The organism is Brucella sp. BE17 (genome assembly GCF_039545455.1).
Lineage (GTDB): Bacteria > Pseudomonadota > Alphaproteobacteria > Rhizobiales > Rhizobiaceae > Brucella.
This window is the reverse complement of record NZ_CP154467.1, coordinates 630,352-1,088,610: the sequence shown is the minus strand read 5'-3', so window position 1 is coordinate 1,088,610 and position 458,259 is coordinate 630,352. Positions and strand designations below refer to the sequence as shown.

Below are 458,259 nucleotides of genomic sequence, written 5' to 3'. Positions count from 1 at the left end.
TCAAGAAGGCTGCAAACCTCAAGTCCGGTTCCAAAACCCCGGGCAAGGCGAGCGCCGGTACGATTGCGCGTGACAAGGTTCGCGAAATCGCCGAAGCCAAAATGAAGGATCTGAACGCAGCTGATATTGAAGCAGCCATGCGCATGATCGAAGGTTCTGCCCGTTCGATGGGCCTGGAAGTGGTGGGCTGAGACGATGGCGAAGATTTCCAAGCGCATTAACAAGATCCGCGAAGGTCTCGACCGTAACAAGCTTTACGACCTGTCGGCAGCCATCGGCCTCGTCAAGGAACGTGCTGTTGCCAAGTTCGACGAGACCATCGAAATCGCGATGAACCTCGGCGTTGATCCGCGTCATGCCGACCAGATGGTCCGTGGCGTCGTCAACCTGCCAAATGGCACCGGCCGTACCGTTCGCGTTGCAGTTTTCGCACGCGGCGATAAGGCTGAAGAAGCCAAGAAGGCTGGCGCCGACATCGTTGGTGCGGAAGATCTGTTTGAGACCGTAAATAGCGGCAAGATCGAATTCGATCGCTGCATTGCAACGCCCGACATGATGCCGCTCGTCGGTCGTCTGGGTAAGGTTCTCGGCCCCCGCGGCATGATGCCGAACCCCAAGGTCGGAACCGTGACCGTTGATGTTACAGCAGCCGTTGCAGCGTCCAAGGGCGGTGCCGTCGAATTCCGCGTCGAGAAGGCTGGTATCATCCATGCCGGTATCGGCAAGGTATCTTTTGACGACAAGAAGCTTGAAGAAAACATCAAGGCTTTTGCTGACGCGGTCCTCAAGGCCAAGCCGTCTGCAGCCAAGGGTGAATACCTCAAGCGCGTTTCGCTGTCTTCGACGATGGGCGTTGGCGTCAAGGTCGATCCGGCAACCGTCAAGGAAGTCGCATAATTAATTGAAGGCTCCGGTTTTCCGGGGCCTGATGCTTTCGTTGAGAAAGCATCAAGGGTGGCACACCCGCTTTGCCGAAGGTGACTGAGGCGAGGCAAAGTGCAAGAATTCCGGGTCGTATGACCCGGATAGCCGGATGAAAATCCGGTTATCCTGTCCGAGACTGCAGGCGGCAATCATCCACGGATGTGCGTCTTAAACCCAAAGCCTGCATGAGACGTGGAATAACCTGGTTTCGCGTGAAAGCGCATGCGAGGTTTGAACCGTAGTTGCCTTGGGCGAGGACTTTCGGGTTCGCGCTGAAGGGGACAGGATCCTCGAACGTCGATCAGGTCGCAAGATGTGATCGGCAAAGGCAACCCGGCAGGGCCACGTTGGTCCTGTCAACTGGAGAGACACAGTGGATAGAGCGGAAAAACGCGAATTTGTCGCGTGGCTGAACGGCGCTTTCAAAGAGTCCGGTTCGGTCGTCGTGGCCCACTATACCGGTCTCACCGTTGCGCAGATGAGCGATCTTCGTTCCAAGATGCGTGATGCTGGTGGGTCCGTTAAAGTCGCGAAAAACCGCCTTGCCAAAATCGCTCTTCAAGGCACGGAAGCGGAAGAAATTGGTGGCCTGTTTACGGGTCAGACAGTCGTTGCTTATGCAAACGATCCGATCACCGCTCCGAAAATAGCAGTCGAATTCGCCAAGACGAACGAAAAGCTCGTTGTTCTTGGTGGTGCGATGGGTGCAACGATTCTGGATGCCGATGGCATCAAGTCGCTTGCTTCGCTCCCGTCGCTCGACGAACTGCGCGCAAAGCTGGTTGGTATGATCCAGACCCCGGCTCAGCGTCTTGCAGTGCTTACAAGCGCTCCGGCGGGCCAGATCGCCCGCGTTATCGGCGCGCATGCCCGGAAGAACGAGGCGGCTTAAGGCCGTTTCTCACAAACAACAGTTCAAACCTTAACTATAGGAATTACAAAAATGGCTGATCTCGCAAAGATCGTTGAAGACCTTTCGGCCCTGACCGTTCTGGAAGCTGCTGAGCTTTCCAAGCTTCTCGAAGAGAAGTGGGGCGTTTCGGCTGCAGCTCCTGTTGCTGTCGCTGCTGCTGGTGGTGGCGCTGCTGCTGCCGCCGCTGAAGAAAAGACCGAATTTGACGTAATTCTGGCTGATGGCGGTCCTAACAAGATCAACGTGATCAAGGAAGTTCGCGCAATCACCGGTCTTGGCCTGAAAGAAGCCAAGGATCTCGTTGAAGCAGCTCCTAAGGCTGTCAAGGAAGCCGCGACCAAGGACGAAGCTGAGAAGCTCAAGGCACAGCTGGAAGCTGCTGGCGCCAAGGTTGAACTTAAGTAAGTTCGGATTTTTCTGGCGGATGGGTTTCCATCCGCCAGTTTCCACCCTTGGGTGGATTAATCGACTGAAACCCTTTTTCTGAGGGTCGCAAAGCGGCTTTCAGAAAACGGGTTTTAGACCGTTAAGAACATTGCACATGTTGGTTTTCCGAATTCGGACCGATTTTTGGAAAAAAGCATGGGCTGGAATGACCGCAGTAATGCGGGGCATGATAAAGGCCGCAAGGCGTGAGCAAGCCGCAAGGCTATAGAACGAGGAGCGACGATGGCTCAGACCCATTCTTTCAATGGTCGTAAGCGCGTACGCAAATTTTTCGGAAAGATCCCAGAGGTCGCCGAGATGCCGAACCTTATCGAGGTTCAAAAGGCATCTTACGACCAGTTCCTCATGGTTGAGGAACCAGCGGGTGGGCGTTCTGATGAAGGTTTGCAGGCGGTTTTCAAGTCTGTTTTCCCGATCCAGGATTTCTCCGGCGCTTCCATGCTCGAATTCGTGCGTTACGAATTCGAACTCCCGAAATTCGACGTTGACGAATGCCGTCAGCGCGATCTGACCTATTCGGCACCGCTCAAGGTGACGCTGCGTCTGATCGTGTTCGATATCGATGAAGATACCGGTGCGAAGTCCATCAAGGACATCAAGGAGCAGGACGTCTACATGGGCGATATGCCGCTCATGACTGACAACGGCACCTTCATCGTCAATGGCACCGAGCGCGTGATTGTTTCGCAGATGCACCGTTCGCCGGGCGTCTTCTTCGATCACGACAAGGGCAAGACGCACTCCTCGGGCAAACTCCTGTTCGCAGCCCGCGTCATTCCTTATCGCGGTTCGTGGCTTGACATCGAATTCGATGCCAAGGACGTGGTCTATGCACGTATCGATCGTCGCCGTAAGCTTCCAGCGACAACGCTGCTGATGGCGCTTGGCATGGATGGCGAGGAAATTCTCTCGACCTTCTATAACACTGTCACATTCAGCCGTGACGGTGAAAACTGGCGCATCCCTTATTCCGCTGACCGTTTCAAAGGCATGAAGATCATTTCCGATCTCGTGGATGCGGATACGGGCGAAGTCGTGCTCGAAGCTGGCAAGAAGCTGACGGCACGTTCGGCGCGTCAGCTTGCCGAAAAGGGTCTGAAGGCCATCAAGGCAACGGAAGACGACCTGTTCGGAAATTACCTTTCCGAGGATATCGTCAATTACCAGACCGGTGAGATTTATCTCGAAGCCGGTGATGAAATTGACGAAAAGGTGCTGAAATCCCTGCTCGATACCGGCGTTGAAGAAATCAACGTTCTCGATATCGATCATGTGAACATCGGTGCCTATATCCGCAACACGCTGGCCGTCGACAAGAACGAAAGCCGTCAGGATGCATTGTTTGACATTTACCGTGTCATGCGTCCCGGTGAGCCGCCGACAATTGATTCAGCGGAGAACATGTTCAACTCGCTGTTCTTTGATGCAGAACGCTACGACCTTTCGGCCGTGGGTCGCGTCAAGATGAACATGCGTCTCGATCTCGATGCCGAAGATACCGTGCGCGTACTGCGCAAGGAAGACATTCTGGCCGTGGTCAAGATGCTGGTTGAACTGCGTGACGGTCGCGGTGAAATCGACGACATCGACAATCTCGGCAACCGCCGTGTGCGTTCTGTCGGCGAATTGATGGAGAACCAGTACCGCGTCGGTCTTCTGCGTATGGAGCGCGCGATCAAGGAACGTATGTCCTCGATCGAAATCGATACGGTGATGCCGCAGGATCTGATCAACGCGAAGCCTGCAGCTGCTGCGGTACGCGAGTTCTTCGGTTCCTCGCAGCTGTCGCAGTTCATGGATCAGACCAACCCGCTTTCGGAAATCACCCACAAGCGCCGTCTTTCGGCTCTTGGACCGGGCGGTTTGACCCGCGAGCGTGCCGGCTTTGAAGTCCGCGACGTTCATCCGACCCATTATGGACGTATCTGCCCGATTGAAACGCCGGAAGGCCCGAATATCGGTCTGATCAACTCGCTTGCAACCTTTGCCCGCGTCAACAAGTACGGCTTTATCGAAAGCCCGTATCGCAAGGTTGTCGATGGCAAGGTGACAAACGATGTCGTCTATCTGTCGGCCATGGAAGAAGCCAAGCATTCGGTCGCTCAGGCCAATGTCGAGCTCGACGCCGGTGGTGGTTTCGTTGACGAATTCGTCATTTGCCGTCATGCCGGTGAAGTGATGATGGCGCCGCGTGAAAACGTGGACCTGATGGACGTGTCGCCCAAGCAGCTGGTTTCGGTTGCAGCGGCGCTCATTCCGTTCCTTGAAAATGACGATGCTAACCGCGCTCTGATGGGCTCGAACATGCAGCGTCAGGCGGTTCCGCTCGTACGTGCTGAAGCACCGTTCGTTGGCACTGGCATGGAAGCGGTTGTGGCACGTGACTCAGGCGCTGCCATTGGTGCGCGTCGTGCCGGTATCGTCGATCAGGTCGATGCGACCCGTATCGTGATCCGTGCAACGGAAGAACTCGATGCCTCGAAATCCGGCGTCGATATCTACCGCCTGCAGAAGTACCAGCGTTCCAACCAGTCGACCTGCATCAATCAGCGTCCGCTCGTTCGCGTGGGTGATCGCATCGGCAAGGGTGATATCATTGCTGACGGTCCGTCGACCGATCTCGGTGATCTGGCGCTTGGCCGTAACGTGCTCGTCGCGTTCATGCCGTGGAATGGCTACAACTACGAAGATTCGATCCTTCTTTCCGAAAAAATAGTTTCGGATGACGTGTTCACCTCGATCCATATCGAGGAATTCGAAGTTGCCGCCCGTGACACCAAGCTTGGACCAGAGGAAATCACACGCGATATTCCGAATGTTTCGGAAGAAGCGCTGAAAAACCTCGACGAAGCCGGTATCGTCTATATCGGTGCCGAAGTGCATCCTGGCGACATTCTCGTCGGCAAGATCACGCCAAAGGGTGAAAGCCCGATGACGCCGGAAGAAAAGCTTCTTCGCGCCATTTTTGGTGAAAAGGCATCGGATGTGCGTGACACCTCCATGCGCATGCCGCCCGGAACCTACGGCACGATCGTGGAAGTTCGCGTTTTCAACCGCCACGGCGTTGAAAAGGACGAACGCGCCATGGCGATCGAGCGCGAGGAAATCGAGCGTCTCGCCAAGGACCGTGACGACGAACAGTCGATCCTCGACCGCAACACGTATGGCCGTCTTGCAGATATGCTTGATGGTAAGGCGGCTGTTGCAGGACCGAAGGGCTTTAAGAAGGGCACCACGGTCAGCGAGGAAATCCGCGCTGAGTATCCACGTTCGCAATGGTGGCAGTTCGCGCTTGACGACGAAAAGCTGCAAAGCGAACTCGAAGCTCTGCGTAGCCAGTACGATGATTCCAAGAAGCTGCTCGAAGCCCGCTTCATGGACAAGGTCGAAAAGGTGCAGCGCGGCGACGAGATGCCTCCAGGCGTCATGAAGATGGTCAAGGTCTTTGTCGCTGTGAAGCGCAAGATCCAGCCGGGCGACAAGATGGCTGGCCGTCACGGCAACAAGGGTGTGGTTTCGCGCATCCTGCCAGTCGAGGATATGCCATTCCTCGAAGACGGTACGCATGCCGATATTGTGCTCAACCCGCTTGGCGTGCCAAGCCGAATGAATGTGGGCCAGATTCTGGAAACCCATCTCGGCTGGGCCTGTGCAGGTATGGGCAGGAAGATCGGGCAGCTGATCGATGCCTATCGTGAGACGGCGAATATTCAGCCGTTGCGTGATACGCTTGAGCACATCTACCCGGACAATGACCGTAACGAGCCGATCCGCTCTTATGACGACGATAGCGTTGTCATGCTGGCTAACCAGGTCAAGCGCGGCGTGTCGATTGCAACGCCGGTCTTTGACGGTGCGGTGGAAGCCGATATCAACGCGATGCTCGAAAGTGCTGGTCTGGCAACCTCTGGTCAGTCGACGCTTTATGATGGCCGTACGGGTGAGCCGTTCGACCGTCAGGTGACTATGGGCTACATCTATATGTTGAAGCTCCACCACCTGGTCGACGACAAGATCCATGCGCGTTCGATCGGACCTTACAGCCTCGTCACGCAGCAGCCACTGGGCGGTAAGGCCCAGTTCGGCGGACAGCGTTTCGGCGAAATGGAGGTCTGGGCGCTGGAAGCATATGGTGCAGCATACACGCTGCAGGAAATGCTGACGGTAAAGTCTGACGACGTGGCAGGCCGTACCAAGGTCTACGAAGCGATTGTTCGCGGCGACGACACGTTCGAGGCAGGCATTCCGGAGAGCTTCAACGTTCTCGTCAAGGAAATGCGCTCGCTTGGCCTCAATGTCGAGCTCGACGATACGCGTGACGCCGAACAGCCGGCCCTGCCGGACGCGGCGGAATAAAACATCAAAGGCGCGCCATGGTCTTGCCGTGGTGCGCCTCTATATTCATTTCCACTAAGCCGAGCATTTCGCCTTACGTCAGGAAATGAGTGAAGGCAGACCAGTTTTAAGACTGTTTAATACAGCGATTTCTTTTCTGGATGGCAGAATACCTGTCACCGACGACACACAGGGCGACGGATCGCCCTTAAGGAGAACGGCATGAACCAAGAGGTCATGAATCTTTTCAATCCTCAGGCTCCGGCGCAAACGTTCGATTCCATCAGAATCTCGATCGCCAGCCCTGAGAAGATTCTGTCCTGGTCATACGGCGAGATCAAGAAGCCGGAGACGATCAACTACCGCACGTTCAAGCCAGAACGCGATGGTCTCTTCTGCGCGCGCATCTTCGGCCCGATCAAGGATTATGAATGCTTGTGCGGTAAGTACAAGCGTATGAAATACAAGGGCATCATCTGTGAAAAGTGTGGCGTTGAAGTCACGCTGTCGCGCGTTCGCCGCGAGCGCATGGGCCATATCGAACTGGCCGCACCCGTTGCCCATATCTGGTTTTTGAAGTCGCTGCCATCGCGCATCGGCACGCTTCTCGACATGACGCTCAAGGATATTGAGCGCGTTCTTTATTTCGAGAACTACATCGTCACCGAACCGGGTCTGACTTCCTTGAAAGAGCACCAGCTTCTTTCGGAAGAAGAATACATGATTGCAGTCGACGAATTCGGCGAAGATCAGTTCACGGCGTTGATCGGTGCGGAAGCAATTTTTGAGCTTCTGGCTTCGATGGAGCTGGAAAAAATTGCAGCAGACCTGCGCGTCGATCTGGCTGAAACGTCTTCCGAATTGAAGACGAAGAAGCTGATGAAGCGTCTGAAGATCGTCGAAAACTTCATCGAATCCGGCAACCGCCCGGAATGGATGATCATGAAGATCGTGCCGGTCATTCCGCCGGATCTGCGTCCGCTCGTCCCACTCGATGGTGGTCGTTTTGCGACGTCTGATCTCAACGATCTTTATCGTCGCGTCATCAACCGTAACAACCGTCTGAAGCGCCTCATTGAACTGCGTGCACCGGGCATCATCATTCGCAACGAAAAGCGTATGTTGCAGGAAGCCGTGGACGCGCTGTTCGACAATGGCCGTCGCGGTCGCACGATCACGGGTGCAAACAAGCGTCCGCTGAAGTCGCTCTCCGACATGCTTAAAGGCAAGCAGGGCCGCTTCCGTCAGAACCTGCTCGGCAAGCGCGTCGACTATTCGGGCCGCTCGGTCATCGTGACCGGACCGGAACTCAAGCTGCACCAGTGCGGCCTGCCGAAGAAGATGGCGCTCGAACTCTTCAAGCCGTTCATCTATGCCCGCCTCGACGCCAAGGGTTACTCCTCGACTGTGAAGCAGGCCAAGAAGCTGGTTGAAAAGGAACGTCCGGAAGTCTGGGATATCCTTGACGAAGTGATCCGTGAGCATCCGGTTCTTCTGAACCGCGCACCGACGCTGCACCGTCTTGGCATTCAGGCTTTTGAACCCACGCTGATCGAAGGCAAAGCCATTCAGCTGCATCCGCTTGTCTGTACGGCTTTCAACGCCGACTTCGACGGTGACCAGATGGCTGTCCATGTGCCGCTATCGCTTGAAGCGCAGCTTGAAGCCCGCGTGCTGATGATGTCGACCAACAACATTCTGCATCCGGCCAACGGCGCACCGATCATCGTTCCGTCGCAGGACATGGTTCTCGGTCTCTATTATCTGTCGATCGTGGCAGACAAGGAGCCGGGCGAGGGTATGATGTTCGCCGATATGGGCGAATTGCAGCATGCGCTTGAAAACAAGGTCGTGACACTGCACACCAAGATCAAGGGTCGCTTCAAGACCATTGATGAAGAAGGCAAGCCCGTATCGAAGGTCTTCGACACGACGCCGGGCCGTCTGATCCTTGGCGAACTGCTGCCGAAAAGCGCAAAAGTGTCGTTCGACATCTGCAATCAGGAGATGACCAAGAAGAACATCTCCAAGATGATCGATCATGTCTATCGTCACTGCGGCCAGAAAGAGACGGTCATTTTCTGTGACCGCATCATGCAGTTGGGCTTTGCCCATGCCTGCCGCGCCGGCATTTCGTTCGGCAAGGACGACATGGTCATTCCGGATAGCAAGGCAAAGATCGTTGCCGATACCGAAGCGCTGACGACCGAATACGAACAGCAGTACAATGACGGCCTGATCACACAGGGCGAGAAGTACAACAAGGTCGTTGATGCCTGGGGTAAGGCTACCGACAAGATCACCGAAGAAATGATGGCCCGCATCAAGGCCGTTGAATTCGATCCGGTGACCGGTCGCCAGAAGCAGATGAACTCGGTCTACATGATGTCGCATTCGGGTGCCCGTGGCTCCGTCAACCAGATGCGCCAGCTTGGCGGCATGCGCGGCCTTATGGCCAAGCCGTCGGGCGAAATCATCGAAACCCCGATCATCTCGAACTTCAAGGAAGGCCTGACGGTTAACGAGTACTTCAACTCGACCCACGGTGCCCGTAAGGGTCTGGCCGACACAGCCTTGAAGACCGCCAACTCGGGTTACCTGACGCGTCGTCTCGTGGACGTTGCACAGGATGCGATCATTTCGGAAGTCGATTGCGGTGCTGAAATCGGTCTCACCATGCAGCCCATCGTCGATGCCGGTCAGATCGTGGCACCGATTGGCCAGCGCGTTCTGGGACGTACAGCACTTGACCCGGTCATCAATCCGGCAACCGGCGAGACCATCGTCGAAGCTGGTCGCTTGATTGATGAAAAGGACGTCGAGATCATCGAGAAGGCTGGTATCCAGTCGATCCGTATCCGTTCGGCGCTGACCTGTCAGACCCGTAACGGCGTCTGTGCCACCTGCTATGGTCGTGACCTTGCACGCGGTACTCCGGTCAACCAGGGTGAAGCTGTTGGCGTCATCGCTGCCCAGTCGATCGGTGAGCCGGGCACACAGCTGACCATGCGTACCTTCCACCTGGGTGGTACTGCACAGGTGGTGGATAGCTCCTATCTCGAAGCGTCTTACGAAGGCACCGTCAAGCTGCGTAACCGCAACGTGGTTCGCAACGCCGATGGCAATCTCGTTGTGATGGGCCGTAACATGGCGGTTCTCATCGTCGATGAAACTGGCAAGGAACGTGCGGTTCACCGCGTTACCTATGGTTCGCGTCTGTTCGTGGACGAGGGCGATGCGGTCAAGCGCGGTCAGCGCGTGGCGGAATGGGATCCATATACCCGTCCGATCTTGACCGAAGTCGAAGGCACGATCGAGTTTGAAGATCTTGTCGACGGTCTTTCGGTGCAGGAAACGGCGGACGAATCCACCGGTATCACCAAGCGCGTGGTCATCGACTGGCGCTCGACCCCGCGTGGCGCAGATCTCAAGCCTGCCCTTGTCATCAAGGACAAGAGCGGCAAGATCGCAAAGCTCTCTAAGGGTGGCGAAGCGCGCTTCCTGCTTTCGGTCGAAACGATCCTGTCGTTCGAGCCGGGCGCCCAGGTCAAGGCTGGCGATGTTATCGCGCGTCTGCCGATGGAAAGTGCGAAGACCAAGGACATCACCGGTGGTCTGCCGCGTGTTGCCGAACTCTTTGAAGCACGTCGTCCCAAGGACCATGCCGTCATCGCAGAGATCGATGGTACCATCCGCTTCGGTCGCGACTATAAAAACAAGCGCCGCATCGTGATTGAACCCAATGACGATACGGTCGAGCCAGTTGAATATCTGATCCCCAAGGGCAAGCCGTTCCATCTTCAGGATGGCGACGCCATTGAAAAGGGTGATTATATTCTCGACGGCAACCCGGCACCGCATGACATTCTGGCTATTAAGGGCGTGGAAGCTCTCGCTTCCTACCTCGTCAATGAAATCCAGGAAGTCTACCGTCTTCAGGGCGTTCTGATCAACGACAAGCACATCGAAGTGATTGTCCGTCAGATGCTTCAGAAGATCGAGATCGTTGAATCAGGCGATACCGGCTACATTCCGGGTGATCATGTTGACCGCATCGAACTTGATGAGATCAATGATCGTCTGATCGAGGAAGGCAAGAAGCCGGGTTCCGGCAATCCTGTCCTGCTCGGCATCACCAAGGCCTCGCTGCAGACGCCTTCGTTCATCTCGGCCGCATCCTTCCAGGAAACGACCCGCGTACTGACCGAAGCCGCCGTTGCAGGCAAGATGGATACGTTGCAGGGTCTGAAGGAAAACGTCATCGTCGGTCGTCTGATCCCGGCGGGTACGGGTGGCATGACCAACCAGATCCGTCGTATCGCAACCGCACGCGACGATCTGATCATCGACGAGCGCCGCAAGTCTTCCGGTTCAAAGGAAGCCAATGCGATGCTGACCGATATGACCAACAACGCTGCCGAGTGATCGGCAGTCAGGACATGAAAAAGGCCGCCTTTCGGGGCGGCCTTTTTGTTTGTGTTTTGCTAAAAATTGTAAGAAGCGTCTTTATTCGCCAAGCTGGTTTGTGCGCCAACGCATGAGATCAATGTCACAGCCACGTGCGAAATCGCCTGCACCGCTTCCGCCCATGGCGGCGTCGCTCACGCGCTGGCATTCAGCACGCTTGAAAGCTTCGAAGGCTTCCTGTGAAGCTTCGAGCGATTTGACGGCCGCCTCACTTGCAGACGAACCAGTGTCCTCGATTTCTTTCTTCACTGCCGTGAATTTCGCTTTGAGTGCGTTCTTGGCTTCTTCGGCGTGATTGTTGAGGCAGGACTCCAGCTCGGTGCGCGGCTTGACACCAATTTCCGCGTAGCATTGCGAGAGGGCATCGCCTTTTTCCACCGGCAGCTCGTCGGCGAAAGCCGTATTGGCAAGACACGTTGTAAGAAGGGCAGTTGCTAAAATATATCTAATTTTATGCATTTGGTTCCTCACACAATAGAGTGCCTCACATAAACTGGAAATAACTATTCGTCCTCTTCATCATCCCCGTCGAATTCAATCAATGCGACCTGACCGGTGATGGCAGTTTCCCAGGCGCTTTTATGCGGCTCTTCATCCGGCTGCTCGGTGATGGTGCCCATCTCCAGAAGTTCGGCTTCCTGATAGCCTTCATCGGCGAGGATGCTCAAAACCGTCTGCACGAGATCGTCGTTCTCACTTTCTTTAAGCAGCAGATGGACTTCGAGGGGCGATTCCTCACCTTCGTTCCAGACATTTGCGATGATCAGATGAATGGTGGGCGAATCGTTGTCTGTGGATGGAGTGGTGGACGACATGGGAAACCCTTAAAGATTGGTTGATATTCGACTCGGATATGCTTCATTAGCCCCTGAGCCGGGCTCACGCCATGCTGTCATAGAAAAATGACGATTTCGATGGCGAAATAAGTGCCAATATGAATATCCTGCTCTGAAATATACGGTCTCGAGGCCGTAGCGTCGCTGGAATTGCGCGTTCTGATAAAGAAACTTCAGCGCATACCCTTGACGAAACCACCCGAAACACGTATCAGCAGCCCATCTGAGCCGATGTGAGACTGGCCTTTTCGGGACGACGCGTCCTGGAGTTCGTCTCAAACAGGGTTCGTTTTACGATCGAAATGGAACTTGCCGTTCGCACGAAGCCTATGCTTCCTCTGCTTTTGTTCGGAGTAGCCACCGCTTGACGTTGGCTGTCTCCGAATTCGCGCATGATCGTTTTGGTGAAACGGCCCTTATCGGGCGTTGATGCGAGATTTTTTATAGGGGAAGGTTCAATGCCTACCGTAAATCAGTTGATCCGCAAGCCGCGCACTGCGCCGGTGAAGCGTAATAAGGTTCCTGCTCTGCAGGCAAACCCACAGAAGCGCGGCGTTTGCACCCGCGTTTATACCACGACCCCGAAGAAGCCGAACTCGGCTCTGCGTAAGGTTGCCAAGATCCGTCTGACCAATGGCTTTGAAGTCATCGGTTACATCCCGGGTGAAGGTCACAACCTTCAGGAGCACTCCGTGGTTATGATCCGCGGCGGACGTGTCAAGGATTTGCCGGGTGTGCGTTACCACATCATCCGTGGCGTTCTCGATACGCAGGGTGTCAAGAACCGTAAGCAGCGTCGTTCGCTGTACGGTGCGAAGCGTCCGAAGTAAGAATTTTCCGGGGATACCAGGCACTCAAATGTGTGCTGGCCCGATGTAATTGAAAGAAGAGACGAAATGTCCAGACGCCATAAGGCAGAAAAGCGTGAGATCAATCCGGATCCGAAATTCGGCGATCTCGTTATCACCAAGTTCATGAATGCAGTCATGCTTCATGGCAAGAAGTCGGTTGCTGAAAGCATCGTATACGGTGCGCTCGATTCAATCGAAGCCAAGGCGAAGTCAGAGCCAGTCGCGATGTTCCATCAGGCGCTCGACAACGTTGCTCCGCATGTTGAAGTCCGTTCGCGCCGCGTTGGTGGTGCAACCTATCAGGTTCCGGTCGATGTGCGTCCTGAGCGCCGCCAGGCACTTGCCATTCGCTGGCTCATCAATGCTGCTCGTGGTCGTAACGAGACGACGATGATCGATCGTCTTTCCGGCGAGTTGCTTGATGCTGCTAACAACCGTGGTTCTGCTGTGAAGAAGCGTGAAGACACGCACCGCATGGCTGAAGCCAACCGCGCCTTCTCGCATTACCGCTGGTAATCGTCGAAACCTATTCAAAGAGCAAAAACATGGCCCGCGAATATAAAATCGAAGACTACCGCAATTTCGGTATCATGGCTCACATCGACGCCGGTAAAACGACGACGACTGAGCGCATTCTGTTCTATACCGGTAAGAACCACAAGATCGGCGAGACCCATGATGGTGCGTCGACCATGGACTGGATGGAGCAGGAACAGGAGCGCGGTATTACGATCACTTCCGCTGCTACGACCACGTTCTGGCAGGGTCGCGATGGTAAGAAGCGTCGTTTCAACATCATCGACACGCCCGGTCACGTGGACTTCACGATTGAAGTTGAGCGTAGCTTGCGTGTTCTCGATGGCGCTATTGCTTTGCTCGATGCCAATGCCGGTGTAGAGCCGCAGACGGAAACCGTTTGGCGTCAGGCTGAAAAGTATCATGTCCCGCGCATGGTGTTCGTCAACAAGATGGACAAGATCGGTGCAGACTTCTATCGCTGCGTCGAGATGATCAAGACCCGTCTTGGCGCGACTGCTCTCGTCGTTCAGCTGCCAATTGGTGCTGAAACTGAATTTCACGGCGTTATCGACCTGATCGAGATGAAGTCCTACACTTGGGATGGCTCGATCGGTGGCGATACAATCGTTGGCGATATTCCTGCAGACTTGCAGGACAAAGCTGAGGAATACCGTGAAAAGCTGATTGAAACAGCTGTTGAAGTCGAAGAATCGGCTATGGAAGCCTATCTTGAAGGTAATATGCCTTCGAATGATGAACTGCGCGCTTTGATCCGCAAGGGCACGATTGCTGTTCAGTTCCATCCGGTTCTGTGTGGTACAGCGTTCAAGAACCGTGGCGTTCAGCCTCTTCTCGACGCTGTCGTTGATTTTCTGCCGGCCCCGAACGAAGTTCCGGCCATCAAGGGTATCGACGTCAAGACTGAAGCGGAAACGACGCGTGAATCTTCGGATGAAGCACCGCTGTCGCTGCTCGCGTTCAAGATCATGAACGATCCGTTCGTGGGTTCCTTGACCTTCGCCCGTATCTATTCTGGCAAGATCACCAAGGGCATCTCGCTGGAAAACACGGTTAAGGGCAAGCGTGAGCGTATCGGCCGTATGTTGCAGATGCACTCCAACAGCCGTGAAGACATTGATGAAGCCTTTGCAGGCGACATCGTTGCTCTGGCTGGCCTTAAGGAAACCACCACTGGCGATACGCTCTGCGACCCGCTGAAGCCGGTTATCCTTGAGCGCATGGAATTCCCTGATCCGGTTATTGAGATTGCGATTGAACCGAAGACCAAGGCTGACCAGGAAAAGATGGGCATTGCTCTCAACCGTCTGGCTGCCGAAGATCCTTCGTTCCGCGTGAAGTCTGATGAAGAATCCGGTCAGACGATCATCGCCGGCATGGGCGAGCTTCATCTCGACATTCTCGTCGACCGCATGAAGCGCGAATTCAAGGTCGAAGCAAATGTCGGCGCGCCGCAGGTTGCTTACCGTGAATCGATCACCCGTCAGGCTGAAATCGATTACACCCACAAGAAGCAGTCGGGTGGTTCGGGTCAGTTCGCTCGCGTCAAGATCATCTTCGAGCCGCATGAAGGCGACGATTTCATCTTCGAATCGAAGATCGTCGGCGGTTCTGTTCCGAAGGAATACATTCCGGGCGTTCAGAAGGGTATCGAAAGCGTCATGGGCGCGGGTCCGCTTGCTGGCTTCCCGATGCTCGGTGTTAAGGCAACGCTTATCGATGGTGCATACCACGATGTTGATTCTTCGGTTCTCGCCTTCGAAATCGCAGCGCGTGCTGCGTTCCGCGAAGGTGCACAGAAGGCTGGCGCTCAGCTTCTCGAGCCGATCATGAAGGTCGAGGTTGTGACCCCTGAAGACTACGTTGGTGACGTTATCGGCGATCTGAACTCGCGTCGCGGTCAGATTTCCGGCACCGAAGCCCGCGGCATTGCCACGGTCGTCAATGCAAACGTTCCGCTGGCCAACATGTTTGGCTACGTGAACAACCTGCGTTCGATGTCTCAGGGTCGTGCACAGTATACGATGCAGTTTGACCATTATGAGCCGGTCCCGACTGCGGTCGCACAGGAAATCCAGAAGAAGTTCGCGTAACCCCAGCGGGTTACGCTCCCAATTAAAGAATGCCTGAGCAGGCTAAAAATACGGAGAAGCTCAAATGGCAAAGAGCAAGTTTGAACGTAACAAACCCCACGTAAACATTGGCACGATTGGTCACGTTGACCATGGCAAGACGTCGCTGACTGCGGCGATCACGAAGTTCTTCGGCGACTTCAAGGCCTATGACCAGATTGACGCAGCGCCTGAAGAAAAGGCTCGCGGCATCACGATCTCGACGTCGCACGTCGAATATGAAACGGCAAACCGCCACTACGCACACGTCGACTGCCCCGGCCACGCTGACTATGTCAAGAACATGATCACCGGTGCCGCACAGATGGACGGCGCGATCCTGGTTGTGTCTGCTGCTGACGGCCCGATGCCGCAGACCCGCGAGCACATCCTGCTTGCTCGTCAGGTGGGCGTTCCGGCAATCGTCGTATTCTTGAACAAGTGCGATCAGGTTGACGATGCAGAATTGCTCGAACTGGTTGAACTGGAAGTTCGCGAGCTTCTGTCCAAGTACGACTTCCCCGGTGATGACACACCGATCATCAAGGGTTCGGCTCTTGCTGCTTTGGAAGATTCTTCCAAGGAACTGGGCGAAGACGCCATCCGTTCGCTGATGGAAGCTGTCGACAGCTACATCCCGACCCCTGAGCGTCCTGTTGACCAGCCGTTCCTGATGCCGATCGAAGACGTGTTCTCGATCTCGGGCCGTGGTACGGTTGTGACGGGTCGCGTTGAGCGCGGTATCGTCAAGGTTGGTGAAGAAGTTGAAATCGTTGGTATCAAGGATACGACGAAGACGACTGTTACCGGCGTTGAAATGTTCCGCAAGCTGCTCGATCAGGGCCAGGCTGGCGACAACATCGGTGCGCTGATCCGCGGCGTTGGCCGTGAAGACGTTGAGCGCGGTCAGGTTCTTTGCAAGCCGGGTTCGGTTAAGCCGCACACCAAGTTCAAGGCAGAAGCTTACATTCTGACCAAGGACGAAGGTGGTCGTCATACGCCGTTCTTCACGAACTACCGTCCGCAGTTCTACTTCCGTACGACGGATGTGACGGGCGTTGTGACGCTGCCGGAAGGCACGGAAATGGTTATGCCCGGCGATAACGTCACTGTTGACGTAACGCTGATCGTGCCGATCGCCATGGAAGAGAAGCTTCGCTTCGCTATCCGTGAAGGTGGCCGCACCGTCGGTGCAGGCATCGTCGCTTCGATCGTCGAGTAATTAAGGTTAGTGCGGGGACGTCTGCCTGTCAGGCGTCCCGCGTAACAAGGAACAGATGAAATGAACGGTCAAAACATCCGCATTCGCCTTAAGGCGTTTGATCATCGGATCCTTGACGCTTCGACGCGGGAAATCGTGTCGACTGCCAAGCGTACCGGTGCCAACGTGCGCGGACCGATCCCGCTTCCTACGCGGATCGAGAAGTTCACAGTTAACCGGTCGCCGCACATCGACAAGAAGAGCCGCGAGCAGTTCGAGATGCGCACACATAAGCGTCTTCTCGATATCGTTGACCCGACTCCGCAAACGGTGGACGCGCTGATGAAGCTCGACCTTTCCGCCGGTGTCGATGTCGAGATCAAGCTTTAATCGGCTTGAGGACGGAAGGAACGAACCCGATGCGTTCAGGTGTTATTGCACAGAAGCTGGGCATGACCCGCGTCTATAACGACGCCGGCGAGCATGTGCCGGTGACGGTTCTCCGCATGGAGAGCTGCCACGTGGTTGCTCAGCGTACAGTTGAAAAGAACGGTTACACGGCTGTTCAGCTTGGCGTAGGTATTGCCAAGGTAAAGAACACGACCAAGGCACTGCGCGGTCATTTCGCGAAGGCCGAGGTCGAGCCGAAGGCGAAACTTGCGGAATTCCGCGTTTCTCCGGACAACCTCCTCGAAGTCGGCGTGGAAATCATTGCCGAACATTTCGTCGCCGGCCAGAAGGTCGATGTGACGGGTACTTCGATCGGTAAAGGTTTTGCCGGTGTTATGAAGCGCCATAATTTTGCTGGTCATCGTGCTTCGCATGGTAACTCCATTACCCACCGCGCTCACGGCTCGACCGGTCAGCGTCAGGATCCAGGTAAGGTGTTCAAGGGCAAGAAGATGGCAGGTCATATGGGTCAGACCCGCGTGACCACGCAGAACATCGAAGTTGTCTCCACGGATAGCGATCGCGGCCTTATTCTGGTTCGCGGTGCGGTTCCCGGCTCCAAGGGTGCCTGGATCCTCGTTCGCGATGCCGTGAAGAACGCGCTGCCTGAGAATGCACCGAAGCCGGCTGCCCTGCGCCAGTCTGCTGTTGCGGGCGCAAACAATGCAGCTGCGGATGCAGTCGCGACTGAGGGAGCCGAATAATGGATCTCACGATTACAACTCTTGAAGGCAAGGATGCGGGCAAGGTCAAGCTCAACGAAGATATCTTCGGTCTTGATCCACGTGACGACATCCTTCAGCGCGTCATTCGCTGGCAGCTTGCACGCCGCCAGCAGGGCACGCACCAGAGCCTGACGCGTGGCGAAATCGCCCGCACGGGTTCCAAGATGTACAAGCAGAAGGGTACGGGCCGTGCTCGTCACCATTCGGCTCGTGCTCCGCAGTTCCGCGGCGGTGGTAAGGCTCATGGTCCGGTTAGCCGCAGCCATGAACACGATCTGCCGAAGAAGGTTCGCGCTCTCGGCCTGCGTCATGCGCTTTCGGCCAAGGCCAAGGCTTCCGACATCATCATTATCGATGATCTGGTCGCTTCGGAAGCAAAGACGAAGAACCTTGTTTCACAGTTTGCGAAGCTCGGTCTTGATAATGCGCTGCTCATCGGTGGTGCAGAGATTGACACGAACTTCCAGCGCGCCGCTTCGAACATTCCGCACATCGATGTTCTGCCAGTGCAGGGCATCAATGTTTACGACATCCTGCGTCGCGGCAAGCTCGTGCTTTCCAAGTCGGCTGTCGAGGCACTTGAGGAGCGTTTCAAATGACTGATCTTCGCCACTACGACGTGATCGTCAGCCCGGTTATCACCGAGAAGTCGACGATGGTTTCGGAAAACAACCAGGTCGTCTTCAATGTTGCTCCCAAGGCAACGAAGCCGGAAATCAAGGCTGCAGTCGAAGCGCTTTTTGGCGTCAAGGTTACCGCAGTCAACACTGCAGTGCGCAAGGGTAAGGTCAAGCGGTTCCGCGGCATTACCGGGCGCCAGAGCGACGTCAAGAAAGCGATCGTAACTTTGGCCGAAGGCCAGAGCATCGACGTTTCGACCGGTCTCTGAGAGGCCATGGAGTAAGAGACAATGGCACTCAAGCATTATAACCCGATCACCCCGAGCCAGCGTCAGCTGGTTATCGTGGACCGCTCGGAACTCTACAAGGGCAAGCCGGTCAAAGCATTGACCGAAGGTCTGTCCAAGAAGGGTGGCCGTAACAACACTGGTCGTATCACCGTCCGTTTTCAGGGTGGTGGTCACAAGCGTTCGTACCGCTTCATTGATTTCAAGCGTCGCAAGCTTGATGTGGTGGGCACGGTCGAGCGTCTGGAATACGATCCGAACCGCACCGCATTCATCGCGCTGATCCGTTATGAAGACGGCGAGCTGGCCTATATCATCGCTCCGCAGCGTCTGGCTGTTGGCGATAAGGTCGTTGCTTCGCAGTCGGCTGACGTAAAGCCGGGCAATGCAATGCCGCTTGCCTCCATGCCGGTTGGCACCATCATCCACAACGTGGAGATGAAGCCGGGCAAGGGTGGTCAGATTGCGCGCTCAGCCGGTGCATACGCACAGCTGGTTGGTCGCGATCAGGGCATGGCGATCCTTCGTCTGAACTCGGGCGAACAGCGTCTGGTTCCCGGTGCCTGCTTTGCAACGGTTGGAGCTGTCTCCAATCCCGAGCACAGCAACATCAACGACGGCAAGGCCGGTCGTTCGGTGTGGCGCGGCAAGCGTCCACATGTTCGCGGCGTCGTCATGAACCCGGTCGATCACCCGCATGGTGGTGGTGAAGGTCGTACCTCCGGTGGCCGTCATCCGGTTACCCCTTGGGGTAAGCCTACGAAGGGCAAGAAGACCCGTTCGAACAAGGCGACCGACAAGTTCATCATGCGCTCGCGTCATCAGCGCAAGAAATAAGAGAGGGTAGTCTGAAATGGCTCGTTCAGTATGGAAAGGTCCGTTCATCGATGGCTATCTTCTCAAAAAAGCTGAGAAGGTACGCGAGGGCGGTCGTAATGAAGTCATCAAGATGTGGAGCCGCCGCTCCACTATTCTGCCGCAGTTTGTCGGCCTGACATTCGGCGTCTATAACGGCAACAAGCATGTGCCGGTATCGATTTCGGAAGAAATGGTCGGACACAAGTTCGGTGAATTCGCGCCGACCCGTACCTATTACGGTCACGGTGCGGACAAGAAGTCAAAGAGGAAGTAACGATGGGCAAGGCCAAGGCTCCCCGCCAGCTTAAGGATAACGAGGCGCAAGCCGTCGCCCGTACGCTTCGCGTCAGCCCGCAGAAGCTGAACCTTGTAGCGAGCATGATTCGCGGCAAGAAGGTGAACGCGGCGCTTGCCGATCTGACGTTTTCGCGCAAGCGGATCGCAGAGACGGTCAAGAAGACGCTCCAATCGGCGATCGCCAACGCAGAGAACAACCATGATCTGGATGTCGATGCGCTGATCGTGGCCGAAGCATACGTTGGCAAATCGATTGTCATGAAGCGTTTCCACGTTCGTGGCCGCGGCAAGGCAAGCCGTATTGAAAAGCCGTTTTCGCATCTCACCATCGTCGTCCGCGAAGTTGCGGAAAAAGGGGAGGCCGCATAATGGGTCAGAAGATTAATCCAATCGGTCTTCGTCTTGGCATCAACCGTACCTGGGATTCGCGTTGGTACGCGAACACCGGCGAATACGGCAAGCTTCTGCACGAGGACGTCAAAATTCGTGAATACCTCACGAAAGAACTCAAGCAGGCAGCGATCTCCAAGATCGTTATCGAGCGTCCGCACAAGAAGTGCCGCGTGACGATCCACTCGGCACGTCCGGGTATCATCATCGGCAAGAAGGGTGCAGACATCGAGAAGCTGCGCAAGAAGCTTTCCGAGATGACGAAAGCCGATACGTCGCTCAACATTGTTGAAGTTCGTAAGCCTGAAATCGATGCAACGCTTGTTGCTCAGTCGATCACGCAGCAGCTTGAACGTCGTGTGGCATTCCGTCGCGCTATGAAACGTGCCGTTCAGTCGGCCATGCGTCTGGGCGCCGAAGGTATCCGTATCAACTGTGCCGGTCGTCTGGGCGGTGCTGAGATCGCACGTATGGAATGGTACCGCGAAGGTCGCGTTCCGCTTCACACGCTGCGCGCCGATATCGATTACGGTACGGCAGAAGCACAGACCGCATACGGCATCTGCGGCGTAAAAGTCTGGGTCTTCAAGGGCGAGATCCTTGAGCATGACCCGTTGGCTTCCGAACGTCGTGCGGTTGAGGGTGACAATCAGGGTTCCCATCAGAACCGCCGCCGCGAAAACGCTTGATAAAGCGGGTCGCGGGCGAGAAAATTGGAGTAGAGAACAATGATGCAGCCAAAGCGCACCAAGTTCCGCAAGCAGTTCAAGGGCCGTATTCACGGCAACTCGAAAGGCGGCACGGATCTTAATTTCGGTGCATTCGGTCTGAAGGCAACGGAGCCTGAGCGCGTCACCGCACGTCAGATCGAAGCGGCCCGCCGTGCGATCACCCGTCATATGAAACGTGCCGGTCGCGTGTGGATCCGTATCTTCCCAGACCTGCCGGTCACGTCGAAGCCGACTGAAGTCCGTATGGGTAAAGGTAAGGGTTCGGTTGACTACTGGGCATGCCGTGTGGCACCGGGTCGTGTGATGTTTGAGCTTGACGGCGTACCAGAAGATGTGGCACGCGAAGCCCTTCGACTGGGCGCTGCGAAGTTGCCGGTCAAAACGCGCTTTATCCAGCGCATTGCTGAATAAGGAGAGGCAACGATGAAAGCCGCAGACGTTCGGGCGAAAAGCCCCGACCAACTGAATGAAGAGCTGGGCAGCCTGAAGAAAGAGCAGTTCAACCTGCGCTTCCAGAAGGCTACCGGCCAGCTCGAAAAGACCGCGCGCGTGAAAGAGGTTCGCCGTGACATCGCGCGTATTAAGACCATTGCCCGCCAGAAGGCGGCCGAAAGCAAGGCATAAGGAAAAAGTATCATGCCTAAACGCGTTCTGCAGGGCGTTGTCGTCAGCGACAAAAACGATAAGACGATTGTGGTAAAGGTTGAGCGTCGCTACGCGCATCCACTTCTTCAGAAGACCATTCGTCAATCGAAGAAGTACAAGGCGCATGACGAGAACAATCAGTTCAAGACCGGCGACCGGGTTTCCATTCAGGAATCTGCTCCGATCTCGAAAGACAAATGCTGGGTCGTTTTGACGAACGAAGCAGCGAGCTGAGCATTTTGTAGCCGAATGCTTCATTCGGCGTTCATATAGATGCTTAAAGCTCTAGCATTTTGCAGCCAAATGCTTTATTTGGCGTCGCATAATGCGGTGAACCAATGTGTTTTACGGCCAAGTGCTTCACTCGGCTTTGCTGAAATACGGTAAACCAGAGCATTTTTGCAGCCAAGTGGTTCATTTGGCCTTGCATTCATGTACTAAAACGAACAGATAGGGCAGTTCCCGCATCAATGTGGATGGGGGAGCTGTTCTAGGTGGCTAACACGCAGCTTAGGTAGGGCAGGAGCCCTTAACCAGCTGAGAGGAAAGAAGGCGGCCAGTCATGATTCAGATGCAAACAAACCTCGACGTGGCGGATAATTCCGGCGCACGTCGTGTCATGTGCATCAAGGTGCTGGGCGGTTCCAAGCGGCGTTACGCTTCCGTGGGCGACATCATTGTGGTGTCGGTCAAGGAAGCCATTCCGCGTGGCCGCGTCAAAAAAGGTGACGTGATGAAGGCGGTCGTTGTACGCACCGCCAAGGACATCCGTCGTGCGGACGGCAGTGTTATTCGTTTCGATAACAATGCAGCCGTTCTTATCGATAACAAGAAAGAGCCAATCGGCACGCGTATCTTCGGACCGGTTCCGCGCGAGCTTCGCGCCAAGAGCCATATGAAGATTATTTCGCTGGCTCCGGAAGTTCTGTAAGGAAAGCAAGACGATGCAAAAGATTCGCAAAGGCGACAGCGTTGTCGTGCTGTCCGGTAAGGACAAGGGCCGTAAGGGCGAAGTTCTTAAGGTCATGCCGAAGGATGAGCAGGCGCTCGTTCGCGGCATCAATATTGTGAAGCGTCATCAGCGCCAGACCCAGACCCAGGAAGCCGGCATCATTTCGAAAGAAGCGCCGATTCACCTGTCCAACCTGGCAATTGTTGATCCCAAAGATGGCAAGCCGACCCGTGTCGGTTTCCGCGTCGAGGACGGCAAGAAGGTTCGTGTCGCAAAACGTTCTGGAGCGCTGATCGATGGCTGAAGCAAAAGCACTTCCACGCTTCAAGCAGCTTTATCGGGATAATATCCGTAAGGCGCTGCTTGAAGAGTTCAAATACGACAACGAGATGCAGATCCCACGCATCACCAAGGTTGTCCTTAATATGGGCGTGGGCGAAGCGACCGCTGATTCCAAGAAGCCGACAAGGGCTGCTGAGGATCTCGGCCAGATTGCCGGCCAGAAGGCTGTCATCACCCGTGCCCGTAATTCAATTGCAACCTTCAAGTTGCGTGAAGACATGCCGATCGGCACGAAGGTCACCCTTCGTTCGGATCGTATGTATGAATTCCTTGATCGTCTGATCACCATTGCTCTTCCCCGCGTCCGCGATTTTCGTGGTCTCAATCCGAAGAGCTTTGACGGTCGTGGCAACTTTGCCATGGGTATCAAGGAGCACATCGTGTTTCCGGAGATCAATTACGATAAAGTTGATCAGATCTGGGGCATGGACATCATCGTTTGCACGACCGCCCAGACGGATGATGAAGCACGCTCACTTCTGCGTGCATTCAACTTCCCATTTCGGCAGTAACGGCAAGCGTAGCGAGGTATATCAATATGGCCAAGACTAGCGCAGTCGAAAAAAACAAGCGCCGCGAAAAGTTGGTTAAGCGTCATGCTGAAAAGCGTGCACGTCTGAAGGCGATCGTCATGGATCAGAGCCTTCCGCTGGATGAGCGTTTCCGCGCCACGATCCGGCTTGCCGAACTGCCGCGCAACTCTTCAAAGGTTCGTATTCGCAATCGTTGCGAAATATCGGGCCGTCCGCGTGGTTATTACCGTAAACTGAAGATGTCGCGTATTGCGCTTCGTCAGTTGGGTTCGTTCGGGCAGGTCCCGGGCATCGTCAAGTCGAGCTGGTAAGGAGTAGCATATGTCTGTGTCAGATCCTATCGGCGACATGCTGACCCGTATTCGTAACGCAGTCGGCCGCAAGAAGACCAAGGTTTCAACGCCTGCTTCCAAATTGCGCGCCCGCGTTCTGGATGTCCTTCAGTCTGAAGGTTACATCCGCGGTTATACGCAGAGTGAATTCGTGAACGGCAAGGCCGAGATCGAAATCGAGCTGAAATATTATGAAGGTGTTCCGGTCATCCGTGAGCTTACCCGCGTATCCAAGCCTGGTCGTCGCGTTTACGTGTCGGTCAAGTCGATCCCGCAGGTCGCAAACGGTCTTGGCATCTCGATCCTGTCGACGCCTAAGGGTGTTATGGCGGATCATGAAGCCCGTGAACAAAACGTTGGTGGTGAGCTGCTCTGCCGCATCTTCTGATGCGGTTGACAGCGAACAGATAAAAGACAGGTATCAAAATGTCTCGTATCGGTAAAAAACCCGTGCCGGTCCCGGCAGGTGTGACCGCCAGTGTTGAAGGTCAGACCGTCAAGGCCAAAGGCGCGAAGGGCGAATTGTCTTTCGTGGTGCACGATGAAGTTCTGGTCAAGATGGAAGACGGCGCCATTGCTGTCGATCCGCGCGACCAGTCGAAGAATGCGCGTTCAAAGTGGGGCATGTCCCGCACGATGATTTCGAACATCTTTGAGGGTGTTAAGGACGGCTTCGAAAAGAAGCTCGAGATCAGCGGTGTCGGTTATCGTGCCGCTATGCAGGGCAAGAACCTGCAGCTCTCGCTCGGTTTCTCTCACGAAGTGATCTACGATGTGCCTGCGGGCATCACCGTAGCCGTGCCGAAGCCCACGGAAATTGTTGTAACGGGTATCGACAAGCAGATTGTCGGCCAGGTTGCAGCTGAGATCCGTGAATATCGCGGCCCCGAGCCTTACAAGGGCAAGGGCGTCAAATATGCTGGCGAGAAAATCGTCCGCAAAGAAGGCAAGAAGAAGTAAGGGAAGCGCGTCATGGCATCGCCAAAAGAAACTTTGCAGCGTCGCGCTGCTCGTGTACGCCGTCAGGTCAAGAAGGTCGCAAACGGCCGTCCGCGCCTCAGCGTGCACCGTTCTTCCAAGAACATTTACGCCCAGGTCATCGACGACGTGCGCGGCATCACTGTTGCCGCCGCTTCGACGCTCGATGGCGACCTCAAGGGTTCGCTCAAGACCGGTGCCGATTCAGCAGCAGCTGCTGCTGTCGGCAAGCTGCTTGCAGAGCGTGCCGTGAAGGCCGGTATCAAGGACGTTGTGTTCGATCGTGGTGCATTCATCTACCACGGTCGTGTGAAGGCTCTCGCCGAAGCTGCCCGCGAAAGCGGCCTTAGCTTCTAATCAGCATTTGTGCTTCCGGAAAAGAATAAGGAATCAAGGATATGGCACAGAGAGAACGTAAGCGCGAAGATCGCGGTCGTGACGAACACGACAGCGAATTCGTCGACAAGCTCGTTCACATCAACCGCGTTGCCAAGGTCGTCAAGGGCGGCCGTCGCTTCGGTTTTGCAGCGCTCGTCGTTGTCGGCGATCAGAAGGGCCGCGTTGGTTTTGGTCATGGCAAGGCACGTGAAGTCCCGGAAGCCATCCGCAAGGCAACCGAATCGGCCAAGCGCGACATGATTTTCGTGCCGCTGCGCTCAGGTCGTACTCTGCACCACGACGTCGAAGGCCGTCATGGCGCTGGTAAGGTTCTGCTTCGCGCAGCCCCCGCTGGTAAGGGTATCATCGCGGGTGGTCCGATGCGTGCGGTTTTTGAGACGCTCGGTGTACAGGACGTTGTTGCCAAATCGCTCGGCTCGTCGAACCCTTACAACATGGTTCGTGCAACCTTTGACGCTCTGAAGCATCAGATGCATCCAAAGGACATCGCAGCACAGCGCGGCATCAAGTACTCGACCCTCCAGGCGCGTCGCCAGGATGTGGTTGGTTCTGAAGAATAGCCGATAGTTTGTGTTAGTCCGGTAGAGGATCATTGATCAGAACCGGATACGCCATAGACAAGGATTTGAGTGATGGCTGAGAAGAAGGGCAAGACGGTTACGGTCGAGCAGATCGGAAGCCCAATCCGTCGTCCAGCCGAGCAGCGTGCAACGCTGGTTGGTCTGGGTCTAAATAAAATGCACCGCCGTCGCACGCTGGAGGATACTCCTTCTGTGCGTGGCATGATCGCCAAGGTTCAGCATCTCGTCCGCATCGTGGACGAGGCCTGATAACGCAGGGAGATAGAGATATGAAACTCAACGATCTGCGTGACAAGCCCGGTGCTGTAAAGGCACGCAAACGCGTTGCCCGCGGCATTGGCTCGGGTACCGGCAAAACCGGTGGCCGCGGCGTCAAGGGTCAGAAGTCGCGTTCGGGCGTGGCAATCAACGGTTTTGAAGGCGGTCAGATGCCAATCTACCGTCGTCTGCCGAAGCGTGGCTTTACGAACATTTTTGCAAAGAGCTTCAATGCAGTGTCGCTTGGTCGTATTCAGACCGCGATCGACGCAGGCAAGCTTGATGCAAAGGCTGTCGTGAACATTGAAACGCTTAAGGCTGCCGGCGTGATTCGTCGTGCAAAAGACGGTGTTCGCATCCTTTCCGATGGCGAATTGACGGCAAAGGTATCCTTCGAGGTTGCCGGTGCTTCCAAGTCGGCTGTTGAAAAGATCGAAAAGGCTGGCGGCAGCATCAAGCTTCCCGAAGCCAAAGCCGAATAAGCTTTTGAGCTGAAAATTTGAGCGGCGGCCCGGAGCGGTTTTTCGATAATCCCGAAAGGTTTATCAAGAAGCTGCGAAAAAACCGGGCCGCCGCTTGCACCTTTATGCCAATGCGCATATCTGGGTAAGGTCTTCTTTATCTGGAGGCACGTCTTGAATTCGGACGTGTCATACGGGGGGAGGGCCGGAGACTTTTCACCGGAGAAATTTAATGGCATCGGCTGCTGAACAGCTAGTTTCCAATCTTAATTTTTCGGCCTTCTCGAAGGCGGAAGAACTTAAAAAACGCATCTGGTTCACACTGGGCGCCTTGCTCGTGTACCGGTTCGGCACCTATATTCCGCTTCCCGGTATCAATCTTGATGCGTTTGCGCAGGCTTTCCAGTCGCACAGTCAAGGTGTTCTGGGGCTTTTCAATATGTTTGCCGGCGGTGCGGTTGAGCGCATGGCCATCCTTTCGCTCGGCATCATGCCCTATATTTCGGCTTCCATTATCGTGCAGCTCATGACGTCGGTCGTTCCGACGCTTGAAGCGCTGAAGAAGGAAGGCGAAGCGGGCCGCAAGATCATCAATCAGTATACGCGCTACGGAACGGTGCTTCTGGCGCTTGTTCAGGCTTATGCCATTGCTGCTGGACTGCAGAGCGGCGCGGGGATCGTGCTTAACCCTGGCCCGTTCTTCATGGTTTCAGCGGTGATCACGCTTGTTGGCGGCACGATGTTCCTGATGTGGCTCGGTGAGCAGATCACGGCACGCGGTATCGGCAACGGCATTTCGCTGATCATTTTCTCCGGTATTGTCGCCAACTTGCCGCACGCCATTTCCAGTACGCTTGAATTTGGCCGTACAGGCGCTCTGTCCACGGGGCTTATCCTCGGCATCATCATTCTTGCCGTGGCGCTGATTGCGATCATTGTTTTTGTTGAGCGCGCACAGCGCCGCCTGCTGATCCAGTATCCGAAGCGCCAGGTCGGCAACCGCATGTTCCAGGGCGACACATCGCATCTGCCGCTCAAGCTGAATACGGCGGGCGTTATCCCACCGATCTTCGCATCGTCGCTGCTTTTGTTGCCAGCTACTGTCGCAGGCTTTGCCGATACGACGGAAATGCCAGCCTGGGCGACCACTATCCTCAACGCGCTTGGTCATGGTCAGCCGCTCTATATGCTGTTCTATGCTTCATTGATGGCGTTCTTCTGCTTCTTTTATACGGCCATTGTGTTCAATCCCAAGGATACGGCTGACCAGCTCAAGAAGCATTCCGGCTTCATACCGGGCATTCGTCCGGGCGAACGGACAGCCGAATATATAGACTATGTGTTGACACGCATCACAGTTGTCGGTGCCATCTATATCGTGCTTGTCTGTCTTTTGCCGGAATTCCTGATTTCCGCAACCGGCGTGCCATTCTATCTTGGCGGTACGTCGTTGCTTATCGTTGTCAGCGTGACACTCGATACGGTTGCGCAAGTTCAGGGGCATCTTGTCGCCCATCAGTATGAAGGGTTGATCAAGAAGTCCAAACTCAGAGGTGGGAAACGTAGTAAATGAGATTGATACTTCTTGGGCCGCCCGGAGCAGGTAAGGGGACGCAGGCTGGACTTCTTACCAAGAAGCATGGAATACCGCAGCTTTCGACAGGGGATATGCTGCGTTCTGCAGTTGCTCAGCAAAGCGAAATCGGCAAGCGTGCGAAAGCCGTGATGGATGCAGGCCAGCTGGTTTCTGATGAAATCGTCAACCAGATTGTGTCTGAACGCATCGATGCGCCGGATTGCGCCAACGGGTTTATTCTCGATGGCTATCCGCGCACGGTCCCGCAGGCGGAAGCCTTGGCCGCGATGCTTACGACCAAGGGCAAAAAGCTCGATGCCGTCATCGAGCTGAAGGTTGATGAGAATGCGCTCGTCAAGCGCATGGAAGGTCGCGTCGCCGAGACGATCGCCAAAGGCGGTCAGGTTCGGTCCGACGACAACCCTGAAGCGTTTCGCAAGCGTCTGATCGAATACCGCGAGAAGACTGCGCCGCTTTCCACGCACTATGCGGGAACCGGTGAATTGCGCGTCATCAACGGCATGTCGCCGGTTGAAGAGGTTACGGCCGAGATCGAAAGAATTCTCGTTCCGGCTTGAAGACGCAGTTTGGTCGGGCAGGGACGTTTAATGCTTTTATGCCCGTTTCTGCTTTCAGAAGTTGCTTTAGATATCCGAAAGGCCGGTTTGATGGCTTTACGGATGTTTAAGAGTTGACTTTTTGTGATGATTCCGTCAAAGACTGCGCCACTTCATTTGGTTTTGAATGGCGGGTAGCGGCGGAAATCGTAAAGAGGCCGGTACCGGTCATATTATGCTGCCTGAAGGTCTTGCCCTAAAGGACTTACCTTGAGGCAGAATTGATTAACATTAAGGAGAACAGACGTGGCACGTATCGCTGGCGTCAATATCCCGACGAACAAGCGCGTTGTTATTGCGCTTCAGTACATCCACGGGATTGGACCGAAATTTGCTCGTGAGATCGTGACGAAGGTTGGCATTGCCGATGAGCGTCGCGTAAATCAGCTCACCGACGCTGAAGTACTTCAGATTCGTGAAGCCATTGACGCAGAGTATCGCGTTGAAGGTGATCTGCGTCGTGAAGTATCGATGAACATCAAGCGTTTGATGGATCTGGGCTGCTACCGCGGTCTGCGTCATCGTCGTTCGCTACCGGTTCGCGGTCAGCGCACGCACACCAATGCACGTACTCGCAAGGGTCCTGCAAAGGCTATCGCAGGCAAGAAGAAGTAATTTTCGCGAAACTTTATTGTTTCGTTTTTCTTCTTGTCTGGCCTTTCCGGTGCGCCGGCGAGGTTTGTTACTGGTCCTTTCGTGAGGACCGGTGGAGCCGCTGGAATTACGGCGGTGTAGAGATCGATTGAAAGGACTACCATGGCCAAGGAAGCCACACGCGTTCGCCGTCGCGAGCGTAAAAACATTTCGTCGGGCGTTGCCCACGTTAATTCGACGTTCAACAACACCATGATCACCATCACGGATGCTCAGGGCAATGCAATTGCCTGGTCGTCTGCTGGTGCTCAGGGTTTCAAGGGTTCCCGTAAATCGACCCCGTTCGCCGCACAGATCGCTGCCGAAGATTGCGCCAAGAAGGCACAGGAACATGGCATGCGCTCCCTCGAAGTCGAGGTTTGCGGACCGGGTTCTGGTCGTGAATCCGCGCTGCGCGCCTTGCAGGCTGCCGGCTTTGTGATCACGTCGATTCGCGATGTTACACCGATCCCGCACAACGGTTGCCGTCCGCGCAAGAAGCGCCGGGTCTAATTTCTTTTATACGCTGCATGAACCCCAAGGTCCGCTTTGGGGTTCCTCTGTGGTTCTTCACATGATCGCTACGATTGGATAGTGGCGACAGTTGATAGAGGAAAAATACATGATCCAGAAAAACTGGCAGGAACTGATCAAGCCGAACAAGGTGGAATTCATCACCAAGGGTTCGCGCACGCATGCAACTGTGGTTGCAGAGCCGCTGGAACGCGGTTTTGGCCTGACTCTCGGTAATGCCCTGCGTCGCGTGCTCTTGTCGTCTCTGCGCGGCGCTGCCGTGACCGCTATTCAGATCGATGGCGTTCTGCATGAGTTCTCGTCCATTCCCGGCGTGCGCGAAGATGTGACGGACATCGTCCTTAACGTCAAGGAAATCGCCATCCGTATGGAAGGCGAAGGCCCGAAGCGCATGGTCGTTCGTAAGGAAGGTCCAGGCGTTGTGACGGCTGGCGATATCCAGACCGTTGGCGATGTCGAGGTTCTCAACCCCGATCACGTCATCTGCACACTGGACGAAGGCGCTGAAATCCGCATGGAATTCACCGTCAATACTGGCAAGGGCTATGTGCCTGCCGACCGCAACCGTGCGGAAGATGCGCCCATCGGCCTTATCCCGGTCGACAGCCTCTATTCCCCGGTGCGCAAGGTATCGTACAAGATCGAGAACACCCGTGAAGGTCAGGTTCTCGACTATGACAAGCTGACGCTGAACATCGAAACCAATGGTTCGGTCAGCGGTGAAGATGCGGTTGCCTATGCAGCGCGTATTCTTCAGGACCAGCTGGCAGTATTCGTCAACTTTGAAGAGCCGCAGAAGGAAGCCCCGCAGGAACAGGTTGCGGAACTGGCTTTCAATCCGGCGCTGCTCAAGAAGGTGGACGAGCTGGAACTGTCGGTACGTTCGGCAAACTGCCTGAAGAACGACAATATCGTTTATATCGGCGACCTGATCCAGAAGACGGAAGCCGAGATGTTGCGGACTCCGAATTTCGGCCGCAAGTCGCTCAACGAGATCAAGGAAGTTCTGGCATCCATGGGCCTCCATCTTGGTATGGAAATCCCTGCCTGGCCACCGGAAAATATCGAAGATCTCGCAAAGCGCTACGAAGACCAATACTGAGCATTTCCAGCGAAAGTGCGAAGCGGTTTCGCGCAGGATAATGCGTAAAAAAGACAGCATTTCCAGCGAAAGTGCGAAGCGGTTTCGCGCAGGATAATGCGTAAGATGTAATTAGGACCGGCAACAGTCCGGCTAGAACGAACCAAGGAGAAGGCTCATGCGTCACGGTAATGGATACCGTAAGCTGAACCGCACTGCCTCGCACCGCAAGGCGATGTTTGCCAACATGGCTGCTTCGCTGATCGAACACGAGCAGATTGTGACGACGCTTCCGAAAGCAAAAGAAATTCGTCCGATCGTTGAAAAGCTTGTCACACTCGGCAAGCGTGGCGATCTGCATGCACGTCGCCAGGCAATTTCTGCCATTCGCGATGTCACGCTTGTTGCAAAGCTGTTTGATACGCTTGCAACCCGCTATGCAACGCGTAACGGCGGCTACATCCGCATCATGAAGGCAGGCTTCCGCACCGGTGACAATGCACCGCTCGCAGTTGTCGAATTCGTGGAACGCGATGTCGATGCCAAGGGCAAGGCTGACCGCGCCCGCGTCGAAGCCGAACAGGCCGCTGAAGCAGACGCCGCGTAAGCAGCGTTTGAAAGTTTTGAAAAAGGCCGCCTCGTGCGGCCTTTTTTATTGCCATAAAACATGTCTTCCAAAAACGGGAACCTGTTTTGGGATAAAGACAGGCGTTGATATCGAAATTTAACGCGTGAATCATGAATACGACAAATAGCGCGTTCATCCATGTTTTCGTGACGGCCATTATGCTGGCCCTTTAGCCTTTGCCTCATTAAACTACATACAAGGCTTGAGTCTGAAAGAATAAAATGCGGAGTTTTTGCATGAAGTGGCAACGGTTGGGGATTGTGAGTATCCTTGTGGCAGTGATCGGCATGGCGGCTACGCTTTCGCAGGCAAAGAATACGCCAGCGGCAAAAGAGATACCGCTCAGCCGTTCCGATATGCAGCTTTCCTTCGCACCACTTGTCAAGGAAACCACGCCTGCTGTCGTCAATGTCTATGCGGCAAGACAGGTGCAGGCGCGTTCGCCCTTTGCAGGCGATCCGTTTTTCGAGCAGTTCTTCGGCCAGCGCTTCCAAAACAGCAAGCCGCGCATCCAGCAATCGCTTGGTTCCGGCGTTATAGTCGACAGTTCCGGCATCGTCGTCACCAATAATCATGTGATCAAGGATGCCGATGAGATCAAGATCGCGCTTGCCGATGGGCGCGAGTTTGAAAGCAAGCTGTTGCTGCGCGATGAAACCACCGACCTTGCCGTGCTCAAGATTTCGTCGAATGAAAAATTCCCGGTACTGGGGCTTGGTGATTCCGATGCGGTCGAGGTCGGAGATCTGGTTCTTGCCATCGGCAATCCTTTCGGCGTTGGCCAGACGGTGACGAGCGGCATTGTCTCGGCCCAATCGCGCACTCAAGTCGGCATTTCCGATTTCGACTTTTTCATCCAGACCGATGCGGCGATCAATCCCGGAAACTCCGGCGGGGCATTGATCGATATGCGTGGACGCTTGATCGGCATTAATACCGCGATCTATTCGCGCTCTGGCGGCTCGGTTGGTATCGGCTTTGCTATTCCCTCAAACATGGTGCGTGCGGTGGTCGAGGCTGCGCAAAGCGGCAGCAAGAGTTTCGAACGCCCCTATATTGGCGCAACCTTTCAGGGTGTGACGGCGGAGCTTGCCGAAAGTCTTGGCATGGACCGACCCTATGGCGCTTTCATTACTGCGCTTGCCAAGGATGGGCCTGCGGAAAAGTCCGGCTTGAAGGTCGGTGATGTCGTTTTGGGCATTCAGGGCGTGCGTGTCGATAATCAGGATGTGCTGGGGTATCGGTTGTCCACAGCAGGCATCGACAACACTGTTTCGGTCGAGGTTTTGCGCAATGGCAAGAATGAGACCATTCCGGTCATGCTGACCAAAGCACCGGAAGTCAGGCAGAGAGAACCGCAGATCATCAAGGGCGATAGCCCGTTTTCAGGCGCTGCCGTGCAGGAACTGACGCCCGAAACGGCAAAGAAGCTGCGTTTGCGCGGCGATGCGCAGGGGGTTGTCATTATCGAGGTCTACGCCAATTCGCCTGCCGCGCGGCTGGGCCTTCGGAAGGGCGATATTATCCGAAATCTCAATGGCAATGCGATCCGTAGCATCAATGATCTGTTGGCGGTTCTCGATGCCGGGCGCGGGCTTGCATGGCGCATGGAGATCGAGCGCAATGGCGCGCTGTTGCGCCAGTTTATCCGCTAACTGCGAGCGTTTTAATATGATCGGCGAGGGATATGAGCGATCTGTTTTCTGCATCTGTTGATCCCAATGCGGACCGTAACCGGCCGTTGGCAGATCGTCTTCGCCCCAAAACCCTTGGCGATGTTACGGGTCAGGAGCACCTGACCGGCCCAGAAGGCGTGTTGACGCGCATGATCGCGTCGGGTTCGCTTGGATCGATGGTTTTCTGGGGACCACCTGGCACCGGCAAGACTACAGTGGCCCGGCTTTTGGCAGGCGAGACGGAGCTTGCTTTCGAGCAGATTTCAGCGATCTTTTCTGGTGTGGCCGATCTTAAAAAAGTGTTTGAAATGGCCCGCTCCCGGCGCATGTCTGGACGCCAGACGCTGCTTTTTGTGGACGAAATTCATCGCTTCAATCGTGCCCAGCAGGACAGTTTTTTACCTGTGATGGAGGATGGTACCGTCATCCTCATCGGGGCCACCACAGAAAACCCGTCCTTTGAGCTCAATGCCGCTTTGTTGTCGCGGGCGCGGGTGCTGACTTTTCACCCGCATGATGCGGCAAGCATCGCAACGCTTTTAACACGCGCCGAAGAGCAGGAAGAGCGTCCTTTGCCGCTTGATGAAGAGGCGCGAGCAAGCCTCATCCGCATGGCCGATGGCGATGGCCGTGCAGCGCTGACGCTTGCCGAGGAGATCTGGCGGGCGGCGCGTACCGACGAAGTATTCGATGCCGAGAAATTGCAGGACGTGGTGCAGCGCCGTGCGCCCGTTTACGACAAAAGTCAGGACGGCCACTACAATCTGATTTCGGCGCTGCATAAATCAGTGCGTGGCTCCGATCCCGATGCAGCGCTTTATTATCTTTGCCGCATGTTCGATGCGGGTGAAGATCCGCTTTATCTGGGACGACGACTGGTGCGCATGGCGGTTGAGGATATCGGCCTTGCCGATCCGCAGGCGCTCGTCATCTGCAACGCTGCAAAAGACGCCTATGATTATCTGGGATCGCCCGAAGGCGAACTGGCATTGGCGCAGGCCTGTGTTTATCTGGCAACCGCGCCAAAATCCAACGCTGTCTATATGGCCTACAAGGCTTCGATGCGGGCAGCCAAGGAACACGGCTCTCTTGTGCCACCGCGCCATATCCTGAATGCGCCGACCAAACTGATGAAAACCGAAGGTTATGGGGTGGGCTATGCCTATGACCATGATCAGCCTGATGCTTTTTCGGGGCAGGATTATTTCCCCGAAGCCATGGGACGGCAGAAATTCTACGACCCGCCCGAACGCGGTTTCGAGCGCGATATCCGCAAGCGGCTTGATTACTGGACACGGCTCAGGCAGGAGCGCACGCGCTGAAAAAAATCTCAACCCTTTGTAAACCATAATGGATTCAAAAGAATAAGTTAATTTCGCCTTTACTTTTACCTTTTAAAAAAGAGTAAAAGACGAGGTTTCCCATGATGCGTGTTTTGTGTCTCGTCGCGCTCATGATCCTTGGAGGTTGTGCGACTGCCCCGCGGCAAGTGAACAATGTCTGCGCAGTCTTCGATCAGCGCGATGGTTGGATCAATAATTGGCAGAGTGCGGCTAAGCGTGTTTCACGCGAGTTCGGCGTGCCTGTCCCTGTGCTGATGGCAACGATCTATACGGAATCGGGCTTCCAGCCCTATGCGCGACCGCCGCGCAAGAAAATCCTCTGGATCATTCCGTGGAAGCGGGCCTCCAGTGCCTATGGTTATTCGCAGGCGCTGAGCGGCACATGGGATCGTTACAAGCGCGAAACAGGCCGCTGGACGGCATCGCGTAGTAATTTTAGCGATGCCATCCATTTCATTGGCTGGTATCACTATCAGAGCTATCGGAAAAATGGCATCAGCCGTTCGGATGCCTATAGTCTCTATCTGGCTTATTACAGCGGGCATGGGGGATATTCGCGCGGTGTGTGGCGTGGCAATGCCACAGCTTTGAATGGCGCGAAACGGACACAGGCGATGGCCAATCGTTATGCGGCGCAGTTGCGCTCTTGCGGCGGCATTCGCTAAAACAAACACCGGGGCGATTCTAGTCTTTGAACAATATCCGGCCTTGAAGCGCCATTATAAGCGGCGCGAATCGCAAATTGAGGATGACTATTCCATGTTGAAGAAAATCACTATCGCGCTGATCGGCGTTACTTTTCTTGCGGGCTGCACGACCGATCCCTATACGGGCGAGCAAAAAATGTCGAACACGGCGGGCGGCGCGGGCATTGGTGCGGCTGTCGGTGCGCTCGGTGGCCTTATGGTCGGCGGTTCCAGCCGCGCACAGCGCAATGCCGTGCTGATCGGTGCCGGTATCGGTGCGCTGGGCGGCGGAGCCATCGGCAATTACATGGATCGTCAGGAAAATGAGCTGCGTTCGCAATTGCAGGGAACCGGCGTTTCGGTGACGCGTAATGGCGACCAGATTATCCTCAACATGCCATCCAGCATTACCTTCGATACAGATCAGGACCAGGTGAAGAGCCAGTTCTATGCGACGCTGAATTCTGTTGCCATCGTGCTGCGCAAGTTCAATCAGACGCTGGTGGATGTACACGGCCACACCGATTCGACCGGCAGCGCCAGCCACAATCAAGCCCTGTCGCAGCGCCGCGCCGCGTCTGTGGCCCAATATCTTGGTTCACAGGGTATCGATCCGCGTCGCTTTGCCATTATCGGTTATGGCGCAACCCAGCCAGTGGCCAGCAATGCGAGCCCGGATGGACGTGCACAAAACCGCCGCGTCGAAATTCAGATTTCGCCACTGCGCGCAGCAAGCTAAGCCGGTCAGCTTTCCATCTAAAATGCGGTGCAGCCTTTCATCTGAAAGGCTGCACTTTTTGCGTCTGGCCGAATCGTCTTTTGATAAAACGCTCGGATTAGGCTGTATCATCGAATAGTTTTTATATTCTCTTCAAAATCAAAATTTCGGAACAATAAAAGAACAAAATTTAATTAGTCAAATAAATCAATATGTTGTGCATATTGCAAAACAAGAACAAAACAGATACAAATAGTTCTTGTCGATGAGCCTGCCGGGCTTCAAGCGAGACAAGAGGATGGTGTAAGATGTCTCAGAAATCATTGCGACTTGTTGAGGATAATTCAGTGGACAAGACTAAGGCTCTGGATGCGGCGTTGTCGCAAATTGAAAGGGCGTTCGGCAAAGGCTCGATCATGCGGCTTGGCCAGAACGAAGTGGTTGATATCGAGACTGTGCCAACCGGCTCGCTCTCGCTCGATATCGCGTTGGGCGTCGGCGGCTTGCCCAAGGGGCGTATCGTTGAGATTTATGGACCCGAAAGCTCGGGTAAGACCACGCTTGCGCTGCATACAATTGCTGAAGCGCAGAAAAAGGGCGGTATCTGCGCCTTTGTCGATGCGGAACATGCGCTTGATCCCGTTTATGCCCGCAAGCTTGGTGTGGATCTTGAGAACCTGTTGATATCACAGCCCGATACCGGTGAGCAGGCGCTTGAGATTACCGATACGCTGGTGCGCTCAGGCGCAATCGACGTTCTGGTGGTGGACTCTGTTGCCGCTTTGACACCGCGCGCAGAAATTGAAGGCGAAATGGGCGATTCGTTGCCTGGTCTTCAGGCTCGTCTGATGAGCCAGGCCTTGCGCAAGCTCACGGCGTCGATTTCGCGTTCCAACTGTATGGTCATCTTCATCAACCAGATTCGTATGAAGATCGGCGTGATGTTTGGTTCGCCTGAAACCACAACGGGCGGCAATGCGCTTAAATTCTATGCCTCGGTTCGTCTCGACATCCGCCGTATCGGCGCCATCAAGGAACGTGATGAAGTGGTGGGCAATCAGACCCGCGTCAAGGTGGTCAAGAACAAGTTGGCACCACCCTTCAAGCAGGTCGAATTCGACATCATGTATGGTGCCGGTGTTTCCAAGACGGGCGAGCTGGTCGATCTTGGCGTGAAGGCCGGTATCGTTGAGAAATCCGGCGCATGGTTCTCCTATAATTCACAGCGTCTGGGGCAGGGGCGTGAAAACGCCAAGAACTATCTGAAAGAGAACCCGGAAGTGGCGCTGGAAATCGAGACGACACTACGCCAGAACGCAGGCTTGATTGCCGAGCAACTGCTTGATGATGCCGGGCCTGAGGAAGACGGCGGTGCAGAGGCTGCGGAAGCGTGATCTTCTGTATTTGAAACTGACAACAAAACCCCGCGCTATCAGCGCGGGGTTTTGTTTTTGTACGCGGCATAATCGTATAATTGCTTTTATAGCGCACATTGCTTGTCTGGACAGGAAAGCAGCGCATCGTTAAAAGCGGTCAACCGGAAAATCCATTCGGCCTTTCAAGGTGATCGGATGGATAAGTCTCGCAATTATCGGCTTTTTGCCGGTGTTGTGAGGCTCAAACAAGACAATCGATGCGGCTTCGGGCTCGCATCCATTCAGGGCGGGGAAGCCCAAAGGTGAATTATGGCTGGCGTCAACGAGATCCGATCGACATTTCTCGATTATTTCCGCAAGAACGGGCATGAGGTTGTCTCATCAAGCCCGCTGGTTCCACGCAATGATCCCACGCTCATGTTCACCAATGCGGGAATGGTGCAGTTCAAAAATGTTTTTACAGGACTGGAGCATCGCCCCTATAGCCGTGCGACGACTTCGCAGAAATGCGTTCGGGCCGGCGGCAAGCACAATGATCTCGATAATGTCGGATATACGGCTCGCCACCACACCTTCTTTGAAATGCTGGGGAATTTTTCCTTTGGTGATTATTTCAAGGAAGAGGCGATCCACCATGCCTGGAACCTGATCACCAAGGAATTTGGCCTTCCCAAGGACAAGCTGCTCGTCACCGTCTATCACACCGACGACGATGCCGCGAATTTCTGGAAAAAGATCGCAGGCTTGAGCGATGATCGCATCATTCGCATTGCGACGAGTGACAATTTCTGGGCCATGGGTGACACCGGCCCGTGCGGACCTTGTTCGGAAATTTTCTTTGATCACGGCGATCATATCTGGGGCGGACCTCCCGGATCTCCCGATGAGGACGGCGACCGTTTTATCGAGATATGGAATCTCGTCTTTATGCAGTTCGAGCAGCTGAGCAAGGATGAACGGGTCGATCTGCCGCGCCCTTCCATCGATACCGGAATGGGGCTGGAGCGCGTTGCTGCCGTTCTTCAAGGCGTGCATGACAATTACGATATCGACTTGTTCACGGCGTTGATCCGCGCTTCGGAAGAAGCAACCGGCATCAAGGCTGAGGGCGATTTCCGCGCCAGCCACCGTGTGATTGCCGATCACTTGCGCGCATCGAGCTTCCTGATTGCCGATGGCGTGCTGCCATCCAATGAAGGCCGCGGCTATGTGCTGCGCCGCATCATGCGTCGCGCCATGCGTCACGCACAGTTGCTTGGTGCCAAAGAGCCGCTGATGTGGCGTCTGCTGCCGGCCCTTATCCGCGAGATGGGACAGGCTTATCCGGAACTTATTCGTGCTGAAGCGCTCATTTCCGAAACGCTCAAGCTTGAGGAAACCCGTTTCCGTAAGACATTGGAGCGCGGCCTTGGCCTTTTGTCGGATGCGTCAAGTACGCTTGGTGAGGGGGATCGCCTTGACGGTGAAACCGCTTTCAAGCTTTACGACACTTATGGCTTTCCACTCGATCTCACGCAGGATGCGTTGCGCCAGCGTGGTGTAAGTGTCGATACCGATGCTTTCAACGCCGCCATGGAACGCCAGAAAGCCGAAGCCCGCGCCAACTGGTCGGGATCGGGAGAAGCTGCAACCGAAACTATCTGGTTCGGCATCAAGGATAAGGTCGGAGCGACAGAGTTTCTGGGATACGAGACCGAGAGCGCTGAAGGCGTGATTACGGCTCTGGTGCATGATGGCGCGGAAGTGCAATCAGTTAAAGAAGGTGAGGCTGTCCTGGTTGTGGTCAATCAGACGCCGTTTTATGGCGAATCCGGTGGCCAGCAGGGCGATACCGGTGTCATTTTGGGCGAAGGTTTTGCCATCACTATCAAGGATACGCACAAGAAGGGCGAAGGCGTCTTCATCCATATCGGGGAAGTCACCAAGGGGACTGCAAAAACCGGTGATACGGTTGAATTGAAAGTCGATAGCGACCGCCGCACGCGCATCCGCTCCAATCATTCCGCAACCCACCTGCTACATGAAGCGCTGCGCGAAACGCTTGGCACGCATGTGGCGCAGAAGGGATCGCTGGTGGCACCTGATCGCCTGCGCTTCGATTTTTCGCATCCCAAGCCCATTTCGGCAGAAGAACTGACAAAGATCGAAAACATTGCCAATGAGATCATCTTGCAGAATGCGCCGGTCAGCACGCGACTGATGGCTGTTGATGACGCCATTGCCGAAGGCGCGATGGCGCTATTCGGTGAAAAATATGGTGACGAGGTTCGTGTCGTCTCGATGGGAACGGCAAAGCATGGCGAGAAGGCAAACCGGCCTTATTCGGTCGAACTTTGCGGTGGCACGCATGTGCGCCAGACCGGCGATATTGGTCTGGTCCGTGTTGTCTCGGAAGGCGCAGTCGCTGCCGGTGTGCGTCGCATGGAAGCGTTGACGGGAGAGGCCGCACGCCTTTATCTCGAAGAGCAGGATGAGCGCGTGAAGGCGATTGCTTCTGCCCTCAAAACCACACCTGCCGAGACTTTGGAGCGTGTCAATGCGCTGATTGATGAGCGCCGCAAGCTCGAACGTGAGTTGACGGAAGCCCGCAGGCACTTGGCGCTTGGTGGCGGTTCCACTGAGGGCGGCAGCGCGGTGGAGAGTATCAACGGCATCAATTTCCTCGGCAGAACCGTCACTGGCGTATCGCCGCGTGATTTGAAGCCGCTGGCTGATGAAGGCAAGAAGCAGGTTGGCTCGGGCGTGGTGTTGTTCATTGGGGTGAGCGAAGACGGCAAGGCGAGTGCGGTTGCAGCCGTTACCGAAGATTTGACGACGCGTTTCAGTGCTGTCGATTTGGTGCGTGCGGCGTCAAGTGCGCTTGGTGGTGCCGGTGGCGGCGGACGCCCCGACATGGCGCAGGCCGGTGGCCCCGATGGCGAAAAAGCCGATGCGGCGATTGCTGCGGTCAAGGCTCTTCTGGCGGGGTAGGGAATGCGCTTGAGGTCGGTCGGTGTTTTGGTCTTGTGGGTGGCGCTGATGATGTTTGGTTCGGCCCACGCACAAGATGCTGGCAGGGCTCTGAAACAGTTGCAGGAGATCCATGCCATCGTCATGGATCCCGGACAGACATTCAGCATTAGTGGGCTTCTTTCCGAACTGGATAATCTGGAACCGGCGGTCAAAAAAACGCCGGAGAATTCGCGCGAGCGTGGCGAATTGGCGTATCTGCGCGGCTTTATTGAATATCGCGCTGGACGTCCCAAAGACAGCATCGGTCCGATGCAGGACGCGAGCCGGATCGATGAAGCAGCACCCTTTCTCAAGCCCAAAGAGCGCTGGCGCAATTATTACAATATCGCCACGCAGGCGCAGGATTTGCAGGACTGGTCGCTGGCCATTCAAAACTATGAAAAAGCGATCCCGCTTCTGGATGCCGATCCTGAAATGACGTCCGATCAGAAGCTTGGTGCGCGTCAGGATTGGGCTTATGTTCTGCATGAAGCGCAACGATATCAAGATGCACGCAAACTCAACGAATATCTGCTGGCGGAAGGCGAAAAACTTCACGGAACCGACAGCTATAAGCTGATTACTGTGGTGATCAATCTGGCGCAGAACAGCTACGATCTCAAGGATTTTACGGCGGCTCGCTCCTATCTTGACAAATATCTGCGTATTGCCACCGCCAATGATGATGCGGAAAACACGGAGAACGCGCTTTTCCAACTTGGGGTGCTGGCCTTTGAGATGGGCAATAAAGTTGAAGCCGAAGGCTTCATGAAGAGGCGACTGGAGCTGGCCACGGCGTCCGGCGATTCCTTCCGCATTTCCGAGGCACAAGATGCGCTTGATGCTCTCTACGTGAAAGCCGGAAAACAGCCGAATTAAACTACGAAATAAAAACAGAAAACGGCGGGAAATTTCCCGCCGTTTTCTGTTTCGATAAAGGTGAGGCTGCTCAGGCGGCCATAGCCTTTTGCAGGTTTTCATCGATCTTGTCGAGGAAGCCAGTGGTGGAGAGCCAAGGCTGATCCGGACCGATCAGAAGCGCAAGATCCTTGGTCATGAAGCCGCTTTCAACGGTATCGACGCAGACTTTTTCCAGTGTCTGCGCGAATTTCGCAAGTTCCGCGTTGTCGTCGAGCTTGGCACGATGGGCAAGGCCGCGCGTCCATGCAAAAATCGAAGCAATCGAGTTGGTCGAGGTTTCTTCGCCCTTCTGGTGCTGGCGATAGTGACGCGTCACGGTGCCGTGCGCTGCTTCCGCTTCAACCGTTTTGCCATCTGGCGTCATCAGCACGGAAGTCATCAGACCAAGCGAACCAAAGCCCTGCGCCACGATATCGGACTGCACGTCGCCATCATAGTTCTTGCAGGCCCAGACATAACCACCCGACCACTTGAGCGCCGAAGCGACCATGTCATCTATCAGGCGATGTTCGTACCAGATCTTGGCTTCCTTGAACTTTTCGGCAAATTCAGCGTCGAACACTTCCTGGAAGATATCCTTGAAACGACCGTCATAGGCTTTCAGGATCGTGTTCTTGGTCGAGAGGTATACCGGATAGCCGCGCTGCAGGCCGTAATTCAACGAAGCACGCGCGAACTCGCGAATGGATTCGTCAAGATTGTACATGGCCATGGCAATACCCGAACCGGGAGCCTGATAGACTTCGTGCTCGATGGTCTGGCCGTCTTCACCGACAAACTTGATAGTCAGCGTGCCCTTACCTGGGAATTTGAAATCGGTCGCGCGATACTGATCGCCAAAGGCATGGCGGCCAACAATGATCGGCTGCGTCCAGCCTGGCACGAGGCGCGGTACGTTCTTGGCGATGATTGGCTCGCGGAAGATCACGCCGCCCAGAATGTTGCGGATGGTGCCGTTTGGCGACTTCCACATTTTCTTGAGCTTGAATTCCTCAACGCGGGCTTCATCGGGTGTGATGGTTGCGCATTTGACGCCGACGCCGTGTTCCTTGATGGCATTTGCGGCATCGATTGTGACCTGGTCATCGGTCGCATCGCGGTGTTCAACCGACAGATCATAATATTTCAAATCGATATCGAGATAGGGATGGATCAGCTTGTCCTTGATGAACTGCCAGATGATCCGGGTCATCTCGTCGCCATCGAGTTCAACAACCGGGTTCGCGACCTTGATTTTTGCCATAGATGAAGCCTCTCTTTGAATGCGTCGCGACCCTATAGCATCCATGGCGAATAAGGCAAAGCATTCGCCGCTCATTCTTTGTCCTGAAAAACGCATTAACCGATAAAAATATCGAGACGTGTTCAGGCAGCGTGATGCGATGCAGCCCATGGACTTGGCTGCTTGCGGTCATTTTTCCTTTCCCGGGCAAGAATGGCGTCGGCGTCGAGTGTGGAAATAGCACAAGCTTCACCCACAGGCACAAGGCCGCTTAGTTGCAGCGCGAGATAACGCCCGCAACAGACCCTGAGGAAGGACGTGAAATTATCAAGATCGTGTCCTTCATCACGCGATTCACCAAAGAGTTTTCCAATGAGACGGCTGACGGTGAGGCCATCACGTGCCGCAATATCTTCAAGCGTTACCCAGAAGAAGTTTTCCAGACGAACGCTGGTCACCACGCCATCGATACGCAATGAGCGCGTCACGCTTTGCCAGAGATCAGGATCGGCACCGATGAACAGTCTGCACATGATTTCCTCCTCAAAATTCTCCCCACATTCTCCTTTGCCAATTTTGCGCAATTCAGCCCCGCCCGCAACATGTACATGCAGGGCGAGGCTGATCAGTTTCAATCATGCGTGATTTTGGTGCCAAGAACGGAGAGAAACTGCTTGAGCCAGGCCGGATGAGCAGGCCAAGCCGGTGCGGTGACGAGATTGCCCTCGGTGACGGCCTGATCCACGGCAATATCGGCGTAGGTGCCGCCTGCCAGTTCGACTTCCGGGCGGCATGCCGGATAGGCTGAGGCAGTGCGCCCTTCAAGCACACGGGCCGCGGCGAGCAATTGTGCGCCATGGCAAACGGCAGCGACAGGCTTGCCCGATTCAAAAAAGTGTCTGACGATGGCCAGTACTTTTTCATCGAGGCGTAGATATTCGGGTGCGCGGCCGCCAGGAATGACCAGTGCATCATAGTTTTCGGCTTTGACCTCATCGAAACTGGCGTTGAGCGCGAAATTATGGCCGGGCTTTTCGGAATAGGTCTGGTGGCCCTCGAAATCATGAATAGCCGTTGCAATATGATCGCCTGACTTCTTGCCGGGGCAGACTGCATGAACCGTGTGACCGACGGCAAGCAGGGTCTGGAACGGGACCATAGTTTCATAGTCCTCGCCGAAATCGCCGCAGAGCATGAGAATTTTCTTGGACATCGTTTCCTCCCGTGTTGATGACTAAGCTGTCGTCAGTCTGGCACGAATGCAGGAGGGGCAGGTGTTATTCCGCTACTACACGCCGACATTCCGAGCTCATGTGAACGCTGGATGGAAACAGGTAATCGTTGGCAAGGTTTTGGGATACTGGCTGATGACGGAGTATGATCTATTGGGACAGTAGATTAATAGGAGGTTTTCATGAAAAAGCTTATTCTTACTTTTTCTGTTGTCTGCGCTTTGGGTTGTGGATTGGCAGGCCCGGTTTTAGCGGGTTCAACGAAAGGCTTGTCCAATCAAGCAACGGACTTTCCGTGGATACCATATTGCGATCCCGGTCTTCTGTGCATCGGAAAATGACCTGACTTTCATCAAAGTTGCCATCAGAAGGCCTCGCTGTGCGGGGCCTTTTCTTATGCCGAAGCAGGCGATGCGCGCAACTTACGGGTTCCAATATTAACTTTGAGATTTACGCGCATTTGTGCCAGTGAAACGCAATGATTTGATTTAAAGATATTTGCGGTAAAACAGCACCCCGGGATGCCGCAATAACGGACACAAGCGGAAGACATCATGGCAGGAACCGATAAACAGCGCCCCATACTTGCGGAAGGACCGGCAATCATTCTAGTCAACCCGCAATTGCCCGAAAATATAGGCATGGTTGCGCGCGCGATGGCAAACTTTGGTCTGGCCGAGCTGCGCCTTGTCAATCCGCGTGAGGAGTTTCCCAGCGATAAGGCGAGGGCAGCCGCGAGCAAGGCTGATCATGTCATCGACAATGCGGTTGTTTATGACGATCTTCCCGCAGCAATAGCCGATCTTAATTTTGTGTATGCGACCACGGCGCGTGAACGAGATGGTTTCAAGCAGGTGCGCAGTGCTGTTGAAGCCAACACGCAATTGCGCAGCCGTTTTCGTGCAGGAGAAAAAACCGGGATTCTGTTTGGCCGTGAACGTTTCGGGCTTTCCAATGAGGAAGTGGCGCTCGCCGACGAGATGGTGACTTTTCCTGTCAATCCGGCCTTCGCTTCGCTCAATATTGCTCAAGCCGTGCTGCTTATGTCCTATGAGTGGATGAAGTCGGGGCTGGAAAGCGAAACAGAAACGGTCTTCCGGGGACCTGCACTGGAAGCCGCACCCAAGAACGAATTGCAGGGATTGTTTGATCACATTGAAGAAGCTCTTGATGTAAGAGGGTATTTTCGGCCAGAAGCGCGCAAGGGCACAATGGTGAATAATCTGCGCGCTGTCCTCACACGCGCGGGTTTTGCGTCGGCTGAAATCAAGCTTCTGCGTGGCGTCATAACTTCGCTCGATCTCTTCAGTCCGAAAAAACCACGCGGCTCCGGTGCGCCGGAGGGACGAGCCCGCAAGCCCGCCGACGCGGAACCGGCCAAAGAGGACAAGACGATATGAAGGACGCACCCGCTTCACGCTTAGCTGGCGGCCTTTCCGCTCATAGTGAACGCCCTGTTCTGGTGTTTGACAGTGGGATTGGCGGATTGACGGTTTTGCGCGAAGCGCGGGTGCTGATGCCTGATCGGCGTTTTGTCTATGTCGCGGATGATGCCGGTTTCCCCTATGGCGGTTGGGAAGAGGAAGCGTTGCGGGATCGTATCGTTACCTTGTTTGGCACATTGATCGCTGCTCACGATCCCGGAATAGCGGTGATTGCCTGCAATACCGCGTCGACGCTGGTTCTGGACGATCTGCGCCGTGTCTATCCTGCGGTTCCGTTCGTCGGCACGGTTCCGGCAATCAAGCCGGCGGCTGAGCGAACTTCTTCTGGACTTGTTTCTGTTCTGGCAACGCCGGGTACGGTCAAGCGCGCTTATACGCGCGATCTGATCCAGTCATTTGCTACACAATGCCATGTCCGTCTGGTGGGTGCCGACAGGCTGGCGGCGATTGCCGAAGCACATATTCGTGGTGAGACGATTGATGAAGCGCTGGTAGCGGAACAGATTGCTCCTTGTTTTGTGGAAAAAGACGGCAGGCGTACCGATATCGTGGTGCTCGCCTGCACGCATTATCCCTTTCTGGCCAATGTTTTTCGGCGGTTGGCGCCGTGGCCGGTTGATTGGCTCGACCCGGCTGAAGCCATTGCGCGGCGTACCATCTCGCTTCTTTCTTCGCAGACAGTTGACGAAGAAATCCATGCCAATGAAGACGTTGCTATCTTTACCTCGCAAAATCCCGATTATGCCATTCGCCGCCTGATGCAGGGTTTTGGGTTGCATTTTTCCTGAGCCATTTTGGGTGTTGGGAAGGGGAACTTTTCAGCGGTCAGAGCCGTTGTTCTCTCAACATGCAACGTGGAGGACCAGCAATGGCTATTGTCGAAACACGCATCAGCTCAATCGGCGGTTTTAAACTTTATAGCGTTGAATTCGTTACAGAAAGCAAGGAGCGGATTACCGTTAAAATCGAAAATGATACGGATAATGAGCTGAAACGCGACGAAGTTGTCAAAAAAGCAGCCCTCAAATTGGGCGAAGCGCTGTCTATTGCATGTCAGGAATGTGATCTTGATCCAGAATCGGTTCTCTCAAGACCGAGCGCAAGGCGTGCTGGCAACAGAACGGAGCTTGAGAGCCAGCTCGATACTGGTCTTGAAGACAGTTTTCCCGCGAGCGACCCAATCGCGGTTACACACTCCACCATCCCAGCGTCCGCCGATCCCAAATCATAAATATACATTATATTTTTCAAAGCCTTATCGTGACAGGATAAGGCTTTGATTCATTTGGGCTACAGGTTGCGGCGTTTGCCTTCGAGAAGATCGAGTACGGCCTGGGCGCAGTCGAGCACATTGGTGCCGGGGCCAAAGACGGCCGCAACGCCATGATCGAATAAAAATTGGTAATCCTGTCGTGGCACCACGCCGCCACAGACGACGATGATGTTCTCGCCCCCTTTTTTCTTCAATATTTCAATCAGTTGTGGTAGCAGCGTCTTGTGACCGGCCGCCAGTGATGAAACGCCGAGCACCTTAACATCGGCCTTGATCGCCATGTCGGCTGCCTCATCCGGCGTCTGGAAGAGGGGACCTGCCAGTACTTCGAAACCGATGTCGCCGAAGGCGGATGCGATGATTTTTGCGCCGCGATCGTGCCCGTCCTGTCCGAGTTTGGCGACCATGATCTTTGGTTTCTGTCCGGCTTTGTTGCTGAACTTCTCCAGCCTTGAAACCAAATTCTGATATTCCGGTTCGTTTTTATAGGCGTCGCCATAAACCTTTTTGACTACCTTTGGCGTGGCAGCGTGATCACCGAAGATTTTGCGTAAAGCATCGGAAATTTCGCCCACAGTGGCGCGTGCTCGCGCGGCTTCAACGGCTGCGGCGAGAATGTTTCCTTCTGCACTCTCTGCCACCTGTTCCAGCTCTGAAAGGGCGTTTTTCACTTTCGCTTCGTCGCGAAAGCCTTTGATTTGATTGAGGCGCGCGATCTGCGACTGGCGCACAGCGCTGTTGTCGATTTCCAGAATATCAATGGCGTCTTCTTCATCAAGCCGGAATTTATTGACCCCGACGATCACTTCCTCGCCCTTGTCTACCGCTGCCTGTCGCCGTGTCGCGGCTTCCTCGATGAGCCGCTTTGGCAGACCGCTTTCAACCGCCTTGGTCATGCCGCCCAGCGCTTCCACCTCCTCGATCAGCGCCCATGCCTTGTCTGCGAGTTCCTTGGTCAGGCTTTCGATATAATAGGAGCCAGCCAATGGATCGACGATTTTCGTCACGCCGGTTTCGTTTTGCAGGATCAGCTGCGTGTTGCGCGCAATGCGGGCTGAAAATTCCGTTGGCAAAGCAATGGCTTCGTCAAAGGCGTTGGTGTGTAGTGATTGCGTGCCGCCAAGCGCTGCCGACATGGCCTCGAACGCGGTGCGAACGATATTGTTGTAAGGGTCCTGTTCCTGCAGCGACACGCCGGAAGTCTGGCAATGGGTGCGCAGCATCAGCGAGGCGGACTTTTTCGGCTCGAACTCCTGCATGATGCGCGACCATAAGAGGCGTGCGGCCCGCAGTTTGGCAATTTCCATAAAGAAATTCATGCCGATGGCAAAGAAGAACGACAGTCGGCCTGCGAAATCATCGACATTGAGGCCCTTTTTGAGGGCGGCACGCACATATTCACGACCATCAGCCAATGTGAATGCCAGTTCCTGCACCAGCGTCGCGCCGGCTTCCTGCATGTGATAGCCGGAAATGGATATCGAGTTGAATTTCGGCATTTCCGCTGCCGTATAGGCGATGATATCGGCAATGATCCGCATTGATGGTTCGGGCGGGTAGATATAGGTGTTGCGAACCATGAACTCTTTCAGAATATCGTTCTGAATGGTGCCGGACAGCAGTGCGTGCGGCACGCCCTGTTCCTCGCCCACCACGATGAAACTGGCGAGGATCGGGATGACCGCGCCATTCATGGTCATGGAAACGGAGATTTTATCAAGCGGGATGCCGTCGAAAAGGATTTTCATGTCTTCGACGCTGTCGATTGCCACGCCTGCCTTGCCGACATCGCCCTCGACGCGGGGATGGTCACTGTCATAACCGCGGTGGGTGGCAAGATCGAAAGCCACGGAAACACCCTGCTGTCCGCCAGCCAGCGCCTTGCGATAAAAGGCGTTGGAAGCTTCAGCGGTTGAAAAACCCGCATATTGTCGAATCGTCCATGGACGTCCCGCATACATGGTGGCGCGGGGGCCGCGCAAAAAAGGCTCCAAGCCCGGGAGGGTGTCGAGATGGTCAACCCCGGCAAGATCGTCAGCCGTATAAAGCGGCTTTATATCGATGCCTTCGGGCGTATGCCAGAGGAGGCTGTCGGCCGGGCGCTTCAGTTCCTTTTCGGCCAGTTTTGACCAGTCATCACGGGTGGGACGCTTGCTCATATCACCCTCACTCAAATTCCATGATCAGTTCATCAACGGCAAGGCTCGCACCTTCCTGTGCCGCGATGCGTTTGACTGTGGCGCGACGCTCGGAGCGTAGCACGTTTTCCATCTTCATGGCTTCGACGGTTGCGAGTGGCTGGCCCGCTTCTACGATATCACCATCCTGAACAAGGATCGATGTTATGACGCCGGGCATGGGGCAGAGCAGCAATTTCGAGGTGTCGGGCGGAAGCTTCACCAACATGAGTTTTGCCAGTTCCGCCACATGTGGACGGCGCACATGCGCCACCACATCCATTCCGCGCCAGCGCAGACGCCAGCCGGTGCCCGCACGCGAAATCCTAACGATTACGGGCCTGCCATCCAGCGTGAACGATCCAAGCTGGCTGCCCGGATGCCAGTCGTTGGCAACGGGCAGGTTTTCCCCATCGTCAAACCCGATGCTGGTTCCGCCTTCGTCTTCTCTGACTGTGAGAGGCAGGGTGTGGCTACCCAGCGTCACCACCCATTCATTTGCAGGCGCTGGTTCGCGCGACGACAGTTTTCCGGAGATCTGCTTATCGCGGCGTGTCGTAATGAGATGAAGCTGCGCTGCAATCGCCGCCAGCATGCGTGCATCTTTATCTGAAACCGCAGCGCCAGCAAAACCGTCGAGATATTCCTCGGCAATAAAGGCTGTGGTGAGTGCGCCTTTGCGAAAGCGCGGATTGTCCATGACGGCTGAGAGAAATGGCAGATTGTGGGCGATGCCTTCAACCTCGAAAGCATCGAGCGCATCGCCCATGGCAGTGATTGCGCTGGTGCGATCTTTTCCCCACGCGCAGAGTTTTGCGATCATCGGGTCGTAATACATCGAGATTTCACCGCCCTCACAAACGCCGGTATCGTTGCGAATGACCGTTCCGTTCGCGCGTTTGCCCTCTATCGGCGGGCGATAGCGCGTCAGCCTGCCGATGGAAGGCAGAAAGTTGCGATAGGGGTCTTCGGCATAGAGACGGCTTTCCATGGCCCAGCCATTGAGTTTCACATCGTCCTGGCTGAAGCGCAGTTTTTCACCCGCAGCAACGCGGATCATCTCTTCGACGATGTCAATGCCAGTGACGAGCTCGGTCACCGGATGCTCGACCTGCAAACGCGTGTTCATTTCAAGAAAATAGAAATTGCGGCTCCCATCAACAATGAATTCGACCGTGCCTGCAGAATAATAGCCGACGGCCTTGGCTAGTGCCACCGCCTCAGCGCCCATGGCTTTACGGGTCGCTTCATCGAGAAAAGGCGAGGGCGCTTCCTCGATCACCTTCTGATTGCGGCGCTGGATCGAGCATTCGCGCTCGCCCAGATAAAGCACATTGCCGTGTTGATCGCCCAGAACCTGAATTTCGATGTGGCGCGGCTGCGTCACGAATTTTTCAATGAAGATGCGGTCGTCGCCAAATGAGGATCTCGCCTCGTTGCGAGAGAGCTGGAAGCCCTCACGTGCCTCTGCATCATTCCATGCAATGCGCATACCCTTGCCGCCACCGCCAGCCGACGCCTTGATCATCACGGGATAGCCGATAGAGGTCGAGATACGCACTGCCTCGTCCGCATCCCCGATCAGTCCCATATGACCGGGAACGGTGGAAACACCTGCCTCGGCTGCAAGTTTTTTGGAGGTAATCTTGTCACCCATGGCTTGAATGGCATTGACCGGCGGGCCGATGAAGGTGATGTTCTCGGCTTTCAGCCTTTCAGCAAAGTGCGGGTTTTCCGACAAGAACCCATAGCCGGGATGCACGGCATCTGCGCCGGTTTGGTGGAGAGCATCAAGAATTTTATCGATGACGATATAGGACTGGTTTGAGGGAGCCGGGCCTATATGCACCGCTTCGTCAGCCAGTTGGACATGCAGCGAATTGCGGTCGGCGTCTGAGTAAACTGCCACCGTGGCGATGCCCATTTTCTTAGCCGTTTTGATGACCCTGCAGGCGATTTCACCGCGATTGGCAATAAGGATTTTCTTGATCATCTGTTCCTATCCGCCGTCTTACAGAGGTATTGTGTCGTGTTTTTTCCACGGCGTGTTCTGGCTCTTGTTACGAAGGCTGGCGAAGGCGCGCGTGATGCGCTTGCGAGAGGAATGCGGCATGATCACCTCGTCAATAAAACCGCGTTCGGCAGCGACAAAAGGATTGGCGAAACGCTCCTCATATTCCTTTGTGCGCGCCGCGATTTTTTCGGGGTCGCCCAGTTCCGAACGATAGAGGATTTCGGTTGCCCCCTTTGCTCCCATCACGGCGATTTCCGCCGTTGGCCAGGCATAGTTGATATCTGCGCCAATGTGCTTGGATGCCATCACGTCATAAGCGCCGCCATAGGCCTTACGGGTAATCAGCGTGATCATGGGGACGGTGGCCTGTGAATAGGCAAACAGAAGCTTTGCGCCGTGCTTGATGACGCCACCATATTCCTGCGCGGTTCCCGGTAAAAATCCTGGCACATCGACAAGGGTGAGGATCGGAATGTTGAAAGCATCGCAAAAGCGAACGAAGCGTGCGGCCTTGCGCGAAGCGTCAATATCCAGACAGCCCGCCAGCACCATGGGCTGATTGGCGACCACGCCCACGCTTTGGCCGTCCATGCGAATGAAGCCGGTGATGATGTTTCCGGCAAAAGCCTGCTGAATTTCGAAAAAATCCTCCTCATCGGCGAGTGCGAGGATAAGTTCTTTCATGTCATAGGGCTTGTTGGCGCTGTCGGGTATCAATGTGTCGAGCCGTAATTCCATCCGCGCCGGGTCGTCGAAAACAGGCCGTGTAGGCGGTTTTTCGCGATTGCTGAGCGGCAGGAAGTCGAACAGGATGCGCACCTGCTCCAGCGCCTCGATATCGTTTTCATAAGCGCCATCGGCGACCGAGGATTTTTTGGTGTGGGTTGAGGCGCCGCCCAGTTCTTCAGCAGTGACGATCTCATTGGTGACGGTTTTCACCACGTCGGGACCGGTCACGAACATATAGGATGAATCGCGCACCATGAAGATGAAATCCGTCATGGCGGGCGAATAGACAGCGCCACCCGCGCAAGGCCCCATGATGACGGAAATCTGCGGCACCACGCCCGATGCATCGACATTGCGCTTGAACACATCCGCATAGCCGCCAAGTGATGCAACACCTTCCTGAATACGTGCACCACCGGAATCGTTGAGGCCGATGACGGGCGCGCCATTCTTCACGGCCATATCCATGATCTTGCAGATTTTTTGCGCGTGGGTTTCCGAAAGCGAGCCGCCGAGCACGGTAAAATCCTGACTGAACACATAGACCTGCCGACCGTTGATCGTGCCCCAGCCAGTCACAACGCCATCGCCCGGCACCTTCTGGTTCGCCATGCCGAAATCAGTGCAACGATGGGTGACATACATGTCGAATTCCTCAAACGAACACTCATCGAGCAGCACGTCCAGCCTTTCGCGGGCGGTGAGCTTGCCCTTGGCATGTTGTGCATCGATGCGGCGTTGCCCGCCACCAAGCCGCGCCTCGTTGCGGCGTGCTTCAAGCTGTTCGAGGAGTTCCTGCATTCATCCGGCCTTTAAAAGCTGTAAACCTGGGATACGACTTCCTGCATAGGTTCTAACCCTAGAGCCAGTATGCCGCATTCTGAAAGCTTGAAAAGGTGCTGATGTGTAATTTATAAATTTGCGAATAGCGAAATGCAAATTTGCAAACCCGACACTTCCAAACAGGCACCCAACGTGGCACCCAAAAAACTCTATGTCGGTAGAAAAATCCGCGAAATCCGCGAAGAGCACAAAGCAACCCAGTCGGGATTTGCCGAACGCCTTGGTATTTCAACGAGTTATTTAAACCAGATTGAGAATAACCAGCGACCAGTTTCCGCTGCCGTTCTGCTGGCACTGGCCGAAAATTTCCAGATCGACATTGGTGCCATTTCTCTTGGGGATAATGACCGGTTGCTATCAGCGGTTTCGGAAGCTCTGGCCGATCCGGTGTTTGATAATTACAAGCCGAACTTGCAGGAACTGAAACTCATCACGCAAAACGCTCCCGGATTGGCGCATGCGCTGGTCGCCTGCCATCAGGCTTACCGGCGCAACAGTGAGCAGCTTGCAAGCCTCGACAACCAGCTTGGGCGTGCGCCGTCGATGGCCGAACTTGCTCCTTATGAGGAAGTGCGGGACTTCTTTCATTTTATCGATAATTACGTGCATGAGATTGATGTAGAAGCAGAAAATCTTGCAAAAAAGCTTGATATTCCCACGCGTGATACCGGTCTTGCCCTGAGCCAATATATGGAAGAAAAGCACCGGGTACGCATTGCCCGTGCCGATCCTGATGAGGCGATCCTGCGCCGGTTCGATCGGCACGCGCGGGTACTTTATCTCAACCCCTATTCAGCGTCTTCGACGCGGCATTTCCAGATCGCCTTCCAGATTGCTGAACTCGAAATGGAAAAGCTCGTCTCGGCCATTGCCAAGCGTACCGATTTCCGCTCGCTGGAAGCGGTCGAGATTGCCAAGATCGGATTGCGCAATTATTTCGCCGGGGCCTTGATGCTGCCCTATCAAAACTTTCTCGACGCAGCCAAAGAACTTCGTCATGATCTCGAACTTCTGGCGGCGCGCTTCGGGGCCAGTCTCGAACAGGTCGCGCACCGGTTGAGCACCTTGCAGCGCTCTGGCCTGCGCGGTGTACCGGTGTTTTTTGCCCGCATCGACCGTGCCGGCAACATCACCAAACGCCACAGCGCCGCAAAACTGCAATTTGCGCGTTATGGCGCAGCGTGTCCGCTCTGGAATGTGCATCAGGCTTTCGAGACGCCGGGGCAGATCATCCGCCAGCTGGCTGAAACACCCGATGGTGCGCGTTATCTGTGTGTCGCAACCGAACTCAGCAAGCGCGACGGCGGTTTTCACGCGCCGCAGCGTCGTTATGCCATTGCGCTGGGCTGTGAAATTACCCACGCGGCCGATTTCGTCTATGCGGACGGTCTCGATATCGCCGCCCGGTCCGCTTTCGATGCGATCGGGGTTTCATGCCGGATTTGTGAGCGCGCCGAATGCGTACAGCGCGCTGTGCCGCCGTTGAAAAGCCGTTTGTCGGTCAATCACAACCGGCGCGGGATATTGCCCTATCAGTTGCTGTAATCAAAACCCTGAATGGGTTTTTAGAAACTCGGCTTCTTCGTGTGTTGTGTCGCGTCCGAGCACCGCGTTGCGATGCGGAAATCGGCCGAACTGTGCGATGATGTCATGATGTTGATGCGCAAAATCAAGAGCATTTGTATCGCCGAGCTTTTCATAAAGGTCCAGCGCACGCTTTTGATCATTGAGGCTTTCACTGTGCATGAACGGCAGATACAAAAACTGCCGCTGGTCTGGTGCCAGCTCTCGGTCGAAGTCATGATCAAGCGCCTGAATCGCCACATCGCGCGCCAGCCCGTCGCTCTCGAAGGAGCGCGGCGAGCCGCGAAACAGATTGCGTGGAAACTGGTCGAAAACAATGGTCAGAGCAAGCGCGCTGTTTGCCTGCTGTTTCCACTCTTCGAGCTTGTCCAGGCGGGCGTCTTCATAAAGCGGCAGGAATTTTTCACGGATTTCCGAGTCTATTGCGTCGCTTTTTTCAAACCATTTTCCACGCATTTTTGGAGAAAACCAGAAATCGAGAATGGTGTTGGGCTGGATTGTCATGGTCTTAGCTTTCGCGTCACGGGGTTGGCCTATCCGGTTGCGGGCAGGGCGTCTCGCCTTTGAAATTGCGCGATGCGCAAGCAAAACGATCAAAACCCTTGCCTGCATTCATCGCCGCTTTGCCCGCGCCGCCACAACCGGCGACAACACAAAGTGTGAGCAGCAACACAAGGGTCTTGATCATGATGGGTCTTCTTTTCGCTTCATGGGGCCAAGATAGGGGCGAACCCATCCAGCGGCAAGAGCGTATCTAGCCGCGTCCGCGATAATTGGGAACATCCTGTGCCGGAATCCAGACGTCCTGCGGTGCGTCGCCGGTCTGGTAGAAGACGTCGATCGGAATGCCGCCGCGCGGGTACCAGTAGCCGCCGATCCGCAGCCATTCAGGATCAAGCAGTTCGACCAGCCGCTTGCCTATTGTCACCGTGCAATCTTCATGGAACGCACCGTGATTGCGGAAAGAAAACAGGAAAAGCTTGAGCGATTTGCTTTCCACCAGCCATTCGCCGGGAACGTAGTCGATCACCAGATGCGCGAAATCCGGCTGGCCGGTCATCGGGCAAAGTGAAGTGAATTCGGGCGCGGTAAAACGCACACAATAGGGCGTTCCGGCTTGCGGGTTCTGGACCTTTTCCAGAACTGCGTCCTCGGGAGACTGGGGAATGCGGCTCTCCGAGCCAAGCTGTTTCAGATCGGAATAAATCGTCTTTTCTGACATTTAAGCGCCTTTTTGAACGTCATGGCGCAGCCAGTGCAAAGCACAAGTATTGTGTGCTTGTCCTTGTTTTATCCGGGTAGGCTGCGACCGGTGGCATAATTGCCGTAACCTCGATCTAACAGCCCTGAGACAAGGCGTAAAGACATAAAAGAAAGCCCGCGCAGGGGGCTTTGCGCGAGCTTTCTCTGGGCGACCGTGAGATCGGTTAACGACGATCCGAAATCGCGCAGCCGATGGCCACCCCGATAAGAACACCAAGAATACCAGCCGTGCCGAACAGCGTCGTAGCGGTTCCGGGATTTTCACGAATGGTTTCTGCTACCACCTGTCCATGGTCGCGTACAGCCTGTGCTGTATGTCGTAGACGGCCCTGCGCATCCTCGTAAGCGTCTTCGGTACGATTGCGCAAATCACTTGCCAAATCACCGGATTGGGAGGAGAGAGATTTGGTGATACGCTTTAATTCGCCGCGTAGATCTGCGACTTGCTGCTCAAGAGCTTTCTGAATGTCATTGTCGGCCATGTGTCGTCTCCGTTAACTAACACCATTATAATGCCGCAAGAATTATTTGGTTCCATTTCAGTGCGAAAATATATGTTGCCGCCCCTTCGCAGTAATGGGGCAAACAGATTTATCTGAATGCTCATACGTGGTTTGATCAATAGCTTGGATCACCGCGGCAACAATGCGCAAGAAACACTTGATGGTGCCGGCCGCTTTATTCGCCCATACTATCTTGCGTATCATCCTGCCGGACGTCACCGCAACGGGCGTACATGCGCTCTGTGATGGTATTCTTCAGATCATTTGCAAACGGCAATTCATAATGCGCGATGACATCCACGCCCATGCACCACTTAATATCTTTCGGTGAAAGTCCGTAATTGGTTTCCAGAAAAGCCAAAGCGTAATCATAGCCTTCCTCGCAGTTTTCAGTCGTGCAGAAATTGCCATCGTGGGCGAGTTGGCGAACAGAGCTTTCTCCGATTTTGATCACAATCGGTTCGATAGCAAAGGGGGCAGCGCCACAAATGGCAATAATACCCAGTCCTATCAAAGTGTATTTAATCGATCGCCGCATGAGCATCCGTCATTCTTCATTTTGATGCGGCTATAACGCATGATTGGCGGTGGGATGGCAAGGCTGGCTGGTCCAGTTGATTGTGTGAAATAAGCGGTTCTATATTGACTTTTACGTAAAAGCGGTTGCAAAACAATCAACAACTTGTAGCAAGGTGATATCCGGGAATAGATGGTGACGCGCGAATATTATACGATTACCGAATTAACACGCGAATTCGGGATCTCCACCCGTACTTTACGGTTTTATGAAGATGAAGGCCTGATCGCGCCTGTGCGCAGAGGGCGGACGCGTCTTTTCCGGCCTTCGGACCGTCAGCTTCTCAAGCAGATTCTGCGTGGCAAGCGGCTCGGATTCTCGATCGCCGAAATACATGAGATCATTCAGATGTATCGTGAGCCGCCCGGTGAAACCGGTCAGTTGACGCTGCTCATGAAACGCGTGGAAGAAAAGCGCGCTGACCTGCGTCAGAAACGCCGCGACATCGACGAGACGGTCGGTGAACTCGACCAGATCGAAGAGGCTTGCATCGAGCGCCTGGCGGAGCTCGGTGTTACTACCTGATTGATTACGGCAGCGAGTCCGGCACGGGCGAACATATTTGCGTTATAGCCTGCACGGTCGTGTTGTTGTCCTGATCGGCTTTGCCGTGCAAGACATCATCAAACAGATCGGCTTTATTAAGCTCATTAACCACGCAGCCGCAGAACTGGCGGCAGAGCGGCTCGCTTCCGGTCGGCAGGCAACTGGCAACACAGGACTCTATAAAAGGTCCGCGCTGGTCTGGCGGTGACACAAGCGAAAAGACATAGACCAGAGAGATGAGCACCGGCTGGTGGATCAGGTAGAAGGCCAGACTGTGACGGCCAATGAAGCTGAGCGGCTTTTGCAGAAAAACGGGTTTGATGCCGCCTGAAAGCAGGTTGAGCCAGCCATAGCGCTCTGCAAAACGAGCGACCGCGATACCTGTGAGTACCGCCCCGAACCATGGAAATAGTGGCACATAATCGTTTGAGCGGAAAGTTAGCGTCGAGAGGCCGACGAAGCGCAAAGCCGGATAATTGAAAATATCTGCGCGCGCATAGAGTGGCGCTGAAATGACGAGAGCCGCTATAATCAGTGTTAGAAGTGGCGGCAGGCGCAGGAATAAAAGCCCCAGCACGCTTGCCAGCGCGATTTGATGCAGGATGCCGAAGAAGATGAAACTTTCCTGCGACATGTAATAAGTAATGGCGGAGATGGCCGTAGCCGCCACGCCGATCTGCAACAAGCGTTTGCCCATCGGTTGCCATCTAATGCCACGGCCATGCGCCAAAACCAGACTGAAACCGACCAGAAACAGGAAACTTGACGCGATGCAGCGGGCAAACAGTTTCCAGCCGCCTTGTGCCGTCGTTGCAGGGGCCATATAGCCGAAATATTCAAGATCCCAGCCAAAATGATAAACCGCCATGGCAACAAGTGCCACACCGCGTGCGATATCCAGACGCCCAAGACGCGAGCGTTTTGGCATTTCCCCACGAAGATGGGCTTCTGTCTGGGCCATTGTGTTTCCTGTTCTCGAATCGTCGGGTTCGAGCTGACGTTTCTAACACAGGCGTTTGAAAGGCTGTAGTATCGTGAAAGCACGGCGTTTGAGCCATCTTGGCGTAACGTTCGCCTCGTGGCGGGAAGCCAACAGGGATATGCGCCTGCTGCAACCCAGATGCCACATTTTTGCCAACCCTATAAAGCCATCGTTAAGGATGTCTAATTTCAACCCATTGAAAAATAATGCATAATATAAGCTACCCATTTAGTGAGCATCAGACCTGCCGCATTTTGGCCTTTTTTCGACGTTGCACTCGGTGGACCCGGCGGTTATATGAGGGCAACGGCGATAGGATAAAAAACGGTGTCGCTGAACAGATACAATAAGGTTGTCAAAAATATCCATGGATGAAACTGTTGAAAAATCCTGCTGGGGTGTGACGCTCCGGGCAGTTATCGGTCTCTTTGCTGTTATTTTGCTCGCTTATCTTTTTCTCATTTAATCAGTAATTTCTTTATTGGATGCCGGATCAACTGGCTTGATCCGGCGCTTCAGCGCAATTTAGCGTATTCCGGTGATTTGATGCCGCTTTTCGGCAATCGCTTGGTGTTGGTCGTTCCTTACACTATCTGATATAAAGCTGCTTGTTATAGCTGAATGCTTGACGCTGGTGGTTTTCCCTGTTTTGGAAAACGGGCAGGCTGGTGATGGTGTAAAATGTTTCTTTCGGTTTTCGATCTCTTCAAGATTGGTATCGGGCCTTCCAGTTCGCACACGATGGGCCCGATGACGGCTGCGCATATGTTTCTGGATGAGATTGCAGGTGGCAACTGGCCGCGTCCTGCTCACTCCAGGATCGTTCGTTTGAAAGCCAGCCTGCATGGATCACTCGCCTATACGGGCGTGGGCCATGCGACCGACCGTGCGGTCATTCTCGGTCTTTGCGGCTATCTGCCCGATACGATCGATCCCGACATCATGGATGCAGAGGTCGAAAAGGTTGTTGCAACCCGAAGAATAGCGCCACAGGGTCATCCAACCTATCAGTTCGACCCCAAAACCGATCTCGTGCTTGATCGCAAGACCCCTTTGCCGGGCCATGCCAATGGTATGGCTTTTTGCGCTTATGACCGCGATGATAATCTGCTTTTGCGTCGTGCCTATTTCTCCATCGGCGGTGGCTTTGTCGTCACGGAAGAAGAATTGAGCCGCGTGCAACGCAGCGGCGCGAAAGCCGATGACAAGGCGGATGTGCCTTATCCGTTCCGCAACGCGGCTGAAATGCTCACCATGGCGCAGACGAGTGGTCTTACGATTGCCGAGATGAAGCGCGCCAATGAAGAAAAACACATGCCGCGTACTGAACTCAATGCGGGATTGGATCATGTATGGGGTGCGATGCGCGGCTGCATCGAACGTGGTCTGAACCGCGAAGGTATCATGCCGGGCGGTCTAAATGTGCGTCGTCGTGCGCGTCAGTTGCACGACAAGCTTCAGGACGACTGGCGTAACAATCGCAGTAATCCACTGCTCGCCAATGACTGGCTCTCGGTCTACGCTATGGCGGTCAATGAGGAAAACGCTTCCGGGGGCAGGGTGGTGACGGCCCCCACCAACGGCGCTGCGGGCGTGGTTCCGGCGGTGCTGCGCTATTATCTGCATTTCCATGACGATGCCGATGAGAAAGGTATCCGTGACTTTCTGCTGACTTCCGCGGCGATCGGCGGCGTGATCAAGCATAATGCCTCGATTTCAGGGGCTGAAGTTGGCTGCCAGGGCGAGGTGGGGTCAGCGTCTGCGATGGCGGCAGCTGGACTTGCGGCGGTTCTCGGCGGTTCTCCCGCACAGATCGAAAATGCCGCTGAAATAGCACTTGAACATCATTTGGGCATGACCTGCGATCCGGTTGCAGGCCTGGTGCAGGTTCCGTGTATCGAGCGCAATGCGCTCGGCGCGGTCAAGGCGGTGACGGCGGCGTCACTTGCGGTTAAGGGCGACGGCAATCATTTCGTACCGCTTGACGCCTGTATCGAAACCATGCGCCAGACCGGCCATGATATGAGCGAGCGCTACAAGGAAACCAGTCAGGCGGGGCTCGCCGTCAATGTCGTGGCCTGCTGATATTGGGTGATAGTTGCTCTTCATGCTTGAAGACGGCAAAAGTCCGGTTTAAACCGCCTGCATGGCTCTCAATCTCGTCAAGCTTTGTGTCGGCTGCGATAGTATCGAAGATCTCGCCGCCTGGATCGATTTTCGCCTTGCTGAACAGCGGGGCGCCGGTCTTGTGCCGGAACAGACCCATACCACGCGCATGGTGCCAAAACGCATAGATGAGTTGCTGGACGGTGGCTCGCTTTATTGGGTGATCAAGGGCAATGTACAGTGCCGCCAGCGCCTTGTGGACATCAGGCCTTTCACCGACACTGCGGGCATCAATCGTTGTCATTTCGTGCTGGAGCCCAAAATCGTACCAACGCATTGGCAACCACGCCGCGCCTTTCAGGGTTGGCGTTATCTTGCGGATAATGAAGCACCGCAGGACGAAGCAACGGGCAAAGCGGGCAGGGCAGCCCTTCCTGTAGAATTGCGCCAGGAGCTTGCCGCTCTCGGGCTTCTTTAAAAATTGACCTGAAATAAAAAGCCCGCCGAAAGGCGGGTTTTTGAATGCTGAATATAATTCAGCGCGGAATGGTCAGGCGCACACTGATCTTGTTGGAAGTCACCGGCAGGCGCATGCGCATACAGGCCTTGGGTTGTGAAAGCCGTCTGTTGCGGACGGCGTGGCCCATTAAAAGCCCGACCAGGTCGCCGGTATTAAAACCTTTCCCGCGTCGCACATCGGCAATTTTCAGCGCTGCCTGCTTGAGTGTCTGGACTGAAAACAGGCTGCTTAACGCTGAAGCGCGGCCGGTCTGTGAAGGCCAGGCTTCGTTTGTGAAAGGCGATTGCACCAAATTGTCTTTCATATTCGACATCTCGAAACCCTCTACACTACTCATCCGGGTTTGAAGCTGTGCGCGAAAAATCTCCCGCACGACGATCAATTGGCAACGGCGTAGCAGCCGAAATTTTTCTTTTTCAGTGATGCGCAGGCATCCCATGCAGCCTGTTTGGAGGCGAAGCCTGTGAAGCGTGCACGATGATAGCTGGCGTTGCCCTTATTGAACATTTCAGTATAGGGCGAGGCGCTGGCGAGTGCGTTGCCTGCCGACGCGGATGCCTTGTTGAGCATTTCAAGGGCCTGCCCCTGGCTCGGCAGCGAGCCGATCTGGATGGCCCAGTTGCCTGATGCTGGAGCAGAGGCAGTTGTCACAGGATCGACATTGCCTGCATTGGCAGACGGAACGGCTGCCTTGGGAGTGGGGCGCAGCGCCTTTTGTGCAGCGAATGCAGTCGGGCGGGGGGTAGGTGCTGCCAGAGCCAGAACCTGCGGCTGATCGACATCGCCTTCTCCAGCTTCATTATTGATAGCGTCTTCAATGGATACGCTCTGACGCGCAACCGGAACGGGCGCATTCTGTGCAGTGGGTAGATCGATTGAGGCCACGACCTGCGGTGCGTTGCCAACAGCGACAATGAGTGCATCCGAACTGCGGCCACGCTTGGCCTGCGGAAGATACTTGGCGATCAACTGCGTCATGTGCGCGTCGCGGCTGGCGCCGGTATTGCCACCCATGACGACGGCGACGATGCGGCGTCCGCCGGAATTGACCGACGAGACGAGGTTGAAACCGGAAGCGTTGGTGTAACCGGTCTTGATGCCATCGACGCCTGCGACATGTCCGAGAAGCTTGTTATGGCCGCGGATGGTCTGGCCGCGATAGACAAAGCTGCGTTGGGAGAAATAGCCGAATTCGCGCGGAAAATGCTGACGCAGGGCCATGCCCAGAAGAGCCATGTCGCGCGCAGTCGAGCGCTGCGAGGCATTGGGGAGGCCGGAGGCGTTGCGGAAGGTGGTGCTACGCATGCCAAGACGGCGTGCCTTCGCAGTCATCATCTGTGCAAAACGCTCTTCCGAGCCGCCCAGATACTCACCGGTGGCAGCTGCAACATCGTTCGCGGATTTGGTGATCAGGGCCAGAATGGCATCTTCGACGCGAATGCTTTGCCCCGGACGGAAACCGATCTTTGTCGGCGGACGCGAGCGTGCATATGCAGAGACCGGAATAAGTGTGTTTTTATTGACGCGACCGGACTGCATGGCTTCAAACAGCATATAGAGCGTCATCATCTTGGTGAGGGACGCGGGATAACGCTGCGCATCGGCGCTTGAGGCGAAAAGCGTTTTGCCGGTATTCGCATCCACGACGATTGCTGCATATTTATCGGGGGCAGCGATAGCCGGGATCGTGGTGGAAGCTGTCGAGCACCCCGTCACGGTGGCGAGAAGCAGGGTTGCTTGTGCCGCTTTTTTCAGGGCATATGCGACTTTACTGAATGCGCTACGCACGATGATGACCTACCTGTATTCCGATTTTTTTTGCTGCGGCAAGAAGGGCACACAGCGGCCTAATTCGGACATCTTACTGTCATCAGCGTTACCAATCCGTTTATGGTAAGCGCGTTGTTCATGATTTTTCTAAAAAAGTTTCAGCCCAATTTGTGCGATCACGGAGTTATGAGAAGGCCGCGTCGAAGCGCTGGACTGCGCACAACCCCTTATGGACCGCAGGATTTAATTGTGGTGGCCGGTGTTGTTGCAATAAGTCTCTGTTGCAAGTGGTGATGAAGGGCTTAAAATCATCAAGGCGAGACCTACATATCAGGCATGTAGGAAAGCGATGCACGGCTTGCAGATACCCGGTTGCGGGGCGGGACGTGCAGGTAAAGATAAAGATCGTGAAGCGCATCACCCGCTCATCAGGAGCAGGGCGTGTTTCCCGGCTATTCGGACAAGGGTTTCATGCGGCAAGTTATTCCACTTATGCAAGGCAAGAGTGATGATGAAAGCAACGGTTCCGACAACGGGACCGTCGTGGTCACGCGAACCGAGCGCAAGGTCAAGAAGCCCAGCCTCTATCGTGTCCTTCTGCTCAATGACGACTACACCCCCATGGAGTTCGTCATTCATGTCCTGCAGCGGTTTTTTCAGAAAAACCTCGACGATGCCACGCGCATCATGCTGCATGTTCACAATCATGGTGTCGGCGAATGTGGTATATTTACTTATGAGGTCGCCGAGACCAAAGTGAGCCAGGTCATGGATTTCGCACGCCAGAACCAGCATCCGCTGCAATGCGTGATGGAGAAAAAGTGAGGTCATATGCCATCGTTCTCTCCCAGCCTTGAAAGGGTTCTGCACCAGGCCCTCACGATCGCAAACGAGCGGCACCACGAATATGCCACGCTCGAACATCTTCTGCTTGCCTTGATTGATGATCAGGATGCAGGGGCCGTGATGCGCGCCTGTAATGTCGATCTCGACCATCTCAGACGTATCGTGACTGATTATATCGACCGCGAACTGGATAATCTCGTTACTGGCTATGACGAGGATTCCAAGCCGACGGCGGCTTTCCAGCGCGTCATTCAACGCGCGGTCATCCATGTCCAGTCTTCCAACCGCGAGGAAGTGACCGGCGCAAACGTGCTCGTCGCCATTTTTGCCGAACGCGAAAGCCATGCTGCCTATTTCCTTCAGGAACAGCAGATGACGCGCTATGATGCGGTCAATTATATCTCGCACGGCATTTCCAAGCGTGCGCAAGGCAGTGAACCGCGCAGCCCGAGCGGTGCGGAAAGCCCGGCCGAGGAACGCACCACCAGTGAGCAGGAAGAAGCACCAAAGAAAAAGCAGGACGCGCTGACCGCCTATTGCGTCAACCTGAATGAGAAGGCCCGGACGGGCCGCATCGATCCGTTGATTGGCCGTGACAGCGAAATCAGCCGCACCATTCAGGTTCTTTGCCGTCGCTCCAAGAACAATCCACTTTATGTTGGTGATCCAGGTGTGGGCAAGACGGCAATTGCGGAAGGGCTTGCCAAGCGCATCGTCGAAGGCGATGTGCCCGAAGCACTTGGCGATGCGACGATCTTTTCGCTCGATATGGGTACGCTTCTGGCCGGAACCCGTTATCGCGGTGATTTCGAGGAGCGGCTGAAACAGATCGTCAAGGAACTGGAGGATTTTCCAGGTGCAGTTCTTTTTATCGATGAAATCCATACGGTAATCGGAGCGGGGGCGACCTCGGGCGGAGCAATGGATGCGTCCAACCTGCTCAAGCCTGCACTTTCGTCGGGTGCCATCCGCTGCATCGGTTCGACCACCTATAAGGAATATCGCCAGTTCTTCGAGAAGGACCGGGCACTGGTACGCCGTTTCCAGAAGATCGACGTCAACGAACCCTCGATCCCGGATACCATCGAAATCATGAAGGGCCTCAAACCCTATTTCGAGGATTTCCATAAGGTCAAATATACAGTCGATGCTATCAAGTCGGCGGTCGAACTCTCCGCGCGCTATATTTCAGATCGCAAATTGCCGGACAAGGCTATCGACGTGATCGATGAAACTGGCGCCAGCCAGATGCTGTTGCCGCAAAACAAGCGCAAGAAGACTATTGGCGTGAAGGAAATCGAAGCGACAATAGCCACCATGGCGCGCATCCCGCCTAAATCAGTGTCCAAGGATGACGAGGTCGTGCTCTCACATCTCGATGCTGAGTTGAAGCGCGTGGTGTATGGGCAGGATCTGGCAATCGAAGCGCTCTCTGCCTCGATCAAGCTGGCACGCGCAGGTCTTCGTGAACCGGATAAGCCAATCGGATCTTACCTTTTCTCCGGTCCGACCGGTGTGGGCAAGACGGAAGTTGCCAAGCAACTTGCCTCCTCGCTTGGCGTCGAGCTCTTACGCTTTGATATGTCCGAATATATGGAGCGTCATACCGTTTCGCGCTTGATTGGCGCGCCTCCCGGCTATGTTGGATTCGATCAGGGCGGGCTTCTGACCGATGGCGTCGACCAGCATCCGCATTGCGTATTGCTGCTTGACGAAATCGAGAAAGCGCATCCCGACCTCTACAATATTCTGTTGCAGGTCATGGATCATGGTTCGCTCACCGATCATAACGGCAAGAAGATCGATTTCCGCAATGTGATCCTGATCATGACCACCAATGCCGGTGCGTCGGATATGGCGCGGGCGGCAATCGGCTTCGGCTCAACGCGTCGTGAAGGCGACGATATGGAAGCGATCAACCGGTTGTTCACACCGGAATTCCGCAACCGTCTCGATGCGATCATTCCGTTCGGTCCGCTGCCGGTGCCTGTCATTCATCAGGTCGTGCAGAAATTCGTCATCCAGCTTGAAGCACAGCTTGCCGAACGGGGCGTGACTTTCGAGCTGACCGAGGCTGCCATCGCCTGGCTTGCAGAAAAGGGCTATGATGAACAGATGGGCGCGCGTCCGCTTGGACGTGTCATTCAGGAGCACATCAAGAAGCCGCTGGCCGATGAGGTTCTGTTCGGCAAACTCAAACATGGTGGCACGGTGCGTGTCGACGTGGTGACCAAACCGGATGGCAAGACCGGTCTTGGGCTGGAAAGCGTGTCTGATAAACCGGTCAAGCCGAAGCAGGATATTCCGCCGGAGAAAAAGGTTTCTCCACGGCGTAAATCGCCGCCCAAAAAAGCGGAAAAGGAAAAGGCGCTGGCTGGTAGCGACGAGCCGGAATCAAAGCCTGCCGCGAAGTCGGGTGCTGCCAAGGCTTCATCCGGTAATAGTGCCAGCAAATCCTCGGTACCGAAGGTGCCGCGAAAGAAATAACGAGAAATGGCCCTTTCCCCGGAAGGGGCCATTTTTTATGGTCCGTTGTTCAGAGTGTATTTCCATTTGATTGAATTAGATCGGTACTCTAGCTCCCTTCATTCTAAGCGTAATCTCGCCGAACCTCGTTTCACTCCGATAAGTGTTACGTTTTAAATAGCGGCGGACGCCTCACGTTTTTGAATAAAATGTTTTAATCTCACCCCCATGCCCGCGACTCAATTTTCTCAGCCAGAAACGAATTCAACGCAGAAAAACCAGCATTTGCGCTGGTTTGCTCGTGGATGCTCGCGCATCGTCAGTATCCCGGCGCTTCTGCTGATGAGTTCCTTTGTCGGATTTGCAGGACTCGCTATTGAAAGCGGTATTTCGGTGTGGCAAGCCGTGTTCATGACACTGACCATCTGGGCTCTGCCGGCCAAGGTGGTGCTGATCGGCGCCATCAGTGCCGGGGTGTCGATCCCCGCAGCAGCTCTTGCTGTGGGGCTGTCATCGGTGCGCCTCATGCCGATGGTCGTGTCGCTCCTACCTGAACTCAAAGGCCCAAATACGCGCAAGTGGACGCTCGCGGCTCTTTGCCATTTCGTTGCGGTGACCGCATGGGTGATGGCGATGGAGGAGTTGAATAAAATTCCGCGCGATATGCGTACCAGCTATTTCTTCGGGGTCGGAAGCGTTCTGGTCTTAACCAATGCGCTGGTAGTGGTCGTCGTCTATTTTCTTTCGGGGTCATTCCCGCCGGTGGTTTTTGCTGCGCTTTTCATGCTGACGCCGATGTATTTTTTAACCTCGCTCTGGCGCTCGGCCCGCGAACGGGCAGGACAGATCGCTATGGTGTCCGGCCTGCTGTTGTTCCCGCTGTTTCATTTTCTTGCCCCCGGCTATGATCTTTTGATGACCGGCATTGTCGGCGGTTTGCTTGCCTTTGGCTATCATCGTCGGGGCAATGGCGCGAAGGAGAAGACGACATGATGTGGACCAGCTTTTCCGACTGGTGGTGGCCGTTCGTCTTTATTCTGTTGGCAGGCGCGCTGCCCACCTATTTCTTCCGCGTCATGGGCGTGGTGGTCGGTGCGCGGGTGCGCGAGGATTCGCAAGCTCTGGTGCTGGTGCGTTGCATTGCAACCGCGCTGGTAGCAGGTGTCATTGCCCAGCTTATTCTTTATCCCAACGGGGCACTGGCCGATTCACCGCTCTGGTTGCGAGTGGGGTCGGCCAGTGCGGGATTTGCCGCCTATCTGGTTGCCGGAAAGCGCCTGATTGTTGGCATTCTGGTCGCGGAAATCCTGCTGGTATCTGGTCTTCTCTATCTTTGATAGTTCATAATATCAAAGTTCTGCGCGAATCTTCTGCGCATTTGATTCAAGAATAGCAGCGTCTTCCATCTGTCCGCTATGGGGCTGTAGCGCCACACCTTCAAAACGAGGAATGACATGGAAATGTAGATGAAAAACGCTCTGGCCGGCGGGTGCTTCATTGAACTGCATGATGGTGACGCCATCTGCACTAAAAGCCTTCTTCACGGCCTGCGCGATCTTCTGCACGGCCTGAATAGTTTCGGCCAATACCTCCGGTTCCGCATCGAGCAGGTTACGCGATGGCGCTTTGGGTACGACGAGCGTGTGTCCTTTGCCCTGCGGCATCACATCCATGAAGGCGATGACGTGGTCGTTCTCGTAAACATGTGTCGAGGGAATCTCGCCGCGCAGGATTTTTGCAAAAATATTGTTGTCGTCATAGGTGGCGGACATGTGATTTCTCCAGTTTATTGATGTCTGAAAGGTATGTGTTCTTCCAACGCGTCCTGTATCTGCTCGACCTCGCGGCGCTCATGCTCGAGATAGTCGCGCACCGCCTTGCGAAACCCTTCATGCGCGATGTAATGGGCTGAATGGGTGGTAACCGGCACATAACCACGCGCCAGTTTGTGCTCGCCTTGCGCACCGGCTTCCACGACCTTCAACCCCCGATCAATCGCAAATTCGATCGCCTGATGATAGCAGACCTCGAAATGCAGGAATGGGTGGTCTTCGATACAGCCCCAATGGCGCCCGAAAAGCCTATCGCCGCCGATGAAATTAATGGCACCGGCAATATAGCGGCCTTCGCGCCGCGCCATGACCAGCAGAATATTTTCGGCCATGCTTTCGCTGATCAGCGAATAGAATTTTCGGTTAAGGTAGGGGCGACCCCATTTGCGGCTGCCTGTTTCCATGTAGAAGGTGAAGAAGTCATCCCATGCGGCTTCAGTCAGGCTCTTGCCGGTTAGCCAGTCGATTTCTATGCCGTCCGAAAGCGCTTCGCGGCGCTCTTTTCTAAGCGCCTTGCGTTTGCGCGAGACAAGTTCGTTCAAAAAGTCATCATATGATGAAAAGCCATTGTTTATAAAGTGAAACTGTTGATCTGTTCTGTGTAAAAATCCCACTTTCTCAAAAGCTGGAATTTCATCTGGTAAAGCAAAAGTCACATGGGCGGATGAAATATGGCTCTGATCGGTCAATTGCCTGAGGCCGCTGGCGAGTGCCAGCCGTACGGCCTGCGGATCAAAGTCGATATGGTTCAAGAGGCGTGGACCAGTGGCCGGTGTGAACGGTATTGCGGCCTGAAATTTAGGGTAATAACGTCCGCCTGCGCGCTCGAAAGCATCGGCCCACCCATGGTCGAAAACATATTCGCCCTGACTGTGACTTTTGAGATAATTGGGAACAGCGCCTACCAGATTACCGTGCTTGTCTTCAAGGCGCAGATGTTGCGGCAGCCAACCTGACTGGCGCGACACAGAGCCGGATTCTTCCAATGCGGACAGGAAGGCGTGCGTGATAAAGGGATTGTAGGCGCTATCCTGCCGGGATGTCCCGGCAAGCTCGCTCCATTGGCTTTCCGAAAAGTCGCCGATGCTTTCGACGACGCGGAGAATGAAACCCTGTTCCTCTTCCCGATTTTCGTCGCTCACCGATTGTCCTCTCGTCAGGCCGTCTTGCTGCGCGGATCAAAACCCTCGAAGGTGATCTGATCCACATTGAGATCGCTGTGCCTTTGCATCTCTTTATCGCGCACCGTCCAGCTGATTACCGGCATTTGCAGTTTTTGCTGCACAAAACCGACAAAGCGGTTCGGCAGATGATGCACATTATAGGATACGAATGAAATGCCATGCGCGAGCATGGAAAAATGCGCTTCCATATCCTTGTCACTGGTGCCTTCTGCCGTAAGGCCACCAGCGATGCCCGGCGCATCGCTGGTAAAACGCCGGATCAGGTGATGATCGAACGACATGATGGCGACTTCGCCCTTATAGGTCGCAAGCGCGTTGGCGACCGCTACAACCAGCCCGTCGTCGCGACCTTCGATCCCTTTGAGTTCTATAACGATAGGAACGCGGCCAGCTACCAGATCGAGCATTTGACGCAAAGTCGGCACCTTATCTGCGGTGCCGCCAATTGAAAGGGTTGTGGCTTCTGCCAGCTTCAGATTACTCATACGGCCTTCGCGCCCCGTGAGACGCTGGAGGTCGTGATCGTGAAAGACGACCACTTGCCTGTCTTTCGTCAGATGCACATCGCATTCGATGGCGAAATCCTGAGCAATTGCCGCATCAAAAGCTGAAAGCGTGTTTTCCCAGCAAATTTTGTTGCCGTCGTGCAGCCCGCGATGGGCAATCGGGCGTTTTTTGAGCCAGTCAATTGCGGCCATATCAGGCAACCTCGATGATCGCTTCCACTTCGACCGGTGCGTTGAACGGCAGGCTCGCCACGCCGACAGCGGAACGTGCATGCTTGCCAGCATCGCCCAGAACTTCGACGAAAAGATCGGATGCACCATTGGCCACCAGATGTTGTTCGACAAAACCCGGTGTGGAGGCAACAAAAACGGTGATTTTGACGATGCGCTTGATGCGGGCGAGGTCGCCCAATGCGGCCTTTGCCTGTGCGAGCACATTGATCGCGCAGGCGCGTGCGGCAGCCTGCCCATGCGAGACGGTGAGTGCGTCGCCGATCTGTCCGGTATGAATGAGCTTGCCGTTTTCGAGCGGCAATTGGCCTGAGGTCAGCAAAAGCTTGTCGGATTGCGCGAAGGGTACATAGTTGGCAGCAGGGGCTGCTGCTTCCGGCAGGGATATGCCCAGATTATTCAGGCGGCTTTCAATCGTTTCGGTCATTGCATTAATCCTTGCTTATAAAGGGGCTTATAAAGGGCCGTCATCGTCCAACTATAGACAGAATCGGTGGAGCTTTTGAGAAAGGTGCGATTTTTGCCTCGCTTCCGCCACGAGTTTTTTTATCATGCGCCTCAATTCATCGGGAGACTCATATATGCGTTTTTTCAGGCCAGCTTTCGGAATTGCAGCAGCAGCCTGTGTCTGGGGCGGACTTTCGGGCGTCGCACTTGCGGCGTCAACCGTCTCACTGGTGCCGCATCGCGCCGTTTATGACCTGACGCTTGATCGCGCAGACGAAAAATCGGGCATAACCGGGCTGACCGGTCGTATGGTCTATGAATTCAACGGCTCGGCTTGCGAAGGCTATACAACGAATTTTCGTTTTGTGACGCGCATCGACATGGAAGAACAGCCACAGCGCGTGACGGATCAACAGACCACGACCTTTGAAGGTGGCGACGGCAAAGACTTCCGCTTCGTCAACAAGACATTTGTCGACAAGGAACTGATCAAGGAAGTGCGCGGCGATGCGAAGCTTGATGGCGGCAAGACCATTGTCGACATTACCAAGCCCAAAGAAAACAAGATCGATCTGCGCGGCACGCAGTTCCCCACCAAGCATATGGAGGAACTGATCGGCAAGGCGGAGGCGGGCGAGAAATTCTACGAGACAACGCTTTATGATGCATCCGAGGATGCTGACCGCGTGGTTGCAACCACGGTAGTCGTTGGAAAAGCGTACGATGCATCCGATGACGAAAGCCGTGCCATGGGCAAGCTTTCCAAGGATCCTGTGTGGCCGGTGACGATTGCTTATTATGATGACAAGGAACAGCAGGATGGCTTGCCGATCTATCGCATCAATTTCAAACTCTACCGTAACGGCATTACCCGCACCCTGAATATGGACTACGGAGACTTTTCCGTGAATGGAAAGCTGGTAAAGCTTGATGTTTTCGATAAATCTCAACAGAACGTGCCCTGCAAGTAAGCTGTACGACTTGCAATTGATGGCGCGATGGGTTAACAGCGCGCCTATTCCACACACGGGATTGGGCTTTTGTCGGGAGAAATCCGGCAAGCGCCTCCGGTGGCGAGCAATCGCCTCAGCCCGTGGAGGTTAAACCGGAAAAGGAAATTAAGATGGCATTGCCTGAATTCAGCATGCGCCAGCTTCTGGAAGCTGGTGTTCACTTCGGCCACCAGACCCACCGCTGGAACCCGAAGATGGCGCCTTTTATTTATGGCGCTCGCAACAACATTCACATCATGGACCTGTCGCAGAGCGTTCCGCTGCTGCACAACGCGCTGAAGGTTGTCTCTGACACCGTTGCTCGCGGCGGTCGTGTTCTGTTCGTCGGCACCAAGCGTCAGGCTTCGGATATCATCGCCGATGCAGCCACTCGTTCGGCCCAGTATTTCGTCAATGCCCGCTGGCTCGGCGGCATGATGACCAACTGGAAGACGATCTCCAATTCGATTCAGCGTCTGCGTAAGCTCGATGAAATCCTCTCCAGCGATGCGCAGGGTTATTCGAAGAAGGAACGCCTGACTCTGGAACGCGAGCGTGAAAAGCTTAATCGCGCGCTCGGCGGTATCAAGGACATGGGTTCGGTTCCTGATCTTATCTTTATCATCGACACCAACAAGGAAGCTATTGCTATCCAGGAAGCCAAGCGTCTTGGCATTCCGGTTGTTGCTGTAATCGATTCGAACTGCGACCCAGACCAGATCGACTATCCGATCCCGGGCAATGATGACGCTGCACGCGCTATCGCACTTTATTGCGACCTGATTGCACGCGCCGCCATTGACGGTATCGCGCGCCAGCAGGGCGCTATGGGTATCGACATCGGCGCACAGGCCGAAACCCCGGTGGAGCCTGCTCTCGAAGCACCTGCTGAAGGCGCTTAAAGCTGTATGATTTCATCCATCCGTCATATCGTTGATAGGGCGGGTGGATAATCTTGTTTCATCCCGGTGCGAGAGTGTGATTCTGAAATACGCATTTTGGAGTGACCTTGCTGTTTTGTTGAACAGGCGCCGGTTCAAAGTTGGCACACCCTTTGGTGTGCCTTCGCTTTCGTGAAAGGCGACACAATGAGCATTACCGCATCTCAGGTTAAAGAACTCCGCGAACTTACCGGCGCTGGCATGATGGACTGCAAGGCAGCTCTTGCCGAAACCAATGGCGACATTGAAGCCGCTGTCGACTGGCTGCGTGCCAAGGGCATGGCCAAGGCCGACAAGAAGGCTGGCCGCACGGCTGCCGAAGGTCTGGTTGGCGTTGCAACTTCCGGCAACAAGGCTGTTGTCGTCGAAGTCAACTCCGAAACCGACTTCGTTGCCCGTAACGAAGCTTTCCAGGAACTGGTTCGCAAGATTGCTGATGCAGCGCTGACCACCGATGGCTCGAGCGAAGCCGTTGCTGACGCCAATGTCGATGGCAAGTCTGTGACCCAGGCTGCAAAAGACGCTGTTGCAACCATTGGCGAAAACATCAGCTTCCGTCGCGCGGCAGCCCTTGAAGTCTCGCAGGGCGCTGTTGCCACTTACGTTCACAACGGCGTTGCCGACGGTCTTGGCAAGCTCGGCGTTCTGGTTGCCATCGAAACCGCAGGTGATGCGGAAGCCGCCCGTGCATTCGGCCGTCAGGTTGCCATGCACGTAGCAGCAATCAATCCTCTGGCTCTGACCGCTGAAGATGTCGACCCGGCAGCTGCCGAACGTGAAAAGTCGATCTTCATCGAGCAGGCTCGCGAATCCGGCAAGCCGGACAACATCATCGAAAAGATGATTGAAGGCCGTATGCGCAAGTTCTACGAGGAAGTCGTTCTTCTGTCGCAGTCTTTCGTCATCAACCCGGACCTGACGGTTGCAGCAGCGCTCAAAGATGCTGAAAAGTCTATCGGAGCTCCGGCAAAGATTACGGCTTTTGCCCGTGTCGCTCTGGGCGAAGGCATCGAAAAAGAAGAAAGCGATTTCGCTGCTGAAGTGGCTGCTGCTGTCAAGAGCTAACGCGTTCTAAAATCATATTTGCCTGAAAAGGCTTTTGATTACGAAGGGCATCGCGTGACAACGCGATGCCCTTCGTGTATCGGAACCCAGCATCCTGTTTTAATCTAGCGTTGGAGAAACTTTCATGTCCGGCAAGCCCGCCTATAAGCGCGTCCTTTTGAAAGCCTCCGGTGAAGCGTTAATGGGTAGTCAGGGTTTTGGCATTGATGTGTCGGTTGCCGACCGTATTGCTGGTGATATCAAACAGGCCCGCGCGCTTGGCGTCGAGGTGGGCGTTGTAATCGGCGGCGGCAATATTTTTCGGGGGGTAGCGGTCGCTTCCAAAGGCGGCGATCGGGTAACGGGCGACCATATGGGAATGCTTGCGACCGTTATTAATTCGCTGGCTCTGCGCACTTCTCTCAACAAGATTGGCGTCGATGCTGTCGTGCTTTCTGCCATAGCAATGCCTGAAATCTGCGAGAGTTTCTCGCAACGCAAGGCAACGGCCTATATGGATGAAGGCAAAGTGGTGATTTTTGCGGGCGGTACGGGCAATCCGTTCTTTACGACCGATACGGCAGCAGCGTTGCGCGCAGCCGAGATCGGCGCGGATGCGCTTCTGAAAGGCACCCAGGTGGACGGTATCTATTCTGCCGATCCCAAGAAGGACCCCACTGCGACGCGTTTTGACCGATTGACGCATGTCGAGGTGCTGGAGCGAGGGCTTGCGGTGATGGATACTGCGGCGGTTGCCCTTGCGCGTGAGAACAACATTCCGATAATAGTCTATTCAATTCATGACAACGGCGGCTTGGCCGGCATTCTGCAAGGCAAGGGGCGCTGCACGATCGTTTCGGACAGGTGATCAAGACAACGAACGTGTGGGCATGAAAACACCCCTGTTACGCAATCAAGGAGAAGATGCATGAGCGATGTTTTTGACATCAACGACCTCAAGCGACGCATGGAAGGTGCGGTCAGTGCGCTAAAACACGATCTTGGTGGGCTTCGCACCGGACGTGCTTCCGCAAGCCTGCTCGAACCCATCACTATCGAAGCCTATGGTTCGACGATGCCGATCAATCAGGTCGCCAATATTACCGTGCCGGAATCACGCATGCTGTCGGTTTCGGTGTGGGACAAGACCATGGTTGGTGCTGTCGAGCGTGCGATCCGCGATTCCGGTCTGGGTCTGAACCCGATTACCGACGGTATGACGCTGCGTATTCCGTTACCTGAACTCAATGAACAGCGCCGCAAGGAGCTGGTCAAGATCGCCCATCAATATGCCGAGCAGGGCCGCATTGCTGCCCGCCATGTGCGCCGCGACGGTATGGACACGCTGAAAAAGCTGGAGAAAGATAGCGAGATCAGTCAGGATGAAAGCCGGATCCAGTCGGAAAAGGTCCAGAAGCTCACCGACGATACCATCGCGGAAATGGACAAGATCGTTGCGGTGAAGGAAGGAGAGATCATGCAGGTTTAAGCCTGCATGGTTTCCATAAGGAGAGCCGCTTGATGTCGGATCCGCGCCATATCGCCATCATCATGGATGGCAACGGCCGTTGGGCGAAAGCGCGTGGACTTCCGCGCAGCGCAGGCCATCGCGCCGGCGTCGAGGCTTTGCGTGAGACGGTTAAGGCGGCGGGCGAGCGAGGCTTGAGCTATCTCACGCTTTTTGCATTTTCCTCCGAAAACTGGTCGCGCCCCAGTGGCGAGGTCAGCGATCTCCTGGGCTTGCTCAAGCTGTTCATTCGTCGGGATCTGGCTGAACTGCATCGCAACAATGTAAAGGTGAGTATTATCGGTGAGCGTGAAGGGCTGGCGGATGATATCCGCAGCCTCCTTGCCGAAGCAGAAGTGCTTACCCGCCAGAACACCGGCCTCAATCTGGTGATCGCCTTTAATTACGGTTCGCGTGATGAAATCGCGCGCGCAGTGAAAAGCCTTGCATGTGATGTTGCTTCAGGCCGTCTTGATCCGTCTTCCATTTCCGCTGATCTGATCTCGGCCAATCTCGATACCGCAGGTATTCCCGATCCAGACCTCATCATTCGCACCAGTGGTGAAATGCGTCTCTCCAATTTCCTGCTCTGGCAGGCGGCTTATGCGGAATTCCTGTTCCTGCCCGGGCATTGGCCCGATTTTCGTGCGGGTGATCTCGAAGCCGCTTACGAGGTGTTCCGCCAGCGCGAGCGTCGCTTTGGCGGTGTAGAGGTGTGTACCAGTCTCGAAGATTGTGACGAAAGCAGTCGGGCGATAGGACAATAATGTGCGCAGGTTCTTACGCTGTTTCATTTCCTTGCCGCTCTGTTCCACGGTCCCACACGTCATGACGCGCGTCAGGTCGAAAGGTCGCAATGTCTAATCTGCAAATCCGTATCATCACGGCGATCGTACTGGGGATAGCCGCTTTATGGCTGACCTGGGTCGGGGGATTGGGCTTTACGCTTTTTTCCATCGCGATCGGTCTTGCGATGTTTTATGAGTGGCTTGGCCTGACGGCTTCGCGTCAGACGCTGTTTTCACGGTTGTTCGGGTGGGTATGGCTGATTGGCGTCAGTGTGCTGCTCATTCTAGACAATGGTGCGCTACTGACAATCGGAGCGCTTGTGCTGGGAAGCGTGATCCTGCTTGCCACGCAATGGAAGGCTGGCCGGGCATGGCCCGCGGCAGGGCTTTTCTACGCAGGGTTTTCAGCGGTTTCGCTGTCGCTTCTGCGTGGTGACGAACCGTTTGGCTTTACGGCGATCATCTTTCTGTTCGCAGTCGTCTGGGCTACCGATATCGGGGCCTATTTCAACGGACGGGCTTTGGGCGGGCCAAAACTTGCGCCACGGTTTTCGCCCAACAAGACGTGGTCAGGCGCAATAGGTGGGACGGCTGCGGCAATAGCTGGCGGTATTCTCGTGGCATCATTGGTAGCGACGCCGGGCGGATTGATGGTGCCGGTGCTGGCTTTGGTGCTGTCTGTTGTCTCGCAGATCGGCGATCTTGCCGAATCATGGGTCAAGCGACGGTTTGGGGCCAAAGATTCGGGCAAGCTCTTGCCCGGACATGGCGGTGTTCTGGATCGCGTTGACGGGCTTGTTGCGGCAGCTGCACTGCTTTATATTTTCGGGGCACTGGTGGCTGAGCCGGATGTGCCGTCTGCAATCTTTTTCAGTTTCTGAGCCAGTAGGGAGTTAGTATTTTGCAGGAGGCTCTGGCCTTTTTATTCGGCAGCGACAGTCTGCTCGTTGGCACCCTTATTCCGTTTCTTTTTGTGTTGCTGGTCGTCGTGTTCGTGCATGAAATGGGGCATTACCTCGTTGCGCGATGGTGCGGCATTGGCGCTCAGGCTTTTTCAGTCGGCTTTGGACCGGAGCTTATAGGCTTTACCGACCGGCATGGAACGCGCTGGAAGCTCTCAGCCATTCCTTTGGGCGGCTATGTGAAATTCATTGGCGATGAAAGCCAAACAAGTTCTCCGGTTGGCGTTGATAACAGTCGCTTGAGCGAGGAAGATCACAACCGGGCGTTCCATACCCGGTCGGTCTGGCGGCGTGCTGCCACGGTTTTTGCAGGCCCCGCTTTCAACATTATCCTGACCATTGCTATTTTCAGCGTGTTCTTCGCGCTTTATGGGCGGCAGGTTGCCGATCCGCTGATCGCGGCTGTGCAGCCGGGCGGTCCGGCGGCTGAAGCCGGATTTACGCCGGGCGACCGCTTTGTTGTCGTGGAAGGGCAAAAAATTACTACCTTTGCCGATGTGCAACGCATCGTTTCCGGTCGTGCCGGAGATAAGTTGCATTTTACGGTCGAGCGCGATGGCAAGATGGTTGACCTCGAGGCCACGCCGTTGGTACGCGAAATGGAAGACCCGCTGGGTAACAAGATCAAGTTCGGTGCCATCGGCGTGGAAACCACGCAGGCGGTGGGTAATTTCCGCCGCATTGAATATGGCCCGCTGGAATCCGTCGGGCAGGCGGTGCGCGAAACCGGACACATCATTGTGCGCACCGGCGAGTTTTTCAAACGCTTTGCCTTTGGTCGCGAGGACAAATGCCAGCTGGGTGGTCCAGTGAAAATCGCCAATATGGCAAGTCAGGCCGCGAAACAGGGCTTTGACTGGTTGATCCAGTTGACGGCCATGCTTTCAATCGGCATTGGCTTGCTCAATCTGTTTCCGCTGCCGCCATTGGATGGGGGACATCTGGTCTTTTATGCCGTGGAAGCAATAAAGGGCAGTCCCGTTTCGGTCGCAGCGCAAGATATTTTTTATCGCGTCGGGTTTTTGTTTGTCATTGGATTTATGGGGTTCGTGCTTTTCAACGACGTCTTTGCCTGCTAGACAAATGACCAACTGTTGAAGGCAACGAACTTGAGAGTGAGCCGGGCCGGGTTTTCAGGCTGACTGGCTGCAATGAGTCGGCACCTTGTCCCTGTTCAAGGGGCGAGTGTTAAACAGAAGTGAAATTTGGGAGTAAGAACTGGAAAAGTGAAACGGTTTGTTTACCATAACGCATAATTCGCGTGGCATGGATGCCACGCTTGTTGCTGAAGTAAACAGAATTTAACCGTGACGCTTGCTTGTATGGAAAAACCGGCTAATACGGTTGTATCTATATGTGCATTTCTGGGTTGATTGCCCCGGGGACAGAAAGAAACGAAGGTTCGGAAAGCCTATGACGGCAAGTTCTAAATTCTTTGGTGCAGCTTCCGCGCTCGCCATGTCGGTGGCTCTGGTAGCTTCAGGTACTGCTGCGCTTTCTCTGGCGTCTGTCGATGTTGCGCAAGCTGCCGTGGTGAGTCGGATTGATGTGCGTGGCAATGCGCGCGTCGATGCCCAGACTATCCGTGACAATATCGCAATCCGGCCCGGCAAGGCCTTTTCCAGTGCTGATATTGACTCAGCGGTGAAGAGCCTTTTTGCGATGGGTCTCTTCTCAGATGTGCGTATCAATCAGTCCGGCAGTACGCTTATTGTGACTGTCAGTGAGCGGTCCGTTGTCAATAATGTCCTGTTCCAGGGCAATAAGAAGGTCAAGGACCCTGATCTGGAGCGCGCTGTTCAGTTGAAGCCGCGCGCGCCTTTCGATGCCTCGATGATGGAATCCGACAAGGATGCGATCAAGGCAGCCTATTCGCATATCGGGCGCAGTGATGCGATCGTCAATGCGCGTACTGTCGATCTAGGGCAGGGGCGCGTGAATGTCGTTTATGAAATCACTGAAGGTACGCGTACCAAGATCGATAGTATCGAGTTTGTCGGTAATCAGGCCTATAGCGGCCGTCGTCTGCGTGATGTTATTTCGACGAAGCGTTCTAATCCGCTGTCATGGCTGACGCGTAACGATGTTTACGATGAGGGTCGCCTTCAGGCTGATGAAGAGGCGCTGCGCCGCTTCTATTACAATCGTGGTTATGCGGATTTCCGTGTTGTCTCGTCGAATGCGGTTCTTGATCCGGCGACGAATAAATATACGATTACCATCAGTGTCGATGAAGGTCAGCGCTACACATTTGGCGATGTCAGCGTCGAAAGCACAGTTGAAGGCGTTGATACTGAAGCGTTGAGCCGTGTTGTCAAAACGCGTTCGGGTAAGAATTACAGCGCCAAGGAAGTCGAAGATTCCGTTCTGGCCGTCACCGAGAATGTCGCAGGCAGCGGCTACGCTTTTGCGAAGGTAGAGCCGCGCGGTGATCGTGATTTTGAAAACCACACGATTTCGGTGGTTTATAGTGTTGATCAGGGCCCGCGTGCCTATGTTCAGCGGATCGAAATCCGTGGCAATGACAAGACCCGCGATTATGTGATTCGCCGCGAATTCGACATGAACGAAGGTGATGCCTTCAATCAGATCATGGTGCAGCGCGCCAAGCGTCGTCTTGAAGCGCTGGATTTCTTCCAGACCGTAAACATCTCTACGGCGCCGGGCTCTGAACCCGATCAGGTCGTTCTGGTTGTGGATGTGGTCGAAAAGTCGACAGGTGAATTCTCCATCGGCGGTGGCTACTCGACGGGTGGTGAAACCCCGGGTGCTTCCGTTGAAGGCGCTATTACCGAGCGTAACTTCCTGGGACGTGGCCAGTTTATCCGTATCAGCGCTGGTGCCGGTCAGGATAAAATGCGTAACTACGGTCTGTCCTTTACCGAGCCGTATTTCCTCGGCTATCGCATGTCGGCTGGTTTCGATGTGTTCCGTCGTTCCTATCGCGTGGATAGCGGCGGTCGTTATGATGTTGAGCAGACGGGTGGTACGATCAGATTTGGTCTGCCAATCACCGATAATTTCTCTGCGGGTATTGCCTATAATCTCGTTCAGGAAAAATATGATCTGACTGAGGATGGTGTGGGTTATTATGCGCCCGCTCTGGTTGAAGCGGGGGAGCATAGTCCTTGGCTGCGCTCGTCGATCAGCTATTCGCTGACATATAATTCCATTGATGACATGAAAGACCCGCATGACGGTATTTACGCCAAGTTCAATCAGGAATTTGCTGGTCTTGGTGGTGATGCAAAGTACATAAAGACGACGTTCAAGGCGAACTATTATAAGACCCTTGCGCAGGAAGCGGATATCGTTGGTATGCTGGGTGTTGGTGCCGGCTATATTTACGAATATGACGACGAAGGCGCGCGCATCTTTGATATGTTCAAGAATAATTCGGACATTATTCGCGGGTTCAAGTTCAATGGTATCGGTCCTTACCAGGATTCAGGCGACGGTAAGCGTTACTGGGTAGGTGGTACGACCTATGTCAACGGAACGGCAGAAGTGCAGTTCCCGATTCCGGCTGTACCTGAAAGCCTTGGTATTCGTGGGGCTCTGTTCGCTGATGCTGCTATGCTGTACGGAAATGAGTCTACTCTAGGTACCGATATCAATGGTAACGGTGTTCCTGTTCTTGGCGACGACAAGAAGCTTCGCGCTTCGGTCGGTGTCAGCTTGATGTGGGCGTCGCCATTTGGTCCGTTGCGGTTTGACTATGCATTCCCGGTTGCGAAGGCTGATACCGATAAGGTTCAGAACTTCAACTTCGGTGTCTCGACCAAGTTCTAACCGATTTGCCTTTCCCCGGGGTGTCGTCCATGTTCCGGGGAAGAAAGTGTTTTGATGGCAGATCCCATATTTTTTGCGCCTTCTCGTGTTCTCACTGTAGGCGATGTGGCTGATTTCACCGGTGCAAGTCTTCGTGACCCGAAGCTTGCACCGCGTTCTGTTACACGCCTGGCTTCCATGAAGGATGCCGGGGAGGGTGCGCTTATCTTCGTGGAAGGTAAGAAGAACGCAGAAGGGCTGGCAGGTATTCAAGCCGCTGGCGTTCTTTGTACGGAATCGGTCGCACCAAGCGTTCCTTCCCATATAGCAGCTCTGATTACCCGCAGCCCGCATCGCGATTTCGCAGCCGTGGGCCGCATGTTGTTTCCGACCTCTGCAAAGCCCGTGACTTGGCTGGGTGAGATCGGCATATCTGCGCAAGCGATTATCCATCCCTCAGCTGAGATTGAAGACGGAGCGACGATCGAAGCAGGTGCCGTCATTGGCAAAGGCGTGCGTGTTGGTTCTGGTACGCTGATTGCCGCAACAGCGGTGATTGGCGAAAACTGTCAGATCGGGCGTGACAGCTATATTGCACCGGGCGTCTCTGTTCAGTGTGCCTTTATCGGCAACAATGTGCAGCTTCATCCGGGGGTTCGGGTAGGGCAGGACGGTTTTGGTTATGTGCCGGGTCCGGCAGGACTTGAGAAAGTCCCGCAAATTGGCCGCGTCATCATTCAGGATCATGTGGAAATCGGTGCCAACACGACAGTTGATCGTGGTTCGCTTGGTGACACCATCATAGGCGAAGGCTCCAAGGTCGATAATCTGGTGCAGATTGCACATAATGTGCGTATTGGCCGCTTTTGTCTTATTGCGGCGCATTGCGGTGTTTCCGGCAGTTGTGTTATCGGCGACCAGACCATGCTCGGCGGACGTGTCGGCCTTGCCGATCATCTGATTATAGGCTCGCGCGTACAGATCGCGGCTGCGAGCGGCGTTATGAATGACATACCCGATGGCGAACGCTGGGGTGGGCTTCCTGCTCGCCCGATCAAACAGTGGTTCCGCGATATCGCTAATATTCGCAGCATCGGGCAATCGAGAAAGGAGCAATCCTCTGATGAGTGATACAGATCAGACCAAGCTGGAAGCCGCAGACATTCAAGACCTTCTGGCTGTGCTCCCGCATCGCTATCCGTTCTTGCTGATTGATCGCATTGTCGATATCGATGGCGACCGCTCAGCGACGGGTGTGAAGAATGTGAGCATTAATGAGCCGCATTTTGCAGGCCATTTCCCGGAAAAACCAATTATGCCGGGTGTATTGATCATTGAGGCCATGGCGCAGACTGCGGGTGCTATTTCGCTGCTTCAGCGCCGTACGGGCCGTCCCGGTGTCGTCTATTTCATGACTATCGACAATGCAAAATTTCGTCGTCCGGTCATACCGGGGGATCGTCTTCTTCTGCATGTCAAGAAGACCAAGCAGCGTGCAAATATTTCCAAATATGAATGCATCGCCGAAGTTGATGGTGTAAAAGTGGCCGAAGCTGAGGTGGCGGCAATGATCGACACTGCCGACGAAAACCAGTGAGCATTTTGAAGTGAACAATTCTGTAAAAGAAACATTCGTTCATCCCACAGCGCTTGTCCAAAGTGGCGTGCAACTGGGGCAGGGCGTGTCTGTCGGCCCTTTTTGCCATATCCAGTCCGGCGCTGTTATTGGTGATAATTCAGTTTTGATGAGCCATGTGGTTGTGACCGATGCGACGACACTCGGCGCTGGCGCAAAAGTGTATCCGCATGCTGTGCTGGGTTGCGATCCGCAGAACAACAAGCACAAAGGTGGACCGACCACACTTTTGATCGGCGAGAACTGCATTATCCGTGAAGGTGTGACCATGCATCGTGGTTCAGATGGTGCACGCGGTTTTACGCAGATCGGCGACAATTGTTCGTTTCTCGCCTATGCGCATGTGGCGCATGATTGCGATATCGGTGATCACGTCACCTTCTCCAACAATGTGATGATTGGTGGACATACGACCATCGGCCACCACGCCATTTTAGGCGGTGGTGCGGCGATCCATCAGTTTGTGCGCATTGGCCATCATGCTTTCGTGGGCGGTATGGCTGCCGTTGTCAGCGATCTCATTCCCTACGGCATGGCGATCGGTGTTCATGCGCATCTGGGTGGGCTCAACATCATCGGCATGAAGCGTTCGGGCATGGAGCGTAAGGAAATCCACAATCTGCGTCATGCTGTGCGTATGCTGTTTGACCGTACCAAGCCGGTGCGTGACCGGGCACAGGATGTACTGGCCGAGATCCCCGGCAGTGCGGCTGTGGCCGATATGATCTCCTTCATTACTGTTGATACCAAGCGCGCCTATTGCACGCCGCCGCTTGATGCGGTTCATGGCGGAGAAGGCTATGACAGCGACGCTAGCTGAAAATAGCACGCGCCCTTCCATCGAGGGTGGGCGCGTCGCCATTATTGCGGGCAACGGGCTTTTGCCGATCAAGGTTGCCGAAGCGCTCAAATCTGCGGGGCAATCTCCCTTTCTCGTTCCTCTGCGTGATGAAGCCGATCCTGTGCTCTATGACTATGAGCATCAGGAGATTTCTGTTGTCGAATTTGCAAAGCTTGTCCGCTCGATGAAGGCGGCAGGCGTTTTGCGTGTGGTGCTTGCGGGCGGCGTTCGCTCCAGGCCGCATGTCAGTGACTTGCGCCTCGATTGGCCGACGTTGCGTGCCGTGCCTTATGTCTTGCAAGCGCTTGGACGGGGCGATGATGCATTACTGCGCGCCTTTATCGGCTTGCTTGAATCCTTTGGTTTCAAGGTAGTCGGTGCGCATGAGGTCGTTCCAGATCTGCTCGCACCTTTTCCAGCACGTATTCTGACGAGCACTAAAGCCGACAAACGCGAAATGCGGAACATCGAAATTGCAATGCAGGCTGCTCTTCAGCTTGGCGATCTCGATGTCGGGCAAGGGGCTATTGCTGTCGGAGGCCGCGTGGTGGCGCTCGAAGGTGCTGAAGGCACCGATCTGATGATCGAGCGAATTGTTGAATTGCGTGCGGCAGGTCGAATCCCCAGACGCGGCGGTGTTTTGGTCAAAATGGCAAAGCCCAGGCAGGACGAACGCGCTGACTTGCCGGCGATCGGTGTGTCCACGGTTGCAAATGCCAAGCGAGCGGGTTTGGCAGGAATAGCACTTGAGGCGGGACGTACGTTTATTCTAGGCTTTGGCGAAACGCTGGCCAGTGCCAATGAACATGGCCTTTTCATTGAAACGATCAGTCGCGACAAGAAGGAAAGCCAAGGGTGAACACCGCAAGCCGACCATTGAAAATAGCAATCGTGGCCGGTGAAGAATCCGGTGATTTGCTTGGCGCCGACCTGATTGATGCGTTGCGCCACCAGACCGACCGGCTGGTGGACCTCGTCGGGGTAGGGGGCGAGCATCTCACGCAGCGGGGGCTTAAAAGTTTTTTCGATCCGCATGAAATCGCCCTTATGGGGCTCGGAGCTATTTTAAAAAACCTGCCGGGTCTTATGCTTCGCATTCGTGAGACAGCGCGCAGGATTGTTGCGGAAAAGCCGGATTGTGTTCTGCTGATCGACAGCCCTGAATTCACGCACCGCGTGGCAAAAAAGATCAGGGCTGCGGCACCCTCCATTCCGATCGTCAAATATATCGCGCCGAGCGTCTGGGCGTGGCGTCCGCAACGCGCGCGTGCCATGCGGGCTTCTTTCGATCATGTCCTGACTGTGCTGCCGTTCGAGGTCGATGTCATGCAGCGCTTGAGCGGTCCGGCTGCGACCTATGTCGGCCATCGACTGACCAGCCATGCGCCTATCCTCCATGCACGGGAAGCACAGCTTGCACGGGAACCTCGGCGCCTTGAATCAGGCCCCAAAACCCTTCTTCTTCTGCCGGGGTCGCGACGCAGCGAGATCGAGATGCTGATGGAGCCTTTTGGGCAAACCATCGCAGAGCTTACGAGACGGGTAGAAAAACTGGAAGTCGTGCTTCCGACCCTGCCGCGCATCGAAACGATGGTGCGTGATCTCGCAAGCAACTGGGCGGTGAAGCCGCTGATTGTGGTCAGCGACGAAGAGAAATGGAAGGCTTTTTCACGTGCCGATGCAGCTCTTGCAGCGTCCGGCACGGTTTCGCTGGAGTTGGCGCTGTCGCGTATTCCGGCTGTACTTTCCTATAAGGCCGACTGGTTCGCTAAAAAATTCCTGATGCCAAAGATTACCATCTGGAGTGCTGCACTCCCCAATATCATTGCCGATGCGCCGGTGGTGCCCGAATATTTTAATGAATTCGTGCGGCCTGGTATGCTGGCGCGCCATCTGGAGCGGATAATGCATCCGGGTTCGGCACGTCAGGCACAACTCGACGGTTTCGACGCGGTGGCCAGAATAATGGCAACAAAACGTTCGGCTGGTGAAATCGGAGCGCGGGTTCTTCTCGACCTCATCGGAGTGAAATGAGAATCGGCATGATTATGCTTAAAATGGAAAGTGTTAGCGCGTTGATCTTATTCAATCAGATTGCAACATGCTCTAAAATATCTGTTCGTTCCGCATAAAGCACATAGAACGGAACTCTAATCGTTTGAAATAACGTGCCTTTTTACGGTACACAGAATAATATTTTTGAAATGCTGTTTAACGGCAGGTGATCTCCAAACTTTTGATATTCGACAAAGTGTCTGCCGAGTTTTGCAGAAATTGTTTTCATTCTGTTGCAATTCATTTGCAATAGCAATTCTAACTAGCTAGATATGCGTTATGGTTTTGCAAATAATTCCTAATTGCAGGGCATTCTGGATCAAAAGATGCAAATGGCTATCAGTAGCGAAAAGGCGATGGTTTATGTTTGATAGGGTAAGACGATCATTTCTTGTGGCTCTGGCTGGAGCAGGGGTGTCGGCGCTGCTCATGGTAGCACCGGCTTCGGCCGAGGGAAAATTCAAGGCGGTCACAACCTTTACAGTCATCGCGGATATTGCGCGCAATGTGGCGGGCGATGCGGCAACGGTGGAATCGATCACCAAGCCGGATGCTGAAATTCATAATTACCAGCCAACGCCAGGAGACATAAAACGCGCGCAGGGCGCGCAGCTTATCTTGTGGAACGGGCTAAATCTGGAACTGTGGTTCGAGAAATTTTTCCACAACCTCAAGGATGTTCCAAGCGCTACCGTCTCGGACGGTGTTGAACCGATGGGTATTACGGAAGGTCCTTACACGGGCAAGCCAAACCCTCATGCATGGATGTCGCCGACCGCAGCTCTGATCTATACCGATAATATCCGCGATGCTTTTGTCAAATACGACCCTGCCAATGCCGAAAGCTATAAGGCGAACGCGGAAAGCTATAAGGAAAAGATCAAGGCGACCGTTGAGCCGATCAAGGAGAAACTGGCAAGCGTTCCTGAAGACAAGCGCTGGTTGGTGTCGAGTGAGGGGGCGTTCTCCTATCTGGCGCGCGATTTCGGCTTGAAGGAACTTTACCTCTGGCCGATCAATGCTGACCAGCAGGGAACACCGCAACAGGTACGCAAGGTAATCGATGCGGTGCGCAAGAATGATATTTCGGTCGTCTTTTCTGAAAGCACGATATCTGCCGCTCCTGCAAAGCAAGTGGCGCGTGAGACTGGCGCTAAATACGGCGGCGTACTTTACGTGGACTCGCTCACCGATGCCGACGGGCCGGTGCCGACCTATATTGATCTTTTGCGTGTGACTTCCGACACAATCGTCAAAGGTCTGACGGGGTCTTAAGACGCTTAATGGATTACCCGCAAGTGCAAGCGAGCAGGTAATATACGAGTGTGGCTGTGATCTGAAATTCCATCGAAGCCTTGCTCCAAAGTGACACGAATTTCAGTTTAGCCACACTAGCATTCTGATGAAGGGGATAACCAATGAATGCCCAACCCGACTGGCATCTTCATGCCAAGGCCGGTTCTAAAGATGGAATTCTGGTGGATGGTGCAACCGTAACCTACAGAAATGGGCATACGGCGTTGCGCGATGCGCGTTTCGAGATCCCCACCGGCACCATAGCGGCCCTTGTGGGCGTCAACGGCTCGGGTAAATCAACCCTGTTCAAGGCTATCATGGGTTTCGTGCGGCTTGCCAAAGGTACGATCCGTATTTTAGGCATGCCGGTCGAGGATGCCCTGCGTAAAAATCTGGTCGCCTATGTGCCGCAGTCGGAAGAGGTGGACTGGAATTTTCCGGTGCTGGTGGAAGACGTGGTGATGATGGGGCGCTATGGCCATATGGGCATGTTGCGTAGGCCGAAAGCCATTGATCACGAGGCGGTAGCGGTAGCGCTGGAACGCGTCAACATGGGCGAATTTCGAAAGCGTCAGATCGGTGAACTTTCCGGCGGTCAGAAAAAGCGGGTTTTTCTTGCCCGCGCACTGGCGCAGGACGGCCGCGTCATTCTGCTTGACGAACCTTTCACCGGCGTTGATGTCAAAACCGAAGAGCAGATCATCACCCTTCTGCGCGAATTGCGTGACGAGGGCCGAGTCATGCTGGTTTCAACGCATAATCTTGGTTCCGTGCCGGAATTCTGCGACCGCACGATCCTGATCAAGGGCACGGTGCTTGCCTATGGGCTGACGGGTGAGACGTTTACGCAGGAAAATCTCGAAAAAACTTTTGGCGGTGTTTTGCGTCATTTTGTGCTCAGCGATGGACATCACGGCACACCTGCATCCATTGGCGTGATCACCGATGATGAACGTCCATTGATCATGCATGGCGGCAAGGCGACCGCACGAACGGACAGCGCGAGAGAAGCGCAGGAATGATGGATTTTATTCCTCCAGTGCTCCTTGAGCCATTCACTTACGGCTACATGCTGGATGCCATGTGGGTTTCGGCTCTGGTCGGCGGTGTTTGTGCATTCCTGTCCTGTTATCTGATGCTGAAAGGCTGGTCGCTGATTGGTGACGCGCTCTCGCATGCAATCGTTCCCGGCGTGGCAGGTGCCTATATGCTCGGCCTGCCATTTTCTATCGGCGCGTTCTTTTCCGGTGGATTGGCTGCTGCTGCCATGTTGTTTTTGAACCAGCGCACAAAACTCAAGGAAGACGCGATTATCGGGCTCATTTTCTCGGGTTTTTTCGGCCTGGGCCTGTTCATGGTGTCGATCTCGCCCACTTCGGTCAACATCCAGACCATCGTGCTTGGCAATATTCTGGCGATCACGCCGGGCGACAAGTTACAGCTTGGCATTATCGGTTTCGTGTCGCTGGCGATCCTGCTCGTCAAATGGAAAGACCTGATGGTGACTTTCTTCGACGAAAGCCATGCCCGTTCCATTGGGCTTAACCCGACCGCGCTCAAAATTATGTTCTTCACGCTGCTGTCGGCTTCAACGGTTGCAGCCCTTCAGACGGTGGGTGCATTTCTCGTCATCTGCATGGTGGTGACGCCGGGGGCGACCGCCTATCTGCTGACCGACCGTTTTCCGCGTCTGCTGATAATTGCCGTTGCCATTGGCGCTATGACCAGTTTTGTCGGCGCTTATGCAAGCTATTTTCTCGATGGCGCAACGGGAGGCATCATTGTCGTTCTGCAAACGGCAATCTTCCTGACCGCTTTCTTCTTCGCACCTAAACACGGCATGATTGCTGCGCGCAGACGCGCGGTCAGAACGCAAGCCATGGAGGTGCAACCATGAGCCTGGTTGAGACATTGCTGTCGCCATTTGAATTTGAGTTCATGATCAACGCCTTTGTAATTTCGGTCATTGTGGCGATCCCCATGGCGCTTTTGTCGTGTTTCCTTGTGCTCAAAGGCTGGTCGCTGATGGGCGACGCTATCAGCCATGCGGTTTTTCCTGGTGTGGTAATCGCCTATGTGGTGGGTTTTCCTTATGCCATTGGCGCCTTTGTGGCGGGCATGTTTTGCGCGATCAGCAGCGGCTTTCTCAAGGACAACAGCCGCATCAAGCAAGACACCGTCATGGGCGTGGTGTTTTCCGGAATGTTCGGGCTGGGGCTCGTGCTTTATGTGAAAATCCGTCCCGATGTGCATCTCGATCACATCCTGTTTGGCGATATGCTGGGCGTAACGCTCTATGACATTGCGCAAGCGGGGCTGATTGCAGCGATCACCGCAGGTATCATTGCAGTCAAATGGAAGGATTTTCTGCTGCACGCCTTCGATCCAGCACAGGCGCGTGCGGTGGGTCTGCGGGTCAACCTCCTACATTATGGCCTGCTCAGCCTGATTTCGCTGACCATTGTCGGCGCATTGCAGGCCGTAGGGATCATTCTGGCCATTGCGATGTTGATCGCGCCAGGAGCTATCGCGTTTCTCCTGACCCGGAAATTCTCCACCATGCTGCTGCTGGCCGCAACTATTGCAGCGGTAGCGTCATTCTTTGGTGTCTATGCGTCCTTTTTCATTGACAGCGCGCCAGCACCAACCATCGTGCTGCTGCTCTCAATAGCGTTCGTTGCCGCATTCCTCCATGCCACGCGTAAGGCGGTGCGCATCGAAGCTAATCAATCTTTGCAAGATGGCTGATGAGGTCGAGCGTGGGGGCGGATAGGTCTTCGCCCTCGCGCATGCAGAGCGAAAGATGACGTATCGTCCATTGATCGCTGAGGCGGATGATGGCAATTTTCATGGACCGTTTGAGGCGACGAGCTGCCGTTTCGGGAAGGATAGCGACGCCGACGCCTGCAGCCACCATCTCACCAAGCCCTTCAAAGGTGCGAAGGCGCGTACGTATTTTCAATCGTGCGCCAAGGCGTACGGCCTGCGCTTCGATATGATCGTAAAGCGCGCCAGCGCTTAAAACCACGAACTGTTCCGTCACGATATCGCTGAAACAAAGCTGCCGGGTTGATGCAATCGTGTGGCTAGGGGATGCAATCAATACCAGCCGGTCGGTTGCGAAGGGGATAAGGCGCAGGCCGTCCGTTGCCACTGCATCCGAGAGAATGCCGATATCCGCAAAGCCGCCTTTAACAGCACGCGCAATTTCCGCGCTCTGGCGTTCCTTCAGGTCGGTATCGATCTGCGGATTACCCGCCATCCAGCGTGCGAGCGGGCCGGGCAGATGTTCAGTGATTGCCGCCGTATTGGCCAAAAGCCGGATCGAACTACGCATGGCTTTCGCATGGGTGATGAGGTCGGCATGCATGTTCGACACTTGCCCCAGTACGACCCGGGCATGATGGGCGAGGGCTTCACCAGCATCTGTCAGCGTAACGCCGCGCCGCCCGCGCTCCAGTAGTCTGACCTGACCGGATGTTTCCATGTCGCGCAACCGCTCGCTTGCCGCAGGCAAAGACATGCCTACTTCTGCCGCGCCATGGGTAATACTGCCGGCATCAGCAACCGCCGTAAAAAGGCGAAGATCGGTAAGGTCGAAGCGCATTATCTTCCTTTCTGCCTTCGGATAAGCCGAAGGTAGAATACGGATATTCCGCATTTTACCAAGTTATTATTTGGTTATAGCGAGGCTATGACCTATTCTGCCGCAGTGATCATCATGATCGCCTTCACATTTCTGGGGGCTGGTTTCGTCAAGGGCCTGACGGGTATGGGCCTACCGACAGTCGCCATGGGTCTGCTGGGCGCGCTGATTTCGCCTATGACCGCGGCAAGTCTGCTGATCGTGCCGTCTTTTGTGACCAATGTCTGGCAATTGGTTACAGGGCCTGATTTCCGGGCACTGGCAAGACGCCTCTGGGCGATGATGCTTACAATCGTCATCGGAACGGTGGCGGGCGGCTCGGTTCTGGTCGGCGGACACAGCACACTTACAACGGCGTTGTTGGGGCTTTGCCTTGTCGTCTATGCGGGCCATAGCCTCTTTGCGCGGCAACTAAACGTACCCGCGCGGCATGAAGTCTGGCTGTCGCCGCTGATCGGGCTTCTAACCGGCCTCGTTACCGGCGCGACGGGTGTGTTCGTCATCCCCGCAGTGCCCTATCTGCAAGCGCTGGGGCTTAAAAAGGACGATCTGGTGCAGGCGCTTGGACTATCTTTTACGGTTTCGACGGTGGCGCTTGCCTTGGCTCTTTCGTCGAGACAGGCTTATGGCGGAGACGCTTTTCTTGTCTCTTTTCTTGCGCTCGTCCCAGCATTGGCTGGCATGGCGCTTGGGCAGGTCGTGCGCAACAGGATGAGTGCGGCGGTTTTTCGCAAATGGTTTCTCTTCGGCCTTCTGCTGCTCGGCTTGGAAATGCTTTTGAGGTCATTATTCTCGTTTTTAGGGTAATTTAGGAATAATATTCCTGTTTCTTGCGGGCGTAATGATTGCTGTTGCTTGCCTGAAGACACTTCCGGCAGGATAGTGGCAGGTCTTTGGCTGGACCGCTCCGGACAGCCCCACGGCCTGATCGAGACCCTGATCGAGACAATGAACAGATATTCCCCTCAACAACGGCAGAACCGGACGGCAAAGCCGTGGCTTCGCTTTTTCAAGCCGATTTTGGCAGGCGCCACCTTGCGCGAGCGGTCGATTGCCTGTCTTGGCGCGCTGATCGGCATTGCGCTAACCAGTGTCGTTTCGGCGCTCTTGCTTGGTGCTGGACCGGCTCTGCCATTGATCGTAGCCCCCATGGGTGCGTCAGCAGTGCTGCTTTTCGCCGTGCCGACCAGCCCGCTCGCCCAGCCATGGCCGATCATCGGCGGCAATGTGATTTCCGCCTTTGTTGGTCTGACCGTCGTTCATTTCGTCCCCGATCCGCAGCTTGCCGTCGGCCTCAGCGTGGCGCTGGCCATTGCCGCAATGTCTGTGACCCGTAGCCTGCATCCACCGGGCGGTGCCGCGGCACTGACCGCAGCTATTGGTGGCACGGCGGTGAGTGACTGGGGGCTTCTCTTTCCGCTGGTGCCGGTCGGACTGAATTCCTGCTTGTTGGTTGGGCTTGGTATTGCCTTTCACCGTCTGTCGCGCCGCCAATATCCGCACCGTGTTGCGGCCCCGCAAAGTGCACACTCGACGCAGGATCTGCCGCCCTCGGTGCGCATGGGCTTTAGCGAGGAGGATATTGACCGGGCGCTCGATGCACTGGATGAGAGCTTCGATATCAATCGCAACGATCTCGGCCGTCTGTTACGCCAGGTCGAATTGCAGGCCACGGTGCGTTCGCATGGCTATCTAAGCTGTGCCGATGTCATGTCGCGGGATGTTGTAACCATTGACGAAAACGATACCACTGAGACTGCACGCGATCTTCTTTTGCGCCACCGCATCTTGACCCTGCCGGTCATTGATCCTGCCGGAAAACTTGTAGGGGTGGTGGGATTGCGGCGACTGATGCGCGCAGGTGTTCATCTGCGTGATCATATGGCAAAGGCCGTCATAGCAAGGCCCGACGATGCGGCGCTGGCGCTTCTGCCTGCTCTTACCGACGGGTTGACACCTGCGGCAATCATTATAGATGAGGGTGAGAATGTGGTCGGCGTGGTGACGAAAAGCGATCTCTTAAGCGCGCTTGCGCATGTATTGCCCTCAGATATGTCTGAAGCCATAAAAGTGGTCGCCTGATCCAATCACGAGTTGTTTGCGGCATACGGTTAAAATAGCCTATTGAATAACCAGCGCGATTTGGGCAGGGTCGTCGCCTGCAACAATGTCCCTGACGAAGAGTAAACATGTCGGTCCAGCGCGTAAGCTTCTATATTCTTCTGGCGCTTGTCACGATTGCTTTCGCGTGGCTGCTTATTCCCTATTACACGGCGGTACTCTGGGCTGTCATTCTGGCGGTGATTTTCTACCCCGTTCAGGAATATCTGGTTCGTATTCTGCGCGGCCGCTATAATCTTGCGGCGTTTCTTTCAGTCGTGATGTGCGTCTGTCTGGTCATCATGCCGCTGCTGATCATTTTCAGCTCGCTCGTGCAGGAGGGCAATTCGCTCTATCAGCGGCTCAGCACACGGCAATTCGATCTTAACGGCTATCTCAACTCTATCATCGCGTTTTTACCGGATACTTTGGAAGACTGGCTGAAACGCTTTGAACTGGGTGATTTTGCTGAATGGCGCTCGCGTATTTCCTCTGGCATCTTGCAGGGAAGTCAGCTTTTCGCCGGAAGGCTTGTCAGTTTCGGGCAGAATACGGTGCAGTTTCTCATCGGCTTTGGTATCATGCTCTATCTGCTGTTCTTCCTGTTTCGTGACGGTGCGGATCTCGGACGCCGGATCAGACAGGCCATTCCGCTAAGCGACGATTATACAAGGCAGTTTCTCGAAAAATTCACCGCCGTTGTCCGCGCCACCGTCAAGGGCAATATCATCATCGCCATCATTCAGGGCACCATAGGCGGTGTGACCTTCTGGCTGTTAGGCATAGAGGCCGCTCTTTTGTGGGGCGTGATGATGACCTTCTTCTCCCTATTGCCTGCTGTTGGCGCAGCTTTGGTATGGGTGCCCGCCGCCGTCTGGTTTTTTGCGAGTGGTTCCTGGGGCAAGGGTATTATCCTTGTGCTGATCGGTACGCTGATCATTGGCCTCGTGGATAATCTGCTGCGCCCGCCGCTGGTCGGCAAAGGCACGCGCCTTCCGGATTATGTCGTGCTGATCTCGACGGTCGGCGGCATTTCGCTGGTCGGTATCAATGGGTTTGTGGTTGGGCCGCTGATTGCCGCCATGTTCATCGCCGCGTGGTCATTGCTGGCCGAAGAACAAAAACATGAGCCGCGCGAAACGCCGCCTGCAAAAACGGCGGCTCCGAAAGCCGCCGTCAAACGCCCGAGAAAGAGCTGACCGATCACGCGACCTTGGGTGATTCCACGGGAATGCCTGTCTCGGTCATCTTGTTGTCGACGCCATTCTCATCGAGAAACTGCTTCATCTCGGCATAGGTCTCGAACCATGCGCGGTTATATTTGTCGAACAGCGACTGGTCCCAATAGTCCTCAAGCCGGAAAGGCTTGTCGCTAAAAACGTCATAGCTCGGGATATTGTAGGTTTCGGCAAATTCCGCCGTGCGACTATCGTAGGTGAAATAGATCGACGGCACACCATTGGCCAGCGCCATCAGATTGCCGTGCAGGCGATAACCGAGCACCAGTTGCTGCTGTTTGACCAGTTCTTCGTAATCGGCCACGACATCGGAATAGAACATCTTGTTGCGGTAGAGATTTTCGATCTCGTCGTCAAAATACCAGTCGGCCGTCCAGCGATGCGCTTTAAGTGCGGCAATCGCTTCGTCCTTCTGCTCACTTGTACCGAACACCATCTTTTTTTCCTCGATCTCGCCTTGTGCCATCAGCGTGATGTCGAAACGCTGAGCCATTGCTTTGATAAGATCGCGGTGGCGGGTCAGATATTGCTCGATATCTTTGGCGTAAGCTGGCGAGACTTCGCGGCGCACCGTGACGCCGACATTGCTTACCGTATCGAGCGCTGGCAACTTGATGCGCAGATGCTGGTTGTTGCGGCGAAAGGCTGTCGGGCAGCCGATGATGCGCACATTCTTGATGCCGATATCGTTCATGACTTGAGCAGTATAGGCACCGCGCACGCCTATGGACGTTGTCGAACCGGCGATGATGCGCAGCACGGCCTTGGTTTCTTCGGAGAGATCGATTGTTCCCTTGGAAGGGGCCTGCGCACCGATGCCAAAGGCGATGACGGGCAGTTTGAGGCGTTGCAGTACGGGGATGGTGTCGCGCCAGTTCATGTCCTTGTTGACGTAATTCGACCCGCGCAGGATCACATAGTCGAATTCCTCGCGCAACTGGTCGATCTTTTCCGGCGTATAATTGGTGATCGGCAGCTCGGAAGCTTTTTCAAAGTTCATCAGCTTGAGCGATGACTCGAACACGAAAGCGTCGCCGATATTGTGGTAATGATTGATGCTGCCCTGAACGTCGGTATGACGATACCAGCGGACATTGTCGTGATCGTACACTTCTCCGGCGGGAATCATGACGAGAGCACGGGCCATACGGTCTTCCTTTATATGCAATAAATCTTTGTTTCTACGCATGTCGTTATCCCAAAACCGGTTCCCACTTTTGGGAGACATGCTTAGCTTGCCTGAGAGAGGACAGTCTCGCTGACTGCCGGTGTTGCCTTGCGCGGTCTTGCTGCGCGTAAGCTCTTATAGAGTTCAAGATGTTGTTTTGCACAATCCACATAATGCACGGGATTGCGAATCGAACCACGCAACCGCTCCCATATGGCAGGTTGGCTTAACACTTCGGTAAAGCGGTCGGCCAGATCTTCGGCACTTCTGACACGAAAATGCAGGCCATCCTCGCCATCGCGGATTTTTTCGGCCATGCCGCCAATATTGGAGCAGATGACCGGGCGGCGATGATGTAGCGCTTCCTGAATGACGATGGGCGAGTTTTCCCACCAGATCGAGGGCATCACAACCCAGTCGACCGATTGCATGAGGCGCGGCATTTCCGCATTCTGGTACGCGCCGTAAAAGCGCACGCGCGAGCCTGCTTCCTCGATCAGCTTCTTCATACGCTCCTGAAAAGCGGGCGGCTGTTTTTCCAGATTGCCGCCAAAGATCATCAGGCGCGAATCCTCGCCCCAGACCTGTTCAGGTACACGCGAGACGGCATCGATCAGAACATCGATCCCCTTGAACGGATTGACCTGACCAAAGAAGGCAAAGCGGCTGCGGCGCGGATCGGGGCCGGTCAGTTCACGCGGCGGCGTCACTTCGCGGATGGCAACACCGTTTTCGATCACCGCGAGCTTGTCGGCGCTGACACCCCATTCGCGGTAGCGCTGTGCCAGAAACTCACTTGGCGAAATGAACGCATCGGCCAGTTCCAGCATACCGCGCACGAAACGCTCGCGTTTGAGAAAACGTGCGGGCGGAATGTTGGGGAAACAGGCGTGGCAATCAATCGGCGAGGCTTCGTTGCAAAGCTTGGCCGTGCCGGCCTTCACCATCTGCCCGTCATTGTTGCAGATCGACAGGAACTCGTGAAAGGTTACGAGAATGATGCGGTCGGGGAGTGCCTCGCGGATCGCGTAAAGCGTTTCAAGACCCAGCCCCATGACATGATGAAAATGCACGATATCCGGGTTGAAATCGCGCACGAAGCGCAAGAGATCGCGGCGGATTTCGTCGGTGTTTTTGTTGGACAGATAGAAATGATCGTAGTCGTCGGCGTGAAACAGGATTTCATCGCTGGCGCGGCGCAGGCTCATCAAAGCCGTGGTGCCATGGCGCGGGGTCGGGTGGCCTGCACGCGCCAGATAGACCGATTGCACACCGGGAATGGTATTCAACCCCTTGTGCAGATTGAAAGATGCGATTTCTCCACCGCCGAGCGAGATCGACGGATGGGCATGGGAAATCACCAGAACACGGAGTTCGTCGCTCATGCACGTTCCTCCATGGGGGCGGTGCGTCTGCCTGCCAGAATAGTCGACCAGCGGGTGTCGAAAACCTGACGGTCGATGCGCTCGATCAGCGCGATTGTCGATGAATTGTCACTTATGGATGTATCGTCCGCGCCCAGCATCTGCGCCTGCGGCAGCCAGTAGGAGCGCAGGCCCTTTTGTTTCAGCTTGAGGCCAAGATCGAGGCCTTTCTCATGGGTGCCGAGATAGCCACGCGTAAATCCGCCGACCGAAAACAGCGCGTCCCGCGGCAGGATGCAGCATTCAAAAGTCGCGGTTGCGACTTCGGTCAGGTGCATGGCGGAAACGGTCGCCATCGGATAACCGGCATAGCGGCTGATCAATGCGCGGTCGCTGGCGCTCGATTGCGGCTCGGCAACCCATGTCCCGGCCCAGCGGATGGAATCATCCTCATAGACCAGCGTTGGCGACAGCACGCAGTCCTTATGCGCGTCATAGGCGCTGACCAGCTTGTTGAGCCAACCGGCGCGGCGCGGCAAAAGCGAGCCTGCCAGAAAAACAATGTTGTCGCTGGTGACAGCGCGTGCGCCGACTTCCAGCGCATCATAAAGGTCTTCCGAGCCGCTCGCTGAAACAAGGCGGATGTTGAGGCGATAAAAATCGGCAAGCCGTCGCACCTGCATGCCGATGCGGTCGATGATTTCGGTGGCGGCCGACACCACGATGGGCGCGATGCGTGTTTCAGGATCAAGCGCCATCAGGGCGAGCAAGGGTTCGATTTCCTTGACGCGTTCATCGACGCCGATGATAATGGCGGGACCTATTGCGTCCTCGAAAGGGCCAAGGTCTTCGACCCCGAACACATCAGGTGCTGGGCGATTGACACCACGCAAAAGCGGCACCAATTGCTGATCGACGATATGGCGCAACGCCCATGCATTGGGATCGGTGGCGCGTAATTGGCGGATGATTGCATCACGCGAAGTCACGCGCGTCGGTGTCAGCGGAAAAAAGGCGCGTCTGCCGTCGCTGATGGCAAGCTCGATATAAAAGGGTGCCGTGCTGTCGCCGGAAAGTTCGGGCGCAAAAGCCACAAAACCGTGTGCGTGGCGATTGGGATCAAGGCCTGCATTGAACGGCGGCTTGTTGTCGAATTCATGCGTCACATCGGGGCGGTCAATGCGGGTCCATGTGGTGTCGATCTGGATTTGACCGCGATGACGGCGCAGATTGACGCTTTCGACATGACTGTCAGGGTCGAGCAGCCAGCCGGAAACAAGCACGCCGCTGCCTTCGACGCGAAACACATTGTCGATGCCCATGCGCACCGGAAAGGGCAGGCCGGAGACCGTATCCTCACCATCAAACCGATTGGCGGCGGAGCGAAGCCGCAGCAGAATATCGGTTGAGCTTCGCACACGCGGCAGGATGGCGCGGATATGCCCCGGCGTCTCACGCGCACCTGACAACAGGCGACGGTCATAGACTTCCGTGAACCGCCAGCCGCGGCGTCCGCGAAACAAAAGCCGCTCGATCTCGTTGGGTTCAACTGGCTCATTGGCAAGAAGAAGACCGGCAAAGCCTGAGGCCTGATCGTCAAGATCGGAGCGGGAAAAGGTGCTGACCGCACATTCGGCGAGCGACGAATTCTTGCCGCTGATGACCAGACGTGTCACGGCGGGCGTCAAGTCCTGCGCCCAACCCTGCACGAAAATCTCGCCTTCATCGCTACCGCCAATCAGTTCGATACAGCCATCCGAGCGTGCGCCCGCCTGCAACAGAACCGTGATGGCGGCAAGTTTCTTGCGCCCGATAGGGCCGGAAATCAGCCCCTCCACCAGTTCATCAATGACGCCCGGCAGGCTTGGGCCGGAAAGGTCGGCGGTCATGGCGACGAAATCGGCAATGGAAGCGGCACGCGATGCAAAATTATAGCGTGCGACCTTGGCGCGATGCTGGAACATGATGGTTTTGAGCACACCACGCCGCAATACGCCGGTCGGAACGATGGCGACAAAACCATGGGTTCCGGCAGGCGAAGGTTCTTTCAGCGGCCATGTCACGAGGCTCGTCTTCACGCTCATCGCCGGATCGCCATTGAGAAACGCGCTCACCTGTTCGCTTGCCGCATTGCCAATGCCGAGTACGAGGATCAGCGTTTCCTCGATCATGCAGCCGACAACCGTCTCGCCTTGCATCATCATCGGCGGGCGATCCATGTTGCGGGCTGGCTGTCGTTGCGGTGAGCGTTCATCCTGCATGATATAATCTTAAGGCATGACTGCGAGCGTAAGGAGCGCACCGGCCACAAAACCCGCCATCACGGCGGCGAGCAGAAACAGCGGTTTGACGTCACCGCCCGAGCGTTTGCGTGCGTCTTCCATGCGTGCCTCCAGTCCTGCAACCACGCCATCCATACGCATCACATGCACGTCGAGTTCACTCATGCGCTGATGCAGATCGGTGCGTAGACCTTCGACGGAAGCCGCTATATCCAGCATTTCGGCCGGTGCTGCATTGCCTGTGGCGTCCAGTGTGGGGGCAACGCGTTGCAGCGAGCGCTGGTTGACCTGCAATTGGCGCTGTGCCGCCATCAGCATGTCGAGCTTGTCGAGAATACGCGTCATGGGCGCTGCAATCAGCGCTTCCGCCGCCTGCTCGTCGGGGCGCGGCACACGTAGCTTATGTTCGGTTCCCGCCTGATTGGCGGCGACCACAACCAGATCACCGGCGCGGCTTGCTGCAAACTGCGGCAACATCACTTCAAACGCATGCTTGCCATCGCCAATGCCATTGCGCTTAAGGTCGGGACGCTCCTTGTCGGCGGGTGCTTCGGCAATCGGCTTGTCGTCAAGCAGAACACGGATCAGAAGGCGCTCAGTCGGTGCTGAAGGATCAAAGGCCCAGCCAAAGAGGCGACCTTCCTCGATGGCATCCACACGTCCTTTCATGGGCTCTGTCCTTGGGTTTTCTGGCCTTGGTTTCTCCGGCCTCGGCTTCTCTGGCCTTTGTGGCGCAGTGGCTGCGGGCTTTGTTTGTCCCTCGGCTGGAACTTGGGTCGCGATATTCATGCTTAAAACCTCTTATGCTGCCTCGACACGCGGCGTGCGCAAATTTGCGATCAGTTCGAGATAGCGCTCTGCCGTGGTATCGATTGTATCGGGGTGACGCGCATTGGCGCTGAGCCTTGCGCGCAGGTCCGGGGTCTCCGCCATGCGCCGCATGGCATGCGCCAGTGCCTGTGGATCGTTTGGTGGGACGGTCAGACCGTTTACGCCGTCCTCGATCATTTCAGCCATGCCACCAATATCAGAGCAGATGACCGGGCAATCCTGTCCTTGCGCCTCCTGAATGACCAGTGGCGCATTTTCCCACCAGATTGAGGGCATGATAGCGCAATCGACCCCCGCGATAAACCTGCCGATATCCTCGCGCCGATAAGCGCCGCGCCGCTGCACCTGCGGTGATGTTTTGGCAAAGAGATCGTCGATTTCGGCGACGAAACTTTCGCTCTGGAAGGGGGCGGCACCATGCACGCGCAGTTCAAAGTTGAAATCCTCGCGGATCAATTGCTCTGCTGCTTGCAACAGCACGGTGGTGCCTTTCCACGGATTGAGATTGCCGAAATAACCGAACACAGGTTTTGTGCGTTCAATCATTGGGGCTTCAATTTTTGGGCGTTCGGGCTGGCCATTGGCGATTACGCTGATCAGCGTTTCATCAAGCCCCCAATCGACATAGCGGGTTTTTAGAAACTCGCTTGGCGAGACGAAAGCATCGACCGCGGTCAGCAGCGATTTGATATGGCGTTCGCGCAGCACGAATTTATCAAGCGCAATATCCTTGAAACAGGCGTGGCAGCGGTCGGGACTTGCGCCATGGCACAGCTCGCGGCCTGTTGTACGCACCATCAATCCGTCATGATGGCAGATCGGGTAATAATCATGTAAAGTCAGTACGATACGGCAATCAGGTAAAGTTCTGCGCACGATATGCGGGAACTCAGCGCCCAACAGCAGCAGATGGTGGAGATGCACCACATCCGGGCGGAAATCACGCAGCAGTTCGACGATATCCGGCACGATGCCGTAAAGGTCGATCTGGCTCATGTTAAAACGGTCGAAATGCCCGGACCACAACAGAATCTCGTCGCCGCCCTTGCCGATGCTCTGAAAACTCGTGCCGGGGCGCTCTTCGCGATGCACCTTGTTGGTGGCACCCAGAAACAGCGCCTCGCATCCGGCACCCTGATAGGCGCGAAACAGGTCATGCGCGAAAATCTCGGTGCCACCGGGATGCAGCGACGGATGATTGTGAGCCGCGACAAGCACGCGCTGAGCCATCAGGCTGCACCTCCGCGCGTTGCGATGAAAAGATCCTGATAATGATCGGATTCGACACCGCGCCAGTGACCGAAGGATTTGAGTGCAATGCTCAATCCGGCACCCGCCAGTGCACGGTCGAGAAAACCGTTCTCGAAACCGACGGCTGCAAGCGGGGGGAGTTCCGGTACAAACCAGCAAGGGCCGGAGCCGCCACGCTCAAAGCCCAGGCGCTTGTCGCGCTTGCCGGTGCGATCACGCGCTGCAATGTCATCGACGACAAACGCTGTCATAAACAGCTTGCCGCCGGGGGCCAGAATGCGGGCGATCTCGCGCAGATAGACCTTTACTTCGTCGGCTTCAAGATGGGTGACAACCGAGGTCATGATGACGAAATCCGCACTTTTATCCTTGAATGGCAAGGTGAGATGGCGACCATCGACCGCGCCGCGCGGATTATAGAGTGCGTGGGCAATATCGATATGCTGGAAGCGGAAATTCGGATAATAAGCGCTGATATTCTGCCTGCACCAGATGGTACCTCCCGCCACCGGATCGATGCCCGCATAACTGCCCTTGGCGGGGTCGAGATATTGCGTGAGTGGCACGGCCATGCGCCCGATGCCGGAGCCGATATCAAGCACGTGCGCATCGGGCTTCAACCCGCCCTTGCGAATGAAATGACCGAGAAACTCGGCACCGACGGCGCGAAAATCGCCGTCGCCCACGAAAACGCTATCGGGCGCAGGCGAGGGCAGAAAACGGTTTTTCAGGACAGCTTCTGTCAGCCACCCGATTTGCGCTTCTGGGATTGGCAAGGGCTGAGCCAAAGACTGGGCGGTTTCCGGCTGTTTCAGCGCTACGACGTCGGTCAAGCGGCGCTCCTTTCAGATTTGGCCACAATCACATTAGAAAGGTCCGCACTGGGCGTATCCTCTTGCGGCGGAGCCATCAGTTCCAAGATGTCTTCATCCCAGCGTTGCGTATGCAACCAAGAATTATATTGACTGGCGAGGCCGCGCATATAGTCGGTGCTGCGGCGGATCGAGCGGCGTTCAAAATGATACAGCGCGACGCTCGGTTCGTACTGAATGTCAAAACCGATCTGGCGGATTTTGAGGCAAAGGTCGCTGTCTTCGTAATCGCCGATGATATAATCCTCACTAAACCCGCCAACCAGATCATAAATATCCCTGCGCGTGATGAGGCAGGCACCTGTCACGCCGGGAACCGCGCGTGTTTGCAAGGCTGGTCGGTAATTTCCGGGCATACCCTTGTAGTAATGATGGTTGAGCCAGACGCCGTGGCGGTCACGGGCAAAATATAGCCCGGCATGCTGGAGCGAGCCGTCCTCGAACAAAAGCCTTGGGCCGATGCCGCCAAGCCGCTTGTTCTCGAACAGCGGCTTTAAAAGTGTTTGCAGCCAGCCATGTTTTTCAGGCACCACATCTGAATTGAGCATGACGATGGCAGTACCTGAAGCTTTGCTTGCACCGGCATTGCAGGCCCGCGCATAGCCGCCATTGCGGTTCATGGTGACAAGGCGAAACGGCATGTCGTGCAACACGTGCAGACCGCCCAGCATATGCTCGGTGTCGTCATGAATTTCTGGCGAATCGAGCACGAAAATGAATTCGGCATTGGCCGTGAGCCACGGATCGGTTGCCATGGCGGAAAACTGAAAGCGCAGAAAATCGAGATTGCGATAAAGCGGAATGACGATGGACGCGATCGGCTTTTCGGGCAGTGTGCCGAAATCCTTGACCTCGGCGATTGCCACCTTCGCGCCAAAACTCAATTCTACCTCGGTCAGGGCAGGCCCGAGAATATGCTTGAAAACATGCGGACGCGCGTGCTGCGGCGGCACCGCGCGTAAGATACGCTTGCGTTGCTCCGATGGCTCAAACGGTTGCGATGCGGGTACCAGAGGCACGGTCGCACCGGAAATGAGCCGCAACTGAAAACGCGGCTGCAACAGAGGCCCAAGATTTTTGACGCTAGGGAGCCATGCGACAAAACCCGTGACGTCGCTCTGAGGCACATCCTTGCGTTTGGCGATCTTGCCGGGAAACTTGTGAAAATGGCCCTTGATCGAAAGGGCACCGCCATTGGCAGGCAGATATTCGATATCCTCAAGCATGCTTGCTGGATCATGCAGCCAGCCACCGACGATCAGTCCGCCATTAAGCGCTATGGCCAGATCGATTTCTGCTGCGGGTTGTGTGGGTGATTGCGCGATCTGACGCACGGGAAGGGGTGTGCGGGTTTGCAGGCCAATGGCGACGGCATGACCGGTAGCGCCAAGATGCGCAAGCTGGCTGACAAGAAATTCGCGCAGATCGCCATTGCCCTGCCACTTGGCCCACCATTTGCTGAAATTGCCTGCTTCTGTCGCGCTATCGGAGAGTTTGCGGACCGCAACGCCTTTCTTGCCGACCAGCACGAAAAGAAAAGACGAGGGCAGGTTCTCCGGCGCTTCCAGGAGCAGATGGCAGGGCTGCCAATTCTTGCGGGTTTTCTGGCTCACGGAGAAGCGTGGGGGAATGACCACGACGCTGGAGTTTCCAATACCGTAAATGGCGGAAAACTCTCCCAGCATTGGGTCGACCGCAGTCTCGAGCAGATGATGTCCCTTGACGGGTTGGCCGCAATTGTGGATTTCACGCGGCTCAGGCGTCAGCGCTAGTGTGAGTGTGCGAGCGAGGGCTGCAAATTCTGCATTGCGCGTGAGGCGGAAAGCACTGCGCCATGTGGTGAGGACTGTCGTCAAAAGCTTGATATGGCCGGGGACCGTCAGGTCAGGAAGAACGCGTTCACCATCAAAAGGCGCAATTTCTTCAATAGGATAGAGGATTGAATTAACATTCGGGCCGAGCGGTCCGGCAGAAAGCGAGAATTTGATCGGTTCAGTTCCGGTTCGCATAGCCCAGAACATGCGCGTACCGCCCTGTTCGAGTGGTATACCGATGCTCAGGAGCGGTACGGGTGGAACGGGCATGTCCAGAGTGCATTTGACTGAAAGGCGCGTCGGGCTTGGAATATCCCAGACGATGACGGCGACATCAGCGCAAAGACGGCAAATGGACAGGTTTTCGGGTTTGCTATCAATCTCTGCCGAAGGGTCGAGGTTCAATGCAAATACCCTTTCATTCTAACCGGACTTCTAACTTTGACGAATTGATTTAAAAGGCACGGGAATCAAAAGACGCGCCCGACGGGAGGATGCCGGGCACGCCATTAATGGTTCAATCAGTGAACAGTGAAGTACTGGTCGGGATGAGCCTGTATGTCGTCTGCACTGGTATTTACGAGGGTAACGCTGTCGCCATTGCCGAGATCGACAACGGTGTTGCCGCCAACCTGCGTAACACGACCGGCAAGATCATCCGCAGACGATATGTCGAGGCCATTGATGCCCGACTGAATCTGAAGGATATCTTCACCCGGTGTGAAGTCTAGAATGACGTCGTTTCCGCCGCCACCATTAAACAGGAATATGTCGTTGCCGGCACCGCCGATCAACGTGTCATTTCCGGCACCGCCATCAAGGATGTCGTTGCCGTCGCCGCCGATAAGAATGTCATTTCCTTCACCGCCGAAGAGAAGATCATTGCCGCTGCCGCCCTGGAGAATGTCGTCTCCAGCACCGCCAAACAGCACGTCATTTCCTTCGCCGCCGTTGAGAATGTCATTGCCTTCGTCGCCGAAAAGAATGTCATCACCCTGTCCGCCGAAAAGGGTGTCGTCACCCTCGCCGCCGTAGAGCGTGTCATTCCCATCATCACCAAAAATGGTGTCGTTGCCTTCACCTCCGAAAACGAGATCATCCCCGCCATGGGCGCGAATAAAATCGTCAAAGCGGGAGCCGAACAACACGTCGTCGTAGGCGCCGCCTTCCAAAGTGGCCATCTGCTTCTCCTTGTGTTCCATTTGTGTGGGTGTCACAAGCCGGAATGCTCCGACCATTATGCTTGTAGTAGTGTGATACGTATTTAAGAGAATTACAACATGGCAAAATATTATAATTGGGTAGTATATAAGTAACAATTTATTACGAAAGGTTTATATTTTAGTTTTGTAAACCTCTTTTGAAATTATATTTAGATGAATTATAATTTATATTTGCGATGTATTTGTCTGCAATTTGATTCAAAATTTGAAACTTCATAAAAATGCCAAGAAAGTGACGTATTTTCAAAGCGATGTGGATGTTCATTGAATGTTATGGGGATGCATGGGTTCAAAAATTTACTTCTTTATTGGCTGGATATAGTGCAAGTGGATTATCCAGTGTGCAGCATCGTTGCCGATTTTGCCGCAAAGTTAATCTTCGCGGAATGCACGGTTTAGACTGTCGGTTATGGGCGAGATCAGGTAATCGATTGCCTTGCGTTCCTTGTGTACGATAATGATCTCCGCAGGCATGCCGGGATATAATCTCGCGGTCGGATTGGCAGCCAGCGATTGCGCATTGATCTCGGCGCGCGCCACGAAATAGGCGGTATCGGTCTTCTCATCCAGCGACTGGTCTGCGGCGATATAGGTGAGCTTGCCATCGAGCGGTGCCATCGAGCGCTGATTATAGGCCGTAAGCTTGATCTGGGCGTTGGAGCCGACGGTTACGCTGTCGACATCGCGCGGGCTGATTTTCATTTCCACCACGAGCGGTTCGTTTTCAGGAACAATGTCCATGATCGGTTCGCCCGGCGCAATGACCCCGCCCGGCGTGCGCAGCCGGATATTGGCAACGATGCCTTCCTGCGGAGAACGGACTTCGACCCGACGCATCACATCCTTTGCGGCGATAATCCGTTCCTGCGTATCGGCAAGCTCGACCTGACTGGAAGTGATTTCGCCTGCGATTTCCGACTGCATATCGCTTTCGATGCCGCTCAGCGAATATTCGGCACCCGCCTTTGCCTGCTCGGCCTTGGCCTTGTCACCGGAATATTCACCGCGATCACCCGCAAGCTGGCTCAACCGGGTGTCGATTTCGGTCAGTTTGGATTTTTGCGCATAGCCCTTATCGACCAGACCGGCAATGGCTCTGCGTTGTTCGCTGATCAGTTCGATCTGGCGATCGGTAGCCGCAATCCGGGCGCTAGACGCCTTGGCCTGCTCGGTATATTGCTCGATGGTCTTCTGTTGTATGTCGATGCGGCTCAGTTTCTGCGCCTGCCGTTTCTGGAAGAAGATTTGCTCGGCACGAATGGCGTTCGTGGCATTTTCACCTTCACCGGAGAATTTGTCGGGGAAGGTTATCTCCTTTTCGCCTGCCTGTTCAGCCCGCAGCCGCGCAAGCTTGGCGATAAGTCCGATACGGCGGCTTTCCAGCGATTGCAGTTCCGAGCGTGCCTTGGTCGCGTCCAGGAGAAGAAGCGGCTGGCCAACCTTGACGACATCACCCTCCTGCACCACCAGGCGGTCGAGAATGCCACCTTCCAGATGACTGATGGTCTTGCGTTTGGAATCGACGATGACCGTACCAAGCGCCACGGCCGCACTGCCGAGATTGGCGGAATAGGCCCATGCGAAAAAGCCACCAAAGGCCACCCCGATGGTTGCAAGGCCGGCGATGATGAGGCCGCGTAGCGGCGAGCGCGCATCTTCGCTTTCAAGGTCGTTTACCCATTCCGGCTTCACGCTGCCAAAGCGGGTGAGGGCCCTGTGATCGGAGGCTTCTGCGCGCGGGGTGAGCAGATTTGAAACACGGCGGGAGATGATGGATTTTCCACTCATGCGTTCACAGCTCCGGCAGGCGGTGTTTTATTCTCAGGTGACAGCGACGCCACCACATCGGTGCGTGGGCCGAACTGGCTGATACGGCCATTTTCGAGTACCAGCAGCTTGTCGGCAACCTGCATGATAGAGGGGCGATGTGCGATCATGATGACAATGGCACCGTCGTCGCGGGCATGCTCGATGGAGCGCATAAGCGCACGTTCACCAAGCGCATCGAGATTTGAGTTGGGTTCGTCCAGCACGATGAGGCGCGGGCGGTTGTAAAGGCAGCGGGCAAGGCCGATGCGCTGGCGCTGGCCACCCGAAAGCGTAAGGCGCCCATCGCCCACGAGCGTGTCGTAGCCCAGCGGCATACGCCCGATCATTTCATGCACATCGGCAAGGCGGGCTGCTTCGAGCACACGATGCGGGTCACTGTCGCCCATGCGTGCGATATTTTCCCTTATGGTGCCGTCAAGCAGCGACACCGATTGTGGCAGGTAGCCGGCGATTTCGCCAAATGAACCGCGTTCCCAAAGATAGACATTGTTGCCATCAAGGAACACGCCGCCTGAAGTCGGCTTGGTGATGCCGATCAGAAGACGAGCCAGCGTCGATTTACCAGCGGCAGAGGGGCCGACGATTCCCAGCACCTCGCCCGGAGAAAGTGAAAACGAAATACCCTTGATGATCGGCACATCGACGCCTGGAGCGGCATAGATCAGTTTGTCGATTACCAGATCGCCATTGGGGCGCGGGGTCGGCATGGTCTGGCGTACGGCGAGGTTTTCCGACAGCAGCGACTGCACCCGCTGCCAGCTTGCAATGGCGCTGACCCATTGTCGCCAGTTTTCAACAATCCGGTCAAAGGGCATCAAAAGACGACCAATGATGATGGTGGTCGCAATCATCGAGCCGGGAGTAATTTCCTGCTGCATGGCAAGCAGTGTACCTGCGCCCAGCGCGCAGATCTGTATGATAAAGCGGGCGGTACGGGCAATGGAGGTCATGGCGCGTGCGCGTGTGCCGCCGAGGTCGAGCGCTTCAAGCGCGCTCAGCTGCAATGTGCGCCAGCGCCGGGCAAGGGCGGGCAGCATGCCCATCGCCTCAATGACTTCGGCATGACGCAGGCTGCTGCCGATTTTCGCCACGGCCTCGACATTGGCCTGATTGGCTTCCTGTACCAGATTGCGGGTTAGGATATCGGTAAGCAAACCGCAGGCGACGAGGATTACCACCGCAACCAGGCCGATAACGCCGAGCATTGGGTGCACCAGAAACAGAACGCCGAGAAAGATCGGTGACCAAGCGGCATCGAGTGGCGCGTTGATAGCGGGCGAGGTGAGAAAACTGCGCAGTTCGGTCAGATCGCGCAGGGTTTGGGTGGCTTTGGGCAATCCCTGATTGACGGAAGCCTGAACGGCTGCGGTCAGCACAGCGAGATTAAGCCGGCGTACCAATGCGGTGCCCATAGCCTGAAATGAAAGCGAGCGGATGAACTCCAGAACACCAAAGACCAGCATGGCACCGATTGCGAGAATCGTCAGCATGGTCAACGTGTCCATGCTTCGGCTGTTTAAAACCCTATCATGTACCTGCAACATATAGAGGGGTACTGTGAGTTGTAGAAGGTTGATGCAGAAGCTGAGGAGAAGTGCATAAATGAGACCGGACAGAAACACCCGCCTTGCCTTGTGGATCAGGCTTTTGGGCGTGGTGGCATTTTCTGGAGAGCTTTTTTTATGGATGGCGCTCTTGCCATTTTGATCGTTTTGGCCAGTATCATTCATACGCTATCTGCCTCGGAATGGTCACAGGTCGCGGTTATCCCTAATACGAGTCATGTGCCTATCAGTATTAGTAAAGTAATACAGGATAGATTGTGACATAAAAGAGTCTTTACGGCGGGGAAATGCAAAAGGAACCAAGAAATCATAATTGGAAATTTCTTCAAAATTTGAAGTAAAATCGAAAATGGAGAGTAAATAGATGCAAAAACTTCTGCACGAGGGAGTGGAAGTCGAGACATCAATTGACGGCTTTTCAGCCGTTGATTTTCCTGAAATTACCGCCGAAAAACAGGAACACAGAAATCCGGTTCATACAGTCGTTATTACCCATTTCGAGCTGGCCCGGATGATCGAAAGAGTGAATCGTCGCTTTGTCAGCCTTCTGAAAACGGAGCTGACGAAAATCGGCGTGGAAGATATCGGTCCGGCACAGACACTGGTTCTGATGGCGATTGGCGATGTTGAACTCACTGTGGGTGAATTACTGGATCGTGGGCACTATGTCGGGTCCAACATTTCCTATTATTTAAAACAGCTTACCGATGGCGGTTATGTGGATCGTGTCGCTTCGCAAAGAGACAAGCGTTCCGCACGGATCAGGCTGACCGAGAAGGGGGAGCGCCTGTGCGCGAACCTTAGAAATGCCAGCAAGAGCTACCATCAGATCCTTGCTCGCGACGATGATGATCTGCGCAATCTTGAGATCGCATATCAGACCCTGCACAAGCTGGAACTGGTCTGGGGTAACGCTGCGCGCTATGGCATATGATAGTTTCAGACGTTTATTTGCCGAAATCCGGACACGTTTTGTGACATGCATATAAGTTTTGTGCACAGGCGCGGGTTTGGTCAGTTTGCCGCTTTGGCGCACCATCTGGCGCAGAGCGGACATGATGTCAGTCTGATCTGCGAGACTGTGGACCGTCGCCTCCCAGCGGTCCGAGTTCTTCGCCATAGGGTTGAAACGGGGCCTCGCACCAATGGTGGCATGGCCCGGTATCTTGAGGTGCCCGATCATCATACGCGGATCGGCTATCGTGTTGCCGAAACGCTGGAATCGATGGCAAGGCAAGGAGAGACACCCGATATGATCGTTGGTCATATCGGGTGGGGCAGCATGATGTTCGTCAAGGACGTGCTGCCCGCAACGCCCGCGCTCGGCTATTGCGAGTTCTTTTATCGTGCGCAAGGTGCTGATGTCGGGTTTGCGCCCGGTGATCAGCCGAATAGCGAAACACGCAAGCGCTTGCGGCTGCGTAACATGGCACAGCTTCTGACTTTTGACAGTCTGGACGGCGGTTTCAGTCCGACCCACTGGCAGAAAAGCCTTTATCCCAAACCTATGCAGAAACGCATCGCCGTGGTGCATGAGGGGGTGGATACAAAAATTTTCTATCCCGACCGCCATGCAACGCTCACATTGCCCGATGGCCGGGTGCTCAAGGCGGGAGAACAAAAGGTCGTCACCTTCGTCTCACGTGATCTCGAACCCTATCGCGGATTCCCACAAGCACTTGAGGCTGTGCTAAAAGTTATCCGGCAAAATGATGATGCGATTTTTGTTTTTGTAGGTGGCGATGGCGTCAGCTACGGCACACCGCCTCCGGGTGGTGGATCATGGCGCGAGCATCTGCTCAAGGATATGGACTTGCCTGGCGATCGTGTGGTGTTTACCGGTTCTATTCCGCATGCCGACTTGCGCAAACTCTACCAGATTTCCACCGCGCATATCTATCTTACCTTTCCGTTCGTGCTGTCCTGGTCGGTGGTGGAGGCCATGGCCTGTGGTGCGCTCATCATTGGCTCCGATACACCGCCGGTACGTGAAGTGATCCGTTCGGGCCAAAATGGCTTGCTGGTGCCTTTCTACGACACGGATGCGTTGGCTGAAACCGTACTCAACGTGCTTAGATCACCCGACGCCTACCTGCCCATGCGTGCCGCAGGGCGTCGAACCGTGGAAAAACGCTTTAAGATGACGGAATGTTTAAGGCAGCAAAAAACCTTGATCGAAGCAGTTCTTCATGGTCGATAACAGGCTATGTGGCGATAATTTGGCGCTTGAATCATAAACTTTGAATATAAAATGCCGCTTTTCTGCGCAGTTACGCATAAAAATGAATATATCAGAACATTGTTTCAAATTTTGAATTAATAACTGTGCAAATATTCGCAATAATATCATATAGTTGATGTTATATGGCTGTTGACAATACATGGTCTGTATTTTCTCATTGTCACATAGGTCGAACCTCCCAATCGGCCCCCACATAATGGACGGCTATGTTGAGCACACCACTTCCTGCGATCTCCGGGCGGAAATCCCGCCGCTATGCCATCGCCTCGTTGCGTGATCGTGAAGCGCTGGAAACCACGCCTCTGGGCGCTGCGATCACCTATCTGGAGGGCGACAGCAAGCGGCTGCGGCTGGCGAATTCATTTCCGCTTGTAGCCATCGCCGCCTCTGATGCGGGCGCAGCCGATCTCGATACGATCTTGCAGCAGCTTTACCGCATGCGCACCATACCCAAGCTGCCGGTCGTAAGGCTCGATCAGGCCGGACCTGACAGCGTGGCAGCCCTTCTGGCGCAGCTTATGGAAACCAGCCTCGACCGTCTGGCTTCGCATACAAGCCGGATGCATGCGGAGCTCGCCATGCTGCGCCGCGAGCGTGAGACGATGTTTGAAAACTATCGCGCCATCGAAGATGCGTTTCATGCCCGCAACTGGGATTCGGCAACGGAAATCTTTGGCCATGCGCCGCTGGTTGATCCGAAGGATGAGGGCTTTGCGCGTCTGTTGCGCGAATCGGAAATCGAGCAGCTTTTCCCGGTATCGAGCTATGCCGTATCCGGTTTCGCGCTGCACTTCCGCGATCTGCCCGCCAATCGCAACGGGCAACTCATTGTGACGCTCGATTATCTCGAAAATGGTGAAGGCATTGCCGAATGGCTGGTGCCTTATGGCGATCTGAAAGCGGACTGGAATTTCTTCTCGTTGCCAAAAGGTTGTGACGGCAGCCATCGCACGTTGCGTCTGCGCATTTCGGCAACCGGCGGCGTGCCACCCGAACTCTCGCTCGGCAATGTGATTGCCAATGAGCGCTATGCGGCCCGCGCCCGCATTCCGCACGGCGATCTCGACATGCGTCCGTTGGCGCTGCGCATTTTCACAGGGCTTCCGGGCGTGCGGCCCGCCTCGCTTCCCAACACAATCGTGCCGACCTCGCTGATCAATGGCCGCAAGGTCGATGATTATCGCCTGCCGATTGAGCTTTTGCGCAATGTCGCCAATGTGTCGGTAACGCCGCTCACACCTGATTTCCCGACCGTGCGCTTTCTGGAGCATGAAGACGCCATCGGTTGTCATCCGCTCGAAGACGGGGTCACGGCAGGCGCCATCCGCCGTGTGGTCGCACCCGGCACTGTGCGCATTTCCGCCCGTTCCGTCATTGATCATCCCGAAGGCCAGCCCTGTGCCGTTGGCCTGCTGGCCGTTAATCTCGGTGCCGATATCGAAGAAGAAATTGCCGCTATCGCCAATCTCGACCGTCGCCGCCCGCAGGCACTGTTCAGCGGCTGGTCGGCAGTGGGGCCGGGGCGCGCCGTCGATATCAACTTTATATTCGAGGAGCCGGTCAAGCGGACAATGGACCTTATCATCCTGAGCAAAGCGGCTGCTGAATCCGTTGATTTCTCGTGGCTGAAAGTCTTCAACTTCCGGCTGGTCAAGCATATCGAGGCCAGCCCAGTTTCTATCGATGCTCCGATGACGAGCAAAGAGGTCGCGAATGTACGATAGATCGCAGGATTTGATCGTCGTCGCCATGCCGCTTTACGGCCATGCGGCGCTGGCGCTCGAAGCGCTGGAGACGATTCTTTCTTCACAGACTGTGTTTCGGACAGAGGTCGTGATTTCCGTCGATGGCGATCCGCGCCACGAGGTTTTCGACAGCTTGACGCTTTATGCGACCGCGCATGACAACATCCATGTCCTATTCGGGGAGAATGCCGGACCGGGCGGTGCACGCAACCGCGCCATCGACTATATTCTCGAAGAAATGCCGGACGTCAGTGCTGTCTATTTCGTCGATGCCGACAATCGCGTGCAGCCGCACACCATCGATACACTCTATCGCAAGCTCCTGTCGAGCAATGCCGGTTGGGTCTATACCAATATCGATACGTTTTCGGTCAACTGGCGTTCGCATTATGGCGACAGCTATTCGCGGCTGATCCACTGTATCACCGACAATATCTGCGATACAGGGTCAATGATCTCGGCGGATGTGTTTCGCTGCGGCGTGCGCTTTGACGATGACCGCCAGAACGGCTTTGAGGACTGGGAATTCTGGCTCTCGGCGATTGAGGCAGGCTTTGTCGGTACACCATGTCATGATACCGGTTTTGAATATCGCCTGCGCGCCGAAAGCCGCTTCAAGGAAGCCAATCGCGATCGCTCCGGCTCGATCAGCTTTTTGCGCAAGCGCCACAAGGCGTTGTTTCGCCGCCCAACATTGGTAGGCTTTGAGCATGAGGAAGCCCCACGCTATGGTGTGATCCGCGCGGGCGAGGGAACGGTCAGCCTGTTTACCGATCCGAGCCTTCCCTCAAAAGATCTCAAATTCGACGATACCATTCGCGCCTTCTGGGGCTCGGTTTCCGAGCCGGATAATTTCCATTTTCCGCCGTTTCTGGCTGCTTCCAACAGCGAGACGCTGAAACTTCTGGCGCGTTCAAAACTTTACCCGAACATTTTGTCCCGACTGGAAAGGCTTGCCGATCAGGCCAATATCGTTTTTGTCGAACTGATCAATGTCGAAGCCGAGCGGCGCATCGATACCGAGATCATGCCATCGGGTGCCGAGCAGAAAAATGCCGACCTGATCTTCGTTTCGACACGGCTCATCCGCGACATCATCCAGAACGACGCGCTCGACTGGTTTTCTTCGCTCGGTTCGCAGCAATTATGGCCGACTTCGGCACGCATGAAAGTGCGCTTTCCGTTCCCACGGGTGCGCCAGCGTCGTGCGCTCTCGCGTCCCGAACAGTCGATGCTCAATCTGGTGACATCAATTGCCACAAGCCCGCTCAAGCAGAGTGCGGCAATGCGCTGGACATGGCGTCCGAGCCGGCTGCCAGCCCTTTCGCAAATGTATCAGGTGCTGCGTGATGAAATGGGCGGCGGCCCCGTGCTGCCGCTGGCGCATAATGCGGCGAAGAAGAAGACAGCCGCCGTTCTGGTTCCAAATGCCTCGTTTGGCGGTGCGGAAAAGGTGGCCTATGCCGCCGGTCGCGAGTTGAAGAACCAGGGTTTTGAAACCCATCTCTTTGTGCTCGGCAATGAGCGCATGGATGTGCTCGACGAGTTCGACCAATCGTTCGATTACCTGCATCTGTGGAAAGACGGAATTCCCGCCTGGGGTGACACCAACCGTTTTCTCGGGCAGGATTTCATCACTGATGATCATCCGCTCGACTGGGGTATTTTGCGCGGGCAATTGTCGGGCTTTGATCTGGTTGTCAACAACCACGTCATGGCGGCACACCCGCTGATGGGCAAGCTGCGCTCGGAAGGCACCCGCACCGCATGCTATCTGCATGTGGTCGATGAAACCGTGTTCCGGCGTCCGGCGGGCCAGCCTTATGCGGGGATTGCCTTCGAGCACGCCTATGATGCGTTTCTGACCTGTTCGGATCAGTTGAAAATCTATCTGCACAGTTTTGGCGTTCCGTTCGAGAAGGTTTTCTCGGTGCGCAATGGCGCAAGTTTCTCCATCGATGACAAGCTGCGCAAAGAGGTGACGCTCGCACGTAAAGCCCGCGCTGTAAGCGATGAACGTGCGCCGCTTCGGCTTCTCTATATGGGCCGTCTCGACCGCCAGAAGGGTATCGACCGGCTGCATGATGCAATCGTAAAACTCAAAGAGCAGGGCATTCCGTTTGAGGCGCAGGCGATTGGCGGCGAGATTCTCTCCGATGATCCGAGTGCCTCTTGGATGACCAAGTTGAGGGCTGCGGGTGTAAAAGTGTCGCCGCCGGTTTTCGACGGGCGCGACATCGCCATGCATCTGGCATGGGCCGATATTCTGCTGATGCCGTCGCGCTGGGAAGGTGCGCCGCTGATGATTGCCGAGGCACAACAGCTTGGCTGCGTGCCGGTGGCAACCGCAGTCGGGGCCGTCGATGAACTGATCAATCATGGCCGGGACGGAATTTTGATCCGCAACGGTAATGATGCGCAGATCGTCGCTGACACCACGCGCATTCTCACCATTCTGGCAGAGGATCGCGAAGCACTGGCAAAGACTGCCGCAGGAGCGCTTTCCGCTGCCGCATCCCGGTCGTGGAGTTCGGCCTTCTCCGAATTTACCGACTGGGCCAACGAGATCAGCCCTGCCTATCCCAAATACCGGCCCGATCTGCCCGAAACTCAAGACACAGTCACAGATGATACCAACGCCGCCGCCGTAATCACTAGCCGCGCCGTTGCCTGAAATTCAGTTTGGAAAGACCGCTTATGAGCAAAAGCCCCCGTATTCTCGTCACTGGAATCCCGAGCTATCTGACACGCCTGATCGAGCGTGCCGACAGGGCGCAGGTCTTTTATTCCGAAAAACAGCCGAATTCGGAGCCGAAGGAAAAATTCATTCAGGAACTGAAAAATATCAGCAATACGGGCAATTACCTGATCGGTGAGGGTGCGATGGCAGCCCTTGCACCGTCGGCCAAGCATGTTCCGTTCTGGCATCTGTTCAATTGCATCAACAATGGAACGGGTCTTGAAGAGATCAACCGCGAATTCGATATCTGCGTCTTCACCTGCGCCAATCTTTTGCGCAAGGGCCTGTCGGCGGATGCGGAAGCAGCCGTGCTGGCGCAACTCAACATGCCGGTCGTGATGCTCGGTATCGGCATCCAGAACCGCCCCGACATCGAGCGCGAGGACGGCCTGCCCGCAGGCACCAAAAAGCTTCTAGAAGTGCTTAAAGGCCGCGAGCATTATTTCCTCACCCGTGGCGAGGATGCGGCAGGCTATCTGCGCGAACAGGGCTTTTCATATGTGCGCCCGGTCGGTTGCCCGTCGCTCTATTTCCGTCCCGACAATATGCGCAAGTCCATTCGCCGTCTGGCTGACGTCAAGGTCGGCGAGGGACCGACGGTCTTCACCGGCTATATGGGCGCGGAATTTGAAACCATCACCGACATGAATGCGCTCGGTTCCGATGACGGGCGCTCAGCCTATGTGGTGCAGGACGAGTTGTTGCATTTCGACATGCATGTCGAAGATGACGCCAATGGCCGCGCTTATGATTCCACCACCGGTGAGATCGTCGGCCCGCTCACCTACAAGGCGTCGGACACCTTGAAGAAGAAGATCAGCGTTCACGCCTTCATAGACACCAACCAGTGGCGCGCATGGTGTTCGCGTATGGATTTCTCGTTTGGACGCCGGTTCCACGGCAATGTCATTTCCATGCAGGCCGGCGTGCCAAGCCTGATGGTCGCCGTCGATGACCGTATGCGCGAAATGCTCAACTTTTCCGGCCTGCCAAAGATCGACGCCAATGATCTGAACGTCGCCGCTGATCGCCGTGCCTTTGTAACCGATCATATCAAGTCGATGAATATTTCGGACGTTGTCGAAAAATATTCCGCCCGCGAGAAGAATTTCCGCAGCGCACTTTCAGAAATCGGTGTCGGATAACTCCCAAATCCAAAGCCCGTTTCACAACTCAAGACAAGATGGATCATCCATGCGCATAATGATCACCGGCATTCCGTCCTACCTGATGCGGACTGTTGACAGTGTTTCCGGGGCAAGCGTCAAGCATCGCCCCTATTTCGAGCCGATCCGTAGCAAGAAGAACGTGATCGATCAGGTCAAGAAGATCGCCAATACCGGCAATTATCTGATCGGCGAGGGGGCGGCCAACGCCGTGCGCGGCCATGACGTCACCTATATTCCGTTCTGGCATCTGGCCAACAGCCTGAACTCGCCCGAAACCTATGCCAAGTTGAACGAAAGCTTCGATCTCTGCCTGTTTGCCTCGGCCAATCTGTTGCGCCCCGGCTATGCGGCAACGACCGAATCCTTTGTGTTTGAAAAACTCAACATGCCGATTGTGGTGATGGGCATCGGCATTCAGAAGAAAGAAAACCTCAAGGAAGAATTGCCGGAAGGCACGCGCCGCTTTCTCGAAATCCTGCGCCGCAAGGAAAGCTTTTTCCTTACGCGCGGGCATTTCACGGCTGAATTCCTGCGTGATGCCGGAATGAAATATGTCCGCCCGACCGGTTGCCCGTCGCTTTATTATAGGCCTGAGGAAATGAAGCGCTCGCTGAGCAAGCTTGCCGATCCAAGCCTTGCCGACGCGCAGAAAATCTCCTTCGGCGGCTATCTTGGCAGCGTCGCCGACACCATCGTCGATGCCCATGCGCTGCTCGAAAAGGACAGTGTGGCAAGCTATGTCATTCAGGACGAGGTCATCGTCTATAATATGAACATGACGGTCGATGATAATGCCGATGCCTATGACGAGGCGGCAAGCCGCATCACGGCGCCTGTCGAATACAAGCATATGGAAAAATGGCAGCGCAAGAACGAGTTACTGGTGTTTTTCGACACGCATAAATGGCGGAGCTGGATTTCGACGCAGGACTTTGGCCTGAGCCGTCGTTTCCATGGCACCATCATCGGCATGCAGTCGGGTGTTCCGGGCCTGATGATCGCCGTCGATGACCGTATGCGCGAGATGTTGGGCTTTGTCGGATTCCCGCATATCGATGCCAGTGTTTGGAACCGTCAGACGCAGAAAAAGGCTTTTCTGCGTGACTTCCTGTCAAAGATCGACGTTCCGGGCGCCATCAATCGCTATTCGGAATGCGAAGCCAATTTCTATGGCGCGTTGAAGGATATCGGGCTGAGATGACCATAAAAGCCAGAAGCAGCGGGGGTAGAAAACGGGTATTGGCGGCATTTTTGGGTGCCGCACTGCTTGGCCTCACACCCGATATTGCTTCTGGCGATACGCGCTTTGGCGTCAACCGGGTCAATATGGCCTGGCTCAAGGCGGACGAGCGCACGAAAATCTTCGATCAGATGGTGGAGAACGGCGTTGTCGCTGTTCGCCTGTCGCTGACGCGCCCGCTTGATAAAAGCATAGAAGCGGTCAAGGAAGCACATGCGAAAAACCTTGCCGTGCTGCTCGAAGTCTCGCTCAACAATAAGGATTTTTATCCTGAAGGCACCAAGCCGCGTTCAGGGCGTGGGCGCGTCTGGGACATGTACAGGCTGTCTGATATCGACCCTGAACGCTATCGTGCGGTGCTTGGTGATGCCTTGCAGAAAATCGATGCGCTCGGCGTGCCACTGGTTGGCGTCGAACCGGGAAACGAGATCAACTGGGCACCCTATAATGGTGATCTGGCGATCCTGCCGCGTGAAAAGATGAAGACGGCGCGTTCGCTTGCCGAGATGGAAGAGCTGCCGCAGATCGAGAAGGGCGCACAGAAATATGTCGCATTGCTGCGCGTGACCCGTGCAGAACTGGCAAAGACAAAACTGAGTGCAAAAGCCAAGGTGGTCTCTGCCGGGCTTTCCGACATTCCCTTCATCGACGCCGACCGGCGCGGTGTGGACAGTATCGACCCGGCCATCTTTACCGATCTGCTCAAAAAATATGGGCTTGATGACGTGGCTGACGGCTATGGCATCCATATTTATCCGGGCAGCAGCGGCACGCGCGCGGCACGCACAAAACACATTGCCAAGTCGCTGTCGTTTTGCGGCGGTGCGGACGGAAAACCCTGCTGGATCACCGAATGGGGCTTTGCAAATACGCAGAAAACCTGTCCTGCGGATGATGATAAACGCCAGCAACTGGTTGAAAAGGCACGCGAACGCTTTGTCCAGATGATGGACAAGGGCCAGATCGCGGCAGCTTATTATTTCGATTGGGACGAGGGCACTTACGGGGTGTGGCGCTGTGGTGCACTAACACCTGCCGGTAGAGCAGCAACGGTGACGCAATGAAACTCAAAACGGTAATCATCGGCGGTTCCAACACCGTCATGCTGCCCGGTTATCTGCCGACGCTGCTTTCCACAATGGCGAAGCGCGGGGTGGAACTCGACATCATGGCCGATCTGGCCGTTGGCGGTACCACGAGTGCACTCGGCCTTTATCAGCTCAAGATTTTTGAAAAGCTCGAAGAATGCGAACTGCTCGTGATCGAATATGCCATCAACGACGCTTTCGTCTATGGCGACGAGCGCAGGCCGTTTCGCCACTGGGCGCGGTTTTATGAGGGCATCATCCGATATGCACTCGAGCGTAATCCGAACCTGCGCATTGCGACGCTGGTATTTGGCGCGCGCAACGGTTCGTTCTTGAATTCGGTGCCGTCGATTGATGCGGGCATCAATTATATTTCGCAATGGTATGACACGATTTGCGTCGATGTCTCGCGCATGCTGATGCAGCAATATGGCCGTGATGTCGTCGCAAGCCCCACCTTTTATCTCGATCAGGGCCATTATGCGCGGCCCATCTCCACCACCATTGTCGCCAATCTGATTGCCGATGTGCTGGAACCTGCCTTGCGCTTACCACACCGCCCGAAGGCGTTGCCTTTTGCCATCGATCCCGATCATTTTGCCAATGCGAAAGCCTTGAGCGGTGAGCAGCTTTGCAAGCGGCTGGGGCGGATTCCTGTGGAATACAGCAACCGCCGTTTCTCGATTAAGGCACTCGATTTGGGTCAAGATCGCATGCATTTTGCGGTCGATAACGGTCAATTGCTCTCACTTGGCTATGTCTGCGATCCGCGCATTCCCCCGCTCGATGTGGTCACAGATGATGAGGTGCACCGCGCCGCCATGATGAAGGGCGGGGTGCGCGACGGAACTTACAAATTCCTCGTTTCCATGTTGAGTTTCGAGTTTCTCTATGGTGCCAATCTGCTTGATGCCAAGGGCAATGTTTCGCTGACCCTTTCGGGCGCTGATTCCGATATCCCACACAAGCTGCATGTGCCAAAGGACAGCGCCCGGCATGAGACATTGCCAAGCGATCCAGTCCTGCCGGTTACCGGCATTCTGTTTTCCGGTAATCTCAAGACCATGACGCTGGAAAAGAAGCAGTCTGCGCCGGTTTCAGAAGCCGCGCAGTAGTCACTCGACGAAGATTTTCACACTTGCCGCACGCCCGCTGGCATCGATCACGGTGAGCGTTGAATAGCCGGTTCCATCCGGTTGCCATGTGGCGGTGCGCCGCCGCTCCAGATTGGACACCGGTTTGCCATTGGCAAGCCAGCGGAACGGTGCGCGTCCACCTTGTAGTTTCAAGGTGAGCGGCGAAGCGGTCTCTTGCATCGCTTTTAATTCGACATGCGCGCCATCGGGCGGAAAGACGATGCGCGGGGCGGGTTCTGTTGCAGCTTTGAGAGCTGGCAGAGAATCATTGGCTGACGAAAAACGCACTTGCGTCACCGGCAGATCGGCACGCGCGGTGCGAAATGCGCCTGCGGGTGCTGACGGAAGCGGCACAGAAACCACGCCGGATTTGACGAATGCATCGAACAGGATAGGAGCTGCCGAAACATAGCCCGAAAGTCCCGGTACAGGCCCGCCATCCGCACGTCCAACCCAGACGCCAAGCACGTAACGCCCATCATAGCCCACCGACCATGCATCGCGATAGCCATAGGATGTGCCGGTCTTGTAAGCGAGGCCACGGCGCGGAGATCCTTGCGGCGGCATGACGCCAGCCAGAATATCGCTGATCTGCCATGTAGCCTGTTCGCTCAGAATGGGGCCGGTCGGCTGCTTCGGCTCGCTGCGTTCGGTTCCATCACGAAGCGCAGCACCCCGTCCGCCATTGGCAAGGCCGGTATAAAGCTGCACGAGATCGCGCAGGCTGATCCCGGCGCCGCCAAGGCCGATGGCTAGTCCCGGTGGCTCATTTTTCGGCAGTTGCAGTGAAATGCCCGCCTGCCGGAAACGTGTCGTCAGCCGCGCCGGGCCAACAGCCTCCAAAAGGCTGATGGTCGGCACGTTGAGCGAGAGTTGCAGCGCCTGACGGATGCTGACATCGCCCTGATAGCGCATGTCGAAATTGCGCGGGCGATAGCCGGAAAAATCCGCAGGACGGTCCTCGATAATGGTTTCCTGCGCGATCATGCCCTCTTCAAAAGCGAGCCCATAGATGAAGGGTTTCAAGGTCGAGCCGGGCGAGCGCACAGCGCGTGTCATATCGATCCAGCCCTGTCTTTGCGCATTGAAATAATCTGCCGAACCGACTTCGCCCAGAATAGTGCCGTTGCGACTGTCGGCCAGCACCATGGCGATGGAGACTTTGCTGCCAAGCTTTGAGGCGGCCTCGCGAGCAGCGGCTTCCAACCCGCGCTGCACGGATTTTTTAAGCGTAAGCATATGGCGGGCTTCGGTGGGTGCGTTGATGAGTGCCAGATCGGCGAAATGCGCAGCCAAGGCTGGAAGCGCGTGGCGCGTGGCGGAAATCTTTTCGCGCAGCCCGCGTCCCGCTTCGTCCTCACTCAAAATTTCAGCCTCGACCATACGGTTGAGCACTCGGTCGCGGGCGGCAACGGCATTGTTCATTTCGCGGTCGGGGCGGCGGCGTTCGGGCAATTGCGGCAGGGCGACGAGAAGCGCTGCTTCAGAGGTTGAAAGGCGCAACGGCTCCTTGTTGAAATAAGCAAGCGAGGCCGACCGCACGCCTTCCAGATTGCCGCCATAAGGCGCAAGCGTCAGGTAGCGCTCAAGAATCTGCTCTTTGCTAAGCCGCCGTTCGATCTGCACGGCGCGGGCAAGCTGGCGGAATTTGGAACCAAAACTGCGGCTTTCGCGCGGCTCGATCAAACGGGCAAGCTGCATGGAAAGCGTCGAGCCGCCCGACACGATCCGACCATTGCCTGCGAGTTGCAGGGCTGCACGCGCAAGCGCGCGCCAGTCGATGCCGCCGTGTTCGTAAAAGCGCTTGTCCTCATAGGCGATCAGCATTTTGATGAGTTTCGGGTCGATATCCGCAATGCGCGTATTGAGCCGCCAGTAACCATCGGGTGTCGCATAGGCGCGCAAGAGTTCGCCGTCGCGGTCCATCACTTCGGTAGAGATAGTCAGTCTTTCGGGCAAGGGCGGCGGATAGGCATGATCGAGCCATTTTAACCCGATTATGCCGCTAAGGGCTGCAATACCAAGAAAGGCACTGCCACCCATCGCTAATTTCCATCGCCTTTTCATAGATTTACGTGCCTTACTTCGCAATAACCTCCATCATGCCGGTCGCGGTACGTGCCGAATATTGCGGACGATACATGTCCTCAACCGTTGCCGCAGGATGCGTATAGATCCCCGGCGTCACGGCCCGCACCACATAGGCGAGCGTGATCTGTTTCTTGTCGCCTTCCGATTGATCGAACGCGGCTACGAACCGATCATTGCGGAACTCGAGATGGGCGGCCTGGGTGTTCTCGAGCCACGGGAAGTTGCCAAGATCAGCACTGGAAACCAGCTTTGGATTGTCGGGTTCCAGACCTGCGGGCAAAAGATCTGTAACCAGCACGCGCGATTGCCACTTCTGCAACTCGTCGATTTTGAGAACGACTACGAAACGCTGATTCTGGTTGGCCCCGGTAATATCGGCGGGCTGTCCGTCAAGCGTATAATAGCTGCGCTCGATCCTGAAACCATCGCCACCGGCAGGCAGCGATCGCGCGGGTGGTGCCACTGCCGTCACCACCGCGTCGACGGCTTCGCTTCCCTTGTTGGTGAGCACGATCGGCGTAGTTTCAAGCGCATTACCATTGACGCGCTCGGAGAAGGCACCGTCATGCGTCTCACCGTTGATATCGAGCTTGATTGCTTCATTGTTTTGCGAAAGCCCGCGTGCGGCGAGCAGCATCCACGCCTGATCCTGCGTGCTGAGATATTTCGCCCGCTCGCGCTCATGGCTGACAAGGTTGATCAGCGCGGGCAGCACTTTGGGCGCGGGCTTACTTTCTGAAGCCAAGGCCAAAATGGCAGAGCCATCACGCAGGCGCGATCCGTAATCGGAGCGGTTGTAATCAAAGCCGCTATTAGCAGTTGCGCGTTCAAGCGCTTCGCGGAACACTCGGTCCGAGCGTTGCTGATCGCCATAAAGCGCAAGGCTTGCCGCCAATTGTCCGATAGCCATCGGGCTTGCAAAGTTATCGAGCTGCGTGTCGGCATAATAGCGCAGATCGCCAACCGATGCCTTCTTGTTGCGGGCCAGGACATAGAGTGCATAGGCAATCTCATTGCCATTGTCCCGCGCGTCGGTCTTGTAACCCAGCGCATTTTGAAGATTGGAGAGTGCCGAAACGAGGCCCTGCTGCGGCACGTCATAGCCTTTTTCACGCGCGCGGGTCAGGAAGTCGGTGACATAGGCATCAAGCCACAGATCACCGGAACCCGGACCCCAAAGGCCGAAGGATCCGCTGGAAGATTGCGAATTGAGAACACGGTAAATCGCGTCCTGCACACGTTTTTTGAGCGCATCCGCGTCATCGAGACCGGCACTCATCTCTGAGCCTGCCGCCATTTCGCTCAAATAAAGCAGCGGCAGCGCACGGCTCGTCGTCTGTTCGGTACAGCCATAGGGGTAGCGGTCGAGCGCCATCAAGAGGGATGGCACATCGAAGGCAGCACTGCGTGTCACGCCGACACTGACATAGGCACCGTCAAGTAGACTTTCAGACAAAAGACCGCCATCGACTTTGAGACTACCACCATTGGCGGCAAGCTCGACGACATGGCGTGTGGTGATCGGCAGATCGATCGGGCGCACGGGAAGCGACAGGTTTTGCTCAACCGAAAACTCGTTGTCACCGGCAAGCCGGATTGTCACTTGACCCGCCCCGGTCGACGTCGCGCTGAGCGGCACGGCAATGGATTGCCGCTTGCCGCCGACGAGTTTCAGCGTATCGGGGAAGCCGCCGATTTCCGTGCCCAGATTGTCGCTAGTCTCGACCGTGAGGCGATAATCGCCATCGGGCGCGTCCGTATTGGCGATATCGAGGCGCAGCGTTGCCTGATCGTCCGGGGCCATGAAGCGCGGCAGACCGGCGGTGATGACAACCGGATCGCGCACGATGACGTCGCGCTTGGCATGACCGACGGCTTTTTTGGTCCATGCCACGGCCATGACACGCACCGTGCCGTTGAATTGCGGAATGTCGAAGTCAATCGTCGCCTTGCCGTCGCTGTCGAGTTCAACCGGACCGGAGAACAGCGAGACAAGTTTTTCGGTCGGCGGCGTGCCTTCGGACGCCATATTGGCACCGTCGCCGCCGGTGCGCAGCTTGCCGGTGGTACCAAGCGAGCCGTCGATCAGGCGACCATACATATCACGCAGCTCAAGGCCGAGCTGGCGCTGGCCGAAATACCAGTTATCGGGATTTGGAGGCTGATAGTTTGTGAGGTTCAAAATGCCGACATCGACAGCGGCAACCATGACATAGGCCTGCTCATTACCTGCATTTTCGACCGCAACCGGAATGGAAAGCTGTCCGCGTGGCGTGATCTTTTCCGGCGGTGTGAGTTGGACGGCTAGCTTCCTGTCCTCCGGATCGATCTTCAGCCATTTGAGGCCGATGGCACGCGCAGGCATGCGGCTTTCTTCGGCACTTCCGGGCTTATAAAGTGTGGCGGTGACATAAGCGCCTGCGCCCCAGTCTTCGCTCACCGGAATATCGATGGTCGCACCCTCTGCGGAAACACTTTCTGTGATGGTCGCAAGAAGCTTTTCAGCCCCCACAGTGATCAGCAACTCACCAGCAAAGCGCGGACTGACTTTGAGTTTCGCAACTTCGCCCGCCTTGTAATAATCCTTGTCGAGGGCGATTTCGAGCCCGTCAGGCGTCTCTGTCGTCGACGCTTCCACATACCATCCGGCATTGAATTCATAGCTCGAAGCAGGACCTGCCGGATCGTCCGTCTCGATTTCCAGACGATAACGGCCCCAATCGACGGGCGATGTGATTTCTGCCTCAGTGCCTGTCGTCAGATCGATTGTGCCGTTGGCAACGGCCTTGGTCGTTGTGATCGGCTCGTAATTCCAGCTATTGCCGTTGCGATACCATTGATAGCGGCGCTCGACCTTGACCAGAGACCATCTTGCAGCATCAAGTGAAGTGCGCTCACCATTCGCGTCGGCGGCAATGATCTTGAATTTTGCCGTACCACCTTGGGGGACTTCGTCACCTGAAAATTCCGGGCGAATGCCGATCATATTGCCCTGTGGTTGAATGTCGAGATCCAGCTTGCGCTCCACAGCACGTCCGCCGCTTTCGCGCATGCGCACAGTAACAGCCGCCTTGAGAAGGCGCGTGGTCGATGGGGCCGCGTCAATGGCTACGGGGAAAGTGGCCTTGCCATCGTCCCCGACATTGGGCAGCCCGTCGAGGGGCAGGCGGGTGGCGTTATCGTCATCCTCGTCGGCAAGGCCGAAAGAGTAGCCCTTAAAACGGTTCCAGTCGCGTTTGGTGGTGAGTGTCACTTCGCCTTCAAGTGTAAGGCCTGCCGCGGGCGCACCGTAAAGAAAGCGACCATCAACGGTGATATTGGCTGCTTCACTCATGCCGATTTCCGGCTTGTCGGAGGTCAAGTCGAATTCGATGCGGTCGGGGACAAAATCCTCGACCAGAAACATCTGCGAAGCAACCGCGGGCTGCTTTGAGTCGGTATAGATGTTGAGTGTCCATGTACCGCGCATGGCGTTGGTCGGAATAGTCAGATCAACCGAATGGCCACCGGCCTTGGTGCTATCGGACACCAGTCGCCGGTCTTCCACACCGTCCGGACGGGTGAAGACGAAAGTCAGCGGCAGATTGTCGACGGCGATGGCAGCATCGTCACGGGCAAGCGCTGCCGCATGCACCACTTCACCGGCGCGATAAATGCCGCGCTCCGTCCACGCATAAACGTCGAGCGCCTTGGGGGCTGCACGTCCCGTGACACCGCGATCCGAAAGATCGAACCCGGCGCGTGTCATGTCGAGGAACACAAAATCCTCGTCATCCCTGCTTGCCATCAAGACGGCTGGCACCGCGCTGCCCGAACCGCGCGTGAGTCCGGGCGCGAAAACCGCGCGACCCTCGCGATCCGTGGTTGCTTCGCCCAGCACTTCATTGTTGCGTGCCAGAAGCGTGAGTTTTACGCCGGAAAGCGTTTGAGCGCTTTCAAGCGAACGCGCAAAGACATTGATGCCATCCTGTCCGGTATAGGTCGAAAGGCCGATGTCAGATACCACGAACCATTGCGTGGCACGGGTGTCGTAATCGTCGCCGACCTTCACCGGCTGTGCGGTCAGTACATAGACGCCGGGCTTACGCTCGGGCAGAGCTTCATCAATGGGGAAACTGGTGGTGGTTTCCTTGTTGAGTTCACCCTTGGCAAGCTCGATCTCGCCCTCCCAGACCGGCTCACCCATCTGGCCTTCGACCGTGCTGATATCATAGCCGTCGAGCTGGCGCAGGAACTGATAGCCGGAGAGAAGCTGGGTTAGAGAGCGGTCGCCAATCCGGTAGAGTTTTACCTTCGCGACATCCATATTGACGCTGACCAGCGGAATGCCGCGGCGCGCCTTGGCAGGCAGAACGAAACTGTCGCCGGTAAAACGCGCCGATGCTGCGCGATCCTGCACATAGATCGAAAGTGTCACTGCATCCGGCAAAGTCTCGCCGATGGCTGCAGGCAATCCTTTACGGAACGTGACGCTATAATTGCGGCCATGCTGCAGGCCCTCAACGCAAATCTGGCGGTCCTTGGCATCCATCGCCTGCGGGGCCTTGCCGTCGAGCGTGACGAAGCTTGCATAATCGACGCCGCTCTTGACCAGCTCTTCAGAAAACTGGGCGCATATGCGCGGTGACGCGCTGTCATTATCGACGCTGTTGTCGAGGATGCGAAAGCCTTTTCGGACTTTCAGATCTTCGTAAGTTGCGCGCACGGAAGCGTCGTTTTCAAGCGCAAGGCTTGCCTCATAGGCTTGAAGTGCGGGGCGGGAAAGCGAGCGCCGCTCCAGCGCCTGAGCGAGAACCGCAAGCGCGGTTGCCCGGTCGCGCTTGGTGCGCGATGTCTGATAGGCGTTCCACGCAGCCCCCGTCGCATCGCGCTGGAATTTTAGCTTTTCCTGACTGTTGGATGCTTCAGTGGTAAGAGCTGCCAGAGCAAAGCCGCTCCATAATTCGCTTTCGTCGGGCGAAGCGCCAGCCGCCGTAGAAAACGCCTGCATGGCTCGGCGCGGATCACCGTTGGCAACGGCTTCCGCAGCTTGCGCTTTTAATGTTTGAAGGCCGTCTCCGCTTTGTTCAGCGCTAAAAGTTGCACGCAGGCGGCGGGCTTCAGCGACAAGATTGTCTGCAAAGAATTTGACGGCAGGCGCTGCACCGAGATCTTCTGTCGCACTGTCGGTCACGACTTTGCCCGCGATGGAACCTGTGACCGGATTGAGTCGGTTGAAGTCCGACTTTAAGAAGCACCAGTTAGCCTTTGGATTATATGTGAAAGCACGACAGGAATTATCGCCAAGGCAGGTGTTTTTGCACTGATCCAGCGTGACATTTTTTTCGGTGCGCAGATCAAAGCCGAAATAATCGGCATCCTGCGAGATTTCGATGCGCCGCGTTTCGGCTGCAAGAGAGGGTGCAGCGAGCGTTGCCAGAACCGCAACGGCTGCAAGTATGGAGAAAATCGGTCGCCAAAGCTTGCGTCCCTGCAACAGGTTAAAGCCGATCCGCATTTGCCTCTCCTCGATTGCCGTCCTGTCCGGTTGTAAAGTTCCCGGAATGAAAGGCATGAGAAGCTTGCGCTTTAGCCGGTGTCAAGAAACTTTGTATCACTATGTACAAGGAACAGGCACTTTCGACAGGAAATGCTAATCTAAAGCCAGCTAGCTTTGCTCGCGTTGATCGCTAAGTCGGTCCGGCCAGTTGCGCTCATATTGGATGAGGCATGTCGCGATTGGGACTGAACAGAGCAGCTATCGTCGTTACATTTTTACCATCGACTTATCATTGTCCACTTAGGAGGAGACAGGAATGAGCAAGAACCGTGGTGTCGTCTATTTGCGGCCCGGCAAAGTCGAAGTGCGAGACATTGAAGATTCGGTATTGGCCGCACCGGACGGGCGAAAACTCGAACATGCCGTCATTCTTAAAGTTATTTCGACCAATATATGTGGCTCCGATCAGCACATGGTGCGCGGACGCACCACCGCAATGCCGGGACTGGTGCTTGGGCATGAAATCACCGGCGAAATCATCGAAAAGGGCAGTGACGTTGAAATGCTCGATGTCGGCGATATTGTTTCCGTGCCATTCAATGTCGCATGCGGGCGTTGCCGCTGCTGCAAGTCGCAGGACACCGGTGTTTGCCTGACCGTCAATCCGTCACGCGCTGGTGGTGCCTTTGGCTATGTCGATATGGGCGGCTGGATCGGCGGGCAGGCGCGTTATGTGACGGTGCCCTATGCCGATTTCAATCTGCTGAAGTTTCCCGACCGCGATCGTGCTATGGAAAAGATACGCGACCTGACAATGCTCTCCGACATTCTGCCGACCGGCTTTCATGGCGCGGTCAAGGCAGGTGTGGGCGTGGGTTCAGTAGTCTATGTGGCTGGTGCCGGACCGGTCGGCTTAGCTGCCGCAGCCTCTGCCCGTATTCTGGGAGCTGCCGTCGTGATGGTCGGCGATTTCAACAAGGAGCGGCTCGATCATGCGCGTAAGGTCGGTTTCGAGCCGATTGATCTCTCGGCAAGCGACCGTCTTGGCGACATGATCGCCGAAGTCACGGGCAGCAACGAGGTCGATAGCGCCATTGATGCGGTGGGCTTTGAGGCAAGAGGCCATAGCGGTGGCGAACAACCGGCCATTGTTCTCAACCAGATGATGGAGATAACCCGGCCTGCAGGTGCCATCGGCATTCCGGGGCTTTATGTGACGGAAGATCCTGGTGCGGTCGATAGTGCTGCAAAAGAGGGCAGTCTGTCGCTTCGTTTCGGGCTTGGCTGGGCGAAGGCGCAGACCTTCCATACCGGTCAGACACCGGTGCTTAAATACAATCGGCAATTGATGCAGGCAATCCTGCATGACCGCCTGCCGATTGCCGATATCGTCAATGCCGAGATAATTTCGCTGGAAGATGCGGCACAGGGCTATGAAAGCTTTGATCAGGGGGTAGCGAAGAAATTCGTACTTGATCCGCACGGAATGCTCGGCAAGGTAGCCTGATTATTCATAATTCCAGGTGCCACCGTTGCGTGGCACCTGGGTGGTTTTATTTATGATCTTCCGTGTCTTTGCCCTGGGTGATCAGCCGTGCGCTATGCTGCCCTGACAGATAGGTCCACAGCCAGCTCCATGCGACAGCCGCACGGCTGCGGGTGCCGATCAGGAAAAAGATATGGCTAATGCCCCAGAACCACCAGGCCATTCTGCCTTTGAGCTTCATACGACCGATATCGACGACAGCAGCATTCTTACCGATGATGGCAAGGTTGCCCTGATGGCGATAACGAAACGGCGCAGGGGCTTTCTTTCCCTCGATACGGCTGCGCAAGACCTTGGCAATATAGGCTCCCTGCTGTTTGGCAGCCGGAGCAATTCCGGGAACAGGTTTCCCATCCGTCGTTTCCACGTTCGCCGTATCGCCGATGACGAAAATATCATTATGTCCGGGGACGGCCAGATTGGGCAGAACCTTGACGCGCCCAGCCCTGTCGCTTTCGGCTTCCAGCCATCGGGCGGCTGGTGATGCGGCAACACCTGCAGCCCACACTGCGGTATGGCATGCGATAAATTTGTCACCAACCGTCAGACCTTCGGCCGAAACATCCTTGACCGGTGTGCCAAGACGCACCTCCACGCCGAGTTTTTCGAGTTCCTCTTTCGCGTAGTCCGAAAGATTCTCCGGAAAAGCTGCCAATAGACGCGGCCCTGCTTCAAGCAGAAGAACGCGAGTTTGTCGGGTGTCTATGTTGCGGAATTCCGGCCATATGGTGCGTTTTGCAAGTTCGGAAATGATCCCAGCCAGTTCGACGCCGGTTGGTCCGCCGCCAACGATGCCGAAGGTCAATAATGCTTGTTTTTTGGCTGGGTCGGTTTCCCGCTCGGCGCGCTCGAAAGCCAGCAAAAGGCGGCGGCGGATTGTGGTTGCATCTTCCAGCGTTTTGAGGCCCGGCGCATCTTTTCCCCATTCATCATGGCCGAAATAGGCATGTCGGGCACCTGTGGCGAGCACGAGGATATCAAACGGGATTTCTTCACCGTTTTCGAGCTTTACGTGTTTGCTTGCTGTATCAACGCCGGACACCGCGCCCAAAAGCGTGGTGACATCCTTGCGATCCCGGAAAAGATGGCGGATCGGCCATGCGATTTCCGACGTTGCCAATATTGTCGTCGCAACCTGATAAAGGAGAGGCTGGAAGAGATGATGATTACGCTGGTCGATTAGGGTGATTCTGACGCCGGAGCCTTTCAGTCCATGGATCAGTTGCAGACCCGCGAAGCCGGCCCCTACGACGACAATATGCTCGACTTTGGGTTCCATCATTTTTCGTTCCTGCTGTTGGGACACATTAGTGTCATAGCCTGTCACAGGAAGCCAGCGTCATATAAGAATAGGAGGTATACGGATTTGCAAGGCTAGTGGATTCAAGGTTTCAACATTTGCTCTCAGGGGTGGCGTAACGGTATGCAAATGTTGGAATCAAACCACTAACCCCTCGGTCCGGCTGAGATGTCTTCGTGATGATGGAAATTACGCAATAAAGCGAACAAAGTGCCTAGCAACACGGGCGCTATAATTAGCGCCGTCCAAAACAGAATATTGCTCATTGTAACCTCCCTGATGGCCTGTTTGAATGATTGCAGGCCTTTCATGCTGAACGCGGATCACGCTTATTTGTTCCCCTCTTAGGCCCGATTGCGCAAATCTGTTGCCATCGCTTCAGCATTTGCGTATGAAGTGGCGCATTACATCAAGAGTTGGGGAGGCGCCCAACGCCAACCTGCCGTTCCGGGCAAGGTGGTACTCTCGCAAGGGAGGATGTGGCCGACCCGGCAAATAAACGGATGAAGCCACTCAGCGTCTTTCCCGGCCAAGAATTTTTGGACGAAGAATAGGGACTGATGTGAAATGCCGATAAAAATTCCTGACGATCTGCCCGCAACCTCCGTTCTCGAAGCCGAGGGCGTCATGGTCATGCGCGAGGCCGATGCCGTGCGTCAGGACATACGCCCCTTGCGCATCGGTCTTCTCAATTTGATGCCCAACAAGATGACAACTGAAACGCAGATTGCGCGTCTTCTGGGGGCAACCCCGCTTCAATTGGAACTCACATTGGTGCGTATTACCAATCACGTTGCGCGCCACACCCCCGCCGATCATATGCTGTCTTTCTATCGTCCATGGGAAGATGTGCGCGAAGAACGTTTCGACGGCTTCGTCATTACCGGTGCGCCGGTCGAGCGTTTTGCCTTCGAGGAGGTGACCTATTGGGATGAATTGCAGCGCGTGTTCGACTGGACGCAGACCAATGTGCATCGCACACTGAATATCTGCTGGTCGGCACAGGCAGCTGTGCATCATTTTCATGGTATGAAAAAATATGAACTGCCGGCAAAAATTTCCGGCGTCTTTCGTCAACGTAATCGCGCGCCTGCTTCGCCTTACCTGCGCGGTTTTAATGATGATTTCGCGATCCCCGTATCGCGCTGGACGGAAGTGCGAAAACAAGACATTCCGCAAGAAAGCGGCATGAACGTACTCGTTGAAAGCGCTGAGTCGGGCCTGTGCCTGCTGGATGATCCCAAGCACCGTGCACTGCATATGTTCAACCACGTCGAATATGACACGACGTCGCTTGCGGATGAGTATTTTCGTGATATTCAGGCCGAGCCGGAAGCACGGGTGCCTGCGCATTATTTCCCCGGTGATGATCCGACGAAAACGCCGGAAAACCGCTGGCGCAGCCATGCGCATCTGTTGTTCGGCAACTGGATCAACGAAATGTACCAGTCGACCCCTTATGCCATCGAGGACATCGGGAAAGCGGCGGCTTGACACCATGCGCTTGCTTTCCCGCGACATTTGCGCAACAGAAGCCGACAACCGGCATTTTTGGCAGCGGGTGCCCCCTTTGACGTCTGTACCCGTCGGTTCCCTGGTGCTAAAGCAGCCGCAAACAAGAATCGGTGACAGCTGTTCTTCAAACGCATGTATCTGAAATATCGCGGTGACGACCAACGCTACTATGTTGATATCGCTACCGAAAATTGCTGTTCCAGCCTGGAAATCTGAAAATGACTGAACGTCTTTCTTTCGCCCGTGACCGCATCAATGTTCTTCTGCTCGAAGGTATCAACCAGAGTGCTGTCGATTACTTCAAATCCATTGGCTATACGAATGTCCGCCATCTGCCGAAGGCGCTCGATAAAGCCGAACTGATCGAAGCCATTGCCTCGGCGCATATCGTAGGTATTCGCTCGCGTACGCAGCTGACGGAAGAGATTTTTGAAGCCGCCAACCGCCTGATCGCCGTTGGCTGTTTCTCGGTGGGCACCAATCAGGTCGATCTCAAGGCCGCACGCAAGCGCGGCATTCCGGTCTTCAACGCGCCGTTCTCCAACACGCGTTCGGTAGCCGAACTGGTGATCGGTGAAATCATTATTCTGATGCGTCGTATTTTTCCTCGTTCCGTTTCGGCGCATGAAGGCGGCTGGGACAAGTCTGCAACCGGTAGCCGCGAAGTGCGTGGCAAGACACTCGGCATCGTCGGTTACGGCAATATCGGCTCGCAGGTCGGCAATCTCGCTGAAAGCCTCGGCATGACGGTGCGCTACTTCGATACGTCCGACAAGCTGCAATATGGCAATGTGAAGCCCGCATCGAGCCTGGACGATCTTCTCAAGACCTCTGATGTGGTCAGCCTGCATGTGCCTTCGAACAAGTCTACATCGAAGCTCATCACCGAAGCCAAGCTGCGCAAGATGAAGAAGGGCGCTTTTCTTCTCAACAATGCGCGCGGCAATGTGGTCGATCTCGAAGCGCTGGCCCAGGTTTTGCGTGAAGGGCATCTCGCAGGTGCTGCTATCGACGTTTTCCCGGTCGAGCCCGCATCCAACAGCGATAAGTTCGTCACGCCACTGCAAGGCTTGGAGAATGTCATCTTGACCCCGCATATCGGTGGCTCCACCGAAGAGGCGCAGGAGCGTATCGGCACTGAAGTTACCCGAAAGCTGATCGAATATTCCGATGTCGGCTCAACGGTGGGCGCTGTCAATTTCCCGCAGGTGCAATTGCCGCCACGCCCGACCGGCACGCGTTTCATGCATGTGCACGAAAATCGTCCTGGTATCCTCAACAGCCTGATGAATATCTTCTCCAGCTACGGCATCAACATCGCCAGCCAGTTTCTCCAGACCGACGGTGAAGTCGGTTATCTGGTGATGGAAGCCGATGGTGTCGGCGAGGCGAGCGACGATATTTTGAATGCGATCCGAGAAATTCCGGGCACAATCCGCGCGCGTCTTCTTTATTGATCTGTCGAGGCTGCCCGGTCATAATTCGGGCAGCCTGCCATTTTTTTATCTGTCATCACAACTTTAAAACATTTCTGTATGGCTTTGGCAAAAAAGGAATTTTGCCGTGCAATTTTTTAAAACTTTTGATTTTTTTCCGTTTCTCGATACGGTCGTCTGTTTGACAGCAGCCTTCATTTTCGGAACACTGATCGGTGCCGAGCGTCAGTATCGCCAGCGCACGGCGGGTTTACGCACCAATGCGCTGGTGGCGATCGGGGCGGCCTCCTTCGTCGATCTGGCAAGCCGCATCGCAGGCAGCGTGGAAGCGGTACGTGTCATAGCCTATGTGGTCTCGGGCGTCGGCTTTCTTGGCGCAGGTGTCATTATGAAGGAGGGCATGAACGTGCGCGGCCTCAATACGGCTGCAACGCTCTGGTGTTCGGCTGCGGTGGGGGCGTGTGCGGGAACCGACATGCTGGCCGAAGCGGCTCTCCTGACGGCCTTCATTCTGCTCGGCAACACGCTTTTGCGCCCGCTCGTCAATCTTATCAATCGTATTCCTATCGACGAACAAAAGTCTGAACAGACCTACGAGGTGCGCGTGATCGCGATCCATGATGAAGGCGAGGAGCTGCGCGAATTGCTTGTCGAGAAGCTTGAGGATGCGAATTATCCGGTCAGCGATGTGCGCATCACGCACCGCGATGCGAAGACGGTGGAAATACTTGCCACACTCGTCAGTACCGCCATCGATCCAGCGGAAATCGAGACGGTCACCACCTTTATGGAAAAGCAGCCCGGTGCCTTTTATGCCGGTTGGGAAGGCAGTTCAGCGGACTGATAGTAGATCAACGTTCGATGCGTGTGGACAGGATGATGGATGACATCGTGCGTTCCACGCCTTCAAGTGCGCCGATACGGTCGAGAATGGCGTCCAGTTCCTGTATGGATGGCGCTTCAACAATGACGATCATGTCGAAATTTCCGCTGACCGAATGCAACGTCCTTACCACCATCATCTCGCGAAGGGCTGCTTCCACTTTTGGCGAGAGTTTCGGGAGCGCCGTCACCAGCACATGCGCACGCACCAGATCGCGCTCGAACGCGGGGGCTATGCGCACCGTGTAACCCTGAATAATGCCTTGTCTTTCTAGTTTTTCGAGGCGGCTTTGCACGGTCGTGCGCGAGACTCCGAGCTTCCTTGCCAGTTCGGCTGTGGAGGCGCGTGCGTTTTCACGCAGCAGGGAAATCAGACTGAGATCTGCTTTTGTCGGCATAATGCATATTTATTACGTCGTTTTGCGTAAAGTTACAACGTCATATCGTCAATTCATATCCTTCCTTTTGCAAGGCTTTATGCGATTCTTATCGTATCAAAACAGCTTTCAGAGGGATGAGGAAGATGAAAGAGATCGTTGTTGTTGGGGCCGGGAAAATTGGTTCAACCATTGCCGATCTGTTGGCATCCAGCGGAGATTATGCCGTAACGGTCATTGACCGCGCAAAGGCTCAGCTCGATGGGTTGGAAATCGGCACAGAGGTTAAAACCCAAGCCATTGAGATCGAGGATTCCGCCGCCCTTGAAACTGTGCATGCGGGCAAATTCGCAGTGTTAAGCGCGGCCCCGTTCCATCTGACCACGCTTATTGCCGAAGCAGCCGCCAAAACGGGCGTCCATTACCTCGACCTCACCGAAGATGTGGCGAGCACGCGGCGCGTCAAGGAACTGGCCAAGCAGGCGCAAACCGCTTTCATTCCGCAATGCGGTCTTGCACCGGGCTTTATCTCAATCGTTGCCTATGATCTTGCGAAACGCTTCGACACGCTCGACAGCGTGCGCATGCGTGTCGGTGCCTTGCCGCAATATCCTTCCAATGCATTGAATTATAATCTGACATGGAGCACGGACGGCGTCATCAACGAGTATATCGAGCCATGCGAAGCCATTGTCGATGGCGCACTAACGGAAGTGCCTGCATTGGAAGAACGAGAGGAATTTTCGCTCGACGGTGTAACCTACGAGGCGTTTAACACCTCGGGCGGGCTTGGCACGCTCTGCGAGACGTTGGAAGGGAAGGTTCGCACGCTCAATTACCGCACGATCCGCTATCCTGGCCATGTTGCGCTTATGAAGGCGCTCCTGAACGATCTTGGCCTGCGCCATCGCCGTGATGTGCTGAAGGATATTTTTGAAAATGCGCTGCCAACCACATTGCAGGATGTCGTTGTGATTTTCGTGACGGTCTCAGGCACCCGTAACGGGCGACTGGTGCAGGAAACCTATGCCAACAAGGTCTATGCACGCAATGTCGGCACCATGATGCGCTCGGGTATCCAGATCACCACCGCATCGGCAATCTGTGCTGTTCTCGACATGCTGGCAAACGGCGATCTGCCGCAGAAGGGTTTTATCCGTCAGGAGGATATTGCACTGCCGGTATTTCTGGCGAACCGTTTCGGCAAGGCCTACGCACAGGAAGATGATTGCGCGCGCATGGTCGCCTGAATTATGAATAACTATCGGCGGGTTTCAAAAAGTTCCCGCAACCGACTTCCGAAAGAGGATGAAACGAAAATCATGCTTAAATCACTATTGCTGGCCGCTCTCGCCTCCGCAGTCCTCGTGTTGCCGGTACAAGGCGCACAGGCAAAAGAGTGGAAAGAAATCCGCATTGCCAGCGAGGGCGCCTATCCTCCGTTCAATTACATGTCACCGGACGGCAAGCTGATCGGTTTTGACATTGATATTGCCAATGCGCTTTGCGAGGCGATGGAAGCCAAATGCACCATTGTCGCCAATGACTGGGACGGAATGATCCCGGGGCTTCAGGCCAACAAGTTCGATGCGGTGATCGCCTCTATGGCCATTACCGATGAGCGCGAAAAGCAGGTTGCCTTCAGCGAGCGCTATTACACGACGCCGCTGGCGGTGGTCGTTCCGAAGGATAGCGATATCACCGCGCTCGAACCTTCCGCCTTCGACGGCAAAACCGTTGGTGCTCAGGCCGGAACGGTGCAGGGCAATTATGCCGAAGATGTATACGGCAAGGCGGGGGCGGAGGTAAAGCTTTACCCCACGGCTGATGAAGCCAATGCCGATCTGGAAAGCGGCCGTATCGACGCGGTCGCTGGCGACAAGTTTCTCGTCATTGAGTGGTTGAACAAGGCAGGTGCGGATTGCTGTAAGATGCTCGGCGACATTCCCGGCTCCGAATCGGAGATTTCGGTGGCGCTTCGTAAGGGTGACGATGATTTGCGTGAGCAGTTTAATGCCGCGATCAAGAAAATTCGCGAGAATGGCACTTACGACACGATCCAGAAGAAATATTTCGATTTCGACATTTATTGATTGTATCACGCGCTGAACAATAAAAACGCGCCGGTGTCTCACCGGCGCGTTTTTCTATTCATAAAATGCGACATTTTTTATAATTGAATATTCCGTGACAGACTTGTCAGGGGCGAGGGCGCACGGCTATGATTTGGTTCCCCCTCTTAATTCCGCGCTCGTGCGGAGCAATCAATCCGGAAAAACCTTGTGAAGAAGAATAAGCTTGGCCGCACAGGCCTGTCCGTGACCGAAATCTGCCTTGGAACCATGACCTGGGGCGTGCAGAATACCGAGGCTGACGCACATCAGCAGCTTGATATCGCTCTCGATTCGAGCATCAATTTCATCGATACGGCCGAAAGCTATGCGGTGCCGATGAGTGCGGAAAGCTTTGGCAAGACCGAGACCTATATTGGCACCTGGTTCAAGAAGTCAGGCAACCGCGACAAGGTCATTATTGCCAGCAAGATCGCCGGAGGCGGGCGTCAGGAATGGATACGCGGCGGCACACGTCCTGACCGCGCCAGTGTGCGTGTGGCCGTCGAGGGCAGCCTGATGCGGCTCCAGACCGATTATATTGATCTCTATCAGATTCATTGGCCGCAGCGGCCACATTATCATTTCGGTCAGGGGTGGGATCTCGACTACACCAAGACCGATGCGGCATCGGAGCGGGAGCAGATGCACGATGTTCTGCTCGGTCTCGACGATATGGTTCGCGAAGGCAAAATCCGTCATGTCGGGCTTTCCAACGAAACTGCATGGGGAACCATGCAATGGTTGCGTCTGGCGCAAGAGCATAACTTGCCGCGCATGGCGTCAATCCAGAATGAGTACGGGCTTTTGCAGCGCCAGTTCGATCTTGATCTTGCCGAAGTCTCACTGTGCGAGGATATCGGGCTTTTGCCTTATTCCACTCTTGCTGCGGGTGTGCTGACCGGTAAGTATCTTGACGGAAAGATACCCGCCGGATCGCGCGCTACGGTGCAGGGAGGCGGCCTCTGGCGCGATAACGCCTATTCCGAGCCAGTCGTGCGTGCTTATCTGGACGTGGCCGGAAAGCACGACCTCGATATAGCGCAGATGGCGATCGCCTTTTCGCTGAGCCGTCCTTTTGTAACGTCGGTCATTATCGGTGCCACCACAACCGAGCAGTTGCAGACGAATATCCGTTCGCACGAAGTGACGCTCTCGAGCGACGTTCTTGCCGATATTGCGAATGTCTACCGCAAATATCCCCGTCCGCTCTGAGGCAATCTCATCACCCAGTCCTAAAGCCCGTCTCATGAGGCGGGCTTTTTCTTTACGGGAATTACATGCCTTATCAACTTGCGAAGTCACTTCAAGAAAGTGGTTGCGAAATAATTAATTTCGCGTAAAGGTTGTAATCGTTCTTTTGTAATTCACATGAGGGCGAACATATCCATGAGGGAGAGGGATAAAGTCTTGGCAACATAATATTCCGGGCACGATCTGTCTGAATGAAGCAGGTTCGGCAGCGGAGTCTTTGGGCAGAGAAGGTGAGGGCCCTCATCTCAACCATATGAGATCGAGGTGTGCTTCGACGAATGACGCTCCCGATATTTATTCTTTTTTCCGGTTTCAGATTGAGGATAAAATGAGCATTGTCATGAAAAGCAATTTCAGCAGTTTTACAGATTCATCGAGCAATTCTATATTGAATTCCCTTTCATTGATGTCGCAAAACGACGACGAAAGGCAGTATATCGACTATGAATTGTCTGGAACGGATGAAAGAAATTATCTTTCATCCGAGACGAAAGCAATCATACTCTTGGAGATGGTGCGCGGTGTGCGGTGGAAGCCGGGCGTGAATGCGGAAGAAACGATCAATTGTCCCGCAGGCATGGTTTTTGTCATACCGGCAGGTTCTGCCTGCAGTATCGTATGGCCGCGAAGTACCCCCTACCTGAGCGTTACGCTGGACGAAGAGTCTTTTGCCGAAAGCAAGGGTGAGGCGGAGGATAATTCTCTGGTCCCGATCTATTTTACCAATCGTCAATGCCTGCAAATTGCACAAATCCTCTGGGGCGAGATACAGGCCACTTCACAGGTCAATACGGTCTATATCCATGCCTTCCGCACGGTTTTGACGGGCATTCTGGCACGCAATGCGCTGGTGGCAACCGGAGGCAATAGACATCAGTTTGGCCTGAGCAATTATGCCAGCCGTCAGGTTGAAGCTTATCTGAAGGAAAATTTCCGTCAGCCGGTGTCGGTTCCGGATATGGCGGCGCTGATCGGGATATCGGCGGGGCATTTCGCGACCTGCTTCAGGGCAAGTTTCGGTTCCACCCCGCACCAGTATCTGATGCGCCTGCGGCTCGATGAGGTGGAGCGCTGTCTGCGCGAAACGGACATGGCGCTGAGTGAAATTGCCGCTTCTCTGGGCTTTTCCAGCCAGAGCCACATGACCACGGCGCTGCGTAAGTACCGGCATCTGACGCCCGGTGAACTGCGCCGGCGAAGCCAAGCTCAAAGACACAGAAAAGACCTTTAATTTAATACGATCCTGTCATGCAAAAAAACCACTTTAGAACGCACTCTAAAAAGCTTGAACCGAATTAGGGGCCGATTCTGTAAAATGAATTAGGGGATGGCGGCGATATTTGTAACGCCCGTACCCGGTGATAACGTCGGTCTGTGATCGTGGGCCGACGTTATCAAAGGGATGTAGCTGCCCATTATTTGATGACGGTGGCAGAAGCGTTGCGGCGCACCCATTTGCGCCAGATATAAATCTCGCTTTTGCGGCGCCAGCGTCGCACGCGATGCGAATCGTGGGAAAGGACGACTAGACCAAGCGGCAGCATCCAGAAGCCCAGAACAGGAAGAAAACCGAGCGCGCCACCGGCCACCAGCGAGCCGCCGAGCACACGTCGCATCCTGACAGATTGGGGAATCGGAATTTTCCGCCCGAGAATCGAAATAGCTTTATGGGGCGGAATTTGCGGGTGGGGTTCGTTCACGGGCCTTTTTCTCTTTGCTGACAAGCTAACGGAAGGAATAAATATCACAGGGAATATAGGGTTTCGTATGGCAAATTCAAAAAGTTGGCAAAAAAGTCATTTTGCCCTTTGCAAAGGCGAAATCCTTTTGCTATACGCCACCTCGCTGACACAACGAGCACCTGTTCCCCGGTAGCTCAGTGGTAGAGCAACCGGCTGTTAACCGGTTGGTCGCTGGTTCGAATCCGGCCCGGGGAGCCACTTCTCTTTAGAAGTCGCTGATTTCTCAATAATTTAATCCTATAATCTTCACGACAATGCATGGCATCGTGATTATAGATTTTTGCTTCTTTTGCATCGATTCTATCGGCGGATGGGAAGCTTGCAAACATATGCAGTCTCTATGAAGGATTTTTTCATATTCCCGGCGCTAATGGCTTGACGAAGCGGATGGGGATCAATAATGGGACTGGCAGAGCGTCTTCCAAAGATGAGGCGGCTCTTAGGATGGCCTTGTGGCGGAGTGGTTACGCAGAGGACTGCAAATCCTTGCACCCCGGTTCGATTCCGGGCAAGGCCTCCATATCTCCTCTAATCAATGAAATTATGAGATTTTCTCATTGCCCCGCAATAGAATCAAAGCTGATGCGAAATCCGCACCAGTTTGATCATTCTTTAAATTCATAATGAAACGATGGCTGTCTCAAAGTGGGGTTGCCTATACAGGGCAATCAGTCTGCCGGACTGTTTTTTGATCTGGGCTCGATAGGGTATCGACATCCTGTAGGGGGCACGCGCATTTAAAGCGCGCGTGCTGCTTCAAGAACCGCCTCAGCGTGGTCAGCGACCTTTACCTTGTTCCATATCTGTGCAACGCGGCCATCGGCCCCGATGAGGAACGTTGTGCGCTCCACGCCCATATATTTGCGGCCATACATGCTTTTTTCCACCCAAACGCCGTAGGCTTCAAGCGCGGTGCGCTCTTCATCGGCTACAAGATCGATGGTAAGCGCGTGTTTTTTGCGAAATTTCTCGTGTTTCGTGGCGCTATCGGGTGAAACTCCGATAATTGTCACGCCGATTTTGTCAAATTCGGGTTTGAGCTGGGAAAAGGCGATCGCTTCCTTGGTGCAGCCGGAAGTATCGTCCTTGGGATAAAAATAGACGACGATCGGCTTGCCTTTCAGGGATGAGAGGGTAATTTGTCCATTATCCGTCGGCAGCGTGAAATCCGGCGCAATTTCACCGGTTTGCGGATGAGCCATCTGAATGCCTTTCCATTTTTGTGAGAAATAAGCGATTGATTTAAATTATTATCTTTTGCTTTAGCGCACTATAATCAGTCCGACTTCGACCTTGCAAGGCGTTGATCGTCGCCAGGGCGCAAACGCACAGCACACGCTTTTGGCGTCAATTCAGGCGCTTACGAGATAAACGTTTGCTTGCCAATCATTCCCAAAGGAGATCACCAGTTCCGATGATGAAAACGCTTGAGGATTTCTTGATCAGCTATCCGTGGATTTACACACCGTTGGCTTTACTTCTCCTTTTGATGGCGGCTGTGATAGCGAATTTCATCGTCAAAAGGATATTGTTGCGGCTCATCAACCGCTTTCTGGGACGCACTGTTTATGGACGTGATGAAGAGATTCGCCGTCACGGTGTGATCGAGCGACTGGCCAATATCACACCTGCTCTCGTCATCGCTTCGGGCATCGTTCTGGTTCCGCATCTGCCGGAGGCAGCCGTCACTGTCGTGCGAAACGTTGCGAACGCTTCCATCATATTGACGCTTGCCATGGCTCTATCCGCCGTCTTGAATGTCGTGGATACAATCTATCACCGACGCCCAGAAGCGCGGCTCAAGCCAATCCGAAGCTATATTCAGATCGTTAAGATTGCTGTTTACGTTATCGCGGCGATTTTGATGGTCGCTACGCTAGTCGATCAGTCACCTCTAATTTTGCTGTCGGGTCTTGGTGCCATGGCGGCGGTGCTCATTCTGGTGTTTCAGGACACACTCCTGTCGCTCGTTGCGGGTATCCAGATATCCTCGACCGATATGATACGCATGGGCGACTGGATCGAAATGCCGGCGCTCAATGCCGATGGTGACGTGATCGAAATTGCGTTGCATACGGTGCGCGTCCAGAATTTTGACAAGACCATCACCACCATTCCGATCCGCAAACTGGTGACGGAATCGTTCAAGAATTATCGCGGTATGCAGGAATCGGGCGGGCGACGCATAAAGCGTTCCATCTATCTTGATCAGACAAGCATCCGTTTTCTTACACAAGAAGAAATTGATCGGCTGAGCCGTTTCCGGCTTTTGGAAAACTATCTGCAACAAAAGCAGGATGAAATCCGGGAATGGAACGAAAAACTTGGAGAAAGTGGTGTCATAAGCGCGAATACGCGCCGTATAACCAATGTCGGAACATTCAGGGCCTATGTTGAGGCTTATCTACGCAATCATTCGCAGATCCACCAGAATATGACATTGATCGCAAGGCAGTTGCAGCCCGGTCCCGATGGGCTGCCTGTCGAAGTCTATTGTTTCAGTAAAACCACCGTCTGGGCTTCCTATGAGGCGATCCAGTCGGATATTTTTGATCATCTTTTCGCTCTACTGCCGGAATTCGGTCTTGCGCTATTCCAAAATCCGAGCGGACGAGATTTCAAATACGCGTTTGCGGCCCCCCGTAGAGCGTGAAAATTCAAAGGGGGCGAATGAACCTCAATGATTTTAACTATAGAATGTTGAAAACCGTTCGATCCTCATAACTTGTTGGAATTGTCACACCAGCGCCTTTCTTTTATGGATTAGCAGGGAGAGGGCTGGTTTAAACCGCGCTCCATCCATTTTGTCGAACTTGTGGATGCGTTGAAATATAGGCGTCGCCTCGATATCCGGAACCTGACCGCAGGACATGATTTCCGGTAGTCTCAAGACGGCGAGGTATTAAATTGATCGGAGAGCATTTTCAACCGGGTGCTCGAGTGCGTTATGTTATAGGTTGGATATATGCCGAGATAAAGAGACCGAGCAGTTCCCTTCATTGAATTTGAGGTGGAACGCTCGACATAACAGGCCTTCGTATGATGGAAGGCTCCGCGTAGCACTAGAAATCCGGTCTGGATTATTGACAGAGAAACCACACCAGATCCGCTTCAGCCGGCGGGAAATAAAGCAGATCGAGCGTCTTGCCGCCGAGGGCATGGACGATGACGGCTTCGGCCCTGCTGATCCCGTGCCACCGGTGTCACGCCGCCGTCGTTCACTGTTTTCGCGCTGTTCTTATGCGCTCGCTTCAATCTGTATCCTGCTGGTTTTTCTGGTAGGGGCAAGTTTCATCATCCTGCGCAACGGCGTTGAAAGCGAGCTTTTGCGTCACGAGGCGCAGGCGGCGCTGAGCAGCGTATTGGGCGAAGGTGCATCGTCATCGATCGCAAGTGCTGCCTTGTCGCTTGATCAGAACAGCCATGTGGCGATGGAAGCGCGCGATGTGTCCATTAACGACCCTCGGCAAGGGGTGAAGATAGAAGGTATCAAGTCGGTGCGTCTCGGGCTGGCGCCACTGCCGCTTCTGACGGGAAAACTGCGTGTGGCAGAGGTTGAAGTCGAAGGCTTTGCATTCGATATGCCTGAGGCAAAAGGTGATGGCTTCTGGAAATCACTGCCCTATGCCGAGGATGGAACAGTCGATTTCGACGCCGTTTCCGGTGAAATTTTCGCCGTCATGCGCCGTAGTCTTGAGCTCTTGCGCCAGCAAGAAACCCGCTCGATCAGCATTTTGAACAGCACCATTCGCTTCAAGGCAGGCAATGAGCAAGAATCGGTTGAAATCCACAAAGCCCAACTGGTTGAGAAAAATGGCCAGATCGCAATAACGGGCACTGTTGTCTGGCATGAGAAGACTGTTACACTTGATGGCCGGATAGATCGCGCGATACCGGATAACAGCCTCAAGGGATTTGTGCTGAATATCAATCACATTCCCGTCACTGTGGATCCCCCACCGCAGGTCGCACCGGTCATTGGTGAAAACCGTGTCAATCCGGCGCATGTCGAGTTGAAGGGAGTGGCGCGTCTGTCTCTGTCCGGCAAGGCGGCGACTGCGGGTGATCCTGAAACACTGGGAGCAGAATTTGCCGTTGACGGTATCAATATGCAATTGGGCCGCGTGGATGATGTTACCGGCAAGCTGCTCCTCAATCTCGAACACCAAGTCGGCAGCCGCAAGATCGAAGTCAGGGAGTCGCAGATCCAACTCGGCGGCTTCAAAGCAAGTTTCAACGGCGCTTTCGGGCCCGACGCGGAAGCCACGGGCGCGGGAGAAGGACCACATTACCGGTTTGAGGTTCTCACCAGCTCTGCCACCAGTATGCCGGCCGAATCGAGCGATCCCCCACTTTCTTTCGCAACCAGAATTTCGGGTCGCTTTTTGGCTGATCACCAGCGGATAGAATTTTCTAATCTCGATGTGAACACGGATAAAGGTCGGCTTGACGGACAAGGCAGTATGACCTTTGGGGCTGGCTCGCCGGAAATGATCTTCATGCTGCGCATTCCGTACATGCCGGTTGCTGATGCCAAGCATCTTTGGCCGATCGACGTGGCGGATGGCGCGCGCGAATGGGTTTTGAAAAACCTGTTTGGTGGAACGATGAAGGACAGCCGTATCGATATTTCTCTGCCGGCAGGTAAGTTTAACGGCCCCGGTTTGCCGCCACCTTTAACTGGCGATGAAATCAAGGCTGATTTCAAGGTGGAAAATACACGTTTCGATGTTGTTGGCGACCTTCCACCGGTGCGCGACGCGGATGGTGATATTACCGTGCGCGGCGCCCATACCACGATCAAGCTCTCGAAAGGGGTGGCCTATACGGCCAATAATCGTAAGGCGAACGTGACTGGAGGAACGTTGGTCATTCCCTGGGGCCCGCAGCGTCCGGTCATTGCTGATCTCGACCTCGACCTTACGGGCGAAGCTGCGGCGATCGCGGAGATCGCCGGACAAAAACCGATCGATATTCTGAAAAATGTGCCGTTTCGTCCGCAGGAAGTAACGGGCGATATAAAAGCGCGCGTGAAAGTGGCTTTTTCAGTCACCAGTGGGGCGCCTCCCGACACGCTGAAATGGAGCGCTGATATTGGATTTTCAGACCTCGACATTTCCAAGCCAGTCGGCGGATCGATGGTGAGTGACGCCAATGGTCGCATCAAGGTCGATCAGACGGCGGCGCTGATAACCGCTGATGCGAAGCTCGATGGCGTACCGGGCACGGTCAGCATGACCGAGCCGGTCGACCTATCGGGGCCGGCAAAGCGCGATCAGAAAATCCGACTTCAACTCGATGACAAGGCGCGCAACGCTGTTTCCCCGGGGTTGAATTCGATCTTCTCAGGCCCAATGACCGTAGAACTTGGTATGGTGCAGGGCGGTACGCGGCCGGTGACGGTGGATCTCAGCAAAACGCAGATCGACTTGTCATGGATTGGCTGGCGCAAGGGGGCGGGTATTTCCGCAAAAGCCACCTTCGACCTGACGCAGAAGGCCGACGACAAGAGCAATGTCGATATCGGCAATCTGGTGGTCAAGGGTGAGACCTTCAGCGTCAAGGGTAATCTTGCGATTGCCAAGGGCGATCTCCAGTCCGCCGATTTCAGCGACATACGCCTCAACCGTAGTGACAGGCTTACCGTCAAGGCAACGAGAAATGCCAATGGTTATCGTGTGAATGTGCGCGGTTCGCAATTCGACGCGCGGGCGCTCATCAAGCAGGTGTCGCAACTCGACGATAACAAGAAGAGCGCCAGTGGAAAGAAAGGCGCGCATGTCGTCGTCAGCGCCGAGGTAGATGAAGTGAGCGGCTTCAATGGCGAGGCGATGCGCGGCGTTAATGTTTCCTACGAAAGTGCAGGAAGCCGGGTATCAGGCGTTTCCATCAATGCCACGACATCATCTGGTCAACGCTTCGTCGCAACCAATAATGATCAGGGCAATGCGCGTTCCATTTCGCTACAATCGAACGACGCTGGGGCGGTGCTGCGCTTTTTTGATTTTTACGACAAGATGCAGGGTGGGCAGATCACGGTCGGGCTTGCTTCACAAGGTGGCGGCCCGCTTCACGGACAGATCGATGCCCGTAATTTTTCAATCGTCAACGAGCCACGACTGGCCAAGATCGTGTCCAGCCCGCCGCAGTCCGGCGGCACGAGCCTCAATCAGGCTGTTAAACGTGATATCGATGTGTCGCGTGTGAATGTCGAGCGCGGGTTTTCGCTGATCGAAAAAGGAGATGGCTATCTGACGCTTGCCAAAGGCGTCGTGCGTGGACCTTCGGTCGGTACGACGTTTCAGGGAACTCTTTATGACAAGATGGGCAATATGTCGATTACCGGTACGTTCATGCCCGCCTACGGCGTGAACCGGTTGTTCGGAGAGCTTCCTCTGGTCGGAGTGCTTCTGGGCAACGGACGTGATCGTGGCCTGATCGGTATTACCTACAAGCTGACGGGAAGTGCAAAACAGCCTCAGGTCATCGTCAATCCAATTTCAGCCATCGCACCGGGTATTTTCCGCTCGATCTTCGAATTCTGAGAAAGCGGCTGTCAAGCAGCGGCGAATGATGCGCTGATAAAAGTATAATTCGATACCTGGAGAGCATCTCGACCGGTGGAAATTTGGGCCTTCATGCGACTTATCCGAATTTCCCTTGCTTGATAAGAGGCAATAAAAAAGCGGACCAGACGGTCCGCTTTTCTGTATTTTGAAGCGATAACAGATATTAGCGCTTGGAGAACTGGAACGAACGACGGGCCTTGGCCCTACCGTACTTCTTACGTTCGACGACACGGCTATCGCGGGTCAGGAAGCCACCCTTCTTGAGAACCGTGCGCAGGCCCGGCTCATAGTAGGTGAGGGCCTTGGAGATGCCGTGACGCACAGCACCAGCCTGACCGGAAAGACCACCACCGGCAACGGTAGCGATGATGTCAAACTGACCGGCGCGGTTGGAAGCCACGAGTGGCTGCTGCAGGATCATCTGCAGAACGGGACGCGCGAAATACTTTTCGAATTCCTTGTCGTTGACGGTGATCTTGCCGGAACCCGGCTTGACCCATACGCGTGCAACGGCATCTTTACGCTTGCCAGTGGCATAGGCGCGGCCCTGTGCGTCCAGCTTCTGGACGTGAACGGGAGCGGCCTGTTCAGTGGAAGCGGTTGCAACCGTGCCGAGTTCTTCGAGCGAATTGAGCTGCTCAGCCATGATTATGCATTCCCTTTGTTCTTGCGGTTCAGTGCTGCAACGTCGAAGACTTCGGGCTGCTGAGCTTCATGCTGATGATCGGTGCCTGCATAAACGCGCAGGTTCTTCATCTGGCGACGGCCGAGCGGACCACGGGGGATCATGCGCTCAATAGCCTTCTCGATGACACGTTCCGGGAAACGGCCTTCGAGAATCTGGCGAGCGGTGCGCTCCTTGATGCCGCCGGGATGACCGGTGTGCCAGTAGTATTTTTTGTCTGTGTATTTTTTGCCGGTCAGAACAACCTTTTCGGCATTGACGATGATGACATTGTCGCCGTCGTCAACATGTGGGGTAAAAGTTGCTTTGTGCTTGCCACGCAGGCGATTGGCGACGATGGATGCCAGACGGCCCAGAACAACGCCTTCAGCGTCGATCAGGATCCATTTCTTCACCACTTCAGCCGGCTTCTGGGAAAAAGTTGCCATTGAAGTCTTCCTTGACTTGATCCCTTTTCTTGCGATCGGGGCTTTTTTTGTTGCTTGTGTTGGAAATCCAACCCTAAAGAGGGACAAGAGAAACCTCTTATCGCACTCATTGGCGGGTCGATATAGAAGTTTTATGTCGCCGTCAAGTCATCTGTTTGAAGGGGGTTTAAAAAAAGGAAATAAAAACAATGACTTATAGTATTGGTATTATAATACCATATAATTTTTCGCGTGTTTACACCGGGCGAATATCCGGCTCCATGTCGTCTTTGGTATGTTGCGCTTGATATTCGTCTGTCGTCCGCCATTTCCATATAGGTGTAAGGTTCTTAATTCGCGCGAAGGGCAGGGAGGATAGAATGCAGAATTCATCCGATGACGAAATCCGGAGGATTCTCCAAACAGTCAAAACCATCGCTCTTGTGGGCGCGTCCCCCAAGACTGAACGCCCAAGCAATGGTGTGATGCGATTCCTGCTTTCAAAAGGGTATCATGTGATCCCAGTCAATCCGGGGCAGGCGGGTAAGACAATTCATGGTGAGACAGTTGTAAGCAGACTTGGTGATATTGAAGAGAAGGTGGATATGGTTGATGTCTTCCGCCAGCCCTTTGCATTGCCGGGGATTGTGAATGAAGTGCTGGCGATGCGCAATCGGCCTTCGGTCTTGTGGACGCAGCTTGGTGTCGTTCACGAAGAAGCGGAAAAACAGGCCATCGAGGCCGGTCTGAAAGTTGTCATGGATCGCTGTCCCGCCATCGAATATCCGCGTTTGATTGGATGACGGGGTGCGCGTGGAAACGAAATTCCACGACTGAGTCAAATTGGCAAATTCCTCCTTTGCTTTCTCTGCTGTGACGCTTAACGTCCGCTGCAGAGAAATTATATTACGATCAGGAGGAAACAATGTCGAAACGCTCGCCCGGAATTGAAACGCTTGCCGTTCACGCAGGCGCAAAGCCCGACCCTACAACGGGCGCACGCGCCACACCGATCTATCAGACCACGTCTTTCGTGTTCGAGGATGCTGATCATGCGGCATCTCTGTTCGGCCTTCAGGCATTTGGCAACATCTATACGCGTATTACCAATCCAACGACTGCAGTGCTTGAAGAGCGCGTTGCCGCCCTTGAAGGCGGTACGGCTGCGGTAGCGACAGCATCGGGTCATTCCGCACAGCTTCTTGCCTTTCATACGTTGCTGCAACCGGGTGATAATTTCGTTGCAGCTCGTCAGCTTTATGGCGGCTCAATCAACCAGTTTGGCCAATCGTTCAAATCCTTCAACTGGAATGTACGCTGGGCAGACGCTACCGACCCAACCGATTTTTCTCGCCAGATCGATGATCGCACACGCGCGATCTTCATTGAAAGCTTTGCCAATCCGGGCGGCATCGTGATCGATATCGAAGCCATTGCCGAGATCGCCCACAAACACGGCTTACCGTTAATCGTCGATAATACGCTGGCTTCACCCTATCTGGTGCGTCCCATCGAACATGGAGCCGACATTGTCGTGCATTCATTGACCAAGTTCATCGGTGGGCATGGCAATTCTATGGGCGGAATTTTGATCGATGGCGGCACATTCGACTGGGCCAAGTCTGGCAATTATCCGCTTCTGACCGAACCGCGTCCCGATTACGCGGGGTTGGAACTGCATAAGACGTTCGGCAATATTTCTTTTGCGATTGCCGCGCGTGTTCTGGGATTGCGCGATCTGGGGCCGGCCATTTCTCCGTTCAACTCTTTCCTCATCCTTACGGGTGTTGAAACATTGGCGCTGCGTATGCAAAGACACAGTGATAATGCGCTCAAAGTGGCAAGCTGGTTGCAGGGTCAGGAGAAAGTGTCATGGGTGAATTATGCAGGGCTGCCGAAAGATAAATATCATGCGCTGCAACAGAAATACGCACCGAAAGGAGCGGGTTCGGTTTTCACCTTTGGCCTCAAAGGGGGGTATGATGCCGGCGTGAAATTTGTCGATAGCCTCGAGCTGTTCTCGCTTCTTGCAAATATCGGCGACACGCGTTCGCTGGTGATCCACCCGGCGTCGACGACACATCGGCAGTTGACCGATGAGCAGAAAGTGGCTGCCGGCGCAGGACCTGATGTGGTTCGCCTTTCGATTGGTATCGAGGATGCAGACGATATTATTGCCGATATCGAGCGGGCGCTGACCCTGATCTGAAATTGCTTACATCAGACTGAAACAAAAAAGCCCAGAATCACTATCGATTCTGGGCTTTTGAACAGTCAGGATTGCTAAAACCAGATAGTTGCGGCTGCAAGCCGTGTTTATCTATTTCTCCTGATGATATTGGCGCCTGGATTTTGGTTGCCACTCGGACCGCGAATTTCACGGGACTGCGGTGGACGTTCGGCATGGCGCGACGGTCGTGGGCGCTCTGCCTGACGTGATGGCCGCGGGCGCTCTGCCTGTTGCGGTGGGCGTGGACGCTCTGCCTGGTGAGGTGGGCGTGAACGGTCCGGTCGCTGGTAGTTGGGACGCCGATTCTTATAGCGGTCGTTGCGATATCGGTAATCACGATAACGATGATCGCGATATTGGCGTGGATAGCGCCTGTAATTGTCATAGGATCCACCATCATAAACGACGCCTGTGCCAATATAGCCGCCACGCACATAATAGGGATCGTTATAACCGCCGCCGTAAGAAGATTCTGAAACGCAGCCGCTGACAGCCAAGCCCGACAGGCCAATTGTGATGGCGACAAAAAACGATTTTAACGACATGGCCGTACTCCTAAAGCCGACGGAACTATGTTCGGCCAAATATAATAATGTATGATTATGCGCGCTTCATGTCGGCGGTCATAATCAAGATTGGTTACGGCGTCATAGTGAACCTTGATGACAGAAGGGACTCGTCTTTTGAGCTCACCGCTCTATCAGCTTTAAGAAGATTCATTCATTGTCATGAATGTTTCAACAGGCAGCTAAATTTTCCTTGCGGATGAGTATAGATTATTTGGTGAGAAAATGCCGGTTTGCGAGAACTGCTCCTGCACGTAACGTGCAAAAATCTGTACCGCAGGACGCGTATTGTGACGCTTTAACGTCAGGCATGTCACATCTGCCGTAGGCAGCGCTTCTTCAATCGCCAGAACGACAGTACGACTGCCATCATAAGCATAACTGGTTCCGGGAATTGCATTGTGAATGGTATAGCCGTGGCCATGCCCCACAAGGCCGCGAATAAGTTCGTAGGAGCTGGATCGATAAATGATTTTTGGTTCAATCTGACAGCTATGAAAAAGTCGCAAGAAGTAATCGCGCGACAATGGCAGGTCCAGTAAAATCAGGGGTTCATGCTGAAACTCGTAGATGCTGACTTTATCGCGATGGGCAAGTGGGTGATGTTCAGAAACGACAATATAAGGCCGCAGACTGGTTAAGGGCGTCGAGTGTATTTCTTCGGGTAGGGCATATGTATAAGCAATGGCAATTTCAATCTCACCGGAAAAAAGTCCCTCGGTTAACTCCTGCTGATTGCCTTCCTCCATTCGCACCGAGATGCCAGGGTAACGTTTGCTGAAATCTGCCAAAAGCCCGGGCATGAAGCGGGTAGCCAGGGTCAAGAAACATCCCACTGTGATTTCGCCCGCCAGTTCTTGCGACAGGCTTTGAGTCGTTAAATTAAAATCATACGCATGTTTCAACAACTGGCGAGCTTCATTGACGAATTTACGCCCAGCAACAGTTAATGAAATTCCCCTCGCGTGATGGCGTAAAAATATCTCCATTCCAATCTTCTGTTCAGCCTGTGAAATGGCAGCCGATATCGACGGTTGTGAAACATTCAGATGCTTTGCAGCCTCAGTGATACTGAGCGCATCGGCAGCTGTAACGATATACTGCAGCGTTCGCAGGGAAAGTAGCATGGTCAAATCACCAAAAATCATTATTCGAGGCACTCTCAATGAAGCCTATAATTTTCTGTGATGGAAGAGAAATATTGAATAGGTAAAAGCTATTCAAAAGAAAGTTTAAAAATATTTTACAAATGTAGATTTATGTTCCATGGTGGATAGGTGATCTAAATTAGTGGGAACTGAATGCAAAAATCAGATCACGATGAAATCCTCGTAAAACAGGAATGCAGACTTTAATGGGCGTATGTAAATACCGCACAATATCCTGTTTTTATTGTTTTTTCTCGAAAGATTCATCTTTCGTCCTTCAGGGAGGAATGTAAATGTCTGAATTCGCATTGAAGAAATTTACGCCTTATATAGCCGCATTAAGCTTCAGTTTCGTAGCATATTCCGCATCCGCACAAGAAAAGCTAATCTTGGGGAATGAGGGGGCTTATCCTCCTTTCAGCATGGTTGACTCAGGCGGTACGTTGACAGGTGTCGAGCCGGAGCTTGCTCGTGAAATGTGCAAGCGCATGAATGTCGAATGCGAATTCGTGGTCATGGACTTTAAAGCACTCATACCAGCGATTTTGCAGAAAAAGCTGGATCTGGTGGCCAGTCAAACCAAACCGCTGCCTGAAAGAGTAGACAAGGTTTTATTCGGTCGTCCTATTCTTTTTAATCCTGATAGCTACGTCATTCCTTCTTCCAAAGATTATGAATTCACGCCTGAAGGACTGAAGGGGCTGAAAATCGGCTTGCAGCGCGGTTCTGCGCAAGCAAAATACGTTCAGGAAACGTTTGGGAACGCTGTCGAGATCGTTTATTTCGACAATCCTGACCAGATTCGCCTCGATCTGACCAGCGGGCGGCTGGATTTGAGCCTGGGACCCAAAATCAGTTGGACCAATGAATTTTTAAGTAAGCCGGAAGGTAAAGACTGGAAATTCGCTGGCGGCGACCTTTGGACAGGCGGGGGCGAGAAGGGCTCCAGCTGGTTGGCGCGTAAAGACAGTCAGGAGCTGCTTGACCGTGTCAATGCGACGCTCGATGAGATCATCAAGGACTGTACTTTCACAGAAATCCGCAAAAAATTCATGCCCGTTGAATTGCTTCCAGAAGAAGCTGCCTGCCGATAGAACGCGGCGGCTTCGGCCAGGGACGTAAAGTTTTTCTCGTCTCTGGCGCGCCGCAGTCGTGAGAGCCGGTTTTGATCCGCTTGAACCAGATCGGCGATCTAAGCATTTGTTTTAATGCGTATCTTTTCCGAAAATCGTTTCGCACTTTTCGGGATGCGCCTTAATTCGGACGAGGGCATGAAAAGGATTGCATCATGCAGGTTTTAGGATTCAGCCAGCAAATGCTGATGGGGGCGATGGTCTCGCTGCAGGTGGCGGTTTGTGCTTTCATTATGGCGATGACGATTGGTACAATTGCTTCTGTGCTAACGTTGAAGAAAAAGACGGTTTTCGGCGCTTTCTGGCTGGTCTATGCTTCGATTTTTACCGGCGTTCCTTCACTTCTGGTGGCTTTTTTCTTCTATTATGCCGGCTCCGACATTATTGCGGGCATAACAGGCCTTTTCGGGTCCGAAAAACGCATCGACCTGACACCCTTCCTTGCCGCTATTCTGGCTTTGGGCATGGTTTATGGGGCCTATATCGCCGATCTCTTGCGTTCTGCCATCCGCAATGTACCGAAAGGACAGTTTGAGGCGGCAACCGTATTGCAGGTGAAACGACGTTTCTTTGTGCCGATTATCATCGTCCCACAAGTAATTCGTATTGCCCTGCCAGCCTTGACCAATATGTGGATTGTTGTTCTCAAAGATACGGCACTTATTTCGCTGATCGGTCTTAAGGAAATCATGGCCTATGCCAAGATTGCATCGGGTGTGACCAAGGAGCCGTTCATTTTTTATCTCATCGCCTCGCTGTTCTTCCTGCTGATGACAAGTCTTACTTACTATGTCTCGAAGCACATGCAGCAATGGTCTGATCGTGGTGTCGCAGTATACGGGAAGGAATGAAATAATGTATTTTGATCCCGTTCTCGCCTGGAACAGTTTGCCTTTATTGCTGACAGCTACCGCGCGCACCCTTTCGGTTTTAATTCCCGTTCTGATCTTCGGTGCTGTGATTGCAGTTTATCTGGCGGTGATCCGCGTGGAAAACCGCAGGGGTTCAGGCTTTGTCGCAGCCTACGTGAATTTCTTTCGTGGAGTGCCAAGCCTTGTGGTTTTGTATATGATTTATAGTGGCTTACCACAGTTTTCGATCATTCGCGACACATGGCTGTGGGTGATTTTTTCGCAAGCCTATCTGTGTGCCTTGATAGGGCTGACGTTGACCCATTCGGCCTACATGACGGAAATTGTTCGCGGTGGTTTGGCAGTTATTCCAAAAGGCATGATTGAGGCATCGGCTGTTTTAGGTCTAACGGAACGTCAGACATTCTTTCGTCTTCGGCTGCCCGTGGCCATTCGCTATGGTTTGCGCGCTTATCAAAATGAAATCATGATCATGATTAAAAGTACGGCAGCTTTAAGTGCAATCACTATTGTTGACCTTACCGCCGCAGCAAACTCTATATTTGATTATACATATGATCCATTTACGCCTTTATTAACAGCTGCCGCAATTTATTGGTGTCTGATCAACGGGGTGAGATTCATGTTCAGTACAGCCGATCGAATTCTGAATCGTCATCTTATCGCTAACAGCTATTCATAGTGCAGGGGGTCGTTGTGCAACATATTCAATCCAGGGAGTTCAGCATGCAACGATCGAGTAATCGTGATGATTTTGCGGCCGACATGACGCATGAGCCAACCTCCCATCGAGTTGCGATCAACATGCATGATGTGAACAAATATTATGGCGCGTTTCATGCCCTCAAAAACATCACGTTGAGTATCGAATCCGGTGGCACCGTTGTGCTGTGCGGCCCTTCCGGATCGGGAAAATCGACGCTTATCCGGACTGTTAATTATCTTGAAAAGCATAATTCCGGGACAATTTGTGTGAACGGGATAGAACTCACACACGATCCTAAATCGGTACAGGCTGTGCGTGCGCAATTGGGCATGGTTTTTCAGAGTTTTAATCTGTTTCCGCATTTAACTGTTTTACAGAATTGCACCTTCGCTTTGCGTCTGGCGCAAAAAATGACCAGGCAAGAAGCCAACGAATTGGCGATGGATAAGCTGACAGAGGTCAATATAAGCGCGCAGGCCGATAAATATCCCGCTGCTCTTTCAGGGGGGCAGCAACAGCGTGTGGCGATTGCCCGAGCGCTATGTCTAAAACCGCCGATCTTACTGTTCGATGAGCCGACTTCAGCACTTGATCCGGAATCGGTCGGATCGGTTTTGAAAATCATGGAACAACTGGCCGAAACCGGTATCACCATGGTCTGTGTGACACATGAACTGGGCTTCGCCCGTAACGTGGCTGATCGTTGTGTGTTCATGGAACATGGTGAAATTGTCGAGCAAGCTCCAACAGAGCAGTTTTTTGCTGCGCCCGAAAGTGCGCGTTTGAAGCACTTTCTCGCACAAATTATACACTAGAGCGTGTTTTGATCTGATTGAATCAGACCCGCACTCTATCTCTTCGATTTAATGCGCATCTGATCCGAAAACTGCTTCACACTTTTCGGAGCGCGCTCAAGAGCTGAAACCCTTCTTGTGGTTGAAAGGTCAATGGGAGTGAATTTTATGGATATGAATCTGAAAGAACCGGTGACAGACGACTTTATGCCAGATGGAGACGGCTATAAGGCGCGAATAGGTTTGATCTATATGGCTTCGAGCATCGTGATGGATGCAGAAATGGCCGCGATGGCAGCAGATGGTGTTTCAACACATACGACGCGCATTAAACTACCAAAAGTAACCGTGGAAGGCATTGAGGCGATGATGAATGCGCCGGAGCTTGAGCAGGCTGCACGCTTGCTGGCCTCAGCGCCAATAGATGTTTTGTGTTTTGGTGGCACAAGTGCATCCTTTTTGCATGGTACGGCCTATGATCATGGGCTCATCGCCAAAATGAAAATCTGGGCACCGGGTGTGAAAATAACGACGGCATCGACTGCAACACTTGCAGCCTTGAAGGCTGTAAATGCGGGACCTGTTGCATTGGCGACGCCTTACGTGGATGAGGTCCATAGCAGAGCAATCCGGTTTCTTGAGGAAAACGGCCATCAGGTCGTGTCGCATAAAAACTTACGTATCGATACGGATCAGGCTTTGGCGGAAGTCCCGTTGGAAGAGGTTTATCGTCTGGTTCGATCAGTCGATCATGCAGATGCGACAGCCATATTTATCAGTTGCACCAATTTTCGCAGTGTCGGTGCTATCAAGGCGCTTGAAACCGCTTTGGGAAAACCTGTTATTTCGGCTATTCAGGCGTCTTTCTGGCACAGTGTCGGTCTGGTGACCAAAGACGGATGCAAGCCCGGCTATGGTTCGCTCATGCAATTTCCGGTGCCGGAGTGACAAAGGTTTAACAGGTCTTGACGCAGCGTCGGTCCAAGGCAGGGCGCTAAACCGAAAATCAAATCATTCGAAACGAGTTTATCAACGTTCTCATCTGTGAGCGACGTCGCGATAAAACTTGCTTTAAAGGTGAGTTCTGATGGCAAATACTGAATTAAAGGCCGATAGTGTGCCGCAAAACGAGCAGAATATTGGTGCTTTGCTGTTCTATAGTGAATTCGATAGTCCCGATGAATGGCAGGAGGTGATTAAAGCTGAATTGCCTGAGCTGGATTTCAGGGTCTATCCAGATGTGGGAGATCCAACCGAAGTCAAATATATACTGGCCTGGAAGCCCTATGACGGGTTTTTCAATGAATTCGAAAATCTGGCGCTGGTTATCAATCTGGGGGCAGGGGTGGACGCACTTTTGCAAAGAACTGACTTGCCCCAAGTCCCCATTGCCCGTCTATCTGATAAGGGAATGGTCCAATTGATGAAGAGCTACGTGCTCTTTGCAGTCTTGCGCTATGCGCGTGATATCCCGAGCTTTGAAGCGGCCAAACGTGCTAAGACCTGGACGTATATTCATCCACGGCCTCTGCATCGTATTAAAGTGGGTGTGATTGGCCTTGGCCAGTTGGGCAGTTCAGTGGCTGATGCGCTGGCAAGCCTGAGTTTCGACGTGCGCGGCTGGGATGCCTATCCAAAGAATATCGAAGGTGTCAAAATCTTTCAAAAAGAAGCTTTTTCACAGTTTGTCGAAGATTTGGACATCTGCGTGAATATGTTGCCTTTGACACCTGAAACAAGCGGTCTTCTGGACCGTGAGTTTTTCAAAAAGCTGCCTTCCGGCTGCTATTTCATCAATGCGTCGCGTGGGGCGGTTGTTGATGAAGATGCGCTGCTTGAGGCTTTGGAAAGCGATCATATTGCAGGGGCAACGCTTGATGCTTTTTGCGTCGAACCTTTACCCGAAAATCATCCTTTCTGGGAGATGGATAATGTCCTTATCACACCGCACCTAGCCAGCATTACAGTGCCCGAAACGGCGGCGCTCGATGTGGTTGAAAATATTCGTCGTATTAATCGCGGCGAGATGCCGAAACATCAGATCAGCTTCGCCAAAGGCTATTAGTCTGAGTTTTCGGTGGTTTTCCTGATATCCTCCAACAGCAATCCTCTCCCGGCAAAAAGCGGTTTTGACAAGCTGGGCTTTGTCGGGGGAGCCGTCATTCTATAAAAAAGGCGGTTGGTACGTTATCGCGTCCTGGCTGCGTAATCCGGATAAAAAGCCTCGGTCAAATGACCGAGGCTTTTTAGTATCAGCTTTTTACAAGCAAAGTTTTGTTCAGGTGATCGGGTGGTGGACGCAGATGTTTTTGATTTGCTGATAAGCGCCCAAAGCTTCCAAGCCCTTTTCCCGACCAAAACCGGAAAGTTTGTAGCCGCCAAACGGGAGTTCCACATCCAGTCCTACGCCAAAAGCATTAACCCAGATCTGACCGGCCCGCAGATGCTGCCCGACCCCCAAAGCCCGATTGATATTCGTTGTGTGAACACCTGCAACTAGTCCGAAATCGGAATCATTGGCGATCTGGATCGCTTCTTGTTCAGTATCGAAAGGAATAATCGTCAAAATAGGACCGAAAATTTCTTCTCGCGCGATACGGGTCATATTGCTGGCGCCGACGACAAGTGCAGGGCGCACGAATGCACCATCTGACAATTCAGGTGCCTGCGGCAGATCTGCGCCCCACAAAACTTCTCCATCCTTGTTAGCAACATCATAATAGGCCTGGATTGAATCACGATGCGACTGGCTTATAACAGGCCCCATATCAGGGTCTTCCACAGCACTACCAATGGTCATGGACTGAATATGCGCATGCAGCCTTTCAACGACGCGATCATGCGCTGAGCGCTCAACCAGCAACCGCGTGCCCGCATTGCAAACCTGTCCGGCGTGGGTCAGAAAGCCGCCAGCGATCATAGGAATAGACTTATCAAGATCAGCATCGCCGAAAAGAATTTGCGGCGACTTTCCGCCAAGCTCCATATTACACGGAATGGCGTGCGAAGCGGCTGCTTTCAACACGCGCGTGCCGGTTGGAATTGAGCCGGTGAAGGTGATCTGGTCGATGCCACGATGGCTTGCCAGTGCATCGCCAATCAGGGAGCCTCGGCCATTGATGAGGTTGACCTGCCCATCCGGTAAACCTGCTTCCTGGCAAATCTTGACGAATTCATAAGCCGATAAAGGCGTTTCAGTTGCAGGCTTGATGATTACCGAGCACCCTGCGGTCAATGCCGGTGCCACACCGCGAGCAATCAGCTGGAAGGGATAGTTCCACGGAATGATATGTAATGAAACGCCGATTGCTTCTTTAACTGTCCAGTCTGACCAATCGGGACCTAACGGAATTGAAGAGCCGTGCTGCTTGTCGGCCACGCCTGCGTAATATTCAAAGAAACGCGCCGAGCAATCCACTTCCCAGTAGGCATCGCGCAAGGGCTTGCCGCTATCCTGACTTTCCAGCCTGGCAATCTCATCACGGCGCTCCAGCATCAAAGTGCCGATTTTGTGCAAAATCCGCCCGCGCTCAAACGGACGCATACTTGTCCACGGGCCCTTATCAAAAGCAAAACGCGCAGCTTCAACGGCCGCATTGACCTCTTTTTCTCCAGCGCGCGTGAAATTGCCGATGACTTTTCCGGTCGAAGGGTCACGGCTTTCTCCAATGCCGTCGGAACCTTCCTGAATGTGTTTGCCACCTATGAATAACGGAATATTGCGCAACTCTACCTCCCAAAGCTCAATTTATCAGTGATTTTGATACACGATAAATCATAATGTATACAACTTATAAAATATTGTCGACATTAAAACCGTAAATGTGTATGTGTCTCATTAGGACAGTCTGGGAGGTGGAGAATGGACCTGGAAATTCAGGGCAAGAGAGCTTTGATTACGGCGGCATCGCGTGGTCTTGGGCGTGCAGCGGCTTTTGCTCTCGCACGTGAAGGCGCGGCTCTTGCTGTTGCAGGGCGCAATCTGGCGGCTATGGAAGGTTTTGTCGAAGAACTCAAAGCGGTTGGAGCAGCAAAAGTTGTTGCCGTTGAAATCGATCTTTCCAAACGCGATACACTGCATAGCGGCGTTCAGACGGCTGTTGATGCTCTTGGTGGCATTGACGTTTTTGTCGCCAATACGGGCGGTCCGGAGTCAGCTCCGTTTCTTGGCGTGAAGCGAGAAGGCTGGGAAGATGCGCTGAATGAAAGTCTGCTTCCGATGGTAGATTTATGCCACGAAGTTTTACCGCACATGCGCAAAAACAAGTTTGGCCGCATTATTTTTGTCACCACTGTCGGGGTCAAAATTGTTCAGCCGAATATGGTGCTATCGGATTCTATTCGTCTTGCGGTGGTGGGGATGGCCAAATCCTTGTCGATTGAATTCGCGCATGAGGGCATAACGGTCAATTGCCTGTGCCCGGGACCATTTGCGACTGATCGGATGGAATATCTCGTCACATCCAGCATGGAACGTGACCAGCTCAGCCGCGCTGAGGCGGAAAAATTATGGCTGGAAGAAGTGCCTACGGGAAAATTTGGTGATCCGGATGATTTCGGTGCGATGGTCGCATTCCTGTCCTCGCGACACGGCGGCTTCATTACCGGTACTGCAATTGCACTCGATGGCGGAAAATCACGCGCATATTAAGGGAGAGTATATATGCTGACCAAGCAAAAACAGCTTGATGGCGGTGGCGCTATCGTCAAATGGCTTCACGGAGCAGGTGTTAAGAATATTTTCTCCGTGTCAGGCGGGCCGATCAATCCGGTTTATCGGGCTTGTGCCCAAATCGGTGTTCAGTTGGTGCATGCGCGTCATGAGGCAGCAGCGTGCTATATGGCTGAAGCCAACGCTCGTGTGAACGGTACGGTCGGCGTCGCAATGGTAACGCTTGGTCCCGGTGTGACCAATGCCGTAACACCAGCCATGGTTTCTCATCTTGGCGGCACGCCCTTGCTCGTTATCGGTGCACAGTCTGCGACGACGAGTGCTGATAAAGGTGCCGGAATGACCTATAATGTACTGCCGGCAATGCAGGCTGTTACAAAATGGGCGGCGCGCTGCACCGAGGCCAAACGCCTGCCAGAATATCTTGACATGGCGTGGCGCCATATCTGGGCGGGTCGCCCCGGACCGGTATTCCTGGAAGTTCCGACTGATATCTTGCATCAGATGATTGATGCCGATCCAGCCACAATAGCCACGCAACCGCCGGTCATGCCAGGGCGCCCGGGAAATTGCGCCGGTGATATCGCTGCTTTTGAAACACTATTTTCTGAAGCCAAACGCCCCGTTCTTATTCTGGGTGATGATGTATTTTTTAATCCGAGCGATCGCTTGCTTGAAGCCATTGAAAAGCATCAACTGCCCTTTTTCACGATGCGGCTGGCACGTGGGGCGGTTGATGAGAATCATCCACTTTGGGCAGGCCCGGCCTATACGCCATGCAACAGTGCGCTGCGTCAGGCGCTAGCGGCATCAGATTGCGTCGTTCTTGTCGGCCATCATTTCGAATTCGACCTCGAATTCGGCTCAGGCCTTGGGCAAAATACCAAAGTTATTCAGATCGCCGGTGATCAGGCCATTCTGCACCGCAATCGACGTGCAGATCTGGCGATTAATGCCTCTGCGTTTCATTTCATTTATGCTTTGGCAGAAGCACCAAAAGGTACATTCGATGCGGGTTGGCGCGACGCTTTGATTGCCAAGTGGAATGATGAGTTCAAGGCGCAGGCCGGTGAAGATGATGAACATGGGCTGCATCCGATCAACGCCATCGATGCCGTTACTGCAGCGGCACCCGAAAATACGATCTACACGACATCGCACGGCAACGTGGATTTCTGGGCAGACGCCCGTTTGAAAATCAAGGCGCCGGGTCGTTATCTGCGTGCCGGGCAATCGGGCACATTGGGCGCAGAAGTTCCATATGGTGCTGGTGCTAATTTTGCTGACCCGGATGCGCCATCGATTGTGTTTGTAGGTGACGGTGGCGTTGGGTTCCATGTCACGGAGCTGGATACCGCCGAGCGCTATGGTCGTGCATTTATCATCGTTGTCCTCGACGACGAGTTATGGGCGGCAATCGCTCTTCCTCAGCAGATGTCATACGGCGAAACATACGAGATGGTTTTGCCGCGGCGCGACTGGGCGAAGCTCGCAGAGGCTTTGGGCGGTAAAGGCTATCAGGCGCGAACGCGTGACGAGATTGACGAGGCTGTGAAACAAGCGATTGCGAGTGGCAAGCCGGCTATCATTCAGGTGCCGGTGCGCAGCGTCATCAGCCCGTACATGGAATATATTTCGTAATCTCAATTCAAGACTGAGCTGCGATTTCTTCAAAGGATGCAGCTTGGTCTTAACCTTGCCGATTACGATTTGACTGATAAACTGGAGGAATAAATGAAAATCTGGAAAGACGGCAACAAACTTGGCATTACGCCCCCTAATCATTTTGGTGGGCTGAATGTATTGGACATTGTACCTTTTGAAGGTTCAAATTTCTGTATACAAGTATCTAAAGCCCCTAAAGGAGGCGGGGGAGAATTGCATCATCATGATGATGTGTCGCAAGTTTTTTATATTGCGTCAGGTGCTCTAACCTTTGATACAGGCAAGGAGCGCTTTACTTTAACCAAAGGGCAGGCAGTTCTGTTTGAACCATTTGACCCACATTACACAATCAACGAGCAAGATGAAGAATGCGTAAGCATTGTCATCACGGTAAAACAGTAACGATATTTTTGTTGGAAATGACAGCATGATCCGACCGGAGTGAAGTGAGGATCGACAGGATTATGCTTGAAGAAAAAGCGTCAAGATGCGCCGTTTTGATCAATTCAGCTCGAAACGGGCTCTTATGTTGGCCTTGATTTCCTGTGACGAAAATCGACAAGCGCAGATGGCAAAAGAATGAATGCAACTTTGGATCAGACCTCTTCACCAGCCAATTTAGTCCAGATACTGGAAGACGACATTTTGAGCGGTCGTCTGCATCCGGGCACCAGGCTTGATGAACAAGCGCTGGCCAAAAGGTTTGAAGTTTCACGTACGCCTATACGTGAGGCGCTGCGCCATCTCGCTTCCAGCGGTTTGGTCGATATCAAACGCAATCAGGGCGCGACCGTGATTGAACTCACAACGCGCAAGGTTGTGGAAATGTTTCAGGTGCTTGCAGAACTGGAAGGACTGGCTGCCCGTTTGTGCGCGCGTCGCATGACCAGAGCTGACATTGAAGCTCTGCGCATTGAAAATGACATTTGTTGCAACAAGGCTGATCAGGATGATCAGACCGGTTTTATTCAAGCCAATAATGCATTCCATGATGTTATTTTGCGCTGTGCACAAAACCAGTATCTCTATGAGGAAGCCTTAAAGCTAGGAAAACGCCTCAATCCTTACCGTCGTTATGTGACCCACCCGAGACGAATGCGCGATAGCTGCGATGATCATGGCCGTTTGCTACAGGCAATCGAATCCGGTGACGGAGAACTGGCTGACAAGATGATGCGCGAGCATGTGGCGTTGATTGCAGAAGGTGCGGCCGATGTAGTGGTCGCGCTCGAAGGCAGTGCTCGTAATAACGCGGACTGACGCTTTCAGGTTTCCGACGGCCCCTTCCTTCATCAACTGCAACACGCATCTCAGCGGTGCGTTCGGCGTCTGCTGAAGTCAATAGCCGTTTCATATCTATTCATGTGGGAGTGAGCAAAATGACAGACACTGGCCTGGTGCAAAATAAATCAGTCCAATCGGGTAAAAAACTGGATCATGCGCAATCGCTGATTGCGGGTGTCGCAGGCGTCGAGGAGGTCCAGTCTTTCCTGAGCGCCTTTCCCGATTATCAGACGACACCTCTGGTCGAATTAAAAAATCTGGCCCAGAGCCTCGGTCTCGACACGATCATGATCAAGGACGAAAGCGGACGTTACGGTCTCTCCAGTTTCAAAGCGTTGGGTGGCGCTTATGCTGTCGCGCGCGTTGTGCATCGCTATGTGGAGGAAAAGCTCGGACGTGAAGTGAAGCCTTCGGAACTGACAAGCGATGAGTGCAAAGCTGTGGCCTCACAGCTGACGATTTGTTGTGCGACTGATGGCAATCATGGTCGTTCGGTCGCCTCGGGCGCAGAAAAATATGGCTGCCGCTGTGTCATTTTCCTGCATGAAAATGTGACACAGGGTCGTGAAGACGCCATTGCCCGCTTTGGTGCCGAAATTATCCGGACCAAAGGGAATTATGACGATTCAGTCGCCCAATCCTTCAAAATGGCTGAAGAAAACGGCTGGATGGTCATCTCGGATTTTTCCCGCGCCGGTTATATAGAAATTCCCGGATTGGTCATGCAGGGTTATACGCTTATGCTCAATGAAATCTGGGAGCAATCCAGACAGGATTATTCTCATATTTTCATTCAAGCGGGTGTGGGAGGACTGGCAGCCGTGGTTGCCGGATTTTATCTGGATAAAATGGGCGATAAACGCCCCAAGCTGGTCGTCGTGGAACCGGAACGAGCCAATTGTCTTCAGCGCAGTGCACAGGCTGGACGCGCTATAGCGATGGAACCGGGCGAAGAAACCATCATGGCAATGCTTGAATGCTATGAGCCGTCGCTATCGGCGTGGGAAGTGCTGGAAAAAGCGGCCGATTATTTTCTGACGGTGGGCGAAGATACGGCTGTAACGGCACTGAAACAATTGGCGCATCCACTGGGTAGCGATACCGCACTCGAAATCGGTGAATCGGGAGCATCAGGCCTGGCCGGACTTTTGACCGCAGCCGCTAATCCGGCCGTTGTCAAAGAACTTGGCCTTAACAAGGCATCGCGTGTACTGCTGGTTGGTACGGAAGGTGCCACTGATGAGGTACTTTATCAGCAATTGCTGGCAAGCTAGTGGACTGAATTTGACACTTGAATCCCACGATGTCTTGCTGGCAATAAAGCCTTAAAAATAAAACCCCGACGTTACGTCGGGGTTTTATTTTATCATAATCAGAAAACACGCTTTAAGTTTTTCGCATGTCTTTATCCCAAAACCGGTTCCCATTTTGGGGAGACATGCTTTAGCGTAAATGTGCGGATAATTCCCAGATCTCATTTGCATTGAGTGGCACCGATGGCACACCTACATCAAGCGCATTGGCCACTGCATTGGCGATTGCGGCGGGAGGACCGATTGCTCCGCCTTCGCCAAGGCCTTTGGCGCCAAGCGGCGTTAGTGGCGTCGGTGTTTCAATGTGATGCACCTCAATATTTGGTATTTCCGGCGCAATCGGCATCAGGTAATCGGCAAAGCTTGTGGTTAAGGGCTGCGCCTCTTCATCATAGACGAAATGCTCAAACATGGCCGAACCAATGCCCTGCACCACACCACCGCGGACCTGACCGTCTACCACAAGCGGATTGAGAATTGTCCCGCAATCTTCCACAACGATAAAACGTTTCAGCTTCATCTTGCCGGTGGGGACGTCAATTTCAACGACGGCTGCATGGGTTGCGTTGGCATAAGTGCCGTCTGTCGGTCCATCGAGCGCATATTCTGCTTCCAGCCCCGGCAACACGCCAGCCGGTAATTGATCGACATTGCGTAACGCCGCGCGTGCTACCGATTTTAACGCAACATTGCGTCCGGGATCACTGCGCAAAAAAGCGACATTATCGCGCAATTCAATATCATCGCTGCTTGCCTGCAGAAAATGCGCGGCAATGGCTTTGAGTTTTTTTGCAATTTGCAACGATGCCATATGAACGGCACCGCCGCCCAAAGGACCACCACGACTGCCCCATGTACCAACCGAGTAGGGGGTTCCCATCGTATCGCCATGTTTGACGAAAACGTCTTGCGGTCGCACGCCCAACGCATCGGCGGCAACCTGCGCCATGGTTGTTTCCAACCCCTGTCCATGACTTTGCAGACCAAGATTGATCGTCACCGTGCCGTCCGGTGCCATTTGCACATGAGCGCCGATATAACCGGTTTCAATCGGTGTACGACGACGGGCAAAATCGGGCGTTCCATGGGCTGTTTGCTCGATAAAGCAAGCGATTCCGACGCCTATACGGGTCGTTTTAGAGCTTTTTGACTGTTCGGCTGCGACAATATCATCTTTCAGGAGTTCGCGTATGCGCACAATCGATTCTTCATAAGAACCGGGATCATAGGTGAAACCGAGCACGTTCTTATAGGGAAACTCGCGAATGATATTTTTCAGGCGGAACTCGAACGGATCCATCCCTATTTCTTTGGCAATATCATTCATCAGACGTTCCTGCGAGAAAACTGCAGAGGGACGTGCGACGCCTCGATAAGTGCCAAGCGGACATTTATTGCTGGCAAGCGCGCGGAATGTTGCTTCATAGGCCTGAAAATCATAGGGACCCGGCATAACTTTCGCTGCCATGCCCGGATCACCCGCAGCAGTGAAAGGAAATGTCGAATAGGCACCGACATCCACACTGATATCTGCCTGTAGTCCGAGCAAACGGCCATCCTTGGAAACGTAAGCTTCCAATGTATGATCGTGATCACGTGCATGAATGCTGGAAACCAGATGCTCGCGGCGATCTTCAATCCATTTAACCGGGCGACCGACCTGCATAGCTATCCAGGCAATAAGCACTTCATCCGGAAAAACCTGCCCCTTGACCCCGAAGCCGCCTCCGACATCAGGAGCGACCACGCGGATGCGCGATTCCGGCAAACCAAGCTCTTCTGAAATATATGTGCGCACGAGATGCGGCATCTGCGTGGAGGACCAAACGGTTAGAAACCGTGTTGCCGGGTCCATATAAGCCACGACACCGCGTCCCTCCATCGGAACACCGGCCTGCCTTTTGTTTATATATCGCCGCCGGATCGTATAATGCGCGGCAGCACGCGCTGCTTCCAGATCGCCGCCTTTCATCTGCCTTTCGACAAAGGTATTCTTCGTCCAGTTGTCAAAAATCGGCGGGATGGATGAATCAAGCGCATCTTTCATCGAGGCAACAACCGGCAACGGTTCATAATCAATAAAGAGCTGTTCGGCTGCATCTTCAGCATTATAAGGATCTTCTGCCAGAACTGCTGCGACAGGCTCCCCGACATAACGCACTTTGCCAACAGCCAACAATGGCTGTTCGGAATATTGCATTTCAGGATAATCCTGATGCGCTTTCATCGCCAAATGACGCGTATCCTCACCGGTGAAAACCCAGGTTTTAAAGCCGATGTCTTCCAGTGCGAATTGGTCAATCTCCAGAATTTTGGCATGGGCAGATTGCGCGCGTGCAAAGCGCAAATGCAGCATGTCCGGCATTTTTATGTCATCGATATAACGAGCCGTACCCGATAATAACCTTGTATCTTCAAAGCGTTGAATGCGAGCGCCGATGTGTCGGGGGCTTTCAGGTCTCATGTCTCAGCCCCTTGCTTCAATTGCGATGATATTGCTTTTTTTACCGCAGCAACAATTCCGTGATATCCTGTGCATCGGCAGATATTGCCGCTCATGGCTTCTCGGATATCGGCGTCATCGGGGATCTCGCCCCGCTCAATCTGGCTGCTGACATAAGGGGCGAGCGTCATTAAAAAACCCGGTGTGCAATAACCACATTGCAAACCATGTTCGCTTTTGAATGCCTGTTGCAAAATATGCGTTGCATCGATGCCGCCAAGGCTTTCCACGGTTTTTATATCACGGCCATCGCATTGAACGGCAAAGGTCAAACAGGAAAGGCGCGGCACACCGTCGAGATGCACTGTGCAGCATCCACAAGCACCGTGGGCGCATCCGATATGCACGCCCGACAAATTGAATTCATGGCGCAAAACATCTGCCAGAAGATGGCGCGGTTCAACGCAAACCGTGCGCGTATTACCGTTGACGGTTAGTGTTATTGGGGTTTTTGCTAATTGTGTCATTCCGCTTCCAATGCTTTGCTGCAAGCACGCTGCAATGTACGCTTGGTCAGTTCAAGGATCAGGCTTTTGCGATAAGCCGTCGTTGCGGTAAAATCCCCTGCCGGATTGAACCCAGCTGAAAATTGGGCGGCCAAAGCCGCAAAATCCACCTCATCCAGTCGTTTTCCAATTAGGGCGTTTTCAATCTCGGGGCCGCGGGACGGAACCATTTCTGCACCACCGCACACAATCGCTGCGGTTGTGATAGTGCCACCTTTATGCGTCAGCGCGACACCGATCGATGCGATGGCAAAATCTCCAAGGCGCTCCCCTAATTCGCTGAAAGCCCCTACGGGCTGATCCTTGGGTAGCGGAAAGTCCACAGCTATGACCATTTCCCCTGGTTCGACAGCCGTCATGTAAGCACCAAGGAAAAAATCGCGCGCCTTGACGCGGCGTTCACCCTGTAGCGAACCCAAAATGATTTCTGCGTCATAAAGGATGCACATGGCAGGAAGTTCAGCGGTCGGGTCGGCGTGGGAAATACTTCCCCCCAATGAGCCATGCAGTCTAATTGTGGGATGGGCAATCCAATGTACCGCCTCCTGAAAGGCCGGAAAATAAGCTGCGATATGCGGATTTTCGAAATATTCCTGATGACGCACCAATGCACCGATAGACAAGGTATCCGCTTTCAGTTCGAACTGATTGAGCGGCAAACGGTTGATATCAACAAGATTATTGGGACGCGCCAAACGCAAATTCATCATGGGAACCAGACTCTGTCCGCCCGATAGTGGTCTGCCGTCTTCACCAAACTCGGCCAGAAGCTGATAGGCGTGCTGAAGATCCTCAGCCCGGTGATAGTTGAAACCTGAAGGGCGCATGTCACTCCTCCCAAAGTGATGGAAACCGGCAGTACGGGCGGGCCGGAGCCCACCTATATATCTATATTTATCTGTAATCTACGCCACGATTGTATGCAATACAAAAAACTTTGTAGACAACTTCGATATAAACGCATTACGATGTCATCTGTTCTCATTGGAGGATTTGAGAGCAAGCCCGCACTTTTGGCGAAGTGCGACGGGGAAACCAAGGGAGGTGATGTCGTGATGTCAATCATGAAGAAGTTTATTACTCCTGTTACATCCATAGCGATTGCTGGTGCTGTCTTGGCCGGCACAGCGTGGATGACACAGGCGCACGCAGCAACAGTAACACTGAGAATGGTTGGCGCCTGGGCGCATGGCTTTTCTCCGACTGCCGATATCGGCAAAAGCTTCATGGAAAACGTCAACCGTATTGGTGACGGTAAAGTACGAATTCAATATATGGGCGCGGATGACGTTCTGCCGCCTTTTGATCAGCCGGAAGCCTTGATTAACGGCGTTTTCGATGTGTGGTACGGCGCGCCCAACTATTGGGCGGGCGTGGTGCCCGGTGGCGATATTACTGAACTCTCACCCTTTAAAACACCCGATAACGGGCCAGGAAGTAAACTTCACACGTATCTCGTTGACCTTTATGCGGCGAAAGGCGCGCGATATATCGGCCATGCCAGTGGCGATCTGGGCGTAGGGGTGCACTATATAAGCACCAATTTTCCGGTGAAATCCATTGATGACATTAAATCCAGAAAGCTTCGCTCAGCACCGCTTACACGCCATTTTCTGAAAGACGCAGGCGCGGAATCCGTGACATTGCCGCCAAGTGAAATTTATTTGGCGATGGATCGCGGCACGGTCGATGGCTTCAGTTGGCCGGTCGCTGACGGCTTTACCCGTTATGGTTGGCAGAGCGTCACAAAGTATATGATAGACCAGCCGATGTATCGAAGCGGCGCAAACATCGTCATGAATCTCGACAAATACGAGACGCTTTCCCCCGAAATCAAAGCCATTCTTGACCAGGCAATGACTGAAACACAGGAATGGACACGCGGCTGGTTCCAGCAGAATCTGGATGAGCAAACGGCTCTTATGCAAAAAGCCGGGATGGAAATCGTAAAACTTTCACCCGAGGAGGCCGAGCGCTGGAACAAGGTCGCTGTCGATTCGCTATGGGGTTATTACGCCTCCATTCTCAGCGAAAAACAAATCTCTGAAGTCAAAGAGCTCTTCGAACAGTGATCTCTCAAGTTTTCCTCGGGAGAGGAAGCAGTCCGAGAAGAAAGCTCCATTCGAACTGATGCAGGTTTGTTATGAAACAGATTGAAAAAATCTACGATTTTATCCTGAACTTCTTTGCCTTTCTCGCATGTTTGACCCTGATTGCCATGATGCTGGCAACCGTTATCAAAGTCGGGATGCGTGTCTTCTTTAACTACGGTATCCACGGCATTGACCAGATCAGCGGTATCATGATGGTCTATATTACCTTTTTAGGCGCAGCTTGGGTGCTGCGCAAGGATGGCCATGTCACCGTCGACATTGTAACGACGATCGTCTCGGGACCAGTGCGCCGCTATATGCTGATCATTGCCTCCATCCTGAGTGCCATAGTTTGCCTGATCATGGCGTATTACGGCTATCACTCCGTTGTCCGCTCCGTTCAGCGCGGCATCATGGTTGCAGCAGAGCTTGAAATCCCCCGCGCCATTAATCTGGCGGTCATTCCGGTTGGATGTTTCCTGCTGTTCGTAGAGTTTGCACTACGCGCCTTACGCTTTATCCGCGCTGATCACATTCAACCAACCAAACCGGCGGAGCACTGAAATGGAGTGGTGGGTTTTCCTTATATATTTCTTCGCAGGTCTCACCGCTTTAATGATGCTGGGCGTTCCTGTCGCCTTCGCGTTCATGATGGTCAATATGCTGGGCGTGTTCTACTTGTGGGGAGGCTTAAGCGGTTTTGGCCAGCTGGTGTTGAGTATCGACAGTTCGATCTCGACATTTATGCTGGTGCCGGTTCCGATGTTTATCCTGATGGGATCGGTGATGTTCCATTCAGGCATTGCACCGCGCATGATTGAGGTACTCGACCAGTGGCTCGGATTTATTGCCGGGCGTCTGGCGGTCCTGACCATTGGTGCGGGAACTGTGCTGGCTACCTTGACCGGTGTTGCCATGGGGTCGGTTGCCATGCTTGGCTCGACCCTGACCCCGGAAATGGAAAGACGCGGCTATGCGCGTTCCCTTGCCATCGGCCCGGTGCTTGGCAGCGGTGCTCTCGCCATTCTTATTCCACCCAGCACATTGGCGATTGTGCTTGCGAGTGTCGGTGGTTTTTCGATTGCCAAAACACTGGTTGCGATCATCGTACCGGGCATCCTGCTGGCAATTGCCTATGTGCTTTATATCGTCATTCGCGCGACGTTGCGCCCGCAGGATGCGCCTGCCTACGAAATAGAACCGGTGTCTTTTCGGGTAAAAGTGAAGAACACAGTGCTCTATCTCATCCCGCCGGTTTCGATCGTGGCGGTGACGATTTCGCTTATCTTTACAGGTATCGCAACGCCAACTGAATCGGCTGCAATCGGTACGTTCCTGACCTTCATCCTTTCTTCCCTGTATGGAAAGCTGGACTGGCAGACGATCCGTCTGTCGGTGTCTTCGGCTTTGCAGCTTTCTGTGATGATCCTGATCATTCTGACGGGATCGGCAGCATTCAGCCAGTTGCTTAGCTTCTCCGGCGCGACAACGGCGATTACTGAATGGGCAACAACCCTGCCGGTTGCACCTCTCGTGCTGATGCTGATCATGATGCTGATTGTGATGCTGATCGGCATGTTTATCGAGCAAACATCCATTGTTCTCGTGACCATGCCAATCTTTTTGCCGATCATTCACGCCATGGGCTGGGAACCGATCTGGTTTGCCGTTGTGATGATGGTCAATCTGGAGTTGGCAACGATCACACCTCCCGCCGGGCTATCTCTGTTCGTCATGAAAGGCGTGGCACCGGAAGGCACCACGATGGGCGAAATCTACATGGCGGCGGTTCCTTTCATTCTCATCAATATCAGTCTGATGGCCTTGCTGATTTTCGTGCCTGACATTGCGCTCTGGCTACCGAGCCAGATGAACTGACCAACCTTATGCCAACTGTAATTCGACGTCAGCAAAAGGCGTAAACACTATGAATTCGGAGAATAAAATGACTTCCGCGACCCGTCAGAAAATTTTGGAAACTATTGAAAACAGCCAGGAAGCTTCGATCGAATTTCTGCAACAGATGATCGCCATTCCTTCCGTAACCGGTGATGAAGCAGCCATTCAGGCCTTTGTGGCCGATTATACGAACAAGATCGGCCTTGACGTGGACATGTGGGAGACCGACTGGGAAAAACTGAAAAAGCATCCCGGTTATCGTCCTGTCGCGATGGGGTATGAAGGTCGTCCGAATATCGTTGCGACTTTAAAAGGGACGGGCGGTGGGCGCTCGTTGCTCCTTAACGGGCATACGGATGTTATTCCTGTTGGCAATGGTGAGGGCTGGTCCGACAATCCGTGGTCGGCAAAGATTGAAGATGGCCGGATTTATGGTCGCGGTTCCGCCGATATGAAAAGCGGCGTTGCAAGCCATATTCTGGCCGTCGAATATCTCAAAAAAGCCGGTGTGAAACTGAAAGGCGACGTCTATATCAATGTGGTGATCGACGAAGAGGTCTCCGGTCATGGTACGCTCGATACGGTCATGCGCGGTTATAAAGCGGATGCCGGTATTTCCGGGGAAACCAGCGATCTCGCCGTTCAGCCCGCCTGTATTGGACGCATCTGGTTCGAAATTGCGGTACAAGGCAAGCCAGCCGGCATTCAAAAGCGTTATGAAGGTATTTCAGGGATCGATCTGGGCAACAAGGTTGTACAGGCGGTGAAGGAACTGGAAGACCAGCGTGTGGCAACTGTAAGCCATCCTCTTTATCCAAATGCTCTGGATTCACTACCATGTATCATTGGCAGTTTTCAGGCAGGCAATTATCCAAGTGCGTTTCCAGACACAGCTCTGTTAAAGGGCAGTATAGGGACAGTGCCAGGTGAAGATCACGAAGGTGTCAAGCAGAGCCTTGTCGATAAAATCAACGAGATGGCAGCCCAGGATCCGTGGATGAAGGATCACCCGCCGGTCGTGCGCTTTGTGGGCTATGACGCGCAGGCATCAGAAATTGCGGTTGATCATCCTATCGTTGATCTGGTCAGCAAGAACTATACCGAGCTTACTGGCAAGAAGCCGGTTATCAGCGGACGACAAGGCGCTGCCGATACGCGTTTTCTCAACCTTTATGCTGATACACCAACGGTTATATTCGGACCAGGCTCAACGGCTGTCATGCATGCCAATGATGAATATGTATCGATTGAGGATTACATAACGTCGATCAAAGTCATGGCACTTTGCATCTATGACTGGTGCGGCGCAGAAAACTGAGGGGAATATTATGGCTGAGATTAAACAGGTTTTCAAAGTCAACCATAACCGCAAGGTCGTGTGGGAAAAGTTCCAGGATCTCGCAGCAGTCGTTGCCTGCATTCCCGGCGCACAATTAACCGAGCCACCGGTTGATGGTGTTGCCAAAGGGCGCATCACGGTGAAGCTTGGGCCAGTCAAGGCAGATTTTGGCGGTGAAGCCAAAGTCGTGCCGGATGAAACAAATTATACAGGTGTCATTACCGGCGTGGGTATTGATAAAAACCATGCCTCGCGCGCTAAAGGCGAAGTGACATATGCGCTTACCGAAGAAAGTGAAAGCACGACCGTCGTTTCGGTCGATGTGAATTATTCTCTCTCCGGATCCTTGGCACAGGTGGCAAGAGGGGGCATCGTTGAAGCGGTTGCGGGCCAGATTTGCAAGGAATTCGCCAATAACCTGGAAGCTGAGCTTTCTGCTGGTGCGCAGCCTGTATCTCCCCTTTCTCCAAACAGCGAAGAAGGGGCGTTTCCTCAATCTGCGACTGCCGCACCGCGCGCGGCAGCACCGGCTAAAGAGCTGAACATGCTTGCCGTTCTGTGGGCAGTGTTTAAAAGCAAGCTCAGCTCGCTTTTCAGGACACGCGATTGAGCGTAATCGAGGCAGGGCGCTTACGCTAAAGGAGAAGACATCAGTGGGTATCAAAACATCGCAGCCGGATCTTTTGGTCCAGCCCCTCCTGATGGCCTCGCAATGGCTGAAAGAAAAGCGGCCTGCATCTGTTGCGACGGTGATCGAGACATGGGGATCTGCGCCATGTCCTGTCGGTAGTCATCTGCTGGTTGACAGCGCGGCAAACTTCTATGGATCTGTTTCCGGTGGCTGTGTGGAAACTGATGTGATTACGCAGGCTATGGAGGTGATCGCAAGCGGTTTCGCACGTGTCTTGGAATTCGGGGTTGCGGATGAAACAGCATGGAGGCACGGGCTTTCATGCGGCGGACGCATTAGAATACTGATCACGCCCTTGACCGAGCATTACGGCCAGATTGACCAGGCTCTCGGACAACGCTGCGGCTCCTGCCTTGTCACTCATGCCGAAACTGGTGCGCAACACTTGTTTTTTGAAGGAGATGATTGGCCGCAGAGCTTCTCGGCCCCCCTCAAAAGTGCCCTGCAAGCAGGAAAATCTGGTCTGTTGCCGCAAGAGGCGGAAAATGTCTTCGTCAATTTTTATGCTCCGCGTCCGCGCTTGATTTTGATTGGCGCGGTCCACATCAGCCAGAACTTGTTGCTTGCAGCGCAACTGACCAATTTTGATGTCACGATCCTTGATCCCAGAACTGCATTCGCCACCAAAGAACGATTTGGTGAGGCGGACTTGCACACGATGTGGCCGCAGGATTATTTTGCAGATAACCCCATCGATAACCACACGGCTGTTGCGGCTTTAACGCATGATCCAAAGATCGATGATCCTGCACTGATGGAAGCAATAAGAAAAAAAGCCTTTTATATAGGTGCCTTGGGAAGCCGAAAAACGCATGCCAAGCGGATTGACCGGTTTTATAAGGCCGGGTTCTCACAAGCCGATTGTGCCCTGATTCACGCGCCCATTGGTCTTGATATCAAGGCGCAGGGTCCAGCAGAGATTTCTATTGCTGTGTTGGCGCAAATCATCGCTGCCTATCGCAACCGTTCTTCAGAATAATCCCATGCAGTTTGGTCGCTTCCTTTTAAAAGATGCTCTGGGAACCATTCTCGCACATACAATCGCCACGAAAAGTCGGGTGATCAAGAAAGGAAGGATCTTAAGTCGAGATGACCTTGAGGATATCAAGGCGGCAGGATACCACGAGGTTCTGGCGGCAAAACTGGAGGACTTTGATATTAACGAAGACGTTGCTGCCAGACGTATTGCGGATTGCATATCCTTCGAGCACATTCGTGCAGGCCCAGCGACAACGGGTCGGGTTAATTTTTATGCGGAAAAATCCGGGCTGTTTTGTGTCTCGCCCGGGCTGATTAATGCGATCAACCGTGTCGATAGTTCAATCACTATATCAACACTTGCACCTTTCACGCGTACAACCCCTGGCATGCTGGTGGCGACGATTAAAATTATTCCATTTGCCGTTGATGAAAAGCATATGGAGATGGTGCAAACATTAGCTAATAATCAACAGGCTTTTGCAGTCGAGCCATTCGTGCCAAAAAAAGTGGGTCTGATCCAGACCTTGTTGCCTAATATCAAAACCACTGTTCTTAATAAAACGGTCAACGTAACAGCCAATAGGGTTGCGCAGAATACAGGCTCTCTAATCAGTGAAATCCAGATCGAGCATGACGCGAATATAATTGCGCAGGCAATTGATTATACTTTAAAAAAAGCGGATATGGCGATCATTTTTGGTGCTTCTGTGGTTTGTGATCCCGACGATATCGTGCCACAGGCCATACGGCTTTCCGGCGGCACGATTGAACGTATCGGCATGCCGGTCGATCCTGGCAACCTACTTATTCTGGCCAGCCGGAATAATAAACCTGTTCTGGGCGCGCCTGGTTGCTCACGGAGCCCGAAAGAAAACGGGTTCGACTGGATTCTAGACCGAATCATGGCTGATATAAAAGTCGACGATCACATGATCTCAGATATGGGCGTGGGCGGCATCCTGTCCGAAATCCCCAACCGACCATCGCCGCGCGAAGCTATTAAAACTGAAGATCGTGGGTGATCGGACAACTTCTGTTCTGAATCTGCAAATATGCACAGGAGATACGCGAAATCGGGCATAGGAGCGAATAGAATCGCTCGTGTGACGTCAATAGTCATGCGGGGGTACGTATAATCAGCGTCACCCTTTAAATCAAAGAATTTATTGCTGTTTTCTTGGTCGGAGCGAGAGGATTCGAACCTCCGACCCCCTGATCCCAAATCAGGTGCGCTACCAGGCTGCGCTACGCTCCGCCATCCACTTGGATGACGAGTTCCCTAGAGAATTAGTTCTCCTAAAGCAAGACATATTTTATAATTGCTGTGAAGAAATGCACGTCTGGAACAGGAACCTCATATTGCAGTGCCATCTTCATGGTTGCCCTGACCAACCGATCCAATCGTTATCTACGTCGTTTGATAATTTTTCGATATCGCTTCTATTTTCCTTTTATGGCGACAAGGAATGAAATCGCTTCCCAGTCCAGCATTCACGCTTGTCGTGCCTAAAGTAGCATAAGGCAATGAATTGACAGGACTGGTAAAGTAAGCTTACCAATTATTGTCGTGTAAAAATCCCGCGAAGGATGCCTGCGGAGAGACGGGTATTCTTTACTGCACACCGGCAAAAGATCGGTGAGAGATCGGGAACGAGAGAGGACCTAAATATCCAGGAGGGAGGAACCATGACCTGGAATCAAGTCTATGATCCGCTAGGCAGCATGTTCTGGTCTACATTGCTGGCTGCTCTACCGATTGTCGTTCTTCTTGGCGGCATTGGTATTTTGCATATTAAAGCGCATACTGCCGCAATTCTTGGCCTTTTGACGGCTCTGTTCATCGCTGTTCTGGGGTTCGGCATGCCCGCTGATATGGCTGGCGCAACAGCCGTTTACGGCGCTGCCTATGGTCTTTTGCCGATTGGCTGGATCATTCTCAATGTCATCTTCCTTTACCGACTGACCGAACAGACGGGGCAGTTCAACATTCTGCGCGATTCCATTGCCGGTATTACGCCGGATAGGCGTCTGCAGCTTCTGTTCATTGCCTTTTCACTCGGTGCTTTTTTTGAAGGTGCTGCCGGTTTCGGTACGCCCGTTGCCGTTACCGCTGCCATGCTTATGGGGCTTGGTTTTGCACCACTGCCAGCGGCGGGCCTTTCGCTGATTGCCAATACCGCGCCGGTTGCCTTCGGTGCCTTGGGTGCACCGGTTATCGCGTTGTCTGCAGTAACGGGCATCGATCTTCTGCAACTATCAGGCATGATCGGCAGGCAATTGCCATTCTTTTCGTTGATCGTTCCGTTCTGGCTGATCTGGGCTTTCGCCGGGCGTAAGGGAATGCTGGAAGTCTGGCCCGCCGTTCTTGTTGCTGGCGTATCGTTTGCAATCCCGCAATATCTGGTTTCCAACTTCCATGGCCCCTGGCTGGTCGACGTTATCGGGGCTGTCTGCTCAATGGCCGCGCTGGCTGGCTTTCTACGTATCTGGCAACCAAAACGTATCTGGACTTCGACAAGCCTTGGAGATGAAGAAGCGCCGGTGCCCTATGTTGCGCCACCAAGTCATCCGACGGCGAGGGTGTTTCGCGCATGGCTGCCATGGCTCATTCTGTCGGTGTTTGTCTTCCTGTGGGGAACGCCACAATTCCGTGCCTGGCTCGATTCGCTATGGGCACCTAAAATTCCCGTGCCTTATCTGCATAACCTTGTGTTCAAAGTCCCTCCTGTGGTTGCTGAAACACATCCAGAAGCCGCTATCTATACGCTCAATCTGCTTTCGGCCACGGGCACCGGCATCCTGCTTTCAGCAATTGTTGGCGGACTTATCCTTGGTTTCAATCCGCTGAAACTGTTGAAGGAGTATGGAAAAACCGCTTATGTGGTGCGCTTCTCGCTCATCACGATCTCGGCCATGCTGGCTCTGGGTTACGTCACCCGCTACTCGGGAACGGATGCAACGCTTGGTCTCGCATTTGCGCAGACGGGCTGGGTTTATCCGTTCTTCGGAGCGATGCTCGGCTGGCTGGGCGTCGCCCTAACCGGGTCTGATACCGCATCCAATGTGTTGTTCGGCGGACTTCAGAAAATAACGGCCGAACAGGTCGGGTTATCGCCGGTTTTGATGGCGGCGTCCAATTCCTCAGGCGGCGTTATGGGCAAGATGATCGATGCGCAGTCTATCGTTGTGGCATCGACGGCAACGCAGTGGTACGGCCATGAATCGAAGATTTTGCGTTATGTGTTCTTCCATTCTGTCGTGCTGGCTTCCCTCGTCGGTCTGCTCGTCATGGCTCAGGCCTATCTGCCGCCCTTCACCTATATGGTTCCGACTGAAACCTTGCCTGCAGTCACGCATTGATTGATCGGTCAAAAAACAGCCCGCGCGCATTATCTGCGCGCGGGTTTTGATGAATTACCACCTCATTGGAACCGGAACCGTTTTCAGTCGTTTATGAACAGATTGAAGATGAACTGGAGTTTTAGCGTGAACAGGAACGGTCTTTATCTGATTATTGGTGCACTTCTCGTCGTGGCAGCGGGTTTGGCTGTCTATGTCTATCAGGAAGAAACAAAGCCGACAGGTGTGGAGCTAAAGATTGGTGAAGGTGGTGTTTCCATTGAAGAGAACTAGGGCGGGCGGGCTGTAAACATATTAACCGATTAAGATTTCAATTGATTACGCTTTGTGATGCAACAGTTGCTAACGAGCCGTGTTATTTGGTCATCAAATCAACGGAGGATTCGACATGGCTATCGAGACTGTTTCCGATGAACTCTATCGCCGTCACGAGCGCGAATGGGCTGCGATGCGCGATGCGGTCGAATCGAATGATATAAATCATAGTCAGACCGATCAAAGTTCAGTCGAAACGTCTTTTGAGAACAAGACGGCTGAATAGACCTTAATGTGAGTATTTATTGAAACGCCGCGTAAGCGGCGTTTTCTGTTTGTGCTATTATGATAAGGACAAGAGCCCTTAGTCGTCTTAGCAGTCTTCAACCTTTTAAAGTTTTCCCCGTTACGCCCGTCAGAGATAATATTTTGATCCTGGGCAATTTTGCCTGAAGGGCAGATCTCTGAGCCTCGTACGTATGGCGAGGCCGGCCAATCAACGCAGGGAAACATCATGAATATGCATCTTGGCGATACCCGCCTCTTGATTGAGGCGGGTCGAGAGCACGGGCTATTGCGCAATCAAATGGCTTATGTGCTGGCGACTGCCTATCACGAGACGGCTCATACCATGAAGCCGATCATTGAGAGGGGTGGAGAAAAATATCTGCGCTCGAAGAACTATTATCCATTCTTCGGTCGGGGCTATGTGCAGATCACCTGGCGTGAGAACTATGTGAAGGCAGGCAAGGCGCTTGGCGCCGATTTCGTCAAAAAGCCGGAACTGTTGCTTAAAGCCGAATATGCCGCTCCCATCCTGATTGTCGGGATGATTGAGGGCTGGTTCACAGGCAAGAAGCTTTCCGATTACATCACCTTGCAAAAGTCGGATTTCAAAGGTGCTCGCCGGATTGTCAACGGAACCGACCGTGCCGATCTGATTGCAGGCTATGCCAAGGATTATGACAGGGCGCTTCTCTCCGAGGGTTACGGCGTCGAACAGGTTGTGACGGCTCCAGCCGCAGAAGTCATTCCGGCACCGGTCGAGGAAAAGCCAATCTCAAAATCTTCCCGTTTCTGGACGTGGATGAGCAGTGGTAGTGCAGGGGCTGCAATTCCCTTTGTCGACTGGCGGGTGCAGATGGTGCTTGTCGTGTTCCTGCTGGCGCTTACCTTCTATGCGATCTTCACTATGCCGCAGGCGAGGGCCAAGCTTGAAAAGCTGGTTGATGCGCTATGATGGGTTTTCTCGGGCTTATTCCCAACTGGCTGAAACTCTCGCTTGCTGCCGTTCTGGCGGCATTTTTGTTTCTGGGGGCTGGATACACCTACGGCGCGATCAAAGAGCGCCAGCGGGCCGCGTTGGCTGCGGCAGCGGCCACAGCAAAAGCATTAGAGAAAAGGGCGGATATCGATGAAACGATTATTGGCATGGATGCTTATAGGCTCTGTCTTGAGCTTGGCGGGCTGCGCGACGAGTGCGCCCAACTGCGCAGGCTGGAAGCGGATCGGCGTTAAACCAGACACAGCCGTCTATCTGGCTGGAAATGATTTAAGCGCGGGGCAGGGCATTGCTGCGCATAATGCATATGGAAAGAAAGCGGGTTGCTGGAAGTGAGCAAGAATAACGTCCATCATGCCTGCGTGACATCGATGGAAGGTTGCAAAGATATTCCCGTAGACGCATCATTCCATTCTAATTTGAAGGAAGGGCCGCTTAGGACTCGCTTGGATCGCCAATCTGATGCAACCTTCAACGGCGTTGATGGATGATGACCGCAATGGCAAAAGCGGCCAGTCCAATCGCTATAAAGCCTTGAAGAATGAAAACCCAGCTCATCATGATGCATTCCTTTGTAATGGTCGCGTATTGTCGGTGTCAGATTGCAGCAAAGCCTTTTTCAAGATCGGCAATCAGGTCTGCAACATCTTCAACGCCGATCTGCAGGCGAATGAGCGCGCCGGGATAGTCTCTCTTCGCAACGGTGCGATCACCCAGGTGCACTTGCAGTGCGAGGCTTTCGTAGCCGCCCCATGAGTAGCCAAGCCCGAAAAGTTCGAGTGCGTTGAGGAAAGCATGCGCCTGCGCGCGATCACTGTTGGCCAGAACAAAGGAAAACACGCCCGAAGAGCCTTTGAAATCGCGTTTCCAGATAGCATGGCCGGGGTGGCTCTCGAGGGCAGGGTGCAGAACCTCAGCCACCGCTGGGTGGCCTTGCAGCCAATGGGCGATCTCAAGTGCTGCCTTGCGATGATGCTCGAGCCTGATTCCCATTGTACGCATGCCGCGCAGGATTTGGTAGGCATCGTCGGGTGCTGCACACAGGCCCAGCGTGCCATGGGTTTCGATAAGCTGCGGCCAGCATTTTTCATTGGCTGAGACAGTCCCGAACAGCACGTCGGAATGTCCGCATGGATATTTGGTTGCTGCGTGGATGCTGATATCGACGCCGAAATCGAGCGCTTTGAAATAGACTGCCGTTGCCCATGTATTATCCATCATCACGATGGCACCTGCTTCATGCGCTGCATGAGCTATAGCCGGAATATCCTGCACCTCGAATGTGTTTGAACCAGGCGATTCGGTGAAGACGACCTTCGTGTTCGGCCTGAGAAGCGCCGCAATGCCTGCACCGATTTCAGGCGCGTAATATTCAACCTCAACGCCCATGCGCTTGAGGATCGTATCACTGAAATGACGGGTCGGATGATAGACAGAATCCACCATCAGCAAATGATCGCCGGGCGAAAGAAATCCCAGGAGCGGAATGGTCACGGCAGCAAGGCCCGAGGGAACACAAACAGTTCCCGCTGAACCCTCAAGTGCGTCGACAGCCTTGCAAAGAGCCCGGCTGGTTGGTGTACCACGTGTGCCATAGGTATATTCGTGATCTTCGCTAGCCATGGTCTGCGCATCGGGAAAAAGTACGGTCGAAGCACGAACGACAGGCGGATTGACGAAGCCGTGATAATCGTGCGGATCATAACCATCATGGGCAAGTCGGGTATTGATGCCCGCTGACGATACCCCGTTTTGCACCTTGTCCTGCTGCTTAGCCACGAAATTGCCTCCAGAGCGTGTTGCATGCTGTCGCGATGATTCTGTTTCACGAAAACCGCCGTTGCCCTTGTTCTAGAGCATAATGGCTATGGAGTGAAACGCGGATCGATAGAATCGCATGCAATAAAAAGGATAGTTTTCAATGATGGCATCGGACATGAAAGATGTGTTTCTCGCGCCGGTCCGTGCTGCTCATGAATTACTTCGATGCCTTTTACGTAAACCCTATGAAGGTGCGCCATCCTCATGGACGCTGGAAATGACCGCTGTGCTGGTTGTTCTGCCTTTCATTATCCCGGTTCTGCATCTCTGGGATGCGGAAATTGTCCGCGCCGCCTCGCAGAGCAATCTCTTTGTTATGGAAATTTTGCGGGCGATAACCGATGTCATTCGCACGCAGGTCTGGCTGGCCGTGGCGCTTGTCATATGGGTCGCAACAGTTTTCATGCTCGTACTCGCCTCTCAGGAGCGATTACGGGATATGCTGACGCGGCTTCATGGCTGGGCGACACTGGTTCTGGTCTCGATCGTCATCGGCAGTATTCCGTTGGAACTTGGCAAATTGGCCGTTGGCCGTGCGCGCCCTTTTTTGTTCGATGAAGTGGGGTCTGCCGCTTTCTCACCCTTCCGCGGAGAATATCTTTATGAGAGTTTCCCCTCCGGTCATTCGATGATGGCAGGCATCATGATGGCGTCGCTGTGGATATTCCTGCCGCGCTGGCGTGGCCTGAGCGTTCCGGTCTGCCTGCTGTTTTGCGTGAGCAGACTTGCGGCGGGCGCGCATTATCCCACCGACATTGTGGCGGGCTGTGTCGTCGGTTTTATTGCGACATTGTGGGTGGCGCGCTTTATGGCGACGCGCAATATTATTTTTTCACTCAATCAGGATCGTGCTTTCCCATCGCCCTGATTCTCGCGATAAGTGACCAAATTTTACAGCCTGTGATGAGAAATCATTATTTAAGACATTGTTTTAATTAGGGTTACGCTATCGCTTATACGACTTTGGACTCATGCAGTCCGGGGCTGCGCCATTTTCCACATAAATCGCAAACCATGTAAAAAACCGGCTCCCTGAATGCGATTTTTATTGGCACGGGCCGTTTTGTTCCCCATAACACCTTGACCAATGCCAAAATATCGCCTTCGATAAGGCGGTTAGGCGACAGGCTCGTCACTGCGCTGAAATTTAATTGAAGACCGGGAAAACGGTCTCGGGCGAGGGGCGGTCAGCTACGGTATGAATTGGAGGGACGAGGGAAGTTCCAGGAGGAATGATTCCGAAAATTCATATCATTACGATAAGCAACAAGAGATGCGCAGGAAGAATGATCCGGCTCTCAGGGAACATGAAGGTTGCAGGCCAGATGAAAAAATTTGTTATGACGGGTGTCTTGGGTGCGGCTGCACTTTTCGGTGCAGCTTCGGGAGCATCCGCAGATACGCTTTCCGATGTGAAGGCAAAAGGTTTTCTACAATGCGGTGCCAATACCGGCGTGATCGGATTTGCTGCTCCCAACGACAAAGGCGAGTGGTCTGGTATCGACGTTGATTATTGCCGCGCCGTGGCTGCTGCCATTTTTGGCGATCCGACCAAGGTGAAGTTTACACCGCTCAATGCTAAGGAGCGCTTCACGGCTCTGCAGTCGGGTGAAGTGGACGTTCTGATCCGCAATACCACCTGGACGATCAGCCGCGATACGTCGCTGGGCTTTGATTTTACGGGCGTCAATTTTTATGACGGCCAGGGCTTCATGATCAATTCCAAGAAGCTGTCGGGCATCAATTCAGCCTTGCAGCTTTCGGGTGCATCTATTTGCGTTCAGGCCGGTACGACGACCGAACTCAACATGGCCGACTATTTCCGCGCCAACAAGATGGAATATAATCCGGTCGTCTTCGAAAAGCTGGAAGAAGCAAATGCTGCTTATGATTCCGGCCGTTGCGATGCTTACACGACCGATCAGTCGCAGCTTTATGCCGTGCGTCTGACGCTTGCCAATCCAGACGATCATGTCATCCTGCCGGAAGTGATTTCCAAGGAACCGCTTGGACCGGCTGTTCGTCAAGGCGATTCCAAATGGGCTGATATTATCCGCTGGACGCATTTTGCGCTTCTCAATGCTGAAGAATTCGGCATCACGCAGGCCAATGTCGAAGAAATGAAGAATTCCGACAACCCGGAAATCAAGCGTCTTCTCGGCACAGAAGCCGATACCAAGATCGGTACAGATCTCGGCGTGACCAATGACTGGGTCGTTAATATCATCAAAGGCGTTGGAAACTACGGCGAGATTTTCGACCGTAACGTCGGTGCGGGAAGCGCGCTCAAGATTGCACGCGGCTTGAACGCCCAGTGGACAAAGGGCGGTCTGCAATACGGTATGCCGATCCGCTAGTGTTTTGTTCCGGCATTCGCATCTTTGCCCTCGCGGTGAGGGGCGAATGTCGGAATTCATTTCACTGGCGTAGGTGGTCTCGTTGATCGAAAGAGGGGCGGGTGGCCCGAACAGTCCAAGAGGCAGCACAACGAACATGCCTGCCAGACTGTTTGACTGCCCGTCGCTTCGTCGATGCGTTTGTGTTTTCCAGTCGCCGTTCGAGCTAGTCACATTGCGGTCGTGCTGTGATAACGCCCTTTAAGGACCGGCATTCGGTAAGACGCTGACGGCAAGGCTCACCTGATTTGTCATTTATTCCTGCTTTGCACCAGATATTGGGGCAGGGCGGAGGGGACCGGTGTTCATATCGTTTTTGAGCTTTGCCGTGTTGACGCTATAGCTCAGAAAACGATGTAAAGCCGTAAACAACAGGAAATATATGGCTTCCTCAACTGCACCCGAACGCCGCCCGGATAACGGCGGAACCTCGCTCCTGTACGATCCGCGTGTTCGCGGCATCTTTTATCAGGTTGTCGTTTTTGGCGTGGTCCTTGCTTTTATTTACTGGATTGTCGGCAATACGATGTCCAATCTGCAGCGGGCCAATATCGCGTCTGGCTTCGGCTTTTTGAATGGCCGTGCCGGTTTCGACGTCGGCCAGTCTCTCATTCCCTATTCGAGCGACTCCACGTATGGTCGCGCGATTCTGGTCGGCCTGCTCAACACGCTTTACGTGGCAGCCCTGGGCGTCGTGACTGCTTCGATAATCGGGTTTTTAATTGGTATCGGGCGCCTGTCGCGCAATTGGCTGATACGCAAGATCTGTACGGTCTATGTCGAAGTCTTCCGCAACATCCCGCCATTGCTGGTTATTTTCTTCTGGTATTTCGGCGTTATCTCGGTGCTGCCGCCGGTGCGCGAAAGCCTGTCGCTGCCGCTTGCAACCTATATCAACAATCGCGGTTTTTTCATGCCAGCGCCTGTCTGGGGTGAAGGTGCATGGCTTGTGCCGGTAGCCTTCCTGATCGGAATTGCGGCCTCCTTTATCGTTGCCCGCTGGGCGCGGCGTCGGCAGATGCGAACCGGGCAGCCTTTTCATACCGTGCTCGTTTCTCTGGCGCTGATGATCGGCCTGCCGCTCTTGGCCTTTATCGCAACCGGTTTTCCGGTAACGTTCGATCTTCCGCAGCTTGGTACATTCAATCTTTCAGGCGGCGCGCAGGTCAAGCCGGAATTTTTGGCGCTGTTTCTCGCCTTGTCATTTTATACAGCATCTTTTATTGCCGAAACGGTTCGCGGCGGTATTCTGGGTGTGAGCAGGGGGCAGACGGAAGCTGCCTATGCGGTCGGTCTTCGCCCTGGGCCCACGATGCGCCTTATCATCGTGCCGCAGGCGTTGCGCCTTATCATTCCGCCGCTGTCGAGCCAGTATCTCAACCTGATCAAGAACTCGTCGCTGGCCATCGCCATCGGCTATCCTGATCTTGTTGCCGTAGGCGGCACCATTCTTAACCAGACAGGCCAGTCGGTTGAAGTCGTGGTTGTCTGGATGGTGGTCTACCTCGGCATCAGTCTGGTGATCTCCGGTCTGATGAACTGGTTCAATGCCAAAATGGCGCTGGTGGAGAGATAATCATGCAAGAAAACAATCTCCATTATGTCCGCACGCAGATGGTTGCGAGTGAGGCACCGCCCAGTTCCGTTCAGGGAATTGCGCATTGGCTTCGTGTGAACCTGTTTGCAACGCCAAAGGATACCGTGCTTACGATCTTTGGCCTTCTGTTGCTCGGGTGGTTTCTGCCCTCCGTCATCCAGTGGCTGTTCATCAATGCGGTCTGGACTGGCAGCAATCGCGAGGCGTGTCTCACGGTTGCGCAGGGTGGCGCACAGCCGGAAGGCTGGTCGGGTGCCTGTTGGGCCTTTGTTCAGGCAAAATACCAGCAGTTTATTTATGGCCGCTATCCGTTCGCCGAACGCTGGCGCGTTAATGTAACCGCGCTGATCTTTGTGATGCTGTTGGTGCCATTGCTTATCCCAAGAGTGCCGCACAAGGTTCTTAACGCAGTTTTGTTCTTTATCGTCTTCCCAGTGGTCGCGTATTTTCTTCTGCTCGGTGGGTATTTTGGACTGCCGCGTGTGGAAACCGCGCTTTGGGGCGGATTGCTGGTGACACTGGTGCTGTCCTTTGTCGGTATCGCCGTGTCGCTGCCGCTTGGCGTGGTACTGGCGCTCGGGCGACGCTCACATCTGCCGGTTATAAAGACGATGTCGATCATCTTTATCGAGACGGTGCGCGGCGTACCGCTGGTTACGGTGCTTTTCATGGCCAGCGTCATGCTGCCGCTGTTTTTGCCACCGGGCGTTACCTTTGATAAATTGATGCGTGCGCTGATCGGTGTCGCTCTGTTCGCATCGGCTTATATGGCCGAGGTGGTGCGCGGCGGACTTCAGGCCATCCCACGCGGTCAATATGAGGGTGCAGAAGCGCTGGGACTGAGTTACTGGCAGAAAACCGGATTGATCGTTCTGCCGCAGGCGCTGAAATTGTCGATCCCCGGTATCGTGAATACCTTCATCGGCCTGTTCAAGGATACGAGCCTCGTTTACATCATCGGTATGTTCGATCTCTTAGGCATCGTTCGCCAGAACTTCTCCGATGCCAACTGGGCCTCACCGCAGACGCCTGCAACGGGGCTTGTTTTCGCAGGCTTTGTTTTCTGGATTTTCTGTTTCGCCATGTCGCGTTACTCTATATTCATGGAACGACGGCTCGACACGGGTCATAAACGATAAGAATAAAGGGAATAATGCAAATGAGTGCACAAAGCGCCCTGCCGCAATCCGAACTCGGTGTCGAGATCGACCGCTCCAGGCTGGAAGTGTCGAAGACCGATGTGGCGATCGAAATCACCGGCATGCACAAATGGTATGGTGATTTCCACGTTCTTAGAGACATAAACTTGAAGGTCATGCGTGGTGAGCGCATCGTCGTGGCCGGTCCGTCGGGTTCCGGAAAGTCAACGATGATCCGCTGTATCAACCGACTGGAAGAGCACCAGAAGGGCAGTATCGTCGTTGACGGTATTGAGCTGACCAATGATCTGAAAAAGATCGATGAAGTGCGCCGCGAAGTCGGTATGGTGTTCCAGCACTTCAACCTTTTCCCGCATCTGACCATTCTGGAAAACTGCACGCTTGCGCCGATCTGGGTAAGAAAGATGCCCAAGAAGAAGGCGGAAGAAATCGCCATGCATTATCTGGATCGGGTCAAGATCCCCGAACAGGCCAATAAATATCCGGGCCAGCTCTCAGGCGGTCAGCAGCAGCGTGTGGCGATTGCACGCGCTCTGTGCATGAGCCCGAAAGTCATGCTGTTCGATGAACCGACTTCGGCGCTTGACCCTGAAATGGTCAAGGAAGTGCTCGACACGATGGTCAGTCTTGCCAATGAAGGCATGACCATGATCTGCGTGACGCATGAGATGGGCTTTGCGCGTCAGGTCGCAAACCGCGTGATCTTCATGGATCAGGGCCAGATCGTTGAACAGAATTCGCCCGCCGAATTTTTCGACAACCCGCAGCATGAGCGCACAAAACTTTTCCTCAGTCAGATATTGCACTGAGGTTTAAAAAGAAAACACCCGCCAAACCGGCGGGTGTTTTCGCATTGAGGGTTAAAATTTAAATCTTGCTGAATTCGATGTAGAAATCACGTACGCCCGAGGCCAGAAACTGAACGGCAACACAGGTCAGCAAGAATCCCATAATTTTTGTGATTGCCTGCATGCCATGTTCGCCCAGCAGTTTTTCGATCATGGTCGCGCTGGAAAGCGCCAGATAAGCGACAATAATGGTCAGAAGAATGCCCGATATAACCACTATATGGCCCAGAATGGTTTGATCTGCAGGTATCTGTGAACTGAAACTCATGACAATGGCGATTGAACCGGGACCGGCCATACTGGGCATAGCCAGCGGCGAAAAAGAATAGTCGATGCTTGCCTTTTTGATGTCTGCCGGTTCAGCATCGACATCGGAAGACGTATCATCCCCTGAGAAAATCATGCGTAAAGCCAGAATCATGATGATGATTCCGCCAGCAACCCTTATGCCGGGCAAAGAAATGCTGAAAAGTGCGATAATCCCCTGCCCAAGCAAGAGAAAGGCAGTCAGGATTGAAAATGCATAAATGCATGCTTTTTTTGCCTGCGTTCGACGGCTCTCCGCACTCATACGCTTTGTCAGCGCCATAAAAAGCGGGATGGTCGTTAAAGGATTCATGATCGGCAGGAGTCCGATGAGAACAATTGAAGTATATTTTATATATTCTGTTACGAAACTCATCAGATTAACACTCCTGTATCAAAAATAATTTTATGCGTTACAGATCAGGTCTGTATGGGAAATATATCTGGCAGTTTGAAATTATATGACTTTTCGTTCAACGGCGGCAATGGCATCATAGCCATAAAGCCAGTCCATGTCTTTCAGGAAGGCTTCGGGCGGTCGGGCGGCAAACAGCAGATTACGGCCAAGGGCGAGAGGCCCCCCCGCATGATAGGCGAAGCGGTTGAGTTTGCCGCGTCTGGCAACCGCGGCAAGCCGTGTCTTGCGCACGGCGTCATAATGGCGAAGCGCATTGTGCGTGTCAGATTGCTCCAGTGCCTGCGCCAGCGCCGCAGCATCTTCGATGGCCATGGCGGCTCCCTGTGCTGCGAAGGGTGTTACAGCGTGCGCTGCGTCACCCAGCAGGATCAGGCGGTTGTTGCAGACGAATTGCGCATCCTTCATTTCAAACAGCGGCCAATAGGTCCAGTCGGGAGACACTGCAATGACATCGCGAACCGCATCACACCAGCCGCTATAGAAGGATTTGAGCCGTTGATGATCGCCTGTGCGTGACCATGTTGCGCCAGGATTGTTACCATGGGTTATGGCGACAAAATTGAAGAATTCGCCACCTTTGACAGGATAGGCAATGAAATGCACCCCGGCACCCAGCCATGCTGAAACGGCTTTGTGTTCTGGCAAGACTTTTGTGAACGAAGCGGGCAGGGCATTTTTCGCAAGTGTGGTGCGCCAGGCAATATGGCCGCTGAATTGCGCCGTGCTAAGACCTGCAGCGGCGCGCTGCGCGGACCAGACGCCATCGCAACCGAGAAGCCATGAGGCTTGAAGCGTTTCAGTTTTTTCGCCGCTCCGGATTTCGGCTTTGATCCCGTTACCAGTGCTTTGATAGCGGACGATTTCCGCGTTGAGATTAATGTCAATGGCAGGATTTTCGAGACAGGCGCAAAGCAATGCCGATTGCAGATCGGCACGGTGGCAGACGAGATAGGGCGAATGCCAGCGCTTGAGCGCAATTTCACCTATCGGCATGGCAAGCAGCGGGCGGGCCTTGCGCCCATCGACCAGATAAAGCACATCCGGGCTGACGGCCCGTCCCGCCAGAGGCTCAGCAACACCAAGGCGGGTCAGATGACGCATGGCATTGGGGGCGAGTTGCAATCCGGCCCCGACTTCGGAAAGCTTTTCGGCTTTTTCGCAAACTGTGATCTGCCAGCCACGTGCAGCCAGTTCAAGTGCGGCGCTCAGACCCGCAACGCCTGCGCCTGTGATGAGGATATGTCCTCTCGATTGACTGCTCATGGTGCTTCGTGGCTTATGTGCGCAACGATGCGTCAGGCAGCTTTTTCGGCGGTCGTATTATAGGTGCAGCCAGCAGGTTCCGTCTCGTCGGCGTGCAATGTCGCATTGTAGCGATAGAGCGTCGAACAATAGGGACAGACGACTTCACTTTCGTCGCCCATATCGAGAAAGACATGTGGATGGTCGAATGGCGGGTTGGCGCCAACGCACATGAATTCCTTCACACCGATTTCAATCGCATGATGACCGGCGTCATTCTGGAAGTGCGGGATGATATGATCGGACATGATATGCTCCGCTATTGATATATTGCCAAGAGATTGGGGTGGGTGACATGCACCACCCTCTTTCCGCTCGCATGTATCGCGAATGACGTGTTATCGGAAGCGTTTTCAACAATTCTGGGGACATTTCAAGCGATTTGCTATCAAACTGTCATATAACGGCCATAGGTTCACAATCGAGCCGGGATGTTCTGGCTGGAGCCGGGGTTGAAAAAATGAACGAAAACAGTGTTATGGCAAACGAAACGAGCGATATGGCGGCAGAATTGGCCCCGGAGGGGCAAAAATTGCAGCCTGATACTGTTTCCACAGCACACCAAACTTTGAACGATGACGCGGCTTCTGCGCTTATGAAAAGTCCGGACCGTTTCGTTAATCGTGAATTTTCCTGGTTGCAGTTCAATCGCCGTGTTCTGGAAGAAGCCGCCAATATGCGCCAGCCTTTGCTGGAACGCTTGCGCTTCCTGTCGATCTCGGCAGCCAATCTCGATGAATTCTTCATGGTGCGTATTGCGGGACTTGCCGCACAGGTGCGTGCGGGCGTGGCCACACGCAGCGCCGACGGACGCACGCCGCAGGAACAGCTGGATTTTGTTCTGGAAGAAGTCGGACATCTACAGGAACAGCAGCAGGCACGGTTGCGCGCTCTGCGTGAAGAGCTGGCGCAGGAAAACGTTGAGGTCGTTCGTCCCTCGGCCTTGTCACACAAGGAAAAAGACTGGCTCGAAAATCATTTCCTCGAAACCATATTTCCAGTGCTGACGCCGCTTTCCATCGATCCTGCGCATCCGTTTCCGTTCATTCCCAATCTGGGCTTTTCTATTGCGCTTCAACTTTCACGCCGGGCCGACAATCATCCGATGACAGCTTTGCTGCGCATTCCGGTGGCGCTCAAGCGCTTCATTCAGTTGCCGAGCGAGGGGCAGAACGTCTATCGCCTCGTCACCATCGAGGATCTGGTCAGCCTGTTCATCGGGCGGCTGTTCCCGGGCTATGAAATGCGCGGCGTCGGCACTTTCCGTATCATCCGTGACAGCGATATTGAAGTCGAAGAAGAGGCGGAAGACCTCGTCCGCGTATTCGAGACGGCTTTGAAACGTCGCCGCCGCGGGCAGGTTATCCGCATCGAGTTCGATGGCGAGATACCCGAAGCGCTGCGCGTCTTTGTTGCGACAGAACTGGGTGTTGCCGAAAATCGCGTCAGCGTGCTTGAAGGCCTGCTCGCGCTCAACATGATTTCCGAAATCGTCTCGATCCCGCGCGATGATCTCAAGTTCGTGTCCTATAATCCGCGTTTCCCTGAGCGTATCCGTGAACATGCAGGCGACTGCTTTGCCGCGATCCGTGAAAAGGACATCGTGGTCCACCACCCTTACGAATCGTTTGATGTTGTCGTGCAGTTCCTTCGGCAGGCCGCGGCCGATCCGGATGTGCTGGCGATCAAGCAGACGTTGTACCGCACCTCCAACGACAGTCCCATCGTGCGTGCGCTGGTGGATGCTGCGGAAGCGGGCAAGTCGGTGACGGCGCTCGTGGAATTGAAGGCGCGTTTTGATGAAGAGGCCAATATTCGCTGGGCACGCGATCTCGAGCGCGCCGGTGTGCAGGTGGTGTTCGGCTTCATTGAATTAAAAACGCACTCCAAGATGTCACTGGTCGTGCGTCGTGAGGAGCAAAAGCTGCGCTCCTATGTGCATCTTGGCACCGGCAATTATCATCCGATCACTGCGCGTATTTATACCGACCTTTCATTCTTTACCTCCGATCCTGACATCGCGCGCGATGTGTCGCATATTTTCAATTTCATTACCGGCTATGCGCAACCTGCGGAAAAGATGCGGATTGCCATTTCTCCGCTGACGCTGCGCTCGCGAATCCTCAAGCACATCGATGATGAAATCGCGCATGCGAAGGCCGGACGCACGGCTGCGATCTGGATGAAGATGAATTCGCTCGTCGATCCACAGATTATTGATGCACTTTACAAGGCAAGTCAGGCGGGTGTGCAGGTCGACCTCGTGGTGCGCGGTATCTGCTGTCTGCGTCCGGGCGTTGCGGGGCTTTCAGACAATATCCGTGCCAAGTCGATTGTCGGACGTTTTCTGGAGCATTCGCGCATATTCTGCTTTGGAAACGGGCAGGATTTACCTTCAGATAAGGCTATCGTCTATATCAGTTCTGCCGACATGATGCCACGCAATCTCGACCGTCGTGTGGAGACGCTGGTGCCCATCACCAACGCCACTGTGCATCAGCAAATTCTGTCACAGATTATGTTTGCCAACATAATTGATAACCAGCAGAGCTATCAGCTACTTGCGGACGGCACCTCTCGCCGGATAGAAAAGGAAGAAGCAGAGGAAGCGTTCAACGCGCAGGAATATTTCATGACAAACCCGAGCCTATCAGGTCGCGGCAAGTCGCTCAAATCTTCGGCACCACGCCTGATCGCGCATCGCAAGCGCGCGCAGGCGGAAAGAAAAAGCACTGCATGAGCCCAGTAATAGCACAAGGCCGCCTCAAGGGCCTCAAGCCCGTCGCGGTTATCGACATCGGTTCCAACTCGGTTCGTGTTGTCATCTATGAAGGCATCGTTCGTTCGCCGACGGTGCTTTTCAACGAAAAAATCCTTTGCGGCCTTGGTAAAGGGCTAGTCACCACGGGACGCCTGAACGACAAATCCGTGGAGGCGGCCCTCCGCGCACTCAAGCGTTTCCGCGCCCTGGCCGAGCAGGCGGGCGCGGTTTCCATTCATGCGCTTGCGACGGCTGCAGCGCGTGAAGCCGAAAACGGCCCCGATTTCATTGCGCAGGCCGAAGCCATTCTGGGGCGGCACATCGAAGTGCTGTCGGGCAAGGAAGAGGCTTATTATTCAGCACTCGGCATTATCTCAGGTTTTTTCAAGCCATGCGGCGTGGCAGGCGATTTGGGTGGGGGCAGTCTCGAACTCGTCGCCGTCAACGATCACGAAATCGGCGAGGGGATTACGCTCCCGCTGGGTGGTCTCAGGCTTCAGGACATGTCTGGCGAAGAGCTGCCGCAGGCGGCAAAAATCACCCATGACGAGCTTACGAAAGCCGAATTGCTGGAAAAGCATCAGGGCAAGGTTTTTTATGCAGTCGGGGGTACGTGGCGTAACCTAGCCAAACTGCATATGACGGCAAGACATTATCCGCTGCATGTCATGCATGGCTATGAGATGGACCCCAAACAGGCGCAGAGTTTCCTCAAGCGCGTTGCTAAGGGCAATATCGATACGATGGCCGGCATCGAGGCGGTGTCAAAAAACCGCCGTCAATTGCTCGCCTATGGCGCGACGGTGCTGCTCGAAACAATCCGCCGCATGAAGCCTTCAAAGATTGTGTTTTCAGCACTCGGTGTACGTGAAGGCTATCTTTATTCTCTGCTGCCGAAAAACGAGCAATACCTCGATCCACTGCTTGCCTCAGCCGAAGAACTGTCGATCCTACGCTCGCGCTCGCCGAGGCATGCACGCGAACTGGTTGCGTGGACGGAATTGTCACTGCCGATCCTGGGCTTTGATGAAACCGAGGATGAGGTGCGCTATCGGCAGGCGGCGTGTCTTCTGGCCGATATAAGCTGGCGTGCGCATCCCGATTATCGCGGTTCACAGGCGCTTAATATCATTGCGCATGGCTCGTTCGGCGGCATTGATCACCCGGGGCGTTCCTTCATGGCGCTTGCCAATTATTACCGTCATGACGGCCTTGTCGATGATGAGATCGCGCCGGAAATCTTGCAGCTTGCAACGCCACGTCTGGCACAAAGGGCCAAGTTGCTCGGTGCACTTTTGCGCGTGGTCTATCTTCTGTCCGCTTCCATGCCTGGGGTCATCCCACGACTTTTCTGGCGCGAAGAAGAAGCAGGGATAGCCCTTGTGGTTCCTGGTGATCTGGCCGACCTGATCTCGGATCGGCCGGAAGGCCGGCTGGAACAATTGGCGAAATTAACCGGTAAAAAGCTTTTCTTTGCTGTGGGTGACGGGGCAATAGACGGCAGGGATACGCGCGGATAAGAGCAGGAGGGAATTTCTCATCCGCTTATACCAAAGCGTTGACATGCCGCCGCATAACGCCTTGAAAATATTCAATTTAGAAGACATTTACCAGATGTCGATGAAATATACTTATCGATATCTGGTATTAGTCCAGCGCTATGGCGCGAATACGGCGGTTCTCGAACCGGACGCCGATTTTGCCGAGAATAAGATCGAGCGCTTTTTGGCCGAAAACATCACGACGCCAGCCCTGAAGTGCTGCGACATTGGCGTTCTCACCCTCAGCGGCAATCTTGTCGATGTCATCGGAGTTGGCGATGATCTTGGCCGCAACGCCGTGTTCTTCGGCCACAATCTTGAGAAGAACTTTCAACAGTTCCGATGCTGCAGCACTTCCCTCCGGCGCATTGCTTTGCTTGGGCAGTTTTGGCAGGTCTTCCTTGGGGATCGCCAGGGCGGTTTGAATGGCGGTAACCAGACCTTGCGCCTGTGACGAGCGCTCCCAGCCTTTTGGAATCGTGCGCAGGCGACCCAGCGCCTCAGCGTCTCGCGGCTGTTGTGTCGCGATTTCTGCGATTGTGTCGTCCTTGATCACGCGACCACGGGGCACATTGCGTTCACGGGCTTCGCGTTCACGCCATGCGGCGACAGCCTTGACGATGGCCAGCTCCATCGGCTTGCGCACACGTGCCTTGACCCGCCGCCAGGCGTCGTCCGGGTGCAGATCATAGGTTTCGACGGCTTTGAGAACCGCCATTTCCTCGTTCACCCAGTCGCTGCGGCCTTCCTTGGCCAATTCCTGCTGCAAATGCAGATAGACATCGCGCAGATGCGTTACATCGGCCAGAGCATAATCGAGTTGCTTGTCGGAAAGTGGACGCCTGCGCCAATCGGTAAAACGCGATGACTTGTCGATTTGCTGCCCGGTTATCTTCTGTACAAGCTGATCGTAGGAAACAGAATCGCCATAACCGCAGACCATGGCCGCAACCTGTGTGTCGAAAATCGGCGAGGGGACAAGTCCGCCCAGATGATAGACGATCTCGATGTCCTGTCGCGCCGCGTGAAAGACTTTCACGACCTTCTCATCACCCATAAGACGGAAGAAGGGTGCAAGATCCAGTCCCGGTGCCAGCGCATCAACCAGTGCTGTCTGCTCGGGCGAGGCCATTTGGATCAGGCAAAGTTCCGGCCAAAAGGTCGTCTCCCGGATGAATTCGGTGTCGACTGTAACGAAATCGGATTTCGACAGGGCGGATACGGCCTCTTCAAGGGCCTCGGTCGTGGTAATGAGCTGCATAGTCTTCTTTTTAGATAAATGGACGCTCAATGTCGCGCCGCGATAAACACAGAAGGATGGAATAACACGGAAATAGTGTTTTTTGTCGACTTATTCTGTCAAGCTGCACTAACAAAGCTGTGGCAAGGCAGTGCAGGCTTGACAAAGCGTGGTCAAAATGCGCTTTTCCGCCAAATTGCAGGGCTTTGCCTGCACAAGATCATCGCGTTCCATAAGGCAGAAATCATGCACCGTTATCGCAGCCATACCTGCGCAGCCCTTCGCAAGACCGATGTCGGCTCGACCGTTCGTCTGTCCGGCTGGGTTCATCGCGTCCGTGACCATGGCGGCATTCTCTTCATTGATGTTCGTGACCATTACGGCATTACCCAGGTCGTCGCCGATCCCGATTCGCCTGCCTTCAAGGTGGCCGAAACTGTGCGCGGCGAGTGGGTCATTCGCGTCGATGGTGAAGTGAAGGCCCGTGCGGATGATGCGGTCAACGCAAACCTCCCTACCGGTGATGTCGAGATTTTCGCAACAGAAATCGAAGTGCTGGCAGCCGCCAAGGAATTGCCTCTGCCGGTGTTTGGCGAGCCGGATTATCCCGAAGATATCCGCCTCAAATACCGCTTCCTCGATCTGCGCCGCGAAACGTTGCACAAGAACATCATGAGTCGCACAAAGATCATCGCCGCGATGCGTCGCCGCATGAGCGAGATCGGCTTCAATGAATTCACCACGCCGATCCTGACTGCGTCCTCGCCTGAAGGCGCACGCGACTTTCTCGTGCCGAGCCGTATTCATGAGGGCCAGTTCTACGCGCTGCCGCAGGCACCGCAGCAATATAAGCAGCTGCTAATGGTTGCCGGTTTCGACCGCTATTTCCAGATCGCACCCTGCTTCCGCGATGAAGACCCGCGTGCCGACCGGTTGCCGGGCGAGTTCTATCAGCTCGACGTTGAAATGAGCTTTGTCACCCAAGAAGAAATCTGGGAGACGATGGAGCCGGTCATGCGTGGCATTTTCGAAGAATTTGCTGAAGGCAAGCCGGTTACGCAGAAATTCCGCCGCATTGCTTATGACGATGCCGTCCGCACCTATGGTTCGGACAAGCCGGATCTGCGCAACCCGATTGAAATGCAGGCCGTGACCGAGCATTTCGCCGGTTCCGGCTTCAAGGTCTTTGCCAACATGATCGCCAATGACCCAAAGGTCGAGGTGTGGGCTATTCCGGCCAAGACCGGCGGCAGCCGTGCGTTCTGCGACCGTATGAATTCATGGGCGCAGAGCGAAGGCCAGCCGGGTTTGGGCTATATTTTCTGGCGCAAGGAAAGCGACAAGCTCGAAGGCGCTGGACCGCTTGCCAAGAATATTGGCGAGGAACGCACCGAAGCGATCCGCACCCAGCTTGGGCTTGATGATGGTGACGCCTGCTTCTTTGTCGCTGGTGATCCGAAGAAGTTCTACAGGTTTGCCGGTGACGCACGTACGCGTGCAGGCGAGGAATTGAACCTCGTTGACCGCGAGCGTTTCGAGCTTGCATGGATCATCGATTTCCCGTTCTACGAATGGGACGAGGACAACAAGAAGCTCGATTTTGCCCACAACCCTTTCTCCATGCCGCAGGGCGGAATGGATGCGCTGGAAAACCAGGACCCGTTGTCGCTGAAGGCCTATCAGTATGATCTGGTCTGCAACGGTTTTGAAATTGCATCAGGCTCGATCCGTAACCAGTTACCGGAAGTCATGGTCAAGGCGTTTGAAAAAGTGGGGCTCAGCCAGCAGGATGTGGAAGAACGCTTTGGCGGACTTTATCGTGCATTCCAGTATGGCGCGCCGCCGCATGGCGGCATGGCGGCGGGTGTGGACCGCGTGATCATGCTTCTGGTCGGTGCAAAGAACCTGCGCGAAATCTCGCTGTTCCCCATGAACCAGCAGGCACTCGATTTGCTTATGGGCGCGCCGTCGAATGTCGGCCCGGCACAATTGCGCGATTTGCATATTCGTCTGGCACCGCCAACGCAAAAGAGTTGATCGACAACTTCTCAATACAAAAAAACCCGGCTTAGCGCCGGGTTTTTCTTAGTCAAAGTTCAGATCAGTCGTTGGCGGAAATGCCGACTTTCAGCAACTGGATGATCTTTGTCGGATCAAGCGATGCGGTTGCAGCAATCGATGCAAACGTCACCGGCTGGTCGGGGGTTGCCGAAAGCGTCAGCGACTTTGGATCGCTGAAATATTTGTCGGCTGCAGCCTTGACCTGTTGCGCGAATTCCGGGTTTTTCAACTGGGTTGCCAGAAGGGGCACCATCAATTTCATTTGCTCGCCAAGTGCCTTTGCGTCTGAACCCTGCTGCTTGGCATAATAGCCGAGTAATTTCTGCGTCAGTTCCTCGTTATCGAAGCGGATTGTCAGGTTCTTGAGGTTCAGCTGTTCGGCAAGACCCAGCATCGCCAGACCAGCGGCATCCTTGTTGGCGTCAGCCTTGCCCATGGCTTGCTGCGTCTTCTTTACAGCGTCAACGAAAGCCAGATCGTAACCGCCCAGATTGCCGGTGATGTTGATCTTACCAAGATCATCGGCATCGATTTCTAGTTGGTCAAGCGTGGTATCGCCGGACTTTGGTGACCAGCTTCCCTTGGAGGAGAGCGAGGCTTTCAACGTGTTCATGTCGAGCGCTGCGAGCGGGTTTTTGCCGGCTTTTTCAAACGTCGCATCGATGTCGTCAATGGTCCAGACATAGGCGATCTTTTCGGCCTTGTTGGATGTGTCGAGTGCCATCTCGAAATCCTTGATGGTCGCGCCGTCCTTGCCCGGTGTGCCGAATTCCACCCTATCGATCTTTACCTTGTCATAGAGCATGATCTTGTCGAGCGTTTCGGTCGCATTCGCCGATGGAACCTGAACGTTCTCCATCGACATGCCCTTGATCACAGCCTTGTCGTTCTTGCCTGGAGCACTGTCGAGGGCCATATCGGGAACCTCGATTTCGCCAATGGTGAAACCGCCATTGGGCGCGTCCTGCACGTTTTTGAGCTTCACATCGCCAATTGCCACGTCCTTGTCGGCAACCGTTTTCATCTTGAGCTTGGTGCCTTCAAGAACGATATCCGCGCCGTCGGCCTTGACATTGGTGAAGCTCAATTCCCCACCCTGTTCCGCGTAGAGGTCCTTCAGGCGTTCAGCGACCGCATTAGCGTCCGCGGCAATGGCAGCGCTGGCAAAAACCAGAGAAAGTGCTGTGCCAGCGGCGAGAATACGCGCGGCGGGCTTGAGGGAGATGAAAACGTGCATGGGGGGCTCCTGCCTGATCTGATTATGGGCTGCATTCATAGGCGCAAAAACTGATCGTTAACAACCGAATTTGCGGCTCACACGAATGCAACGGGAAGTTTACTTCCCTCAATGTTGTTTAAGGCATGAATGACGGCGGATTTGCGACGCACCTGCGCTTAAACAGATTTTGTATAGTGCGAATTTTTGCTACTAAGAGCCATGGGTAAAAGTTTGATTCCGCCGGGCGACGGCGAAGAGCACATTGAACGCGTCGATCTCAAGTCCGCGCTTGAGGAACGCTATCTCGCTTATGCGTTGTCGACGATCATGCATCGTGCGCTACCGGATGTGCGCGACGGGCTAAAGCCTGTGCACAGGCGCATCATGCATGCCATGCGCCTTCTGCGCCTTAACCCCGATCAGGCCTATGCCAAGTGCGCGCGTATCGTGGGCGACGTGATGGGTAAGTTCCACCCCCACGGCGATGCCTCGATCTATGACGCGCTGGTGCGTTTGGCGCAGGATTTCGCGGTGCGTTATCCGCTGGTCGACGGGCAGGGCAATTTCGGCAATATCGACGGCGATAATGCCGCCGCCATGCGTTACACCGAAGCGCGCATGACCGAAGTGGCAACGCTGCTGCTTGAAGGCATCAACGAAAATGCCATCGATTTTCGCCCGACCTATAATGAGGAAGACGAAGAACCCATCGTTCTTCCCGGCGCTTTCCCGAACCTTCTTGCCAATGGATCGGCAGGCATCGCAGTCGGTATGGCGACCAATATCCCGCCGCATAATGTGGCGGAGCTTTGCTCGGCAGCCCTCTATCTCATCAACCATCCCGATGCGGGCGTTGAAGAACTGGTCACATCGTCCGTTGAATGGGAAACCTTGAAAAAGGAAGCCGAGAGCGATCCGTCAGCCCTTCTCAAATGCAAGGTGCGCGGGCCGGATTTTCCGACGGGCGGTGTTCTGGTCGAGGATGAGAGCAATATTCTTGAAGCCTATCGCACCGGACGCGGGTCTTTCCGCGTGCGTGCACGATGGGAAAAGGAAGAGGGCAATCGCGGCACATGGGTGATCGTGATCACCGAAATTCCCTATCAGGTGCAGAAATCTCGACTGATTGAAAAGATCGCCGAACTGCTTCTCGCGAAAAAACTGCCTTTGCTCGACGACATTCGCGACGAGTCGGCGGAAGATATCCGTGTTGTTCTGGAGCCAAAGAATCGTAGCGTCGATCCCGAATTGCTGATGGAATCGCTGTTCAAGCTGACCGAACTTGAAAACCGCGTTTCTCTCAACATGAACGTGCTTTCGCATGGCAAGGTGCCGAACGTGTTGTCGCTTGGCGGCGTGCTACGCGAATGGCTGGAGCACCGCAAGGACGTGCTGGTGCGTCGCTCCGAGTTCCGCCTTGCCGAAATCGAAAGGCGCCTTGAAATTCTTGGCGGCTTCCTCAAAGCCTATCTCAATCTGGATGAGGTCATCCGTATCATCCGTGAGGAAGACGAGCCGAAACAGGAATTGATGCAGACGTTTGAGCTCAGCGACATGCAGGCTGAATCGATCCTCAATATGCGCCTGCGTTCGCTGCGCAAGCTTGAGGAATTCGAGATACGCAAGGAGTTTGACGCTCTGACTGTAGAAAAAGCTGACCTTGAAGGTCTGCTTGCGTCCGGCACACGGCAATGGAAGAAGATCAGCACCGAAATCAAGGCGGTGCGCGATAAATTTGGCCCGACAACCTTGCTCGGTAAGCGCCGGACCAATTTTGCGCAAGCTCCCACCCACGACTTGACAGATATTCATAATGCGATGATCGAGCGCGAGCCTGTGACCATCGTCGTGTCGGAAAAGGGCTGGTTGCGCGCGTTGAAGGGCCATATGGCGGATTTCTCAACGCTTGCCTTTAAAGATGGCGACAAGCTCAAGCTTGCATTCCATGCCCAGACCACCGACAAATTGCTGTTTTTCACGACAGGCGGCAAGTTTTTCACCATCGGTGCAAATACGCTTCCGGGCGGACGCGGCCATGGCGAACCGATCCGCATTCTGGTCGATATGGAAAACGATCAGGATATTCTGACGGCTTTCGTGCACGATCCGGCAGCAAAACTCTTGCTCGTTTCGCATGAGGGTAATGGATTTGTCGTGGCTGAAAGCGAAGCGATCGCCAATACCCGTAAGGGCAAGCAGGTGATGAATGTGAAGGTGCCCGATGAGGCAAAGCTCTGCCAGCGTATTTCGGGTGATCACATCGCCGTGGTGGGTGAAAACCGCAAGATGGTGGTGTTCCCGCTTGCAGATATTCCGGAAATGACACGCGGCAAGGGTGTGCGCTTGCAAAAATACAAGGACGGCGGCGTGTCGGATGTGCGCACTTTCGTTCTTGCCGAAGGTCTCACATGGCAGGATTCGGCGGAGCGGACATTTACGCGCAACGCGCAAGAACTTGGCGAATGGCTGGCCGCTCGTGCCTCCGCCGGGCGTCTGGTGCCAAAGGGTTTTCCGCGTTCGGGCAAGTTTTAATGCAAAAATAAAAAGGCGGCTTCAAGCCGCCTTTTTATTGCAATTTCCGTCGATCATTCTTCCGGCTGAAAGCGTTCCCAGCCGCGCGGTCCCAGATGTTCCTGTGGCGTGAAACGGGTTTTATATTGCATCTTGGACGATCCCTCGACCCAGTAGCCGAGATAGACATGTGGCAGTCCTGCGGCACGGGCGCGCTCGATATGATCGAGAATCATGAAGGTGCCGAGCGAGCGTTCCAGCATTAGCGGCGCGTAAAACGAATAGACCATGGAAAGCCCATCGCTCATCACATCGGTGAGTGCAGCCGCAATCAGTTCGCCATCGCCTTTGGGAGAGAGGAAACTGTCCGGACCCCGTCTGCGATATTCGATGATCTCGGTGTCGACATGCGTGTCCTCGACCATCATCGCATAATCGAGCACAGTCATGTCGGCCATGCCGCCGGACTGGTGCCGCGCATCCAGATAATCACGGAACAGCGCATATTGTTCGGTGCTGGGCTGGGCCTTGTGCGCGCGCCCGATCAGGTCGCGGTTCTGGGCCCAGATGCGACGCATATTGCGCGTCATGACGAATTCGTCGACCACGATGCGCACGGAAACACAGGCGCGGCATAATTCACAAGCTGGGCGGTAAGCGATATTCTGCGAGCGACGAAAGCCGCCCTGTGTCAGAAGGTCGTTTATCTCGTTGGCGCGGTCTCCGACAAGATGCGTAAACACCTTACGCTCCATCTGCCCCTCCAGATAGGGGCAGGGCGAGGGCGCAGTGAGATAAAACTGCGGAGACTGTTGCGGCTGATGGGTCATTCAATATCCAGCAAAAGGCAATATCCAGCAAAAGGCCTTACCCAAACCATCACGATACTGCCTTAAGGATTGGGCCGGAAGCGCAAAACGTCAATAGATATTATACGCAGTCGCGTTTGAATTCTTCTGAACTTTTTTGCGTAAGGCTGAAAACCATCGTCATGCCCCTTTCCTCTTCTGATCGACAGTGGTTCACACTCGGTAGTTTGCTATTATACGATCTTTTCATACTTGTGGCAGCTTAAGCTTCGAGCCTCAGGGATATTATCGGAACATAGCCCGATATTCACGCGGTGTCATATCGCGTAGTGCTTTGAACTGTCGATTGAAATTGGCCAGCGACGCATAGCCGATATCTGCAGCAATATGCTGGATCGGCTGCGAAGTGGCAGAAAGTCGGGCGCAAGCCTCGCCGATCCGCAGGCTGATTAGATAGTCGGAGATGCTGGCCTGCGTATGTCGTCTGAACATACGGTGCAGGCCGGACTCGCTCAAGGCTGCGACTTCGGCGATCTGACCGATCCGGATCGGCTGGTTGTAATGCCGATGGAGATAGGCAAGCACCCGGTCGATACGAGAGCGGTCCCCTTCAACGTCTTGCGGTACGATGGTGGAAAGGGGATGCCGCTTGCTTTCCGCAAGCCGCACCACGATTTCCAGAAGAGCGATCAGCCTTTGCGTGGGCGTTCGGGAGAACATGGCTTGAAAATCTGCCGACAAGGCATGGCCGAGCGCGCCATCGAATGCCAGCCCGGTTACAGCGTCACGGATCAGACGAATGACCGACGTAAATTCCACGCTACCGGCGGCAAGCGTTTCGATCCATTCCCGGCGAAACCAGAATACCAGAGCGATATGCGGTTCATTCGCGTCGATCTTCTCGCGGGAAGCCCATGTGTGCGGCAGGTTGGGACCGATCAGGACAAGATCGCCATGATCGTAGCTTGAGACATGGTTTCCTATGAAGCGCTGGCCACGCGAGTTGAGCGTCAACGTCAACTCATATTCCGGATGGTGGTGCCATTCGAACGGAATGGCATTGTCCAGTCGACGATTGAGCATGCTCCACGACGAATCCGGTGATGTGGAAAGATGTTCGAGATAGGGCTTCATTCTGGCCTGTTTATCAACTCAAAGGCCGGAATAGTATCATTATTGGCCCTATTCCGACAACATGCCAAATATTGCGGGCATAGTCTTGAGCATCAGGGGAAACAATGATGGGAGAATGAGATGCAAGCCACCACAGCGCACAAGCGCGACAGCCACCCGACTACCTCCGCCACGATGCCGCTCCAGGATATCAGGAAGACCTTGCCGCTGCGTGTCCTGTCGACGGCCGACTGGGAGCATTGGACGACGAAAGGCTATGTCATTGTCCGTGGCGCGGTGCCTGCAGCAAATGTCGAACGCCTTGTCGAGTTGCTCTGGAGGTTCGACGAAAAAGACCCCAGCAATCCTTCGACGTGGTACGCGCCGCAGCGGCGCGAACACAAGATGAAGGAATTGAACAATACCGGAATGCTGGAAATCTACAATCACCAGTATCTCTGGGACAATCGCATGGAAAAGCGTGTCTACGACGTATTTGTGGATATATGGGACCGTGAAGATCTCTGGGTCACCGTCGACCGCGCCAATCTTAATCCGCCGAAGAAGGTGAAGGGAAACCCGAACGGCTTCATTCATTGGGACGTGGATACGTCCATTCGGCCGCTTCCGATCGGCGTTCAGGGCGTTCTCAGCCTGCAAAAACAGGACGGAGATGTCGGTGGCTTCCAGTGCGTCCCTTACCTGTTCGAGCATTTCGAGGAATGGGTGAAGACACAGCCTGCGGACCGCGATCCGATGCATCCCGACATGACGGGCTTGTCGGTCGTCAATATCGACATGGAGCCGGGCGATCTGATGATCTTCAATTCGCTGCTGGCACACGGCGTGCGGCCGAACCATTCGGATCATCGCGTGCGCATGGCGCAATACATCTCCATGCATCCGGCTGAATTCGACAATGAAGCGGAACGACAGGAGCGCATCCGGCTCTGGAAAGAGCTTGACCATCCCAAGCGCGATGCGTTCCCCGGTGATCCACGGGAATGGGAAAAGCACAATGCCCGGACCGCCAGACTCACGCCGCTTGGTGAAAAGCTGCTCGGCCTGAGCCGTTGGTAGATGTGAGCAGCCCGCTCACGGGAGAGGGCTGCTTTTTTATAAAGTCGTGTCAGGGCGAGCTTTGGCCTTGAATTTAAAAACCATCAGATTAGAGCCGATACAGGATTTCCTGTATTGCAACAACGGGAGTTCGGTTGACGTGTCCAGTTACTGAAGGATTTTCGCTTTAACGATCCGAACGAATAACGGCGGTTCCGAGCAGCAGATCATGCACGGTGCGCTTGCGGTCGAGAACCAGTGTTGCAAGCAAAATCAACGGCGTCAGAACAACGTTGAAACCCCAGAACAGCACAGAATGCACAATGGCCAGCATCGGATCGATTGTGCCGCCTTCAAGCTTGACCAGCTTGAGGTTCATGATCTGCATGCCCTTGGTGGCCTGATTTGGGCCGCCCATTGTGCGCGCAACGTAAAAGAGTGCAACGGCTGGAAACATCACCGCATAAAGCATCCAGCCAAGGCTCAGCGTAATGATGCCGAGAATGGCAATCACGATGGCCGCCGGAATGCAAAGCAGAAACACGATCAGATAATCGATCAGAAAAGCCATGATGCGGCGCGTACGCACGCCTTCGAAGAAAGCGCGGCTTTCATAACGAGGACCCATTACTTCGCCGTGCAGTATATGATCGGACATGTTTCCTTCCAGTCTTTGCCAGATAGCAACCGGAAATGAGTGACCGGCGCTGCTCCGCACTGTGCGGAACAGAAAATAAGATGGGATTAAAAATCGACACTTTCAAGGACGGCCAAACATTTGCGCGAGAAGGATCGCCAATCAGTCCTGATTTTTGAGTTTTTGCGCGACATCGAGCGCAAAATAGGTGAAGATGCCGTCACAGCCAGCGCGCTTGAATGCCAAAAGACTTTCCATCATCACCTTTTCCTCGTCGATCCAGCCATTGATGCCTGCGGCTTTGATCATCGAGTATTCGCCAGACACCTGATAGGCGTAGGTTGGCAGGCGGAATTCATCCTTCAGCCGCTTAATGATGTCGAGATAGGGCAGGCCGGGCTTGACCATCAGCATGTCCGCGCCCTCGATCACATCCTGCTCTGCTTCGCGCACCGCTTCCTGCCCGTTGGCCGGATCGAGATAATAGGTCTTCTTGTCGCCCTTCAGAAGTCCGCCGGTGCCAATAGCATCCCGATAGGGGCCATAGAAAGCAGAGGCGAATTTGGTCGCATAGGACATGATCGGCACGTGGTGAAAGCCGTTTTCGTCGAGTGCGCGGCGGATGGCGCCGACGCGGCCGTCCATCATGTCGGAGGGTGCGATGATGTCGCTGCCTGCCTCGGCCTGCGAAAGAGCACCGCGTACCACCATGGCGACCGACTCGTCATTGATGATTTCGCCATTGCGCAAAATGCCGTCATGACCGTGTGTCGTAAAAGGGTCGAGCGCTGCATCGGTGATGATGCCGATTTCAGGCACTTCCTTCTTGATGGCGCGAATGGCGCGATTGATCAGATTGTCGGGGCTTGCGACGAATGCGCCGTCCTCTGTCTTGATATCCGCAGCTTCACGCGGGAAGGGGGCAATTGCCGGAATGCCGAGCTTGGCGGCTTTTTCGGCCATGTGCACAGCCTTATCGATCGAATAGCGTTCGACACCAGGCATGGCATCCACCGGTTCAGTGATACCTGTACCATGAGTGAGGAAGAAAGGCAGGATGAGATCGTTTACTGTCAGATGATTTTCCTGCACCAGCCTACGCGACCAGTCGGTCTTGCGCATACGGCGCAGGCGCCGGCTGCCGGTTACATCATCGACATGCTCGCTGATACGGGTCGGAAGATATCTGGACTGACGATTGCTCATAATTTTATTCCTGGGATAGCTGCCCTGAAATAGGCCGTGCTTCACGGGCCGACTTTATGAAGTGAGGCTTTATCACGGAAAAATGGGTGAAACCAAGCATATTGGCTTGCTTGGGCCTGTGTGGGATTGACGCGGGGGCTATCACTTTCTACCCCTTCTTTCTGACGCCTATTGAGCGGGAGAGGAAATCATGCAGGCAGAATTTGGTGGCGGCAGCGAAATCAGCTTCGAGCGCAAGGGCAAGGCGGGGCTTGTCCGGCTTACACGCACATCGGCGCTCAACGCACTCACACAAGAGATGATTCTGGCGCTCGACCGTGCCTTGCAGGCATGGGAAGACGATCCGGACGTATCCCATGTCATCGTCGAAGGCGAGGGCCGCGCTTTTTGCGCCGGTGGCGATGTGGTTGCAGCCTATAAGGCAAAACAGTCGAACATGCCTGCTTACGAATTCTTTCGCGATGAATATCGCCTCAATGCCCGCATCGGACGTTTTCCAAAACCCTATATTTCGCTGCTCGACGGGATCGTCATGGGGGGCGGTGCCGGTATTTCCGTACACGGGTCGCATAGGATCGTCACCGAAAACACCTTGTTTGCCATGCCCGAAACCGGCATCGGCTTTTTCCCCGATGTCGGTGGCAGCGCCTTTCTGCCTCATTTGCACGATCATTTCGGGCTTTATCTGGCTTTGACCGGTAACCGCATTCGCTGGGGTGATTGCCTTCAGAGCGGTATTGCCACCCATGCGATTGCAGCAAGCGATCTTGACGATCTGCGAGACGATCTTGTCGCAGGCGTTGATCTCGATGCGGCGCTGACCCGTAGCCAGTATCCCGATTTCGAGACCTCGATTGAAACCCGTGGCGTGATCACGCAGTGTTTTTCAGGTGCGACACTGGAGGAATGCCTCGCTGTGTTGCAGGAAATGGTGGCATCGGGCAGCAAGCCCGCAGCCGATATTGTGAATGTGATTGCCACGCGCTCGCCGACCAGTGTTGCGGTTGCCTTCCGGCAGATTACAGAGGGGCGGGCGCTTAATCTCGATGATTGCATGCGCCTGGAATATCGCATTGCCAACCGTATGCTGGAGAACCACGATTTTTATGAAGGCGTACGTGCGGCCTTGATCGACAAGGATGGTGCGCCGAACTGGCAACCTGCATCTTACGACGCAGTCAAGTCGGAAATAATCGACGCCTATTTCGATTCTCTTGGCAACAAGGAACTGACATTCTGATGCATATGGATGAATTACGCCAGCAAACCCAGTCGAGTGGTCTTGAATGGTTATTCGCTTTGTTCATGCGCCTTTTGGCATTGATTGTGTTGGCGACCGGCATCTTCTACTGGATAAGACTGATTGGTATCTACCCGGGATTGCTCTGGCGTTTTGATCTGATGCCGTGGATGTGGCAGACGGCAAGTGTTGCACTGGCCTTGCTGATGCCTGTGGCGGCGACGGGGCTATGGATGCGTGCCCCATGGGGGCCGGTGCTCTGGCTTGTCGCGGCAATCGGCGAGATTGCGATCTATTCGATTTTTTCGCGTTATTTCGAATATAGGCCGCTGACCGCCGGGCTCAATGCGACCTTCATTCTTATTTACATCATTTTCCGCGTGCTGCTCTGGCTTGAGAAGAAGAAGCAGGCGCGAAAGCAACTGGCTCTGTAAAGGCCTAGCCCTAAAGTGCTTTTTTGCCTTCAAAGCGGGCGAACGGTTTTGATTGGTCGCCCTTAAACAGCAGTACATCATAGGTATCGGGTGTGCTGCCCGGCGCCTCCATACCCGGTGCGCCTATTGGCATACCGGGGACGGTGAGTCCTTTTGCTTGCGGACGCCCAGCCAGAAGCTGTTTGACGGCCTGTGCTGGGACATGGCCCTCAATGACATAACCGTCGACGATGGCGGTATGACATGAGGCAAGCTTGGGGGAGACCCCATGATGCGCCTTGATTGCGTCCATGTCGTCTTCGGCTTTGATGGTCACGTCAAAGCCAGCGGCTTTCATATGTGCAGCCCATCCCTCACAGCATCCGCAAAACGGATCTTTATACATGATGACCGAATGTGCCTGAGCGCTGACAGGCTCGGATTGTGCAAAAGTGACAAGGCCTGTGAAGCTGAGAAGACTGCCAAGAATGAAAGAACGCACAAGGTAAAACGACATGATCACTCCGATGGACAGTCTATAGTCGACCTTACACCGCATTTTGTCTCATAACAAATAGCCTCTTCTCCCTGCCAGTTGTGGCAGAACGGCCACAACCGTGCCGTGTTGACAGGTATGAAGCGATAAATTGGCCGCATTTATACCTGATGAGGCTTGCAAAGCGGGTCGCGCGACATGATTAAGCCATAAAAAAATACATATGCATTTCATGAGATTGCGAGCGTAATATTTTAGCAGCTTCTGACTTATCCAGAAGTGAACACGCGCAGGGTGACGCGAACGGGGCCTCGTCTCAACGGCCAGTTGATGGTATGTTGCGGATGATTACCTTTTATGCGGTGCGCTTTTTTGGGACTAAAGCAAATGACCAAGATCGACAGACAGGCAGAAGCTTTCAAACTGGGCCGCCGCGGCTTCTTGCGCGGTGCTGCAACGGCTGGCCTTTCAGTAGCTGCTTCGAGCGTTGCGTCCTCATCCTTTGCCCAGCAGATGCTCTCAGACGTGATGGGATCGCCGGGACGGGGCAACTGGGCGGATCAGTTCGATGCGCGTGCAACCGGCGGTCAGACGGTTGCGACAAACCAGCCGGTGTTGAGCCCGCATACGGTCGGCAATCTCCAGAACGCCATTGCGCAATATACCGATATTGCCGGACGCGGTGGGTGGCCGAACGTGCCGGGACAGGCCAGGCTCAAGCTTGGCGTCAGCGACCCTTCTGTACAGGCATTGCGCAAGCGTCTGATCATCTCAGGTGATTTGCCGCAGAGTGCTGGTGTTTCCAATGCTTTCGACACTTATGTTGATGCTGCGGTCAAGCGTTTCCAGGCACGCCATGGCCTCCCTGCCGATGGTGTGATGGGCAAGTTTACCTATTCTGCAATGAATGTGGATGCCAATACGCGCCTTGGCCAGTTGCAGACCAACCTGCAGCGTCTGTCGCCGCTCGCAAGTGCTGGTTCCTCCGAGCAGCGTTTCGTAATGGTCAATATTCCGGCAGCACGCATCGAAGCGGTTGAAGGCGGCAGCGTCATGCAGCGCCATACGGCTGTTGTGGGCAAGATCGACCGCCAGACGCCAATCCTCAATTCAAAGATTCACGAAGTTATTCTCAATCCTTACTGGACAGCGCCGAAATCGATCATCCAGAAGGATATCATTCCGCTGATGCGCAAGGACCCGCAATATCTGGCCAAGAACAAGATCCGTCTTTACGATCAGTCCGGTCAGGAAGTCGCACCCGAAACCATTGACTGGAATACCGATGACGCTGTCAAGCTGATGTTCCGTCAGGACCCGGGCAAGATCAACGCCATGTCCTCGACCAAGATCAATTTCCACAACCAGCATGCCGTCTATATGCACGACACGCCACAGAAGAGCTATTTCAATAAGCTGATGCGTTTTGATTCGTCGGGCTGCGTTCGTGTACAGAACGTGCGCGACCTCGATGTGTGGCTATTGAAAAATACCGCAGGCTGGGATCGCCAGAATATCGAAGAAACCATCCGTTCCGGCGAAAACAGGCCGATCGCGGTTTCTGATCCTGTGCCGCTGCATTTCGTCTACATTTCGGCTTGGTCCACGGGCGATGGCGTGGTGCAGTTCCGCGATGACATCTACAAGATGGACGGTGCGTCGCAATTGGCGCTTGGCACAGATACCTGATTTCTGGCGCCTGATCGCCGTCCGATTTTGTCTTAAAAAGCCGTTCGGAGCTATTTCGGGCGGCTTTTTCTTTTGTGTCGCTACACACTGCCGCATTTTGGAACATGCTTTTCGCTTTGCGGCCATTGGCCTTGACCGTTCAAGTGTGATAATGCGCCTCATCCAATAGCTGTTACCGGCTGACCCGGAGGGTGTGAAATGTCGCAAGCCAATGCCGCCTCGAATGCGTCTTTAGATGCTTTCTTCAATGAAAACCTTGAAAGCGTCGATGCTGATATTTTCGGCGCGATTCGCAACGAACTTGGCCGTCAACGCCATGAAATCGAGCTGATCGCTTCGGAAAACATCGTCTCGCGTGCCGTTCTTGAGGCGCAGGGTTCCATTCTCACCAACAAATATGCCGAAGGCTATCCGGGCAAGCGCTATTATGGCGGCTGCCAGTATGTCGATGTTGTCGAAGAACTGGCGATCGAACGCGCCAAGAAACTTTTTGGCGCAGAGTTTGCCAATGTGCAGCCCAATTCCGGCAGCCAGATGAATCAGGCCGTGTTCCTGGCCCTTCTGCAACCGGGCGACACATTTATGGGGCTGGACCTCAATTCCGGTGGTCACCTGACGCATGGCTCGCCCGTCAACATGTCCGGCAAGTGGTTCAACGTCGTCTCCTATGGTGTGCGTGAAGACGATCATCTGCTCGATATGGACGAAGTTGCGCGTCTGGCACGTGAAAACAAACCAAAGCTTATTCTTGCTGGCGGCACCGCCTATTCGCGCATCTGGGACTGGAAGCGTTTTCGCGAGATTGCTGACGAAGTCGGCGCCTATCTCATGGTCGATATGGCACATATTGCAGGTCTGGTCGCCGGTGGCGTGCACCCGTCGCCTGTGCCGCATGCCCATGTCTGCACCACCACGACGCACAAATCCCTGCGCGGTCCGCGCGGTGGCATGATCCTGACCAATGACGCCGATATCGCCAAGAAGATCAATTCGGCCGTGTTCCCCGGTCTTCAGGGTGGACCGTTGATGCATGTTATTGCCGGTAAAGCTGTGGCCTTTGGCGAAGCCTTGAAGCCTGAATTCAAGCTTTACGCGCAGAATGTTGTCGCCAATGCCAAGGCACTGGCTGAAGAATTGAAATCAAGTGGCCTCGATATCGTTTCGGGCGGCACCGACAATCACCTGATGCTAGTTGATCTTCGCCCGAAAAATGCCACCGGCAAGCGTGCAGAAGCAGCCCTTGGCCGCGCCAACATCACCTGCAACAAGAATGGCATTCCGTTTGATCCTGAAAAGCCGTTCGTCACTTCCGGTGTGCGTCTTGGCACGCCCGCAGGTACGACGCGGGGCTTTGGCGTCACCGAATTCAAGGAAATCGGCTCGCTGATTGCAGAAGTCCTCGATGGCCTTAAGGCTGCCAATTCGGATGAAGGCAATGCAGCCGTCGAACAGGCGGTGCAAGACAAGGTCATCGCTCTGACTGCCCGCTTCCCGATGTACGGCTATCAGGGATAATTTTTGTCCTTTCAAAAGCCCCGCTCAACTTCTGTTGAGCGGGGCTTTTTTTTGTGAGCGCTCAATAGCGACAACTGATTTGGAGATGCGAGGTTGCGGGAAAAGTATTTAATTGAACTATCTTAATGATATTATTTTAAAGGATATTATAATGAAGAAAAATCTAATATTTTTTATGATGTGCATTGCCTTGTCCGGTGTAACTGAAACATATGCTACGCCCGGAACATTGCAAGCTGGCGCTTTGGGATTGCAACAGGCGCATTTTTGCCCGATCAGGGCGACTGGGCAAAGGATCGCGAAAAGTCATTGGACTAAGGGAGGCTCATCCGCAAAGCCACCCGCAAAGATGGAATGTTCATATGCAACACTGGATCTTTGTAAAAAATATTGCCCCTTCTGGAGAAATTTTATTTGTGCTGTGTGCGATGATGAGTCTTGGGAATGCGTGTCGCTTAGTCCGAAGCGGTAAGAGAAATGACTGTAAATAGAACACGGAACTGCTCTCACATGCTTATACAAGATTGTAAGAATGCGCTATGATCCGTGTGAATCAGCCGCTCATTTGTCATGTTGCAGTTTAGTTGAAAGAGTTCCATGCGTTGTCCCTACTGCCAGTCCGAAGATACACAGGTGAAGGATTCCCGGCCTGCCGAGGATGGCTCTGCCATTCGCAGGCGTCGTGTCTGTTCGGTGTGCGGCGGGCGCTTTACGACATTTGAGCGCGTACAGCTTCGCGATCTGATGGTGGTGAAGAAAAGCGGTCGCCGGGTGCCGTTCGACCGTAACAAGCTGGCTCGGTCCATCGATGTGGCGCTGCGCAAGCGCGAAGTGGACATTGAACTTGTTGAACGCGCCATTTCCGGCATCGTGCGTCAGCTTGAGAGTTCGGGCGAGGCGGAAGTTGCATCCGATGAAATCGGTCGCCTGGCCATGGATGCGCTAAAGGGCATCGACGATATTGCTTATATCCGCTTTGCATCGGTTTATCGCAACTTTAGCGAGGCCGTCGATTTCCATAACGTCATTGATGAATTGACCGCACATGACGCGGACGGTGACGTTGAGGATGACGTGGACGCATAGGCATGAATAAGCCGCAATCGCCCAAGGTCGATCTATCGGCCGACGATCTCCGCTTCATGGCGGCGGCAATCCGCTATGCGCGCCGTCACAAGGGGCTGACCGGCACCAATCCCTCCGTGGGAACATTGATCGTGCGCGATGGCGTGATCGTCGGACGCGGCGTGACGGCCATCGGCGGCAGGCCGCATGCCGAGCCACAGGCGCTCAATGAAGCAGGTGAGGCGGCACGCGGCGCAACGGCCTATGTCACGCTTGAACCCTGCGCCCATCACGGTCGCACGCCCCCCTGTGCCGAAGCGCTGGTGCGCGCGGGTGTCGCCCGCGTCGTGGTTGCAGCAACCGATCCCGACGAGCGGGTGAGCGGCAAGGGATTTGCCATTTTGCATGAGGCGGGTATCGAAGTCGTACCGGGTGTCTTGGCAAAACAAGCCGCCAATGATCTCGCGGGCTATTTGAACAGGTCTTCCAGAAAACGCCCCGAAGTCATTCTGAAGATTGCACTTTCTGCAGATGGAATGATTGGACAAAGGGGCGAGGGGCAGGTGGCAATCACCGGTGCTGTGTCGCGCGCGCAGTCGCATATTTTGCGGGCGCAAAGCGATGTGATCCTCATTGGCATTGGAACAGCGCTGGCCGATGATCCCCTGTTGAACTGCCGCCTGCCGGGACTGGAAAGCCGTGCGCCGGTGCGTGTGGTTCTCGATAGCAGTCTGCGTTTGCCCTTGACCTCGAAGCTGGTGAGAACGGCGGACGTGCAACCACTGTGGATCGCTTGCGGCGAAGAGGCAAGTGATGAACGCCGCTATGAATTGAAGGCTGCGGGGTGCCGTATCCTTGCAACCGAGACTCATGAAGGACGTGTAGCACTCCCCGAAATGATGGATGACCTTGCAGCCCTTGGGATCGGATCGGTTCTGGTCGAGGGCGGAGCCGCAATAGCACAAAGTTTTCTGGAGGAAAAACTGGTCGACCGGCTTATTGTCTTTCGCTCCGCTATCGAAATCGGGAGCGAACAAGGGGTTGCCGTGGCCGGTCTTGAAACCCACATGACTGAGGAGTTTGAAATTCTCAGGCAAGCGCAATATGGCGAGGATGCCTATCGTGAATATGTAAGGAAGACTTGATGTTTACAGGCATTGTGACCGACATTGGCAAAGTGGAGCGGATCAAGCCTTTGAATGAAGGCGTGCTTCTGCGTGTCGAGACTGCCTATGATCCCGAAACCATCGAACTGGGCGCATCCATTGCCTGTTCAGGCGTGTGTCTCACCGTTGTTTCCTTGCCGGAAAAGGGCAGCAATGCTCGCTGGTTCGAGGTTGAGGCATGGGAGGAGGCCTTGCGCCTCACGACCATTTCGGATTGGCAGGCCGGACGTCCCGTAAATCTGGAGCGCTCGCTGAAATTGGGCGACGAAATGGGCGGGCATCTGGTGTCCGGTCATATTGACGGGCAGGCGGAAATCATCATGCGCAAGGATGAGGGGGATGCCGTGCGCTTCACGCTGCGTGCGCCTGAAGCATTGGCACCCTTCATTGCACAAAAAGGTTCTGTTGCGCTGGATGGCGCGTCGCTGACTGTCAACGGTGTTCAGGGCAATGACTTCGACGTTCTCCTGATCCGCCATTCGCTGGAAGTCACCACATGGGGCCAGAGAAAAGCCGGTGATCGCGTCAATATTGAGATCGATCAGCTGGCTCGGTATGCGGCAAGGCTTGCGCAATACGGGAAATAGGCTTAGAGCCTAGTCCACAGCTACAATCACAGTCGATTTTCGCGTTGAACGCAGGATTTGCGGTCCGCAAATTTTACCATGGAGTCTCTCATGTCCAAGCACGAGGCGCATGCGCCGCATTTGCTTATCGTTGAAGCACGGTTTTACGACGATCTGGCCGACGCGCTGCTCGACGGCGCTAAAGCTGCTCTGGATGCGGCGGGTGCGAGCTATGATGTGGTGACGGTGCCGGGCGCGCTGGAAGTTCCGGCAACCATTTCCTATGCGCTTGATGGCGCAGATAATGGCGGCACGAAATATGACGGCTTTGTAGCCCTTGGCACTGTCATTCGTGGCGAAACCTATCATTTCGACATCGTCGCCAACGAATCCTGCCGTGCGCTCACCGATTTGGCCGTCGAGGAAAGCATCGCTATCGGCAACGGCATATTGACGGTTGAAACTGACGAACAGGCATGGGTGCGTGCCCGCCGTTCCGATAAGGACAAGGGCGGTTTTGCAGCTCGTGCAGCACTGACGATGATCAATCTGCGCAAGAAATTCGGAGCCTGAAACCATGAACTCTTCCGCAGAAAACCGCCCGACGCCAACCGGTCCGCGCACCGCCAACAAACGCGGCGTGGCTCGCTTGGCCGCTGTGCAGGCGCTCTATCAGATGGATGTTGCAGGAACCGGCGTCTTGGAAGTAGTGAGCGAATATGAAGCCTTCCGGCTTGGCAAGGAAGTAGACGGCACACAATATCTCGATGCCGATCCACAATGGTTTCGTTCAATCGTTGCCGGTGTCGTGGAAAACCAGCTTACGCTTGATCCGCTCATTCATCAGGGGCTGACCGAGGACTGGCCGCTGTCACGCCTTGATTCGACCCTGCGCGCCATTCTCCGCGCTGGTGCGTGGGAATTGAAAACACGCAAGGACGTGCCGACCCCCGTTATCGTCTCGGAATATGTCGATATCGCCAAGGCTTTTTATACCGAAGAAGAACCGAAGCTCGTCAACGCCGTGCTCGACCGGCTGGCATTTGAGCTGCGCGGCGAAAGCCGTGGCGTGAAGCCGCGACACTAATTTGTCTTTTGCAATGATGCAGACAAGGCCTGTGAGAAATCGCGGGCCTTATTCATTTTAGGCTCATAAAGAACGACTTGACGTTTGTTTAACCGTTTCGCATGCTGCGGGTGCGGCATAAAGAATGCTGAACTGACCAAATGCTTCGATGCCGCTCTTGTCGGTCCGGGGAGGGGATTTCGGGCCTTGAATGCGTGTGACTGACGTGGCTGTCTGCCCGAAGGGCGGAGCGGGGCGGGTTCACGCAAACCCAATGGGAGTTGGCCTTTATGCAAATGGCAGTTTTACTTCTCGTCATTGTCTGCGGTGTGCTTTCTGTTCTTTTTGCACTGTGGTCGATCCGCTCGGTCCTCGCAGCTGATCAGGGCACCGCACGTATGCAGGAAATCGCCGGTGCTATCCGCGAGGGTGCGTCGGCCTACCTTACCCGGCAATATTCGACCATTGCTATCGTCGGCATCGTCGTATTTGCCGCCGTCTGGTATCTGCTTTCGCTCAGTGCTGCGATCGGCTTCCTGATCGGCGCGGTGCTCTCGGGGCTTACGGGCTTTATCGGTATGCATGTCTCGGTGCGTGCCAATGTGCGTACGGCGCAGGCCGCATCCTTGAGCCTTGCGGGCGGACTTGAACTGGCATTTCGCTCCGGCGCGATTACCGGGCTTCTGGTCGCGGGTTTGGCACTCCTCGGCGTTTCGGTTTATTATGGTATTCTTACGCTCTGGCTTGGTTATGCACCTGCTGACCGCACGGTGATCGATGCGCTGGTAGCGCTCGGTTTCGGTGCTTCGCTGATTTCGATTTTTGCGCGTCTGGGCGGCGGTATCTTTACCAAAGGGGCGGATGTCGGCGGCGATCTGGTCGGCAAGGTCGAGGCGGGAATTCCCGAAGACGATCCGCGCAATCCGGCAACCATAGCCGATAATGTCGGCGATAATGTCGGCGACTGCGCAGGCATGGCCGCCGATCTGTTCGAGACTTATGCCGTTACCGTTGTGGCAACCATGGTGCTGGGCGCAATCTTCTTTAACGGCTCGGACGTGCTGCCGAGTGTCATGCTCTATCCGCTGATGATCTGCGCCGCCTGTGTCATAACCTCGATTGCAGGCACGTTTTTCGTCAAACTTGGCGTCAACGGTTCTATCATGGGGGCGCTCTATAAAGGGCTGATTGCCACTGGCGTGCTTTCCGTGGCGGGCCTTGCCATTGCAAACATGCTGACCATCGGCTGGGGCGAAATAGGTACCGTTGCCGGTAAAAGTATCACCGGAACCAATCTCTTCATCTGCGGGTTGGTCGGCTTGCTCGTTACCGGTCTTATTGTGGTGATTACCGAATATTATACCGGCACCAACAAGCGTCCGGTCAATTCCATCGCGCAGGCGTCTGTCACCGGTCATGGCACCAATGTCATTCAGGGGCTGGCGGTATCGCTTGAATCAACCGCTCTGCCTGCGATCGTCATCGTTGGCGGCATCATTTCCACCTATCAGCTCGCGGGCCTTTTCGGAACGGCGATTGCGGTCACCGCCATGCTTGGTATTGCCGGTATGATCGTGGCTCTGGATGCGTTCGGCCCCGTAACGGATAATGCTGGCGGTATCGCTGAAATGGCGGGGCTCGACCCTGAAGTGCGCAAAGCGACCGACGCGCTTGACGCGGTTGGCAATACCACCAAGGCCGTGACAAAAGGCTATGCCATCGGCTCGGCGGGATTGGGCGCTCTGGTGCTGTTTGCGGCCTATTCCAACGATCTCGCCTATTTTGCCGCCAATGGCCAAACCTATCCCTATTTTGCGGATATGGGGCCGGTATCGTTTGATCTCTCCAATCCTTATGTGGTGGCCGGGCTGATTTTCGGCGGGCTTATTCCCTATCTGTTCGGCGGCATGGCCATGACGGCTGTGGGGCGTGCGGGCAGTGCGGTGGTGCAGGAAGTGCGGCGTCAGTTTCGCGAAAATCCGGGCATCATGACAGGCGAGACACGGCCAGATTATGCGCGCGCAGTCGATCTGCTGACGCGGGCGGCGATCCGCGAAATGATCCTTCCCTCGCTTTTGCCGGTCCTGGCACCGATTGTGGTCTATTTTGGGGTATTGCTGATTTCAGGCTCCAAGGCTGCGGCCTTTGCAGCGCTTGGCGCGTCGCTTCTGGGCGTCATCGTCAACGGTCTGTTCGTGGCTATTGCCATGACGTCGGGCGGCGGTGCATGGGACAATGCCAAGAAAAGCTTCGAGGACGGCTTTACCGACGCGGATGGCGTCAAGCACCTCAAGGGCTCGGAAGCGCACAAGGCTTCGGTGACGGGCGACACGGTCGGCGATCCCTATAAGGATACGGCGGGACCAGCGGTTAATCCGGCCATCAAGATCACCAATATCGTGGCGCTTTTGCTGCTGGCGGTCTTGGCGCATATGGGATGAGCATTTTAAGCCAAAAGTGCGAAGCGTCTTCGCAGGCAAATCAGTTCACTGGACTGATTTCTAATCCTGCTTCGATGCGTTGGATAATGTGATAACTTTAATAATAAAAAACCCGCCGAAAGGCGGGTTTTTTTGGAAAGCCGGGTAAATGAAAGCTGGCAATCAGTTGGTCGCGCCACCGGCAGATGGCAGTGAGGTGGGTGCCTTGGACACACCCTGAATAACCTGCCCGAGGAAGGTCTGGTCCTTGCCGCCAGTCGGCGTGGTGCGCGTGACGAAATCGAACAGCTTGCCATCCTGCATGCCGTAATTTGCGATGTGATGAACCTTGCCGTCCTTGTCGAAATAGATTGCGAGAATCTTTCTGTCGACGAGTTTCGGTTTCATGAACTGGGCAGCGCGGCGCCGCGTCTGGGAAATGTAATAAAACACTTCATTGTCGAAGGTCGCAGTGGTGGACGGTGTACCGAGCGCCAGCAGAACCTGTTCGCGGCTTGAGCCGACCGGTACCGAATCCAGCGCATCCTGATCAAGCACATAGCCCTCGGTGATTGTTTCGGACGGGTTCAGGGTTGATGCCGTGTTGCATCCTGCAAGCGCGACCGCAAAAACTATGACCGTACTCGCCAGAAGGGCACGCTGCCCAAATGTGCCTGCAAAAGCACGTGGGAAAATCCGCTGCAACAAAGACCTCTCCATCATTCTATATCAGCGCGGCACTTTCGCCGTCGGAAGAACTTCGGTAAACCACCTTGCTCCTATATGCAACTGGAACGGTCGAACGGACATGATTCTCCAACTTTTCCGCCGCAAATCAAAAGCCAACGAGGCTATCATGCTTCGCGTTTACGAGGTGATCGTGGCGGCGGCGCGGCAAAAACGTTTTTTTGCACAGTTTCATGTGCCCGATACCGCATTGGGCCGCTATGAAATGCTGTCGCTGCATGTTTTCATGGCGCTGCATCGCATGCGCGGCAACAATTCGGCACTCACGGATCTTGCGCAACGCATCACCGACGAATTTTTTAAGGATGTCGATCATTCGCTGCGCGAGTTGGGAATCGGTGACCAGAGCGTGCCCAAACGCATCAAGAAGCTGGCACGCATGTTTTATGGCCGGGTGAACGCCTATAGTGAGGCGCTTGACGACAATGACGTGGAAGCGCTTGGCCACGCACTGACGCGCAATATTCGCCCTGATCTGGAATTATGGCCTTCGGCACGCCATTTAAGCACTTATGTAATGTGTTGCCGTGATAATCTTCAAGGCATCAGCGATGAGGCGCTGGCGGCAGGAGAAATATCCTTTATGGATCCCGATATGCTCGACCTTCCAGAAGCCAGCACTGCAAAAGACCAAAGAGGTTTATAACAATGACTGAACAGCAGGCACTGAGCTATCCCGTGCCGGTTCTCTACCTACCGCCCACGGGGCTGACGGTGACCATTTCTACCGATGAGAAGGAACGCGCACAACTTGCTCAAAACCATGCTCTCGAATCGGTACGTTCGTTCAAGGCGGAGTTTTTGCTCACGCAATGGAAAAAGAACGGCATTCGTTTGCGCGGGCGCATCGATGCCGAGATTGTGCAGGCCTGCGTGGTTACACTGGAACCTCTGACCAGCACGATTGCCGAAGATGTCGATACAATTTTCGTGCCCGAAAACTCGCGTCTGGCGCGTGTCCAGCTCGATGACAGCGGCGAAATGCTGCTCGATGCGGAAGGTGCAGATGCGCCTGAAATCTTTTCTGGCGACAGGATCGATGTGGGCAGCGTTGCAGAGGAATTCTTTGAGCTTGCCATTGATCCTTATCCGCGCAAGCCCGATTTGCCCGAAGAAGTCGAGCCGCAACGCTTTGGCAATGATGATGCGGTAGAAGAGCCTGTTTCGCCTTTCGCGAAGCTTTCTGAATTACACAAGAAGCCGTGATTTACGGTAGGTTTGGCAGAATTTGGTTGTGCCGTAGCGTAAAACCACTATTTTCCCCGAAAACCCGGCCGTCATGTTTGGCGAATGGGAAACAGGGGTCGTACAGGATTAATCAAGAGTGGTAAAAATTTCCATTGACGCTATGGGCGGTGATTTCGGTCCTGAAGTGGTCATCCCCGGCGCGGCAAGAGCGCTTGAGCGCCATCCCGATATGCGTTTCATCTTTTTTGGCCTGGCCGGACAGGTTGAGCCGCTTCTGGCACGCTTTCCGAAACTGGGCGCTGCATCGGAATTTCGCGCCTGCGAAGTGGCGGTCGGCATGGACGACAAGCCCAGTCAGGCGCTGCGCATGGGGCGTGGCAAGTCGACGATGTGGAAGGCGATCGAAGCGGTGAAGACGGGGGAGGCGGATGTTTGCGTTTCGGCGGGCAATACCGGCGCACTGATGGCGATGTCGAAATTCTGCCTGCGTATGATGTCGGATGTGGAACGTCCGGCCATTGCCGGTATCTGGCCGACGCTGCGCGGTGAAAGCATCGTTCTGGATGTCGGTGCGACGATTGGCGCCGATGCACGCCAGCTTGTCGATTATGCTGTTATGGGTGCAGGCATGGCGCGGGCCTTGTTCGAAGTGCGTAAACCCACAGTTGGTCTTCTCAATATCGGTACCGAAGAGGTCAAGGGCCTCGACGAGATCAAGGAAGCAGGCCAGGTCCTGCGCGACACTCCGCTCAATGGTCTGGAATATTATGGTTTTGTCGAAGGCAACGATATCGGCAAGGGTACCGTCGATGTGGTTGTGACTGAAGGTTTTACGGGCAATATCGCGTTGAAAGCCGCGGAAGGTACCGCACGGCAGATGGCGCAAATGCTGCGTCAGGCGATGAGCCGAACCTGGTTGGCCCGGATCGGTTATATTTTCGCCAAGGGTGCATTCGACCGCCTGCGCGAAAAAATGGACCCCAACAAGGTTAATGGCGGCGTGTTCCTTGGGTTGAGCGGCATTGTCATCAAGAGCCACGGCAGCGCCAATGCCGAAGGTTTCGGTTCGGCTGTTGAAGTGGGTTATGATATGGTGCGCAATGGCCTGTTGCAGAAAATAGAAGCCGATCTGGCTCATTTTCACCACAGTCACCCGCATGTTGCATCGGATGATCATGCTGCTTTAGCAGTGAAGGCAGATTGACGGGGCATTCACGGTTTCGCCAGGGCTTCGGCAAGGCTTCACTTTTTTTGATGATGCAGGGACGGCCCTGCGCCATACGGTTTTGAAGACAGGAAAATAACGATGATACGATCTGTCGTGCGGGGTATCGGTTCGGCATTGCCGAAGCGGATTATGAAAAATAGCGACTTTGAGGGTATTATCGAAACATCCGACGAGTGGATCGTGCAGCGCACGGGCATTCGTGCTCGCCATATTGCAGGCGAAGGAGAAACCACAGTCTCGCTCGGCGCTGCTGCGGCACGTGCGGCAATCGAAAATGCCGGTCTTGAACCTTCCGATATTGATCTGGTTCTGGTCGCAACCTCGACGCCCAACCATACGTTTCCGGCCAGCGCCGTAGAAATCCAGCGCGAGCTTGGTATCACCAGCGGCTTCGCTTTCGATATTCAGGCGGTGTGCAGCGGTTTCATCTATGCGCTGACCACGGCTGATCTTTACATTAGCGGCGGTATGGCAAAGCGCGTGCTGGTCATTGGCGCGGAAACCTTTTCGCGTATTCTCGACTGGAACGACCGCACGACCTGCGTTCTTTTTGGTGATGGTGCCGGTGCGCTGGTGCTCGAATCTGCCGATGGCAAGGGGCTGACGTCGGATCGCGGTATTCTTTCCGCCAACCTGCGTTCAGATGGCAGCCACAAAGAAAAGCTTTTTGTGGATGGGGGCCCGTCCACAACGCAAACCGTCGGACATTTGCGCATGGAAGGCCGCGAAGTCTTCAAGCATGCAGTCGGGATGATTACCGATGTGATCGAGGCATCCTTTGCCGAAACCGGCCTGACAGCGGAAGATATCGACTGGTTCGTGCCACATCAGGCCAACAAGCGCATCATCGATGCCTCTGCAAAAAAGCTGTCAATTGCTGAAGACAAGGTGGTGATCACCGTCGATCGGCACGGGAATACCTCCGCTGCCTCAGTGCCTTTGGCGCTTGCAACCGCTGTTTCCGACGGTCGCATCAAGAAAGGCGACCTCGTACTTCTTGAGGCGATGGGCGGCGGGTTTACATGGGGTGCGGTTTTGTTGCGCTGGTAAAAGAAACGGCCTGAAAGCATGCCTGAAATTTGCTTTGGCGATTATGTTAAAGCAAAAAGCTAAAAAATTGATCCGCCACGAGGAAACTCGTGGCTTGACCATTGTGCTTTTATTTGTGTAACGTCCTGTCACTTAAGGATATTATCTCTGTTTTAACGCTAACAGGCAGGTTCGGTTATGGGAGGCAAAACGGTCACGCGGGCTGATCTGGCAGAGGCTGTCTACCGCAAGGTTGGTCTTTCCAGAACTGAGTCGGCGGCTTTGGTCGAGATGATTCTCGATGAAGTCTGCGATGCAATCGTTAACGGCGAGACGGTGAAGCTTTCATCTTTCGCCACGTTTCAGGTTCGCGACAAGAATGAGCGTATTGGCCGCAATCCGAAGACCGGCGAAGAAGTGCCGATTCTTCCGCGGCGCGTCATGACTTTCAAGGCTTCCAATGTTCTCAAGCAGCGCATTCTGCAGGAACATCAGAAGCGTCAGGGTAAAAGCAGCAAATAACCCACCATCCTTTGCCAGATCGAAGCACGCTTTAATGCCTTGCGCGTGTGGTCTGGATTGTTTTTGCCAGCCCAGCGCATCTATCCCCTGATCCATGTTATGGGAGGGGTGCGCATAAAACTCTGCTATTATATAATCATGATAGCGAACGAATCGTCGGGCAGACGATTTGAGTTTATGAAGGCTGTGCGGTGGCACACCGGAAAGGGCAAGTGGATGGACAAGAGCCCTGATGCATTCAGGACGATCAGCGAAGTAGCGGACTCTCTTGATCTCCCGCAGCATGTGCTGCGTTTCTGGGAAACACGCTTCACGCAGATCAAGCCGATGAAACGCGGCGGTGGTCGTCGTTATTATCGTCCCGTCGATGTCGAACTGCTCAAGGGGATCCGGCATCTGCTGTATGATCAGGGCTATACGATCAAGGGTGTGCAGCGTCTCTTACGCGAAAACAGCCCGCAATTCGTGATGGCGCTCGGTAATGGCGACGTGGAAGCGGTTGAGGTCATAGCGCGCCAAAAGCAGGTGGCTGCTGCCAAGCGGGCAGCCGAAGAGGCTGCAGATGGCGAAATGAACCTACCCAATGGCATCAAGGCGCCGGTGCCGTCGCGCAAGCTGTTCGGCTTGTTGAAGGGCGAGAATGATGGTCCTGTGGGCGCTGATGGCAAGCGCCCGTCCAAGGATAATCGCTCGCTACTACAGGAAGCGCTATTCGACCTTCTGGAATGCAAGCGGCTTCTGGATCAGGTTCGCTAACCAATCGGCTTGGTGACGTAAAAAAGGGAGGCAATGCCTCCCTTTTATTTTTGCAATCATGTGGAAGATATTTTCAGGCCGACCAGGCCCGCAATTATGAGCGTTACGCTTGCAATTCGAAAGAACGTCGCCGCCTCGCCAAGCACAAAAATGCCGACCAGAAATGCGCCGACGGCACCAATACCCGTCCAAATCGCATAAGCGCTGCCTAGTGGCAGGCTCCGCATGGCCAGCGACAACAGCAGGAAGCTTCCGACCATCGTCACAAGCGTGATTATGCTGGGCGTAAGCAGCGAAAAACCTTCGGACTTTTTCATGTAATAGGCCCAAATGACCTCAAGAATGCCTGCGAGCGTCAAATAAATCCACGCCATGGAATACCCCTTTATATGGGGCCGTCCCCGATGCAACACAGGCCCGGGTCGTCCCGAGTGCTTTCTTAAATAATGATTTGCGTCGAGCGATGCAAGATACGTCTGTCATAGCAAAAATGCAGTTTTCCCATGAAATTGGGGACCATATATGGTCTTATGAATGCTGATATAAAATTGCGATCAAGATGCTCTTTGATGAACAGACATGACAGGAGATCGATTGATGACAATTTCAAGACGTAATTTCATTGCGGCAGCTTCCAGCGTCGGGGCAGGCGTGGCCTTGTCTCCGCTCGCACCAGGGATGGCACAGGCTAGTGGTTCAAAGGAGCAAAAAGCTGCTAGCGTGGAAAATGCCGGGTTTCATCGCTTTCAGCTGGGCGGCTTTGAGATCACCACCTTGCTCGATGGGCGGCGTGGGGGCGAGGCACCTGAAAAAATCTATGCGATTGATCAGCAGGCCGGGGATGTCGAGCGCCTGCTTGAGGAAAATTTGCTGCCCACTGACCGTTTTGTGAACAGTTTCACCCCTGTACTCATCAACACCGGCAAGGAACTGGTGCTATTTGATACGGGGATGGGGGCGGGTGCACGTGAAGCTGGGCAGGGTAAGCTCATAAGCGCGCTCGAGGCATCCGGCTACAAGGCGGAGGACGTAACGCTTGTTGTTCTGAGCCATTTCCACCCCGATCACATTGGTGGCCTGATGGAGGATGGCAAGCCTGCTTTTGCCAATGCCCGCTATGCTGCAGGCCAAAAAGAGTTCGACTTCTGGGCCGATCCGGCGCGCCTAGACAGCCCTGCGAAAGGTGTTGCGGAACTGGTGGCTAAGAATGTCAAACCGCTTTCGGAAAAGATAACCTTCCTTGATGGCGATAGCGAGGTTGTCTCCGGCATTCATGCGGTGGAAGCGTTTGGGCATACGCCGGGCCATCTGGCTTTCCGTGTAGAGACGGACGGGAAATCCCTGATGCTGATCTCGGATACGGCCAACCATTTTGTCATTACACTGCAACGACCTGAATGGCATGTTTCCTTTGATATCGACAAGGACATGGCTGCGGCAACGCGCAAGCGCATCTTCGCAATGCTGGCAAGCGAACGCCTGCCGTTCATCGGATATCACATGCCGTTCCCATCGGTGGCTTATCTAAAACGAGAAGGTGAGGGTTATCGTTATATTCCAGAGACCTATCAGTTCCAGGATAAATAAGGCAGGCCTTGCTCCAATCTCTAGCTTGCAATGTCTAATGAGGCTGAAGTTGTACATGCGGAATAGATGACAACACTATAAAATTGCGCTTTTTCGTGAAGGATATGATCATGAAAAAAGCCATTCAATTTGCACTTATCACGATGTTTGTGATTGGGTGCGGAGGTGCTTCTGCCTGTCCATTCAGCAGCCATCCGGATGACTGCTACGCGGTGGATTGCAGCCAGAAACCGACATGGTTTCTCAGGGCTATGTGCCATTTAGGCGTTCTGGGAAGTGCTCACGACACTGGTGGATAGAAAAAACGGGGTTTTGAAAAATGGTCGGAGCGGCGGGATTCGAACCCACGACCCCTTGACCCCCAGTCAAGTGCGCTACCGGGCTGCGCTACGCTCCGAGCCGGGAGAAGCCTTAGAATGCAAAGGCTTTCTCCGCAAGCCCTAAAAACAAGAATTAAGAACAAAATGCAGGATTGTTCTGCAGCTGGGGTTAATCCTTCACAAGCGTAATATTCGGGTGATCGGCAATTATCGTAAGAACAATATCGAAATAGGTGGGTCCAGTTCCATTTTCGAGTTCTTCGAGGTCGCGAAGGATGCGCTCAGCATTGTAAGTTGACGATTGCGCAAGTTTCGAGAGATAAAAATTGCGGGTCGTTTCATGCCCAAGCGCAATTGCGCATTTCTCAAAATTCCTCCAGATGATCGTTGCGGTTTTGGCACCTTGCAATGCACCATAGCCGCCATAAAGAAGATCATCCAGGGCATCGAGGCTTTGGCCAAGCTGCCAATTTTCTTCCTGCATGAAGAGACGATTTATCTCGTCGTAAAATGACGCGATGTCGTGGACTCGGCTTCCCTCGATGATGAAATTCTTATGTGAGTTGTTCATACGGCTTCAATAGGTATGCTGGTTTCATTGAGAGTATCTCGTCAATATCTCGCGGGAGATTGTATCCTTGGCCCGGCTTTTAGGGAATCGTGATATGTTTGATTGCATCAGATTGCGACATCGGACTTAAGGCCCTTTGTCCGCACAGGGGACACCGTTTAGCGATGTCTTTACTGCGGTAATCGACATTGCGCTGTAAAAATTTGGTGCGGAAATAATTTAACGAAATTGACGATCAGCCAGTTGGCGCCTTGAAATTAATCGTCACCTTTCCAGCGGGCACATTGCTATAGGGAGCACATCTGCGAACGGCGCGTATTGTAGAATCCACGAAGGCTTTGCTCTGCGGGCCCGAAGGGGATTCTGTAACTTTCAAATCTTCTATTTCTCCGGCCGGCGAAAGATGGACTTCAAGCGTGGCCTTCATATGCCGGGTTTCTTGGTTTAATGGAGCAAGCCAGCAAATCGAAATAGCGTGCTTGAGTTTATCTTTATCTACTGCCGAGGCCGTAGTGGATAGAACCGACAGCAACACGACAACGAACCAGCGCATGAGGCCTCCCTTGCATCAAAGAAAACCCCGCCGAAGCGGGGCTCTTTTTATGGTAGCCATTGCTGACGTCCATACCAATCGTCAACTTCTGATTTTACACGGTCTTTTTCGATGCCGTAGCGTTCCTGAATTTTGCCTTCAAGCTGGTCACGGCGACCATTGATCTGATCGAGATCGTCGTCGGTCAGCTTGCCCCATTGTTCCTTAACATTGCCTTTAAGCTGCTTCCAATTGCCTTCTACTCGGTTCCAGTCCATTGCGATTTCCTCCGTTTTGGGTGGGACAGAGAAATAACGCATCAGAGGCTTTATGGTTCAAAGCTTTCTCCAGATTTCAGGTGCGCGGCGCGAAAAGAATGATACAGGTGCCGCTTAGAGCGACACAGGCGCCCGCTAAGTCCCAGCGGTCGGGTTTGGCACCTTCCGCTAACCAGATCCAGAGAATAGAGGCTATAATATAAATGCCCCCATAAGCAGCATAGGCACGACCTGCTGTATCGCTTTCAACAAGCGTCAACAGATAGGCAAATAGAGCCAGCGAAGCCACACCGGGAATAAGCCATAGCGGTGATTTGTCGAGCTTCAGCCATGCCCAGAAGGCAAAACAGCCAGCGATTTCGCAGATCGCTGCGCCTATATAGGCGAAGAACGGCAAATGAATTCCTTTTCGGTGTTCGCAACAGGCACGGAAATCTCGCCATAAGCGATTTTCCGCGCAATAAAGGTACGGGCTACGCGAGACATTAAAACCCGTATTACAGAGCCGGACAATAGAGTGCCGCCATTTAGCAGCACATCCTTCATGCTGGCATAATTTCGATGTCGGACTTATTGATCACTTATGGTTAAGGGGCGGTAAAGAAGCGTGGCGGTCCGAAAAAAAAGGCCGTTTAAGTAAAATAGCGGATTTAACCCTATGGTTACCTCAGAGCCTTATTTTAAAAGTGGAAGGGCTTCCTTGCTAAACGTTGAAGATCGCTGATCGGTGGACGCCTGCGGAGTGATAGAATGGCGAAGGTCGATGCGGCGCCGACAGACGCCCAGATCGATAGCAGTGCGCTTGCAAAAGGTTTGCGCTGCAACTGGCTTCTGATTTTAGGCGGCGCTTCGATCACGGCGGCGCTACTTTGGGCTGCCTGCTTTTTCCTTGTACCTGTTCATCGAACAAATGACGTTGCCTCGCTTCCAAACCAGAGCGCCGCGGCGGACAACCTCGATCTCGATGCGCTGCGAAGCCAGATACGGGCAGCCGAAACCGCTGCATGGGACTATCGCGCGTCACGCCAATTACTTACAAGCCAGAACAATGGCGAAATAGCTGCACGTCAGATTAGCGAAATTTCGGCCGAAGCGCGGCAGATACGCACCGCGCGACTGGCACTCGAGGCGAAGGCGGACAGCATCCGTCAAGCGCTTGCGAGTGGGGAGCCGGTCGAGATGCTGCCGGATATTCTGGCAGCTGGTGCCATGCAGCAACTGGCCGACTACCGGCTCCAGCTCAACACCTTGCTGGCCGAGCTGACCGCGCGGCTTCGCGCCAATGATCCGCGTATCAAGGCATTGCGTGCGCAATATGCCGATCTGGAGCGGCAGGCCCGCACGGCCGGGCGCTTGTTGCTTTCAGGCCTTGAAAAGGAAAGTGCTGCGGCGAAACTGCGCGAAGATGAACTCAATGGCGATCTGGAACGTGAAAAAGCGCAGCTTGCTATTGCCGATGAAGCGCAATCTAAATTGCGTCGTTTGGAAGGTGAGGTGGCTTCGTTAGGCCATCTTTTAACTGATCGTCTGGCCACAGAGCGGAAACAGGTAAAAGCGCCGCGCGTATCTGTTGCCGCAAGTATGGTGGACTTCCCAAATCTTTTGTGGTGGGTGCCGACCGTCGGCTTTATCCTGTCGGCAATACTGCTTGCGGCGCTCGCCTTGCTGCGCGAAATGTTTCGCGGGCAAACAAGTGCATCCACCCCCGTGTCGTTATCTGCCGTAAACGAAATCGCCATGCCGCAGCACGATATTGCGGCCGATGTTCCGCTAAAACCTGCACTCGAAACCGTCGCGGGAAATCCGCATGGCGTGAAGGCCATCGCAGATCGTTTGTGTGAAGGCGACGCGAAAAGAATTGTCGTGGTTTCGCCGGAGGGGGACGAAGCCTCCGCTACGACGGTGCGCTTACTGCGGGAACTGGCTGATCGCAGCAAGCGCTGCATTCTTGTCGATATGAGCGCGTATGGTGCGCTTGCGCTTGCCATGCTTGATGGTCATCGTCATGCAGGTCTCACCGAGCTTCTTCTCGGGCGAAAACGGTTCAACGAGGTCATTCATAGCGACCGTTTTTCGCAGGCCCATGTTATGCCGCTCGGCGAGGCTGATCCCGCCCACGCTATGCGTTCGGCGGATCATCTGCCGTTTATTCTTGATGCACTCGAAACGGTCTATGATTTTGTGCTTGTAGAATGCGGGCCGACTTCGGCAGCGCAGCTCGAATGGGTGGCAGAAGGTGGTATCACGCTTGTGATGAGCGTCATCGATCCTGACAGCGAAGCGGTCATGAATGCGTCGCTCGATCTCGATCGTGGGGGCTATGAGGAGATGCTGATCCTGATGGATAGCCCTTTTACGGTTTAACCAGCTATCGCGGTTGCTTTTTACGTTGTGGCTGTGCCATCCACCAGATAATGGCCATGGCAGGCAGCACCCAAAGAATGCCGGTAAAGAAGAAATAGAGCAGATGCACCAGAGCGCTGGATTCTGCCAGATGTGCCACCGCGATGATGGTGGCAAATAGTGCATAAACAATGACCAGCAGCACCAGAAGCACGGTGCCGATCAATTTCTTCAGTCTTACGGGCATGCTTGTCTCTCCGCTCTCGTATCCATTCCTAAACCGTGGCGCTTGGCAAAGGAAGGAATAAAAACGCGGCGGCATGTCGCGTGAGCCTGGCTTGTATCGGCTCATCCTATGCGTCATGTATCCGTGATGAAATTTTGAAGGGTAAGGCGGCATGACAGCAATATCGGTCGGACAGAAAAGTGGCGTGCTAAAGAGCGAACGCGACCGGCAACTGGTGCGCTGGTGGCTTTATGCTGTCTTTCTGGTCCTGATCGCCATCGTCATGGTGGGTGGCGCAACGCGCATGACCGGTTCTGGCCTGTCGATCACCGAGTGGAAACCGATTCATGGCGTCATTCCGCCGCTCAACCACGCCGAATGGATGGAAGAATTCGACAAGTATCGCCAGATTCCCCAATATCAGCAGATCAACAAGGGCATGTCGCTTGGAGAGTTCCAGTCGATTTTCTGGTGGGAATGGGCGCATCGTATGCTGGCCCGTTTCGTGGGTTTTCTCGTGGCCCTTCCGCTTGCCTTCTTCTGGCTGACCGGGCGGCTTACCCGCAGTCTGAAATACCGCATGCTGGGCCTTCTGGTGCTTGGTGGGCTGCAAGGTGCTATCGGCTGGTGGATGGTTGCATCGGGACTGAGCGTGCTGACCAGCGTCAGCCAGTACCGTCTTGCTATCCATCTGACCACAGCCTGTGTCATCATCACTGCCGTCTTCTATATTGCGCGCGGCCTTGCCACCTATACCGAACGCCCGGCTGAGCGTAGCGTTCAGCGCCTTGCGGGCTGGCTGGTCTTCGCGGTTCTGGTGCAGATTTATCTTGGCGGTCTGGTTGCCGGTCTTCATGCCGGCCTGACTTATAACACCTGGCCATTGATGGACGGTGTGATCATTCCGTCAGATATGTTCATACAGTCGCCTTGGTGGCGTAACCTGTTTGAAAATCCAAAGACCGTGCAGTTCGTTCACCGGATGTTTGCCTATACGGTGCTGGTACTGAGCCTCGTGCATGTGTTTCAAGTTTTCAAACGCGTGCCTGGCACCACGCATGCGCGGCGTACCGTTCTTTTGCTCAGCCTCGTTCTCGTGCAGGCAGTAATCGGCATTGCGACGCTATTGATGAGCGTGCCGCTGCATCTGGGACTGACGCATCAGTTCATGGCGTTGGTCGTGCTTGCCTTCGCCGTTGCGCACTGGCGCGCAACCAAAGGCGCTTACGCCAAATAAAAACCCGGCAGCCTTATGTATGCTACCGGGTTTTCAACACTCTGGATTGCGATCTATTTGCCGAGCATCAGGTCCATGTTCTGCACCGCGGCGCCTGACGCCCCCTTGCCGAGATTATCAAGAAGCGCCACGAGATTTACCTGATTGTCACCTTCGGTCCCAAACACGAACAGCCTCATGCCATCCTTGCCCGCAAGTTCCTCCGCATCGACGCGTGTCAGCTTTGTGCTGTCATCACGTGGCACGACTTCGACAATGTCCTGCCCGGCATAATGTGCGCTCAACGCCTGATGTACGTTTTCAAGCGAGGGGGACCCCTTCAGGTCATCCAGAAACAACGGTACCTGTACGATCATACCCTGTAGGAAACGGCCCACGCTTGGGCTGAAAATTGGACGACGATCCAGACGACCATGCAACTGAAGTTCCGGCACATGCTTGTGGTGCAGCGACAAGCCGTAAAGGAAGTTATTGGCTGCGAGGTGATCTGGATGGTTCTTGTCTTCCATCTGCGCGATCATCTGCTTGCCACCACCCGTATAACCGGAAACCGCGTTCACGCTGATCGGGTAATCAGTAGCTAGCAGGCCGGCGTCGCGCAATGGACGCACAAGCGCGATTGCACCGGTCGGATAGCAGCCGGGATTGGCAACGAGACGCGCTTCCGCAATACGTTCGCGCTGGCCTTTTGCCAGTTCAGCAAAACCATAGGCCCAGTCCGGGTATACGCGATGCGCGGTCGAGGTGTCGATGACACGAGTCGCGTGATGATCGGCCAGAAGCGCGACCGCTTCCTTCGATGCGTCATCGGGTAGGCAGAGAATGGCAATATCGGCCGCCCGCAGATAATCGGCTCGCAGATCGCGGTTGCGCCGGTCAGCTTCCGGTATGGAGATGACTTCAAGGTCATTGCGTGACGCCAGCCGGCTGCGGATATGCAGGCCAGTGGTGCCGTGTTCGCCGTCAATGAAAATTTTCGGTTTCATGGAGTTTCCTGCCTGCCGATAAAGTTACGCCGGACGGATAAGGACGTGCCGCTTCTTGCCAAGCGAGAGTTTGATTACACCCTGATCGTTCAATGAAGAGGCATCGATGGTCATGCGTGGATCGCTGATCTGCTCGTCATTGATACGCACCGCACCGCCTTCGATGTGACGGCGGGCTTCGCCGTTGGTGGTGCAAAGTTCGGCCAGAACCATCAGCGCGAGGATGCCGATGCCGCTGTTCAGGGTTGCCTTGTGTACGCCGACGGTGGGCAGGTTTTGCGACAGTTCACCATCTTCAAAAGTCTTGCGCGCTGTTTCGGCGGCTTCCTCAGCCGCATCGCGACCATGCAATATGGCGGTAACCTCGGTCGCGAGGATTTTTTTGGCTTCGTTGATTTCCGAACCTTCGAGCGCTGCAAGCTTTGCGATCTCGTCCAGTTGCAACGTAGTGTAAAGCTTTAGGAAGCGTTCGACGTCGGCGTCTTCCGTGTTGCGCCAGTACTGCCAGAAATCATAGCTGCTCAGCATATCAGCGTTGAGCCAGATGGCGCCACCCAGCGACTTGCCCATTTTTTGACCGGAAGCGGACGTCAGAAGCGGGGAGGTCAGGGCATAAAGCTGTGGCGTTCCCATGCGATGGCCAAGGTCGATGCCATTGACGATATTGCCCCACTGATCGGAACCACCCATTTGCAAACGCACGCCGTGGCGCTTGTTCAGCTCCACAAAGTCGTAGGCTTGCAGGATCATGTAGTTGAACTCGAGGAACGACAGCGATTGTTCGCGGTCGAGACGCATTTTCACCGAATCGAAGGAAAGCATACGGTTGACCGAAAAGTGACGGCCAACATCGCGCAAAAATTCCAGATAATTGATGTTGCGCAGCCAGTCGGCATTGTTGACCATCAGCGCGTCGGTTTCGCCTTCACCAAAAGTGAGGTAATTGGCGAAGACGCGCTTGATGCCCGCGATGTTTTCAGCAATCGTGTCCTCAGTCATCAGCTTGCGTGCTTCATCCTTGAAGGACGGGTCGCCAACGAGGCCCGTGCCGCCGCCCATGAGGGCAACGGGCTTGTGGCCTGTCTGTTGGAACCAGTGCAGCATCATGATCTGGATCAGACCACCGGCATGCAGGCTCGAAGCGGTCGGATCGAAGCCGATATAGGCGGTCACGGTTTCCTTGGCGAGCAGTTCGTCGAGACCTGTTTCATCGGAAAGCTGATGAATGAAGCCGCGCTCGGAAAGTGTGCGAAGAAAATCGGATTTGAAACCGGACATGCCCTTTTCCTGACTGATAAGGCTGGATTGATGATGTTGGCAGGCCTGGCCTGCCACAGGACGTTTTTGGCGTTTACCACCAATTTACCAGTAATAACAAGGCAATCATCCCTGTATCAAGCCGGTAACGGTGGCTATCAGCGCAAGCGCTTAGGGCGAACTTCGACCAGTTCGCCCATCAGGCGGCGGTCGAGATACTCCGAGCAATGCTCGATTAGTTCGTCAGCTTGCCCGGTAAAAAAGTGATTGGCGCCTTCAAGCGTGTTCTGGGTGATGGTGATGCCCTTCTGCGTCTTGAGCTTGTCGACCAGAACCTGCACGTCCTTGGGCGGTGCGACCTTGTCCTGATCGCCATGAATGATCAGGCCCGACGAAGGGCAGGGCGCCAGAAACGAGAAGTCGTAGGTGTTGGGCTGCGGCGCAATCGACATGAAACCTTCGATTTCCGGGCGGCGCATCAGAAGCTGCATGCCGATCCATGCGCCAAACGAATAGCCTGCGACCCAGCAGTTCTTGGAATCGGGATGCAGCGCCTGAACCCAGTCGAGAGCGCTTGCCGCATCAGACAGTTCGCCCGCACCGTGGTCGAATTCACCCTGGCTGCGGCCGATGCTGCGAAAATTAAAGCGAAGCGTGGTAAAGCCGCGTTGTTGGAACATGTAAAACAGATCATAGACGATCTTGTTGTTCATGGTGCCGCCAAATTGCGGATGCGGATGCAGGATCAGCGCGATGGGCGCATTCTTTTCGCGCGATGGCTGATAACGACCTTCAAGGCGTCCGGCTGGTCCGTTAAAAATGACTTCAGGCATGTGTACTCCGTTGGTAACGGGATGACCGGACCGGAAGCTGCGAACTTGACGTTGAAGAACGCCGCTTCTAGAACCGATTTGAATTTCGACTGGCCGAACGCATATGTCCGACACGTAGACTGGCTTAATAGGCTTTTCTTGATTGAAAATTCAAGGAAATTGCGCTCATAGCCGGTCCAAAACCCGCCAAAACTAGATTGTGATGGTATTCAGGAGATAAGAACGGTGAACTTGAGCGGCAAGAGGCTCTATCTGGACTATAATGCCAGTGCGCCGTTGCTCGATGAGGCACGTGATGCAGCGATTGCAGCACTTGCGATTACGGGCAATCCGTCTTCTGTGCACCAGGAGGGACGCGGTGCGCGTGCACTGATCGAAGCCGCGCGTCGCAGCATTGCAGCGCTCGTCAATGCCAAACCCGATCATGTCTTCTTTACATCTGGTGCAACGGAGGCCGCATCGACGCTGCTTACGCCTACCTATATGATGGGACGCTCGCCTGTTCGCCTGTCGCATCTTTATGTGAGTGCTACCGAGCACCCTTGCATGCTCGCCGGCGGGCAGTTTTCGTCCGAAGACATTACCGTTCTGCCGGTCGATGAAAACGGTATTCTGCGTCTTGATGTGTTGGCAGAAAAGCTGGCCGCTCACGACAAGAGCAAGGGCCTGCCGCTGGTGGCCGTTCAGGCTGCCAACAATGAAACCGGCATTCTTCAACCCGTCGCCGAAATCGCCCGGATCATCAAGGATGCGGGCGGGATCTATATTGTCGATGCGGTTCAGGCGGCAGGCAGAGTTTCTCTCGATATTACAGATAGTTGTGGTGATTATTTAATAATCTCTTCGCACAAGATCGGTGGCCCGAAGGGTGTGGGTGCTATTGTTGCTATATCGGACCTGATGATGCCGCGTGCGCTGGTGCGCGGCGGCGGGCAGGAAAAGGGCCATCGTGCTGGAACGGAGGCCTTGCCGCTGATCGCCGGTTTCGGCAAAGCTGCCGATATTGCCCGGTCACGGTTTGAGAGCGGGGGCTGGTCGCCGCAAATGCGTGACCTGTTGGAGGCAGGCATTGCGAGAATTGCTCCTGATGCCGTTGTTCACGGTCAGGTGGTCGCTCGTCTGCCCAATACAAGTTTTGTTTCACTCGAAGGGCAGAAAGCAGAAACGGTACAGATTGCCTTTGATCTGGGTGGTATTGCGCTTTCAGCGGGCTCGGCTTGCTCGTCAGGCAAGGTTGGGCCTAGCCACGTTTTGGCGGCCATGGGGCAGGAGCACGGTCCTGGCGCCATACGGATCTCGCTGGCACCTGACACGGATAGCGAAGCTGTAGAGCGGTTTTTAATGGTCTTGCAGCGAATCGTTGATCGTCACAAAAGCAGTCGGTGAGCGAAAGAAGCTGAAAAAGTCGATAAATCGGCCTTTGCCCTTCCTTTCCCTAAATAATTCTTGAATTTTTCGGACAATTTTACGTGTGACGCTTGAAATCCACTTTAGAGAGGTTTTAAAGAAGCGAGACGCACACTATATTGTGGCGAGGATAGCGACTATCATCGCCCTGACGTTTGCAACTGTCGGACCTTGACTCCGACGAGGATGGAGAACGCCAATGCCTGCAGTGCAGGAGACCATTGATCAGGTCCGCGGCCTTGACGTGGATCAGTACAAATACGGTTTCGAGACGACCATTGAAACCGAAAAAGCCCCCAAGGGGCTGAACGAAGATATTATCCGCTTTATTTCCGCCAAGAAGAATGAGCCGGAATGGATGCTGGAATGGCGTCTGAAAGCCTATGAACGCTGGCTCACCATGGAAGAGCCAGAATGGGCGCGCGTCGATTATCCAAAGATCGATTTTCAGGATGCGTATTATTATGCGGCGCCCAAAAACCAGTCCGGTCCCAAATCGCTCGATGAAGTCGATCCGGAACTTCTCAGAACCTATGAGAAGCTCGGCATTCCATTGCGCGAGCAGGAGATTCTTGCCGGTGTGCGCAAGCAGGGCGAGGCAAGCGAGATCGACGGTAATCCCGCCGACAATGTCTATGCATCCGGCCGTGTGGCCGTCGATGCCGTCTTTGACAGTGTTTCGGTCGTCACCACGTTCAAGGAAGAATTGTCCAAGGCAGGGGTGATTTTCTGTTCGATATCGGAAGCCATCCGTGAACATCCTGAACTGGTGCAGAAATATCTGGCCTCGGTGGTTCCTGTTTCCGACAATTATTATGCGACGCTCAATTCCGCAGTCTTCACCGATGGTTCTTTCGTGTTCGTTCCCAAAGGCGTTCGCTGCCCGATGGAGCTTTCGACCTATTTCCGTATTAATGAAAAGAATACGGGACAGTTCGAGCGCACGCTGATCATTGCCGAAGAGGGCGCTTACGTCTCCTATCTAGAAGGCTGCACTGCACCGCAGCGCGATGAAAACCAGCTTCATGCGGCCGTCGTTGAACTGGTGGCGCTCGATGACGCGGAAATCAAGTATTCGACTGTTCAGAACTGGTTTCCGGGCGACAGCGAAGGCAAAGGCGGCATCTATAATTTTGTCACAAAGCGTGGCGATTGCCGGGGTGCTAATTCCAAGATTTCGTGGACGCAGGTCGAAACCGGCTCGGCGATCACCTGGAAATACCCGTCTTGCATTCTGCGTGGCGACAATTCACGCGGCGAGTTCTACTCGATTGCCGTTTCAAATGGGCATCAGCAGATCGATTCTGGAACAAAGATGATTCATCTCGGCAAGAATACGTCGAGCCGCATCATTTCCAAGGGTATTTCGGCAGGTAAGTCGAGCAATACTTATCGCGGTCAGGTTTCAGCGCATCGCAAGGCAGAAAATGCCCGCAACTTTACCCAGTGCGACAGTCTTCTGATCGGCAACGATTGCGGCGCGCATACCGTGCCCTATATCGAAGCCAAGAACGCGACAGCGCAGTTCGAGCATGAGGCAACAACCTCGAAAATTTCCGAAGACCAGCTGTTTTATGTCATGCAGCGCGGCATCCCGGAAGAAGAGGCGATTGCGCTTATCGTCAATGGCTTCGTCAAAGAAGTCATTCAGGAACTGCCGATGGAATTCGCGGTCGAGGCGCAGAAGCTGATCGGCATTTCGCTGGAGGGCAGTGTCGGCTGATCCAGTCCCTGCTTGCTTACTAAAGATTTTCTGACCAGCCTTTAACTGGTCCATGAACAAGGCTTAAAATCATGCTTGAGATCAAGAACCTCCATGCAAAGATTGCGGACACCGATACGGAAATTATCCGTGGCCTCAACCTGACCGTCAATAAAGGCGAAGTGGCTGCCATCATGGGGCCGAACGGTTCCGGTAAGTCGACGCTGTCTTATATTCTTGCCGGTCGTAACGACTACGAAGTGACCGAAGGCGACATTCTCTATAATGGAGAATCGATCCTTGAACTGGATCCCGCCGAACGCGCCGCTAAGGGCATTTTCCTTGCTTTCCAGTACCCGATGGAGATTCCCGGCGTCGCCACCATGGAATTTTTGAAAGTCGCCATGAACAGCCAGCGCAAGGCGCGCGGCGAGGCCGAGTTGAAAATTCCAGAATTCATCAAGCGGGTTAAGGACGCTGCAGGTGAACTGAGCATCGACATGAACATGCTCAAGCGCCCGCTCAATGTCGGTTTTTCGGGTGGTGAGAAGAAGCGTGCTGAAATTCTTCAGATGCAGCTTCTTGAGCCAAAACTCTGCGTTCTCGACGAGACCGATTCCGGCCTTGATATCGATGCGCTCAAAATCGTTTCCGATGGCGTCAATGCGCTGCGTTCCCCCGACCGCGCCGTGATCGTCATCACCCACTACCAGCGCTTGCTGGAGTACATTGTGCCTGATAGCGTGCATGTGCTTTACAAGGGCCGGGTGATCAAGTCCGGTGACAAGAGCCTGGCACTGCATCTGGAAGAAAACGGCTATGCCGACGTCATCGGCGAAGCAGCTTGAGGAGGGATGGATCATGAATATCCAGACCGCCCCGACCACAAGGCAGCGAACGTCAGCCGAAAGTGCACTGATCGATAGTTTTGACGAGCGCATCGGTGGATTGCCCGGCAATGGCGACATCGTCATTGCCCGCGACAACGCACTGGAAGCCTTGAAAGAGAACGGCCTTCCATCACGACGTATCGAAAGCTGGCATTACACAGACTTTCGTACGCTTCTGAAAAACGTATCCCCCTTTGATGCGGCAGCCGGAACGCAAGCTATACCCTCATTGCTTGCCGGCACCCCCATTGTGGCCACTAGCAATGGCTGGTCATTGGATACAAAGGTTGCGGAAGGCGTGTCATTGACACCCGTGCGTGATGCGCTCGCGGATGGTTCACTGGCCCTCCAGCTCAAAACACGTGGGTTCGACGATACGATCGGGCAGATCAATGCGGCCTATGTCAGCGACGGCTGGATGCTGGCGATTGATGATGGCACTAAGCTGGAAGAGCCGCTTGAACTCCAGAATATCCAGAAAACTGGTCAGGGCCATTCGCGCTTTCCGGTGAGGATCGGTTCGGATGTCAAGGCGACGATCATCGAACGCCAGAATGGCGGTGAAGGTGATGCTTTCTCCACATCGGTCAGCCATGTGAGCGTGGGCGATGGCGCGGAAATCTTGTGGGTTATCCTGCGTGATTTCGGGCAGGCGACGCAACTGGCACAGTTCAACGCAACCATCGGCAAAGGCTCCAAGTTGACGCTTTATATCGTCAATGCGGGCGGCAAGCTCATCCGGCAGGAAGTGCATGTCAACGTCACCGGCGAGGATTCGGATTTTGAACTGCGCGGCCTTAATCTTCTGGCCGATGACAGTCATACCGACATCACCATGACCGTTGGTCATCTGGTTGAAAACACCCGTTCGACGCAGATCATCCGCAATGTGGTCAAGGATCGCGCACGCGGTGTCTTTCAGGGTATGATCCGTGTGGCGAAAATTGCCCAGAAGACCGATGCTCGTATGGCATGCAACACGCTTCTGCTTTCCGATGAAGGCGAGTTCGACGCAAAGCCCGAACTTGAAATCTTTGCCGACGATGTTGCCTGTGGCCATGGTGCTACGGTGACGGAATTGTCCAAAGATTATCTGTTCTATCTGATGGCGCGCGGCGTATCTGAAAATGACGCACGTGGCCTTTTGATCAAGGCATTTATTGCTGAGATCATTGAAGAACTGGAAGATGAAAGGCTGGTTGAGGCACTCGAAGAGGTGTTGTCGAACTGGCTCGCCGTTCATGCCTGATTATAGGGGGCGTGATTGAACAAGGCGGTGATGCTTTTGAAGCTGCCCGCCTTTTCCTCACGTAGCGGCTAAAGGAACGACTATGGACCAGAAGACCCCGCCGGTGGCGCCTTATGACGTTGAAGCCATCCGTCAAGATTTCCCGATACTTTCTCGAGAAATCCACGGCAAGCCGCTTGTCTATCTCGACAATGGTGCTTCCGCACAGAAGCCGCAAAGCGTCATCAACGCCGTAACGAACGCCTATTCCAACGAATATGCGAATGTGCATCGTGGCTTGCATTTTCTTTCCAATGCAGCAACCGACGCATATGAAAAATCGCGTGAGACGGTGCGCCGGTTTCTCAATGCCGGTTCGGTGGATGAGATCGTTTTCACCAAGAATGCCACCGAGGCGATCAATACCGTCGCTTATGGTTATGGTATGCCGAAGATCGGCGCGGGCGATGAAATCCTGCTGTCGATCATGGAGCATCATTCCAACATCGTGCCATGGCATTTTATCCGCGAGCGGCAGGGTGCAAAGCTTGTTTTCGCCCCTGTGGATGATGACGGCATTTTCCATATCGAAGAATTTGAAAAGCGTCTGACCGACCGCACCAAGCTCGTCGCCATTACCCATATGTCGAACGCACTTGGTACGGTGACGCCGGTGAAGAAAATCGTCGAACTGGCGCACGCACGTGGCATTCCCGTGCTTGTCGATGGCAGTCAGAGTGCTGTGCATCTGCCAGTCGATGTGCGCGATATCGGCTGCGACTGGTATGTCTTTACCGGCCACAAGACCTATGGCCCATCCGGTATCGGCGTGCTTTACGGGCGCGCTGAAATGCTCGAAAAGATGCGACCCTTTCAGGGGGGGGGCGAAATGATCGAGGATGTGAGCGAAGACTCCATCACCTATAATCATCCGCCGCATCGCTTTGAAGCTGGAACGCCGCCCATCGTGCAGGCGATTGGACTGGGCGCGGCACTTGAATATATGGAAAAGATCGGCCGCCCCGCCATTCAGGCGCATGAAGAAGATTTGCGCGATTATGCGCATGAACGGCTCGGTGCGATTAATTCTCTGCGCATTTATGGCAATGCGCCGGACAAGGGAGCGATCATCTCCTTTGTACTTGAAGGCATTCATGCCCATGACGTTTCCATGGTGATCGACCGGGCAGGGGTTGCCGTGCGCGCGGGTACTCATTGCGCGCAGCCGCTCTTGAAACGATTTGGTGTCACCTCCACATGCCGTGCATCCTTCGGCCTCTATAATACGCGTTCGGAAGTGGACGCGCTGGCGGATGCTCTGGAAAAGGCAAGGAAGTTTTTCGGATGAGTGATATGGAACACAAAGAGCACGACACGGCCAGTGTGGTGGCGGAAGTTGAAGGCAATACGGGCTTTTCGGCATCCACCATTGCTCAGGATGAACTCCTGCGCATGACGGATGATATTATCGCTGCCCTGAAAACGGTTTATGATCCTGAAATTCCCGCCGATATCTACGAGCTTGGCCTCATCTACAAGATTGATATCGAGGACGATCGCACGGTCAAGATCGAAATGACTTTGACTGCCCCGGGATGCCCGGTTGCTGGCGAGATGCCGGGCTGGGTTGAAAATGCCGTCGGTACGGTCGAAGGCGTCTCAATGGTTGAAGTCACCATGACGTTTGATCCGCCATGGACGCCTGACCGTATGTCCGAAGAAGCGCAGGTCGCCGTTGGATGGTATTGATAACCAGAAATGTTCTTGAGTTCCGGAGATATTCTTGAGTTAGTGACCCGTTGTATATTTGTAATGGGCTGATTGTTTTCCTATGAACCCCTGGATTTGGCCAACAATTCCGCCCAGGGCCATTGTTGCAGAGATTGCTGCCGACGGGCCCTTGATTGGTAGTGACAGAACAGAAACAGTCAACTTCCAGAGGCGGCTGGCTAGCTTTGCGGGCAGGCCCGTTATTGCCCGTCGCGGATTTGCCTTATAGGCGATCAGGAACTTTGTTGCCTCATGATCACGGTTGCGCCGGAAATGATAGGTAAGCGTCAAACGACATAGCGGAACGGTTTCATAGACCGTCGCGTCCGGAGCCCATCCGCTTTTGGCTCCCTTGCTTTTGGCTTCTGTCCATAAATGCCAGTCCTCTCCTCCAGTCAGGTTCAAGCCCGTATCGAAACGCAGCCCGGTCTGCCGGAAGAAGGTAAGTTTACCCATCCAGCTGCCGGTAGCCACCTTGATCGTATCTGCCGCACCGCGTTCACATTTTCTGCGTGTTTTGAGCTCGCCATATTCGGAAAGCTGCTGGATGCCGGACCAGACGAATTTCTGCCAGAAGCTCAGCGTGCATTGTTCTGGCTTGGGCCAGACAGGAGAGCCGACGATATCCAGATTGCCACGCTGTTGCTCTGAAAACAGTTTTATCAGCCATTCTGGTTCTGCGCGTTCATCATCATCGATGAATACGAGAAAATCATAGTCGTTGGCGATAGCATAGGTCAGGGCGCAATTGCGCGAATAGGATATGCCTATCCTGACTTCAAGCAGATACACAACTTTGCTTTCCGACATGCCAGAGGCAAACGTGTCGATACATCCAGACAGGGTTTTGGATGAATGGTTTTCGACGACCAAAAAATCGACTTTTGTGGAGGCTGGCAGAGCGATATTCGTCAGAGAATGAAGGAGCTCTTTCAGCATTATTGGGCGGTTTCGCGTCACGATAGACACCAAAATCCTGGCGTTTTGCATGATTTCCTCGTATCAAATAAAGTATATATAAATTTTAGATTTTTATTGTATACTTATATTCTAATAAGTATTTTTACTTGTATTGGTAGTATGTAATCATTTATAATTTTTTATTGCAAGAATATATTCCAGATAGATTGCAATTTTGAGCGCGTTTCGACCAGGCCTAATGAAATCGACGCTCTAAATAAAGGCCTTGAAGCGCGCCTACATCTTCATGCGGAGAAGTTACGTCGTTTTGAAAGTTGCAAGAATGGAGCGGGTAGCGGGAATCGAACCCGCGCGTTCAGCTTGGGAAGCTGACAGGCTACCATTACATCATACCCGCGTTTTGGTAGTTATTTCAGATGTTTATATCGTTTTTTACAAAAAACAGTTTAAAAGATTTTACAATATGTTTTCTAAAATATGTTCTCTTTTTGGCTTCGTCAATCCGTTTCATGTTCAATGTCTTACAGGAATCTGAAGTTGTGACATGAACTCAGCAAAAACCATCGAGCCTTCCGGCCATGGGCCGTGACCTGATTCCGAATTGATGTGGCCTGCTTCGCCCGCATCGATCAGCATGGCGCCCCAGTCGTTGACCACCGCTTCCGCTGCTTCAAAGCTTGAAAAGGGATCGTTGCGGCTCAAAATCGCAATGGTTGGAAAGGGCAGTCGTTCGCGGGGGTAAGGACCGAAGGTCATCAGATGTCTTGGCCGGATAGCGGCATTGGCAACATCGGGGGGAGCGACGAAAAACGCACCGGCGACCTTATGCTGGATATGCTCCATAGCATGCATGGCGGTTGCCACACCCAGAGAATGCGCCACCAGTACAACCGGTTTTGTTGCCTCGTTTACGGCCTTGACCAGCTCATTCACCCAGTCTTCGCGCACTGGCTTCGACCATTGCGCCTGTTCTACACGACGTGCTGTCGAGAGCTTGTTCTCCCAGCGTGTCTGCCAGTGATCTGGACCGGAATTGGTATAGCCGGGGATAATCAGGATATCTGCGTCTTTGACTTTCATGTGCCCCATTTAGAGGGGCTTTGCCAAGACTTCAAGCCTGTGGGGTATTTGTTGGCATGCAAATGATGAACAGCCTGTTCGTTGATCGCGATCTTGTGAACGATGCCGCAAAACGCGATGTTTAGCGACAAGAAAGGCGCATATGAGAAGGGCCACATGGCGTGGCGGGGCCAGCAGGATGGCCAAACTCCTTCCGATTGGCGCTATATCTGGTAGGAGAACAAAATGACTGTGCAGTTGAAGAAGGCCGGTATTGATGCCGATCACGGGCCTGTGGCAGCACTTCCTTTCGCCATGACGACGCCGGTCCATGTGGCGCGTGTGGGTCTCAAGTCGAAAGATGCGGAATCGCTGGCCGAATATTATCGTGATGTGGTCGGCTTGAAGGAAATGGCGCGGCGTGGCACTTCCATCGTACTGGGGGCGGGCGACCGAGAACTGATGGAAATCGAGCAGTGCTCGCAAGCCAAGCCTGACGAGCAGCGCAGTGCCGGCCTTTATCACACGGCATTTCTTCTGCCGACGCGCGGCGATCTCGCGCGATGGTCGCGCCGTGCCATCGACAGGCAATTGCCGGTCAGCGGTGCTTCCAATCATAAGGTGAGCGAAGCGATCTACCTGACCGATCCTGAAGGCAACGGCATCGAAATCTATTCCGATCGTCCGCTTGAAAACTGGACATGGAATGGTGATCGTGTGGCCATGAGCACCGATCCACTCGATATGATCGATCTGCTCGGTGTGATTGACCGTGAGGGTGGGAAGTGGAACGGTGCACCGCAGAACACCGTCATCGGCCATGTACACTTACGTGTCGGCGATGCACAGGAGGCTGAAATCTTCTGGCATGATAATCTCGGGCTGGAAACCGTGGCGTCCTATGGCAACAAGGCGGTGTTCATGTCCACCGGCGGCTATCATCACCACATCGCAGCCAATGCCTGGCAAAGTGCTGGTGCGGGCAAGCGTGATGTTGATCGCACGGGTGTTTTATGGGTAGAACTGGAAGATACGCGCGGCGGTGCCGGGCGCGAATTTGTTGACCCATGGGGCAATGTGATCAGGACAGTCAAGCCCGCAGTATAAAAAAATCCCCATCTTTTCAAAAAGATGGGGATTTTTATTGTTTCAATTTATTCGACTCTGATCAGAGCCGAAATCTTTCAACCAAACACGCGCTTGAAGATGGTATCCACATGCTTGGTGTGATAGCCGAGATCAAATTTTTCGCGGATCTGGTCTTCGGAAAGTGCCTTGCGCACGTCCTCATCGGCCAACAGTTCTTCCTGAAAATCCTTGCCCTGTTCCCAGACTTTCATGGCGTTTCGCTGTACGAGGCGATAAGAATCTTCACGCGAAACACCCGCCTGGGTGAGCGCCAACAGCACGCGCTGCGAATGCACCAGACCGCGGAACTTGTTCATGTTGGCAAGCATGTTTTCTGGATAGATCACCAGCTTCTCAATCACGCCCGCCAGACGGTTCAGCGCGAAATCAAGCGTGATGGTAGTGTCTGGCCCGATAGCGCGCTCAACGCTTGAATGGGAAATATCGCGTTCGTGCCAGAGGGCTACGTTTTCCATCGCGGGCGTCACAGACATGCGCACCAGACGGGCAAGTCCAGTCAGGTTTTCGGTCAGAACCGGATTGCGCTTGTGCGGCATGGCGGACGAGCCTTTTTGCCCCGGCGAGAAGAATTCTTCCGCTTCCAGAACTTCCGTGCGCTGCATGTGACGGATTTCGATGGCGATGTTTTCCATCGAGGACGCAATCACGCCGAGGGTTGCAAAGAACATCGCATGACGATCACGCGGAATGACCTGGGTGGAGACGGGTTCTGCTTCAAGGCCGAGCTTGTCGCAGACATATTCCTCGACGCGCGGATCTATATTGGCGAAAGTGCCGACAGCACCCGAAATCGCGCCTGTAGCGATTTCCTTTCGCGCTGCGACGAGACGGTCGCGTCCACGAGCCATTTCGGCATAAAAACGCGCAAAAGTAATACCCATCGTAGTGGGTTCGGCATGAATGCCATGGCTGCGTCCGATACGCACAGTGTCCTTATGCTCGAATGCGCGCTTTTTAAGCGCTTCCAGCACGCGGTCCATTCCGGCAAGCAGGAGGTCGGTGGCACGGACAAGCTGCACATTGAGCGTGGTGTCGAGTACGTCCGAGGAGGTCATGCCCTGATGCACGAAACGGCTGTCGGGACCGATGAATTCGGCCAGATGCGTGAGGAATGCAATCACGTCATGCTTGGTGACGGCTTCGATTTCGTCGATGCGCGCAACATCGAATTTTGCAGCATCGCCCTTTTCCCAGATGGTCTTGGCTGCTTCCTTCGGAATGACGCCAAGTTGCGCCAGCGCCTCGCAGGCAAAAGCTTCGATCTCGAACCAGATGCGGAATTTTGTTTCTGGCGACCAGATGGCGACCATTTCAGGCCGGGAGTAGCGCGGGATCATGGGTATTTCCTGTCGAATAGAGTGTAAATCAGTTTTTTCGGGCAGCCTCGGCGGCCTGACGAATGGCAGCGATATTGTCGCGGTAGCTCTCGACCGAGTTCCCCTTGTAAACAGCCGAGCCGGCCACAAGGATGTTTGCACCTGCGGCAACGACCGAGCCTGCAGTTTCAGGCGTAATACCGCCATCGACTTCGATATCGATGGGGCGATCCGCCACCATTTCGCGGATGCGGGCGATTTTTTCGAGCATGGGCGCAATGAATTTTTGGCCACCAAAGCCCGGATTGACGGTCATGACCAGAATGAGATCGACATCGTCGAGCACATGGGCGATTGCCTCAACGGGTGTTGCCGGATTGAGCGCCAGACCGGCCTTTTTGCCAAGCGCCCGGATTGATTGCAACGAGCGGTGCGTATGCACCCCTGCTTCGGCATGAACGGTGATGAGGTCACAACCCGCATCGGCAAAAGGTGCGAGATAGGCATCACAGGGCGCGATCATCAGATGCGTGTCGAAAAAAGCCTTTGTGCGCGGACGGATCGCGTTGACCACCTGTGGGCCAAAAGTGATGTTGGGCACGAAATGCCCGTCCATGACATCGATATGGATCCAGTCGGCACCCGCTTCCAGCACGGCATCGACTTCCTCGCCAAGACGCGCGAAATCGGCGGACAGGATGGACGGGGCAATGGCGATCGGGCGCATGTCTGTTCTCCGTGGGAAGTTAACTTGCCCCTAGCATAGGGAACACAAGATTCCTATCCCCAGCGCTTATGGAACCACATCCATTGGCCGGGATATTCCCGCACCCATTGTTCAACCGTATCGTTGAGCAATTGTGCGGTGGCGTCGATATCGATCTGGCCCTTGTCGTCGCGTGGCAGGTCCATGCGCTCATAGAGTTCCAGCCGGTAACGTCCGCCGGGTAGGCGGATGCAGCGGGCCGGATAGACATCGCAATCATATTGCCGCGCGAGCTTTGCGAGAAGTGGGTTGGTTTTGACGGGGCGGTTGAAGAAGGTCGACGGAATGCCACGTGCAAACTTCTGGTCCACCAGCATACCGACATTGCCACTATCGCCCAAAATGCCTGCCAAAGCCCATGCAGCGCCAGCCTTGGACGGAACCAGATGCCCCATGTTCGTATGGCGGGCCTTCAAAACCTTGTTGGCGATATAGGGGTTGTTGGGCGGGCGGAATAGTGCCGTGACATTGAGGCCGAAGGTGGCGGCACAGATCGGTAGCAGTTCAAAGTTTCCAGTATGGGCGGTAAAGAAAATGTGGGGTTTCTTTTCATCGCGCAGGCGTTCGAAAATCGGAATCCCATCCACCTCGACCATCCCAACCTCGTCGGAATGCGGATCGAAGTCGAAAATCGCATCGAGAAAAATATATTCGGCAAAAAGCCGCGCCATCGAATCCCACATCTCAATGGCGATCGTCTGGATTTCCTGTTCGCTTTTTTCCGGATAAGCCTGACGCAAATTGTTGATCGCAACCTTGTGACGCGGCGTCAAAGGCCCGATGAGACGGGCAGTTTTTGCCGAAAAGCGGATGGCTGCTTTCGCCGGAAGCAGACGCAGAAGTCCCAACAGAACAAAGACCGCCTGCGCCCAGAGCCAGTAATTGAATTGCTTGAACTTGCGCGTCCAGCGAAAGAGTAAAAGTTTGAATTTAAACATCATGAAAGTGGCGGGTCAGTCGATCTGCAAAATGATCTTGCCGAAGACGTCGCGACCTTCCATACGCTTCAAAGCTGTATCAATCTCGTCAAAACCAACCACCGTATCGATGACCGGATGTACAATGCCCCGTGCCATTTTCTGCATGGCATCTGCCATGTTTTCCTTGCGGCAACCAAACGATCCCAGAATTTTAAGCTGTTGCTGGAAGAGCTGCATCAGGTTCATATTGGTCGAAACGCCGGATGTCGAACCGCAGGTGACGAGGCGCGCGCCACGCTTCATGCACAGCATTGAACCCGCCCATGTATCGGCACCGACATGCTCGAACACAACATCAACGCCCTTTTTCTTGGTGAGTTTGCGCACGACACCTTCAAAACGGTCTTCGCGGTAATTGATGACATGATCCGCACCAAGCGCTTTGGCCTTTTCGATCTTGTCGTCGGAGCCGACCGTGGTGATGACCGTGCAGCCCATTTTCTTGGCTAGCTGGATGGCAGCCGAACCAATGCCCGAGCCACCGGCCTGAACGAGTACCGTTTCGCCAGGCTCGAGCTTGGCATTGTCGAACAGCATGTGCTCGACGGTTCCGAAAGTGACGGGGGCGACGGCTGCACCGATCGCATCGACGCCGGGAGGGGCGGGTACGAGCAAGCGCGCCGGCAGATTGACGGCTTCGCAGGCAAAGCCATCAAGGTGGAAGCCGTGCACACCGCCGACATGCTCGCAAAGATTATCGCGGCCTTCGCGGCAGGCTCGGCAAAGCCCGCAAGTGCGCGCGCCATAAATCGAAACCAGTTGCCCGGGCAAAAGGTTGGATACGCCTGGGCCGACCGCATCGACGACACCGGAGGCTTCCGCACCGATCACCAGCGGCATCTTGCGTTTGGCGAACGCCATGCCGCGCCAGCCCCAGACGTCGATATGGTTGAGCGCGACGGCCTTGATCTCGACCGTCACTTCGCCGATGCCGGGGGGTGGGGGGGAGTCTATATCGGTGATTTCGAGACGACGGTCATCGAGAAGTTGCAGGGCGCGCATAGGCTGTTCCTTGTCGTAGCATGATCCCGAAGAGCCATGCGCTTTCCGGGACCATGAGGAAATTCGAGTTTGTCGAACGAATTAGTTCGGTTCCGTCGCCAAGACAAGGCTTGATTTCGGCTCGGCGGCTTGCATGTATCCTGCTTCATCGACGTTCATAGTCTCATTCAAGCACTCTGTTTGCGGTTCGAGACTGTTAAATTGTTGCCAAACAAGTCAGGATTGACCACATATTCCTTATATAAATTCCTGATGTTAAGAATTGGGCCCAATCTTGAAACGTTTAAAATATGGTTTTCTGTGTCTTTTCCTGGCGTTTGCCTCTTCCGCGTCCGCGTTGGAAGCCAATTCGCCACCGCTTCTGGAGCCGTTGCCGCAACAAATGCAGGCCGCTCATCTGACGACGGAATTTCTTGAGCGTTTCCATTACAAGCCCGTGCCGCTGGACGACAAATTGTCGGCAAGGATCATGGATCAGTATATCGAATCGCTCGATCCGGATCGCCTTATTTTCCTGCAAGCGGATGTGAATGCCTTTAAGACGAATAGCACGGAAATTGATGATGCCATCAAGCAGGAAGACTTGAGCATTCCTTTTGCGATGTTCAATACATATGTCGAGCGCATTACTGAACGCACCGCTTTTGCGCGTTCATTGCTCAAGCAGAATTTTGATTTCAGCGTGGATGAAACCTATTCTGTCATCCGAAGCAAGGCACCTTGGCCGCAGAGCGATGCGGACCACGATGACCTTTGGCGTAAGCGCGTCAAGAACGACTGGTTGCGGCTGAAACTGGCAGGTAAGGACGATGCCGCCATTCGCGATACGCTCGACAAGCGTTATAAGAACGCGCTTGACCGCGCCGCAAAATACAACAGCGATGATGTATTCCAGATTTTTATGGCCGCCTATACACGGTCGGTGGATCCGCATACCGACTATATGGGCGCCAATGCATCGGATGAGTTCGATATTTCCATGAAGCTTTCCCTTGTCGGCATCGGTGCTGTGCTGCAGGAAAGGGACGATTACGCGACAATTCGCGAACTTGTAGCCGGAGGTCCGGCACAGGTTTCAGGCAAGCTTGCTGTGGGCGACCGTATCGTTGGTGTAGGACAGGACAAGAATGGCCCGATAAAGGATGCCGTCGGATTACGCCTGGACGAAACCGTGAAAATGATTCGCGGAGAAAAAGGCTCTGTCGTGCGTCTGGAAATTCTGCCAGCCGACGCAGGCCCTGACGATCCGCACCGCATCATCACACTGGTTCGCGATAAGATCAGCCTGGAAAAGCAGGCTGCTCAAAAAACCGTTCTGCCGGTAGAGGATGGCGACACCACTCGCCAGATAGGCATCATTACATTGCCAGTCTTTTATGAAGATATCGAAGCCCGGCGAAAGGGCGAGAAGGATTATCGAAGTGCCAGCCGTGATGTTGCAAAGCTTCTTGCAGAATTGAAAGCCGAAAAGGTTGACGGTGTTCTGATCGACCTGCGCAACAATGGCGGTGGCTCGCTATCCGAGGCGATCGATCTGACTGGTCTTTTTGTCGGCAAGGGACCTGTCGTGCAGCAGCGCAATTCGAGTGGCGAGATCAAGGTGGAAAGCGACGATCTGCCCGAACCTGCTTGGAAAGGTCCGCTTGGCGTATTGATCAATCGAGCCTCGGCCTCCGCTTCGGAAATCTTTGCCGCCGCCATTCAGGATTACGGTCGCGGCGTGGTCATAGGCGAACCCAGTTTTGGCAAGGGAACGGTGCAGACGCTGGTGAACCTTGATGAGGTGGCCCGCAATTCTGGTCCTAAGTTCGGTGATCTGAAGTTTACTGTCGCTGAATTCTTCAGGATCAATGGCGGCTCGACGCAGTTGCGGGGCGTGACACCCGATATCAGCCTGCCGGGGCTGTTCGACCCGAAGACAGTGGGCGAATCGAGTTTTGACAATGCGCTGCCATGGACCGAGATCAAACCAGCAAAATATAAATCTGCCGATCATATAAAAGCCTTGCTGTCACAACTACAGAGCTGGCACGACAAGCGCGCGGCAAATGATCCGGAATTTCAGCAGTTCGTCGAGGATTTGGCAACGCTGAAAGCGCAGCGTGACAAGGCTGTTGTTTCGCTCAACGAAAATGAGCGGCGCGATGAAATGGCCGCTCGCGCCAAGCTTATAAAGGAACGCGGAGAGGGCAATGACAGTGCCGATGCCGAGAGTGACGACGGGCTGCTTTCCAATGAGCGCAGCCTGAGTGCGGATATGAACCTTGAGAAAGCTCGTAAGGGTAACAAGGATGTGCTGCAAGGAGCTGCAGCTGCTATTATTGCCCGTCTTTCCGAGTTGCAGCCCGGTGGAGAAAAAGCCAGTGCGGATTAGAAACTGGCACGCACAAACCTTCAAAGGAAAGGCCCGCACAGATTGTGCGGGCCTTTTAATTTCATAGCTATGTCAAAGGGTTATTGGTACTCTTTGACAACAAGGCTCGTGTTTTGCCCGCCAAAGCCAAACGAGTTTGAAAGGACCGCAGAAACCTCGGCCTGACGCTTTACATTCGGCACGACATCCAACGGTATGGCGGGGTCGGGATTGTCGTAATTGATAGTCGGCGGCAGCGTTCCGGTCTCAATTGTCAAAAGTGAGAACACGGCCTCGATGGCACCTGCCGCTGTCAACGTATGGCCGATCATCGACTTGTTGGATGAGACCGGGATAGAGCCGAGCGTGTCACCAAACACTGTAGAAAGTGCGAGATGTTCCATCTTGTCGTTTTCCGGCGTCGAGGTACCATGCGCATTGATATAGGAAATCTTGTCTTCGGCAAGACCCGCATCGGCAAGTGCCGCACGCACCGTTCCAATGGCAGGCGAGGCGTCGGGCTTGGAGCGTGTGCGATGGAAGTCATCAGCCTTTTCACCGCAACCGGCCAGAATGCCTAAGATTTTTGCGCCGCGTGCGATGGCACTTTCCAGCGATTCCATGACCAGCGCGCCCGAACCTTCCGCCATCACGAAGCCGTTGCGATCTTTCGAAAACGGCTTGGATGCCTTTTCAGGCGCTTCATTCTGTGTGGAGAGGGCGGAGAGCAGTGAGAAGCGGATCAGGGCTTCCGCCGAGACTGATCCATCGGTTCCGATGGAAAGCACGTGGTCGCTTTCACCGCGCCGGATCGCCTCGACGCCGAGCTGGATCGCGGTCGCCCCCGACGCACAGGCCGTTGATAGTGTCACCGGCAGGCCGCGCGTGCCAAAGGTTTTCGAGAGACGTTCAGCGATATAGCCAAATTGCGTGGTGTTGAAGAGCGTGTCCTGACGGGCGCGGCGGCAGGCTTCAAGCAATAGCTGATAGCTGGCCGGGCCTTCGTCCTTGATGCTGGCATCAAGTGCAAAACGGCTTTTCCAGTCGAGTTCAACGGGCGGTGCTGCCAGAAACAGAGGTCCGCCGAAATCCGTGGTCGAAAGGCCGGACTGCGCCAATGCCTCTTCGCCCGCGAGGCGCGCAAGAGATTCCGATAAGGCAGATGCACCGACTTCACTTTCAGACAGAAAATCGACCGTACCGGCAAAGCGTGTATTGAGGCTCTCAGTTGGAAAGCGGGTGATTGAATGCAGGCCGGACCGACCGCTGGTCAAGGCGTCCCAATTATCCTGTTTGCCCTGTCCGAGTGCGGAAACGACACCGGCCCCGGTAATGACGACGATGGGACGGCCGAGATGGTCTTGATATTTGCTCATCTTATGCTCTCACCAGCTTGGCGGCGCCTTCGGCGCGAGTTGCTCCGATCGTGGTGACAATGGCTTCACCAACGGCTCCCTGCACAGGCTTTTCCGACGTGTCGAGAGGCGCGAACGCTTCACCCTTGGCAACCGAAATCGCAGCCAGTGCGAGTGCCAGCGGAAACTGGGCTTCGCGCAAATGACCTGTCAGGCCGGATACGCTGCGATAGGCGGCAGAAAGGCCGTCGAGGACTGTCTTTTCAGCGCTCGTTGCCTGATGGGCACCTGAAGCACCTGAAACCACATAGCTTGGTTCCTTGCCGCCGTTGGCTGCAAGGATGAGATTGCGAATTGCTGTTGTAAGATCGTGCTCGCCACGGCGGACTTGCGATGTTTCGATGTGTGCGATCTGGGCATAGGCGCGTGCGCCACGTTTTTTTGCATGTTCGGCATCTTCGAGCACTAGGAATACGCCGCCGGAACCCGAAATCATGCCGCCGCCCGCCGAGCCGTCCCGCTGCCAGAGCGGTGCCCAGCCATCATGTTTCAGCAACCCGCCCAGTTCATGACCGAGAATCATGTCGAAATGCTCGGCATTATAAGAGCCACCAACCAACACATGTGTGCTCTGGCCAGTGCGGATGCGCGCGCTCGCCGTCTCGATCGCTGAAATGCCGGAACCTTCTTCACCCATAAAAGTACGTGAAGAGCCCGTGACTTTGTGGACGATGGAAATATTGCCGGCAAGCAGATTGGAAAGCTGGGCGAGAAACAGTGTCGGGCGCAACTCGGTCGAAAGCTTCTCGTTGAGCATGACGCCGCGGTTGTTACTGGTGCGACCTTCTTCGAGAATCTGCATATCGACGGCTATATCGCGTTCACCGCCACCGGCACCGACCACCATGTCCATGCTGGCGCAGAGCGTTTCGTCATCCTTGATACCTGCATCGGCAAGTGCAAGACCGGCCGCATAGGTGCCGAGCCGCTGCCATGTTTCCATCTGGCGCTGATCACCACGCTTGGGGATTTGCAGGCTCCAGTCCACCTCGCCGAGCGCATGGACGGTATAGGGCGCAAAGGCTTGGTTTTCGAGCCGCGGCTTGGTGCCGGCGTTTGAAAAAGCATTCCAATGCACATCCGTTCCTTCGCCGAGTGAAGAAAGAATGCCAATGCCAGTGATGACGACTTTATTGTTCTGCATGAGTTCGGTTCTGCCCGTGCTGCTGAAACTGCTTGCTATAAACGGAATTAGGGCGAACACGGATGTTCACCCTCAAATGCCGTCAAAGTGGCGCCGGTTTCAGGCCTTCTTGGCTGCGACCAGTTCGTCGATCTTGGCGCAGAGGTTTTTCAAAACGAAATATTCTTCCGTCGGAACCTTGCCTTCGTTGACTTCCTGCGTCCACTGTTCCAGCGGAATCTTGATGCCGAAAGCTTTATCGATCGCGAAAACGATGTCGAGGAAATCAAGGCTATCGATACCCAGATCATCAATAGTGTGGCTTTCTGGCGTGATCGTATCACGGTCGATTTCACTGGTTTCGGCGATGATGTCGGCGACTTTGTCGAAAGTAGAGGACAAATTGCGATTCCTTTATTCCTGGCGATGCCGCAAAGGGCGAGCATCTGATTATCTGCGCGTATCTAGCGTTTTTTGGCCGCAAGGGAAAGTCATATTGATTTCCTGCGACGTGATTTGGATAAGCGCATATAAGATGTGCAGTTGCGAGAGTGCAATATAAAGGCTATCGCAATTTTTTGAACAGTTTTCGAGTATAGTCCTTTGGACGGTGCTCCTGTCCCCATTTTGTGAAATAGAAGAAGCTCGAGACCGTCACTATCATGACAAAAACAGCAAGCCCGGTTTCGAGATAGCCATCATCAAGAAGAATGGCGATAAGGCTTGAGGCGACGCTGCCAACCGTACCGACTATCCCGGGATGGTGTATTGGCGGAAACATTTCAGAAATAGCCGATTGTTGCGGCTGGGTCTCGCTTTGCTGTGCGGCACTGGTTTGCTGTGAAGCGGAAGCGGATATTGGAGGGACTGGCGGAGGCTGTAAGGCCACATCTGTTTGTGTTGCCGCTAGGGCCAGTGAGCGGGTGCGAACCCGTTTGACCCTTGCCTGCCATCCTTTGCCGAAAGTGGCAGCAGCGGCAAGTTTCTTAAGCCATGCTGCACGCGCATCGCAAAGCGCATTGATGGTTTGCGCAAGTGGCTGTTCTGCAAGCGCTGCCATAGTTCTGGGGTCTATAAGTGCTGTCTCAGGTACGTCAAGGACCTGCTGCAGCATTTTGATGGCGTGCGCCGTGCCGGAGTTTACGGCAAAGTCAAGCAATGCATAATCGACACCGGGAGGCAGATGATCACCATCGATCTTGTCCCAATATTGCTTTCGATAAATTTCCATGGCTGTGCCCTTGGAGAGATTCTTTACCTCCTCTCGTGAGGCTGCACGTCCCATCCATCCAGACAAAGTACCTTGGGTGATGCCCATGTTGGTGGCACCACCGGGATCTTTAGGATTATCGACGTAACCGCCTTCCTCCTTGAAAATATACGGCATAATTTCCGTAAAATTGGAGCGCATCGTCATCCCTTTGAAAATTCATTTTTAAAAAAATTACTTGAAACGGTTATGGAAATTTTATCCGGTTATGGGCCAATGTATACTGTTGTTTCTGCGTGGAGCGATGAAAAATACAGGTAAATCCTGCCCTCAATCAGAAATCCTCTTGCGTCCAACCACGCACTGTTGATTGATGGCGCAAAGATAATTCACATTTCGTGGGGTGAGGCACAAGTGACGACAGAAGTTTTCGGACACGCACCGGATGGACAACCGGTTCATCGGCTAACCATTTCCAACGGGCCGCTGGCGGCCAAAATCTTAACGTGGGGCGCGGCCATTCAGGATCTGCGCATGGCTGGTCATGACGCGGCGCTTGTGATCGGCTATCGCGACTTTGACGATTATCCGGCGTATTCACCGCATCTGGGTGCAATAGCCGGTCGTTCCGCCAACCGAATCCGAGATGCTCGCTTTGTGATTGACGGCAAGAACTATCAAGTCGAAGCAAATTATTTCGGACGCCATAACCTGCACGGCGGCAGCAAAGGTCTGGGCAATCGGGTGTGGAACATCACCGGAAGCGGCTCCGATTTCGTCACGCTCGGTACCGTGGCCGCAGACGGTGAAATGGGCTTTCCGGGTAATCTCAAGGTAAGCTGCACCTATATGCTCAACGATAGCGGAGAGTTGATCGTGCGGCTGGAAGCGGTGACTGACAGGCCCACCGTCTGCAGTTTGTTGCATCACAGCTATTTCAATCTCGATGATGGTGGTGAGGGCGATATTCTCGATCACCAGCTCAAAATCAACGCCGATGCCTATATGCCGGTGGATGATGCGCTGATTCCCGATGGCCGCATATTGCCGGTGCGCGATACGGTTTATGATTTTCGTGAGTACCGACCAATCCGCCGTCAGGAAACAGGCCAGCAGATTGAATATGACATCAATTTCTGCTTGTCCGCAATGCGGGGGCCGATACGGTCATGCGCTTCGGTGAAGGCTGCGCGCTCTGGCATCCGACTCGATGTTGCAACGACCGAACCCGGTTTGCAATTCTATGCTGGCAATACCATGGCCAATGATTGTATCGGCCTGACTGGAAAGCCCTATGGCAAACATGCGGGCTTTTGTCTGGAGCCGCAGGTCTGGCCTGGTTCGCTCGAATATCCCTATTTTCCGCAGGCTATCCTGCGCCCCGGTGAAATCTACGCGCAGGAAAGCCGCTTCGCCTTTTCCAAAGAATGATTATTCACCGAAAGCGGCGCGAGCCATTTCCATCGGTGTCAGCGCACCGCGTGCTTCAACCACACGCGCTGCGACTGCATGCGCCTTTTGTGCCGCCGCCACCGGCTGAAGCCCTGCTATGCGCGCGGCGAGATAGCTTCCGTTAAAGCTGTCGCCCGCGCCTGTGGTATCCACGGCCCGTGCCGCGACAGCGGGAACTTCCGTGCGCTCGCCGTTGGCAAGCACCAATGCAGGCTCGGTCCCGTCCTTGACGACGATTTCACTCACGCCAAGTCTGCCTAGACGTTCGGCGCAAGCTGCAGCATCTTTGTCGCCAAATAGCGCCTGCTCGTCGGGGAAGGTCGGCAGTGCAATATCGGACAGCCGCATGGCTTCGCTGATGAGGTCCTGTGCGACCTTGCGATCAGGCCAGAGCTGATGGCGGAAATTCGGATCGAAGGCGATCCGGGATCCGGCGGCACGGCATTGCCGTAATATCTCAAAGAATTGCGTCCGATGCTCCGGCAGAATAATAGCAAGCGAGATGCCTGAGAAATAAATGATATCGCGTCCGGCAAGGCTCTTTTCCAGCGCTGCGTGGTCGCTGGCCAAATGTCGGGCGGCGGCTTCGCTGCGCCAATAGGTAAACGAACGTTCGGCACCCTCAAGCGTGATTGCGTAAACTCCCGGATGAAGCCCGGCAATAATCGGGCTGTGTGCAATGCCGATACCGTTCGAGGTCAAAAATACCCGCTGCTTCTGCGAAAAACTGTCTTCGCCAAAGGCGCTTACATAATCCACCGGCATCGCTTTGTCGGCAAGCGCACGCACATACCATGCCGTATTAAGCGTATCGCCGGCAAAGCCCATGCGCCATTGGTCACCATTTTCGCCCGAAAGCTCGATCATGCATTCCCCGATGGAAGCAAAGCCGCTCATATTGATCTCCTCACTTGCAATGTCAGAGGCCTATACCAATTTGCAGCGATGTAAAATTGCTTTGTTAGTTGGGGAATGTCATCAACGCTTTATCGACTTGCCACAATCCTGCTATAACGGTCCGCCAGCCGCATCGAGCCGTAGATTTTCAGTCGTGCGAAGGCTTTCATAGCAAGGAATTTGATATGCGTTATGCGATTTATTACACGCCGCCATCAAGCGACGCGCTTTTGAAAGTTGCCGCCAACTGGCTGGGTCGCAACGCCTTTAGCGGGGAGGCCGTCAAAGCTCCGGCGATTCGCTCGTTCGCCCCGGCAGAAATCGTAAATCTCACCGAAGAACCCCGCCGTTACGGCTTTCACGGTACGATGAAAGCGCCTTTCCGGCTCAAAGACGGTTTTACGGAAAACGATCTTCTGTCAGCGCTGATGCATTTCACCTCTGCTGCCTTGCCTGTGACTATCCCGCGCCTTGTACTAAAGGGCATCGGCCCTTTTTTTGCGCTCGTGCCGCAAGAACCTGTGGCTGAACTCAATCAACTGGCCAATGATGTCGTGGTGGCGTTTGATCGCTTTCGTGCGCCACTAAGTGATGCTGAAATCGCCAGACGTCGTCCCGAACGTCTAAGCGAAGCACAACGTCACAATCTGGAGCGCTGGGGTTATCCCTATGTTTTTGAAGAATTCCGTTTTCACATGACGCTGACCGGACCGGTCGATGAACAGGATCGCCCGCGCATCGAACGCAGGCTGGACGAGTTTTTCGCGCCCTTGCTTGACGATTCGGTAGAGATATCCAATCTTGCCCTGTTCGTGGAGCCGGAAAAAGGTACACCTTTTGAGATACACTCGCTGCATCCGCTGACGGGCGGTGAAAAGAAGGTCCGCGCTCTGCGACCAGTGGGAAGGCCGTAATCGATAATGACTGAAACTATTTTGCGCAATGCGCGCATTGTTCTTGGCCGTGAAGTGATCGACGGCACCATCAGGATTTTGGACGGCACGATTGCCGATATCTCCAGCGGACCTTCTGCCATCGGTGAGGATTTGGAGGGCGATTTTTTGACGCCTGGGCTGGTCGAATTGCATACAGATCACCTGGAAGGCCATTATGCACCGCGACCCAAGGTGCGCTGGAACCCGATTGCCGCCGTGCAGGCACATGACGCACAGATTGCCGCCTCCGGCATCACCACGGTTTTCGATGCCTTGCGTATTGGTCTTGATGACGATGCTCCGACCAATATCGACGACATGCTAAAGCTTTCTACAGCCATTGCGCAGGGACGTGAGGCAGGGCGGTTGCGCGCCGATCATTTTCTACATATGCGCTGCGAGGTTTCAGCACCCGATTGTCTCGACGCGTTCGAGCGCTTTGGAGCGCATCCGCTGATCCGGTTGGTGTCGCTGATGGATCATGCCCCCGGTCAGCGGCAATTCACCAATATTGACGCTTATAAGATGTATTTCCTCGGCAGGAACAAGCTTTCGGAAGAAGAATTCCGCCTCTATTGTGAGCGCCGCATCGGCCAGTCACAGCAATATGCGGACAGGAACCGTAAGGCTATTGCCGAGCTTTGCCATGAGCGTGGTATTATTCTGGCAAGTCATGACGATGCAACGACCGGTCACGTGGCAGAAGCCCATGCTCAGGGCATTCGCGTGGCCGAGTTTCCAACAACCCACGCTGCGGCCGAGGCCTCGAAACAGGCAGGCATGTCGGTTCTTATGGGCGCGCCGAATGTGGTGCGCGGCGGTTCGCATTCCGGCAACGTTTCGGCGCGTGAACTGGTTGAGGCGGGACATCTCGACATTATCTCATCCGATTATATCCCGGCCAGCATGATGCAATCAGCGTTTTTTCTGGCCGATACGCTCGACCAGGTCTCGCTGCCCGATGCCATTCGGCTGGTATCCTTCAACCCGGCCCAAGCGGTGGGGCTGGATGATCGCGGCGAGATTGCTGCGGGCAAACGCGCCGATCTGGTGCGCGTGCAGATGGCTGATCACGTGCCAATCATCCGCACTGTATGGCGCGAAGGACAGCGGGTGATCTGATCAGGCTATCATCGCAAGGCCGAGCTTTCCATTTTCCTCGATGACGAGATCAAGCTCGCGATAGCTATTGATGCTTGCGCGGGATGTTTTTGGGGAATGGAGATGCGTTGCCGTCACGACGAGAACAGAAGCGCCAGCTGTCTCGCCCGCGAGAATTCCGGCCGGGGCATCCTCAAAAACCAGACAGTTGTGCGGGTTGAAGCCAAGTCTTTCAGCGCCAAGCTCAAAACATTCGGGGCTTGGCTTGCCGTGACTGACGTCTTCTGCCGAAACAATTGTTGTCGCCATGGGTAGGCCAGCCGCTGCCATACGACGTTTTGCCAACTCAAGCGGCGCGGAGGTGACGATAGCCCAGCGGTTTTGCGGCAAAGCCTTTAAAAACGCGGCAACGCCATCGATGGGATGAATGCCATCGAGATCCTGCATTTCCGCTTCCAGCAGGTTTTTGGCCTCGCGTTCCACATCCAGACCAAGGTCGAGCCTGCGAATTGTATCGGATGCGCGTACGCCATGAATGGTTGGCAAGAATGTTTCCCGATCGATGCCGTGGCCTTCAGCCCATGCGCCCCAGACGCGTTCTGTGGCAGCGATAGAGCTTAAAATCGTGCCATCCATATCAAACAGAAAAGCGTCAAAAGATTTACCAAAGGGGGAAAGTGTCACGCCGATGTCCTTGCAGGATGGAAAACGAGAATCGGGAAGAGGTTGCTGCATTCCATCATATTGTGCCAATAAGTCCAGAATTGCGACGCTATAGGGTTCGGAGCAAATTTGCTGCACTGCTGAAAATAGGTGGCAAGTCCTATATGGTACCAAGGTTTGAATACTCTCTATCATAATATCAGGAAACACAAACAAATGACTGATAATATTTCAAATTATCCTGATATAAAATTCGCCGTTGCCCCCATGATCGACTGGAGCGACCGCCATTGCCGTTTCTTTCACAGGCTCTTTTCGCACCGCGCGCTACTTTATACCGAAATGGTTGTAGCCGATGCTGCGATCCACGGGCCGCGCGAACGGCTGCTTGGTTTTGACGCTACACAACATCCGGTGGCGTTGCAGCTTGGCGGCTCCGATCCACAAAAACTTGCTGAGGCTGCCAAAATCGGAGCCGATTTTGGCTATGACGAGATCAACCTCAATGTTGGTTGCCCTTCGGATCGCGTTCAGTCGGGGACTTTTGGTGCGTGTCTGATGCTGACGCCCGATGTCGTCGGCCGCGCAATTGCGGCGATAAAAGATGCGGTGTCCGTTCCCGTGACCGTCAAGTGCCGTATTGGTGTCGATGATCAGGATACGGAAACGGCGCTGGATAATCTCGCTGATCGCGTACTCGCCGAGGGTGCGGATGCTTTATGGGTCCATGCCCGCAAGGCTTGGCTGAAAGGCCTGTCGCCCAAGGAAAACCGCGAGGTTCCACCGCTTGATTATGAGCGCGTCTATCGTCTCAAGCAGCGTCTGGGGTCGGTCTTTGTGGCAATCAATGGCGGCATTACGACATTGGATGAGGCGGAAGATCATTTAAAGCACGTCGATGCGGTGATGCTGGGGCGTGCTGCCTATCACAATCCCGCATTACTGGCCGAGGTGGATGCGCGTCTTCATGGGGAGCCGACGAGGGTTCTCGATATGGCGCAAGTGATCGATGCCATGTGCGATTATGTCGATGCGCATATAGCGTCCGGCGGCAGGCTTTCGCATATCAGTCGCCACATGGTCGGGCTTTTCAGCGGCCAGCCCGGTGCCCGACGCTGGCGGCAGATACTTTCCACCGATGCCACAAAACCCGGTGCTGGCAGCGACATTCTGCGTCAAGCCTATGAGGGTGTCATGCAAGCCTGCCATGAAGCCGCTTGAGAGATCAATCGATCAGGATCAACTGATCGCCGCGCACTGTAAAACCGTCGAGTGTTTGCAGAAAATTCATGCCGAGCAGGCTGCCGGTCATAAGACCTTCCTTTGTCACCATGGCGCGAATGTTGTGACGCTCGATATCGCCGATCTGCAATTTTGCAATCGTGATGCTGGCCGCCGTCGCCGACCCATTGGCGGTCATGATGGGGACAGTATAGCTGAGCGCGTCTGTATTAAGCCCAGCATTTTCGGCATCTTCCTTGGAGAGGACGACGGAGGATGCGCCTGTATCGACCAGAAAATGCACGCGGGCATCGTTGACGCGACCATTGACCTCGAAATGACCATTGGCTGATTTGGCGAGCGTCACGGTGAGCGAGCCTTCCGCATTGCGGCCCGAAATTGGGCTGCCGGGAATAAGGCCTGCGGTAATGCGGCTACCGACGTCCTGCAGCTCATAGCGGTATTGGTAGCCCGCGACGAGCGCGAGAATAATCACGGCCCAGACAGCCATGTTTCGCGCAAAGTCCGTCAGCTTGATACCTGACGCAAGAATACCGGACGCCAGAACAACACCCCATATGCCCATATAGGCGGTACGGGCAAAGCTATCATTGGCAAGCCCCAGTGTAGTTCCGCCATCGCTATTGGACATAAGCAGCAAAATGACGATTGCGATTGCTGCGATGATAAACCAGAAAAAACGCCCCATCAGCCCGCTTTCTTCTCAGTCAAAATTTTGTGCCTCCAAAACCTTATGGCGCTTGGGCAGAAGTGCCAGAACAGCCTTTCGCTCCTGCATGCTCATGCCCGACCATTTTGCGATTTCATCAAGAGTACGCGCACAGCCCCGACAAAGGCCGGTCGGCGTGTCCATTGTGCATACCAATATGCACGGTGATTCGATTGCCTCCATCGTCATGACTGGAATGTGGTTGTATCACAGCGCCATGACAAGGCCGACCAGCACGCCAAGCGATGCGATCTGCTGCGCGGCTCCCAGCGTGTCGCCTGTCTGTCCGCCGATTTTGACCATACACAGTTTTGAAAACCCGAACAGAAGTCCGCTGACAAGCGCCAATGAATAAATCAGCGCTGCAATGCCACCCGCAGGCCACAGCCCAATGGCGAGAATTACAAGACCCAGCCCCGCGCCATAGACAACTGTTTCCCATTCGGGCTGGCCGATGCCGTCGGCAAGTCCGCCGGGGCGGGCAGAGGGCAAGCCATGCCACAGCGCCAGCATGGCCGCGCGGCTTGCGGCTTCTGAAGCAATAAGAACAAAAACGGTGTGTCCCGGACCGAGCCGCTCAAGAATGGTCGCCAGAAGCGACGCTTTGATGCCCACCCAGACTACAAGGGTTATGGCGGCAAATGTGCCAATACGCGAATCCTTCATGATATCGAGGCGGCGTTCGCGATTTGACGCACCAAAAAACCCATCCACGGTATCGCCAAGTCCATCTTCATGCAGAGCGCCGGTCATCGCCGCAAGTGCTCCGACCGCGATAAACCCACAGGCGAGGGCTGGAAGATGCAAAGCATTCGCGATGAAAAGAGCCACGCCGCCCAGAAAGCCCAACACGCCGCCTGCAAGGGGAAATGCGCGTGTACTCGGCGGCCACGATTCGTGGCTGTGGGTATTCCAGCGCCCAAGCCACTTATCCGGAAGGGGCAAGCGGCTTAAAAAGCCCAACGACCGAATTGTGTCGCCGATCAGACCGTTTTGCTGCAACTCTTTGCTCCGCAACAATTTATCCTATCCCGTACCGCGTTATTCCCGTGCCGGGAACATTGGCGCGAAGAGGTGATTTGAAAAATCACGTCAGTGCTTATAGGACGAGCCGAAAAGATTTGCATCCTTCCTTGATCGATTGGACTGAATGATATGAGTGCAAGTGGCCTGCCTTTTGATGATTTCCGTGAACTGATCCACAATCTTCCCGGCCCCGATCTGGGCGCGGAGAGGGCTGTGCGTGAACGCGAACGGATGCTTACCAAGCCAGCAGCTTCGCTAGGGCGTCTGGAAGAGATTGCCGCATGGCTTGCAATCTGGAGCGGAAAGCGCACACCACAGATTACGCGTCCGCTGGTGGCCATATTTGCAGGCAATCACGGTGTGGCGGCCAAAAATATCACGCCTTATCCTTCAAGCGTTACGGCACAGATGGTAGAAAATTTTGCAGCCGGCGGCGCTGCGATAAACCAGTTGTGCATTGCCAATGATCTTGGCCTAAAGGTGTTCGATCTGGCACTTGAACATCCGACAGCCGATATCACTGAGGACGCAGCAATGGATGAGCGCACTTGCGCTGCGACCATGGCTTTTGGAATGGAAGCCATTGCTGGCGGTACTGATCTTCTTTGCATTGGCGAGATGGGTATCGGTAATACGACAATCGCCGCTGCCATTTCACTGGCGTTGTTTGGCGGTACGGCTGAAGACTGGGTTGGCCCCGGTACCGGCTCTACGGGTGATCAATTGCAGCGCAAGCTTGACGCCGTCAAGCAGGCCGTGAGCCTGCATCAGGCGCATCTCGGTGATCCGCTGGAGGTGCTGCGCCGTCTCGGTGGGCGTGAGATCGCCGCCATGTCAGGCGCTATTCTCGCTGCGCGCATGGAAAAGATTCCGGTCATCATCGACGGCTTTGTGGCGAGTGCTGCGGCTGCCGTGCTTTATGCGGCAAATCCGGAAGCCATCGATCATTGCCTGTTCGGCCATGTTTCCGCCGAACCGGGACATGTGCGGCTACTTGAAAAACTCGGCAAGGAGCCGTTGCTTTCACTCGGCATGCGACTTGGTGAGGGAACCGGTGCAGCACTCGCAGCCGGCATCGTCAAGGCGGCAGCACTCTGCCATAGCGGCATGGCGACTTTCGAGCAGGCCGGCGTGGCATCTTCCAAGAACTGACAAAAAAAGCCCGCCATCCGGCGGGCTTTTTTCTGATCTGCTGATGATCAATTGTTGTCCTTGTCCAGCACCATGTAATCAAGTGGTAGCTCGGTCGTGTATTTGATCTGCTCCATGGCAAACGAGGACGACACGTCACGAATCTCAATCTTGCTGATCAGTCGCTTGTAGAAAGCATCATAGGCTGCAATATCAGGGACCGCGACGCGCAGCAGATAATCAACGTCACCGCTCATACGGTAAAACTCGATAACTTCGGGGAATTCCTGCACCACTTCTGAAAAGCGCTTGAGCCATTCATGGCTATGTGACCCCGTGCGAACCGACACGAAAACCGTCACGCGTGCATTGACGCGAACGGGATCGAGAATCGCCACGCGACGCTTGATGACGCCGTCTTCTTCCAGTTTCTGGATACGGCGCCAGCACGGAGTGGTAGATAGCCCAACCTTCTTGGCCACGTCAGCCACGGCCAATGTTGCATCTTCCTGCAATAAACGCAGTATCTTTCTGTCGAGCCTATCCATGCGATTCCGTTCCCGTTTTTGGAAATCGTTTCCCGAACTTATCTAAAGTTCGAAACGTCATACCTTATGCGGTTCTACAAGAGGAAATTACAGGAAAAATATTCTTATGAGAATTGGTTCTGTAAAATTTATTTTCCCGTCTCGATAATGCTACGGATTTTGGCGCGCAGGGCGGGCACTGTTTCTGCATCAAACCATGGATTGCGTTTGAGCCAGCCGCTGTTGCGCCAGGATGGGTGCGGCAAAGGCAGTACCATGCGCCCAGTGTCATTGGGCGTTTCCGTGAAATGCCGCCAGTTTTTAACAGTTTCGGTCAGATTGCGACCGCGGTGACCGGGCAAGTGATAGGCGAGCGCATATTGCCCTATCACCAGTACGAGCTGCAATTGCGGCATCGCGGCAAAGACCCGATCGTGCCACGTCTTGCGGCATTCACGGCGCGGCGGCAGGTCGCCACCATGCTTGTCATAGCCGGGAAAGCAGAACCCCATCGGCACGATGGCGAAATGTGCGGAATCGTAAAACTCGTCGCGCGTTGTGCCGAGCCATTGCCGTAGCCGATCGCCGGATGGATCGTTGAACGGCAATGAGGTTTTATGCACACGAATGCCCGGTGCCTGCCCACAGATTGCGATGCGAGCAGAATCGGAGACGACGCATACGGGGTTGGGGTCGTGCGGCAAGGGTGGTGGAAACAGCGGCTCATCACGACAAATACGGCATTTCTTTATCGAGTGCCGGAGCTTTTCCAGATTGTGCATAGATAGTGCTCCTGCCCGCTAAAGAACAAGGCTTTTGATAGGCCCCATCAAAACAGATTGATGAAAGCGTCGATTTGCTCTCTGATATAGTCTGAGATCCGGCCAATTGCATCCGGCGCTGATCGGGCGTTCTGCTTTGCATCTTGCCCGTGGCTCTTGCGCCATGATGAAGGCTGCTCAAACTGGCCCATCCAAAGACCGCCTTTGTTAGCACGGGCCTCCGCTTCTTCACGTTTATAATCGCCATAGGCAACGGCCCAGCCCTGTTGCACCATCCAGCCGTTCAGGTCCGTGCCGGCTAGATAACAGCGCGCCAGCACACGGCCATAAATATCCTTTTCGTGTCCGTCACAACGAATCGGTGACTTACCGATTCTGGATCGCAAGATAGTGCGAGCTTCTTTACCGCATTCATAAGCTGCGCCACCACGCTCGCAACTTTGCGCAATTTCTGGCGCATCAATGCCGATAAGGCGAATACGAACATCCTCTATGATGACGGTGTCACCATCAATTACATGGGGCTTGCCTTGAAAAGATATGGAAGGCGATGTTTCTTTTTGAATATGAAGAGTGATTAGGATTAGCAAAAGGAAAATTAGTAAAGTCAAATAGATGTCGAGTTTTCTTCTCAAAATCCTTTTGCTTTTGGAGTGGTGATTTCCTTTACGGCTTTGTCGGTATGGGCGTCTTTGGCCGCGCATGAGATCCGGCTTTGCCTTTTCAAATTTGTACGGCCTGCAAGCCGGAGGCGGGGTAATTTAAAGCGTGCAAGGAAAGAGTTGCACTCGTTTTACCCGGGATAACTACAATCTGTTTGTTGTCAAACGGCAACAGTCTTTACTGTTACTTTAGGCTACAAGGAGTGCAATAAAATTCTGCCTATTTCCCGCCACAAAGGGACATCATTCGTGATGAGAGGCAGGAGCCAGTTAAAATTTGAAGCCGCAGGAACGGGCAGGAATGATCTGGAGCGCGTGGTTGCATAAAACAGCATTTGCAGGCGGGAGAAGTCTTGCCGCAACGTCCACGATTCCAGACAGTAACAGGCGGGCTTTTTTCGGCCAAGATCGGGACGCAGTCTTGACGAAAAGCCGGGTTATTCTGCGTTTAGTCAAAATACATCCCTTGGAATTGGGTGTCTTGCGAGAAAGACAGACCCTTATGGTGAAAGACCAGCATTGTGATGCGTAGTCGCAGTTTTTCATATTCCCTTGTTGCCGCGGCTGTTGGTTTTACCATTGCCTGCGGCAGTGCCTTTGCTTTCGATCTGAACGACGACTCCGAAAAATCCCGTAGCCCGTTCGAACTCTTCAAATTCGGTTTTTCCGCTTACAAGAGTGGGCACAAGGACGAAGCCGTCAAGGCATTGCGTTATGCTGCCGAACGCGGACACCAGGGCGCAAAATGGAAACTGGCGCGCATGTATGCCGATGGCGACGGCGTGGCGGAAAACGATTACGAAGCCTATCAGATTTTTGAGAAAATCGTTCGTGAGGGCTCTGAACCTGGTTCGGAGAACGATTCTTATGTCGCGGATGCACTTGTCGCGCTTGCAGGTTATGCAAAACGCGGCATTCCCGGCACACCGGTAAGGGCAGACCTTGGTGTCGCGCGTGATCTTTATGTGCAGGCGGCGGCGAATTTCGGCGATCCTGACGCGCAATATGCGCTGGGCAAAATGCTCCTCAATGGTGAAGGCGGCGAGCAGAATTCCGTTCAGGCCGCACGCTGGTTCCAGTTGGCTGCTAAAAAAGGCAATGCAAGCGCGCAGGCCGAATTCGGCAATATGTTGTTTCAGGCTGGTAAGACAGTTCGCGGCCTTGCGCTTATGACGGCGGCATTCGAGCGTTGCCCGATAGAAGACTGCTCGCGCATCCGCGACATGCAGGAACAGGCCTTTTCCATCGCTGGTGAAGCCGATCGCCGCAATGCGGTTGCTCTTTCCAGCAATTATATCGCAAAAGGCGACTTCTGATTCTTTTCAATAAAATCAACTCATTGAAATAATAAATTCAGATTTTTGTTAAGATTATAAAGACAGAGTGACCGTCACAGGCACGTGATCCGATGGTCTTTCCCAGCCGCGTACATGTTTTTCAATTTCTACCGATTGAAAATGACAGGCAGCTTCTGGCGACAGCATCAGGTGATCAATGCGGATGCCGTTGTTTTTCTGCCATGCACCCGCTTGATAATCCCAGAAAGAATAAAGTCCGTTATCATCGGTCGTGGCGCGGATGGCGTCAGTGAAACCAAGATTTTCCAGCCTTCTGAAGGCTTGGCGTGACTGCGGCTGAAACAGCGCGTCACCAAGCCAGTTCTGTGGATTTTTTGCATCCTGCGGTTCCGGAATGACGTTGTAGTCACCGGCCAGAATCAATGGCTCTTCAAGAGCGAGACGGTGTTGCGCCCATCTTTCCAGGCGTTGCATCCATGAGAGCTTATAGGGGAATTTTTCAGTATCGATGGGGTTGCCGTTTGGCAAATAGAGAGAAACGATGCGAATAACGCCTTTATCAGTTGAATAGACGCCTTCGATAAAGCGCGCCTGTTCGTCCATATCGTCGCCATCGAGACCGCGATTGATCTCATCGGGGGATTTTTTCGACAGCAGAGCAACGCCGTTAAAACCTTTTTGGCCGTGGGTTTCGACGTGATATCCCAGCGCTTCGATTTCAAGACGGGGAAACTGCTCGTCGACCGATTTGATTTCTTGCAAGCAGGCGATATCCGGATCGGACTCTTTGAGCCAATGCTGAAGATTATCGATGCGCGCTTTGACGCCGTTGATGTTCCATGTCGAAATTTTCATGGCCTATGATTAGGCGCTCACGCAAATGAGGGCAAGCGGCGCTTGGCGCACATCACAGCAATCATATTCTCTAAAACACGCCTCGCCAAAGTGGGAACCGGTTTGGAGCGACGCATGAAACAATAAAAACTTAAACGTGTTTGCTGAATACAATAAAATGCACAACGCTTTAAAATTCGCAACAAGGGGATTTGTATTGCCGGATTTGTATTCCTATTTCCTGCTTATTGAAGCCAGACAGGAGACAGGAATGTTCGACGCCAAAAAACTTCTCGACCAGTTTCTGGGCGCACAAATGCCGGGTGGTGTGGGAAGCGTCCGTGACAGGGCAGGGCAGGCCACCGAACTCGCCAAGAAAAATCCACTGGCGACGAGTGCGATCGCGGCCGCCGTTCTCGGTACAAAGACTGGACGGAAGCTTGCTGGAAATGTTGCAACCGTCGGCGGAATTGCTGCCATTGCTGGACTTGGTTATCTTGCTTACAAGAATTACAAATCCGGCCAGGCACCTCAGAGCGCCGAACAGTCTGTAGCCCGCGAGCCGGAACTTCTGCCGCCGCCGGACGATTCCCCTTTCAGCCCGCAATCGCCAGCCATGAGCAACAGTTTTGCTCTCACTCTGGTGCAGGCAATGATTGCCGCCGCCAAGGCCGATGGTCACATTGATGATGCCGAGCGTGCGCGCATTATGGAAAAAGTGCAGATTTCAGGTCTTGATGATGAAGCGGAAGCTTTTTTTGCCAAGGAACTGGCCGACCCGGTCGATATAGACGCATTGGTGGCGGCAGCCGTTACGGAAGAGCAGAAAGTCGAGCTTTATACCGCATCGCGTCTCGCCGTCGATCCAGACAGTCGTGCCGAGCGCGGCTATCTTGATATGCTCGCCGGTCGGCTGGGCCTTGCGGATGCGCTGATCGATCATATCGATGCCACAGTATCTTCCATCAAAGTCTGATCAAAGAAAAGGGCGGCTGAAAAGCCGCCCGCGTTTTGTCGATTTGCTGTAAATCAGAGTGCGAAACTGGTACCGCAGCCACAGGACGCCGTGGCATTCGGATTGCGGATCTGGAACGACTGTCCCATCAGATCGTCGACGAAGTCGATTTCGGAGCCGTCCATATAGGGAACCGAGATCGAATCAATCAGCACTTTGGCGCCAAGCTTTTCGATCACGATATCGTCCTGCGTCTCATCGTTGACGAGATCGTACTTATAAGAAAAACCTGAGCAACCGCCGCCCTCGACAGAAACGCGAAGCGCAGTCTTGTCCGGTTCGGTGCTCAAAATTTTAGCGATCCGCTTGGCGGCGGAATCAGAAACGGTAATGTCTGTCATCGGTCTCATCCGCTTGGAGGGGCGATAATCGGGATAATTCCCGCAACCGCCGACTTGCCTTCATCTTCCTCTGATAGCTATGAACGCAATCATTGGAAGTCAATATTTGTGCGTAATCATATTACAGTGAAGGGTCTATCGCAATGTCGCAAGATTCCCCTAAACCGCTTGAAGGAATAGGCTTCGGTTATCGTGAGCGTGCTGCCTATGCCTGTGATCCCGCCTCAAGCCGGGGACGGCAGGTCGCAGAACCCGAAAGCATGACGCGCACCCCCTTTCAGCGGGACCGCGACCGTATCATTCATTCCACCGCCTTTCGTCGCCTCAAGCACAAGACGCAAGTGTTCATCGCGCATGAAGGCGATCATTATCGCACACGGCTAACGCACACCATCGAGGTGGCGCAGATAGCGCGGGCTCTGGCGCGGGCTTTGCGGCTTGATGAAGACCTGGCCGAAGCGGTGGCACTTGTTCACGATTTCGGCCATACGCCTTTCGGACACACCGGCGAGGAAGCACTGAACACGCGCATGAAGGACTATGGTGGTTTCGATCATAACGCCCAGTCGCTGCGCCTCGTTACCAAGCTGGAACATCGCTATGCCGATTTCGACGGGCTCAATCTCTCGTGGGAAACGCTGGAGGGGCTGGTTAAGCATAATGGCCCACTGCGGGGACCTTATGCTGCACATCCGGAAATTGCCGTGCCGCAGCCTATTGTCGATTTCAACCAACGCTATGATCTGCAACTCGAACAGTTTGCAAGCCTGGAGGCGCAATGCGCAGCGATTGCTGATGATATTGCCTATAATGCGCATGACATTGATGACGGTTTGCGTTCCGGCCTGTTGACGGTCGAGGCGCTCGACGCGGTGCCGCTGACAAAACGCTTGCTCGACATCGTGCGCGACCGTTATCAGGGCCTTGATAAGGTGCGCACCGGCCATGAACTGGTACGCCGCCAGATTACCGTGATGGTCGAGGATGTGATAAGGGAATCGCAGAGGCGGTTAAACGAAGAAAATCCGCAAAGTGTGGAGGAGGTGCGCGACCAGCATCGCAGCCTGATCGCCTTTTCTGACCCCATGCGCGAGGACGAGAAGACGCTGAAGCGCTTTTTGTTCAAGAACCTTTACTTCCATGACAGCGTCGTGGTGCGCCGTCATGCGGCAGACCGGATTGTGCTCGATCTTTTTGATGCCTGTTTCGCCGACCCCACGGTCATGCCAGCTGAATGGCGCACGGGCTGCGAGACGCTGGATGAGGCCGCGCGCGCCCGGCAAATCGCCGACTACCTCGCCGGTATGACGGATAATTATGCCGTGCGTGAACATCGACGATTGTTTGACCATACACCCGATTTAGCTTAATCGGAGCGGGACGAAGCGGGTTTCGAAGCCGTTGGGCGACGAAAGCTCCGCTATTTTTTGATGAGCCGACGCGCAGGATCGCACCACGATCATCGCGAAAAGCCTGGCAGGATAGACAATGAATATCTTTGCAGATTTCGACGCACGTATTAAAAAAACGCTGCAAGAGATTGATATAAAACAAAAAGACGGAAGTGTTCTTGAACTCGCGCGTGTTAGTGTCGAGCCGCCGCGCGATGCGTCTCATGGCGATATCGCGACCAATGCGGCGATGGTGCTTTCAAAATCTGTCGGTCAGAATCCACGCGAGCTGGCAGTCCGCATTGCTGAAGCGTTGAAGAATGACAGCGATGTCGAGACGGTGGATGTCGCAGGGCCCGGCTTTATCAATCTTCGCCTCAAGGCTGGATACTGGCAGCGCGAGCTTGCCGCCATGCTGAATGCAGGCACGGATTTCGGGCGCTCGCAGTTCGGTCAGGGCACAAGGGTTAATGTTGAATATGTTTCCGCCAACCCGACCGGCCCAATGCATGTCGGCCACTGCCGGGGAGCCGTTGTCGGCGATGTGCTTGCGAATCTTCTGAAATTCGCGGGCTATGACGTCGTCAAGGAGTATTACATCAACGATGCTGGCGCGCAGATCGACATTCTCGCGCGTTCCGTCATGCTTCGCTATAACGAGGCGCTTGGTGAAGAGATCGGCGAAATTCCGGCGGGGCTTTATCCGGGTGATTATCTGGTGCCGGTTGGTAAGGCGCTGGCCGATGAGTTTGGCCGCGGCCTCAACCAGATGCCGGAAGATGAAGCATTTGCGATCGTCAAGGATCGCACCATCGACGCCATGATGGTGATGATTCGCGCCGATCTTGAAGCGCTTAACGTGCATCACGACGTGTTTTATTCCGAGCGCACGCTGCATGCGGATCGGGCGCGGGCTATCCGCAATGCGATCAACGATCTGACGTTGAAGGGCCATGTCTACAAGGGCAAGCTGCCGCCACCCAAGGGCCAGTTACCTGAAGAATGGGAAGACCGTGAACAGACCCTGTTCCGCTCGACCGAAGTGGGTGACGACATCGACCGTCCCCTGATGAAGTCGGACGGTTCCTTCACCTATTTTGCTGCTGACGTTGCCTATTTCAAGGACAAGTACGACCGTGGCTTCAATGAGATGATTTATGTGCTTGGTGCTGATCATGGTGGGTATGTGAAGCGTCTCGAAGCCGTTGCGCGTGCCGTATCCGACGGCAAGGCCAAGCTGACCGTTCTTCTGTGCCAGCTGGTCAAACTGTTTCGCGACGGCGAGCCGGTACGCATGTCGAAGCGTTCGGGTGAGTTCATAACTCTGCGCGATGTGGTGGATGAAGTGGGGCGCGATCCAGTTCGTTTCATGATGCTTTACCGCAAGAATGATGCGCCACTCGATTTTGATTTCGCCAAGGTAACCGAGCAGTCGAAGGACAATCCGGTTTTCTACGTGCAATATGCGTCTGCTCGGTGTCATTCGGTGCTGCGTCAGGCTGTCGAGCAGATCGGATTGGCTGATCTGGATCGCGCAGCTATGGCTGCACAATTCGAGAAACTCACGGATGAGAGCGAAATTGCGCTGGTACGCAAACTTGCTGAATATCCGCGTCTGATCGAAACGGCAGCCCTGCATCAGGAGCCGCACCGGCTTGCATTTTACCTCTATGACCTTGCAAGCGCGTTGCATTCGCAGTGGAATAAGGGCACCGAAAATCCAGACTTACGTTTTATTAAGGTTAACGATCCAGAATTGTCGTTAGCCAGGCTAGGGCTGGTAAAGGTTGTTTCTGAAGTGCTGACGTCCGGGTTAACGATAATCGGTGCGGATGCCCCAACGGAAATGCGCTGAGATCGAACATTCTGCAACCGTTCGATACCCGCGCGGTGACCATCGCCTACTTTTGCCCATATTGCCTCGCTAAAAAGCAATGTAGGACGTCTTGCGGCGTCCAGGGTTTGAGTTAGGAACACGCCATGACGGACAGCAGTGCAAATTCCCGTAGTTACGGCGAGCGTCCGCTGCACGATGACGATCCGCTGATGGAGCTTTCGCGCATCGTCGATTTCGGCACACCTGTTGGAAACAATCAGGCGTGGAACGCGCGCGAAACACATAATGTCCATGATGCCGATGAGGGGCAACACGGACAGTCTGGGTTCGATTCGCTTGCTCTTGATCTCGAAAATGAGCTTTTGGGTAATTTCGATTATTCCGAACCCGCCGCTCAAGAGAGGCAATACGATGTTGATCCTCTTGACGCGCCCCATGAAGAATATCATCGCGCCGCAGAGCCGTTAATCCACGACGATGAGCTTTTTTCTGCGCTGGGCGAAGAGCTCGAACTTAATCACGAAGCACCAGTTGCCGCGCCTTCGGTTCCGGCCTTTGAAGATATGGGGTCGTCCGAGCCAGTTTCGCGGTTCGATTATACGCAGTATTCATCTTCGAGCGATTCTTACTCCCCGCAGCCCGCCGCCGGTGATGAGACGTCTTACCGCGAAAATTATGAGGCCGATGAGGTTTCTTATACGGCATCGGCTGCTTATGATCGTATGATCGAAACCCCGCCATCCCGCCCAGAAGCCGTCCGCCCGACGCTTTCGCTGGAAGACGAGCTGGAAAACCTGCTTTTCAACAATGAACCATCCGATAACGATACGCAGTCTGCTCTCAATGAATATGCAGACCCTGACGCCGATGTTTCGAGAGACGATTATAACCCCGTAAAAGTGCCGGAAAACGCCTCTTTCGGCCGTGGGGATTATGCCCCCTTTTCTAATCAACAGGTCTCTTTCCAGCAGGAAAATGAACCCGCTTTTGATGAACAGATTCTCGATAACTTCAATCTTGATGATCTGACTTTTGACGAACAGCAGGAGCAAATCACAGCCGATTCGGCGTATGAGGAACCGGTAGCCCGTTTGGAAACCACGGAAAATTCCTATTATGAGCGCGGCAATTTTATGCCCGGTATTGCCGGACAGATGCCGTCTGCTCTTGCATCATCGCTTGCGTCGACAGGCATGCAGAGCGAATCGGGTCTGGAAGGCGAGGATTTCTCTTTTGATGAGGCCTTTGCTCTTGATTCGGATGAATTGACCTCCGCAGGGACTGTGGATGGTACTGAGGAGGATGTCGCCGGGCTTTCGGATATCGGTCTCAATGAAGATGATTTCTTCAATGAAAGCGATCTGAATCTCAGGGACGGTAATGTCAGCGATGATGCTCCAGGAACCTATACCCATGCCGTTCTTGCAGATGAGGATTATCGCTCTTCTTCAGCTTTTTCCCAATTCTCCGCTCCGCGTGTGGCGAGCACGCCAGCGCCGGAAGTCGAAACGCTCAGCGTCGCTGAAAACAAGGTAGAGCAAACCTTTTCGCTTGATTTACCCGAAGTCAATTACGACAATGAAGAGGACGCGGCGACGGGCCTTGATGATCTTGAAGCCGAGTTTGCCGAGGTGTTCAACACGGTCGGTTTGGACGATAGCCAAGCCTCGTCCAGTGCTCAAAGCGAGGCGGACAAGGCTTTTGAGGATATCTTCCGGGAAAACGTTTCAGGTTATTATCAAGCCGAAAGCAAACCGGAAAGCGCCTCGCTCGGTAGCTCAGCCGCTGGTGCCGCTATGGGGCTTGGTGCTGCGGTAGCCGCTAGCGCAACCGCGGCTGGTGCTTATGTGCGATCACAGCTCTCAGCACGGGGGCAAACGCGCAACAATGCTGTAGAAGCCACCGGTAGCGAGGATAATTTCTACAATCATTGGGCGGCATCGGGCGCACAGAATGTCGAAGATGGCCAGTTGGGTGCGCGTGCTGTCATGCAGCCCGAGGACGAGCTTGGTGAAGCCGCTGCGGCTTATCGCGACCGTCCGGTGAGGGGGCGTCGCGGTCTCATTCTGGCAAGTGCAGCGGGTGTGCTCGTCCTGATCGGCGGTATCGGCTATCAACTCATCGGTGGCAGTTCCGACGAGCCGGTTGTTATTCAGGCCGATAATCAGCCGATCAAGCAACAGCCGGAAAATCCGGGTGGTGCGACCGTTCCTAATCAGGATAAGGCTGTTTATGACCGCGTGGCAGGAACCTTGCCCAATAACCCCGAACAAAAGGCCCTGATCAGTTCCGGCGAAGAACCGGTCGATATTTCCACAGCCAATTTCGAAAATAACGGAACGCAGCAAGCAGCTGACGCTGATGACAATGCACCGCTCGTCCAGCCACGCGAAGTCGAAACCATGATTGTTCGCTCAGACGGCTCGATTGTGCCTTCGCAGTCCTCACAGCCGCAGGCGGCAAGCCCGCAGCAGCAGGCTGCAAGCAATGATACACTGCCTTCTGTTCCCGCAGGTAACGATGAAATAGGTGCCATCGCGGCAGCCGATGCCGGACAGGCAAGCGTTGCAAGCCAGCCTGCAGCCGCGGAACCTGCAACGCGCACGCCAGCTCCGGCACCACGTGCCCCGGTCATTCCGTCACGTCCGGCCGATCAACCGGTCAATGTAGTGGGCTCTGTTGCGCAGCGTACGCAAAATCAGGCAGCGGCGCCGCAACAGACAGCGTCTGCTGCAGGTGCCGGTGGATATTTCATCCAGATTGCCTCGCAGCCCTCTGCCGAACTGGCTCAGAAGTCCTACGCCAATATGGCTCAAAGATATGGTAGCGTGATCGGAGGTCGCAGCGTCGACATCAAGCGCGCTGACATTACCGGCAAAGGCACCTATTACCGCGTGCGCGTCCAGGCCGGTTCGCGTGAAGAGGCCAGCGCTTTGTGCGGAAGGCTGAAATCAGCAGGTGGCGACTGTCTTGTCACGCGTTAGATAATTGATCCCAAAATAAAAAAGGGCGGCGCGAGCCGCCCTTTTCTTATGCACTATCAAGCGCGAGTTTGTTGCGGTAAACCGTATCCAATCTTATCAGATGACCGAGGATTTTTGCATGAAACAGCGCAAGGCATGGATTGCCGGTGTATCGGGAACAAAGTTGACAGCCGATGAGGTGGCTTTCTTTCGGGATGAAACACCGTGGGGCTTTATTCTCTTTGCGCGCAATGTCGAAAGTCTTGAACAGGTCACGGAATTGACCGCGCATTTTCGCGAATTGACGGGGCATGAACAAACTCCGGTTTTTATCGATCAGGAAGGGGGGCGCGTCCAGCGCCTGCGTCCACCACTGGTTCCCAATTATCCTGCCGCCGCTGAAATTGGTGCGATCTTTGCCCGTGATCGCGAGGCCGGGTTACGTGCAGCATGGCTTCATGCCCGCTTGCATGCTTTTGATCTGTTGAAGGTCGGCGTGACTGCGGACTGTCTGCCGGTGCTTGATGTGCCGATTGAAGGCGCGCATGATGTGATCGGTGCGCGCGCCTATTCAAAAAATCCGCATGAGGTGGCAGAAATGGGCCGTGCCGCCGCCGAAGGTCTACTTGCGGGCGGCGTGCTGCCGGTGGTCAAACATATGCCGGGCCATGGCCGGGCATTTGCCGACACACACAAGGAACTGGCGCGCGTGAATGTGCCGCTCGCTGAGCTGGTAGCACATGATTTCGTGCCGTTCAGGGCGCTCAATGAGCTGCCGATGGCGATGACGGCCCATGTCGTGTTTGACTGTATCGATCCGCATCGTCCATCCACCTTGTCGCCGACTGTGATCGACGCGATTATTCGTGATTTGATCGGCTTTGACGGTCTGGTCATGAGCGATGATGTTTCGATGAAAGCATTGTCCGGCAGCCTTGGTGATCTTTCCGAAGGCATCATCGAAGCCGGCTGCGATATTGTACTCTATTGCGCGGGCGTCATGGAAGAACTGGTCGAAGTGGCCGCCCGTGTTCCACTCCTTGAGGGAAAATCACTGCGCCGCGCAGAACTTGCAGAAGTCTATGCCGGCGATCCTGATCTTTCGGATGAAGAAGAATTGCGTGCCGAATTCAACGGCATGTTCGAGGCCGTAGCCTAATTCATAAAAATCGCTAAACTGTCTTGCGTTTGTCACGTGAAGGAAACGGGCTTGGCTGCATCAGGCATAAACACAGGCATTAAAGACGGTGCTCTCGTGCCGATGGATACGCTGTGGCAAAATGATGCTGAACGCGCGCAAAGCGAACCATCATTGCTGGTCGATGTGCAGGGCTTTGAAGGCCCGCTTGATCTGCTGCTGCATCTGGCCCGCAACCAGCGTGTCGATCTGGCGCGTATTTCCGTTCTGGCGCTGACCGAACAATATCTAAGCTTCATCGAACGTGCGCAGGCGTTGCGGTTGGAGCTTGCTGCCGATTATCTGGTGATGGCGGCATGGCTGGCCTATCTGAAATCCAAATTACTGATCCCCAAACAGCAGGGTGATGATGGCGAAACAGGCGAGGAGTTGGCGGCTTCGCTGCAATTCCGTTTGAAAAGACTTGAAGCCATGCGCGACGCGGCCGCCACGCTTGTCAACCGCGATCAGCTTGGGCGCGATGTCTTTGCAAGGGGAATGCCGGAGGCGATGGTGGTGGATCGCAACAGCCATTTTTCAGCAACCCTTTACGATCTTCTGACCGCTTATGCCTCGCAACGTCAGCGGCAAACTGTTACCAATGTGCAGATATCCAAACGCGCGGTCTGGTCGTTGAAAGAAGCGCGGGCGGCTCTGGTGCGCCTCTTGGGCGGTACGGTTGGCGACTGGTTCGCGCTCGACGGTTTTCTGGTTGATTATGCGTTGTCGCCGCAGGAACGCGCATCTGCGCTGGCAAGCTCCTTTGCAGCCAGTCTTGAATTGGTGCGTGCTGGCAAGCTCGAGGTTCGCCAGAACGCCCCCTTCGATCCAATCTATATGCGGGCGACAGCAGGTTTAAGCCAACTGGATGAGGACGACGATGTCTGAAGCAGAGCACCATCTGGCGCAGATTGACAGTGACGACGATGAATTTGAAGCCGTTCCGGAAGGGCCGCAGGCACTGGCCGATCTGGCGCGCATTGTCGAGGCACTTGTTTTTGCCTCCGCTGATCCGGTGCCTGAACGTTTACTTGCAGAGAGACTGCCTGCCAATGCAGACCTTGCTGTAGTGTTGCGGCATTTGCAGAAGGTTTATGAGCCTCGCGGCGTGCATTTCGTGCAAGTTGGCGCAGCCTGGGCATTTCGTACCGCTCCTGATCTTGGCTTTCTGATGAGCCGCGAAAAAGTGCAGCAACGCAAACTTTCGCGTGCTGCCTTGGAAGTTCTGGCTATCATCGCCTATCACCAGCCGGTAACCCGCGCCGAGCTTGAGGATATCCGCGGCGTTGAAACCTCCAAGGGCACGCTTGATGTGCTGATGGAAACCGGATGGGTTAAATTGCGCGGACGTCGTCGCACACCGGGACGCCCGGTGACATATGGCACGACGGAATCATTTCTCGATCATTTTGGTCTGCCGGAGATTCGCGATCTGCCCGGATTGGATGAATTGCGCGGGGCAGGGCTCCTCTCCGGACGTATGCCCTCTGGCTTTGCCGTGCCGGTTCCCAATGTCGATCCCGATGAATTATCCGAGGATGAAGAACCACTGGAAGACATCGACCTTGAAGGTCTTGGCCTGCTGGCTCCGCGCGGAGACTGATTGCTTGTTGCATCGCAAGGACGCATGCGACGAATTAATTCATCATATTGGGGTCGATCTGCGTAGTTCTGTTTGAAAGATCGGCTTAAAACGCTTAAATCATTATGAGCGTTGCAGGTTACACGCCGCAAAGGCGGCGATGAGAGGAATGAAATGGGTAGCTTATCTGTCTGGCACTGGCTGATCGTTCTTGCGGTTGTGCTTCTTCTTTTTGGTCGCGGCAAAATCCCCGAATTGATGGGTGATGTCGCCAAGGGCATCAAGAATTTCAAGCAGGGCATGAATGACGATGATGCCAAGGATGACGTGAACGACGATGGCCGTACGATCGACGCCAAGGCGAGCGAAACCGTCAAGCCCGTCAAGAAAACCGCCAAGTCCTGATCTGTTGGTTGATAATGCCTGCGTATCCTGATGGATGCGCAGCGTGTTTTGTTTTTAATTTGCGGTCTTCCGCCAAGAGACGGGACGCGCCTATATTGCGCGGAGTAGAATATGCTTGATGTCGGTTGGTCTGAATTGCTCGTCATAGCGATTGTGATGATCGTTGTCGTCGGGCCGAAGGATTTGCCGAAGATGCTGCGCGCTTTCGGTAAGGCTACGGCCCGTATGCGTTCGACGGCCAATGAGTTTCGTCAGCAATTCAACGAGGCCTTGAAAGAGGCTGAGCTGGAGGACGTCAAGAATATCATAGACGAGACCCGCAAGCTTGATCCGCGCTCGAAGCTGACACAGGTTTTTGATCCGATTCGCAGCGCGGGCGAAGATTTGAAGTCGAGCATGGAGGCTTCAACCTCCATGTCGCCTGCTACACCTGAAAAGATAGCGGAAGTGACGACACCGGTCGATCTCAACGGCGCACCGGTTGTGCCGTCAGAGCCTGTGAAGACGGCTGAAAAAGAACAGGCCCCAGCCAAAGCCAAGCCTGCAACGCGAGCCAAGCGCAAGGCGTCTGCGGAAAAGCCGGCCATAAAACCAGCCTCTTCGGCAAAAACCGGTGCAGCCAAGGCAAAGACTTCGGTCAAACCCGCTTCGGCAAGAACCTCTGCGGCGAAGGCAGCGCCTGCAAAAGCAGCTGCGAGCGAGAAGAAGCCTGCAGCGAAAGCTGTGCCGTCTGCCAAAAAGCCTGCCAACAAAAAGACAAGCCCGAAAACAGGCCCTAAAACAGGAATTAAAGCGTGAAACGGGAAGAGGAAGACATCGAACAGAGTGCTGCACCTTTGCTCGATCATCTGATCGAACTGCGCCGCCGCCTCATCTGGGCGATCCTTGCGTTCTTCATCGCATTCATTTTCTGTTTTGCCTTTGCCAAGCAGCTGTTCAACATGCTCGTCGTTCCCTATCAATGGGCGATCGACTGGGCGGGTATGGATCGTTCCAAGGCGGAACTCATCTACACCGCACCGCAGGAATTTTTCTTCACGCAGGTGAAAGTGGCGATGTTTGGCGGCGTGGTGCTGGCTTTTCCGATTATCGCGGCGCAGATATATAAGTTTGTGGCTCCCGGCCTTTATAAGCACGAGCGCATGGCGTTCCTGCCATTCCTGATCGCATCGCCGCTTCTGTTTTTGCTTGGCGGCGCGCTCGTCTATTTCTTCTTCACGCCGATGGTTATGTGGTTCTTCCTTGCCATGCAGCAATCCGGCGGTGGCAGCGAAGTGCAGATTTCACTTCTGCCGAAAGTGTCGGAATATTTAAGCCTCATCATGACGCTGATCTTTGCTTTCGGTCTTGTTTTCCAATTGCCGGTAGTCACAAGCCTCATGGCGCGTGTGGGGCTGTTGACGTCGGAAGGCCTTAAAGACAAGCGCAAATATGCCATCGTCATCGCTTTTGTTGTGGCAGCCGTTCTGACACCGCCCGATCCAGCCAGCCAGATCGGTCTTGCCTTGCCGACGATCCTTCTCTACGAGGTTTCCATCATTCTGGCGCGTATGATCGAGAAAAAGCGGGACACGGACCAGGCATCGGCTGATGCTGAAAGTGACGCTTCCGCCCCCTGATTGCGCATTATCATAAGTGCCGGTCGCGGTTTGCGTCCGGCTATGGTTCAATTTCACGAAACGGCTTTTTCCATGCTCGACATCAAATGGATTCGCGAAAACCCCGAAGCGCTCGATAGAGCGCTTGAAAAACGCGGGGCAGCGCCGCTCTCGTCAGACCTGATTGCGCTCGATGAACAGCGCCGCGAGCATGTCGGCAAGGTTCAGGCGGCACAGGAACGACGCAATGCAGCCTCCAAGGAAATCGGTAAGGCTATGGCCGCAAAGGACGCGGAAACCGCCGATAAGCTCAAGGCGGAAGTGGCCGAACTCAAGAATTTTTTGAGTGCCGCAGAGGATGAAGAACGTCGCCTGGTCAAGGAACTGACCGATTCACTCTCCACGCTTCCCAATATTCCGCTCAATGACGTGCCGCTTGGCAAGGACGAGGCGGATAATGTCGAAATTCGTCAGATTGGCGACAAGCCGGTTTTCTCTTTCCAGCCCAAAGAACATTATGAACTGGGGGAAGCGCTTGGGCTTATGGATTTTGAGCGTGCGGCCAAGCTTGCCGGGGCGCGTTTCACGGTTCTGAAAGGTGCGCTTGCGCGTCTTGAACGTGCGCTTGGACAGTTCATGCTTGATCTGCACACCACCGAGCACGGCTATATGGAAACCATGCCGCCGCTGATGGTGCGCGACGAGGCGGTATACGGCACCGGACAATTGCCGAAATTCTCCGATGACCTGTTTCGCACCACCGATGGGCGCTGGCTCATTCCGACTGCGGAAGTGCCGCTGACCAATCTGGTTGCCGACGAGATCGTCGATGTGAAAAGCCTGCCGCAGCGCTACACGGCACTCACCCCGTGCTTTCGCTCGGAAGCGGGCTCCGCCGGACGCGACACACGCGGCATGTTGCGCCAGCACCAGTTTCTGAAAGTCGAAATGGTGTCGATCACCGATGCCGACAGCGCTATCGCTGAACATGAACGCATGACGGCTTGTGCCGAAGAAGTATTGAAGCGTCTCGGCCTGCCGTTCCGCACCGTGGTGCTATGCACGGGTGATATGGGCTTTGGTGCTCAAAAGACTTACGATATCGAAGTCTGGGTGCCGGGCCAGAACACCTATCGCGAAATCTCCAGTTGTTCGGTCTGTGGTGATTTTCAGGGTCGCCGCATGAATGCGCGTTATCGTCCTGAAGGCGAGAAATCCACGCGTTTCGTGCATACCCTGAATGGTTCGGGCGTTGCCGTCGGTCGCGCCTTGATTGCGGTGATGGAAAATTATCAGGAAGAAGATGGCAGCATTCGCATTCCTGAAGCACTTCAGCCCTATATGGGCGGTCTCACACGGATCGAGAAGCCCGCGTGATTCGGATAATGATATTGTGAAGGAGTGAAACGTGCGCATTCTGCTGACGAACGATGACGGTATCCATGCTGAAGGCCTCGCAGTTCTGGAGCGGATTGCGCGCAAGCTTTCCGATGATGTGTGGGTGGTGGCACCCGAAACAGATCAGAGCGGGCTTGCGCATTCGCTGACCCTTTCCGAGCCTCTACGTCTGCGCCAGATTGACGAGCGTCACTTTGCGCTGCGCGGCACGCCGACCGATTGCGTTATCATGGGCGTGCGCCATGTGCTGCCGCAGGCTCCCGACCTCATCCTGTCCGGCGTCAATGCCGGGGCCAATATTGCCGATGATGTGACTTATTCCGGCACCGTGGCCGGTGCCATGGAAGGCACGCTTCTGGGTGTCCGCGCCATCGCGTTGTCGCAGGAATACGAATACGAAGGCGATCGTCGCATCGTGCCGTGGGAAACCGCTGAAACGCATGCGCCGGGCCTCATCCAAAAACTCATTGAGGCGGGCTGGCCGGAAGGCGTGCTGCTCAATCTCAATTTTCCCAATTGTGCAACTGACGAAGTGAAAGGCACGCGTGTGACGGCGCAGGGCAAGCTGAGCCATGACGCACGTCTTGACGAGCGCCGTGACGGGCGCGGTTTTCCTTATTTCTGGTTGCAGTTTGGACGGTCTAAAGCAGACGTTGCCGATGACAGCGACATTGCCGCTATTCGAGCCGACTGCATTTCGGTAACGCCACTGCATCTTGATTTGACGGCGCACAAGGTGCGTGCAGAATTGAGCAAGTCGCTGGGAATTGAAGCATGAAACAGGCGGGGTCGAAACGCCTGCCACTTTCGGACAAGGAAGGCTTTGCTTCCTTCGTTCTCAGGATGCGCGCACGCGGCATCGATGATCCAAAACTTTTTGCGGCGATCGAGACGACGCCGCGTCAGAATTTTCTGGCTTCGACCTGGTCGGATCTGGCTTACAGCACGCGCACCGTGCCGCTCGATTGCGGTGAGTATATGGAAGGCATTGACGAACAGGCGCGTATTCTTTCAGCGCTCAAACTCGAACCCGGTCATCGTGTTCTGGAAATCGGCACGGGTTCCGGTTTTACCGCAGCGGTGATGTCGATGCTTGCCGGACGCGTGACGACGATGGAGCGCTATCGCAAGCTATGCGACCACGCCTTGCAGCAATTCGTGGCGCTCAAGCGCGAGAATGTCGTGGTCAAGCATGCTGATGGACGCCATGGGATTGGCGGCGGGCCTTTCGACCGTATTCTGCTGTGGCTGGCCTGTGAGGACATACCGCATCATCTGGTCGATATGCTGGCAACGCATGGCGTGTTGATCGCGCCGATCGGTCCGGCTGAAAGCACACAGGTGATCACGCGTATCGCCAAGGTCGGCAGCCGCTTTGAGCAGGAAGAATTGATGCGCGTGCGTTACCAGCCGTTTATCGAAGGTGTATCCGCGATTCTCTGATGCAACCCTCGGCAATGCAAAACCTGTAATTGCGTGGTTATGGTATTCAATTGGTGAATCTTTTTTCCAAAAGTGCTCGTTCTTAACCAGAGAGTAATATTAACGCTATTTAATCAGTTCCAGTGAGTTTCGAGTATGGACGGGTTGAACATGCGTTTTCCAATTTTGCAGCATACGTCCGAACGTCTTTTGCGCAATGTCGCAGTCGTTCTGATTGCCGGTTTCGGGGCCGGGTGCAGTGCCGATACGATGCGGTTCACCGATGGCCTCTACACCGGCGCGACGCCGCGCCAGCCTGTCGCGCAATCGTCTGCCAATAATGTTTATGCAGCAGCACCTGTCGCTGCCGCGCCGCGGACCAATGGCACTGTTCAGCGCGGTTCGTCGCTGCCTGCTGTTTCTTCTGCTTCGATGGTACCACCTGTTGCGGCTGCTTCCCAGCAGGCTCAGGATCAGTACAATCAGGCGCGAACGGCCGCTTCAGAGCGGGTGAATAATACTGTAGTCGGCGCTGAAACCAGAGTGGCGAGTGCAGCTGGCGCCGCGCGTGACACAGTCAATGGTGCCAAAGAGAATGTTCTGGGCCAGCTACCGGTAACGCCGGGGCAGGGAGGCGGAAATGTTTTTGCTGCCGCTCCGCAAGCTGCTTCTAGTGGCGGTTACACTGTACAGAGCGGCGATTCGCTTTTTTCGATTGCACAAAAGCATAATTTGCCGGTCGATGAGCTGAAAAAGGCCAACGGTCTATCCAACGGCGCTATCCGTGTCGGTCAGGCTCTGGTCATTCCGGCAGCAGGGGCCGCAGCACCAACACAGGTTGCAGCCGTCACACCGCAACCTGCCAATCCAGCTAAAGCTGCGGGAACGCCCGCACAGCCTGATGCAAACGCGAACGTGAAACCTTATACGCCGCCACAGGCCAGCAATAAGGTGATTGAGGAAGCTGAGAAGGATCAGGCCGCAGCGCCGTCTTCTACCGGCATTTCACAGATGCGTTGGCCGGTTCGTGGCCGTATTCTCGCAAGCTTCGGCCAGCGTGAGGGTGCATCGACCAGCGACGGTATCGACATCATGGTCCCGGAAGGTACGTCCGTGAAGGCTGCAGAAAACGGTGTCGTGATTTATGCCGGTGACGGTCTCAAGGAATTCGGCCAGACGGTTCTGGTCCGCCATGATAATGGTCTGGTGACGGTTTACGGCCATAATAGCCAGATCGTGGTCAAGCGTGGCCAAAAAGTGCGTCGCGGCGAGGAACTTGCCAAGTCCGGCATGAGCGGCAATGCCAAGTCGCCAAAACTGCATTTTGAAGTGCGTAAGGATTCAGCGCCCGTTAATCCAGCAAAATATCTGGAAAGCTGATAGCGCTAAAATCGAATTGAAAAAGGCGGGTTTTAAACCCGCCTTTTTTGTTTACATTATGGTTCCAAGGCGCCCTGCAAGGTCTTGAATATATTGCCACGCTACGCGACCAGAACGGTTTCCTCGCGTCGTCGACCATTCGAGCGCTTCCGCATGCAGTTTCGTCGGGTCATAGTCGAGTTTGAAATGCGCGGCATAGCCGTCCACCATGGCGAGATAATCATCCTGGCTGCATTTATGAAAGCCGAGCCACAGGCCGAAACGGTCTGATAGCGACACCTTTTCCTCGATGGCTTCCGAAGGATTGACTGCCGTGGAGCGCTCATTGTCGATCATGTCACGCGGCATGAGGTGACGCCGGTTGGATGTCGCATAGAAAATGACATTGTCCGGGCGGCCTTCGACACCGCCTTCAAGGGCGGCTTTCAGCGACTTATAGGATGTGTCGTCATGATCGAAGGATAGATCGTCGCAAAACAGGATGAATCGGTGTGCGGTGTTCTTGATGAGGTTCATGAGCGTTGGAAGGCTGTCGATGTCCTCGCGATGGATTTCGATCAGTTTTAGCGGAGCGTTATCACCAGTTTCGGCATTGATGCTGGCCTGTGCTGCTTTGACGAGCGAGGACTTGCCCATACCGCGAGCGCCCCACAAAAGCACGTTATTGGCCGGATACCCCTTTGCAAAACGACGAGTATTCTCGACAAGCTGGTCGCGCACCAGATCGACACCGCGAATGAGCGCAATATCGACGCGGTTCACGCGGTTGACCGGTTCAAGCGTCAGACGCTCAGGTGCCCAGACAAAACAGTCTGTGGCATCCAGATCAGGTGTTTCAGGTCTTGGCGGTGCAATGCGTTCGAGCGCGTTGATCAGTCGGTCCAGTTTCTGGCTGAGTATATCTTCGGTCGTCATGTCATGTCCCTATGCTGAGAGAAATGGCTTACAGCATCGGTCCGCAAATCGGAATCGATTTTTGGAAAGCGCTGTGCGCAGAATAAACATGCAACAGCGATGTCGAAAAGTGTGCGACCTTGGCACAGACGGCGGATCGTCGGTTGCATTTGGGCACTCAACCATTGTAATGCCGTTGATAATTGTCTTCGAGACTTCAGAGGAGTTCCCAATGTTTGTAACACCGGCTTACGCTCAGGCCCAAGGCGGCGCTTTCGGTCCGGATATGCTGATGAGCATTCTGCCGTTCGTGCTCATTTTCGTGATCATGTACTTCCTGATCATCCGTCCGCAACGCACACAGATGAAAAAGCGTCAGGAAATGCTGACTTCTGTTCGTCGCGGCGATACGGTCGTAACCGGTGGTGGCATTGTCGGCAAGGTACAGAAAGTTATCGACGATAATGAACTTGAAGTCGAAATCGCCGAAGGTGTTCGTATCCGTGTTCTGCGCAGCACGCTTATCGATGTGCGCGTGAAGGGCGAGCCCGTCGCGGACAACAAGAACAAGTAATCTCTTTTTGAGATCAAGAAGGCTCCGGTAAGATTTTTCTAACCGGAGCCTGAGCATTATCGGACAGGCGCAATTCTTTGAGGCTGCGCCTGGACACCGCCGAAGCGCATGAAACTGGCTTTTTGGCAAAACTCATCCAGACGAAAACGGAATTGCTGTTCTATGCTCTATTTTTCACGCTGGAAATCGGCCCTGATATGGTTGGCTGTTCTCGTCAGCTTCGCCATCGCATCTCCTAATTTTTTCTCGCGTGAAACACTAGCGAGCCTGCCGGGCTTTCTGCCCAAGCAGCAGGTGGCGATGGGGCTTGATCTTTCGGGTGGTTCCAGACTTGTTCTGCGCGCACCCAATGCGAGCAAGGGCAATCTCGAGCGTACCGCTGAGATCATGCATCAGCGTCTGGAAGAACTTGGCTATGGCACGCCCAATGTCGAGGTTGAAGCGCGCAATCAGATCCGCGTCGAGGTTCCTGGGCTTTTCGATGCGCAGCTTCTCAAAGACATTCTGAGTATTCGCGGTGAACTGTCGTTCCGCGCCGTGGACGACACGGTATCGCCCGACGACGCCATTCGGGGTACTGCGCCTGCGGATAGCGAAATCGTTTATTCCTACGATGATCCGCCGGTCGGCTATGTGGTCAAGAAGCAACCGATCCTCACTGGTGCCAATATTACCGATGCCAAGGCAAGCCTTTCGGAAGATGACGAAGAACCTGTCATCGCGCTCACACTTGACGAGGCTGGCCGCAAGAACCTCGCTGCTTTCACGGCCAATGCCAACACCAATCGTAATGGTAGTAGCTTCGCCATCGTCGTCGATAATCAGGTGGTTTCAGCGCCAGAAATCAGTGAGCCGCTCGATACCGATGAATTGCAGATTTCCGGTGCCTTCGATTTACAGGCCGCAAATAATATGGCTGTGGTGCTGCGTTCAGGTGCCTTGCCACAGGCGGTCAGCGTTCTTGAAGAGCGCACCATTGCATCAGCGCTTGGCGAGGATTATGCCAGTGCTGCCGTCACCGCAGCGCTTCTTGCCGCACTTCTCGTCGGCCTCTTCATGGTGCTGTCCTACGGCATTCTTGGCGTCATCGCGATGGTGGCACTTGTGGTCAATATCATCATTCTGACCGCCATCATGTCACTGGTGGGTGCTGCGATCAGTCTGGCGAGTATTGCGGGCCTTGTACTGACCATCGGCATGGCGGTGGATGCCAATATCCTCATTTACGAGCGCGTGCGCGAAGACCGCCGCAAGGGCTATTCTGTCGTCCAAGCGATGGAATCAGGCTTTTATCGCGCATTGTCCACCATCGTTGACGCCAATCTGACGACCCTGATTGCAGCCCTTGTTCTGTTCCTGCTTGGATCGGGCGCTGTGCATGGCTTTGCCCTGACGGTTGCAATCGGCATCGGCACAACGCTGTTTACAACACTCACTTTCACGCGGCTTTTAATCGCGCAATGGGTGCGGGCAGCCAAGCCAAAGGAGGTGCCAAAGCGTCGCCTCAAGCTGGTACCGACGACGACGCATATTCCGTTCATGCGCCTGCAATTCGTAACGCTCGGTATTTCTGTTCTTGCCTGCGCGGTCGTCGTGGCGCTTTTCGTCAATATCGGTTTCAACTACGGCATCGATTTCCGTGGCGGGTCCATGGTCGAGATGCAGTCCCGCGAAGGTGACGCCAATCTCGACGATATCAATGAGCGTCTTGCTGAACTCAATATCGACAGCGCCCGTGTCATGCCCGCCAAATCGCCACGTTCTGCATTGGTGATGATCGGCTCTCAGGAAGTGGGTGACGATGCCGAGCAGACGGTCGCAGTCAAGCTGCGTGGCGAATTTGAACCGGATTATTCATTCCAGCGCGTCGAGGTTGTCGGTCCAACCGTGTCCGAGCAGCTTTCAAGAGCGGGAATCATTGCCGTCATCCTGTCGCTGATCGGTATCTTCGTCTATGTCTGGATACGCTTTCGCTGGCAATTGGCGCTCGGTGCCGTGCTTTCAACACTTCACGATGTGATCATCCTTGCGGGCATGTTCATTGTATTCCGCATGGAGTTCAACCTGTGGAGTGTCGCGGCAATCCTGACCATCATCGGCTATTCGCTCAACGATACGATTGTCATCTATGACCGCGTGCGCGAAAACCTTCGCCGCTACAAGAGCGCGCCATTGCCTGCAATCATCGATGCATCGATCAACCAGACCCTGTCGCGAACGCTGCTGACCTCGTTTGTAACCTTCCTTGCGCATATTCCGCTCTATGCCTTTGGTGGGGCTGAGATCCGCATGTTTGCGCTTGCGTTGAGCGTCGGCATCATCGTTGCCAGCTATTCATCGATCTTTATCGCGGCACCGCTTCTGGTGCAGTTTGGCTTAAAACCGCGCGGCCCCGAAGAGGGCGACGATGGCCAGATGGGCGACGATCTTGAGCAATCGCTTAATCTGGAAAGCTGAGCATGGCCAAGGGCATTGAAATTCGCGAAGCACATTTCCCGGGACGAGCGCCGATCGACGCTTACGGCAATGGCGGTTTTCGCTTTGCGGAGATGTCGCATCGCGGTTCGGTTCTCTGCCTGCCATCCGGCATTCACGGCTGGGAGCCTTCAACGCCGCCGGTTCTGGCGCGTGGCGATCTTGCAGAAATTCTGGCGCAGGCCGGCGATATCGAGATATTGCTGGTCGGCACCGGCATGGATTTGCGCCGCATCCCGGAAGATGTACGCGCTGTGCTGCGCGAGCATAACATTTCTTCCGATCCGATGAGCACCGGGGCGGCCGTGCGCACCTATAATGTGCTGCTTGCCGAAGATCGGGCGGTTGCGGCAGCATTAATTGCTGTAGACTGATATAATGAAAGACAATGAGGCTCATTGCCTGGCCCTTCTGCGTGAAGCGGACCCGGATCGCTATCTGTCGGTGCTTTATGCGCCTGCAGAAAAGCGTGGCGGTCTCGCAGCACTCTATGCGTTCAATGCGGAAATCGCGCGTATTCGTGATCTCGTGCATGAACCGTTGCCGGGCGAGGTGCGGCTGCAATGGTGGCGTGACCTGATCAATGGCGAGGCAAGGGGCAGCGCGGAATCCCACCCGGTCGCTAGCGCTCTCATCGATACGATTGAAAAATACGCGCTGCCGCGCAGTGCATTCGACAATTACTGTGAAGCACGCATTTTCGATCTTTATAACGATCCGATGCCTAGCCGTAACGATCTTGAAGGCTATTGCGGCGAAACCGCATCCGCCATCATCCAGCTTGCCTGTTTGGTTCTTGATCGCGATGCAGCCCAGGCTCACACTGAGACTGCCGGTCATGCCGGTGTGGCACAGGCCATTGTTGGATTGATGCGGCTTTTGCCGATCCATCGCCGCCGCGGCCAGCTTTATGTGCCTGCTGACATGCTGGCATCAGTGGGTGTGAGTGGCGAGGTGTTTTTAAGCGGTGAAGACAAGGCGGCCTTTCAAAGGGTCGTTCATGTCATGCTCGCACTCGCTCGTGAGCATCTTGCCAAATTCGAGGCGGCGAGGGTGCAGGCACCCAAAAGCCTTGCCTCGGCATTTCTGCCACTGGCGCTCGTGCCTGCTTATCTTGCGACCCTTGAACGGTTGGGCGAGAAGGCCGGTGAAAAACTGGCCGATATTTCTGCGCTGCGCAAGCATTGGCTGATGCTGCGCAGAGCACTGAAATAGGCTTACAGTTCAAGCCACGCCTTACAATCGGCCAGCGCACGCGCCGATAATGCGCGTTTTTTGGCAAGGGTCTTTTCCTTGCCGCGCAGGCGCACGCCTTCCTGCTTTGGCACCTCGACCGGCGGAAACAGCCCGAAATTGACATTCATGGGCTGGAACGAGCGTTTGCCGGGTTCCTCATCGCTTACGATATGTCCGCCCGTGATATGGCCCAGAAGCGCACCGAATGCGGTGGTCAGCGGTGGGGCGACGGCGGCTCCGCCGCGCTTTTCGGCAACCGTGAAGCGACCGGCCAGAAGACCGATAGCCGAAGATTCGACGTAGCCTTCGCAGCCGGTGATCTGGCCTGCAAAACGTAAAGCGGGGCGGGATTTCAACCGCAGCACATCATCGAGCAGCACGGGCGAGTTGAGGTAAGTGTTGCGATGCAGACCGCCGAGCCGCGCGAATTCCGCATTTTCCAATCCGGGAATCATTTTGAAAATGCTACTTTGCGAGCCGTATTTCAGCTTTGTCTGGAAACCGACCATATTATAGAGCGTGCCGAGTGCATTATCCTGACGCAATTGCACCACCGCATAGGCCTTGACGGTCGGGTTATGCGCATTGGTTAGCCCCATGGGCTTCATCGGGCCATGACGCAGCGTTTCAGGCCCGCGTTCGGCCATGACCTCAATCGGCAGACAGCCGTCGAAATAGGGGGTGCCTTCCCATTCCTTGAAATCGGTTTTGTCGCCTTCAATAAGCGCTGCAATGAACGCCTCGTATTGCGCCTTGTCCATGGGGCAGTTGATATAATCCTTGCCGGTGCCGCCGGGACCGACCTTGTCGTAGCGCGACTGAAACCAACACACATCCATATTGATCGAATCAAAATGCACGATCGGCGCAATGGCATCGAAAAAGGCCAGTGCACTGGCGTCGGTTTGTTCAGCAATGGCGTCTGCCAGCGATGGCGCTGTCAGCGGGCCGGTGGCAACGATCGTCCTGCCCCATTCTTCTGGCGGCAGGCCGGTAATTTCTCCACGCTCAATGGTGATCAAGGGATGGGCTTCGAGCTTCTGCGTCACGGCTTGCGCAAAGCCTTCACGATCAACGGCCAGTGCGCCGCCTGCGGGAACCTGATGCGCGTCCGCGCAAGCCATGATGAGCGAACCCGCCAGCCGCATTTCGGCATGCAGCACGCCAACGGCATTGGTTTCAGCATCATCGGAACGAAACGAATTCGAGCAGACGAGTTCTGCAAGCTGTTCGGTTTTGTGCGCGTCCGTGCCGCGCACGGGGCGCATTTCATGCAGAATGACGGGCACACCAGCCTGGGCAATCTGCCATGCAGCTTCAGAGCCGGCGAGACCGCCACCAACGATATGAACGGGAGTAAGATCGAGAGTGTTTGACATGTTCACTCCCATATCTCCTTTAAACGCACTCAGCAATGGAGATGAAGACGTGCAAGGCACAGAAAAACAAATGGCATCCATCGCAGTGCGAGGGATGCCATTCTGATAAGACCGGTCTGGGAGGAGGGTAACCGATCTTGTTATATCGCAAAACCTGGGAGGAGGAGAGCTTTGCGATGACCGGGACTGGTGGGAGGAGGATCCAGACCCGGAGAAATTCTTCAAAAGGCAGGCTGCGAAAGCGGCCTGTTAGCGAGCCTTGGACTGACGGGCGACATAAGGAATGTCGGCGCGGGAGATGCCCAGATCATTCAGTTCGCGGGTCGAGAGCATGTTCAGCTCGTTGACGGTTTCGCGATAGCGGCGCCAGTTGCTGTAAGAGCGGAGGATGTTCATCTTGATATTCCCTACGGTTGCGAGGAATTCGTCCTCGTTCAATTCATCTTGTCTGTCGCCCATGATATAAGCTATTGTTTTTCCAAGTTGCAGGCCTGAGTTTGCATAGCTGCAATGCGGATGTTGCAGATCAACTTAAATCGATTGAACTGGTCAGGCGGAAAAATGCCACAAAGTGGTTGTTCGCGGCCGGTGAAGACAGAAAAAGCGCGCGGGAGTTATCGTGTCATTCTCTATTTCAGTCGAGCGCCAGATCGCGCGCTGGCAGCAACAAGGTCTTATCGATGCAGAAACGGCATCGCATCTGAAGGCCGATCTCGAAAAGCAGTCGTCGAAATTCAGTCTGGGCTCTGTGCTTGCGACGCTCGGCGGGCTGTTGCTTGGTGCGGCCGTCATCATGCTTGTTGCCGCCAACTGGCAGGATATGCCGCGGCTTATGCGTATCGGGTTGATGTTTGGCTTGATCTGGATCGGTTATCTGGGCGGCGCGTGGCGAGAGTCACGCGGTGACGCCGTCTTTTCGACCGTGCTTTACATGGTGGGGGCCGCGTCCTTTGGTGCGGGTATCGCGCTTGTTGGTCAGATGTACCATCTTTCCGGTGATGTGCATGTCGCAGCGCTTTACTGGGCGTTCGGTGTCCTTGCCGCTGCTTTTCTCATGCGTGCGCCGGCACTGGCCGCGTTCGCCGCAGGTGTTGGCTGCTTTTATCTTATGAGCTTTATTTTTGCCGATACAAGGCTGGGTGATGGCAGTGATCTCTACCGCTGGTTCGGACTGCTGCTTCTGATCGTAGGCGCGGGCGCGGCCCTTTTCACCCGCTCGCGCTTTTCCGCGCATCTTTGGGCGCTCTATGCTATAGGTTGGGCTCTCTTTCTTTATTATGCGGAGGAACGCGGATTTATCCTCGTTGGCATGATCATCCTCGGTCTTGCCTTGATGCTTGCAGACGCTTTCGCTTATGAAACTTTGCAGCGTCTGACCCGGTTTTCACGCCCGCTTGCAGCTTACGGATTGTTGCTTGCGCTGCTCGCTTTGGCGATTTTGCAACTTGATGACATGTTCTCCTATTCGGTTGATCAAACCGGACTGAAGAACGACATATTTTATGGCATCGTGGTTTTGGCGCTTTCAATTGGTGCCATCGCGCTGTGCGGTCGTGACAATGGTGGTTTGCGGTCGCTGGCCTATACGGCTTTTTCGGTTGAAGTGCTTTATCTTGCTTCAGAAACAGTGGGCACGATGATCGGCACTTCGGGGTTCTTCCTGACTGCCGGGGTTCTTGTGCTGTTGCTGGCAGCCTTTGTGCGCCGCATGGAACGACGGTTCGGAAACAGAACGCGTGAGGGGATCGCTGCATGAAAAAGAAATGGCTTTTCATCGGTGCCGCATTGGCCGCCTTGCTGCAAACCGGCTTTCTCTATGCGAGCATAGAGACGCGAGCGTCCATTCTGCGTTCAGGCAGGGAAGTCGTGTTGCAAACCCACCCGGTCGATCCGCGTGATCTGATGCGTGGGGATTATGTCATTCTGGGCTATGATATATCCTCGGTCGACATCAAGGAAATTAAGGGGCAACCGCAGGCGGGTGATAAACGAACAGTTTATGTTGCGCTAAAGCCTGGCACGGATGAAAAATGGCACTTTTCCCGTGCTTCCTTCAATCCGTTTACCGATCTTGACGCTGAGGAAGTGCAGCTGCGCGGCGAGAGCCGTTATGTCATCTCTCCTCATGCGGATCATTCGGTTCCTGTCGCCTATGGCATAGAACGCTATTATGTACCGGAAGGAGAGGGACGTGCCATTGAGGAAGGTCAGCAAGAAAAGCGTATCACAGTGGTTCTGGCTGTAAATGCGAACGGAACCGCCGTTATCAAAGCTCTGCGCGACAATGGACGTCAATTGCATAAAGAGCCGCTTTATTAAACGCTTCTGATTATGATGATAACAATTGGGGAAAGCAGCATTTTTCCTTTGAACCCTGAAAATAGAATGATATAGACACCCGCAGTTTCGGGGGTGACCTCGATAGCGGACGCGAATTTTATTCTTTTGAATGAGGTTCAGTTCGGCGCGGATATGGCGAAATTGGTAGACGCACCAGATTTAGGTTCTGGCGGGAGACCGTGGGGGTTCGAGTCCCTCTATCCGCACCACTTTGTTATTCCTCGTTATCAGATTTTCTGAGCATATTGCATGCCTTTCTAAAGAGGTTGCAGGCGCCTGAAAATGGAACAACGAACGCACGCATTCGTTTTATTCTCTCAAAAAGGAGAATTGAATGCGCAAATCACTGGTATTCTTTGTTCTGGCCTTGGTTGTTATCCTCGGTTTCATCCTCGCGACCCCTTATTATTACGCTGTCACGCCAGAAAATCGAGGCATAGAAACGCAAACCAGTCCTTCGTAACGACAAAAGCCAGGCCAAACGACAAAGCAGTTTTTTGTTTTTTATCGCTTTTGCGCTGAAATGGGAGCCTTCCCGCCTTTGTAATTGTGCATTCGGTTCTTGTCTTTTTCTGGTACTGATTGTAGTAGGTGCGCAAAAGTGTGAGTATGCACCGAAGGGTTTTCGAGCATAGCAGCACATTTTGGGATACGGGCCGGGACACAGAGCCGTCTTTTTTGACGAAGCTCTGCTGAAACGCTTGATAGGGTGGGAATGGATTTGTTCTCATTATCCTGATCCGACAAGCAAAGAATTCTTTCTCGCGATTTGAGGCATGGATGCCGTGGACAGCGGGATAATGGCAAGAAGTGAAGGTTCAAACATGCAGGTTACCGAAACGCTCAATGAAGGGCTGAAGCGCGAGATTAAAGTCGTGGTTCCGGCCGGAGATCTCGAAGCCAAGCTCGCTGAGCGGCTCGAAACGGCCCGTGATCGCGCACGCATCAATGGTTTCCGCCCCGGTAAGGTACCGGCGACCCACCTGCGTAAGATGTACGGCAAGTCCTTCATGGCCGAGATCGTCAACGAAATCCTCAATGATTCGTCGCGTTCGATCCTTGCCGAGCGTAATGAAAAGTCGGCTACCCAGCCGGAAGTCATCATGTCGGAAGACGAAAAAGAGGCCGAAAAGGTTCTCGACGGCAAGGCTGATTTCGTTTTCTCGCTGAACTACGAAGTTCTGCCTGCCATCGAAGTCAAGGATTTCTCCAAGATCGCCGTCACGCGTGAAGTCGTCGATATTTCCGATGAGGAAGTCGATGAACAGGTCAAGCGCGTAGCATCATCGACCCGCACTTTTGAGACGAAGAAGGGCAAGGCCGAAAATGAAGATCGCGTGACGATCGACTATCTCGGCAAAATCGATGGCGAGCCTTTTGAGGGCGGCGCTGATAGCGACGCGCAGCTTGTTCTTGGCTCGGGACAGTTCATTCCGGGTTTTGAAGAGCAGCTCGTGGGCGTAAAGGCCGGCGACGAAAAGGTCATCACCGTCAACTTCCCCGAAGATTACGGCGCAGCGCATCTCGCAGGCAAGGAAGCAACCTTCGACATTACCGTCAAGGAAGTTGCCAAGGCGGGTGAGCTTGAGCTCAACGACGAAACCGCCAAGAAGCTTGGCATCGAGACGCTTGAGCGCCTGCGTCAGGTCGTGCGTGAGCAGATCGAAAGCCAGTACGGCCAGATTACCCGCCAGAAGGTGAAGCGTCAGATTCTGGACGAGCTCGATGGCGACTACCAGTTTGAAACGCCGCAGAAGCTGGTCGATGCAGAATTCAACAATATCTGGCAGCAGATCAATTTTGATCTTCAGCAAGCTGGACGCACATTTGAAGACGAAGACACATCAGAAGAAGCAGCCCGCGAAGAATACCGCAAGCTTGCTGAACGCCGTGTGCGCCTCGGTCTGGTTCTGTCTGAAATCGGCGAAAAGGCTGGCGTTGAAGTTTCGGAAGAAGAACTGCAGCGTGCCGTTTACGATCAGGTTCGCCGCTATCCGGGTCAGGAAAAGGAAATCTACGAATTCCTGCGCAAGACGCCGGATGCTGTTGCCAACCTTCGCGCCCCGATTTTCGAGGAAAAGGTTGTTGACCATCTGCTCGCCAATATCAACGTGACCGACAAGAAGGTCTCGAAGGAAGAATTGAGCGCGGAAGACGAAGACACGACAGACGCAAAGCCCGCAAAGAAGGCTGCGACCAAGAAAGCCGCAGCCAAGAAGGATGAGACCGCCAAGGACGAGCCTAAGAAAAAGGCTGCTCCGAAAAAGAAGGCGGAAGACAAGTCCGAAGAGGCTTGATCCTGATAGCATAATCTGGAAATGGCCGCGCATTGCGCGGCCTTTTCTTTTTCAGCAGCCTGAAAAGCTTGCATCCTTAAGGTGTTTGTTCTAGCCAGTAGGCAATCGATTTTAATTTTTTGACGAGCTAAAATGTCCCTTATTGATACGCGCACTCCTGAGCCAAAACGTTTCATTTCCGGCGCTACCGGTGACTGGGAAGTGGTGATCGGCATGGAAGTCCATGCGCAGGTCACCTCCCAATCAAAACTGTTTTCCGGTGCTTCGACATCGTTTGGTGCAGAACCCAATGCCAATGTGTCTTTAGTGGATGCCGCAATGCCGGGGATGCTGCCGGTCATCAATCAGGAGTGCGTGGCACAGGCTGTGCGCACCGGGCTTGGCCTCAAGGCACAAATCAATCTGAAATCGGTTTTCGACCGCAAGAACTATTTTTATCCCGATCTGCCTCAGGGTTATCAGATTTCTCAGTTCAAGCAGCCGATCGTCGGTGAGGGCAAGATTATGATCTCGGTCGGTCCTGATAATAAGGGCCAGTTTGAGGACGTGGAAATTGGCATCGAGCGTCTGCATCTGGAACAGGATGCGGGCAAGTCTATGCACGACCAGCACCCGACCATGTCTTATGTGGACCTGAACCGGTCCGGCGTGGCGCTGATGGAAATCGTCTCCAAGCCTGATTTGCGTTCATCCGATGAGGCGCGCGCTTATCTGACCAAGCTGCGTACCATCGTACGCTATCTTGGCACCTGTGACGGTAATATGGATGAAGGCTCGATGCGTGCTGACGTCAATGTCTCCGTTCGCAAGCCCGGCGGTGAATTCGGTACCCGTTGCGAGATCAAGAACGTCAACTCGATCCGCTTCGTGGGTCAGTCGATTGAATTTGAGGCGCGCCGCCAGATCGCCATTCTCGAAGATGGTGGCAAGATTGATCAGGAAACTCGCCTGTTTGATCCGATCAAGGGCGAGACGCGCTCCATGCGCTCCAAGGAAGAAGCGCATGATTATCGCTATTTCCCCGATCCTGACCTTCTGCCGCTCGAATTCGATCAGGCTTTTGTCGATACACTCGCAGCCGATCTGCCGGAATTGCCGGATGAGAAGAAGAACCGTCTTGTCGAAAAGCTGGGTATCTCGGTCTATGACGCCTCGATCCTTGTGACCGAAAAGGCGATTGCCGATTATTATGAAGCCGTCGCTTCGGGTCGCGATGGCAAGGCTTCGGCCAACTGGGTCATCAATGATCTGCTCGGTGCGCTCAACAAGGCGGGCAAGAGCATTGAGGAATCACCGCTCAGCCCGGATCAGTTGGGCGCGATTATCGATCTGATCAAGGAAGGCACGATTTCGGGCAAGATTGCCAAGGATCTGTTCGAGATCGTCTGGAACGAAGGCGGCGATCCAAAAGTGCTCGTTGAAGAACGCGGCATGAAGCAGGTCACCGATACGGGCGCGATTGAAAAGGCTGTGGACGAGATTATTGCTGCAAATCCCGAAAAGGTTGAACAGGTAAAAGTCAAGCCGACACTGGCTGGCTGGTTCGTGGGGCAGGTGATGCGCGCAACTGGCGGTAAGGCCAATCCGCAGGCGGTCAATGATCTGGTCAAGGCCAAGCTTGGAATTGAAGAGTAATGTGGGTCAGGAGTGCCACCGAGGCTGATCTTAAAGCCGTGCATGAACTGCTCGTTTCGACATGGCACGCGAGTTTTGACGATATTCTGGGGCGCGAGATGGTGAATGCCGTCACCGCGCAATGGCATTCCCTTGCGGCCCTCAAAGCCAATCTAAAGAAGCCATATTCGGAATTTGTTGTGGCTGATAACGGCGAGGGTGGCATTGACGGTATGGCGTTCGCAAGCCAGAGCGAAGCGGGCAAGGCGTCGCTGCATCAGCTTTATGTGCGCCCCGAGATGCAGGTTCAGGGTATCGGCACCATGCTGCTTGCAGAAATCGAGATGGCTTTCCCCGATGTGCGTTCGATCAGGCTCGAAGTGATCGAGAAAAATACCAAAGCCGTGCAGTTTTATGACCGCAAAGGCTATCAGCGCGTTGGACGCAATGAGGACTGGGGTGTCCCTGTTTGCAAGGAACCGGTTCTGATCATGGAAAAACCGCTTGAAGGCTGGAGCATGTAAGAACTAGCGCGGTCATAGTATTGTGACAGCGGCAACTTGACCCTTGCCTTGCCCCCTCGATAGGGCCATAAGCAAGAAAACCCGGTGGTTATTCACTGCCTGTGGAAATAACGGATCTGGATTGATCATGAAGAAGTTCATCACGCAAGTCTTCACCTGGTGGAATGGCCAGACGCTCGGCACCCGTTTGCATACGTGGCGCAAGGGTGAAAAGGTCGGCGAAGACGAATTCGGCAATGTCTATTATCAGGGTGGCAAGGACTCTGAAGGCCGCACGCGCCGCTGGGTCATCTTCAAGGGCTATGCAGAAGCAAGCGCCATTCCTCCGGGCTGGCATGGCTGGATGCATCATCGCGTCGACACACCTCCGAGCAAGGAAGATTACCAGCCGCGTGATTGGCAGAGAAATCACCATGCCAATCAGACTGGTACACCGTTGGCCTATCGCCCCAAGGGCTCCATTCCCCTGCCGGGAGCACCTGTTGCGGAGCGTCCGCGTGTGACTGGCGAATATGATGCCTGGACGCCAGGAAACTGATGAAAATATTCATCCGGCTTCTATTTGCCGGATGCGCATCTCCGGTATGCTTCGATTGTCGGGAATTATAGGCGTGGGGAGCCTTTTGGTCTGGCGCAACTTGCAGCAGGACCACGAATCGTCACATTTGGTGCCTAGGAATTTTTAGGTTTCACGAACAATTTATACAGGTCTCTGTTTTGACGAAGCATTCCCCTTATGCGGTCGGTAGCGGAAAAAACATGATCGGAAAGGTTGCGCAAGCAGCGTTCATTTCCATTGTGGCTGTTAGCGTCAGTTCTCATGCCGCAAAGGCCGAACGGATTTCCAATCCGGTTGCCGAATTTTCGGGCCTCGATAAGATCACTGGACGCATCACGACTTTCGACGTCTATATCAACGAAACAGTACAGTTTGGTGCGCTTCAGGTGACACCGAAAGTCTGCTATTCGCGTACGGAAGATGAAGCGCCACGCACCGACAGTTTTGTCGAGGTGGAAGAAATTACACTGGATCGCAAAATCCGCCGCATTTTTACCGGTTGGATGTTTGCAGATAGCCCCGGCCTCAATGCCGTAGAGCATCCGATTTACGATGTATGGCTTAAAGACTGCAAACAGGCCTCCAAAGTGCCTGCGCCGCAGAACTGATTACCCTGAGAAAACCTAAAAACGAGCGGAGCCGTCAAGCGCATGCGCGAGTATCTTCTCGTAATCTTTGCGGGGAACCTCTATTGCTCCAAACCGCTCGAGATGTGCTGTGGTGAATTGCGTGTCGAGCAGCACAAAGCCCTGATTGATCAGATGTTCCACCAGAAAAGCGAGACAGACCTTTGAGGCGTCACGCATCCGCGTAAACATGCTTTCACCGAAAAAAGCCCGGCCAAGTGTTACGCCATAAAGCCCGCCGACAAGCTTGCCGTCATGCCAGGCTTCAACAGTATGGCAATGACCGATTTCAAACAGGTCCTGATAGGCTTGCCGGATAGGACGGTTGATCCATGTACGTGCGCGTTCGCCGGGGCCACTGGCACAGCCATCAATAACACCGGCAAAATCGCTGTCGAGCCGGATTTCGAAAATGTTCTGGCGGATGGTTTTTTGCAGGCTGCGTGGAATATGAAAATCATCGAGCGGGATAATGCCGCGCTCTTCAGGCCGCACCCAGAAAACCTCCGGGTCATCTGCCTCTTCCGCCATCGGGAAAACCCCGGTGGAATAAGCGCGCAGGAGCAGTTCCGGGTCGATTTGATGTTCGTCCGGTGCTGCTCCCACACTCACTTTCTTTAAGCGCCTTCGCTTTCGCTCTGGCTTGCCAGGTATTTTTCCAGCCAGTGGATGTCATAGGCACCATTGGCGATATCCTGATTGGAAATCAGGTCCTGGAACAGCGGCAGAGTGGTTTTAACACCGTCAACGACGAACTCGTCGAGCGCACGGCGCAGACGCATCATGCATTCAACGCGGTTGCGCCCATGCACGATCAACTTGCCGATCAGGCTGTCATAATAGGGCGGGATTCGGTAGCCCGAATAAACGCCGGAATCAACGCGAATACCAAGACCGCCCGGCGTATGGTAATGCGTGATGAGGCCTGGAGACGGCGTAAAGTTGCGTGGGTCTTCGGCATTGATCCGGCATTCGATGGCATGGCCCGAAAAGCGCACATCCTTCTGGGTCACCGACAGGCCAAGCCCTGCGGCCACGCGGATCTGCTCATGCACCAGATCAATGCCAGTAATGGCTTCGGTGATCGGATGCTCGACCTGCAAACGGGTGTTCATTTCGATGAAATAGAACTCGCCGTTCTCATAAAGGAACTCGATCGTTCCCGCGCCGCGATAGCCAAGATCAGCCACGGCATTGGCACAGATCATACCGATCTTGTCACGCGCTTCCGCGTTGAGCGCTGGAGAGTTGGCTTCTTCCCAGACCTTCTGGTGACGGCGTTGCAGCGAGCAGTCGCGTTCGCCCAAATGAATAGCATTGCCGGCACCATCGCCCACGACCTGAACTTCGATATGACGCGGCTTTTCGAGATATTTCTCGATATAGACTGCATCATCACCAAAGGCGGCACCGGCTTCCGTGCGTGCGGTGGAAAGTGCCACCGACAGGTCATCTTCGGTTAGCGCCACTTTCATACCGCGACCGCCACCACCGGCTGAGGCCTTGATGATGACGGGATAGCCGATTTCCTTGGCCACGCGAGCGGCTTCGACGTCATCGGTCACACCACCATCCGAACCTGGAACAACCGGAATGCCAAGGCGCTTTGCGGTGCGCTTGGCTTCGATCTTGTCGCCCATGATGCGGATATGCGAAGCGGTGGGGCCAATGAAGGTGATATCATGCGCTTCGAGGATTTCCGCAAATTTGGCATTCTCGGACAGAAAACCATAGCCCGGATGAATGGCATCGGCACCTGTGATCTCGCAGGCAGCGACGATCTGGTGAATGTTCAGATAGCTGTCGCGCGAAGGCGGCGGGCCGATGCACACGCTTTCGTCCGCAAGACGAACATGCATGGCATCCGCATCTGCCGTTGAATGGACCGCGACGGTCTTGATACCCAGTTCCTTACAGGCCCTGAGCACGCGAAGAGCAATTTCACCACGATTGGCTATGAGTATCTTTTGAAACATTGCGTTTTGCTGCCCGTTCATGGAATAAGCCGGTTTTTGATCATTATACGGTTTATTCGATCACGACGAGCGGTTCGCCGAATTCGACAGGCTGCGCGTCATCGATCAGGATAGCCTTGACCGTGCCGCTACGTGGCGAAGCGATCTGGTTCATGGTCTTCATGGCTTCGATGATGAGAAGCGTCTGGCCTTCTTTCACCTGCGTGCCGACTTCGATGAAGTTGCGCGCGCCTGGAGCCGGAGCGAGATAGGCAGTGCCAACCATTGGCGAAGGAACAGCGTTCTTCGACACCTCAGCCTTGGTGGCCTCAGCGGTAGCTGCGGCGACGGGAGCTGCAACGGTGGGGGCGGCGGCTGGAAGAACAGTTGCTGCGGCCTGAACCGTAACATTGCGTGAGACGCGAATGCGCAGATCGCCATGCTCGACTTCGATGTCGGTCAGGTCGGTGTCGTTGAGGATATCCGCGAGGTCACGGATGATTTCCTTGTCGATGACGGAGTTTTTGCTGGACATATCAGGCCCCTTTTACGCTTTGCCCGTTGTGTTCTTCTTGTTTGGCAATTGCCGCGAGTGCGCGCAGACCAAGCAGGTATCCTTCCGGGCCAAAACCGCAGATCACGCCTTTGGCAACGGCAGATACATGGGAGTGATGCCGAAAGGTCTCACGCGCATGAATATTGCTAAGATGCACCTCGACAACCGTAACCTTGGCCGCACGGATGGCATCGTGAATGGCAATCGAAGTATGGCTGTAGGCGGCCGGATTGATCAGGACATAGGCGTCGTTGTCACCTGCTTCCTGAATCCAGTCGACCAACTCGCCCTCGTGGTTGGACTGGCGAAAATCGACATCAAAGCCGAGCGACGGCGCTTCACGCTTGCAGTCTGTTTCGATATCGGCAAGCGTCGCCGCACCGTATATGCCCGGCTCACGCCTCCCCAGGAGGTTGAGATTGGGTCCGTTGAGAATATAAACTCTTTTCGCCATATCCGTCCGCAGTTGATACGCGTTACCACGAAGTTTCAGTCACACTTCGCTTTCCATATAGAGCGCTCGGATGCAAGTCGAAACCCTCTAATTCAGTGGAGATATTCCGCCAAAGTGGTTTTTCCCGATCTTCTTAGGAATATTTCGACTGATTAACAATGTTTTCGATTACCAAACCGTTTCAGTTTTTTGCAGAGCCACGTGCTTCGGCAATTTTTTCGATCAGTCCATCGGCTCCGATGGCGCCGGGAACCAGTTCGTCACCGATGATATAAGACGGCGTGCCGGTAATATTGAGTTGCGTTGCGAGTTGATAGGTCTTTTGGAAAGCACCCGTTATGGCCGGGTCTTTCATCTTTTCACGCAGTGCTTTCTCGTCTGCGCCGAGCTTCACCGCATCGGCAATCGCTGACTCTTCCGTGGCGCGCTCCTGCGCGCCGAGTAAAACGGCATGAAATTCAGGATATTTTTCCGGCATCAAGGCCTTGAATGCCTGTGCCACGACATGCGCATGCAATGAATCTGGTCCGAGAATCGGGAACTCCTTCAACACGAAGCGAACATTTGGGTCGTTTTTCAGGATCGCTTGCATGTCGGGCAGGGCGCGCTTGCAATAACCGCAATTATAATCGAAAAACTCGTAAACAGTGACATCGCCCTCGGGATTGCCAAAGACAGCGTCATGCTTTTCATCATAAAGCGCACTCTTGTTGGTGGCGAGCACCTGCTTGACCTGTGCCTGCGCTTCTGAATTCTGTTTTGTTTCCAGAGCGCTTTGCATTTCAAGAAGAAGTTCCGGGTTTTTCAGAAGATAATCGCGAACGATTGTTTCGACTTGGCTGCGGTCCAACGCGGTTTCCGCGGCTTGGGCAGGAGCCATCATAACAGATGACAAGCTTGCACTCATGGCAACCAGAGCAATGCCACTTGCAAGAGCGATGGAAACTGATGTTTTCATTTTAAATTCCGATCCGTGTCGTATTCACTGGCCGTGTGCCCGGCATTACTTTTTCGATTTTTTGGTGCTGATAATGTCTTGCGCGCGCAGCCAGTCGGAAGAACCCGGCTTCATCTTTTTTTGTGCACGAATGGCAAAAATCTGGGCTTGTTGCAGCTTGCCCGCGTAAAAATTCATATCTGCGCTTGCAAGGTCGGAAAGAGCCGTATCGCCTTGCTGGCCATAGGCTTGCGCCAAGTAACCATAGCCACCCGGAAATTCGGGGTCAGAGGCAATGCCTGCCTTGATCTCCTTAATGGCTGTGGGCATGTTGGCTTTGGCTCCTGTCAGCATTAAGGCGCGACCGTAATTCATACGCAAAAGCGCCGATTTGCGCGGATCGAGCGATACGGCCTTTTGAAAAGCCTTGGCAGCGCCTGCGGCATCATTTGCCTTGATCAGAACTTCACCGCGGATTTCATGGAAGTAGGGATTTTGGGGCTGCTCTTTGATCAGGGCATCGATTTTCGGCAAAGCAGAGCGCGCCGAGCCATTGAGATAGCTGGAAAGGGCATTTCCATAGCGGGCAGCAAGTCCGCCGGGATTGCTTCGGAACATGCGTTGCAGCGCACCCATACTACCGGAATAAGCCGCGATCTTGGCGCGCGCCATATCATGACGCAGTTGCAGAGCAGGCGAATCCGTCTTGTTGAAATAGGGGCTTTTTTTCGCAAGTGTTTCAAGATTTGCAATACGCTCACGCGGCAAAGGGTGGCTGATGCGGTATTGGTCGATCTGGGTTCCGGAAAGCGACAGAGCGGAAGCAAAACGCTGGAACGTATCCAGCATGCCCTTTGTCGATTGTCCCGTGGCGTTGAGATAATTGACCGCCATACGGTCGGCGGTGATTTCCTCGGTGCGCTGATAGCTCAAAAGCGTGCGCATGGCCATTTCGGTGCTGCCGAGCGCAATGCCACCACCGGCACTTGCAGCCGAGCCGCTGCCTGCGGCAGCCCCTGCCACGCCAGCACCGACGCCCAGAAGAGTGCCAATCACAGCCATGGTGCGGGCACGGCTCAACTGTTCACGCAGACGGTCCTGATGCCCACCGGCCAGATGTCCCGCTTCATGTGCAATTACGCCGATGATTTCATTGGGCGTTTCGGACTGCATGATCGCGCCGGTATTAATGAAAATACGGCGTCCATCGACAAAGGCATTGAAGCTTTGCGAATTGACGAGAATCACCCGAACACCGCGGCGGTTGAGTTTTGCCGCTTTGAGAATTGGAGCCGCATAATCGGAAACCAGAGCCTCGATTTCCGCATCACGCACAATAGGCACACCGCGTGATTGCGCGGATGCAGGGGTGACGGCAGTGACGGCAATCGCCATGGCGGAAAATGCCGCCAGCGCACGGCGGGCGATTTGACCGATACAAAAGCGCTTTGTTGTAAACGGCGTCATCGATGCTGCCATGGTGCTCGTCGTCCTTGTCCTGTCTAAAATATCTTGACTGACATGCTTGTCGAGAATTCTTGCGAATCTTATACCCTGCTACACAGGCAGCTTCAAACCATCAAATACGTTCAGAAATGGCTGTTGCTTTACCAATCCGGCGTTTATACGGCGAAGCAGAATATATTGTCCCGTTGTATTGTGGAGGTAAATTTGATCACTCTTTCTGGCCGCAGTCGGGTTGAGCCTTTTCATGCCATGGATGTGCTGGCGGAGGCAAACCGACGCCGTGCTGCGGGGCATGCTATCATCTCAATGGCTGTAGGCCAGCCCGCCGATCCGGCGCCGCAGATCGTGCGTGACGCAGCCGAGCGTGCGCTGAAAGACGGACGCATCGGCTACACCGATGCGCTGGGACTGATCGAACTGCGCGAGGTAATCGCTGCCCATTATGCCGATCATTATGGCGTAGACGTCTCTCCGGGCCGGATTGCCATCACGACCGGTTCGTCGGCAGCTTTCAATCTGGCTTTCATCGTCTATTTCGATCCCGGCGACCGCGTGGCGATCACTCGCCCCGGTTATCCCGCGTATCGCAACATCCTTACGGCGCTGGGGCTCGAAGTGGTGGAGATCGCGACCGGAAACGATGGCGCTCCAGCGCTGACGGCTGATGCATTGGCTGCGGCGCACAAAGAGAAGCCTTTGAAGGGTGTGTTGTTTGCAAGCCCGGCCAATCCGACGGGTACCGAAATTCCAAAGCACGAATTGAAGGCCATCATCGAAACTGCACATGAACTGGGTATCCGGGTCATTTCGGATGAAATCTATCACCGGCTGTCTTATGCGGCAGAGGATGTCACAGCGTTGGAGTTTGCCAATGACATTACGGTCATAAATTCCTTTTCCAAATATTATTGCATGACCGGTTGGCGTATCGGCTGGATGGTGCTGCCCGAAAATGACGTGCGCGCCGTCGAACGGCTGGGCCAGAGCCTCTATATTTCAGCACCAGAACTTTCGCAGCGCGCTGCAATCGAGGCCTTTCACGCAACAGCAGAACTGGAACGCGTCAAGGATCGGTATCGGCAAAACCGTGCAATACTTCTTGAGCATCTGCCGAAAATGGGCCTGAAACTGGCCGCTCCGATGGATGGGGCTTTCTACGCCTATTGCGATGTCTCGCGCTTCACCAATGACAGCATGGACTTTGCCTGGCGGATGATTGCTGAAACCAATGTCGCCGCCACACCGGGCCGTGATTTTGATCCGCTCGATGGTCACCGCACAATGCGCTTTTCCTATGCGGGTAAGGTCGAGAACATGCAGGAAGCCATGCGTCGATTGGAAGAATGGCTTCCGGGGCAGAAATCCTGATTTCATAACAAAAACCGGCGTTTCCGCCGGTTTTTTTATTTGATTTGAAAAAGGGCTTTTAGAAGAAACCCTTCTTCTGCCACCAACCGCCGCGTTTGGGCTTTTGGTCTTCTTTGTCACTTGAAGTCACAACCGGCTCTGCGGGCTTTGCAGGCTCTGGAGTGGCTTCGGGTTCAGGGAGTGCTTCCGGTTCGGCCGCGACCTGCGGGGCGGGTGCTACCTCTGTCGGTGCCGCCTCGACTTCGACGGCAGGCTTCGGAGCCGCCTTACGGGTCCGGCGCTTTGGCTTTTCAGCTTCGACGGGTGCTGCTTCTTCGACGGGTGCCTCTTCAACCTTCTTGCGGGCGCGTGTCTTGCGCGCAGGCTTGGCAGGTTCTTCCTGCACTTCGGTAGCAACGACTTCCTGCTCAGCCTCTTCCGTTTTGGCGGTTTTGCGTGCACGCGGCTTACGGGCCGGTTTTGCAGGCTTTGCGTCTTCCAACGGCGTTTCGACGGCTTCCGTCACCGCGACAGCTTCAACGATCTCGACGATCTTGACTTCCGGTGCTGTTACCTCTTCCGTATGCACCTCAGCTTCCGACTTCACCGGCAGAACAGGCGTATAGCCGACAAATTCAGGCTCTGGCACATGTGTCGCATTGATCTCGTCCTCACGACGGTTCTTGCGACCACCCCGGCGACCGCGGCGACGCTTGCGACGGCGGTCTTCTTCATTGGTCGAAGAGTCCGAAAGGGCATCCGAAGCGCTGTCATCGCTCGCTTCAGCACTGTCTTCAGACGCGCCCGCTTCAGCTGATTGCTCGCGATTATCACGATCGCGTCCACCACGGCGGCGACGGCGACGGCGCTTGTTGCGATCACCATCTTCTTCACGCTCTTCGCGGGGCTGTACATCGACCTTGATGTCGTCTTCGGCCTCATCATCCTCAAGCGGGATTTCCGGGTCTTCGATATCATCTTCATAGACCATCGGCTGCACGGGCTGGATGGTAATCGGACGCGTTGACGGCGCACCTTTTTCGATGACGAATTGCTGATGGCCGACGCTTTCATCGGCATCAATCCTGATCTCGGCGCCAAAACGGCCTTCAAGATCAGCCAGAAGCTGGCGTTTGTTGTTGAGCACGTAAAGTGCCGATGCGGCGGGCGTGCGCACGACGATGTCGTAGCCCGAATGACGCAGCAGAAAATCCTCTATGCCGCGAATGATGTGCAGCGCCATTGAGGAATCCGAGCGGATATGGCCGGAGCCGCCGCAATGCGGGCAGACCTGCATCGTGCTCTCGAGCACGGAAGCGCGGATACGCTGGCGTGACATTTCCAGAAGACCGAAATGCGAGATGCGGCCTACCTGGATGCGCGCACGGTCATCCTTAAGGCAATCCTTCATCTTCTTTTCGACGGCGCGGTTGTTGCGCTTTTCTTCCATGTCAATGAAGTCGACGACAATCAAACCTGCAAGGTCGCGCAGGCGCAATTGCCGCGCCACTTCTTCGGCTGCTTCCAGATTGGTCTGGAGTGCCGTGTCCTCGATAGAATGTTCACGCGTGGAGCGTCCCGAATTCACGTCGATGGCAACCAGCGCTTCGGTCTGGTTGATGATCAGATAGCCACCCGATTTGAGCGTCACCTGCGGCAGCAGCATGCGGTCGAGCTGGGCTTCCACGCCGTTGCGTGTGAAGATCGGCACCGGTTCGCGATAAGGCTGAACAACCTTGGCGTGGCTCGGCATGAGCATGCGCATGAAATCCTTGGCCTCGCGATAACCGTTTTCGCCTGAAACCAGAATTTCTGAAATGTCTTTGTTATAGAGGTCGCGGATCGACCTCTTGATCAGGCTGCCTTCCTCGTAAACGAGGGTGGGGGCTGTCGATTGCAGCGTCAGCGTGCGCACGTTTTCCCAAAGGCGCATAAGATATTCATAGTCGCGGCGCACTTCGGCCTTAGTGCGATTGGCACCCGCCGTGCGCAGGATAACACCCATGCCCTGCGGCACTTCGAGTTCCTTGACGATATCTTTCAGACGCTTGCGATCCTGCGGATTGATGATTTTGCGCGAAATACCGCCGCCACGCGCCGTATTGGGCATCAGCACCGAATAGCGACCGGCAAGTGATAGATAGGTGGTGAGTGCTGCGCCTTTATTGCCGCGCTCTTCCTTGACCACCTGTACCAGAAGAATCTGGCGACGCTTGATTACTTCCTGAATATTGTATTGGCGACGATTGGTTCGGGCATGCGAAGGAAGCTCCTCCAGCGCATCTTCCGAGCCTACCGATTCAACCATGTCTTCTTCGTTCTCGACATCGTCATCATCGCCATTGGAAACGGCCTCCGAAATTACGTCACCTTTGTGCGAAAGGGCACTTGCCGGCGTACCTGGGACGTAATTTTCAAAATCCGGGCCAACAGGTTCTGCCGCAGGTACATTGCTTTCAGAAGCGTTTGCCTGCGCATCGCCATTGCGGCCACCGCGACGACGGCGCCCGCGTGAACGGTCGTTCCGGCTGCCAGAATTCTGGTTCTGGTTCGGGCGCGGCTCGTCTTCGTCGTCTTCATCGCGTGCGGCCTTGGCTTCGGCTTCGAGCAGCGCCAAACGGTCCGCGACCGGAATTTGGTAATAGTCGGGATGGATTTCGGAAAAGGCCAGGAAACCATGACGGTTGCCGCCATATTCCACGAACGCAGCCTGAAGCGACGGTTCGACACGCGTAACCCGTGCCAGATAAATGTTGCCTTTCAGCTGCTTCTTATGTTCCGACTCGAAGTCGAATTCTTCAATCTTGTTACCGCGTGTGACGATGACGCGGGTTTCCTCCGGGTGGGAGGCGTCTATAAGCATTTTGTTGGACATTATTGTCTTTCCTGCCGGCGCGAGGACGTAAGACACCTACGCCGGACGAAGCCCTGAAGGCTTGCGACCTGACTGTTGTGCTGCATCTGCCGGATGGTTCTGGGTTCGTCGGAACAAAAGCCGCTGCCTTCACGCGCGACGGCCTCACGGCGATCACGGTCTTCAGGCTTGCAATGGTCAGTCTTTCTAGACCCATAGCTGTTCCGAGCGAACGACCTCAATATATGACCCGGAATCGGGTCGACCTCTTTGCTCTTTTCGAGCATTAGAATGCTGCGCGTCCGATAGGGCGTACAGGGCATTCTAAATTCACAATCGCGCATCTAAACCTCATGCCGATCTGGCTTTGCGGTCGATGCTGTGGCGATAACGCGTAAAGATGTGTCATCAGCCAATTTGCAAGCGGAGGGCGGGGGGCCACATCTCCACTGAATTCTGTTCACGGTTGACTGGTGTTATAGCGAACAAAGCGCTGTTTTCGCTCTCATTTCTTTCCGATTATTGAAAACCGGCAAATGATTCTGAAAGCTAACCTGTGTAACCTGTATTTGCTTTTATGGTGTCCAATGGAGGAAAACAAGCACGAATATCAGTTGACATGCGCATCGCAATTTTGCCGAAACCTGATTATAGGACTTGATGCGGGAGCCTAATGCCGCTGGCAATCCTTCATTAACCATAATTTTATACGCTTGATTATCTCCGGCTTCACAAAGACATAAAGACACATTGTCGATGGAAGATGGAAACATTCCGAATTTAATGCTGTTCAATAATAATCAGTCGATAGTGGTGGCGATGCATTCTCAAGGTGCTGAAACGGCGAAAAAGCCAAGGGCAGGACTGCTAGGACGAATTGCGATTCTGGCATTGTTCTTGAGCGTCGTCTTCAATGCCGTCTTTGCCATGGCGGCGACAAACGAACCTCTGAGCGCATTGACATTTCGTATAGCGGGCGACGACCTTCGCACGCGCATCGTCGTGATGTTCGACCGGGAACCGCAGATTACGACGCGTCTTTTCAACAACCCGCATCGCCTCGTTGTAGAGTTGCCGGAGACCCGATTCGGCTTTGATGATGAAAGCCTTGTTGCACGCGGTCTGGTTGGAGACGTCCGCTATGGTCTGGCCGGAAAAGGGCGTTCACGTCTTATTCTGACTTTGAACGGTCCGTTCAAGGTTGAAGATCTGCGTGTACTCAAAAATGAAAGTGCTTCCGGCTATCGGCTGGTCGCCGATATCGTCGCCACATCGGATCGCGAATTTGCGCATGAGCTTCAGAGCCGATCTGAGATTACGGGTTCCACTACGACGATATCGCCCGCGCGCGATGGCGGCATTGGCGGGTTGAAAGACGACGATGGTTCGCGTCCCTTCACCGTGATGATCGATCCTGGTCATGGCGGTATCGATGCGGGTGCGGAAAGTTTGAGCGGCATCAAGGAGAAAGAGCTTACACTGGCCTTCGGTTTCGAGTTGCGCGACCGTCTGGAGCAGGAAAAGAACATCAGGGTTTTGATGACACGCGAAGATGATCGGTTTCTGCGCTTGTCGGAAAGGGTCCGTATAGGTCGTCAGCATGAAGCGGATCTTTTCATTTCCATTCACGCAGATACGATCAATCAGCACGATATTCGCGGCGCAACCGTCTATACGATTTCCGACAAGGCATCGGATGCCGTGGCGCGCGCAATGGCGGAGCGTGAAAACAAATCCGACAATCTGGCGGGTGGCGTTACCGAAGAAGTGCCGGAAGTTGCTGATATTCTGCTCGATCTCACCCGGCGCGAAACCCATACGTTTTCGCTAAGTTTTGCCGAAAAGGTCATTCAGAATCTGAAAGGCGAGGTGGGTTTGATCAACAATCCGCATCGCTTTGCGGGATTTCAGGTTCTCCGCGCACCGGATGTGCCTTCAGTGCTGATTGAAATTGGCTATCTCTCCAATGCCGAAGATGAAAAGCTTATCAGCAATCCGCAATGGCGTCAGAAGCTTGCCGATCGTATCGCGCTGGCCATAAAGTCCTATGAGGCAGCGCGTCGCCCGGAAATGCTGACGAAGGGATGACCTCTGCGGCTCAGTTTGCGCAACGGTGCGTATGTGCAACAGTGCCGCCGATTTGCAGGTACCCTCTGGAGGTATCCGCGCTAAAGCGATAAAATAACGAAAATAACCTTGCGTTTGACGCATTTGGTGGTCACTACACCAGCTGGGCCATGCAATTACATGGCGTTTAAGACTTGGTAGAAACGCTTTGACGCGGGTCATTGGACTAATCTGACGGCAGGATTCCGGCAATATGGTAAGGCTTATCGGGTATTTCTTTGGAATCGGAACGGTACTGGCGCTTTTGGCCGCCGGCGGCGTTGCTATTTACATTGGAAACATTAGCAACGATTTGCCCGACTATGAGTTGCTGGCGAAGTATGAACCGCCGGTCATGACGCGTGTTCACGCTTCTGATGGCAGTCTCATGGCTGAATTCGCCCGCGAACGACGGTTGTATCTGCCGATACAGGCCGTACCCAACGGTGTGCGCGCAGCGTTTATTTCCGCAGAAGATAAATCTTTTTACGAGCATCACGGTCTTGATTTTGGTGGCCTTTTGCGCGCGGTCATCACAAACGTGAAAAATATGGGCACCGGACGACGGCCTGTCGGCGCCTCTACCATCACACAGCAGGTGGCAAAGAATTTCCTTCTATCTTCCACCCAGACTTATGATCGCAAAATCCGCGAAGCTATTCTGGCCATGCGCATCGAGCAGGCCTATTCGAAAGATCGTATTCTCGAACTTTACCTCAACGAGATTTTCTTCGGTCTTGGTTCTTATGGCATCGCGAGCGCGGCTTTGACTTATTTCGACAAGCCGGTCGGCCAGTTGAGCATCGCCGAAAGCGCGTATCTTGCAGCTCTCCCCAAAGGTCCGAATAATTATCACCCGTTTCGCCAACAGGAGCGCGCTATAGAGCGCCGCAACTGGGTGATCGACCGCATGGCTGAAAATCGCTATATTTCGAACGAGGAGGCGGAGGAAGCCAAGGCACAGCCGCTTGGCGTGACCCCTCGTACGGCTACGCACTATCTGGTCGCTTCAGAATATTTTACCGAGGAAGTGCGCCGCCAGATTATCCAGAAATATGGCGTGGATGCGCTGTATGAAGGTGGTCTCTCTGTGCGCTCGACAGTCAATCCGACCTTGCAGGTCGATGCTCAGAAATCGCTTCGATCCGCGTTGCTGCGTTTTGATGAAGCACGTGGCTGGCGCGGTCCCACGAAGCATGTCGAACTAGGCAATGACTGGGGTTCGGCTTTCGGTGATATGCGGGCCTTTTCGGATGTTCCCGAATGGCAGCTCGCCGTCGTGCTTAATGTTTCTGCGGCTGGAGCGGATATTGGCATACAGCCGAAACTTGAAGCATCAGGTTCTCGAAGCAAAGAGCGTATGCGTGCCTTCATCGCTGCCGATGATATGAAATGGGCGATGCGCGTCATGAATATCAACGGCAAGCGCAGCAGCGCAAAGTCGCCCGAAGGAGTCCTCAATCCGGGTGACATTATTTATGTTTCTAAGAAGGATGACAATTCTTACCGGTTGCAACAGCCTCCGAAACTCGGAGGTGCCATGGTTGCAATGGATCCGCATACCGGCCGTGTTCTTGCTATGGTGGGTGGGTTTTCTTTCGCAGAATCAGAATTCAATCGCGCGACGCAGGCCTATCGCCAACCCGGATCGTCGTTCAAGCCATTCGTTTATGCCGCCGCGCTCGACAATGGTTATACACCTGCGTCCGTTGTGCTTGATGGTCCGCTTGAGGTCAATCAGGGGGGCTCGCTGGGTGTATGGGCTCCGAAAAACTATTCCGGAAAGTTTTCCGGACCGTCCACGCTTCGTTACGGTATTGAACAGTCCCGTAACGTCATGACCGTGCGCCTCGCGCAGGATATGAGCATGAAAGTGGTTGCCGAATATGCCGAGCGTTTCGGTATATACGACAAGATGCTGCCCGTGCTTTCCATGTCGCTTGGTGCTGGCGAAACCACGGTTTTGCGTATGGTGACCGCCTATTCGATCATCGCCAATGGTGGGCAAAGCATAACGCCGTCGATGATTGACCGAATCCAGGACCGTTACGGCAAGACCGTCTTCAAGCATGACGGTCGTGTTTGCGAGGGCTGTAATGCGCGGGAATGGTCCAATCAGGATGAGCCAACGCTGATTGACAACCGTGATCAGGTTCTTGACCCGATGACGGCCTATCAGATTACTTCTATGATGGAAGGTGTAGTACAGCGCGGTACGGCACAGCTCCTTAAAAGCCTTGATCGTCCAATCGCTGGCAAAACCGGCACGACCAATGACGAAAAAGATGCGTGGTTCGTGGGCTTTACGCCTGATCTGGTGGTCGGCGTCTTCATGGGCTACGATACGCCAACATCGCTCGGACGCGGCAGTACGGGCGGCGGACTGGCAGCTCCGGTGTTCAAATCCTTCATGCAGGAGGCTCTGGCCGGAACGCCGAAAGTTGATTTTCGTGTGCCGGAAGGCATGACGCTGATTGCGATCAATCGCAAGACGGGCATGCGCACCAGTGATTCCGATCCGAACCGCATCATGGAGGCCTTCAAGCCTGGAACAGGGCCATCGGACAGCTATTCGGTGATTGGTATGGGAGACTACCGCGAAGGCGCGCCAGTTTCTCCAAAGTCGCCGCAGGCGACGCGAGCCATCAATTCCGGTTCTGGCGGCCTCTACTAATACCCGGAAGAGCGGTTCAAACGATTGCATTTAAACCGCTACCGCTTTGCGAGGCTTTTTCCTTTACACCGTAGCGCACCCTCACTATGGTCCGCCGCGCTCGGGTCATCGATCCGGTATCGAAATCGTGTGGCTGCTTTCGCTGCCCCGTTTCGTAAATCAATTTGAACTAAAAGGACGATTTACCCATGCGCGCGGAAATCGAGACGCTGGTCGACGAAATCCAGCAGGCCATAAGCCTGCTGAGGAGGCATCTTTGACTGGGATCAGGCAATCAAACGTCTGGGCTATCTGAACCAGAAAGCCGAAGATCCCACACTTTGGAATGATGCATCCGAAGCCCAGAAGTTGATGCGTGAACGTCAGCAGCTGGAAGATAGCATCACTGGCATCAATCATCTGACACAGACGCTTAATGACAGCATCGAACTCATCGCCATGGGCGAGGAGGAAGACGATAAGTCAATCATCGTAGACGCGGAAAATACGATCCGCGAACTGAAAGCAGAAACCGACAGTCGCCAGATCGACATGCTGCTGTCCGGTGAAGCGGACGCCAACGATACCTATGTCGAAGTGCATGCCGGTGCAGGCGGCACGGAAAGTCAGGACTGGGCATCGATGCTTCTGCGCATGTATACGCGCTGGGCGGAACGCAATGGCCGAAAGGTCGATGTCATGGAAGTCCATGATGGAGAAGAAGCTGGGATCAAATCCGCAACCATTCTCATCAAGGGACATAATTCCTACGGCATGATGAAGACAGAATCGGGTGTGCATCGTCTGGTGCGTATTTCGCCCTATGATTCCAATGCCCGCCGCCATACCTCGTTTGCCAGTATCTGGGTTTATCCGGTCATCGACGACAATATCGATGTTCAGGTAACCGAATCCGATGTGCGCATTGATACCTATCGTGCCTCCGGCGCGGGCGGTCAGCACGTCAATACGACCGATTCTGCCGTGCGTATCACACACATCGCCACAGGTATCGTCGTGCAGTGCCAGGCCGAGCGCTCACAGCATAAAAATCGTGAAAAAGCCTGGTCTATGCTGCGTGCCCGTTTATACGAACACGAGCTGAAGAAGCGTGAGGAAGCGAGCGATGCGGCCAATGCCTCCAAGACCGATATTGGCTGGGGACATCAGATCCGATCCTACGTGCTTCAACCCTATCAGTTGGTGAAAGATTTGCGAACCGGCGTTGAAAGTACCAATCCGCAGGAAGTGCTGGATGGGACGGTAACGCCCTTCATGGAAGCAGCACTGGCGCATCGAATCCACGGTGGCGCAGAACTCATCGAGGATATCGAGTAAGTCGTTACTTGCTAAATAAATTTATAAAGAAACAGCTCTATCATTCTGTTTTTTATATTTTTATGAATTTAAGAAAGCTGGCCTTTGGGCCGGCTTTTTTTTAATCATTGTCGCGGTCAGATGGCGTCTGCGTCCGTGCAAGATTTCCTTTGGAAAAGGTGTAGCCGGTTTCAACGGCTTGAAGACCGAACTTGTCACGAAGCCGGTCTATAGCCCCTTCGGCGACGGCACGCTTGGTGGCCTGTACATCGACGAGGTCGGGCTGATCAGCGCGTTCATTGGAGGAAAGATCGCTGACGCCTATGCCAAGCAGGCGAAAGCGTGTGCCGTCCAGCTCCTTTTCCAAAAGTTGCAGGCCGTGGCGAAAGATGCGGTCGGCCAGTTGTGTGGGGTCGGAAAGCTGCCGGTTACGGGTGCGCAGCTTGAAATCATTGGTCTTGAGCTTGAGAACGACGGTTTGCCCGGCGATCTCGCCTGACTTCAGTCGTCTTGAGACTTTTTCACACAGCGCCCGCAGAACAGGTACCAGATCGTCAGCTTGCGACAGATCGCTGTTGAAAGTGGTTTCTGCCGAAATGCTCTTCATTTCATGCTCAGGCTCAACTCGGCGGCTATCCTGCCCGCGTGATAGCCTGTAGAGGCGTTGCCCCATTGTGCCATAGGCTTTCATCAGCGCACCTTCTTCCATGGTCTGTAACTGACCGATGGTGCGGATGCCATCGCTTTGCAGTTTTGCGACAAAGGCCTTGCCTACGCCCCATATCATGCCGACCGGCTTGTCACGCAGGAAAGTTAACGCCTCAGCTTCGCCGATCAGCGAAAATCCGCGCGGTTTTTCGAGATCCGAGGCAACCTTGGCGAGATATTTGCAATAGGAGAGCCCCACAGAGGCAGAAATGCCGATTTCATTCTCAATGCGCCTGATAAAGCGTGCCAGAACAACGGCAGGTGGCGCTTTGTGCAGACGTTCAGTGCCAGCGAGATCCAGAAATGCCTCGTCGATACTGAGCGGCTCAACGAGCGGCGTCAAATCCCGCATCATCTGGCGTATTTCCCGCCCGACACTGGAATATTTTTCCATATTGGGTTTTATGACTATCGCGTCGGGACAGGCTTCGAGCGCCTTGAACATCGGCATTGCCGAGCGCACGCCGTGTATACGTGCAATGTAGCAGGCCGTGGAGACCACCCCGCGCTTGCCGCCGCCGATGATCAGCGGCTTGTCGCGCAGGTCTGGATTGTCGCGCTTTTCTACGGACGCGTAAAATGCATCGCAGTCGATATGGGCGAGGGACAGGCGGTAGAGTTCCGGATGACGGATAAGGCGCGGGCTGCCGCAAATGTTGCATCGACGCGCGGACGCACGCTTTTGCGGCGACTGACAATCGCGGCAAAAGCCGTGTTCTGGTTCGTTTTCAGCAAAGCCTTCGGCCATCATATTGAAAGTCATATCGGTATCAGATCGTTGCAAGCGAGTAGGGCTTGTGACGAACATAAAAGGAACAGGCTATTTATAACATTAATCTGATTTTAGGCTAGCGCTGAAGACAAGCTCTGCGCAATGCTCTTGACAATCGCGACGATATCACCAAGTCTAGCGTCATGAACAACCGTTTTGTAACCATGCTCCATCGGGTCCAACCGACCACGGGACACAAACCCTCGCAGCCTGCCTAGCGCAGGAGGCTTCGGGGGGACGGTTCGTCGTTTGCCATAAGCGATTTCGCTAAGCGCTTTTACAAAAATTCCCAAACCATCGGCTTCGCACCATTCCGGTTCGAAGTTTCTTTATCTTTTATAACAGTGAGCCATCGCCATGAGCGTAAAGAATCGTAAGAAGCCCAATATTGTCGTCAGCGATATCGATCACGAGCGCCTGCTTGGACTGGCCGACAGTGTGCCCGAACAGTTGGAAGAGATTGCCGATGAGTTGATGGCAGAACTTGATCGCGCCAAGGTGGTTGCGGTTAAGAAATTGCCAGAAAATGTTGTCCGCATGGGTTCTGTGGTGGAATTTCGCTCCAACGATGGTCAAGAGCGCCGTGTGACGCTGGTCTATCCAGGTGAAGCGGATATTGCGCAGGGCAAAATCTCGATATTGACGCCCATCGGTACTGCATTGATCGGGTTGGCACCCGGTCAGTCGATGTCGTGGGTCGCGCGAGATGGGCGCCCACATGAATTGCATGTATTGAGCGTATCAGCTGCCGAGGAAGCAGTGCCCGGACCGAATGCGGCCTGAATTACTTGTCATTAATATCAAAATGCCGGTCCAATGAGACCGGCATTTTTATTTTAAGGCGCTAGAACCTTTGTTCGGCTCCGCCGGGCAGCAGTGCTGCGGCATTTTGCAAGGAGGCCGGGTCTTTTCCCGTTTCTTCGCAAAATCGCATCAAGGTTGGTTCATGGCCTAGGAAAAATTGCAGGACGCCTGCCAGAAAACCGGGCTCGCTGGCCGCTTGGCGGATGGATGACGCTTCTATACCGGTGAGAGCCAGAAAACGCGGCAGCAGATCCTTGTCCTGCGCCAGCCATGCCAGCGCCTCGATTGCAAGTGCTTGCGCTTCTGTCGCATTCATCGGCGTCTTCATCATGCTCTCCGCTCGCTGCTCTTGATACCTATGGTTCTAGATGGGTCATATATGCACGGCAACGCAATTATTTGCCTTTCGTCAATGAAATCGGTCTAAATGGGATGGGAATCTCGAGGCTGCCGGTAGGGCAGCGAAAGACCGAGGATATGTCCATGAACAAGAGCGTAATGATCGTCGAAGATAACGAACTCAATATGAAGTTGTTTCGCGATCTGATCGAATCGTGCGGATATGAGACGGTCCGCACTCGTAATGGCCTTGAAGCGCTCGATCTGGCGCGGGAGCATCGTCCTGACCTTATCTTGATGGATATACAGCTTCCGGAAGTCTCGGGGCTAGAGGTCACCAAATGGCTGAAAGACGATGAAGGCCTACGGCATATCCCTGTGATTGCCGTAACAGCCTTTGCCATGAAGGGCGATGAGGAACGCATCCGGCAAGGCGGCTGCGAGGCCTATATCTCAAAGCCTATTTCCGTGCCGCGTTTTATCGAAACCATCAAGTCCTATCTGGGCGACATTTAATACCAGGAGCGATTCAGATTTAAACGGAACGCCTGAATCGCTTTCACCGCACTTTGGTATAAAAGGTCTGAAATAAAAAAAGCCGTCTCGAAAGACGACTTTTTTCCAGCGCTATTAAAGCGCAATCAGAAACAAGATTACTTGATCTTGGTTTCCTTGAACTCGACGTGCTTGCGCGCAATCGGGTCGTACTTGGTTTTTGCCATTTTTTCCGTCATCGTGCGGCTGTTCTTCTTCGTAACGTAGAAGAAGCCGGTGTCAGCGGTCGACAAAAGCTTGATCTTGATCGTCGTAGCCTTGGCCATATCGAAATACCTGCTCTTTCATGATTAAACCGCTGTGAGTCCGATATGTCTGCCGGAAGCGGAAATTCGGCGCGACACTACGGATCACTGGCGAAAAGTCAAGGCCGCTTCTTGCCCAAAATCAGCCTTCCTGCCGCAAACAGTGCATATGCGGCAAAAAATATGCCAAGCGTCATCGAAAAACCCGATGGTCCCATGGTGTCCATGCCCACGCCGACCGCTTGCGGGCCTGCCAGCATGCCTATTGCATAGCAGAAAACGAAAGCTGCATTGGCGGATGCAAGCTCGCGTCCAGTGAGTTCGGAACCCAAATGAGCAAGGCCAACCGTATAAAGTCCCGCGACCACACCGCCCCACAAAAACAATATGCCCGCCATCAGATACCAGTGCTGCATGAGGTAGGGCAGGGCCAGCATGCCCAGAAGTCCGGTAACGGCACAGAAGAACAGCAGCTTGCGACGATCTGAAATACGGTCGCTGATAATGCCGAGCGGTATCTGCATCAGCACATTGCCGAGACCGATCATGGTCAAGAGGAGCGCTGCATCAGCTTCAGGATAACCAACCCTGGCACCGAAGACCGGGAACAGGGCAAAACCGCCGGTTTCGACCGCGCCAAACACAAACACGGCCATGGTTGCGGTAGGCACCGCAAAAATGAACGGCAGGAATGGCACGTGCTCACCTTCCTCGAAATCCGGGCTGTCACGCCAGGCAATGGTCACCGGAATAAGGGCGATCAAAATGATTGCAAAACCGACATAGAAGGGTAGGCCACCAGTACTGCCGATTTTCGAGAACAGCCAAGGCCCAAGCGCAAACCCGAGCGACAGGGAAGTTGAATAAATGCCCAGCACCAGACCTCGTTTTTCAGGCGGCGCTGAGGCATTGATCCAGTATTCGGACAGAACAAACAGCACTGTGAGCGCGAAATGCAGCACTATGCGCAATGCAAACCATGCCCAGAGCGGTTGCAGGAAATGAAATCCGAGGAAGGCAATGCTACCGATGACGAGCATCAGGAAGATCGCCTTCACCACGCCAAGACGGGCGGCAATGGGGGCTGCAAGCGGGGCTGCGACAATAGATGCGAGGCCTGCGACCGCCGTATTGGCGCCGATCAGGCTCGCTGAATAACCGCGTGTCTCAAGAAGAACGCTGAGCAGTGGAATGCCAAGACCGATGGCCGCGCCCACCGCGCTGATTGTTGCAATCGCTGCTGCCAGCGAGCGCCATTGCATTCCGCTTTGTGGCAGACCACCGTTTTGCTCCTTTGAAGGGCGTTCGGCAGATTGAAAGGGTGTATTCATAAGGCTCAGATCACATCACGGGCATAACGGCCATGCCGCATGCTATATTGGACGACGGGAAGAGTGGCTGGCAGATCAAGGCGGGTTTCCGCTAGCAGGTTTTGCGCATCCTTCAAAATTGTGCGAGTGATCCGGGCGGTATCGAGTTTTGCCACATCTTCCAAAAATACCCAATCTAGATTTTCGAGTTCTCCCCCCGCTATTTGCTCTCCTGATTGAATCTGCTGCGGGTCGAATTGCGGCAGGCTATCGCAGAAGGCGATGAAAAAACGGGCATCGAAACGGCGGATATTGCCGGGCGGCGTGATGGCGCGCGCAAAATAGCGCAGGCAGCCCAATGCGGGTGCATGACCGGCTTCGAGAAATGCCTGCCAATCACTATGAATTGAGTGATAGCGGGATGAGGCTATGCTTGGGGTATTTGCTGCAGGCATTGCGACACGCAAGCCTGTTTCCTCAAAAGTTTCACGAATAGCGCAAAGTCCCAAAGAACGCGCACGCCGCAGCGTTGCACGCGCACCCATGCCGAGCAGAAGTTTTTGCGTATCTTCAGGCGAAAGCTCACCCACAGAGGCAACCGAACCGTCCAAAAAATCGGTACTTCCGCCGGGGAAAACAAATTTTCCGGGCATGAAAACCAGATTTTTGTTGCGCTGCCCCATCAGAATGCGGGGCTTATATGACGAGCGGTCGATCAGAAGAAGCGATGCCGCGTCACGGGGACGCAGCACCTGATTGATGTCCGATCGTGTCTCGAAAGAGCGAGGGGCAACTGTCACGATTATGCGGGTCCGATCAGGTTACGTCGCCGTAGTCGCCTTCGCCCTTGCCTCCGAAACCATGCATGTAAAGCGCCCATTGCAGGCCGATGGTCGCCCCCTTGATCGGCTGTAGCAGCAATAGCGACAGAATAGCCGTCAACGGGCCCCATATAGCCATATGCGCCCAGAGCGGCAGATCAACTGTTGCTTCCACGCCCATAAAAGCACCGACCACGATGTGACCGACAATCAGAATGGTAAGATAGGCCGGAAGATCATCGGCACGCTGTTCAGTAAAGTCCTCATCGCACACCGAACACTTTGCAACGGGCTTTACGAAAGCGCGGAACAGCCGACCTTCGCCGCAATGCGGGCAGCGGCTACGAAAGCCACGTCCCATGGCTTCGCCCAGCGAACGTTTGGGATGGACCTTTTGTTCATCACTACCAAACACTTCGACATTCTGTGCGGAATTGGCTTCAAGCGCACTCATTATCGACCTCTCTTTTTGGAACGGGGAATGCCTGCGGGCTTTCCTGATCGTCCACGCATGGTTCTGCCGGACCGGCTGGCCTTGTGATGCGAACGCATCGACATCGGAAGCGCGCGCGGTTCTGAGACCATCTCGAAGCGGAGTGCGCCTGCAACAGGCAATGCTTCCACCAGTCGGACCGTGACATTATCGCCGAGACGGAAGCCTTTGCCGCTCCGTTCGCCTGCTATGGCATGGTTGGCTTCATCATATAGATAGTATTCATGACCTAAAGTTGAAATGGGCACCAGTCCGTCTGCGCCATATGTCGCAAGACTGACGAAAAGTCCTGCCCGCGTCACACCTGTAACACGCGCTTCATATTCGTTGCCGAGATGAGCTGCGAGAAAATGGGCGATCAGCCGATCCACAGTCTCGCGCTCGGCCAGCATGGCCCGGCGTTCGGTCGCAGAAATCAGCGCTGCGGTTTCCTCAAGCAACCCTTCTTCATCTGGCGTGATGCCGTCCGTGCCTAGTCCCAGCGCCTTGATGAGCGCACGATGCACGGTCAAATCCGCATAGCGGCGAATGGGTGAGGTGAAATGCGCATATTTGCTCAAATGCAGGCCGAAATGGCCGATATTATCGGGGCTGTAAATGGCTTGGCTTTGTGTGCGCAGCACCACCTGATTGACCAGTTCCTGATGGTCGGTGTCTTCGACCGCTTCGAGAATCCGGTTGAACTGTCCGGGCTTGAGTTCGGCGCCCTTGGCGAGGCTCAGATCAAGCGTGCGTAAAAATTCGCGTAAACTCTCCTGCTTGGCGAGTGCAGGGGCGTCATGAATACGGAAAATCAACGGCTGGCGACGGGCTTCCAACGTTTCTGCGGCGGCAACGTTGGCCTGGATCATGAATTCTTCAATGAGCTTATGCGCGTCCAACCGCTCTGGTACGATGACCTTATCGACCTTACCATCGGGCGCCAGAATGATCTTTTTCTCAGGCAGATCGAGTTCGAGCGGCTCACGGGCATCGCGTCCGCGCTTCAATGCCCCATAAGCAGCCCAGAGCGGCTTGAGGATCGTCTCAAGGATGGGCGCGGTCTTCTCATCGGTCGCGCCGTCAATCGCCGCCTGTGCCTGCCCATAAGCCAGTTTTGCAGCCGAGCGCATCAGGATGCGATGAAACTTGTGCGATTTCTTGCGTCCATTGGCATCGAACACCATGCGAACGGCCAGTGCTGGGCGATCCTCCAGCTCGCGCAGCGAGCAGAGATCGTTGGAAATGCGTTCGGGCAGCATCGGCACGACACGGTCGGGGAAATAAACCGAATTGCCGCGCTTGAGCGCTTCGCGATCCAGCGGCGAACCGGGACGTATATAGGCCGCAACATCAGCAATGGCGACAACCACGATATGACCGCCCGCATTATCCGGGTCGGTGTCGGCTTGCGCATATACCGCGTCGTCATGATCCTTGGCATCAGCCGGGTCGATGGTGACGAGCGGCATATCGCGCCAGTCTTCACGGGCGTTAAGCGTTGCGTGTTTTGCGCTCTCCGCTTCGCGCAGCACTTCGTCAGGAAAGATATGCGGGATTTCATGTTCGTGGATTGCAATCATCGACAGCGCCTTTTCACTGTCGATGGAACCGATCACCTGCAGTACTTTACCAGTGGGCAAGCCCTGGCGGCGCGAGGAGGTGAGTTCGACCTCGACCAGATCGCCACTTACAGCATCGCCCAATGCTTTAGCATCGATCTGCACTTCTGCTTGCTTGCGATTGACCGGATCAAGCCGCCATTCGCCATTGCTCAATTGGCGCAACACGCCCAGAACCGCATTGCTGCTCTGGTCGATCCGCTTGATGACACGGGCGGAATATTCCGGTCCACCTTCTTCCTTGTTGCGGAAAATTTTGGCCAGCACGCGGTCACCAACGCCAACCGTCGGGCCGTCGGAAGCCTTGTTGAGGCGGGCACGTCGGATCATAACCACTGGTGGTCTGCCGTAGTTTTCCTCGTCCCATTCAGCAGGACGCGCAAGAAGCCCGCCATCATTGTCGCGCCCGATGATGCTCAGCACACTGACAGGCGGCAACGCACCGGGACGAGAAAGACGCCGCGCGCGCTTTTCAAGCAAGCCCTCATCGCCCAGTTCGCGCAGCAGGTTTTTGAGATAGATGCGATTGTCGCCCTTGATGTTGAAAGCCTTGGCCAGGTCGCGCTTACCAGCCCGATCCGGGTTCTCCTCGATATATTTGAGCACATCCTCGCGGGTTGGCAGAAAAGCTAAAGGATCACCCGCTGTTGTGGCTTCAGATTTGGATTCATTTGCACGCCGCTCGCTCCGTGCAGAACGTCCGGTATCGGTTTTTTGAAAACGGCGTGCCAATTCTTACTCCTCTGCCGCTTTCGGCTTTGCTTTGCTTTTTGCGGGCGCTTTTTTAGCCGCAGGTTTCTTCGCTGCTGCCTTTTTGGGCGCCGCTTTGCGGGCAGGAGTTTTCTTGCTCTTGCTACTGCCAGCTTTTTCGGTGATCAGCGCCAATGCTTCTTCCATTGTCACGCTTGCCGGGTCCTTGCCCTTGGGCAGGGTTGCGTTGACCTTGCCCCAATTAACGTAAGGACCATAGCGGCCATCGCGTACGGTAATCGATCCACCTTCCGGGTGATCGCCAAGCGTTGCAAGGGCTGCAGGCGTCGAACGTCCTCGTCCGCCTTTGGATTGCTTGTCTGCAATCACGGAAACAGCACGATTGATGCCGACCGAGAACACTTCCTCGGCATTTTCCAGATTGGCAAACGTACCGTCATGGGCGACATAGGGGCCGTAGCGCCCGATGCTGGCCGTAATCATCTTGCCCGTTTCAGGGTGCTGGCCGACATCGCGGGGCAGCGACAGAAGCGCCATCGCCTTTTCATGATCGATCGTATCCGGTGTCCAGCCCTTAGGAAGGCTGGCGCGTTTGGCTTCCTTGCCTTCACCGCGCTGCACATAAGGACCGAAACGACCGGTTCTTAAGGTGATTTCTTCGCCGGTGAATGGGTCCTTACCGAGCTCTTTCGGCTCGTCGGAAGCCGCTGCTTCCCCATTTGCTTCGCCGCCAAGCTGGCGGGTGAACTTGCATTCGGGATAGTTCGAGCAGCCGACGAAAGCGCCGTATTTACCAAGTTTGAGCGAAAGCTGCCCTGTACCGCAGGTTGGGCAGGTGCGTGGATCGCTGCCGTCACCACGGTCGGGGAAGGCAAGCGGGGCCAGTTCTTCGTTCAGCGCATCAAGAACATTGGTGACGCGCAATTCCTTGATGTCATCGACAGAACCGGAAAAATCGCGCCAGAAATCACGCAACACGTCTTTCCAGGCAAGTTTTCCATCGGAAATCAAGTCGAGCTTTTCTTCAAGATCAGCCGTGAAATCATATTCAACATAGCGCTTGAAGAAGCTTTCGAGGAACGAAGTGACGAGACGTCCCTTTGGATCGGGCGTCAACTTGCGCTTATCGATGGTGATATATTCGCGGTCGCGCAGCGTGGCCAACGTTGCGGCATAGGTCGATGGGCGTCCGATTCCCAGCTCTTCCATCTTCTTGATGAGAGATGCTTCCGAATAACGCGGCGGCGGCTCGGTCGAATGCTGCGTTGCATCGATCTTCTCGCGCGCAATCGCCTCACCAGAGCGGATTTCCGGCAGCTTGGCGCTGTCTTCATCCTCATCTTCTTCTTCGCGATGATCGGTATAGGCAGCGAGGAAGCCATCGAATTTGGTGACTGACCCATTGGCGCGCAACAGTGCCGATTTCGTGCCGTTGATGGCTTCGATATCGGCGGTTGTGCGTTCAATGTCGGCTGCCTGCATCTGGCTGGCAATCGTTCGCTTCCAGATCAGCTCGTAAAGCCGCGCCTGATCCGCATCGAGATAGCGGGCCACGTCTTTTGGGTGGCGCGAAAAATCGGTGGGGCGAATGGCTTCGTGCGCTTCCTGCGCATTCTTGGCCTTACTCGAATAATAACGCGGCTTTTCCGGCACGTAATTGCCACCGAAATTCTTCGCAATGGCATCGCGTGCTGCATTGATGGCTTCAGGTGCGATCTGTACGCCATCGGTACGCATATAGGTGATCAGACCTGCCGTCTCGCCGCCAATATCTACACCTTCATAAAGCTTTTGCGCCACCTGCATGGTACGCGAGGCCGAGAACCCAAGCTGGCCGGAGGCAGCCTGTTGCAGCGTCGAGGTGGTGAAGGGCGGACCGGGATTGCGTTTGGTCGGCTTGGCCTCCACCGACACGGCCTTGAAAGTCGAACCTTCCAGCATGGTGCGGATGGTGCTTGCTTGCTCTTCATTCTTTATATCGAGCTTGCCGAGCCTCTTGCCGTCGAGCACGGTCAAACGCGCCGTAAAGGCATCGTTGCGTGGCGTTTTGAGGCTTGCTGCAATATTCCAGTACTCTTCCCGAATGAAGCGCTCGATCTCGGATTCGCGATCGCAGACAAGTCGCAGCGCCACCGATTGCACCCGACCTGCCGAGCGCGCACCGGGCAATTTGCGCCACAAAACGGGCGACAGTGTGAACCCGACGAGATAATCCAGCGCCCGGCGAGCAAGATAGGCATCCACGAGTGGCTCATCGATATCACGCGGATTGGCGATTGCCTCCAGAACAGCCTTCTTGGTGATGGCATTGAAAGCCACCCGCTTGACCGTTTTTCCCTTAAGCGCCTTTTTCTGGTTAAGCACTTCCAGCACATGCCAGGAAATGGCTTCGCCTTCGCGATCAGGGTCGGTTGCGAGAAACAGTCCGTCGCTGTCCTTTAGCGCTTTAACGATATCAGCCAGACGCTTGGAGGAGTTGCCATCGACTTCCCATGACATGGCGAAATCTTCATCAGGCCGAACTGAACCGTCCTTGGCTGGCAAGTCTCGCACGTGACCAAACGAGGCCAGAACCGTATAATTCGAGCCCAGATATTTATTGATGGTTTTGGCCTTTGCAGGCGATTCGACAACGACGACGTTCATTTCAAAAGCCCAGATTCGCGGATAAAGGAAACCGTTTGCCTCCAGATCACGCCATATTCATTTTCTTCCACATGAACAGAGGGCGGCGTTAGGTCAAGAGTGGGAGGCAAAAAATCACCAAATACAACCATAAAGTGTTATTGAATAGGGTGTAACTTATGGTAGCATTACACTGATGCACCAGCTAACGTGATCACGGTAATCGCTGGCGCATATAAGCAGTAGCTAAAGTCTTTATGGCGTAAGCTTCCAGGAAATTAATCCGGTTGGAGCGCTGACTAAAATATTCTTGCGTCCAAAATTTGATAAAAACTTTTCCTGTTGTTGGGGGCAGCATGAAGCATCACCATGAAAACGATCCTGAAACATTGATTTATATAACAAAAATGCTTACCGAATTGGGAAAGCTCGCCAAGAGAACAGATAATCCTTTGTTAGCCTATATGATCGAAATGGCATCGCAAGAAGCAAGGGATCGCCTCGAAGAAGAGCAAAAACACTGATCGCGCAAGGATGTATTTAGAGCACAATCCGACCGCAGTGAAGTGAGAACCACTAAGGTTGTACTTATATTAAAAGAGGGCAGAGCACCGATCTTCTTCGATCAGATCGAAATGCATTCCCGGGTCGGGACATATTAAGCTGATGGGAATGGCATCTGAAATGACCAGATATGCTGTGAGAGACGCGGGGACCGGGGTGGTTTCCCCAGTTGGGCGGCTCGATGACGTAGATCGTCAAGTCATTTCGATGTCCGAAGAGTGTGGCCCATCCACCCGTCAAATTAATTGGCCCTGACCCTAAATATCAGGAACTAGCGCAATTCGATTGCCGGGATAGCGGATGAGACGGCCTGCCAGATCGAGTTCAAGCAGAATAAGCTGGATTTGACTGGCGCTGATACCTGTCAGACGCACGAGACTATCGACGTCGACTGAAGTTGGTCCAAGCGCATTAATGATCCGTTCACGCTCGCTTTCGCTTGTCAGAATCGGTGGCTCCTCATCGGCCTCCTCGAGCCAGGCGGTTGGACTATCACTTGCGGTAGTTTCTGAAAACAAATCCTGCGGACGTATCAAGGGTGACAACGCCTCGATAATATCATCGACGCCGGTGACCAGGGTAGCGCCCTGTTTGAGTAACGCGTTGGTGCCGCTGGCACGTGGATCGAGTGGAGAGCCGGGGACGGCAAACACGGTGCGCCCCATTTCACCTGCCATACGTGCACTAATCAGCGAACCCGAGCGTGTCGCCGCTTCAATCACCACGAGGCCAAGCGAAAGTCCGGCAATGATACGGTTACGACGCGGAAAATCACGCGAGCGCGGCTCGGACCCCATTGGCATCTCGGTGATCAAAGCGCCGCCATGCTCGGGTATTGCGCGATAAAGCGGCAGGTTTTCGGGTGGATAGGGTCTGTCGAGGCCGCCTGCAAGCACGCTCACGGTTCCGCTTTCCATGCTGGCCTTGTGCGCGCTGGCATCGATACCGCGTGCAAGGCCGGAAATGACGGCAAACCCGGCATCGCCCAGATCACGCGCCAGTCGCTCGGTAAAGCGTGCACCAATCACGGATGCATTGCGCGAACCCACAATTGCAACGGGCGGTTTTTGGAAAATTTCTGTGCCGCCCTTAATGATCACCAAAGGCGGTGGCGCTTCACAGTTTTTGAGTTGCGCCGGATAATCCGGCTCGCCCATGCCGACGAGCCGCGCACCCATGCGCTGAATAGTTTCAATCTCGCGTTCGGCCTCTTCCAGAGGCATGATGCGGACCGGACGCGTGCCGCCACCGCGAATATTGAGGTCGGGCAGCCGTTCAATTGCATTGGCGGCAGAGCCACAAAACAGGATGAGGTCGCGAAAGGTGACGGCCCCGATATGTTCGGTACGGATAAGACGCAGCCAGTTGAGCCGCTGCTGATCGGAGAGGCGAATTCCTGTTTTTGAATTCGCGCTTTCCTTCATCCCTTTGATCCGATCCGGCTTTCGGAACCGCTCAAAAGCCGGGTGATATTGGCACGGTGCTTTATGAAAACCAGAAGCGTCAGCAGGGCAAATAAGCCGGCTACCATTTGATCGCCTCTTAAATAAAGCACAATCGGAACGATCACGCTTGAAACGAGGGCTGCAAGCGATGAGTAGCGCGTGACAAGTGCCGTGATAATCCACGCGGCTGCGAAGACCAGCGCTCCCGGCCATGCAAGCCCGATCAGGATACCAAGATAGGTTGCAACGCCCTTGCCACCTTTGAAACCGATCCAGACCGGGAAAAGATGGCCGAGAAAAGCGCCTAAACCAGCGGCTACGGCCGCACTTTGGCCATAGCGCGCGGCAATGATGACGGCGAGCGTGCCTTTCAACATATCAAGGACAAGTGTTGCGGCTGCGAGCTTCTTATTGCCGGTGCGCAGCACATTGGTCGCGCCAATGTTGCCCGATCCGATTGCCCGCACATCGCCAAGACCTGCAAAGCGCGTCAGAATGAGGCCAAAGGGAACGGAGCCGAGCAGATAGCCGAAAATTAGCGCCGCAATCTGGCTGAGATTGAAAAAATTCTCCTCGCCCATTCCCGTGTCCCTTTATTTTTATTCCGCTTCGTAAACGGTTTTACCCGCGACTATAGTGCGAACCACACGTCCCTGAAACCGTGCACTTTCAAAGCAGCTGTTTTTCGAGCGTGAATGCAGCTTATCTTCCTGCACAACCCATGGTTCATCCAGATCGACAATGGCGATATCAGCATTAGCGCCGGGCTTGAGCGTACCCGCCTCAAGACCAAAAATTCTGGCAGGCGCGGTTGAGAGCACTTCCGTAAGCTTGAGCAGAGGAATGCTGTCATTATGATGAAGACGGAGCGCTGCGGCCAGCAGTGTTTCAAGGCCGATGGCACCGGCTTCCGCATCCGAAAACGGAAGGCGCTTGGTGTCGACATCCTGCGGATCATGCGCGGAGACGACGATATCGATGATGCCGTTCTTGACCGCTTCAACCATGGCGAGCCGGTCTTCCTCAGCGCGCAGCGGAGGGGACAGGCGGAAGAAGGTGCGGAATTCCCCAATATCGTTTTCATTAAGCGAGAGGTGATTGATCGAAACGCCTGCCGTCACCTTATGGCCCTGATCCTTGGCACGACGCATAGCGTCCGCAGACATGGCGCAGGATAGCTGTGCCGCATGATAGCGGCTCTGGGTGAGGGCGGCGAGACGCAGATCGCGCTCAAGTGGAATGACTTCAGCCTCGCGAGGTGTGCCCGAAAGGCCAAGCCAGCTTGCAAACAGCCCTTCATTCATCACCCCATCGACGCCTAAATGCGGGTCGCACGTTTCGCACGCAATGACAGCATCAAAATCACGGGCATAAGTGAGTGCGCGCCGCATCACTTGCGCATTGGCGATTGTGTGACGGCCATCGGTGAAGGCAACGGCTCCGGCCCGGCGCAAAAGACCGAATTCGGTCATTTCCTTACCATTGAGGCCTTTGGTAATGGCCGCTGCCGGATGGACATTGATGATGGCCGTGTCGCGGGCTGTGCGCTTGACGAATTCCACCAGCGCCACGTCGTCGATTACCGGATCTGTATCTGGCATCATGATGATGGACGTGACGCCGCCTGCTGCTGCTGCGCGGCTGGCAGAGGCAATGGTTTCGCGGTGTTCGGCACCCGGCTCGCCGACAAAAACCCTCGCATCGACCAGTCCGGGCAGGACTGTCTTACCGTCGAGGTCAATGATTTCGGCGCCGTCCGGTGCGCCCTGATTGCGGGCAGCGGCACCGGCCGCAACAATCTTGCCATTGTCGATCAGCAGACTGCCTATTTCATCCAGGCCGCGTGACGGGTCGACGATACGGGCATTTTCAAACAGGATCGCGCTCATGCCTGATCTCCATTGCCGGGATTGCGTCGCGGGTCGAGCAGGGCTTCCATCACAGCCATACGGACAGCGACCCCCATCTCAACCTGTTGCTGGATCATGCTTTGCGGGCCATCGGCAACGTCCGACGCAATTTCGACGCCGCGATTCATTGGCCCCGGATGCATGACCAACGCATCGGGCTTGGCATATTTCAGCTTTTCGCGATCAAGGCCGTGGAAGTGGAAATATTCACGCACCGAAGGCACAAAAGAACCGGCCATACGCTCGCGCTGCAACCGCAGCATCATGACGACATCGGCGTCTTTCAACCCTTCTTCCATGGTGTTGAAAACTTCGACACTCATATCTGCGATGCCGGACGGAAGCAACGTGGAAGGGGAGACCACCCGCACGCGTGCGCCAAGCGCATTGAGCAGCAGGATATTGGAGCGCGCGACGCGTGAATGCAGCACATCACCGCAGATGGCGACGATCAGATTGTCGATATGGCCTTTGGCGCGGCGAATGGTCAGCGCGTCGAGAAGTGCCTGTGTGGGATGTTCGTGGGCACCGTCGCCAGCATTGACCACCGAGCAACCGACCTTTTGCGCAAGCAGCGCAGCCGCACCTGCCGATGCATGGCGAATGACCAGAATGTCGGGCTGCATGGCATTAAGCGTCATGGCCGTATCGATCAGCGTTTCGCCCTTTTTGACCGATGAATTGCCGACCGACATGTTCATCACATCGGCACCAAGGCGTTTCCCAGCCAGCTCAAACGAGGATTGCGTTCGTGTAGAGGCTTCAAAAAACAGATTGATTTGCGTGCGACCGCGCAGCACGGACTTTTTCTTTTCCGATTGCCGTGAGACGGCAATTTCCTGATCGGCGAGATCAAGCAGGCAAAGAATGTCGAGGGGCGATAGCCCCTTGATGCCGAGAAGATGGCGGTGAGGGAAGATCGGAGAGACTGATTGTTGTGTCATGGCAAGTCATCCGTATAGGGCCGGGAAAGCGGAGCCGCAACCGTCCTTATAATGGCATGAGCCGATTCCCAAAGAAAAACTGTGTGGTTCAAGCGATAAACTGAAGGCTGCATGGCAAAATCTTAGTAAATTGGCTGCAAGACGAGTAAGCTACCACAATCGAGAACACGGAATGAGCCTTTGAAAACGCACGAAGTTACCAACCAGACGCCGCCTGCAACAGGGACCAATGCATATCTGGGCGATCCTCTTCTGATGCAGATTGCGGCTCATTTTTCCAAAGACCTGCATGGGGACCTCGAACAGACCGGACGATTCGTTCTGTCTGCCGAAGGGCAGGACCTTGCACGGCTCGCCAATACTGAATTGCCAAAGCTGCGTACGCATGACCGGCAGGGAAACCGCGTCGATGTCGTGGAATATCATCCCGCCTATCATGCGTTGATGCGCCGCTCGATCGCGCAGGGTCTGCACTGCTCGATCTGGGAGGGCAATCCGTCCGAAAGCGGACGCCGCCATCAGGCGCGTGCTGCCCGCTTTTATCTCACAGCGCAACTCGAAGCAGGTCACCTCTGCCCGTTGACCATGACCAATGCGTCGCTTGCGGCACTCATGTCCAATCCTGAACTTTATAAGGAATGGTCGCCGCGCATTCTCATGCGCAAATATGATTTTTCGCAAAAGCCATTTGCCGCCAAGCCCGGCCTGACACTCGGTATGGGGATGACTGAAAAACAGGGCGGCACCGATGTCCGCACCAACACGACCCGTGCCACGCGCAATGACGATGGAACCTATTCCATCACCGGCCATAAATGGTTCATGTCGGCCCCCATGTCGGATGCGTTTCTGGTGCTGGCGCAGGCGGAAGAGGGACTTTCGTGTTTTCTGCTCCCACGCCTCAACAAGGATGGCGGCGGCAACGGCTTTGCGTTCCAGCGCCTCAAGGACAAGCTCGGTAATCGCTCCAATGCCTCTGCCGAAGTCGAATTTGATGAGGCCGTAGGCTATTGCGTAGGGGAAGCGGGCGAGGGCGTCAAAACCATCATGGATATGGTGACGCTGACACGGCTCGATTGTGCGGTCGCCTCCGCCGGATTGATGCGCTCCGGTCTTGCCGAGGCCATTCATCATGCGCGCCATCGTCAGGCCTTTGGCAAGCCTTTGATCGAACAGCCGCTGATGAGCCGGGTTCTTGCCGACATGGCGCTCGATGTGGCGGGCGCAACCGCCCTTTCCATGCGCCTGGCCCGTGCGTTTGATATGGCTGCGAGTGACCGTGCCGAAGCGGCCTTTGCGCGCGCGATGACGCCGGTGGTCAAATACTGGGTCTGCAAGATCGCGCCCGGCCTGCTTTATGAGGCCATGGAATGCCTTGGCGGCAATGGCTATATCGAAGACGGCAATCTGGCGCGGGCCTATCGCGAGGCGCCGGTCAATGCGATCTGGGAAGGTTCGGGGAATGTCATGGCGCTCGATGTAGCGCGTGTTCTCTCACGCGCTCCGGCGCTGTTTGATGAAGTGCTGGAGTGGATCAGCGGCCAGCTTGGACCACGCGGGCAGGGGACTATCGATGTTTTGCGCGCCGCCCTGCAATTGACTGAAACCGATCAGGGCGTGGCGCGGCTTTTAACCGAGCAGCTTGCCTTTGCTGCCGCTGCCGCAGAATTGCGCCAGCTTGGTGCAGATGCCGTTGCCGAAGCCTTCATCGACACCCGTCTTGGCGGTCAGTGGCGCACAACCTATGGCATGCTCGATGCCCGTCATGATTCGCTGCAAATTATCGATCAGCTTTATCCGGCGTCGTGATTTCTGCTTAATGCGTGGAGGCGATCGAGAGCTCCCTGAAGAATGAAGGCGGCGGCGGCCGAATCAATGCGTTCGGCCCGCTTGCCGCGTGAGACATCCATGCCGATCAGCGCACGTTCTGCGGCAACGGTCGAAAGCCGCTCGTCCCAGAAGATAAAGGGCAGATCGGTGAGTGGCTGCATGGTGCGCACGAAGGCACGGGTCGCCTGCACACGCGGGCCCGCGCTTCCATCCATGTTCATCGGCAACCCGATAACGATAGCCCCGACCTGATCGGCAGTGAGCGCTTTTAAAAGTATCTGCGCATCGATGGTAAATTTGACCCGCTTGATGACGGGGCGCGGATTGGCGAAAGAGAGCCCGAGATCCGAAACGGCGAGCCCGATTGTTTTCGTACCAAGATCCAGTCCGGCAATCGTCTGGCCAGGCTTTAAAAAGGTCGGGATTTCTTCGATTTCAACAACAGCCATCGGTCCTCATCTGATTATAGAGCGATCCAACCTTGCTTGAAACGCATACTGCGTCATATCTGTTGGGAAAACGAAAATCGAGATGCAAGGAGTATCATTATGAAAATCAGCTGGCTTGGTCAGTCCGCCTTCCGCGTTGAAACGAACAAGGCCATCATTCTCATCGACCCTTTCATCAACGGTAATCCTGGTGCGAAAAATATCGATTTTGCAGAAGTCACCAAGGGCGTCACGCATATTGCGCTGACCCATGGTCACGCCGATCATGTCGGCGATACGATTGCAATCGCCAAAGCGAGCGGTGCAACCGTGATTGCCAATGCCGACCTTGCCGCATGGCTTGAACGGCAGGGCGTGGAAAATGTCGACGCCGGCAATACCGGCGGCACGGTTACGCATGACGGCTTTAGCGTGACCTTCGTCAATGCGCTGCATTCATCGGCTATGCTGACAGAAAACGGTGTTTCGCAGGCGCTCGGCAATCCCAACGGGCTGGTTTTCCATTTTGAGGATGCACCAACGCTTTATCATATGGGCGACACCGATATTTTCTCCGATATGGCACTCATCAATGAATTGCATCAGCCAGAAATCGGCCTCGTTCCCATCGGGGATCGTTTCACCATGGGAGGGGCTGTAGCGGCCCTTGCCTGCCAGCGTTATTTCAAGTTCAAGGCCGTGCTGCCCTGCCATTATGGATCGTTCCCGGTTCTGGATCAGACCGCCGAAAAATTTGTCGCAGCTATGGCCGATCATCCGCAAACCAAGGTGCTGGCTGATCCGGCGGGGACCATGCACGCGTTTTGAGCCTAAATTCTTGCGCTTTGAGGAGCGCAAGGCTATAGCCGGATGAGGATTTTAAAGGGCGGCGACAAGCCGCCCACAAGCATTTGCGGAGAACAGGATGTCCGTCGATATTTCCACCGTCAAGCGCGTCGCGCATCTGGCGCGTATTGCCGTCAGCGACGATGATGCCGAGCGTATGAGCGGAGAACTCAATGCAATTCTGGGTTTTGTCGAGCAATTGAACGAAGTCAATGTGGATGGCGTCGAGCCGATGACCTCGGTGACGCCGATGAAGATGCGCGTGCGTGAAGATGCGGTGAGCGATGGCAATTTGGCGGCTGCCATCGTCGCCAATGCGCCGGTGACTGAAGATAACTTCTTCGTCGTGCCGAAGGTCGTTGAATAAGGGCATGACCGTGCGGATAGAGATTGAAACGCCATTGCAGGATGATGTGCGCGCCTTGATCGATGATCTCAACGCACATCTTTTGCCACTCTCTCCGCCAGAGTTTCAGTTCAAGATGACGGTTGAGCAGATGGCTGGGCCGGACACCACCGTTTTCGTGGCACGGGATGTGCATGGAAGTGCGGTTGGCTGCGGTGCACTGAAAATACATGATGCGGGCATTGGTGAAGTCAAGCGCATGTATACGCGCCCGCAGTCGCGGGGCAAGCGTTTGGGCTCTGCCCTTCTTGACGCTATCACCGGGCTTGCGCGGCAAAAAGGCATCACGCATCTGGTGCTTGAGACGGGAACTGTTCCCGGTTTTGAAGGCGCATGGCGGCTTTACGAGAATGCAGGTTTTACGCGCTGCGGTGTGGTTCTGGATTATCCGGACTCCGAATACAGCGCCTTTTTTGAAAAGCGCCTTGCAGCGGCGCACTGACAGGATTTGACGATGAGCGAACTGACCGCACTGACCATTGCTGAAGCACGCGACAAGCTGAAGGCAAAAGCCATCACCGCGAGCGAACTGACGGATGCCTATCTTGCTGCAATCGATGCCGCCAATGAAAGTATCAACGCCTATGTAAGTGTCACCCACGATCAGGCGCGGGCCATGGCTAAGGCATCCGATGAGCGTCTTGCCAAAGGCGAGGCGGGAGGGCTTGAAGGCATTCCGCTCGGCATCAAAGATCTTTTTGCGACAAAGGGCGTTCACACGCAGGCTTGCTCGCATATTCTAGACGGTTTCAAGCCCGAATATGAATCAACCGTTACGACCAATCTCTGGGCCGACGGCGCGGTCATGCTGGGCAAGCTCAATATGGACGAATTCGCCATGGGCTCGTCTAACGAAACCTCTTTTTACGGTCCGGTGAAGAATCCGTGGCGTGCCAACGGCTCCAATGCCGATCTGGTGCCTGGCGGATCTTCGGGTGGCTCGGCTGCAGCCGTTGCAGCCCATCTTTGCGCGGGTGCCACCGCAACCGATACCGGCGGCTCGATCCGCCAGCCCGCAGCTTTCACCGGCACGGTTGGCATCAAGCCGACCTATGGCCGCGTTTCGCGCTGGGGAACGGTTGCCTTTGCCTCCTCGCTCGATCAGGCAGGCCCGATTGCGCGTGATGTGCGCGATGCGGCAATTCTCTTGAAATCCATGGCGTCGCTCGATCTCAAGGACACAACGTCAGTCGATCTGCCGGTGCCTGATTACGAAGCGGCCATCGGTCGTTCGGTCAAGGGTATGAAGATCGGTATTCCAAAGGAATATCGTGTCGACGGCATGCCCGATGAAATTGAAAAGCTCTGGCAGCAGGGCATCCAGTATTTGAAAGATGCCGGTGCTGAGATCGTCGATATTTCACTGCCGCATACCAAATATGCGCTGGCAGCTTATTACATCGTGGCACCGGCTGAAGCATCGTCCAATCTGGCGCGTTATGATGGCGTGCGCTATGGCTTGCGCGTGCCGGGCAAGGATATTGCCGATCTTTACGAGCAGACCCGTGCCGCTGGCTTTGGCGCGGAAGTCAAGCGCCGTATCATGATCGGCACCTATGTACTTTCGGCTGGCTATTACGATGCCTATTATCTGCGCGCGCAAAAGGTTCGCACGCTGATCAAGAAGGATTTTGAGGATGTGTTTGCGCAAGGCGTGCAGGCGATCCTGACGCCCGCGACCCCGTCCGCTGCCTTCGGTCTTGCCGATAAGGAACTCGCCAATGATCCGGTGAAAATGTATCTCAATGATATCTTTACCGTCACCGTCAATATGGCCGGTCTTCCCGGCATCGCCGTGCCTGCCGGTGTCAATGGACAAGGCTTGCCGCTCGGACTGCAACTGATTGGACGTCCCTTTGAAGAGGAAACGCTGTTTCAGGCGGCACACGCCATAGAACAGGCTGCCGGGCGTTTTACCCCGGAAAAATGGTGGTAACACATATCGAAACGATCATTCGCCGGGGTCTCCCCGGCGAATTTGCTTTCATGGCAGCTTTAGCGGTCCGGGCATGGCAATTGCCCGCGAAAATCGCGGTGTTGGCGGATGAAAAACGCAAAATACTGGAAGCAAAAATCCTGCGCGACCTGCATGAAAATGCGCCTGGTGTGATGGTTGCAGAGAGTAACGGAACCCTGTGCGGCTGGGGTGCGCAGGTTCCCAAAAGCAATTACATTTCCGATCTCTGGATCGATTCACCCTTCCGTAGGCAGGGGATTGGCGGGCGCATTCTCGATGCTCTAATAGCGCAAATCATGCTTGATGGTTTCAGTGAAGCCTTGATCGGCACCCATGCCGACAATCTGCCCGCTATCGGCCTTTATCAAAAGTTCGGTTTTGTAATCGAATGGCGCGGCGAGGAATGGTCGGAAAGCCTTGGACGAGAAGTTGAAAAACTGCGTTTGCGGCGCCCGCTCTAATTCCACATTGCCATTTTCCCCGCTGCCTCTATCCTGTACGGGAACGATTTGGAGGAGGGAAAACCGATGTGGATCATGCTGACCGATGTAAGCGGGGAAAAACTCGCAGTCAATTTCAATCACGTTCTTTCTTATAATGCCTATGGTACCGGAACGCGCATCGTGACCCTGAGCACCGATCAGACGCTTTTCGTCAAGGAATCCATTGAAGAAATCGCCACCAAACTCGGCATTGTAGTGAAAGAATAAAATCAGTCCACGGATGGTCTGGCTGCTTGACCTTCCAACGCTGGCAAGCTTTATCTTGTGCTGCATGAGACAAAACCAATGGAGGCTCTCATGCAGATTTTTCGCCCGATTTTATTCGCTGGAGCGATAGTCATCAGTGCCGGGCTGGCATTTGCGCAATCGGACACAGGCGGCGCTCACAAGGGGCATGGCGAACATACGGCCAGTGCGCAATCATCGGCTGTCAGCCCTTCTGTGGCAGCTTATAAAGCCGCCAATGCTCGCATGCACAAGGATATGGAAGTCGAGTTCTCCGGTAATGCCGATGTGGACTTCATGCGTGGCATGATCCCCCATCATCAGGGCGCGATCGATATGGCGCGCGTAGAACTCGAACATGGTTCTGATCCAGAAGTTCGGGCATTGGCGGAAAAGGTGATTTCTGCGCAGGAAGCGGAAATCAAGATGATGCAGGAATGGCTTGCCAAGCGCGAAAAATAAACAAAAAGAGGCGGTTTTAGAGCGCCGATCTGATTTTATCAGATCGGCGCTCTATCTCTTTAATTTGACGCGCATCTTATCCTAAAACCGTTTCACACTTTTCAGGATGCGCTCTAATCGCCCCATCGCAATGGCCCGGGAACAAACAATATCAAAGCCGTAGGCCTGATCAGATATCCAGCTCTTCCACGAAAGCCGCACGATCCTGAATAAAGCGGAAGCGAGCTTCCGGCCGGGTCCCCATCAAGTCATCGATGGTGTTGCGGGTTTCATCGATATAGTCTTCATCGACATGCACCCGCAAAAGCGTGCGCTTTTTCGGATCCATTGTAGTTTCCTTGAGCTGGTCGGCACGCATTTCACCAAGGCCTTTGAAACGACCGATCTCGACTTTGCCACGCCCCGTGAACATGGTCCGTAAAAGTTCGTCCTTATGCGCATCGTCGCGGGCATAGGCGATCTTTCCGCCCTGACTCAGGCGATAAAGCGGCGGCACAGCCAGATAAAGATGACCATTGCGAATGAGGTCCGGCATTTCCTGATAGAAGAATGTAATCAGGAGCGAGGCGATATGCGCACCATCGACGTCGGCGTCGGTCATGACAACAACGCGGTCATAGCGCAGATCGTCTTCGCGGTAATTCTTGCGCGTGCCGCAGCCAAGCGCCTGAATGAGATCGGCAATCTGCTGGTTGGCGGTGAGTTTTTCGCGTCCGGCGCTTGCGACGTTCAAAATCTTGCCACGCAATGGCAGAATAGCCTGTGTGGCACGATTGCGCGCCTGTTTGGCCGAACCGCCAGCCGAATCGCCTTCCACAATGAAGAGTTCAGCCCCCGCCGCCGCATTTTGTGTGCAGTCGGCAAGCTTGCCGGGCAGGCGCAATTTGCGCGTCGCACTCTTGCGGACAGTTTCCTTTTCCTGACGCCGCCGCAGACGTTCCTCAGCGCGATCGACCACCCATTCAAGCAGGCGCGAGGCTTCCTGCGGGGAGGCTGCAAGCCACAGATCAAAGGGATCGCGAATGGCGTTTTCAACGATCCGTTGCGCTTCAACGGTCGCAAGCTTGTCCTTGGTCTGTCCGACAAATTCCGGCTCGCGGATGAAAACCGACAGCATGCCCGCAGCCGACACCATCACATCATCGGTGTTGATGATTGAGGCGCGTTTATTGTTGGTCAGCTCCGCATAGGCTTTCAGGCCGCGTGTCAGCGCGATGCGAAAACCCGCCTCATGCGTGCCGCCGTCGCCAGTGGGAATGGTGTTGCAATAGGAATTGACGAAACCATCTCCGCCATACCATGACACGGCCCATTCGACCGCGCCATGACCACCTTGTTTCTCGGTCTTGCCGGCAAATATCTCACGCGTGACCTGATGTTCCTTACCGAGCGATGAGGCCAGATAGTCCTTAAGACCGCCGGGGAAATGGAACACCGCCTTTTCGGGCGTTTCCTTTTTCGGATCGAGCAGGGAGGGATCGCAACTCCATCGGATTTCCACGCCGCCGAACAGATAGGCTTTTGAACGCGCCATACGATAGAGCCGGTGTGGATCGAAACGGGCGCTTTTGCCAAAAATTTCCGGGTCGGGATGAAAGCGAACGCGGGTGCCACGGCGATTATGGACTTCGCCCGCATCCTCTAACCCACCTTGCGGAAGGCCACGTGAAAACCGCTGCCGGTAAAGGCGACGATTGCGCGCTACTTCCACCTCCATTTCGTCCGACAGCGCATTGACCACAGAAACTCCGACGCCGTGCAGACCGCCGGAGGTTTCATAGGCCTTGCCGTCGAATTTTCCGCCCGCATGCAGCTTGGTCATAATGACTTCAAGCGTGGATTTTCCGGGCACCTGTGGGTGCTCATCCACCGGAATGCCGCGACCATTATCGGAAACGGTGATGAAACCGTCCACATCGAGACTGACTTCGATGAAATTGGCGTGACCGGCAACGGCCTCATCCATCGAATTGTCGATGACTTCCGCGAAAAGATGGTGCAGCGCCTTTTCGTCGGTGCCGCCAATATACATGCCCGGACGCAGGCGCACCGGCTCCAGCCCTTCCAGCACGCGGATCGAGGATGCATTGTAATCGTCGCCACCGGACGGGGAGGAGGGCACTTTCGCCGTGACCGGCCTGGGCGCAGGCTGAATGACCGGCTCGGGCGTGACTGGGCTTTCCGTCTGCTGCTCGACCTGTCGCTCCACCTGCCGCTCCCGAGCGTTGTTCACCACTCTTGAAAAGAGATCGTTGCTGTCGTCCATCTTCGTCCGATAAGCTTTCTGTCAGAATTTCAGGGTGGCCCCACCACACGACACAGGTCGCACGCCGCAGGCCGAAAATAAACTGTCTGCGAATCACCTGAATAATGTCACGGGCTGCCAGGAAAGGCGAATGAAGTTCGCCTTCCGTTCCAGTTTCACACGGCTTTATGACAGGTTATGCGGCAATTTTGCAAAGTTTTCAGCGCAAATTGTGCCAACGCCCTATGCCGACCCACGCAATACGAATTCGGTGGAAAGAATTTCGCAGCTGGCGTAGAGCCACTTGATGAAAATTGCCGGTAAAGTGAGTGCAATATGCAGGGCAGGGTCACAACAGATACACAATCACATGTGAAGGCCATGGCAATCATGGTGCTTTCGGTGTTGTTGCTGCCCTTGATGGATGCCATCGGAAAATGGCTGGCCATGATGGATAATGTTCCTCCGGCGACCATCACCTTCATGCGCTTTTTCCTGCAATGCTGGCTGATGCTGGCAATTCTTCTGGTTATGGGCCGTGGCAGTGCGCGAGCTCTGCACACACAACACCTCACGGGCAATCTTTTTCGCGGTGCTTTGATGGGGCTGGGTGGCCTGTGCTTTTTCACGGCGGTCAAATATATGCCACTGGCCGACGCCATGGCTGTCTTTTTTGCAGAACCGCTGATTCTCACGCTGTTCTCTGCAGTTTTTCTGAAAGAAAAAGTTGGCTGGCGGCGCTTCAGTGCTGTGGCGATTGGGCTGATCGGGACCATGATCGTTATTCAGCCGAGTTTTGAGATTTTTGGGGCTGTATCCCTGCTGCCGCTGGCAACAGCCGTCACCTTTGCAGCCTATCTGATCCTCAATCGCAAATATGGTGCCAAGGAAAACCCGCTTGCCATGCAGTTTTATGCCGGACTGGGTGGCTGGGTCTTTGTCGGGCTTGCGATGCTTATGGGGCCTGCAACAGGTTTGGACGATTTGCGTTTCAGCCTGCCTACAGGTTTTCAGCCCTGGCTTTTGCTGGCTATGATGGGCGTCATTGGAACCGTGAGCCATCTCATGGTCGTGCACGCCTTCAAGCTGGCTCCTGCGTCACTGCTGGCGCCGTTTCAGTATCTGGAAATCGTCAACGCGGTTCTGGTGGGACTTCTGATTTTTGGTGATTTCCCCACGCCATCCAAATGGTTTGGCATCGCGATTATCATCGGCTCAGGCTTTTATGTCTTCATGCGAGAACGCAAGACGAAAACCCATTCCGATGATTGAAATGCGTGCCGCCTATAGAGGCTGCCGAGCTCCAAAAATCGTTTCAAAAGTGCGCCCCAACGCGATGTCCAGATCGTCCATTGTTAGTGGAAGGCCAAGATCGACGAGGCTGGTGACGCCATGTTCGGAAATTCCACATGGGACAATGCCGCTGTAATTGCCAAGCTCCGGCTCGACATTGATCGCAATGCCGTGAAAACTGACCCAACGTCGCAGGCGAATGCCGATGGCGGCAATCTTGTCTTCGCACATTGCCCCATCGGCAAGACGTGGCTTTTCGGGTCGTGCAACCCAGACGCCGACACGATCTTCACGGCGTTCGCCTTTCACGTTGAATTCAGCAAGGCTGGATATGATCCATTGTTCAAGGGCTGCCACGAAGGCGCGGACATCCTCACGCCGGCGTTTGAGATCCAGCATCACATAGGCCACACGTTGGCCAGGACCGTGATAGGTATATTCTCCACCACGACCGGTATTGAAGACAGGCAGGCTATCGGGCGTCAGAAGGTCTTCCACACGCGCGCTTGTGCCGGCCGTGTAAAGGGGAGGGTGCTCAACCAGCCAAATGAGTTCATTGGCTGTGCCTTCCCGTATGGCCTGCACACGCGCTTCCATGAAAGCAAGCGAGTCTTCATATTGGGTCAGACCTTCCGCAACAAGCCAGTCTACGGGAGAGGCGTCGGCAATCGCTGGCAGGAACCGGACGTCGAGATCGTCGCGTTCTCTTTGCGGTTTATGGTGTAAATTGCCGAGCGGGCGTGGCTTTGTCATGATGGCAGCATATGGCCGCTTTGTTCTGAATTTTCCAGAGGTCAAATTGCCTCTGTCGCTATAGCTGAAAATATTTAGCGATTTGCAGGGATCATAATATAGGGCATGATCGTTATCTGTGTTCAGCTCGCATTCATGTAATTAACCGCATGATGCAGGGACCTGAAGAGGAGAAGCATATGAAGAGCAGCTTCAGAAAGATGTTTGTGGGATTGATTGGTGCGAGCTTCCTTGTCAGCGCCGTGGTTCCTGTAGCAGCCGTGCCAATGGCTCCATCAGCGCCACTTGTCGGCAACGAAAACGTACAGCAGGTACGTGATGATCGTTGGCGGCGCGGCGGCGGCGGTCAATGGCGTGGTAACAGGCACCGTGATCGCTGGAACGGTCCGCGCCGTGGACCGCGTCACGATTGGAACGCTCCTCGCCATCGCAATGGTTATTGGAACGGTCATCGCGGCTATCGTGATTATCGGCGCGGCTATCGCCGGCATAATGATGGCTGGTGGTATCCGCTGGCCGCGTTCGGTGCTGGGGCGATTATGGGTGGCGCAATAGCTTCGCCTCCTCCGCAGCGTGTCTATCGTGCACCCGGCTATAGTAATTCGCACGTTCAGTGGTGCTATAGCCGCTATAGGTCTTATAGGGCCTCGGATAACACGTTCCAGCCCTATAATGGACCGCGCCGCCAGTGCAATTCACCTTATCGCTAAAGAGAAATTCCTGCGTTACAAAACCGCCCCTTTTGGGGGCGGTTTTCAATATTTTCCATACAGATTTTCAATAGGTAGAACGTCACATCATGGCGCACCAGCGACTTTGCGGAGCAGATTTTGTGATCAGATTTATTTTTTAAATTATATTGTAGAAACATGTTTTTCCGGTGTTGACCATTTCCAATCTCACCCTTATGTTCCGCCCCACTTCCCGGGGTGATTTGCCCTTTGAGGGAGCGCGTAGCTCAGCCGGTAGAGCAACTGACTTTTAATCAGTAGGTCCAGGGTTCGAATCCCTGCGCGCTCACCAAAATCAATGACTTGGCCGATATTTAATCGAGACGTTCTTATAGATCGCTAATAATTTTAGCGTTTCGTTCAATTTTATTCGTTTTCAAATTTCCATATGTATCGTGACGGCGTTAGAAACTCGAACGCTACGATACCGTTTCTTCGTTAAAACGCCGCTTTTGCCAATATCTGTTACGTAGACGGGGAGCGATAAACCAAGCGATGAAGGGGCTGGTTACGACACTTATACCGACCGTAACCGGAAGCAGGTAAGCGGCTTTCTCCGCCAGGCTGGGAATTGATAATACAGTTATGGCCCCTACGCCGAAAACAACAGCGTTGACCATCAAACTGAGCAGGGCAGTAATTTGAAAACGGACTGACATGGTGTTCACCTCCTTTTGATTTAACGTCTTGTTGCATCCGGAGTTCCAATGTCAGAGGTGGATGAGAGAAATATAGGCGGCCAGAATTCTAAACGCTATAGGGATAGTGACACCGAACATAATCAAGGTGTCGCAGGGGCGTTAGGCGAGGGGGGCCTTCGTCGGCTGGCAAACGTGCTGCAGCGCTTTCCAAAAATTGCATGAAGTTTACCATGAGTGGGAACCAATAACGTGCTGCATCGTTTATGAGAGACAGAAATTCCAAGGAGGAACATATGTTTAAAGGCGGTCTCTTATGGCTTATCGGAATTCCAATCCCGGTGGTTTTGGTCCTATGGCTTTTAGGCTATCTTTCATAAATAAAATAGTCTGGCCTAATTTGAACACAATGTCTGATTATCTATTTCAGTTAACGGTTTTGCTTAAGAGCGCTGGAACTACTTGTCGCTCGCAGAACCTGCATCGTTTTAGCTTTTGACCACGGATGTACTGGCAGAGGTAACGAGACGATGATGAGGAAGGTCGGTGCATTTTGCCCCGGCCTTTTTTATTGTGAGTGTTGCAGAAAACAACGAAGTATCGATGCGATAGCCGGAAGAACATATGAGGCGGGCGATCTCTAGAAATCCAGAGAACGATAGATGCCTCAACGCCCGCTATGATCACGAAAAACTTTTTCCATCAAGTGTCGATGTCTTAGAGAAGCTTGAGGAGTGATGATCCCGACAGCTCTCACAAACTGCGCACACGTGTTCTTTCGCCTGTTACGCAATTATGAGCTTGATTGTCAGCCAAAGAACCCGCGGCGGCTCTAACTCTCGCAGTCGCATAACATGGATTATGGAACTAAACTATTCAGTAAGATAAGCTTTCTTATTGCAGCTCACAACGATCAAAGCGCCATAGCTCGTCCAATTGATGTTTTCCAAAGTCCTTAATCTTTAGCGCTTATGCGCAACATAGAGATGGCCGGATACTGGTATGCTTTGTTCGCTACGCACAGTGATATTCTCACAGCGCAGGCATTGCATTCCATGCGCCTCCAGTTGAGCAGTTACATAAGCCTGCGCGTGTGCGAAGCGTTGATAATCGCCAACCATGAAGGCGCGGCCAGCAAGCCGGTCGTCATCCAAAGTTTCGCTTGAAAAGCCGAAATAGCCGCCACGCTCCAGATGCGCTGCCACACCGGCAAAGAAACGTTTCAGTTCACCCATATAGGGCAAAACGTCGGTTGCAACGATCAAGTCCCATGCGTCTTCGGCAGTGCTTTCCAGAAACCGCACCGCCTCGCCCACGAAAAGCGCGTCGTAATCGCCTTTCTCAAAAGCAACCTCGATCATGTTTTCGGAAATATCCACGCCGGTTTTGTGCGCCGCCAGATCATCGAGCGCATCAGCGGAAAGTCCTGTGCCGCAGCCAAGATCGAGCATACGCTGCCGGTAAAAGCTGTCGTCGATTTCCAGCAAAATTTCGCGCAACTGTAACGGCACGTCATAACCGAGCTGGTCGACAAGGATTGTGTCAAACATTTCCGCATGCTGATCGAAAAGGGTTGCCACGTAAGCGTCCGGCGCTTTTAATGGTACCGCGCCGCGTCCCATACTAGCAAGTCGCACTGCCGCACCACCGTGATCGTCTGGATCAATGGCGAGAACTTCTTCATAGGCCTTTGCAGCAGCATCGAAATCGCCGGATTTTTCCAGTGCCAGAGCCCGGTCATAAGCCTCCGCGAGCGCATCCTCGTCAAATGACTGATTATCTTTATGAGACATATATTTATTCCGGTTCTTTAACGCTTCCGAGTTTTTTGGCAATCACCGCACAGGCCATCAACTGTATTTGATGAAACAGCATCAGCGGCAATACGATGCTGCCGACGCTGGCACCTGCAAATATGGCGTTAGCCATTGGCGCACCACTGGCAAGGCTCTTTTTCGAGCCGCAAAACAGGATAGTTACGCGGTCGGGGCGATTGAATCCCAACCATTTGCTACCATACCATGTTGCAAGCAGAACAATAACCAGAAGCAGGACATCAATGCAGATCATCATGCCAAGGTCTTCCCACGACACGCTGCGCCACAGACCTTCGACGATTGCTTCGCTGAAAGCGAGATAGACTACCATCAGGATTGATCCACGGTCGACGAAACTGAGCGGCCTGCCGTTTCTGCGCATGAAGTCGCCGATCCAGGGCTGCAATATCTGGCCAAGAACGAAGGGAGCCAGCAGTTGAAGCAGGATTGATTCAAGGGCGTCGAGCGAGATACCCCCTCCTCCGGTATTAACCGCCAAGAGTAGACCCACCAGAATTGGGGTGAGAAACATGCCAAAAATATTGGAGGCCGAGGCTGAAACGATTGCCGCCGAGACATTGCCGTGCGCCATCGAGGTGAAGGCGATTGACGACTGGACAGTGGAAGGGAGTACACAGAGATAGAGGATCCCGGTATAGAATGCTGATTTTGCCAAGCCCGGGACAGCCCATCCGGCGAGAAGCCCTAGCAAGGGAAACAGCACGAAAGTCGATGCAAGCACCGCCAGATGCAGCCGCCAATGCGTTACACCGGCAATGACTGCCTCACGCGAAAGCCGTGCTCCATGCAGGAAGAACAAAAGTCCGACCGCGATCTTGGTGGCAAGTGCAAACCACGTGGCGAATTCTCCCTGTACAGGCAATATGGATGCCAGCAGGATCGTCACGATCAGCATGGACGTGAATTTATCCGGCAAAAATCGCATTCTCTTATTCCATCCCATTCGGCACGCGATCAGAATCGCGTGCTGTATCGTCCCGGTAGATCATATTGAAAGAAGCTGCGGTAGCCTCATGTCACGCGAACCGTTTCCATGAGCTGCGCGGGCGTTTCGTGCTCACTCGTAGCCGTTCGGATTCTTCGACTGCCAGTTCCACATATCCTGACACATTTCACGTAAGTTTTTTTCCGCGGACCAGCCAAGGAATTGTTTGGCAAAGGCCGGGTCCGCATAGCATTCGGCCACATCGCCAGGTCGGCGCGGTGCAATCTCATAATTGATCTGACGGTTCGAGACATGCTCAAACGCCTTGACGACATCCAGAACGCTGTATCCCTGCCCCGTTCCGAGATTGACAGAAAAGCATTGCGGATCTTCCAGTTTTTTCAACGCCTTGAGATGGCCTGCTGCCAGATCGACGACATGGATATAATCGCGCACACCCGTACCGTCCGGTGTGGGATAATCATTGCCCCATATGTTGAGCTTTTCACGGCGTCCGGTTGCAACTTGCGCGATGATCGGCATGAGATTGTTGGGAATACCCTTGGGGTCTTCGCCAATCAGCCCGCTTTCATGCGCACCGACGGGATTGAAATAGCGCAGGATCGCAATGGCCCAGCTCTTGTCGCCGTTATAGAGATCGCGCAACATGTCCTCTATGACGAGTTTTGTGCGGCCGTAAGGATTGGTGGCGCTAAGTTGCTGATCCTCGGTGATGGGCAGCTTTTGCGGATCACCATAAACGGTGGCAGAGGAGCTGAAAACGAGCTTTTTTACCCCGGTTGCCTCCATGGCCTGCAAAAGCCTGAGCGTACCGAGCACATTGCAATCATAATAATGCAGCGGCTTTTCACTTGATTCGCCCACCGCCTTGAGGCCAGCAAAATGGATCACACCGGTGCATTTATGGCGCGTGATGACCTGCTCAAGAAAGCTACGGTCACGAATATCGCCCGGCTCGCGGATGGGCGCGCGCCCGGCGATCTTCTCGATGCGATGCAGTGCTTCCGGATTGGAGTTGTCGAAATTATCGACCACCACCACATCGTGGCCTGCCTCTATCAGCTGGACGCAGGTATGGGAACCGATATAGCCGGCGCCACCAGTCACAAGAATTGTCATCGTTCAGATATCCACTTGTTGAACATGCCGCCCCAATGTGCGATCCCGGGTTGACTATGCAAAATCGACAACAGACTGCAAGCCGCGCCGGGCGATTTCTTCGAAGCTGCCCACTGGATTAACAAAGTCTGGCTGATTAACACAGTCTGATGGAGCGCAGATGAAACCTTCCCGCAATATCGACCGCCTTCTTGAAATAATGAGGTCACTCCGCGATCCCCAGACCGGTTGCCCGTGGGACGTGAAACAGGATTTCCGCTCAATCGTACCCTATACGCTTGAAGAGACCTATGAAGTTCTCGACGCTATCGAGCGCGATGACATGGACGACTTATGCGAGGAACTGGGCGATTTGCTGCTTCAGGTCGTCTTTCATGCCCGCATGGCGGAAGAACAAGGCAGTTTCGATTTCGGCGATGTAGTGCAGGCGATCACGCACAAGATGATCCGCAGGCACCCGCACGTATTCGGTGATGAAGAAGCCCGAAATGCAGGCATGGCCAAGGGGGCATGGGGCCGCATAAAAGCGCAGGAAAAGGCCGAGCGTGCCGAACGACGCGCAAAGCTTGGTCTTGACACGAATGAAAGTACTGGTTTTCTCGACGACATTCCACGCGCCTTCCCTGCTCTGCTTCGCGCCTTGAAATTGCAGCAGAAGGCGGCGAAAGTCGGTTTCGACTGGAGCGAGGCAGCGCCGATCCTCGACAAGATTGCCGAGGAGACGGTCGAGTTGAAGGAAGCAATGGCTGAAGGCAAAAAAACTGAAATCCAGGAGGAATATGGCGATCTTCTGTTTGCTATGGTCAATCTCGGTCGACATCTGGAACTGGATCCCGAAATCGCACTGATCGCGGCAAATGATAAATTCCGGCGGCGTTTTCACTTCATCGAAAAAGCGCTCGATGAAACCGGCAGCAGCCTTGAGGCGGCAAACCTCGATGAAATGGAAGATATCTGGATCGAGGCCAAGCAAAAGGGTTTATGAGCTATCCGACATTTCAAGCGTGGGAGACCGCCAATCGGGCGAAAGCTCGAATAGACGTAAAAACCCTGTCTCTCCGCTTCGTGTGAGGCGCAACGCGCGATTTTCGCTCATACGACTGACCCAGCCCAGAGCGAGTGAGCGATCAAGCAAGGCGGCCCCCAGCCATCCGGCTAAATGGCGCCGCCGCTCGCTCCAATCGAGGCAGGTCCGGCACAGCGGCCGTTTGCCGCGTGTGGCATTCTCCAGTTCAAGACCAAAATCACAGAAAAACCGTCGTCCCTCATCCGTAACAAGCCCTGCGCCGTCACAAAGCAGAACATAGTGTTTTTCTGCCAGCCCATCCGCAAGGGCTACAGCGAGGCGCCCTGCCATGTGATCGTAACAGGTGCGCGCAAGCCGCAAGGCTTGGTCTTTCGGTCCAACCGGATGATAACGCTTGGGTCCTGTTGCGGCTAACGTCATAAGTGCATGAACCGCCTCTGCAACTTCGGATGAAGCAATGCGATAATAGCGGTGGCGCCCCTGTTTTTCGACGCTAACCAGTTTTGCTTGCGTAAGCTTTGCAAGATGTGCGCTCGTTGTCTGGGGCGTCACGCCAGCATAGCGCGCCAGTTCTCCCGCAGTCAGAGCCTGTCCGCCCATTAGCGCTGAAAGCATGTTTGCGCGTGCTGCATCACCGATAAGGCTTGCAACCTCGGCAATGGTATTCCCAGAAACGATATTTGCCATGGTTAGAATCTATCAGTCCGCTCTTACGCTGTCTGCAAGCAATAGTTCGCTCGCCATCGAAGCATTCTGTTCCAGATTTCAATTAAGCAGTGTTGGAAAGACGCAATAAGAATGGATGCGAAATGACTCACAAGACGAGAATGGCGAAGGAACTATTGCTGCTTTTGTTCCTTTCGGGGCTTTGGGGCGCGTCCTACAGTTTTATTAAAATCGGCGTGGAGACCATTCCGCCAATCACGCTGATTGCCGCCAGAACCCTTATTGCGTCGGCTATCCTTGTTTTCGTTCTTTATATGCGCGGTTTGAAATTGCCGCGAGACGGCTTGATATGGAGACGCTTTGCATTTCAGGCCTGTCTCAACAGTGTGCTGCCTTTTACGTTGATTGCCTGGGCTGAGCGCACGGTCGATGCGGGACTTGCGACTATTTTGAACGCAGCCTCTCCGATCTTCACGTTTTTGCTTACACTTCTGCTGACACGGCACGAGGCCGTCACGAGCCGCAAACTCTTCGGTGTGGTTGTTGGAGCTATGGGCATATGCCTCATCGTCGGCATGGAAGCGTTTACAGGCGTCGGAAAGGATGCAGGAGCACAGCTCGCCATTCTTGTAGCAACCGTTTGTTATGCGGGAGCGGCTATTTTCGGCAGGAATTTCGCGGGTATGGACCCGATGATCCCAGCCGCCGGATCTCTGTTCTGTGGAACAATGATACTCATTCCAGCCAGCATTGTTTTCGACCATCCCTGGTCGTTGGTGCCAAGCCCGCGTTCGCTCTCGGCCCTCCTCGCCCTGTCCGTTTTTTCAACGGCGCTGGCGCTGGTCATCTATTTCCGGCTTGTACAAACACTCGGGGCGATCGGCACAACGGCGCAAGCCTATCTTCGGGTGCCGATCGGTGTAACTATCGGGGTCTTATTCCTTGGTGAAACATTGACTTTAACCGCATGGCTTGGACTGGCCTGCGTGGTAGCGGGCGTTATCGCCATGACGCTTCCTGCCAGGAACAAGGCAAAGGAATTATGATTTGTCCCACGTCCACATCGGGCGTGCCATCTGATAAACGCTTTGTGTGGTCGCATAATCCATATAGCCAAGGCGCGACACAGGCTTTACCTTTGTCATATCGACCAGCCCATCGGTCAGAATACGCTCATCGATGTGCACACCAACGACTTCACCGATCACCATATAATTGTCGGTCAGGCGCGCCTGCCTGTCTTGAAGACGCCTGACCTCGACCGCCACGCATTCAAGCGCGGCATAGGCTTGTCGCACCCGTGGCGCTGCAACCAGCTTTGAGGGTGCCGCCTCAAGCCCGGCAAGCTCGAACTCATTGACACCCCGTGGCGCGTTGACCGACGACGCATTCATCTGTTCCTTGAGATTGTCGCTGACCAGATTTGTGGTGAATTCGCCGGTTTCTTCAATGGCCGCGAGGCTATCCTTGAGGCCGCTTGAAGAAAACATCACCATCGGCGGCGTATCGCAGATGGCATTGAATAAGGAATAGGGCGCGAGATTGACGGAGCCGTCCTTCGACCGCGTCCCGATCCAGCCGATCGGACGTGGGGCCACAATCGCCTTGAACGGATTATGGGGCAGCGGGTGGCCTTTTTCCGGTTCATAAAACACCCGCTTAATCCTCGCCTTCGTCCTGCCATGGGCCGGAATAATCGGAAACGATCTTGTCCATTTCAGCGCGCGGACGCTCAGGCATCGTGTTTTCGGCGCTGCCGATATGAACGAACCCGGCTATGCGCTCGTGCGGTGCCAGGCCTAAACAAGCCCGAGACTGCGCGTCGTCAGAGTACCAGTTGGTGATCCAGTTGGTGGCATAGCCGAGCGCATTGGCGGCAATGCACAGATTCATGGCAACCGCGCCTGCCGACAAAAACTGTTCCCACTCGGGAATGCGTTCATGTGCAACCGGTGAGGACACGATCCCTATCACCAGTGGTGCGCGTGAAAAGCGGTTTCTTTCCTGCTCTTTTCGTCCGTCCGGTAAGGGGCCTTCGCGTTCTTCGGCGCGTTTTGCCAGAAACTCCCCTACCCGATTCCGGGCATCGCCGCGGTAAAGAATGAAACGCCACGGCGTAAGGCGTCCATGATCGGGAACGCGTGCGGCAACCTTGAGAAGTGCGGCAAGCTCCTCCCCTTGCGGAGCAGGTTCCTTGATTGCTGTAATAGGGGTGGAACTGCGCTTTGCAAGAAAATCGAACACCGGGTGCGTCACAGCAAACCTCATCGCTGAATTTCATAACTGCCTTTGCCTGTCACAGCGCTGTCCCATTGTCAAAGTCTGGTGGGCATTAAGTGGTGAATGGATAAAAAATGCTCCCCTGCCGGACGATTTGGCCTTGAATTCGCCACCGGCTTAGGCTCAAAAAAGCTATGCTGGTTTTGATTGATCCCTTTCGCGTAAGATTCCCCCGCCCCTGTCTGGGCGGAAAGCTTACGATGGCATTGATGGCTGCGATGATCGCCGCGCCATCCAATGCCCAGATCGTTGATCCCGCCGCCGGAACCAATATGGCGGATCCAACCCTGGCTCTCCCGCCGATCACGCCATATGCGTCACCGTTGAGCCCCGCGAACAATCCGCTTGTTCAAAGGCGCGAACTCGATCTGAAGGCGCGGCTGACTGAAAACGGCAACGATATTCCGACCGGATTGGTCTGGCGTGTTTTTTCTCCAACTGTCGGGACGGATGGGCAATTGCCGCTGGTGGCGAGCGCGCAAGGCGGCAATGCCCTCTTCGAATTACCCGAAGGCAGCTATCTTGTTCATGTCGCCTATGGCCGTGCTGGCGCTACCAAGCGGATAACGCTCGGCAATGGCATACGCCGTGAAATCATGACACTCGATGCGGGTGGTATGAAGCTCAGCGCCTTGCTTCCCGATGGCGGCAAGATCAAGGATGATCTGCTGCGGTTTTCCATCTATGCGGATGAAGACAATAACGAACGCTCACTCATCATTCCTGACGTCAAGCCAAATGCTATTGTCCGGCTTAACAGTGGCACCTACCACGTCGTGTCAAATTACGGCTCCGCCAACGCCACCATCCGCGCAGACATTCGAGTGGAAGCAGGCAAGCTTACAGAAGCGACCGTGCAGCACCGCGCTGCCGACGTCACATTGAAGCTTGTGCGTGAACAGGGCGGCGAGGCACTCGCAGACACTTCCTGGTCCATCCTCAATACATCCGGCGACGTAGTGCGCGAAAGCGTCGGTGCCTATTCGTCGGTGGTGCTGATCGAAGGGGATTATGTCGCCATCGCCAAGAACCGCGATCATATCTATCAGCGGGATTTCAAAGTTTCGTCAGGCCAGAATGGAGAAGTCGAACTTATCGCCAGCAGCGAATTTGAAGCGCCTGACGATAGCGTAGATTAAACAATGAGCATTAATTATTGAAAAGGCCGCGCTTTTGGCGCGGCCTTTTGGTTTGATATGATCAGCTTGCGTTTTTAAGACGGATGAGATCAGGCGGCGTTGCCTCTTCGACAAGCCGGGTAATTGCATCCTCAAGCGACAGCGATTCCTGATCGCGTGAACCAAGACGGCGCATATTTACCGTCTTTTCCTCGGCTTCGCGATTGCCGCAGACGAGAATGACCGGCACCTTCTGGAGCGAATGTTCGCGCACCTTGTAATTGATCTTCTCGTTGCGAAGGTCGGTGACAACCTGAAGACCGGCGGCTTTCAGTCTGGCGGCTGTTTCCTGCGCATAGTCGTCGGCATCGGACGTAATGGTTGCGACGACGACCTGCACCGGTGCGAACCATAGCGGCATATGGCCGGCAAAGTTTTCGATCAAAATACCAAGAAAACGTTCCATCGAACCGCAGATCGCGCGGTGGATCATCACCGGTTGGCGTTTTTCCGACTCGTTATCGATATAGAAAGCACCAAAACGTTCAGGCAGATTGAAATCGACTTGGGTGGTGCCACATTGCCATTCGCGACCAATGGCGTCTTTGAGTGTATATTCAAATTTCGGACCGTAGAAAGCACCCTCGCCCGGCAAAATGCCGGTCTTGATGTCGTCCGACTGCTGCTGGATTTGTTCCAGCACCTGCGTCATGACGCTTTCGGCACGATCCCATAACTCATCCGAACCGACGCGCTTTTCCGGGCGCGTAGAAAGTTTAATCGTGATGCCCTCAAAGCCGAAATCCTTATAGACGGAAAGGATCAGGTCGTTGATGCGAAGGCATTCTGCCGCCATCTGCTCGTCGGTACAAAAGATGTGTGCATCGTCCTGCGTAAAGCCGCGAACGCGCATCAATCCATGCAATGCGCCCGATGGCTCATAGCGATGCACGTTTCCGAATTCTGCAAGCTTTATAGGTAGATCACGATAAGACTTAAGACCATGCTTGAAGATTTGCACATGTCCGGGACAGTTCATCGGCTTCAATGCAAAGACGCGCTCGTCTTCGGTTTCGTCGGCTGCAACGGTCACTTTGAACATGTTATCGCGATACCAGCCCCAATGGCCGGAAGTTTCCCAAAGCGACTTGTCGAGCACCTGCGGTGCATTGACTTCCTGATAGCCATGGCTGTCGAGACGACGGCGCATATAGCTCACCAGCGTCTGGAACATCTTCCAACCCTTGGCATGCCAGAAGACCACACCCGGACCTTCTTCCTGAAAATGGAACAGGTCCATTTCGCGACCCAGCCGACGATGATCGCGCTTTTCGGCCTCTTCAAGCATATGCAGATAGGCCTGAAGGTCGTTTTCATTGGCAAAAGCTGTGCCATAGATGCGCGTCAGCATCGGATTGTTGGAATCGCCGCGCCAGTAGGCGCCAGCGACCTTCATCAGTTTGAAGGCATTACCGATCTGGCCGGTGGAGGCCATATGCGGCCCACGGCACAGGTCGAACCAGTCGCCCTGATAATAGATTTTCAGGTCCTGACCTTCGGGAATAGCGTCGATCAGCTCGACCTTGTAGCTCTCGCCCTTATCGGCAAAAACCTGCTTGGCCTTTTCGCGCGTCCATACTTGCTTGGCAAAAGACTTATTGCGTTGAATAATCTCACGCATTTTCTTTTCGATCACCGGCAGATCGTCGGGCGTGAACGGCTCATTGCGTGCAAAATCGTAATAAAAGCCGTTTTCGATTACCGGGCCGATGGTCACCTGCGTTCCCGCAAACAACTCCTGTACGGCTTCAGCCAACACGTGGGCGCAGTCGTGACGGATGAGTTCCAGCGCACGCGGGTCTTCACGGGTCAGAATTTCTATCTTGCCGGAGGCGTCCAGCGGATCGGAAAGATCGCGCACGGTACCATCAACGGCATAGGCGACTGCTTTTTTAGCGAGTGATTTGGAGATCGATTCGGCAAGGGCTGCGCCCGTCATCGATGCATCATAGTCCCGGGATGAACCATCGGGAAATTGCATGGAAACGATATTCGACATTTCGTTCGTCCTCATCCAGTCCCGCCAACGATCGCGGGTGGTTGTTATTCAAGAATTTAGGCCAAGTTTTATGAAAACCGCTTCTAGTCGCTTTTGCCGGGGCAGTAAAGCGCGACCAAAAGCCCACTCCTGAGCCATCAGGGATTATCCCTTGATCGCAAGACAGGCGATATTCTGGCGCTGCAACTGTTGGCAGGCTTTACCGGCTGTCGCCTGATCCTTAAAGGAGCCGAAGCGTATGCGATAGATCGTGCGACGCTTGCCGGCAGGTGAAATCTCACCTTTCAGACCATGCACGACCTTATCAACCGCCGGGCGCAGCTTTTGTTGCAACGCTACAGCACCCTTGCGATCTTGCGTTGCAGCAAGTTGGATTTTCCACGGCGCGCCTGCCGAGGCGATCAGATCGCCCCCGTCACCCTGCTCGATATGCGAATCGTCAATCAATTGTGCCACGGTATCTTTTGTCGGCTTGCTTACGAATATCGCTTTTGTGGGCTTAGCCATTGCAACCAGCGTATCTGTGTCGGCCTTGCCATAACGCGTCAGCAATTTCGACATCTGAGCATCCCGTTCGCTGGATGACCCAGCACCCAGCACGACACCAACCAGATGCTTACCGTCGATAATTGCCGATGAAACAAGATTGTAGCCTGACACGTTGGTGTAGCCGGTCTTGATCCCGTCAACACCGCCATAGCGATACATGAGATTGTTATGCCCGTTGCGGACCCGTCCGTTATAGGTGAAGGAGCGTTGTGAAAACAGCGCATATTCCTGCGGAAAATCGCGGCGCAAGCTCATCCCCAGAACAGCCATATCGCGGGCGGTGGTCAGTTGCGTCACATCGGCGGTCAAACCGGAAGGATTGGCAAAAAATGTGCTCTTCATGCCGATCTGTCGTGCGCGCTGCGTCATCAGGCGCCCGAAACCCGCTTCCGATCCGCCCAGATATTCGCCCATCACCGTTGCCACATCATTGGCGGAAACGATGATCATCGCATTGACCGCATCGCGTACAGAAATTGTCTGACCTTCCTTGAGCCAAAGCTTCATACGCACTTTCGCCGCTGCATTTTTCGAAACAGGCATTTCTTCATCCCAATGAATGCGCCCGGTCTTCAGAGCTTCAAACGTGAGATAAAGCGTCATCATCTTGGCAAGAGATGCGGGCGCGCGCTGAACATGAGCGTCATCCTGCCCAAGGATTTGGTTGCTGTCGGCGTTAAAGACCACCCATGATACTTTGGCCATTGCAGCAGAAGAATAGAGAACAGTTGTTCCCAATGCGACGGTCGCAACGAAACGTGCAATACGGGATGGCGTTTTCAGCATGATGGCTCGCGGAAAAGGGACGTTATTGCGGATGGATGTGAAGGCAAATTGCGGCCTGAAAAAGACCATTGCTTCGCCTTGTTCTCTATCCGCCATCAAAACGCGATATCGTTAATGAAGTCTGACTTTTATCCAAATAAATGGTCGTTATTCAGTGGGATGCGAGGTGCGCCAATAGCGCCACGGCAAATACCATTTCATATGCTGCCCAAGTTCGCGCGGCACAGGATCAAAACCATGGCTTCCGAATGGCCCGCAGCGCAAAACGCGGAAAAAGCCCATCCATCCGCCACTCCACAAACCATGGCGCGCAATTGCCTCATACGCAAATTCCGAACAGGTGGGCAGATGACGGCAGGAATTACCGATCAGCGATGATAATGTAAGCTGATAAGACCGCACGACGGCAGTGCCAAGCATCCTGCCCGGTGTCTTACGCCAAGGCTCGGTAAAATTGCGGCTATAAGCCGGCTTCTTTTGTACCGGATCAGCCGAATGATCTTTGCCGCAGGAACACATTTTAGTCTCAGGCCGCTTCCGCTTTTTCTTCGACTTGCCGGATGCAATCGGCCACCGCATCAAAGGTCAAAAGCGTGGAAGCGTGGCGCGCGCGATATTCACGCACCGGTTCAAAATATTTCAGATCCTCAAACCGCCCTTGAGGTGCCGGGCCATTTTCTTTGAGCATGGCATACATCGTCTCACGCACGCGCTTGAGTTCATCTATGGTAGCGCCCACGATATTGCGCGCCATAATCGACGACGATGCCTGCCCCAAAGCACAGGCCCTCACCTCATGCGCAAAATCGGTAACCACGCCATCAGCTATTTTCAGATAGACTGTTACGGTTGAGCCGCATAGCTTGGAATGCGCCTTCGCCATAGCGTCCGGCTCGTCAAGCGTGCCCAGTCGTTCTATATTGCCAGCGAACTCCAGAATGCGTTTGTTATAAATATCGTCGATCATAAGGGCGAACCTTTCGCCTGGTGGTTTGATTCCAACATTTGCTTCCCTTTAACCCACCCATGAGAGCAAATGTTGGGCTCTTAAAAGCACTAGCCAAGCTTATGTTTCTAGTGGATTTTTCGAATTTGACATTTGAAAGAGTGATCGTGGTATCAGGGATACAAATGTCAAATTCAATCCACTAGTCGGGAAAAACAAAAATTTGATATCCCGTTGCGGTTTGTAGTTGCAATTTACACACTATATAATAGGCAAGTGTTGGCTACGCAAAGGGCATTGGTTCACATTGACGCGCTAGCCATCGCAAAACTTGTCCGGCTTGATCGCCGGATCAATACATCGCCCGCCCCTAAAGCGTATCGTTGTATTGTCCGTTTAACTCGTCTCCTCCTTGAAGGAGACTACTGGAGAATACCGATGGACGCGCGCATCCTCGAAAAAAATGATGAGACCGGCCTGCCTTTCGATCAGCAGACCAACGTGACACCCCTCCATGTTAAACCCAGCCAGGCAGATGCCGAAGCCGCAATTCGCACGCTTCTGCTGTGGACGGGTGATAATCCCGAACGCGAAGGTCTTCTGGAAACGCCCAAGCGTGTTGCAAAGGCCTATAGCGAGCTTTTTGCCGGCTATGCCGAAAACCCTGAAGACGTACTTGGTACCGTATTCGAGGAAGTCGCCGGTTATAATGATCTTGTTCTGGTGAAAGACATTTCGTTTTTCTCGCATTGCGAACATCATATGGTGCCGATTATCGGCAAGGCGCATGTCGCTTACCTGCCGGATGGAAAAGTGGTGGGTCTTTCCAAAATTGCCCGTGTTGTCGATATTTTTGCGCGCCGCCTTCAAACACAGGAAAGTATGACAGCGCAGATCGCCGACAGCATCCAGCGTATTCTCAAGCCGCGTGGCGTTGCCGTGATGATCGAAGCCGAACACATGTGCATGGCCATGCGCGGTATCCGCAAGCAGGGCTCAACCACCATCACCACAACTTTTACGCAAGGACTTAAAGACAAAGCACATGAGCAGGTTCGCTTTATGTCGCTGGTGCGCGGATAGAAAGCATGAGCATGGTTCCATCACAGTCCTCTGACAAGAAGATGTTGGAAGAAGGCACGGTTTTCATACCGCGCTTCGATGGTTCGGGTTTGATCACCGCGATCGTCACCGATGCACGGACTGGCGAATTGCTGATGGTCGCACATATGAACGAAGAGGCGTTGCGCCTGACACTTGAAAGCGGCATTGCGCATTACTGGTCACGTTCGCGCAACACCCTTTGGAAAAAAGGCGAGACTTCCGGCAACTTGCAAAGCGTTGTGGAATTGCGCACCGACTGCGATCAAGATGCCTTATGGCTAAAAGTCCGTGTCGCGGGCGATGGACCGACCTGTCATACCGGCAGGCGTTCCTGTTTCTATCGTCAGGTTATTTCCGAAAACGGCTCAGCATCACTTGAAATGGACGCCGACTGCAATCACGATCATTGATCGCCTTCAAGACCTTGTGATGCCGCAAATACTCCATTGCCTTTAATTTGCGGCATTTATTCTCTCGATAGTTCGTCTCTGAGCAGCATTTTCCGCTGAAATGCGAGTACCTGCTCATTTTAGGCCAGCGCCGTTTTGAAAAATAGCTGCGCATTGCCGCTAAACATGGTTTAGTTTGATATAAAAGACGAGGTGTACATCGTGGTGTTGACTTGGGGGGCAAGGCGAAAGACGGTCAATGCGGATGCCGAATTGCCTGCTCAGGAAATATTAGAAAAGCCCGAAATCAAACGCGAACCGCGCAAGATCGCCTTGGCGCTCGGTGGTGGGGCTGCACGCGGCTGGGCGCATATCGGCGTTTTACGTGCGCTTGACGAGGCGGGGATTGAAATCGACATGATCGCCGGTACATCCATCGGCGCGCTCGTCGGTGGATGTTATCTCGCAGGCAAGCTTGACGAGCTGGAAGAATTTGCCCGCGGCCTTACGCGGCGGCGCATGTTCAACCTCCTCGACCTAACCTTTCGCGGCAGCGGCCTTTTCGGCGGCATGAAACTCGATGGGCGTCTGCGCGAACATCTCGATGGTTTGCGCATCGATGAACTGTCTCGTCCGTTCGTCGCTGTCTGCACCGAACTGCATACCGGACATGAAATCTGGCTGTCCACGGGTCCGCTTGTCGATGCGATGCGGGCTTCCTATGCCCTGCCCGGTGTCTTTGAGCCGGTGCGCTGGGACGGGCGCGTGCTTGTGGACGGTGCCCTCGTCAATCCGGTGCCGGTTTCGGTCTGTCGCGCTTATGAGCAGCGCCTCGTGCTCGCAGTCAATCTGCACTATGATCAATATGGTCGTGCTGCGGTCATCAAACATGCACAGGCACGTCAGGAAGGCTTGCCTGTCGCCGTTCGCGGTGAGAAGGAAGCGCGATTGGGAATTACCGGGGTAATGATGGAAGCCTTCAACATCATTCAGGACCGGATATCGCGGGCACGTATGGCAGGCGATCCACCGGATATGTCGCTGATGCCGGTTGTCGGCCAGGTTGGCCTTGCAGATTTCCATCGTGCATCAGAGGCAATTGAAGCGGGCTATGCCGAAACCATCAAACGGCTTGAGGATATCAAACGCCTTCAGGGTATAGCGGGCTAAACTCTCAGTTTGTCCGGACAATACAGAATCACTATTCATGCTCTTGCGCCGCCTCAGAAGAGCGAATTTTTGACCGTCATTGCCCATTCATAAAAGTTTTAGCTGCTAAAATTCCTCAACAAATCGCGTCTGCTGACGGCTGCAGTCGCTCTGATCGGCGTTACAGCGAAGTTTTTGAGATTCTTTTATAAAAAGATTGGCTGATCTTGACGATTAGGCTTGTGCACCTCAAACTGATTTGCTAAATGCCCCTCGCCGACGATGTTCGGCTCCTACCACGGGCGGTCGTGGCGGAATTGGTAGACGCGCAGCGTTGAGGTCGCTGTGGGGCAACCCGTGGAAGTTCGAGTCTTCTCGACCGCACCAACTTATCACTTGTAAATCAGTGATTATATTAATTTATTCAAATAGTTATCACAGGTTTGGTTGTTAGGAATTCCCTCACCTGACAGCCCAAAACACCCATTGATTTTATTGATTAATCCCACTTCTGCCCTTCACCTTTTTCTTGCCAATCATCGCCCCTCATCATCATCCAGAATCACTATTGACTCTTCTTGATAATGAGAACATTTATAGAACATCGGCAGCGGCAAGCCATCAACCAAAGACACATCAGGGGTGAAAGTGTCTGCTTTAACGGAGCAGAGAATGAACGCGCTTGCCGCGCTGGTATGACCGTACCCGATGGTCAGAACCCCGGCCACATCGCGATAAGCCGTGGTCTTCAATCCTTCCCATTGTTTGACGAGCGAAAGCCCCGCCGCGTTGATGCGTCGTGCCATTGTATTTCCTTTCAACAAAATTAAGAACGCCACTGCTTGAAATTAAAACATGACTATGTCAGACAGGTTTTTATCGAGTGTGCTCTATGGGGTCGTTATGTATTGGGTTAATGTCGGGCTGACGTCTTTAACATTAGCGATTGTTGCACCAGCAATAATTCTCATGATTATGGATATGAGTAATCCACGCTAATGAAACCCGTATCTTAACGGATGCGGGTTTTCTTTCGCCTCAATCAAGAGGCGGGTATCGCCACGATGCGTATTCATGGTGGATTTTCCTTTTAGGCAAAAGAAAAAGCCCCGCAGATGCAGGGCGTTATATTACATTTAGACGTATACGATATTAAGAATTATACTAGTTGATATTAAACGGCACGAAGTTCTGTTCGATCTTTTTTCACACTATCTATTGTATTCGCCGTTAAACTCCAAATTAGACCCTCTATTTCATCCAAGGGCAAACTCAAGTCTTTAGCTATATCATTTTTTGTAATTTTTTCTTTCCAAAGCAATGTCAATACTTTTTTCCATGCGGTGGAAGTTTCCCTTTCAATCCCCATCGGCTCACCCGATCGATACCCTCTTCGAGACAGTTCAATACAGATCGATTTGTACTGCCAATCAGAAAGAATTCCGAGTGAGTGCAGTCGATATGCCAGAGACATAGCAGATACTCGCCATCGAAATTTAGCCCTCAAGATGATATCGATTGTTACAGTTCCATGAATTTTTGCACGGACATCATCAGACGGCATAAGAAAAGCCGAAGCAAAGCGATCAGCCTCTCTTTCAAGTGATCTCACACCTTTTGGATCTCCATGTTTGTGCATGACCAAATGCCCAAGCTCATGAGCCGCATCAAACCGACTGCTTTCTGCTGTCTTGAAATTGTTGAGAAAAATAAAAGGTTTCCCTCCGCGCCAAAATGAAAAAGCATTCACTGAAGCTGTATTTTCCGACAACGAAAAAAGCCGAATTCCCTTAGTTTCCAAGAGCCCCAGAATGTTACCGATTGGTTGCTGCCCTATACCCCAGTGCTGGCGAAGATAAGATGCCGCGGCTTCTGGGTTGGCTTCATGTGACATGTCCAATATGTCAGGTTCTGGAAGACCAAAGCGTTCTTCAACCCAGTTATTAAGAAGCAACCCAAGCGATCCAGCGAATACAGAAGCGTCACGTTCACGGGCAGTCATTTTCGAAAAAGAACGAAAACTCACCGCTCCTAAATCGATTTCCTCAATTTCTTCACCGGTAAAAAAATCAGATGGATAGCCTAGGGCTTTGGCCATCTTGTCGATGGTCTCTGGCTCTGGATTATGCCGCCCCTTTTCCAACCTGGTAATTGTATCAGCCCGAATACCAGCTTTTTCGGCCAACGCTTTAGACGTTAAGCCGCGCCGCGCCCGAGCCAAAGAGAGCCTTTTTGGATTAAACATTTCTTCTTACTTGCGTACAATTTCAGGTTCAAACCCATCAGCTACATCGTTTGCATCCAAATGCATTAACAATTCTATATCCACCACCTCGCGGATTAGAAAAATACGCTCAATGGCCGCAGTAAAGGTCTTTTTCTCAATAACTGGCCTTGTAAGTTCTGCACGTCCACAATCATCAACCATCAAGTAAAACAGAGAAAATCCACCTTTTGCGATGGGCGCAAAACTCTTAAGATCATCAAAAAGCATCGCACCGCCAGCACGCTCAGCCCCCGCCCCCTTTTCTGATCGAGGCTTTGGATAATTGAAACCACAAGCCTCATCAACATTCGAGAATGATATTTTAATTTGAAGATCATCATTTTTGATCGACTCTATTCCGTCTTGCCGATCAATTTTCCATAGATCACCAAGGAATTCCCGCCGAATGGCGGCAACCCCATGATGGTAAGAAAAGGTGCCTGCCGCATTCGATGGATGAAGATCCGTCGCGTTGTTACGTTCAACCACCGCCGCATGAACTGTGCGCACCAAACCTTCTCTTGTTAACCCCATCTCAGAAAGGCGGCTGTTAATCTCAGGAGCTTCAATATGAAATATCGTTTCGCTGTAGGTTCGCATCTAATAAAGCCTTGTCGATTTTTCTTACCTACATGTTGGTTAAAAAAATCGACACAGTCAAGGCCCTAATAGTTTCCAAACCAATTATCCCCACCCACCACATTACCGGCAAGCGCCGTGACGCGGACAGCCCATCCCTTCCTGTATCTCTGCCCTATCTCCCAATCGCGCACTGGCACATGGCCCCCGCCCACCAGTGCGTAGCCCCGGTATTTTTTAGGAGACTTACCGGGGCTTTTTTAATCTTTTCCGAATGTTCTTTTGACCGAACAGGCGTTAGGCTTTCGTTGGTTCACCTTAACAGCTTTGAAGGAGGCTGATGAATGTCGTTGATAATTAGGTTCACTTTATCTGCTTTAGCTGGCTCAATGTTCATCCACCCCGCGGTTGCGGCATCAACTTCGTGCACAGGGGTTGATCAAGAACTCACAAACCAACGTAAATCTGAATACGCAGAGATCATCTCAAGAAGCCTGGAAGGTAAGGTCAAGCCAGCCAAGGTCGAAGTCGATAGTTTTATGCAATCCGGTAACTGGACTGTAGTGTATGCCTCAACGCCTGTGGCCGATCCCGGTTATTTTTTCTTTGACAATTCCTCAGGCAAGCAGACGTTCAAAGATGTTTGGGCCGGTATGGCTGATGACGGCGACGGGCCTAAGCTGGTAGAATTTGCAAAGAAGCTTGGAGCAAATGAGAAAATCGCGGCTTGCTTCTCAAAGGTAGTCATGAGCGATTAAGTGTTTGAATTGCAATCCAGCACCGAGCCCGCCACCAACCCCGATGATAAGCAGTGTCGGGGCCTTCCTTTCAGGAATTAAAAACCGCCTCAAGGGCGGCGCGTCGGTCAGGTTGTGCGAAGGTTCAGGCGGAAGGCCAATCAAACACGGGCAGCTCACTTAGGAACGGTTCGACAGAAGGTTGCTCACGTTCGCCCGATTGCACCTTGTCGAGTTCCGCTAGCGCATAAGACCACACCTGATCTCGCCAAGCGACGAAGGCTTTTGCCTCGGCTGCCCATTCTGGCTTCGTGGAATTGACATAGCTCGCAAAGGTCGCACCGCTGTCATAGCCCTCGTCATCATCGATAGAAGAAGGCTCTGCCGCAAAATCATACATCGGCGTAGGCAAAGGGCGCATAGGGCCAACAGAGCCGTCAATTGGCGGACGATAGTCACCCTGCGACCAATCATAATCCGAAGGATCGCATTCGGTGACATCGATCAACACCATGCAGCTTTCGAGGATTTGAACGCCGTCGATCCTGAAAAGCTTATTGATGTAGCCGTTTCGCTCCGAAGTCCAAGCGAATGTCCGCCCCGGCTTGCAATAGGCAACATGCTTGGGCGGCAACGTGAAGGTATGCCTGCGCTGTCTCAAACCATCCAGAAGCCCGGATAAAAGCAAGCGTTGAACCTGTTCCGGGTACGGAACGAAGTCGAACGGTACATTCGTCATGAGACGACGCCCGCCAGCATTGGCTTCCAGATCGGGACGGATGACCGGCGGTGCCGTTTTGTTCGCCCAGCCATCGACCGGAGACGGATAGGTGCCGCTCATACCAGTGACCATATCGGCCAAGCCAAAGAATGGCGTGAACTGCTGGTTCTCGGTCGAGATGATTTCCAGATCGTCTATGTGGAAGAATGGGGCTTCTGGCGCACCGCAATAAAGTTCATAGACGCCGCCGCTTTCCGTGACCGTTCCCTGACAAGCGGTAAGCAATGCTTCCGTCGCGGACGTAATAGGTGCCTCGACCGGGCATTCCGCGCCGGACCGGTATGTCGGCTGGTTATCAGTCCCCACAGCGCGGCACTTGTTGATCTGGTCAATCCAGTTCTGTACAGGCAAACGGCTGCCAGTGACGCCTTGTAGGCCATAGAACCACGATCCATTGTATCGGATACCGCGAAACAAATTATGAAGCTGGACTGCTGGCAGATAATCGCCATCGCCGCCCCAGGTGCTCTGATCGGTAAACCGCTGCGGGCCAGTTCCGCCAGCCGAGCTATCACGGGAAGGGTCATAGAGACGAATTCCGTCAATCTCGAACAGATAGTCTGGAAAACCGGTGAACATCTCCTGTGAGACGAGCGAGGTCATGATCACATAAGCGCGGCCCCGACCGACACGACGGCTGGAATAACTCCGATTGGCGTTGGATGCGGTATTGACGAGGAAGCCATCCGCTGTCGTCTGTGAACCGTCATAGAACTTGAACCAGAGATAATCCTTATTTCCCTTCCGGTATTGCGCAACGGGATAGCCGCGTCCGTCTGGATGCGGGCGGTCGAAATCAATGGTGCAAAGTTCCTTGTTCACCCATAGATTGACCATTCCCTTGATCGGCAAGTCGGCAACACAGATCACGCGTGTCAGATGGGCGTTCTTCGCATCACCGTCCTTCCGCGCTGACACCATGCTATCCAGCAAGGCTGGAAGAATGTGCGATAGTTCCTCTCTTACGACGACGCCCGTGCAGTTCTTGACGATATTGCCGATGATCCGGGCATCGTACTTGGTCAGTCCGTTCGGTCCTGCTCAAACCTCTTTCCAAAGAAGTGATCAAACAGAACGTCAGCCGCTTCGGTCTGGTAGACGATGACCTTTTCGCGAACCGAGATATCTTTGATCTTGTTGGGCTGCAAAGTAGCGAGCCAAAAATGAAGGCGATTTAGAGGAAGTGCCAAAGCGTCCTGAATGCCGCCTGCGGAGGGTATTGCTATTATAGCAACACCTTTCGAGAGCACTGGATGCTCATTCAGCTTCCGTGACTGGTAGCTCCAATCCAGCCCCATGCCTTCTACGACCGGCTTCATGGCAACCATCGTCGTTTCCGGTGTTTCCCCTGCGCTCACAAGGATGTTTGCGCCATGGAAGGGAATTGTGGTAATAGCGTTCTTTGTCATCTGCGGTTCCTTATAAACCGTGGTTGATGATTATGCAGACGTTAGAGCGTCCGCGTGATTTGATGCAGCAGGGGCCAAGTTTGCAGACCGATCCCCTGCTGCTGCCATCTCCTTCTCTAAAATGCGAAGGATGACGTAATTCATTGAACGATCCTGCCTCGCAGCATTTTCAGACACCCAATCTTTAATTCTCTGTGGCATGCGCAATCCAAACGGTGATATCGCGCCTATTCGTTCTTTCACTGCTCGTCTCCGTTACTGATTTGGTACGTAGTCAAAATGATACCATTACGTAACATAGTCAAGAGTCCTTTTGATTATTCCGTACTTTTTTGGTATCGAATCCATTATGGCCAGACCGACATACCCAAGTGATCAAGTTGACAAGACAATGGTTCGCTTCCCGAAAGGGATGATGAGCCACATAAAAGAGCTTGCTGCTCTCAATAAGCGTTCAATGAACGCTGAAATCATAGCGCTTCTTGAGGAAGCCCTTGAAGATCGGCTAGTCAATAATTTAGGTATTTTTAGAAAAAGAGACGCCACGCTCAAGGCTTTACGTCTCGGAAGAACGCTTATGGTTGAGCTTCAAAAACTCAAAGAAGAAGCCGACAAAGAATATTTTGACGACGAAAACCCCTCCGACAAATAACCTCCTGCCGCCAGTAAAACCGCCCTTTTTCGCTATTGCAAGAGGGCCTTTGTGCGGCGTTCCGTGCGACATAGATGATAAATTATCAGCGGGATCGCACAGGCTGTGCGTTGCATATCAATGACTTGTGGAAACCGTTCCGCTGATTAAAAATTAGCTACCAAGTGAATGATTTCAATACGTTATCCGTCCGACCTTTCCGATTTTTGCATCGGATATTTTCACAGCCTTTGCACAGGATATCCACAGATATAGATATCCGCTTCAACTGCGCTCATCCCTGACAGTGATCGTTGACCGGATAGTCATGCCATTGTTTTCATGCTCGACGGTGACGGACTCGACACGATCACCGAAATAATCCAGCATCGCCTCGACTTCTGGGTCGATTCCACTTTCGCGGGGGCGTTTGATGATTTCTGTTTCTGACATTCTCAAAATCCTTGATCAGGTTCCAATCTGGAAGACGGTAAAAGACCTTCCCAAACGGGTAGATGCGTTAGAGGCCGAGAACAAAGAGCTTCGCGCCAGACTGGATAGCTTACTGGAAGCACCGAAGAAGGCTCCTGGTGAAACCTGCAAGGCATGTGGTGAACCAGCCGTAAGGCGCAAATCCTCGCAGCCATCTAAGGGGCCATTTGGCCGATTAGGTGCCCGCGATGAAGTCTGGGCTTGTGACGCCTGCGGAGATAGCGAGATCAGATTGAGCAAATGAAGAAGCGCATCAGTAATGCATCACAACGTCTGCGCAGATGGTGGAATGGGGAATACAAAGTCAAAGATACAGAAGGAGCGATGTTTTTTTACCGTGAGCGATCCCCTTGGCCATATCGTATAGCTCTCTGGCGACTGTGGCAAAAAATTTGCACGATCAGATGCGAAGGTTTCAACTTGGTCACGCAGCCAGCTATAGCGAGGATCAGCATAGATTTCCCGCGCCATGTCCGTGGAATATTCTAGTTCTTCGCCATTCAGAACGATGTTCTTCCAGCCCGCAGTAAGCCCGACAAGCTGTTCAACGGCTTCGCGCTCGACCTGTTCAACCTTGAGGTTTTTCTTGCCGGAGTTCATCCGCTCATTGAGGAACTTACGCGCATGGCGCTTGTACTGCTCGCTGTCGTGACCATGGAGAAGAACGGTCCATGCCATGTCATCTTTACCCCGTAGGACTTCGCCGGTCTGGGGATGGCGCAATTCCAGCGGACGCGCATCAAGGTCAACGGTGATATTCGCGAGATCAAACATTCAATACCCTTCCTGAAATGAAAAAGGCGAGGCAACCGCCCCGCCCTGAAACCTGAATTGTTGATGATTATCAACCGGAAAGGCGCACAACATTCGAATTGACTTCAATCGTACCCTGCATCAGGTCGACGGTGTTTGCCTGACCGCCCTGCCGCTGTGTGGTCATCGGAAGGCCGACGAACGCATCGACCTCACCGGACGCCCATCTGATGCGGAAAGCATAGTTCCGGTTATCCTCGGACGCCTCACGAAATGCCAACTGTCCGAGATCGTCGGTGACGATGGCGAAGTTGTTCTGCATGGAGCCGGCGTTCTTGGTGCCTTGCTCGCGAAACGAAGGCCTCTATTGAAGCCGCTACCCCGCCGTCCAGAGACACCATGGAAGCCGGACGCTTAAGTTCGCCTCTTGTTTCGGCGTGAGGTTAGGCATTCCAGCCCCGGAAGATGATGCGCTCAATTATGTCCCCGCGCATGATAAGGGTGATGCGCCCATTGTCAGATTTGAGGATTGTCATCAGGAGAAAACCCCCATCACTGCGCTGCCGTCCGACATGCTTTCGATTTCAGTTTTGCCACAGCCCAAGGTGCCGACATTGATCTGGCCTATGTTGGCGGGATTGAAGAATAACTTGCCATCACGAAAAATCAGAGGATTGGTCACCTCTGGGTTAAGCTCAATCTTTGTCGGGTTCTCGGGCTTTGGCAGCGCCATTGAAGGAAGGGCAGCAGCTACAGGGGCAAGGCCGATCATTCGCAGGAATGTGCGTCGTTTCATGATCTGATTTCCCGTGTTCTTTTATTATTATTCGTACACTTTTATTCTTGTGATCTATCTATTTTTCGTGTACAAAAATTCACATGAAGATCGTATGGGACGAACCAAAACGCGAAGCCAATATTGCCAAGCATGGTTTGGATTTTGCATCGCTGACTATTGAGTTTTTCGAGAACTCCAAAGTGCTGCCAGCGAAGAATAACCGGCTTCAAGCTATTGGTCGCCTCGCAGACGGAACAATCGTTGTGATCTTCGTGACCCTCGGCACAGAGGCACTGTCTGTTATTTCAATGCGCCCTGCCCGTAAGGACGAAAGGAGCCTGATCTGATGGCTATTAAATTTAGACCAAAACACGCTAATGAACGCGGCTATACCAAGCCGGATTGGGATGCTGTATCTGACAATCCAACCGTTACAAAAGCGGGCATGGCAAAGGCAAAGCCTTTCAAAGAAGCGCTCCCCGAACTTTATGAGAGCATCCAGCGCTCTAGGGGGCGGCCAAAGGTTGATAATCCGAAAGAGGCCGTAACGCTTAGGCTTGATCCTGACGTGGTTGCGAAGTTCAAGGCCAGTGGCAAGAACTGGCGCTCCAATATGAACGAAGTCCTGCGCAAATCTGTCGGGCTATAACTTTTTACCGGTCTTGCCCACTTACGTCGCATTATGAGGGTGGAAGAACAGTAGCGGCCAGCGCGGCTTCTTCTACATGAGTGTGGCCAATAGCATGTACCAAGCGCGCTATGTCGCTATTCTGAATAATTAACCATCGGCTTCTATTTCGGGTGTAATTTAGACCATATTAGTTTCTCTTTATGGTGTAACCGTCACCAAACTAACAGGAGGGAATAATGTTGAAATTTACCGCTATAGCATTGACAGCTACACTCCTCTCAGCCCCCGCCTTTGCATCATCTGAATGCGATAACGCACAAGATCAAGCAACAATGAACCAATGCGCCAACGAGAACTTTATTAAATCTGATGAGCAGTTGAACTCGCACTATCGAGAGATTGAAAAGCGCCTCTCTGACAACGATGATGCTAAAAAGCTTCTGGTCGCATCGCAACGTGCGTGGATAAAATTCCGAGATGCTGAATGCGATTTTGCTGCATCAGGAACTGCTGGCGGAAGCGTACAACCGATGATCCTAGCCATGTGCAAAGATAGTTTAACAACCGACCGTAACAAGCAATTTTCCGAATACTTAAAGTGTGAGGAAGGTGATCTTTCTTGCCCCGTTCCTTCCGGGAATTAAGTCACGCCGCTGCTTGCGGTAAGCCTGCCCTCAGCAATCTGGCGCTGGCGGCGGGCCACTTCACGAGCACCATTCGGCTTATAGGTCCGGCCACCCAGGCGGATGCGCTTGGAACCGCGTGAATGCCGGTGCATCGGCGGGATCGAGACTAAAGGCAGTGATGCGCCACCAAATAGACCACGGACAGATGACGACAGCAGAGCCATCGCCGCAGCTGCAAAGCCAAAGCGCATATCGTTCTCCGATTGTTGATATGAAAAAGCCGCCACCCGAAGGCGACGGCTACAGATTGCTACAGACTGGTACAGAACGGATGGCCGCGACGTGCTGCTTCGCCTGACGCCCTCCTGAAAGGTTCTTTGGTCAGGTACCCATTAGCAAGTTCAGTTCCGTCACGTTCTGATTAGTATGCGAGAACGCTGCAAGCAAATTTGCAGGTTTAAAGATGCCGCCCTTACAGGCCAGTTCTCGCATTCCGTTGAGGACTGGCCTCGAATTGGTGGCCCGATGTTCGCACCACCGGGCCAAGGTGTTATAGCGTCATCCCTATCCGCTGGGCGGAAATATCGAGAATGCGACGCTAAACAGCTACAACGTTGAGGAATTAACCTCTGAATCAAAAGAGCGATCCGAAGACCGCCCAATCCAAATTTCAAACGCTTTACGCATTAGCGTAAAAATTCATGCGCTGATTTGCTTTTAATGTCAAGCGGCCCTCTGTACTCTTAACACCTTGCCAAGCGAATTAAGGGCGCATCGCAATTCAGGGAGCATCGTGATCACGTCCTTGTTTTCGATAACCACCGTTTCGATTGCCATCATGCATAGAGCACCGCTTTGAAGGATTACCCTGCGGCAGTCTCGATAAAGGGTCTCAACGGCATGGTGTCTTTTTTCGCGCTCGCGGTCGAAAGGATCTCGGCTGTCCTTGCCACCCATTCGATTGAGGTCAGAAGGCGACCGGACGCGGCCAGCCTCGATCACAGCCTGATAATCCCCATGCAGTTCGAGGAAACTAATTGCCGTATCGAAATGAGTCTGAGTGAAAACATTCTCGTGCAAGCCGTCTGGATTGCGCCGCCTCGCCTTCTCATAGTCATTGCGCCAGCGGGCGATAACAAGCCCATGCTCTTGCAATCTGGCCTCATGGACGGATAGGCCCGGATTATCCTGCCTACGCTTCCATGTGGCAGTTTCCAGCGCCAGCCGTTCCTCAATCCCTCTGATATTGGTCTTACTCTCCACCGATCTGCTGATCTGACCGGATGGGGTACGCAACACCCCTTCCTTCTTCGGCCTTCCTCGTTTTGTGTTTCGCTTACTAGCCTTGCTGTACGCCGCCATGGTTCCTCGCTGTGGGGTTATGCTGGGTAGGATCGTCTCGGAACTCGCCGCACCAATGATCCCTTTTTGTTAGATTGGTTGTTGAGCGCGGCAATGAGCATGAAGTCATGCCAAGTCCTACCGCTGCATCATGGTTCTGATTAGGGGGAAACCGTACGCATTCGCCCACGGTCGAGCCAATCCAGCGCCAGTAATCGCAGCCAGCACAGCAAGGGCCAATCTTTGCATAGAAGGCGTCGACACTTTTCTGCGTCTGCACTTCTATCGGCTCATTGCTGACTACGTAGAGCATCGCCCTCTCCTATGCCGCTTGGTTGATTTCGATGAGCTTGTTACGGGCGGCGTCGAGAAGCTGACGGCCTCAGCTTCCGTAATCAGCATGCGTTCTGCGATTTCGATCGTGTTTAAGCCGTGGCGGAAATATCGGTGTGCTTGCGCCATGCGGGAGTGACCGGGGAGACATTTGATCTTCTTCGCGGTCGCTACGGCGTAAAAAGACGGGTTGTAACCGGAGTACTTTCCGAGTGGGTGGTTGAGGTTCATTAAACGTCGTCGTCTTCCAATGGCCGTGCGGGACCGGTGAGCGGCATCTATCTCCGCAAGGGGCCCGTCCACGAAGCCGGGACATCTTCGTGCTCAGGCCGGTTTCATCGATGAAGACGAGCCGCGCCGGATCGAGATCGAGTTGGTCGTCGAACCAATCCTGACGACGTTTCAGCAGGTCAGGACGCTCCTGCTCCAGTGCATGCGCGGTCTTTTTTTGAAAGTCCAACCGCGCTTTCGCAGCCAGACGTCAAGCGCGCTGCGGCCGATCGATACGGCTCTGTCCTCGCGCAATCGCAGAACCATCTCGTTGAGCGTGATATCCTTTTCCTCTTCGATTATGCGGATGATGAAGTCCTCGTGAGCATCGAGGCGTGAACCACCGCGTCGGCCCTGCTTGGCAGGCGTCAACTGGGCCGCCCGTGCGCTGGCAATCCAGGCGATGGCCGTTGAAATGCCAATTCCAAATCTGGCTGCCGCCGATCTCGCCGACATGCCATCGCGTGACGCAGCCAGAACGCGGCTACGCAAATCATCACTGAAAGCTCGGGTCATATTGCCTCCGACCAAATCACCAGTCGAAGCGATAGAATCAGAATTCGGAAGCCAGGGGAATCCTCAACCCGATTCCGCGTTCAATGGACGTGCTCTAGCCACAGCAGCTGTATATTCTATAAAAAAATCGCCAATTGCAAAAATACCTTATTTCGTCATTCATCTGTAACATAAATCAGAGAAAGCGTTCTGCGGCGGCAACGGGTGTTGGGTAGTGATACGAATTTAATCTTCATGGCTATGACAGTGGCGCAGATAAGTCTCTTAGAGTTCTACTCCAAGAAGGCGCATCGTAGATGCGGCCTATAATAATTTTATTGCCACAAGTATATAATACATATATTCTCTTTAAGAGGATTGTATTAAGCTTTACTATTTAACGACTTCCCTTTATTTAATTGTATTCATAAATATTTCAGTATATCAACATTGACTTGCTGTATGTTAAATGAAATATGCGGTGCGCAACTATAAATAAAAGAACCCATACACATTAAAACTGATCTTGGAGGTCAAAATGAATCTTAAGAGCCTTCTCATTGGCTCCTCTGCAGCTATGCTCGCAGTTTCGAGTGCTCATGCTGCTGATGCGATCGTTGTACCAGAACCGGAAGCGGTTGAATATGTTCGCGTTTGCGATGCATACGGCGCCGGCTACTTCTACATTCCTGGAACCGAAACGTGCCTACGCATCGCCGGCTATGTCCGCTACGAAGCAAAAGGTGGTGATGACGTCTATTCCGGTGTGGATCGTGAAGGTTGGGACAAAAGCGCACGTTTCGCACTGCGCTTTTCGACCGGTTCCGAAACCGAACTTGGTACTTTGAAGACCTTCACTGAGCTGCGCTTCAACTATGGCTCTTCGAATTCCGGCGAAGACGGTTTTTATGGCAATAGCAGCTCCAACACGGATATGCGTTTTGCCTTTATCGAGCTCGGCGGCTTTCGCGTCGGCATCGACGAGACAGAGTTCAAGATTTTCACCGGCGCTCTTGGCGACGTCATCAACGATGACGTCATTTCCGCAGATTCTGCCAGAACAGGCAAGATTTCCTACACCTTTACCGGCGGCAATGGCTTCTCGGCTGTGGTCGCTCTCGAACAGGGTGGAAACAACTACGCGATTGACGGCTATGTACCGCATGTTGTCGGTGGCTTGAAATATAAAGGTGGCTGGGGTTCGATCGCCGGTGTCGTGGCTTACGACTCGGTCATCGAAGAATGGTCTGCCAAGGTTCGCGGCGACGTCAATGTTACCGATCGCTTCTCCGTATGGTTGCAGGGTGCTTATGCGTCCGAAGAAACCCCGGATCAAAACTATGGCCGTTGGGGCGGTGACTGGGCTGTTTGGGGTGGTTTGAAATTTAAGGCAACCGACAAGGCTTCCTTTAACTTCCAGGCTGCGCATGACGACTGGTCAAAGACCGCCGTTACCGCGAACGTCGCTTATCAGTTGGTTCCCGGCTTCACCATCACACCGGAAATCTCCTACACCAAGTTTGGCGGCGAGTGGAAAGCTGATGGTATCGAAGACGATGCAATCGGTGGCGTTATCCGCTTCCAGCGCTCGTTCTAAGAACGGATGCAATAATCGGGTATCAGGAAAATACCCCCTGATACCCGTGAATACATGTCGCTTACGCGTTTAATGTGCGTTTTACGAATAAGGGCATGAAAATAATAATGCGATCTCCAGTCCATTGTTATGGCAGGCGGCAGATTGTAAGGTTTGCCGCCTGTTTGCATATTTTTACCGCGATTTATCATCTCAACAGGTCATCGGGCTCTCAAGGGCGGAGCAATATTAAATGGCCTTGTTTTCTGGCGAAATACCCTGTTCAATTCTCCAGTCAACCGGAGGAAAGATATGCGTATAAAAGCTATTGCTGCAGTCAGCGGCTGCATGATTATCGCAACCAATGCCCACGCGGCATTGGCACCGAATTATCAGCGCGCCAAGGAAATGACGGCAATCATTGAAGCTGTCGCAGAAAAAATCCCAACGCATCCTATTTCCAAGATCATCTATCAGAAACCTGATCAGTATCAAGTTATTGCCGGTCCCTGTTCGATCCGTGCCATGATCATAACCAAACCCGGAAAGCCGATGATGGTCGGACCACGACAATTTGAGGTGAAGCTTTCCTCTCAAAAATGCGGGGGATAAATCAACATCCTCATGCAACTGTCCGGCATGTTGAGCGTTTTGCATCACGCGTCTATTGGGAGACAACATGCCAGACCAATTACAGGCTGCACTGACTGATCTGTTGCATGCGGATAATTTTAACATCTGGCCGCATCTGATCGCTCTTGTCATTGCCTACGCGCTTGCATTTCCGATTGGATGGAACCGGGAGCGCGCGGAACGAAGCGCTGGCCTGCGAACATTTCCGCTTGTGGCTGTGGCCAGTTGTGGTTTCGTGCAGGCTGCTGAAGGTGTGACCACCGATAATCCTGAAGCGCTGGCGCGAATCGTAGAAGGCATCATCACCGGTATGGGGTTCATCGGCGGCGGCGCAATTTTAAAGCTCGGTTCGTCCATAAAGGGAACTGCCACGGCTGCAAGCCTCTGGGCAACTGGAGCCATCGGCATATCAGTCGGACTTGGAGCGATTGATGTCGCTGTCATGATCTCCTTCACAGCACTGGTAACCCTTGTGTTGTTTACACCACGCAATGGCGATACAAAGCTTCTTTCAGGTGATTGCGAAGAAGGAGAAACAGATGAAAATCAGCGCACGTAACCGCCTTAAGGGCACGATCGTTGAAGTTACCAAGGGTGCAACCACCGCCCATGTACGTATCGATATCGGAAATGGTGTGATTGTCACCTCTTCGATTACCAATGAAGCCGTTGACGAACTTGCGCTTGCAGTCGGAAAGACCGCTTACGCAGTCGTCAAGGCCTCCGATGTGATGGTGGCGGTGGACTAAAGAAATCAACTTTTCCGGACAAGGTCGGCAAGAATGACCTCGCCATGCTCGCCGAGCTTGGGCGACCGCCGGTCAAGTTGCAAGTCCGCATCGGAAAAACGGATTGGCGTGCGCAGAGCGACTACACCTTCCGGCTCTATCTTCATACCGCGTGCGATAAACTGCGGATCGGCAAAGACATCGGCCACCGTGTTGATCGGTCCTGCCGGGACACCCTTACCCGCCAGTGCTGTCAGAAGATCGTCGCGTTGCCATTGCCGGGTCTGCTTTTCCAGAATTTCGGTCAATTCGGTACGATTGGCGACACGCGCCGAATTCGTGGCGAAGCTTTCGTCGCGTGCCAGTTCACCAATACCAAGCAGGCTTGTGAGCTTAGCAAATTGCCCGTCATTGCCGCAGGCGATGATGAAATAGCCGTCTGACACGGGTAAAGTCTGGTAGGGGGCGATATTGGGGTGCGCATTGCCCATACGCTTCGGCACCACGCCTGAGGCCAGATAATTCATCGCCTGATTGGCGAGAACTGAAGTCATGCAATCGAACAGCGCCATATCGATATGCTGGCCCTTGCCAGTCCGCTCCCGCATGATCAATGCCGACTGGATGGCAATGACGCTGTAAAGGCCTGTAAAAATATCGGCAAAGGCGACGCCAATTTTTTGCGGTTCCCCGTCGGGCGCACCCGTCAGGTCCATAATACCGCTCATGCCCTGGATCATGAAATCATAGCCCGCACGCTGCGCATAAGGGCCATCCTGACCAAAGCCGGTAATCGAACAATAGATAAGACGCGGATTGATCGCTTTCAGGCTTTCATAATCGAGCCCATATTTTTCAAGCCCGCCTAGCTTAAAATTCTCGATCACCACATCAGCATTGGCAACAAGCTTACGCACCAACGCCCTGCCCTCATCGGTACGGAAATCTGCTGTGATCGAGCGCTTTCCACGGTTGCAGGCATGGAAATAGGCGGCTGACTGTTCGCCATCCACATCGATGAAAGGCGGCCCCCAAGTACGCGTATCGTCACCCTCGGGGCTTTCGACCTTGATGACATCTGCACCCAGATCGGAAAGCGTCTGCCCGCCCCATGGACCGGCCAGAATACGGGCAAGCTCGATCACTTTCAGGCCATTGAGCGGGGTGTTCTGCATGTTCTTTCGCCTAAATTCAGAAGAAGGCCTGAATACCGGTCTGGGCGCGACCGAGAATTAACGCATGCACATCATGCGTGCCTTCATAAGTGTTGACCGTCTCCAGATTCTGCGCGTGACGCATGACGTGATATTCGATCTGAATGCCATTGCCACCATGCATGTCGCGCGCTTGACGCGCAATATCGAGCGCCTTGCCGCAATTGTTGCGCTTGACGATAGAGATCATTTCCGGCGCCATTTTGCCTTCATCGAACAGCCGACCAACGCGCAGGCTTGCCTGAAGTCCGAGCGCAATCTCCGTCTGCATATCTGCAAGCTTTTTCTGATAAAGCTGTGTTCCGGCCAGAGGCTTGTCGAACTGCTTTCGGTCAAGGCCATATTGACGCGCACGGAACCAGCAATCCTCTGCAGCCCCCAACACGCCCCATGAAATACCGTAACGGGCGCGATTGAGGCACCCGAATGGTCCTTTGAGGCCTGAGACATTGGGAAGAAGCGCATCTTCGGGCACTTCCACGCCATCCATGACGATTTCGCCGGTAATGGATGCACGAAGTGAAAGCTTGCCGCCGATTTTGGGTGCCGAAAGCCCCTTCATGCCTTTTTCGAGGATAAATCCGCGAATGGCATTGTCATGGGCGCTGGATTTGGCCCAGACGACAAAAACATCGGCAATGGGTGAATTGGAAATCCACATTTTCGAACCTGACAGGCGATAACCGCCGTCAATTTTTTCGGCGCGCGTCTTCATGCCGCCCGGATCGGAACCGGCATCGGGTTCTGTCAGGCCGAAACAACCGATCAGTTCACCGGACACGAGGCCCGGCAAGTGTTTTTTGCGCTGTTCATCCGAGCCATAAGCATGGATCGGAAACATGACGAGCGAAGATTGCACGCTCATCATTGAGCGATAGCCAGAATCAACGCGCTCAACTTCGCGCGCGACAAGGCCATAGGCCACATAGCCGGCATTGGCCGCGCCATATTCCTCAGGCAACGTCACGCCGAGCAGTCCCGCCTGCCCCATCAGGCGAAACAGGTCCGGATCGGTCGTCTCGTCAAGATAAGCTTTTTCAATGCGCGGCTGGAGCACGTCGCTTGCAAAGGCTTTGGCCGAGTCGCGGATCATGCGCTCGTCCTCGGTCAATTGTTCATCAAGCAGAAACGGGTCTTCCCAGTGAAAGGCAGCACGCGACATGAAAATCTCCTCGGATATGGTGGTCCCATTATGACGTTGCATTTTCACGCTTGCAAAGCATGTTTACTCATTCATCTATTCCGTTTAGTAATAGATGAATGAGTTCTCTATCCAGACGCCTGCTACCCACGACACGTGCGCTCGCTGCGTTCGATGCCGTCGCACGCCACCAGAGTTTTTCGGTGGCAGCGGACGAGCTTTCCCTGACCCAGGGCGCTATAAGTCGGCAGATAGCGACACTCGAAGAACAGTTGGGTACGGCACTTTTTGAACGCAGCAGCCGAAATGTGGAGCTTTCACCCGCCGGTCACGCCTATATCAAAGCAATTACACCAGCACTCGCCGCCATTCGGGCGGCCTCATTACAACTTATGACGCAGATGCGCGGCACCACACTTAATCTGGCTTTTCTGCCAACGTTTGGTACGCGCTGGCTGATACCACGCATTCCAGGGTTCGTAGCGCGCCATCCCGATATTATTCTGAATTTCGCAACGCGCATCGGCCAGTTCGATTTCGACCGTGAGGGGCTGGATGCGGCCATCCACATCGGTCAGCCAGACTGGCCCAATGCCGATTGCATCTTTTTGATGGATGAAACCGTGGTACCAGTTTGTAGTCCGGCACTTTTACAACGAAATTCACTGTCGACACCCGCAGAGTTGTTGCGCCTGCCGCTTTTCCATATGGCGTCGAGGCCCGGTGCCTGGGATCACTGGTTCAAAAGTCTGGGGCTTACGGCTTCGGTTTCAGGCGGCATGCGTTTTGAGCAATTTTCCAATGTGTCGCAGGCCTGTCAGGCGGGACTTGGTGTAGCGCTGATGCCGCTTTTCCTGATCCAGTCGGAATTAGAGAACGGACAATTGGCGGTCGCCTGGCCACATAAAGTCAAAAGCCCGAGCAACTATTATTTTGTATCACCGAAAAGCCGCACTGACACGCCCGCGGTCGCGGCTTTTCGCGACTGGCTGGTGGCGGAAGCGACGCGCGATCAAGCCATAGCCGATCAAGCCATAGACCGGGCAGCAATTTCGTAAGAACGCAAACGCTTGCCATGATCATGGATCATGCCGGTCAGCATCAGCTCATCCGCGCCAGTGCGCTCGGCAAACTCCCGGATGCCTTTGGCAACCGTATCGGGACCGCCCACAACCCGGCATGACAGCACCTGCCGCACCATGGCCTGTGCTGCGGGGTCGAGGCTTTCCTGATAGCCTTCGACAGGTGCGGGCAGTTTTCCGGGACGACCTGTGCGCAGATTGACAAAAGCCTGCAATTGCGAGGTGAAGAGATAATGCGCTTCCTCGTCGGTGTCGGCAGCGATCACATTGAGACCGAGCAGAACATAAGGCTTTTGCAAATAGTCCGATGGCTCGAAGCGCTCGCGATAAAGCTCGACTGCGCGTTCCATTTCAGCCGGTGCGAAATGCGAGGCAAAACCGTAAGGAAGCCCCAGCATGGCGGCCAATTGGGCACCAAAAAGGCTGGAGCCCAAAATCCAGACCGGCACATCGAGCCCCGCACCCGGAACGGCCTGCACGCGCTGGCCCGGTTCAACCGGTTTGAAATATTGCAGAAGTTCCACGACATCGCGCGGAAAATCATCGGCACTGCCCTGCAACGTTCGGCGAAGGGCATGGGCGGTCATCTGGTCCGTTCCCGGAGCGCGTCCAAGGCCCAAGTCGATGCGGCCCGGAAAGAGGGACGCCAGCGTTCCAAACTGTTCGGCGATGACCAGAGGGGAATGATTGGGCAGCATCACACCGCCAGACCCCACACGTATCGTCGAAGTGCCATTCGCAACATAGCCAATCACGACAGACGTCGCAGCACTGGCAATGCCCGGCATATTATGATGCTCCGCCAGCCAATAGCGATGAAAGCCGAGCCTTTCCGCATGTTGTGCAAGCTCAAGCGTGTTGCGCAGCGATTGCGCCGCATCATGGCCTTCGGGAACGGGCGAAAGATCAAGGACGGATAAAGGTATCATGCAGACTCATATGGGATTGGCTGAAGAAAGCGGCAAGAGAAAAGGCGACCTATTTCTAGGCCGCCTTTTCATTGCGGTTCAATGCAAGTTTCGGTGAACGCGCTCTATTGCGGGTGTGCTTCTATCATTTTGCCACTTTCGTCCTTGGATGGCACAACTTCACCTTCGACATCCTTTTCAGCGATAAAGGTGTAGAACATCGGCACCACGAACAGTGTAAACAGCGTACCGATCAGGATGCCTGTGAAAATCACAAGTCCCATCGAATAACGTGCTGCCGCACCGGCACCGCTGGCAATGATCAGCGGCACGACGCCGAGCGCCATGGCCGCAGTGGTCATCAGGATCGGACGCAGGCGCGTTTCGGCAGAGACGATGATAGCATCGCGGCGCGAAAGCCCGTGCAGACGGCGTTGCTGGTTGGCGAACTCAACCATCAAAATACCGTGCTTGGTAATCAGCCCGACAAGTGTGATCAGCCCCACCTGCGTATAGATGTTGAGCGTACCCAGTCCCAGATTGAGCGGAACGATAGCGCCGAAGATCGAAAGCGGAACCGACATCATGATGATGAAGGGATCGCGGAAGCTTTCAAACTGGGCTGCCAGAACCAGATAGATCACGATGACGGCAAGGCCGAATGCGATCAGGATGGTATTGCCCTGCTCGACTTCCAGTCTCGACTGGCCGGAATAATCGAGGAAGAAACCGTCCGGCATTTTTGACTGGGTCAGATCGACAAGGGTTTGCAGTCCCTGCCCTGTGGTCACCCCTGGCAGCGGCAGCGCTGAAATCGTTGCGGAATTCAACTGGTTAAACTGCTCGATGGCCGCAGGCGAGGCATTCTGACTGATCTGGATCAATGATGACAAAGGAACCATCGTTCCCGACACACTGCGCACGTAGAAATCGCCGAGTTTTTCCGGGTTGGAACGATATTCGTCCGGCACCTGCGGAATGATGTCATAGCTGTTGGAATCGCGGTCAAATTTGGCAACCTTCGCTCCACCCGTCAAAAGACCGAGCGTTGCGCCGATATCGCTGATCTGGACGCCCAGTGTCGCCGCGCGATCACGATCAATGGTGATCGAGGTTTCGGGCGCATTAAACGACAGCGAATTCTGCACGATGATGAACTGGCCTGTCCTTTGCGCCTCGTTCTTGATTTCCTCGGCAAGCTCGAAAACGCGATCCGCCGGGCCGGTCGATTGCAGGGCAATCGAGATCGGCAGCCCACCGCCCGTACCGGGAAGCGACGGCGGCGCGAAGACGAAGGACTCAACACCTGCAAGCTTGGTCAGGCGTTGCGTCAGGTCTTCCTGAATTTCCTTTTGCGAGCGCGAGCGGTCCGCCCAATCCTTGAGCACCCACAAAGCGATACCGGAATTGGTGCCGCCGTCCATGCCGGTGATCTGGAAACGTGTCTTCTGCTCCGGCAGATCCTTCGTCAGTTCATCAATTTGCTGTGCATAGAGATTGGTATAGGCGGAAGTCGCATATTGCGGCGCATTGAACATGGAGAAAAGCGCGCCCGAATCTTCTTCCGGGGCAAGCTCGCTCGATGTGTTGACGAACAAGAACCCGGTCACTCCAATAAGCGCAACGACGATCATCAGCGTTATGCCGCGATAATTGAGCGAATTGGAAACGCGGCGATGATACCATTTTTCGACGCGGGAAAATGTGTTGTCGATAAAGCGTTGGAAGCGCGATGCCTCGCCGTGCTTGAGCATACGCGCGCACATCATCGGCGAAACGGTCAACGCCGCAACACCGGAAATGATAACTGCGCCAGCCAGCGTGAAGGCGAATTCGCGAAACAGCGATCCGGTCAGCCCGCCTGTAAAGCCCAGCGGTGCAAACACCGCAGCGAGCGTAATCGTCATGGCGACGATTGAGCCGGTGATTTCCTTCATGCCCTTGAAGGCTGCATCCATCGGCTTAAGTCCCTCCTCGATATGGCGGTGGATATTTTCCAGCACCACGATAGCGTCATCGACCACGAGGCCGATTGCCAGCACCATCGCGAGCAGTGACAGAAGGTTGATCGAAAAGCCGAGTACATAAAGGAAGAAACAGACGCCGATCAGCGAGATCGGGATGGTGACGATAGGAATGATCACCGAACGGAAATTCCCAAGAAAGACAATGATCACCAGAATGACGATGGCTACGGCTTCAGCGATAGTGATGAAAACTTCGCTGATTGATGAGCTGATCTGTTCCGTCGCGTCGTAAACGAGAACGAGCTGCATGCCCTCCGGCAGTGAAGCCTGAATAGAAGGCAACTCCTTGCGCACAGCCCCCGCCATATCAATGGGATTGGCCGCCGGTGTCGGCATGACACCAAGGAATGTACCATCCGCACCGTTAAACGAAACAATGGTGTCAGTGCTTTCCGCGGCCAGCTCCACTTTCGCGACATCGCGCAGGCGCACAACCTGGTCGCCATCACTCTTGATCGGCATGGCGCCGAATGCTTCCGGCGTCTGCAATGTCGATTTGAGCGTAATCGATGAAGCGACATATTCATTCTTGGTCTTGCCGGGAGCGGACAGGAAGTTTGACGCATTGATCGCTGCAAGAACTTCCGGTGCAGTGATCTGGCGGGCGGCAAGCTGGATCGGATCGAGCCACACACGCATCGAATAGACTTGACCGCCAAGGATTTGCGCCTGAGCGACACCCGGAATGGTGGACATGCGTGGCTGGATCACGCGTTCCAGATATTCGGTGATCTGTTCGCTCGACATGTTTGGATTGTTCGCCGCCAGGTACATGGTGGCAAAACTCTCGCCTGTTCCCTTAAGAATAACGGGAGCATCAGACTCTGTTGGCAGATCACCACGGACCTGATTGACCTTGGCAATGACTTCGGTCAGTGCGGCATCCGGGTTTGCACCCAGTTTCATCTGAACCGTAACCGTGCTCGAAGACGGTCGACTTGAAGAGGTCACATAGTCGATGTTTTCAGTGGTCGCCACGGATTTAGCGATAGGCGAGGTAATAAAGCCCTGAATGAGATCGGCACTCGCCCCTGCATAGGTGGTGCTGATGGTAATGACCGTTTCGTCGACCTTGGGATATTCGCGTACCGAAAGCTGCGCGATACCCTGAAGACCAAGCAGAATGATCATGAGTGCGACTACGGTTGCAAGAACGGGCCGCCGGATGAAAATGTCAGAAAAGCTCATCTCGATCGCCTATTTCTTGTCGGCAGGGGTGGCCGGGTTGATCGTGTTGTCGATGGCCACTGCGGCACCGGGCGAAAGCCGGTTCTGGCCAGCGGTAATGATAATATCGCCTTCCTTCAAACCGCTCTGGATCTCAACCACGCCCTGATAACGCCGACCGAGTTTCACGAAAACCTGTTGTGCCACCAGTTGTTCACCTTGTTCGGCTTGCTGTTTGGCGGCATCGTCTTTTGGCTCTGCCTTGCTTTGAGATGCATTCTCATCTTTTGTCTTTTCCTCCGGGCGCACAGCGAAGACGTAATCGCCGTAGAGGCTTGATACGATAGCGGTTTGCGGTATCGAGATGACACCGTTTTCTTCGGGCAGTTCTACGCGCACCTGAACAAATTGTCCCGGCGTGAGTTGCTGATCACCATTCGCAACTTCCGCACGCACCGAAACAAGGCGCGTGGCAGGGTCAATTTTGGGATCGATACCGGTAATCGTCCCGGTGAAGTTTAGGTTCCCGGCATTCGAACCAACCTTTACCGTCTGGCCGGCTTTCAGAACCGACAGCGATTGTTCCGGCACGGTGAAATCAATGCGCATCATCGTCGTGTCCTGCAATGTGGCAATCACCGTTCCCGGCGTCAGATACTGCCCGATATCAACCTTTTCGATACCGATGGTGCCGGAAAACGGTGCCTTAACCGTCTTTTGGGCGAGTGTCGCACGCATTTTTTCAACGGTTGCCTTGGCAGCATCGGCAGCAGATGAAGTCGAATCCACCTCGGAAACGGCACCGACACCACGGGTGCGAAGCGTATCGGCGCGCTTCAGGCGTTGCTGTGCCAGCATTTCTTCCGCTTCGGCCGCAGCAAGGTCGGCCTTCTGGATGCTATCTTCCATCTGAAGCAGAACAGCGCCCTTCTCAACCTTCTGGTTGGGCTTGAAGTCTATGCTCTGGATGATCCCGTCGATCTGCACCGTCAGGTCGACGCCGTTGCGCGCATGCGCTGTGCCGATGGCCTCAATGCCCGGCATCCACTTGCCCGGCTCTACGGTTACGGTCGAAACCGTCTGCGCCGGCTGCTCCATATTGGCGAAGAAATCCTTGATCGCTTGCGATCTAAACAGGTTGAAGCCGACAAGTCCCCCAACAACGACGACCAAAAATATGATTGCCAGAATAAGGCGTTTAATCATTGTGACTGCACTCCAGGCGGCCTGAGGGGAACATTTTACGCGGCTTTTTGCCATACGCCAAAATTGTCGCGCTATTTTGCTTGAACAACAAGGCGAAATAACTGTACCGTCCGGACGGTATTGTCAACATCCGAACTGTCAGGAAGTTTCATCAAGTTGTCGATTAAGGGAAAAAAATCTACGCGTGAGCGTATAGTGCGTGCAGCAGTTGAGCTTGCCTGGGAGGTTGGGCCTGCGCATTTGTCGCTTGATGCTGTAGCGGCACGGGCGGGACTGTCCAAAGGTGGGTTGCTTTATTATTTCCCCAGCAAAGCCAAGCTTCTGGAAGCTGTGGTCGAAGAATATATGAAAGAGCACGAGCGGGCGATGGAAGTGCAGGAAACCTTGCAATCCAGCGATAAAAACCGCGTCGCCCGCGCGTTGCTGGATGTCTATCGCTTGGAAGCAGATGATGAGCCGCATAATTGCGGTGTTCTGGCGGCGCTCGTCGAAAATCCCGATTTCATTGTTCCGGTTCGACATTACCATCGCAACCTCCTGGATCGCATAAAGGCGGATGCCAGCGATCCTGTCACGGCGATGATTGCCTATCTTGCGACATCGGGCCTTGAATGCAGCCGATTGCTTGACTGCGAGGTGACGACCGAAGATGAACAGATTGCTGTCTTCAGTCGTCTGGAAAAAATGTTAACGCTCTGATTCGGTCAGATCGGAATAATCTCTAAAGTGTCGGAATATCGCCGCGTTCCCAACCTGCCGTGGTTGCAGCCGCAAAATCATGCAGGCGGCCTTCGCTGATCGATCTGCGAATACCTTGCATCAGATATTGGTAGTAAGCGAGGTTGTTCCAGGTCAGCAGCATGCCACCGAGCGCTTCGCCCGATTTTACCAGATGATGCAGATAGGCGCGGCTATAGTCGCGCGCTGCCGGACAATCTGATTCCGGGTCGAGCGGCCGCGGGTCTTCAGCATGGCGCGCATTGCGCAAGTTGACCTTGCCAAAGCGCGTGAAAGCAAGTCCGTGCCGCCCTGCCCTTGTCGGCATGACGCAGTCGAACATGTCGATACCACGTGCGACCGATTTCAGAATATCGTCAGGTGTTCCAACTCCCATAAGATAGCGCGGTTTTTCAGATGGCAGGATCGGGCAGACGACTTCGAGCATTTCCAGCATAACCGCCTGCGGTTCGCCGACCGCAAGTCCGCCAACCGAATAGCCTTTCAAATCCATGCTCTTCAAGGCTTCTGCCGAACGTTCGCGCAGCCGTGCTACATCGCCGCCCTGTACGATACCGAACATGGCCTTGCCGGGCTGATCACCAAAGGCAATCTTGCATCGCTCTGCCCACCGAAGCGATAATTCCATGGCACGCTCGGTATTGCTTTCCGGTGACGGCAGCGCCACGCATTCATCAAGCTGCATCTGGATATCGCTATCAAGCAGCCCCTGAATTTCAATCGAGCGTTCCGGCGTCATTTCATAGGGCTTGCCGTCAATATGCGAGCGGAAAGTAACGCCATTCTCATTAAGCTTACGTAATTGCGCCAGCGACATGACCTGAAAACCGCCGGAATCGGTTAGGATCGGGCCTTTCCAGCCACCAAATTCATGCAATCCGCCAAGCCGTGACACGCGCTCGGCTCCGGGGCGCAGCATCAGGTGATAGGTGTTGCCCAAAATAATGTCGGCACCAAGTTCCTTCACCTGATCCATATACATGGCCTTGACGGTTCCGGCGGTTCCCACCGGCATGAAGGCAGGCGTGCGCACCACGCCCCGCGGCATGGAAATTTCGCCCTGCCGCGCAGCACCATCGTGCGCGAGCACCTTGAATTCAAAATTATTGCTGGTCATGGTCTGTCTTTAACTTTGTCAGCACGTTCTAGCAAGCTGCCGTCGCCATAGGAATAAAAGCGATAGCCGTTGCTGATGGCGTGGTTATAGGCATCACGCATCGTCTCAAGACCGCTGAAGGCCGAAACCAGCATGAAAAGCGTCGAGCGCGGCAGGTGGAAATTGGTCATCAGCATATCGACGGCACGGAAACGATAGCCGGGCGTAATGAAAATATCGGTCGCGCCCGACCATGGCCGTACCACGCCATCCTCACCGGTTGCACTCTCGATGAGGCGTAGCGAGGTGGTACCGACACAGACGATGCGCCCGCCCCGCTTATGTACGGCGTTCAACGCATCGGCTGTATGTTGCGAAACATGACCGATCTCGGCATGCATCTTGTGCTTTTCGGTATCGTCGGCCTTTACGGGCAGAAACGTGCCTGCGCCGACATGCAGCGTCACGAAATGTTCCTCAATGCCTTTGGCCTTGATCTTTTCCAGAAGCTCCGGCGTAAAATGCAGTCCTGCGGTGGGGGCTGCGACAGCCCCTTCCTCACGCGCATAAACGGTCTGGTAATCGCGGCGGTCGCGCTCGTCCTCGGCACGCTTGGAGGCAATATAGGGCGGCAGTGGAATATGTCCGACCGCAGCGATTGCTTCATCGAGCGCTGCCGCAGAGAGAGCGAACACCAGCAGCGCCTCGCCTGCATCGCCCTTTTCAGTAACCGTTGCATCGAGCGCGCCCAGAAAACAGCTAGAGCCGGAATGGCCGAAACGGATACGGTCTCCCTGCTTCACCCGCTTGGCGGGGCGCAGAAACGCCTTCCAGCGATCAGGACCGGTTCGCATATGCAGCGTGGCACTGACTTGTGAGACATTACCATTACGCTCACGTGATCCTTCAAGTTGTGCCGGTATCACCTTGGTATCATTGAAAACAAGCGCGTCGCCTGCCTCCAAGAAATCCGGCAGATCGCAGACAAGGTGATCTTCGACAGTTTTACCGGGACACACGTGCAGAAGCTTTGCCTGATCGCGCGGCTCCACGGGCCTGAGAGCAATACGCTCGTCGGGCAGCTCAAAATCGAAAAGATCGACACGCATGCGATAACCTTTATTAGAGCACAAGTCCTATCGGAGCGAAGCGAGGATGGATAAGATTATGCTTGAAATAAAAAACCTTAGAGCGCCAACCTGATTTAATCAGGTTGAAAACCACTCTAAGCAGTCCGGCACATAAAACACGGCCCCGGTAGAACCGGAGCCGCAATTTTTGAGATAGAATCGATAATCAGGCGTCGGCGGCGATGCTTGCCTTGACGATCTGGTCGGGATCAGTCACCGGCTCGCCGCGCTTGATCTGGTCGACATTGTCCATGCCTTCAACGACCTGGCCCCAGACGGTGTACTGTCGGTCAAGCCAGGGCGCATCGGTGAAGCAGATGAAGAACTGCGAATTAGCAGAATTCGGGTTCTGCGAACGCGCCATCGAAGCCGTACCGCGCTTGTGCGAGCTGTTGGAAAACTCGGCTTTCAGGTCTGGCTTGTCCGAACCACCCATGCCTGCACGCGAAGCGTTGAACTGAGCGCCACCCGACTTGCCAAACTTCACGTCACCGGTCTGCGCCATGAAACCGTCGATCACGCGATGGAAAACCACGCCGTCATATGCGCCTTCGCGGGCCAGTTCCTTGATACGGGCTACGTGATCTGGTGCCAGATCGGGGTATAGTTCGAGAACGACATTGCCCTTGGTGGTTTCTAGAATGAGCGTGTTTTCGGGGTCTTTATAAGCCATAAGGGCCTCTCCTGTTTTTAAAGCTGATTATTTTCCGGCCGTGATGGTGGCCTTGATGATCTTGTCCGGGTTTTCAACGGCACCATTATTGGCTGCGCTACCCTTTTTAATCTTATCGATGGCTTCCATACCGCTGACAACCTTGCCAACAACCGTATATTGGCCATTGAGCGAAGAGCCTTCATCGAACATGATGAAGAACTGCGAATTGGCAGAATTGGGGCTCTGGCTGCGGGCCATACCGACTGTGCCGCGCACAAAAGGTTCCTTGGAGAACTCGGCTGGAATATTGTCATAGTCGGACCCGCCAGTGCCAACGCGTGTGGCGTCAAAGCTCTTGTCGATATTGCCGAATTTTACATCGCCTGTCTGTGCCATGAAACCCGGAATGACGCGATGGAACGCAACACCGTCATAAGCGCCTTCACGCGTCAGTTTTTCAATCTGCGCGACATGCTTGGGAGCCAGATCAGGGCGCAGTTCGATTGCAACGTCGCCGCCCTTGAGTTTTAGGTTAAGCGTATCAGCTGCATTGGCTGATTGGACGACGCTCTGCGAAAGAGCAAAAATGGCGGCCGCCGCAAGCGTTGAACGAATAAACGACATATGTAAAAACTCCTTGGTCAGGACGTGAATTTTGTTTTGAGGGCAGCCGCGACCGCTGCCGGTACGAAAGGCTTTATATCTCCGCCCATGGATGCAATCTGGCGAACCAATGTGGCGGTAATCGTGCGTACCGCCGGATCGGCGGGTAGAAAAACCGTCTGTAATTCCGGTGCCATTACGCCGTTCATGCCCGCCATCTGCATTTCGTAATCAAGATCGGTTCCGTCGCGAAGCCCGCGCACCATGAGGCTTGCGCCATGCGCACGGGCCACATCAATCACCAGATTGTCAAAGGAAATGACGGAAACGCGTGCTGCATCCTTGTCAAGAGCTGCCCTTGCGCTCTCACCGATCAGGGCGGCGCGCTCATCGAAGCTAAAGAGTGGCTTTTTACCCGGATGCACGCCAATAGCCACGATAACGCGATCAGCAAGGCGCAACGCACCTTTCAAAACATCCATATGGCCATTGGTCACGGGATCGAAAGAGCCCGCATAGATCGCGATTGTCATTTCTTTCAGCTAGCCCTTTTTGACAGAGTTTTCAACAATTCAGAAGATAAGAATTTAGAAACCAAGAAAACAAATGAATGTGGAATGAACAAGAGTTTCAGACCGAGTTCACAAGCGATTTACCATAGTGGGTCCAAGTTCGATGCAACCTTTTCGCAGCTCAAGCGTATTTATATCGAAAGGATGACCTGAGATGATGATATTTCTTCTGGCTTTATCCATGATGGTCGCGATGGCTGCATCGGCGATTGTCCTGCTCCTCGAAGAAGGAGCAAAACGCCCACGCGCGCGTCCGGCTGCATTCAGCCTTAATACGATGCGTAAGCTCGGTTCTCATTAGATCGCGTTTCGATCTGACTGAATCAGATCTTCGCTATAATTTCTTCTACTGGAGCATAATCCTATGATCCTCGTTTCACCTGGTCGGATTAAGCTTTAAGCCCGATTACAGGCAGCCAATATCCTCCAGTCTTGGCGTCTGAAAATCCGGCATCTGAAAAAGGCCGATGGTGAAAACCATCGGCCTTTTTATTGTCTTACGATTGCAACAGCCAAACAAACTATTCTTCGCTTGTCGTCGGAGTTTCTGGAGCTGAGGTTTCGGCTGATGGCTCTTCGACGACAGCAACATCGCCTTCCAGGCCATTTTCCTCATCGGCATCCGTCTCGGATATAGGCTCGACCGAAACGACCTTTTCGCCATCCGCCGTGTTGAAGATGGTGACGCCCTTTGTCGAACGCCCGGCAATACGGATACCGCCAACCGGAACACGGATCAGTTGCCCACCATCTGAAACCAGCAGAATCTGGTCGCTGGCTTCAACCGGGAACAGAGCCACAAGCTTGCCGATCTCTTCCGTCTTGGAGGTATCGGTGGCGCGGATACCCTTGCCACCACGGCCGGAAACACGGAACTCGTAGGAAGACGAGCGCTTGCCATAGCCATATTCGCTCACCGTCAAAACGGTCTGCTCACGGGCTTTGAGTTCCTGATAACGTTCGTCATTAAGCTCGGTTTCAGTGCCGACCTCTTCGCCGACCACAACGATATCATCGACGTCATCAGCACCTTGCGCACGGCGCTCGGCAATGGAGCGCTTGAGATAGCTGGCACGCTGTGACGCATCCGCATCGACATGATGCAGGATCGCCATCGAGATAACCTTGTCACCTTCCGCCAGATTGATGCCGCGCACGCCGATCGAATTGCGGCCTGCAAAGACGCGCACATCGGTGACGGGGAAGCGGATGCACTGACCACCTGCGCAGGTCAAAAGCACATCGTCGAATTCCGTACAGGTATCGACCGAGAGAATTTCATCGCTCTCGTCTTCCAGCTTCATCGCAATCTTGCCGTTGCGGTTAACCTGAACGAAATCACTGAGCTTGTTACGGCGAACCGTACCACGCGTGGTCGAGAACATGACGTCGAGATTGCCCCAAGATTCTTCATCCTCCGGCAATGGCATGATGGTGGTAATACGCTCGCCCTGCTGCAATGGCAGCATGTTGATGAGCGCCTTGCCGCGCGATTGCGGATTGCCGACCGGCAAACGCCAGACCTTTTCCTTATAAACAATGCCACGCGAGGAGAAGAACAGCACCGGCGTGTGCGTATTGGCAACGAACAGACGGGTTACGAAATCCTCGTCCTTGGTCGCCATGCCGGAGCGGCCCTTGCCGCCACGGCGCTGCGCACGGTAGGTCGCCAGCGGCACACGCTTGATGTAACCGGCATGGCTGACGGTGACGACCATATCTTCGCGGGCGATGAGATCTTCATCGTCCATTTCAGCCCCGCCAAGACCGAATTCAGTGCGGCGCGGAGTGGCGAACTCGTCGCGCACGGCAATCATCTCGTCCTTGACGATGGTCATCACGCGTGTACGAGAACCCAGAATATCCAGATAATCGCGGATTTCCTCGCCAATCTTGTTCAACTCGTCCGCAACCTCGTCGCGACCAAGCGCGGTCAAACGTTGCAGGCGCAGTTCAAGAATGGCGCGAGCCTGTTCCTCGGACAGATTATAGGTGCTGTCGTCATTGAGCTTATGACGCGGATCATCAATCAGGCGAATGAGCGGTGCCACGTCAGAAGCGGGCCAGCGGCGTTCCATCAACTGTTCACGCGCCGTTGCCGGATCGGGCGCACGGCGGATAAGCGCAATGATTTCATCGATATTGGCAACAGCAATCGCCAGACCAACCAAGACATGCGCGCGGTCCCGCGCCTTGTTGAGCAGGAACTTTGTGCGCCGTGTGACGACTTCCTCGCGGAACGCCACGAAAGCACGCAACATGTCGAGCAGGTTGAGCAGTTCCGGCTTACCGCCATTAAGTGCCACCATATTGCAGCCAAAAGAGGTCTGCAACGGCGTGTAGCGATAAAGCTGGTTCAGCACCACATCGGCCACGGCATCGCGCTTCAATTCCACCACGACGCGATAGCCGTCACGGTCGGATTCATCGCGCAGATCGGAAATGCCCTCGATGCGCTTGTCGCGCACCAGTTCGGCCATTTTCTCGATCATCGAAGCCTTATTCACCTGATAGGGGACTTCTGTGATGATGATCGCCTGACGATCACCACGGATTTCCTCGATCGAGGTACGTCCGCGCATAATGACCGAGCCGCGCCCTGTCGTATAGGCCGAATTGATGCCCGCACGACCGAGAATAATGCCACCGGTGGGAAAGTCGGGACCGGGAATGATTTCCATCAATTCCGAAAGGTCAATCGCCGGATTGTCGATCAGCGCCACACAGCCGTCGATGATTTCACCCAGATTATGCGGCGGAATATTGGTGGCCATGCCGACGGCAATACCACCCGAACCATTGACGAGCAGGTTCGGAAAACGCGCCGGCAGAACCACCGGCTCGTGTTCGCGACCGTCGTAATTGTCCTGAAAATCAACCGTATCCTTATCGATATCCGAAAGGAGCGATTCGGTCACCTTTTCCAGACGGCACTCGGTATAGCGCATCGCCGCAGGCGGATCACCATCGATGGAGCCGAAATTGCCCTGCCCGTCCACAAGTGGATCGCGCAAGGAAAAATCCTGCGCCATGCGCACGAGGGCGTCATAGATGGAAGCGTCGCCATGCGGGTGGAATTTACCCATGACCTCACCGACCACACCCGCCGATTTACGGTAAGGGCGGTTATAGGCGAGGTTCATCTCGTTCATGGCATGAAGAATGCGCCGGTGCACGGGCTTGAGACCGTCGCGCACGTCGGGAAGCGCACGGCTCACGATAACGCTCATCGCGTAATCGAGATAGGAACGCTGCATTTCCTCAATAATGGAGATCGGTTCGATACCGCTTGGTCCAATCGGACCATCATGCATGTCACCGGAACCGGGCGGAGGTGTTTGATCTGACACTATTCAGATATCTTTCTCAACAGAATCGATAAAGTCTCTTTATAAAGGAAGACTGCGCAAAACGCCAATTTCAAGACGCTTTCGCCGGGTTAAATACATCATCTGGATCAACACCTTACAAGATATTCACATAAACATTGCGCATCTATCTTGTGACACCGTGCGCTTTGCATCGACCATTGGGCTCATATCGTTTAGTGTCAGGCAATTGAATGAGCATGTAATTCAATTCAAAGGGGCAAGACGAGCATGGGGTACTACGATACGGTTTTTAGCGCCTTCGTGACCCTGCTTGTCACCATCGATCCTCCGGGTCTGGCACCGCTGTTTCTGGCGCTGACGCCGGGCATGGATCGCAATCATCGCGCTCAGGTCGCCTTGCGCGCATCCATTATCAGTCTGGCCGTCATGGTGCTATTTGCCGTTGCCGGAGCGCAGATTCTTGGCATGTTCGGCATTTCAATCGGCGCTTTTCGTGTGGCGGGTGGTCTTTTGCTGTTCTGGATCGCTTTCGAGATGATTTTCGAGAAGCGAACCGAGCGCAAGGAAAAGAGCGCTGAAGTGGCGATCACCAAGGATCATATCCGTAATATCGCAGCCTTCCCGCTCGCCATCCCGTTAATTGCCGGACCGGGAGCGATTTCGGCCATCGTGCTAACGTCGAATTCCTTTCAGGGCCTGGGACCGCGTCTCATGCTGATCGTCGTTATCTTTGTGTGTCTGTTGATCACCTATCTCGTGCTCAGGCTTGCGGAACGCGTTGACCGGTTTCTCGGCGAAACCGGTCGTTCCATCCTGACGCGGCTTCTGGGTGTCATTCTGGCGGCGCTCGCAGTGCAGTTCGTGGCGGATGGTGTGAAGACGCTGGTCGCGTCCTAAACTGTCGGGAGCGCCTTCTTTCCAATCATGGCTTTGCGCCGCGATGAATGTAGATCAATTATTTTTAGATTATAATTAAGTTCAAAAAATCTCATTAATATGTTGTTTTAGTTATCTTTATTAAGATATTTACAAAATCTGTTATTGATGTTTCAACGTCTTCGGAGTTGTCGAGTGTGACGACATTATCTGCCTGATCATCAAATCGGACTTCACGCAAAAGACGCTGTTCGATCTGCTCACGGGTTTCGCGACCACGTGCGGCCAGTCGCTTGGCAAGAACCTCTTGCCGAGCCGTGATCAAAACGACGGCATGCGATGGGTAAAGCCTGCGCACATCAGCGAGAACCCGGCGTGATATATTGGCGATAACAACTTTACCGTTTTCGATTTGCACATCAAGGGACTTGGGCAGGCCATAATGCAATCCATGTGCTTGCCAGTCGAGAGCAAAGGCATCCTCGCCTTGTGCCTTGATAAATCCCGCTTCATCAAGACTGTCATGGTCCTCCGTGCCGGGCATTTGCGGGCGTGTAATGACGCGGCGCACGAAATGAAATCGTACATCATCTGCAAGTTCTGCGCGTGCGGCATCCATCAGCGTATCTTTTCCAGCACCACTGGGGCCGACAACGACAACAAAACAGCCTTTTAGATGGATAGGTTTATCCTGCATCACAACACCCGCTCCACTTCACGCCAAACACCGCGCACGACAGGAATAGTACCGATCAAACGCATGCGCACCAGATCGCAACGCTTTCCCACGGCAATTTTGCCGCAATCTTGCATGCAGACCGCAGAATCGTATCTGGCAAGGCGCGACAAAGATTCAGTATTCCATGATTCTATGACGCGTTTTCGTCCGACCAAATGCCATATACGAAATGAGTGAATATCACTCAGTTGAAAACCGTATTTTCATTATCAACAATGAATGCATATTCAGGAAAATAATGCCCAAATTGACAAAAACCCCGCCGTAGGCGGGGTTCCAGTCAGCACACATATACAAAGTTATGTCGCACACTTCTCGTGCTTTGACGCCAAAGTCGAATTCGATTTTTATAAAGCACGCTGCGTAAACTCTATCGTTGAGACGCGATCTTTGTGCGCTCGAGTGGGCGTGGCGCACCCTATAGGAAATTAGAACGGAATTTCGTCGTCGAGATCGCGGGAGAAGTTTCCGCCACCTGATGAGGATGAAGGCGAAGATGACGGACCCGACGAGCCAAAATCGCCGCTGCCGCCGCCGGAATAATCGGACATCTGGTTGCGATTGTTACCGCCGCCGAACGAACGTCCCTGATCGCCGCTGTCGCCACGGCTGTCGAGCATCTGCAATTCGCCACGGAATTTCTGCAACACGATTTCCGTCGTGTAACGATCATTGCCGTTCTGGTCCTGCCATTTGCGGGTCTGAAGCGCACCCTCGATGTAAACCTTGGCACCCTTCTTCAGATATTGCTCAGCTACCTTGGCCAGATTTTCGTTGAAAATGACCACGCTATGCCACTCGGTACGCTCCTTGCGCTCCCCGGACTGGCGGTCGCGCCAGCTTTCCGATGTCGCGATACGCAGATTGGCAACTGAATCACCTGAATTCAGACGACGAATTTCCGGATCGGCACCAAGATTGCCGACCAGAATAACCTTGTTGACGCTACCAGCCATCGAAAACTTACTCCGGATCTCACATATCGCCCTGTCTCTAACCATTGGTCCAATAAAGGGCGTTTCAAAAATGGACGGACACAAATCTCCGCCATCTAAAGCTCAGTATCTCACCTTACAGGAATGAAGCCAAAAACGCTCAACATGCATGGATGAATTTCATAAATGTCCACAGACGATTTATGTTCGCGTTTTGTTCGAAGCGCAAGCATAAATAAACTTAAATACGCAATTCCATACGAAATGATCGTTTTTCTGCATTCAATAGCCGATGCTGCGCGAAAAGTCAGTCGATTTAGATAAAAGTCAACTCACAGGGAAAAGCCCCGCCGCTCACTGTTTATCTGGCGCGCAGGGCTTAATTTGGAGCTAAGCTCGTATGTTGGCAATAATTCGCCGACACATCTCCCGGAATAAATCGGCGTACCGTCCGCTTCATTCCGCGCATGTTCAGATTTTCAGCAATCGAAGCTTTCACCAACGCCGCGTTATTCCTGACGAAATAGAACGAACGAGATTGCATCCGATTGTGCTTTCATTTTCATGAAAGCCAGACAGTGTGGTCAGGTGGACTCATGCTCCTTGCCTCCTACCGGGTTTTATCGCGTTACTTGGACCTCTTGTCGATATCGCGCCTTCCGTTTGCGACACCTCTCCAAATCCAGCGACAACAGCAGTCTGCGCCTGTCAGGATCCTTAGTCAACGCTCTTGCGTTCACATTTCTTATCGCCTATCAGAAGGCTGGTTGTTCGACCTTTGTTCTAATGCTAGAACAACAAAAAATTCGGATGGCAAAACCTTCTTTCCCAAAGGATTTGCACCATATGAGGGACTGACAGGAGAATTTTCTCCCATAGACGGCTTCCCAGGACATCAAGGCAGGCAGGACGCGAAATGAGCGATCTGAAATTCATTTCCATACGTGGCGCACGCGAGCATAATCTCAAGAATGTCGATCTCGATCTTCCGCGTGACAAGCTGATCGTCATGACAGGGCTTTCCGGTTCAGGGAAATCGTCGCTTGCCTTTGATACGATCTACGCCGAAGGCCAGCGCCGTTATGTGGAGAGCCTTTCGGCCTATGCGCGCCAGTTTCTCGAAATGATGCAGAAGCCGGACGTCGACCAGATCGACGGTCTGTCACCAGCCATTTCCATTGAACAGAAGACCACAAGCCGCAACCCGCGCTCGACGGTCGGAACCGTAACCGAAATCTACGATTATATGCGCCTGCTTTTTGCGCGTGTGGGCGTGCCCTACTCGCCCGCTACGGGACTGCCGATTGAAAGCCAAACAGTCAGCCAGATGGTCGACCGCGTGATAGCGCTTGAAGAAGGCACGCGGCTTTATATCCTCGCACCCATCGTGCGCGGGCGTAAGGGCGAATATAAAAAGGAACTTGCCGAGCTTCAGAAAAAGGGCTTTCAGCGTGTCAAGGTGGATGGCACTTTCTATGAGATTGCCGACGCTCCGGCACTCGACAAAAAATACAAGCACGACATCGATGTGGTTGTGGATCGCGTCGTGGTGCGTGCCGATCTCGCATCGCGCCTCGCCGACAGTCTCGAAACCTGTTTGAGGCTTGCGGACGGGTTGGCGATCGCAGAATTTGCCGACAAACCTTTGCCCGTGAAAGAAACCGCAGAAGGCGGTGCGGCCAACAAATCCGCCAATGAGACGCATGAACGCGTTCTTTTTTCAGAAAAGTTCGCCTGTCCCGTTTCAGGCTTTACCATTCCCGAAATCGAACCGCGTCTGTTTTCGTTCAACAATCCGTTCGGTGCTTGCCCAACCTGCGATGGTCTGGGAACCCAACAGGCCATAGACCCGCATTTGATCGTACCCGATGAAAATGCGACGCTGAAAGATGGAGCCATAGCGCCTTGGGCGCGATCCTCTTCTCCCTATTACAGCCAGACGCTGGAAGCGCTCGGCAAGGCCTATAGCTTTAAGACTGGCAGCCGCTGGGCCGATCTCTCGAACGAAGCACAGCAAGCCATTCTTTACGGCACCAAGGGTCGTGAAATCTCCTTCCAGTATGATGACGGCTTGCGCTCCTATCAGACGACCAAGACTTTCGAGGGCGTTATTCCCAATCTCGAACGCCGCTGGAAAGAGACAGATTCAGCATGGTCGCGCGAGGAAATCGAGCGTTTCATGTCGTCATCGCCCTGCCCTGCCTGTAATGGATATCGCCTTAAGCCGGAATCCCTGGCGGTCAAGATCGGCATGAAACATATTGGCGAAGTCACCGCCATGTCGATCCGCAATGCCGATCAATGGTTTCGCGACATCGATAGCAGTTTCAACGAAAAGCAACGCGAGATCGCAGCCCGTATCTTGAAGGAAATTCGCGAACGCCTGCAATTCCTCAATGATGTCGGGCTCGATTATCTCACACTGGCGCGGAATTCCGGTACGCTGTCGGGTGGGGAAAGCCAACGTATTCGTCTTGCCTCACAAATCGGTTCAGGCCTCACAGGCGTGCTCTATGTGCTCGATGAGCCATCCATTGGCCTACATCAGCGCGACAATGCCCGCCTGCTCGATACACTGCGCCATCTGCGTGATCTCGGCAACACGGTGATCGTGGTCGAACATGACGAAGATGCCATTTTGACCGCCGATTATGTGGTCGATATCGGTCCGGCGGCGGGCGTGCATGGCGGACGGGTTATTGCCGAAGGCACGCCTGACGCTATCATGTCCAACACCAATTCACTGACCGGCAAATATTTGTCCGGCGTGATGGAAGTAGTCGTCCCGTCTGAGCGCCGCAAGATTTCCAAGACAAAGCGTGTCCGGGTGGTTGGCGCACGCGGTAACAATCTAAAAAACGTCTCCGCAGATATTCCTCTCGGCACATTTACGGCGGTGACGGGTGTTTCCGGTGGCGGCAAATCGACTTTCCTGATTGAAACCTTGTTCAAGGCGGCCTCGCGCCGTATTATGGGCTCGCGCGAGCATCCGTCCGAGCATGATCGCATCGAGGGACTAGAATACCTCGACAAGGTCATCGATATCGATCAGTCGCCGATCGGACGTACGCCGCGCTCCAATCCCGCCACTTACACAGGCGCCTTCACACCCATCCGAGACTGGTTTTCTGGCCTGCCGGAAGCTAAGGCGCGTGGTTATCAGCCCGGGCGCTTCTCCTTCAATGTGAAGGGCGGGCGCTGCGAGGCCTGTCAGGGCGATGGTGTCATCAAAATCGAGATGCACTTTTTGCCGGATGTCTATGTCACCTGCGATGTCTGCCATGGCAAGCGTTACAACCGCGAAACGCTTGATGTGCTGTTTAAGGGCAAATCGATTGCCGATGTGCTGGATATGACGGTCGAGGAAGGCGCTGAGTTCTTTTCCGCAGTCCCTGCGGTCCGTGATAAGCTCGAAACACTGGTGAAAGTCGGGCTTGGCTATATCAAGGTTGGCCAGCAGGCGACAACGCTTTCCGGTGGTGAGGCACAGCGCGTGAAACTTGCCAAGGAATTGTCACGCAAAGCGACCGGACGCACGCTTTATATTCTCGACGAACCCACCACGGGGCTGCATTTCCATGACGTAGCAAAACTGCTCGAAGTGCTGCATGAACTGGTCGAGCAAGGCAACACGGTGGTGGTGATCGAGCATAATCTCGAAGTCATCAAGACGGCGGACTGGGTGATCGATCTTGGTCCTGAAGGCGGTGATGGCGGCGGCGAGATTGTTGCAGTCGGACGCCCGGAGGATATCGTCACCGAGCAGCGCTCTTATACCGGGCAGTTTCTCAAGGAATTGCTGGAACGTCGACCGGTGCGCAAGACAGAAGCAGCGGAATAGCATTGCATTCAAAAAGTCGTATTCCAGACGTGAAAAAGCCCGGACAAGCCGGGCTTTAAAACGGTTACTCGGTAAACCGAGATAACCGGTATGCATCTGTCATCGGGCCAAATCAGCTGTTGACCGCTTCTTTCAGGCCTTTGCCAGCCGAGAATTTCGGCACATTGCGGGCCGGAATAGCGACTTCATTGCCCGTCGAAGGATTACGACCAGTCGAAGCTGCACGGTGAGAAACCGAGAAAACACCGAAGCCCGGAAGACGAACTTCTTCGCCAGCCTTGAGTGCGCCGGTCACAGCGGCGAGCACAGCGTCAACAGCCGCACCAGCATCAGCCTTCGTCAAACCGCCCTTTTCCGCAACTGCGGCAACCAATTCGTTCTTGTTCATTGGTATTTCCTTTCTGTGTCTACCGGAACGGATAACGCGACCGGATTGATCGGAGTTTATTCGAAAAGTTGGACAAACCAAGCCTGTCAACTGTAAAAAACCCCGGAAAACCGGGGTTAAACACAGAAATGCCGAGCAAAGAGCCCGGCATTTTGATTGTAGATCGTCTGAAGAGCGTGTCAGTGTGCTGTTGCGGCCCCTGCGTCATCATCAACCGAAGTGGTGGAAGGCGCTGTTTCGGGCTCCGTCCACTCAATCGGTTCGGGTTCACGAACCAATGCATGTTTGAGAACTTCGCCCACACGCGAAACCGGAACGATCTCAAGCCCGTTCTTCACGTTGTCCGGAATATCCGCCAGATCCTTGGCGTTTTCTTCCGGGATCAGAACCTTCTTGATACCGCCACGAAGTGCCGCAAGAAGCTTTTCCTTGAGGCCCCCAATTGGCAGAACCCGGCCACGCAAGGTGACTTCACCCGTCATGGCGATATCCTTGCGCACCGGAATGCCGGTCAGAACCGAGACAATGGCAGTAACCATTGCGATACCGGCCGAAGGGCCATCCTTCGGTGTTGCGCCTTCCGGCACGTGGACGTGAATATCCCGCTTGTCGAACAAAGGCGGCTCAATGCCGAAATCAATCGCACGCGAGCGGACATAGGAGGCCGCCGCCGAAATCGATTCCTTCATCACATCACGCAGGTTACCCGTGACGGTCATGCGGCCCTTGCCGGGCATCATGACACCTTCGATCGTCAGCAATTCGCCACCAACTTCCGTCCAGGCCAGTCCCGTAACGACACCGACCTGATCCTCACCGTCAATCTGACCGAAGCGGAACCGCTCGACACCAAGATAATCGGACAGGTTCTTATCAGTGATTTTCACCGACTTCGTCTTGCCTTTGACGATTTCAGTCACAGCCTTACGCGCAAGTGTCATCATCTCGCGTTCGAGGCTGCGCACACCGGCTTCACGTGTGTAAAGCCTGATCACGTTGCGTAGCGCTTCCTCGGAAACCGAGAATTCCTTGGGCTGCAAAGCGTGGTCCTTGATCGCCTTGGGCAACAGGTGCCGCTTGGCGATTTCCAGCTTTTCGTCTTCTGTGTAACCGGCAAGGCGGATGATCTCCATACGATCCAGCAGCGGGCCAGGAATATTCATCGTATTGGCGGTGGTCACGAACATGACGTTCGACAGATCATACTCGACTTCAAGATAGTGATCCATGAAGGTCGCGTTCTGTTCGGGATCAAGCACCTCCAGCATGGCCGAAGACGGATCACCACGGAAATCCTGTCCCATCTTGTCGATTTCATCGAGCAGGAAGAGTGGATTGGACTTTTTCGCCTTCTTCATCGACTGGATAACCTTGCCAGGCATCGAACCAATGTAAGTGCGGCGATGGCCGCGGATTTCAGCCTCATCGCGTACGCCGCCCAGAGACATGCGAACATACTCACGTCCCGTTGCCTTGGCGATCGAGCGCGCAAGCGAGGTCTTGCCCACGCCGGGAGGTCCAACGAGGCAGATGATGGGGCCCTTAATTTTGGTCGAACGCGCCTGTACAGCAAGATATTCGACAATGCGTTCCTTGACCTTGTCGAGGCCGAAATGCTCTTCATCAAGCACTTCCTGCGCAAAGTTCAAGTCCTGCTTAACCTTCGACTTCTTGCCCCATGGAATGGACAGGAGCCAGTCGAGATAATTACGCACGACGGTTGCTTCCGCAGACATCGGGCTCATGCTGCGCAGCTTTTTCAGTTCGGCCTGCGCTTTTTCACGCGCTTCCTTGCTGAGCTTGGTCTTGTTGATACGCTCTTCGAGTTCGGCAGCCTCATCACGACCGTCCTCACCGTCACCAAGCTCCTTCTGGATCGCCTTCATCTGCTCGTTGAGGTAATATTCGCGCTGCGTCTTTTCCATCTGGCGCTTGACGCGGCCACGGATGCGCTTTTCGACCTGCAGAACAGAAATCTCGGCTTCCATGAAGGAAAGGGCCTTCTCAAGGCGCTCGCGCACCGAAAGAATGGACAGCATTTCCTGCTTTTCAGGAATCTTAATCGCAAGATGCGAGGCAACCGTGTCGGCGAGCTTGGAATAATCGTCGATCTGGCTGGCTGCACCCACCACTTCCGGCGAAATCTTCTTGTTGAGCTTGACGTAATTCTCAAAGTCAGAAACCACCGAGCGGGCAAGAGCCTCAACCTCGACGGCATCCTCCTCTGGCTCAGGCAAACTGTCAGCATAAGCCTCGTGATAATCTTCACGGTCCGTGAATTTGGAAATTTTTGCGCGGCTCGTACCCTCAACCAACACCTTGACCGTACCGTCAGGAAGCTTCAGGAGCTGAAGCACATTGGCAATGGTGCCGATCTCATAGATTGCGTCAGCTGCCGGATCGTCATCGGCCGCGTTCTTCTGCGTTGCCAGCAAAATCTGCTTGTCCACGCCCATCACTTCTTCGAGTGCGCGGATGGATTTCTCGCGTCCGACAAAAAGCGGCACGATCATGTGAGGAAAGACGACGATGTCACGCAGCGGAAGAACGGCATAAAGCCCGTTGTCACCGCCCGTAGCAGAGCCACCCGATGGGGTCTTCTGTTCTATACCCGTCATTATCAAAGTCCTTTCTCAGGTCGTTCGACCCGATTGCCACGCAACACGCCCCCTTTAAGTGAGGCAGGTCGTAAAGCGTGCTTCGGTCCATAGTTGGAGAGCCGAACTCCTTAATTCAAGCGGCATTCATAGAATCGTTAATTATCCTGCGCCGCCGCTGGTTTTTCCACAAGTGCTGGCACTTACTATGCCCTGTTTACTGGTATTTTTCCCAAGCCTATCGAATTTTATCATATTCAGGAAATACGTTTTAAGTTTTTGTTTTCACGCATGTCTTTATCCCAAAACCGGTTCCCACTTTTGGGAGACATGCTTTCGCACGCGACATGAAAAAGGCCGCTCGCGCGGCCTCTTCACGATATGGTGTCCGATATCAGGCGGAAGCGTTGCCTTTTTCATCCTGCCGCTCGGCATAGATGTAAAGCGGCCGAGCGCTGCCATCGACGACATCGCCGGAAATGACTACTTCCTGCACGCCTTCCAGCGTCGGAAGCTCGAACATGGTGTCGAGCAAAATCTTTTCCATGATTGAACGCAGACCACGCGCACCCGTCTTGCGTTCCACAGCCTTGTTCGCAATGGCCCGCAATGCATCGTCATGGAACACCAGTTCGACACTTTCCATGTCAAACAGGCGCTGATACTGCTTGACGAGCGCATTCTTCGGCTCGGTCAGAATCTGTACCAGTGCATCCACATCAAGGTCTTCGAGCGTTGCAATGACCGGCAGACGACCAACAAATTCTGGAATAAGACCGAATTTCAGCAGATCTTCCGGCTCAAGTTCGCGGAAAATCTGGCCGATCCGGCGGTCATCGACGGCACGCACATTGGCACCAAAGCCAATCGAAGTCCGCTCACCGCGCGACGAAATGATCTTGTCGAGACCGGCAAAGGCACCACCACAGATAAACAGGATGTTCGTCGTGTCCACCTGCAAGAATTCCTGCTGCGGATGCTTGCGGCCACCTTGCGGCGGGACGGAAGCAACCGTGCCTTCCATGATCTTCAACAGTGCCTGCTGCACACCCTCGCCCGACACGTCGCGGGTAATAGATGGATTGTCGGACTTGCGGCTGATCTTGTCCACTTCATCGATATAGACGATGCCGCGCTGCGCGCGTTCGACATTGTAATCGGCGGACTGAAGCAGCTTGAGAATGATATTCTCGACATCTTCACCGACATAGCCCGCTTCCGTCAGCGTTGTCGCATCGGCCATGGTGAATGGCACATCGATGATACGCGCAAGCGTCTGGGCAAGATAGGTCTTGCCGCAACCCGTCGGGCCGACGAGAAGAATGTTCGACTTCGCCAGTTCGATATCGTTATTCTTTGACTGATGCGCGAGACGCTTGTAATGGTTATGTACGGCAACCGACAGGACGCGCTTGGCGTCTTTCTGTCCGATGACATAATCATCAAGCGTCGCCATGATTTCCTGCGGTGTCGGCACACCCTCACGCGATTTCACCATTGAGGATTTATTTTCCTCACGGATGATATCCATGCAGAGTTCGACACATTCATCGCAGATGAATACGGTGGGGCCTGCAATCAGCTTGCGCACTTCATGCTGGCTTTTGCCGCAGAACGAGCAATAGAGCGTGTTCTTGGAATCGCCGCCGCCGTTGCTGACTTTGCTCATCGCAGTTTCCTTTCAATTGACCGGGATGACAGCATCATTCAGTCCGATCGTTTCTTCCGGCCGTTCACTTGTTGCGGCTTGCTTGATCTGTTCAGGCCGCTCCGGGGAGAAACATATCTTTCCGCCCCTTAACAATCACCTGCTACCCAGCACTTCTATCACCGCCAGATGTCGCTGGTGAAAGCGACACCTGATCACTCTTGCAGAAGCCGCACCAGCGAACAAATGAAAATCGGCTCGCACATACAGATTCGGCATGTTTCATATCACTGTAGCGACAGAACCCCGAACAGATGCTTAACGCAATACGCCAAACATCACGTAGTTCCAAGAATTAAGCCCCTTTTGTGGCGAAAACACAAAAAACGGTTATTCCTGAAATGACCGGGCTTATTTCGCTTCGGCTTCACCAACCTCACGAGCCTCGACAACCTTGTCGATCAATCCAAACTCCAGCGCTTCCTGCGCCGTCATGAAGTGATCGCGATCCAGTGTACGTTCAATCGTCTCGTAATCGCGACCCGTATGCTTAACATAGATTTCATTGAGACGGCGCTTCATCTTGATGATGTCCTGCGCGTGACGCTCGATATCCGATGCCTGCCCCTGGAAGCCACCCGAAGGCTGGTGCACCATGATGCGGGCATTGGGAAGCGCATAGCGTTGACCGGTGGCGCCAGCCGTCAAAAGCAACGATCCCATGGAAGCCGCCTGCCCCATGCAAAGCGTGGAAACGGCCGGACGAATGAACTGCATCGTATCATAGATCGCCATGCCGGATGTCACCACGCCACCGGGCGAGTTGATATACATGTTGATCTCTTTTTTAGGGTTCTCGGCTTCCAGAAACAGAAGTTGCGCGCAAACCAGCATTGACATGCCGTCTTCGACAGGACCGTTGACGAAGATGATGCGCTCTTTCAGAAGGCGCGAAAAAATATCATAGGCCCGTTCGCCCCGGTTGGTCTGCTCAACGACCATCGGCACGAGGTTCATGACGGTTTCGATCGGATCTCTCATTATGGGCCTCTGCATATAAGAATGGCGAACTGCGGAATTTGAATCGTCTCACGCCCATACATAGGGCGTTGCGCCCCTGTTTCGCAAGTGGGACTCAGCTTTCCGATTTTCATGACAAATTTTGTGAAAACACGCATCGCGTCCAAAACGCTCAGTCCCAGTCCTCTTCAGGCTGTTCAGGCTTGATGCCGCGCTTTTCATCCAGTGTTTTGCGCGCTGTCTCGGTCAGCCGTGCCGTAATATGGACCGAACCATCTTCGAGGTCCTCACGCCCGATATCGCTGCCGTGGCGATAGAGCCAGTCCAGCAAATGCAACTCGAACGGTGAAAGCACGAGATCTACCGGTACGAGCGCGCCTGCGATTCTCGTCTCGATCAGCGCAAGCAGCCTGTCCACCCCCTCGCCGGTGATCGCCGAAAGAGGGATCGGACGCCCCTCCTCGCCACCAGCGGCTGCCAGACGAAGGGCTGCTTCGCGCGCGCTCTCATCAAGATTGTCAATCTTGTTCCAGATTTCCACGACACGCTCACGGTCGTGCGGTTCAACGCCCAGACCCGACAGGATAGTCTCGACATCTTCGCCTTGCGCAGCATTGTCGGGATCGGAAATATCGCGCACATGCAGGATAAGATCGGCTTCGACCACTTCTTCCAGCGTCGCACGGAAGGCGGCGACCAGATGATGCGGCAGATTGGAAATAAAGCCGACCGTATCGGACAGGATCACAGTTTCGCCATGCGGCAGGCGAATGCGGCGCAATGTTGGATCAAGGGTTGCAAAAAGCATATCCTCCGCCAGCACTTCTGCCCCAGTCATGCGGTTGAAGAGCGTGGATTTCCCCGCATTTGTATAACCCACGAGCGCAATCACGGGATGCGGCACCTTGCGTCGCTTCTGGCGATGCAGCGTGCGGGTGCGCACCACCGTTTCAAGCTCGCGCTTGATGCGCAAAATCTTTTCCTGCAACATGCGCCTATCGGCTTCGATCTGGGTTTCGCCCGGACCTCCGAGGAAGCCGCTACCGCCTCGCTGTCGCTCAAGGTGAGTCCAGCTTCGCACCAGACGACCTTTTTGGTAATTGAGATGCGCCAGTTCGACCTGCAGCGCCCCTTCCTTGGTGCGGGCGCGCTCACCGAAAATTTCAAGGATAAGGCCTGTCCGGTCAATAACCTTGACCTTCCACTGCCTTTCAAGATTACGTTGCTGGACCGGCGTCAGGGCGTGATCGACAATAACAAGATCGATTCCCATCTCTTGCACGACGTCGGCGGTTGCTTCGACCTTGCCGGTGCCAAGAAGCGTTGCTGGTCGTGGATTGGCAACGATGACGATTTCGGCGTGTACAATATCGAGACTGATGGCACGCGCCAGACCCACAGCTTCTTCAAGCCGGGCTTCATGGGAACGCTGAAACTGCGCCCGCGGCCCATCCTCACCCGCAGCACTGTTATAGCGCTCCGGTAAAATGGGCACCACAACAGCGGCGCGAGTTGGCTCCGGTTCTAACAGAGCAAAGTCTTTTTGCGCATCGTCTGGTGATGCGTGTTTATCTGTAGAACTGGTCAAGTGGATTCACTCCGGGGAACAGCAAAGAGACATAATATCTGCAAAATAGGGCGGGAACCCGTGTGTTTCAAACAAAACCCTTCCGGCAGATATGTGCAGACCAAACGACAAAAGCGCCGATCTGAAAAATCAGATCAAAGGCGCTCTTATCAATTTGATCTTTGGAAAGACGAAAAGCCTCAGGCTTCCTCGCCTTCAAACATCTGCACAGGCTGGCTTGGCATGATGGTCGAAATAGCATGCTTGTAGACAAGCTGGGAATGACCATCGCGGCGAAGCAGCACACAGAAATTATCAAATGAAGTGACAATACCCGTCAGTTTCACGCCATTGATCAGAAAGATCGTTAGCGAAATCTTCTGCTTGCGTACGGAGTTGAGAAAAAGATCTTGAAGATTTTGCGATCGTTCAGCCATTGTTTTTATTCCTTTAATCGATCAGCAGCCTGTCCGCGATGCGTTAGACGAGCATGCGCATGCATATAAATCAAGCACCGGAATGCACGAAACCGGCACTCATTCGCAATTGCTGTGGAAAGACAGATGCTTCCCCCTTCGGCCTCGGTTAACAGGAGTGAAATTTTTGCGCAACCGGCAATTTAGTCTAACGCATGCAAATTGGCGTTACAGCAGATATAGTGATGGCATACAATGGTTGACGTCAAACCAATGCTTTGACCCGATCCATCGCCCAGACATAGAAGCTGCCGGAGCGTAACGACACCACCTCCTTGTGTTTTTTGTGAATGTGAAACCCGATGAAATCGGGATGTCTTAAAGGTTCCAGTCCATAGGCCGGATCATAGATTCGCGTGGCATCGCGCCCGACCCAGTAATAGAAATTCTCTTGCGGAGCCGCGGTTTTAAAATTCCCGTATTTGCGAGCAAGCCGAGAAATACCGTCATTTCCGAAAACGGTGATACCGATCGAGGCTGGCGTCACTTCCTTGCCAATCATGCGGTAGTAAAGCGGACGCAGCTTTCCCCGCCGGATACCGAGCCAGCGCGGCAAGGGATATGAGGCACCAATATAGGTTTCGAACTCATCGATGATCGGATGATCTTTGGGAAGATAGAGTGCCGATACGCCGACGCGAAAACGGTTCTCGCGTGCGAGATAAGGAACCGAAGGGTCGGGGTGAAACTGCTTTACCAGATAGACATCCGTATCCAGCCATACCCCCTGCTCATGCTTCATCAACATGATACGGAAGAGATCGCTAAATTGGACTATTGTCCGCCGGGTTCGCAAATTGGGATAATTTGGATCAAGCCGCCTGAACGTCTTCTCCGGCAAGATCGTTTCCGCATCGTGCAGTTCAACACCGGCGGGCAAGTTTTCCACCGGCGCATAGGTAAAGAGTTTTACCCGCTGGCCCGTCATCACCATGGATGCAAGGCAGATACGATCAACCTCGCGCAAACGTGGACCATACCAGAAGGTACAGATATCCATGACACCCCTCAATAAAAAAGACCATATCGCCCAAGAAATTATTCAAAAAAACTCGAGACTTACACGGAACATTTGTTCCACATGTTTAACGGTATCGGAAGTAGCGAATATGACCACGCGGTCCTTCGGTTTTATTCGAACGTCGCCATTGGGGCGGATAACCTTCCCGTCACGATAGATCGCACCGATTCTTAGACCTACTGGCAGATCAAGATCGCGCAATGGTGCTCCGACAAGCGACGAAGTTTCGAGTGCTTCGGCTTCAATGATTTCAGCCCGGTCACGATATACGCTATAGACAGCGCGGATACGCCCGCGCCGGACATGCTGAAGAATTTTGGAAATCGTCACAGCCTTTGGATTGATATAGGCGTCGATCCCGACCATGGACGTGAAATCCTGATAGGCAACCGTGTTGATAAGCGCCATGTTGGTCTTGCAACCAAGTCGTTTGGCCATGATGCTGGACAGAATATTGACCTGATCCTGATTGGTCAGCGCCACCATCAGATCGGCGTCCTGCACTTCGGCTTCCTGCAACAGCGCCTGATCAAGCGCGCTACCGTGCAGCACCATCGTTCGCTTCAAATGGTCCGCGACGAGAAATGCCCGCTCCTGATCGCTTTCAATCATCTTCACACGCGTCTGCCATTTGCGCTCTTCAATCGCCTTTGCGACGTAGAGCCCGATATTGCCGCCGCCTACGATGACGATGCGGTGTGCTTCCGGCTTTTCGTGCCCGAACAGCGCCAATGTGCGACGGACCTGCTCTCGCGTCGTCACCACATAAGCGAGATCGCCGGCATTCAACTCGTCCGATGAGCGCGGGATGAAAAGGCTGTCGTTTCGCACCACGCCGACGACTGTAGCTGCAAGATCGGGAAACAGATCGGTCAATTGCTTGAGCGGCGTATTGATGACCGGGCATTCCTCCAGACACTCGATGGCAAGACCGATGATCTTGTCGTCCGCAAAGCGTAAGACGTCATTGGCGCCCTGAAGGGCGATGCGGCGCAGCACCACCTCGCCCACTTCGAGTTCTGGCGAAATGATCACATCGATCGGAAGGTTTTCGCGCAGGAAAAGGTCCTGATATTCATCCTGCAGATAGGACTGCGCGCGAATGCGGGCAATTTTAGTCGGAACGTTAAAAACCGAATGCGCCACCTGACAGGCCACCATGTTGACCTCATCGGATAGCGTTACGGCAATGATCATGTCGGCTTCATCCGCACCGGCTGCCGCCAGCACATCAGGATGCGAGCCGTGGCCGACAAAGCCGCGCACGTCCAGCGTATCGCGCACGATCTCGATATGACGCGCCGAAGTATCAATGACCGATACGTCATTTTCTTCCAGCGACAGACGCTCGGCTATGCCGTACCCGACCTGCCCCGCCCCGCAAACGATAACCCGCATATGCGCTCCGTATGATTGAACTGAAGTTCCTTATACGCCGAGCGATTTCAATTTGCGATGCAATGCCGAGCGTTCCATGCCGACAAATTCGGCGGTACGCGAAATATTGCCACCGAAACGGTTGATCTGGGCAATAAGATATTCCTTTTCAAAGCGTTCCCGTGCTTCGCGCAATGGCAGGGCCATGATGTGCTGGTCTGAATCAGTGGGTGCACGCGGCAGGGTGTCGCCAATTTCAGCAGGCAAAAGATCGGCAGTGACCGGTGCGTCCGGGTCATCCCCACGTGCCAGAATCATCAGCCGTTCAACATTGTTGCGAAGCTGGCGGATATTGCCCGGCCAGCTATGCGCCTGCAAAACGGCCATGGCATCCTCGCGGATATTTCGCGGCTTGATTCCCGCCTGCTCGGCAATCTGCTTCATGAAATATGCGACAAGATCTGGAATATCCTCGCGGCGAGCAGCCAATGGCGGCACCTGCACCGGTACCACCGAGAGACGATGGAATAAATCCTCTCGAAACACACCTTCGGCGATCATGCCTTCGAGATTCTGCGCCGTGGAAGAAATGATACGCACATCAACCTTCACGCGCTTGGTGCCGCCGACGCGTTCGAACTGCTGGTCAACCAAAACACGCAAGATCTTGTTCTGGGTCTCGCGCGGCATGTCGGCGATTTCATCCAGATAAAGAATGCCGCCATGCGCTTCTTCCAGCGCTCCGACCTTGCGCTCACCACCATCCATTTCCGTGCCAAAGAGCTCGATTTCCATACGCTCCGGCGTGATAGCTGCGGCATTAAGTGTTACGAACGGACCGTTGGCGCGGCTCGATTGTGCATGAATGGCGCGTGCCACCAGTTCCTTGCCGGCGCCAGACGGTCCGGTGACCATGATACGGCTGTTGGTCGGCGCCACGCGCTCGATTACCTGACGCAACTGGCTCATTGCGAGCGAGTTGCCGACCAGTTCGAGCGTATGCCCGGACCGCTTGCGCAGGTTGGAGACTTCGCGCTTGAGTTTGGAGGTTTCCAGCGCCCGATCGGCGACGAGTATCAGCCGATCGGCCTTGAACGGCTTTTCGATAAAATCATAGGCGCCACGGCGAATAGACGACACTGCCGTTTCGATATTGCCATGTCCGGAAATCATCACGACTGGCAGATCAGGGTGCATCTTCTTGATTTCATCCAAAAGGGAAAGGCCATCGAGGCGACTGCCCTGAAGCCAGATATCGAGAAAGACCAGCCGGGGCACGCGGTCGCCAATTGCCGCCAGCGCGCTATCCGCATCAGATGCAGTTCGCGTTTCATGCCCTTCGTCACTCAAAATACCGGCTACGAGTTCCCGAATGTCGGCTTCATCATCAACTACCAGAATATCGGCTGCCATATCAGTTCACCTGCCCAGCTATATCAAATTTATCATTTCCGGCACCGCTAACGGCCGCAACGTTTTCCTGCTGCGGAAAAATCATTCTTATCATTGCGCCCCGTCCTCCATGAAAATTAGCTGGTGCGTCATGCAATTCCAAACTCCCGCCATGGTCCTCAACGATCTTGCGCACGATGGCCAGTCCAAGACCCGTGCCTTTTTCGCGCGTTGTCATATAGGGTTCGAGCAATTTTTGCCGGTCATCACCCGGAAGGCCTTTGCCATTGTCGATCACGTCGACCGAAAGGTGCCCTTCAGAGCTGTAGGAGCGGACGAGGATATGCCCCTCGCCGCGATCTTCCTTTGGCAGCGCGTCAATTGCCTCGCTGGCATTCTTGATAACATTGCCAAAAGCCTGTCCGATCAAGCGGCTATCAAACGATCCTATCAGCTTTTGCGAACCAAAATCATTTTCGAATTTGATATCGCTGCGGCTCACCTCGACAAGGAAAGACGCCTCGCGCAGAGCTTCACGCAGATCCATAGACCGGATTTCCGGCTTAGGCATGCGGGCAAAAGCCGAAAACTCATCGACCATGCGACCGATATCGCCCACCTGACGGATAATGGTGTCGGTACATTGATCGAACACTTCCCGATCCTCGGTGATTACTTTGCCATAACGGCGGCGAATGCGCTCTGCCGAAAGCTGGATGGGGGTCAGTGGGTTCTTGATCTCATGCGCGATGCGGCGCGCGACATCGGCCCAGGCGGATGATCGTTGCGCCTGAACCAGATCGGTGATGTCGTCGACGGTGACCACATAGGAATGGTCGTCGGATGCCGCGTCTTCCACGGTCAACTGTACATTGAAAGTTCTGGCCCCACCACCGCGCGTCATGCTGACCTGCTCGCGATGCACAGTCTTTCCGCCAGTACGTGCAACCTCGAAAGCCTGGCCTATTTCAGGCGCAATCCGGGTCAGGTTCTTACCGATGGCCTCCTGCGAGGTAACCCCGAACATATGTTCAGCTGAGCGGTTGAGGATCGATATGGAGCCATCATTCTCAATGCCGATGACGCCCGCCGTAACCCCAGAAAGCACCGCTTCGGAGAACCGTCGACGCTCATCAATCTGGTCCTTGGCGGAGATCAATTCGTTACGCTGGCTATTGAGTTCGGCAACCATATTGTTGAAGGTGCCGGACAAAGCACCAACATCGCCGTCGGACGAGCGCACCGGCACCGACACGTCGAGATTGCCAGCCGTAACCTCATCAGCTGCGCCGATCAAAAGGCGGATGGGACGTACCAGCCGGTCCGCGACCGCAATCCCCGTCCAGATCGCCGAGAGAAGCACGATCAGCGTCAGACCGAAATAAAGCAGCGCAAAGGCGATCTGGGTCGGAATGCGGGTGGCATCCATTTCCTGATAACGCTGTGTATTTGCCTCCATCAGGCGCATGGCATCCAAAATCTGTGAATCTACCGAACGCACCGTATAGAGATAAACGTCTGGTATCTCGCGCATCTTGATAAGCGCGCCAACAAAATTACTGTTTCCGGGCGGGATAATAACCGGCTTGCCATCGGGAGCGGTTTTAAGCGCATCCTCGGTCGGTGGTGGCAGGCGGCTTTCAATGCCGGTATCGCTTTTTACCACCACATTGCCGTTTTCGCGCACCAGAAATGCGCCCAGCAAGCCACGGCCTCGCGTCTGCAAGGTTATTAATTCGATGAAGCCGCCGCGGTCGAGGCTGTAGAGTGTGCGCTGGGCGTCAAGGTCCTGCAGCATGGAATAGGACGTGCTTTGCAGATTGAGTGCCGTCTCTCGAATATAGGCAGTCGTCAGGCTTTGCGACGAACTGACGATGTCACGCGTATTGGTATCAAACCATCTGTCGAGGCCGAGATTGAGCGTCACTGAAGCAACGATTGCGACCACGATTGCCGGTACAGCCGCGATTAGCGAAAATAGCGCAACGATACGCACATGCAGCCGCGATGCCGCCTTGCCGAGCCTTCGTGCCGTTACGATGCGGTAGATTTCACGGCAGATCAGCAGGATAAGGAAAACAATCAGCGCAACATTGACGATCACCAGAACAAGCGTAACCGTGCGGTCAGGCGTCAATGGCGTTACGCCGATCAAAATGGCAAACGAGATGGAAGCGGTAATCAGCGCGGAAACAACCGTAATGATGCCAGGCAAGGCCAACAGCCTGCGCCCCTCGCCGCGATACGAAGGCTGCTCTTCCTGCTGCTGTGTAGTTGCCAGATTCGCTGTGTTCATATTAACCATGATACCCAATAGCGTTGCATCTATGCAACGCATTGTGGCGGAAATGCAACTTCTGTTTCTGCGAGATATTTATTGCATCGAAAAAAGGCGGTCCGATCCGATTGCGTTGTGTCAGAGTTTTTCATCGCCATAACCGGCAAGATAACGAATATCTATTGCCAACTGCCGCTGTGAAAGATGTTTGATGATTTGACGACCTTAAAGAATAAGTGCAAAATCCCCTGTTATGGAAACAACGCGGTATGTTTTTATTCTGATCGCCGCAGCACCCTTCCTGATATGGGGGGCTGTTCTGTTTTGTCTGTTCGCGGTGCGAACCGGTTTTGAAAAAACGCCAACCGTTGAAAGCAAAGGCGTAGATCACGTTCGACTTTGCGACTTACCGGATGTGACGCTGGAACATTATTATCTCCGCCAAACCGAACGCGCTCCATTTAATTTAGGATGAATTAGCATTAAAATGTTCGGCACCTATAGCTGTCAAAGGTTTGGCTTTGTGTGCTCACATATATATTGCCTTTGACATATAATATTGTCTGGAACCTATCGTTAAAACATGCATTCTTTTGCTGTGATCGGTTTTGAATTCTCTGGACCGGCGATAAATTCCGACAATGCGATGTACCTATCGCAAGTCGGATTATCCTGTTTAACGACTGGAGTTTGATATGGGCATTTTCGACAAAATCAAGGGCGCTATCTGGGGGCAGGCACAAGCTGCGACACCGTCCACTGAGACGGCCGCTCCCAACCCGACAGTGACGGAAACGGCTGCACCCCAGCCCTCCGAAACAGCTGATGCGGCGGGTTCCGTTGATGTCAGTGCCGTTTTGGATGCTGCCGTCAAGAAAAGTGGCCAAAATCTAAACTGGAAGACGTCGATCGTGGACCTGATGAAGGCTCTAGGACTGGATAGCAGCCTGGAACACCGTAAGGAATTGGCCAACGAGCTGGGCTATACCGGCGACACCAGCGATTCGGCTACGATGAATATCTGGCTTCACAAGCAGGTGATACAGAAGCTTAAGGACAATGGCGGCGTGGTTCCCTCGAACCTGTAACCATCCGAGCTGACTTGAAGTCATTTCCCGGCATAATAGTTGTCTATTGTGCCGGGATATTTATTTTCCGGTTGGCATTTATTGCCCGTAAGGCGACCGCGAAATCCCGACAAAAATATTTCACCTTTTGTTGCGCTTTTTGAACCTGTTCACTTCCGTCATCCCGCGTTAACATTAAAAGCCGGTGGGTTGTGGCGGAACCGTGTTCATTTCAACGAGATTCCTGAAATAAGGCATTGCTGCATTCTTCTGCTTCGGCTAGAACCGCCATTGTTCAGGCTTTCAAGCCCTTTTGCTGCACCCGTAGCTCAGCTGGATAGAGTGCTGCCCTCCGAAGGCAGAGGTCACAGGTTCGAATCCTGTCGGGTGCGCCAAATTCCGCCGATTATCCTCTGCAGTACGCCATAGCCGCCAAAACTGCGGGCGCGTGAAGAGTCGGAAGCAGCCGAGCGAAAAATGCGTAGAAACGGCGGCGTTTCGCGGCACAAAAGTTCGAATCGCGCACGGTCGGAATGGCGGTTTTCGTCTGGCAGGGCGTACTCGATCTCCATCCTCCATGCTGCACTCGACGGACACGGCCACATCTTGTCCATCGTCAACTGCATGAAGGGTGGTTCGGTTCGAAGCGGGATTCAGTGTCCTTCGTTGAGGGAAATCCCTCATTTTGCTAGGCTGGGCTCTGCCCTAGCTTTTGTCATCACAGGACAAAACGCAATGAGGCGCTGCTATGTCTGACCAGAAAGCTTCCGATAAGAACCCGCAACCCGACCCCGCAGAGGAGAATGCGTTTTTTCCCTCACGCTACTCGCTCAGGCAGTTCACGTCGCCGAAATCCGACCTGAGCGGCGCGGACTATCCCAATCCCTACAAGGGCGGGAAGAAGGTGCTGATGATCGGCGCCGACGAGCGCTATCTGCTGACCGACAACGGAAGCTTCTTCTCGACCGGTAATCATCCCGTCGAGACGCTACTGCCGATGTATCACCTCGACAAGGCGGGCTTCTCCTTCGACGTGGCGACCGTGTCAGGTAACCCGGTCAAGTTCGAGTATTGGGCGATGCCATCCAAAGATGAAGAGGTGAAGGGCTTCTTCGCGAAGTATCATCCGCAGTTCAAGCAGCCGCTGAAGCTCTCCGACGTGGTAAAAGGCGGCCTCGATGACTATATCGCGATCTTCGTTCCCGGTGGACATGGCGCCCTGATCGGCCTGCCTGAAAGCAAGGACGTCGCGGCGGCGCTCGAATGGGCAGCGGCGAAGGACCGGTTCGTCATCTCGCTATGCCATGGCCCGGCGGCGTTCCTGGCGGTGGGCGGCAGCGATATCTATCGCGGTTACAAGATCTGCGCCTTTCCGGACACGCTCGATGCCAAGACCCCGGACATCGGCTACATGCCAGGTCATCTGACCTGGAAATTCGGCGAGAAACTGAAGGCACTGGGATTTGATATCATCAACAATGATATTTCCGGCGCCGTGCATCAGGACCGCAAGCTCTTGACCGGCGACAGCCCTTTGGCGGGAAACAATCTCGGTAAGCTTGCGGCGGGAGCGTTGCTCAAGGAGGTCGCCGACGGATGACGGAACCGGTCTCGGCACAACAGGCATTTCGAAGTGCCCTCGCGATCGAGGTCGCGGACAGCCTTGCCGCGATTAAAGATGAGGTTCGCGCCTTTGCCGGGCCGCTGGGGTATGACCGCTTCGTGCTGTTTTCGGCATCCGCCACGCAGGACGAGATAGTCGAGCGTATCTATTGGGTCGAGGGTGACTGGTTCGGTGGCGGCGAAAGCGTCGATGCCGAGACTTATGTCCGGCGCTGTCCGGTGACCCGCCATATCCTCGAAGCGCGCGAGCCGTTTTTCTGGACCAAGACCATGGCCAAGGAAGGCGAGCTGTACAATATCGTCCGCCATCCACGCGGACAGGGCATTCACGGGCTTCAAGTCCCGGTCTTCGGCCCGCTGGGACTGGAAGGAGCGATGAGCCTGGGCGGCCAACGGATCGATGCGTCGCACCAGGCACGACTGGTTCTGGCGCTGATAGCGGCGACGGCGTTTTTCTCCGCACACAAGCTGTTGGAAGCGGCGGTCGAAGCTGTTGGATCTCTGTCGGATCGCGAACGGGAAGTGCTGGCCTGGACCGCCGCGGGCCGACGACAGGTTGAGATTGCGGCAACGCTGGGCCTTTCCGAACGGACAGTGGAAAATCACCTGCGGCGAATTCGCAAACGTCTGGGCGTTACGACGACTGCGCAGGCGATCCGGGTAGCGATCCGCAACGGCGAGATCGCCGGTTGATGCGCTGAAGACAGGAAGAGTGCGATGGGAAAGACAATCCTCATAACTGGCGCGGCGTGGCCTTCGGTCTCGCCCGGCGCGGTCACAAGGTCATCGCAAGCTGCCAGATTTGGCCGCAGGTCTGGGAGCTGCGCAACGCGGCTAAGGCTGATGGCATCGAGATGCAGGTCATCAAGCTCGATGTCCTCAACGAGATAGACCGCGCCAATGCGTTTGCGCTGGAGATCGACGTATTGTTCAACAATGCTGGCATCATGGAATCCGGGCCGATGGTCGAAATTCCCATGGCCGTGTTCCGCTCTGTTTTCGAGACCAATGTGTTTTCGGCGCTGGAATTGGCGCAGGGCTTCGCTCGGGCCATGGTGAAACGCGACGCGGGCCGGATCGTGTGGACCTCGTCGTTCGCCGGCCTCGTCAAGGTGCTGTTCGACGGCGCTTACGCGGCTTCAAAGCATGCAGTCGAAGGCATCTGCTCAGCGATGCATGAAGAACTAGAGCACGTCCATTGAACGCGGAATCGGGTTGAGGATTCCCCTGGCTTCCGAATTCTGATTCTATCGCTTCGACTGGTGATTTGGTCGGAGGCAATATGACCCGAGCTTTCAGTGATGATTTGCGTAGCCGCGTTCTGGCTGCGTCACGCGATGGCATGTCGGCGAGATCGGCGGCAGCCAGATTTGGAATTGGCATTTCAACGGCCATCGCCTGGATTGCCAGCGCACGGGCGGCCCAGTTGACGCCTGCCAAGCAGGGCCGACGCGGTGGTTCACGCCTCGATGCTCACGAGGACTTCATCATCCGCATAATCGAAGAGGAAAAGGATATCACGCTCAACGAGATGGTTCTGCGATTGCGCGAGGACAGAGCCGTATCGATCGGCCGCAGCGCGCTTGACGTCTGGCTGCGAAAGCGCGGTTGGACTTTCAAAAAAAGACCGCGCATGCACTGGAGCAGGAGCGTCCTGACCTGCTGAAACGTCGTCAGGATTGGTTCGACGACCAACTCGATCTCGATCCGGCGCGGCTCGTCTTCATCGATGAAACCGGCCTGAGCACGAAGATGTCCCGGCTTCGTGGACGGGCCCCTTGCGGAGATAGATGCCGCTCACCGGTCCCGCACGGCCATTGGAAGACGACGACGTTTACCGGAGCCCTCAGGCTATCTGGAATGACCGCACCCATGGTTTTGGACGGCGCGATGAACGGGGTAGCATTCCAGGCCTATGTCCAGCAGGTTCTCATTCCAACCTTGGTGCCGGGCGACATCGTCATCATGGATAATCTGCCTGCACACAAAGCGGAAGGAGTACGTCACGCAATCGAAGACGCCGGATGCCGGTTGCTTTACCTTCCTCCATACAGTCCCGACTTCAACCCAATCGAGAAGGCATTCGCGAAGCTCAAGGCCGTCTTGCGCGCAAAAGCCGAGCGAACGGTCGACGGCTTATGGAATACCGTTGGCCAAATCGTTACGCTGTTCGAACCACAAGAATGCGCCAACTACTTCAAATCGTGCGGATATGACCCCCAGTAAAGCGGACACGCTCTAAAACCCTATGGCGTCGAGGTCGTGACGGTGAACCCCGGTGCATTCCGCACCGGCTTCCACGACACCGGCATGGAGAGCATGGACCAGTGGGGGGGCCAGGGCGAGCGTGTCGTCGCGCACTGGCCGGTGCGCGAACTCAACCGCCAGCACGATCCAGCCGAAATGATTGAAGCGATGATCGGCGTCATCGAGACCGACAAGCCGCCCTATCGAACTGTGTACCCCGCCAGCGCCGAGGAGATGGTTCGCAAGGAGCAGGCTGATATCTGGAAACGGCAGGCGTCGGAGATTTGACATGAAGCTTCTGCTGATCGGCGCAACTCTCACCCAGGCCCTCGCAAATCCACGGATCGAAACCGTGGTCGCACCAGCGCGTCGTCCCCTGGCGGTCACGCATCGCAAGCTCACCGCACCGGTCGTCCGTTTCGACGATCTGCCGAAAGATGCCGACTGGTGGCAAGCCGAAGCAGCGATCTGTACTCTCGGGACGACGATCGGTAAGGCGGGTTCGCGTGAAGCGTTTCGCCAAGTCGATCACGACTATCCCTTTGCCGTCGTCTCCGCCAAGGGCGCCAACCGCAATTCGCCGTTCTTCTATTCGCGGGTAAAGGGTGAGGTGGAAGCTGATCTGGCTGCGCTGGCCTTCCCGTCGCTGACGCTCGTGCGATCGGGCTGAACGGCGTGCCGGCGAGCATGTGGCGACGCTTACACTAAAATTTCTCAGCCCCATCCTGCCCAAAGCTTGGCGGATCAATCCTGCTGCCAAGATCGCGGAAGTTTTGCTCGACGCCGCGCTTGGTCATCAGACGGGAACGAGAATCATCGATTCGACGGAGATGGCCTGATCCTCAGGAACGCCCTGGTTCTTCGGAAATATAAACGTGCGGTACGGCCAATCGATTAACCGTTACGCTCACCTGAAAGCGGAAGTCAGCGTGCGAGAAAACAAATGACCAGATCGGCGCCGTTTCCCGCCAGTCTACCTTCGGGTGCACCTTGATCCGAAATGTGCTGCTGGCCAAGGCTGACCATCATTGCTCGGCGGTTTGGCTGAGCTGTGAAAGGTATGCAACAAACATATCGGCCATGGCCTCGGCGAAAGCGCCGATCTCGTCGCTCGTGCGCGTGGTTTCCGAGTAAGATTTTCCAACGCTGCGTATAGTCAACTCGATCAGGCTAATGGCGAGCGCGCGCTGCTCCGCGCTGGCATCGGGCAATACTTCGCACATGAATCGCCGCATGAGTGTCGCGCCTGCCTTCAAGGCTTCGTGGGTCTCGGGAGCGTTGCGATAGAGGGGAGCTGCGTCATCGAGTGCCGTCCGGACATCCGCCTCCTCACATTCGGAGCGAATGAATTCGTGAACGACCGCTCGGAGCCGGTCGAGCGGCGGCGACGTCCGGGGCTCCAGAATTCCCCGCAACATTTCGGTTGTGCGCTCCCACTCGTTACTCTGAAGTCGGAACAGAATGGCCGCTTTGTTGGGGAAGTACTGGTAGATTGAACCGACGCTGACACCAGCGCGCTCGGCGACGCGGGCCATGGTGAAACGCTGCGCCCCCTCGGAAGCCAAAACCTGAATAGCGGCATCCAGCACCGCCTCGACAAGCTCGATCGAGCGGGTCTGTTGAGGTTGTTTTCGCGAGGAAATCTGGGCTTGGTGGCGTTCAGCCATGAAGGCTCCCTAATGCGATTAGCGAACATGAATATTTCGTCGTATTTTGAGCACCAATTACGAAATCGTCAAGTAACACCGGAATTGCCAAATGAATAATCTCGACGCTGAAACGACCCCGCCGGCGCAGCCAGCCGCAACGTCCGGACCGATTACGCGCGCGCTGCTCCGATGGATGATGCGGCCGGCGCGGATCGCCGCCGTTGAAACACTTTCGCCGCGCTTCAGGTTTGTCGACCTTGAGGGCAACAATCTGAAAAACGTGACCTGGCAGCCGGGGCAAAAGGTTCAGGTTGGAGTTGGCGCGGGATTTTCGACTAGAACTTACACCCCAGTGTCCTGGGATGCCGATCTCGGACAAACGCGGCTTCTGGCTTTCCTGCACGGCGACGGCCCGGGCAGCCAGTGGGCGGGCAGCCTGCGTAAAGGTGACACTTGCCAATTCTTCGGTCCGCGCCGGTCACTCGACATGTCGCGCGGTGACGAGCCAGTCGTGCTGTTCGGCGACGAAACCTCCTTTGCCTTGGCGATGGCGATGGAGGGCAAATCCCCGGTCGCGGAACTGATATTCGAAGTTTCAGACGCCGAGGAATCGCGGGGCGTTCTGACAGCAATCGGCCTTGGCCGGGCAACCGTGGTCGAGCGTCGTGACGGCGATGCGCATCTTGCGGCGATCGGCGCTGATCTCTCGCGCCATGTCGCCAGCGGCGCGCGCTTCGTCCTCACAGGTCGGGCGCAGTCCATACAGAACGTGAGCCAGGCGCTGAAGAAGAGCGGCATGGCTTCATCGAGCGTGAAGTCGAAGGCCTATTGGTCACCCGGAAAAACAGGACTTGATTGAGGAAAGTACCGTCATGAACGAGCGTAAGAAAATCCTGATATCCGGCGCGAGCGTCTCGGGTCCCACACTGGCTTTCTGGCTGAACAAATCTGGGCACAGTGTGACGGTCATCGAACGATCGAAGACATTCCGGACAGGCGGACAGAATGTTGACATTGAGGGTCCCGCACAGGAAGTCATCAAGCTGATGGGCCTCGAAGAAAAGATCAACGAGAAAAACACGCGCGAAAAGGGCGTGGAATTCATGGGTGACGGCGACAAAACAGTAGCGCGGCTGCCGAAGGGCGCCGTCGGTTCTTTGACAACGACCTATGAGATTCTACGCGGCGACCTTGCGCACATTCTCTACGACGAGACCAGGGATGATTGCGACTATCGCCTGGGAACGTTCATCAGGGCGCTGAACCAACATGACGATGGCGTTTGCGTGACGTTCAATGATGGATCGACCGAGAAGTTTGATCTCGTTGTCAGCGCCGAAGGCGTGGGATCCTCTACCCGGCAGCTCGTCATGGAGGACGATATCGGCTTTCGATACCTGGGCGTTTACGCAGGCTACTTCAGAATCCCGAGAAGCCCCGAGGATAAGGATTGGGCGCAAATTCATCACGGCAAGGGCGGCTCCTTTATGCTGCTGCGTCCCGTTCATGATAATGATACGACCGTTCTCGTGACCTTCCTCCGTAAGAAGTTCGATGCGCGCGATACTGATGGTGTTGCACAAAGGAAGATGCTGAGCGATGCCCTGCGGGGCGCCGGTGGCGCAGCCGCTCGTATCCTTGCGAACCTTGATCATGATCCCGACTTTCACCTCGGCCCGATGAGTCAGGTGATCGCACCAACCTGGTCGAAGGGGCGCTTCGTGCTGACTGGCGACGCTGCCTGGTGCCCCTCCGCCTATACGGGGCAAGGAACACCGCTTGCGCTCATCGGGGCGTATGTTCTAGCCGGCGAACTCAGGAAGCAGCCGACGTACACTGCAGCCTTTGAGAATTATGAAAAGATAATGCGGTCGTTTGTTGCGGGTGGCCGCACGGTGCGTCCCGAGATTATCCGCCTTTTCCATCCCAGGTCACGCCTCGGCATCGGAGTCTTGCGGACGGTTGAGAAGACGCTGTCGAGCGCTTTTGCGCAGTCTATCTTCCGGCGCTTTGGCGGCGGCGATGACAAACCATCGGACAGAAGTCCTTTTCTTCCAAGGTGCGAGGAAAAGCCCTGACCGCTCAAGCTGTCGGATCGGTACCCGACCCTGAAGGGGCCAAAAGATCCTATGAGTCTGCAATTGCGCCGTCCAGTGCAGCTTGCGTTCCATCAATTTTGGTTGAGCGCTTTGCAGGGGCACTCCCCGATACAGGCCGGGACGTCATGGTTAGCCTTGACGTTCGAACTCTATGAATTTGTTGATGTCCTGTAATCAAACGGCAGGCAGCGGTTCTACCCGCAAGGCTGACAGGCGTTGTGGACTGCCCAGGTTCCAGATCGAAAGTAGCGCCGGTCACGGAGCAATCGTCCCCCGTGTCCGGCGCTGCGGACTATCCCACAAATCGAAAGATACCACCGTCTACGCGGAGAGCGCCGCCGCTGGTGGCGGATGCCTGCTCGGAGCAGGCGTAGACGATCATGTTGGCAACTTCATCGGTGCTGGAAAAGCGTTTAATCAGGGTCGTCGGGCGGAGCGCTTGGAGGAAACCCTGTTCGGCCTCCTCCTGCGTGATGCCATTAACCTCGGCTTGCTCTGCCATGAAGTTCCCAAGGATCTCTGATCGGGTCGGCCCCGGCAGCACGGCGTTGACGGTGACGCCAGTGCCGGCGACGGCCTCTGCAAGCCCCCTGGAGACCGCGAGTTGCGCAATTTTTGTCATGCCGTAGTCCAGCATTTCCTTGGGAAGGTTGAGCGCGGATTCGCTGCTGACGAAGACCACTCGACCCCAACCCTTGTCTACCATGCGCGGCAGGTAATGGCGCGAGAGGCGCACGCCACTCATGACGTTGAGCTGGAACAGGCCGAGCCAGTCATCGTCCGGAATCGCGGCGATATCGCCGATGCCCTTATAATCCCTGATCAACGCCGTGCCGACATTGTTGACCAGGATGTCAGCGTCCGGCGCCTGCGCGATGAAGGCGCTCGCGCCATCAGCAGTCGAAAGATCCGCCACAATCCCGGAAATGTCGTTGTCTGGAAACTGCACGCGCATCTGCCGCACAGCGTTGTCAACCCGTGCGTGGCTCCGGCCGTTGACGATCACCGAGACGCCGGCTCGTGCCAGCCCCTCTGCCGTCGCCCAGCCGATGCCAGAGGAAGACCCCGTTACAATGGCCCTACGGCCTTTCAAGTCGATAATCATGTGGTTGCCTTTCTGGTCATGCACCGGACGGATCCTTTGGGGTATCCGGCGCGCGTTTCACAAGGTGATGCCCGCTGCCTCGAGCGCGCTGTCGATCCGATGATCGACCTCGCGCTTCGTCTCGGCCCACGCCGGAACTGTCTCCAGGATGCGCTGGTGCCAGGCAACGAGATTGGGGAACTCGTCGACGGGTGCTTTCGTACGATGGGTCTGCGAGAAGGGAGCGGCGATGTCGATGTCCGCGAGCGTCAGATGATCGCCCACTATGAAGCGCCGGTCAGCGAGATGCGCATCCAGCACGGCGGCTGCCGCGCGGATCTTGGCTGCCGCCAGATCTACGATCGCCTTGTCCTCCGGTTGCCCCAGGATGCGCTTGCCGATGCGCTCATCGAACGTGAGCACGAAGAAGACCCGCCATTGCTCACCCGACCAGAACATCCATTGCAGCACTTCGCGCCGTTCTTCGGGCGTTACGCCGAGCAGCTCGCTGCCGACCTTTTCCGCGAGGTAGATGTTGATCGCTGAGGATTCGTAGAGAGTAACATCACCATCCACCATCACCGGCGTCAGGCCGTGTGGGTTCAGGTTCTTCAGGAACTCTGGCGCGTGGCTCTCGCCCTTGAAGAGATCGACCTGTATGCGCTCGATAGGAATGCCCATGATCGCAGCAGCGGAGGTGACACGGCGCAGACTTCCCGAACCCGGGTCGCCATAGATTTTGTTCGACATAATTTATCCCTTTCTTGATGTTTTGGAGGTGATGAAAAGATTCAATCCGGAGTGCTGACACGAAGGCGAACGAGGACCGGCAGCAGCTCGGACGGATCGTCGTTGACCTTCTCCAGGTCGGCGCCAAACTGCCGATAGACTTCGATCAGGTCAGCGGGGAGCGAGAAGCGCAGCCCAAACTTGTCCGCAACGGCGGCGCCCGGATCGCTCAGAATCGGAAAGTCCAGCTTGTTGTCACGCTGCGACTTGCGGCTGTTTGCCTGCGTCTGGGGAGAAATAGCAACGAGACGTGCCCCGCGCTTCGATCGTCGGTCGTGTTTCTTCCAGCGCCTGTAGATCGTAGTTGCAGTAAGGGCACCAGACGCCCCTATAGAATGTCACGACCAGCGGCCCCTACGACAGCAGCTCACGCGAACTTACGGCGTTGCCGCCCGCCTTTCGCAGCGCAAATTCCGGCGCTGTATCGCCCGCCTCCAGAGCCCTGTCAGCTTGCCGACTGTCGAGCAGTGACCGGGTTGCGCGCTGCATAGTATCGAGCTGGGCCTGCGTGGGCACCAGCGCAAAACGTCCATTCTCGAAGTCGTCGCGCAGAGCGTCAAGTTTGTCCTGAAGCTTCATCTCCAATCTCCATGCCTGCGGCAAAGCTGCTGTGAGCAGAAAATTGGGTCATTCGAGAAATCAGGTGTATTGCTTCAACTCAAAGAGCATATATCCGGATTTCGAATGAGTGATCGCTGGCAGGAGATGATGGTTTTCGTCCGCGTGGCGGAGAGTGGAAGCCTTTCACGAGCGGGACGCGAGCTGAGGCTTTCACAGCAATCGGTGACGCGGATCATCGGCGCTCTTGAAGAGCGGCTGGGCACGAAGCTTCTGCTGCCCACTACGCGCAGCCTCTCGCTCACCGATGCGGGTGCCCTCTATCTGGAGCGCGCAAAACACGTGCTCGCGGAATTGGAAGAGGCCGAGCAAGCGACCCGCGGCTTGGATTCCCTCCACGGCGTGCTGCGTCTCGCCATACCGCTAATGTATGGCACTCGCGCGATCATTCCGGCGCTGACACCTTTCCTCTCGCGACATCCCGACCTGAAGGTCGAGTTGGTCATGACTGACGCGCGAAAGAACCTCATCACTGACGGTGTCGATCTGGCCATCCGCATCAATGTCGGGCAACTGGACGACTCTTCTTTCGGCGCGCAAGCTCGCCACTGTAGAACGGCTGGTGCTTGCAGCACCTTCTTATCTATCAGCTCGCGGCGTGCCCAATACGCCAGCCGACCTCGCCCAGCATGACTGCATCGTTCAACATGACTCTTTGGGTAGCGAAAGCTGGCGTTTCGGACGCAACAAGACAGTGACCTCAGTCGACGTCACTGCAAGGCTTTGGATCAACTCTGCCGCGGGCGTTCTGGCGGCCACAGTAGCGGGTCAAGGCATCTCACTTGGTACTCGTGTAATGGCCGGCGATGAACTGCGCACCGGCCAACTTACACAATTACTCGAAGCATATAAGCTCGAACCGGCTGAAGTTTACGCAGTCTTCCCGGCCGGTCAGAGGCCTTCAGCAAAAGTGCGAGCCATCGTCGATCATCTCGCCGTTGCTGTAGAAGACCTCGGTTGAATAGGGTCGAGCCGTAGCAATGCTGATCCAATAGAGCGCCAGCGCACAAAACCCCGGCGCCAAGCCTCCATGCAAGTCGCAGCGGCTGCAAACGAAGGTCATGTCGCCGAAGCCACGCGGTTGATGCTTTCCCTGATCTTCACGCGCTTGATCGACCGATTGGTAATGCATAACCAAAGCGTCGCGCTTCGAACCCTGTTGGCCCCTGCGGGCTATATAAGCCGGTCGGATATAGGAGCATTCTGAACTACCTGACCGGATATCGCTAAATATGCAGCTATTCACGCTTCACCGAAACCGGGCCAATAGTAGGCATTGCCGGTCGGCCGCGCACCGAAGATGGCCTGGCCAACCCGCACGACGTTCGCGCCCTTCTCGATGGCGATCTCGAAATGCCCCGACATGCCCATGGATAGCTGCGTCAGGCCGGCATGAGTTGCCACGGCGCGATCCCGCAGATCGCGCAGCAGGCGAAAGCAGGCGCGCACCCGCTCGTGATCGGAGCTGAAGATCGCCAGCGTCATCAGACCACACGGCTTGAGCCGGGGATATTCGGACAGGCGCGCGGCAAAAGGCATAAGATCGTCGGGATGCAGACCATATTTGCTTTCCTCGCCGGACGTGTTCACCTGCACGAACACGTTGAGATCGCGATTGAGGGCATCGAGCCGGTGATTCAGTTCCTCTGCCAGCCGGAAGCTGTCGAGTGCATTAAACTCCGTTGCCAGCCGGACCAGATATTTCACCTTGTTGGTCTGGAGGTGGCCGATGATGCTCCAGCGGATCGGCAAATCGCTCAAGCTTGCCTGCTTGTCGCGAGCCTCCTGGAGCTTGTTTTCCCCGAAATCAGAAATTCCGGCAGTATGGGCGAGCCGCAAGACGTGAGCCGGGACCGTCTTGGTGACGGGAAGAAGGCGCACGTCGTCAGCGGGCCGCCCGCAGCGGTGGCAGGCAGCCGCGATACGCGCCTGCACGGCTTTCAGGTTCGCCGCGAATGTCGTGGCGGGATCGTTGCCGAAGCGAGCGATGTCCTCTGGCGAAAGGTCGATCTTAGATTGTGTGTTCATGCCAATCTCGCCCCCGATCAATAGGGCAACGGGAAACGCGCGACGAGTTGGCGCACTTGGCCATTGATCTCCGGCCGGCGGGCATCGAGCGTTCCGCTACGGACAGCTTCAAGAGTGTCGAGCATGAATGCGGCAATCTGGCGATATTCCTCGACACCAAAGCCACGCGATGTCCCGGCGGCGCTGCCGACACGGATGCCTGATGTGACCATCGGCTTTTCCGGGTCGTTGGGAATGGCGTTCTTGTTGAGTGTGATGCCGACAGATTCCAATGCCTTCTCGGCGATATTGCCTGTTACGCCGATGGGACGAAGATCGACCACGGCCAGATGGCAATCCGTTCCGCCGGAGGTGATCTTCAACCCGCCATCAGCAAGAGCCTGCGCCAGCGCCTGACAGTTCTCGACCACCGCCCGCGCATAGGTCTGGAATGAGGGTTCCAGCGCCTCGCCGAACGCCACGGCTTTCGCGGCGATGACGTGCATGAGCGGACCACCTTGCAGACCGGGAAAGACCGCCGGATTGATCTTCTTCGCGATCTCCGCGTCATTGGTCAGGACGAACCCGCCGCGTGGTCCGCGCAAGGTCTTGTGCGTGGTCGAGGTGACGACATCGGCAAAGGGAACGGGCGACGGATAGACGCCGCCAGCTACGAGGCCGGCGAAGTGCGCCATATCGACCAGCAGGATCGCGCCGACGTCATTGGCGATCTGGCGGAAGCGCGCAAAGTCCATGACGCGCGGATAGGCCGAGCCGCCGGCAATCATCAGCCTGGGGCGATGCTGACGGGCAAGTGCGGCAACCTGATCCATGTCGATGAGATGGGTTTCGGGGTCCACGCCATAGCTGACGACGTGGAACCAGCGGCCCGACATGTTTACCGCAGCTCCATGGGTAAGATGCCCACCCGCCTTGAGGTCGAGTCCGAGGATCGTATCGCCGGGGTTGAGCAGCGCGAGGAAAACCGACTGGTTGGCCTGACTGCCCGAATGCTGCTGCACATTGGCGTAGGTGCTGCCGAACAGCCTGTTCAGCCGCTCAATCGCCAAATCCTCGACGACATCGACATTGGCGCAACCACCATAATAGCGGCGATGCGGATAGCCTTCGGCATATTTGTTGGTGAGCACCGACCCTTGCGCATCAAGCACGGCCTGGCTCACGAAATTCTCCGAGGCGATCAGTTCGATGGATTCGCGCTGCCGGATCGTTTCGCTGACGATTGCGGTGGCAACGGCGTTATCGGCGACGGACAACCCGGCTGCGCTCACACCTGCTTTTTTGACATTATGGACGGCGTGCGGCGCGGCCGATGTTTGCATTGCTGATCTCCTTCATGGTGCTGATAACTGGTTCGCCGCCGGGTTGGCTCGCGCGGCGGTGTTTCACCAGCACGTCTCATGAGTGTGGTCTGCTGTTCCCCTCCACTTGCTGCGAGTCGATCAGACCATTCGATTTAAGATGGAAACGGCCGATCTATGGTTTCGATATCGCCCGGAGCGCATTTGCGAGCTTCTTGACCGCAACCTCGATCTCGGCCGGCGTATAGGCGGCAAAGCCCATCAGGAAACCGGCCCTGGCTTCGCCTGATGCGTGCAGCGCCGACAGTCCGAGAAGTTCGATCCCGACACGTCGCGCCGCGTCGATGGCGGTGCGCTCGGATAGATCGCCTGTCAGCAAGCAGGGCATTTGCAGCCCGCCGATGGGAGCGCGCGGTTCGACGAAATCCGAGAGGTGCTTGTTGACCAGCCCGACGAGCACTTCGAGCCGTTCGGCATAGATGCCGCGCATGGTGCGGACATGCGCGCCGAAATGCCCGCCTTCCATAAAGCGGGCCAGTGTCAGTTGCGCCATGGGCGCCGTGTGACCGTCCAGCAGCGTGCGCGCCACGGTCATCGGCTTCACCAGTTGCGGTGGCAATACGACATAGCCAATCCGCAAGCCCGGAAAGAGCGACTTGGTGAAGGTGCCAATATAGATGGTGCGATCATGCGGATCGAGGCCCTGCACGCAAGCTGTCGGCTTGCCCGCATAGTGAAACTCGCTGTCGTAATCGTCCTCGACAATCCAGGCCTGATGCCGGGCGGCCCATTCGATCAGGGCGAGCCGGCGATCCAGCGCCAGCGTCGCGCCGGTCGGGAATTGATGCGAAGGCGTGAGGAAGACGGCCTTCGCCTTTCGTGGTTCGGCCTTGATCTGCTCGACCACGATGCCCTGTCGGTCAACGCGGATCGGCAAACACTCCAATCCTGCCGCATCGAAGGCTTTGCGCGCGCCGTAATAGGCCGGGTCTTCGATAAAGATCCGATCACCGGGATCGAGCAGCATATTGGCGCAGAGCGACATGGCTTGCTGCGAACTGGTCAGCACTAATACGCGGTCGGCGGTGGCGCGCGCACCGCGCTCAAGGTTCACATAGTCGGCAATGGCGCGGCGCAGCGGCTCGGTTCCCTGCGGATCGCCGTGATGGAGGGCCTGCGCGCCGACCTCCTTGCGCACCTGCCGTTCCAGCCTCTCCCAGAGCGGAAGCGGAAATGTCCGGGTTTCCGGCACGCCATGCGCAAAGGGGCGCGGGGTCAGCATCTCGCGCACCCCGCCGCTGCGGAACATGCCGTTGCCGCGCTTGCTGAGGTTCGGAGCCTGGTTACGCGCGAGCGCGTCACGCTGGGAAAGACGGCGGCCGGGCGTGAACTCTGTGATCTGCGCGACGAAACTGCCGCTGCCGACACGGCGGTCGATGAACCCCTCGGCATGAAGCTGCGCGTAAGCGGCTTCAATCGTGTCGCGTGACACCCCCAACGAATTTGCGAGCGCACGCGACGCCGGGAGCGGTTTGCCCGGCCCAAGTGCGCCATCGACGATCAGTTGCCGGATCGCCCGCTGAATCCGCGCATGAAGCGGCATCGCCGCATGGGCGGGATGGGCAAGCCATGCCTTCACGGATTCGAGTTGGGAGTGCTTGAACAAATGGTCTGAATCTCTCTGAAAAATTGGATGGTTAAATCAGGCCATTGGTCAGCTAGTTGTCAAGACAATTCATCGCCTTCGCGGTCCCAAAGCCTTCAGGAGTTTCGTCACGACCATGCCCTCCAGTTCATCGCCCACCCGTCTCAACGATCTGACCCACCCAATCGTGGCGGGGCTGATCTCCGTCATCGTCAACTATGGTGGCACCTTCATTCTGGTCTTTCAGGCCGCGAAAGTTGCGGGGCTTAGCCCGGAATTGACGGCCTCCTGGATCTGGTCGGTTTCGATTGGCGTCGGGTTGACCGGACTGTTCCTGAGCTGGAGGTTTCGCGAACCGATCATCACCGCCTGGTCCACGCCTGCGGCGGCGTTCCTTGTCACCGCATTGGCAACAACGCCCTACGCGGAGGCGGTCGGCGCTTACATGATCTCGGCGGTGGCCTTCGTCGCGCTTGGGCTGTCGGGCTATTTCGAGAAGTTGATCCGGCTGATTCCGCCGGTCATCGCCTCCGGTCTGCTTGCGGGCATTCTGCTGCAATTCGGCATCGGCGCATTCGGTGGTGCAAGCGTCGATCCGCTGCTGGTCGGCCTCCTGATCGTCGCCTATGTCGTGTTGAAGCGCTTCTCCGCCCTCTATGCCGTGGTCGGCATCCTCGTTCTCGGGCTGGTCTTCCTGCTGACGCAGGGCCAGGTCGATCTATCAGGACTGAAACTGGAGTTTGCCGCGCCCGTCTTCACTGTGCCGGAATTTTCGCTGAATGCGCTTCTGTCCGTTGCGCTCCCTCTGTTCCTCATCACGCTGACCGGCCAATACATGCCGGGAATGCTGGTGTTGCGGAATGACGGCTTCAAGACGAGTGCCAATCCCATCGTCACCGTGACGGGCCTCGGTTCCCTCATCACGGCCCCGTTCGGCTCCCATGCCTTCAACATCGCGGCCATCACGGCGGCAATAGCCACCGGTAGGGAAGCCCATGAAGACCCGCGTAAGCGCTGGATCGCGGGTATCGCGGCCGGCTGCTTCTATGTGTTGGTCGGCGTGTTCGGCGTCACGCTCGCCGCCGTCTTCATGGCCTTCCCGGCGACCTTCATCACGACGCTCGCCGGCCTGGCGTTGCTCGGCACTATCGGCGGCAGCCTCGCCGGAGCGATGGCCGATCCGGCTTCGCGCGAAGCGGCGCTCATCACCTTCCTGGCGTCCGCTGCCAATATCAAACTGCTTGGCATCGGCGGTGCGTTCTGGGGGCTGGTGATCGGCCTTGTCGCTTACATGGTTCTGAATGGCCGTCTGCCGCGCCGTGAACGGGCCGACCTGACCGTGAACGAGGGAGCGGCGAAGTGACGGTGATGACTACATCCGTCATCTCGATCCAGAGCCAGGTCGTGCATGGGCATGTCGGCAACAGCGCAACCATGCTGCTCATGCAGGCGCACGGGCTGAGTGTGGCGGCGGTGCCGACGACCTTGCTGTCAAACCATCCCGGTTTTGAAACCATGCGCGGGCGTGTCCTCGAATCCGAGCTTGTCGGCGATTTGCTGCGCGGCGTCGAGGAACGCGGGCTGATCGAGACGAGCCGCTATATCGTTTCCGGTTATCTCGGCTCCCGTGCGAATGGGGATGTGGTCGCGGCCTTCGTGCGGCGCGCACGCCAGATCAATCCGGACATCACCTATATCTGTGACCCGGTGATGGGCGATTCCACTCTTTGGGTATTCGTCGCCCATCAGGTGGTCGAGTGTATTTGCAGCGAACTTGTGCCGCTAGCCGATCTGCTGACGCCCAATCAGTTCGAGATCGGGCTGATAACGCAAAGCCAGCCTGCGAACTGGCCGCAGATCGAGGCGGCGGCGATGAAAATCCAGGCGCAGCGCGGCGCAAGATTGGTCGTCACCGGCTTCACCCTGGGCGACACCCCGAACGGTTCCCTTGAGAACGTCGTATTCGACGGCAAATCCTGCACGCGGCTGACATCGCCGCGCCTGCCCATCGTTCCGGTCGGCACCGGCGACCTCTACACGGGCCTGCTGACCGCCAAGCTCACACAAGGCCACTCACTGGTCGAGGCCGCCCGCAGCGTCACCGCTACCGTTCTCGAAATCCTCGCCCGAACCGTGGCGGAAGATGCCCATGAAATGCAGCTTGCCAGCGTCGTCGATCTGCTTTGCCCGAAGCAGGCAGAGAAACCCCAATGACCAAATTCAAATATCAGGATCGAACTCGACCTGAAGGAGGGCTATAGCGTAAACGTAGTTCTCATCATCACCCGGCACGGCGCGCCATAAAAATCAATAATTTAGAGATATTTAAGACAGTGACCACAGGTTCAACTCACCTAGGGTCAGGACCTATTAAATAACTTGCACCTCTGCGGAGGCTTTGATTCATTTGGATCGAAAGGAGTTCCGCGATGAGTGAGTTACTGTTGTTTTCAGAGGTGCAGATGCGCGGCATCGAACCGTATTTTCCGCTGTCGCACGGCATTCCGCGCGTTGATGACCGTCTAATTTTGAGTGGCATCATCTTTGTTTTGCGCAATGGGCTGCGTTGGCGTGACGCACCGAGAGAATACGGTCCACACAAGACGATCTATAACCGTTTCATCCGGTGGAGTAGGCTGGGCGTGTTCAACCGCATTCTTGCCGAACTGACCGCCAAACGCGGTAAGCTCGAACAACTGATGATCGACGCCACCCACTTGAAAGCCCACCGTACCGCAGCCAGTCTGCTAAAAAAGGGGATGTTCCCAGACGTATTGGGCGGACCAAAGGCGGGCTGAACTCTAAGCTGCATGCCGTCTGCGATGATCACGGTCGACCACTCATCCTGCTTCTGAGCGAAGGGCAGATGAGCGATTATAAAGGAGCGGCAAAGATGCTTCCCGCGTTTCCCAAGGCCAAATCCTTGTTGGCTGACAAGGGGTATGACGCCGACTGGTTTCGAGACGCCTTGGCAGCCCGTAAGATTACCGCGTGCATTCCATCTCGGGCAAACCGCAAACTCGCCATCCCGTATGACCCGGTGCTCTATAAAAAGCGCCACAAAATCGAAAACATGTTCGGCAAGCTTAAGGACTGGAGGAGAATTCATACACGATACGACCCATGCGCCCACGCATTCTTCTCAAGCATATGCTTCGCTGCAGCCGTGATCTTCTGGCTTGGATTTAACGAGTCCTGACCCTAAAGACCATGTATTTTAGCGCGAAAGATCGGGTGGCCACGGTTTAACGATGTCAAAGAACCAAGTTTAAGGCGCGTTAAAGGGAATTTTATGGAGTGCAATAGCCGCCGACAGCGCAAGCGGCGACCCTACAATATCTATTTCCTAACGGCGCGCATATGATCGTCGCGATCCCCCGTTTTGGCGGACGGCCCGACATGCAAAATGTAAACCTGAGCCACCGCGCCCGCAATGGCTTCATCGTTCAGATGTCGAGGCCACAGCCCGTTTAATTGCCGATCAACAGATCGGCAAGCTTTTGCGCGGCTGGCCTCAGCGCCTCGTCCCGGCGGTGGGCGATATAGGAGCTGGACAACACCTCTCCATTTAAGCCCATAGCGCTGATATTTAGGCGCATGAGTGTGCCCTGCTCCAGGTCCCGTTCTACGAGCCAGTAAGGTAGCCGACCCCAGCCTGCTCCACCCAGGATCAGATTGTGCTTGGCATCCTGCGTATTGACGCGGCAGGTATGTGACGAGACCACGCCGAAATCGCGGCCCGCAGATATATCGGACGGATCGGTCAGAACGATCTGAAGATGATCGGCGATATCCATCAGCTCCAGTGTTTGGCCTGTCTGGCCAAGGGCCAGGGGATGCGTAGAAGCAACGACCGCAACCTGGCTAATGGACGTCAACGGCTCGAACTTGATGCGCGGGTCGCGGAAGTCTTCTCCGACCATCACGGCAAGTGTACAGCGGTTATTTCTCAGGGCATCGAGCGGGCCACCCAGAGCCTCCGTCCACACCCGGATGGCAACAGCGGGAAAATGGTGTCGCATCTGCGAGATCGCGCGTGCAAGCGCCTGCATCGGATAGAGCGTGTCGACGAAAATCACGAGTTCAGTTTCCACGCCGTGCACGAAGCCACGCGCCTGTGCACGCAATACGTCCACGCGCAGGATGATGTCGCGCGCATTGCCAAGCAGCACCCTTCCCTGCGGGGTAAGGACCGGTCTGTGCCCTGACCGGTCAAATAACGCCACACCAAGTGTCGCTTCCAGATTGGCGATGGCAACGCTCACGCCCGACTGGACACGAGAGAGCTTCTGGGCGGCTGAGCGAAAGCTGCCGCTGTCGGCGATCGTCACGAAAGTCCGGATCTGATCGAGCGTAAGTGCGTCCAACATGATCGCTTTCCATGATCATCTTTATGCATTTTATATCACTTAGTCAGTTCAATATCATGTGGCAAGCTCTGCATAGTCCTAAATTAATGCGAGGTCACAGAGATGACGAAAGTGCTGGTGCTTTACTATTCTTCCTATGGGCACATCGAGACGATGGCTTTGGCGGTAGCTGATGGTGCGCGTGAGGCGGGAGCAGATGTGACCATCAGGCGAGTGCCGGAGCTTGTTCCCGAAGCGGCAGCGGAAAAATCTGGCTATAAGCTCGACCAATCCGCAAGCGTCGTTACCGTAACCGAACTCGTCGATTACGACGCGATTATCATTGGTACGCCCACCCGCTTTGGCAACATGGCGTCGCAGATGAAGAATTTTCTCGATCAGACCGGCGGGCTCTGGGTCGAGGATAAGCTGGTGGGGAAAGTGGGCGGCGTCTTCACCTCCACAGGCAGCCAGCATGGCGGGCAGGAAACGACAATCCAGTCCACCCAAACAGTATTATTCCATCTTGGGATGATCATTGTCGGTCTGCCCTACACCTTTAAGGGCCAGATGCGGATGGACGAAATCACTGGCTGCTCGCCCTATGGTGCATCGACACTGGCCGATGATGGCAATGGCGGGCATCGCGAGGTCAGTGAAAACGAACTGGATGGCGCACGCTTCCAGGGTCGGCATATAGCTGAAATTGCCGCAACGCTGATGGTCGGCCGCGCCGCAAAGGCTGTATCATGAGCATAATTTCAACGACGAAAGCGGCCTCCACCAACTGGACCGCTGTGCTGGTCATCGTCTTGAGCGGCATTGCGGCGGCCTTGCAGGTTGGCAAGGCGGCGATCGCGGCACCCATGCTGCAGGATGATCTTGGAATCGGTCTGACAACGATCGGCTGGCTCGCCGGAATCTTTGCGCTGATCGGGCTTTTCGGCGGCATTCCGACGGGCGCTTTTGTGGCGCGTTTCGGTGCTCGGCGTATCCTGATAGTCGGGCTTTTAGTAACAGCAGCCGGCGCGGCATTAGGCGCGGCGATACCGTCACTTCCCGGCCTTTTTGTTGGCCGCATTATTGAAGGCGCTGGCTTCCTTCTTGTAACTGTCGCAGCGCCCTCATTGCTCGATGAAGTTGCGCGGCCTACAGATCGTGACCTGTCTTTCGCACTCTGGAGCTGTTTTATGCCAGCCGGAATGGCCACGGCAATGTTGATTGGGCCGCTGTTCGAGAGCTGGTCGGCGATGTGGTGGGCGAGCAGCGCGCTCGCGATGGCCATCTGTATTGCCGTTCCACTCGTTATTCCTGCAAGCCCGCAAGGCTATCCCATGGCCTTATGCGGCTTGCGTCTAGATATAATAGCGGTATCGCGCGACCCGAGATCTGTTGGCCTGTCTGTTACCTTTGCGCTTTACAGCCTGATGTTTTTCGCGGTGTTCAGCTTTCTGCCGGTATTGCTTATGGAGCGGCTGGGAGTGACGCACCAGACGGCTGGATTGCTCAGCGCGTCGGCTTCGACCGTAAACATCATCGGCAATCTAATCGCAGGCTTGCTCCTGTCCAAAGGCCTGAGCAGGCCAGCGCTTCTGATTGCTGCATGCCTGGTTATGGGACTAACGAGCTTCGGTATCTTCCTGCCCTTTCTTTCAGACAATACCGCCTTTGGCCTATGCCTGTTGTTCTCCGCCGTAGGCGGCTTGATCCCGGCGGTCCTGCTGTCCTCCGCACCAATGGTGGCACCGGCGGCAGGATTGACTCCGATCGTTCTGGGCCTGATCGTTCAAGGCAACAATCTCGGTCAGCTTCTTGGTCCCACGGCTATCGGCGACGCACTGGATCGGTTTGGCTGGGAAGCTGCCGCATATATTGTGGCGGGTGCGGCATTGATCGCAGTGATCGTGGTGATCTCAACGCTAAGACAGATCGAACCAAAGCCTGTAAGCAACAGACGCGGAGGCCGTAGATGAGTGTCGACTTCAACCATACCATCCTGACGACACGAGACGCCCATGGCTCTGCCCAGTTCCTGACCGAAATCTTAGGATTGCAGCCCCCACGCGAATGGGGTCCGTTCTGGATGGTCACCACCGACAATGGCGCCAATCTGGACTACATGGAGGTGAAGAACGCTATCGTACCCCAGCATTACGCCTTCCTCATCGATGACACGAATTTCGACGCTTTGCATAAACGGCTCGAGGTACTCGGCTTAAGTTATTGGGCTGACCCTGAAAGGCAGAAGCCCGGGATGAACGACCATGACGGTGGGCGCGGTCTCTATTTTAACGACCCGAACGGGCATCTGCTCGAAGTCATAACCCGCGCTTACGGCAGCGGCGGCTGGAACCCATGACAAGGCGTTAGAGGCCACGATTGAAGCGCGGATGCGCTGGGACCTGCGTGGCACCGCCATAAACTTTCGATATCCCCACCATGACCCCGTGGAACCGGGTACGCCGGGCATCTGGCGAACCTTTCAAGCAAAACCACTCAGGAAATAACAGCCATGAAAGCGCGCTTCGACTTCCCCGCAATTGCGCCCGACGCCTATAACGCGGTCATCGCTCTCGACACATATGTTCGAACGAGTTCCGGGATTGATCCCCAGCTTCTGCACCTTATCAAACTGCGGGCATCACAGATAAATGGCTGCGCTTACTGCGTTGACATGCATGTCAAGGAGGCACGTCGCGACGGGCTGAGCGAGCAATGGATCAACCTCATCTGTGTCTGGCGAGAATCACCTGTCTTCGACACGCGTGAACGCGCGGTGCTTGCTTGGACTGAGTCGCTGACAAACATCGCTCACACGAACGCCCCTGACACAGACTTTCAGCCACTCAAGGCCTTCTTCACAGAGGCAGAAATCACCCGTATCAGCGTTGCCATTGCAACGATCAATGTCTGGAACCGTCTTTGCGTCGGTTTCAGGTCGCAGCATCCTGTGGATGCAGCTTGACGCTTAACGATCAGCGGTGGAATATTTGGGGCGAAGCGTTCGCCATAACGAGGCAAGCAGTTAGTCAAGCTTTGAGCCAAACAGAATTGGCGTTATCGCTGCGGCTCGAGCCGCTCTCAAAGCACTCAATGCTCGCCGTACCGCGCCGATGTTTGGAAAAGAGAACGCAAGCGCTGCGCTTGCCCCCGCTTGTTGGTCGTAGACCAATATACATTTAAAGACATTAATAAAAAATAATAAGCTATTGTAAATAAATATTTATTCCATCGGCAGAGCATCGACCTGTAGCAAAACATGCAGTGAGTAGATAACCACCAGTTGGCGCTTCCCAATCGATCATTTCACCGGCAACAAAGACGCCGGGTCGCTTGCGCAGCATCCAGTTTTCGTCGATTTCATGCCACGATATACCCCCGGCGCTCGATATCGCCTCTTCAATTGGCCGTGGGCGCAGGAGCGGAATTTTCAAGCCCTTGATCGCCTGGGCAAGCCGTGCGGGGTCTTTCACACGCAAGACTTCGCTCACCAACGCCGCTTTCACTCCCGTAAGTCCCGCTCCTTTGCGCAGCAAATTGGCAAAGCTCGATTTGGACGCCTGCCGAGCCAGATCTGTTTCGAGCTGTTCAAGACTGCGGCCCGGCACAAGATCCAGCACAAGATCAGCGCGCCCGCTCGACGTCAACGCATCACGCAATGCGGATGAATGTGCGTAAATAAGACTGCCTTCCACGCCGTATGCGCTGATGACGAACTCGCCTTGTGTGATGCCTGCACCACTCTTTACCGTTACAGACCGCACAGGATCACCCGCAAATCGCGATTTGAAATAGTCACTCCATTCGATATCGAAACCACAATTGGCCGGACGCAAGGGACTGATCACGATCCCCTGTTCAGAAAAGGATTTCACCCAATGGCCATCCGAGCCGAGTTTCGGCCAGCTTGCGCCACCGAAGGCGAAAAGTGCGGCGTCGCAATCAACTGACTGCCGACCCATCGGCGTATCGACAGCTGGTTTTCCGCCGTCAAAGCCAGTCCAACGGTGACGGGTCAATATTTGCACGCCCTGCGCTTCCAACCTGCGCAGCCATGCACGCAGGAGCGGTGAGGCTTTCATGGCTTTTGGAAACACACGGCCAGACGAACCAATAAAAGTTTCCGCACCCAGCTCGTCCGCCCACGCGCGCAGGTCGCTCGGCCCGAATTTTGTCAGCGCCGCGCTAAGCCGCTCCGAAGCACCACCAAACCGTGCGGAAAAGGCCGAAAAATCCTCCGCATGGGTGATGTTCAGTCCCGATTTACCAGCGAGTAGAAATTTTCGACCGACTGTCGGCATCTGCTCGTAAACCGTTACGGCATAGCCCAATTGCGAAAGCCTTTCTGCCGCCATAAGTCCAGCCGGGCCACCGCCAAAAATCGCGACATGCCGCCTAGTCATGCGCATTCAGACTTGGCCAGTACATCAATCTTCTTTCTCCAGCATTTCCTTAACTGTAGTCGCCAACTGCTTGAGTGAGAAAGGTTTTGGCAGGAAGCCGAACTTCGCATCAGCCGGAAGATTGCGGGCAAAAGCGTCTTCCGCGTAGCCGGAAACGAAGACGAATTTTATATCGGGGTATGTCTTGCGCAACTCGCGCAGCAGGGTGGGTCCGTCCATTTCAGGCATGACCACATCCGATACCACGATATCGACCGCACCATTCAGTTCTTCGAGGATTTCGAGCGCTTCCACACCGGAGGCCGCCTCGTGGACCGTGTAACCGCGCGACTGGAGCGCGCGCACGCCACCCATGCGCACCGCATCCTCGTCCTCGACCAGCAGCACCGTTGCCGACCCCGACAAATCCACTGCCTTTTCAGGCTTTTTCTCTTTGATAGACAGCGGCGCGTCGGCGGCGCTTTTTTCTACGACATGACGCGGCAGGAAAATCTTGAACGTCGTTCCCTTACCCACTTCAGAGTCGCAATAGATATAACCACCGGTTTGCTTGATGATGCCATAGACCATAGACAGGCCAAGGCCCGTGCCCTTGCCGACTTCCTTGGTGGTGAAAAAGGGTTCGAAAATCTTTTCGAGCACATCGGCTGGAATTCCGGTGCCGGTATCCTCGACCTCGAAAACCACGTAATCGGCTTCCGGCAATTCGTGGTAATTGAGCTTTGCAGCTTCCGCCACAGGCACATTACGGGTGCGCAACGTGATCGCACCACCATCGGGCATTGCATCGCGCGCATTGACTGCGAGATTGACGGCCACCTGTTCGAACTGGCCAAGATCGGCCTTGACCGGCCACAGATCGCGACCATGATCGATCTTGAGTTCGATATCCTTGCCGACGAGACGCGCCAGAAGCATGCGAAGATCGGCAAGCACGTCGGTAAGGTCCAAGACTTCCGGCCGCAAGGTCTGGCGGCGCGAAAAAGCCAGAAGCTGGCGCACCAACGAAGCAGCCCGGTTGGCATTCTGCTTAATATTCATAATGTCGGGGAAAGAAGGATCCGACGCGCGGTGATTGGTCAAAAGCAGGTCAGACGACATGATGATCGCCGTCAGCACATTGTTGAAGTCATGCGCGATACCACCTGCAAGCTGGCCGACCGCCTGCATTTTCTGACTTTGCGCCATCTGGTTTTCCAGCGTCTTTTGTTCTGTCGTCTCGACGGCGGAGATGATCGCCGCCTCTTCGGGTGCCTCGCCACCAAGATCAGTCACCGGGCTCATATAAAAGCGGATATGACGCTCCTCGTTGCCAGGCAGGACTGTATCGACGGGCGAAATACTCGCCTGTCCGGCAAAAGCTGCCGCAAGCGCCTTGTTGAACCGCTCGCGATCACGCTCATGCACAATATTTTCGAGCTTGATGCGATGATCGACCGAATCCCTGTCAACGACGGTCGAGAAAATATCGAGAAACCGCGCATTGGTGCGCAAGGTCTGGCCGTGGGCGTCGACTGCGGCGATGGCCATGGGGGCGGAATTGAAAAAACGAGTAAACCGCACTTCTGCCGACCGCAGTGCCGCCGAAGATGCATCTCCCTCCGCCCGGTCGAGCACGATGGTGCGAGTGGTGCCACGCGTTCCATCACGCGTCACCTGAACCCGGTGATAAAACCGCACAGCTAGGCTCTGGCCATTGCGTTTGATGAGATCAAGATCGATGACCGTATTGCGGCTGCTGCCGGGTTCGGGCTTGACTGCGTTGATGAGCGCCATGCCGCTACCAGCCACGATTTCATGAAGTGCTATGGAACCCGGCGTAAACGTCGTTAGGTCCACACCCAGCCATTCCGCCAGAGTGGCGTTCAGATAGATAATGCGGCCAGTGGCATCGGAGGAAAAGAAACCGGCAGGCGCGTGATCGAGATGGTTGATCGCCTCCTGCAATTCCTGAAAAAAACGCTCCTGCTCGGCGCGCTCATCGGAAATATCGGCGATCTGCCATGCCGCAAGCGGGCCTTTGTAATCGGGACCGGCATCGATCGGACGCGCCTTGATACGATACCAGACTGGGAGACGCGCGCCATGCCCTTCACTTGCGACACTATTGGCCAGACCGCTCGAAAGCCGTATTTCTTCCTGCCCAGAAAGCCCATCGCGAACCGCGTTGGTCAGCCGGTAGATTGCATCGGAAGCATCCGGTTGAGCGGTCAACACATGATCAAGCGAGCGTACACCGTCAGCGTCGGCGATGCCGGTCATCCTGGCATAGGATTGATTGGCATAGACGATATGGCCGCGTGCATCAGAAATAACCGTACCTTCGGGTTGCGAATCCATAAAGGATTGCGCCAGATCCTGTCCGGTCTTGCGCTGGCTGAACTGGATGAGACCGCTGGCTGCGCCCAGCAGATAAAAAACGCCGACCATGGACAAGAGCCCCATGAGCACAAGCGCGAACTGTTCACCCAGCCGGTCGCGAAACAGGAAATAAGCAATTGCAAGCACAGTCATCACAATGCCGACAAGGAGCAGGCGCACGGCACCACCGGAACTGCGCTTTGGCGCGACGAGCGGTTTGGGATATGTATTGTCCGTCGGTCTGGACATCAGGCCCACCCCCCTTTCCTGTTACCCAGCCTTGTTACGCAAACTTTCGCCAAAACGCTGCAGTTTTCATCCAGCAAAGTGAATTTTCCACGCATCCGTCAATTTCGTCCTGTCCCTGCCCTTGGCCGATTTGCCTCATATCACGCAAAGGCGCTACGAAAAAAATGCATCGACAAAGGATATATCCGATTCGGAGAATGCGTTAATCGGCAAACAGTACAAGCGTTTGAACGCAAAACTCTCGTGGAACCATACCTTTTTCACTAATTTGACTGGCTTTCACGATTTTTGTGTATCTTGAGGAAATATTTCCAAGTTTCGTAAATTGAATTAGTGTTACCACAAAGCGCAAGTCATACTGTTCAACGACTTGGTGTACAGGTTTTGAAATTTTCGAGTTCAAGAGGATATCCGCATGAAGGAATGGCTAAGCGGCATCATTGGAGAAGGCGGAGCTAATATTGTCGGCTTTGTATTTATATTTGCGATAATTCTCGTCTTCATTGTCGTTGTTATCAGGCTGATCCGCCGTTTGAGCGGCAGAACGTTCGTTTCGGGCGGACGGACGCGTCAACCGCGCCTGTCTGTTATGGATGCGGCAGCAGTTGATGGCCGCCGCAAGCTGGTCTTGATCCGGCGCGACGATGTGGAACATCTGCTTTTGATCGGCGGCCCGACCGACGTCGTTGTTGAACAGAATATCGTCAAGGAGACGCGCGCGCGTGCCCGCGTCGATACCAGACGCATCGAACCTGAACATATCGAACGCTTCCGCCAGCATGAGGCCGGGATTGCCGGGGATAGCAAACAGCGTCCGGCGCTGGCGCAGGCAAATCCTGCTGAGCAGGACCAAGCTATTGAAGTCAATTCAGCAATCGAAACGCCGATCGACCGTTCGCCTAAACCGATTGAAGATGAGCCAACCGTAGTAGCTGCAACTCAGCCGGCAATGCCACAATCCCCAGTTCAGGCCCCAGTTCAGGCTCCAGCTCGCGTTCCAGTTCACGCCCCGGAACAGCCTTCTGTCGTCGCACCCAAACAGCAACCGCCTGTCCATCAAGCACGGCCGTCGCCCGCCCCTGTCCGCCCTACGGAGCAGGCAAAAGATCAGACGCCGCGTTCTGTCACCAACTACCCGCCCCAACCGCGCACTGTTCTGCCATCGCCTCCTCCACAGACCTCGGCGCAGTCATCCGCCCGCTTGCATCCAGCCTATCCTTTGGGTCAGGTTTCGCGCGGCGTTCTCAGCTCTACTTCGGCCGCCGCCGCAGCGACAGCAGCGAGTTCCGCAGCATCAACTAGCGCTTCTTCTGCTCTCGGCAACGTGGTGCCTGAACGTGACGATTTTGCTGCGGCAAAACCCTCCACTGAAACAACAGCTGCGCCTCAGGTTTCTGTACCTGTCACACCAGAACTGGACGTTTCCGCTAGTTCCACACGCATTGAACCTGAGATGCCGACAACCTCTCCGCGAACGCAAGCTGTATCAGACCTGCCCGAGTTCAACATTTCCACCAATTCTCAACATGCCGAACCAGAGATGCTACGCCCCTCTTTGCACACAAAGGCGGCATCGGTCTCTGACGACACAGATGATGAGCTGAACGATCTCGACGATGCGCTGCACGAGGCGATTGCAGCCGACCTTGCTGGCGATATCATTGTAGACAACCCGGAAGCATCCTCGTCTGAGCCAGAGTTTACGTTGGACTCGTTTGAGCACGAACTGCTGAGTTCGCTCGATATTTCAGCAGCGGATGAAACACCCTCGGATGACATCGAGAGCGAAATGGAAAAGCTTCTGGGTGAATTGTCACCGAAAGAGACGCGTTAAGGCGCGTCTCACCCGGATAAAGAAAAAGGCTGCGGTTATCCGCAGCCTTTTTAAATTTATCCGTAACTACTAAGGAACCAGCCCGAAAATCAATTACGATTTTTGGAAATTACGACACATAGATCCAACAGATGAGATACGTCGCTTATGCGTCGGACGGGATGTGTCGCACGGCGTCCTAATCGTCGCGATACACTTTTTCCCGGCGTTCGTGGCGCTCCTGTGCCTCAATGGACAATGTAGCTATCGGGCGCGCATCAAGACGCTTCAGGCTGATCGGCTCGCCGGTTTCTTCGCAAAAACCATACGTTCCTTCATCGATCCGGGTGAGAGCCGAGTCGATCTTTGAAATCAGCTTGCGTTGCCTGTCTCGGGCACGAAGCTCGATCGCACGGTCCGTTTCGGAGGAAGCCCTGTCCGCCAAGTCGGGATGATTTGCATTTTCCTGCTGCAAAGCATCAAGCGTTTCGCGTGCTTCGCGCAAGATATCATTTCTCCATGCGACCAGTTTCGCACGGAAGTAAGACTTCTGCCGCTCATTCATGAACGGTTCGTCTTCAGTGGGCCTATAGTCAAGGTTAATCAATTCACTCATTCTGAATCACCCCACATCTAGGAGACGTGTGCGGTTATATAATTGCAACGGTCGATAGACACAACATCAAACAATCATCACCCACTCTTTTTTTGCGCTCAAATTTCGTCCAACTCTGATGAAATTTTATGCAATACCGATAGAACGAATAAATATTGCGTATAATTGAGCTTAAACGGCACAGCAGTATGAAAACGGTTGACAACCGGAAACATTGTTTCAGCATTAGCGATTAAGATCGTCGGATTATGGTTGTTTAAGGGGTGCATTACTGCTGAAAAGAATACCGGGTTACGCCTTAGATCTTGCGAAAATCGCCGATAATGCGGTTAATCCTTCACTGTCTAATAACGGAACCGATGCATATGAGCCAAATTTTTCTCCTGCGCCACGCAAAAGCCGTAAGGGCAAAGCCCGCAATGACGGATTATGATCGCCCACTTGACGATGAAGGGCATAAATCCCTTGATGCGCTGGCAATTGCCATGCGCGCCGTCGGTTCATTACCGAAACGTGTGGTACTTTCCGGCTCAAGACGCACGCGTGAAACTGCTTACGGCCTTTTGGAGAGGCTCGGCGTAGAAATCGAAACAATTGTCGATGACACCATATATAGTGGTGGCACCCGCGATTATCTGACTGCAATCCACGCGCATGGCGATGTAAACGATCTCATGCTTGTGGGCCATAATCCAAGTATCGAAGATCTTGCGCTAAGGCTTTGCGACCGTGGCGATGGGCAGAGCCTGCAACACTTGCATACGGGGTTTCCAACTGCCGGGCTTGCCACAATTTCCGTTGATGGACCACTTAACGAAGTTGCGTTCGGCAGTTGTGTTCTAAAAAGTTTCCCTTTGCCGTAAAAGGAAATAAACACAAGAATTCTTGCCAAGCCAGACCCGCCCCCCCTATCTATAGGCACATGCAGCTTTAAATCCGGCGAGGATATCATTGGCAAAGCTTACAAGTATCGGCGATGAGGCGAAGATCGCACTCGACACTTTGGCGGATCGCGCGACCGCACTTTTTTCTCCCGCGCTGCGGCTTGGCGTTACCGGGCTTTCTCGCGCTGGTAAAACGGTTTTCATCACCGCTTTGGTACATAATCTCGTGCATGGCGGCAGGTTGCCGATGTTCGAAGCTTATAAGTCAGGGCGTATTTCCCGCGCTTTTCTAGAGCCGCAACCCGACGATGCCGTACCGCGCTTTCAGTATGAGGAACACCTTTCCGCGCTGATCGACGACCATATCTGGCCCGATTCAACCCGCGCCATTTCTCAATTGCGCCTCACCATCGAATATGAAACAGCTTCGGCCTGGGGGCGCTGGCTTTCGCCGGGACGCATTTCCATCGATATTGTTGATTATCCGGGCGAATGGCTTCTCGACCTGCCCCTCCTTGGGAAAACCTATACCGAGTTCAGTGCCGCTTCCTTTGCGCTCGCCAATGAGCCAACCCATAAGGATCTTGCGCAACAATGGCTTTTGGAAGCAGCAAGCGTTGACGCGTCGCGGAAAGCTGATGAACTGACGGCGCAGCGTCTTGCAAAAAGCTTTACCGCCTATCTGCGCGCCGGAAAGGCCGATGAGCGCGCCCTTTCCACCTTGCCACCCGGACGTTTCCTGATGCCCGGCGATCTGGAGGGGTCTCCAGCGCTGACGTTCGCGCCGCTGCCCAACATTGCGCCAGACGATATCCGCCCCGGTACGTTGGCGGCGATGATGGAGCGGCGTTACGAGGCCTATAAGACCCATGTCGTCAAACCATTCTTCCGTGAATATATCGCCCGCCTCGACCGCCAGATCATACTGATCGACGCCATGCAGGCGATGAATGCAGGCGGTGCCGTGGTCAACGATCTGGAACGCGCATTGACCGATATTCTCTCATGTTTCCGACCGGGCAGTTCCAACCTCCTGACGGGGCTCATTCAGCGCCGTATCGGTCGCATTCTGGTGGCCGCTACAAAGGCCGACCATCTGCATCATGAAAGCCACGACCGTTTGCAGGTGATCGTAAGACGTCTGGTCGAGCGCGCCATTGAACGCGCTGACTTTTCAGGTGCTGGCATCGAAGTGCTGGCCATGGCCGCCGTACGCGCCACCCGCGAAGCGAGCGTCACCCAAAGCGGGGAAACCCTGCCGGTGATTGTGGGAACACCGCTGAAAGGCGAGCGCATCGATGGTGAGTTGTTTGACGGAGAAACGGAAACAGCTATATTTCCCGGAGACTTACCAAGAAATCCGAATGTAATATTTGAGCAGAAAACATCGCCCGATAATCCTCCAATTCGCTTTGTCCGCTTTCGTCCACCACGTCTGGAGCGCACCGCGGAGGGCATAACCCTTTCGCTGCCGCATATCAGGCTCGACCGTGCGCTTCAGTTCCTGATCGGAGATCGTCTGGCATGAATGACGAGCAGAAACGCAAACCGGCAGCCTTTAAAATTGACCGAAAGCAGGAACAACAACCTGCACCGGCGCAAGAGGCAGCACGCCGTCCGCGCGCTGTCACAAATCTTGAAACAATAATCCCTGAGCCGGATGTCTTTGCGTTAAGTGACGATGAGGCGGCGGAGCTGGAAATTCTCGAACCGGCTTTTGAAGCACCTGAACGCAAGGGTCTGTTCGCGGGCTGGTCATTGAGCAACATACTACTATCGGCGCTCGGTATTCTTGCCTCTTTTGCCATTGGCATATGGGCCGAAGACCTGATCCGTGCGCTTTTTAATCGTGCGGGCTGGCTGGGCTGGACGGCGCTTGGCGTGGCACTCGTAGCACTCGTTGCCTTCATCGCCATCATCATCCGGGAAATGCTTGCCTTGCGTCGCCTCGCCTCAGTGCAGCATTTGCGAAAAGCCGCAGCCGATGCATCTGAGCATGACGACATGACGGCAGCGCGCAAGGCCGTGGATGAACTGCGCGCGATTGCCGCTACACTACCCGAAACGGCACGCGGGCGAAAACTTCTGGCCGATGTCGATAATGACATCATTGACGGTCGCGATCTCATAAGGCTTGCAGAAACCGAAATCCTGCGCGCGCTTGACCGTGAGGCGCGCGCGCTCATTCTGCATGCCTCCAAGCGAGTATCCCTGGTCACGGCGATCAGTCCGCGTGCGCTTGTCGACATCGCTTATGTAATCTTCGAGGCGGCGCGACTAATCAGACGGCTATCGCAGCTTTATGGCGGACGCCCGGGAACGCTCGGCTTTATCAGGCTGATGCGGCGCGTACTGGCGCATCTCGCGGTTACCGGAACACTCGCCATGAGTGACAGCGTTGTTCAGCAGCTCGTCGGTCAGGGCCTCGCGTCGCGCCTTTCGGCTAAACTCGGCGAAGGTGTAGTCAATGGCCTGATGACAGCACGGATCGGCATTGCCGCGATGGATGTGGTGCGCCCTTTTCCATTCAATTCGGAAAAACGCCCCGGTATCAGCGATTTCATTGGCGATTTGACACGCATTGGCAACGAAAAGGGCAATGAACAGGCTAGAAAAAAGCAGACAGGCGACACCTGAACGCGAATTATCTGCAAATCCGGTTGACTTAATCGCCGTCGCAAACCAAGCATTAACCATTCACAGCGATTATTGGATACAGAATCCTGTACCGGAATCGGTCCTTCCGGCACAGCCAGGAAATTCTGGTTTTCGTGATGCGTGTGTCGGCAATGGTCGTAACATGCCAAACCACAACGATTAGGAAGAGCGTCTGCATAGGACGCAAATTCCAGAACAGAGCTGATTATGAAAAATTGCATCGCCGCCTGCATGACGCTGCTGCCTGTTTCTTGTTTTCTCGCGCCGGCTCTCGCCGCCGACGTGAACAAGGACAAGCAATTTTTCCAGACAATCGAAGGGAAATGGTCAGGCCCGGGCGAGATCGTGGCCGGAAAATACAAGGGCACGAAATTCGTCTGCAATCTGGCTGGTACGACGCCCGACAAGGCGGTCGGCATGACGCTCGACGGCACCTGCCGGGTCGGCGTCTTCTCGCAGGCCATGAAAGCGACCGTCACCCGCGTAGGCTCCGGTTACTCCGGTGCGTTCAACGACGGCTCTAAAGGCAAAGGCCTTGATGTAACCTCGGGTACGATCAGCGGAAACAAGATGGTGTTCGGCCTCAACCGCAAGCAGTTGAATGGTGCCATGCTGGCCCGTATCTCCGATCCCAATACGATGAATGTTACTGTTTCCGTTCGCGTTGAAAAGGAACTGGTTCCAGTCATCGGCATGAATTTGAAGCGTATCGACAACGCAGCTGTTGGAAGCATCGCCAGAAACTAATTCGACACCCTATTTTTGCCACCAGCCCGCATCCGTGCGGGCTTTTTCTATTTTATCTGTAGAAATAGCTTTCAGCCAGTCCGTGACGCTGTGCCCTGAAATTCGCAGATCCGGTGCAATGTCGCTCAAAGGCAGCAGAACGAAGGCGCGTTCGTGCATGCGTGGATGTGGGATTTCCAGCTGCGGCGTGGAAAGGACGACTGCTTTTCCATCCACTTGGTCCATCGCCAGAATATCGATATCGATGATGCGTGGCCCCCATCGTTCCTGCCGCACACGTTTGAGAGACTGCTCTATATCAAGACAAGCGGCAATGAGTTGCAGCGGCGCAAGCGTCGTTTCAACCTCAGCACAAGCATTGTGAAACCATGGCTGGTCGGTCTTGCCCCATGGCGGGGTGCGGTAGACTGGAGATACCGCCTGAATGTGCGTATCTGCGCGCGCGTCTAGCACGTTCAGCGCCTTCGACATGGAAATGACAGGATCGTCAATATTTCCGCCAAGTCCAAGCCAGGCGCGATAGGTGAAGGCGGTCACCGGGGATAAACCACCGTCACCTCGACATGGTCGAGAACTCCGGGCACCGGCGCATTGGGCTTGCGGATCGTGATTTCCGAACGTTTGATCTGCGGAAAACGTTCACACAAGGCCTTGCCCACATCCAGCGCCAGCGTTTCGATCAGATAGCGCTGGCGGCCGGTGATGATGTCTTCGATCACGCTGAAGGCAATCCCGTAGTGAACGGTCCCTTCTATGTCATCGCTTTCGAGTGCATTTCCGGAATCCACATCCAGAACCGCATCGACATAGAACCGCTGGCCTAGCTTGTTTTCTTCATCAAAAACGCCGTGATGTGCAAAGAAGGCACAATTCATGATGCGGATCGTGTACACGGGCTTTACTTCCTGTTTTCACTGAATTTCATATGCATTCAGCTTTGCGATGAGTTTCTTGCAGGATAGCATCCGCAACCGCAAGGGCATCCTTATTAAAAGCGACATTATGAACCCGGAAGATGTCGGCACCTGCAAGCCTAAGCGCGACCGAGGTCGCAGCGGTTCCTGCATCACGCGCCAGCGGTTCACGTCTGTCGGTCATTCGTCCGATGAAACGCTTGCGCGAGGTGCCAATCAGCCAGGGATAATCGAGACGCATCAACTCCCCCATACGGGCCAGAAGCGCCGTGTCTTCATCAAGATCATTGCCGAAGCCGAAACCCGGATCGAGAACAATTTGTGCATCGTTGATTTTCGCCTCAAAGGCGATCTCCAGCGAGCGGCCAAGAAAAGCAAATCGATCGGCGATCGGGTCCGGCTCACACTGACGCTCGCGTGTCGTATGCATGATAACGATTCCTGCCCCGCTTGCTGCCGCGACATTTGCGATATCCGGCTCGCGTTGCAGTCCCCAGACGTCATTGACGATATGCGCACCCGCCGCCACGGCTTTGCGCGCTGTTGAGGCGCGATAGGTATCGACTGACAGAATGCAATCATAGCGCTTCGCCAAAGCTTCGATAACCGGCACGACACGCGCGGCTTCCGTCTCGCCATCGACAGCGGCAGCACCCGGTCGAGTTGACTCCCCGCCGACATCGATAATAGACGCTCCTTCTTCGAGCATTTTCGCGGCGGCATCCAGCGCTTTACGCAAATCGTCATGATGTCCACCATCGGAGAACGAATCCGGTGTGACGTTGAGAACACCCATGATCAGCGCATTTTCGCCGATTTCCAGCGTCCGTCCATGAGCCAGTTGCCAGATTTTAGCCATTATAAGGTATTCCTGTAGCTTTATTATCAGTAGCCAATGACTAACCAGACTGTGACAAGCCAAACTGGCTAATGGTGATTTTAAGCAGCGTTATAGTTCCATTGACGTTTCCGTGCCAAGTTAAAGCATGTATCCTGAAAACAGGAACCGGATTTTGGCCGAAGGTATGTGTAAAAGGGGTGCCGGATATGAATTTCAGAAAAAGAATTCTGGCTCTGGGTGCGGTCTTGGCCCTAACCGTCTCACAGGCGGATGCAGCATCGATCTTCCGTCAATATAAATACTACAAGATCTACGGTACGACCGCAGCGCAACTCGACAAGGCGTTGTCTAACAAGGGGCCATTCTTGAAGAAAACCGGCCAGCATCATCCGGGCGCTGCCGAAATTCGATTCGACGCCAAGGTAAAATATGGCCGTGCAACCGGCAAAGCCTGTAAGGTGCAGGGTGTCTATGTCAACATTCATGCCAAAATTGCCCTGCCGCGCTGGGCGCAGCGGCGTAAGGCGAAGCCGGAACTGGCACTGGTCTGGGATACGCTTTCACAGGATATCCGACGTCACGAGGAAAGCCATATCGTCATTGCCCGCAGCCATGCCAGCGAAATGGAACGACAGATTCGTGCCCTGCGCAGCCGTTCCGATTGCGCGGCCTTGCGCGCGAACATAGACAAGGTCACGCAGCGCATCATGGAATCTCATGATAAGGAGCAGCAGCGTTTTGACCGCGTCGAGACGATCAATTTCGAAAATCGTTTCGAGCGCCTGCTGACTTACAGACTGGAGAAAATGTATAAGAACGCGCGTTGATATTGCCGTAGTTCTAAGCTTTTTTGCGCATTGCCTGAGTCATAAGCGCGGCCTCGTGAAAGCCAGAGACGATCAGCTTCAGTTTTCCCGGATAATGACAAGCATCCCCGATCGCATAGACACCCACTTGCGTGGTGGCAAAAGAATCCGGCGCGACGCAAATAGCGTTTCCTACCCGTTCAAGCGCTAGACCGATCAGCGGATCAGGGCGCTTGATTTGCCCGTCCTGCTCAAGCGCACCCAAACCGGATGCAATAACCACTGCATCGGCTTTGAAGGAAAAGTCCCGATCTGTCGATATAACAAGCTGCTTTTCAGCCCGCTCCAGTGATCGGACCACGTGTGAAAAATGGAAAACAGGCTCGTAAGGCGCAATTTGCTTCAGAAGTCGGTCGACGATTTCCTCTGCCATGATCGACGGAAAGCCCGGAATATCGTAGATTGGCTTGTCTGGATAGAGAACACGACATTGCCCACCCGCCTGGTCGAGCGTATCGAAAACATGGCAACGAAAGCCAAAAAGACCGAGTTGAAAAACTGCGTAAAGCGCAACAGGTCCCGCCCCGACGATTGCTATCCGGGCTCTGTCACGGTTTGCCATCATCGCTCCCTTTGAACCGTGTTGTATATTTTCTAATTCAGGAAACACGCTTTAAGTTTGGTTTTTACGCAATTCTTCCCAAAACCGGATCCCACCTTTGGGAAACATTCTTCTAGTTTTGGCGCTCGGGAACACGAACCACCAGCCCATCAAGCTCGTCAGTGACACGAAGCTGGCAGGACAGTCTGGAACCAGGGTGGACCTCATAAGCGAAATCGAGCATGTCTTCTTCCATCGGGTCAGGGCCCCCTGCGCGCTCAACCCATTCGTCATCGACATAGACATGACAGGTAGCACATGCGCACGCACCGCCGCATTCCGCATCGATGCCCGGTATGCCGTTGCGAATGGCTACTTCCATTACGCTCGAACCATTGTCCGCCTCGACTTCGGTGTGATTTCCGCCATCGGCGGAGACAAATATGATTTTTGTCATTTCCATTCCTTGAAACCGCTATACGTATACCGGCATCCCGTAAAACCCGCACAGATACAACACATAACGGCAGATCGTCGCTTTCAAGCCAAATACGGCCTTCTGGCCCCGGTTTCAACCGCTTCATGTTCTTTGAGAAAGGCTGCGCCAATATGCCGTTTCAAGCGGATGGCAAATAGATATAACGGGTTTGATGCAAAAACTGCTCTTGCCGTCCGATAAATCCGGGCAAATAATATTGCATCAGGGATGGAACACTTTTCAATTGGCTGTCAACGGTAGGCATGAACAGGTTGTAGAAAATTATCCACCTCTCGTATAAAGTGCTTTTTTATTAACCAATTTACCGTGGGTGATGAAGGACCGGAATTCGGTTCCTCCGGTTTACACACAGTGACGAACGGTACGAACAAGCCGGTTTTAGGGGTATTATGTAGGCTTCGGGGTTTTCCGTTAACCTTATATTTAAAGTTTTAGGTGGTGGCAAAATACGCCTATTTCCTTAACACGGCATAACCGTTACGATGCAAATTGGCGGAGATGGTTTGGTAACGGCTCTTTAAGAAGGTCCGGCCGTCACAGTAATGAGTACGAGGTAGGCAAAGCGATGGCTTCAAAATCCAAGGCACAGAGTCTCGACCTTGAGGTTGAACAGGCTCTGGAACAGGCACTCGGCATCGATTTCGACGACGAAATCGTTATTGATCTTGAACTGGATACACTGGACGACGATGAGTCGGTCAATAATCTGGAACAGCAGATTTCGCGTGCCGCTGAGGAACTCGTGGCCGAACAGCGGCATCAATCTACACCACCCCCAGTCGCAACGACGCCGGTAAAGCCAAGAAGCGAACCGCAAATTGCCACCGCTTCCGTTATTGCAACGCCTGCTGCACCTCCTGTGCCGCCCGCAATCAATGCCGCCAAACCGGCAGTTGAGAAAGATCAGGCCGCCGCCCCGCAGGAGACATCAGAAGCCGTCATCCAGCCAAAAGAATCCGCACCAGTCATCAGCAATTCCGCATCTGCCCAGCGTACGCCTGCCAACGACGATTCACGCAATGATCGCATCATCGCTGCCGCACCGCGACGGGTTACTGAGCGCTCCTCCAAACTGTACTGGACGACGACAGCGCTCAGCTTGCTATGGGCGGCAGGCGGCGTGGCTATCAGCAAGGCCATTGATCCTGACGTCTTTTCCAGCACTGGTGCTGCCACCGATTTCTTCACGTCGCCCGCGGGTATCGGCGTTGCCGCTGGCGTTGTGCTGCCGGTCGCTATGTTCTGGGGCTTCGCATATCTGGTAAAGCGCGCGCAAGAAATGCATAGCGCCGCGCGCGCTATGTCGGATGCTGCATTCAAGCTCTTGCAGCCTGAATCCGTGTCAGGCGACCGCGTTTCATCGATCGGCCAGGCGGTACGCCGCGAAGTGTCTGCCATGAACGAGGGCATTGAACGCACGCTGGCCCGTGCAGCGGAACTGGAAACGCTCGTTCAGTCGGAAGTTCATCAGCTCGAGCGCGTTTACAGCGAGAATGAAGGCCGTATCCGCTCGCTAGTAGTTGAATTGGGTAATGAGCGTGAAGCGGTCGTGAGCCATGCTGAACGCGTGCGTTTCTCGATCTCCGGCGCGCACGAACAGCTGAAAGAAGAGCTCTCGAGCGCTTCCAACATCATTCGCGACAACGTTCTTTCCGCCTCGCAGCAGCTCGGCGGTGTGCTCGATGAATCGGGTGAACGTCTGATCGGCCAGTTGACCGAGAGCGGATTGTCGATTGCCAAGGCTATCGAAACGCGCAGTGATGACATCAGTTTACGCATTAACAATTCTGGCGAATCTTTCGCCAATTTGCTTGATACCCGTATCGCGGAGCTTGATGAGCTGTCTCGCTCTACAACGCAACATGTCTCCGAAGCGCTCGATGAACGCGCCGCCTCCATTTCCGGCTTGTTCGGCAATGCGACAGAAAGCATGGTCAGTAAATTCGACATGCGTCTTGCCAATCTGCAAGGCTCGCTTGATGAACGCAGCCACGCACTCGTCACCGAATTCGAGGCACGTGCGCAGGCGCTAGACAGCAGCACTGAAAAACTTAACGCCGCACTTGAAACGCGGTCGCGTCAGATTAACGAAAATCTGATTGCCCGCACCCGTGAAATTGCCGAAACTTTCTCGGGCGGTCGTGCATCACTGAGCACGGTTATCAGCGAAACAAAGGACAGGATCGCTGACAATCTGGCAACGGTTGGCCAGTCCCTGAGTACGCTTCTTGATGAAAAAACGGCAGCCTTTTCCACCAAGATCACGGAAAGTAGTGATATCGTTGCCGCATCTCTGGAAGGCGAAACTGAACGCGTTTCGGCGATCATCCGTGGCCATTCAGATACGCTTGCCGCCCATAGCACCGACATCCGAAACGCCGTTGATGCAAGTGCGTCGGCAATGAGTTCCGTTGTTGACAGCCATGCATCCATTTTGTCTGAGCGCACGCACGCCCTTCAGCAGGCCATGGCAGATCATACGGCACTTCTGGACGAGCGCTTTACCGATCATTCCCGTTCGCTTCAGGAACGGGCCGCGGGCCTACACGAGATCATCCGGGGAAATCAGGAAACGCTTTCTCAGCTCATGGATGAGCGTGCGATTGCAATGCGCGAAAATTTCAATGAAAACCGCGATGTTCTTGCACGCACTTTCGATGAAAAGGCCGACGCGCTCAAATCCCTCATTGCTGAAAATCAGGATACGTTGGCCCGCGTTCTGGACGAGCGGACTGCTGCTTTCGGTCACTCAATTACGGCTGGTCGCGAAGCTTTCGAGGCTACGCTTGGCGAACATATCCATCACGTAGAGCAAAGCGCCAGCGGTCTTAACGCGGTCCTCAAAGACAATCGTGACATGCTTACGGATATGCTCGAAGGTCATGAGCGTTCCGTTGAAACGCGCGCCTCTGAAATCCGCTCGACCATCGTGGACAGCACCACATCACTTCATCAGTCGCTGCAGGACCATGGCAACATGCTTGAGCAGCGTACCAACAACCTGCGCAGTGCCATCACAGAAAGCGCCTCAACGCTTGAGCAGGCCTTCGAAGGGCAGAGCGATGTCATCATTGAGCGCACGCAGACGATGGAAAAGGCACTTTCGCTGGGCGTCGACAATGTTCGCCGTACTCTGGAACAAAGTGCTGTTGTCGTCGCAACATCGCTGCGTGAGAAGATCGGTGAAGCTGCCAGCACCTTGTCATCAGAAGCCGCGAAAGCCGGCGAAGCCCTTGACGGTTTCGGCGAAAGCTTCAGTGCTCGCCTCATTGATAATCTTTCCGGCACCGAAGCGCGTCTCGGCGAACGTGCCGACACGATTGCCGGTCGTCTCGGCGACATTGAAGGCCGTCTCACCAGTGAACTGAGCGCCATCGAAACGCGCATTTCCCAGACTGCCACCGAGACCAGCCAGACACTGGCCAATCACAGCGAGGCCTTCTCCACCAGTGTTGCCGACAATCTGGCCGGCACCGAAACGCGCCTTACCGAGCGGGCAGACGCCATAGCAACGCGGCTTGGCGATATCGGTTCGCGCATCACGATGGAACTGGGGTCTGTCGAAGCGCGTATTGCAAAGGTGACCGATACAACCGCTGTTACCCTTGAAGAACGCACTCGCGAACTCAACGTCGTTCTCGCCGCACGCTCGCAGGACATCACCAATATCCTCAACGATATTGCAGGTCCGCTTGTCGAACGCCTCTCTGATAGCGGACGCGGTCTGGCGCAGCAGCTGGAAGATGCGACCCATGCCGCAACGGATCGTTTGCGCACGGAAAACGCAGCCCTTGTCAATGCATTGGCAAGCCGCACTGCTGAAACCATTGCCGCCGTCCAAGAGGCGAAATCAGGGCTTTCCGAAAATGTCGGTGAACTGATCGATCGTCTTGCCACATCCAATGGCGAGTTGGGTAAGCTCATTGATGCAGCAACCCGCAATCTGACCGATATCGATGGCCGTCTGGTCGATACGACATCGCATTTCGTCGAAAACGCCAATCGTGCGGCGCAGATGTTCCAAACATCGACCGGTCTTATGGATACCAATATGGGTGTCCTGCGCAGTCTTTCCGACAATACGCTAACGCAGATTGCGGATATCGCGGGTCGTTTCGAGGACCATGGCAAGGTGCTTTCCTCCGCCTCCGACATGATCAATTCGGCACAGAACGGCCTTGTCAGCACCCTTTCAGATCGCCAGGTCGCGCTCGACAAGCTGGCTTCCGGTCTCGTCGAAAAGTCGGAAAGCGTCGAAAAGCTCATGAAGTCGTTCGAAAGCCTCGTCAGCACCGCTTTTCAGCGTGCAGAAGGCCAGACACGGTCTTCCGCTGAAAAAATGCGCGAAAGCGTATCGGAAATCGTCGAACAGGCGGCGCAGAAATTCTCGACCGCAACCGAAGAAATCCGCCGTACCGCCAGCGAAATCCGCACCGAACTCGACGCAACGCGTGGCGAGCTGAAGCGCGGTGTTCTCGATATGCCGAGCGAGGCGAAGGAAACCACTTCGGCGATGCGCAAGGCAGTGAGTGAGCAGATCAATGCGCTCAAGGAACTGGCGGAGATCGTCAACAAGTCTGGTCGCCTGATCGATGTCGGCGAAAGCCATGCCGATCGCCCCGTTTCCCGGCCTGCGATGAGTGCGCAGCGCCCGGCACCGGTGAGGGCTCCCATAGCGCCTGCCCCTGCAGCTCCGGTTGCCGTTAAAGCTGACGCGGCTTCGCGTCCACGCCCGACTGAGACACCCCAGGGAGCATCAAAAGTGCAGCTCGCGCCTGCCGCCGACGTCGCACCGGTAGAAAAGCCGCGCGGCTGGGTGTCCGACCTTCTCGCCCGTGCGTCTCGCGAGGAAGAAGAAGCGGCACAGCCCAAGGCGAAGTCCACCGTTGCACCGCGTTCGCCAAGTCATGTGGTGGAATCGCTCAACTCGCTGTCGGTCGATATAGCACGCGCCATCGATCATGAAGCATCGCTCGAACTGTGGGAGCGTTATCGCGGAGGCGAGCGCAATGTCTTCACGCGACGCCTCTACACGCTGAAGGGTCAGCAAACCTTCGATGATATCAAGCGCAAATATCAGTCGGATGGCGAGTTTCGCCGCGCCGTCGACCGTTACATGGACGATTTCCAGCGCTTGCTGGAAGACGTGGCCCGTAATGACCGCGACAACATGATTACGCAGACCTATCTGACATCCGATACGGGCAAGGTCTACACTATGCTGGCACACGCAAGTGGACGCCTGCGCTAACCAAAGCAGCAGCCTTAAAAAAACGGCCTTCGGGCCGTTTTTTGTTGGTTGAATACAGAAATTAAACGCTACTCGATGCTTTGCAAGCCATGATCAATCGAGACATAGGAATCAACCACGACACGTCTGGTTATTACGACCAAGCGTTTGCAATACACTCCATTGATGACATCGGTTCCTGCGTTATCGACGTTCTCAAACAATCGATAATCAAATAGGTTCCCTATGCATATCAGAGTGCCGCGACTGTCCAGCTTACGATTTCGCTGACAGTGCGGTCGAAGGCTGCATCAAGCGCCTTGACGTAATCCGCATTGGCTCCGCCGCTGACCGGGACAGCGCTGCGGAAAACACGCGTAGCACGAATATCACCCGTCTTGTCGTTCATCAGCCTCACCGTCAATTCAACAACGGCGCTTTTTGGCGAACCATAAGCCTGAACACCAAACATCCGAAGATCGGTCAAAATCTGGTAGTTGATGGCAAGGCCATCACCAGGCCGACCGATACCGCCGAACGCACCTGTATTCTCGTAAGCTTGCACGAGACGGGACTGAACGATATTGGTCAGCCTGTCGCCCCATTGCGCGCCCTTGAGATATTCGATCGAGCCGGGTGCCGAACTGACAACAATGTTCTCGCTGTCGAGTGCTTTGAGTGCGCTCGGTGTCGGCACAAGCAACTGCAGGTTCTTGCGGCTCGGTGACGAAACAGCCGGTTGGGGTGCCGACAGATTGAATGTATCGAGCGGGGTCGTACCGCAGCCAGCAAGAACAGCAGCCATCAAGAGCGAAGCAGCCCCCGCAAACGGACGCGCTCGAGACGATTTCACCTCAGCAGAATCGATTTGTGAAATCAATGACGCGTCCTTCCATTATACTGGGGTACATTGCCCTGTCCGCCGAAAATCAGGCGCTGCGGGTTGCGTTCAAGATCGGTAATGGCCTGTTCGATACGCTGTATCGAACGACGGCTGTCAACGACAACAGATTGCACATCCCGAAGGCCCTGCCCCGAAAAGCGTTGCAGATTATCGGCGATCGGTGCCAGCCGCTTGTCGAGATTGGTCGAGGTTTGACGAATGGATTCAAGCGTCGCCTTGGCTTGCGCTACCACCCCATCCTTATCATCAGAAGATAGCAGATTGTCGGTCTTTTCCAGAATGCTATCAACACGCACCGACGCCGCATTGAGACGCGCCATCATGTCTTTTGCATCTGTAACAATCTTATTGATATTGCCGGTGTTGGAACCCAGTTCCTCGATCACGTCGGCATTCTTGGCCAGCGCATCGGTAAAGGTTTTCGTATTGTTGATCGTATCGGCCAGCGGTCCCCGCGCATCTTTCACAAACCCCTCCAACTCGCCGATCACGCTATTGGCACGTGCAAAAATATCCTGCGCTGTTGCCAGCAGATTGTTGACGGCAGACGGGTCAGCATCAATACGAGCCACAGTGTCTTCCTTCACCGCTTCCGTCAGCAGATTTGGCTCATCGAGACGGCCACCCTTCAATTCGATATAGGCTTGGCCCGTGAGGCCCTGAAAGCCAAGAGTTGCGGCCGTCGAGCGGGTGATCGGTGTGCTGCCATTGACCCGTGTCTGCACAATTACCATTCCGGGGTTGGTTTCATCCAGATGCAGGCGGCGCACGTCACCAACCTTGATACCATTGAACAAAACCTGACTGCCTATTGTCAGGCCGGTCACGGAACCGGGAATGCGTACATCGAGGGGGATTGAATCGCGTGCTTCACCGAAACGCGCAATCCAGTACACAAAACCGAAAGCCAATAGGCTGACGATCAGCGTAAAAACCCCAACCATTACGTAATTCGCTCTTGTTTCCATGTCCTACCCAGTCTGCGAGCGGTCTTGTGGCCGCCGCCTCGTTGGCGCCGAAGGATCGATCTGGCGCGCACGCTTACCACGAAAATAGGATTTAACCCAAGGGTCGTCTACATGCAGCATGTCTTCAATCGTGCCGCTGACCAGAACTTTCTTGTTCCCAAGCACCGCAATGCGGTCACAGATGGCAAAAAGACTGTCAAGATCATGGGTCACCATATAGACGGTCAATCCCATCGTATCACGAAGATTGGCAATCAACTCGTCAAACTCGGCCGCCCCGATAGGATCGAGGCCCGATGTCGGCTCGTCGAGAAACACGATATCCGGATCAAGAGCCAAAGCACGCGCCAATGCCGCGCGCTTGATCATGCCACCGGAAAGCTCAGACGGAAATTTTTCTGCCGTATCCGGTTTGAGTCCTACAAGATCAATCTTCAGTCGCGCCAGTTCATCCATAAGTTTTGGCGAAAGATCGAGATATTCGCGCATCGGCACTTGAATATTCTCAAGAACATTCAAGGCTGAAAACAAGGCACCGTGCTGGAAAAGAACGCCCATGCGCATATCGATTGCCATTTTTTCCACCTCATTGAGACGGTCGATATTGCGGCCAAGGATTTCGATTTCACCCGATTGCTTCTTGTTCAGTCCGAGGATGGTCCGCATCAGAACGGATTTACCCGAGCCAGAAGGGCCAATGAAACCTAGAACCTCGCCCTTGTAGATATCGAGCGACAGCTTGTCGAGAACAGTCGATGCGCCAAACGAAACCGTCACGTCGCGCACCGATATTATCGGAGCAGCCGTCTTGGAATTCTCATCATTTTGCGGTTGCGCTTCGGGCGCACTGCCGTTTTCCATGTATTCTCTTTATCTGAATGAAGTGTCCGACTGAACCGTTGAGTATCAACTACCACCAGTTTTATGTGCAGCTGTGTCCCAAATAGCCCAGAAAAATAAGTCTTCCGTCCCTTTTAGAAATTAATCGCCGCATAGAACATGGCAAACATGCCATCGACCACGATCACCACGAAAATAGCCTTCACCACCGATGCTGTTACCCGCCGCCCAAGCGATTCTGCACTGCCACCGACTTTCATGCCCTCCACGGACGCAAGAATGCCGATGATCATCGCCATGAACGGCGCCTTTATAAGACCGGCAAAATAGGTATTGAGCGCCACTGCATCATGTAATCGGCTGATGAAGGCCTCTGGTGAAATATTGGAATAGAACCACGCAACCCCTGCCGCCCCGATCAAGGCCGCCAGATTGGAAATGATGGTCAAAAGCGGCAGGATGATCACCAGTGCAACGAGACGCGGAAACACCAGAACACCAACCGGATTAAGGCCAATCACTGTCAATGCGTCGGTTTCCTCACGCATTTTCATCGATCCTATTTCCGCGGTAATTGCACTGCCGGATCGACCGGCAATCATGATCGCGGTCAAAAGCACGCCCAGTTCACGCAGCACAAGAATACCGACCAGATCGACCACAAAGATTTCGGCACCAAAATAGCGCAACTGGAAAGCGCCCTGCTGCGCAATGATCGCACCGACAATCGTCGACATCAGAATAATAATCGGGATTGCACCCACACCCATGCGGTCCATTTGCGTGACGACGGCTGCAATCGGGATGCCGCCACCGCGTCCATATTTGAGCTGCGCGCCACGGATGGTTGCCCCCAGAATATGCATCGACATCTTGAAGTCATCGAAAACCGAGAAAACGCCACGGCCAAGGGCTGAAAGCAAGGCAATCACAAAAAACGGTTTTTTGGGCTGAGGCACGTCGATTACACGTTCAACAGCACCAGCCACTTCATCCATCAGCGGCAACCAGGTTTCACGTATGCCGTTAAGCTCGACGCCTCTGCCATTTTCGGCACTGTTTTCGGCCTTCTCATCCGAACCGCGTTGACGAAGGCGTTCGATAAGCCATGCGCCCGCAGTGTCGAGGCCGGAAATATTGGACGCTTCAAGAGTGATCGGCTGTTTGCCGACACTTTTCTCCAGATCGCGCATCTTGTCATCGACGAGGTGTACGCTTTGCGACACCCAACGACCGCTCAAGCGGACCAGGCGCGTGCCATCCTGCTCGCTCACATCGATCTTTGGCGTTTCATCGGCAGCGCTTCTTGCTTTATCGTCGGTGTCGGTCAAAATAGCTTACCTCTTATACCAAGTATAGATGCATAAAAATGATCTGTCCTTGGTTAAGCCCATGTGGCGATTAAAGATTTTCAAGGCACGATGCGTTAGCCTCTCAAGCCTTGATATTATATGAGTCGCTTGCCGACCGAAATACTGCGTTCCAAAGGGCTCTCCTCATGCACTTTAGCTTAAACCTTGCCGTAGAACGCTATCCCATTGCGGGTAAATTCACAATTTCAAGAGGGTCAAAAACCGAAGCGGCTGTGGTTGTGTGTTCAGTCAGCAATGGAACCCTGGTCGGGCGCGGCGAATGCGTGCCCTATGCGCGCTATGGCGAGAGCCTTGAAAGTGTCGTTGAAGCCATCGAATCAATGCGCAAGAAAATCGAGAATGGTGCCACACGACTGGACATCCAGCGCCTCATGGCAGCCGGTGCTGCGCGCAATGCCGTCGACTGCGCTCTTTGGGATCTGGAAGCCAAGTCCACCGGCAGACGCGTTGCAGATCAACTGTCCATCAAACCGCACCCCCTTCAAACAGCCATCACGGTTTCACTGGGAACACCGCAGGAAATGGCCGAAGCGACGGCGAAAGTCGCGCATTATCCGCTGATCAAGGTGAAAATGGGTAGCGACAGCGATATTGCGCGCATTCAGGCTGTCGCAGCTGCAGCGCCCAAGAGCCGGATCATCATTGATGCCAATGAGGGCTGGAATAATGCGAACATCGCTGAAAACATTCACGCTGCTGCACATGCGGGTGTCATTCTCATCGAACAGCCACTGCCTGCGGGAAATGATGATATTTTGCGCCATATCGAGCGGTCCGTCATGATTTGCGCCGATGAAAGCGTGCATACGGCCCAAGGTCTGGAAGACCTCGTTGACCGCTACGATGCAGTCAACATCAAACTCGACAAGGCGGGCGGACTGACCGAAGGCCTCATCATGCGTGATAAGGCGTTGAAACTGGGGCTTCAAATCATGGTCGGCTGTATGGTGGGCACATCGCTTGGCATGGCACCAGCGGTGCTTCTCGCGCAAAATGCGGCGGTAGTCGATCTCGATGGCCCACTCCTTTTAGCACAGGACCGCGAGCCGGGACTTCGTTATGAGGGCGCACTCGTCTATCCGCCGGAAGCAACCGTCTGGGGTTGAGTTACCGCGTAGTCGGCTTCATGGCTTGTGCCATTGACCGACATCAGCGCATCTTCAAAAATATCGGCGCAGGCATCCCAGGTAAAAGGCTTGAGCACTTCTTCCGGATCGAATTTTTCCATCGCGAGCGCTTCCAGACAGGCGGCTTGCAAATCCTCGGAAAGGACGCCGGCGCCGGTTGCCCCCACAACGTCCTTTGAGCCAGGAACCGGAAATGCTGCAACCGGCAGTCCTGATGAAATTGCTTCCAGCAACACAAGGCCGAATGTGTCGGTACGGCTTGGAAACACAAAGACATCAGCGCTCGCATAGGTTTTTGCCAGCGCTTCACCTTCGCGTTTACCGACGAACAAGACATCCGGGTAACGCAATTTCAGCTCATTGAGCGCAGGCCCGTCACCCACGATGAGTTTTTTGCCCGGCAGCTTGAGATCGAGAAACGCTGGTAGGTTCTTTTCTGATGCCACACGCCCAACGCAAATAAAAACCGGCTCCTCTTGCTGGGGTGCGATATCTGGCCGTGGATAAAACACAGAGCGATCAACTCCTCGTGTCCACAAATCAAGTCCGGTAAAACCGCGCTCTTTCAAGTCGTCCATAATAGATTGCGTTGGCACCAGTGTGTGTGTCGCGGCGTTATGAAAGCGTCGCAGAAAGCCATAGGTCCAGCTTAAGGGAACTGGAACTCGTTCTGCGACATATTCCGCAAAACGGGTATGAAAGCTCGTCGTGAAACGCCAGCCCAATTTCATGCAGGCACGCCGCGCCATGATGCCGAGTGGACCTTCAGTCGCAATGTGGATGTAATCGGGTTTAAGCGCTACAAGTCTACGCTTAAACGCCCATGGTGTTGTCAGCGCCAACCTTATTTCCGGATAAGTCGGGCATGGAGCAGAGCGATAATCGAGCGGCGAAACGATTTCGACGGCATAGCCACGGGCCAGCATCATTTCCTGGCATTTGGTCAGGGTTCGCACAACGCCGTTGACCTGAGGATGCCAAGCATCGCTGATGATGACGATTTTCTTCATCAACTGACCTTTGCGACTTCGCGCGCCGGACGCGGCAGTTGAATGATTGTGCCTTCATCTGCCTCATGACTACTGGGGCGCTTTTTGCCGGAGATCGGGCTGCTATCACGCATATGCGTCCAATCAAGAAGCTCCATACGTCCATCGAAATGCTCGACGACCGCAGTGCAACTCTCAACCCAGTCGCCGGTATTGATATATTCGACATCGTTCATCATCTCGATGGTGGCGTGATGAATATGACCACAGATGACGCCATCGACACCGATGCGCTTGGCCTCTTCCGAGACCACATCTTCAAACTGACCGATAAAATTGACCGCCTTTTTCACACGGAATTTCGCCCAGGCCGAAAACGACCAGTAGCGCAGCCCGAAATAGGCACGCACACGGCTCATGACCGTGTTGATCCAGATGGCCGTATCATAGGCCCAGTCGCCCAGATAAGCGATGAAACGCGCATTGCGAACCACCACATCAAACTGGTCACCGTGGATGACCAGAAATTTTCGACCATCAGCGGTTTCATGGATGGCACGGTTCATTACTTCAATGCCACCAAAATGCGTACCCTGAAAATTGCGCAAAAACTCGTCGTGATTGCCCGCAATATAAATAATGGTTGCGCCCTTGCGGCTCTGGCGCAAAAGCTTTTGCACCACGTCATTATGTTCCTGCGGCCAGTGCCAGCTACGGCGCAATCGCCAGCCATCGACGATATCACCGACCAGATAGATCGTCTCGGCCTCGTGATGGCGCAGAAAATCCAGCAGCAGATCGGCCTGTGCCGCCTTTGACCCCAGATGAACATCGGAAATAAAGAGCGTCCGGAACTTCTTTGCCTGCGTCGGATCGGTGCTCATTTGATTGTCCCTCAAAATGGACCAGCAAACCGGGTAATCCCGAATGAAGGCGACAAAACCCGATTCTTGTCACAGCCATATGACGGTTTGCTGAAGCATGGGCGTCGCCTTCTGTTCAGACGACGCATTTTCTTGGGAGAAGCGAAACGATGGACATTTCAGCACGTTGACGTGAAATCGCGCAGAAACCGGTTGATTGCATATGCTTCTTGGTGGCATGTCATCATTGCTCAAACAAAAGAGGATGAAGCCGTGGATTCGGGTTTTCAGGGCCGCCGGATGAATGCAAGCGCATCAGGTTATGGACCCCCTCCTTTCTAGTTTCACCATGATGGCAGCGGCTGTAAAAGCGCTTTTAACATCTCATTTTAACATCACAGGGATAAACTCATTTTACAAAATGGGTCTACAGAATCCTGACAACTTCGATTAGAAGTACAAGGCCGAAGGCCCGGTACTCTTCCCTGCACCTTCTGTCCGCCACAGTTTGCTGCGGCGAGAATAACCGGAAAGCGATGCGATTATGACCAAGAAAAAGACTACCACGCCTGCACTCTCGGATTTCGACGAGGCAGCACTCTTCTTCCACCGCTATCCGAAGCCGGGAAAGCTGGAAATTCAGGCAACCAAGCCGCTCGGCAACCAGCGCGATCTCGCGCTTGCCTATTCGCCGGGGGTTGCTGCTCCCTGCCTTGCCATTCAGGACGATCCCGCACTTGCAGCCGACTATACGGCGCGCGGCAATCTCGTGGCCGTGGTTTCCAACGGCACCGCGGTTCTGGGCCTTGGCAATATCGGCGCACTCGCATCCAAGCCGGTGATGGAAGGCAAGGCGGTCCTTTTCAAGAAATTTGCCGATATCGATGTATTCGACATTGAAATCGAGGCGCATGACATCAACCATATCGTCGATGTGGTGGCAGCACTCGAGCCGACCTTTGGCGGCATCAATCTGGAAGATATCAAGGCGCCCGAATGTTTCGATGTCGAGGAACAGCTTCGCGCCAAGATGAATATTCCGGTTTTCCACGATGACCAGCATGGTACCGCAATCATCGTCGCAGCCGCTGTATTGAATGGCCTTGAACTGGCCGGAAAAAGCATCACGGACGCAAAGATCGTGACGTCCGGTGCGGGTGCGGCAGCGCTTGCCTGCCTCAATCTTTTGGTCAATCTGGGTGCAAAACGCGAAAACATCTGGGTCTGCGACATTGAAGGCGTGGTCTATGATGGTCGCAACACGCTGATGGACCGCTGGAAGGAAGTTTACGCGCAAAAGACCGATGCCCGCACACTTGCCGAAGTCATTGGCGGCGCGGATGTCTTCCTCGGTCTTTCGGCGGCGGGTGTGCTCAAACCTGAACTTCTCAAACAGATGGCCGAAAAGCCGCTGATCATGGCGCTGGCCAATCCCAAGCCCGAAATCATGCCGGAAGAAGCGCGCAGCGCGCGCGCTGACGCGATGATCTGCACTGGACGTTCGGATTACCCCAACCAGGTCAACAATGTTTTGTGCTTCCCGCACATTTTCCGCGGTGCGCTGGATGTCGGTGCGACCGCGATCAATGAAGAGATGAAGCTGGCCGCTGTTCGCGCCATTGCGGGACTTGCGCGTGAGGAGCCGTCCGATGTTGCTGCCCGCGCCTATTCCGGCGACACGCCCACCTTTGGCCCGGATTATATCATCCCTTCCCCGTTCGATCAGCGACTGATTCTGCGCAT

General features: G+C 54.4%; 434 protein-coding genes, 9 tRNA genes, 4 pseudogenes and 1 riboswitch (2 of these 448 cut by a window edge). Of the genes and pseudogenes, 264 read left to right on the top strand and 183 right to left on the bottom strand.

Annotation, left to right across the window (positions count from 1 at the left end; genetic code table 11):
* The 6 genes from rplK to rpoC all read left to right on the top strand — a co-directional run.
* Positions 1-191, top strand: the end of a protein-coding gene (rplK, locus tag AAIB41_RS05305) for a 50S ribosomal protein L11 (protein ID WP_343314582.1). Its footprint begins 238 nt before the window's first position; the window shows 191 of its 429 coding nt (coding positions 239-429); the start codon falls outside the window, past its left edge; its stop codon occupies positions 189-191.
* A 4-nt stretch (positions 192-195) separates the two neighbouring features.
* On the top strand, positions 196-897 hold the full coding sequence (gene rplA / locus AAIB41_RS05300) for a 50S ribosomal protein L1 (RefSeq protein WP_343314581.1): 702 nt from the start codon (positions 196-198) through the stop codon (positions 895-897).
* A gap of 400 nt (positions 898-1,297) precedes the next feature.
* The gene (gene rplJ / locus AAIB41_RS05295) at positions 1,298-1,816 is read left to right on the top strand and encodes a 50S ribosomal protein L10 (protein WP_343314580.1); all 519 of its coding nucleotides are present in this window, start codon (positions 1,298-1,300) and stop codon (positions 1,814-1,816) included.
* Between the two features lie 51 nt (positions 1,817-1,867).
* A complete protein-coding gene (gene rplL / locus AAIB41_RS05290) occupies positions 1,868-2,242 on the top strand; it encodes a 50S ribosomal protein L7/L12 (RefSeq protein ID WP_343314579.1) in 375 nt (124 codons plus the stop codon).
* Between the two features lie 264 nt (positions 2,243-2,506).
* A complete protein-coding gene (gene rpoB, locus AAIB41_RS05285) occupies positions 2,507-6,640 on the top strand; it encodes a DNA-directed RNA polymerase subunit beta (RefSeq protein ID WP_343314578.1) in 4,134 nt (1,377 codons plus the stop codon).
* Between the two features lie 201 nt (positions 6,641-6,841).
* Positions 6,842-11,044 carry a DNA-directed RNA polymerase subunit beta' gene (gene rpoC / locus AAIB41_RS05280; RefSeq protein WP_343314577.1) on the top strand — a complete coding sequence of 1,401 codons (4,203 nt, stop codon included), beginning with the start codon at positions 6,842-6,844 and terminating at the stop codon, positions 11,042-11,044.
* Positions 11,045-11,125: 81 nt separating this feature from the next.
* On the opposite strand, the gene AAIB41_RS05275 is transcribed toward rpoC, so the two are convergent.
* Both AAIB41_RS05275 and AAIB41_RS05270 read right to left on the bottom strand, forming a co-directional pair.
* Positions 11,126-11,545: a lysozyme inhibitor LprI family protein gene (locus AAIB41_RS05275; RefSeq protein ID WP_343314576.1), complete on the bottom strand. Its 420-nt coding sequence runs from the start codon at positions 11,543-11,545 to the stop codon at positions 11,126-11,128.
* A gap of 44 nt (positions 11,546-11,589) precedes the next feature.
* Entirely contained in the window at positions 11,590-11,901 is a 312-nt protein-coding gene (locus AAIB41_RS05270) for a hypothetical protein (protein WP_343314575.1), read from the bottom strand.
* 479 nt (positions 11,902-12,380) lie between these two features.
* Here AAIB41_RS05270 and rpsL point away from each other — a divergent pair, with 479 nt between their 5' ends.
* From rpsL to AAIB41_RS05080, 38 genes are all read left to right on the top strand, one after another.
* The gene (gene rpsL, locus AAIB41_RS05265; RefSeq protein WP_184218718.1) at positions 12,381-12,752 is read left to right on the top strand and encodes a 30S ribosomal protein S12; all 372 of its coding nucleotides are present in this window, start codon (positions 12,381-12,383) and stop codon (positions 12,750-12,752) included.
* A 66-nt stretch (positions 12,753-12,818) separates the two neighbouring features.
* A complete protein-coding gene (gene rpsG / locus AAIB41_RS05260; RefSeq protein ID WP_343314574.1) occupies positions 12,819-13,289 on the top strand; it encodes a 30S ribosomal protein S7 in 471 nt (156 codons plus the stop codon).
* A 29-nt stretch (positions 13,290-13,318) separates the two neighbouring features.
* Complete coding sequence (fusA, locus tag AAIB41_RS05255; RefSeq protein ID WP_343314572.1) at positions 13,319-15,403, top strand: elongation factor G; 2,085 nt, start codon at positions 13,319-13,321, stop codon at positions 15,401-15,403.
* A gap of 64 nt (positions 15,404-15,467) precedes the next feature.
* Entirely contained in the window at positions 15,468-16,643 is a 1,176-nt protein-coding gene (gene tuf, locus AAIB41_RS05250) for an elongation factor Tu (RefSeq protein WP_343314571.1), read from the top strand.
* A gap of 60 nt (positions 16,644-16,703) precedes the next feature.
* The gene (gene rpsJ / locus AAIB41_RS05245; RefSeq protein ID WP_002964363.1) at positions 16,704-17,012 is read left to right on the top strand and encodes a 30S ribosomal protein S10; all 309 of its coding nucleotides are present in this window, start codon (positions 16,704-16,706) and stop codon (positions 17,010-17,012) included.
* Positions 17,013-17,041: 29 nt separating this feature from the next.
* On the top strand, positions 17,042-17,776 hold the full coding sequence (rplC, locus tag AAIB41_RS05240; RefSeq protein WP_343314569.1) for a 50S ribosomal protein L3: 735 nt from the start codon (positions 17,042-17,044) through the stop codon (positions 17,774-17,776).
* Complete coding sequence (gene rplD, locus AAIB41_RS05235) at positions 17,776-18,396, top strand: 50S ribosomal protein L4 (RefSeq protein ID WP_343314568.1); 621 nt, start codon at positions 17,776-17,778, stop codon at positions 18,394-18,396. The genes rplC and rplD overlap by 1 nt, the downstream gene beginning before the upstream one ends.
* Positions 18,393-18,686, top strand: a complete 294-nt coding sequence (locus tag AAIB41_RS05230) for a 50S ribosomal protein L23 (RefSeq protein ID WP_343314567.1) — start codon at positions 18,393-18,395, stop codon at positions 18,684-18,686. The genes rplD and AAIB41_RS05230 overlap by 4 nt, the downstream gene beginning before the upstream one ends.
* A 21-nt stretch (positions 18,687-18,707) precedes the next feature.
* Positions 18,708-19,541, top strand: a complete 834-nt coding sequence (gene rplB, locus AAIB41_RS05225; protein WP_343314566.1) for a 50S ribosomal protein L2 — start codon at positions 18,708-18,710, stop codon at positions 19,539-19,541.
* A 16-nt stretch (positions 19,542-19,557) separates the two neighbouring features.
* Positions 19,558-19,836 (top strand): 30S ribosomal protein S19, encoded by a 279-nt coding sequence (rpsS, locus tag AAIB41_RS05220; protein ID WP_105542083.1) that lies wholly within the window; start codon positions 19,558-19,560, stop codon positions 19,834-19,836.
* Positions 19,837-19,838: 2 nt separating this feature from the next.
* Positions 19,839-20,228, top strand: a complete 390-nt coding sequence (rplV, locus tag AAIB41_RS05215) for a 50S ribosomal protein L22 (protein ID WP_343314565.1) — start codon at positions 19,839-19,841, stop codon at positions 20,226-20,228.
* Complete coding sequence (rpsC, locus tag AAIB41_RS05210) at positions 20,228-20,938, top strand: 30S ribosomal protein S3 (RefSeq protein WP_343314564.1); 711 nt, start codon at positions 20,228-20,230, stop codon at positions 20,936-20,938. Before rplV ends, rpsC begins: the two co-directional genes overlap by 1 nt.
* A 39-nt stretch (positions 20,939-20,977) precedes the next feature.
* Positions 20,978-21,391, top strand: a complete 414-nt coding sequence (rplP, locus tag AAIB41_RS05205; RefSeq protein ID WP_343314562.1) for a 50S ribosomal protein L16 — start codon at positions 20,978-20,980, stop codon at positions 21,389-21,391.
* 12 nt (positions 21,392-21,403) lie between these two features.
* Complete coding sequence (gene rpmC, locus AAIB41_RS05200) at positions 21,404-21,604, top strand: 50S ribosomal protein L29 (RefSeq protein ID WP_343314561.1); 201 nt, start codon at positions 21,404-21,406, stop codon at positions 21,602-21,604.
* Between the two features lie 12 nt (positions 21,605-21,616).
* A complete protein-coding gene (rpsQ, locus tag AAIB41_RS05195; RefSeq protein ID WP_343314560.1) occupies positions 21,617-21,859 on the top strand; it encodes a 30S ribosomal protein S17 in 243 nt (80 codons plus the stop codon).
* A gap of 328 nt (positions 21,860-22,187) precedes the next feature.
* Positions 22,188-22,556 (top strand): 50S ribosomal protein L14, encoded by a 369-nt coding sequence (rplN, locus tag AAIB41_RS05190; RefSeq protein WP_343314559.1) that lies wholly within the window; start codon positions 22,188-22,190, stop codon positions 22,554-22,556.
* A 13-nt stretch (positions 22,557-22,569) separates the two neighbouring features.
* On the top strand, positions 22,570-22,881 hold the full coding sequence (gene rplX, locus AAIB41_RS05185) for a 50S ribosomal protein L24 (RefSeq protein WP_078340778.1): 312 nt from the start codon (positions 22,570-22,572) through the stop codon (positions 22,879-22,881).
* On the top strand, positions 22,874-23,431 hold the full coding sequence (gene rplE, locus AAIB41_RS05180; protein WP_343314558.1) for a 50S ribosomal protein L5: 558 nt from the start codon (positions 22,874-22,876) through the stop codon (positions 23,429-23,431). Before rplX ends, rplE begins: the two co-directional genes overlap by 8 nt.
* Before the next feature lie 26 nt (positions 23,432-23,457).
* Entirely contained in the window at positions 23,458-23,763 is a 306-nt protein-coding gene (rpsN, locus tag AAIB41_RS05175) for a 30S ribosomal protein S14 (protein WP_343314557.1), read from the top strand.
* Between the two features lie 10 nt (positions 23,764-23,773).
* Positions 23,774-24,172 carry a 30S ribosomal protein S8 gene (gene rpsH / locus AAIB41_RS05170; protein WP_007875325.1) on the top strand — a complete coding sequence of 133 codons (399 nt, stop codon included), beginning with the start codon at positions 23,774-23,776 and terminating at the stop codon, positions 24,170-24,172.
* Positions 24,173-24,210: 38 nt separating this feature from the next.
* The gene (rplF, locus tag AAIB41_RS05165; protein WP_343314556.1) at positions 24,211-24,744 is read left to right on the top strand and encodes a 50S ribosomal protein L6; all 534 of its coding nucleotides are present in this window, start codon (positions 24,211-24,213) and stop codon (positions 24,742-24,744) included.
* A 12-nt stretch (positions 24,745-24,756) separates the two neighbouring features.
* A complete protein-coding gene (gene rplR / locus AAIB41_RS05160; RefSeq protein ID WP_343314555.1) occupies positions 24,757-25,119 on the top strand; it encodes a 50S ribosomal protein L18 in 363 nt (120 codons plus the stop codon).
* Between the two features lie 41 nt (positions 25,120-25,160).
* Positions 25,161-25,721 carry a 30S ribosomal protein S5 gene (gene rpsE, locus AAIB41_RS05155; protein ID WP_343314554.1) on the top strand — a complete coding sequence of 187 codons (561 nt, stop codon included), beginning with the start codon at positions 25,161-25,163 and terminating at the stop codon, positions 25,719-25,721.
* A gap of 72 nt (positions 25,722-25,793) precedes the next feature.
* The gene (gene rpmD, locus AAIB41_RS05150) at positions 25,794-25,991 is read left to right on the top strand and encodes a 50S ribosomal protein L30 (protein ID WP_343314553.1); all 198 of its coding nucleotides are present in this window, start codon (positions 25,794-25,796) and stop codon (positions 25,989-25,991) included.
* Between the two features lie 20 nt (positions 25,992-26,011).
* Entirely contained in the window at positions 26,012-26,482 is a 471-nt protein-coding gene (gene rplO / locus AAIB41_RS05145) for a 50S ribosomal protein L15 (protein WP_343314552.1), read from the top strand.
* 211 nt (positions 26,483-26,693) lie between these two features.
* Positions 26,694-28,034 carry a preprotein translocase subunit SecY gene (gene secY / locus AAIB41_RS05140; protein ID WP_343314550.1) on the top strand — a complete coding sequence of 447 codons (1,341 nt, stop codon included), beginning with the start codon at positions 26,694-26,696 and terminating at the stop codon, positions 28,032-28,034.
* Positions 28,031-28,615: an adenylate kinase gene (locus AAIB41_RS05135; protein WP_343314549.1), complete on the top strand. Its 585-nt coding sequence runs from the start codon at positions 28,031-28,033 to the stop codon at positions 28,613-28,615. The genes secY and AAIB41_RS05135 overlap by 4 nt, the downstream gene beginning before the upstream one ends.
* 285 nt (positions 28,616-28,900) lie before the next feature.
* A complete protein-coding gene (gene rpsM, locus AAIB41_RS05130) occupies positions 28,901-29,269 on the top strand; it encodes a 30S ribosomal protein S13 (protein ID WP_343314547.1) in 369 nt (122 codons plus the stop codon).
* Between the two features lie 141 nt (positions 29,270-29,410).
* Positions 29,411-29,800: a 30S ribosomal protein S11 gene (gene rpsK, locus AAIB41_RS05125; RefSeq protein WP_002964339.1), complete on the top strand. Its 390-nt coding sequence runs from the start codon at positions 29,411-29,413 to the stop codon at positions 29,798-29,800.
* A gap of 109 nt (positions 29,801-29,909) precedes the next feature.
* Positions 29,910-30,923, top strand: coding sequence for a DNA-directed RNA polymerase subunit alpha (locus AAIB41_RS05120; RefSeq protein ID WP_343314545.1), 1,014 nt, complete (start codon positions 29,910-29,912; stop codon positions 30,921-30,923).
* Positions 30,924-31,080: 157 nt separating this feature from the next.
* Positions 31,081-31,509: a 50S ribosomal protein L17 gene (rplQ, locus tag AAIB41_RS05115; protein WP_343314544.1), complete on the top strand. Its 429-nt coding sequence runs from the start codon at positions 31,081-31,083 to the stop codon at positions 31,507-31,509.
* Between the two features lie 257 nt (positions 31,510-31,766).
* Positions 31,767-33,185, top strand: a complete 1,419-nt coding sequence (locus tag AAIB41_RS05110; protein WP_343314543.1) for a DegQ family serine endoprotease — start codon at positions 31,767-31,769, stop codon at positions 33,183-33,185.
* Between the two features lie 32 nt (positions 33,186-33,217).
* On the top strand, positions 33,218-34,528 hold the full coding sequence (locus AAIB41_RS05105) for a replication-associated recombination protein A (RefSeq protein WP_343314542.1): 1,311 nt from the start codon (positions 33,218-33,220) through the stop codon (positions 34,526-34,528).
* 101 nt (positions 34,529-34,629) lie between these two features.
* Entirely contained in the window at positions 34,630-35,214 is a 585-nt protein-coding gene (locus AAIB41_RS05100; RefSeq protein ID WP_343314541.1) for a transglycosylase SLT domain-containing protein, read from the top strand.
* A 94-nt stretch (positions 35,215-35,308) separates the two neighbouring features.
* A complete protein-coding gene (locus AAIB41_RS05095; RefSeq protein ID WP_343314540.1) occupies positions 35,309-35,974 on the top strand; it encodes an OmpA family protein in 666 nt (221 codons plus the stop codon).
* 287 nt (positions 35,975-36,261) lie between these two features.
* The gene (gene recA, locus AAIB41_RS05090) at positions 36,262-37,347 is read left to right on the top strand and encodes a recombinase RecA (RefSeq protein WP_343314539.1); all 1,086 of its coding nucleotides are present in this window, start codon (positions 36,262-36,264) and stop codon (positions 37,345-37,347) included.
* 291 nt (positions 37,348-37,638) lie between these two features.
* A complete protein-coding gene (alaS, locus tag AAIB41_RS05085) occupies positions 37,639-40,299 on the top strand; it encodes an alanine--tRNA ligase (protein ID WP_343314537.1) in 2,661 nt (886 codons plus the stop codon).
* 3 nt (positions 40,300-40,302) lie between these two features.
* A complete protein-coding gene (locus AAIB41_RS05080) occupies positions 40,303-41,199 on the top strand; it encodes a tetratricopeptide repeat protein (RefSeq protein WP_343314536.1) in 897 nt (298 codons plus the stop codon).
* A gap of 70 nt (positions 41,200-41,269) precedes the next feature.
* Here the strand turns inward: AAIB41_RS05080 and AAIB41_RS05075 are convergent, their stop codons facing one another.
* The 3 genes from AAIB41_RS05075 to AAIB41_RS05065 form a co-directional block, all read right to left on the bottom strand.
* Positions 41,270-42,484: an NADP-dependent isocitrate dehydrogenase gene (locus AAIB41_RS05075; protein WP_343314535.1), complete on the bottom strand. Its 1,215-nt coding sequence runs from the start codon at positions 42,482-42,484 to the stop codon at positions 41,270-41,272.
* A 122-nt stretch (positions 42,485-42,606) separates the two neighbouring features.
* Entirely contained in the window at positions 42,607-42,996 is a 390-nt protein-coding gene (locus AAIB41_RS05070) for a ribbon-helix-helix domain-containing protein (RefSeq protein WP_343314534.1), read from the bottom strand.
* Between the two features lie 98 nt (positions 42,997-43,094).
* Positions 43,095-43,676 (bottom strand): DJ-1/PfpI family protein, encoded by a 582-nt coding sequence (locus AAIB41_RS05065; RefSeq protein WP_343314533.1) that lies wholly within the window; start codon positions 43,674-43,676, stop codon positions 43,095-43,097.
* Positions 43,677-43,877: 201 nt separating this feature from the next.
* Here AAIB41_RS05065 and AAIB41_RS05060 point away from each other — a divergent pair, with 201 nt between their 5' ends.
* The 4 genes from AAIB41_RS05060 (at position 43,878) to AAIB41_RS05045 (ending at position 46,371) form a co-directional block, all read left to right on the top strand.
* Positions 43,878-44,036 carry a hypothetical protein gene (locus AAIB41_RS05060; protein WP_343314531.1) on the top strand — a complete coding sequence of 53 codons (159 nt, stop codon included), beginning with the start codon at positions 43,878-43,880 and terminating at the stop codon, positions 44,034-44,036.
* Between the two features lie 213 nt (positions 44,037-44,249).
* On the top strand, positions 44,250-45,095 hold the full coding sequence (locus tag AAIB41_RS05055) for an RNA methyltransferase (protein WP_343314530.1): 846 nt from the start codon (positions 44,250-44,252) through the stop codon (positions 45,093-45,095).
* On the top strand, positions 45,092-45,928 hold the full coding sequence (gene murI / locus AAIB41_RS05050) for a glutamate racemase (protein WP_343314529.1): 837 nt from the start codon (positions 45,092-45,094) through the stop codon (positions 45,926-45,928). Before AAIB41_RS05055 ends, murI begins: the two co-directional genes overlap by 4 nt.
* Before the next feature lie 80 nt (positions 45,929-46,008).
* Positions 46,009-46,371: a hypothetical protein gene (locus AAIB41_RS05045; protein ID WP_343314528.1), complete on the top strand. Its 363-nt coding sequence runs from the start codon at positions 46,009-46,011 to the stop codon at positions 46,369-46,371.
* Positions 46,372-46,430: 59 nt separating this feature from the next.
* Here AAIB41_RS05045 and scpA read toward each other — a convergent pair whose 3' ends face one another.
* From scpA to AAIB41_RS05030, 3 genes are read right to left on the bottom strand one after another with little or no spacing between them, the layout of a single operon-like run.
* Positions 46,431-48,572, bottom strand: a complete 2,142-nt coding sequence (scpA, locus tag AAIB41_RS05040; protein WP_343314527.1) for a methylmalonyl-CoA mutase — start codon at positions 48,570-48,572, stop codon at positions 46,431-46,433.
* 7 nt (positions 48,573-48,579) lie between these two features.
* The gene (locus AAIB41_RS05035; protein ID WP_343314526.1) at positions 48,580-50,583 is read right to left on the bottom strand and encodes an acetyl/propionyl/methylcrotonyl-CoA carboxylase subunit alpha; all 2,004 of its coding nucleotides are present in this window, start codon (positions 50,581-50,583) and stop codon (positions 48,580-48,582) included.
* A gap of 18 nt (positions 50,584-50,601) precedes the next feature.
* Positions 50,602-52,134 (bottom strand): acyl-CoA carboxylase subunit beta, encoded by a 1,533-nt coding sequence (locus tag AAIB41_RS05030; RefSeq protein ID WP_343314525.1) that lies wholly within the window; start codon positions 52,132-52,134, stop codon positions 50,602-50,604.
* A gap of 174 nt (positions 52,135-52,308) precedes the next feature.
* Here AAIB41_RS05030 and AAIB41_RS05025 point away from each other — a divergent pair, with 174 nt between their 5' ends.
* A complete protein-coding gene (locus tag AAIB41_RS05025) occupies positions 52,309-53,721 on the top strand; it encodes an XRE family transcriptional regulator (RefSeq protein WP_343314670.1) in 1,413 nt (470 codons plus the stop codon).
* Here AAIB41_RS05025 and AAIB41_RS05020 read toward each other — a convergent pair whose 3' ends face one another.
* The 5 genes from AAIB41_RS05020 to AAIB41_RS05000 all read right to left on the bottom strand — a co-directional run bounded on the left by AAIB41_RS05020 (position 53,722) and on the right by AAIB41_RS05000 (position 56,064).
* Positions 53,722-54,264 carry a DUF924 family protein gene (locus tag AAIB41_RS05020; RefSeq protein ID WP_343314524.1) on the bottom strand — a complete coding sequence of 181 codons (543 nt, stop codon included), beginning with the start codon at positions 54,262-54,264 and terminating at the stop codon, positions 53,722-53,724.
* A gap of 16 nt (positions 54,265-54,280) precedes the next feature.
* Positions 54,281-54,448 (bottom strand): hypothetical protein, encoded by a 168-nt coding sequence (locus AAIB41_RS05015; protein ID WP_343314822.1) that lies wholly within the window; start codon positions 54,446-54,448, stop codon positions 54,281-54,283.
* Between the two features lie 66 nt (positions 54,449-54,514).
* Positions 54,515-54,982, bottom strand: coding sequence for a preQ(1) synthase (queF, locus tag AAIB41_RS05010; RefSeq protein ID WP_343314522.1), 468 nt, complete (start codon positions 54,980-54,982; stop codon positions 54,515-54,517).
* Positions 54,983-55,187: 205 nt separating this feature from the next.
* Positions 55,188-55,505, bottom strand: coding sequence for a hypothetical protein (locus AAIB41_RS05005; RefSeq protein ID WP_343314521.1), 318 nt, complete (start codon positions 55,503-55,505; stop codon positions 55,188-55,190).
* 196 nt (positions 55,506-55,701) lie between these two features.
* Positions 55,702-56,064 (bottom strand): hypothetical protein, encoded by a 363-nt coding sequence (locus AAIB41_RS05000; RefSeq protein ID WP_343314669.1) that lies wholly within the window; start codon positions 56,062-56,064, stop codon positions 55,702-55,704.
* A gap of 171 nt (positions 56,065-56,235) precedes the next feature.
* Here AAIB41_RS05000 and AAIB41_RS04995 point away from each other — a divergent pair, with 171 nt between their 5' ends.
* Entirely contained in the window at positions 56,236-56,628 is a 393-nt protein-coding gene (locus AAIB41_RS04995; protein WP_343314519.1) for a MerR family DNA-binding transcriptional regulator, read from the top strand.
* A 4-nt stretch (positions 56,629-56,632) separates the two neighbouring features.
* On the opposite strand, the gene AAIB41_RS04990 is transcribed toward AAIB41_RS04995, so the two are convergent.
* On the bottom strand, positions 56,633-57,577 hold the full coding sequence (locus tag AAIB41_RS04990) for a DUF1624 domain-containing protein (protein ID WP_343314668.1): 945 nt from the start codon (positions 57,575-57,577) through the stop codon (positions 56,633-56,635).
* A 735-nt stretch (positions 57,578-58,312) separates the two neighbouring features.
* Between AAIB41_RS04990 and AAIB41_RS04985 the strand changes: the two genes are divergently transcribed.
* Positions 58,313-59,716, top strand: coding sequence for an L-serine ammonia-lyase (locus AAIB41_RS04985; RefSeq protein ID WP_343314518.1), 1,404 nt, complete (start codon positions 58,313-58,315; stop codon positions 59,714-59,716).
* Positions 59,717-59,777: 61 nt separating this feature from the next.
* Positions 59,778-60,215 carry a DUF1489 family protein gene (locus AAIB41_RS04980; protein ID WP_343314516.1) on the top strand — a complete coding sequence of 146 codons (438 nt, stop codon included), beginning with the start codon at positions 59,778-59,780 and terminating at the stop codon, positions 60,213-60,215.
* A 58-nt stretch (positions 60,216-60,273) separates the two neighbouring features.
* On the opposite strand, the gene AAIB41_RS04975 is transcribed toward AAIB41_RS04980, so the two are convergent.
* On the bottom strand, positions 60,274-60,561 hold the full coding sequence (locus AAIB41_RS04975) for a hypothetical protein (protein WP_343314515.1): 288 nt from the start codon (positions 60,559-60,561) through the stop codon (positions 60,274-60,276).
* Between the two features lie 74 nt (positions 60,562-60,635).
* On the bottom strand, positions 60,636-62,045 hold the full coding sequence (locus tag AAIB41_RS04970) for an SPOR domain-containing protein (protein WP_343314514.1): 1,410 nt from the start codon (positions 62,043-62,045) through the stop codon (positions 60,636-60,638).
* Positions 62,046-62,498: 453 nt separating this feature from the next.
* Between AAIB41_RS04970 and clpS the strand changes: the two genes are divergently transcribed.
* The 4 genes from clpS (at position 62,499) to AAIB41_RS04950 (ending at position 66,676) form a co-directional block, all read left to right on the top strand.
* Positions 62,499-62,852: an ATP-dependent Clp protease adapter ClpS gene (clpS, locus tag AAIB41_RS04965; protein ID WP_343314513.1), complete on the top strand. Its 354-nt coding sequence runs from the start codon at positions 62,499-62,501 to the stop codon at positions 62,850-62,852.
* Positions 62,853-62,858: 6 nt separating this feature from the next.
* Positions 62,859-65,360, top strand: coding sequence for an ATP-dependent Clp protease ATP-binding subunit ClpA (gene clpA, locus AAIB41_RS04960; RefSeq protein WP_343314512.1), 2,502 nt, complete (start codon positions 62,859-62,861; stop codon positions 65,358-65,360).
* 321 nt (positions 65,361-65,681) lie between these two features.
* Positions 65,682-66,332 carry an AzlC family ABC transporter permease gene (locus AAIB41_RS04955; protein WP_343314667.1) on the top strand — a complete coding sequence of 217 codons (651 nt, stop codon included), beginning with the start codon at positions 65,682-65,684 and terminating at the stop codon, positions 66,330-66,332.
* A complete protein-coding gene (locus tag AAIB41_RS04950) occupies positions 66,329-66,676 on the top strand; it encodes an AzlD domain-containing protein (protein ID WP_343314511.1) in 348 nt (115 codons plus the stop codon). The genes AAIB41_RS04955 and AAIB41_RS04950 overlap by 4 nt, the downstream gene beginning before the upstream one ends.
* 12 nt (positions 66,677-66,688) lie before the next feature.
* Here AAIB41_RS04950 and AAIB41_RS04945 read toward each other — a convergent pair whose 3' ends face one another.
* Genes AAIB41_RS04945 through AAIB41_RS04930 form a run of 4 tightly spaced genes read right to left on the bottom strand, consistent with a single transcriptional unit; the run spans position 66,689 to position 69,519 of the window.
* A complete protein-coding gene (locus AAIB41_RS04945; RefSeq protein ID WP_343314509.1) occupies positions 66,689-67,111 on the bottom strand; it encodes an HIT family protein in 423 nt (140 codons plus the stop codon).
* 14 nt (positions 67,112-67,125) lie between these two features.
* The gene (locus tag AAIB41_RS04940; protein WP_343314508.1) at positions 67,126-68,313 is read right to left on the bottom strand and encodes a GNAT family N-acetyltransferase; all 1,188 of its coding nucleotides are present in this window, start codon (positions 68,311-68,313) and stop codon (positions 67,126-67,128) included.
* Between the two features lie 14 nt (positions 68,314-68,327).
* On the bottom strand, positions 68,328-69,053 hold the full coding sequence (locus tag AAIB41_RS04935; protein ID WP_343314507.1) for a glycerophosphodiester phosphodiesterase: 726 nt from the start codon (positions 69,051-69,053) through the stop codon (positions 68,328-68,330).
* Position 69,054: 1 nt separating this feature from the next.
* Complete coding sequence (locus AAIB41_RS04930) at positions 69,055-69,519, bottom strand: RidA family protein (RefSeq protein WP_343314506.1); 465 nt, start codon at positions 69,517-69,519, stop codon at positions 69,055-69,057.
* A 154-nt stretch (positions 69,520-69,673) separates the two neighbouring features.
* On the opposite strand from AAIB41_RS04930, the gene eipB reads away from it, so the two are divergent.
* The 18 genes from eipB (at position 69,674) to AAIB41_RS04840 (ending at position 88,120) form a co-directional block, all read left to right on the top strand.
* Positions 69,674-70,510 (top strand): cell envelope integrity protein EipB, encoded by an 837-nt coding sequence (gene eipB, locus AAIB41_RS04925; RefSeq protein WP_343314505.1) that lies wholly within the window; start codon positions 69,674-69,676, stop codon positions 70,508-70,510.
* A gap of 152 nt (positions 70,511-70,662) precedes the next feature.
* Positions 70,663-71,433 carry a 30S ribosomal protein S2 gene (gene rpsB / locus AAIB41_RS04920; protein WP_343314504.1) on the top strand — a complete coding sequence of 257 codons (771 nt, stop codon included), beginning with the start codon at positions 70,663-70,665 and terminating at the stop codon, positions 71,431-71,433.
* 186 nt (positions 71,434-71,619) lie between these two features.
* Positions 71,620-72,537, top strand: coding sequence for a translation elongation factor Ts (tsf, locus tag AAIB41_RS04915; protein WP_343314503.1), 918 nt, complete (start codon positions 71,620-71,622; stop codon positions 72,535-72,537).
* A 124-nt stretch (positions 72,538-72,661) separates the two neighbouring features.
* A complete protein-coding gene (pyrH, locus tag AAIB41_RS04910) occupies positions 72,662-73,384 on the top strand; it encodes a UMP kinase (protein WP_343314502.1) in 723 nt (240 codons plus the stop codon).
* Positions 73,385-73,444: 60 nt separating this feature from the next.
* Positions 73,445-74,005 (top strand): ribosome recycling factor, encoded by a 561-nt coding sequence (frr, locus tag AAIB41_RS04905; protein ID WP_343314501.1) that lies wholly within the window; start codon positions 73,445-73,447, stop codon positions 74,003-74,005.
* A gap of 29 nt (positions 74,006-74,034) precedes the next feature.
* A complete protein-coding gene (locus AAIB41_RS04900) occupies positions 74,035-74,790 on the top strand; it encodes an isoprenyl transferase (RefSeq protein WP_343314500.1) in 756 nt (251 codons plus the stop codon).
* A gap of 89 nt (positions 74,791-74,879) precedes the next feature.
* Positions 74,880-75,692 carry a phosphatidate cytidylyltransferase gene (locus AAIB41_RS04895; RefSeq protein WP_343314499.1) on the top strand — a complete coding sequence of 271 codons (813 nt, stop codon included), beginning with the start codon at positions 74,880-74,882 and terminating at the stop codon, positions 75,690-75,692.
* A gap of 20 nt (positions 75,693-75,712) precedes the next feature.
* On the top strand, positions 75,713-76,852 hold the full coding sequence (gene rseP, locus AAIB41_RS04890) for an RIP metalloprotease RseP (RefSeq protein ID WP_343314498.1): 1,140 nt from the start codon (positions 75,713-75,715) through the stop codon (positions 76,850-76,852).
* 334 nt (positions 76,853-77,186) lie between these two features.
* Positions 77,187-79,565 carry an outer membrane protein assembly factor BamA gene (gene bamA, locus AAIB41_RS04885; protein WP_343314497.1) on the top strand — a complete coding sequence of 793 codons (2,379 nt, stop codon included), beginning with the start codon at positions 77,187-77,189 and terminating at the stop codon, positions 79,563-79,565.
* Positions 79,566-79,619: 54 nt separating this feature from the next.
* Positions 79,620-80,675: a UDP-3-O-(3-hydroxymyristoyl)glucosamine N-acyltransferase gene (lpxD, locus tag AAIB41_RS04880; RefSeq protein WP_343314496.1), complete on the top strand. Its 1,056-nt coding sequence runs from the start codon at positions 79,620-79,622 to the stop codon at positions 80,673-80,675.
* Positions 80,668-81,141 (top strand): 3-hydroxyacyl-ACP dehydratase FabZ, encoded by a 474-nt coding sequence (gene fabZ, locus AAIB41_RS04875; RefSeq protein ID WP_343314495.1) that lies wholly within the window; start codon positions 80,668-80,670, stop codon positions 81,139-81,141. The genes lpxD and fabZ overlap by 8 nt, the downstream gene beginning before the upstream one ends.
* A gap of 10 nt (positions 81,142-81,151) precedes the next feature.
* Positions 81,152-82,000 (top strand): acyl-ACP--UDP-N-acetylglucosamine O-acyltransferase, encoded by an 849-nt coding sequence (lpxA, locus tag AAIB41_RS04870; RefSeq protein ID WP_343314494.1) that lies wholly within the window; start codon positions 81,152-81,154, stop codon positions 81,998-82,000.
* On the top strand, positions 81,966-82,880 hold the full coding sequence (locus AAIB41_RS04865; RefSeq protein ID WP_343314493.1) for an LpxI family protein: 915 nt from the start codon (positions 81,966-81,968) through the stop codon (positions 82,878-82,880). Before lpxA ends, AAIB41_RS04865 begins: the two co-directional genes overlap by 35 nt.
* Positions 82,877-84,055 carry a lipid-A-disaccharide synthase gene (gene lpxB, locus AAIB41_RS04860; protein ID WP_343314492.1) on the top strand — a complete coding sequence of 393 codons (1,179 nt, stop codon included), beginning with the start codon at positions 82,877-82,879 and terminating at the stop codon, positions 84,053-84,055. The genes AAIB41_RS04865 and lpxB overlap by 4 nt, the downstream gene beginning before the upstream one ends.
* Before the next feature lie 384 nt (positions 84,056-84,439).
* Positions 84,440-85,351 carry a metal ABC transporter substrate-binding protein gene (locus tag AAIB41_RS04855; protein ID WP_343314491.1) on the top strand — a complete coding sequence of 304 codons (912 nt, stop codon included), beginning with the start codon at positions 84,440-84,442 and terminating at the stop codon, positions 85,349-85,351.
* Positions 85,352-85,494: 143 nt separating this feature from the next.
* Positions 85,495-86,394, top strand: coding sequence for a manganese/iron ABC transporter ATP-binding protein (locus AAIB41_RS04850; protein ID WP_343314490.1), 900 nt, complete (start codon positions 85,495-85,497; stop codon positions 86,392-86,394).
* Between the two features lie 8 nt (positions 86,395-86,402).
* Positions 86,403-87,269 carry a metal ABC transporter permease gene (locus AAIB41_RS04845; RefSeq protein ID WP_343314666.1) on the top strand — a complete coding sequence of 289 codons (867 nt, stop codon included), beginning with the start codon at positions 86,403-86,405 and terminating at the stop codon, positions 87,267-87,269.
* Positions 87,266-88,120 carry a metal ABC transporter permease gene (locus AAIB41_RS04840; protein WP_343314489.1) on the top strand — a complete coding sequence of 285 codons (855 nt, stop codon included), beginning with the start codon at positions 87,266-87,268 and terminating at the stop codon, positions 88,118-88,120. Before AAIB41_RS04845 ends, AAIB41_RS04840 begins: the two co-directional genes overlap by 4 nt.
* Here the strand turns inward: AAIB41_RS04840 and AAIB41_RS04835 are convergent.
* A complete protein-coding gene (locus AAIB41_RS04835; RefSeq protein WP_343314488.1) occupies positions 88,095-88,979 on the bottom strand; it encodes a LysR family transcriptional regulator in 885 nt (294 codons plus the stop codon). The two genes, AAIB41_RS04840 and AAIB41_RS04835, sit on opposite strands and share 26 nt — an antisense overlap.
* A gap of 87 nt (positions 88,980-89,066) precedes the next feature.
* Here AAIB41_RS04835 and AAIB41_RS04830 point away from each other — a divergent pair, with 87 nt between their 5' ends.
* From AAIB41_RS04830 to AAIB41_RS04820, 3 genes are all read left to right on the top strand, one after another.
* Entirely contained in the window at positions 89,067-89,825 is a 759-nt protein-coding gene (locus AAIB41_RS04830; RefSeq protein WP_343314487.1) for a sulfite exporter TauE/SafE family protein, read from the top strand.
* 141 nt (positions 89,826-89,966) lie between these two features.
* Positions 89,967-91,100: an HPP family protein gene (locus AAIB41_RS04825; protein WP_343314486.1), complete on the top strand. Its 1,134-nt coding sequence runs from the start codon at positions 89,967-89,969 to the stop codon at positions 91,098-91,100.
* 107 nt (positions 91,101-91,207) lie between these two features.
* Positions 91,208-92,317: an AI-2E family transporter gene (locus AAIB41_RS04820; protein ID WP_343314485.1), complete on the top strand. Its 1,110-nt coding sequence runs from the start codon at positions 91,208-91,210 to the stop codon at positions 92,315-92,317.
* Positions 92,318-92,321: 4 nt separating this feature from the next.
* Here AAIB41_RS04820 and AAIB41_RS04815 read toward each other — a convergent pair whose 3' ends face one another.
* The 10 genes from AAIB41_RS04815 to AAIB41_RS04770 form a co-directional block, all read right to left on the bottom strand.
* The gene (locus AAIB41_RS04815) at positions 92,322-93,503 is read right to left on the bottom strand and encodes a polysaccharide pyruvyl transferase family protein (protein WP_343314665.1); all 1,182 of its coding nucleotides are present in this window, start codon (positions 93,501-93,503) and stop codon (positions 92,322-92,324) included.
* 83 nt (positions 93,504-93,586) lie between these two features.
* Entirely contained in the window at positions 93,587-94,909 is a 1,323-nt protein-coding gene (locus AAIB41_RS04810) for a glycosyltransferase family 4 protein (protein WP_343314483.1), read from the bottom strand.
* Positions 94,906-97,149, bottom strand: coding sequence for a hypothetical protein (locus tag AAIB41_RS04805; RefSeq protein WP_343314482.1), 2,244 nt, complete (start codon positions 97,147-97,149; stop codon positions 94,906-94,908). The genes AAIB41_RS04810 and AAIB41_RS04805 overlap by 4 nt, the downstream gene beginning before the upstream one ends.
* Before the next feature lie 9 nt (positions 97,150-97,158).
* Positions 97,159-97,959, bottom strand: coding sequence for a hypothetical protein (locus tag AAIB41_RS04800; RefSeq protein WP_343314481.1), 801 nt, complete (start codon positions 97,957-97,959; stop codon positions 97,159-97,161).
* Between the two features lie 12 nt (positions 97,960-97,971).
* Positions 97,972-99,231: a glycosyltransferase family 4 protein gene (locus AAIB41_RS04795; protein WP_343314479.1), complete on the bottom strand. Its 1,260-nt coding sequence runs from the start codon at positions 99,229-99,231 to the stop codon at positions 97,972-97,974.
* The gene (locus AAIB41_RS04790) at positions 99,231-100,085 is read right to left on the bottom strand and encodes a class I SAM-dependent methyltransferase (protein WP_343314478.1); all 855 of its coding nucleotides are present in this window, start codon (positions 100,083-100,085) and stop codon (positions 99,231-99,233) included. The genes AAIB41_RS04795 and AAIB41_RS04790 overlap by 1 nt, the downstream gene beginning before the upstream one ends.
* Entirely contained in the window at positions 100,082-102,343 is a 2,262-nt protein-coding gene (locus tag AAIB41_RS04785; protein WP_343314477.1) for a glycosyltransferase, read from the bottom strand. Before AAIB41_RS04785 ends, AAIB41_RS04790 begins: the two co-directional genes overlap by 4 nt.
* Before the next feature lie 116 nt (positions 102,344-102,459).
* Positions 102,460-103,119 carry a calcium-binding protein gene (locus AAIB41_RS04780; protein WP_343314476.1) on the bottom strand — a complete coding sequence of 220 codons (660 nt, stop codon included), beginning with the start codon at positions 103,117-103,119 and terminating at the stop codon, positions 102,460-102,462.
* Positions 103,120-103,533: 414 nt separating this feature from the next.
* A complete protein-coding gene (locus tag AAIB41_RS04775) occupies positions 103,534-104,949 on the bottom strand; it encodes an HlyD family type I secretion periplasmic adaptor subunit (RefSeq protein ID WP_343314475.1) in 1,416 nt (471 codons plus the stop codon).
* Entirely contained in the window at positions 104,946-106,721 is a 1,776-nt protein-coding gene (locus AAIB41_RS04770) for a type I secretion system permease/ATPase (protein WP_343314474.1), read from the bottom strand. Before AAIB41_RS04770 ends, AAIB41_RS04775 begins: the two co-directional genes overlap by 4 nt.
* Before the next feature lie 199 nt (positions 106,722-106,920).
* Between AAIB41_RS04770 and AAIB41_RS04765 the strand changes: the two genes are divergently transcribed.
* The 8 genes from AAIB41_RS04765 to AAIB41_RS04730 all read left to right on the top strand — a co-directional run bounded on the left by AAIB41_RS04765 (position 106,921) and on the right by AAIB41_RS04730 (position 117,895).
* Complete coding sequence (locus tag AAIB41_RS04765; RefSeq protein ID WP_343314473.1) at positions 106,921-107,490, top strand: MarR family transcriptional regulator; 570 nt, start codon at positions 106,921-106,923, stop codon at positions 107,488-107,490.
* 45 nt (positions 107,491-107,535) lie between these two features.
* Positions 107,536-108,756, top strand: coding sequence for a glycosyltransferase family 4 protein (locus tag AAIB41_RS04760; protein WP_343314472.1), 1,221 nt, complete (start codon positions 107,536-107,538; stop codon positions 108,754-108,756).
* A 248-nt stretch (positions 108,757-109,004) separates the two neighbouring features.
* Complete coding sequence (locus AAIB41_RS04755; protein WP_343314471.1) at positions 109,005-110,522, top strand: DUF6212 domain-containing protein; 1,518 nt, start codon at positions 109,005-109,007, stop codon at positions 110,520-110,522.
* Complete coding sequence (locus tag AAIB41_RS04750; RefSeq protein WP_343314470.1) at positions 110,512-113,217, top strand: glycosyltransferase; 2,706 nt, start codon at positions 110,512-110,514, stop codon at positions 113,215-113,217. Before AAIB41_RS04755 ends, AAIB41_RS04750 begins: the two co-directional genes overlap by 11 nt.
* 23 nt (positions 113,218-113,240) lie before the next feature.
* A complete protein-coding gene (locus AAIB41_RS04745; protein WP_343314469.1) occupies positions 113,241-114,428 on the top strand; it encodes a polysaccharide pyruvyl transferase family protein in 1,188 nt (395 codons plus the stop codon).
* A gap of 49 nt (positions 114,429-114,477) precedes the next feature.
* Positions 114,478-115,653 (top strand): polysaccharide pyruvyl transferase family protein, encoded by a 1,176-nt coding sequence (locus AAIB41_RS04740; protein ID WP_343314467.1) that lies wholly within the window; start codon positions 114,478-114,480, stop codon positions 115,651-115,653.
* Positions 115,654-115,691: 38 nt separating this feature from the next.
* On the top strand, positions 115,692-116,756 hold the full coding sequence (locus AAIB41_RS04735; RefSeq protein ID WP_343314466.1) for a glycoside hydrolase: 1,065 nt from the start codon (positions 115,692-115,694) through the stop codon (positions 116,754-116,756).
* Positions 116,753-117,895 (top strand): SGNH/GDSL hydrolase family protein, encoded by a 1,143-nt coding sequence (locus tag AAIB41_RS04730; protein WP_343314464.1) that lies wholly within the window; start codon positions 116,753-116,755, stop codon positions 117,893-117,895. Before AAIB41_RS04735 ends, AAIB41_RS04730 begins: the two co-directional genes overlap by 4 nt.
* Here the strand turns inward: AAIB41_RS04730 and pbpC are convergent, their stop codons facing one another.
* The gene (gene pbpC, locus AAIB41_RS04725; RefSeq protein ID WP_343314462.1) at positions 117,896-119,959 is read right to left on the bottom strand and encodes a penicillin-binding protein 1C; all 2,064 of its coding nucleotides are present in this window, start codon (positions 119,957-119,959) and stop codon (positions 117,896-117,898) included.
* 37 nt (positions 119,960-119,996) lie between these two features.
* The gene (locus tag AAIB41_RS04720) at positions 119,997-125,504 is read right to left on the bottom strand and encodes an alpha-2-macroglobulin family protein (protein WP_343314460.1); all 5,508 of its coding nucleotides are present in this window, start codon (positions 125,502-125,504) and stop codon (positions 119,997-119,999) included.
* A 298-nt stretch (positions 125,505-125,802) separates the two neighbouring features.
* Between AAIB41_RS04720 and fdhA the strand changes: the two genes are divergently transcribed.
* Positions 125,803-126,993, top strand: coding sequence for a formaldehyde dehydrogenase, glutathione-independent (fdhA, locus tag AAIB41_RS04715; protein WP_343314459.1), 1,191 nt, complete (start codon positions 125,803-125,805; stop codon positions 126,991-126,993).
* 46 nt (positions 126,994-127,039) lie between these two features.
* On the opposite strand, the gene AAIB41_RS04710 is transcribed toward fdhA, so the two are convergent.
* The gene (locus AAIB41_RS04710; RefSeq protein ID WP_343314458.1) at positions 127,040-128,314 is read right to left on the bottom strand and encodes an NAD(P)/FAD-dependent oxidoreductase; all 1,275 of its coding nucleotides are present in this window, start codon (positions 128,312-128,314) and stop codon (positions 127,040-127,042) included.
* Positions 128,315-128,733: 419 nt separating this feature from the next.
* A riboswitch (SAM-I-IV-variant riboswitch) is annotated at positions 128,734-128,841 on the top strand.
* A 58-nt stretch (positions 128,842-128,899) separates the two neighbouring features.
* Here AAIB41_RS04710 and metA point away from each other — a divergent pair.
* From metA to AAIB41_RS04695, 3 genes are all read left to right on the top strand, one after another.
* The gene (gene metA, locus AAIB41_RS04705; RefSeq protein ID WP_343314457.1) at positions 128,900-129,826 is read left to right on the top strand and encodes a homoserine O-succinyltransferase; all 927 of its coding nucleotides are present in this window, start codon (positions 128,900-128,902) and stop codon (positions 129,824-129,826) included.
* A gap of 239 nt (positions 129,827-130,065) precedes the next feature.
* Positions 130,066-131,304 carry a phosphoglycerate dehydrogenase gene (gene serA / locus AAIB41_RS04700; RefSeq protein WP_343314456.1) on the top strand — a complete coding sequence of 413 codons (1,239 nt, stop codon included), beginning with the start codon at positions 130,066-130,068 and terminating at the stop codon, positions 131,302-131,304.
* Between the two features lie 106 nt (positions 131,305-131,410).
* Complete coding sequence (locus AAIB41_RS04695) at positions 131,411-132,127, top strand: MgtC/SapB family protein (RefSeq protein WP_343314455.1); 717 nt, start codon at positions 131,411-131,413, stop codon at positions 132,125-132,127.
* A 7-nt stretch (positions 132,128-132,134) separates the two neighbouring features.
* Here the strand turns inward: AAIB41_RS04695 and AAIB41_RS04690 are convergent, their stop codons facing one another.
* A complete protein-coding gene (locus AAIB41_RS04690) occupies positions 132,135-132,563 on the bottom strand; it encodes an Lrp/AsnC family transcriptional regulator (RefSeq protein ID WP_343314454.1) in 429 nt (142 codons plus the stop codon).
* Between the two features lie 125 nt (positions 132,564-132,688).
* Here AAIB41_RS04690 and AAIB41_RS04685 point away from each other — a divergent pair, with 125 nt between their 5' ends.
* The 4 genes from AAIB41_RS04685 to AAIB41_RS04670 all read left to right on the top strand — a co-directional run bounded on the left by AAIB41_RS04685 (position 132,689) and on the right by AAIB41_RS04670 (position 137,138).
* Positions 132,689-133,792, top strand: a complete 1,104-nt coding sequence (locus AAIB41_RS04685; protein WP_343314453.1) for a saccharopine dehydrogenase family protein — start codon at positions 132,689-132,691, stop codon at positions 133,790-133,792.
* A 72-nt stretch (positions 133,793-133,864) separates the two neighbouring features.
* The gene (locus tag AAIB41_RS04680; protein ID WP_343314452.1) at positions 133,865-134,635 is read left to right on the top strand and encodes an ABC transporter substrate-binding protein; all 771 of its coding nucleotides are present in this window, start codon (positions 133,865-133,867) and stop codon (positions 134,633-134,635) included.
* A 189-nt stretch (positions 134,636-134,824) separates the two neighbouring features.
* Positions 134,825-135,868, top strand: a complete 1,044-nt coding sequence (locus AAIB41_RS04675) for an aldo/keto reductase (RefSeq protein ID WP_343314451.1) — start codon at positions 134,825-134,827, stop codon at positions 135,866-135,868.
* A gap of 379 nt (positions 135,869-136,247) precedes the next feature.
* Positions 136,248-137,138 carry an AraC family transcriptional regulator gene (locus tag AAIB41_RS04670; RefSeq protein WP_343314450.1) on the top strand — a complete coding sequence of 297 codons (891 nt, stop codon included), beginning with the start codon at positions 136,248-136,250 and terminating at the stop codon, positions 137,136-137,138.
* A 184-nt stretch (positions 137,139-137,322) separates the two neighbouring features.
* Here AAIB41_RS04670 and AAIB41_RS04665 read toward each other — a convergent pair whose 3' ends face one another.
* A complete protein-coding gene (locus AAIB41_RS04665) occupies positions 137,323-137,523 on the bottom strand; it encodes a hypothetical protein (RefSeq protein ID WP_343314818.1) in 201 nt (66 codons plus the stop codon).
* A gap of 249 nt (positions 137,524-137,772) precedes the next feature.
* Between AAIB41_RS04665 and AAIB41_RS04660 the strand changes: the two genes are divergently transcribed.
* A tRNA-Asn gene (locus AAIB41_RS04660) sits at positions 137,773-137,847 on the top strand.
* A 248-nt stretch (positions 137,848-138,095) separates the two neighbouring features.
* Positions 138,096-138,169: transfer RNA gene (locus AAIB41_RS04655), tRNA-Cys, on the top strand.
* Between the two features lie 217 nt (positions 138,170-138,386).
* Here the strand turns inward: AAIB41_RS04655 and bcp are convergent.
* Entirely contained in the window at positions 138,387-138,851 is a 465-nt protein-coding gene (bcp, locus tag AAIB41_RS04650; RefSeq protein ID WP_343314449.1) for a thioredoxin-dependent thiol peroxidase, read from the bottom strand.
* Positions 138,852-139,066: 215 nt separating this feature from the next.
* Between bcp and AAIB41_RS04645 the strand changes: the two genes are divergently transcribed.
* Positions 139,067-140,302: a mechanosensitive ion channel domain-containing protein gene (locus AAIB41_RS04645; protein ID WP_343314817.1), complete on the top strand. Its 1,236-nt coding sequence runs from the start codon at positions 139,067-139,069 to the stop codon at positions 140,300-140,302.
* Positions 140,303-140,807: 505 nt separating this feature from the next.
* Entirely contained in the window at positions 140,808-144,194 is a 3,387-nt protein-coding gene (locus AAIB41_RS04640) for a DUF3971 domain-containing protein (protein WP_343314816.1), read from the top strand.
* Positions 144,195-144,381: 187 nt separating this feature from the next.
* Here AAIB41_RS04640 and rpsI read toward each other — a convergent pair whose 3' ends face one another.
* Together rpsI and rplM are read right to left on the bottom strand one after the other, a co-directional pair.
* Positions 144,382-144,864, bottom strand: coding sequence for a 30S ribosomal protein S9 (gene rpsI / locus AAIB41_RS04635; RefSeq protein ID WP_343314448.1), 483 nt, complete (start codon positions 144,862-144,864; stop codon positions 144,382-144,384).
* 2 nt (positions 144,865-144,866) lie between these two features.
* Positions 144,867-145,331, bottom strand: coding sequence for a 50S ribosomal protein L13 (rplM, locus tag AAIB41_RS04630; RefSeq protein WP_343314446.1), 465 nt, complete (start codon positions 145,329-145,331; stop codon positions 144,867-144,869).
* Between the two features lie 359 nt (positions 145,332-145,690).
* Between rplM and AAIB41_RS04625 the strand changes: the two genes are divergently transcribed.
* Positions 145,691-146,113 carry a CoA-binding protein gene (locus AAIB41_RS04625; protein ID WP_343314445.1) on the top strand — a complete coding sequence of 141 codons (423 nt, stop codon included), beginning with the start codon at positions 145,691-145,693 and terminating at the stop codon, positions 146,111-146,113.
* Positions 146,114-146,235: 122 nt separating this feature from the next.
* A complete protein-coding gene (locus tag AAIB41_RS04620) occupies positions 146,236-147,519 on the top strand; it encodes an O-acetylhomoserine aminocarboxypropyltransferase (protein WP_343314444.1) in 1,284 nt (427 codons plus the stop codon).
* A 107-nt stretch (positions 147,520-147,626) separates the two neighbouring features.
* Here the strand turns inward: AAIB41_RS04620 and AAIB41_RS04615 are convergent, their stop codons facing one another.
* The gene (locus tag AAIB41_RS04615; RefSeq protein ID WP_343314442.1) at positions 147,627-148,085 is read right to left on the bottom strand and encodes a hypothetical protein; all 459 of its coding nucleotides are present in this window, start codon (positions 148,083-148,085) and stop codon (positions 147,627-147,629) included.
* A 203-nt stretch (positions 148,086-148,288) separates the two neighbouring features.
* Positions 148,289-149,254: a LysR substrate-binding domain-containing protein gene (locus AAIB41_RS04610; RefSeq protein ID WP_343314441.1), complete on the bottom strand. Its 966-nt coding sequence runs from the start codon at positions 149,252-149,254 to the stop codon at positions 148,289-148,291.
* 293 nt (positions 149,255-149,547) lie between these two features.
* On the opposite strand from AAIB41_RS04610, the gene AAIB41_RS04605 reads away from it, so the two are divergent.
* The 6 genes from AAIB41_RS04605 to AAIB41_RS04580 all read left to right on the top strand — a co-directional run bounded on the left by AAIB41_RS04605 (position 149,548) and on the right by AAIB41_RS04580 (position 154,824).
* On the top strand, positions 149,548-150,348 hold the full coding sequence (locus AAIB41_RS04605; protein WP_343314439.1) for a transporter substrate-binding domain-containing protein: 801 nt from the start codon (positions 149,548-149,550) through the stop codon (positions 150,346-150,348).
* Positions 150,349-150,542: 194 nt separating this feature from the next.
* Positions 150,543-151,238: an ABC transporter permease subunit gene (locus tag AAIB41_RS04600; protein WP_343314438.1), complete on the top strand. Its 696-nt coding sequence runs from the start codon at positions 150,543-150,545 to the stop codon at positions 151,236-151,238.
* Between the two features lie 4 nt (positions 151,239-151,242).
* Entirely contained in the window at positions 151,243-151,941 is a 699-nt protein-coding gene (locus AAIB41_RS04595) for an ABC transporter permease subunit (protein WP_343314437.1), read from the top strand.
* 83 nt (positions 151,942-152,024) lie between these two features.
* Complete coding sequence (locus tag AAIB41_RS04590) at positions 152,025-152,780, top strand: amino acid ABC transporter ATP-binding protein (RefSeq protein WP_343314815.1); 756 nt, start codon at positions 152,025-152,027, stop codon at positions 152,778-152,780.
* 147 nt (positions 152,781-152,927) lie between these two features.
* On the top strand, positions 152,928-153,707 hold the full coding sequence (locus tag AAIB41_RS04585) for an Asp/Glu racemase (protein WP_343314436.1): 780 nt from the start codon (positions 152,928-152,930) through the stop codon (positions 153,705-153,707).
* A 139-nt stretch (positions 153,708-153,846) separates the two neighbouring features.
* Entirely contained in the window at positions 153,847-154,824 is a 978-nt protein-coding gene (locus AAIB41_RS04580; RefSeq protein ID WP_343314435.1) for a glyoxylate/hydroxypyruvate reductase A, read from the top strand.
* Between the two features lie 213 nt (positions 154,825-155,037).
* On the opposite strand, the gene AAIB41_RS04575 is transcribed toward AAIB41_RS04580, so the two are convergent.
* A complete protein-coding gene (locus AAIB41_RS04575; protein ID WP_343314434.1) occupies positions 155,038-156,486 on the bottom strand; it encodes an aldehyde dehydrogenase family protein in 1,449 nt (482 codons plus the stop codon).
* Between the two features lie 135 nt (positions 156,487-156,621).
* On the opposite strand from AAIB41_RS04575, the gene AAIB41_RS04570 reads away from it, so the two are divergent.
* The 5 genes from AAIB41_RS04570 to AAIB41_RS04550 all read left to right on the top strand — a co-directional run bounded on the left by AAIB41_RS04570 (position 156,622) and on the right by AAIB41_RS04550 (position 161,654).
* Complete coding sequence (locus AAIB41_RS04570; RefSeq protein WP_343314433.1) at positions 156,622-157,410, top strand: SDR family oxidoreductase; 789 nt, start codon at positions 156,622-156,624, stop codon at positions 157,408-157,410.
* A 12-nt stretch (positions 157,411-157,422) separates the two neighbouring features.
* Positions 157,423-159,072 (top strand): thiamine pyrophosphate-binding protein, encoded by a 1,650-nt coding sequence (locus AAIB41_RS04565; RefSeq protein WP_343314432.1) that lies wholly within the window; start codon positions 157,423-157,425, stop codon positions 159,070-159,072.
* Positions 159,073-159,165: 93 nt separating this feature from the next.
* Positions 159,166-159,498, top strand: coding sequence for a cupin domain-containing protein (locus AAIB41_RS04560; protein WP_343314431.1), 333 nt, complete (start codon positions 159,166-159,168; stop codon positions 159,496-159,498).
* Positions 159,499-159,675: 177 nt separating this feature from the next.
* Positions 159,676-160,356 carry a GntR family transcriptional regulator gene (locus AAIB41_RS04555; RefSeq protein ID WP_343314430.1) on the top strand — a complete coding sequence of 227 codons (681 nt, stop codon included), beginning with the start codon at positions 159,676-159,678 and terminating at the stop codon, positions 160,354-160,356.
* 119 nt (positions 160,357-160,475) lie between these two features.
* Positions 160,476-161,654 (top strand): diaminopropionate ammonia-lyase, encoded by a 1,179-nt coding sequence (locus tag AAIB41_RS04550; protein ID WP_343314429.1) that lies wholly within the window; start codon positions 160,476-160,478, stop codon positions 161,652-161,654.
* Positions 161,655-161,823: 169 nt separating this feature from the next.
* Here AAIB41_RS04550 and AAIB41_RS04545 read toward each other — a convergent pair whose 3' ends face one another.
* Genes AAIB41_RS04545 through AAIB41_RS04535 form a run of 3 tightly spaced genes read right to left on the bottom strand, consistent with a single transcriptional unit; the run spans position 161,824 to position 165,529 of the window.
* Entirely contained in the window at positions 161,824-164,157 is a 2,334-nt protein-coding gene (locus AAIB41_RS04545) for a xanthine dehydrogenase family protein molybdopterin-binding subunit (RefSeq protein WP_343314428.1), read from the bottom strand.
* On the bottom strand, positions 164,154-164,663 hold the full coding sequence (locus AAIB41_RS04540) for a (2Fe-2S)-binding protein (RefSeq protein ID WP_343314427.1): 510 nt from the start codon (positions 164,661-164,663) through the stop codon (positions 164,154-164,156). The genes AAIB41_RS04545 and AAIB41_RS04540 overlap by 4 nt, the downstream gene beginning before the upstream one ends.
* A complete protein-coding gene (locus AAIB41_RS04535; protein WP_343314426.1) occupies positions 164,660-165,529 on the bottom strand; it encodes a xanthine dehydrogenase family protein subunit M in 870 nt (289 codons plus the stop codon). The genes AAIB41_RS04540 and AAIB41_RS04535 overlap by 4 nt, the downstream gene beginning before the upstream one ends.
* Before the next feature lie 237 nt (positions 165,530-165,766).
* Here AAIB41_RS04535 and dctP point away from each other — a divergent pair, with 237 nt between their 5' ends.
* The 7 genes from dctP (at position 165,767) to AAIB41_RS04500 (ending at position 172,727) form a co-directional block, all read left to right on the top strand.
* Positions 165,767-166,774 (top strand): TRAP transporter substrate-binding protein DctP, encoded by a 1,008-nt coding sequence (gene dctP / locus AAIB41_RS04530; RefSeq protein ID WP_343314425.1) that lies wholly within the window; start codon positions 165,767-165,769, stop codon positions 166,772-166,774.
* Between the two features lie 71 nt (positions 166,775-166,845).
* Positions 166,846-167,358 carry a TRAP transporter small permease gene (locus AAIB41_RS04525; RefSeq protein WP_343314424.1) on the top strand — a complete coding sequence of 171 codons (513 nt, stop codon included), beginning with the start codon at positions 166,846-166,848 and terminating at the stop codon, positions 167,356-167,358.
* A 1-nt stretch (position 167,359) separates the two neighbouring features.
* Positions 167,360-168,673, top strand: a complete 1,314-nt coding sequence (locus AAIB41_RS04520) for a TRAP transporter large permease subunit (protein ID WP_343314423.1) — start codon at positions 167,360-167,362, stop codon at positions 168,671-168,673.
* A 67-nt stretch (positions 168,674-168,740) separates the two neighbouring features.
* Complete coding sequence (locus AAIB41_RS04515; protein WP_343314422.1) at positions 168,741-170,012, top strand: ArgE/DapE family deacylase; 1,272 nt, start codon at positions 168,741-168,743, stop codon at positions 170,010-170,012.
* A complete protein-coding gene (locus AAIB41_RS04510) occupies positions 169,987-170,643 on the top strand; it encodes an SRPBCC family protein (RefSeq protein WP_343314421.1) in 657 nt (218 codons plus the stop codon). The genes AAIB41_RS04515 and AAIB41_RS04510 overlap by 26 nt, the downstream gene beginning before the upstream one ends.
* A 43-nt stretch (positions 170,644-170,686) precedes the next feature.
* The gene (locus AAIB41_RS04505; RefSeq protein WP_343314420.1) at positions 170,687-171,703 is read left to right on the top strand and encodes an XdhC family protein; all 1,017 of its coding nucleotides are present in this window, start codon (positions 170,687-170,689) and stop codon (positions 171,701-171,703) included.
* A 4-nt stretch (positions 171,704-171,707) separates the two neighbouring features.
* Positions 171,708-172,727: a molybdopterin-binding protein gene (locus AAIB41_RS04500; protein WP_343314418.1), complete on the top strand. Its 1,020-nt coding sequence runs from the start codon at positions 171,708-171,710 to the stop codon at positions 172,725-172,727.
* 156 nt (positions 172,728-172,883) lie between these two features.
* Here the strand turns inward: AAIB41_RS04500 and AAIB41_RS04495 are convergent.
* Positions 172,884-172,960: transfer RNA gene (locus AAIB41_RS04495), tRNA-Pro, on the bottom strand.
* Between the two features lie 431 nt (positions 172,961-173,391).
* Between AAIB41_RS04495 and AAIB41_RS04490 the strand changes: the two genes are divergently transcribed.
* The 5 genes from AAIB41_RS04490 to AAIB41_RS04470 all read left to right on the top strand — a co-directional run bounded on the left by AAIB41_RS04490 (position 173,392) and on the right by AAIB41_RS04470 (position 176,838).
* On the top strand, positions 173,392-175,065 hold the full coding sequence (locus tag AAIB41_RS04490) for an L-lactate permease (protein ID WP_343314417.1): 1,674 nt from the start codon (positions 173,392-173,394) through the stop codon (positions 175,063-175,065).
* A 126-nt stretch (positions 175,066-175,191) separates the two neighbouring features.
* Positions 175,192-175,338, top strand: coding sequence for a hypothetical protein (locus AAIB41_RS04485; protein WP_343314416.1), 147 nt, complete (start codon positions 175,192-175,194; stop codon positions 175,336-175,338).
* A gap of 115 nt (positions 175,339-175,453) precedes the next feature.
* On the top strand, positions 175,454-175,606 hold the full coding sequence (locus AAIB41_RS04480) for a hypothetical protein (RefSeq protein ID WP_343314415.1): 153 nt from the start codon (positions 175,454-175,456) through the stop codon (positions 175,604-175,606).
* Between the two features lie 228 nt (positions 175,607-175,834).
* Complete coding sequence (locus AAIB41_RS04475; protein ID WP_343314413.1) at positions 175,835-176,560, top strand: glycoside hydrolase family 19 protein; 726 nt, start codon at positions 175,835-175,837, stop codon at positions 176,558-176,560.
* On the top strand, positions 176,557-176,838 hold the full coding sequence (locus AAIB41_RS04470; protein WP_343314821.1) for a hypothetical protein: 282 nt from the start codon (positions 176,557-176,559) through the stop codon (positions 176,836-176,838). The genes AAIB41_RS04475 and AAIB41_RS04470 overlap by 4 nt, the downstream gene beginning before the upstream one ends.
* A 361-nt stretch (positions 176,839-177,199) precedes the next feature.
* Here AAIB41_RS04470 and AAIB41_RS04465 read toward each other — a convergent pair whose 3' ends face one another.
* On the bottom strand, positions 177,200-178,360 hold the full coding sequence (locus tag AAIB41_RS04465) for a cystathionine beta-lyase (protein WP_343314814.1): 1,161 nt from the start codon (positions 178,358-178,360) through the stop codon (positions 177,200-177,202).
* Between the two features lie 163 nt (positions 178,361-178,523).
* On the opposite strand from AAIB41_RS04465, the gene lpxE reads away from it, so the two are divergent.
* The 5 genes from lpxE to AAIB41_RS04440 all read left to right on the top strand — a co-directional run bounded on the left by lpxE (position 178,524) and on the right by AAIB41_RS04440 (position 184,385).
* Positions 178,524-179,291, top strand: a complete 768-nt coding sequence (gene lpxE / locus AAIB41_RS04460) for a lipid A 1-phosphatase LpxE (protein WP_343314412.1) — start codon at positions 178,524-178,526, stop codon at positions 179,289-179,291.
* Between the two features lie 457 nt (positions 179,292-179,748).
* Positions 179,749-180,780, top strand: a complete 1,032-nt coding sequence (locus AAIB41_RS04455) for an amino acid ABC transporter substrate-binding protein (RefSeq protein ID WP_343314411.1) — start codon at positions 179,749-179,751, stop codon at positions 180,778-180,780.
* Positions 180,781-181,201: 421 nt separating this feature from the next.
* Entirely contained in the window at positions 181,202-182,395 is a 1,194-nt protein-coding gene (locus AAIB41_RS04450; RefSeq protein WP_343314410.1) for an amino acid ABC transporter permease, read from the top strand.
* A gap of 2 nt (positions 182,396-182,397) precedes the next feature.
* Complete coding sequence (locus AAIB41_RS04445) at positions 182,398-183,555, top strand: amino acid ABC transporter permease (protein ID WP_343314409.1); 1,158 nt, start codon at positions 182,398-182,400, stop codon at positions 183,553-183,555.
* A 20-nt stretch (positions 183,556-183,575) separates the two neighbouring features.
* Positions 183,576-184,385, top strand: coding sequence for an amino acid ABC transporter ATP-binding protein (locus AAIB41_RS04440; RefSeq protein WP_343314408.1), 810 nt, complete (start codon positions 183,576-183,578; stop codon positions 184,383-184,385).
* Positions 184,386-184,443: 58 nt separating this feature from the next.
* Here AAIB41_RS04440 and AAIB41_RS04435 read toward each other — a convergent pair whose 3' ends face one another.
* The 3 genes from AAIB41_RS04435 to AAIB41_RS04425 form a co-directional block, all read right to left on the bottom strand.
* Positions 184,444-185,106 carry a MarC family NAAT transporter gene (locus AAIB41_RS04435; RefSeq protein ID WP_343314407.1) on the bottom strand — a complete coding sequence of 221 codons (663 nt, stop codon included), beginning with the start codon at positions 185,104-185,106 and terminating at the stop codon, positions 184,444-184,446.
* Between the two features lie 81 nt (positions 185,107-185,187).
* Positions 185,188-186,411 carry an FAD-binding protein gene (locus AAIB41_RS04430; RefSeq protein ID WP_343314406.1) on the bottom strand — a complete coding sequence of 408 codons (1,224 nt, stop codon included), beginning with the start codon at positions 186,409-186,411 and terminating at the stop codon, positions 185,188-185,190.
* 32 nt (positions 186,412-186,443) lie between these two features.
* The gene (locus AAIB41_RS04425; protein ID WP_343314405.1) at positions 186,444-186,698 is read right to left on the bottom strand and encodes a zinc-finger domain-containing protein; all 255 of its coding nucleotides are present in this window, start codon (positions 186,696-186,698) and stop codon (positions 186,444-186,446) included.
* A 212-nt stretch (positions 186,699-186,910) separates the two neighbouring features.
* Here AAIB41_RS04425 and AAIB41_RS04420 point away from each other — a divergent pair, with 212 nt between their 5' ends.
* Positions 186,911-189,190, top strand: a complete 2,280-nt coding sequence (locus tag AAIB41_RS04420; protein ID WP_343314404.1) for an RNA degradosome polyphosphate kinase — start codon at positions 186,911-186,913, stop codon at positions 189,188-189,190.
* A complete protein-coding gene (gene ppx, locus AAIB41_RS04415) occupies positions 189,187-190,731 on the top strand; it encodes an exopolyphosphatase (RefSeq protein WP_343314403.1) in 1,545 nt (514 codons plus the stop codon). The genes AAIB41_RS04420 and ppx overlap by 4 nt, the downstream gene beginning before the upstream one ends.
* 127 nt (positions 190,732-190,858) lie before the next feature.
* On the opposite strand, the gene rnd is transcribed toward ppx, so the two are convergent.
* Positions 190,859-192,013 carry a ribonuclease D gene (gene rnd / locus AAIB41_RS04410; RefSeq protein WP_343314402.1) on the bottom strand — a complete coding sequence of 385 codons (1,155 nt, stop codon included), beginning with the start codon at positions 192,011-192,013 and terminating at the stop codon, positions 190,859-190,861.
* A 225-nt stretch (positions 192,014-192,238) separates the two neighbouring features.
* Between rnd and aspS the strand changes: the two genes are divergently transcribed.
* A complete protein-coding gene (gene aspS, locus AAIB41_RS04405) occupies positions 192,239-194,029 on the top strand; it encodes an aspartate--tRNA ligase (RefSeq protein ID WP_343314813.1) in 1,791 nt (596 codons plus the stop codon).
* A gap of 64 nt (positions 194,030-194,093) precedes the next feature.
* On the opposite strand, the gene AAIB41_RS04400 is transcribed toward aspS, so the two are convergent.
* A complete protein-coding gene (locus tag AAIB41_RS04400; protein WP_343314401.1) occupies positions 194,094-195,290 on the bottom strand; it encodes a hypothetical protein in 1,197 nt (398 codons plus the stop codon).
* Between the two features lie 201 nt (positions 195,291-195,491).
* On the opposite strand from AAIB41_RS04400, the gene parC reads away from it, so the two are divergent.
* On the top strand, positions 195,492-197,804 hold the full coding sequence (parC, locus tag AAIB41_RS04395; RefSeq protein ID WP_343314400.1) for a DNA topoisomerase IV subunit A: 2,313 nt from the start codon (positions 195,492-195,494) through the stop codon (positions 197,802-197,804).
* A gap of 53 nt (positions 197,805-197,857) precedes the next feature.
* Here the strand turns inward: parC and AAIB41_RS04390 are convergent, their stop codons facing one another.
* Positions 197,858-198,613: an arginyltransferase gene (locus AAIB41_RS04390; protein ID WP_343314398.1), complete on the bottom strand. Its 756-nt coding sequence runs from the start codon at positions 198,611-198,613 to the stop codon at positions 197,858-197,860.
* A 264-nt stretch (positions 198,614-198,877) separates the two neighbouring features.
* Positions 198,878-199,726, bottom strand: a complete 849-nt coding sequence (locus AAIB41_RS04385; RefSeq protein ID WP_343314397.1) for an AraC family transcriptional regulator — start codon at positions 199,724-199,726, stop codon at positions 198,878-198,880.
* A gap of 120 nt (positions 199,727-199,846) precedes the next feature.
* On the opposite strand from AAIB41_RS04385, the gene AAIB41_RS04380 reads away from it, so the two are divergent.
* Complete coding sequence (locus AAIB41_RS04380) at positions 199,847-200,785, top strand: phytanoyl-CoA dioxygenase family protein (protein ID WP_343314396.1); 939 nt, start codon at positions 199,847-199,849, stop codon at positions 200,783-200,785.
* A gap of 166 nt (positions 200,786-200,951) precedes the next feature.
* Here the strand turns inward: AAIB41_RS04380 and AAIB41_RS04375 are convergent, their stop codons facing one another.
* Entirely contained in the window at positions 200,952-201,422 is a 471-nt protein-coding gene (locus AAIB41_RS04375) for an RDD family protein (RefSeq protein WP_343314395.1), read from the bottom strand.
* A 141-nt stretch (positions 201,423-201,563) separates the two neighbouring features.
* Positions 201,564-202,607, bottom strand: coding sequence for a porphobilinogen synthase (gene hemB / locus AAIB41_RS04370; protein ID WP_343314394.1), 1,044 nt, complete (start codon positions 202,605-202,607; stop codon positions 201,564-201,566).
* Between the two features lie 190 nt (positions 202,608-202,797).
* On the opposite strand from hemB, the gene AAIB41_RS04365 reads away from it, so the two are divergent.
* Together AAIB41_RS04365 and AAIB41_RS04360 are read left to right on the top strand one after the other, a co-directional pair.
* Complete coding sequence (locus tag AAIB41_RS04365; protein WP_343314393.1) at positions 202,798-203,847, top strand: enoyl-CoA hydratase/isomerase family protein; 1,050 nt, start codon at positions 202,798-202,800, stop codon at positions 203,845-203,847.
* A complete protein-coding gene (locus AAIB41_RS04360; protein WP_343314392.1) occupies positions 203,847-204,281 on the top strand; it encodes a DUF6163 family protein in 435 nt (144 codons plus the stop codon). Before AAIB41_RS04365 ends, AAIB41_RS04360 begins: the two co-directional genes overlap by 1 nt.
* 10 nt (positions 204,282-204,291) lie before the next feature.
* Here AAIB41_RS04360 and AAIB41_RS04355 read toward each other — a convergent pair whose 3' ends face one another.
* Positions 204,292-204,777: a DUF411 domain-containing protein gene (locus AAIB41_RS04355; RefSeq protein WP_343314391.1), complete on the bottom strand. Its 486-nt coding sequence runs from the start codon at positions 204,775-204,777 to the stop codon at positions 204,292-204,294.
* A 366-nt stretch (positions 204,778-205,143) separates the two neighbouring features.
* Between AAIB41_RS04355 and AAIB41_RS04350 the strand changes: the two genes are divergently transcribed.
* From AAIB41_RS04350 to AAIB41_RS04315, 8 genes are all read left to right on the top strand, one after another.
* Positions 205,144-206,445 carry a L,D-transpeptidase family protein gene (locus tag AAIB41_RS04350; RefSeq protein WP_343314390.1) on the top strand — a complete coding sequence of 434 codons (1,302 nt, stop codon included), beginning with the start codon at positions 205,144-205,146 and terminating at the stop codon, positions 206,443-206,445.
* Positions 206,446-206,643: 198 nt separating this feature from the next.
* Positions 206,644-207,960, top strand: a complete 1,317-nt coding sequence (gene glyA, locus AAIB41_RS04345; RefSeq protein ID WP_343314389.1) for a serine hydroxymethyltransferase — start codon at positions 206,644-206,646, stop codon at positions 207,958-207,960.
* A 597-nt stretch (positions 207,961-208,557) separates the two neighbouring features.
* A complete protein-coding gene (gene nrdR, locus AAIB41_RS04340) occupies positions 208,558-209,046 on the top strand; it encodes a transcriptional regulator NrdR (protein ID WP_343314388.1) in 489 nt (162 codons plus the stop codon).
* Positions 209,047-209,048: 2 nt separating this feature from the next.
* A complete protein-coding gene (ribD, locus tag AAIB41_RS04335) occupies positions 209,049-210,170 on the top strand; it encodes a bifunctional diaminohydroxyphosphoribosylaminopyrimidine deaminase/5-amino-6-(5-phosphoribosylamino)uracil reductase RibD (protein WP_343314387.1) in 1,122 nt (373 codons plus the stop codon).
* Positions 210,170-210,778: a riboflavin synthase gene (locus AAIB41_RS04330; protein WP_343314386.1), complete on the top strand. Its 609-nt coding sequence runs from the start codon at positions 210,170-210,172 to the stop codon at positions 210,776-210,778. The genes ribD and AAIB41_RS04330 overlap by 1 nt, the downstream gene beginning before the upstream one ends.
* Before the next feature lie 90 nt (positions 210,779-210,868).
* The gene (locus AAIB41_RS04325; RefSeq protein ID WP_343314385.1) at positions 210,869-211,330 is read left to right on the top strand and encodes a 6,7-dimethyl-8-ribityllumazine synthase; all 462 of its coding nucleotides are present in this window, start codon (positions 210,869-210,871) and stop codon (positions 211,328-211,330) included.
* Positions 211,331-211,334: 4 nt separating this feature from the next.
* Entirely contained in the window at positions 211,335-211,844 is a 510-nt protein-coding gene (gene nusB, locus AAIB41_RS04320; protein ID WP_343314384.1) for a transcription antitermination factor NusB, read from the top strand.
* 269 nt (positions 211,845-212,113) lie between these two features.
* Complete coding sequence (locus AAIB41_RS04315; RefSeq protein ID WP_343314383.1) at positions 212,114-214,264, top strand: sodium-translocating pyrophosphatase; 2,151 nt, start codon at positions 212,114-212,116, stop codon at positions 214,262-214,264.
* Between the two features lie 162 nt (positions 214,265-214,426).
* Here AAIB41_RS04315 and AAIB41_RS04310 read toward each other — a convergent pair whose 3' ends face one another.
* Positions 214,427-214,963: an outer membrane protein assembly factor BamE gene (locus tag AAIB41_RS04310; protein WP_343314812.1), complete on the bottom strand. Its 537-nt coding sequence runs from the start codon at positions 214,961-214,963 to the stop codon at positions 214,427-214,429.
* An 88-nt stretch (positions 214,964-215,051) separates the two neighbouring features.
* Here AAIB41_RS04310 and AAIB41_RS04305 point away from each other — a divergent pair, with 88 nt between their 5' ends.
* The 6 genes from AAIB41_RS04305 to AAIB41_RS04280 all read left to right on the top strand — a co-directional run bounded on the left by AAIB41_RS04305 (position 215,052) and on the right by AAIB41_RS04280 (position 219,713).
* Positions 215,052-215,636, top strand: coding sequence for a ubiquinol-cytochrome C chaperone family protein (locus AAIB41_RS04305; protein WP_343314382.1), 585 nt, complete (start codon positions 215,052-215,054; stop codon positions 215,634-215,636).
* Between the two features lie 2 nt (positions 215,637-215,638).
* Positions 215,639-216,196: a DUF177 domain-containing protein gene (locus AAIB41_RS04300; RefSeq protein ID WP_343314381.1), complete on the top strand. Its 558-nt coding sequence runs from the start codon at positions 215,639-215,641 to the stop codon at positions 216,194-216,196.
* A gap of 118 nt (positions 216,197-216,314) precedes the next feature.
* The gene (gene plsX, locus AAIB41_RS04295) at positions 216,315-217,382 is read left to right on the top strand and encodes a phosphate acyltransferase PlsX (RefSeq protein WP_343314380.1); all 1,068 of its coding nucleotides are present in this window, start codon (positions 216,315-216,317) and stop codon (positions 217,380-217,382) included.
* 102 nt (positions 217,383-217,484) lie between these two features.
* Complete coding sequence (locus AAIB41_RS04290) at positions 217,485-218,456, top strand: beta-ketoacyl-ACP synthase III (RefSeq protein WP_343314378.1); 972 nt, start codon at positions 217,485-217,487, stop codon at positions 218,454-218,456.
* 177 nt (positions 218,457-218,633) lie between these two features.
* The gene (locus tag AAIB41_RS04285) at positions 218,634-218,957 is read left to right on the top strand and encodes an integration host factor subunit alpha (RefSeq protein WP_343314377.1); all 324 of its coding nucleotides are present in this window, start codon (positions 218,634-218,636) and stop codon (positions 218,955-218,957) included.
* A gap of 216 nt (positions 218,958-219,173) precedes the next feature.
* Positions 219,174-219,713, top strand: coding sequence for a MerR family transcriptional regulator (locus AAIB41_RS04280; protein ID WP_343314376.1), 540 nt, complete (start codon positions 219,174-219,176; stop codon positions 219,711-219,713).
* Positions 219,714-219,769: 56 nt separating this feature from the next.
* On the opposite strand, the gene sugE is transcribed toward AAIB41_RS04280, so the two are convergent.
* Positions 219,770-220,087 carry a quaternary ammonium compound efflux SMR transporter SugE gene (sugE, locus tag AAIB41_RS04275; protein ID WP_343314375.1) on the bottom strand — a complete coding sequence of 106 codons (318 nt, stop codon included), beginning with the start codon at positions 220,085-220,087 and terminating at the stop codon, positions 219,770-219,772.
* A gap of 223 nt (positions 220,088-220,310) precedes the next feature.
* Here sugE and AAIB41_RS04270 point away from each other — a divergent pair, with 223 nt between their 5' ends.
* Positions 220,311-221,300 carry an MBL fold metallo-hydrolase gene (locus AAIB41_RS04270; RefSeq protein WP_343314374.1) on the top strand — a complete coding sequence of 330 codons (990 nt, stop codon included), beginning with the start codon at positions 220,311-220,313 and terminating at the stop codon, positions 221,298-221,300.
* A 320-nt stretch (positions 221,301-221,620) separates the two neighbouring features.
* Here the strand turns inward: AAIB41_RS04270 and AAIB41_RS04265 are convergent.
* From AAIB41_RS04265 to AAIB41_RS04245, 5 genes are all read right to left on the bottom strand, one after another.
* Positions 221,621-221,697: transfer RNA gene (locus AAIB41_RS04265), tRNA-Pro, on the bottom strand.
* A 92-nt stretch (positions 221,698-221,789) separates the two neighbouring features.
* Entirely contained in the window at positions 221,790-222,191 is a 402-nt protein-coding gene (locus AAIB41_RS04260; RefSeq protein WP_343314373.1) for a barstar family protein, read from the bottom strand.
* 235 nt (positions 222,192-222,426) lie between these two features.
* Entirely contained in the window at positions 222,427-222,744 is a 318-nt protein-coding gene (locus AAIB41_RS04255) for a hypothetical protein (RefSeq protein WP_343314372.1), read from the bottom strand.
* 47 nt (positions 222,745-222,791) lie between these two features.
* Positions 222,792-223,001, bottom strand: coding sequence for a CsbD family protein (locus tag AAIB41_RS04250; protein WP_343314371.1), 210 nt, complete (start codon positions 222,999-223,001; stop codon positions 222,792-222,794).
* A gap of 76 nt (positions 223,002-223,077) precedes the next feature.
* Positions 223,078-223,398 (bottom strand): YnfA family protein, encoded by a 321-nt coding sequence (locus tag AAIB41_RS04245; RefSeq protein ID WP_343314370.1) that lies wholly within the window; start codon positions 223,396-223,398, stop codon positions 223,078-223,080.
* 353 nt (positions 223,399-223,751) lie between these two features.
* Here AAIB41_RS04245 and AAIB41_RS04240 point away from each other — a divergent pair, with 353 nt between their 5' ends.
* Positions 223,752-225,365, top strand: a complete 1,614-nt coding sequence (locus tag AAIB41_RS04240; RefSeq protein ID WP_343314368.1) for a hypothetical protein — start codon at positions 223,752-223,754, stop codon at positions 225,363-225,365.
* A 4-nt stretch (positions 225,366-225,369) separates the two neighbouring features.
* Here the strand turns inward: AAIB41_RS04240 and AAIB41_RS04235 are convergent, their stop codons facing one another.
* Complete coding sequence (locus AAIB41_RS04235; protein WP_343314367.1) at positions 225,370-225,591, bottom strand: DUF2842 domain-containing protein; 222 nt, start codon at positions 225,589-225,591, stop codon at positions 225,370-225,372.
* 151 nt (positions 225,592-225,742) lie between these two features.
* Here AAIB41_RS04235 and AAIB41_RS04230 point away from each other — a divergent pair, with 151 nt between their 5' ends.
* A complete protein-coding gene (locus AAIB41_RS04230; RefSeq protein ID WP_343314366.1) occupies positions 225,743-226,807 on the top strand; it encodes a COX15/CtaA family protein in 1,065 nt (354 codons plus the stop codon).
* 53 nt (positions 226,808-226,860) lie between these two features.
* On the opposite strand, the gene argC is transcribed toward AAIB41_RS04230, so the two are convergent.
* From argC to AAIB41_RS04215, 3 genes are all read right to left on the bottom strand, one after another.
* The gene (argC, locus tag AAIB41_RS04225; protein ID WP_343314365.1) at positions 226,861-227,793 is read right to left on the bottom strand and encodes an N-acetyl-gamma-glutamyl-phosphate reductase; all 933 of its coding nucleotides are present in this window, start codon (positions 227,791-227,793) and stop codon (positions 226,861-226,863) included.
* 24 nt (positions 227,794-227,817) lie between these two features.
* A complete protein-coding gene (gene tyrS / locus AAIB41_RS04220) occupies positions 227,818-229,071 on the bottom strand; it encodes a tyrosine--tRNA ligase (protein WP_343314364.1) in 1,254 nt (417 codons plus the stop codon).
* A gap of 137 nt (positions 229,072-229,208) precedes the next feature.
* A complete protein-coding gene (locus AAIB41_RS04215) occupies positions 229,209-229,883 on the bottom strand; it encodes an alpha/beta hydrolase (RefSeq protein WP_343314363.1) in 675 nt (224 codons plus the stop codon).
* 225 nt (positions 229,884-230,108) lie between these two features.
* On the opposite strand from AAIB41_RS04215, the gene AAIB41_RS04210 reads away from it, so the two are divergent.
* The 6 genes from AAIB41_RS04210 to AAIB41_RS04185 all read left to right on the top strand — a co-directional run bounded on the left by AAIB41_RS04210 (position 230,109) and on the right by AAIB41_RS04185 (position 236,859).
* Positions 230,109-231,269 (top strand): cysteine desulfurase family protein, encoded by a 1,161-nt coding sequence (locus tag AAIB41_RS04210; RefSeq protein ID WP_343314362.1) that lies wholly within the window; start codon positions 230,109-230,111, stop codon positions 231,267-231,269.
* Positions 231,270-231,489: 220 nt separating this feature from the next.
* Positions 231,490-233,013, top strand: coding sequence for a Fe-S cluster assembly protein SufB (gene sufB / locus AAIB41_RS04205; RefSeq protein WP_343314361.1), 1,524 nt, complete (start codon positions 231,490-231,492; stop codon positions 233,011-233,013).
* A gap of 71 nt (positions 233,014-233,084) precedes the next feature.
* The gene (sufC, locus tag AAIB41_RS04200; protein ID WP_343314360.1) at positions 233,085-233,840 is read left to right on the top strand and encodes a Fe-S cluster assembly ATPase SufC; all 756 of its coding nucleotides are present in this window, start codon (positions 233,085-233,087) and stop codon (positions 233,838-233,840) included.
* A gap of 13 nt (positions 233,841-233,853) precedes the next feature.
* Positions 233,854-235,131 (top strand): Fe-S cluster assembly protein SufD, encoded by a 1,278-nt coding sequence (gene sufD / locus AAIB41_RS04195; protein ID WP_343314358.1) that lies wholly within the window; start codon positions 233,854-233,856, stop codon positions 235,129-235,131.
* An 82-nt stretch (positions 235,132-235,213) separates the two neighbouring features.
* Positions 235,214-236,458, top strand: a complete 1,245-nt coding sequence (locus tag AAIB41_RS04190) for a cysteine desulfurase (RefSeq protein WP_343314357.1) — start codon at positions 235,214-235,216, stop codon at positions 236,456-236,458.
* 5 nt (positions 236,459-236,463) lie between these two features.
* Positions 236,464-236,859: an SUF system Fe-S cluster assembly protein gene (locus AAIB41_RS04185; RefSeq protein WP_343314811.1), complete on the top strand. Its 396-nt coding sequence runs from the start codon at positions 236,464-236,466 to the stop codon at positions 236,857-236,859.
* 39 nt (positions 236,860-236,898) lie between these two features.
* On the opposite strand, the gene AAIB41_RS04180 is transcribed toward AAIB41_RS04185, so the two are convergent.
* The 3 genes from AAIB41_RS04180 to AAIB41_RS04170 form a co-directional block, all read right to left on the bottom strand.
* Complete coding sequence (locus AAIB41_RS04180) at positions 236,899-237,870, bottom strand: glycosyltransferase (protein WP_343314355.1); 972 nt, start codon at positions 237,868-237,870, stop codon at positions 236,899-236,901.
* A gap of 254 nt (positions 237,871-238,124) precedes the next feature.
* Positions 238,125-238,198 (bottom strand) — tRNA-Gly (locus tag AAIB41_RS04175).
* Positions 238,199-238,314: 116 nt separating this feature from the next.
* Complete coding sequence (locus AAIB41_RS04170; RefSeq protein WP_343314354.1) at positions 238,315-238,881, bottom strand: alpha/beta hydrolase; 567 nt, start codon at positions 238,879-238,881, stop codon at positions 238,315-238,317.
* A gap of 225 nt (positions 238,882-239,106) precedes the next feature.
* On the opposite strand from AAIB41_RS04170, the gene AAIB41_RS04165 reads away from it, so the two are divergent.
* A complete protein-coding gene (locus AAIB41_RS04165) occupies positions 239,107-239,967 on the top strand; it encodes a VOC family protein (protein WP_343314353.1) in 861 nt (286 codons plus the stop codon).
* 77 nt (positions 239,968-240,044) lie between these two features.
* Here the strand turns inward: AAIB41_RS04165 and purB are convergent, their stop codons facing one another.
* Genes purB through AAIB41_RS04145 form a run of 4 tightly spaced genes read right to left on the bottom strand, consistent with a single transcriptional unit; the run spans position 240,045 to position 244,073 of the window.
* Positions 240,045-241,346, bottom strand: a complete 1,302-nt coding sequence (gene purB / locus AAIB41_RS04160; RefSeq protein WP_343314351.1) for an adenylosuccinate lyase — start codon at positions 241,344-241,346, stop codon at positions 240,045-240,047.
* A gap of 28 nt (positions 241,347-241,374) precedes the next feature.
* Positions 241,375-242,052: a ribulose-phosphate 3-epimerase gene (gene rpe, locus AAIB41_RS04155; RefSeq protein WP_343314350.1), complete on the bottom strand. Its 678-nt coding sequence runs from the start codon at positions 242,050-242,052 to the stop codon at positions 241,375-241,377.
* A gap of 53 nt (positions 242,053-242,105) precedes the next feature.
* The gene (locus AAIB41_RS04150; RefSeq protein ID WP_343314349.1) at positions 242,106-243,032 is read right to left on the bottom strand and encodes a lipid A biosynthesis lauroyl acyltransferase; all 927 of its coding nucleotides are present in this window, start codon (positions 243,030-243,032) and stop codon (positions 242,106-242,108) included.
* A 12-nt stretch (positions 243,033-243,044) separates the two neighbouring features.
* Positions 243,045-244,073: a zinc-binding dehydrogenase gene (locus AAIB41_RS04145; RefSeq protein ID WP_343314348.1), complete on the bottom strand. Its 1,029-nt coding sequence runs from the start codon at positions 244,071-244,073 to the stop codon at positions 243,045-243,047.
* A gap of 274 nt (positions 244,074-244,347) precedes the next feature.
* Between AAIB41_RS04145 and AAIB41_RS04140 the strand changes: the two genes are divergently transcribed.
* Positions 244,348-246,447: a carboxy terminal-processing peptidase gene (locus AAIB41_RS04140; protein ID WP_343314346.1), complete on the top strand. Its 2,100-nt coding sequence runs from the start codon at positions 244,348-244,350 to the stop codon at positions 246,445-246,447.
* Positions 246,448-246,527: 80 nt separating this feature from the next.
* Here the strand turns inward: AAIB41_RS04140 and AAIB41_RS04135 are convergent, their stop codons facing one another.
* The 4 genes from AAIB41_RS04135 to AAIB41_RS04120 form a co-directional block, all read right to left on the bottom strand.
* The gene (locus AAIB41_RS04135; protein WP_343314345.1) at positions 246,528-247,802 is read right to left on the bottom strand and encodes a beta-ketoacyl-ACP synthase; all 1,275 of its coding nucleotides are present in this window, start codon (positions 247,800-247,802) and stop codon (positions 246,528-246,530) included.
* Between the two features lies 1 nt (position 247,803).
* Complete coding sequence (locus tag AAIB41_RS04130; protein WP_343314344.1) at positions 247,804-248,985, bottom strand: beta-ketoacyl-ACP synthase; 1,182 nt, start codon at positions 248,983-248,985, stop codon at positions 247,804-247,806.
* Positions 248,986-249,084: 99 nt separating this feature from the next.
* The gene (locus AAIB41_RS04125) at positions 249,085-249,366 is read right to left on the bottom strand and encodes an acyl carrier protein (RefSeq protein WP_078338469.1); all 282 of its coding nucleotides are present in this window, start codon (positions 249,364-249,366) and stop codon (positions 249,085-249,087) included.
* Between the two features lie 163 nt (positions 249,367-249,529).
* Complete coding sequence (locus AAIB41_RS04120; protein WP_343314810.1) at positions 249,530-250,375, bottom strand: glycoside hydrolase family 108 protein; 846 nt, start codon at positions 250,373-250,375, stop codon at positions 249,530-249,532.
* Between the two features lie 213 nt (positions 250,376-250,588).
* On the opposite strand from AAIB41_RS04120, the gene AAIB41_RS04115 reads away from it, so the two are divergent.
* Positions 250,589-251,605: an aldose epimerase family protein gene (locus AAIB41_RS04115; protein ID WP_343314343.1), complete on the top strand. Its 1,017-nt coding sequence runs from the start codon at positions 250,589-250,591 to the stop codon at positions 251,603-251,605.
* Here AAIB41_RS04115 and AAIB41_RS04110 read toward each other — a convergent pair whose 3' ends face one another.
* Positions 251,606-252,523, bottom strand: coding sequence for a sugar kinase (locus tag AAIB41_RS04110; protein WP_343314342.1), 918 nt, complete (start codon positions 252,521-252,523; stop codon positions 251,606-251,608).
* A gap of 185 nt (positions 252,524-252,708) precedes the next feature.
* Here AAIB41_RS04110 and AAIB41_RS04105 point away from each other — a divergent pair, with 185 nt between their 5' ends.
* Positions 252,709-253,437: a DUF1045 domain-containing protein gene (locus AAIB41_RS04105; RefSeq protein WP_343314341.1), complete on the top strand. Its 729-nt coding sequence runs from the start codon at positions 252,709-252,711 to the stop codon at positions 253,435-253,437.
* 3 nt (positions 253,438-253,440) lie between these two features.
* Positions 253,441-254,580, top strand: coding sequence for an alpha-D-ribose 1-methylphosphonate 5-triphosphate diphosphatase (locus AAIB41_RS04100; RefSeq protein ID WP_343314809.1), 1,140 nt, complete (start codon positions 253,441-253,443; stop codon positions 254,578-254,580).
* Here AAIB41_RS04100 and AAIB41_RS04095 read toward each other — a convergent pair whose 3' ends face one another.
* Positions 254,581-255,243 carry an HAD-IA family hydrolase gene (locus tag AAIB41_RS04095; protein WP_343314340.1) on the bottom strand — a complete coding sequence of 221 codons (663 nt, stop codon included), beginning with the start codon at positions 255,241-255,243 and terminating at the stop codon, positions 254,581-254,583. It abuts the gene before it with no gap.
* Between the two features lie 195 nt (positions 255,244-255,438).
* On the opposite strand from AAIB41_RS04095, the gene dusA reads away from it, so the two are divergent.
* Positions 255,439-256,443, top strand: coding sequence for a tRNA dihydrouridine(20/20a) synthase DusA (dusA, locus tag AAIB41_RS04090; protein ID WP_343314339.1), 1,005 nt, complete (start codon positions 255,439-255,441; stop codon positions 256,441-256,443).
* 4 nt (positions 256,444-256,447) lie between these two features.
* Here dusA and AAIB41_RS04085 read toward each other — a convergent pair whose 3' ends face one another.
* From AAIB41_RS04085 to AAIB41_RS04075, 3 genes are read right to left on the bottom strand one after another with little or no spacing between them, the layout of a single operon-like run.
* Positions 256,448-257,152, bottom strand: a complete 705-nt coding sequence (locus tag AAIB41_RS04085) for a TIGR02281 family clan AA aspartic protease (protein ID WP_343314338.1) — start codon at positions 257,150-257,152, stop codon at positions 256,448-256,450.
* 15 nt (positions 257,153-257,167) lie between these two features.
* A complete protein-coding gene (locus AAIB41_RS04080; RefSeq protein ID WP_343314337.1) occupies positions 257,168-257,362 on the bottom strand; it encodes a DUF1289 domain-containing protein in 195 nt (64 codons plus the stop codon).
* 18 nt (positions 257,363-257,380) lie between these two features.
* The gene (locus tag AAIB41_RS04075; protein ID WP_343314808.1) at positions 257,381-258,175 is read right to left on the bottom strand and encodes an adenosylcobinamide-GDP ribazoletransferase; all 795 of its coding nucleotides are present in this window, start codon (positions 258,173-258,175) and stop codon (positions 257,381-257,383) included.
* A gap of 153 nt (positions 258,176-258,328) precedes the next feature.
* Between AAIB41_RS04075 and cobT the strand changes: the two genes are divergently transcribed.
* Positions 258,329-259,351 (top strand): nicotinate-nucleotide--dimethylbenzimidazole phosphoribosyltransferase, encoded by a 1,023-nt coding sequence (cobT, locus tag AAIB41_RS04070; RefSeq protein WP_343314336.1) that lies wholly within the window; start codon positions 258,329-258,331, stop codon positions 259,349-259,351.
* Between the two features lie 47 nt (positions 259,352-259,398).
* Here cobT and AAIB41_RS04065 read toward each other — a convergent pair whose 3' ends face one another.
* The 3 genes from AAIB41_RS04065 to AAIB41_RS04055 all read right to left on the bottom strand — a co-directional run bounded on the left by AAIB41_RS04065 (position 259,399) and on the right by AAIB41_RS04055 (position 261,343).
* Positions 259,399-259,878, bottom strand: coding sequence for an Lrp/AsnC family transcriptional regulator (locus AAIB41_RS04065; RefSeq protein WP_343314335.1), 480 nt, complete (start codon positions 259,876-259,878; stop codon positions 259,399-259,401).
* Between the two features lie 128 nt (positions 259,879-260,006).
* Positions 260,007-260,639 carry a uracil-DNA glycosylase family protein gene (locus AAIB41_RS04060; RefSeq protein ID WP_343314334.1) on the bottom strand — a complete coding sequence of 211 codons (633 nt, stop codon included), beginning with the start codon at positions 260,637-260,639 and terminating at the stop codon, positions 260,007-260,009.
* A 47-nt stretch (positions 260,640-260,686) separates the two neighbouring features.
* Positions 260,687-261,343 carry a thermonuclease family protein gene (locus AAIB41_RS04055; RefSeq protein ID WP_343314333.1) on the bottom strand — a complete coding sequence of 219 codons (657 nt, stop codon included), beginning with the start codon at positions 261,341-261,343 and terminating at the stop codon, positions 260,687-260,689.
* Between the two features lie 482 nt (positions 261,344-261,825).
* On the opposite strand from AAIB41_RS04055, the gene AAIB41_RS04050 reads away from it, so the two are divergent.
* Positions 261,826-262,617, top strand: coding sequence for a tetratricopeptide repeat protein (locus AAIB41_RS04050; RefSeq protein ID WP_343314332.1), 792 nt, complete (start codon positions 261,826-261,828; stop codon positions 262,615-262,617).
* A gap of 54 nt (positions 262,618-262,671) precedes the next feature.
* Here AAIB41_RS04050 and xth read toward each other — a convergent pair whose 3' ends face one another.
* Positions 262,672-263,454 (bottom strand): exodeoxyribonuclease III, encoded by a 783-nt coding sequence (xth, locus tag AAIB41_RS04045; RefSeq protein WP_343314331.1) that lies wholly within the window; start codon positions 263,452-263,454, stop codon positions 262,672-262,674.
* Positions 263,455-263,704: 250 nt separating this feature from the next.
* Here xth and AAIB41_RS04040 point away from each other — a divergent pair, with 250 nt between their 5' ends.
* Positions 263,705-264,409 carry a tellurite resistance TerB family protein gene (locus tag AAIB41_RS04040; protein WP_343314330.1) on the top strand — a complete coding sequence of 235 codons (705 nt, stop codon included), beginning with the start codon at positions 263,705-263,707 and terminating at the stop codon, positions 264,407-264,409.
* Between the two features lie 53 nt (positions 264,410-264,462).
* Here AAIB41_RS04040 and erpA read toward each other — a convergent pair whose 3' ends face one another.
* Positions 264,463-264,789 (bottom strand): iron-sulfur cluster insertion protein ErpA, encoded by a 327-nt coding sequence (gene erpA, locus AAIB41_RS04035; RefSeq protein WP_343314329.1) that lies wholly within the window; start codon positions 264,787-264,789, stop codon positions 264,463-264,465.
* Between the two features lie 143 nt (positions 264,790-264,932).
* On the opposite strand from erpA, the gene AAIB41_RS04030 reads away from it, so the two are divergent.
* The 13 genes from AAIB41_RS04030 to AAIB41_RS03970 all read left to right on the top strand — a co-directional run bounded on the left by AAIB41_RS04030 (position 264,933) and on the right by AAIB41_RS03970 (position 279,942).
* Positions 264,933-266,159, top strand: a complete 1,227-nt coding sequence (locus AAIB41_RS04030) for a deoxyguanosinetriphosphate triphosphohydrolase (protein ID WP_343314327.1) — start codon at positions 264,933-264,935, stop codon at positions 266,157-266,159.
* 118 nt (positions 266,160-266,277) lie between these two features.
* Complete coding sequence (gene argS / locus AAIB41_RS04025) at positions 266,278-268,035, top strand: arginine--tRNA ligase (protein ID WP_343314326.1); 1,758 nt, start codon at positions 266,278-266,280, stop codon at positions 268,033-268,035.
* A 125-nt stretch (positions 268,036-268,160) separates the two neighbouring features.
* A complete protein-coding gene (locus tag AAIB41_RS04020) occupies positions 268,161-271,001 on the top strand; it encodes an SPOR domain-containing protein (protein WP_343314325.1) in 2,841 nt (946 codons plus the stop codon).
* A 118-nt stretch (positions 271,002-271,119) separates the two neighbouring features.
* Positions 271,120-272,139 carry a beta-N-acetylhexosaminidase gene (gene nagZ / locus AAIB41_RS04015; RefSeq protein ID WP_343314324.1) on the top strand — a complete coding sequence of 340 codons (1,020 nt, stop codon included), beginning with the start codon at positions 271,120-271,122 and terminating at the stop codon, positions 272,137-272,139.
* Positions 272,140-272,190: 51 nt separating this feature from the next.
* Positions 272,191-273,045 carry a ScpA family protein gene (locus AAIB41_RS04010; RefSeq protein ID WP_343314323.1) on the top strand — a complete coding sequence of 285 codons (855 nt, stop codon included), beginning with the start codon at positions 272,191-272,193 and terminating at the stop codon, positions 273,043-273,045.
* Positions 273,038-273,760 carry an SMC-Scp complex subunit ScpB gene (gene scpB, locus AAIB41_RS04005; RefSeq protein ID WP_343314322.1) on the top strand — a complete coding sequence of 241 codons (723 nt, stop codon included), beginning with the start codon at positions 273,038-273,040 and terminating at the stop codon, positions 273,758-273,760. The genes AAIB41_RS04010 and scpB overlap by 8 nt, the downstream gene beginning before the upstream one ends.
* Positions 273,761-273,913: 153 nt before the next feature.
* Positions 273,914-274,144, top strand: a complete 231-nt coding sequence (locus tag AAIB41_RS04000) for a twin-arginine translocase TatA/TatE family subunit (protein WP_343314320.1) — start codon at positions 273,914-273,916, stop codon at positions 274,142-274,144.
* 111 nt (positions 274,145-274,255) lie between these two features.
* Complete coding sequence (tatB, locus tag AAIB41_RS03995; protein WP_343314319.1) at positions 274,256-274,942, top strand: Sec-independent protein translocase protein TatB; 687 nt, start codon at positions 274,256-274,258, stop codon at positions 274,940-274,942.
* Positions 274,939-275,763 (top strand): twin-arginine translocase subunit TatC, encoded by an 825-nt coding sequence (gene tatC / locus AAIB41_RS03990; protein WP_343314318.1) that lies wholly within the window; start codon positions 274,939-274,941, stop codon positions 275,761-275,763. The genes tatB and tatC overlap by 4 nt, the downstream gene beginning before the upstream one ends.
* A 72-nt stretch (positions 275,764-275,835) precedes the next feature.
* A complete protein-coding gene (gene serS / locus AAIB41_RS03985; protein WP_343314317.1) occupies positions 275,836-277,119 on the top strand; it encodes a serine--tRNA ligase in 1,284 nt (427 codons plus the stop codon).
* A 31-nt stretch (positions 277,120-277,150) separates the two neighbouring features.
* Positions 277,151-277,918 carry a 5'/3'-nucleotidase SurE gene (gene surE / locus AAIB41_RS03980; RefSeq protein WP_343314316.1) on the top strand — a complete coding sequence of 256 codons (768 nt, stop codon included), beginning with the start codon at positions 277,151-277,153 and terminating at the stop codon, positions 277,916-277,918.
* On the top strand, positions 277,915-278,583 hold the full coding sequence (locus AAIB41_RS03975) for a protein-L-isoaspartate(D-aspartate) O-methyltransferase (RefSeq protein WP_343314315.1): 669 nt from the start codon (positions 277,915-277,917) through the stop codon (positions 278,581-278,583). Before surE ends, AAIB41_RS03975 begins: the two co-directional genes overlap by 4 nt.
* 135 nt (positions 278,584-278,718) lie before the next feature.
* On the top strand, positions 278,719-279,942 hold the full coding sequence (locus AAIB41_RS03970) for a peptidoglycan DD-metalloendopeptidase family protein (protein WP_343314314.1): 1,224 nt from the start codon (positions 278,719-278,721) through the stop codon (positions 279,940-279,942).
* Between the two features lie 51 nt (positions 279,943-279,993).
* On the opposite strand, the gene AAIB41_RS03965 is transcribed toward AAIB41_RS03970, so the two are convergent.
* Positions 279,994-280,857, bottom strand: a complete 864-nt coding sequence (locus tag AAIB41_RS03965) for an ATP-binding protein (protein WP_343314313.1) — start codon at positions 280,855-280,857, stop codon at positions 279,994-279,996.
* Positions 280,858-281,068: 211 nt separating this feature from the next.
* On the opposite strand from AAIB41_RS03965, the gene yajC reads away from it, so the two are divergent.
* The 4 genes from yajC to AAIB41_RS03945 all read left to right on the top strand — a co-directional run bounded on the left by yajC (position 281,069) and on the right by AAIB41_RS03945 (position 285,100).
* Positions 281,069-281,410, top strand: a complete 342-nt coding sequence (gene yajC, locus AAIB41_RS03960) for a preprotein translocase subunit YajC (RefSeq protein ID WP_343314312.1) — start codon at positions 281,069-281,071, stop codon at positions 281,408-281,410.
* Positions 281,411-281,572: 162 nt separating this feature from the next.
* Positions 281,573-283,867: a protein translocase subunit SecDF gene (gene secDF, locus AAIB41_RS03955; RefSeq protein ID WP_343314311.1), complete on the top strand. Its 2,295-nt coding sequence runs from the start codon at positions 281,573-281,575 to the stop codon at positions 283,865-283,867.
* A 2-nt stretch (positions 283,868-283,869) separates the two neighbouring features.
* Positions 283,870-284,259: an Mth938-like domain-containing protein gene (locus AAIB41_RS03950; RefSeq protein WP_343314310.1), complete on the top strand. Its 390-nt coding sequence runs from the start codon at positions 283,870-283,872 to the stop codon at positions 284,257-284,259.
* A 4-nt stretch (positions 284,260-284,263) separates the two neighbouring features.
* Positions 284,264-285,100: a phytoene/squalene synthase family protein gene (locus tag AAIB41_RS03945; protein ID WP_343314309.1), complete on the top strand. Its 837-nt coding sequence runs from the start codon at positions 284,264-284,266 to the stop codon at positions 285,098-285,100.
* A gap of 2 nt (positions 285,101-285,102) precedes the next feature.
* On the opposite strand, the gene trmFO is transcribed toward AAIB41_RS03945, so the two are convergent.
* Entirely contained in the window at positions 285,103-286,500 is a 1,398-nt protein-coding gene (trmFO, locus tag AAIB41_RS03940) for a methylenetetrahydrofolate--tRNA-(uracil(54)-C(5))-methyltransferase (FADH(2)-oxidizing) TrmFO (protein ID WP_343314308.1), read from the bottom strand.
* A 249-nt stretch (positions 286,501-286,749) separates the two neighbouring features.
* Positions 286,750-286,896 (bottom strand): DUF1127 domain-containing protein, encoded by a 147-nt coding sequence (locus tag AAIB41_RS03935; RefSeq protein ID WP_343314807.1) that lies wholly within the window; start codon positions 286,894-286,896, stop codon positions 286,750-286,752.
* 223 nt (positions 286,897-287,119) lie between these two features.
* On the opposite strand from AAIB41_RS03935, the gene AAIB41_RS03930 reads away from it, so the two are divergent.
* The 9 genes from AAIB41_RS03930 (at position 287,120) to AAIB41_RS03890 (ending at position 294,442) form a co-directional block, all read left to right on the top strand.
* Complete coding sequence (locus AAIB41_RS03930) at positions 287,120-288,256, top strand: DUF2157 domain-containing protein (protein ID WP_343314307.1); 1,137 nt, start codon at positions 287,120-287,122, stop codon at positions 288,254-288,256.
* Positions 288,253-288,819, top strand: a complete 567-nt coding sequence (locus AAIB41_RS03925) for a GDYXXLXY domain-containing protein (RefSeq protein ID WP_343314306.1) — start codon at positions 288,253-288,255, stop codon at positions 288,817-288,819. Before AAIB41_RS03930 ends, AAIB41_RS03925 begins: the two co-directional genes overlap by 4 nt.
* Positions 288,820-288,966: 147 nt before the next feature.
* A tRNA-Leu gene (locus AAIB41_RS03920) sits at positions 288,967-289,049 on the top strand.
* A gap of 125 nt (positions 289,050-289,174) precedes the next feature.
* A complete protein-coding gene (locus AAIB41_RS03915) occupies positions 289,175-289,303 on the top strand; it encodes a hypothetical protein (RefSeq protein ID WP_343314305.1) in 129 nt (42 codons plus the stop codon).
* A gap of 361 nt (positions 289,304-289,664) precedes the next feature.
* Entirely contained in the window at positions 289,665-291,137 is a 1,473-nt protein-coding gene (tig, locus tag AAIB41_RS03910) for a trigger factor (RefSeq protein WP_343314806.1), read from the top strand.
* Positions 291,138-291,269: 132 nt separating this feature from the next.
* On the top strand, positions 291,270-292,772 hold the full coding sequence (gatB, locus tag AAIB41_RS03905; protein WP_343314304.1) for an Asp-tRNA(Asn)/Glu-tRNA(Gln) amidotransferase subunit GatB: 1,503 nt from the start codon (positions 291,270-291,272) through the stop codon (positions 292,770-292,772).
* Positions 292,772-293,275, top strand: a complete 504-nt coding sequence (locus tag AAIB41_RS03900; protein WP_343314303.1) for a GNAT family N-acetyltransferase — start codon at positions 292,772-292,774, stop codon at positions 293,273-293,275. Before gatB ends, AAIB41_RS03900 begins: the two co-directional genes overlap by 1 nt.
* 127 nt (positions 293,276-293,402) lie before the next feature.
* On the top strand, positions 293,403-293,813 hold the full coding sequence (locus AAIB41_RS03895; protein WP_343314302.1) for an NADH:ubiquinone oxidoreductase subunit NDUFA12: 411 nt from the start codon (positions 293,403-293,405) through the stop codon (positions 293,811-293,813).
* A gap of 164 nt (positions 293,814-293,977) precedes the next feature.
* Positions 293,978-294,442 (top strand): DUF2155 domain-containing protein, encoded by a 465-nt coding sequence (locus tag AAIB41_RS03890; RefSeq protein ID WP_343314805.1) that lies wholly within the window; start codon positions 293,978-293,980, stop codon positions 294,440-294,442.
* Between the two features lie 15 nt (positions 294,443-294,457).
* Here AAIB41_RS03890 and aat read toward each other — a convergent pair whose 3' ends face one another.
* From aat to AAIB41_RS03860, 6 genes are all read right to left on the bottom strand, one after another.
* Positions 294,458-295,027 (bottom strand): leucyl/phenylalanyl-tRNA--protein transferase, encoded by a 570-nt coding sequence (gene aat / locus AAIB41_RS03885; RefSeq protein WP_343314804.1) that lies wholly within the window; start codon positions 295,025-295,027, stop codon positions 294,458-294,460.
* A 50-nt stretch (positions 295,028-295,077) separates the two neighbouring features.
* Positions 295,078-296,436, bottom strand: a complete 1,359-nt coding sequence (accC, locus tag AAIB41_RS03880; protein ID WP_343314301.1) for an acetyl-CoA carboxylase biotin carboxylase subunit — start codon at positions 296,434-296,436, stop codon at positions 295,078-295,080.
* A 52-nt stretch (positions 296,437-296,488) separates the two neighbouring features.
* Entirely contained in the window at positions 296,489-296,950 is a 462-nt protein-coding gene (gene accB, locus AAIB41_RS03875; protein WP_343314300.1) for an acetyl-CoA carboxylase biotin carboxyl carrier protein, read from the bottom strand.
* Between the two features lies 1 nt (position 296,951).
* Positions 296,952-297,425 carry a type II 3-dehydroquinate dehydratase gene (gene aroQ, locus AAIB41_RS03870; RefSeq protein WP_343314299.1) on the bottom strand — a complete coding sequence of 158 codons (474 nt, stop codon included), beginning with the start codon at positions 297,423-297,425 and terminating at the stop codon, positions 296,952-296,954.
* Positions 297,426-297,606: 181 nt separating this feature from the next.
* Positions 297,607-298,383, bottom strand: coding sequence for a DsbA family protein (locus AAIB41_RS03865; RefSeq protein WP_343314298.1), 777 nt, complete (start codon positions 298,381-298,383; stop codon positions 297,607-297,609).
* Positions 298,384-298,428: 45 nt separating this feature from the next.
* Positions 298,429-299,841 carry a M48 family metalloprotease gene (locus AAIB41_RS03860; protein ID WP_343314297.1) on the bottom strand — a complete coding sequence of 471 codons (1,413 nt, stop codon included), beginning with the start codon at positions 299,839-299,841 and terminating at the stop codon, positions 298,429-298,431.
* Between the two features lie 192 nt (positions 299,842-300,033).
* Between AAIB41_RS03860 and AAIB41_RS03855 the strand changes: the two genes are divergently transcribed.
* On the top strand, positions 300,034-301,197 hold the full coding sequence (locus tag AAIB41_RS03855; RefSeq protein WP_343314295.1) for an aminotransferase class I/II-fold pyridoxal phosphate-dependent enzyme: 1,164 nt from the start codon (positions 300,034-300,036) through the stop codon (positions 301,195-301,197).
* 58 nt (positions 301,198-301,255) lie between these two features.
* On the opposite strand, the gene AAIB41_RS03850 is transcribed toward AAIB41_RS03855, so the two are convergent.
* The gene (locus AAIB41_RS03850; RefSeq protein ID WP_343314294.1) at positions 301,256-304,051 is read right to left on the bottom strand and encodes an Rne/Rng family ribonuclease; all 2,796 of its coding nucleotides are present in this window, start codon (positions 304,049-304,051) and stop codon (positions 301,256-301,258) included.
* Between the two features lie 2 nt (positions 304,052-304,053).
* Here AAIB41_RS03850 and AAIB41_RS03845 point away from each other — a divergent pair.
* The 4 genes and pseudogenes from AAIB41_RS03845 to prfB all read left to right on the top strand — a co-directional run.
* Positions 304,054-304,239, top strand: a pseudogene (locus tag AAIB41_RS03845) (hypothetical protein); the annotation flags it as partial.
* Positions 304,240-304,957: 718 nt separating this feature from the next.
* Complete coding sequence (locus tag AAIB41_RS03840; RefSeq protein ID WP_343314803.1) at positions 304,958-306,118, top strand: N-acetylmuramoyl-L-alanine amidase; 1,161 nt, start codon at positions 304,958-304,960, stop codon at positions 306,116-306,118.
* Positions 306,119-306,350: 232 nt separating this feature from the next.
* A complete protein-coding gene (locus AAIB41_RS03835; protein WP_343314293.1) occupies positions 306,351-308,810 on the top strand; it encodes a penicillin-binding protein 1A in 2,460 nt (819 codons plus the stop codon).
* Positions 308,811-308,998: 188 nt separating this feature from the next.
* Positions 308,999-310,127, top strand: a protein-coding gene (prfB, locus tag AAIB41_RS03830; protein ID WP_343314292.1) for a peptide chain release factor 2 whose coding sequence is annotated in 2 segments (ribosomal slippage) — positions 308,999-309,067 and positions 309,069-310,127 — 1,128 coding nt in all. Because the reading frame shifts where the segments join, the coding sequence is not laid out codon by codon here.
* A 100-nt stretch (positions 310,128-310,227) separates the two neighbouring features.
* On the opposite strand, the gene AAIB41_RS03825 is transcribed toward prfB, so the two are convergent.
* Positions 310,228-311,562, bottom strand: a complete 1,335-nt coding sequence (locus AAIB41_RS03825) for a DNA polymerase IV (protein WP_343314802.1) — start codon at positions 311,560-311,562, stop codon at positions 310,228-310,230.
* 381 nt (positions 311,563-311,943) lie between these two features.
* On the opposite strand from AAIB41_RS03825, the gene rnk reads away from it, so the two are divergent.
* A complete protein-coding gene (gene rnk, locus AAIB41_RS03820; RefSeq protein WP_343314290.1) occupies positions 311,944-312,369 on the top strand; it encodes a nucleoside diphosphate kinase regulator in 426 nt (141 codons plus the stop codon).
* Positions 312,370-312,430: 61 nt separating this feature from the next.
* Here rnk and AAIB41_RS03815 read toward each other — a convergent pair whose 3' ends face one another.
* The gene (locus tag AAIB41_RS03815; protein ID WP_343314801.1) at positions 312,431-312,718 is read right to left on the bottom strand and encodes a DUF3572 domain-containing protein; all 288 of its coding nucleotides are present in this window, start codon (positions 312,716-312,718) and stop codon (positions 312,431-312,433) included.
* A gap of 155 nt (positions 312,719-312,873) precedes the next feature.
* On the opposite strand from AAIB41_RS03815, the gene AAIB41_RS03810 reads away from it, so the two are divergent.
* The gene (locus tag AAIB41_RS03810) at positions 312,874-313,245 is read left to right on the top strand and encodes a response regulator (protein WP_343314289.1); all 372 of its coding nucleotides are present in this window, start codon (positions 312,874-312,876) and stop codon (positions 313,243-313,245) included.
* Positions 313,246-313,382: 137 nt separating this feature from the next.
* Here AAIB41_RS03810 and rpmG read toward each other — a convergent pair whose 3' ends face one another.
* The 6 genes from rpmG to topA form a co-directional block, all read right to left on the bottom strand.
* Complete coding sequence (gene rpmG / locus AAIB41_RS03805) at positions 313,383-313,550, bottom strand: 50S ribosomal protein L33 (protein WP_343314288.1); 168 nt, start codon at positions 313,548-313,550, stop codon at positions 313,383-313,385.
* Between the two features lie 98 nt (positions 313,551-313,648).
* Positions 313,649-314,791, bottom strand: coding sequence for an MFS transporter (locus AAIB41_RS03800; protein ID WP_343314800.1), 1,143 nt, complete (start codon positions 314,789-314,791; stop codon positions 313,649-313,651).
* A 74-nt stretch (positions 314,792-314,865) separates the two neighbouring features.
* Positions 314,866-315,492, bottom strand: coding sequence for an NUDIX hydrolase (locus AAIB41_RS03795; protein ID WP_343314799.1), 627 nt, complete (start codon positions 315,490-315,492; stop codon positions 314,866-314,868).
* Positions 315,493-315,655: 163 nt separating this feature from the next.
* Positions 315,656-316,114 carry a DUF983 domain-containing protein gene (locus tag AAIB41_RS03790; RefSeq protein WP_343314287.1) on the bottom strand — a complete coding sequence of 153 codons (459 nt, stop codon included), beginning with the start codon at positions 316,112-316,114 and terminating at the stop codon, positions 315,656-315,658.
* Positions 316,114-318,486, bottom strand: coding sequence for a ribonuclease R (gene rnr / locus AAIB41_RS03785; RefSeq protein ID WP_343314286.1), 2,373 nt, complete (start codon positions 318,484-318,486; stop codon positions 316,114-316,116). Before rnr ends, AAIB41_RS03790 begins: the two co-directional genes overlap by 1 nt.
* A 3-nt stretch (positions 318,487-318,489) precedes the next feature.
* Complete coding sequence (gene topA / locus AAIB41_RS03780) at positions 318,490-321,111, bottom strand: type I DNA topoisomerase (RefSeq protein ID WP_343314284.1); 2,622 nt, start codon at positions 321,109-321,111, stop codon at positions 318,490-318,492.
* A gap of 335 nt (positions 321,112-321,446) precedes the next feature.
* Between topA and AAIB41_RS03775 the strand changes: the two genes are divergently transcribed.
* On the top strand, positions 321,447-321,614 hold the full coding sequence (locus tag AAIB41_RS03775) for a hypothetical protein (protein WP_343314283.1): 168 nt from the start codon (positions 321,447-321,449) through the stop codon (positions 321,612-321,614).
* Positions 321,615-321,911: 297 nt separating this feature from the next.
* On the opposite strand, the gene dprA is transcribed toward AAIB41_RS03775, so the two are convergent.
* From dprA to AAIB41_RS03755, 4 genes are read right to left on the bottom strand one after another with little or no spacing between them, the layout of a single operon-like run.
* Positions 321,912-323,078, bottom strand: a complete 1,167-nt coding sequence (dprA, locus tag AAIB41_RS03770; protein ID WP_343314282.1) for a DNA-processing protein DprA — start codon at positions 323,076-323,078, stop codon at positions 321,912-321,914.
* A complete protein-coding gene (plsY, locus tag AAIB41_RS03765; RefSeq protein ID WP_343314281.1) occupies positions 323,075-323,680 on the bottom strand; it encodes a glycerol-3-phosphate 1-O-acyltransferase PlsY in 606 nt (201 codons plus the stop codon). The genes dprA and plsY overlap by 4 nt, the downstream gene beginning before the upstream one ends.
* A gap of 18 nt (positions 323,681-323,698) precedes the next feature.
* Positions 323,699-324,988 carry a dihydroorotase gene (locus tag AAIB41_RS03760; protein WP_343314280.1) on the bottom strand — a complete coding sequence of 430 codons (1,290 nt, stop codon included), beginning with the start codon at positions 324,986-324,988 and terminating at the stop codon, positions 323,699-323,701.
* Positions 324,985-325,953 (bottom strand): aspartate carbamoyltransferase catalytic subunit, encoded by a 969-nt coding sequence (locus AAIB41_RS03755; RefSeq protein ID WP_343314279.1) that lies wholly within the window; start codon positions 325,951-325,953, stop codon positions 324,985-324,987. Before AAIB41_RS03755 ends, AAIB41_RS03760 begins: the two co-directional genes overlap by 4 nt.
* A gap of 180 nt (positions 325,954-326,133) precedes the next feature.
* Here AAIB41_RS03755 and AAIB41_RS03750 point away from each other — a divergent pair, with 180 nt between their 5' ends.
* Positions 326,134-327,762 carry an acyl-CoA dehydrogenase family protein gene (locus AAIB41_RS03750; protein WP_343314278.1) on the top strand — a complete coding sequence of 543 codons (1,629 nt, stop codon included), beginning with the start codon at positions 326,134-326,136 and terminating at the stop codon, positions 327,760-327,762.
* On the opposite strand, the gene ruvX is transcribed toward AAIB41_RS03750, so the two are convergent.
* Positions 327,747-328,232, bottom strand: a complete 486-nt coding sequence (ruvX, locus tag AAIB41_RS03745; RefSeq protein ID WP_343314277.1) for a Holliday junction resolvase RuvX — start codon at positions 328,230-328,232, stop codon at positions 327,747-327,749. The genes AAIB41_RS03750 and ruvX overlap by 16 nt on opposite strands.
* A gap of 99 nt (positions 328,233-328,331) precedes the next feature.
* Between ruvX and AAIB41_RS03740 the strand changes: the two genes are divergently transcribed.
* The 7 genes from AAIB41_RS03740 (at position 328,332) to AAIB41_RS03710 (ending at position 332,610) form a co-directional block, all read left to right on the top strand.
* A complete protein-coding gene (locus AAIB41_RS03740) occupies positions 328,332-329,039 on the top strand; it encodes a metal-dependent hydrolase (RefSeq protein WP_343314276.1) in 708 nt (235 codons plus the stop codon).
* Between the two features lie 97 nt (positions 329,040-329,136).
* Positions 329,137-329,424, top strand: a complete 288-nt coding sequence (gatC, locus tag AAIB41_RS03735) for an Asp-tRNA(Asn)/Glu-tRNA(Gln) amidotransferase subunit GatC (protein WP_343314275.1) — start codon at positions 329,137-329,139, stop codon at positions 329,422-329,424.
* A 4-nt stretch (positions 329,425-329,428) separates the two neighbouring features.
* Positions 329,429-329,905 carry a GNAT family N-acetyltransferase gene (locus tag AAIB41_RS03730; RefSeq protein ID WP_343314274.1) on the top strand — a complete coding sequence of 159 codons (477 nt, stop codon included), beginning with the start codon at positions 329,429-329,431 and terminating at the stop codon, positions 329,903-329,905.
* A gap of 12 nt (positions 329,906-329,917) precedes the next feature.
* Entirely contained in the window at positions 329,918-331,399 is a 1,482-nt protein-coding gene (gene gatA / locus AAIB41_RS03725) for an Asp-tRNA(Asn)/Glu-tRNA(Gln) amidotransferase subunit GatA (protein ID WP_343314273.1), read from the top strand.
* A 50-nt stretch (positions 331,400-331,449) separates the two neighbouring features.
* Positions 331,450-331,881, top strand: coding sequence for a GNAT family N-acetyltransferase (locus tag AAIB41_RS03720; protein WP_343314272.1), 432 nt, complete (start codon positions 331,450-331,452; stop codon positions 331,879-331,881).
* A gap of 66 nt (positions 331,882-331,947) precedes the next feature.
* Complete coding sequence (locus tag AAIB41_RS03715) at positions 331,948-332,130, top strand: hypothetical protein (protein ID WP_343314271.1); 183 nt, start codon at positions 331,948-331,950, stop codon at positions 332,128-332,130.
* A 90-nt stretch (positions 332,131-332,220) separates the two neighbouring features.
* Entirely contained in the window at positions 332,221-332,610 is a 390-nt protein-coding gene (locus AAIB41_RS03710) for a DUF305 domain-containing protein (RefSeq protein WP_343314270.1), read from the top strand.
* A 169-nt stretch (positions 332,611-332,779) separates the two neighbouring features.
* Here AAIB41_RS03710 and parE read toward each other — a convergent pair whose 3' ends face one another.
* Positions 332,780-334,876, bottom strand: a complete 2,097-nt coding sequence (gene parE, locus AAIB41_RS03705; protein ID WP_343314269.1) for a DNA topoisomerase IV subunit B — start codon at positions 334,874-334,876, stop codon at positions 332,780-332,782.
* A 130-nt stretch (positions 334,877-335,006) separates the two neighbouring features.
* On the opposite strand from parE, the gene AAIB41_RS03700 reads away from it, so the two are divergent.
* On the top strand, positions 335,007-335,153 hold the full coding sequence (locus tag AAIB41_RS03700) for a hypothetical protein (RefSeq protein WP_343314268.1): 147 nt from the start codon (positions 335,007-335,009) through the stop codon (positions 335,151-335,153).
* 38 nt (positions 335,154-335,191) lie between these two features.
* Entirely contained in the window at positions 335,192-336,127 is a 936-nt protein-coding gene (locus AAIB41_RS03695) for an EamA family transporter (protein ID WP_343314267.1), read from the top strand.
* Positions 336,128-336,139: 12 nt separating this feature from the next.
* Here AAIB41_RS03695 and lipB read toward each other — a convergent pair whose 3' ends face one another.
* On the bottom strand, positions 336,140-336,946 hold the full coding sequence (gene lipB, locus AAIB41_RS03690; RefSeq protein WP_343314266.1) for a lipoyl(octanoyl) transferase LipB: 807 nt from the start codon (positions 336,944-336,946) through the stop codon (positions 336,140-336,142).
* A gap of 134 nt (positions 336,947-337,080) precedes the next feature.
* Here lipB and AAIB41_RS03685 point away from each other — a divergent pair, with 134 nt between their 5' ends.
* On the top strand, positions 337,081-337,611 hold the full coding sequence (locus AAIB41_RS03685; protein WP_343314265.1) for a BA14K family protein: 531 nt from the start codon (positions 337,081-337,083) through the stop codon (positions 337,609-337,611).
* A 237-nt stretch (positions 337,612-337,848) separates the two neighbouring features.
* Positions 337,849-337,924, top strand: a tRNA-Lys gene (locus AAIB41_RS03680).
* A gap of 127 nt (positions 337,925-338,051) precedes the next feature.
* Here the strand turns inward: AAIB41_RS03680 and AAIB41_RS03675 are convergent.
* The 4 genes from AAIB41_RS03675 to galE form a co-directional block, all read right to left on the bottom strand.
* On the bottom strand, positions 338,052-338,291 hold the full coding sequence (locus AAIB41_RS03675; RefSeq protein WP_343314264.1) for a hypothetical protein: 240 nt from the start codon (positions 338,289-338,291) through the stop codon (positions 338,052-338,054).
* 941 nt (positions 338,292-339,232) lie between these two features.
* On the bottom strand, positions 339,233-340,063 hold the full coding sequence (locus AAIB41_RS03670; protein ID WP_343314263.1) for a methyltransferase domain-containing protein: 831 nt from the start codon (positions 340,061-340,063) through the stop codon (positions 339,233-339,235).
* Between the two features lie 4 nt (positions 340,064-340,067).
* On the bottom strand, positions 340,068-341,033 hold the full coding sequence (locus AAIB41_RS03665) for a bile acid:sodium symporter family protein (protein ID WP_343314261.1): 966 nt from the start codon (positions 341,031-341,033) through the stop codon (positions 340,068-340,070).
* Positions 341,034-341,165: 132 nt separating this feature from the next.
* The gene (gene galE, locus AAIB41_RS03660) at positions 341,166-342,173 is read right to left on the bottom strand and encodes a UDP-glucose 4-epimerase GalE (protein ID WP_343314260.1); all 1,008 of its coding nucleotides are present in this window, start codon (positions 342,171-342,173) and stop codon (positions 341,166-341,168) included.
* 160 nt (positions 342,174-342,333) lie between these two features.
* Between galE and mazG the strand changes: the two genes are divergently transcribed.
* A complete protein-coding gene (gene mazG, locus AAIB41_RS03655; protein ID WP_343314259.1) occupies positions 342,334-343,158 on the top strand; it encodes a nucleoside triphosphate pyrophosphohydrolase in 825 nt (274 codons plus the stop codon).
* On the opposite strand, the gene AAIB41_RS03650 is transcribed toward mazG, so the two are convergent.
* Positions 343,153-343,887 (bottom strand): helix-turn-helix transcriptional regulator, encoded by a 735-nt coding sequence (locus AAIB41_RS03650; protein WP_343314258.1) that lies wholly within the window; start codon positions 343,885-343,887, stop codon positions 343,153-343,155. The genes mazG and AAIB41_RS03650 overlap by 6 nt on opposite strands.
* A gap of 122 nt (positions 343,888-344,009) precedes the next feature.
* On the opposite strand from AAIB41_RS03650, the gene AAIB41_RS03645 reads away from it, so the two are divergent.
* Complete coding sequence (locus AAIB41_RS03645; RefSeq protein WP_343314257.1) at positions 344,010-344,912, top strand: EamA family transporter; 903 nt, start codon at positions 344,010-344,012, stop codon at positions 344,910-344,912.
* On the opposite strand, the gene AAIB41_RS03640 is transcribed toward AAIB41_RS03645, so the two are convergent.
* On the bottom strand, positions 344,907-345,521 hold the full coding sequence (locus AAIB41_RS03640; protein WP_343314255.1) for a flavin reductase family protein: 615 nt from the start codon (positions 345,519-345,521) through the stop codon (positions 344,907-344,909). The two genes, AAIB41_RS03645 and AAIB41_RS03640, sit on opposite strands and share 6 nt — an antisense overlap.
* A 4-nt stretch (positions 345,522-345,525) precedes the next feature.
* Entirely contained in the window at positions 345,526-346,122 is a 597-nt protein-coding gene (locus tag AAIB41_RS03635) for a nitroreductase (protein WP_343314798.1), read from the bottom strand.
* A gap of 224 nt (positions 346,123-346,346) precedes the next feature.
* Here AAIB41_RS03635 and AAIB41_RS03630 point away from each other — a divergent pair, with 224 nt between their 5' ends.
* On the top strand, positions 346,347-347,285 hold the full coding sequence (locus AAIB41_RS03630) for a hypothetical protein (protein WP_343314254.1): 939 nt from the start codon (positions 346,347-346,349) through the stop codon (positions 347,283-347,285).
* A 61-nt stretch (positions 347,286-347,346) separates the two neighbouring features.
* Here AAIB41_RS03630 and thrS read toward each other — a convergent pair whose 3' ends face one another.
* The 4 genes from thrS to AAIB41_RS03610 form a co-directional block, all read right to left on the bottom strand.
* A complete protein-coding gene (gene thrS, locus AAIB41_RS03625; RefSeq protein ID WP_343314253.1) occupies positions 347,347-349,323 on the bottom strand; it encodes a threonine--tRNA ligase in 1,977 nt (658 codons plus the stop codon).
* A gap of 144 nt (positions 349,324-349,467) precedes the next feature.
* A complete protein-coding gene (locus AAIB41_RS03620) occupies positions 349,468-350,658 on the bottom strand; it encodes a D-alanyl-D-alanine carboxypeptidase (RefSeq protein ID WP_343314252.1) in 1,191 nt (396 codons plus the stop codon).
* Positions 350,659-350,805: 147 nt separating this feature from the next.
* Positions 350,806-351,177, bottom strand: a complete 372-nt coding sequence (gene yidD, locus AAIB41_RS03615) for a membrane protein insertion efficiency factor YidD (protein ID WP_343314251.1) — start codon at positions 351,175-351,177, stop codon at positions 350,806-350,808.
* Positions 351,178-351,184: 7 nt separating this feature from the next.
* Complete coding sequence (locus tag AAIB41_RS03610; protein ID WP_343314250.1) at positions 351,185-351,625, bottom strand: iron-sulfur cluster assembly scaffold protein; 441 nt, start codon at positions 351,623-351,625, stop codon at positions 351,185-351,187.
* Positions 351,626-352,042: 417 nt separating this feature from the next.
* Here AAIB41_RS03610 and folE point away from each other — a divergent pair, with 417 nt between their 5' ends.
* From folE to AAIB41_RS03590, 4 genes are all read left to right on the top strand, one after another.
* A complete protein-coding gene (gene folE / locus AAIB41_RS03605; RefSeq protein ID WP_343314249.1) occupies positions 352,043-352,687 on the top strand; it encodes a GTP cyclohydrolase I FolE in 645 nt (214 codons plus the stop codon).
* Between the two features lie 5 nt (positions 352,688-352,692).
* Positions 352,693-353,118 (top strand): phosphoribosyl-AMP cyclohydrolase, encoded by a 426-nt coding sequence (hisI, locus tag AAIB41_RS03600; RefSeq protein WP_343314248.1) that lies wholly within the window; start codon positions 352,693-352,695, stop codon positions 353,116-353,118.
* A 201-nt stretch (positions 353,119-353,319) separates the two neighbouring features.
* On the top strand, positions 353,320-354,267 hold the full coding sequence (locus AAIB41_RS03595; RefSeq protein WP_343314246.1) for a patatin family protein: 948 nt from the start codon (positions 353,320-353,322) through the stop codon (positions 354,265-354,267).
* Positions 354,268-354,548: 281 nt separating this feature from the next.
* A tRNA-Leu gene (locus tag AAIB41_RS03590) sits at positions 354,549-354,633 on the top strand.
* A gap of 296 nt (positions 354,634-354,929) precedes the next feature.
* Here the strand turns inward: AAIB41_RS03590 and AAIB41_RS03585 are convergent.
* The 3 genes and pseudogenes from AAIB41_RS03585 to AAIB41_RS03575 form a co-directional block, all read right to left on the bottom strand.
* Positions 354,930-355,052: pseudogene (locus AAIB41_RS03585) on the bottom strand (lysozyme); the annotation flags it as partial.
* 368 nt (positions 355,053-355,420) lie between these two features.
* On the bottom strand, positions 355,421-356,491 hold the full coding sequence (locus AAIB41_RS03580) for an XRE family transcriptional regulator (RefSeq protein WP_343314245.1): 1,071 nt from the start codon (positions 356,489-356,491) through the stop codon (positions 355,421-355,423).
* 6 nt (positions 356,492-356,497) lie between these two features.
* Positions 356,498-357,112, bottom strand: a complete 615-nt coding sequence (locus AAIB41_RS03575) for a hypothetical protein (RefSeq protein WP_343314243.1) — start codon at positions 357,110-357,112, stop codon at positions 356,498-356,500.
* 323 nt (positions 357,113-357,435) lie between these two features.
* Here AAIB41_RS03575 and AAIB41_RS03570 point away from each other — a divergent pair, with 323 nt between their 5' ends.
* Complete coding sequence (locus AAIB41_RS03570) at positions 357,436-357,849, top strand: hypothetical protein (RefSeq protein WP_343314242.1); 414 nt, start codon at positions 357,436-357,438, stop codon at positions 357,847-357,849.
* A 124-nt stretch (positions 357,850-357,973) separates the two neighbouring features.
* Here the strand turns inward: AAIB41_RS03570 and AAIB41_RS03565 are convergent, their stop codons facing one another.
* Together AAIB41_RS03565 and AAIB41_RS03560 are read right to left on the bottom strand one after the other, a co-directional pair.
* Positions 357,974-359,527 carry a hypothetical protein gene (locus AAIB41_RS03565; protein WP_343314241.1) on the bottom strand — a complete coding sequence of 518 codons (1,554 nt, stop codon included), beginning with the start codon at positions 359,525-359,527 and terminating at the stop codon, positions 357,974-357,976.
* 104 nt (positions 359,528-359,631) lie between these two features.
* Entirely contained in the window at positions 359,632-360,018 is a 387-nt protein-coding gene (locus AAIB41_RS03560; protein ID WP_343314239.1) for a phage antirepressor N-terminal domain-containing protein, read from the bottom strand.
* Between the two features lie 349 nt (positions 360,019-360,367).
* Between AAIB41_RS03560 and AAIB41_RS03555 the strand changes: the two genes are divergently transcribed.
* Positions 360,368-360,670 carry an Arc family DNA-binding protein gene (locus AAIB41_RS03555; protein ID WP_343314238.1) on the top strand — a complete coding sequence of 101 codons (303 nt, stop codon included), beginning with the start codon at positions 360,368-360,370 and terminating at the stop codon, positions 360,668-360,670.
* A 264-nt stretch (positions 360,671-360,934) separates the two neighbouring features.
* On the opposite strand, the gene AAIB41_RS03550 is transcribed toward AAIB41_RS03555, so the two are convergent.
* Positions 360,935-361,102: a hypothetical protein gene (locus tag AAIB41_RS03550; RefSeq protein ID WP_343314237.1), complete on the bottom strand. Its 168-nt coding sequence runs from the start codon at positions 361,100-361,102 to the stop codon at positions 360,935-360,937.
* Between AAIB41_RS03550 and AAIB41_RS03545 the strand changes: the two genes are divergently transcribed.
* Positions 361,083-361,385 (top strand): hypothetical protein, encoded by a 303-nt coding sequence (locus tag AAIB41_RS03545; protein WP_343314236.1) that lies wholly within the window; start codon positions 361,083-361,085, stop codon positions 361,383-361,385. The two genes, AAIB41_RS03550 and AAIB41_RS03545, sit on opposite strands and share 20 nt — an antisense overlap.
* 20 nt (positions 361,386-361,405) lie before the next feature.
* On the opposite strand, the gene AAIB41_RS03540 is transcribed toward AAIB41_RS03545, so the two are convergent.
* From AAIB41_RS03540 to AAIB41_RS03530, 3 genes are all read right to left on the bottom strand, one after another.
* Positions 361,406-361,915, bottom strand: a complete 510-nt coding sequence (locus tag AAIB41_RS03540; RefSeq protein ID WP_343314234.1) for a hypothetical protein — start codon at positions 361,913-361,915, stop codon at positions 361,406-361,408.
* 70 nt (positions 361,916-361,985) lie between these two features.
* Positions 361,986-362,216, bottom strand: a complete 231-nt coding sequence (locus tag AAIB41_RS03535) for a hypothetical protein (protein ID WP_343314233.1) — start codon at positions 362,214-362,216, stop codon at positions 361,986-361,988.
* Between the two features lie 213 nt (positions 362,217-362,429).
* Positions 362,430-362,690 carry a hypothetical protein gene (locus AAIB41_RS03530; protein ID WP_343314232.1) on the bottom strand — a complete coding sequence of 87 codons (261 nt, stop codon included), beginning with the start codon at positions 362,688-362,690 and terminating at the stop codon, positions 362,430-362,432.
* 83 nt (positions 362,691-362,773) lie between these two features.
* Between AAIB41_RS03530 and AAIB41_RS03525 the strand changes: the two genes are divergently transcribed.
* From AAIB41_RS03525 to AAIB41_RS03515, 3 genes are all read left to right on the top strand, one after another.
* Complete coding sequence (locus tag AAIB41_RS03525) at positions 362,774-363,019, top strand: BrnT family toxin (RefSeq protein WP_343314230.1); 246 nt, start codon at positions 362,774-362,776, stop codon at positions 363,017-363,019.
* A complete protein-coding gene (locus AAIB41_RS03520) occupies positions 363,019-363,321 on the top strand; it encodes a BrnA antitoxin family protein (RefSeq protein ID WP_343314228.1) in 303 nt (100 codons plus the stop codon). Before AAIB41_RS03525 ends, AAIB41_RS03520 begins: the two co-directional genes overlap by 1 nt.
* Positions 363,322-363,539: 218 nt before the next feature.
* Positions 363,540-363,947 (top strand): lysozyme inhibitor LprI family protein, encoded by a 408-nt coding sequence (locus tag AAIB41_RS03515; protein WP_343314227.1) that lies wholly within the window; start codon positions 363,540-363,542, stop codon positions 363,945-363,947.
* Here the strand turns inward: AAIB41_RS03515 and AAIB41_RS03510 are convergent.
* The 3 genes and pseudogenes from AAIB41_RS03510 to AAIB41_RS03500 form a co-directional block, all read right to left on the bottom strand.
* The gene (locus AAIB41_RS03510; RefSeq protein WP_343314226.1) at positions 363,944-364,180 is read right to left on the bottom strand and encodes a hypothetical protein; all 237 of its coding nucleotides are present in this window, start codon (positions 364,178-364,180) and stop codon (positions 363,944-363,946) included. The two genes, AAIB41_RS03515 and AAIB41_RS03510, sit on opposite strands and share 4 nt — an antisense overlap.
* Positions 364,181-364,652: 472 nt before the next feature.
* Positions 364,653-365,225, bottom strand: a complete 573-nt coding sequence (locus tag AAIB41_RS03505; protein ID WP_343314225.1) for a hypothetical protein — start codon at positions 365,223-365,225, stop codon at positions 364,653-364,655.
* A gap of 610 nt (positions 365,226-365,835) precedes the next feature.
* Positions 365,836-366,389, bottom strand: a pseudogene (locus tag AAIB41_RS03500) (IS630 family transposase); the annotation flags it as partial.
* Between the two features lie 517 nt (positions 366,390-366,906).
* Here AAIB41_RS03500 and AAIB41_RS03495 point away from each other — a divergent pair.
* From AAIB41_RS03495 to AAIB41_RS03480, 4 genes are all read left to right on the top strand, one after another.
* Positions 366,907-367,965, top strand: coding sequence for a porin (locus AAIB41_RS03495; RefSeq protein WP_343314224.1), 1,059 nt, complete (start codon positions 366,907-366,909; stop codon positions 367,963-367,965).
* 153 nt (positions 367,966-368,118) lie between these two features.
* The gene (locus tag AAIB41_RS03490) at positions 368,119-368,556 is read left to right on the top strand and encodes a hypothetical protein (RefSeq protein WP_343314223.1); all 438 of its coding nucleotides are present in this window, start codon (positions 368,119-368,121) and stop codon (positions 368,554-368,556) included.
* A 67-nt stretch (positions 368,557-368,623) separates the two neighbouring features.
* The gene (locus AAIB41_RS03485) at positions 368,624-369,136 is read left to right on the top strand and encodes an MgtC/SapB family protein (RefSeq protein ID WP_343314222.1); all 513 of its coding nucleotides are present in this window, start codon (positions 368,624-368,626) and stop codon (positions 369,134-369,136) included.
* A complete protein-coding gene (locus AAIB41_RS03480; RefSeq protein ID WP_343314221.1) occupies positions 369,117-369,326 on the top strand; it encodes a molybdopterin-binding protein in 210 nt (69 codons plus the stop codon). Before AAIB41_RS03485 ends, AAIB41_RS03480 begins: the two co-directional genes overlap by 20 nt.
* A 5-nt stretch (positions 369,327-369,331) precedes the next feature.
* Here AAIB41_RS03480 and AAIB41_RS03475 read toward each other — a convergent pair whose 3' ends face one another.
* Positions 369,332-370,480 carry a CaiB/BaiF CoA-transferase family protein gene (locus AAIB41_RS03475; RefSeq protein ID WP_343314220.1) on the bottom strand — a complete coding sequence of 383 codons (1,149 nt, stop codon included), beginning with the start codon at positions 370,478-370,480 and terminating at the stop codon, positions 369,332-369,334.
* 16 nt (positions 370,481-370,496) lie between these two features.
* Positions 370,497-371,681: an acyl-CoA dehydrogenase gene (locus tag AAIB41_RS03470; protein WP_343314219.1), complete on the bottom strand. Its 1,185-nt coding sequence runs from the start codon at positions 371,679-371,681 to the stop codon at positions 370,497-370,499.
* A 98-nt stretch (positions 371,682-371,779) separates the two neighbouring features.
* Here AAIB41_RS03470 and AAIB41_RS03465 point away from each other — a divergent pair, with 98 nt between their 5' ends.
* A complete protein-coding gene (locus tag AAIB41_RS03465; protein ID WP_343314218.1) occupies positions 371,780-372,718 on the top strand; it encodes a LysR family transcriptional regulator in 939 nt (312 codons plus the stop codon).
* Here the strand turns inward: AAIB41_RS03465 and AAIB41_RS03460 are convergent.
* From AAIB41_RS03460 to AAIB41_RS03450, 3 genes are all read right to left on the bottom strand, one after another.
* A complete protein-coding gene (locus AAIB41_RS03460; protein WP_343314217.1) occupies positions 372,688-373,671 on the bottom strand; it encodes an LLM class flavin-dependent oxidoreductase in 984 nt (327 codons plus the stop codon). The genes AAIB41_RS03465 and AAIB41_RS03460 overlap by 31 nt on opposite strands.
* 104 nt (positions 373,672-373,775) lie before the next feature.
* Complete coding sequence (locus tag AAIB41_RS03455) at positions 373,776-376,865, bottom strand: efflux RND transporter permease subunit (protein ID WP_343314216.1); 3,090 nt, start codon at positions 376,863-376,865, stop codon at positions 373,776-373,778.
* A 9-nt stretch (positions 376,866-376,874) separates the two neighbouring features.
* Positions 376,875-378,050: an efflux RND transporter periplasmic adaptor subunit gene (locus tag AAIB41_RS03450; protein WP_343314214.1), complete on the bottom strand. Its 1,176-nt coding sequence runs from the start codon at positions 378,048-378,050 to the stop codon at positions 376,875-376,877.
* Positions 378,051-378,206: 156 nt separating this feature from the next.
* Between AAIB41_RS03450 and AAIB41_RS03445 the strand changes: the two genes are divergently transcribed.
* Positions 378,207-378,749: a TetR/AcrR family transcriptional regulator gene (locus AAIB41_RS03445; RefSeq protein WP_343314212.1), complete on the top strand. Its 543-nt coding sequence runs from the start codon at positions 378,207-378,209 to the stop codon at positions 378,747-378,749.
* Between the two features lie 22 nt (positions 378,750-378,771).
* Here the strand turns inward: AAIB41_RS03445 and tgt are convergent, their stop codons facing one another.
* From tgt to coaD, 5 genes are all read right to left on the bottom strand, one after another.
* Positions 378,772-379,905 (bottom strand): tRNA guanosine(34) transglycosylase Tgt, encoded by a 1,134-nt coding sequence (gene tgt, locus AAIB41_RS03440; RefSeq protein WP_343314211.1) that lies wholly within the window; start codon positions 379,903-379,905, stop codon positions 378,772-378,774.
* A complete protein-coding gene (gene queA / locus AAIB41_RS03435) occupies positions 379,902-380,993 on the bottom strand; it encodes a tRNA preQ1(34) S-adenosylmethionine ribosyltransferase-isomerase QueA (protein ID WP_343314209.1) in 1,092 nt (363 codons plus the stop codon). Before queA ends, tgt begins: the two co-directional genes overlap by 4 nt.
* A 187-nt stretch (positions 380,994-381,180) precedes the next feature.
* Positions 381,181-381,687 (bottom strand): peptidylprolyl isomerase, encoded by a 507-nt coding sequence (locus tag AAIB41_RS03430; RefSeq protein WP_343314207.1) that lies wholly within the window; start codon positions 381,685-381,687, stop codon positions 381,181-381,183.
* A 27-nt stretch (positions 381,688-381,714) separates the two neighbouring features.
* On the bottom strand, positions 381,715-382,293 hold the full coding sequence (locus tag AAIB41_RS03425; protein WP_343314206.1) for a peptidylprolyl isomerase: 579 nt from the start codon (positions 382,291-382,293) through the stop codon (positions 381,715-381,717).
* 17 nt (positions 382,294-382,310) lie between these two features.
* Positions 382,311-382,805, bottom strand: coding sequence for a pantetheine-phosphate adenylyltransferase (gene coaD, locus AAIB41_RS03420; RefSeq protein WP_343314205.1), 495 nt, complete (start codon positions 382,803-382,805; stop codon positions 382,311-382,313).
* Between the two features lie 193 nt (positions 382,806-382,998).
* Here coaD and AAIB41_RS03415 point away from each other — a divergent pair, with 193 nt between their 5' ends.
* Complete coding sequence (locus tag AAIB41_RS03415; protein ID WP_343314204.1) at positions 382,999-383,145, top strand: hypothetical protein; 147 nt, start codon at positions 382,999-383,001, stop codon at positions 383,143-383,145.
* Between the two features lie 220 nt (positions 383,146-383,365).
* On the opposite strand, the gene gyrA is transcribed toward AAIB41_RS03415, so the two are convergent.
* Positions 383,366-386,158, bottom strand: a complete 2,793-nt coding sequence (gene gyrA, locus AAIB41_RS03410; protein WP_343314797.1) for a DNA gyrase subunit A — start codon at positions 386,156-386,158, stop codon at positions 383,366-383,368.
* Positions 386,159-386,443: 285 nt separating this feature from the next.
* On the opposite strand from gyrA, the gene AAIB41_RS03405 reads away from it, so the two are divergent.
* On the top strand, positions 386,444-387,073 hold the full coding sequence (locus tag AAIB41_RS03405; RefSeq protein ID WP_343314202.1) for a MarC family protein: 630 nt from the start codon (positions 386,444-386,446) through the stop codon (positions 387,071-387,073).
* Positions 387,074-387,167: 94 nt separating this feature from the next.
* Here AAIB41_RS03405 and phnN read toward each other — a convergent pair whose 3' ends face one another.
* Both phnN and AAIB41_RS03395 read right to left on the bottom strand, forming a co-directional pair.
* Positions 387,168-387,749, bottom strand: coding sequence for a phosphonate metabolism protein/1,5-bisphosphokinase (PRPP-forming) PhnN (gene phnN / locus AAIB41_RS03400; RefSeq protein WP_343314201.1), 582 nt, complete (start codon positions 387,747-387,749; stop codon positions 387,168-387,170).
* Positions 387,750-388,219: 470 nt separating this feature from the next.
* Entirely contained in the window at positions 388,220-388,747 is a 528-nt protein-coding gene (locus tag AAIB41_RS03395; protein WP_343314199.1) for a single-stranded DNA-binding protein, read from the bottom strand.
* Between the two features lie 575 nt (positions 388,748-389,322).
* Between AAIB41_RS03395 and AAIB41_RS03390 the strand changes: the two are divergent.
* Positions 389,323-389,584 (top strand): annotated as a pseudogene (locus AAIB41_RS03390) (hypothetical protein).
* Positions 389,585-389,642: 58 nt separating this feature from the next.
* Positions 389,643-392,567 (top strand): excinuclease ABC subunit UvrA, encoded by a 2,925-nt coding sequence (uvrA, locus tag AAIB41_RS03385; RefSeq protein ID WP_343314198.1) that lies wholly within the window; start codon positions 389,643-389,645, stop codon positions 392,565-392,567.
* 112 nt (positions 392,568-392,679) lie between these two features.
* Here uvrA and AAIB41_RS03380 read toward each other — a convergent pair whose 3' ends face one another.
* The 10 genes from AAIB41_RS03380 to AAIB41_RS03335 all read right to left on the bottom strand — a co-directional run bounded on the left by AAIB41_RS03380 (position 392,680) and on the right by AAIB41_RS03335 (position 406,391).
* A complete protein-coding gene (locus tag AAIB41_RS03380; RefSeq protein WP_343314197.1) occupies positions 392,680-392,955 on the bottom strand; it encodes an HU family DNA-binding protein in 276 nt (91 codons plus the stop codon).
* Between the two features lie 179 nt (positions 392,956-393,134).
* Complete coding sequence (gene lon / locus AAIB41_RS03375; protein ID WP_343314196.1) at positions 393,135-395,573, bottom strand: endopeptidase La; 2,439 nt, start codon at positions 395,571-395,573, stop codon at positions 393,135-393,137.
* Positions 395,574-395,946: 373 nt separating this feature from the next.
* Complete coding sequence (gene clpX / locus AAIB41_RS03370) at positions 395,947-397,221, bottom strand: ATP-dependent Clp protease ATP-binding subunit ClpX (RefSeq protein WP_343314195.1); 1,275 nt, start codon at positions 397,219-397,221, stop codon at positions 395,947-395,949.
* A gap of 390 nt (positions 397,222-397,611) precedes the next feature.
* A complete protein-coding gene (gene clpP / locus AAIB41_RS03365; RefSeq protein ID WP_343314194.1) occupies positions 397,612-398,241 on the bottom strand; it encodes an ATP-dependent Clp endopeptidase proteolytic subunit ClpP in 630 nt (209 codons plus the stop codon).
* Positions 398,242-398,392: 151 nt separating this feature from the next.
* Positions 398,393-399,808: a GTPase HflX gene (gene hflX, locus AAIB41_RS03360; RefSeq protein ID WP_343314193.1), complete on the bottom strand. Its 1,416-nt coding sequence runs from the start codon at positions 399,806-399,808 to the stop codon at positions 398,393-398,395.
* A gap of 179 nt (positions 399,809-399,987) precedes the next feature.
* A complete protein-coding gene (gene hfq, locus AAIB41_RS03355) occupies positions 399,988-400,224 on the bottom strand; it encodes an RNA chaperone Hfq (protein WP_002964239.1) in 237 nt (78 codons plus the stop codon).
* Positions 400,225-400,468: 244 nt separating this feature from the next.
* On the bottom strand, positions 400,469-401,263 hold the full coding sequence (locus AAIB41_RS03350) for a hypothetical protein (RefSeq protein ID WP_343314192.1): 795 nt from the start codon (positions 401,261-401,263) through the stop codon (positions 400,469-400,471).
* A gap of 42 nt (positions 401,264-401,305) precedes the next feature.
* Positions 401,306-402,682 carry a Trk system potassium transporter TrkA gene (gene trkA / locus AAIB41_RS03345; RefSeq protein WP_343314190.1) on the bottom strand — a complete coding sequence of 459 codons (1,377 nt, stop codon included), beginning with the start codon at positions 402,680-402,682 and terminating at the stop codon, positions 401,306-401,308.
* A gap of 30 nt (positions 402,683-402,712) precedes the next feature.
* On the bottom strand, positions 402,713-404,074 hold the full coding sequence (locus AAIB41_RS03340; RefSeq protein ID WP_343314189.1) for a sigma-54 dependent transcriptional regulator: 1,362 nt from the start codon (positions 404,072-404,074) through the stop codon (positions 402,713-402,715).
* 1 nt (position 404,075) lies between these two features.
* Positions 404,076-406,391 carry a PAS domain-containing sensor histidine kinase gene (locus AAIB41_RS03335; protein WP_343314188.1) on the bottom strand — a complete coding sequence of 772 codons (2,316 nt, stop codon included), beginning with the start codon at positions 406,389-406,391 and terminating at the stop codon, positions 404,076-404,078.
* A gap of 635 nt (positions 406,392-407,026) precedes the next feature.
* Between AAIB41_RS03335 and AAIB41_RS03330 the strand changes: the two genes are divergently transcribed.
* From AAIB41_RS03330 to AAIB41_RS03290, 9 genes are all read left to right on the top strand, one after another.
* Entirely contained in the window at positions 407,027-407,419 is a 393-nt protein-coding gene (locus AAIB41_RS03330; RefSeq protein WP_343314187.1) for a DUF3597 domain-containing protein, read from the top strand.
* Between the two features lie 297 nt (positions 407,420-407,716).
* Positions 407,717-407,793: transfer RNA gene (locus tag AAIB41_RS03325), tRNA-Arg, on the top strand.
* A 353-nt stretch (positions 407,794-408,146) separates the two neighbouring features.
* Positions 408,147-408,998 (top strand): glyoxalase III HchA, encoded by an 852-nt coding sequence (gene hchA, locus AAIB41_RS03320; RefSeq protein ID WP_343314186.1) that lies wholly within the window; start codon positions 408,147-408,149, stop codon positions 408,996-408,998.
* Positions 408,995-409,714: a PA1136 family autoinducer-binding transcriptional regulator gene (locus AAIB41_RS03315; protein ID WP_343314185.1), complete on the top strand. Its 720-nt coding sequence runs from the start codon at positions 408,995-408,997 to the stop codon at positions 409,712-409,714. The genes hchA and AAIB41_RS03315 overlap by 4 nt, the downstream gene beginning before the upstream one ends.
* A 56-nt stretch (positions 409,715-409,770) precedes the next feature.
* Complete coding sequence (locus AAIB41_RS03310) at positions 409,771-410,223, top strand: SDR family NAD(P)-dependent oxidoreductase (RefSeq protein WP_343314184.1); 453 nt, start codon at positions 409,771-409,773, stop codon at positions 410,221-410,223.
* 80 nt (positions 410,224-410,303) lie between these two features.
* Positions 410,304-411,247 (top strand): IS630 family transposase gene (locus AAIB41_RS03305; RefSeq protein WP_343313482.1). Its coding sequence is split into 2 segments (ribosomal slippage): positions 410,304-410,628 and positions 410,628-411,247, totalling 945 coding nucleotides; the frame shifts between segments, so codons are not numbered across the junction.
* A gap of 36 nt (positions 411,248-411,283) precedes the next feature.
* Complete coding sequence (locus tag AAIB41_RS03300) at positions 411,284-411,556, top strand: hypothetical protein (RefSeq protein ID WP_343314183.1); 273 nt, start codon at positions 411,284-411,286, stop codon at positions 411,554-411,556.
* A gap of 1 nt (position 411,557) precedes the next feature.
* A complete protein-coding gene (locus AAIB41_RS03295) occupies positions 411,558-411,938 on the top strand; it encodes a hypothetical protein (protein ID WP_343314182.1) in 381 nt (126 codons plus the stop codon).
* 19 nt (positions 411,939-411,957) lie between these two features.
* The gene (locus AAIB41_RS03290) at positions 411,958-412,107 is read left to right on the top strand and encodes a hypothetical protein (protein ID WP_343314181.1); all 150 of its coding nucleotides are present in this window, start codon (positions 411,958-411,960) and stop codon (positions 412,105-412,107) included.
* Between the two features lie 186 nt (positions 412,108-412,293).
* Here the strand turns inward: AAIB41_RS03290 and AAIB41_RS03285 are convergent, their stop codons facing one another.
* Positions 412,294-412,935 carry a TetR family transcriptional regulator gene (locus AAIB41_RS03285; protein WP_343314180.1) on the bottom strand — a complete coding sequence of 214 codons (642 nt, stop codon included), beginning with the start codon at positions 412,933-412,935 and terminating at the stop codon, positions 412,294-412,296.
* Positions 412,936-413,026: 91 nt separating this feature from the next.
* On the opposite strand from AAIB41_RS03285, the gene AAIB41_RS03280 reads away from it, so the two are divergent.
* Positions 413,027-413,776 carry a siderophore-interacting protein gene (locus AAIB41_RS03280; RefSeq protein WP_343314179.1) on the top strand — a complete coding sequence of 250 codons (750 nt, stop codon included), beginning with the start codon at positions 413,027-413,029 and terminating at the stop codon, positions 413,774-413,776.
* A 13-nt stretch (positions 413,777-413,789) separates the two neighbouring features.
* A complete protein-coding gene (locus AAIB41_RS03275; protein ID WP_343314178.1) occupies positions 413,790-414,995 on the top strand; it encodes an FAD-dependent monooxygenase in 1,206 nt (401 codons plus the stop codon).
* 313 nt (positions 414,996-415,308) lie between these two features.
* Here the strand turns inward: AAIB41_RS03275 and AAIB41_RS03270 are convergent, their stop codons facing one another.
* The 4 genes from AAIB41_RS03270 to AAIB41_RS03255 form a co-directional block, all read right to left on the bottom strand.
* Entirely contained in the window at positions 415,309-416,121 is an 813-nt protein-coding gene (locus AAIB41_RS03270) for an SDR family oxidoreductase (protein ID WP_343314796.1), read from the bottom strand.
* 57 nt (positions 416,122-416,178) lie between these two features.
* Entirely contained in the window at positions 416,179-416,850 is a 672-nt protein-coding gene (locus tag AAIB41_RS03265) for a glutathione S-transferase family protein (RefSeq protein ID WP_343314177.1), read from the bottom strand.
* Positions 416,851-416,891: 41 nt separating this feature from the next.
* Entirely contained in the window at positions 416,892-417,128 is a 237-nt protein-coding gene (locus tag AAIB41_RS03260; RefSeq protein WP_343314795.1) for a hypothetical protein, read from the bottom strand.
* A 115-nt stretch (positions 417,129-417,243) separates the two neighbouring features.
* A complete protein-coding gene (locus AAIB41_RS03255; protein WP_343314176.1) occupies positions 417,244-417,468 on the bottom strand; it encodes a hypothetical protein in 225 nt (74 codons plus the stop codon).
* Positions 417,469-417,573: 105 nt separating this feature from the next.
* On the opposite strand from AAIB41_RS03255, the gene AAIB41_RS03250 reads away from it, so the two are divergent.
* Positions 417,574-418,140 (top strand): LysR family transcriptional regulator, encoded by a 567-nt coding sequence (locus AAIB41_RS03250; protein ID WP_343314175.1) that lies wholly within the window; start codon positions 417,574-417,576, stop codon positions 418,138-418,140.
* Entirely contained in the window at positions 418,070-418,468 is a 399-nt protein-coding gene (locus AAIB41_RS03245; RefSeq protein ID WP_343314174.1) for a substrate binding domain-containing protein, read from the top strand. The genes AAIB41_RS03250 and AAIB41_RS03245 overlap by 71 nt, the downstream gene beginning before the upstream one ends.
* Before the next feature lie 281 nt (positions 418,469-418,749).
* Here the strand turns inward: AAIB41_RS03245 and AAIB41_RS03240 are convergent, their stop codons facing one another.
* The 3 genes from AAIB41_RS03240 to AAIB41_RS03230 form a co-directional block, all read right to left on the bottom strand.
* Entirely contained in the window at positions 418,750-419,535 is a 786-nt protein-coding gene (locus AAIB41_RS03240; protein WP_343314173.1) for a YggS family pyridoxal phosphate-dependent enzyme, read from the bottom strand.
* Between the two features lie 17 nt (positions 419,536-419,552).
* A complete protein-coding gene (glyA, locus tag AAIB41_RS03235) occupies positions 419,553-420,857 on the bottom strand; it encodes a serine hydroxymethyltransferase (RefSeq protein ID WP_343314172.1) in 1,305 nt (434 codons plus the stop codon).
* A gap of 154 nt (positions 420,858-421,011) precedes the next feature.
* On the bottom strand, positions 421,012-422,502 hold the full coding sequence (locus tag AAIB41_RS03230; protein WP_343314171.1) for a PLP-dependent aminotransferase family protein: 1,491 nt from the start codon (positions 422,500-422,502) through the stop codon (positions 421,012-421,014).
* A 115-nt stretch (positions 422,503-422,617) separates the two neighbouring features.
* Between AAIB41_RS03230 and AAIB41_RS03225 the strand changes: the two genes are divergently transcribed.
* The 3 genes from AAIB41_RS03225 (at position 422,618) to AAIB41_RS03215 (ending at position 425,680) form a co-directional block, all read left to right on the top strand.
* A complete protein-coding gene (locus tag AAIB41_RS03225) occupies positions 422,618-423,844 on the top strand; it encodes a benzoate/H(+) symporter BenE family transporter (RefSeq protein WP_343314170.1) in 1,227 nt (408 codons plus the stop codon).
* Between the two features lie 5 nt (positions 423,845-423,849).
* The gene (gene pdxY / locus AAIB41_RS03220) at positions 423,850-424,695 is read left to right on the top strand and encodes a pyridoxal kinase (RefSeq protein WP_343314794.1); all 846 of its coding nucleotides are present in this window, start codon (positions 423,850-423,852) and stop codon (positions 424,693-424,695) included.
* Positions 424,696-424,910: 215 nt separating this feature from the next.
* Positions 424,911-425,680 (top strand): IS5 family transposase gene (locus AAIB41_RS03215; RefSeq protein WP_343314169.1). Its coding sequence is split into 2 segments (ribosomal slippage): positions 424,911-425,244 and positions 425,244-425,680, totalling 771 coding nucleotides; the frame shifts between segments, so codons are not numbered across the junction.
* Between the two features lie 271 nt (positions 425,681-425,951).
* Here the strand turns inward: AAIB41_RS03215 and AAIB41_RS03210 are convergent.
* Positions 425,952-426,851, bottom strand: coding sequence for a LysR family transcriptional regulator (locus AAIB41_RS03210; RefSeq protein WP_343314168.1), 900 nt, complete (start codon positions 426,849-426,851; stop codon positions 425,952-425,954).
* A gap of 102 nt (positions 426,852-426,953) precedes the next feature.
* On the opposite strand from AAIB41_RS03210, the gene wrbA reads away from it, so the two are divergent.
* The 4 genes from wrbA to AAIB41_RS03190 all read left to right on the top strand — a co-directional run bounded on the left by wrbA (position 426,954) and on the right by AAIB41_RS03190 (position 429,795).
* On the top strand, positions 426,954-427,583 hold the full coding sequence (gene wrbA / locus AAIB41_RS03205) for an NAD(P)H:quinone oxidoreductase (RefSeq protein WP_343314167.1): 630 nt from the start codon (positions 426,954-426,956) through the stop codon (positions 427,581-427,583).
* The gene (locus AAIB41_RS03200; RefSeq protein WP_343314166.1) at positions 427,580-428,803 is read left to right on the top strand and encodes an MFS transporter; all 1,224 of its coding nucleotides are present in this window, start codon (positions 427,580-427,582) and stop codon (positions 428,801-428,803) included. The genes wrbA and AAIB41_RS03200 overlap by 4 nt, the downstream gene beginning before the upstream one ends.
* On the top strand, positions 428,800-429,189 hold the full coding sequence (locus tag AAIB41_RS03195) for a VOC family protein (protein WP_343314165.1): 390 nt from the start codon (positions 428,800-428,802) through the stop codon (positions 429,187-429,189). Before AAIB41_RS03200 ends, AAIB41_RS03195 begins: the two co-directional genes overlap by 4 nt.
* 153 nt (positions 429,190-429,342) lie before the next feature.
* A complete protein-coding gene (locus tag AAIB41_RS03190; RefSeq protein ID WP_343314164.1) occupies positions 429,343-429,795 on the top strand; it encodes a carboxymuconolactone decarboxylase family protein in 453 nt (150 codons plus the stop codon).
* A gap of 241 nt (positions 429,796-430,036) precedes the next feature.
* On the opposite strand, the gene AAIB41_RS03185 is transcribed toward AAIB41_RS03190, so the two are convergent.
* On the bottom strand, positions 430,037-431,233 hold the full coding sequence (locus AAIB41_RS03185; RefSeq protein WP_343314163.1) for a TIGR03862 family flavoprotein: 1,197 nt from the start codon (positions 431,231-431,233) through the stop codon (positions 430,037-430,039).
* Between the two features lie 24 nt (positions 431,234-431,257).
* Positions 431,258-433,843: an ATP-binding protein gene (locus AAIB41_RS03180; protein WP_343314162.1), complete on the bottom strand. Its 2,586-nt coding sequence runs from the start codon at positions 433,841-433,843 to the stop codon at positions 431,258-431,260.
* Positions 433,844-434,258: 415 nt separating this feature from the next.
* Here AAIB41_RS03180 and AAIB41_RS03175 point away from each other — a divergent pair, with 415 nt between their 5' ends.
* Positions 434,259-435,677, top strand: a complete 1,419-nt coding sequence (locus AAIB41_RS03175) for a hypothetical protein (protein ID WP_343314161.1) — start codon at positions 434,259-434,261, stop codon at positions 435,675-435,677.
* Between the two features lie 178 nt (positions 435,678-435,855).
* Here AAIB41_RS03175 and dksA read toward each other — a convergent pair whose 3' ends face one another.
* Complete coding sequence (gene dksA / locus AAIB41_RS03170; RefSeq protein WP_343314160.1) at positions 435,856-436,272, bottom strand: RNA polymerase-binding protein DksA; 417 nt, start codon at positions 436,270-436,272, stop codon at positions 435,856-435,858.
* A 365-nt stretch (positions 436,273-436,637) separates the two neighbouring features.
* Here dksA and AAIB41_RS03165 point away from each other — a divergent pair, with 365 nt between their 5' ends.
* The 4 genes from AAIB41_RS03165 to AAIB41_RS03150 all read left to right on the top strand — a co-directional run bounded on the left by AAIB41_RS03165 (position 436,638) and on the right by AAIB41_RS03150 (position 440,561).
* Positions 436,638-437,135, top strand: coding sequence for a histidine phosphatase family protein (locus AAIB41_RS03165; protein WP_343314159.1), 498 nt, complete (start codon positions 436,638-436,640; stop codon positions 437,133-437,135).
* A gap of 88 nt (positions 437,136-437,223) precedes the next feature.
* Positions 437,224-438,684 carry a YcjX family protein gene (locus tag AAIB41_RS03160; RefSeq protein ID WP_343314158.1) on the top strand — a complete coding sequence of 487 codons (1,461 nt, stop codon included), beginning with the start codon at positions 437,224-437,226 and terminating at the stop codon, positions 438,682-438,684.
* A complete protein-coding gene (locus AAIB41_RS03155) occupies positions 438,681-439,793 on the top strand; it encodes a TIGR01620 family protein (protein WP_343314157.1) in 1,113 nt (370 codons plus the stop codon). Before AAIB41_RS03160 ends, AAIB41_RS03155 begins: the two co-directional genes overlap by 4 nt.
* 228 nt (positions 439,794-440,021) lie before the next feature.
* On the top strand, positions 440,022-440,561 hold the full coding sequence (locus tag AAIB41_RS03150; RefSeq protein WP_343314156.1) for a hypothetical protein: 540 nt from the start codon (positions 440,022-440,024) through the stop codon (positions 440,559-440,561).
* A gap of 9 nt (positions 440,562-440,570) precedes the next feature.
* Here AAIB41_RS03150 and folK read toward each other — a convergent pair whose 3' ends face one another.
* From folK to folP, 3 genes are all read right to left on the bottom strand, one after another.
* The gene (gene folK, locus AAIB41_RS03145) at positions 440,571-441,032 is read right to left on the bottom strand and encodes a 2-amino-4-hydroxy-6-hydroxymethyldihydropteridine diphosphokinase (RefSeq protein ID WP_343314793.1); all 462 of its coding nucleotides are present in this window, start codon (positions 441,030-441,032) and stop codon (positions 440,571-440,573) included.
* A gap of 62 nt (positions 441,033-441,094) precedes the next feature.
* Positions 441,095-441,454, bottom strand: a complete 360-nt coding sequence (gene folB / locus AAIB41_RS03140; protein WP_343314155.1) for a dihydroneopterin aldolase — start codon at positions 441,452-441,454, stop codon at positions 441,095-441,097.
* A 28-nt stretch (positions 441,455-441,482) separates the two neighbouring features.
* Entirely contained in the window at positions 441,483-442,334 is an 852-nt protein-coding gene (gene folP / locus AAIB41_RS03135; protein WP_343314154.1) for a dihydropteroate synthase, read from the bottom strand.
* Positions 442,335-442,522: 188 nt separating this feature from the next.
* Here folP and AAIB41_RS03130 point away from each other — a divergent pair, with 188 nt between their 5' ends.
* Entirely contained in the window at positions 442,523-443,143 is a 621-nt protein-coding gene (locus AAIB41_RS03130; protein ID WP_343314153.1) for a DUF922 domain-containing protein, read from the top strand.
* Between the two features lie 13 nt (positions 443,144-443,156).
* Here AAIB41_RS03130 and AAIB41_RS03125 read toward each other — a convergent pair whose 3' ends face one another.
* On the bottom strand, positions 443,157-443,744 hold the full coding sequence (locus tag AAIB41_RS03125) for an NAD(P)-binding protein (protein WP_343314152.1): 588 nt from the start codon (positions 443,742-443,744) through the stop codon (positions 443,157-443,159).
* A gap of 112 nt (positions 443,745-443,856) precedes the next feature.
* Entirely contained in the window at positions 443,857-444,180 is a 324-nt protein-coding gene (locus AAIB41_RS03120; RefSeq protein WP_343314151.1) for a 2Fe-2S iron-sulfur cluster-binding protein, read from the bottom strand.
* Between the two features lie 607 nt (positions 444,181-444,787).
* Here AAIB41_RS03120 and AAIB41_RS03115 point away from each other — a divergent pair.
* A complete protein-coding gene (locus AAIB41_RS03115) occupies positions 444,788-449,473 on the top strand; it encodes a kinesin (protein ID WP_343314150.1) in 4,686 nt (1,561 codons plus the stop codon).
* 232 nt (positions 449,474-449,705) lie between these two features.
* Here AAIB41_RS03115 and AAIB41_RS03110 read toward each other — a convergent pair whose 3' ends face one another.
* The 4 genes from AAIB41_RS03110 to AAIB41_RS03095 form a co-directional block, all read right to left on the bottom strand.
* A complete protein-coding gene (locus tag AAIB41_RS03110; RefSeq protein ID WP_343314149.1) occupies positions 449,706-450,332 on the bottom strand; it encodes an ABC-type transport auxiliary lipoprotein family protein in 627 nt (208 codons plus the stop codon).
* On the bottom strand, positions 450,329-451,324 hold the full coding sequence (locus tag AAIB41_RS03105) for an MlaD family protein (RefSeq protein ID WP_343314148.1): 996 nt from the start codon (positions 451,322-451,324) through the stop codon (positions 450,329-450,331). Before AAIB41_RS03105 ends, AAIB41_RS03110 begins: the two co-directional genes overlap by 4 nt.
* 3 nt (positions 451,325-451,327) lie before the next feature.
* A complete protein-coding gene (locus tag AAIB41_RS03100) occupies positions 451,328-452,185 on the bottom strand; it encodes an ABC transporter ATP-binding protein (RefSeq protein WP_343314147.1) in 858 nt (285 codons plus the stop codon).
* A gap of 113 nt (positions 452,186-452,298) precedes the next feature.
* Complete coding sequence (locus tag AAIB41_RS03095; protein ID WP_343314792.1) at positions 452,299-453,498, bottom strand: ABC transporter permease; 1,200 nt, start codon at positions 453,496-453,498, stop codon at positions 452,299-452,301.
* A gap of 164 nt (positions 453,499-453,662) precedes the next feature.
* Between AAIB41_RS03095 and dgcA the strand changes: the two genes are divergently transcribed.
* Positions 453,663-454,643: an N-acetyl-D-Glu racemase DgcA gene (gene dgcA / locus AAIB41_RS03090; RefSeq protein WP_343314146.1), complete on the top strand. Its 981-nt coding sequence runs from the start codon at positions 453,663-453,665 to the stop codon at positions 454,641-454,643.
* Here dgcA and AAIB41_RS03085 read toward each other — a convergent pair.
* Both AAIB41_RS03085 and AAIB41_RS03080 read right to left on the bottom strand, forming a co-directional pair.
* Positions 454,613-455,674, bottom strand: a complete 1,062-nt coding sequence (locus AAIB41_RS03085) for a glycosyltransferase family 1 protein (protein WP_343314145.1) — start codon at positions 455,672-455,674, stop codon at positions 454,613-454,615. The genes dgcA and AAIB41_RS03085 overlap by 31 nt on opposite strands.
* A complete protein-coding gene (locus tag AAIB41_RS03080; protein WP_343314144.1) occupies positions 455,674-456,537 on the bottom strand; it encodes a UDP-2,3-diacylglucosamine diphosphatase in 864 nt (287 codons plus the stop codon). The genes AAIB41_RS03085 and AAIB41_RS03080 overlap by 1 nt, the downstream gene beginning before the upstream one ends.
* Positions 456,538-457,060: 523 nt before the next feature.
* On the opposite strand from AAIB41_RS03080, the gene AAIB41_RS03075 reads away from it, so the two are divergent.
* Positions 457,061-458,259, top strand: the 5' portion of a protein-coding gene (locus AAIB41_RS03075; protein WP_343314143.1) for an NADP-dependent malic enzyme. 1,141 nt of this gene lie beyond the right edge of the window; only the first 1,199 of its 2,340 coding nucleotides appear in the window; its start codon is at positions 457,061-457,063; the stop codon falls past the right edge of the window.

What these genes read in the sequence shown, in the direction of transcription:
- coaD (WP_343314205.1), bottom strand. Translation starts at nt 382,805, where the DNA reads ATGACAATCGCGATCTATGCGGGCTCTTTCGATCCCGTGACCAATGGC.
- phnN (WP_343314201.1), bottom strand. Translation starts at nt 387,749, where the DNA reads ATGCAGGATAAACCTATCCATCTAAAAGGCTGTTTTGTTGTCGTTGTC.
- AAIB41_RS04000 (WP_343314320.1), top strand. Translation starts at nt 273,914, where the DNA reads ATGGGTAGCTTATCTGTCTGGCACTGGCTGATCGTTCTTGCGGTTGTG.
- AAIB41_RS04130 (WP_343314344.1), bottom strand. Translation starts at nt 248,985, where the DNA reads ATGCAGAACAATAAAGTCGTCATCACTGGCATTGGCATTCTTTCTTCA.
- AAIB41_RS05230 (WP_343314567.1), top strand. Translation starts at nt 18,393, where the DNA reads ATGACTGATCTTCGCCACTACGACGTGATCGTCAGCCCGGTTATCACC.
- lpxD (WP_343314496.1), top strand. Translation starts at nt 79,620, where the DNA reads ATGGCAGATCCCATATTTTTTGCGCCTTCTCGTGTTCTCACTGTAGGC.
- AAIB41_RS03675 (WP_343314264.1), bottom strand. Translation starts at nt 338,291, where the DNA reads ATGTCAGTCCGTTTTCAAATTACTGCCCTGCTCAGTTTGATGGTCAAC.
- serA (WP_343314456.1), top strand. Translation starts at nt 130,066, where the DNA reads ATGACTGAACGTCTTTCTTTCGCCCGTGACCGCATCAATGTTCTTCTG.
- trmFO (WP_343314308.1), bottom strand. Translation starts at nt 286,500, where the DNA reads ATGTCAAACACTCTCGATCTTACTCCCGTTCATATCGTTGGTGGCGGT.
- nusB (WP_343314384.1), top strand. Translation starts at nt 211,335, where the DNA reads ATGAACTCTTCCGCAGAAAACCGCCCGACGCCAACCGGTCCGCGCACC.
- rplC (WP_343314569.1), top strand. Translation starts at nt 17,042, where the DNA reads ATGCGTTCAGGTGTTATTGCACAGAAGCTGGGCATGACCCGCGTCTAT.
- AAIB41_RS04380 (WP_343314396.1), top strand. Translation starts at nt 199,847, where the DNA reads ATGCAAGCCACCACAGCGCACAAGCGCGACAGCCACCCGACTACCTCC.
- AAIB41_RS04680 (WP_343314452.1), top strand. Translation starts at nt 133,865, where the DNA reads ATGCTTAAATCACTATTGCTGGCCGCTCTCGCCTCCGCAGTCCTCGTG.
- AAIB41_RS03865 (WP_343314298.1), bottom strand. Translation starts at nt 298,383, where the DNA reads ATGAAAACATCAGTTTCCATCGCTCTTGCAAGTGGCATTGCTCTGGTT.
- AAIB41_RS03480 (WP_343314221.1), top strand. Translation starts at nt 369,117, where the DNA reads ATGAAAATCAGCGCACGTAACCGCCTTAAGGGCACGATCGTTGAAGTT.
- AAIB41_RS04085 (WP_343314338.1), bottom strand. Translation starts at nt 257,152, where the DNA reads ATGGGGCGTTTTTTCTGGTTTATCATCGCAGCAATCGCAATCGTCATT.
- AAIB41_RS05000 (WP_343314669.1), bottom strand. Translation starts at nt 56,064, where the DNA reads ATGCGGCGATCGATTAAATACACTTTGATAGGACTGGGTATTATTGCC.
- parE (WP_343314269.1), bottom strand. Translation starts at nt 334,876, where the DNA reads ATGGACGACAGCAACGATCTCTTTTCAAGAGTGGTGAACAACGCTCGG.
- AAIB41_RS04615 (WP_343314442.1), bottom strand. Translation starts at nt 148,085, where the DNA reads ATGTCGTTAAAATCGTTTTTTGTCGCCATCACAATTGGCCTGTCGGGC.
- AAIB41_RS03840 (WP_343314803.1), top strand. Translation starts at nt 304,958, where the DNA reads ATGGCGGCGACAAACGAACCTCTGAGCGCATTGACATTTCGTATAGCG.
- AAIB41_RS03965 (WP_343314313.1), bottom strand. Translation starts at nt 280,857, where the DNA reads ATGACGACCGAAGATATACTCAGCCAGAAACTGGACCGACTGATCAAC.
- AAIB41_RS04950 (WP_343314511.1), top strand. Translation starts at nt 66,329, where the DNA reads ATGATGTGGACCAGCTTTTCCGACTGGTGGTGGCCGTTCGTCTTTATT.
- AAIB41_RS04770 (WP_343314474.1), bottom strand. Translation starts at nt 106,721, where the DNA reads ATGAATGATACTGGCCAAAACGATCAAAATGGCAAGAGCGCCATCCAT.
- AAIB41_RS03255 (WP_343314176.1), bottom strand. Translation starts at nt 417,468, where the DNA reads ATGAAGCTTCAGGACAAACTTGACGCTCTGCGCGACGACTTCGAGAAT.
- dgcA (WP_343314146.1), top strand. Translation starts at nt 453,663, where the DNA reads ATGCACTTTAGCTTAAACCTTGCCGTAGAACGCTATCCCATTGCGGGT.
- AAIB41_RS04390 (WP_343314398.1), bottom strand. Translation starts at nt 198,613, where the DNA reads ATGACCCATCAGCCGCAACAGTCTCCGCAGTTTTATCTCACTGCGCCC.
- nagZ (WP_343314324.1), top strand. Translation starts at nt 271,120, where the DNA reads ATGAAACAGCGCAAGGCATGGATTGCCGGTGTATCGGGAACAAAGTTG.
- trkA (WP_343314190.1), bottom strand. Translation starts at nt 402,682, where the DNA reads ATGCGGGTTATCGTTTGCGGGGCGGGGCAGGTCGGGTACGGCATAGCC.
- AAIB41_RS04455 (WP_343314411.1), top strand. Translation starts at nt 179,749, where the DNA reads ATGAAAAAATTTGTTATGACGGGTGTCTTGGGTGCGGCTGCACTTTTC.
- AAIB41_RS04470 (WP_343314821.1), top strand. Translation starts at nt 176,557, where the DNA reads ATGATGGGTTTTCTCGGGCTTATTCCCAACTGGCTGAAACTCTCGCTT.
- AAIB41_RS04975 (WP_343314515.1), bottom strand. Translation starts at nt 60,561, where the DNA reads ATGAAAGACAATTTGGTGCAATCGCCTTTCACAAACGAAGCCTGGCCT.
- recA (WP_343314539.1), top strand. Translation starts at nt 36,262, where the DNA reads ATGTCTCAGAAATCATTGCGACTTGTTGAGGATAATTCAGTGGACAAG.
- bcp (WP_343314449.1), bottom strand. Translation starts at nt 138,851, where the DNA reads ATGGCTCATCCGCAAACCGGTGAAATTGCGCCGGATTTCACGCTGCCG.
- rpsQ (WP_343314560.1), top strand. Translation starts at nt 21,617, where the DNA reads ATGCCTAAACGCGTTCTGCAGGGCGTTGTCGTCAGCGACAAAAACGAT.
- rplF (WP_343314556.1), top strand. Translation starts at nt 24,211, where the DNA reads ATGTCTCGTATCGGTAAAAAACCCGTGCCGGTCCCGGCAGGTGTGACC.
- AAIB41_RS04350 (WP_343314390.1), top strand. Translation starts at nt 205,144, where the DNA reads ATGACCAAGATCGACAGACAGGCAGAAGCTTTCAAACTGGGCCGCCGC.
- AAIB41_RS04745 (WP_343314469.1), top strand. Translation starts at nt 113,241, where the DNA reads ATGAGCAAAAGCCCCCGTATTCTCGTCACTGGAATCCCGAGCTATCTG.
- AAIB41_RS03180 (WP_343314162.1), bottom strand. Translation starts at nt 433,843, where the DNA reads ATGTCCAGACCGACGGACAATACATATCCCAAACCGCTCGTCGCGCCA.
- AAIB41_RS03975 (WP_343314315.1), top strand. Translation starts at nt 277,915, where the DNA reads ATGAAACAGGCGGGGTCGAAACGCCTGCCACTTTCGGACAAGGAAGGC.
- AAIB41_RS04190 (WP_343314357.1), top strand. Translation starts at nt 235,214, where the DNA reads ATGGACCAGAAGACCCCGCCGGTGGCGCCTTATGACGTTGAAGCCATC.
- AAIB41_RS03630 (WP_343314254.1), top strand. Translation starts at nt 346,347, where the DNA reads ATGGCATTGATGGCTGCGATGATCGCCGCGCCATCCAATGCCCAGATC.
- tatB (WP_343314319.1), top strand. Translation starts at nt 274,256, where the DNA reads ATGCTTGATGTCGGTTGGTCTGAATTGCTCGTCATAGCGATTGTGATG.
- AAIB41_RS05075 (WP_343314535.1), bottom strand. Translation starts at nt 42,484, where the DNA reads ATGGCAAAAATCAAGGTCGCGAACCCGGTTGTTGAACTCGATGGCGAC.
- AAIB41_RS03535 (WP_343314233.1), bottom strand. Translation starts at nt 362,216, where the DNA reads ATGCAGAACAACTTCGCCATCGTCACCGACGATCTCGGACAGTTGGCA.
- AAIB41_RS03550 (WP_343314237.1), bottom strand. Translation starts at nt 361,102, where the DNA reads ATGTCAGAAACAGAAATCATCAAACGCCCCCGCGAAAGTGGAATCGAC.
- AAIB41_RS04570 (WP_343314433.1), top strand. Translation starts at nt 156,622, where the DNA reads ATGGACCTGGAAATTCAGGGCAAGAGAGCTTTGATTACGGCGGCATCG.
- rpsH (WP_007875325.1), top strand. Translation starts at nt 23,774, where the DNA reads ATGTCTGTGTCAGATCCTATCGGCGACATGCTGACCCGTATTCGTAAC.
- AAIB41_RS04260 (WP_343314373.1), bottom strand. Translation starts at nt 222,191, where the DNA reads ATGAACAACTCACATAAGAATTTCATCATCGAGGGAAGCCGAGTCCAC.
- alaS (WP_343314537.1), top strand. Translation starts at nt 37,639, where the DNA reads ATGGCTGGCGTCAACGAGATCCGATCGACATTTCTCGATTATTTCCGC.
- pdxY (WP_343314794.1), top strand. Translation starts at nt 423,850, where the DNA reads ATGACTACATCCGTCATCTCGATCCAGAGCCAGGTCGTGCATGGGCAT.
- AAIB41_RS03485 (WP_343314222.1), top strand. Translation starts at nt 368,624, where the DNA reads ATGCCAGACCAATTACAGGCTGCACTGACTGATCTGTTGCATGCGGAT.
- AAIB41_RS04300 (WP_343314381.1), top strand. Translation starts at nt 215,639, where the DNA reads ATGACTGAACAGCAGGCACTGAGCTATCCCGTGCCGGTTCTCTACCTA.
- accB (WP_343314300.1), bottom strand. Translation starts at nt 296,950, where the DNA reads ATGTCCAGCAAAAACTCCGTCATCGACAAGGAAATCATCCGTGACCTC.
- rplX (WP_078340778.1), top strand. Translation starts at nt 22,570, where the DNA reads ATGCAAAAGATTCGCAAAGGCGACAGCGTTGTCGTGCTGTCCGGTAAG.
- AAIB41_RS04670 (WP_343314450.1), top strand. Translation starts at nt 136,248, where the DNA reads ATGAAAAGCAATTTCAGCAGTTTTACAGATTCATCGAGCAATTCTATA.
- AAIB41_RS03900 (WP_343314303.1), top strand. Translation starts at nt 292,772, where the DNA reads ATGTGGGTCAGGAGTGCCACCGAGGCTGATCTTAAAGCCGTGCATGAA.
- AAIB41_RS04165 (WP_343314353.1), top strand. Translation starts at nt 239,107, where the DNA reads ATGACTGTGCAGTTGAAGAAGGCCGGTATTGATGCCGATCACGGGCCT.
- AAIB41_RS04610 (WP_343314441.1), bottom strand. Translation starts at nt 149,254, where the DNA reads ATGATTTTTGGTGATTTGACCATGCTACTTTCCCTGCGAACGCTGCAG.
- AAIB41_RS03895 (WP_343314302.1), top strand. Translation starts at nt 293,403, where the DNA reads ATGAAGAAGTTCATCACGCAAGTCTTCACCTGGTGGAATGGCCAGACG.
- AAIB41_RS03720 (WP_343314272.1), top strand. Translation starts at nt 331,450, where the DNA reads ATGGCAGCTTTAGCGGTCCGGGCATGGCAATTGCCCGCGAAAATCGCG.
- gyrA (WP_343314797.1), bottom strand. Translation starts at nt 386,158, where the DNA reads ATGCATGATGGTCCGATTGGACCAAGCGGTATCGAACCGATCTCCATT.
- argS (WP_343314326.1), top strand. Translation starts at nt 266,278, where the DNA reads ATGAATATCTTTGCAGATTTCGACGCACGTATTAAAAAAACGCTGCAA.
- sufC (WP_343314360.1), top strand. Translation starts at nt 233,085, where the DNA reads ATGCTTGAGATCAAGAACCTCCATGCAAAGATTGCGGACACCGATACG.
- AAIB41_RS04685 (WP_343314453.1), top strand. Translation starts at nt 132,689, where the DNA reads ATGAAAGAGATCGTTGTTGTTGGGGCCGGGAAAATTGGTTCAACCATT.
- AAIB41_RS04620 (WP_343314444.1), top strand. Translation starts at nt 146,236, where the DNA reads ATGTCGAAACGCTCGCCCGGAATTGAAACGCTTGCCGTTCACGCAGGC.
- AAIB41_RS04830 (WP_343314487.1), top strand. Translation starts at nt 89,067, where the DNA reads ATGACCTATTCTGCCGCAGTGATCATCATGATCGCCTTCACATTTCTG.
- AAIB41_RS04135 (WP_343314345.1), bottom strand. Translation starts at nt 247,802, where the DNA reads ATGAGCAAATATCAAGACCATCTCGGCCGTCCCATCGTCGTCATTACC.
- mazG (WP_343314259.1), top strand. Translation starts at nt 342,334, where the DNA reads ATGAAACCTTCCCGCAATATCGACCGCCTTCTTGAAATAATGAGGTCA.
- AAIB41_RS04105 (WP_343314341.1), top strand. Translation starts at nt 252,709, where the DNA reads ATGCGTTATGCGATTTATTACACGCCGCCATCAAGCGACGCGCTTTTG.
- AAIB41_RS05110 (WP_343314543.1), top strand. Translation starts at nt 31,767, where the DNA reads ATGAAGTGGCAACGGTTGGGGATTGTGAGTATCCTTGTGGCAGTGATC.
- AAIB41_RS04330 (WP_343314386.1), top strand. Translation starts at nt 210,170, where the DNA reads ATGTTTACAGGCATTGTGACCGACATTGGCAAAGTGGAGCGGATCAAG.
- AAIB41_RS05065 (WP_343314533.1), bottom strand. Translation starts at nt 43,676, where the DNA reads ATGTCCAAGAAAATTCTCATGCTCTGCGGCGATTTCGGCGAGGACTAT.
- AAIB41_RS04060 (WP_343314334.1), bottom strand. Translation starts at nt 260,639, where the DNA reads ATGCACAATCTGGAAAAGCTCCGGCACTCGATAAAGAAATGCCGTATT.
- lpxE (WP_343314412.1), top strand. Translation starts at nt 178,524, where the DNA reads ATGATGGCATCGGACATGAAAGATGTGTTTCTCGCGCCGGTCCGTGCT.
- AAIB41_RS03315 (WP_343314185.1), top strand. Translation starts at nt 408,995, where the DNA reads ATGACGGAACCGGTCTCGGCACAACAGGCATTTCGAAGTGCCCTCGCG.
- rpsB (WP_343314504.1), top strand. Translation starts at nt 70,663, where the DNA reads ATGGCATTGCCTGAATTCAGCATGCGCCAGCTTCTGGAAGCTGGTGTT.
- tgt (WP_343314211.1), bottom strand. Translation starts at nt 379,905, where the DNA reads ATGACCAGCAATAATTTTGAATTCAAGGTGCTCGCGCACGATGGTGCT.
- AAIB41_RS03925 (WP_343314306.1), top strand. Translation starts at nt 288,253, where the DNA reads ATGAAAAAGAAATGGCTTTTCATCGGTGCCGCATTGGCCGCCTTGCTG.
- AAIB41_RS04080 (WP_343314337.1), bottom strand. Translation starts at nt 257,362, where the DNA reads ATGACGATGGAGGCAATCGAATCACCGTGCATATTGGTATGCACAATG.
- AAIB41_RS03835 (WP_343314293.1), top strand. Translation starts at nt 306,351, where the DNA reads ATGGTAAGGCTTATCGGGTATTTCTTTGGAATCGGAACGGTACTGGCG.
- AAIB41_RS04990 (WP_343314668.1), bottom strand. Translation starts at nt 57,577, where the DNA reads ATGCCAAAACGCTCGCGTCTTGGGCGTCTGGATATCGCACGCGGTGTG.
- AAIB41_RS04815 (WP_343314665.1), bottom strand. Translation starts at nt 93,503, where the DNA reads ATGGCCCGTGCTCTCGTCATGATTCCCGCCGGAGAAGTGTACGATCAC.
- rpe (WP_343314350.1), bottom strand. Translation starts at nt 242,052, where the DNA reads ATGCGCCCGATCGCCATTGCCCCGTCCATCCTGTCCGCCGATTTCGCG.
- AAIB41_RS03250 (WP_343314175.1), top strand. Translation starts at nt 417,574, where the DNA reads ATGAGTGATCGCTGGCAGGAGATGATGGTTTTCGTCCGCGTGGCGGAG.
- AAIB41_RS04585 (WP_343314436.1), top strand. Translation starts at nt 152,928, where the DNA reads ATGGATATGAATCTGAAAGAACCGGTGACAGACGACTTTATGCCAGAT.
- hchA (WP_343314186.1), top strand. Translation starts at nt 408,147, where the DNA reads ATGTCTGACCAGAAAGCTTCCGATAAGAACCCGCAACCCGACCCCGCA.
- AAIB41_RS03125 (WP_343314152.1), bottom strand. Translation starts at nt 443,744, where the DNA reads ATGGCAAACCGTGACAGAGCCCGGATAGCAATCGTCGGGGCGGGACCT.
- AAIB41_RS04850 (WP_343314490.1), top strand. Translation starts at nt 85,495, where the DNA reads ATGAATGCCCAACCCGACTGGCATCTTCATGCCAAGGCCGGTTCTAAA.
- AAIB41_RS04540 (WP_343314427.1), bottom strand. Translation starts at nt 164,663, where the DNA reads ATGACACAATTAGCAAAAACCCCAATAACACTAACCGTCAACGGTAAT.
- AAIB41_RS04955 (WP_343314667.1), top strand. Translation starts at nt 65,682, where the DNA reads ATGAGTTCCTTTGTCGGATTTGCAGGACTCGCTATTGAAAGCGGTATT.
- AAIB41_RS03560 (WP_343314239.1), bottom strand. Translation starts at nt 360,018, where the DNA reads ATGACAAAGAACGCTATTACCACAATTCCCTTCCATGGCGCAAACATC.
- AAIB41_RS03950 (WP_343314310.1), top strand. Translation starts at nt 283,870, where the DNA reads ATGGCCAAGGGCATTGAAATTCGCGAAGCACATTTCCCGGGACGAGCG.
- clpX (WP_343314195.1), bottom strand. Translation starts at nt 397,221, where the DNA reads ATGAGCAAAGTCAGCAACGGCGGCGGCGATTCCAAGAACACGCTCTAT.
- AAIB41_RS04560 (WP_343314431.1), top strand. Translation starts at nt 159,166, where the DNA reads ATGAAAATCTGGAAAGACGGCAACAAACTTGGCATTACGCCCCCTAAT.
- AAIB41_RS04820 (WP_343314485.1), top strand. Translation starts at nt 91,208, where the DNA reads ATGTCGGTCCAGCGCGTAAGCTTCTATATTCTTCTGGCGCTTGTCACG.
- AAIB41_RS04030 (WP_343314327.1), top strand. Translation starts at nt 264,933, where the DNA reads ATGTCGCAAGATTCCCCTAAACCGCTTGAAGGAATAGGCTTCGGTTAT.
- AAIB41_RS04865 (WP_343314493.1), top strand. Translation starts at nt 81,966, where the DNA reads ATGGCGGAGAAGGCTATGACAGCGACGCTAGCTGAAAATAGCACGCGC.
- AAIB41_RS04110 (WP_343314342.1), bottom strand. Translation starts at nt 252,523, where the DNA reads ATGAGCGGCTTTGCTTCCATCGGGGAATGCATGATCGAGCTTTCGGGC.
- AAIB41_RS05275 (WP_343314576.1), bottom strand. Translation starts at nt 11,545, where the DNA reads ATGCATAAAATTAGATATATTTTAGCAACTGCCCTTCTTACAACGTGT.
- AAIB41_RS05055 (WP_343314530.1), top strand. Translation starts at nt 44,250, where the DNA reads ATGGCAGGAACCGATAAACAGCGCCCCATACTTGCGGAAGGACCGGCA.
- AAIB41_RS03120 (WP_343314151.1), bottom strand. Translation starts at nt 444,180, where the DNA reads ATGACAAAAATCATATTTGTCTCCGCCGATGGCGGAAATCACACCGAA.
- galE (WP_343314260.1), bottom strand. Translation starts at nt 342,173, where the DNA reads ATGACAATTCTTGTGACTGGTGGCGCCGGCTATATCGGTTCCCATACC.
- AAIB41_RS04150 (WP_343314349.1), bottom strand. Translation starts at nt 243,032, where the DNA reads ATGATGTTTAAATTCAAACTTTTACTCTTTCGCTGGACGCGCAAGTTC.
- AAIB41_RS04170 (WP_343314354.1), bottom strand. Translation starts at nt 238,881, where the DNA reads ATGAAAGTCAAAGACGCAGATATCCTGATTATCCCCGGCTATACCAAT.
- AAIB41_RS04935 (WP_343314507.1), bottom strand. Translation starts at nt 69,053, where the DNA reads ATGGCCGCAATTGACTGGCTCAAAAAACGCCCGATTGCCCATCGCGGG.
- AAIB41_RS04400 (WP_343314401.1), bottom strand. Translation starts at nt 195,290, where the DNA reads ATGCACGTTTTCATCTCCCTCAAGCCCGCCGCGCGTATTCTCGCCGCT.
- rplQ (WP_343314544.1), top strand. Translation starts at nt 31,081, where the DNA reads ATGCGTCACGGTAATGGATACCGTAAGCTGAACCGCACTGCCTCGCAC.
- AAIB41_RS04995 (WP_343314519.1), top strand. Translation starts at nt 56,236, where the DNA reads ATGGTGACGCGCGAATATTATACGATTACCGAATTAACACGCGAATTC.
- AAIB41_RS04360 (WP_343314392.1), top strand. Translation starts at nt 203,847, where the DNA reads ATGCATATGGATGAATTACGCCAGCAAACCCAGTCGAGTGGTCTTGAA.
- AAIB41_RS03530 (WP_343314232.1), bottom strand. Translation starts at nt 362,690, where the DNA reads ATGAAACGACGCACATTCCTGCGAATGATCGGCCTTGCCCCTGTAGCT.
- AAIB41_RS04020 (WP_343314325.1), top strand. Translation starts at nt 268,161, where the DNA reads ATGACGGACAGCAGTGCAAATTCCCGTAGTTACGGCGAGCGTCCGCTG.
- queF (WP_343314522.1), bottom strand. Translation starts at nt 54,982, where the DNA reads ATGTCAGAAAAGACGATTTATTCCGATCTGAAACAGCTTGGCTCGGAG.
- AAIB41_RS03545 (WP_343314236.1), top strand. Translation starts at nt 361,083, where the DNA reads ATGATTTCTGTTTCTGACATTCTCAAAATCCTTGATCAGGTTCCAATC.
- xth (WP_343314331.1), bottom strand. Translation starts at nt 263,454, where the DNA reads ATGAAAATTTCGACATGGAACATCAACGGCGTCAAAGCGCGCATCGAT.
- AAIB41_RS03510 (WP_343314226.1), bottom strand. Translation starts at nt 364,180, where the DNA reads ATGCGCTTTGGCTTTGCAGCTGCGGCGATGGCTCTGCTGTCGTCATCT.
- AAIB41_RS03710 (WP_343314270.1), top strand. Translation starts at nt 332,221, where the DNA reads ATGCAGATTTTTCGCCCGATTTTATTCGCTGGAGCGATAGTCATCAGT.
- AAIB41_RS04435 (WP_343314407.1), bottom strand. Translation starts at nt 185,106, where the DNA reads ATGAGTTTCGTAACAGAATATATAAAATATACTTCAATTGTTCTCATC.
- AAIB41_RS04825 (WP_343314486.1), top strand. Translation starts at nt 89,967, where the DNA reads ATGAACAGATATTCCCCTCAACAACGGCAGAACCGGACGGCAAAGCCG.
- AAIB41_RS03575 (WP_343314243.1), bottom strand. Translation starts at nt 357,112, where the DNA reads ATGCGAACCTACAGCGAAACGATATTTCATATTGAAGCTCCTGAGATT.
- AAIB41_RS03450 (WP_343314214.1), bottom strand. Translation starts at nt 378,050, where the DNA reads ATGATTAAACGCCTTATTCTGGCAATCATATTTTTGGTCGTCGTTGTT.
- AAIB41_RS03185 (WP_343314163.1), bottom strand. Translation starts at nt 431,233, where the DNA reads ATGACTAGGCGGCATGTCGCGATTTTTGGCGGTGGCCCGGCTGGACTT.
- accC (WP_343314301.1), bottom strand. Translation starts at nt 296,436, where the DNA reads ATGTTTCAAAAGATACTCATAGCCAATCGTGGTGAAATTGCTCTTCGC.
- dprA (WP_343314282.1), bottom strand. Translation starts at nt 323,078, where the DNA reads ATGAAGGAAAGCGCGAATTCAAAAACAGGAATTCGCCTCTCCGATCAG.
- AAIB41_RS04740 (WP_343314467.1), top strand. Translation starts at nt 114,478, where the DNA reads ATGCGCATAATGATCACCGGCATTCCGTCCTACCTGATGCGGACTGTT.
- rplA (WP_343314581.1), top strand. Translation starts at nt 196, where the DNA reads ATGGCGAAGATTTCCAAGCGCATTAACAAGATCCGCGAAGGTCTCGAC.
- clpP (WP_343314194.1), bottom strand. Translation starts at nt 398,241, where the DNA reads ATGAGAGATCCGATCGAAACCGTCATGAACCTCGTGCCGATGGTCGTT.
- AAIB41_RS03430 (WP_343314207.1), bottom strand. Translation starts at nt 381,687, where the DNA reads ATGGCTTATAAAGACCCCGAAAACACGCTCATTCTAGAAACCACCAAG.
- fusA (WP_343314572.1), top strand. Translation starts at nt 13,319, where the DNA reads ATGGCCCGCGAATATAAAATCGAAGACTACCGCAATTTCGGTATCATG.
- AAIB41_RS04215 (WP_343314363.1), bottom strand. Translation starts at nt 229,883, where the DNA reads ATGCCTGAAGTCATTTTTAACGGACCAGCCGGACGCCTTGAAGGTCGT.
- AAIB41_RS04280 (WP_343314376.1), top strand. Translation starts at nt 219,174, where the DNA reads ATGGACAAGAGCCCTGATGCATTCAGGACGATCAGCGAAGTAGCGGAC.
- AAIB41_RS04315 (WP_343314383.1), top strand. Translation starts at nt 212,114, where the DNA reads ATGCAAATGGCAGTTTTACTTCTCGTCATTGTCTGCGGTGTGCTTTCT.
- scpB (WP_343314322.1), top strand. Translation starts at nt 273,038, where the DNA reads ATGTCTGAAGCAGAGCACCATCTGGCGCAGATTGACAGTGACGACGAT.
- AAIB41_RS04980 (WP_343314516.1), top strand. Translation starts at nt 59,778, where the DNA reads ATGGCTCTCAATCTCGTCAAGCTTTGTGTCGGCTGCGATAGTATCGAA.
- rpoC (WP_343314577.1), top strand. Translation starts at nt 6,842, where the DNA reads ATGAACCAAGAGGTCATGAATCTTTTCAATCCTCAGGCTCCGGCGCAA.
- gatB (WP_343314304.1), top strand. Translation starts at nt 291,270, where the DNA reads ATGTCCCTTATTGATACGCGCACTCCTGAGCCAAAACGTTTCATTTCC.
- AAIB41_RS04325 (WP_343314385.1), top strand. Translation starts at nt 210,869, where the DNA reads ATGTCCAAGCACGAGGCGCATGCGCCGCATTTGCTTATCGTTGAAGCA.
- cobT (WP_343314336.1), top strand. Translation starts at nt 258,329, where the DNA reads ATGAGTGCAAGTGGCCTGCCTTTTGATGATTTCCGTGAACTGATCCAC.
- AAIB41_RS03650 (WP_343314258.1), bottom strand. Translation starts at nt 343,887, where the DNA reads ATGGCAAATATCGTTTCTGGGAATACCATTGCCGAGGTTGCAAGCCTT.
- dusA (WP_343314339.1), top strand. Translation starts at nt 255,439, where the DNA reads ATGACTGATAATATTTCAAATTATCCTGATATAAAATTCGCCGTTGCC.
- rnd (WP_343314402.1), bottom strand. Translation starts at nt 192,013, where the DNA reads ATGCAGCTCATTACCACGACCGAGGCCCTTGAAGAGGCCGTATCCGCC.
- AAIB41_RS03225 (WP_343314170.1), top strand. Translation starts at nt 422,618, where the DNA reads ATGCCCTCCAGTTCATCGCCCACCCGTCTCAACGATCTGACCCACCCA.
- rplR (WP_343314555.1), top strand. Translation starts at nt 24,757, where the DNA reads ATGGCATCGCCAAAAGAAACTTTGCAGCGTCGCGCTGCTCGTGTACGC.
- yajC (WP_343314312.1), top strand. Translation starts at nt 281,069, where the DNA reads ATGTTTGTAACACCGGCTTACGCTCAGGCCCAAGGCGGCGCTTTCGGT.
- AAIB41_RS04930 (WP_343314506.1), bottom strand. Translation starts at nt 69,519, where the DNA reads ATGACCGAAACGATTGAAAGCCGCCTGAATAATCTGGGCATATCCCTG.
- purB (WP_343314351.1), bottom strand. Translation starts at nt 241,346, where the DNA reads ATGATCCCGCGCTACTCCCGGCCTGAAATGGTCGCCATCTGGTCGCCA.
- AAIB41_RS03860 (WP_343314297.1), bottom strand. Translation starts at nt 299,841, where the DNA reads ATGGCAGCATCGATGACGCCGTTTACAACAAAGCGCTTTTGTATCGGT.
- hfq (WP_002964239.1), bottom strand. Translation starts at nt 400,224, where the DNA reads ATGGCTGAACGATCGCAAAATCTTCAAGATCTTTTTCTCAACTCCGTA.
- lon (WP_343314196.1), bottom strand. Translation starts at nt 395,573, where the DNA reads ATGACGGGTATAGAACAGAAGACCCCATCGGGTGGCTCTGCTACGGGC.
- AAIB41_RS04430 (WP_343314406.1), bottom strand. Translation starts at nt 186,411, where the DNA reads ATGAGCAGTCAATCGAGAGGACATATCCTCATCACAGGCGCAGGCGTT.
- queA (WP_343314209.1), bottom strand. Translation starts at nt 380,993, where the DNA reads ATGCGTGTCGATCTTTTCGATTTTGAGCTGCCCGACGAGCGTATTGCT.
- scpA (WP_343314527.1), bottom strand. Translation starts at nt 48,572, where the DNA reads ATGAGCAAGCGTCCCACCCGTGATGACTGGTCAAAACTGGCCGAAAAG.
- bamA (WP_343314497.1), top strand. Translation starts at nt 77,187, where the DNA reads ATGACGGCAAGTTCTAAATTCTTTGGTGCAGCTTCCGCGCTCGCCATG.
- rpmD (WP_343314553.1), top strand. Translation starts at nt 25,794, where the DNA reads ATGGCTGAGAAGAAGGGCAAGACGGTTACGGTCGAGCAGATCGGAAGC.
- AAIB41_RS03915 (WP_343314305.1), top strand. Translation starts at nt 289,175, where the DNA reads ATGCGCAAATCACTGGTATTCTTTGTTCTGGCCTTGGTTGTTATCCTC.
- AAIB41_RS04640 (WP_343314816.1), top strand. Translation starts at nt 140,808, where the DNA reads ATGGACGATGACGGCTTCGGCCCTGCTGATCCCGTGCCACCGGTGTCA.
- ribD (WP_343314387.1), top strand. Translation starts at nt 209,049, where the DNA reads ATGAATAAGCCGCAATCGCCCAAGGTCGATCTATCGGCCGACGATCTC.
- rplB (WP_343314566.1), top strand. Translation starts at nt 18,708, where the DNA reads ATGGCACTCAAGCATTATAACCCGATCACCCCGAGCCAGCGTCAGCTG.
- AAIB41_RS03270 (WP_343314796.1), bottom strand. Translation starts at nt 416,121, where the DNA reads ATGATTATCGACTTGAAAGGCCGTAGGGCCATTGTAACGGGGTCTTCC.
- AAIB41_RS04425 (WP_343314405.1), bottom strand. Translation starts at nt 186,698, where the DNA reads ATGTCCGATCATATCATCCCGCACTTCCAGAATGACGCCGGTCATCAT.
- AAIB41_RS03100 (WP_343314147.1), bottom strand. Translation starts at nt 452,185, where the DNA reads ATGGAAAACGGCAGTGCGCCCGAAGCGCAACCGCAAAATGATGAGAAT.
- AAIB41_RS04795 (WP_343314479.1), bottom strand. Translation starts at nt 99,231, where the DNA reads ATGGCTCAGCGCGTGCTTGTCGCGGCTCACAATCATCCGTCGCTGCAT.
- AAIB41_RS05020 (WP_343314524.1), bottom strand. Translation starts at nt 54,264, where the DNA reads ATGACAATCCAGCCCAACACCATTCTCGATTTCTGGTTTTCTCCAAAA.
- AAIB41_RS04945 (WP_343314509.1), bottom strand. Translation starts at nt 67,111, where the DNA reads ATGTCCGCCACCTATGACGACAACAATATTTTTGCAAAAATCCTGCGC.
- AAIB41_RS03195 (WP_343314165.1), top strand. Translation starts at nt 428,800, where the DNA reads ATGAGTGTCGACTTCAACCATACCATCCTGACGACACGAGACGCCCAT.
- dksA (WP_343314160.1), bottom strand. Translation starts at nt 436,272, where the DNA reads ATGAGTGAATTGATTAACCTTGACTATAGGCCCACTGAAGACGAACCG.
- AAIB41_RS04805 (WP_343314482.1), bottom strand. Translation starts at nt 97,149, where the DNA reads ATGCAGGATGAACGCTCACCGCAACGACAGCCAGCCCGCAACATGGAT.
- AAIB41_RS04855 (WP_343314491.1), top strand. Translation starts at nt 84,440, where the DNA reads ATGTTTGATAGGGTAAGACGATCATTTCTTGTGGCTCTGGCTGGAGCA.
- AAIB41_RS03515 (WP_343314227.1), top strand. Translation starts at nt 363,540, where the DNA reads ATGTTGAAATTTACCGCTATAGCATTGACAGCTACACTCCTCTCAGCC.
- AAIB41_RS04985 (WP_343314518.1), top strand. Translation starts at nt 58,313, where the DNA reads ATGTTTCTTTCGGTTTTCGATCTCTTCAAGATTGGTATCGGGCCTTCC.
- glyA (WP_343314389.1), top strand. Translation starts at nt 206,644, where the DNA reads ATGTCGCAAGCCAATGCCGCCTCGAATGCGTCTTTAGATGCTTTCTTC.
- AAIB41_RS03580 (WP_343314245.1), bottom strand. Translation starts at nt 356,491, where the DNA reads ATGTTTAATCCAAAAAGGCTCTCTTTGGCTCGGGCGCGGCGCGGCTTA.
- AAIB41_RS03555 (WP_343314238.1), top strand. Translation starts at nt 360,368, where the DNA reads ATGGCCAGACCGACATACCCAAGTGATCAAGTTGACAAGACAATGGTT.
- AAIB41_RS03165 (WP_343314159.1), top strand. Translation starts at nt 436,638, where the DNA reads ATGAGCCAAATTTTTCTCCTGCGCCACGCAAAAGCCGTAAGGGCAAAG.
- rpsG (WP_343314574.1), top strand. Translation starts at nt 12,819, where the DNA reads ATGTCCAGACGCCATAAGGCAGAAAAGCGTGAGATCAATCCGGATCCG.
- AAIB41_RS04050 (WP_343314332.1), top strand. Translation starts at nt 261,826, where the DNA reads ATGCGTAGTCGCAGTTTTTCATATTCCCTTGTTGCCGCGGCTGTTGGT.
- AAIB41_RS03740 (WP_343314276.1), top strand. Translation starts at nt 328,332, where the DNA reads ATGAAAATCAGCTGGCTTGGTCAGTCCGCCTTCCGCGTTGAAACGAAC.
- AAIB41_RS04730 (WP_343314464.1), top strand. Translation starts at nt 116,753, where the DNA reads ATGAAACTCAAAACGGTAATCATCGGCGGTTCCAACACCGTCATGCTG.
- AAIB41_RS03685 (WP_343314265.1), top strand. Translation starts at nt 337,081, where the DNA reads ATGAAGAGCAGCTTCAGAAAGATGTTTGTGGGATTGATTGGTGCGAGC.
- pyrH (WP_343314502.1), top strand. Translation starts at nt 72,662, where the DNA reads ATGTCCGGCAAGCCCGCCTATAAGCGCGTCCTTTTGAAAGCCTCCGGT.
- serS (WP_343314317.1), top strand. Translation starts at nt 275,836, where the DNA reads ATGCTCGACATCAAATGGATTCGCGAAAACCCCGAAGCGCTCGATAGA.
- clpS (WP_343314513.1), top strand. Translation starts at nt 62,499, where the DNA reads ATGCGGCAAGTTATTCCACTTATGCAAGGCAAGAGTGATGATGAAAGC.
- AAIB41_RS03645 (WP_343314257.1), top strand. Translation starts at nt 344,010, where the DNA reads ATGACTCACAAGACGAGAATGGCGAAGGAACTATTGCTGCTTTTGTTC.
- AAIB41_RS04555 (WP_343314430.1), top strand. Translation starts at nt 159,676, where the DNA reads ATGAATGCAACTTTGGATCAGACCTCTTCACCAGCCAATTTAGTCCAG.
- folP (WP_343314154.1), bottom strand. Translation starts at nt 442,334, where the DNA reads ATGGCTAAAATCTGGCAACTGGCTCATGGACGGACGCTGGAAATCGGC.
- AAIB41_RS04420 (WP_343314404.1), top strand. Translation starts at nt 186,911, where the DNA reads ATGAACGAAAACAGTGTTATGGCAAACGAAACGAGCGATATGGCGGCA.
- rpsI (WP_343314448.1), bottom strand. Translation starts at nt 144,864, where the DNA reads ATGGCTGAGCAGCTCAATTCGCTCGAAGAACTCGGCACGGTTGCAACC.
- AAIB41_RS04800 (WP_343314481.1), bottom strand. Translation starts at nt 97,959, where the DNA reads ATGAATATCGCGACCCAAGTTCCAGCCGAGGGACAAACAAAGCCCGCA.
- AAIB41_RS04305 (WP_343314382.1), top strand. Translation starts at nt 215,052, where the DNA reads ATGATTCTCCAACTTTTCCGCCGCAAATCAAAAGCCAACGAGGCTATC.
- secY (WP_343314550.1), top strand. Translation starts at nt 26,694, where the DNA reads ATGGCATCGGCTGCTGAACAGCTAGTTTCCAATCTTAATTTTTCGGCC.
- AAIB41_RS03755 (WP_343314279.1), bottom strand. Translation starts at nt 325,953, where the DNA reads ATGACACAACAATCAGTCTCTCCGATCTTCCCTCACCGCCATCTTCTC.
- rnk (WP_343314290.1), top strand. Translation starts at nt 311,944, where the DNA reads ATGAGCGTAAAGAATCGTAAGAAGCCCAATATTGTCGTCAGCGATATC.
- AAIB41_RS03795 (WP_343314799.1), bottom strand. Translation starts at nt 315,492, where the DNA reads ATGCCCGGAAAATTTGTTTTCCCCGGCGGAAGTACCGATTTTTTGGAC.
- AAIB41_RS04445 (WP_343314409.1), top strand. Translation starts at nt 182,398, where the DNA reads ATGCAAGAAAACAATCTCCATTATGTCCGCACGCAGATGGTTGCGAGT.
- dctP (WP_343314425.1), top strand. Translation starts at nt 165,767, where the DNA reads ATGAAGAAGTTTATTACTCCTGTTACATCCATAGCGATTGCTGGTGCT.
- AAIB41_RS03945 (WP_343314309.1), top strand. Translation starts at nt 284,264, where the DNA reads ATGAAAGACAATGAGGCTCATTGCCTGGCCCTTCTGCGTGAAGCGGAC.
- AAIB41_RS04600 (WP_343314438.1), top strand. Translation starts at nt 150,543, where the DNA reads ATGCAGGTTTTAGGATTCAGCCAGCAAATGCTGATGGGGGCGATGGTC.
- pbpC (WP_343314462.1), bottom strand. Translation starts at nt 119,959, where the DNA reads ATGGGTGGCAGTGCCTTTCTTGGTATTGCAGCCCTTAGCGGCATAATC.
- AAIB41_RS04385 (WP_343314397.1), bottom strand. Translation starts at nt 199,726, where the DNA reads ATGAAGCCCTATCTCGAACATCTTTCCACATCACCGGATTCGTCGTGG.
- AAIB41_RS04590 (WP_343314815.1), top strand. Translation starts at nt 152,025, where the DNA reads ATGACGCATGAGCCAACCTCCCATCGAGTTGCGATCAACATGCATGAT.
- rpsS (WP_105542083.1), top strand. Translation starts at nt 19,558, where the DNA reads ATGGCTCGTTCAGTATGGAAAGGTCCGTTCATCGATGGCTATCTTCTC.
- AAIB41_RS04765 (WP_343314473.1), top strand. Translation starts at nt 106,921, where the DNA reads ATGCAAAAACTTCTGCACGAGGGAGTGGAAGTCGAGACATCAATTGAC.
- rpoB (WP_343314578.1), top strand. Translation starts at nt 2,507, where the DNA reads ATGGCTCAGACCCATTCTTTCAATGGTCGTAAGCGCGTACGCAAATTT.
- AAIB41_RS03085 (WP_343314145.1), bottom strand. Translation starts at nt 455,674, where the DNA reads ATGAAGAAAATCGTCATCATCAGCGATGCTTGGCATCCTCAGGTCAAC.
- AAIB41_RS03790 (WP_343314287.1), bottom strand. Translation starts at nt 316,114, where the DNA reads ATGAGTGCGCTTGAAGCCAATTCCGCACAGAATGTCGAAGTGTTTGGT.
- AAIB41_RS03465 (WP_343314218.1), top strand. Translation starts at nt 371,780, where the DNA reads ATGAGTTCTCTATCCAGACGCCTGCTACCCACGACACGTGCGCTCGCT.
- tyrS (WP_343314364.1), bottom strand. Translation starts at nt 229,071, where the DNA reads ATGTCCGGTTTCAAATCCGATTTTCTTCGCACACTTTCCGAGCGCGGC.
- rplO (WP_343314552.1), top strand. Translation starts at nt 26,012, where the DNA reads ATGAAACTCAACGATCTGCGTGACAAGCCCGGTGCTGTAAAGGCACGC.
- AAIB41_RS03105 (WP_343314148.1), bottom strand. Translation starts at nt 451,324, where the DNA reads ATGGAAACAAGAGCGAATTACGTAATGGTTGGGGTTTTTACGCTGATC.
- AAIB41_RS03665 (WP_343314261.1), bottom strand. Translation starts at nt 341,033, where the DNA reads ATGCGATTTTTGCCGGATAAATTCACGTCCATGCTGATCGTGACGATC.
- AAIB41_RS04710 (WP_343314458.1), bottom strand. Translation starts at nt 128,314, where the DNA reads ATGATGGAACCCAAAGTCGAGCATATTGTCGTCGTAGGGGCCGGCTTC.
- AAIB41_RS03775 (WP_343314283.1), top strand. Translation starts at nt 321,447, where the DNA reads ATGAAGCATCACCATGAAAACGATCCTGAAACATTGATTTATATAACA.
- AAIB41_RS03115 (WP_343314150.1), top strand. Translation starts at nt 444,788, where the DNA reads ATGGCTTCAAAATCCAAGGCACAGAGTCTCGACCTTGAGGTTGAACAG.
- AAIB41_RS03970 (WP_343314314.1), top strand. Translation starts at nt 278,719, where the DNA reads ATGGACGGGTTGAACATGCGTTTTCCAATTTTGCAGCATACGTCCGAA.
- AAIB41_RS04510 (WP_343314421.1), top strand. Translation starts at nt 169,987, where the DNA reads ATGACTGGTGCGGCGCAGAAAACTGAGGGGAATATTATGGCTGAGATT.
- AAIB41_RS05015 (WP_343314822.1), bottom strand. Translation starts at nt 54,448, where the DNA reads ATGATCAAGACCCTTGTGTTGCTGCTCACACTTTGTGTTGTCGCCGGT.
- AAIB41_RS03285 (WP_343314180.1), bottom strand. Translation starts at nt 412,935, where the DNA reads ATGGCTGAACGCCACCAAGCCCAGATTTCCTCGCGAAAACAACCTCAA.
- AAIB41_RS04500 (WP_343314418.1), top strand. Translation starts at nt 171,708, where the DNA reads ATGCAGTTTGGTCGCTTCCTTTTAAAAGATGCTCTGGGAACCATTCTC.
- AAIB41_RS03150 (WP_343314156.1), top strand. Translation starts at nt 440,022, where the DNA reads ATGAAAAATTGCATCGCCGCCTGCATGACGCTGCTGCCTGTTTCTTGT.
- aspS (WP_343314813.1), top strand. Translation starts at nt 192,239, where the DNA reads ATGCACCGTTATCGCAGCCATACCTGCGCAGCCCTTCGCAAGACCGAT.
- AAIB41_RS04690 (WP_343314454.1), bottom strand. Translation starts at nt 132,563, where the DNA reads ATGCCGACAAAAGCAGATCTCAGTCTGATTTCCCTGCTGCGTGAAAAC.
- AAIB41_RS04835 (WP_343314488.1), bottom strand. Translation starts at nt 88,979, where the DNA reads ATGCGCTTCGACCTTACCGATCTTCGCCTTTTTACGGCGGTTGCTGAT.
- sufD (WP_343314358.1), top strand. Translation starts at nt 233,854, where the DNA reads ATGAATATCCAGACCGCCCCGACCACAAGGCAGCGAACGTCAGCCGAA.
- AAIB41_RS04550 (WP_343314429.1), top strand. Translation starts at nt 160,476, where the DNA reads ATGACAGACACTGGCCTGGTGCAAAATAAATCAGTCCAATCGGGTAAA.
- rplL (WP_343314579.1), top strand. Translation starts at nt 1,868, where the DNA reads ATGGCTGATCTCGCAAAGATCGTTGAAGACCTTTCGGCCCTGACCGTT.
- AAIB41_RS03760 (WP_343314280.1), bottom strand. Translation starts at nt 324,988, where the DNA reads ATGAGCGCGATCCTGTTTGAAAATGCCCGTATCGTCGACCCGTCACGC.
- tig (WP_343314806.1), top strand. Translation starts at nt 289,665, where the DNA reads ATGCAGGTTACCGAAACGCTCAATGAAGGGCTGAAGCGCGAGATTAAA.
- AAIB41_RS04040 (WP_343314330.1), top strand. Translation starts at nt 263,705, where the DNA reads ATGTTCGACGCCAAAAAACTTCTCGACCAGTTTCTGGGCGCACAAATG.
- AAIB41_RS03155 (WP_343314157.1), top strand. Translation starts at nt 438,681, where the DNA reads ATGAATGACGAGCAGAAACGCAAACCGGCAGCCTTTAAAATTGACCGA.
- AAIB41_RS04750 (WP_343314470.1), top strand. Translation starts at nt 110,512, where the DNA reads ATGTACGATAGATCGCAGGATTTGATCGTCGTCGCCATGCCGCTTTAC.
- AAIB41_RS04525 (WP_343314424.1), top strand. Translation starts at nt 166,846, where the DNA reads ATGAAACAGATTGAAAAAATCTACGATTTTATCCTGAACTTCTTTGCC.
- AAIB41_RS04365 (WP_343314393.1), top strand. Translation starts at nt 202,798, where the DNA reads ATGCAGGCAGAATTTGGTGGCGGCAGCGAAATCAGCTTCGAGCGCAAG.
- rpsN (WP_343314557.1), top strand. Translation starts at nt 23,458, where the DNA reads ATGGCCAAGACTAGCGCAGTCGAAAAAAACAAGCGCCGCGAAAAGTTG.
- AAIB41_RS03825 (WP_343314802.1), bottom strand. Translation starts at nt 311,562, where the DNA reads ATGGCCGAAGGCTTTGCTGAAAACGAACCAGAACACGGCTTTTGCCGC.
- AAIB41_RS03380 (WP_343314197.1), bottom strand. Translation starts at nt 392,955, where the DNA reads ATGAACAAGAACGAATTGGTTGCCGCAGTTGCGGAAAAGGGCGGTTTG.
- AAIB41_RS03275 (WP_343314178.1), top strand. Translation starts at nt 413,790, where the DNA reads ATGAACGAGCGTAAGAAAATCCTGATATCCGGCGCGAGCGTCTCGGGT.
- AAIB41_RS04250 (WP_343314371.1), bottom strand. Translation starts at nt 223,001, where the DNA reads ATGGACTGGAACCGAGTAGAAGGCAATTGGAAGCAGCTTAAAGGCAAT.
- AAIB41_RS04270 (WP_343314374.1), top strand. Translation starts at nt 220,311, where the DNA reads ATGACAATTTCAAGACGTAATTTCATTGCGGCAGCTTCCAGCGTCGGG.
- AAIB41_RS04180 (WP_343314355.1), bottom strand. Translation starts at nt 237,870, where the DNA reads ATGCAAAACGCCAGGATTTTGGTGTCTATCGTGACGCGAAACCGCCCA.
- AAIB41_RS04490 (WP_343314417.1), top strand. Translation starts at nt 173,392, where the DNA reads ATGACCTGGAATCAAGTCTATGATCCGCTAGGCAGCATGTTCTGGTCT.
- AAIB41_RS04185 (WP_343314811.1), top strand. Translation starts at nt 236,464, where the DNA reads ATGGAACACAAAGAGCACGACACGGCCAGTGTGGTGGCGGAAGTTGAA.
- AAIB41_RS05045 (WP_343314528.1), top strand. Translation starts at nt 46,009, where the DNA reads ATGGCTATTGTCGAAACACGCATCAGCTCAATCGGCGGTTTTAAACTT.
- rplV (WP_343314565.1), top strand. Translation starts at nt 19,839, where the DNA reads ATGGGCAAGGCCAAGGCTCCCCGCCAGCTTAAGGATAACGAGGCGCAA.
- rpsK (WP_002964339.1), top strand. Translation starts at nt 29,411, where the DNA reads ATGGCCAAGGAAGCCACACGCGTTCGCCGTCGCGAGCGTAAAAACATT.
- AAIB41_RS03080 (WP_343314144.1), bottom strand. Translation starts at nt 456,537, where the DNA reads ATGAGCACCGATCCGACGCAGGCAAAGAAGTTCCGGACGCTCTTTATT.
- AAIB41_RS04475 (WP_343314413.1), top strand. Translation starts at nt 175,835, where the DNA reads ATGAATATGCATCTTGGCGATACCCGCCTCTTGATTGAGGCGGGTCGA.
- AAIB41_RS03280 (WP_343314179.1), top strand. Translation starts at nt 413,027, where the DNA reads ATGAATAATCTCGACGCTGAAACGACCCCGCCGGCGCAGCCAGCCGCA.
- yidD (WP_343314251.1), bottom strand. Translation starts at nt 351,177, where the DNA reads ATGTGTTCCTGCGGCAAAGATCATTCGGCTGATCCGGTACAAAAGAAG.
- AAIB41_RS03620 (WP_343314252.1), bottom strand. Translation starts at nt 350,658, where the DNA reads ATGCTGAAAACGCCATCCCGTATTGCACGTTTCGTTGCGACCGTCGCA.
- AAIB41_RS04440 (WP_343314408.1), top strand. Translation starts at nt 183,576, where the DNA reads ATGAGTGCACAAAGCGCCCTGCCGCAATCCGAACTCGGTGTCGAGATC.
- AAIB41_RS03455 (WP_343314216.1), bottom strand. Translation starts at nt 376,865, where the DNA reads ATGAGCTTTTCTGACATTTTCATCCGGCGGCCCGTTCTTGCAACCGTA.
- AAIB41_RS04720 (WP_343314460.1), bottom strand. Translation starts at nt 125,504, where the DNA reads ATGCGGATCGGCTTTAACCTGTTGCAGGGACGCAAGCTTTGGCGACCG.
- AAIB41_RS04480 (WP_343314415.1), top strand. Translation starts at nt 175,454, where the DNA reads ATGGCTATCGAGACTGTTTCCGATGAACTCTATCGCCGTCACGAGCGC.
- hisI (WP_343314248.1), top strand. Translation starts at nt 352,693, where the DNA reads ATGAGCATGGTTCCATCACAGTCCTCTGACAAGAAGATGTTGGAAGAA.
- AAIB41_RS04520 (WP_343314423.1), top strand. Translation starts at nt 167,360, where the DNA reads ATGGAGTGGTGGGTTTTCCTTATATATTTCTTCGCAGGTCTCACCGCT.
- aroQ (WP_343314299.1), bottom strand. Translation starts at nt 297,425, where the DNA reads ATGGCGAAAAGAGTTTATATTCTCAACGGACCCAATCTCAACCTCCTG.
- AAIB41_RS03340 (WP_343314189.1), bottom strand. Translation starts at nt 404,074, where the DNA reads ATGGCAGCCGATATTCTGGTAGTTGATGATGAAGCCGACATTCGGGAA.
- AAIB41_RS03815 (WP_343314801.1), bottom strand. Translation starts at nt 312,718, where the DNA reads ATGAAGACGCCGATGAATGCGACAGAAGCGCAAGCACTTGCAATCGAG.
- AAIB41_RS03335 (WP_343314188.1), bottom strand. Translation starts at nt 406,391, where the DNA reads ATGCGTTGCATAGATGCAACGCTATTGGGTATCATGGTTAATATGAAC.
- thrS (WP_343314253.1), bottom strand. Translation starts at nt 349,323, where the DNA reads ATGTCGAATATCGTTTCCATGCAATTTCCCGATGGTTCATCCCGGGAC.
- rpsE (WP_343314554.1), top strand. Translation starts at nt 25,161, where the DNA reads ATGGCACAGAGAGAACGTAAGCGCGAAGATCGCGGTCGTGACGAACAC.
- rplM (WP_343314446.1), bottom strand. Translation starts at nt 145,331, where the DNA reads ATGGCAACTTTTTCCCAGAAGCCGGCTGAAGTGGTGAAGAAATGGATC.
- AAIB41_RS05005 (WP_343314521.1), bottom strand. Translation starts at nt 55,505, where the DNA reads ATGGCCGACAATGACATTCAGAAAGCTCTTGAGCAGCAAGTCGCAGAT.
- AAIB41_RS03935 (WP_343314807.1), bottom strand. Translation starts at nt 286,896, where the DNA reads ATGAACATCCTCCGCTCTTACAGCAACTGGCGCCGCTATCGCGAAACC.
- topA (WP_343314284.1), bottom strand. Translation starts at nt 321,111, where the DNA reads ATGAACGTCGTCGTTGTCGAATCGCCTGCAAAGGCCAAAACCATCAAT.
- rpsJ (WP_002964363.1), top strand. Translation starts at nt 16,704, where the DNA reads ATGAACGGTCAAAACATCCGCATTCGCCTTAAGGCGTTTGATCATCGG.
- parC (WP_343314400.1), top strand. Translation starts at nt 195,492, where the DNA reads ATGGGTAAAAGTTTGATTCCGCCGGGCGACGGCGAAGAGCACATTGAA.
- AAIB41_RS04780 (WP_343314476.1), bottom strand. Translation starts at nt 103,119, where the DNA reads ATGGCCACTTTGGAAGGCGGCGCCTACGACGACGTGTTGTTCGGCTCC.
- ppx (WP_343314403.1), top strand. Translation starts at nt 189,187, where the DNA reads ATGAGCCCAGTAATAGCACAAGGCCGCCTCAAGGGCCTCAAGCCCGTC.
- AAIB41_RS03240 (WP_343314173.1), bottom strand. Translation starts at nt 419,535, where the DNA reads ATGAACACACAATCTAAGATCGACCTTTCGCCAGAGGACATCGCTCGC.
- uvrA (WP_343314198.1), top strand. Translation starts at nt 389,643, where the DNA reads ATGAGCGATCTGAAATTCATTTCCATACGTGGCGCACGCGAGCATAAT.
- wrbA (WP_343314167.1), top strand. Translation starts at nt 426,954, where the DNA reads ATGACGAAAGTGCTGGTGCTTTACTATTCTTCCTATGGGCACATCGAG.
- AAIB41_RS04625 (WP_343314445.1), top strand. Translation starts at nt 145,691, where the DNA reads ATGCAGAATTCATCCGATGACGAAATCCGGAGGATTCTCCAAACAGTC.
- AAIB41_RS04755 (WP_343314471.1), top strand. Translation starts at nt 109,005, where the DNA reads ATGTTGAGCACACCACTTCCTGCGATCTCCGGGCGGAAATCCCGCCGC.
- AAIB41_RS03295 (WP_343314182.1), top strand. Translation starts at nt 411,558, where the DNA reads ATGAAGCTTCTGCTGATCGGCGCAACTCTCACCCAGGCCCTCGCAAAT.
- AAIB41_RS03520 (WP_343314228.1), top strand. Translation starts at nt 363,019, where the DNA reads ATGGCTATTAAATTTAGACCAAAACACGCTAATGAACGCGGCTATACC.
- fdhA (WP_343314459.1), top strand. Translation starts at nt 125,803, where the DNA reads ATGAGCAAGAACCGTGGTGTCGTCTATTTGCGGCCCGGCAAAGTCGAA.
- AAIB41_RS03525 (WP_343314230.1), top strand. Translation starts at nt 362,774, where the DNA reads ATGAAGATCGTATGGGACGAACCAAAACGCGAAGCCAATATTGCCAAG.
- rpsC (WP_343314564.1), top strand. Translation starts at nt 20,228, where the DNA reads ATGGGTCAGAAGATTAATCCAATCGGTCTTCGTCTTGGCATCAACCGT.
- folE (WP_343314249.1), top strand. Translation starts at nt 352,043, where the DNA reads ATGGACGCGCGCATCCTCGAAAAAAATGATGAGACCGGCCTGCCTTTC.
- AAIB41_RS04605 (WP_343314439.1), top strand. Translation starts at nt 149,548, where the DNA reads ATGTCTGAATTCGCATTGAAGAAATTTACGCCTTATATAGCCGCATTA.
- AAIB41_RS04290 (WP_343314378.1), top strand. Translation starts at nt 217,485, where the DNA reads ATGATACGATCTGTCGTGCGGGGTATCGGTTCGGCATTGCCGAAGCGG.
- rplE (WP_343314558.1), top strand. Translation starts at nt 22,874, where the DNA reads ATGGCTGAAGCAAAAGCACTTCCACGCTTCAAGCAGCTTTATCGGGAT.
- frr (WP_343314501.1), top strand. Translation starts at nt 73,445, where the DNA reads ATGAGCGATGTTTTTGACATCAACGACCTCAAGCGACGCATGGAAGGT.
- AAIB41_RS04840 (WP_343314489.1), top strand. Translation starts at nt 87,266, where the DNA reads ATGAGCCTGGTTGAGACATTGCTGTCGCCATTTGAATTTGAGTTCATG.
- ruvX (WP_343314277.1), bottom strand. Translation starts at nt 328,232, where the DNA reads ATGGCTGTTGTTGAAATCGAAGAAATCCCGACCTTTTTAAAGCCTGGC.
- AAIB41_RS03810 (WP_343314289.1), top strand. Translation starts at nt 312,874, where the DNA reads ATGAACAAGAGCGTAATGATCGTCGAAGATAACGAACTCAATATGAAG.
- AAIB41_RS04545 (WP_343314428.1), bottom strand. Translation starts at nt 164,157, where the DNA reads ATGAGACCTGAAAGCCCCCGACACATCGGCGCTCGCATTCAACGCTTT.
- rpsL (WP_184218718.1), top strand. Translation starts at nt 12,381, where the DNA reads ATGCCTACCGTAAATCAGTTGATCCGCAAGCCGCGCACTGCGCCGGTG.
- AAIB41_RS04760 (WP_343314472.1), top strand. Translation starts at nt 107,536, where the DNA reads ATGCATATAAGTTTTGTGCACAGGCGCGGGTTTGGTCAGTTTGCCGCT.
- AAIB41_RS03670 (WP_343314263.1), bottom strand. Translation starts at nt 340,063, where the DNA reads ATGTCTCATAAAGATAATCAGTCATTTGACGAGGATGCGCTCGCGGAG.
- AAIB41_RS03405 (WP_343314202.1), top strand. Translation starts at nt 386,444, where the DNA reads ATGGGGTACTACGATACGGTTTTTAGCGCCTTCGTGACCCTGCTTGTC.
- AAIB41_RS03610 (WP_343314250.1), bottom strand. Translation starts at nt 351,625, where the DNA reads ATGATCGACGATATTTATAACAAACGCATTCTGGAGTTCGCTGGCAAT.
- fabZ (WP_343314495.1), top strand. Translation starts at nt 80,668, where the DNA reads ATGAGTGATACAGATCAGACCAAGCTGGAAGCCGCAGACATTCAAGAC.
- AAIB41_RS05095 (WP_343314540.1), top strand. Translation starts at nt 35,309, where the DNA reads ATGTTGAAGAAAATCACTATCGCGCTGATCGGCGTTACTTTTCTTGCG.
- rpmG (WP_343314288.1), bottom strand. Translation starts at nt 313,550, where the DNA reads ATGGCCAAGGCTACGACGATCAAGATCAAGCTTTTGTCGACCGCTGAC.
- AAIB41_RS03695 (WP_343314267.1), top strand. Translation starts at nt 335,192, where the DNA reads ATGCAGGGCAGGGTCACAACAGATACACAATCACATGTGAAGGCCATG.
- AAIB41_RS03210 (WP_343314168.1), bottom strand. Translation starts at nt 426,851, where the DNA reads ATGTTGGACGCACTTACGCTCGATCAGATCCGGACTTTCGTGACGATC.
- AAIB41_RS04375 (WP_343314395.1), bottom strand. Translation starts at nt 201,422, where the DNA reads ATGTCCGATCATATACTGCACGGCGAAGTAATGGGTCCTCGTTATGAA.
- nrdR (WP_343314388.1), top strand. Translation starts at nt 208,558, where the DNA reads ATGCGTTGTCCCTACTGCCAGTCCGAAGATACACAGGTGAAGGATTCC.
- gatA (WP_343314273.1), top strand. Translation starts at nt 329,918, where the DNA reads ATGAGCGAACTGACCGCACTGACCATTGCTGAAGCACGCGACAAGCTG.
- AAIB41_RS04450 (WP_343314410.1), top strand. Translation starts at nt 181,202, where the DNA reads ATGGCTTCCTCAACTGCACCCGAACGCCGCCCGGATAACGGCGGAACC.
- gatC (WP_343314275.1), top strand. Translation starts at nt 329,137, where the DNA reads ATGTCCGTCGATATTTCCACCGTCAAGCGCGTCGCGCATCTGGCGCGT.
- secDF (WP_343314311.1), top strand. Translation starts at nt 281,573, where the DNA reads ATGCTCTATTTTTCACGCTGGAAATCGGCCCTGATATGGTTGGCTGTT.
- AAIB41_RS03475 (WP_343314220.1), bottom strand. Translation starts at nt 370,480, where the DNA reads ATGCAGAACACCCCGCTCAATGGCCTGAAAGTGATCGAGCTTGCCCGT.
- rplD (WP_343314568.1), top strand. Translation starts at nt 17,776, where the DNA reads ATGGATCTCACGATTACAACTCTTGAAGGCAAGGATGCGGGCAAGGTC.
- murI (WP_343314529.1), top strand. Translation starts at nt 45,092, where the DNA reads ATGAAGGACGCACCCGCTTCACGCTTAGCTGGCGGCCTTTCCGCTCAT.
- AAIB41_RS04285 (WP_343314377.1), top strand. Translation starts at nt 218,634, where the DNA reads ATGGGAGGCAAAACGGTCACGCGGGCTGATCTGGCAGAGGCTGTCTAC.
- metA (WP_343314457.1), top strand. Translation starts at nt 128,900, where the DNA reads ATGCCGATAAAAATTCCTGACGATCTGCCCGCAACCTCCGTTCTCGAA.
- AAIB41_RS03265 (WP_343314177.1), bottom strand. Translation starts at nt 416,850, where the DNA reads ATGTCGAACAAAATCTATGGCGACCCGGGTTCGGGAAGTCTGCGCCGT.
- AAIB41_RS05105 (WP_343314542.1), top strand. Translation starts at nt 33,218, where the DNA reads ATGAGCGATCTGTTTTCTGCATCTGTTGATCCCAATGCGGACCGTAAC.
- AAIB41_RS04565 (WP_343314432.1), top strand. Translation starts at nt 157,423, where the DNA reads ATGCTGACCAAGCAAAAACAGCTTGATGGCGGTGGCGCTATCGTCAAA.
- rpmC (WP_343314561.1), top strand. Translation starts at nt 21,404, where the DNA reads ATGAAAGCCGCAGACGTTCGGGCGAAAAGCCCCGACCAACTGAATGAA.
- folK (WP_343314793.1), bottom strand. Translation starts at nt 441,032, where the DNA reads ATGTCGAAGGCGCTGAACGTGCTAGACGCGCGCGCAGATACGCACATT.
- AAIB41_RS04810 (WP_343314483.1), bottom strand. Translation starts at nt 94,909, where the DNA reads ATGAGCGACGAACTCCGTGTTCTGGTGATTTCCCATGCCCATCCGTCG.
- AAIB41_RS05035 (WP_343314526.1), bottom strand. Translation starts at nt 50,583, where the DNA reads ATGATCAAGAAAATCCTTATTGCCAATCGCGGTGAAATCGCCTGCAGG.
- AAIB41_RS03730 (WP_343314274.1), top strand. Translation starts at nt 329,429, where the DNA reads ATGACCGTGCGGATAGAGATTGAAACGCCATTGCAGGATGATGTGCGC.
- tsf (WP_343314503.1), top strand. Translation starts at nt 71,620, where the DNA reads ATGAGCATTACCGCATCTCAGGTTAAAGAACTCCGCGAACTTACCGGC.
- AAIB41_RS05270 (WP_343314575.1), bottom strand. Translation starts at nt 11,901, where the DNA reads ATGTCGTCCACCACTCCATCCACAGACAACGATTCGCCCACCATTCAT.
- AAIB41_RS04230 (WP_343314366.1), top strand. Translation starts at nt 225,743, where the DNA reads ATGACAGCAATATCGGTCGGACAGAAAAGTGGCGTGCTAAAGAGCGAA.
- AAIB41_RS03540 (WP_343314234.1), bottom strand. Translation starts at nt 361,915, where the DNA reads ATGTTTGATCTCGCGAATATCACCGTTGACCTTGATGCGCGTCCGCTG.
- sugE (WP_343314375.1), bottom strand. Translation starts at nt 220,087, where the DNA reads ATGGCGTGGATTTATTTGACGCTCGCAGGCATTCTTGAGGTCATTTGG.
- AAIB41_RS03495 (WP_343314224.1), top strand. Translation starts at nt 366,907, where the DNA reads ATGAATCTTAAGAGCCTTCTCATTGGCTCCTCTGCAGCTATGCTCGCA.
- AAIB41_RS05135 (WP_343314549.1), top strand. Translation starts at nt 28,031, where the DNA reads ATGAGATTGATACTTCTTGGGCCGCCCGGAGCAGGTAAGGGGACGCAG.
- AAIB41_RS04580 (WP_343314435.1), top strand. Translation starts at nt 153,847, where the DNA reads ATGGCAAATACTGAATTAAAGGCCGATAGTGTGCCGCAAAACGAGCAG.
- AAIB41_RS03130 (WP_343314153.1), top strand. Translation starts at nt 442,523, where the DNA reads ATGAATTTCAGAAAAAGAATTCTGGCTCTGGGTGCGGTCTTGGCCCTA.
- AAIB41_RS03460 (WP_343314217.1), bottom strand. Translation starts at nt 373,671, where the DNA reads ATGATACCTTTATCCGTCCTTGATCTTTCGCCCGTTCCCGAAGGCCAT.
- AAIB41_RS04895 (WP_343314499.1), top strand. Translation starts at nt 74,880, where the DNA reads ATGTCTAATCTGCAAATCCGTATCATCACGGCGATCGTACTGGGGATA.
- AAIB41_RS03175 (WP_343314161.1), top strand. Translation starts at nt 434,259, where the DNA reads ATGAAGGAATGGCTAAGCGGCATCATTGGAGAAGGCGGAGCTAATATT.
- AAIB41_RS03700 (WP_343314268.1), top strand. Translation starts at nt 335,007, where the DNA reads ATGAAGTTCGCCTTCCGTTCCAGTTTCACACGGCTTTATGACAGGTTA.
- AAIB41_RS05060 (WP_343314531.1), top strand. Translation starts at nt 43,878, where the DNA reads ATGAAAAAGCTTATTCTTACTTTTTCTGTTGTCTGCGCTTTGGGTTGT.
- argC (WP_343314365.1), bottom strand. Translation starts at nt 227,793, where the DNA reads ATGAAACCGAAAATTTTCATTGACGGCGAACACGGCACCACTGGCCTG.
- rplN (WP_343314559.1), top strand. Translation starts at nt 22,188, where the DNA reads ATGATTCAGATGCAAACAAACCTCGACGTGGCGGATAATTCCGGCGCA.
- glyA (WP_343314172.1), bottom strand. Translation starts at nt 420,857, where the DNA reads ATGCAAACATCGGCCGCGCCGCACGCCGTCCATAATGTCAAAAAAGCA.
- AAIB41_RS03800 (WP_343314800.1), bottom strand. Translation starts at nt 314,791, where the DNA reads ATGCAATGGCGCTCGCTGGCAGCAGCGATTGCAACAATCAGCGCGGTG.
- AAIB41_RS04055 (WP_343314333.1), bottom strand. Translation starts at nt 261,343, where the DNA reads ATGCGCGGCCAAAGACGCCCATACCGACAAAGCCGTAAAGGAAATCAC.
- AAIB41_RS03470 (WP_343314219.1), bottom strand. Translation starts at nt 371,681, where the DNA reads ATGTCGCGTGCTGCCTTTCACTGGGAAGACCCGTTTCTGCTTGATGAA.
- AAIB41_RS04595 (WP_343314437.1), top strand. Translation starts at nt 151,243, where the DNA reads ATGTATTTTGATCCCGTTCTCGCCTGGAACAGTTTGCCTTTATTGCTG.
- AAIB41_RS03715 (WP_343314271.1), top strand. Translation starts at nt 331,948, where the DNA reads ATGTGGATCATGCTGACCGATGTAAGCGGGGAAAAACTCGCAGTCAAT.
- eipB (WP_343314505.1), top strand. Translation starts at nt 69,674, where the DNA reads ATGCGTTTTTTCAGGCCAGCTTTCGGAATTGCAGCAGCAGCCTGTGTC.
- AAIB41_RS05030 (WP_343314525.1), bottom strand. Translation starts at nt 52,134, where the DNA reads ATGCAGGAACTCCTCGAACAGCTTGAAGCACGCCGCAACGAGGCGCGG.
- AAIB41_RS03395 (WP_343314199.1), bottom strand. Translation starts at nt 388,747, where the DNA reads ATGGCTGGTAGCGTCAACAAGGTTATTCTGGTCGGCAATCTTGGTGCC.
- AAIB41_RS04310 (WP_343314812.1), bottom strand. Translation starts at nt 214,963, where the DNA reads ATGGAGAGGTCTTTGTTGCAGCGGATTTTCCCACGTGCTTTTGCAGGC.
- AAIB41_RS04515 (WP_343314422.1), top strand. Translation starts at nt 168,741, where the DNA reads ATGACTTCCGCGACCCGTCAGAAAATTTTGGAAACTATTGAAAACAGC.
- AAIB41_RS04775 (WP_343314475.1), bottom strand. Translation starts at nt 104,949, where the DNA reads ATGAGTGGAAAATCCATCATCTCCCGCCGTGTTTCAAATCTGCTCACC.
- AAIB41_RS05070 (WP_343314534.1), bottom strand. Translation starts at nt 42,996, where the DNA reads ATGTGCAGACTGTTCATCGGTGCCGATCCTGATCTCTGGCAAAGCGTG.
- AAIB41_RS03415 (WP_343314204.1), top strand. Translation starts at nt 382,999, where the DNA reads ATGATGATATTTCTTCTGGCTTTATCCATGATGGTCGCGATGGCTGCA.
- AAIB41_RS04665 (WP_343314818.1), bottom strand. Translation starts at nt 137,523, where the DNA reads ATGCGACGTGTGCTCGGCGGCTCGCTGGTGGCCGGTGGCGCGCTCGGT.
- AAIB41_RS04240 (WP_343314368.1), top strand. Translation starts at nt 223,752, where the DNA reads ATGGCGAAGGTCGATGCGGCGCCGACAGACGCCCAGATCGATAGCAGT.
- AAIB41_RS04535 (WP_343314426.1), bottom strand. Translation starts at nt 165,529, where the DNA reads ATGCGCCCTTCAGGTTTCAACTATCACCGGGCTGAGGATCTTCAGCAC.
- AAIB41_RS03850 (WP_343314294.1), bottom strand. Translation starts at nt 304,051, where the DNA reads ATGTCCAACAAAATGCTTATAGACGCCTCCCACCCGGAGGAAACCCGC.
- AAIB41_RS05100 (WP_343314541.1), top strand. Translation starts at nt 34,630, where the DNA reads ATGATGCGTGTTTTGTGTCTCGTCGCGCTCATGATCCTTGGAGGTTGT.
- AAIB41_RS04255 (WP_343314372.1), bottom strand. Translation starts at nt 222,744, where the DNA reads ATGCGCTGGTTCGTTGTCGTGTTGCTGTCGGTTCTATCCACTACGGCC.
- AAIB41_RS04645 (WP_343314817.1), top strand. Translation starts at nt 139,067, where the DNA reads ATGAAAACGCTTGAGGATTTCTTGATCAGCTATCCGTGGATTTACACA.
- rplP (WP_343314562.1), top strand. Translation starts at nt 20,978, where the DNA reads ATGATGCAGCCAAAGCGCACCAAGTTCCGCAAGCAGTTCAAGGGCCGT.
- AAIB41_RS04065 (WP_343314335.1), bottom strand. Translation starts at nt 259,878, where the DNA reads ATGGATAGGCTCGACAGAAAGATACTGCGTTTATTGCAGGAAGATGCA.
- AAIB41_RS03330 (WP_343314187.1), top strand. Translation starts at nt 407,027, where the DNA reads ATGGGCATTTTCGACAAAATCAAGGGCGCTATCTGGGGGCAGGCACAA.
- AAIB41_RS05120 (WP_343314545.1), top strand. Translation starts at nt 29,910, where the DNA reads ATGATCCAGAAAAACTGGCAGGAACTGATCAAGCCGAACAAGGTGGAA.
- plsY (WP_343314281.1), bottom strand. Translation starts at nt 323,680, where the DNA reads ATGGGCGAGGAGAATTTTTTCAATCTCAGCCAGATTGCGGCGCTAATT.
- AAIB41_RS04120 (WP_343314810.1), bottom strand. Translation starts at nt 250,375, where the DNA reads ATGCGCTCCAATTTTACGGAAATTATGCCGTATATTTTCAAGGAGGAA.
- erpA (WP_343314329.1), bottom strand. Translation starts at nt 264,789, where the DNA reads ATGACAGACATTACCGTTTCTGATTCCGCCGCCAAGCGGATCGCTAAA.
- AAIB41_RS03190 (WP_343314164.1), top strand. Translation starts at nt 429,343, where the DNA reads ATGAAAGCGCGCTTCGACTTCCCCGCAATTGCGCCCGACGCCTATAAC.
- sufB (WP_343314361.1), top strand. Translation starts at nt 231,490, where the DNA reads ATGCCTGCAGTGCAGGAGACCATTGATCAGGTCCGCGGCCTTGACGTG.
- AAIB41_RS03570 (WP_343314242.1), top strand. Translation starts at nt 357,436, where the DNA reads ATGTCGTTGATAATTAGGTTCACTTTATCTGCTTTAGCTGGCTCAATG.
- AAIB41_RS03200 (WP_343314166.1), top strand. Translation starts at nt 427,580, where the DNA reads ATGAGCATAATTTCAACGACGAAAGCGGCCTCCACCAACTGGACCGCT.
- AAIB41_RS05080 (WP_343314536.1), top strand. Translation starts at nt 40,303, where the DNA reads ATGCGCTTGAGGTCGGTCGGTGTTTTGGTCTTGTGGGTGGCGCTGATG.
- tuf (WP_343314571.1), top strand. Translation starts at nt 15,468, where the DNA reads ATGGCAAAGAGCAAGTTTGAACGTAACAAACCCCACGTAAACATTGGC.
- AAIB41_RS04355 (WP_343314391.1), bottom strand. Translation starts at nt 204,777, where the DNA reads ATGTCGTTTTACCTTGTGCGTTCTTTCATTCTTGGCAGTCTTCTCAGC.
- AAIB41_RS04235 (WP_343314367.1), bottom strand. Translation starts at nt 225,591, where the DNA reads ATGCCCGTAAGACTGAAGAAATTGATCGGCACCGTGCTTCTGGTGCTG.
- AAIB41_RS04145 (WP_343314348.1), bottom strand. Translation starts at nt 244,073, where the DNA reads ATGCGCGCCCTGCAACTTCTCGATGACCGTCGTCTCGAAATCACCGAT.
- AAIB41_RS03350 (WP_343314192.1), bottom strand. Translation starts at nt 401,263, where the DNA reads ATGGATATCTGTACCTTCTGGTATGGTCCACGTTTGCGCGAGGTTGAT.
- hemB (WP_343314394.1), bottom strand. Translation starts at nt 202,607, where the DNA reads ATGAGCAATCGTCAGTCCAGATATCTTCCGACCCGTATCAGCGAGCAT.
- AAIB41_RS03425 (WP_343314206.1), bottom strand. Translation starts at nt 382,293, where the DNA reads ATGTCGTTTATTCGTTCAACGCTTGCGGCGGCCGCCATTTTTGCTCTT.
- clpA (WP_343314512.1), top strand. Translation starts at nt 62,859, where the DNA reads ATGCCATCGTTCTCTCCCAGCCTTGAAAGGGTTCTGCACCAGGCCCTC.